The organism is Polymorphospora sp. A560 (assembly GCF_045781765.1).
Lineage (GTDB): Bacteria > Actinomycetota > Actinomycetes > Mycobacteriales > Micromonosporaceae > Polymorphospora > Polymorphospora lycopeni.
The window spans coordinates 858,699-1,320,071 of sequence record NZ_CP122282.1; the positions used below are offsets into that span (position 1 = coordinate 858,699).

At 71.6% G+C, this 461,373-nt stretch carries 394 protein-coding genes, 5 tRNA genes, 1 other RNA gene and 6 pseudogenes (2 of these 406 running past the window's edge); 227 read left to right on the top strand and 179 right to left on the bottom strand.

Annotation, left to right across the window (positions count from 1 at the left end):
- The 4 genes from QCD66_RS04060 to QCD66_RS04075 all read right to left on the bottom strand — a co-directional run.
- Positions 1 to 96: the start of an ATP-binding cassette domain-containing protein gene (locus QCD66_RS04060; protein ID WP_357534013.1), read on the bottom strand. It extends 690 nt beyond the left edge of the window; 96 of the gene's 786 nt are visible here — the first part of the coding sequence; the start codon lies at positions 94 to 96; its stop codon lies off the left edge, out of view.
- Positions 97 to 217: 121 nt separating this feature from the next.
- Positions 218 to 1,306, bottom strand: a complete 1,089-nt coding sequence (locus tag QCD66_RS04065; protein ID WP_364210930.1) for a substrate-binding domain-containing protein — start codon at positions 1,304 to 1,306, stop codon at positions 218 to 220.
- Positions 1,307 to 1,509: 203 nt separating this feature from the next.
- Positions 1,510 to 1,989, bottom strand: a complete 480-nt coding sequence (gene ybaK / locus QCD66_RS04070; protein ID WP_375735705.1) for a Cys-tRNA(Pro) deacylase — start codon at positions 1,987 to 1,989, stop codon at positions 1,510 to 1,512.
- 80 nt (positions 1,990 to 2,069) lie between these two features.
- Entirely contained in the window at positions 2,070 to 3,275 is a 1,206-nt protein-coding gene (locus tag QCD66_RS04075) for a THUMP-like domain-containing protein (protein ID WP_407567002.1), read from the bottom strand.
- Between the two features lie 266 nt (positions 3,276 to 3,541).
- Here QCD66_RS04075 and groES point away from each other — a divergent pair, with 266 nt between their 5' ends.
- Both groES and groL read left to right on the top strand, forming a co-directional pair.
- Positions 3,542 to 3,856: a co-chaperone GroES gene (gene groES, locus QCD66_RS04080; protein WP_212822863.1), complete on the top strand. Its 315-nt coding sequence runs from the start codon at positions 3,542 to 3,544 to the stop codon at positions 3,854 to 3,856.
- Between the two features lie 71 nt (positions 3,857 to 3,927).
- Positions 3,928 to 5,577 carry a chaperonin GroEL gene (gene groL / locus QCD66_RS04085; protein WP_364210939.1) on the top strand — a complete coding sequence of 550 codons (1,650 nt, stop codon included), beginning with the start codon at positions 3,928 to 3,930 and terminating at the stop codon, positions 5,575 to 5,577.
- 67 nt (positions 5,578 to 5,644) lie between these two features.
- On the opposite strand, the gene QCD66_RS04090 is transcribed toward groL, so the two are convergent.
- Positions 5,645 to 6,046 (bottom strand): WhiB family transcriptional regulator, encoded by a 402-nt coding sequence (locus QCD66_RS04090; RefSeq protein WP_357534005.1) that lies wholly within the window; start codon positions 6,044 to 6,046, stop codon positions 5,645 to 5,647.
- A gap of 293 nt (positions 6,047 to 6,339) precedes the next feature.
- Between QCD66_RS04090 and QCD66_RS04095 the strand changes: the two genes are divergently transcribed.
- Complete coding sequence (locus QCD66_RS04095; protein WP_375736361.1) at positions 6,340 to 7,188, top strand: response regulator transcription factor; 849 nt, start codon at positions 6,340 to 6,342, stop codon at positions 7,186 to 7,188.
- A gap of 75 nt (positions 7,189 to 7,263) precedes the next feature.
- Here the strand turns inward: QCD66_RS04095 and QCD66_RS04100 are convergent, their stop codons facing one another.
- The gene (locus tag QCD66_RS04100; protein WP_375736362.1) at positions 7,264 to 7,683 is read right to left on the bottom strand and encodes a DUF5319 domain-containing protein; all 420 of its coding nucleotides are present in this window, start codon (positions 7,681 to 7,683) and stop codon (positions 7,264 to 7,266) included.
- A 156-nt stretch (positions 7,684 to 7,839) separates the two neighbouring features.
- On the opposite strand from QCD66_RS04100, the gene guaB reads away from it, so the two are divergent.
- From guaB to QCD66_RS04115, 3 genes are read left to right on the top strand one after another with little or no spacing between them, the layout of a single operon-like run.
- Positions 7,840 to 9,369 carry an IMP dehydrogenase gene (guaB, locus tag QCD66_RS04105; protein WP_375736363.1) on the top strand — a complete coding sequence of 510 codons (1,530 nt, stop codon included), beginning with the start codon at positions 7,840 to 7,842 and terminating at the stop codon, positions 9,367 to 9,369.
- 9 nt (positions 9,370 to 9,378) lie between these two features.
- Positions 9,379 to 10,497: a GuaB3 family IMP dehydrogenase-related protein gene (locus QCD66_RS04110; RefSeq protein WP_364215649.1), complete on the top strand. Its 1,119-nt coding sequence runs from the start codon at positions 9,379 to 9,381 to the stop codon at positions 10,495 to 10,497.
- Complete coding sequence (locus QCD66_RS04115; protein ID WP_375736364.1) at positions 10,494 to 11,903, top strand: M1 family metallopeptidase; 1,410 nt, start codon at positions 10,494 to 10,496, stop codon at positions 11,901 to 11,903. The genes QCD66_RS04110 and QCD66_RS04115 overlap by 4 nt, the downstream gene beginning before the upstream one ends.
- A gap of 47 nt (positions 11,904 to 11,950) precedes the next feature.
- On the opposite strand, the gene QCD66_RS04120 is transcribed toward QCD66_RS04115, so the two are convergent.
- Entirely contained in the window at positions 11,951 to 13,081 is a 1,131-nt protein-coding gene (locus tag QCD66_RS04120; RefSeq protein WP_375736365.1) for an LCP family protein, read from the bottom strand.
- Positions 13,082 to 13,150: 69 nt separating this feature from the next.
- On the opposite strand from QCD66_RS04120, the gene QCD66_RS04125 reads away from it, so the two are divergent.
- The gene (locus QCD66_RS04125; protein WP_364215658.1) at positions 13,151 to 14,848 is read left to right on the top strand and encodes a GMC family oxidoreductase; all 1,698 of its coding nucleotides are present in this window, start codon (positions 13,151 to 13,153) and stop codon (positions 14,846 to 14,848) included.
- A 137-nt stretch (positions 14,849 to 14,985) separates the two neighbouring features.
- Positions 14,986 to 16,539: a glutamine-hydrolyzing GMP synthase gene (guaA, locus tag QCD66_RS04130; RefSeq protein WP_364215661.1), complete on the top strand. Its 1,554-nt coding sequence runs from the start codon at positions 14,986 to 14,988 to the stop codon at positions 16,537 to 16,539.
- Between the two features lie 4 nt (positions 16,540 to 16,543).
- Here guaA and QCD66_RS04135 read toward each other — a convergent pair whose 3' ends face one another.
- A complete protein-coding gene (locus tag QCD66_RS04135) occupies positions 16,544 to 16,906 on the bottom strand; it encodes a PspC domain-containing protein (protein WP_364215664.1) in 363 nt (120 codons plus the stop codon).
- A 145-nt stretch (positions 16,907 to 17,051) separates the two neighbouring features.
- On the opposite strand from QCD66_RS04135, the gene QCD66_RS04140 reads away from it, so the two are divergent.
- The 3 genes from QCD66_RS04140 to QCD66_RS04150 all read left to right on the top strand — a co-directional run bounded on the left by QCD66_RS04140 (position 17,052) and on the right by QCD66_RS04150 (position 20,361).
- Positions 17,052 to 17,999, top strand: coding sequence for an NUDIX domain-containing protein (locus QCD66_RS04140; protein ID WP_364215667.1), 948 nt, complete (start codon positions 17,052 to 17,054; stop codon positions 17,997 to 17,999).
- 54 nt (positions 18,000 to 18,053) lie between these two features.
- On the top strand, positions 18,054 to 19,079 hold the full coding sequence (locus QCD66_RS04145) for an NUDIX hydrolase (RefSeq protein ID WP_375736366.1): 1,026 nt from the start codon (positions 18,054 to 18,056) through the stop codon (positions 19,077 to 19,079).
- Between the two features lie 271 nt (positions 19,080 to 19,350).
- Complete coding sequence (locus QCD66_RS04150) at positions 19,351 to 20,361, top strand: CDP-alcohol phosphatidyltransferase family protein (RefSeq protein WP_375736367.1); 1,011 nt, start codon at positions 19,351 to 19,353, stop codon at positions 20,359 to 20,361.
- A 58-nt stretch (positions 20,362 to 20,419) separates the two neighbouring features.
- On the opposite strand, the gene QCD66_RS04155 is transcribed toward QCD66_RS04150, so the two are convergent.
- The 3 genes from QCD66_RS04155 to QCD66_RS04165 form a co-directional block, all read right to left on the bottom strand.
- On the bottom strand, positions 20,420 to 21,673 hold the full coding sequence (locus tag QCD66_RS04155; protein WP_375736368.1) for a phosphatidylserine decarboxylase: 1,254 nt from the start codon (positions 21,671 to 21,673) through the stop codon (positions 20,420 to 20,422).
- Positions 21,674 to 21,820: 147 nt separating this feature from the next.
- A complete protein-coding gene (locus QCD66_RS04160; protein WP_364215676.1) occupies positions 21,821 to 22,135 on the bottom strand; it encodes a hypothetical protein in 315 nt (104 codons plus the stop codon).
- Positions 22,132 to 23,988: a PspC domain-containing protein gene (locus tag QCD66_RS04165; protein WP_407567233.1), complete on the bottom strand. Its 1,857-nt coding sequence runs from the start codon at positions 23,986 to 23,988 to the stop codon at positions 22,132 to 22,134. The genes QCD66_RS04160 and QCD66_RS04165 overlap by 4 nt, the downstream gene beginning before the upstream one ends.
- Positions 23,989 to 24,414: 426 nt before the next feature.
- On the opposite strand from QCD66_RS04165, the gene QCD66_RS04170 reads away from it, so the two are divergent.
- Both QCD66_RS04170 and QCD66_RS04175 read left to right on the top strand, forming a co-directional pair.
- Positions 24,415 to 25,662: a PspC domain-containing protein gene (locus QCD66_RS04170; RefSeq protein WP_375736774.1), complete on the top strand. Its 1,248-nt coding sequence runs from the start codon at positions 24,415 to 24,417 to the stop codon at positions 25,660 to 25,662.
- A gap of 5 nt (positions 25,663 to 25,667) precedes the next feature.
- On the top strand, positions 25,668 to 26,357 hold the full coding sequence (locus QCD66_RS04175; protein ID WP_357533981.1) for a response regulator transcription factor: 690 nt from the start codon (positions 25,668 to 25,670) through the stop codon (positions 26,355 to 26,357).
- A gap of 28 nt (positions 26,358 to 26,385) precedes the next feature.
- Here QCD66_RS04175 and QCD66_RS04180 read toward each other — a convergent pair whose 3' ends face one another.
- The gene (locus QCD66_RS04180) at positions 26,386 to 27,120 is read right to left on the bottom strand and encodes a PIG-L deacetylase family protein (protein WP_407567003.1); all 735 of its coding nucleotides are present in this window, start codon (positions 27,118 to 27,120) and stop codon (positions 26,386 to 26,388) included.
- A 222-nt stretch (positions 27,121 to 27,342) separates the two neighbouring features.
- Here QCD66_RS04180 and QCD66_RS04185 point away from each other — a divergent pair, with 222 nt between their 5' ends.
- The 5 genes from QCD66_RS04185 (at position 27,343) to QCD66_RS04205 (ending at position 33,436) form a co-directional block, all read left to right on the top strand.
- Positions 27,343 to 28,386: an ABC transporter permease gene (locus QCD66_RS04185; protein WP_364215688.1), complete on the top strand. Its 1,044-nt coding sequence runs from the start codon at positions 27,343 to 27,345 to the stop codon at positions 28,384 to 28,386.
- 100 nt (positions 28,387 to 28,486) lie between these two features.
- Positions 28,487 to 30,220 carry an ABC transporter substrate-binding protein gene (locus QCD66_RS04190; RefSeq protein ID WP_364215691.1) on the top strand — a complete coding sequence of 578 codons (1,734 nt, stop codon included), beginning with the start codon at positions 28,487 to 28,489 and terminating at the stop codon, positions 30,218 to 30,220.
- A gap of 90 nt (positions 30,221 to 30,310) precedes the next feature.
- On the top strand, positions 30,311 to 31,300 hold the full coding sequence (locus tag QCD66_RS04195) for an ABC transporter permease (protein ID WP_212822819.1): 990 nt from the start codon (positions 30,311 to 30,313) through the stop codon (positions 31,298 to 31,300).
- A gap of 16 nt (positions 31,301 to 31,316) precedes the next feature.
- A complete protein-coding gene (locus QCD66_RS04200; RefSeq protein WP_364215695.1) occupies positions 31,317 to 32,399 on the top strand; it encodes an ABC transporter ATP-binding protein in 1,083 nt (360 codons plus the stop codon).
- A gap of 11 nt (positions 32,400 to 32,410) precedes the next feature.
- Complete coding sequence (locus QCD66_RS04205; protein ID WP_364216211.1) at positions 32,411 to 33,436, top strand: dipeptide ABC transporter ATP-binding protein; 1,026 nt, start codon at positions 32,411 to 32,413, stop codon at positions 33,434 to 33,436.
- Positions 33,437 to 33,580: 144 nt separating this feature from the next.
- Here the strand turns inward: QCD66_RS04205 and QCD66_RS04210 are convergent, their stop codons facing one another.
- Positions 33,581 to 33,892: a chorismate mutase gene (locus tag QCD66_RS04210; protein WP_364215698.1), complete on the bottom strand. Its 312-nt coding sequence runs from the start codon at positions 33,890 to 33,892 to the stop codon at positions 33,581 to 33,583.
- Positions 33,893 to 34,247: 355 nt separating this feature from the next.
- Here QCD66_RS04210 and pcrA point away from each other — a divergent pair, with 355 nt between their 5' ends.
- On the top strand, positions 34,248 to 36,728 hold the full coding sequence (gene pcrA / locus QCD66_RS04215; RefSeq protein ID WP_407567004.1) for a DNA helicase PcrA: 2,481 nt from the start codon (positions 34,248 to 34,250) through the stop codon (positions 36,726 to 36,728).
- A gap of 125 nt (positions 36,729 to 36,853) precedes the next feature.
- On the opposite strand, the gene QCD66_RS04220 is transcribed toward pcrA, so the two are convergent.
- Positions 36,854 to 37,741: a M23 family metallopeptidase gene (locus tag QCD66_RS04220; protein WP_407567005.1), complete on the bottom strand. Its 888-nt coding sequence runs from the start codon at positions 37,739 to 37,741 to the stop codon at positions 36,854 to 36,856.
- A gap of 287 nt (positions 37,742 to 38,028) precedes the next feature.
- Positions 38,029 to 38,751, bottom strand: coding sequence for a M23 family metallopeptidase (locus QCD66_RS04225; protein ID WP_364215707.1), 723 nt, complete (start codon positions 38,749 to 38,751; stop codon positions 38,029 to 38,031).
- A 445-nt stretch (positions 38,752 to 39,196) separates the two neighbouring features.
- On the opposite strand from QCD66_RS04225, the gene QCD66_RS04230 reads away from it, so the two are divergent.
- From QCD66_RS04230 to QCD66_RS04250, 5 genes are all read left to right on the top strand, one after another.
- A complete protein-coding gene (locus QCD66_RS04230) occupies positions 39,197 to 39,601 on the top strand; it encodes a cobalamin B12-binding domain-containing protein (RefSeq protein ID WP_357533965.1) in 405 nt (134 codons plus the stop codon).
- 308 nt (positions 39,602 to 39,909) lie between these two features.
- A complete protein-coding gene (locus QCD66_RS04235) occupies positions 39,910 to 40,563 on the top strand; it encodes a hypothetical protein (RefSeq protein WP_364215711.1) in 654 nt (217 codons plus the stop codon).
- 219 nt (positions 40,564 to 40,782) lie between these two features.
- Positions 40,783 to 41,961, top strand: coding sequence for an ADP-forming succinate--CoA ligase subunit beta (gene sucC / locus QCD66_RS04240; RefSeq protein ID WP_364215714.1), 1,179 nt, complete (start codon positions 40,783 to 40,785; stop codon positions 41,959 to 41,961).
- 1 nt (position 41,962) lies between these two features.
- Positions 41,963 to 42,850 carry a succinate--CoA ligase subunit alpha gene (sucD, locus tag QCD66_RS04245; RefSeq protein WP_357533959.1) on the top strand — a complete coding sequence of 296 codons (888 nt, stop codon included), beginning with the start codon at positions 41,963 to 41,965 and terminating at the stop codon, positions 42,848 to 42,850.
- Between the two features lie 176 nt (positions 42,851 to 43,026).
- Entirely contained in the window at positions 43,027 to 44,370 is a 1,344-nt protein-coding gene (locus QCD66_RS04250; RefSeq protein ID WP_364215718.1) for a DUF6350 family protein, read from the top strand.
- Between the two features lie 72 nt (positions 44,371 to 44,442).
- Here QCD66_RS04250 and QCD66_RS04255 read toward each other — a convergent pair whose 3' ends face one another.
- Together QCD66_RS04255 and QCD66_RS04260 are read right to left on the bottom strand one after the other, a co-directional pair.
- The gene (locus QCD66_RS04255) at positions 44,443 to 45,030 is read right to left on the bottom strand and encodes a DUF4190 domain-containing protein (protein WP_364215722.1); all 588 of its coding nucleotides are present in this window, start codon (positions 45,028 to 45,030) and stop codon (positions 44,443 to 44,445) included.
- Between the two features lie 28 nt (positions 45,031 to 45,058).
- Positions 45,059 to 45,349 carry a CD225/dispanin family protein gene (locus tag QCD66_RS04260; protein WP_357533954.1) on the bottom strand — a complete coding sequence of 97 codons (291 nt, stop codon included), beginning with the start codon at positions 45,347 to 45,349 and terminating at the stop codon, positions 45,059 to 45,061.
- A gap of 228 nt (positions 45,350 to 45,577) precedes the next feature.
- On the opposite strand from QCD66_RS04260, the gene purN reads away from it, so the two are divergent.
- From purN to mdh, 5 genes are all read left to right on the top strand, one after another.
- Complete coding sequence (purN, locus tag QCD66_RS04265; protein ID WP_357533952.1) at positions 45,578 to 46,198, top strand: phosphoribosylglycinamide formyltransferase; 621 nt, start codon at positions 45,578 to 45,580, stop codon at positions 46,196 to 46,198.
- A complete protein-coding gene (gene purH / locus QCD66_RS04270) occupies positions 46,195 to 47,763 on the top strand; it encodes a bifunctional phosphoribosylaminoimidazolecarboxamide formyltransferase/IMP cyclohydrolase (RefSeq protein ID WP_375736239.1) in 1,569 nt (522 codons plus the stop codon). The genes purN and purH overlap by 4 nt, the downstream gene beginning before the upstream one ends.
- A 530-nt stretch (positions 47,764 to 48,293) precedes the next feature.
- Entirely contained in the window at positions 48,294 to 49,154 is an 861-nt protein-coding gene (locus tag QCD66_RS04275; protein WP_357533949.1) for a bifunctional methylenetetrahydrofolate dehydrogenase/methenyltetrahydrofolate cyclohydrolase, read from the top strand.
- A 125-nt stretch (positions 49,155 to 49,279) separates the two neighbouring features.
- Positions 49,280 to 50,488, top strand: a complete 1,209-nt coding sequence (locus tag QCD66_RS04280; protein WP_375736240.1) for a peptidoglycan DD-metalloendopeptidase family protein — start codon at positions 49,280 to 49,282, stop codon at positions 50,486 to 50,488.
- 72 nt (positions 50,489 to 50,560) lie between these two features.
- Positions 50,561 to 51,511 (top strand): malate dehydrogenase, encoded by a 951-nt coding sequence (mdh, locus tag QCD66_RS04285; RefSeq protein ID WP_375736241.1) that lies wholly within the window; start codon positions 50,561 to 50,563, stop codon positions 51,509 to 51,511.
- A 51-nt stretch (positions 51,512 to 51,562) separates the two neighbouring features.
- Here the strand turns inward: mdh and QCD66_RS04290 are convergent, their stop codons facing one another.
- Entirely contained in the window at positions 51,563 to 52,387 is an 825-nt protein-coding gene (locus QCD66_RS04290) for an MBL fold metallo-hydrolase (RefSeq protein ID WP_375736242.1), read from the bottom strand.
- A 120-nt stretch (positions 52,388 to 52,507) separates the two neighbouring features.
- Here QCD66_RS04290 and QCD66_RS04295 point away from each other — a divergent pair, with 120 nt between their 5' ends.
- Positions 52,508 to 53,725: an NADP-dependent isocitrate dehydrogenase gene (locus QCD66_RS04295; RefSeq protein WP_212822778.1), complete on the top strand. Its 1,218-nt coding sequence runs from the start codon at positions 52,508 to 52,510 to the stop codon at positions 53,723 to 53,725.
- A 320-nt stretch (positions 53,726 to 54,045) separates the two neighbouring features.
- Here QCD66_RS04295 and QCD66_RS04300 read toward each other — a convergent pair whose 3' ends face one another.
- Entirely contained in the window at positions 54,046 to 54,489 is a 444-nt protein-coding gene (locus QCD66_RS04300; protein ID WP_375736243.1) for a hypothetical protein, read from the bottom strand.
- Between the two features lie 161 nt (positions 54,490 to 54,650).
- Between QCD66_RS04300 and QCD66_RS04305 the strand changes: the two genes are divergently transcribed.
- Positions 54,651 to 55,427, top strand: coding sequence for a class I SAM-dependent methyltransferase (locus QCD66_RS04305; RefSeq protein WP_375736244.1), 777 nt, complete (start codon positions 54,651 to 54,653; stop codon positions 55,425 to 55,427).
- On the opposite strand, the gene galT is transcribed toward QCD66_RS04305, so the two are convergent.
- The 3 genes from galT to QCD66_RS04320 all read right to left on the bottom strand — a co-directional run bounded on the left by galT (position 55,424) and on the right by QCD66_RS04320 (position 58,508).
- The gene (galT, locus tag QCD66_RS04310) at positions 55,424 to 56,494 is read right to left on the bottom strand and encodes a galactose-1-phosphate uridylyltransferase (RefSeq protein WP_375736245.1); all 1,071 of its coding nucleotides are present in this window, start codon (positions 56,492 to 56,494) and stop codon (positions 55,424 to 55,426) included. The genes QCD66_RS04305 and galT overlap by 4 nt on opposite strands.
- A gap of 116 nt (positions 56,495 to 56,610) precedes the next feature.
- Complete coding sequence (locus QCD66_RS04315; protein WP_364216214.1) at positions 56,611 to 57,531, bottom strand: glycosyltransferase; 921 nt, start codon at positions 57,529 to 57,531, stop codon at positions 56,611 to 56,613.
- A complete protein-coding gene (locus QCD66_RS04320) occupies positions 57,531 to 58,508 on the bottom strand; it encodes a sulfotransferase (protein WP_364215750.1) in 978 nt (325 codons plus the stop codon). Before QCD66_RS04320 ends, QCD66_RS04315 begins: the two co-directional genes overlap by 1 nt.
- Positions 58,509 to 58,569: 61 nt before the next feature.
- On the opposite strand from QCD66_RS04320, the gene QCD66_RS04325 reads away from it, so the two are divergent.
- On the top strand, positions 58,570 to 59,439 hold the full coding sequence (locus tag QCD66_RS04325) for a WecB/TagA/CpsF family glycosyltransferase (protein ID WP_364215753.1): 870 nt from the start codon (positions 58,570 to 58,572) through the stop codon (positions 59,437 to 59,439).
- Between the two features lie 54 nt (positions 59,440 to 59,493).
- On the opposite strand, the gene QCD66_RS04330 is transcribed toward QCD66_RS04325, so the two are convergent.
- Complete coding sequence (locus tag QCD66_RS04330; protein ID WP_407567006.1) at positions 59,494 to 60,159, bottom strand: glycosyl hydrolase; 666 nt, start codon at positions 60,157 to 60,159, stop codon at positions 59,494 to 59,496.
- A gap of 143 nt (positions 60,160 to 60,302) precedes the next feature.
- Between QCD66_RS04330 and QCD66_RS04335 the strand changes: the two genes are divergently transcribed.
- Together QCD66_RS04335 and QCD66_RS04340 are read left to right on the top strand one after the other, a co-directional pair.
- Entirely contained in the window at positions 60,303 to 61,436 is a 1,134-nt protein-coding gene (locus QCD66_RS04335) for an IS701 family transposase (RefSeq protein WP_407567234.1), read from the top strand.
- A 5-nt stretch (positions 61,437 to 61,441) separates the two neighbouring features.
- Complete coding sequence (locus tag QCD66_RS04340; RefSeq protein ID WP_375737403.1) at positions 61,442 to 61,600, top strand: hypothetical protein; 159 nt, start codon at positions 61,442 to 61,444, stop codon at positions 61,598 to 61,600.
- A 377-nt stretch (positions 61,601 to 61,977) separates the two neighbouring features.
- Here QCD66_RS04340 and QCD66_RS04345 read toward each other — a convergent pair whose 3' ends face one another.
- The 6 genes from QCD66_RS04345 to QCD66_RS04370 form a co-directional block, all read right to left on the bottom strand.
- A complete protein-coding gene (locus QCD66_RS04345; RefSeq protein WP_364215759.1) occupies positions 61,978 to 62,778 on the bottom strand; it encodes a methyltransferase domain-containing protein in 801 nt (266 codons plus the stop codon).
- Positions 62,779 to 62,847: 69 nt separating this feature from the next.
- Positions 62,848 to 64,674, bottom strand: a complete 1,827-nt coding sequence (locus QCD66_RS04350; RefSeq protein ID WP_407567007.1) for a lipopolysaccharide biosynthesis protein — start codon at positions 64,672 to 64,674, stop codon at positions 62,848 to 62,850.
- Between the two features lie 29 nt (positions 64,675 to 64,703).
- A complete protein-coding gene (locus QCD66_RS04355; RefSeq protein ID WP_375737166.1) occupies positions 64,704 to 65,576 on the bottom strand; it encodes a sulfotransferase domain-containing protein in 873 nt (290 codons plus the stop codon).
- Positions 65,576 to 66,817, bottom strand: a complete 1,242-nt coding sequence (locus QCD66_RS04360) for a hypothetical protein (RefSeq protein ID WP_364215765.1) — start codon at positions 66,815 to 66,817, stop codon at positions 65,576 to 65,578. Before QCD66_RS04360 ends, QCD66_RS04355 begins: the two co-directional genes overlap by 1 nt.
- A complete protein-coding gene (locus QCD66_RS04365) occupies positions 66,774 to 68,351 on the bottom strand; it encodes a hypothetical protein (RefSeq protein WP_407567008.1) in 1,578 nt (525 codons plus the stop codon). Before QCD66_RS04365 ends, QCD66_RS04360 begins: the two co-directional genes overlap by 44 nt.
- Positions 68,260 to 70,227: a Wzz/FepE/Etk N-terminal domain-containing protein gene (locus QCD66_RS04370; RefSeq protein ID WP_407567009.1), complete on the bottom strand. Its 1,968-nt coding sequence runs from the start codon at positions 70,225 to 70,227 to the stop codon at positions 68,260 to 68,262. Before QCD66_RS04370 ends, QCD66_RS04365 begins: the two co-directional genes overlap by 92 nt.
- A gap of 340 nt (positions 70,228 to 70,567) precedes the next feature.
- Between QCD66_RS04370 and QCD66_RS04375 the strand changes: the two genes are divergently transcribed.
- Positions 70,568 to 72,394 carry a DNRLRE domain-containing protein gene (locus QCD66_RS04375; RefSeq protein WP_375734263.1) on the top strand — a complete coding sequence of 609 codons (1,827 nt, stop codon included), beginning with the start codon at positions 70,568 to 70,570 and terminating at the stop codon, positions 72,392 to 72,394.
- A 56-nt stretch (positions 72,395 to 72,450) separates the two neighbouring features.
- Here QCD66_RS04375 and QCD66_RS04380 read toward each other — a convergent pair whose 3' ends face one another.
- On the bottom strand, positions 72,451 to 72,819 hold the full coding sequence (locus QCD66_RS04380) for a PepSY domain-containing protein (protein ID WP_375734262.1): 369 nt from the start codon (positions 72,817 to 72,819) through the stop codon (positions 72,451 to 72,453).
- Positions 72,820 to 72,890: 71 nt separating this feature from the next.
- The gene (cysC, locus tag QCD66_RS04385; RefSeq protein ID WP_375734261.1) at positions 72,891 to 74,438 is read right to left on the bottom strand and encodes an adenylyl-sulfate kinase; all 1,548 of its coding nucleotides are present in this window, start codon (positions 74,436 to 74,438) and stop codon (positions 72,891 to 72,893) included.
- 268 nt (positions 74,439 to 74,706) lie between these two features.
- Here cysC and QCD66_RS04390 point away from each other — a divergent pair, with 268 nt between their 5' ends.
- The 4 genes from QCD66_RS04390 to QCD66_RS04405 are packed head-to-tail and all read left to right on the top strand — an operon-like array spanning position 74,707 to position 78,177.
- The gene (locus QCD66_RS04390) at positions 74,707 to 75,627 is read left to right on the top strand and encodes an ABC transporter ATP-binding protein (protein ID WP_364215783.1); all 921 of its coding nucleotides are present in this window, start codon (positions 74,707 to 74,709) and stop codon (positions 75,625 to 75,627) included.
- Positions 75,614 to 76,513, top strand: a complete 900-nt coding sequence (locus QCD66_RS04395; protein WP_375734260.1) for an ABC transporter permease — start codon at positions 75,614 to 75,616, stop codon at positions 76,511 to 76,513. Before QCD66_RS04390 ends, QCD66_RS04395 begins: the two co-directional genes overlap by 14 nt.
- Complete coding sequence (locus tag QCD66_RS04400; protein ID WP_364215789.1) at positions 76,510 to 77,421, top strand: ABC transporter ATP-binding protein; 912 nt, start codon at positions 76,510 to 76,512, stop codon at positions 77,419 to 77,421. Before QCD66_RS04395 ends, QCD66_RS04400 begins: the two co-directional genes overlap by 4 nt.
- Positions 77,422 to 77,466: 45 nt before the next feature.
- Entirely contained in the window at positions 77,467 to 78,177 is a 711-nt protein-coding gene (locus tag QCD66_RS04405) for an ABC transporter permease (protein ID WP_375734257.1), read from the top strand.
- A 154-nt stretch (positions 78,178 to 78,331) separates the two neighbouring features.
- Here QCD66_RS04405 and ppc read toward each other — a convergent pair whose 3' ends face one another.
- Complete coding sequence (ppc, locus tag QCD66_RS04410; protein WP_364215795.1) at positions 78,332 to 81,118, bottom strand: phosphoenolpyruvate carboxylase; 2,787 nt, start codon at positions 81,116 to 81,118, stop codon at positions 78,332 to 78,334.
- Between the two features lie 202 nt (positions 81,119 to 81,320).
- On the opposite strand from ppc, the gene QCD66_RS04415 reads away from it, so the two are divergent.
- Entirely contained in the window at positions 81,321 to 82,415 is a 1,095-nt protein-coding gene (locus QCD66_RS04415; protein WP_375734256.1) for a S66 peptidase family protein, read from the top strand.
- 97 nt (positions 82,416 to 82,512) lie between these two features.
- Here the strand turns inward: QCD66_RS04415 and QCD66_RS04420 are convergent, their stop codons facing one another.
- Positions 82,513 to 83,313: an endonuclease domain-containing protein gene (locus QCD66_RS04420; protein WP_407567010.1), complete on the bottom strand. Its 801-nt coding sequence runs from the start codon at positions 83,311 to 83,313 to the stop codon at positions 82,513 to 82,515.
- A 171-nt stretch (positions 83,314 to 83,484) separates the two neighbouring features.
- Entirely contained in the window at positions 83,485 to 84,408 is a 924-nt protein-coding gene (locus QCD66_RS04425; RefSeq protein WP_375734254.1) for a cyclase family protein, read from the bottom strand.
- A 182-nt stretch (positions 84,409 to 84,590) separates the two neighbouring features.
- Here QCD66_RS04425 and mfd point away from each other — a divergent pair, with 182 nt between their 5' ends.
- The 4 genes from mfd to QCD66_RS04445 all read left to right on the top strand — a co-directional run bounded on the left by mfd (position 84,591) and on the right by QCD66_RS04445 (position 91,710).
- Entirely contained in the window at positions 84,591 to 88,214 is a 3,624-nt protein-coding gene (gene mfd, locus QCD66_RS04430) for a transcription-repair coupling factor (protein ID WP_375734265.1), read from the top strand.
- Positions 88,215 to 88,287: 73 nt separating this feature from the next.
- Positions 88,288 to 88,989: a hypothetical protein gene (locus tag QCD66_RS04435; RefSeq protein ID WP_375734253.1), complete on the top strand. Its 702-nt coding sequence runs from the start codon at positions 88,288 to 88,290 to the stop codon at positions 88,987 to 88,989.
- A gap of 4 nt (positions 88,990 to 88,993) precedes the next feature.
- Positions 88,994 to 89,998, top strand: a complete 1,005-nt coding sequence (locus QCD66_RS04440) for a nucleoside triphosphate pyrophosphohydrolase (RefSeq protein WP_375734252.1) — start codon at positions 88,994 to 88,996, stop codon at positions 89,996 to 89,998.
- 104 nt (positions 89,999 to 90,102) lie between these two features.
- Entirely contained in the window at positions 90,103 to 91,710 is a 1,608-nt protein-coding gene (locus QCD66_RS04445; protein ID WP_375734251.1) for a DUF885 domain-containing protein, read from the top strand.
- Between the two features lie 73 nt (positions 91,711 to 91,783).
- On the opposite strand, the gene nudC is transcribed toward QCD66_RS04445, so the two are convergent.
- Positions 91,784 to 92,686 carry an NAD(+) diphosphatase gene (gene nudC, locus QCD66_RS04450; RefSeq protein WP_375734250.1) on the bottom strand — a complete coding sequence of 301 codons (903 nt, stop codon included), beginning with the start codon at positions 92,684 to 92,686 and terminating at the stop codon, positions 91,784 to 91,786.
- A 32-nt stretch (positions 92,687 to 92,718) separates the two neighbouring features.
- Entirely contained in the window at positions 92,719 to 93,411 is a 693-nt protein-coding gene (locus QCD66_RS04455; protein WP_407567011.1) for a hypothetical protein, read from the bottom strand.
- A gap of 340 nt (positions 93,412 to 93,751) precedes the next feature.
- On the opposite strand from QCD66_RS04455, the gene eno reads away from it, so the two are divergent.
- The 3 genes from eno (at position 93,752) to QCD66_RS04470 (ending at position 96,444) form a co-directional block, all read left to right on the top strand.
- On the top strand, positions 93,752 to 95,035 hold the full coding sequence (gene eno / locus QCD66_RS04460; protein ID WP_357533892.1) for a phosphopyruvate hydratase: 1,284 nt from the start codon (positions 93,752 to 93,754) through the stop codon (positions 95,033 to 95,035).
- Between the two features lie 92 nt (positions 95,036 to 95,127).
- Entirely contained in the window at positions 95,128 to 95,766 is a 639-nt protein-coding gene (locus tag QCD66_RS04465; protein WP_364215823.1) for a septum formation initiator family protein, read from the top strand.
- Between the two features lie 114 nt (positions 95,767 to 95,880).
- Positions 95,881 to 96,444, top strand: a complete 564-nt coding sequence (locus QCD66_RS04470; protein WP_357533888.1) for a DUF501 domain-containing protein — start codon at positions 95,881 to 95,883, stop codon at positions 96,442 to 96,444.
- On the opposite strand, the gene QCD66_RS04475 is transcribed toward QCD66_RS04470, so the two are convergent.
- Positions 96,425 to 97,159: a hypothetical protein gene (locus QCD66_RS04475; RefSeq protein WP_364215829.1), complete on the bottom strand. Its 735-nt coding sequence runs from the start codon at positions 97,157 to 97,159 to the stop codon at positions 96,425 to 96,427. The genes QCD66_RS04470 and QCD66_RS04475 overlap by 20 nt on opposite strands.
- Before the next feature lie 121 nt (positions 97,160 to 97,280).
- Between QCD66_RS04475 and QCD66_RS04480 the strand changes: the two genes are divergently transcribed.
- Both QCD66_RS04480 and QCD66_RS04485 read left to right on the top strand, forming a co-directional pair.
- Positions 97,281 to 97,784 carry an amino-acid N-acetyltransferase gene (locus QCD66_RS04480; RefSeq protein ID WP_357533884.1) on the top strand — a complete coding sequence of 168 codons (504 nt, stop codon included), beginning with the start codon at positions 97,281 to 97,283 and terminating at the stop codon, positions 97,782 to 97,784.
- 56 nt (positions 97,785 to 97,840) lie between these two features.
- Positions 97,841 to 98,764 carry a Ppx/GppA phosphatase family protein gene (locus tag QCD66_RS04485; protein ID WP_364216223.1) on the top strand — a complete coding sequence of 308 codons (924 nt, stop codon included), beginning with the start codon at positions 97,841 to 97,843 and terminating at the stop codon, positions 98,762 to 98,764.
- Positions 98,765 to 98,789: 25 nt separating this feature from the next.
- Here the strand turns inward: QCD66_RS04485 and QCD66_RS04490 are convergent, their stop codons facing one another.
- Positions 98,790 to 99,218 (bottom strand): hypothetical protein, encoded by a 429-nt coding sequence (locus QCD66_RS04490; RefSeq protein ID WP_357533881.1) that lies wholly within the window; start codon positions 99,216 to 99,218, stop codon positions 98,790 to 98,792.
- A gap of 78 nt (positions 99,219 to 99,296) precedes the next feature.
- On the opposite strand from QCD66_RS04490, the gene QCD66_RS04495 reads away from it, so the two are divergent.
- The 11 genes from QCD66_RS04495 to QCD66_RS04545 all read left to right on the top strand — a co-directional run bounded on the left by QCD66_RS04495 (position 99,297) and on the right by QCD66_RS04545 (position 108,981).
- Entirely contained in the window at positions 99,297 to 99,629 is a 333-nt protein-coding gene (locus QCD66_RS04495; protein ID WP_357533879.1) for a PadR family transcriptional regulator, read from the top strand.
- 218 nt (positions 99,630 to 99,847) lie between these two features.
- Entirely contained in the window at positions 99,848 to 100,882 is a 1,035-nt protein-coding gene (locus QCD66_RS04500) for an HAAS signaling domain-containing protein (protein ID WP_375734247.1), read from the top strand.
- Positions 100,883 to 101,039: 157 nt separating this feature from the next.
- Entirely contained in the window at positions 101,040 to 101,480 is a 441-nt protein-coding gene (locus QCD66_RS04505) for a hypothetical protein (protein WP_364215839.1), read from the top strand.
- Positions 101,481 to 101,654: 174 nt separating this feature from the next.
- Entirely contained in the window at positions 101,655 to 102,350 is a 696-nt protein-coding gene (locus tag QCD66_RS04510) for a dienelactone hydrolase family protein (protein ID WP_375734246.1), read from the top strand.
- Positions 102,351 to 102,403: 53 nt separating this feature from the next.
- Entirely contained in the window at positions 102,404 to 103,144 is a 741-nt protein-coding gene (locus tag QCD66_RS04515; RefSeq protein WP_364215845.1) for a uracil-DNA glycosylase, read from the top strand.
- 8 nt (positions 103,145 to 103,152) lie between these two features.
- Positions 103,153 to 103,866 carry a DUF4129 domain-containing protein gene (locus QCD66_RS04520; RefSeq protein WP_375734245.1) on the top strand — a complete coding sequence of 238 codons (714 nt, stop codon included), beginning with the start codon at positions 103,153 to 103,155 and terminating at the stop codon, positions 103,864 to 103,866.
- A 170-nt stretch (positions 103,867 to 104,036) separates the two neighbouring features.
- A complete protein-coding gene (locus QCD66_RS04525; protein WP_375734244.1) occupies positions 104,037 to 104,606 on the top strand; it encodes a hypothetical protein in 570 nt (189 codons plus the stop codon).
- On the top strand, positions 104,603 to 105,625 hold the full coding sequence (locus QCD66_RS04530; RefSeq protein ID WP_364215854.1) for a MoxR family ATPase: 1,023 nt from the start codon (positions 104,603 to 104,605) through the stop codon (positions 105,623 to 105,625). The genes QCD66_RS04525 and QCD66_RS04530 overlap by 4 nt, the downstream gene beginning before the upstream one ends.
- Entirely contained in the window at positions 105,625 to 106,980 is a 1,356-nt protein-coding gene (locus tag QCD66_RS04535) for a DUF58 domain-containing protein (RefSeq protein WP_375734243.1), read from the top strand. Before QCD66_RS04530 ends, QCD66_RS04535 begins: the two co-directional genes overlap by 1 nt.
- Positions 106,980 to 107,537, top strand: a complete 558-nt coding sequence (locus QCD66_RS04540; protein WP_357534126.1) for a hypothetical protein — start codon at positions 106,980 to 106,982, stop codon at positions 107,535 to 107,537. The genes QCD66_RS04535 and QCD66_RS04540 overlap by 1 nt, the downstream gene beginning before the upstream one ends.
- Positions 107,538 to 107,646: 109 nt before the next feature.
- On the top strand, positions 107,647 to 108,981 hold the full coding sequence (locus tag QCD66_RS04545; RefSeq protein WP_357533864.1) for an NAD(P)/FAD-dependent oxidoreductase: 1,335 nt from the start codon (positions 107,647 to 107,649) through the stop codon (positions 108,979 to 108,981).
- A gap of 38 nt (positions 108,982 to 109,019) precedes the next feature.
- Here QCD66_RS04545 and QCD66_RS04550 read toward each other — a convergent pair whose 3' ends face one another.
- A complete protein-coding gene (locus QCD66_RS04550; RefSeq protein WP_375734242.1) occupies positions 109,020 to 110,888 on the bottom strand; it encodes a hypothetical protein in 1,869 nt (622 codons plus the stop codon).
- A 95-nt stretch (positions 110,889 to 110,983) separates the two neighbouring features.
- On the opposite strand from QCD66_RS04550, the gene QCD66_RS04555 reads away from it, so the two are divergent.
- The 3 genes from QCD66_RS04555 (at position 110,984) to QCD66_RS04565 (ending at position 113,556) form a co-directional block, all read left to right on the top strand.
- Positions 110,984 to 111,064: transfer RNA gene (locus QCD66_RS04555), tRNA-Leu, on the top strand.
- Positions 111,065 to 111,174: 110 nt separating this feature from the next.
- On the top strand, positions 111,175 to 111,981 hold the full coding sequence (locus tag QCD66_RS04560; protein WP_357533861.1) for a Bax inhibitor-1/YccA family protein: 807 nt from the start codon (positions 111,175 to 111,177) through the stop codon (positions 111,979 to 111,981).
- Positions 111,982 to 113,022: 1,041 nt separating this feature from the next.
- Positions 113,023 to 113,556, top strand: coding sequence for a hypothetical protein (locus tag QCD66_RS04565; RefSeq protein ID WP_375734241.1), 534 nt, complete (start codon positions 113,023 to 113,025; stop codon positions 113,554 to 113,556).
- Positions 113,557 to 113,660: 104 nt separating this feature from the next.
- Here the strand turns inward: QCD66_RS04565 and QCD66_RS04570 are convergent, their stop codons facing one another.
- From QCD66_RS04570 to QCD66_RS04580, 3 genes are read right to left on the bottom strand one after another with little or no spacing between them, the layout of a single operon-like run.
- Positions 113,661 to 114,923, bottom strand: a complete 1,263-nt coding sequence (locus QCD66_RS04570; protein WP_375734240.1) for an acetyl-CoA C-acetyltransferase — start codon at positions 114,921 to 114,923, stop codon at positions 113,661 to 113,663.
- A 57-nt stretch (positions 114,924 to 114,980) separates the two neighbouring features.
- Positions 114,981 to 115,778 (bottom strand): SGNH/GDSL hydrolase family protein, encoded by a 798-nt coding sequence (locus QCD66_RS04575; protein ID WP_375734239.1) that lies wholly within the window; start codon positions 115,776 to 115,778, stop codon positions 114,981 to 114,983.
- A 39-nt stretch (positions 115,779 to 115,817) separates the two neighbouring features.
- Positions 115,818 to 116,945, bottom strand: a complete 1,128-nt coding sequence (locus QCD66_RS04580) for an SGNH/GDSL hydrolase family protein (RefSeq protein WP_375734238.1) — start codon at positions 116,943 to 116,945, stop codon at positions 115,818 to 115,820.
- Positions 116,946 to 117,174: 229 nt separating this feature from the next.
- Between QCD66_RS04580 and QCD66_RS04585 the strand changes: the two genes are divergently transcribed.
- The gene (locus tag QCD66_RS04585) at positions 117,175 to 117,531 is read left to right on the top strand and encodes a DUF1232 domain-containing protein (protein WP_357533854.1); all 357 of its coding nucleotides are present in this window, start codon (positions 117,175 to 117,177) and stop codon (positions 117,529 to 117,531) included.
- Between the two features lie 80 nt (positions 117,532 to 117,611).
- Complete coding sequence (locus QCD66_RS04590; RefSeq protein WP_357533852.1) at positions 117,612 to 118,982, top strand: cystathionine beta-synthase; 1,371 nt, start codon at positions 117,612 to 117,614, stop codon at positions 118,980 to 118,982.
- A 338-nt stretch (positions 118,983 to 119,320) separates the two neighbouring features.
- Here the strand turns inward: QCD66_RS04590 and QCD66_RS04595 are convergent, their stop codons facing one another.
- The 7 genes from QCD66_RS04595 to QCD66_RS04625 form a co-directional block, all read right to left on the bottom strand.
- Entirely contained in the window at positions 119,321 to 119,833 is a 513-nt protein-coding gene (locus QCD66_RS04595) for a GNAT family N-acetyltransferase (RefSeq protein ID WP_375734237.1), read from the bottom strand.
- Positions 119,834 to 119,901: 68 nt separating this feature from the next.
- Entirely contained in the window at positions 119,902 to 120,816 is a 915-nt protein-coding gene (locus QCD66_RS04600) for a ribonuclease Z (protein ID WP_375734236.1), read from the bottom strand.
- 296 nt (positions 120,817 to 121,112) lie between these two features.
- On the bottom strand, positions 121,113 to 121,772 hold the full coding sequence (locus tag QCD66_RS04605; RefSeq protein ID WP_357533846.1) for a hypothetical protein: 660 nt from the start codon (positions 121,770 to 121,772) through the stop codon (positions 121,113 to 121,115).
- A 91-nt stretch (positions 121,773 to 121,863) separates the two neighbouring features.
- Positions 121,864 to 122,421, bottom strand: coding sequence for a PIN domain-containing protein (locus QCD66_RS04610; protein ID WP_357533845.1), 558 nt, complete (start codon positions 122,419 to 122,421; stop codon positions 121,864 to 121,866).
- A complete protein-coding gene (locus QCD66_RS04615) occupies positions 122,418 to 122,879 on the bottom strand; it encodes a helix-turn-helix domain-containing protein (protein WP_375734235.1) in 462 nt (153 codons plus the stop codon). Before QCD66_RS04615 ends, QCD66_RS04610 begins: the two co-directional genes overlap by 4 nt.
- A gap of 198 nt (positions 122,880 to 123,077) precedes the next feature.
- Positions 123,078 to 123,740 (bottom strand): peptide-methionine (S)-S-oxide reductase MsrA, encoded by a 663-nt coding sequence (gene msrA, locus QCD66_RS04620; RefSeq protein WP_375734234.1) that lies wholly within the window; start codon positions 123,738 to 123,740, stop codon positions 123,078 to 123,080.
- A gap of 66 nt (positions 123,741 to 123,806) precedes the next feature.
- Positions 123,807 to 124,235, bottom strand: a complete 429-nt coding sequence (locus QCD66_RS04625; protein WP_357533839.1) for an HIT family protein — start codon at positions 124,233 to 124,235, stop codon at positions 123,807 to 123,809.
- A 23-nt stretch (positions 124,236 to 124,258) separates the two neighbouring features.
- On the opposite strand from QCD66_RS04625, the gene QCD66_RS04630 reads away from it, so the two are divergent.
- The 3 genes from QCD66_RS04630 to ilvA all read left to right on the top strand — a co-directional run bounded on the left by QCD66_RS04630 (position 124,259) and on the right by ilvA (position 128,179).
- On the top strand, positions 124,259 to 125,401 hold the full coding sequence (locus QCD66_RS04630) for a cystathionine gamma-synthase (protein ID WP_357533837.1): 1,143 nt from the start codon (positions 124,259 to 124,261) through the stop codon (positions 125,399 to 125,401).
- A gap of 93 nt (positions 125,402 to 125,494) precedes the next feature.
- A complete protein-coding gene (locus tag QCD66_RS04635; protein ID WP_364215900.1) occupies positions 125,495 to 126,895 on the top strand; it encodes an amidase family protein in 1,401 nt (466 codons plus the stop codon).
- Between the two features lie 60 nt (positions 126,896 to 126,955).
- Entirely contained in the window at positions 126,956 to 128,179 is a 1,224-nt protein-coding gene (gene ilvA / locus QCD66_RS04640; protein WP_364215903.1) for a threonine ammonia-lyase, read from the top strand.
- Positions 128,180 to 128,245: 66 nt separating this feature from the next.
- On the opposite strand, the gene greA is transcribed toward ilvA, so the two are convergent.
- Positions 128,246 to 128,746, bottom strand: coding sequence for a transcription elongation factor GreA (gene greA, locus QCD66_RS04645; protein WP_357533832.1), 501 nt, complete (start codon positions 128,744 to 128,746; stop codon positions 128,246 to 128,248).
- Positions 128,747 to 128,877: 131 nt separating this feature from the next.
- The gene (locus QCD66_RS04650; protein WP_375734233.1) at positions 128,878 to 129,312 is read right to left on the bottom strand and encodes a DUF4307 domain-containing protein; all 435 of its coding nucleotides are present in this window, start codon (positions 129,310 to 129,312) and stop codon (positions 128,878 to 128,880) included.
- A 199-nt stretch (positions 129,313 to 129,511) separates the two neighbouring features.
- Between QCD66_RS04650 and mca the strand changes: the two genes are divergently transcribed.
- From mca to purE, 7 genes are all read left to right on the top strand, one after another.
- The gene (mca, locus tag QCD66_RS04655) at positions 129,512 to 130,393 is read left to right on the top strand and encodes a mycothiol conjugate amidase Mca (RefSeq protein ID WP_364215909.1); all 882 of its coding nucleotides are present in this window, start codon (positions 129,512 to 129,514) and stop codon (positions 130,391 to 130,393) included.
- A 123-nt stretch (positions 130,394 to 130,516) separates the two neighbouring features.
- The gene (locus QCD66_RS04660) at positions 130,517 to 130,810 is read left to right on the top strand and encodes a hypothetical protein (RefSeq protein WP_375734232.1); all 294 of its coding nucleotides are present in this window, start codon (positions 130,517 to 130,519) and stop codon (positions 130,808 to 130,810) included.
- Positions 130,811 to 131,062: 252 nt separating this feature from the next.
- Positions 131,063 to 133,594, top strand: coding sequence for an EAL domain-containing protein (locus QCD66_RS04665; RefSeq protein ID WP_364215915.1), 2,532 nt, complete (start codon positions 131,063 to 131,065; stop codon positions 133,592 to 133,594).
- A 498-nt stretch (positions 133,595 to 134,092) separates the two neighbouring features.
- A complete protein-coding gene (locus QCD66_RS04670; protein WP_357533825.1) occupies positions 134,093 to 134,785 on the top strand; it encodes a C39 family peptidase in 693 nt (230 codons plus the stop codon).
- Positions 134,786 to 134,983: 198 nt separating this feature from the next.
- Positions 134,984 to 136,972, top strand: a complete 1,989-nt coding sequence (locus QCD66_RS04675; RefSeq protein WP_375734231.1) for a thioredoxin domain-containing protein — start codon at positions 134,984 to 134,986, stop codon at positions 136,970 to 136,972.
- 55 nt (positions 136,973 to 137,027) lie between these two features.
- Complete coding sequence (locus QCD66_RS04680) at positions 137,028 to 138,194, top strand: 5-(carboxyamino)imidazole ribonucleotide synthase (RefSeq protein ID WP_375734230.1); 1,167 nt, start codon at positions 137,028 to 137,030, stop codon at positions 138,192 to 138,194.
- Entirely contained in the window at positions 138,191 to 138,703 is a 513-nt protein-coding gene (gene purE / locus QCD66_RS04685; protein ID WP_375734229.1) for a 5-(carboxyamino)imidazole ribonucleotide mutase, read from the top strand. The genes QCD66_RS04680 and purE overlap by 4 nt, the downstream gene beginning before the upstream one ends.
- A gap of 177 nt (positions 138,704 to 138,880) precedes the next feature.
- On the opposite strand, the gene QCD66_RS04690 is transcribed toward purE, so the two are convergent.
- Both QCD66_RS04690 and QCD66_RS04695 read right to left on the bottom strand, forming a co-directional pair.
- Positions 138,881 to 143,935 carry an SCO7613 C-terminal domain-containing membrane protein gene (locus QCD66_RS04690; RefSeq protein ID WP_407567012.1) on the bottom strand — a complete coding sequence of 1,685 codons (5,055 nt, stop codon included), beginning with the start codon at positions 143,933 to 143,935 and terminating at the stop codon, positions 138,881 to 138,883.
- A 329-nt stretch (positions 143,936 to 144,264) separates the two neighbouring features.
- A complete protein-coding gene (locus QCD66_RS04695; RefSeq protein ID WP_364215931.1) occupies positions 144,265 to 145,692 on the bottom strand; it encodes a UDP-glucose/GDP-mannose dehydrogenase family protein in 1,428 nt (475 codons plus the stop codon).
- A 302-nt stretch (positions 145,693 to 145,994) separates the two neighbouring features.
- Here QCD66_RS04695 and QCD66_RS04700 point away from each other — a divergent pair, with 302 nt between their 5' ends.
- Positions 145,995 to 147,158, top strand: a complete 1,164-nt coding sequence (locus QCD66_RS04700; protein ID WP_375736646.1) for an acyl-CoA dehydrogenase family protein — start codon at positions 145,995 to 145,997, stop codon at positions 147,156 to 147,158.
- 73 nt (positions 147,159 to 147,231) lie between these two features.
- Here the strand turns inward: QCD66_RS04700 and QCD66_RS04705 are convergent, their stop codons facing one another.
- Both QCD66_RS04705 and QCD66_RS04710 read right to left on the bottom strand, forming a co-directional pair.
- Positions 147,232 to 148,428 (bottom strand): hypothetical protein, encoded by a 1,197-nt coding sequence (locus QCD66_RS04705; protein WP_375736645.1) that lies wholly within the window; start codon positions 148,426 to 148,428, stop codon positions 147,232 to 147,234.
- Between the two features lie 107 nt (positions 148,429 to 148,535).
- Complete coding sequence (locus QCD66_RS04710) at positions 148,536 to 149,144, bottom strand: hypothetical protein (RefSeq protein ID WP_364215939.1); 609 nt, start codon at positions 149,142 to 149,144, stop codon at positions 148,536 to 148,538.
- 133 nt (positions 149,145 to 149,277) lie between these two features.
- On the opposite strand from QCD66_RS04710, the gene QCD66_RS04715 reads away from it, so the two are divergent.
- From QCD66_RS04715 to QCD66_RS04725, 3 genes are all read left to right on the top strand, one after another.
- Positions 149,278 to 150,591 (top strand): acyltransferase family protein, encoded by a 1,314-nt coding sequence (locus QCD66_RS04715; protein ID WP_407567013.1) that lies wholly within the window; start codon positions 149,278 to 149,280, stop codon positions 150,589 to 150,591.
- A gap of 151 nt (positions 150,592 to 150,742) precedes the next feature.
- Entirely contained in the window at positions 150,743 to 152,713 is a 1,971-nt protein-coding gene (locus QCD66_RS04720) for an acetoacetate--CoA ligase (RefSeq protein ID WP_407567014.1), read from the top strand.
- 38 nt (positions 152,714 to 152,751) lie between these two features.
- Positions 152,752 to 153,138: a hypothetical protein gene (locus QCD66_RS04725; RefSeq protein ID WP_364215947.1), complete on the top strand. Its 387-nt coding sequence runs from the start codon at positions 152,752 to 152,754 to the stop codon at positions 153,136 to 153,138.
- Positions 153,139 to 153,172: 34 nt separating this feature from the next.
- Here QCD66_RS04725 and QCD66_RS04730 read toward each other — a convergent pair whose 3' ends face one another.
- The gene (locus QCD66_RS04730; RefSeq protein ID WP_375736642.1) at positions 153,173 to 153,865 is read right to left on the bottom strand and encodes a TIGR03089 family protein; all 693 of its coding nucleotides are present in this window, start codon (positions 153,863 to 153,865) and stop codon (positions 153,173 to 153,175) included.
- Between the two features lie 249 nt (positions 153,866 to 154,114).
- Here QCD66_RS04730 and QCD66_RS04735 point away from each other — a divergent pair, with 249 nt between their 5' ends.
- From QCD66_RS04735 to QCD66_RS04745, 3 genes are all read left to right on the top strand, one after another.
- Entirely contained in the window at positions 154,115 to 155,272 is a 1,158-nt protein-coding gene (locus QCD66_RS04735; RefSeq protein WP_375736641.1) for a glycosyltransferase family 4 protein, read from the top strand.
- Between the two features lie 103 nt (positions 155,273 to 155,375).
- Positions 155,376 to 156,476 (top strand): mannose-1-phosphate guanylyltransferase, encoded by a 1,101-nt coding sequence (locus QCD66_RS04740; RefSeq protein WP_364215956.1) that lies wholly within the window; start codon positions 155,376 to 155,378, stop codon positions 156,474 to 156,476.
- A gap of 276 nt (positions 156,477 to 156,752) precedes the next feature.
- On the top strand, positions 156,753 to 157,763 hold the full coding sequence (locus QCD66_RS04745) for a winged helix-turn-helix domain-containing protein (RefSeq protein WP_375736640.1): 1,011 nt from the start codon (positions 156,753 to 156,755) through the stop codon (positions 157,761 to 157,763).
- Between the two features lie 97 nt (positions 157,764 to 157,860).
- Here the strand turns inward: QCD66_RS04745 and QCD66_RS04750 are convergent, their stop codons facing one another.
- The gene (locus QCD66_RS04750; RefSeq protein WP_407567015.1) at positions 157,861 to 158,964 is read right to left on the bottom strand and encodes a coenzyme F420-0:L-glutamate ligase; all 1,104 of its coding nucleotides are present in this window, start codon (positions 158,962 to 158,964) and stop codon (positions 157,861 to 157,863) included.
- Entirely contained in the window at positions 158,961 to 159,908 is a 948-nt protein-coding gene (cofD, locus tag QCD66_RS04755) for a 2-phospho-L-lactate transferase (protein ID WP_357533797.1), read from the bottom strand. Before cofD ends, QCD66_RS04750 begins: the two co-directional genes overlap by 4 nt.
- Before the next feature lie 97 nt (positions 159,909 to 160,005).
- On the opposite strand from cofD, the gene QCD66_RS04760 reads away from it, so the two are divergent.
- The 3 genes from QCD66_RS04760 (at position 160,006) to QCD66_RS04770 (ending at position 164,538) form a co-directional block, all read left to right on the top strand.
- A complete protein-coding gene (locus tag QCD66_RS04760) occupies positions 160,006 to 161,316 on the top strand; it encodes a hypothetical protein (RefSeq protein ID WP_407567016.1) in 1,311 nt (436 codons plus the stop codon).
- Positions 161,309 to 163,822, top strand: coding sequence for a bifunctional FO biosynthesis protein CofGH (locus tag QCD66_RS04765; protein WP_407567017.1), 2,514 nt, complete (start codon positions 161,309 to 161,311; stop codon positions 163,820 to 163,822). Before QCD66_RS04760 ends, QCD66_RS04765 begins: the two co-directional genes overlap by 8 nt.
- Before the next feature lie 458 nt (positions 163,823 to 164,280).
- Positions 164,281 to 164,538, top strand: coding sequence for a WhiB family transcriptional regulator (locus tag QCD66_RS04770; RefSeq protein WP_212822629.1), 258 nt, complete (start codon positions 164,281 to 164,283; stop codon positions 164,536 to 164,538).
- Between the two features lie 131 nt (positions 164,539 to 164,669).
- Here QCD66_RS04770 and QCD66_RS04775 read toward each other — a convergent pair whose 3' ends face one another.
- On the bottom strand, positions 164,670 to 165,119 hold the full coding sequence (locus QCD66_RS04775; protein WP_357533793.1) for a metallopeptidase family protein: 450 nt from the start codon (positions 165,117 to 165,119) through the stop codon (positions 164,670 to 164,672).
- A gap of 288 nt (positions 165,120 to 165,407) precedes the next feature.
- Here QCD66_RS04775 and QCD66_RS04780 point away from each other — a divergent pair, with 288 nt between their 5' ends.
- A complete protein-coding gene (locus tag QCD66_RS04780) occupies positions 165,408 to 165,767 on the top strand; it encodes a DUF3499 domain-containing protein (protein WP_357533791.1) in 360 nt (119 codons plus the stop codon).
- Positions 165,768 to 165,795: 28 nt separating this feature from the next.
- Here QCD66_RS04780 and QCD66_RS04785 read toward each other — a convergent pair whose 3' ends face one another.
- The gene (locus tag QCD66_RS04785; RefSeq protein ID WP_375736200.1) at positions 165,796 to 166,302 is read right to left on the bottom strand and encodes an Lrp/AsnC family transcriptional regulator; all 507 of its coding nucleotides are present in this window, start codon (positions 166,300 to 166,302) and stop codon (positions 165,796 to 165,798) included.
- Positions 166,303 to 166,508: 206 nt separating this feature from the next.
- Here QCD66_RS04785 and QCD66_RS04790 point away from each other — a divergent pair, with 206 nt between their 5' ends.
- The 5 genes from QCD66_RS04790 to QCD66_RS04810 are packed head-to-tail and all read left to right on the top strand — an operon-like array spanning position 166,509 to position 171,915.
- A complete protein-coding gene (locus QCD66_RS04790) occupies positions 166,509 to 167,732 on the top strand; it encodes a spermidine/putrescine ABC transporter substrate-binding protein (protein ID WP_375736201.1) in 1,224 nt (407 codons plus the stop codon).
- Between the two features lie 4 nt (positions 167,733 to 167,736).
- On the top strand, positions 167,737 to 168,867 hold the full coding sequence (locus QCD66_RS04795) for an ABC transporter ATP-binding protein (RefSeq protein WP_375736202.1): 1,131 nt from the start codon (positions 167,737 to 167,739) through the stop codon (positions 168,865 to 168,867).
- Complete coding sequence (locus QCD66_RS04800) at positions 168,864 to 169,715, top strand: ABC transporter permease (RefSeq protein ID WP_364215984.1); 852 nt, start codon at positions 168,864 to 168,866, stop codon at positions 169,713 to 169,715. Before QCD66_RS04795 ends, QCD66_RS04800 begins: the two co-directional genes overlap by 4 nt.
- On the top strand, positions 169,712 to 170,518 hold the full coding sequence (locus tag QCD66_RS04805; RefSeq protein ID WP_364215987.1) for an ABC transporter permease: 807 nt from the start codon (positions 169,712 to 169,714) through the stop codon (positions 170,516 to 170,518). The genes QCD66_RS04800 and QCD66_RS04805 overlap by 4 nt, the downstream gene beginning before the upstream one ends.
- Entirely contained in the window at positions 170,515 to 171,915 is a 1,401-nt protein-coding gene (locus QCD66_RS04810) for an NAD(P)/FAD-dependent oxidoreductase (protein ID WP_375736203.1), read from the top strand. The genes QCD66_RS04805 and QCD66_RS04810 overlap by 4 nt, the downstream gene beginning before the upstream one ends.
- Positions 171,916 to 172,155: 240 nt before the next feature.
- Here the strand turns inward: QCD66_RS04810 and QCD66_RS04815 are convergent, their stop codons facing one another.
- Entirely contained in the window at positions 172,156 to 172,368 is a 213-nt protein-coding gene (locus tag QCD66_RS04815; protein WP_375736204.1) for a type II toxin-antitoxin system VapB family antitoxin, read from the bottom strand.
- Between the two features lie 130 nt (positions 172,369 to 172,498).
- Between QCD66_RS04815 and QCD66_RS04820 the strand changes: the two genes are divergently transcribed.
- The 3 genes from QCD66_RS04820 to QCD66_RS04830 all read left to right on the top strand — a co-directional run bounded on the left by QCD66_RS04820 (position 172,499) and on the right by QCD66_RS04830 (position 177,219).
- Entirely contained in the window at positions 172,499 to 174,559 is a 2,061-nt protein-coding gene (locus QCD66_RS04820; RefSeq protein WP_375736205.1) for a prolyl oligopeptidase family protein, read from the top strand.
- 165 nt (positions 174,560 to 174,724) lie between these two features.
- Positions 174,725 to 175,738 carry a hypothetical protein gene (locus QCD66_RS04825; protein WP_375736206.1) on the top strand — a complete coding sequence of 338 codons (1,014 nt, stop codon included), beginning with the start codon at positions 174,725 to 174,727 and terminating at the stop codon, positions 175,736 to 175,738.
- A gap of 158 nt (positions 175,739 to 175,896) precedes the next feature.
- Positions 175,897 to 177,219 (top strand): FAD-dependent oxidoreductase, encoded by a 1,323-nt coding sequence (locus tag QCD66_RS04830; RefSeq protein WP_375736207.1) that lies wholly within the window; start codon positions 175,897 to 175,899, stop codon positions 177,217 to 177,219.
- 48 nt (positions 177,220 to 177,267) lie between these two features.
- Here the strand turns inward: QCD66_RS04830 and QCD66_RS04835 are convergent, their stop codons facing one another.
- The 3 genes from QCD66_RS04835 to QCD66_RS04845 all read right to left on the bottom strand — a co-directional run bounded on the left by QCD66_RS04835 (position 177,268) and on the right by QCD66_RS04845 (position 180,593).
- Positions 177,268 to 177,654, bottom strand: coding sequence for a DUF779 domain-containing protein (locus QCD66_RS04835; protein WP_364216005.1), 387 nt, complete (start codon positions 177,652 to 177,654; stop codon positions 177,268 to 177,270).
- Positions 177,654 to 179,177 carry an aldehyde dehydrogenase gene (gene adh / locus QCD66_RS04840; protein ID WP_375736208.1) on the bottom strand — a complete coding sequence of 508 codons (1,524 nt, stop codon included), beginning with the start codon at positions 179,175 to 179,177 and terminating at the stop codon, positions 177,654 to 177,656. Before adh ends, QCD66_RS04835 begins: the two co-directional genes overlap by 1 nt.
- Positions 179,178 to 179,255: 78 nt before the next feature.
- Positions 179,256 to 180,593 (bottom strand): GAF domain-containing protein, encoded by a 1,338-nt coding sequence (locus tag QCD66_RS04845; protein WP_364216011.1) that lies wholly within the window; start codon positions 180,591 to 180,593, stop codon positions 179,256 to 179,258.
- 144 nt (positions 180,594 to 180,737) lie between these two features.
- On the opposite strand from QCD66_RS04845, the gene QCD66_RS04850 reads away from it, so the two are divergent.
- Positions 180,738 to 182,177 carry an aldehyde dehydrogenase family protein gene (locus QCD66_RS04850; protein ID WP_375736209.1) on the top strand — a complete coding sequence of 480 codons (1,440 nt, stop codon included), beginning with the start codon at positions 180,738 to 180,740 and terminating at the stop codon, positions 182,175 to 182,177.
- Between the two features lie 7 nt (positions 182,178 to 182,184).
- Here QCD66_RS04850 and QCD66_RS04855 read toward each other — a convergent pair whose 3' ends face one another.
- Entirely contained in the window at positions 182,185 to 183,417 is a 1,233-nt protein-coding gene (locus QCD66_RS04855) for an SUKH-3 domain-containing protein (protein WP_375736210.1), read from the bottom strand.
- A 173-nt stretch (positions 183,418 to 183,590) separates the two neighbouring features.
- Here QCD66_RS04855 and QCD66_RS04860 point away from each other — a divergent pair, with 173 nt between their 5' ends.
- The 10 genes from QCD66_RS04860 (at position 183,591) to ahcY (ending at position 195,722) form a co-directional block, all read left to right on the top strand.
- Positions 183,591 to 184,016: a YbaB/EbfC family nucleoid-associated protein gene (locus QCD66_RS04860; RefSeq protein ID WP_364216020.1), complete on the top strand. Its 426-nt coding sequence runs from the start codon at positions 183,591 to 183,593 to the stop codon at positions 184,014 to 184,016.
- The gene (locus tag QCD66_RS04865) at positions 184,006 to 184,335 is read left to right on the top strand and encodes a hypothetical protein (protein ID WP_364216023.1); all 330 of its coding nucleotides are present in this window, start codon (positions 184,006 to 184,008) and stop codon (positions 184,333 to 184,335) included. Before QCD66_RS04860 ends, QCD66_RS04865 begins: the two co-directional genes overlap by 11 nt.
- A gap of 22 nt (positions 184,336 to 184,357) precedes the next feature.
- Positions 184,358 to 187,531: a toxin glutamine deamidase domain-containing protein gene (locus QCD66_RS04870; protein ID WP_407567018.1), complete on the top strand. Its 3,174-nt coding sequence runs from the start codon at positions 184,358 to 184,360 to the stop codon at positions 187,529 to 187,531.
- A complete protein-coding gene (locus QCD66_RS04875; RefSeq protein ID WP_364216029.1) occupies positions 187,528 to 188,214 on the top strand; it encodes an endonuclease V in 687 nt (228 codons plus the stop codon). The genes QCD66_RS04870 and QCD66_RS04875 overlap by 4 nt, the downstream gene beginning before the upstream one ends.
- A gap of 208 nt (positions 188,215 to 188,422) precedes the next feature.
- Positions 188,423 to 189,283: a hypothetical protein gene (locus tag QCD66_RS04880; RefSeq protein WP_375736022.1), complete on the top strand. Its 861-nt coding sequence runs from the start codon at positions 188,423 to 188,425 to the stop codon at positions 189,281 to 189,283.
- Positions 189,284 to 189,430: 147 nt separating this feature from the next.
- Complete coding sequence (locus tag QCD66_RS04885; RefSeq protein WP_364216035.1) at positions 189,431 to 190,816, top strand: phosphomannomutase/phosphoglucomutase; 1,386 nt, start codon at positions 189,431 to 189,433, stop codon at positions 190,814 to 190,816.
- A 92-nt stretch (positions 190,817 to 190,908) separates the two neighbouring features.
- Positions 190,909 to 191,100 (top strand): Trm112 family protein, encoded by a 192-nt coding sequence (locus QCD66_RS04890; protein ID WP_357513781.1) that lies wholly within the window; start codon positions 190,909 to 190,911, stop codon positions 191,098 to 191,100.
- A complete protein-coding gene (locus QCD66_RS04895; protein WP_364216039.1) occupies positions 191,100 to 192,302 on the top strand; it encodes an SIS domain-containing protein in 1,203 nt (400 codons plus the stop codon). Before QCD66_RS04890 ends, QCD66_RS04895 begins: the two co-directional genes overlap by 1 nt.
- 361 nt (positions 192,303 to 192,663) lie before the next feature.
- Positions 192,664 to 193,878 carry a mannose-6-phosphate isomerase, class I gene (gene manA / locus QCD66_RS04900; RefSeq protein ID WP_375736023.1) on the top strand — a complete coding sequence of 405 codons (1,215 nt, stop codon included), beginning with the start codon at positions 192,664 to 192,666 and terminating at the stop codon, positions 193,876 to 193,878.
- A 356-nt stretch (positions 193,879 to 194,234) separates the two neighbouring features.
- Positions 194,235 to 195,722, top strand: coding sequence for an adenosylhomocysteinase (ahcY, locus tag QCD66_RS04905; protein WP_357533755.1), 1,488 nt, complete (start codon positions 194,235 to 194,237; stop codon positions 195,720 to 195,722).
- Positions 195,723 to 195,787: 65 nt separating this feature from the next.
- On the opposite strand, the gene QCD66_RS04910 is transcribed toward ahcY, so the two are convergent.
- Positions 195,788 to 195,940, bottom strand: coding sequence for a hypothetical protein (locus QCD66_RS04910; protein WP_375736024.1), 153 nt, complete (start codon positions 195,938 to 195,940; stop codon positions 195,788 to 195,790).
- Between the two features lie 105 nt (positions 195,941 to 196,045).
- A complete protein-coding gene (locus QCD66_RS04915; RefSeq protein WP_364216048.1) occupies positions 196,046 to 196,360 on the bottom strand; it encodes a hypothetical protein in 315 nt (104 codons plus the stop codon).
- 155 nt (positions 196,361 to 196,515) lie between these two features.
- On the opposite strand from QCD66_RS04915, the gene QCD66_RS04920 reads away from it, so the two are divergent.
- Positions 196,516 to 197,373 (top strand): helix-turn-helix transcriptional regulator, encoded by an 858-nt coding sequence (locus tag QCD66_RS04920; RefSeq protein WP_357533748.1) that lies wholly within the window; start codon positions 196,516 to 196,518, stop codon positions 197,371 to 197,373.
- A gap of 31 nt (positions 197,374 to 197,404) precedes the next feature.
- Complete coding sequence (locus QCD66_RS04925; RefSeq protein WP_364216051.1) at positions 197,405 to 197,614, top strand: DUF397 domain-containing protein; 210 nt, start codon at positions 197,405 to 197,407, stop codon at positions 197,612 to 197,614.
- A gap of 60 nt (positions 197,615 to 197,674) precedes the next feature.
- On the opposite strand, the gene QCD66_RS04930 is transcribed toward QCD66_RS04925, so the two are convergent.
- Complete coding sequence (locus tag QCD66_RS04930; RefSeq protein ID WP_407567019.1) at positions 197,675 to 198,784, bottom strand: RDD family protein; 1,110 nt, start codon at positions 198,782 to 198,784, stop codon at positions 197,675 to 197,677.
- A gap of 16 nt (positions 198,785 to 198,800) precedes the next feature.
- Between QCD66_RS04930 and QCD66_RS04935 the strand changes: the two genes are divergently transcribed.
- Positions 198,801 to 199,787: a stage II sporulation protein M gene (locus QCD66_RS04935; RefSeq protein WP_375736026.1), complete on the top strand. Its 987-nt coding sequence runs from the start codon at positions 198,801 to 198,803 to the stop codon at positions 199,785 to 199,787.
- Between the two features lie 102 nt (positions 199,788 to 199,889).
- Positions 199,890 to 201,335, top strand: coding sequence for an ATP-binding protein (locus QCD66_RS04940; RefSeq protein WP_375736027.1), 1,446 nt, complete (start codon positions 199,890 to 199,892; stop codon positions 201,333 to 201,335).
- 40 nt (positions 201,336 to 201,375) lie between these two features.
- On the opposite strand, the gene QCD66_RS04945 is transcribed toward QCD66_RS04940, so the two are convergent.
- From QCD66_RS04945 to QCD66_RS04965, 5 genes are read right to left on the bottom strand one after another with little or no spacing between them, the layout of a single operon-like run.
- Positions 201,376 to 202,695, bottom strand: a complete 1,320-nt coding sequence (locus QCD66_RS04945) for a DUF58 domain-containing protein (RefSeq protein WP_375736028.1) — start codon at positions 202,693 to 202,695, stop codon at positions 201,376 to 201,378.
- A gap of 5 nt (positions 202,696 to 202,700) precedes the next feature.
- Entirely contained in the window at positions 202,701 to 203,693 is a 993-nt protein-coding gene (locus tag QCD66_RS04950; RefSeq protein ID WP_375736029.1) for an AAA family ATPase, read from the bottom strand.
- Entirely contained in the window at positions 203,690 to 205,171 is a 1,482-nt protein-coding gene (locus QCD66_RS04955; RefSeq protein WP_375736030.1) for a DUF4350 domain-containing protein, read from the bottom strand. Before QCD66_RS04955 ends, QCD66_RS04950 begins: the two co-directional genes overlap by 4 nt.
- On the bottom strand, positions 205,168 to 205,866 hold the full coding sequence (locus QCD66_RS04960) for a DUF4129 domain-containing protein (protein ID WP_375736031.1): 699 nt from the start codon (positions 205,864 to 205,866) through the stop codon (positions 205,168 to 205,170). Before QCD66_RS04960 ends, QCD66_RS04955 begins: the two co-directional genes overlap by 4 nt.
- Positions 205,863 to 206,708 (bottom strand): hypothetical protein, encoded by an 846-nt coding sequence (locus QCD66_RS04965; protein ID WP_375736032.1) that lies wholly within the window; start codon positions 206,706 to 206,708, stop codon positions 205,863 to 205,865. Before QCD66_RS04965 ends, QCD66_RS04960 begins: the two co-directional genes overlap by 4 nt.
- Positions 206,709 to 206,907: 199 nt before the next feature.
- On the opposite strand from QCD66_RS04965, the gene mtrA reads away from it, so the two are divergent.
- From mtrA to hpf, 5 genes are all read left to right on the top strand, one after another.
- On the top strand, positions 206,908 to 207,597 hold the full coding sequence (gene mtrA, locus QCD66_RS04970; protein WP_212822558.1) for an MtrAB system response regulator MtrA: 690 nt from the start codon (positions 206,908 to 206,910) through the stop codon (positions 207,595 to 207,597).
- Between the two features lie 124 nt (positions 207,598 to 207,721).
- Positions 207,722 to 209,416 (top strand): MtrAB system histidine kinase MtrB, encoded by a 1,695-nt coding sequence (gene mtrB / locus QCD66_RS04975; protein ID WP_375736035.1) that lies wholly within the window; start codon positions 207,722 to 207,724, stop codon positions 209,414 to 209,416.
- On the top strand, positions 209,413 to 211,239 hold the full coding sequence (locus QCD66_RS04980) for a GerMN domain-containing protein (RefSeq protein WP_364216077.1): 1,827 nt from the start codon (positions 209,413 to 209,415) through the stop codon (positions 211,237 to 211,239). The genes mtrB and QCD66_RS04980 overlap by 4 nt, the downstream gene beginning before the upstream one ends.
- 8 nt (positions 211,240 to 211,247) lie before the next feature.
- Complete coding sequence (locus QCD66_RS04985) at positions 211,248 to 211,949, top strand: ComF family protein (protein ID WP_407567020.1); 702 nt, start codon at positions 211,248 to 211,250, stop codon at positions 211,947 to 211,949.
- A gap of 295 nt (positions 211,950 to 212,244) precedes the next feature.
- Entirely contained in the window at positions 212,245 to 212,862 is a 618-nt protein-coding gene (gene hpf / locus QCD66_RS04990) for a ribosome hibernation-promoting factor, HPF/YfiA family (RefSeq protein WP_357533726.1), read from the top strand.
- A gap of 96 nt (positions 212,863 to 212,958) precedes the next feature.
- Here the strand turns inward: hpf and QCD66_RS04995 are convergent, their stop codons facing one another.
- Both QCD66_RS04995 and QCD66_RS05000 read right to left on the bottom strand, forming a co-directional pair.
- Complete coding sequence (locus tag QCD66_RS04995) at positions 212,959 to 214,080, bottom strand: GNAT family N-acetyltransferase (RefSeq protein WP_364216083.1); 1,122 nt, start codon at positions 214,078 to 214,080, stop codon at positions 212,959 to 212,961.
- Positions 214,080 to 215,246, bottom strand: a complete 1,167-nt coding sequence (locus QCD66_RS05000) for a GNAT family N-acetyltransferase (protein ID WP_375736781.1) — start codon at positions 215,244 to 215,246, stop codon at positions 214,080 to 214,082. Before QCD66_RS05000 ends, QCD66_RS04995 begins: the two co-directional genes overlap by 1 nt.
- Positions 215,247 to 215,401: 155 nt before the next feature.
- Between QCD66_RS05000 and secA the strand changes: the two genes are divergently transcribed.
- The gene (secA, locus tag QCD66_RS05005) at positions 215,402 to 218,272 is read left to right on the top strand and encodes a preprotein translocase subunit SecA (protein WP_375736780.1); all 2,871 of its coding nucleotides are present in this window, start codon (positions 215,402 to 215,404) and stop codon (positions 218,270 to 218,272) included.
- Positions 218,273 to 218,456: 184 nt separating this feature from the next.
- Here secA and QCD66_RS05010 read toward each other — a convergent pair whose 3' ends face one another.
- From QCD66_RS05010 to QCD66_RS05020, 3 genes are all read right to left on the bottom strand, one after another.
- Positions 218,457 to 219,197: an Rv3235 family protein gene (locus QCD66_RS05010; RefSeq protein ID WP_375736779.1), complete on the bottom strand. Its 741-nt coding sequence runs from the start codon at positions 219,195 to 219,197 to the stop codon at positions 218,457 to 218,459.
- A 155-nt stretch (positions 219,198 to 219,352) separates the two neighbouring features.
- On the bottom strand, positions 219,353 to 219,580 hold the full coding sequence (locus tag QCD66_RS05015; protein ID WP_357533719.1) for a helix-turn-helix domain-containing protein: 228 nt from the start codon (positions 219,578 to 219,580) through the stop codon (positions 219,353 to 219,355).
- Between the two features lie 66 nt (positions 219,581 to 219,646).
- Positions 219,647 to 220,132, bottom strand: coding sequence for an Lrp/AsnC family transcriptional regulator (locus tag QCD66_RS05020; protein ID WP_375736778.1), 486 nt, complete (start codon positions 220,130 to 220,132; stop codon positions 219,647 to 219,649).
- Between the two features lie 92 nt (positions 220,133 to 220,224).
- Between QCD66_RS05020 and QCD66_RS05025 the strand changes: the two genes are divergently transcribed.
- Both QCD66_RS05025 and QCD66_RS05030 read left to right on the top strand, forming a co-directional pair.
- Positions 220,225 to 220,683 (top strand): rhodanese-like domain-containing protein, encoded by a 459-nt coding sequence (locus tag QCD66_RS05025; protein ID WP_375736777.1) that lies wholly within the window; start codon positions 220,225 to 220,227, stop codon positions 220,681 to 220,683.
- 119 nt (positions 220,684 to 220,802) lie between these two features.
- Complete coding sequence (locus QCD66_RS05030; RefSeq protein ID WP_357533713.1) at positions 220,803 to 221,309, top strand: DUF6912 family protein; 507 nt, start codon at positions 220,803 to 220,805, stop codon at positions 221,307 to 221,309.
- 18 nt (positions 221,310 to 221,327) lie between these two features.
- On the opposite strand, the gene QCD66_RS05035 is transcribed toward QCD66_RS05030, so the two are convergent.
- The gene (locus QCD66_RS05035; protein WP_407567021.1) at positions 221,328 to 222,425 is read right to left on the bottom strand and encodes a hypothetical protein; all 1,098 of its coding nucleotides are present in this window, start codon (positions 222,423 to 222,425) and stop codon (positions 221,328 to 221,330) included.
- Positions 222,426 to 222,755: 330 nt separating this feature from the next.
- Here QCD66_RS05035 and pruA point away from each other — a divergent pair, with 330 nt between their 5' ends.
- Positions 222,756 to 224,384, top strand: coding sequence for an L-glutamate gamma-semialdehyde dehydrogenase (gene pruA, locus QCD66_RS05040; RefSeq protein WP_364216104.1), 1,629 nt, complete (start codon positions 222,756 to 222,758; stop codon positions 224,382 to 224,384).
- Positions 224,385 to 224,580: 196 nt separating this feature from the next.
- On the opposite strand, the gene QCD66_RS05045 is transcribed toward pruA, so the two are convergent.
- Positions 224,581 to 227,115: a helicase-associated domain-containing protein gene (locus tag QCD66_RS05045; protein WP_407567022.1), complete on the bottom strand. Its 2,535-nt coding sequence runs from the start codon at positions 227,113 to 227,115 to the stop codon at positions 224,581 to 224,583.
- A 163-nt stretch (positions 227,116 to 227,278) separates the two neighbouring features.
- On the opposite strand from QCD66_RS05045, the gene QCD66_RS05050 reads away from it, so the two are divergent.
- From QCD66_RS05050 to QCD66_RS05090, 9 genes are all read left to right on the top strand, one after another.
- Positions 227,279 to 228,856, top strand: coding sequence for a protein kinase domain-containing protein (locus QCD66_RS05050; RefSeq protein WP_375735735.1), 1,578 nt, complete (start codon positions 227,279 to 227,281; stop codon positions 228,854 to 228,856).
- A gap of 166 nt (positions 228,857 to 229,022) precedes the next feature.
- Positions 229,023 to 229,538, top strand: a complete 516-nt coding sequence (locus QCD66_RS05055) for a PadR family transcriptional regulator (protein ID WP_364216113.1) — start codon at positions 229,023 to 229,025, stop codon at positions 229,536 to 229,538.
- Between the two features lie 66 nt (positions 229,539 to 229,604).
- Positions 229,605 to 230,726, top strand: coding sequence for a peptide chain release factor 2 (gene prfB / locus QCD66_RS05060; RefSeq protein WP_357533702.1), 1,122 nt, complete (start codon positions 229,605 to 229,607; stop codon positions 230,724 to 230,726).
- Positions 230,727 to 230,831: 105 nt separating this feature from the next.
- Entirely contained in the window at positions 230,832 to 231,512 is a 681-nt protein-coding gene (gene ftsE / locus QCD66_RS05065; protein WP_364216118.1) for a cell division ATP-binding protein FtsE, read from the top strand.
- 74 nt (positions 231,513 to 231,586) lie between these two features.
- The gene (gene ftsX, locus QCD66_RS05070; protein ID WP_357533698.1) at positions 231,587 to 232,462 is read left to right on the top strand and encodes a permease-like cell division protein FtsX; all 876 of its coding nucleotides are present in this window, start codon (positions 231,587 to 231,589) and stop codon (positions 232,460 to 232,462) included.
- Between the two features lie 274 nt (positions 232,463 to 232,736).
- The gene (locus tag QCD66_RS05075; protein WP_375735736.1) at positions 232,737 to 234,005 is read left to right on the top strand and encodes a peptidoglycan DD-metalloendopeptidase family protein; all 1,269 of its coding nucleotides are present in this window, start codon (positions 232,737 to 232,739) and stop codon (positions 234,003 to 234,005) included.
- 166 nt (positions 234,006 to 234,171) lie between these two features.
- Entirely contained in the window at positions 234,172 to 234,651 is a 480-nt protein-coding gene (gene smpB / locus QCD66_RS05080; protein ID WP_364216124.1) for an SsrA-binding protein SmpB, read from the top strand.
- A gap of 130 nt (positions 234,652 to 234,781) precedes the next feature.
- Positions 234,782 to 235,154, top strand: a transfer-messenger RNA (tmRNA) gene (gene ssrA, locus QCD66_RS05085).
- Positions 235,155 to 235,247: 93 nt separating this feature from the next.
- A complete protein-coding gene (locus QCD66_RS05090; RefSeq protein WP_375735737.1) occupies positions 235,248 to 236,183 on the top strand; it encodes a hypothetical protein in 936 nt (311 codons plus the stop codon).
- Positions 236,184 to 236,225: 42 nt separating this feature from the next.
- Here the strand turns inward: QCD66_RS05090 and QCD66_RS05095 are convergent, their stop codons facing one another.
- A complete protein-coding gene (locus QCD66_RS05095; protein ID WP_375735738.1) occupies positions 236,226 to 237,029 on the bottom strand; it encodes an S-methyl-5'-thioadenosine phosphorylase in 804 nt (267 codons plus the stop codon).
- A gap of 209 nt (positions 237,030 to 237,238) precedes the next feature.
- Here QCD66_RS05095 and QCD66_RS05100 point away from each other — a divergent pair, with 209 nt between their 5' ends.
- The 4 genes from QCD66_RS05100 to QCD66_RS05115 all read left to right on the top strand — a co-directional run bounded on the left by QCD66_RS05100 (position 237,239) and on the right by QCD66_RS05115 (position 238,818).
- Positions 237,239 to 237,793: a YqgE/AlgH family protein gene (locus QCD66_RS05100; protein ID WP_375735739.1), complete on the top strand. Its 555-nt coding sequence runs from the start codon at positions 237,239 to 237,241 to the stop codon at positions 237,791 to 237,793.
- Between the two features lie 211 nt (positions 237,794 to 238,004).
- Positions 238,005 to 238,077 (top strand) — tRNA-Ala (locus tag QCD66_RS05105).
- Between the two features lie 244 nt (positions 238,078 to 238,321).
- Positions 238,322 to 238,591 (top strand): hypothetical protein, encoded by a 270-nt coding sequence (locus QCD66_RS05110; RefSeq protein WP_357533645.1) that lies wholly within the window; start codon positions 238,322 to 238,324, stop codon positions 238,589 to 238,591.
- Entirely contained in the window at positions 238,588 to 238,818 is a 231-nt protein-coding gene (locus QCD66_RS05115) for a hypothetical protein (protein WP_364216137.1), read from the top strand. Before QCD66_RS05110 ends, QCD66_RS05115 begins: the two co-directional genes overlap by 4 nt.
- A 102-nt stretch (positions 238,819 to 238,920) precedes the next feature.
- Here QCD66_RS05115 and QCD66_RS05120 read toward each other — a convergent pair whose 3' ends face one another.
- From QCD66_RS05120 to QCD66_RS05130, 3 genes are read right to left on the bottom strand one after another with little or no spacing between them, the layout of a single operon-like run.
- Positions 238,921 to 240,543 carry a LamG-like jellyroll fold domain-containing protein gene (locus QCD66_RS05120; protein WP_375735740.1) on the bottom strand — a complete coding sequence of 541 codons (1,623 nt, stop codon included), beginning with the start codon at positions 240,541 to 240,543 and terminating at the stop codon, positions 238,921 to 238,923.
- Between the two features lie 4 nt (positions 240,544 to 240,547).
- Positions 240,548 to 242,188, bottom strand: coding sequence for a polysaccharide lyase family 1 protein (locus tag QCD66_RS05125; protein ID WP_375735741.1), 1,641 nt, complete (start codon positions 242,186 to 242,188; stop codon positions 240,548 to 240,550).
- Complete coding sequence (locus QCD66_RS05130) at positions 242,185 to 243,741, bottom strand: family 16 glycoside hydrolase (RefSeq protein WP_375735742.1); 1,557 nt, start codon at positions 243,739 to 243,741, stop codon at positions 242,185 to 242,187. Before QCD66_RS05130 ends, QCD66_RS05125 begins: the two co-directional genes overlap by 4 nt.
- A 365-nt stretch (positions 243,742 to 244,106) precedes the next feature.
- Here QCD66_RS05130 and QCD66_RS05135 point away from each other — a divergent pair, with 365 nt between their 5' ends.
- Entirely contained in the window at positions 244,107 to 245,051 is a 945-nt protein-coding gene (locus QCD66_RS05135) for a Gfo/Idh/MocA family protein (protein WP_375735743.1), read from the top strand.
- Here QCD66_RS05135 and QCD66_RS05140 read toward each other — a convergent pair.
- Together QCD66_RS05140 and QCD66_RS05145 are read right to left on the bottom strand one after the other, a co-directional pair.
- The gene (locus QCD66_RS05140; RefSeq protein WP_375735744.1) at positions 245,014 to 245,997 is read right to left on the bottom strand and encodes an acetylxylan esterase; all 984 of its coding nucleotides are present in this window, start codon (positions 245,995 to 245,997) and stop codon (positions 245,014 to 245,016) included. The two genes, QCD66_RS05135 and QCD66_RS05140, sit on opposite strands and share 38 nt — an antisense overlap.
- Entirely contained in the window at positions 245,994 to 246,767 is a 774-nt protein-coding gene (locus QCD66_RS05145; RefSeq protein WP_375735745.1) for an NAD-dependent epimerase/dehydratase family protein, read from the bottom strand. Before QCD66_RS05145 ends, QCD66_RS05140 begins: the two co-directional genes overlap by 4 nt.
- A 121-nt stretch (positions 246,768 to 246,888) precedes the next feature.
- Here QCD66_RS05145 and QCD66_RS05150 point away from each other — a divergent pair, with 121 nt between their 5' ends.
- The 5 genes from QCD66_RS05150 (at position 246,889) to QCD66_RS05170 (ending at position 252,217) form a co-directional block, all read left to right on the top strand.
- A complete protein-coding gene (locus tag QCD66_RS05150; RefSeq protein WP_375735746.1) occupies positions 246,889 to 247,929 on the top strand; it encodes an NAD-dependent epimerase/dehydratase family protein in 1,041 nt (346 codons plus the stop codon).
- The gene (locus QCD66_RS05155) at positions 247,926 to 248,987 is read left to right on the top strand and encodes a dihydrodipicolinate synthase family protein (RefSeq protein ID WP_375735747.1); all 1,062 of its coding nucleotides are present in this window, start codon (positions 247,926 to 247,928) and stop codon (positions 248,985 to 248,987) included. Before QCD66_RS05150 ends, QCD66_RS05155 begins: the two co-directional genes overlap by 4 nt.
- Before the next feature lie 94 nt (positions 248,988 to 249,081).
- The gene (locus tag QCD66_RS05160) at positions 249,082 to 250,338 is read left to right on the top strand and encodes an extracellular solute-binding protein (protein ID WP_375735748.1); all 1,257 of its coding nucleotides are present in this window, start codon (positions 249,082 to 249,084) and stop codon (positions 250,336 to 250,338) included.
- Between the two features lie 71 nt (positions 250,339 to 250,409).
- Positions 250,410 to 251,333, top strand: coding sequence for a carbohydrate ABC transporter permease (locus tag QCD66_RS05165; protein WP_375735749.1), 924 nt, complete (start codon positions 250,410 to 250,412; stop codon positions 251,331 to 251,333).
- A complete protein-coding gene (locus QCD66_RS05170; RefSeq protein WP_375735750.1) occupies positions 251,330 to 252,217 on the top strand; it encodes a carbohydrate ABC transporter permease in 888 nt (295 codons plus the stop codon). The genes QCD66_RS05165 and QCD66_RS05170 overlap by 4 nt, the downstream gene beginning before the upstream one ends.
- A gap of 7 nt (positions 252,218 to 252,224) precedes the next feature.
- Here the strand turns inward: QCD66_RS05170 and QCD66_RS05175 are convergent, their stop codons facing one another.
- The gene (locus tag QCD66_RS05175) at positions 252,225 to 253,460 is read right to left on the bottom strand and encodes a hypothetical protein (protein WP_364216170.1); all 1,236 of its coding nucleotides are present in this window, start codon (positions 253,458 to 253,460) and stop codon (positions 252,225 to 252,227) included.
- A gap of 113 nt (positions 253,461 to 253,573) precedes the next feature.
- Here QCD66_RS05175 and QCD66_RS05180 point away from each other — a divergent pair, with 113 nt between their 5' ends.
- Entirely contained in the window at positions 253,574 to 256,048 is a 2,475-nt protein-coding gene (locus QCD66_RS05180; protein ID WP_375735751.1) for a hypothetical protein, read from the top strand.
- A gap of 57 nt (positions 256,049 to 256,105) precedes the next feature.
- On the opposite strand, the gene QCD66_RS05185 is transcribed toward QCD66_RS05180, so the two are convergent.
- Positions 256,106 to 257,074 (bottom strand): dihydrodipicolinate synthase family protein, encoded by a 969-nt coding sequence (locus tag QCD66_RS05185; protein WP_407567023.1) that lies wholly within the window; start codon positions 257,072 to 257,074, stop codon positions 256,106 to 256,108.
- Between the two features lie 333 nt (positions 257,075 to 257,407).
- Here QCD66_RS05185 and QCD66_RS05190 point away from each other — a divergent pair, with 333 nt between their 5' ends.
- Both QCD66_RS05190 and QCD66_RS05195 read left to right on the top strand, forming a co-directional pair.
- The gene (locus QCD66_RS05190) at positions 257,408 to 258,115 is read left to right on the top strand and encodes a hypothetical protein (RefSeq protein WP_364216178.1); all 708 of its coding nucleotides are present in this window, start codon (positions 257,408 to 257,410) and stop codon (positions 258,113 to 258,115) included.
- A 90-nt stretch (positions 258,116 to 258,205) separates the two neighbouring features.
- Positions 258,206 to 259,177, top strand: a complete 972-nt coding sequence (locus QCD66_RS05195; protein WP_364216181.1) for a TAXI family TRAP transporter solute-binding subunit — start codon at positions 258,206 to 258,208, stop codon at positions 259,175 to 259,177.
- On the opposite strand, the gene QCD66_RS05200 is transcribed toward QCD66_RS05195, so the two are convergent.
- The 6 genes from QCD66_RS05200 to QCD66_RS05225 all read right to left on the bottom strand — a co-directional run bounded on the left by QCD66_RS05200 (position 259,167) and on the right by QCD66_RS05225 (position 263,488).
- Positions 259,167 to 260,552, bottom strand: a complete 1,386-nt coding sequence (locus QCD66_RS05200; RefSeq protein ID WP_375737100.1) for a sensor histidine kinase — start codon at positions 260,550 to 260,552, stop codon at positions 259,167 to 259,169. The genes QCD66_RS05195 and QCD66_RS05200 overlap by 11 nt on opposite strands.
- Positions 260,553 to 260,557: 5 nt before the next feature.
- Positions 260,558 to 261,214, bottom strand: coding sequence for a response regulator transcription factor (locus tag QCD66_RS05205; RefSeq protein WP_364216187.1), 657 nt, complete (start codon positions 261,212 to 261,214; stop codon positions 260,558 to 260,560).
- A 152-nt stretch (positions 261,215 to 261,366) separates the two neighbouring features.
- Positions 261,367 to 261,864 carry an ankyrin repeat domain-containing protein gene (locus QCD66_RS05210; protein ID WP_375737099.1) on the bottom strand — a complete coding sequence of 166 codons (498 nt, stop codon included), beginning with the start codon at positions 261,862 to 261,864 and terminating at the stop codon, positions 261,367 to 261,369.
- Between the two features lie 33 nt (positions 261,865 to 261,897).
- Positions 261,898 to 262,455: an SRPBCC family protein gene (locus QCD66_RS05215; RefSeq protein WP_375737098.1), complete on the bottom strand. Its 558-nt coding sequence runs from the start codon at positions 262,453 to 262,455 to the stop codon at positions 261,898 to 261,900.
- On the bottom strand, positions 262,456 to 262,758 hold the full coding sequence (locus QCD66_RS05220; protein WP_357533605.1) for a metalloregulator ArsR/SmtB family transcription factor: 303 nt from the start codon (positions 262,756 to 262,758) through the stop codon (positions 262,456 to 262,458).
- Between the two features lie 88 nt (positions 262,759 to 262,846).
- A complete protein-coding gene (locus QCD66_RS05225; protein WP_375737096.1) occupies positions 262,847 to 263,488 on the bottom strand; it encodes an FMN-dependent NADH-azoreductase in 642 nt (213 codons plus the stop codon).
- Positions 263,489 to 263,593: 105 nt separating this feature from the next.
- On the opposite strand from QCD66_RS05225, the gene QCD66_RS05230 reads away from it, so the two are divergent.
- Entirely contained in the window at positions 263,594 to 263,938 is a 345-nt protein-coding gene (locus QCD66_RS05230; RefSeq protein ID WP_357533601.1) for a helix-turn-helix domain-containing protein, read from the top strand.
- A 517-nt stretch (positions 263,939 to 264,455) separates the two neighbouring features.
- Positions 264,456 to 265,064, top strand: a complete 609-nt coding sequence (locus tag QCD66_RS05235; RefSeq protein ID WP_407567024.1) for a hypothetical protein — start codon at positions 264,456 to 264,458, stop codon at positions 265,062 to 265,064.
- 58 nt (positions 265,065 to 265,122) lie between these two features.
- On the opposite strand, the gene QCD66_RS05240 is transcribed toward QCD66_RS05235, so the two are convergent.
- From QCD66_RS05240 to QCD66_RS05250, 3 genes are all read right to left on the bottom strand, one after another.
- Positions 265,123 to 266,220 carry an L-dopachrome tautomerase-related protein gene (locus QCD66_RS05240; protein ID WP_375733227.1) on the bottom strand — a complete coding sequence of 366 codons (1,098 nt, stop codon included), beginning with the start codon at positions 266,218 to 266,220 and terminating at the stop codon, positions 265,123 to 265,125.
- A 59-nt stretch (positions 266,221 to 266,279) separates the two neighbouring features.
- On the bottom strand, positions 266,280 to 267,296 hold the full coding sequence (locus QCD66_RS05245) for a mechanosensitive ion channel family protein (protein ID WP_375733228.1): 1,017 nt from the start codon (positions 267,294 to 267,296) through the stop codon (positions 266,280 to 266,282).
- 63 nt (positions 267,297 to 267,359) lie between these two features.
- Positions 267,360 to 268,118, bottom strand: a complete 759-nt coding sequence (locus QCD66_RS05250) for a class I SAM-dependent methyltransferase (RefSeq protein ID WP_357533594.1) — start codon at positions 268,116 to 268,118, stop codon at positions 267,360 to 267,362.
- A 76-nt stretch (positions 268,119 to 268,194) separates the two neighbouring features.
- On the opposite strand from QCD66_RS05250, the gene QCD66_RS05255 reads away from it, so the two are divergent.
- Together QCD66_RS05255 and QCD66_RS05260 are read left to right on the top strand one after the other, a co-directional pair.
- A complete protein-coding gene (locus QCD66_RS05255; RefSeq protein ID WP_375733229.1) occupies positions 268,195 to 269,637 on the top strand; it encodes a sigma 54-interacting transcriptional regulator in 1,443 nt (480 codons plus the stop codon).
- 3 nt (positions 269,638 to 269,640) lie between these two features.
- Positions 269,641 to 271,593, top strand: coding sequence for a VWA domain-containing protein (locus tag QCD66_RS05260; protein ID WP_375733230.1), 1,953 nt, complete (start codon positions 269,641 to 269,643; stop codon positions 271,591 to 271,593).
- A gap of 18 nt (positions 271,594 to 271,611) precedes the next feature.
- Here QCD66_RS05260 and QCD66_RS05265 read toward each other — a convergent pair whose 3' ends face one another.
- Positions 271,612 to 272,694: a GlxA family transcriptional regulator gene (locus QCD66_RS05265; protein ID WP_375733231.1), complete on the bottom strand. Its 1,083-nt coding sequence runs from the start codon at positions 272,692 to 272,694 to the stop codon at positions 271,612 to 271,614.
- A 71-nt stretch (positions 272,695 to 272,765) separates the two neighbouring features.
- Between QCD66_RS05265 and QCD66_RS05270 the strand changes: the two genes are divergently transcribed.
- On the top strand, positions 272,766 to 274,061 hold the full coding sequence (locus QCD66_RS05270) for an MFS transporter (RefSeq protein WP_375733232.1): 1,296 nt from the start codon (positions 272,766 to 272,768) through the stop codon (positions 274,059 to 274,061).
- A gap of 10 nt (positions 274,062 to 274,071) precedes the next feature.
- Here QCD66_RS05270 and QCD66_RS05275 read toward each other — a convergent pair whose 3' ends face one another.
- From QCD66_RS05275 to QCD66_RS05285, 3 genes are all read right to left on the bottom strand, one after another.
- Positions 274,072 to 274,755 (bottom strand): response regulator transcription factor, encoded by a 684-nt coding sequence (locus QCD66_RS05275; RefSeq protein WP_364217836.1) that lies wholly within the window; start codon positions 274,753 to 274,755, stop codon positions 274,072 to 274,074.
- A 126-nt stretch (positions 274,756 to 274,881) separates the two neighbouring features.
- Positions 274,882 to 275,832 carry a biliverdin-producing heme oxygenase gene (locus QCD66_RS05280; protein ID WP_364217838.1) on the bottom strand — a complete coding sequence of 317 codons (951 nt, stop codon included), beginning with the start codon at positions 275,830 to 275,832 and terminating at the stop codon, positions 274,882 to 274,884.
- A 142-nt stretch (positions 275,833 to 275,974) separates the two neighbouring features.
- The gene (locus QCD66_RS05285) at positions 275,975 to 277,204 is read right to left on the bottom strand and encodes a hypothetical protein (RefSeq protein ID WP_375733233.1); all 1,230 of its coding nucleotides are present in this window, start codon (positions 277,202 to 277,204) and stop codon (positions 275,975 to 275,977) included.
- Between the two features lie 50 nt (positions 277,205 to 277,254).
- On the opposite strand from QCD66_RS05285, the gene QCD66_RS05290 reads away from it, so the two are divergent.
- The 8 genes from QCD66_RS05290 to QCD66_RS05325 all read left to right on the top strand — a co-directional run bounded on the left by QCD66_RS05290 (position 277,255) and on the right by QCD66_RS05325 (position 286,260).
- Positions 277,255 to 278,766: a class I SAM-dependent methyltransferase gene (locus tag QCD66_RS05290; RefSeq protein ID WP_375733234.1), complete on the top strand. Its 1,512-nt coding sequence runs from the start codon at positions 277,255 to 277,257 to the stop codon at positions 278,764 to 278,766.
- A gap of 294 nt (positions 278,767 to 279,060) precedes the next feature.
- Positions 279,061 to 279,675, top strand: coding sequence for a Crp/Fnr family transcriptional regulator (locus QCD66_RS05295; protein WP_375733235.1), 615 nt, complete (start codon positions 279,061 to 279,063; stop codon positions 279,673 to 279,675).
- 258 nt (positions 279,676 to 279,933) lie between these two features.
- Positions 279,934 to 280,599, top strand: coding sequence for a hypothetical protein (locus QCD66_RS05300; protein ID WP_407567025.1), 666 nt, complete (start codon positions 279,934 to 279,936; stop codon positions 280,597 to 280,599).
- Positions 280,592 to 282,724 (top strand): hypothetical protein, encoded by a 2,133-nt coding sequence (locus QCD66_RS05305; protein ID WP_375733237.1) that lies wholly within the window; start codon positions 280,592 to 280,594, stop codon positions 282,722 to 282,724. The genes QCD66_RS05300 and QCD66_RS05305 overlap by 8 nt, the downstream gene beginning before the upstream one ends.
- A complete protein-coding gene (locus QCD66_RS05310; protein WP_407567026.1) occupies positions 282,721 to 283,731 on the top strand; it encodes a hypothetical protein in 1,011 nt (336 codons plus the stop codon). Before QCD66_RS05305 ends, QCD66_RS05310 begins: the two co-directional genes overlap by 4 nt.
- On the top strand, positions 283,715 to 285,178 hold the full coding sequence (locus QCD66_RS05315; protein ID WP_364217852.1) for a DUF4407 domain-containing protein: 1,464 nt from the start codon (positions 283,715 to 283,717) through the stop codon (positions 285,176 to 285,178). Before QCD66_RS05310 ends, QCD66_RS05315 begins: the two co-directional genes overlap by 17 nt.
- Positions 285,179 to 285,220: 42 nt before the next feature.
- On the top strand, positions 285,221 to 285,649 hold the full coding sequence (locus QCD66_RS05320) for a hypothetical protein (protein ID WP_375733239.1): 429 nt from the start codon (positions 285,221 to 285,223) through the stop codon (positions 285,647 to 285,649).
- Between the two features lie 323 nt (positions 285,650 to 285,972).
- Positions 285,973 to 286,260 carry an adhesin gene (locus tag QCD66_RS05325; RefSeq protein ID WP_357533567.1) on the top strand — a complete coding sequence of 96 codons (288 nt, stop codon included), beginning with the start codon at positions 285,973 to 285,975 and terminating at the stop codon, positions 286,258 to 286,260.
- A 57-nt stretch (positions 286,261 to 286,317) separates the two neighbouring features.
- On the opposite strand, the gene QCD66_RS05330 is transcribed toward QCD66_RS05325, so the two are convergent.
- The 5 genes from QCD66_RS05330 to QCD66_RS05350 all read right to left on the bottom strand — a co-directional run bounded on the left by QCD66_RS05330 (position 286,318) and on the right by QCD66_RS05350 (position 289,439).
- Positions 286,318 to 286,602 carry a DUF427 domain-containing protein gene (locus QCD66_RS05330; protein WP_357533565.1) on the bottom strand — a complete coding sequence of 95 codons (285 nt, stop codon included), beginning with the start codon at positions 286,600 to 286,602 and terminating at the stop codon, positions 286,318 to 286,320.
- 73 nt (positions 286,603 to 286,675) lie between these two features.
- Positions 286,676 to 286,915: a ferredoxin gene (locus QCD66_RS05335; protein WP_364217857.1), complete on the bottom strand. Its 240-nt coding sequence runs from the start codon at positions 286,913 to 286,915 to the stop codon at positions 286,676 to 286,678.
- A 166-nt stretch (positions 286,916 to 287,081) separates the two neighbouring features.
- Positions 287,082 to 287,573, bottom strand: a complete 492-nt coding sequence (locus QCD66_RS05340) for a roadblock/LC7 domain-containing protein (RefSeq protein WP_375733240.1) — start codon at positions 287,571 to 287,573, stop codon at positions 287,082 to 287,084.
- Entirely contained in the window at positions 287,570 to 287,941 is a 372-nt protein-coding gene (locus QCD66_RS05345; RefSeq protein WP_364217861.1) for a hypothetical protein, read from the bottom strand. Before QCD66_RS05345 ends, QCD66_RS05340 begins: the two co-directional genes overlap by 4 nt.
- Before the next feature lie 295 nt (positions 287,942 to 288,236).
- Positions 288,237 to 289,439 carry a beta family protein gene (locus tag QCD66_RS05350; RefSeq protein ID WP_407567027.1) on the bottom strand — a complete coding sequence of 401 codons (1,203 nt, stop codon included), beginning with the start codon at positions 289,437 to 289,439 and terminating at the stop codon, positions 288,237 to 288,239.
- A gap of 244 nt (positions 289,440 to 289,683) precedes the next feature.
- Between QCD66_RS05350 and QCD66_RS05355 the strand changes: the two genes are divergently transcribed.
- Positions 289,684 to 290,826 (top strand): hypothetical protein, encoded by a 1,143-nt coding sequence (locus QCD66_RS05355; RefSeq protein WP_375733242.1) that lies wholly within the window; start codon positions 289,684 to 289,686, stop codon positions 290,824 to 290,826.
- A 31-nt stretch (positions 290,827 to 290,857) separates the two neighbouring features.
- Positions 290,858 to 292,381 carry a hypothetical protein gene (locus QCD66_RS05360; RefSeq protein ID WP_375733243.1) on the top strand — a complete coding sequence of 508 codons (1,524 nt, stop codon included), beginning with the start codon at positions 290,858 to 290,860 and terminating at the stop codon, positions 292,379 to 292,381.
- Here QCD66_RS05360 and QCD66_RS05365 read toward each other — a convergent pair whose 3' ends face one another.
- Positions 292,382 to 292,786, bottom strand: coding sequence for a helix-turn-helix domain-containing protein (locus QCD66_RS05365; protein ID WP_364217869.1), 405 nt, complete (start codon positions 292,784 to 292,786; stop codon positions 292,382 to 292,384).
- Positions 292,787 to 292,852: 66 nt separating this feature from the next.
- On the opposite strand from QCD66_RS05365, the gene QCD66_RS05370 reads away from it, so the two are divergent.
- Positions 292,853 to 293,704 carry an MFS transporter gene (locus tag QCD66_RS05370; RefSeq protein WP_375733244.1) on the top strand — a complete coding sequence of 284 codons (852 nt, stop codon included), beginning with the start codon at positions 292,853 to 292,855 and terminating at the stop codon, positions 293,702 to 293,704.
- Positions 293,705 to 293,756: 52 nt separating this feature from the next.
- Positions 293,757 to 295,070 carry an AAA family ATPase gene (locus QCD66_RS05375; protein ID WP_364217871.1) on the top strand — a complete coding sequence of 438 codons (1,314 nt, stop codon included), beginning with the start codon at positions 293,757 to 293,759 and terminating at the stop codon, positions 295,068 to 295,070.
- A 124-nt stretch (positions 295,071 to 295,194) separates the two neighbouring features.
- On the opposite strand, the gene QCD66_RS05380 is transcribed toward QCD66_RS05375, so the two are convergent.
- Both QCD66_RS05380 and QCD66_RS05385 read right to left on the bottom strand, forming a co-directional pair.
- Positions 295,195 to 295,872, bottom strand: a complete 678-nt coding sequence (locus QCD66_RS05380; RefSeq protein WP_364217873.1) for a hypothetical protein — start codon at positions 295,870 to 295,872, stop codon at positions 295,195 to 295,197.
- Between the two features lie 637 nt (positions 295,873 to 296,509).
- A complete protein-coding gene (locus tag QCD66_RS05385) occupies positions 296,510 to 296,902 on the bottom strand; it encodes a nucleotide pyrophosphohydrolase (RefSeq protein ID WP_375733245.1) in 393 nt (130 codons plus the stop codon).
- A gap of 134 nt (positions 296,903 to 297,036) precedes the next feature.
- On the opposite strand from QCD66_RS05385, the gene QCD66_RS05390 reads away from it, so the two are divergent.
- Positions 297,037 to 297,504 carry a PPOX class F420-dependent oxidoreductase gene (locus QCD66_RS05390; protein ID WP_364217877.1) on the top strand — a complete coding sequence of 156 codons (468 nt, stop codon included), beginning with the start codon at positions 297,037 to 297,039 and terminating at the stop codon, positions 297,502 to 297,504.
- Positions 297,505 to 297,581: 77 nt separating this feature from the next.
- Here the strand turns inward: QCD66_RS05390 and QCD66_RS05395 are convergent, their stop codons facing one another.
- The 3 genes from QCD66_RS05395 to QCD66_RS05405 form a co-directional block, all read right to left on the bottom strand.
- Positions 297,582 to 298,043 (bottom strand): SitI3 family protein, encoded by a 462-nt coding sequence (locus tag QCD66_RS05395; RefSeq protein ID WP_364217879.1) that lies wholly within the window; start codon positions 298,041 to 298,043, stop codon positions 297,582 to 297,584.
- Between the two features lie 70 nt (positions 298,044 to 298,113).
- Complete coding sequence (locus tag QCD66_RS05400; protein WP_407567028.1) at positions 298,114 to 300,849, bottom strand: Hsp70 family protein; 2,736 nt, start codon at positions 300,847 to 300,849, stop codon at positions 298,114 to 298,116.
- Between the two features lie 146 nt (positions 300,850 to 300,995).
- Complete coding sequence (locus QCD66_RS05405; protein WP_357533541.1) at positions 300,996 to 301,622, bottom strand: hypothetical protein; 627 nt, start codon at positions 301,620 to 301,622, stop codon at positions 300,996 to 300,998.
- A gap of 613 nt (positions 301,623 to 302,235) precedes the next feature.
- Here QCD66_RS05405 and QCD66_RS05410 point away from each other — a divergent pair.
- Positions 302,236 to 302,628, top strand: coding sequence for a cupin domain-containing protein (locus QCD66_RS05410; protein ID WP_375733247.1), 393 nt, complete (start codon positions 302,236 to 302,238; stop codon positions 302,626 to 302,628).
- A 40-nt stretch (positions 302,629 to 302,668) separates the two neighbouring features.
- On the opposite strand, the gene QCD66_RS05415 is transcribed toward QCD66_RS05410, so the two are convergent.
- A complete protein-coding gene (locus tag QCD66_RS05415) occupies positions 302,669 to 303,457 on the bottom strand; it encodes an SDR family NAD(P)-dependent oxidoreductase (RefSeq protein WP_364217884.1) in 789 nt (262 codons plus the stop codon).
- Between the two features lie 102 nt (positions 303,458 to 303,559).
- Between QCD66_RS05415 and QCD66_RS05420 the strand changes: the two genes are divergently transcribed.
- From QCD66_RS05420 to QCD66_RS05435, 4 genes are read left to right on the top strand one after another with little or no spacing between them, the layout of a single operon-like run.
- On the top strand, positions 303,560 to 305,719 hold the full coding sequence (locus QCD66_RS05420) for an HAD-IIIC family phosphatase (protein ID WP_407567029.1): 2,160 nt from the start codon (positions 303,560 to 303,562) through the stop codon (positions 305,717 to 305,719).
- A gap of 4 nt (positions 305,720 to 305,723) precedes the next feature.
- Complete coding sequence (locus QCD66_RS05425) at positions 305,724 to 306,938, top strand: glycosyltransferase (protein WP_375733249.1); 1,215 nt, start codon at positions 305,724 to 305,726, stop codon at positions 306,936 to 306,938.
- Positions 306,939 to 306,986: 48 nt separating this feature from the next.
- Positions 306,987 to 307,562 carry a hypothetical protein gene (locus tag QCD66_RS05430; RefSeq protein WP_375733250.1) on the top strand — a complete coding sequence of 192 codons (576 nt, stop codon included), beginning with the start codon at positions 306,987 to 306,989 and terminating at the stop codon, positions 307,560 to 307,562.
- Positions 307,563 to 307,565: 3 nt separating this feature from the next.
- On the top strand, positions 307,566 to 308,207 hold the full coding sequence (locus QCD66_RS05435; protein ID WP_375733251.1) for a nucleotidyl transferase AbiEii/AbiGii toxin family protein: 642 nt from the start codon (positions 307,566 to 307,568) through the stop codon (positions 308,205 to 308,207).
- Between the two features lie 175 nt (positions 308,208 to 308,382).
- Here the strand turns inward: QCD66_RS05435 and QCD66_RS05440 are convergent, their stop codons facing one another.
- Together QCD66_RS05440 and QCD66_RS05445 are read right to left on the bottom strand one after the other, a co-directional pair.
- A complete protein-coding gene (locus QCD66_RS05440; RefSeq protein WP_364217890.1) occupies positions 308,383 to 309,774 on the bottom strand; it encodes an MGH1-like glycoside hydrolase domain-containing protein in 1,392 nt (463 codons plus the stop codon).
- Positions 309,775 to 309,951: 177 nt separating this feature from the next.
- Positions 309,952 to 311,145 carry a threonine synthase gene (locus QCD66_RS05445; RefSeq protein WP_375733252.1) on the bottom strand — a complete coding sequence of 398 codons (1,194 nt, stop codon included), beginning with the start codon at positions 311,143 to 311,145 and terminating at the stop codon, positions 309,952 to 309,954.
- 83 nt (positions 311,146 to 311,228) lie between these two features.
- Here QCD66_RS05445 and QCD66_RS05450 point away from each other — a divergent pair, with 83 nt between their 5' ends.
- Together QCD66_RS05450 and QCD66_RS05455 are read left to right on the top strand one after the other, a co-directional pair.
- On the top strand, positions 311,229 to 311,825 hold the full coding sequence (locus tag QCD66_RS05450; RefSeq protein ID WP_375733253.1) for a chloramphenicol phosphotransferase CPT family protein: 597 nt from the start codon (positions 311,229 to 311,231) through the stop codon (positions 311,823 to 311,825).
- Between the two features lie 62 nt (positions 311,826 to 311,887).
- Entirely contained in the window at positions 311,888 to 312,661 is a 774-nt protein-coding gene (locus QCD66_RS05455) for an aldo/keto reductase (RefSeq protein WP_364217896.1), read from the top strand.
- Between the two features lie 8 nt (positions 312,662 to 312,669).
- Here QCD66_RS05455 and QCD66_RS05460 read toward each other — a convergent pair whose 3' ends face one another.
- Both QCD66_RS05460 and QCD66_RS05465 read right to left on the bottom strand, forming a co-directional pair.
- Positions 312,670 to 313,500, bottom strand: a complete 831-nt coding sequence (locus tag QCD66_RS05460; RefSeq protein ID WP_375733254.1) for a MerR family transcriptional regulator — start codon at positions 313,498 to 313,500, stop codon at positions 312,670 to 312,672.
- A gap of 88 nt (positions 313,501 to 313,588) precedes the next feature.
- Positions 313,589 to 314,362: an IclR family transcriptional regulator gene (locus QCD66_RS05465; RefSeq protein ID WP_375733255.1), complete on the bottom strand. Its 774-nt coding sequence runs from the start codon at positions 314,360 to 314,362 to the stop codon at positions 313,589 to 313,591.
- A 93-nt stretch (positions 314,363 to 314,455) separates the two neighbouring features.
- On the opposite strand from QCD66_RS05465, the gene eda reads away from it, so the two are divergent.
- The 4 genes from eda to ctaD all read left to right on the top strand — a co-directional run bounded on the left by eda (position 314,456) and on the right by ctaD (position 319,285).
- The gene (gene eda, locus QCD66_RS05470; RefSeq protein ID WP_407567030.1) at positions 314,456 to 315,085 is read left to right on the top strand and encodes a bifunctional 4-hydroxy-2-oxoglutarate aldolase/2-dehydro-3-deoxy-phosphogluconate aldolase; all 630 of its coding nucleotides are present in this window, start codon (positions 314,456 to 314,458) and stop codon (positions 315,083 to 315,085) included.
- Between the two features lie 2 nt (positions 315,086 to 315,087).
- Complete coding sequence (locus QCD66_RS05475) at positions 315,088 to 316,185, top strand: sugar kinase (protein ID WP_375733257.1); 1,098 nt, start codon at positions 315,088 to 315,090, stop codon at positions 316,183 to 316,185.
- A 90-nt stretch (positions 316,186 to 316,275) separates the two neighbouring features.
- Positions 316,276 to 317,382, top strand: a complete 1,107-nt coding sequence (locus QCD66_RS05480; protein WP_375733258.1) for an FAD-dependent monooxygenase — start codon at positions 316,276 to 316,278, stop codon at positions 317,380 to 317,382.
- A gap of 142 nt (positions 317,383 to 317,524) precedes the next feature.
- Positions 317,525 to 319,285 (top strand): cytochrome c oxidase subunit I, encoded by a 1,761-nt coding sequence (ctaD, locus tag QCD66_RS05485; protein WP_364217908.1) that lies wholly within the window; start codon positions 317,525 to 317,527, stop codon positions 319,283 to 319,285.
- A 285-nt stretch (positions 319,286 to 319,570) separates the two neighbouring features.
- On the opposite strand, the gene QCD66_RS05490 is transcribed toward ctaD, so the two are convergent.
- The 3 genes from QCD66_RS05490 to QCD66_RS05500 form a co-directional block, all read right to left on the bottom strand.
- The gene (locus QCD66_RS05490; protein WP_375733259.1) at positions 319,571 to 320,785 is read right to left on the bottom strand and encodes an MFS transporter; all 1,215 of its coding nucleotides are present in this window, start codon (positions 320,783 to 320,785) and stop codon (positions 319,571 to 319,573) included.
- A gap of 194 nt (positions 320,786 to 320,979) precedes the next feature.
- The gene (locus tag QCD66_RS05495) at positions 320,980 to 321,555 is read right to left on the bottom strand and encodes an isochorismatase family protein (RefSeq protein WP_375733260.1); all 576 of its coding nucleotides are present in this window, start codon (positions 321,553 to 321,555) and stop codon (positions 320,980 to 320,982) included.
- A gap of 14 nt (positions 321,556 to 321,569) precedes the next feature.
- Positions 321,570 to 322,856 carry a nicotinate phosphoribosyltransferase gene (locus QCD66_RS05500; protein WP_375733261.1) on the bottom strand — a complete coding sequence of 429 codons (1,287 nt, stop codon included), beginning with the start codon at positions 322,854 to 322,856 and terminating at the stop codon, positions 321,570 to 321,572.
- A gap of 425 nt (positions 322,857 to 323,281) precedes the next feature.
- On the opposite strand from QCD66_RS05500, the gene QCD66_RS05505 reads away from it, so the two are divergent.
- The 6 genes from QCD66_RS05505 to QCD66_RS05530 all read left to right on the top strand — a co-directional run bounded on the left by QCD66_RS05505 (position 323,282) and on the right by QCD66_RS05530 (position 327,803).
- Entirely contained in the window at positions 323,282 to 324,763 is a 1,482-nt protein-coding gene (locus QCD66_RS05505; protein WP_375733262.1) for a hypothetical protein, read from the top strand.
- A 124-nt stretch (positions 324,764 to 324,887) separates the two neighbouring features.
- Entirely contained in the window at positions 324,888 to 325,178 is a 291-nt protein-coding gene (clpS, locus tag QCD66_RS05510; protein WP_357533500.1) for an ATP-dependent Clp protease adapter ClpS, read from the top strand.
- Between the two features lie 148 nt (positions 325,179 to 325,326).
- On the top strand, positions 325,327 to 325,821 hold the full coding sequence (locus QCD66_RS05515) for a DUF2017 domain-containing protein (protein ID WP_364218142.1): 495 nt from the start codon (positions 325,327 to 325,329) through the stop codon (positions 325,819 to 325,821).
- Positions 325,822 to 325,934: 113 nt separating this feature from the next.
- Complete coding sequence (locus QCD66_RS05520; protein ID WP_357533498.1) at positions 325,935 to 326,423, top strand: M67 family metallopeptidase; 489 nt, start codon at positions 325,935 to 325,937, stop codon at positions 326,421 to 326,423.
- Positions 326,424 to 326,489: 66 nt separating this feature from the next.
- Positions 326,490 to 326,825 (top strand): MoaD/ThiS family protein, encoded by a 336-nt coding sequence (locus QCD66_RS05525; protein ID WP_364217921.1) that lies wholly within the window; start codon positions 326,490 to 326,492, stop codon positions 326,823 to 326,825.
- A gap of 12 nt (positions 326,826 to 326,837) precedes the next feature.
- A complete protein-coding gene (locus QCD66_RS05530; RefSeq protein ID WP_357533494.1) occupies positions 326,838 to 327,803 on the top strand; it encodes a pyridoxal-phosphate dependent enzyme in 966 nt (321 codons plus the stop codon).
- Positions 327,804 to 327,884: 81 nt separating this feature from the next.
- On the opposite strand, the gene QCD66_RS05535 is transcribed toward QCD66_RS05530, so the two are convergent.
- A complete protein-coding gene (locus tag QCD66_RS05535) occupies positions 327,885 to 328,517 on the bottom strand; it encodes a hypothetical protein (RefSeq protein WP_375733263.1) in 633 nt (210 codons plus the stop codon).
- A gap of 276 nt (positions 328,518 to 328,793) precedes the next feature.
- Between QCD66_RS05535 and QCD66_RS05540 the strand changes: the two genes are divergently transcribed.
- From QCD66_RS05540 to rdgB, 3 genes are read left to right on the top strand one after another with little or no spacing between them, the layout of a single operon-like run.
- The gene (locus QCD66_RS05540) at positions 328,794 to 329,540 is read left to right on the top strand and encodes an MBL fold metallo-hydrolase (RefSeq protein ID WP_364217926.1); all 747 of its coding nucleotides are present in this window, start codon (positions 328,794 to 328,796) and stop codon (positions 329,538 to 329,540) included.
- A 43-nt stretch (positions 329,541 to 329,583) separates the two neighbouring features.
- Complete coding sequence (gene rph / locus QCD66_RS05545) at positions 329,584 to 330,312, top strand: ribonuclease PH (RefSeq protein ID WP_364217928.1); 729 nt, start codon at positions 329,584 to 329,586, stop codon at positions 330,310 to 330,312.
- Positions 330,309 to 330,923: an RdgB/HAM1 family non-canonical purine NTP pyrophosphatase gene (gene rdgB, locus QCD66_RS05550; RefSeq protein WP_375733264.1), complete on the top strand. Its 615-nt coding sequence runs from the start codon at positions 330,309 to 330,311 to the stop codon at positions 330,921 to 330,923. The genes rph and rdgB overlap by 4 nt, the downstream gene beginning before the upstream one ends.
- An 835-nt stretch (positions 330,924 to 331,758) precedes the next feature.
- Here rdgB and hutH read toward each other — a convergent pair.
- Genes hutH through QCD66_RS05580 form a run of 6 tightly spaced genes read right to left on the bottom strand, consistent with a single transcriptional unit; the run spans position 331,759 to position 339,537 of the window.
- Positions 331,759 to 333,297 (bottom strand): histidine ammonia-lyase, encoded by a 1,539-nt coding sequence (gene hutH, locus QCD66_RS05555; RefSeq protein ID WP_364217932.1) that lies wholly within the window; start codon positions 333,295 to 333,297, stop codon positions 331,759 to 331,761.
- Positions 333,285 to 334,454: an imidazolonepropionase gene (gene hutI, locus QCD66_RS05560; RefSeq protein WP_375737290.1), complete on the bottom strand. Its 1,170-nt coding sequence runs from the start codon at positions 334,452 to 334,454 to the stop codon at positions 333,285 to 333,287. The genes hutH and hutI overlap by 13 nt, the downstream gene beginning before the upstream one ends.
- Positions 334,451 to 335,788: a formimidoylglutamate deiminase gene (locus QCD66_RS05565; RefSeq protein ID WP_407567235.1), complete on the bottom strand. Its 1,338-nt coding sequence runs from the start codon at positions 335,786 to 335,788 to the stop codon at positions 334,451 to 334,453. Before QCD66_RS05565 ends, hutI begins: the two co-directional genes overlap by 4 nt.
- The gene (locus QCD66_RS05570; protein WP_375735292.1) at positions 335,785 to 336,975 is read right to left on the bottom strand and encodes an allantoate amidohydrolase; all 1,191 of its coding nucleotides are present in this window, start codon (positions 336,973 to 336,975) and stop codon (positions 335,785 to 335,787) included. Before QCD66_RS05570 ends, QCD66_RS05565 begins: the two co-directional genes overlap by 4 nt.
- Positions 336,972 to 338,621, bottom strand: a complete 1,650-nt coding sequence (hutU, locus tag QCD66_RS05575) for a urocanate hydratase (protein ID WP_375735291.1) — start codon at positions 338,619 to 338,621, stop codon at positions 336,972 to 336,974. The genes QCD66_RS05570 and hutU overlap by 4 nt, the downstream gene beginning before the upstream one ends.
- 55 nt (positions 338,622 to 338,676) lie before the next feature.
- Positions 338,677 to 339,537 carry a MurR/RpiR family transcriptional regulator gene (locus QCD66_RS05580; protein WP_364217940.1) on the bottom strand — a complete coding sequence of 287 codons (861 nt, stop codon included), beginning with the start codon at positions 339,535 to 339,537 and terminating at the stop codon, positions 338,677 to 338,679.
- 68 nt (positions 339,538 to 339,605) lie between these two features.
- Here QCD66_RS05580 and QCD66_RS05585 point away from each other — a divergent pair, with 68 nt between their 5' ends.
- The 3 genes and pseudogenes from QCD66_RS05585 to QCD66_RS05595 all read left to right on the top strand — a co-directional run.
- Positions 339,606 to 340,439, top strand: a complete 834-nt coding sequence (locus QCD66_RS05585) for a class I SAM-dependent methyltransferase (RefSeq protein WP_375735290.1) — start codon at positions 339,606 to 339,608, stop codon at positions 340,437 to 340,439.
- Between the two features lie 45 nt (positions 340,440 to 340,484).
- Positions 340,485 to 341,306, top strand: a complete 822-nt coding sequence (locus tag QCD66_RS05590) for an MOSC domain-containing protein (protein ID WP_375735289.1) — start codon at positions 340,485 to 340,487, stop codon at positions 341,304 to 341,306.
- A gap of 169 nt (positions 341,307 to 341,475) precedes the next feature.
- A pseudogene (locus QCD66_RS05595) lies at positions 341,476 to 342,078 on the top strand (expansin EXLX1 family cellulose-binding protein); the annotation flags it as partial.
- A gap of 218 nt (positions 342,079 to 342,296) precedes the next feature.
- On the opposite strand, the pseudogene QCD66_RS05600 reads toward QCD66_RS05595, so the two are convergent.
- From QCD66_RS05600 to bcp, 5 genes and pseudogenes are all read right to left on the bottom strand, one after another.
- A pseudogene (locus QCD66_RS05600) lies at positions 342,297 to 342,488 on the bottom strand (hypothetical protein); the annotation flags it as partial.
- A 250-nt stretch (positions 342,489 to 342,738) separates the two neighbouring features.
- A complete protein-coding gene (locus tag QCD66_RS05605) occupies positions 342,739 to 343,257 on the bottom strand; it encodes a GNAT family N-acetyltransferase (protein ID WP_375735287.1) in 519 nt (172 codons plus the stop codon).
- Positions 343,258 to 343,319: 62 nt separating this feature from the next.
- Positions 343,320 to 343,405: transfer RNA gene (locus tag QCD66_RS05610), tRNA-Leu, on the bottom strand.
- Complete coding sequence (locus QCD66_RS05615) at positions 343,391 to 344,284, bottom strand: hypothetical protein (protein WP_375735286.1); 894 nt, start codon at positions 344,282 to 344,284, stop codon at positions 343,391 to 343,393. The genes QCD66_RS05610 and QCD66_RS05615 overlap by 15 nt, the downstream gene beginning before the upstream one ends.
- A 54-nt stretch (positions 344,285 to 344,338) precedes the next feature.
- Complete coding sequence (gene bcp, locus QCD66_RS05620) at positions 344,339 to 344,815, bottom strand: thioredoxin-dependent thiol peroxidase (protein WP_375735285.1); 477 nt, start codon at positions 344,813 to 344,815, stop codon at positions 344,339 to 344,341.
- 176 nt (positions 344,816 to 344,991) lie between these two features.
- Here bcp and QCD66_RS05625 point away from each other — a divergent pair, with 176 nt between their 5' ends.
- From QCD66_RS05625 to QCD66_RS05640, 4 genes are read left to right on the top strand one after another with little or no spacing between them, the layout of a single operon-like run.
- Positions 344,992 to 345,699 (top strand): energy-coupling factor ABC transporter permease, encoded by a 708-nt coding sequence (locus tag QCD66_RS05625; protein ID WP_375735284.1) that lies wholly within the window; start codon positions 344,992 to 344,994, stop codon positions 345,697 to 345,699.
- Entirely contained in the window at positions 345,696 to 346,043 is a 348-nt protein-coding gene (locus QCD66_RS05630; protein WP_375735283.1) for a PDGLE domain-containing protein, read from the top strand. Before QCD66_RS05625 ends, QCD66_RS05630 begins: the two co-directional genes overlap by 4 nt.
- Before the next feature lie 17 nt (positions 346,044 to 346,060).
- Positions 346,061 to 346,825, top strand: coding sequence for a cobalt ECF transporter T component CbiQ (gene cbiQ / locus QCD66_RS05635; RefSeq protein ID WP_375735282.1), 765 nt, complete (start codon positions 346,061 to 346,063; stop codon positions 346,823 to 346,825).
- Positions 346,822 to 347,637, top strand: a complete 816-nt coding sequence (locus QCD66_RS05640) for an energy-coupling factor ABC transporter ATP-binding protein (protein WP_375735281.1) — start codon at positions 346,822 to 346,824, stop codon at positions 347,635 to 347,637. The genes cbiQ and QCD66_RS05640 overlap by 4 nt, the downstream gene beginning before the upstream one ends.
- Here the strand turns inward: QCD66_RS05640 and QCD66_RS05645 are convergent.
- Genes QCD66_RS05645 through QCD66_RS05655 form a run of 3 tightly spaced genes read right to left on the bottom strand, consistent with a single transcriptional unit; the run spans position 347,619 to position 350,046 of the window.
- Positions 347,619 to 348,824 (bottom strand): hypothetical protein, encoded by a 1,206-nt coding sequence (locus QCD66_RS05645; RefSeq protein WP_375735280.1) that lies wholly within the window; start codon positions 348,822 to 348,824, stop codon positions 347,619 to 347,621. The two genes, QCD66_RS05640 and QCD66_RS05645, sit on opposite strands and share 19 nt — an antisense overlap.
- Positions 348,821 to 349,534 carry a DsbA family protein gene (locus QCD66_RS05650; RefSeq protein ID WP_375735279.1) on the bottom strand — a complete coding sequence of 238 codons (714 nt, stop codon included), beginning with the start codon at positions 349,532 to 349,534 and terminating at the stop codon, positions 348,821 to 348,823. Before QCD66_RS05650 ends, QCD66_RS05645 begins: the two co-directional genes overlap by 4 nt.
- Positions 349,531 to 350,046, bottom strand: a complete 516-nt coding sequence (locus tag QCD66_RS05655) for a MauE/DoxX family redox-associated membrane protein (RefSeq protein ID WP_375735278.1) — start codon at positions 350,044 to 350,046, stop codon at positions 349,531 to 349,533. The genes QCD66_RS05650 and QCD66_RS05655 overlap by 4 nt, the downstream gene beginning before the upstream one ends.
- Before the next feature lie 297 nt (positions 350,047 to 350,343).
- Between QCD66_RS05655 and QCD66_RS05660 the strand changes: the two genes are divergently transcribed.
- Entirely contained in the window at positions 350,344 to 352,047 is a 1,704-nt protein-coding gene (locus QCD66_RS05660; protein ID WP_375735277.1) for a copper resistance CopC/CopD family protein, read from the top strand.
- 13 nt (positions 352,048 to 352,060) lie between these two features.
- Positions 352,061 to 352,810, top strand: a complete 750-nt coding sequence (locus QCD66_RS05665) for a YcnI family protein (protein WP_375735276.1) — start codon at positions 352,061 to 352,063, stop codon at positions 352,808 to 352,810.
- 173 nt (positions 352,811 to 352,983) lie between these two features.
- Here the strand turns inward: QCD66_RS05665 and QCD66_RS05670 are convergent, their stop codons facing one another.
- On the bottom strand, positions 352,984 to 354,237 hold the full coding sequence (locus QCD66_RS05670) for a glycosyltransferase 87 family protein (RefSeq protein ID WP_375735275.1): 1,254 nt from the start codon (positions 354,235 to 354,237) through the stop codon (positions 352,984 to 352,986).
- Between the two features lie 133 nt (positions 354,238 to 354,370).
- Between QCD66_RS05670 and orn the strand changes: the two genes are divergently transcribed.
- Together orn and QCD66_RS05680 are read left to right on the top strand one after the other, a co-directional pair.
- The gene (orn, locus tag QCD66_RS05675) at positions 354,371 to 354,961 is read left to right on the top strand and encodes an oligoribonuclease (protein WP_357544229.1); all 591 of its coding nucleotides are present in this window, start codon (positions 354,371 to 354,373) and stop codon (positions 354,959 to 354,961) included.
- Positions 354,962 to 355,202: 241 nt separating this feature from the next.
- Positions 355,203 to 355,278, top strand: a tRNA-His gene (locus tag QCD66_RS05680).
- A gap of 50 nt (positions 355,279 to 355,328) precedes the next feature.
- On the opposite strand, the gene QCD66_RS05685 is transcribed toward QCD66_RS05680, so the two are convergent.
- Positions 355,329 to 356,591: an Ig-like domain-containing protein gene (locus QCD66_RS05685; protein WP_375735274.1), complete on the bottom strand. Its 1,263-nt coding sequence runs from the start codon at positions 356,589 to 356,591 to the stop codon at positions 355,329 to 355,331.
- A 165-nt stretch (positions 356,592 to 356,756) separates the two neighbouring features.
- Complete coding sequence (locus QCD66_RS05690; RefSeq protein ID WP_364217975.1) at positions 356,757 to 358,013, bottom strand: Ig-like domain-containing protein; 1,257 nt, start codon at positions 358,011 to 358,013, stop codon at positions 356,757 to 356,759.
- A gap of 180 nt (positions 358,014 to 358,193) precedes the next feature.
- Between QCD66_RS05690 and QCD66_RS05695 the strand changes: the two genes are divergently transcribed.
- Together QCD66_RS05695 and QCD66_RS05700 are read left to right on the top strand one after the other, a co-directional pair.
- Positions 358,194 to 358,269: transfer RNA gene (locus QCD66_RS05695), tRNA-Lys, on the top strand.
- A 547-nt stretch (positions 358,270 to 358,816) separates the two neighbouring features.
- Complete coding sequence (locus QCD66_RS05700; protein ID WP_375735273.1) at positions 358,817 to 359,617, top strand: MarR family transcriptional regulator; 801 nt, start codon at positions 358,817 to 358,819, stop codon at positions 359,615 to 359,617.
- A 25-nt stretch (positions 359,618 to 359,642) separates the two neighbouring features.
- Here the strand turns inward: QCD66_RS05700 and QCD66_RS05705 are convergent, their stop codons facing one another.
- Positions 359,643 to 360,236: a DUF5753 domain-containing protein gene (locus tag QCD66_RS05705; protein WP_375735272.1), complete on the bottom strand. Its 594-nt coding sequence runs from the start codon at positions 360,234 to 360,236 to the stop codon at positions 359,643 to 359,645.
- Between the two features lie 56 nt (positions 360,237 to 360,292).
- Positions 360,293 to 360,760 (bottom strand): annotated as a pseudogene (locus tag QCD66_RS05710) (helix-turn-helix domain-containing protein); the annotation flags it as partial.
- A gap of 2 nt (positions 360,761 to 360,762) precedes the next feature.
- Between QCD66_RS05710 and QCD66_RS05715 the strand changes: the two are divergent.
- From QCD66_RS05715 to QCD66_RS05745, 7 genes are all read left to right on the top strand, one after another.
- A complete protein-coding gene (locus tag QCD66_RS05715; protein ID WP_375735271.1) occupies positions 360,763 to 361,464 on the top strand; it encodes a helix-turn-helix transcriptional regulator in 702 nt (233 codons plus the stop codon).
- A gap of 7 nt (positions 361,465 to 361,471) precedes the next feature.
- Positions 361,472 to 361,630, top strand: a complete 159-nt coding sequence (locus tag QCD66_RS05720) for a hypothetical protein (protein WP_375735270.1) — start codon at positions 361,472 to 361,474, stop codon at positions 361,628 to 361,630.
- Entirely contained in the window at positions 361,627 to 361,767 is a 141-nt protein-coding gene (locus QCD66_RS05725; RefSeq protein ID WP_375735269.1) for a hypothetical protein, read from the top strand. Before QCD66_RS05720 ends, QCD66_RS05725 begins: the two co-directional genes overlap by 4 nt.
- Positions 361,768 to 362,330: 563 nt before the next feature.
- Positions 362,331 to 362,795: a hypothetical protein gene (locus QCD66_RS05730; RefSeq protein WP_357517084.1), complete on the top strand. Its 465-nt coding sequence runs from the start codon at positions 362,331 to 362,333 to the stop codon at positions 362,793 to 362,795.
- 122 nt (positions 362,796 to 362,917) lie between these two features.
- Positions 362,918 to 366,028: a LamG-like jellyroll fold domain-containing protein gene (locus QCD66_RS05735; RefSeq protein ID WP_375735268.1), complete on the top strand. Its 3,111-nt coding sequence runs from the start codon at positions 362,918 to 362,920 to the stop codon at positions 366,026 to 366,028.
- Positions 366,029 to 366,159: 131 nt separating this feature from the next.
- Entirely contained in the window at positions 366,160 to 369,501 is a 3,342-nt protein-coding gene (locus tag QCD66_RS05740; RefSeq protein ID WP_407567236.1) for a carboxypeptidase-like regulatory domain-containing protein, read from the top strand.
- A 501-nt stretch (positions 369,502 to 370,002) separates the two neighbouring features.
- Positions 370,003 to 375,816, top strand: a complete 5,814-nt coding sequence (locus QCD66_RS05745) for an RHS repeat-associated core domain-containing protein (protein WP_357517088.1) — start codon at positions 370,003 to 370,005, stop codon at positions 375,814 to 375,816.
- Between the two features lie 734 nt (positions 375,817 to 376,550).
- Here the strand turns inward: QCD66_RS05745 and QCD66_RS05750 are convergent.
- The 8 genes and pseudogenes from QCD66_RS05750 to QCD66_RS05785 all read right to left on the bottom strand — a co-directional run bounded on the left by QCD66_RS05750 (position 376,551) and on the right by QCD66_RS05785 (position 382,958).
- Positions 376,551 to 376,784 (bottom strand): hypothetical protein, encoded by a 234-nt coding sequence (locus QCD66_RS05750; protein WP_357517090.1) that lies wholly within the window; start codon positions 376,782 to 376,784, stop codon positions 376,551 to 376,553.
- A 151-nt stretch (positions 376,785 to 376,935) separates the two neighbouring features.
- Positions 376,936 to 378,198 (bottom strand): IS701 family transposase, encoded by a 1,263-nt coding sequence (locus tag QCD66_RS05755; RefSeq protein WP_407567031.1) that lies wholly within the window; start codon positions 378,196 to 378,198, stop codon positions 376,936 to 376,938.
- 87 nt (positions 378,199 to 378,285) lie between these two features.
- On the bottom strand, positions 378,286 to 378,744 hold the full coding sequence (locus tag QCD66_RS05760; protein WP_357517093.1) for a SitI3 family protein: 459 nt from the start codon (positions 378,742 to 378,744) through the stop codon (positions 378,286 to 378,288).
- A gap of 12 nt (positions 378,745 to 378,756) precedes the next feature.
- Positions 378,757 to 379,027, bottom strand: a pseudogene (locus QCD66_RS05765) (hypothetical protein); the annotation flags it as partial.
- A 261-nt stretch (positions 379,028 to 379,288) separates the two neighbouring features.
- Positions 379,289 to 379,909: a response regulator gene (locus QCD66_RS05770; protein ID WP_407567032.1), complete on the bottom strand. Its 621-nt coding sequence runs from the start codon at positions 379,907 to 379,909 to the stop codon at positions 379,289 to 379,291.
- A complete protein-coding gene (locus QCD66_RS05775; protein ID WP_375733077.1) occupies positions 379,906 to 381,258 on the bottom strand; it encodes an ATP-binding protein in 1,353 nt (450 codons plus the stop codon). The genes QCD66_RS05770 and QCD66_RS05775 overlap by 4 nt, the downstream gene beginning before the upstream one ends.
- Entirely contained in the window at positions 381,259 to 382,023 is a 765-nt protein-coding gene (locus tag QCD66_RS05780) for an ABC transporter permease (protein ID WP_375733076.1), read from the bottom strand.
- Complete coding sequence (locus QCD66_RS05785) at positions 382,023 to 382,958, bottom strand: ABC transporter ATP-binding protein (protein ID WP_375733075.1); 936 nt, start codon at positions 382,956 to 382,958, stop codon at positions 382,023 to 382,025. The genes QCD66_RS05780 and QCD66_RS05785 overlap by 1 nt, the downstream gene beginning before the upstream one ends.
- Before the next feature lie 269 nt (positions 382,959 to 383,227).
- Here QCD66_RS05785 and QCD66_RS05790 point away from each other — a divergent pair, with 269 nt between their 5' ends.
- Positions 383,228 to 383,770, top strand: coding sequence for a dihydrofolate reductase family protein (locus tag QCD66_RS05790; RefSeq protein WP_375733074.1), 543 nt, complete (start codon positions 383,228 to 383,230; stop codon positions 383,768 to 383,770).
- 383 nt (positions 383,771 to 384,153) lie between these two features.
- Here the strand turns inward: QCD66_RS05790 and QCD66_RS05795 are convergent, their stop codons facing one another.
- A complete protein-coding gene (locus tag QCD66_RS05795; protein ID WP_375733073.1) occupies positions 384,154 to 384,369 on the bottom strand; it encodes a hypothetical protein in 216 nt (71 codons plus the stop codon).
- 39 nt (positions 384,370 to 384,408) lie between these two features.
- Positions 384,409 to 385,443, bottom strand: coding sequence for a LacI family DNA-binding transcriptional regulator (locus QCD66_RS05800; RefSeq protein ID WP_375733072.1), 1,035 nt, complete (start codon positions 385,441 to 385,443; stop codon positions 384,409 to 384,411).
- Positions 385,444 to 385,623: 180 nt separating this feature from the next.
- Here QCD66_RS05800 and QCD66_RS05805 point away from each other — a divergent pair, with 180 nt between their 5' ends.
- Positions 385,624 to 386,805, top strand: a complete 1,182-nt coding sequence (locus QCD66_RS05805) for an MFS transporter (protein WP_375733071.1) — start codon at positions 385,624 to 385,626, stop codon at positions 386,803 to 386,805.
- A gap of 122 nt (positions 386,806 to 386,927) precedes the next feature.
- Positions 386,928 to 387,203, top strand: a pseudogene (locus QCD66_RS05810) (aldo/keto reductase); the annotation flags it as partial.
- A 29-nt stretch (positions 387,204 to 387,232) separates the two neighbouring features.
- Here QCD66_RS05810 and QCD66_RS05815 read toward each other — a convergent pair.
- The 4 genes and pseudogenes from QCD66_RS05815 to QCD66_RS05830 all read right to left on the bottom strand — a co-directional run.
- Positions 387,233 to 387,364, bottom strand: a complete 132-nt coding sequence (locus tag QCD66_RS05815; protein WP_407567033.1) for a hypothetical protein — start codon at positions 387,362 to 387,364, stop codon at positions 387,233 to 387,235.
- Positions 387,361 to 387,618: a hypothetical protein gene (locus tag QCD66_RS05820; RefSeq protein WP_375733070.1), complete on the bottom strand. Its 258-nt coding sequence runs from the start codon at positions 387,616 to 387,618 to the stop codon at positions 387,361 to 387,363. Before QCD66_RS05820 ends, QCD66_RS05815 begins: the two co-directional genes overlap by 4 nt.
- A 121-nt stretch (positions 387,619 to 387,739) precedes the next feature.
- Positions 387,740 to 388,135 carry a contact-dependent growth inhibition system immunity protein gene (locus tag QCD66_RS05825; protein ID WP_407567237.1) on the bottom strand — a complete coding sequence of 132 codons (396 nt, stop codon included), beginning with the start codon at positions 388,133 to 388,135 and terminating at the stop codon, positions 387,740 to 387,742.
- Between the two features lie 66 nt (positions 388,136 to 388,201).
- Positions 388,202 to 388,546 (bottom strand): annotated as a pseudogene (locus QCD66_RS05830) (cyclic-phosphate processing receiver domain-containing protein); the annotation flags it as partial.
- 984 nt (positions 388,547 to 389,530) lie between these two features.
- On the opposite strand from QCD66_RS05830, the gene QCD66_RS05835 reads away from it, so the two are divergent.
- From QCD66_RS05835 to QCD66_RS05850, 4 genes are all read left to right on the top strand, one after another.
- On the top strand, positions 389,531 to 390,415 hold the full coding sequence (locus tag QCD66_RS05835; RefSeq protein ID WP_375733069.1) for a replication-relaxation family protein: 885 nt from the start codon (positions 389,531 to 389,533) through the stop codon (positions 390,413 to 390,415).
- A 360-nt stretch (positions 390,416 to 390,775) separates the two neighbouring features.
- Entirely contained in the window at positions 390,776 to 391,648 is an 873-nt protein-coding gene (locus tag QCD66_RS05840) for a DUF2637 domain-containing protein (RefSeq protein WP_375733079.1), read from the top strand.
- Entirely contained in the window at positions 391,645 to 392,025 is a 381-nt protein-coding gene (locus tag QCD66_RS05845) for a helix-turn-helix transcriptional regulator (RefSeq protein ID WP_375733068.1), read from the top strand. Before QCD66_RS05840 ends, QCD66_RS05845 begins: the two co-directional genes overlap by 4 nt.
- The gene (locus QCD66_RS05850) at positions 392,022 to 393,494 is read left to right on the top strand and encodes a tyrosine-type recombinase/integrase (RefSeq protein ID WP_375733067.1); all 1,473 of its coding nucleotides are present in this window, start codon (positions 392,022 to 392,024) and stop codon (positions 393,492 to 393,494) included. Before QCD66_RS05845 ends, QCD66_RS05850 begins: the two co-directional genes overlap by 4 nt.
- Positions 393,495 to 393,556: 62 nt before the next feature.
- Here the strand turns inward: QCD66_RS05850 and QCD66_RS05855 are convergent, their stop codons facing one another.
- The 5 genes from QCD66_RS05855 to QCD66_RS05875 all read right to left on the bottom strand — a co-directional run bounded on the left by QCD66_RS05855 (position 393,557) and on the right by QCD66_RS05875 (position 404,009).
- Positions 393,557 to 395,128, bottom strand: coding sequence for a protein kinase domain-containing protein (locus QCD66_RS05855; RefSeq protein ID WP_375733066.1), 1,572 nt, complete (start codon positions 395,126 to 395,128; stop codon positions 393,557 to 393,559).
- A 125-nt stretch (positions 395,129 to 395,253) separates the two neighbouring features.
- On the bottom strand, positions 395,254 to 398,430 hold the full coding sequence (locus QCD66_RS05860) for a type I restriction endonuclease subunit R (RefSeq protein ID WP_375733065.1): 3,177 nt from the start codon (positions 398,428 to 398,430) through the stop codon (positions 395,254 to 395,256).
- 6 nt (positions 398,431 to 398,436) lie between these two features.
- Complete coding sequence (locus QCD66_RS05865) at positions 398,437 to 399,738, bottom strand: hypothetical protein (protein ID WP_375733064.1); 1,302 nt, start codon at positions 399,736 to 399,738, stop codon at positions 398,437 to 398,439.
- A complete protein-coding gene (locus QCD66_RS05870) occupies positions 399,735 to 401,783 on the bottom strand; it encodes an N-6 DNA methylase (RefSeq protein ID WP_375733063.1) in 2,049 nt (682 codons plus the stop codon). The genes QCD66_RS05865 and QCD66_RS05870 overlap by 4 nt, the downstream gene beginning before the upstream one ends.
- Positions 401,784 to 401,846: 63 nt before the next feature.
- Positions 401,847 to 404,009 carry an N-6 DNA methylase gene (locus QCD66_RS05875; protein ID WP_407567034.1) on the bottom strand — a complete coding sequence of 721 codons (2,163 nt, stop codon included), beginning with the start codon at positions 404,007 to 404,009 and terminating at the stop codon, positions 401,847 to 401,849.
- A gap of 161 nt (positions 404,010 to 404,170) precedes the next feature.
- Here QCD66_RS05875 and QCD66_RS05880 point away from each other — a divergent pair, with 161 nt between their 5' ends.
- The 6 genes from QCD66_RS05880 (at position 404,171) to QCD66_RS05905 (ending at position 415,408) form a co-directional block, all read left to right on the top strand.
- Positions 404,171 to 405,397, top strand: a complete 1,227-nt coding sequence (locus QCD66_RS05880; protein ID WP_375733061.1) for a DNA sulfur modification protein DndB — start codon at positions 404,171 to 404,173, stop codon at positions 405,395 to 405,397.
- A gap of 88 nt (positions 405,398 to 405,485) precedes the next feature.
- On the top strand, positions 405,486 to 407,948 hold the full coding sequence (locus tag QCD66_RS05885; RefSeq protein ID WP_375733060.1) for an AAA family ATPase: 2,463 nt from the start codon (positions 405,486 to 405,488) through the stop codon (positions 407,946 to 407,948).
- Positions 407,945 to 408,295: a hypothetical protein gene (locus tag QCD66_RS05890; RefSeq protein ID WP_375733059.1), complete on the top strand. Its 351-nt coding sequence runs from the start codon at positions 407,945 to 407,947 to the stop codon at positions 408,293 to 408,295. Before QCD66_RS05885 ends, QCD66_RS05890 begins: the two co-directional genes overlap by 4 nt.
- A gap of 181 nt (positions 408,296 to 408,476) precedes the next feature.
- The gene (locus tag QCD66_RS05895) at positions 408,477 to 412,532 is read left to right on the top strand and encodes an AAA domain-containing protein (protein ID WP_375733058.1); all 4,056 of its coding nucleotides are present in this window, start codon (positions 408,477 to 408,479) and stop codon (positions 412,530 to 412,532) included.
- Positions 412,529 to 413,410 (top strand): hypothetical protein, encoded by an 882-nt coding sequence (locus QCD66_RS05900; protein WP_375733057.1) that lies wholly within the window; start codon positions 412,529 to 412,531, stop codon positions 413,408 to 413,410. The genes QCD66_RS05895 and QCD66_RS05900 overlap by 4 nt, the downstream gene beginning before the upstream one ends.
- A 153-nt stretch (positions 413,411 to 413,563) precedes the next feature.
- Positions 413,564 to 415,408, top strand: coding sequence for a hypothetical protein (locus QCD66_RS05905; RefSeq protein WP_375733056.1), 1,845 nt, complete (start codon positions 413,564 to 413,566; stop codon positions 415,406 to 415,408).
- 181 nt (positions 415,409 to 415,589) lie between these two features.
- Here the strand turns inward: QCD66_RS05905 and QCD66_RS05910 are convergent, their stop codons facing one another.
- Positions 415,590 to 416,399: a restriction endonuclease gene (locus tag QCD66_RS05910; protein WP_375733055.1), complete on the bottom strand. Its 810-nt coding sequence runs from the start codon at positions 416,397 to 416,399 to the stop codon at positions 415,590 to 415,592.
- Between the two features lie 659 nt (positions 416,400 to 417,058).
- Here QCD66_RS05910 and QCD66_RS05915 point away from each other — a divergent pair.
- From QCD66_RS05915 to QCD66_RS05925, 3 genes are all read left to right on the top strand, one after another.
- Positions 417,059 to 417,604, top strand: coding sequence for a DUF6244 family protein (locus tag QCD66_RS05915; protein ID WP_375733054.1), 546 nt, complete (start codon positions 417,059 to 417,061; stop codon positions 417,602 to 417,604).
- A gap of 107 nt (positions 417,605 to 417,711) precedes the next feature.
- Positions 417,712 to 418,059: a DddA-like double-stranded DNA deaminase toxin gene (locus QCD66_RS05920; RefSeq protein WP_357528960.1), complete on the top strand. Its 348-nt coding sequence runs from the start codon at positions 417,712 to 417,714 to the stop codon at positions 418,057 to 418,059.
- Positions 418,046 to 418,264 (top strand): hypothetical protein, encoded by a 219-nt coding sequence (locus QCD66_RS05925; RefSeq protein ID WP_375733052.1) that lies wholly within the window; start codon positions 418,046 to 418,048, stop codon positions 418,262 to 418,264. Before QCD66_RS05920 ends, QCD66_RS05925 begins: the two co-directional genes overlap by 14 nt.
- A gap of 254 nt (positions 418,265 to 418,518) precedes the next feature.
- On the opposite strand, the gene QCD66_RS05930 is transcribed toward QCD66_RS05925, so the two are convergent.
- A complete protein-coding gene (locus tag QCD66_RS05930) occupies positions 418,519 to 421,515 on the bottom strand; it encodes an N-6 DNA methylase (protein WP_375733051.1) in 2,997 nt (998 codons plus the stop codon).
- 259 nt (positions 421,516 to 421,774) lie between these two features.
- Here QCD66_RS05930 and QCD66_RS05935 point away from each other — a divergent pair, with 259 nt between their 5' ends.
- Together QCD66_RS05935 and QCD66_RS05940 are read left to right on the top strand one after the other, a co-directional pair.
- The gene (locus QCD66_RS05935; RefSeq protein ID WP_375733050.1) at positions 421,775 to 424,297 is read left to right on the top strand and encodes a DUF262 domain-containing protein; all 2,523 of its coding nucleotides are present in this window, start codon (positions 421,775 to 421,777) and stop codon (positions 424,295 to 424,297) included.
- A 19-nt stretch (positions 424,298 to 424,316) separates the two neighbouring features.
- Entirely contained in the window at positions 424,317 to 424,511 is a 195-nt protein-coding gene (locus tag QCD66_RS05940; RefSeq protein ID WP_375733049.1) for a hypothetical protein, read from the top strand.
- Between the two features lie 606 nt (positions 424,512 to 425,117).
- Here the strand turns inward: QCD66_RS05940 and QCD66_RS05945 are convergent.
- The 5 genes from QCD66_RS05945 to QCD66_RS05965 form a co-directional block, all read right to left on the bottom strand.
- Positions 425,118 to 426,371: a TIGR02679 family protein gene (locus QCD66_RS05945; protein ID WP_375733048.1), complete on the bottom strand. Its 1,254-nt coding sequence runs from the start codon at positions 426,369 to 426,371 to the stop codon at positions 425,118 to 425,120.
- On the bottom strand, positions 426,368 to 430,573 hold the full coding sequence (locus QCD66_RS05950; RefSeq protein ID WP_375733047.1) for a TIGR02680 family protein: 4,206 nt from the start codon (positions 430,571 to 430,573) through the stop codon (positions 426,368 to 426,370). The genes QCD66_RS05945 and QCD66_RS05950 overlap by 4 nt, the downstream gene beginning before the upstream one ends.
- A 51-nt stretch (positions 430,574 to 430,624) precedes the next feature.
- Complete coding sequence (locus QCD66_RS05955; RefSeq protein ID WP_375733046.1) at positions 430,625 to 431,833, bottom strand: TIGR02678 family protein; 1,209 nt, start codon at positions 431,831 to 431,833, stop codon at positions 430,625 to 430,627.
- A complete protein-coding gene (locus QCD66_RS05960; protein ID WP_375733045.1) occupies positions 431,830 to 433,383 on the bottom strand; it encodes a TIGR02677 family protein in 1,554 nt (517 codons plus the stop codon). The genes QCD66_RS05955 and QCD66_RS05960 overlap by 4 nt, the downstream gene beginning before the upstream one ends.
- Positions 433,384 to 433,533: 150 nt before the next feature.
- Positions 433,534 to 433,797 carry a hypothetical protein gene (locus QCD66_RS05965; protein ID WP_375733044.1) on the bottom strand — a complete coding sequence of 88 codons (264 nt, stop codon included), beginning with the start codon at positions 433,795 to 433,797 and terminating at the stop codon, positions 433,534 to 433,536.
- Between the two features lie 3 nt (positions 433,798 to 433,800).
- On the opposite strand from QCD66_RS05965, the gene QCD66_RS05970 reads away from it, so the two are divergent.
- Together QCD66_RS05970 and QCD66_RS05975 are read left to right on the top strand one after the other, a co-directional pair.
- Positions 433,801 to 435,117, top strand: a complete 1,317-nt coding sequence (locus QCD66_RS05970) for a hypothetical protein (protein WP_375733043.1) — start codon at positions 433,801 to 433,803, stop codon at positions 435,115 to 435,117.
- 653 nt (positions 435,118 to 435,770) lie between these two features.
- A complete protein-coding gene (locus QCD66_RS05975) occupies positions 435,771 to 435,899 on the top strand; it encodes a hypothetical protein (protein WP_375733042.1) in 129 nt (42 codons plus the stop codon).
- A 255-nt stretch (positions 435,900 to 436,154) separates the two neighbouring features.
- Here the strand turns inward: QCD66_RS05975 and QCD66_RS05980 are convergent, their stop codons facing one another.
- Positions 436,155 to 437,705, bottom strand: coding sequence for an ArnT family glycosyltransferase (locus tag QCD66_RS05980; protein ID WP_375733041.1), 1,551 nt, complete (start codon positions 437,703 to 437,705; stop codon positions 436,155 to 436,157).
- 122 nt (positions 437,706 to 437,827) lie between these two features.
- Here QCD66_RS05980 and QCD66_RS05985 point away from each other — a divergent pair, with 122 nt between their 5' ends.
- The 4 genes from QCD66_RS05985 to QCD66_RS06000 all read left to right on the top strand — a co-directional run bounded on the left by QCD66_RS05985 (position 437,828) and on the right by QCD66_RS06000 (position 440,218).
- Positions 437,828 to 438,244 carry a hypothetical protein gene (locus tag QCD66_RS05985; protein WP_375733040.1) on the top strand — a complete coding sequence of 139 codons (417 nt, stop codon included), beginning with the start codon at positions 437,828 to 437,830 and terminating at the stop codon, positions 438,242 to 438,244.
- A 188-nt stretch (positions 438,245 to 438,432) separates the two neighbouring features.
- Positions 438,433 to 438,567 carry a hypothetical protein gene (locus QCD66_RS05990; protein WP_375733039.1) on the top strand — a complete coding sequence of 45 codons (135 nt, stop codon included), beginning with the start codon at positions 438,433 to 438,435 and terminating at the stop codon, positions 438,565 to 438,567.
- Between the two features lie 87 nt (positions 438,568 to 438,654).
- Positions 438,655 to 439,191 carry a hypothetical protein gene (locus QCD66_RS05995; protein WP_375733038.1) on the top strand — a complete coding sequence of 179 codons (537 nt, stop codon included), beginning with the start codon at positions 438,655 to 438,657 and terminating at the stop codon, positions 439,189 to 439,191.
- Positions 439,192 to 439,258: 67 nt separating this feature from the next.
- On the top strand, positions 439,259 to 440,218 hold the full coding sequence (locus QCD66_RS06000) for a GNAT family N-acetyltransferase (RefSeq protein ID WP_375733037.1): 960 nt from the start codon (positions 439,259 to 439,261) through the stop codon (positions 440,216 to 440,218).
- Positions 440,219 to 440,253: 35 nt separating this feature from the next.
- On the opposite strand, the gene QCD66_RS06005 is transcribed toward QCD66_RS06000, so the two are convergent.
- The 6 genes from QCD66_RS06005 to QCD66_RS06030 all read right to left on the bottom strand — a co-directional run bounded on the left by QCD66_RS06005 (position 440,254) and on the right by QCD66_RS06030 (position 450,668).
- The gene (locus tag QCD66_RS06005; protein ID WP_375733036.1) at positions 440,254 to 441,501 is read right to left on the bottom strand and encodes a DUF2201 family putative metallopeptidase; all 1,248 of its coding nucleotides are present in this window, start codon (positions 441,499 to 441,501) and stop codon (positions 440,254 to 440,256) included.
- Positions 441,498 to 442,736: an AAA family ATPase gene (locus QCD66_RS06010; RefSeq protein WP_375733035.1), complete on the bottom strand. Its 1,239-nt coding sequence runs from the start codon at positions 442,734 to 442,736 to the stop codon at positions 441,498 to 441,500. The genes QCD66_RS06005 and QCD66_RS06010 overlap by 4 nt, the downstream gene beginning before the upstream one ends.
- Before the next feature lie 88 nt (positions 442,737 to 442,824).
- Entirely contained in the window at positions 442,825 to 444,213 is a 1,389-nt protein-coding gene (locus QCD66_RS06015; protein ID WP_375733034.1) for a hypothetical protein, read from the bottom strand.
- Between the two features lie 187 nt (positions 444,214 to 444,400).
- Entirely contained in the window at positions 444,401 to 445,225 is an 825-nt protein-coding gene (locus tag QCD66_RS06020; protein WP_375733033.1) for a hypothetical protein, read from the bottom strand.
- A gap of 203 nt (positions 445,226 to 445,428) precedes the next feature.
- Positions 445,429 to 449,766 carry a discoidin domain-containing protein gene (locus QCD66_RS06025; RefSeq protein ID WP_375733032.1) on the bottom strand — a complete coding sequence of 1,446 codons (4,338 nt, stop codon included), beginning with the start codon at positions 449,764 to 449,766 and terminating at the stop codon, positions 445,429 to 445,431.
- Positions 449,767 to 450,152: 386 nt separating this feature from the next.
- Positions 450,153 to 450,668, bottom strand: a complete 516-nt coding sequence (locus QCD66_RS06030) for a GNAT family N-acetyltransferase (protein WP_375733031.1) — start codon at positions 450,666 to 450,668, stop codon at positions 450,153 to 450,155.
- A gap of 46 nt (positions 450,669 to 450,714) precedes the next feature.
- Here QCD66_RS06030 and QCD66_RS06035 point away from each other — a divergent pair, with 46 nt between their 5' ends.
- Positions 450,715 to 451,317, top strand: a complete 603-nt coding sequence (locus QCD66_RS06035; protein ID WP_375733030.1) for a helix-turn-helix domain-containing protein — start codon at positions 450,715 to 450,717, stop codon at positions 451,315 to 451,317.
- Between the two features lie 33 nt (positions 451,318 to 451,350).
- On the opposite strand, the gene QCD66_RS06040 is transcribed toward QCD66_RS06035, so the two are convergent.
- From QCD66_RS06040 to QCD66_RS06055, 4 genes are all read right to left on the bottom strand, one after another.
- Positions 451,351 to 452,673 (bottom strand): aspartate aminotransferase family protein, encoded by a 1,323-nt coding sequence (locus QCD66_RS06040; protein WP_364218052.1) that lies wholly within the window; start codon positions 452,671 to 452,673, stop codon positions 451,351 to 451,353.
- Positions 452,670 to 453,641 (bottom strand): alpha-ketoacid dehydrogenase subunit beta, encoded by a 972-nt coding sequence (locus tag QCD66_RS06045; protein WP_375733029.1) that lies wholly within the window; start codon positions 453,639 to 453,641, stop codon positions 452,670 to 452,672. The genes QCD66_RS06040 and QCD66_RS06045 overlap by 4 nt, the downstream gene beginning before the upstream one ends.
- The gene (locus tag QCD66_RS06050; protein ID WP_375733028.1) at positions 453,638 to 454,588 is read right to left on the bottom strand and encodes a thiamine pyrophosphate-dependent dehydrogenase E1 component subunit alpha; all 951 of its coding nucleotides are present in this window, start codon (positions 454,586 to 454,588) and stop codon (positions 453,638 to 453,640) included. Before QCD66_RS06050 ends, QCD66_RS06045 begins: the two co-directional genes overlap by 4 nt.
- A 99-nt stretch (positions 454,589 to 454,687) precedes the next feature.
- Positions 454,688 to 456,034, bottom strand: coding sequence for an MFS transporter (locus QCD66_RS06055; protein WP_375733027.1), 1,347 nt, complete (start codon positions 456,032 to 456,034; stop codon positions 454,688 to 454,690).
- A 236-nt stretch (positions 456,035 to 456,270) separates the two neighbouring features.
- Here QCD66_RS06055 and QCD66_RS06060 point away from each other — a divergent pair, with 236 nt between their 5' ends.
- The 3 genes from QCD66_RS06060 (at position 456,271) to QCD66_RS06070 (ending at position 459,900) form a co-directional block, all read left to right on the top strand.
- Positions 456,271 to 457,035, top strand: coding sequence for a ferritin-like domain-containing protein (locus QCD66_RS06060; RefSeq protein WP_364218060.1), 765 nt, complete (start codon positions 456,271 to 456,273; stop codon positions 457,033 to 457,035).
- Positions 457,036 to 457,504: 469 nt separating this feature from the next.
- Positions 457,505 to 459,334, top strand: coding sequence for a RiPP maturation radical SAM C-methyltransferase (locus QCD66_RS06065; RefSeq protein ID WP_364218062.1), 1,830 nt, complete (start codon positions 457,505 to 457,507; stop codon positions 459,332 to 459,334).
- Positions 459,335 to 459,336: 2 nt separating this feature from the next.
- On the top strand, positions 459,337 to 459,900 hold the full coding sequence (locus tag QCD66_RS06070) for a DUF5825 family protein (protein WP_375733026.1): 564 nt from the start codon (positions 459,337 to 459,339) through the stop codon (positions 459,898 to 459,900).
- A 34-nt stretch (positions 459,901 to 459,934) separates the two neighbouring features.
- Here QCD66_RS06070 and QCD66_RS06075 read toward each other — a convergent pair whose 3' ends face one another.
- Entirely contained in the window at positions 459,935 to 460,648 is a 714-nt protein-coding gene (locus QCD66_RS06075; protein ID WP_375733025.1) for a hypothetical protein, read from the bottom strand.
- A gap of 4 nt (positions 460,649 to 460,652) precedes the next feature.
- Positions 460,653 to 460,943: a hypothetical protein gene (locus QCD66_RS06080; RefSeq protein WP_357541977.1), complete on the bottom strand. Its 291-nt coding sequence runs from the start codon at positions 460,941 to 460,943 to the stop codon at positions 460,653 to 460,655.
- Between the two features lie 181 nt (positions 460,944 to 461,124).
- On the opposite strand from QCD66_RS06080, the gene QCD66_RS06085 reads away from it, so the two are divergent.
- On the top strand, positions 461,125 to 461,373 hold the 5' end (the start) of the coding sequence (locus QCD66_RS06085; protein ID WP_375733024.1) for a LuxR family transcriptional regulator. It continues 726 nt past the right edge of the window; 249 of the gene's 975 nt are visible here — the first part of the coding sequence; it begins with the start codon at positions 461,125 to 461,127; its stop codon lies off the right edge, out of view.

Below are 461,373 nucleotides of genomic sequence, written 5' to 3' on the forward strand. Positions count from 1 at the left end.
GCCGGGCTGGACGGCGAAGGCGACGTCGCGCAGGACCTGTACGGGACCGAAGCTCTTGTCGATCCCGCGTAGCTCCAACAGGGGTGTCGCGGACACGGATGGTCTCCTTCTGAAGTGTCCGGTCGGGCGGTGTCCGGCAGGCCGCCGCCCGGCACCGGCGGGCGTGGGTACGCCCGCCGGTGGCTGCCGGGCGGCGGCCTGACGACCTTGGCGGGGACTAGCTGATGCCGACCTCGGCGCACCGGGCGGCGAACTCGCCGGCGCACAGTTCGGCCTGGGTGACGTAGCCGTCGTCGACGACGTCCTTGACGTTCTCCTTGAAGATCGCCTTCGGGGTGAGCAGCACCGACGGGACGTCCCGGCCGCTCTCCGGGTCCTTGACCGTCGTCTCGACGTTGCTGGTCTCGCCCTTGGCCAGGGCGATGGCCAGTTCGGCGGCGGCGTCCGCCTCCTGCTTGATCGCCTTGTAGACGGTCATGCACTGGTCGCCGGCGAGGATGTTCTGGAGCCCTTGCACGGTGGCGTCCTGGCCGGTGACCGGGACCTTGCCGTTGAGGTTGTTCTTCTTCAGCACCGAGATGACCGCGTTGCCGAGGCCGTCGTTGGCGGCGAGCACGCCGTCGATCTTGCCGCCGGTCGAGGTCAGCATCTGTTCGAAGATCGTGCCGGCCTGGGTGTTGTTCCACTCCGGGACGGACTGGTCCGGGCCCTTGGTGTATTCCTTCGAGTCGTACTTGGGGTCGAGGACCGAGTCGTAGCCGTTCTTGAACAGGGTCGCGTTGTTGTCGGTGGGGGAGCCGTTGAGTTCGGCCACCACCGGGTTCTGGGCGCCCTTGTCGGCGAGGCACTTCACCAGGCCCTCGCCCTGCTGCTTGCCGACCACCTCGTTGTCGAAGCTCACGTAGTACTGCGCGGAGCCGCCCAGGGTCAGCCGGTCGTAGTCGATCGTCGCGACGCCCTGCGACTTGGCCTTGTCCAGCACCGCCTTGCCGGTCCCGGAGTCGAGGTTGACGATCATCAGCACGGTCGCGCCGTTGGTGATCATCTGGTCGGCGATGGTCTGGAAGGCGGCCTTGTCGCCCTGGGCGTTCTGGATGTCGTGCGCGATTCCGGCCGCGTCGAACGCCGCCGCCAGGAACTTGCGGTCCGCGGTCTCCCAGCGGGCCGAGGAGGCGCTGTCCGGCAGGATCACGCCGATCTTCGGCGTCGCGCCGCCGGGGCCGGTGTCTTCGCCGTCGCCGCACGCGGCGACCCCGCCGACGGTCAGCAGGCCCACGGCGGTCAGGGAGAGGATCCCTCTGCGCATTGCACGGGTCCTTTCGGAGGGTGAGCCCCGGACGAGGGGCAGGGTGGGGTTCGGACCGGGGGTGCGAAACCGGTCATAATGTTTTGTTGTGTCCGGCAACGTATTAGGTGCGGCGTGGGTCACACAAGAGTGCCGAGGCGGCGAGTTTGTTGTCGGCGATAACAATTCAGCAACGTCACCGAATTCGGCGGTCGCGGTCCTGGTCAGGCGGTTGCGATGGCGGCGAGGGTCGCGTCGGTCAGGCTGATCAGGTCACCCGGGGCGATCTCGATCTGCAGGCCCCGCCGGCCGCCGGAGACGAACACCGTCGACCACCGCGGCGCCGAGACGTCCAACACGATCGGTAGCCGGGTCCGCTGGCCGAGCGGGGAGATGCCGCCGGTGACGTAGCCGGTCGCGCGCTCGGCGGCCGCCGGCTCGGCCATCGCGCCCCGCTTGCCGTCGGCCGCGGCCGCCAGCGCCTTGAGGTCCAGCGAGCCGGTCACCGGCACCACGCCGACGGTGAGCCGGCCGTCCACAGTGGCCACCAGGGTCTTGAACACCCGCTCCGGCGCCACCCCGAGTGCCGCGGCGGCGGCCAGGCCGTACGACGGCGCGGCCGGATCGACCCGGTAGGGGTGCGCGGTGAACGGCACCTTCCGTCTGGCCAGCAGTGCCGTCGCCGGGGTGCCCTTGCCCGCCATGGTCGCGACCCTACCGCCGCCCCGGCCGGTCGGCAGCGCAACGCCCGAGGGCCGGCTTCACCCCACTGTCGACGGCCGGCTCAGGCGACCGGCCGGCACAGGACGACGGTCGGTGCGCCGGCGACCCGGGTCAGCACGAGGGAGGTCGCCGCCGGGCCGGCGAGGCGCAGGTCACGGCGCAGCCGTTCCGGGTCGAGGGCGGAGCCCCGCTTGAGGATCTCGACCCGCCCGACGCCCCGGTCACGCAGCAGCGCCCGCAGTTTCTTGAGCGAGAACGGCAGCACGTCGGTGATCTCGAAGCAGCGGCCGTACGGCGTGACCCGGCCCTGGTCGGTGTAGACGTAGGCGATCGACGGGTCGGCGAGCACGCCGTCCACGGTGGCGGCGAACTCGGCCACCAGGTGGGCGCGCACCACGGCGCCGTCCGGGTCGTGGAGGTGGCCGCGCGGGGCACCGACCGGCGCGGCGATGTCGCCCGGCCCGGTGAGTTCGGTCACGGCGGGAACCGGGGACGCGCCGGCCGGTGCGGTGCGCAGCAGGGTGGCCCGGCGCGGCGTCGCCGCGAGCGGTCCACACCAGAACGCCGCCTCGACCACCTCACGATCGACGCTGACCCACTCGGCCTCGGCGCCCTCGGGTACGAGCGCGTGGTCGACGCCGGGGGCGACCTTGACCACGGTTGCCGGGACCCGGCGGGTCAGTTCGGCGACGAAGTCCCACGGCGGGGAGTAGGCGGTCGGGTCGAAGACCCGCCGGCCGGTGCCGGAGCGGCGGGCCGGGTCGCAGAACACGGCGTCGACGGTCGACACGTCGAACCGGGTGGCGTCGCCGCACGTGACGGTGAACCGGTCGGCCACGCCGGCGGCCACCGCGTTCGCGGCGGCCATCGCCGCGGTCAGCGGGTCGGCCTCGACGCCGTACACCCGGATGCCGGCCCGGGCGGCGGCGATCGCGTCGGCGCCGAGGCCGCACCCGAGGTCGGCCAGGGTCCGTACGCCGGCGGCGGCCAGCCGCGCGGCCCGCCGGTCGGCGACCACGGCGCGGGTGGCCTGCTCCAGGCCGGCCCGGGTGAAGAACATCCCGGCGGCGACCGGGCCGAACTTGGCGGCGGCCCGCCGCCGCAGGTCGGTCTGGGTGAGCGCGGCGGCGGCGAGGTCGGCGGGTACGCCCCGGGTCCGCAGCGCGGCGGCGGCGGCCAGCGGGTCGCCGCCGGGCAGTCCGGCGGCCGCGGCGAGCGCGGTCTCCCCGGTCGGGGTACGCAGGGCGTCGAGCACGGCGAGTTCCACCGGCCCATTGTGTCGGGCCGGTCGGCGCCGGTGCCGGCTACGTCATCCGGCGGGTCGGGTTGGCACTCTCCTTGACGGAGTGCTAGCGGCGGCCTAATCTGCGATTAGCACTCTCGACAAGAGTGTGCCAGCGATCCGGCCCCGGCCGGTGGCTGGACAACGCCAGGCGGACCGGCACCCGCGACGACGGACCGCCCGGTGGCATGAGGCAGATTGACGCCGGTTGGGCGATCGACCGGCTACGAAACCAGATACCCCAGGAGGGTATGCCCGTGACTACCGCGACCAAGGTTGCGATCAAGCCGCTCGAGGACCGGATCCTGGTCCAGGCGAACGAGGCTGAGACCACCACCGCTTCCGGCCTCGTGATCCCCGACACCGCCAAGGAAAAGCCGCAGGAGGGCACCGTCCTCGCCGTCGGCCCCGGCCGCATCGACGAGAAGGGCAACCGGATCCCGGTTGACGTCCAGGTCGGTGACACCGTCGTCTACTCGAAGTACGGCGGCACCGAGATCAAGTACGCCGGCGAGGAGTACCTGGTGCTCTCCGCCCGCGACGTCCTCGCGGTCATCGAGAAGTAACCAACTGATCCGTGACGCAGCCCCGGACCGGCTCGCCGGGCCGGGGCTGCGTCGCTTCGAGAGGAACATAGATGGCGAAGATCCTGAGCTTCTCGGACGACGCCCGACACCTGCTCGAACACGGTGTCAACACCCTCGCGGACACGGTCCGGGTCACCCTCGGTCCGCGCGGGCGCAACGTCGTCCTGGACAAGAAATTCGGCGCTCCCACGATCACCAACGACGGTGTCACCATCGCCAAGGAGATCGAGCTCACCAACCCGTACGAGAACCTCGGCGCGCAGCTCGTCAAGGAGGTGGCGACGAAGACCAACGACGTCGCCGGTGACGGGACCACCACCGCGACCGTGCTCGCCCAGGCGATGGTGCGCGAGGGCCTGCGCAACGTGGCGGCCGGCGCCAACCCCTCCGGCCTCAAGCGGGGCATCGAGGCCGCGGTCGAGAAGATCTCCGCGGCGCTGCTCGAGAAGGCCGTCGAGGTCGACAGCCGGGCCGCGATCGCCCACGTGGCGACCATCTCGGCGCAGGACGCCACGATCGGTGACCTGATCGCCGAGGCGATGGAGAAGGTCGGCCGCGACGGTGTCATCACCGTCGAGGAAGGCTCCACCCTGGCCACCGAGCTGGAGGTCACCGAGGGCCTGCAGTTCGACAAGGGCTTCATCTCTCCGCACTTCGTCACCGACTCCGAGGCGCAGGAGGCGGTGCTCGACGACCCGTACATCCTGATCACCACGCAGAAGATCTCCGCGATCGAGGAGCTGCTGCCGCTGCTGGAGAAGGTCCTCCAGACCAGCAAGCCGCTGCTGATCATCGCCGAGGACGTCGACGGCCAGGCGCTGTCGACCCTGGTGGTCAACTCGATCCGCAAGACCGTCAAGGTCACCGCGGTGAAGGCACCCGGGTTCGGCGACCGCCGCAAGGCGATGCTCCAGGACATGGCGATCCTCACCGGTGCCGAACTGGTCGCGCCCGAGCTCGGCTACAAGCTCGACGCGGTCGGCCTGGAGTCGCTGGGCACCGCCCGGCGGGTCGTGGTCGACAAGGACAACACCACCGTCGTCGACGGTGGCGGACGGCCGAACGAGGTCGCCGACCGGGTCGCCCAGATCCGCAAGGAGATCGAGGCCTCCGACTCCGACTGGGACAAGGAGAAGCTGTCCGAGCGGCTGGCGAAGCTGTCCGGCGGCATCGCGGTCATCAAGGCCGGCGCGGCCACCGAGGTCGAGATGAAGGAGCGCAAGCACCGCATCGAAGACGCGATCGCCGCCACCCGCGCCGCCGTCGAGGAGGGCACCGTACCCGGTGGTGGCGCCGCGCTGGCGCAGATCACCTCGGTGCTCGACGGCGACCTCGGCCTCACCGGCGACGAGAAGGTCGGTGTCAGCATCGTCCGCAAGGCGCTGGTCGAGCCGCTGCGCTGGATCGCCCAGAACGCCGGCTTCGACGGCTACGTCGTCGTGCAGAAGGTCGCCGAGAGCAGCTGGGGCACCGGCCTCAACGCCGCCAGCGGCGAGTACGTCGACCTGGCCAAGGCCGGCATCATCGACCCGGTGAAGGTGACCCGCAACGCGGTCGCCAACGCCGCCTCGATCGCCGCGCTGCTGCTCACCACGGAGAGCCTGGTCGTGGAGAAGCCGGCCGAGCCGGAGCCGGCCGCGGGCGGCCACGGCCACTCGCACGGCCACGGACACGGCCACCAGCACGGCCCGGGCTTCTGAGTCCGGCGTCGACGCACGCGGATCGGGGCGCCCACCGTACGGTGGGCGCCCCGATTCCGTCAGACGGTCAGTGCGCGGCGGCGGGTACGGCCGCCGGGCGCTGGGCCGGCACCGTCGACCGGTGCGGGCGGCCCAGGCGGGCCTCCAGGCGGGCGATGTCGACCCGGGACAGCCGGCGGTCGGCGGCGTCCTCCCAGCCGACGGCGAGCAGCCGCAGCCGCTCAGCCTCGCTGAAACCACCCCACACGCCGTACGGCTCGCGTACGGCCAGCGCGTGCGCGGCACACTCGGCCCGCACCGGGCAGCTCCCACACACGGACTTGGCCTTGGCCTCGCGCCGGTTGCGTGACGATCCCCGCTCGCCGTCGGGGTGGAAGAACTGGGCGCTGTCGCGCCCACGGCAGGCACCGAGCCGCTGCCACTCCCACAGGTCGACGATGGGTCCGGGCAGTCTGTTCACGTTCGACATCAGCACCCCTCCTCCCGCGCGGCCCCGCGGTCAGCTCACCTCGACGATCTGGCGGTCGGTCCGGGCGACGGGCCGCGCAGGCGCACCGGATCCCGACCTGTCGATGGCGATACCCCGCTTGCGCGAACCTCACACGTCCCTGATCGATTCGTTGCCGGAGGCGTGTCGATTCGTTGTCGGTAGGGAAGTGGATGGGCCGGTGAAGTGTCCGGAACTTTCCCTTTCCTAAGCCGTTAAAGCACGTAATGATCACATGCTTCCGTGGTCTTCTCCTTGAGGAAAGGGGGATCACTGTGCGTACCGTCCTCGTGTGCGTCCGGACGCCGATCGCCGCCCGCAACGTGGCGTCCGCCGCCGCCCGGCTCGGGATGTCCGCCGCCGTCCGCACCGCGGTTTCCGAACCCGAGGTGCTGCTCCGGCTCGCCGAGGGCCCGGCGGAGGTGGTGCTCGCCGACACCGCGCTGACCCGCCCGGACAGTGCCGGGTTCACCCGCCGGGTGCTGGCCCGCGCACCCGGCGCCGTACTGGTGCTCTTCGGGCCGGAGGACCCGCGGGTCGCCGCCGCCGCGATCGCCGCCGGTGCCCGCGGCCTGATCCAGGGCGGCGACCACGACCTGGTCAGCGTGGTCGCCAAGGCGTTGCTGCTGCTCTGTGTGCCCGGCCGGGCCGGGGTCGGACTGGGCGCCGGGCGAGGTACGGCCGGTAGCGGGGTGTCCGGGACGGGTGGATCGGCGCGGCTCGCCGACCGGTCCGGGGTGCCGCCGCTACCCGGCCAGCCCACGATGGTGCCCGCCCAGCGCGGCGACGAGGGGCACGACGGTTTCTATCCGCCGCAGGCCGACCCACGGGCCGGAAACAGCCCCGACGGCCGCTATGCCGGCCCGCCGACCCGGCGCGACACCGGCCCGCCGGCCATGGCCGCGCCGGCCGGCCCGCCCGGGCGGCGGATCACGCTCACCGAACGCGAACTGCAGGTGCTGCGGGGGATGTCCGACGGCAAGAGCAACGCGGAGATCGGACGCGAACTCTTCGTCTCGGAGGACACCGTCAAGACCCACGCCCGCCGGCTCTTCCGCAAGCTCGGCGCCCGGGACCGGGCGCACGCCGTGGCGGCCGGCTTCCGGGCGGGCCTGGTGGCCTGACCCGGGCCCGGGCGACGGGGCGGTACGGTGCCGGCGCACGGGGGCCGGCACCGGCCGGCGGCACCGGGGCGCCGGTCAGTCCCCGGTGGCCTCGTCGTCCTCGACGTCGTCGGTGCCCTCGGTCAGGGTGTCGTGCACCCCGTCGGCGTAGCCACGGGCGTAGTCCCAGGTCACGTAGTGGTCGGGATCGGGGTCGAAGGCCGGCTCGTGCACCCGTGTGCGCCCGGAGTCGAGCAGGTGTCGCAGGTTGCCGCGCAGCAGGTCCCAGTCGAAGTAGTGCGGCTCCCGGCAGTCCTCGCACTCGATGACCAGTCCGCGCACCCCGATCGGGCTCAGCAACGCCTGGTAGATCTCCAGGTCGGCGATGTCCTCCAGCACGTCCTGCCGCTCGACCTCGGTCAGCGGGTCGTGCGGGTTGTCCTGCTCGGGATCGTCGAGCCCCGCTGCCGGATCGGCGGGGTCGCCGTTGAACGGGTCGATCGGCTCGTCGTGCACCCCTCCACCGTAGTGGTAGGCGTGGCCGCCGCGCCCGCCCCGCCGTACGGTCGGGGCGTCCGACCACCCCGGGTCGCCGGGCGCGGGCCTGCCACCGGCACATGGGTACGATGAAGCGACGCGCCGCTGAGGGGACAAATCGTGGATATTTCGCCCGTGAACGATCATGCGTCGGACCGGGTCGACGCCAGCTCGACGGGTCCGGCACCCGAGCGGATCGTGCCGCTCGGTCTGACGTTCGACGACGTACTTCTGCAACCCGGCGAGTCCGACATCGTGCCGAGCCGGGTCAACACGATCACCCGGCTCACCCGCAACGTCGAGATCGCCATTCCACTCGCGTCCAGCGCGATGGACACCGTGACCGAGGCCCGGATGGCGATCGCCATGGCCCGGCAGGGCGGCATCGGGGTCCTGCACCGCAACCTCTCGGTGGAGGACCAGGCGCTCCAGGTTGACCTCGTCAAGCGGTCCGAGGCCGGCATGATCACCAACCCGGTGACCGCCAGCCCCGACGACACCCTGCGTGACGTCGACGCGCTCTGCGGGCGCTACCGGATCTCCGGCGTGCCGGTGGTCGACGCCGAGGGCATCCTGGTCGGCATCGTCACCAACCGCGACATGCGCTTCGAGACCGACACCAGCATCCCGGTCCGCCAGGTGATGACGCCGATGCCGCTGGTCACCGCCGAGGTCGGGGTCTCCAAGGACCAGGCCCTGGCCCTGCTGCGCCAGCACAAGGTGGAGAAGCTTCCGCTGGTCGACCGGGCCGGGCGGCTGCGTGGGCTGATCACCGTCAAGGACTTCACCAAGAGCGAGCAGTTCCCCAACGCGACCAAGGACAGCGCCGGCCGGCTGCGGGTCGCCGCCGCCGTCGGGGTGGGCGACGACGCGTACAAGCGGGCCCGGGCCCTGATCGACGCCGGTGTCGACGTGGTGATCGTCGACACCGCGCACGGCCACCAGCGCGCCGTGCTCGACATGGTGCGGCTGCTGAAGAAGGAGACCGCGGTCGACGTGGTCGGCGGCAACGTCGGCACGTACGCCGGGGCGAAGGCACTGGTCGACGCCGGTGCCGACGGCGTCAAGGTCGGCGTCGGCCCCGGGGCCATCTGCACCACCCGGATCGTGGCCGGGGTCGGCGTACCCCAGATCACCGCGATCATGGAGGCGGCCCGCGCCTGCCGGCCGGCCGGCGTACCGGTCATCGGCGACGGCGGTATCCAGTACTCCGGCGACATCGCCAAGGCGCTGGTCGCCGGCGCCGACTCGGTCATGCTCGGCAGCCTGCTCGCCGGCTGCGAGGAGAGCCCCGGCGAGCTGCTGTTCATCAACGGCAAGCAGTTCAAGTCCTACCGGGGGATGGGCTCGCTCGGCGCGATGCAGTCCCGCGGCCAGGCCCGCTCCTACTCCAAGGACCGCTACTTCCAGCACGACGTGCTCAGCGACGAGAAGCTGGTCCCCGAGGGCGTCGAGGGGCGGGTGCCCTACCGCGGCCCGCTGGCCGCGGTGGCCCACCAACTCGTCGGCGGCCTGCGCCTGGCCATGGGCTACGTCGGCGCCGAGGGCATCCGCGACCTGCACGAGCGGGGCCAGCTCGTCCGGATCACCGCGGCCGGGCTCAAGGAGAGCCACCCGCACGACATCCAGATGACCGTCGAAGCCCCCAATTACCACACCCGATAGGAGCCTCCTGTGCGTGACGTGGTCGAAATCGGGTCGGGTAAGACCGCGCAGCGCGGCTACCACCTGGACGACATCGCGATCGTGCCGAGCCGACGTACCCGCGACGTCGACGACGTCTCGACCGCCTGGCAGCTCGACGCCTATCCGTTCCGGATCCCGTGCGTGGCGCACCCGTCCGACGCGACCATGAGCCCCGCCTCGGCGGTCGCGCTCGGCCAGCTCGGCGGCCTCGGCGTGCTCAACGTCGAGGGGCTGTGGACCCGCTACGAGGACCCGGAGAAGGTGCTCGAGGAGCTGTCGACCCTCGACGAGGACGCGCCGGCCACCAAGCGGTTGCAGGAGGCGTACGCCGAACCGATCCGGCCCGACCTCATCGCCGAGCGGGTCCGGCAGATGCGCGAGGGCGGCAGCACCGTCGCCGTACGGGTGTCGCCGCAGCACACCCTCGCCCTCGCCCCGGTCATCCTCGACGCCGGCGTCGACATCCTCGTCATCCAGGGCACCATCGTCTCCGCCGAGCACGTCTCGACCACCGACGAGCCGCTCAACCTCAAGGAGTTCATCGCCGACCTCGACCTGCCGGTCGTGGTCGGCGGCTGCACCGACTACAAGACGGCACTGCACCTGATGCGCACCGGCGCGGCCGGCGTGATCGTCGGTGTTGGCGCTGACGAGTGGTCGACGACCGACACCGTGCTCGGCATCCGGGTGCCGATGGCGACCGCGATCGCCGACGCGGCCGCCGCCCGGCGCGACTACCTGGACGAGACCGGCGGGCGCTACGTCCACCTCATCGCCGACGGTGACGTCCAGACCTCGGGCGACATCGCGAAGGCGCTCGGCTGCGGCGCCGACGCCGTCATGCTCGGCGAGCCGCTGGCGATGTGCGACGAGGCGCCGGCCTCCGGCGCCTGGTGGCACTCGGCGGCGAGCCACCCGCAGCTCCCACGTGGGGCGTTCGGGGTCGCCGGGGAGTCGCTCGGCTCGATGGAGAAGCTGCTCTACGGCCCGTCCGACGACCCGGACGGCCAGCTCAACCTCTTCGGCGGTCTGCGCCGCGCGATGGCCAAGTGCGGCTACCGCGACCTGAAGGAGTTCCAGAAGGTCGGACTGGTCATCGATCGATGAAGATCAGAACCGCTCGGGCGGTGGGCGCCGCCGCGCTGGTGGCGGTGCTCGCCACCAGCGGGTGCACGGGCCTGCCCGGCGTCGGTGAGACACCGGTCACCTTCGAGGCCGGCGCCGACGGCATCGGCGACCCCTACTTCCCGACGTACGGCAACGGCGGCTACGACGTGCTCAGCTACGGCCTGAAGCTGCGCTACGACCCGGCCGGCGACCAGCTCGGCGGCACCGCCACCATCACCGCCACCGCGACGGCCAACCTGTCCCGGTTCAACCTCGACCTGGTCGGGCTCACCGTCTCCGAGGTCACCGTCGACGGGACGACGGCCCGGCACGCCCGCGAGGGCGACGAACTGGTGATCACGCCGGAGTCCGGACTGCACCGCGACTCCCGGTTCGTGGTCGAGGTCGACTACAGCGGCACCCCGGTGACGGTGCGCAGCCCCGACCTGGGCGAGGGCGGCTTCATCAACACCGACGACGGGGCGATCGCGCTCGGTCAGCCCGAGTCGGCCAGCACCTGGTTCCCGGTCAACGACCACCCGCTCGACAAGGCGACGTACGACATCGAGATCACGGTCCCGGAGGGGCTGAGCGCCCTCAGCAACGGAGTGCCGGGCGGCACGTCGACCGCAGACGGCTGGACCACCTGGAAGTGGGCGGAGCGCGCGCCGATGGCGAGCTACCTGACCACCCTGGTCATCGGCGACTACCGGGTGAACAGCGGCACCCACGCCGGCAAGCCGATCGTCACCGCGGTCGCGGCGGAGCTGCCGACGACGTACGCGGACGCGGCGATGGCGCGTACCGGTGAGATCGCCGACTATCTCGCCACCCTCTTCGGCCCCTACCCGTTCGACTCGTACGGCGGGATCGTCGTCGCCGAGAGCCGGATCGGCTACGCCCTGGAGACCCAGTCCCGCCCGGTCTACGGACCGTCGTTCTTCCGCCGCGACACCGGGGAGTGGGTGGTCGCGCACGAGCTGGCCCACCAGTGGTTCGGCGACAGCGTCTCGATCCACCACTGGCGTGACATCTGGCTCAACGAGGGCTTCGCCAGCTATGCCGAGTGGCTGTGGGAGGAACACGACGGCGGCCGCTCCGCGCAGGCCAACTTCGCGGACGAGTACGCCCAGACCGACTGGAGCCAGCCGACCGGCGACCCCGGCCGGTCCGGGATCTTCAGCCGGGCGGTCTACAAGCGTGGGGCGCTGACCGTGCACGCGTTGCGCCGTACGGTGGGCGACGACGCGTTCTTCCGGCTGTTGAAGACCTGGACCGCCGAGAAGCGGGACGGCAACGCCACCACCGCCGAGTTCGTCGCCGTCGCCGAGCGGGTCACCGGCAAGTCACTGCGGCCGTTCTTCGACGACTGGCTCTACGGCACCACCGCACCGCCGCTGCCGTGACCTTGGCCGGCCCGCCGGCACCGCGCGCGAGCTGAGCCGCCGGCCGGTCAGCCCTGCAGCACCAGCGACGGGTTGGCGGCGACGAACTCGTCCTCCCGGCCGGCCCGTAGCTCGGCGAGGTAGCGCCGGCCGATCTCGTCGAGCTGCTCGCCGCGGTAGCCCGAGCCGGTGCCGACCCCGGAGCCGGGCAGGCCGACCAGGGTCAGGTTCTCCGGCCGCAGGTCGCTGAGCGCGAACGCGAAGTCGATCGGCCGCTGGCCGCGGCCGTCGAAGACCAGGGCGTCACCGATCGCGGTCAGCACCTGGCCGACGGCCAGCGGATTGGTGGCCATCGAGCTGGCCAGCACCCCACGCAGCAGCGCTTTGATCAACTGCTGGTGGTGGCGCTGCCGGTCGTACGCGCCGTTCGGCAGGTCGTACCGCTGCCGGGCGTAGTCGAGCGCCTGCCAGCCGTTGAGGTGGCGCAGGCCGGGCTCGTAGACCATCTGCGGCCCGGTGTAGCCGCCCGACCTCGACGCGGTGCGCAGCTTGCCGTCGGGCCGCAGGTGGATCGAGGCGACCCGCTGGTCGATGTGCAGGTCGACGCCGCCGACCGCGTCGACGAGGTTGCGGAAGCCCCGGAAGTTCAGCACCGCGCCCGCGTCGAACTCGTCGATCCCGGTGTAGTCGCTCACCGTACGGGCCAGCAGCTGGAAGCCGCGGGCGACGTCCGGCGTGCCGCCGTCACGCTGCCGGCTGCCGTACACCATCGCGGCATTGATCTTGTTTCGGCCGCCCCGGTAGCCGGAGGCCGGGAAGGCGGGAATGTCCACCAGCAGGTCCCGGGGGAGGGCGACCAGGTGGCCGCTCTTCAGGTCGGCGTCCACCCGCAGGATCATGATCGCGTCGGCGTTCGGCTGCCAGTCCGGCACGCTTTCGCGGGTGTCGATGCCGACCAGCAGGATGTCGAGCGGACCCTTGAGGTCGGCCCCGGGCCGCGGCGTCGGGCTGGCGGTCGGGGTGCCGCCGCCGGCCGCGCTCGCCGGGCCCGACGGTCCGAACAGGTCGGCGGTCGAGATCGGATAGCGCCGTTCCAGATACCCGTCGACGACGACCGCGGCGCCGCCGAGCAGCCCGACCGCCGCGACGATCGCCACGCACCACAAGACGAGGCGCCGGCGCCTGCCCTGTCCAGTCATCGACTTTCCTCCTGCGCAGACCGCGCCGACCCGTGGCGTGAAAGGTACCCGGCCGAGAAAATGACCCGCATGCGGTACGACGTGGTCGTCATCGGTTCCGGGTTCGGCGGCAGCGTAGCCGCACTACGGCTGGTGGAGAAGGGCTATTCGGTCGCTGTTCTGGAAGCCGGTCGGCGGTTCGCCGACCACGAACTGCCCCGTACGTCGTGGCGGCTGCACCGCTTTCTCTGGGCGCCACGCCTCGGCTGGTACGGCATCCAGCGGATCAGCCTGCTCCGCCCGGCCCGCCGCGGCCGGGGCGCCGGGGTGCTGGTGCTCTCCGGCGCCGGGGTCGGCGGCGGCTCCCTGGTCTACGCCAACACCCTCTACGAGCCGCTGCCCGACTTCTACGACGATCCACAGTGGCGCCACCTCGCCGACTGGCGTACCGAACTCGCCCCGCACTACGACCAGGCGCGACGGATGCTGGGCGGGACGACGTACCCGGTCCGGACGGCCGCCGACGAGGCGATGCGGGCGGTCGCGGAGCGGATGGGGGTCGGGCACACGCACCGACCGACGCCGGTCGGGGTCCATCTCGGCCGGCCCGGCGAGGTGCGCCGCGATCCGTACTTCGGCGGCGCCGGTCCGGACCGGACCGGCTGCCTGCACTGCGGCGCCTGCATGACCGGCTGCCGGCACGGCGCCAAGAACACCCTGGTGAAGAACTACCTGTGGCTGGCCGAGCGGCTCGGGGCGCGGATCCACCCGCGCACCACGGTCACCGCCGTACGTCCCGCGCCGGCCGGCGGCTACCTCGTGACGACCGTACGCACCGGAAGCTGGACCGGCCGGCGCCGGACCGTCGAGGCGGACCAGGTCGTCTTCGCCGCCGGGGCGCTGGGCACCCAGCGGCTGCTGCACACGATGCGGGACAGCGGTGCGCTGCCCGACCTGTCCGCCCGGATCGGCGCGCTGACCCGGACCAACTCCGAGGCGATCCTCGGCGCCTCGGTGCCCCGGCCGGCGGCCCGGCGGCGGAACCTCGACTTCAGCCACGGGGTGGCGATCACCAGTTCGTTCCATCCCGACCGGCAGACCCACGTCGAACCGGTCCGCTACGGGCCCGGCTCGAACCTGTTGGGGCTGCTCCAGTCGGCCCTGGTCGACGGCGGCCCCCGACGGTTCCGCCGCTGGCTCGGCACGCTGGCCCGCCGCCCGCTCACGTCGCTGCGGCAGCTGTCGGTGCGGGACTGGTCCCGTCGTACGGTCATCGCGCTGGTGATGCAGTCGGCGGACAACTCGCTGACCACCCGGCTGCGGCGGACCTGGACCGGTGGCCGGCGGCTGGCGACCGGGCCGGGCCACGGCCCGCCCAGCCCGACCTGGATCCCGGCCGGCAACACGGCGGCGCGGCTGCTGGCCGAGGAGATCGGCGGTCACCCCGGCGGCGCGGTCACCGAGGCGGTCGACATCCCGATGACCGCGCACATCCTCGGCGGTGCGGTGATCGGCGGCAGCGCCGCCGACGGCGTGGTCGACCCCTACCACCGGGTGTACGGCCACCCCGGCCTGCACGTGGTCGACGGGGCGGCGGTGTCGGCGAACCTCGGCGTCAACCCGGCCCTGACGATCACCGCGCAGGCGGAGCGGGCGCTGTCGTTCTGGCCCAACCGCGGCGATCCGGACCCCCGCCCGCCGCAGGGCGCGCCGTACGACCGGATCGGGCCGGTGCCGCCCCGGCGGCCAGCCGTGCCCGCCGACGCCCCGGCGGCCCTGCGTCGCTGAAGCGACCGTCGCCGATCAGTCGTTGAGCTGCGGCGACGCCCCCGGGCGGGGGGTCGCCCGGCGCGGCTCCGGCCGGCCGGGCGGGACCGGGCGGCCTGTCGTGGCGGTGCCGGTGACGGTGGGTAGGCTCTGAGCACATGAGCACGCCCCGCCCGGTCCTCGTCGTCGACTTCGGCGCCCAGTACGCCCAGTTGATCGCCCGCCGCGTCCGTGAGGCGCGGGTCTATTCGGAGATCGTCCCGCACTCGATGCCGGTGGCCGAGATGCTGGCGAAGGATCCCGCCGCGATCATCCTCTCCGGCGGCCCGTCCAGCGTCTACGCGCCGGGTGCGCCGCAGGTCGACGGCGCCCTCTTCGATGCCGGCGTACCGGTCTTCGGCATCTGCTACGGGTTCCAGGCGATGGCCCAGGTGCTCGGCGGCACCGTCGCCCGCACCGGTCGCAGCGAGTACGGCGGCACCCCGCTGACCGTACGGCCGCAGGCCGGCGTGCTGCTGCGTGAGCTGCCGGCCGAGCTGCCGGTGTGGATGAGCCACGGCGACTGCGTGACCGAGGCGCCGACCGGGTTCACCGTGACGGCCGAGTCGGCCGGGGCGCCGGTGGCCGCGTTCGAGGACGTCGTGGGCCGCCGGGCCGGCGTGCAGTTCCACCCCGAGGTGCTGCACACCGAGCACGGGCAGACGGTGCTGTCCCGGTTCCTCTACGACGTGGCGGGCATCGAGCCGACCTGGACGCCGGAGAACATCATCGACGAGCAGGTGGCCCGGATCCGGGCCCAGGTCGGTGACAAGGAGATCATCTGCGCGCTGTCCGGCGGTGTCGACTCCGCGGTGGCGGCGGCGCTGGTGCACAAGGCCGTCGGTGACCAGCTCACCTGCGTCTTCGTCGACCACGGTCTGCTGCGGGCCGGCGAGGCCGAGCAGGTGGAGAAGGACTACGTCGCGGCGACCGGCATCAAGCTGAAGGTCGTCGACGCGGCCGACCGGTTCCTCGGCGCGCTCGACGGGGTCACCGACCCGGAAGACAAGCGCAAGATCATCGGACGGGAGTTCATCCGGGTCTTCGAGGCCGCCGCCCGCGAGGTCGCCGCCGCCGGGGACGTCGAGTTCCTGGTCCAGGGCACGCTCTACCCCGACGTGGTCGAGTCCGGCGGCGGCACCGGCACCGCCAACATCAAGTCGCACCACAACGTGGGCGGCCTTCCCGACGACCTCCAGTTCTCGCTGGTCGAGCCGTTGCGCACCCTCTTCAAGGACGAGGTACGCACGCTCGGCCTGCAACTGGGCCTGCCCGAGGTCATGGTCTGGCGGCACCCGTTCCCGGGCCCCGGACTGGCCATCCGGATCATCGGCGCGGTCTCCCGCGACCGGCTGGAGGTGCTCCGCGTCGCCGACCTGATCGCCCGCGAGGAACTCGCCGCCGCCGGTCTGGAGCGCGGCGTCTGGCAGTTCCCGGTGGTGCTGCTCGCCGACGTACGCAGCGTGGGTGTGCAGGGCGACGGCCGTACCTACGGGCACCCCGTGGTGCTGCGACCGGTCTCCAGCGAGGACGCGATGACGGCCGACTGGTCGCGTCTGCCGTACGACGTCGTCGCCCGGATCTCCACCCGCATCACCAACGAGGTGCCCGAGGTCAACCGGGTGGTGCTCGACGTGACGAGCAAGCCGCCGGGCACCATCGAGTGGGAGTGACCGGTCACGCCGCTGGCGGCGGGTCGGCCACCTTCGACCAGTTCGGCGGGGTGGGCCCGGCGGGCGGGTAGCTGCCCGGCGTCGGGTCCGGCCCACCCGGGTACGGGCCGGCCGCCGGGTGCGGCCAGGCCGGGGCGTTCGCCGGCTCCTCGGGCATCAGGAACCAGACGACCGGGTACGTCAGCAGCAGAAGCCCGCCGGTCGCCAGGACGGCCACGGCGAAGAGCACCCGGACGAGTGTCGGGTCGACGTTGAAGTATCGGCCGATGCCGGAGGCCACCCCGGCGACCATCCGGTCGGTGGTCGGCCGGCGCAGCTGCTTGTAGGGCGGGTGGGCGGTCGGCTGTTGGGGAGGTGATTGAGTCATGCCTCCACACTCCCGCGCCGACGGGCCCGCCGCCCTCGGTGACTCTCCTGAGCCCTACCCTGACTGTCCCCGGATGGGCGATAGCCTGTCAGGAATCTGACTCGCGTCATAGACGTGTCACATGATTCGGGAAGAATCGACCGCTGTGACCCCCGCGCTGGAGCCGCTTCGCAGGATCGCGGCGTATGCCCTCTGTGTCGATTCCGATGACCGTGTGTTGCTGGTCCGGGCCTCTCCCCGCTCGGGCACACCCGGTGTGTGGTCGCTGCCCGGCGGTGCGGTCGACCACGGTGAGGACCCCAACCACACGGTCGTGCGCGAGACGGCCGCCGAGACCGGACTCTCCATCGCCGTCACCGGCCTGAGCGACGTGCTCGCCGACATGCGCTCGCTGCCGCACCGGGGCGTCACCATCCACACCGACCGGCTGATCTACCAGGGATCGGTGCGGGGCGGAAACCTCTACGACCGGATCGGCCAGCCCACCGACCTGGCCCGCTGGGTCACCCTCGACGAGGCGAAGGGGATGCCGCTGCGCCCCTTCACGGCCACCGCCCTCGGGCTGCCCGCCGAGCCGATCGACCTGCGCCCCGACGAGGCGCCCGACTTCCCGTCGTTCTACGCCGTGCCCGGCCCGGACGGGCTGCACCGCGCGCAGCGCTTCGCCGCGTACGCGGTCGCCACCGACCCCGCCGGCCAGGTGTTGCTCACCCGGGTCTCCGACGGCTATCCCGGAGCCGGCCGCTGGCACCTGCCCGGCGGCGGCACCGACTACGGCGAGCAGCCCGGCGCCGCGCTCATCCGCGAACTGGTCGAGGAGACCGGCCAGCGCGGTCGGCTGGTCGAGCTGCTCGGGGTGGCGAGCCACCGCGACGCGGCGTCGCTCGGCCCGGAGGGCTATCCGATCGACTGGCACGGGGTGCGGGCCTTCTACCGGGTGGCGGTCGACACCCCGGCCCCGCCGACCGTCGGCGACGTCGGAGGCTCGACCTGCGAGGCGCGCTGGTTCGGGCCGCAGGAGATCGCCGAGCTGCCCGCCGACCGGATGACCGAGGTCACCGCCGAGGCGATGCGGGCCGTCCAGCTCGTCTGAACCCGGACCGTACGATCGACCCGTCGGAGCCGCCAGTGGCGACGGGGGGTGCGGGTGGATCGTCGGCGAAGGATCGCGGCGTACGGGGTCTGTGTGGCTGCCGACGGTCGACTACTGCTGGTCAGAGCTTCGGCCGCCACCGGACGCCCCGGCGTCTGGCAGGTGCCCGGCGGTGGCATCGAGCACGGCGAGCACCCGGCCGACGCGGTCGTCCGCGAGTTCGCCGAGGAGACCGGTCTCGCCGTCGGCGTACGCGGCCTGCGGGCCGTGGTCGCCGACGTGCGGGCCGGTCCGGACGGTGCCGTACACACCGACCGGGTCATCTACGACGTCGCCCCGCTGGGCGGGACGCTGGGCGCCGAACCGGCTGGCGGGACGCTGCGCGCCGAACCGGCTGGCAGGACGCTACGCGCCGAACCGGCTGGCACCAGCGACCGTGCCGAGTGGGTCGAGCCCGGGCGGCTGGCCGCGCTGCCGCTGATGCCGTTCACCGCCGAACTGCTCGGCCGCCCGGTCGAGCCGGTACCGGCCGACCGCGCGGTGCCGTCCGCCGACGCCGCACCGGCGGCCGCCGGGACCGGGCACGGGCAGGTGACCCCGGCCGGTGGCGAACGGCCGGCGCGAGGCCAGCGCTTCGCCGCGTACGGGCTGGTCACCGACCCCGCCGGCCGGGTGCTGCTGACGCTTATCGCCTCCGGCTACCCGGGCGCCGGATCCTGGCACCTGCCCGGTGGCGGCACCGACCACGGCGAGCAACCCGTCGCCGCGCTGCTGCGCGAACTCGCCGAGGAAGCCGACCAGGTCGGCCGGATCACGGCGCTGCTCGACGTCTCGCACCGGCGTAACCCGGCCGCGGTCGGGCCGGAGGGCTATCCGATCGACTGGCACGCGGTCCGGGCGATCTTCCGCGTCGTCGTCGACACACCCACCCCGGCCCGGGTCACCGAGGCGGCCGGCGGATCGACGGCCGACGCGGCCTGGTTCCCCGTGGCGCGGGCCGTCAGTTTGCCCCTCACCGATGTCGCCGCCGCCGCGCTGCCGCTCCTCGTCGACCGGCCAGCCACGGAGCGTGACCGGTAGCGAAAGTACCGGTATGGCGGCTTCCGGTAAGATCCGTGGTGGAAGGGCGTCGACCGGGCGGCCCGATCGGCCGGTGCGGCGGCGACCTGCGCGACAGCGGTCACGACCGGGAACGAAAGCCCGGCCACGATCGTCTGAACGCCGTACGGTGCACCCAAAACAAGATCCGCAGACACCTATCGCGAATCTTCGCTCACTGTGCGATGGTGTAGGCCGCAAAATCGGGTGGCCGCCGAGGCGGCGGATCGACCATCCCGTGTTGGAGGGATACGTGCCGAGAACCCCTTGGCGACGTCGTCGTACGACCGACAGCCCGCGCCCCGCGGGCCGCCGCTGGGCAGGGCGTCTGCGTCGGGGCGGCACAATCGCTCGCCAGGCGCTTCTCGTACGGGTCGGTCGGCGCGGCGACTCCTCCGCCCGCACGGCGATGATGCGTTCCGACCACGTGCCGAGCGCCCCGGCCCCGTTCGGGCCGACCCCGCCGACCGCCGCCGAGATCACGGCCGCCGTCCCGGTCAGTCCCGCCGTCGGGCCGTCCAGCGCGGTCGACGCCGACGCCCAGGGCATGACCATCCCGCTGCTGCCGGGGGAGCGGACGACGGCCCGCCGGGTCAAGTTCCTCGTCGTCAACGCCTGCACGCTGACCAGCCTGACCCTCGGCCTGATGGCGATCTTCCTGGCGATGCAGGGTGAGATCCAGAATGCCGCGTTCTGCCTGATCGCCTGCGTCGGCTTCGACGGCCTCGACGGTGCGCTGGCCCGCCGGTTCGGCGTGTCGAGCCCGTTCGGCGCCCAGATGGACTCGCTCGCCGACATGTGCTCGTTCGGGCTGGCCGCGCCCGTGGTCGTCTACGCGTCGCTGGCCGGCACCGTCTCGGCCACTGCCGCCGCCGTGGCCTGCGCGCTGGTCGCCGCCTGCGCGGCGATCCGGCTGGCCCGCTTCAACGTCTCGCCGAAGGACGGCCGGTTCTTCTGCGGCGTGCCCACCACGATGGCCGCCGCCGTGCTCGCCGTCACGGTGCTGATCGGCCTGCCGGCGCCCGGATGGGTGCAGGTGACCGGGGTCGCGGTGTTGGCCATCGCGATGGTGTCCAGCTTCCCGTACGCCAAGCTGGCCCGCCTGATCAAGCTTCCGCCGTGGCTCTGGCTCGCCCCGATCATCGGTGCCCTGGTCAACCCCCGGCTGACGTTCGCGCTCGTCGTCGCCGGATACCTGATCAGCGGTCCGCTGCTCTGGCTGCGCGAGCGCCGCGCCGCGCAGGGCATCTCGCGCGCCGCCTGACGCACGTACGAAACGGCCGCCACCCCGTTCGGGGTGGCGGCCGTCGATGTCGTACGGGTCAGCGCCAGCGGGCGATGACCGACGAACCGCCCAGCACCCGGTCGCCGGGGGCCACGTGCGGGTCGGCGGCGTCGGCCGGCAGGTAGACGTCGGTCCGCGAACCGAACCGGATCAGGCCGAACCGCTCACCGCGGGCCAGCAACGACCCGACCGGCGCCCGCTGCACGATCCGGCGGGCGATCAGGCCGGTCCGCTGCGCCACCACCACCGTGCCCCGGCTGGTGTCGAGCACCGTGTAGGCGGCGACGTTGTGCTCGGCGTCCGGCTTCATCGCGGCGGCGAACCCGCCGTCGGCGACGAAGTAGTCGACCACCTTGCCGGCGACCGGGGCCCGGTTGACGTGCACGTCGAGCACCGACAGGAACACCGCGACCCGCAGGAACTCCTGGTCGCCGAAGCGCTCGTCACGCAGCCGTTCGACCGACAGCACCTTGCCGTCGCTGGCGGCCACGACCGCCGACCCGTCGTCGGGCACATCCCGCTCCGGGTCCCGGAAGAACGCCGCGACCGGTACGGTGGCCAGCGCCGGTACCAGCCACAGCTTCGACTTCGGCCGGCTCACCCGGGACAGGACCGCCAGCCCCAGCGCGATCCCGGCCGCGGCGACCCCGTTGGAGTCGATGTGCATGCTCCGGGTCAGCGGCACGCTCGACGGCCGGTAGGCCGGCGTCAGCTTGTCGGCGGTCGCCGGGTCGGCCGCGGTGAACCGGAGCCGGTACACCCGTACCGGCGGCTGGTTGCGCAGCACCAGGTCGGTGCCGACTCCGAAGAGCGCGCCCTGCCGGTCGAGTTCGGCGGCGGCGCCCGGCGTCGCGCCGGGCAGCGCCGGTACGGCGACCGACAGCACCGCGCCGTCGGTCAGGTGCTTGGTCAGCGCGTCCAGCGCGGTCCGGGTCTCCTCGGCGGTGCCGGCGAGGGGCTCGGCGACCATCACCACGTCGGCCGGGTCGGCCTCGGCGAGCGAGTCGACCACGCGTACCCGGTCGGCGACCCACCGCCCCTGCTCCGTGACGTGCTCCCGCAGCGCGGCGGCCTGACCTGCCTCGGCGGGCACCAGGGTGAGCGCGTCACCGGGCAGCAGCGCGTCGATCGCCGCGGCCAGGGTGGCGGAGTCGGGCGACGCGTCGACCAGCAGCGCGGTCTTCGGCGCCTGATGCCGGGCGAGTTCGGTGGTCAGGGTCCGGGCGGCGCGCTCGCCGATGCGGGCCGGGCCGCGCAGGCCGGTCACGCGTACGGCGGGGGACTCGGTCATGTCGGGCGGGCTCCTCGCAGATCAGGTCGGACGCGTGCCGCTCGGGCCGCGTGACGGGCTGTGCCGCATCCGGTCAGCGGGGCCGCGGACCGGCCGATGGCGGCGGTACCTCCATCGGCCAGCATAGGCGGCCCCGCCGTGATCACGTCACAGCCGGCGGGCGTCCCCGGAGTCGGCCGGCGGCCCGGTGACCGGCTCGTACGGCGCGCCGCTCACCGGATCGGGGGCACCACCGCTGGTCGGGGCGACCGCACCGGGCCCTTCGCCGGCCGGCGCGGAGCGGCCCGACCGCAGCGCGCCGATCAGACCGAACACGCCGAGCAGGATCAGCCCGCTGGCCAGGAACCAGCCCACCGTCGGCAGCGCGAGGTGGAAGATCTGGGCGAGCAGCCACCAGCCGGCCAGGCCGAGAAAGATCAGTGCGAAGGTCAGTGAGACCCCGTCGGTACGGTGTGCCTTCATCGCCGAACCTCCACATCGCCGGCTTTGACGTTCAGGTACAGGCGCAGGTCGCCGCCGCCGGTGCCGTCGGCGCCGAGATCGCGTACCTCGCGGTTGTTGCTGTCGATGCCGCTCCAGCGCTGGCCGAAGACCCGCGCGTCGCCGGCGCCGATGTTGGTCACGGCCACCACGTCGACCTGGGGCGGCACGAGTACGGTGACCGTTCCGAGGGCGACGTCGACGGTGATCTGGGTGTCCTGCCCACTGAAGTCCACCGAGCGCAGGTCGAGGGTGGCGTCCCCGAAGGTGTTCGAGTAGCGGGTGGCCAGTTCGTCGTGCGAGGTCGGACTCCAGACGACGACCGCCTGGTCCGGCCGGCCGTCGTTGTACGACTCGACCATCGTGGTGAAGCCGAGTGCGGCGGCGGCGACCAGTCCGAGAGCGATCAGCCACCGGGCCCGCCCGAACCAGGCACCGACCAGCAGGCCGACCGCGATCGTGGCCAGCACCACCGCGAAGTACGCGGACGGGCCGGGCGAGACCACACCGGCCACCTGTAGCAGCGCCAGCAGGCCGAGCAGCACGAAGATCATTGAGAAGGTGGCGGCGCCGAGCGGCGACCGCTCCTTGGGCGGCTTCGGTGGTTTCACCGGCTTGGGCGGCACCGGCGGAAGCGGACCGGCTCCGGCGTACGGGCCGTGCGGGGCGAACGGCGGCCGGTAGCCGCCCCCCGGTCCCAACGGCGGCGGGGGCACCGACACCGGCGGTCCGGCGGGCCAGACCGGCGGCAGTACGGCGGTCACCGCCGTGCGGTCGGTCCCGGCCGGCGACGGGGCCGTCTCCGAGACGTACGGCGACGGGGAGCCGACCGTGGGCGGGTGCGCCGGCGGCACCGGCCGGGATTTCGTGAGGTCGGGCGGACCGGCCGCGACCGGCGACTTCGTGAGGTCCGGCGATGCCGCCGCGCCCGGCGGGGTGTGGTGGCCCGCCGGCTGGTACGCGGCATGCACGCCGCCGGTGGCCGGTGCCGGCGGCACCGGACCCGGCGGGAACACCGGTGCCGGGCCGGGGTACGGCGCCGCGGCCGGGCCGGGGTACGGCGGTACGCCCGGACCCGGGCCGCCCCCGGGCGGGGCGGCCGGCGGTGGTGCCCCGCCGCCGCCCGGGCCGTTCGGCGGCGGTCCGGCGCTGTTGCGGTTGAGCAGCAGCGCACCCCCGATGAGGACCGCCGTGCCGAGCATGACGGCGCGGAACGAGTCGGTGACGATGAAGCCGAACATCACCGCGACGAGGACACCGAGCACGATCACCGTCACCGGCGACATGCTCGACCGGCCGCGGCCGAGCATCGACTCGACCGGGGACGTGCTGTCACCCTCGGCCGGGGTGAGCAGCCAGACGGCGACGTACACCAGGATGCCGATACCGCCGAAGAACCCGAGTACGGCCAGCAGCACCCGCCACAGGATCGGGTCGGTGTTGGTGGCCCGGCCGATCGCGGCGCACACGCCGGCCAGGTAGCGGCCGTCGCGCGGGCGCACCAGGCCGTACCGCGAGGCGAAGGCGCCGCGCGTCGGCCCCGCCCCCCACGGGGGAAACCCACCGGGCCCACCGGGCGGTGGGCCGCCGGTGCCACCGGGAGGGCCGCCGGGTCCGCCGGGTGGTGGTCCGGACGGTGGTGGCCCGCCCGGCGCCGGCGGCGGGTCCGTGGGCCGCGACGGCGCGGCGGCCGGCGTCTCGGCCGTCGGGCTGCCGGTGGGCGTGCGAGCGGCCGGCCCGGCGGCGGGCGGCGGATCGGCCGGTGGTGTGCCGGCCGGCATCGACGGCGGGGCGGGCATCGGTGCCGGTGCCGGCATGGCCTTCGGCGCCGGCATGGCCGGCGGTGGTGGCGTGGCCGGTGCTTCCGCACCGGCCGGTGCGGCGGCGGGGCGACTGTCGCCGGTGGCGGGAGGACTGTCGGCGGCGGGCGGGCTGTCGTCGGCGGCGGAAGGTGCCGAGCCGGGCAGCGGGTGCTGCGACTGGCCGGCGGGCTCCGCCGTTGCCGGTCTGCGGGACTCGGCAGCTTCATCGGTCATACGAGAATCCTTTCCCCCGACCGACCCGACCGTCGTCAGGATCGGACCCTGAACGCACCCTGAGATCCGGGCGCCGAATGTCCGGGGCGTCCCCGTGGCCGGAGGACACCACGGCGTGTGACGATCGAAGAGACCCCGGACAGCCGGTCCGGGGCCGGCCGACCAGCAGTTCGGCGGCCGACGTCCCGCCGGCACCGCCCGCCGGCACCGAGCAGGGAGCCGACGATCACCACCGCGATCCAGCCGCCCCGCCTCTACCGCTCCCGCGACCAACGCATGGTCGCCGGAGTGGCCTCGGGGGTGGCGCAGCACCTCGCCATCCCGGTCACCGCGGTCCGGATCGCCTTCGTCGTGCTGCTCAGCCTGAGCGGGCTGGGCCTGCTGCTGTACGCCGCGTTCTGGGCGGTCGTGCCGGTACGCCCCGACGGCGCGCAGCCGCCGCCCCGCCGTGACCTCATGCAGATGCTCCCGTTCGTCGCCATCGGCATCGGCGTGATGATCATCCAGCTCATGGTCTTCGGGTCCACCGGCGTCGCCGGCACCGCCGGCTGGCTGGTGGCGATCGTCGCCGTGGGGGCCGGCGTGATCTGGCACCAGTCCGCCCCGGAGCGCCGCCGGCAGTGGAGCGAGGGCATGCCGGTGCCGTGGCTCGGCGCGGTCGTCGAGGAGAGCGACCGGCGCGCCTTCGTGCTGCGCTTCATCGGCGGCGGCCTGCTGGTGGCGGTCGGCATCATCGGCGTCGTCGCGGTCTACTCGCCGCAGGAGAGCTTCGACGCCGTACTCAACGGGATCATCTTCGCCCTGGTCGGCCTGGCCGGCGTCACCGTGGTGGCGGCACCGGTCCTGTGGCGGATCTTCAACCAGCTGCGCGCCGAGCGCGAGGGCCGCATCCGCGAGCAGGAACGGGCCGAACTCGCCGCCATGATCCACGACCAGGTGTTGCACACCCTGGCCCTGATCCAGCGCAACGCCGGCGACGTCAAGACGGTCCAGCGGCTGGCCCGCGGCCAGGAGCGGTCGTTGCGCAACTGGCTCTACAAGCCGACCGGCTCGCCGACCGAACGGTTCGCCGCCGCGCTGGAGCAGGCGGCGGCCGAGGTCGAGGACACCTACGCGATCACCGTCGAAGCGGTGGTGGTCGGTGACCGGGAAACCGACGAACACGTCGCGGCCCTGGTCGCCGCGGCCCGCGAGGCGCTGGTCAACGCGGCCCGGCACGCGAAGGTGCAGACCGTGTCGCTCTACGCTGAGGTGGAGCCCGAACAGGTGAGCGTGTTCGTCCGCGACCGTGGCGCCGGCTTCGACCTGTCGACGGTGGAAGATCATCGGCACGGGGTACGCGGCTCGATCATCGGGCGGATGAAGCGGCACGGCGGGCGGGCCGAGATCCGCAGCGAGCCGGGTGAGGGCACCGAGGTAAGGCTGATCATGCCGACGGCACGGGACAGTTCGTCGTCAGGGAAGGACAGGTAGCGCAGATGACCGACCAGCAGGCGGAGGCCGGGGCGGGCGCCGGCGGCGACACCCAGCGGCGGCTGCGCGTGTTCCTCGTCGACGACCACGCGATGTTCCGGGCCGGCGTACGCGCCGAACTCGGCGCGCACGTCGACGTGATCGGCGAGGCGAGCACGGTGGCCGAGGCGCTCAGCCGGATCGCCGCCACCGAGCCGGACGTGGTGCTGCTCGACGTACACATGCCGGACGGGGGCGGCCGGGCGGTGCTGGAGGCGCTGCGGCGTACGCATCCGCAGGTGCGGTTCCTGGCCCTGAGTGTGTCCGATGCCGCCGAGGACGTGATCGGGCTGATCCGGGCCGGTGCCCGGGGATACGTCACCAAGACCATCTCGCCGGACGACCTGGCCGCGGCGATCCGCCGGGTGGCCGACGGCGACGCGGTGTTCAGCCCGCGGCTGGCCGGTTTCGTGCTCGACGCCTTCGCCGCCCGGCCCGACACGCCGGTCGCCGACCCGGAGCTGGACCAGCTTACCAACCGTGAGCGGGAGGTGCTGCGGCTGCTGGCCCGTGGGTACGCCTACAAGGAGATCGCCAAGGAGCTGTTCATCTCGATCAAGACGGTGGAGACGCACGTGTCGAACGTGCTGCGCAAGCTGCAGATGTCCAACCGTTACGAGCTGTCCCGCTGGGCCGCCGACCGTCGACTTGTCTGACGACCGCCGGCTGGGCTGACCGCCGGGGTCACTCCGTACGCAACACCGTGAACGCCTCGGCCAGCCGCCCGGCGGGGAGCCCGGCGTTCTCGGCCACGGTCGTCAGGACGTCGCGCAACCAGGTTTCCAGGTCCATGTGCGCGGTCTGGGTGGCGTGCGCCCGCATCGCGGCGAGCTTGCGCGGATACATCCCGGTGATGTCGACGACGTGATCGGGCGCCGGCCCGCCGGCGTACCAGACCTCCCGCACCACCCAGGGCTCCAGTCCCCGCTCCAGCAGCTCCGGAAAGGCGAAGCGGTTGCGGGCGTCGGGATAGATGGCGCAGGTGGTCGCCTCGCCGACGGCGAGGTGGTCGGGGTGGCTGGGGCCGGCGAGCCGTTCCCAGCGGCGCAGCGGTGAGCTGGTGAGCACCCGGTCGGGACGGAAGCGGCGGATCGCGGCGGTGATGTCGCGGCGTAGGTCCAGGGTCGGGGTCAGCGTCCCGTCGGCGTACCCGTCGAGGAAGTCGACCTGCTGGACGCCGACCGCGGCGGCAGCCGCGCGTTGTTCCTGTTCGCGGATCTCTCGCATCCGCTCGCGGGGTGTGTCGTCGTATCCGCCGGCATCTCCGCGCGTGATCAACAAATAACTGACGTCGATACCCTGGTCGATCCAGGAGGCGACCGTGCCGGCAGAACCGAAGTCGACATCGTCCGGATGGGCGAATACGGCAAGTGCCCGACTTACGTCGGAAAGTGATGGCGCCGACGCCGGAAAGCCCATGGAACGATCATACGAGCCATATGGGTGCGCCCGAAACCTGCCTGTCCGGTAGGGTATGTGCCCGTCGACTGGTTAACGACTGACTGTTACAACGGGACCGTCGTCCAGTGATTGACCTGTTATCTGAACGATGCATTGGGCTATTCCGAAAGTCGCTGTCAGCGGGCTAGCTTTTGCCGAACAGACGAAGCGATCCTTCGTCGGCAAAGGAGGCCCCGGTCCATGAGTAGCACCACCTCTCCGCCCGGCATGCAGCCCGTCGGTGACGGGATGACAGGCTCGGCGATGGAGGTCGGTTCCCCGACCGACGCGCCCCAGACCACCGCCGAAGAGCGGAACTTCGTGGGGCGGTCGCCGGGGCAGCTCGCGTGGCTGCGGCTCAAGCGCGACAAGACGGCCATCTTCAGCTTCTCGCTCGTCGTCTTCTTCGCGGTCGTCGCGCTCGCCGCACCGCTCATCGAGATGTTCTACGGGGTGAGTCCGACCCAGAACCACAGCGACAAGCTCAACCGGCAGGGCTTCCCGCTCGGCTACGCCGGCGGCATGTCCAGCGAGCACTGGCTGGGTCTCCAGGGTGGCAGCGGGCGTGACGTCTTCATGCAGCTCGTCTACGGCCTGCGCACCTCGCTGCTCATCGCCTCGGTGGCAGCGGTCATCACCGTCGTGGTCGGCATCGTGATGGGCATCGTCGCCGGCTACTTCGGCGGCTGGATCGACCAGGCGATCACCTGGCTCGTCGACTTCATGCTCGCCTTCCCCTTCCTGATCTTCGCGCTCGCGGTCATCCCGATCGTCAACCTCTACTTCTACGAGCCGGGCGAAGAGGTGCCGGGGTGGTTCCGGATCGCGGTGATCATCGGGGTCTTCTCGCTCTTCGGGTGGATGTCGACGGCCCGGCTGGTCCGCGGCCAGGTGCTCTCGCTGCGCGAGCGGGAGTACGTCGACGCCGCCCGAGCCGCCGGCGCGCGCACCCCGCACATCCTCTTCCGCCAGCTTCTGCCCAACATCTGGGCGCCGATCCTGGTGACCTTCTCGCTGGCGCTGCCCGCCTTCATCACCGCCGAGGCCGCCCTGTCGTTCCTCAACATCGGCGTGATCGAGCCGACCCCCGACCTGGGTCGGCTGGTCTACGCGGCGCGGGAATACCTGGAGCCGATGCCGACCTACTTCCTGTGGCCGGCACTGACGGTGTTCCTCCTCGTGCTCGCCTTCAACCTGTTCGGCGACTCGTTGCGTGACGCGCTCGACCCCAAGTCGGACAAGTAGGTCCGAGCGGTCCCCATAGAAGATTAAAAATATGCTTCCGTTCCCGCCGTGGCGGGCCGAGTGGCCCAGGTGCGGAACGGCAGGAGGGAAGGAGAAAGACGTGCGACGGAAGCTTGGAGCGCTCTCTGCCGGCGTTCTGGCGGTCGCTCTGGTTGCCACGGGTTGCTCGGAGACCACCGATTCCGACAACGGCAACGGAGACGCTGTAGTCCAGACCGGCACCATCGCGACCGACCCCGCCGAGTCCCAGGGCCCGGCGAAGGAGGTTCCCGGCGCCACCAAGGGTGGCGTCGTCAAGATTCTCCACGAGTCCGAATTCGCGCACTTGGACCCGCAGAAGATCTACGTGTCTGACGCGCTGTCCTTCGCGACCCAGTTCGCCCGGACGCTGACCGGCTACAAGGAGGACGGCACCGGCAAGCTGCGGCTGGTCGGCGACCTCGCCACCAACGCCGGTGAGGACGTCAACAGCGACTGCAAGACCTGGAAGTACACGCTGAAGGACGGCCTCAAGTTCGAGGACGGCTCGCCGATCACCGCGCAGGATGTGGTCTACGGCATCTCGCGCTCGTTCGACCCGGACTGGGGCGACGGCCCGCTGTACCTCCAGCAGTGGCTGGCCGACAGCACCGAATACAACACCACCTACAAGGGCCCGTTCCAGTCGGCCGGCGCGCAGGTTCCGGGTGTCACCGTCGAGGGCAACACCATCACCTTCACCTTCGCCAAGCCGCGGTGCGAGACCCCGTACGCGGTGGCCATGCCGACGACCGCTCCGGTCCCGGCCGCGAAGGACACCAAGGCCGACTACGACCTCAAGCCGGTCTCCTCGGGTCCGTACATGATCCAGGAGCACCAGTACGACCAGTTCATCAACATGGTCCGTAACCCGCACTGGGACGCCGCCACCGACCCGATCCGCAACGCCTACCCGGACGGCATCCGGGTCGAGTTCGGCACCAACGCCGAGACCGCGTCCAACCGGATCATCGCGAACGCGCCGGACGACCAGTCGGCGATCATGTGGTCGAACGTGCCGGCGGCCAACCTGCCGAAGACCCAGTCCGGTGAGGTTGCCGAGCGGGTCGCCAAGGGCCCGTCGCAGTACGTCGAGTACCTCTACATCAACAACCTGCGGGTGACCGACCTCAAGGTCCGCCAGGCGCTGAACTACGCGATCGACCGGGACGCGCTCATCAAGCAGACCGGTGGTATCCACTCCTTCGGCGCCACCCTGATGTCGCCGACCCTGTCGGGCTACAAGGACTACAACGCCTACGACGGTGGCCAGACCGGTGACGCCGAGAAGGCCAAGGAACTGCTCGGCGGCCAGACCGTCAAGCTGACCTACGCCTTCCCGAACACCGCCGCCCACCAGAACCGGGCCGCGCTGTACAAGGAGATGCTGGCCAAGGCCGGCTTCGACATCGTGCTGAACCCGCTGGACTCGGCGACCTACTACGCCACGGTCGGCACCAAGAGCAACCAGTTCGACCTGATCCGTGGTGGCTGGGGTGCTGACTGGCCGAGCGCCTCGACGGTCTTCCCGGCCCTGTTCGACGGCCGTTCGATCCGCGACACCGGTAACAACAACCTGGCGTACTTCAACGCCGAGGACGTGAACGCCGAGATCGACCGGATCCAGACGCTGCCGGTCGCCGAGGCCGAGGGCGCCTGGCAGGCGCTCGACGAGAAGATCATGCGGGACCACGCCCCGGTCGTGCCGCTCTGGTACATCGGCAACTACGAGATGTTCGGTTCGAAGATCGGCGGGACGTTCCTCAGCGACTCGTTCGGTCACCTGACCCTCAACACCATCTTCGTCAAGCCGTAAGTAAGTAACAGCGACGGCGGGATGGCCGGACCCCGGCCATCCCGCCGCTCGTCACCGATGACCCGGTGACCGGCCGAAAGTGCTGATTAAATGCTCCGTTTCCTGATAAAGCGTCTGCTCCTGGGAGCGATGACGTTGATCCTGGTCTCGATCGTGGGCTTCGCGCTCTTCTTCATGGTGCCGTCGAGCCCGGCGTACGTCATGTGTGGCAAGAACTGCTCCCCGGAGCGGATCGCGCAGGTCAACGAGAGCCTCGGGCTCGACCGTCCGGCCCACCAGCAGTACGCGGACTTCGTCAAGGGTGTCTTCGTCGGCCGCACCATCGTCGACGCCACCACCGTCCGCGAGTGCCCCGCACCGTGCCTCGGCTACTCGTTCCGTGGTCGCGAGCCGGTCACCGACATGATGAAGCGCTCCTTCCCGGTGACGGCGAGCGTCGTCGGTGGAGCGATGGTCATCTACCTGACCGTCGGCGTCGGACTGGGCATGATCTCCGCGCTGCGGAAGGGCACCTTGTTCGACCGGGGCGCCATCGCACTCTCGCTCGGCTTCGCCTCGACCCAGATCTACACCCTCGGGTTCCTGTTGTTGCTGCTCCTGGTCTACACCCTGGGCGTGCTACCGAATCCGTCATATACCCCGATAACCCAGGATCCGGTGGCCTGGGCGAGTGGTCTGCTGCTGCCGTGGATCACCCTGGGCCTGATCAACTCGGCAGCCTACGCCCGCTTCTCCCGCGCCCAGATGGTGGAGACGCTGTCGGAGGACTTCGTTCGTACCGCCCGGGCCAAGGGGCTGCCGAACCGCACCGTCAACGGCCGGCACGCGCTGCGCGCCGCCATCACCCCGATCGTGACGATCGCCGGCCTGGACCTCGGCGTCCAGTTGGGCGGTGTGCTCATCACCGAGTCGGTCTTCAGCCTGAACGGCATCGGCCGGGCGGCGGTCGAGGCGGTGGGCGAGCTCAACCTGCCGGTGGTCATGGCCACGGTGCTCATCGCGGCCTTCTTCATCGTGACGATGAACATCATCGTCGACATGCTGTACGCCGTCATCGATCCGCGTGTCCGGCTCGGCTGAGGCCAGGGGAGCAGCTATGAGTACTTCGGCCTCCGCCAACACCGCCGCGACCGACGCGGCGAAGGGCCCGTACCTCCAGGTCAAGGACCTGAAGGTGCAGTTCAACACCGAGGACGGCGTGGTCCGCGCGGTCGACGGCATCTCGTTCTCGGTGGAGCGCGGCCGCACCCTCGGCATCGTCGGGGAGTCCGGCTCCGGCAAGTCGGTCACCAGCCTGTCCATCCTCGGCCTGCACAACGCCAAGCGCACCAGGATCTCGGGTGAGATCCAGGTGGGCGGCCGCAACATCGTCGGGATGGCCGACGAACAGGTGCGGCGGCTGCGTGGCCGGGACATGGCCATGATCTTCCAGGATCCGCTGTCGGCTCTGCATCCCTATTACAAGGTGGGGCGGCAGATCGCCGAGGCGTACAAGGTGCACCACCCGTCGGCGTCGAAGGCCGAGGCCAACAAGCGGGCCGTCGAGATGCTCGACCGGGTCGGCATCCCGCAGCCACAGAAGCGGGCCAACGCCTACCCGCACGAGTTCTCCGGCGGCATGCGCCAGCGGGCGATGATCGCGATGGCCCTGGTCAACGACCCCGACCTGCTGATCGCCGACGAGCCGACCACCGCGCTCGACGTGACCGTGCAGGCGCAGATCCTGGACCTGCTCGAGGACCTGCAGAAGGAGTTCAACTCCGCGATCATCATGATCACCCATGACCTCGGCGTGGTCGCCCAGGTCGCCGACGACGTCCTGGTGATGTACGGCGGCCGGGCGGTCGAGTTCGGCAGCACCGAGCAGGTGCTCCGCCGGCCGCAGCACCCGTACACCTGGGGTCTGCTCGCCAGCGTGCCGTCCCTGCACGGTGACGCCGACGCGGAACTCGTGCCGATCAAGGGCAATCCGCCGTCGTTGATCAACCTGCCGTCCGGGTGTGCCTTCAACCCCCGGTGCCGGTACGCCGGACGTAACGGCGACCGTTCCTTCACCGAGGTGCCTGAACTGCGCCAGGTTCAGGAGCGTGGTCACCTGGTGGCCTGCCACCTGTCCGAAGCCGACCGGAAGCGGTACTACGCCGAAGACATCGCACCGTCCGCGGGGGTGGCGCAGTGAGCGACACGACACTGGTCAAGAAGCCGGCCGACGAGGCCGCCGAGGAGAAGCGTCCCGAGCGCGAGCCGCTGCTCGTGGTCAAGGACCTCACCAAGCACTTCCCGGTGCGCGGCGGGCTCTTCGGCAACAGGGAGTTCGTCCGCGCCGTCGACGGGGTGAGCTTCACGGTGGCACCCGGCGAGACCGTCGGGCTCGTCGGCGAGTCCGGCTGCGGCAAGACCACCACCGGCCGCATGCTCGTACGCCTGCTGGAGCCGACCTCGGGCAGCATCGTCTTCGAGGGCAAGGACATCACCCACGCCAAGCGTGGCGGCCTGCGTGCCCTGCGGCAGGACATGCAGATCATCTTCCAGGACCCGTACGCCTCGCTGAACCCGCGGCACACGGTCGGCAACATCATCTCGATGCCCCTGGAGGTCAACGGGATCAACCCGCCGGGTGGAGTGAAGAAGCGGGTCCAGGAACTGCTCGAACTGGTCGGCCTGAATCCCGAGCACTACAACCGCTACCCGCACGAGTTCTCCGGCGGCCAGCGCCAGCGGATCGGTATCGCCCGCGCCCTCGCACTCAAGCCGAAGATCATCATCGCCGACGAGCCGGTGTCCGCGCTCGACGTGTCGATCCAGGCCCAGGTCATCAACCTGCTGCGTGAACTGCAGCGGGAGCTGGGGCTGGCGTTCGTGTTCATCGCGCACGACCTGGCCGTGGTCCGGCACTTCTGCCAGCGGATCGGGGTCATGTACCTCGGCAAGCTGGTCGAGCTCGGCGACCGGGAACAGATCTACGAGAAGCCGTCGCACCCGTACACCCGGGCCCTGCTGTCCGCGGTGCCCGACGTGACGAAGCTCGGCACCGGGGGCCGTATCCGGCTGGAGGGCGACGTGCCGACGCCGCTCAACCCGCCGTCCGGCTGCCGGTTCCGTACCCGGTGCTGGAAGGCGCAGGACATCTGCGCCACCGAAGAGCCGCCGCTGACCGTCAAGCCGAGCGGGTCGCTGGCCGCCTGCCACTTCCCGGAGTCCGGCGAGCTGAGCTGACGGGAACGCGCGTATCCGGGGGAGTCGGCCACTGGCCGGCTCCCCCGAGCGGTTTCCGTCGGCCGTACCCGGCGGCGAACCGGCCGGCGGCTGGCCGCGGATCGCCCGGCAGCCCGTTCGGAGCGGGGCGGGGCGAGGGACCACTCAGAGCCGGCCGCGACCGGCGCGCAGGATCAGCAGGGCGAGCTGGGTGCCGTCCTCGCCCAGCGCCTCCCGGAACCGTTCCAGGATCTCCCGCTCGCGCGACAGCACCAGGCGGGTGCCGCCCGACGCCATCCGGGTCGCGCCGATCTGTTGGGACAGGGCAGCCCGTTCCTGCCACAGCGCGATGAACTCGGCGTCGATCTCGTTGATCCGGTCGCGCAGTTCTCTGATCTGGTCGGCGGCGGCGGGGGAGTCGGTGCCGGTCTGGTCGCCGCCCGGCGTCTCGGGCTGCGTGGCGAGGTTCGTCGTCATCGGGTGCTCCCTGAGCGGTGAGGTCCCGGGTGTCGTAATCCCGAAGCGAAACGCCCCGGGACTCCGCGAGCCCGGGGCGTTTCGTAGGTCTTCGATCAGGCGTGACCCACGGCTGCCGGACTCCCGGAGCCGTAGTAAAAGTAGAAGCCAGCCTGCTGGATCACGCTGAGAAGTATGCCCACCTCAGCGCGGAGTACGCAACCCGAACCGACCATCTGGTGGGACCGCGGTGGCGGGTACCGGACGGTCCTCGCCGGGGCCCACGGCGGACGCCGGATTCCGGAAGTGACAGGTTTCGTTTCGTCGGCGTGCACGGGCCGGGGATGTCGGACCGCGGGCATAGACTCGCTCTGCGATGCATGCTCTCTTCGAAATCCCGCCGGCCCAGAATTCCCCATCGGCCCAGAACTCCCCATCGGCCCAGAACACGCCACCGGCCCCAGGCACGCCGTCGGCCCAGGGCCGGTCCGCGCCCCACCGGCAGCGCCCGGGGCACGACCCGGAGGCGCTGCTGGCCGGCCTCAACGGGCCCCAGCGTGACGCGGTGACCCATTCGGGCGCACCGCTGCTCATCGTGGCCGGAGCCGGGTCCGGCAAGACCCGCGTGCTGACCAACCGGATCGCCTACCTGCTCGCCGCCCGCGACGTGCACCCCGGCGAGATCATCGCGATCACCTTCACCAACAAGGCCGCCGGGGAGATGAAGGAGCGGGTCGCCGCCCTGGTCGGCGGCCGCGCCCGGTTGATGTGGGTGTCGACGTTCCACTCGGCCTGCGTCCGGATCCTGCGTGCCGAGCACGAGCACGCCGGGCTGAAGTCGACCTTCTCCATCTACGACGCCGACGACTCGCGCCGGCTGATGCAGATGGTGGCCCGCGAACTCGACCTGGACCCCAAGCGCTACCCGGCGCGCGGGCTGGCGACGCAGGTGTCCAACCTCAAGAACGAGCTGATCGACCCCGACGAGTTCGCCGGACGGGCCAAGGGCCCCAACGAGCGGGCCCTGGCCGAGGCATACACCCTCTACCAGCGGCGGCTCAAGGAAGCCCACGCGCTCGACTTCGACGACCTGATCATGACCACGGTGCACCTGCTCCAGTCGCACCCGCACGTCGCCGAGACCTACCGTCGTCGCTTCCGCCACGTGCTCGTCGACGAATACCAGGACACCAACCATGCCCAGTACACCCTGGTCAAGGAGCTGGTGTCGGGCACCGAGGGGGTGCCGCCCGCGGAGCTGTGCGTGGTCGGCGACGCCGACCAGTCGATCTACGCGTTCCGGGGTGCGACGATTCGCAACATCCTGGAGTTCGAGCGGGACTTCACCGACGCGCGCACCATCCTGCTGGAGCAGAACTACCGCTCGACCCAGACGATCCTCAACGCGGCCAACGCGGTCATCGACAACAACTCGTCCCGTAAGCCCAAGCGGCTGTGGAGCGACGAGGGGCCGGGCGAGCGGATCGTCGGCTACGTCGCCGACACCGAGCACGCCGAGGCCGACTGGGTGGCCCGCGAGATCGACCGGCTGTGCGACGACGGTAAGGCCCGCCCGGGCGACGTCGCCGTCTTCTACCGCACCAACGCCCAGTCCCGGGTCTTCGAAGAGGTGTTCATCCGGGTCGGCCTGCCCTACAAGGTGGTCGGCGGCGTCCGGTTCTACGAGCGCAAGGAGGTCCGCGACGCGCTGGCCTACCTGCGGGCGGTGGTCAACGACGACGACACGGTCAGCATCCGGCGCATCCTCAACACCCCGCGCCGGGGGATCGGTGACCGCGCCGAGGCGTGCGTCGAGGCGCTCTCGGCGCGCGACCGCGTCTCCTTCGGCGCCGCGCTGCGCCGGGCCGGCGACGCGCCCGGGATCTCCACCCGGGCCGCCAACTCCATCGCCGACTTCGTACGGCTGCTCGACGACATGCGCGAGCTGGCCGCGACCGCCCCGCCCGAAGAGGTGCTGGAGGCGGTGCTGCTCCGCTCGGGCTATCTGACCGAACTGGAGGAGAGCCTCGACCCGCAGGACGCCGGCCGGGTGGAGAACCTCCAGGAGCTGGTCAGCGTTGCCCGCGAGTTCACCGAGCGGGTCGAGGCGCAGACCGAGGACGGGCCGGGTGCCACCCTCGCCGGTTTCCTGGAGCAGGTGGCGCTGGTCGCCGACGCCGACCAGGTGCCGTCGGACGATCCCGAGCACCAGGGCGTCGTCACGTTGATGACCCTGCACACCGCGAAGGGCCTGGAGTTTCCGGTGGTCTTCCTCAGCGGGCTGGAAGACGGGGTCTTCCCGCACCTGCGGGCTCTCGGCGACACCCGGGAGCTGGAGGAGGAGCGCCGGCTGGCCTACGTGGGCATCACCCGGGCCCGGCAGCGCCTCTACCTGTCGCGGGCGGTCACCCGGTCGGCGTGGGGGCAGCCGGCCTACAACCCGGCGTCGCGTTTCCTGGAGGAGTTGCCGGCCGAGCTGGTGCGCTGGGAGCGCACCGAGGGGTCGTACACCTCGTGGTCCGGCACGGGCGGCGGCGTGGGTGGGCGGTCCGGCGGTGCGGACCGCGGCGGTGCGGACCGCGGCGGCGCCGCGCGCGGTGGCGGCTTCGCCGGCGGTACACCGCGGGCGGCGCAGCTCGCCGCCCGGCTCGGGATCGACGGCAGCCGGCTGGCGACCGCGAGCGAGTTGCCGAGCGCGCCGAAGGTGGCGGCCGGTGACCGGGTCAACCATCAGCGGTACGGGCTGGGCCGGGTGCTCGCGGTGGAGGGGCACGGTCCGGGCGCCCGGGCCCAGATCGACTTTGGTGACCAGAAGATGTGGCTGGTCCTGCGGCACGCGCCGATCGAGAAGCTCTGACCGGTGCCGGCCGGGATCGCACCCGGCCGGCGTTCAGGACGGGGCGGACCCGGTCCGGTGACCACCGGACCGGGTCCTTTGTCGTGGCCGCCCGCCGCGCCGTGGCCCGGCCGGCGGTTCGCGGCTCAGCAGCCGAGGTCGACGCCGCGCTGCCGCATCCACGGGCCCGGGTCCACCTGGTTCCACATGCCCAGGTGCACCTCGAAGTGCAGGTGCGGGCCGGTCGAGTCGCCGGTCGATCCCTCGTAGCCGATGACCTGGCCGGCGCTGACCCGCTGGCCGACCTCGACCGCGGTGCGGTTCTGGTGGGCGTAGTGCGTGAAGACGTTGTCGCCGTGGTCGATGACCACCGAGATGCCGTAGCCGGCGTAGGCCCAGCCGACGATGGTGACGGTGCCGGCCCCGGCGGCGCGGATCGGGGTGTTCGCCGGCTCGGCGAGGTCGATGCCGGCGTGCAGGGTGCCCCACCGCTGCCCGTAGCAGGAGGTGGTGGCGGCGCCCGGCATCGGGTTGACCCAGTCGGCCTTCGGCGCCGCCGGGGTGGTGGGAGCCGGCGCCGCGGCCCGCTGCGGGGTCGCTGTCGTACGTGCCGGCGCCGGCGCCGAACTGCTCGGCTCCGGCTGTTCCTCGGCGGGCGTGGCCTGCGGCTTCGGGGCCTCCGCCGTCGGGCTGCCGGCCTGCGCCGGCGCCGTCGTCGGGGCGGGCGCCTCGCGCGCGGACCGGTCGGCCCGCTCGGCGGCACGTTCGCGGTCGCCGGCGTCGGTGGCGACCGGGGCGGCGGCCGGGGTGTCCGTACCGCCGGTGGCGGCCGCGGCGACCCCGGCGAGGCCGATGCCGAGGACGGCGGTGGCGGCGAGGGCGACGACCGGGCGCCGGCCCTTCAGCAGGTTGCGGCCGCTGTCGATCAGGTCACCGGCGCCGGGCAGCCGGCGGCCGTTCCGGCGGCGGTGGCGGGCCCCCCGGGAGGCGGGGCGGTCGCCGGCGTTGCTGTCTGGGGGGTTGCTCTCCGACACGGCGGGAACCTCCGTGGTCTTGTGGTGCGGACCCGGAAATGTTGGTTTGGCCGGCGGGCGGGCTGGGCAGGGGGTAGGGCGGGGATCGGGCAGCGGGGCCGTCGGTGGGCATCCGGAGCGGCAGGCTATGCCCGTTTATGCGGTATTACTTCCTGGTACGTACGGCTCCTCGGTGCGTGACGTCTGTCACTCCAGCCTGTGTGGCGTAGGGAACTTTCACGCAGAGTGATCATGAAAAAACCGCCCATCCTTGTCGGAGTGGGCGGTTAATCGGACAGTGCGTAGGGTCAGGAGGCGACTACGCCGGTATAGATTGCTTCGACTTGTAGCTTGATGTCCACTCCGCGATCCCGCAGATAGGGGATCGGGTCTTTCGGCGTCCCGTTGACATGCACCTCGAGATGCAGGTGCGATCCGAAAGAGTGGCCCGTGCTGCCGACCAGCCCGAGCTTGTCGCCGGCCTTCACCTGCTGGCCCTCCTGGACCAGCAGCTGTGACGAGTGCGCGTAGATCGACTCGGTGCCGTCGCCGTGGTCGAGGATGACCGCGTTTCCGTAGCCGCCGTAGTAGCGGGCCAGCTTGACCTTGCCGTCCCGGATCGCGTGGTAGGGCGTGCCCTCTTCGGCGGCGAGGTCGACGCCGGCGTGCAGCTTGTCCCACCGCATCCCGTACGGGGTGGTGAAGGTGTAGCCGTGCAGCGGCAGCCGCCAGACCTCGGCCTGGTCCTCCATCGAGGTCTCCAGGCCGCCCCGGCCGTCACGGGAGGCGCGCTCGGCGTCCTCGGCCCGTTCGGCGGCCTGCTCGCTGGTGAGAGAGGCTGCCTCCAGGTCGGCGAGGACGGTCGGGCTGACCGACTTCGCGTCCGGCAGGCTCGCCCCGGCGCCGAGAGCGACGACGCCGGCCCCGACGAAGGCGGTGGCGACGACCGCCGCGTAGCGGCTGCGAGGGGGGGTGGGTACGCGTCGACGACCGCGATATCGGTCCGGCTCAGACGACAGGCGCTGGCGCACGCACACCCTCCGTGGTCGGGCAACAAAGGCGGCCGTCACCGGCATCGGTGAACCGGGGGTGAAAGCTTGGTGGCCGCGTCGTCGGCCGGCGCGAACCGGATGACAACCGTGGGACACGGTAACCAACCCCTAGGCACCTCACAAGCCGCACCGCCAAATTGGCGACGCGAAACTGTGACCGTGCGCCATGGAATGCCTGAATTCGTAACCTTTTGTAGGCCCGCTCGTTAGTAGCGTTCGGTGTTATTGATGATTACGTATCGTATATGTGAGCGATTCAACTCCAATAATGAATTGCCGCCCCCGTAGGGGGTTTCCAGGAGCGTGGCCGCGCTCCGGTCGACGAGGGCGGGGTCGGTCTGCCGGACCCGGTTCCCCGGTCGGGACCGTGGGGGTTACCGTTCGTTCAGGTGGTTTTCCGGTGCCCTGGAGAGGTGTTGCGCTGATGAGCTCTCGAACTCGGGTCGTCGTCGCCAAGCCGGGCCTGGACGGCCACGACCGTGGCGCCAAGGTGGTCGCCCGTGCCCTGCGCGACGCGGGCATGGAGGTCATCTACACCGGGCTGCACCAGACGCCCGAGCAGATCGTCGAGACCGCGATCCAGGAGGACGCCGACGCGATCGGCCTCTCCGTCCTGTCCGGCGCGCACATGACGCTCTTCCGGCGGGTCCTCGAACTTCTGGCCGAGCGCGAGGTTACCGACATGGTGGTGTTCGGCGGCGGCATCATCCCCGAGGCCGACATACCGGAACTCGAACAGTTGGGCGTCGCGAAGATCTTCACGCCCGGGGCGACCACCGGGTCGATCGTCGACTGGGTACGCGACAACGTGACCGAACCCGTCGGCTGATCCCTACCGCGACAGCTCCGCGAGGCCGGGGCGCGCGAGGCCCGGTGCGCAAATGGAGGGAGGGGCCGGACGCACCCCTCACACGTCCGGCCCCTCTATGCGCGATGCCCCGCCGCCACCCCTCGACCGACAGGGCATCGGCCGTATCCGCCGGGCCGCTCCAGCGCGCTCCGACATCAGACTCAACGACGCCCGGTCGGCGGGGTTACGCGCGTCACGGAGAACTTTTCCGGCGATGGCATGATGGGGCCTCGTCATGATCGGTCCGCCGAGCCTGACGCCCCCGAAGACCAAGGTCTGGAGTCACCGTGACCATGCCGCCGCAGCAGCCTCCGGTGCCGCCCGCCGGCTGGCAGCCCGCCCCGGCCGGGCCCCCGCCCGGGGGGTGGCCGCCGCCCCCGCCCGTGCCGGTCACCAAGCGGATCCCGGAGGACCAGCCGTTCATCGTCCGGGCCAGCGCGGGCAAGCGGATTCTCCAGTTCGGCCTGCTCACCCTCTTCGTACTGGCCGTACCGGCGTGCTCGCTCGGGCTGTTGGCGTTTACGAGCGGGGAGAGCGTGCTGCCGATCCTCGGCGTCCTCGGGGCGCTGGCGGTGTTCATGGGGCTGCTCTTCGGGCTGCAGGTCTACCTGCTGGTCTCCGGCGGACCGGTGCTCGCGGTCGGTCCGGCCGGCCTGTGGATCAAGACCCGGCCCACGCGGGGACAGGCGGTGTGGCTGCCGTGGGAGGCGATCGAGCAGATCTACACCCGCCGGTGGGCCTTCGACAAGAACGTCTGCGTCAAGCCACGCGATCCGCGTACGGGTGGCAACCTGGGCGCCTTCACCGCGGTGGACTCCAGCATGCAGCAGTTGGTGTTCGGCACGGGCCTCACGGCGCCGCTGGCCTTCGCCGACCGCCCCGAGCGGGAGATCATGGGCGCCATCGTCCACTTCTCGGCCGGCCGTACGTTCATCCGCTGATCTTCCGGTCGCCGTACGCCCGATCCGCCCGCGACGGGTGGCACCCACGGCAGGGCGTGTGCATTTGAGCACACCGCGCGCCCGCTCGGTTGCCAGCAGTGTGCCCGTCGTTAGGCTGCCCCAAATGGCCTGTCGATGCGGGACCGGCAGGCGTCAACCAATTTCACGCTGGCGACGGCGCGACGGCGCGCCGCGCGGACTAGGACGGGACGCGTAAACGTGGACCTGTACGAGTACCAGGGGCGCGAACTGTTCGACCGGCACGGGCTGCCCGTGCTGGCCGGCGGCGTCGCGACGACCCCGGACGAGGCTCGGGCGATCGCCGAGCGCCTCGGTGGCCGGGTGGTCGTCAAGGCCCAGGTTAAGGTCGGTGGCCGAGGCAAGGCCGGGGGCGTCAAGCTCGCCGACGACGCCGGGGACGCGGTGGCCCGGGCCACCGACATCCTCGGCATGGACATCAAGGGCCACACGGTCCACAAGGTCATGCTGACCGTGACGGCGGACATCGAGCAGGAGTTCTACCTCTCCTACCTGCTCGACCGGTCGAACCGTACGTTCCTGTGCATCGCCAGCGTGGCTGGCGGCATGGACATCGAGCAGGTCGCCGAGGAGACCCCGGAGCGGGTGGCCAAGGTCGCCATCGACGCCAACCGTGGTGTCGACGAGGCGCTGGCCCGCGAGATCGTCGCCAAGGGCGGGTTCCCGGCCGAGGTCGCCGACCAGGTGACCGACATCGCGGTCAAGCTGTGGCAGGCGTTCGTCGCCGAGGACGCCACGCTGGTGGAGGTCAACCCGCTGGCCCGTACGCCCGAGGGCAACGTGCTCTGCCTCGACGCGAAGGTGACGCTCGACGAGAACGCCGCCTTCCGCCACCCCGACCACGAGGCACTGGTCGACCAGGGCAGCGTCGACCCGCTGGAGCAGCGGGCCAAGGAGAAGGACCTCAACTACGTCAAGCTCGACGGCGAGGTCGGCATCATCGGCAACGGCGCGGGCCTGGTCATGTCCACGCTCGACGTGGTCGCGTACGCCGGGGAGAAGCACGGCGGGGTCAAGCCGGCCAACTTCCTCGACATCGGCGGCGGTGCCAGCGCCGCGGTCATGGCCAACGGGCTCGAGATCGTGCTGTCCGACCCGGCGGTCAAGAGCGTCTTCGTGAACGTCTTCGGCGGCATCACCGCCTGCGACGAGGTCGCCAACGGCATCATCCAGGCGCTCGCCCTGCTGGAGCAGCGCGGCGAGAGCGTGACCAAGCCGCTGGTCGTACGGCTCGACGGCAACAACGCCGAGGCGGGCCGGGCGATCCTCGACGCCGCCGCCAACCCGCTCGTGCAGCGGGTGGACACCATGGATGGAGCGGCCGAGCGCGCCGCCGAGCTCGCCGGTGCGGGGGTCTGAGATGGCAATCTGGCTGACCAAGGACTCGAAGGTCATCGTCCAGGGGATGACCGGCTCCGAGGGGTCGAAGCACACCCGCCGGATGCTGGCCGCCGGCACCAACATCGTCGGTGGCGTCAACCCGCGCAAGGCGGGCCAGTCGGTCGACTTCGACGGCACGTCCCTGCCGGTCTTCGCCGGGGTCGCCGACGCGATCAAGGAGACCGGGGCCGACGTCACCGTCATCTTCGTGCCGCCGCAGTTCACCAAGGCGGCCGTGGTCGAGGCGATCGACGCCGAGATCCCGCTCGCCGTGGTCATCACCGAGGGCGTGCCGGTGCACGACACCGCCGCGTTCTGGGCGCACAACGTGGCGTCCGGCAACAAGACCCGCATCATCGGCCCGAACTGCCCCGGCATCGCCTCGCCGGGCCAGTCCAACGCCGGCATCATCCCGGCCGACATCACCCCGGCCGGCCGGATCGGCCTGGTCAGCAAGAGCGGCACGCTGACCTACCAGCTCATGTACGAGCTGCGGGACATCGGCTTCTCCACCAGCGTCGGCATCGGCGGTGACCCGATCATCGGCACCACCCACATCGACGCGCTCGCCGCCTTCCAGGACGACCCGGACACCGACGCCATCGTGATGATCGGTGAGATCGGTGGCGACGCCGAGGAGCGGGCGGCCGACTTCATCAAGGCCAACGTGACCAAGCCGGTGGTCGGCTACATCGCCGGCTTCACCGCGCCGCCCGGAAAGACGATGGGCCACGCCGGCGCCATCATCTCCGGCTCGTCCGGCACCGCCGACGCCAAGAAGGCGGCACTGGAGGCGGCCGGGGTGCGGGTCGGCAAGACGCCGAGCGAGACCGCGCGACTGATGCGCGAGATCATCACCGGCGCCTGAGTGACGTACGGTAACGGGGCCGGCCGTGTGACACGGTCGGCCCCGTTCGTCGTTCGTGGAGTGACCTGGGCGTAGAGAGATTTGCGCTTAATGTCCACCGCTACAGGGAACTGACGCGTCGGCGACGGTGGTGTCGCGAACCACCACACCCTTTCGCGTGTTTAAGTGGGGCCTTGATGGCAGCCAGCACCCCTGACCAGCCTTCTCGCGCCGACGGGGCCGAGGAGCCGTTTCCCGCCGACCTGGGCAGCCGCCAGACCGAGCCGATCGACGTCGGCAACCGCCGCACCGAGCCGATCGACGTCGGCAACCGGCCGACCGTACGCCTGCCCACGCAGCGGTCCGGTGGCGTGCGTCGCGGCGGCCGGGCACCCATCGCCGTCGCCGCCGCCGTCGCCACGCTCTGGGCGGCGCTGGTCTCCTACCTGCCGGTCGCCGTCGTCATGGGCCTCGCCCAGCTCGCCGAGGACGCCGCCACGTTCGGCGGCGCCGCCCGGGTCGGACTCGCCGCCTGGCTGCTCGGCCACGGGGTGCCGCTGGAGACCGGCGCCGGGCCGCTCGGCCTCGCGCCGATGGCGCTCGCGGCCCTGGCCGCGTGGCGGGTCAGCCGCGCCGGCGTACACGTCAGCCGGGCGATCGGCGCCCGGCACCACGGCTCACCGCGGCAGGCCTTTCTCGTCGCGGTCGTCATCGGTTGCGCGTACGGCCTGCTCGGGGCGCTCGCCGCGCTCGCCGTCGGCACCGACGGACTGCACGTCCCACCGCTGCGGGCCGCCGCCAACCTCGCCGTCTTCGGGGCGCTCGCCGCCCTGGTCGGCGCCCTGCGCACCACCGGGGCGCTGCGCGTCGTCGCCCGGCGCCTGCCCGGCCCCCTGCGGCACGGCATCCGCACCGGGGTCGTCGCGGCGCTGCTGCTGATCGGCGCCGGGGCCGGTACGGCGGGACTGGCGGTGGCGACCGGTGGCGGCGACGCCAGCAGCATGATCCAGGCCTACCGGGCCGGAGTGACCGGCCAGGCCGGCATCACCCTCGTCAGCGTCGCGTACGCCCCCAACGCGGCGATCTGGGCCAGCGCCTACCTGCTCGGTCCCGGCTTCGCGGTCGGCACCGACACGGTCGTGCGGACCACCGAGGTCACCGTCGGGGCGCTGCCCGCCATCCCGCTGATCGCCGGCCTGCCGCACGGGCCGGTCGGCGGGTTCGGCGCGGCGATGCTCACCGTGCCGGTGTTCGCCGGGATGGCCGCCGGCTGGCTGCTCGCCCGCCGGCGGCTGCGGTCGGCCGCCCGGGACCGTACGCCGCTGTCCTGGAAGGGGCTGCTGGGTGCGGCGGCGATCGGCGGCCCGGTCGCCGGACTGGTGCTCGGTGTCGCCGCCACCGTCTCCGGCGGCCCGGTGGGCGGCGGCCGGCTCGCCGAGGTCGGGCCGGTCGGGTGGCAGGTCGCTGTTGTCGCGACCGTGGTCGTCGCGGTCGGCACCGTCGTCGGTGCGGCCGCCACCCGGGTTTTCACCGGGAACTGAGCGGCGCCGGCCCGCAACGGCGAAGGGCGCCCCGGCCATGGTGGCCGGAACGCCCTCGACGTGCTGCGACGATCAGGTGAAGCTCGGACCCAGGTCGATCATCTGGCCGATGATGACCATGATGATCGCCAGGACGATGCTCGACGCACCGCAGATCAGAGCGGCCATGGCCTGGCCACGGTTGCTGGCCTGCCCCTGGTCGGCCTTGTTCTTGCCGAGGAAGCCGAGCACGATCGCGCCGACGCCGAGCGGCAGGCTGAACAGGCCGCAGCAGAACGCCAGCGGCAACGCCACGATGCCGACGATCATGCCGATCAGGCCGAGCGTGTTGTTCTGCGAGGACGCGGGCGCGCCGTAGGAGGCCGCCGGGTAGCCCGGCGCGGCGCCGTACGGCTGGCCCGAGGTCGGCTGCTGCTGGGCGTACGGGTCCTGGTACGACGGCTGGCCGTAGGGGTCGCCGGACACCGGCTGGCCGTACGGGTCACCGGACACCGGCTGGCCGTAGGCCGGCTGCCCCGAGGTCGGCTGGCCGTAGGGCTGGCCGGAGGTGGGCTGGCCGTACGGCTGCTGCGGCTGCGCGTACGGGTCCTGGTACTGCGGCGCATTCGGGTCCTGCGGCTGCTTGCCGTATGGATCCTGGCCGGGATAGCCGGGCTGCATGGGCACTCCTTGTTCGGCGGACTATTTCTCAGACTGTGCTAGAGGCTATCGAGCCCGCCATCACCACGAAGTAGATGACGCAGCAGATGATGCTGATCACGTACCACGAGATGCCGACGATCAGGGCGAGTTTCGACCACTTCCGGGACTCCGCGGCCGCCGCCTGGGCGCCCATGAAGTCGCCCTGCTGAAGCAGTTGGTTGACCTTGGAGGCGTTGATGATGGCCGGAATGGCCAGCGGCCAGAACAGGAAGATCGAGACGATGGACATCGTCATGTTGTTGTCCACCTGGTGCGGTGGGTGCGAGGGGTAGCCCACGGAACCTGCTCCTTGACGATTCACTGTCGGGTCGGACATCGATGCCCGAGCGTCCGGCAGCGTACCCGGTCGTGGCGACAATTCGGCACCAACTATCAGGCGACATGCAGCTCCGTGCATCGCCTCGCATCAGCCGTCCGGCAGCCGGGTTCCGCCGGTGCGGTGCCCGCCGGCCGGGCGCGCGGGGCGCGAAAAGGTCGTCGTGACCTGGCCGGTAGGGTGCTCTGCGTGACCGACCGCGCGCCAGCCGCCCGCCTCGTCGTCCTCGTCTCCGGATCCGGAAGCAACCTCCAGGCCCTGCTCGACGCGTGCGCCGATCCCGCGTACGGGGCCCGGGTCGTGGCCGTCGGCGCGGACCGGGACGGGATCGCCGGGCTCGACCGGGCGGCCGCCGCCGGGGTCCCGACCTTCGTCGAGCGGGTCCGCGACCACGCCGACCGCGCCGACTGGGACCGGGCGCTCACCGCACAGGTCGCCGAGCACAAGCCCGACCTGGTGATCTCGGCGGGCTTCCTGAAGCTGGTCGGCACCGACTTCCTCGCCTCCTTCGGCGACCGCTACCTCAACACCCACAACTCGCTGCTGCCCGCGTTCCCGGGCATCCACGGCCCCCGCGACGCGCTCGCCTACGGCGTGAAGCTGGCCGGCGCGACGCTGTTCTTCGTCGACGCCGGGGTCGACACCGGGCCGATCATCGCCCAGGTCGCGGTGCCGGTGCTGCCCGACGACGTCGAGGAAACCCTCACCGAACGGATCAAGGAAGCCGAGCGGCGGCAGCTCGTCGACAGCGTCGGCCGGCTGGTCCGCGAGGGCTGGACCATCACCGGAAGAAAGGTCACGATTCCATGAACGCCGCGCCGGACGGCCGCCGCCCGATCAAGCGGGCGCTGGTCAGCGTGTACGACAAGACCGGGCTGACCGAGCTGGCCCAGGCGCTGCACGCGGCCGGGGTCGAGATCGTCTCCACCGGTTCGACCGCGTCGACCATCGAGGGCGCCGGTGTCCCGGTGACCCGGGTGGAGGAGCTGACCGGCTTCCCGGAGTGCCTCGACGGGCGGGTCAAGACCCTGCACCCGCGGGTGCACGCCGGCCTGCTCGCCGACCTGCGGCTGGAGTCGCACACCGATCAGCTCGCCGAGCTGGGGATCGCGCCGTTCGACCTGCTGGTCTCCAACCTCTACCCGTTCCAGGAGACGGTGGCGTCCGGCGCCGACGTCGACGGCTGCGTCGAGCAGATCGACATCGGCGGGCCGGCGATGGTCCGGGCCGCCGCCAAGAATCACCCGTCCGTGGCGGTCGTGACGTCGGTGACGGCGTACCCGATGCTCTTCGCCGCCCTGGCCGACGGTGGTTTCACCCTCGCCCAGCGCCGGCTGCTCGCCGCACGGGCCTTCGCCGACATCGCCGAGTACGACGTCGCCGTCGCCGCCTGGTGCGCCCGGGTGCTGGCCCCCGACGAGGAGTGGGCGCCGCGCTTCGCCGGCCTGGCGCTGCGCCGCTCGGCCACGCTGCGGTACGGCGAGAACCCGCACCAGCAGGCCGCGCTCTACCTCGACCCGGACGCCCCCGCCGGACTCGCCCAGGCCGAGCAGTTGCACGGCAAGGAGATGTCCTACAACAACTACGTCGACGCCGACGCGGCGTGGCGGGCCGCCCACGACTTCACCGAGCCGACGGTGGCGATCATCAAGCACGCCAACCCGTGCGGGATCGCGGTCGGTGCCGATGTCGCCGAGGCACACCGCAAGGCGCACGCCTGTGACCCGGTGTCGGCGTTCGGCGGCGTCATCGCGGTCAACGCGCCGATCACCGTCGAACTGGCCAAGCAGGTCGCCGAGATCTTCACCGAGGTGGTGGTGGCCCCGGCCTACGAGGACGGCGCGGTCGAGGTGCTGTCCGGCAAGAAGAACATCCGCCTGCTGAAGGCGCCCGCCTGGCGGCCGGCGCCGGTCGAGTGGCGGCAGGTCAGCGGGGGAGTGCTGACCCAGACGGCCGACCGGGTGGACGCCCCCGGCGACGACCCCGCCACCTGGCGGCTGGTCGCGGGCGAGGCCGCCGCCGACGACGTACTGCAGGACCTGGCATTCGCCTGGCGGGCGGTGCGCGCGGTCAAGTCCAACGCGATCCTGCTGGCCGCCGACGGGGCGACCGTCGGGGTCGGGATGGGCCAGGTCAACCGGGTCGACGCCGCGCACCTGGCGGTGTCGCGGGCCGGTGCCGAGCGGGCGCGCGGGGCGGTCGCCGCCTCCGACGCGTTCTTCCCGTTCCCCGACGGCCTGCAGGTGCTGCTCGACGCCGGGGTCCGCGCGGTCGTGCAGCCCGGCGGATCGCTACGCGACGAGGAGGTGATCGCGGCGGCGCAGGCGGCCGGCGTGACCCTCTACCTGACCGGCACCCGCCACTTCTTCCACTGACCGTGAGCATGGCGGGGTCGGTTCATCAGTGGTGAGCTGATGCGGGTGGTGTGGGCGGTGACTCTTGCTCTGACTTGCTTCGTGCCTTGGGCTCGACTTGTCCGCCCGCTACCGCCGGCACGTTTGGCCTGGTCAGGAGCTTGACCGCCAGTCAGTGGCTGGCGTGTCTCGGCACAGTGGCGAACTGCTCGCCGCAGGCCCGATACCACTGTCCCGCCCCCACAGCGAATTCGCTGTGGACCGTGCAACACAACTTGGGGTCCTTCCTCGGCAAACCGTCAGGGCACCCGTGATCGTCTGCTGCCCAGCAGTTCGACACGCCGTACGGACAACCGCGGAACAACTAACGATCACCACACACACCGCCGCCCCGCAACCGCCGGGGCGGCCCACCGACGCCCGCCGTGGGGGCTGCTCGATCGCGTTGTATCACCTTGATCAGTGCGCCGTCCGCGCCGGCGTGGCCTCCTGGTGGGCGGGATCTTGGGGGGTTCGCCGGGTCGGTGCCGGCCGCGTGAGACGATCCGGACGTGACGGCGAACCTTCTGGACGGCAAGGCCACCGCGGCGGCGATCAAGGACGAGTTGCGGGGGCGGGTCAAGGCCCTCGCCGAGCGGGGCATCGTCCCCGGGCTCGGCACGGTGCTGGTCGGGGAGGACCCCGGCTCGCAGGCGTACGTCAACGGCAAGCACCGCGATTGCGCCGAGGTCGGCATCGCCTCGATCCGGCGCGAGCTGCCCGCTGACGCCACCCAGGACCAGGTCGACGAGGTGGTGGCCGAGCTCAACGCCGACCCGGCGTGCCACGGCTACATCGTGCAGCTGCCGCTGCCCGGGCAGATCGACACCCAGCGGGTGCTCGAGTCGATCGCCCCAGACAAGGACGCCGACGGGCTGCACCCGGTCAACCTCGGCCGGCTGGTGCTCGGCTACGACGCCCCGCTACCGTGCACCCCGCGCGGAATCGTCGAGCTGCTGCGCCGGTACGACGTGCCGCTGCGGGGCGCCGAGGTGGCGGTCGTCGGGCGGGGCAACACCGTCGGCCGGCCGCTCGGGCTGCTGCTGACCCGGCGCAGCGAGAACGCGACCGTGACCCTGTGCCACACCGGCACCCTCGACCTGGCCGCGCACACCCGGGCGGCCGACATCGTGATCGTCGCGGCCGGCGTACCCGGTCTGCTCACCGCCGAGATGGTCCGGCCGGGGGCGGTGGTCATCGACGTCGGGATCACCCGGGTCGTCGGCGCCGACGGCAAGGGGCACTACACCGGCGACGTCGACGCCGAGGTGCGCGAGGTGGCCGGCGCGATCGCGCCGATGCCCGGCGGGGTCGGCCCGATGACCCGGGCGATGCTGCTGACGAACGTCGTGGAGCGCGCCGAACGCTCCTGACCTCCCTCGCCCTGGCCCCGCGATCTTGCACTTGTCTCCTCCCTTTGCCCTGTTTGGGAGGTGATATGGGCAAGATCGCGGCGTGGCGACCCGGGACGCGTGTCTGATTTGGTAACTATGAGGGGATGCGAACCCCTATCGCGTCTTTTGTAGTCATCGTGCTGGTCGCCGGCATCCCGGCGCCCGTGCGCGCCGCAACGCCCGCCGACCTCGCCGGCGCGGTCGCCGCCCACCTGCGCGACGGGCAACTCCGTACCCAGCAGTCGCGGGCCGAGCAGCGGCAGGGCGGACCCGTCCCGTCCGTCGCCGACCCGGACCCCGACGTCGTCGTCGCGCGCAGCACCGACGAGCACGGGTTCGGCAGCGTGGTCGTACGGGCACCCGCGGCCGCCGGGGCGTACCCCTTGGGGTGGCTCTTCGTGGCCCGGCGTGCGGGCGGTGCGTGGCGGGTCGCGGTCGAGGGCGAGCCGGCGTTCGCCGAACTCAGCGCCGGTTCGACGATCCTGCGCGAGGACGAACGCCGCATTCTCGGCCGGGCCGGCGAGCGGTCCGAGGTCGGCCCGCTGTCGGTGAGCCCGGCCGACCGGCGCACCGGGATGCGGCTGCCGTACGCGGTCGGCCAGTCGTGGCGCTACACCGGCGGTCCGCACCCGATGAACGGCGGCGTACGCAGCTCGGTCGACTTCGCCGGCGGCGACGGCCGGGTGCTGGCCGCCCGCGCCGGACTGGCGTACACCATGTGCGGCTCCGGCAAGGGCTGGATCCGGGTGGTGCACGACCGGGGCTTCGCCACCGACTACTACCACCTCGCCGGCAACATCCAGGCCGACGGCCGGGCGGTCAAGGAGGGCGACTTCCTCGGCAACATCGGCAACGACGTCTCCTGCGGCGGCTCGTCCACCGGCGCGCACGTGCACTTCTCCCTGCGCCGGAACAACGCGTACGTGCCGATCGACCGTTACAACTTCGGCAAGTGGGTCATCTCGGCCTCCGGCGCCGACTACAGCGGCTCGGCCTGGCACGGCTCCCGGCGGGTCGACGTGGGCGGGACGCTGCACAACCACGGTGTGCTCGGATTCACACAGGGGGTCGTCGACACCGACGGCGGCACCGTCCTCAACCGCCGCTCCGGGCCCGGCGCCAACCATCCCGTGGCGGGTACGGTCGCCGACGGCGCGACGGTCACCGTCGAGTGTTCCGCCCGGGGTACGCGTCACGTGGGCCGGAACGGGTACAGCAGCGACCTGTGGAACAAACTGACCGACGGAACCTGGGTCAGCGACGTGTTTCTATGGACCGGCACGGGTGACCCAGTCAACGGCCTGTGCCCCTAGCCCGGCGGGGCCCCGCCCTGACTGGTACGGTCCGCCCAAACAAGCCTTCCGGTATCAGAGAGTGAGACGACCATGGGCAAGAAGGTCACCGTCGTCGGCGCCGGCTTCTACGGCTCGACGACCGCGCAGCGCCTCGCCGAGTACGACGTCTTCGACACGGTCGTGCTCACCGACATCGTCGAGGGCAAGCCCGAGGGCCTCGCCCTCGACCTCAACCAGTCCCGGTCGATCGAGGGCTTCGAGACCAAGATCGTCGGCGCGACCACCGGCCCGAACGGCGAGGGCTACGAGGCCATCGAGGGCTCCGACGTCGTCGTCATCACCGCCGGCCTGCCCCGCAAGCCCGGCATGAGCCGGATGGACCTGCTCGAGGTCAACGCCAAGATCGTTCGGAGCGTGGCGGAGAACGTCGCCAAGTACGCCCCGAACGCCGTCGTCATCGTCGTCTCCAACCCGCTCGACGAGATGACCGCCCTGGCCCAGCTCGCCACCCAGTTCCCGAAGAACCGGGTCCTCGGCCAGGCCGGCATGCTCGACACCGCCCGCTTCACCAACTTCGTCGCCGAGACGCTCGCCGTACCGGTCAACACGGTGAAGACGCTGACCCTCGGATCGCACGGCGACACCATGGTGCCGGTGCCCTCGCAGAGCAGCGTCAACGGCAAGCCGCTGGCCGACGTGCTCCCGACCGACAAGATCGAAGAGCTGGTCGTCCGGACCCGCAACGGCGGCGCCGAGGTGGTGGCCCTGCTCAAGACGGGCTCCGCCTACTACGCCCCGTCCGCCGCCGCCGCCCGGATGGCCAAGGCCGTCGCGGAGGACTCCGGCGCGGTCATGCCGGTCTGCGCCTGGGTCGACGGCGAGTACGGCATCTCCGGCGTCTACCTCGGCGTCGAGGCCGAGATCGGTGCCGAGGGTGTCAAGAAGGTCGTCGAGACCGAGCTGACCGACAACGAGCTGGCCGACCTCAAGGCCGCCGCCGAGGCCGTACGCGCCAAGCAGCAGGACGTCGCGGGCATGTGAGCCGCCGGTCCGGACCGCCGCATCCCGCCCGGGGTGCGGCGGTCCGTCGTTTCAGGTGGCAGGTTCGGTAGGGGCGCCGAGCGTGATGAACGGATCGGTCAGGTGCGGGGTCGCCAGGACCGCCGAGGGGCGCGCGGCCAGGTCGCGCAGCAGCGTCTCCCGCGACACCCGGGCCGTTTCGGGGTACACCTCGTGCGCGTACGGCTGCGCCGGATCGATCAACTGCACCGGGTGCACGAGCAGGTCACCGGTGAGCAGTACCCTTTTCCCGCCCTCTTGCAGCAACACCGACTGGTGGCCCGGCGTGTGCCCGGGCGTCGCGACGACCCGTACCCCCGGGGTGAGTTGTCGGTCACCCTCGACCACGTGCAGTTGGCCCGTCGCCGCCAGCGGATCCAGCAGGTACGCCGCCAGTTCCGGGTTCGCGGCCCGGACCGCCGCCAACTCCGCATCCTGCACGACGTAGCGGGCGTTGGCGAAGTGCGGCGCGCCGCCGGTCACCGCCCACCCCACATGGTCGGTGTGCAGGTGGGTCAGTACGACGGTGTCCACCTCCGCCGGGTCGATGCCCGCCGCCGCCAGTTCGTCGGGCAGTCGCCCGGGCACCGGAGCCCAGGCCCGGGCCGGTGCCTCGGCCGGGCCGATGCCGGCGTCGACCATGACCACCCGGCCGTCGTCGAACCGGATCGCGAAGCACCGGAACCGCAGCCACCACTGCCCGTCAGCGCTCACCGTGCCCGGGTCGTACTCGTCCGCCCGGCGCCATAACTCGGCCGTGACCCGCGGGAACGCGGTGGACCGGGGTTCGAAGAACGGCCCTTCACCGTCCGTCAGGGCGATCAGGGTGGCGGACCCGAAGCGGCGGCTGACCGGCATCGCGCCATCCTGTCATCCGTGGTTGGCGGTGGGCGCTTGCCGGACCTGCCTGAGCGCCCTCACGTGCATCCAGTACGCTCGTACTGCTAGTACTGAGGTTCCCGAGAGGAGCGCCGGCCGATGGCGAAGATCAAGGTAGCGAACCCGGTCGTCGAACTCGACGGCGACGAGATGACCCGGATCATCTGGAAGCAGATCCGGGAGCAGTTGATCCTGCCCTACCTCGACGTCGAACTCGACTACTACGACCTGTCGATCCAGTACCGTGACCAGACCGACGACCAGGTGACCATCGACTCCGCGAACGCCATCAAGCGGCACGGCGTCGGCGTCAAGTGCGCCACCATCACCCCCGACGAGGCCCGCGTCGAGGAGTTCGGCCTCAAGAAGATGTGGCGGTCGCCGAACGGCACCATCCGTAACATCCTCGGCGGCGTCGTCTTCCGCGAGCCGATCATCATGTCCAACGTGCCGCGGCTCGTCCCGGGCTGGACCAAGCCGATCATCATCGGCCGGCACGCCCACGGCGACCAGTACAAGGCCACCGACTTCGTCGTACCCGGCCCCGGCTCGGTCACCGTCACCTACACCCCGGCCGACGGTGGCGCCCCGATCGAGATGGAGGTCGCCAACTTCTCCGGCGGCGGCGTCGCGATGGGCATGTACAACTTCGACGAGTCGATCCGCGACTTCGCCCGCGCCTCGATGCGCTACGGCCTCGACCGCGGCTACCCGGTCTACCTGTCGACGAAGAACACCATCCTCAAGGCGTACGACGGCCGCTTCAAGGACATCTTCGCCGAGGTCTTCGAGGCCGAGTTCAAGGCCGAGTTCGACGCCGCCGGCATCACCTACGAGCACCGGCTGATCGACGACATGGTCGCCGCCGCGCTGAAGTGGGAGGGCGGCTTCGTCTGGGCCTGCAAGAACTACGACGGTGACGTCCAGTCCGACACGGTCGCGCAGGGCTTCGGCTCGCTCGGCCTGATGACGTCGGTCCTGATGACCCCGGACGGTCGTACGGTCGAGGCCGAGGCCGCCCACGGCACCGTCACCCGGCACTACCGGCAGTGGCAGAAGGGCGAGAAGACCTCGACCAACCCGATCGCCTCGATCTTCGCCTGGACCCGGGGCCTCGCCCACCGCGGCAAGCTCGACAACACCCCGGCGGTCACCGACTTCGCCAACACGCTGGAGCAGGTCTGCATCGAGACCGTCGAAGGCGGCCAGATGACCAAGGACCTCGCGCTGCTGATCTCCCGCGACGCGCCGTGGCTGACCACCGACGAGTTCATGAACGCTCTCGACGAGAACCTGGCGCGCAAGCTCGGCGCCTGACCAGCACCTCGGAAAATGCCCGCCGGCGGTTCGCCGGCGGGCATTTTCGTGCTTCCGGCCGCTCTGTCCGTGGTCGCCGTTCCGGCGCCAGGGGCGACGTCGGACGCCGCCAGCGATCGACACCGAGCGTTACCGCGGATACGCCGCTGTCGTTGTACGGGGTGGACGCGATGCCAGTCGCGTCCGGGGGAGCGAAGCCGGTCGAGGACGCCCGACCGGGACGCCGGCCCGGCCAGCTCCCCGGCTGTGCCGCACAGCCTGCCGTCCCTTCCCATTGCGGGGGGCCCTGTCCCGGGCCCCCCGCAGCCCTGACCGCTCGCTCAGCAGAGTTGGCTTCCGCAGTACCGGTTGACCGTGGCGTAGGCGGTCTGCGTGCGGCTCTGCCCGTTCTGCGTGTAGGTCACGGTCGCTTCGATCGACGAGTCGGAATGGCCGGATACCCAGACCGAGCACGTGGGCGACGTCGCGGTGCAGCCGGTGTTGATCGACTGGTAGGGGCCGCTGACGCTCCAGGCGAAGGTGTAGCTTCCGGACGTGTTCTGCACCGCGAAACCGACGTTGTAGGTGCTGGCCGGCGCGCTGTTGTTGCAGTAGGTGTTCCAGGTGAAAACGACGCCCGGGGCGATGCGGCAGCCGAAGGTTTCCTGGCCGATGGCGGCGGCGGGTGTGGCGCCGGCGAGCGTGAACGTGGTCGCCGCGACCACGCAGGCGGCGACGCTGGCAAGGACGGAACGAATGCGCGGGCGCTTCATGGGCCGCTCCATTCTGTGGTCGGGTGAGTCGACCCTAGTGATCGCTGTCCTTGTCGGGCAATGATGAAAATAAATGGCTATTGGTAATGCCATCCAGGTGCTGACAAGTCATGAATTGCGCCGAAGGCGCCGCAGGCACCCCCGGACGAGCGCGTTGCCGTACGGTGTTCGCCATGGCGGAACGGGTTCGGGCCAGGGTGTTCGGTGAGGTGGCCGACGAATACGACCGGATCCGGCCCGGCTATCCGGCGGCGCTTGTCGACGACGTCCTCGACCATGCCCGGCTGGCCGGCGCGCCCGCCCTGGAGGTCGGCGCCGGCACGGGCAGGGCGACCGTGGCGTTCGCCGAGCGCGGGGTCGCCGTCACCGCGCTCGAGCCCGACGGGGCGATGGCCGAGGTGCTGCGCCGCCGCGTGGCGGATCGGCCGGACGTGACGGTTGCGGTCACCGCCTTCGAGGACTACCGGCCGGCCCGGCCGTTCGGCCTGCTGTTCAGCGCGCAGGCCTGGCACTGGACAGAGCCGGCGGTGCGCTGGCGGCGGGCCGCCGCGGCCCTGGCCCCCGGCGGGACGCTCGCCCTGTTCTGGAACGGCGACCGGCCGGCCGACCCGGAGGTGACGGCCACGCTGCTCGACCTGCACCGTAGGCGCGCACCCCAGATCCTGCCCGACGTCGAACCGGTCCACGACTCGCCGCTCGCGGCCGCCTGGCCACGCGAGGAACTGGTGGCGCAGACCGACTTCGGTGACCTGTCCGAGCGCCTCTACCGGTGGGAGCGGACGCTGACGGCGCAGGACTACACGGCGAACCTGTCCACCCACTCGGCATACCGGATGCTCGACGAGGGCACCCGGGTCGGGCTCTTCCGGGCGATCACCGACGTGCTCGGGGAGCGGATCGTCGTCAGCATGGCCACGGCGCTGTACCTGGCCCGCCGGCTGGACAACTAGCGCAGCATGGCCGCCGCCTGTTCGGGGCGGATGTCGTTGATGAAGACGCCCATCGCCGACTCGGAGCCGGCGAGATACTTCAGCTTGTCGGCGGCGCGGCGGACGCTGAACAGTTGCAGGTGCAGGTAGCCGAGGTCGCGGTCGACGCGTACCGGGGCCTGGTGCCAGGCCGAGATGTACGGCATCGGCTTGTCGAAGAGCTGGTCGAAGCGGCGCAGGACGTCGAGGTAGAGCGGCCCGAAGGCGGCGCGCTCGGCGTCGTCGAGCGCGGGCAGGTCGGGCACCTGCCGGTGCGGTGCGATGTGCACCTCGAACGGCCAGCGGGCGGCGGCGGGGACGTACGCGGTCCAGTGCGCGTTCGACGCCACGACCCGAACGCCGGCGTCCCGTTCGGCGGCGAGTACGTCGGCGAACAGGATGCGTCCGCCGGTGCGCTCGGCGTGCCGCCGGGCCGCGGCCATCATCGCCCGGGTGCGCGGGGTGAGGAACGGGTACGCGTAGATCTGGCCGTGCGGGTGGTGCAGGGTGACGCCGATCTCGACGCCGCGGTTCTCGAAGCAGAAGATCTGCTCGACGCCGGGTAGCTCGGACAGTTCGCCGGTCCGGTCGGCGAGCGCGTCGAGCACGGTGCGGACCCGGGCCGGGGGCAGGGTGGCGAACGACGCGTGGTGGTCGGCGGTGAAGCAGACGACCTCGCACCGGCCGAGGCCGGGTCGGGTCGGGGTGTAGGGCGTCGGCTCCTCGCCGGGCTCGCCGGTGCGGGCGCTCAGGGACGGGAACCGGTTCTCGAACACGGCGACGTCGTAGTCGTACGCCGGGATCTCCGACGACTGGTCCGGTGTGGACGGGCACAGCGGGCACTGGTCGGTCGGTGGCAGGAAGATGCGGGTCTGCCGGTGGGCGGCGATCGCCACCCACTCGTCGAGCAGCGGGTCGTAGCGCAGCTCCGAGGCGGGTGGTGGCGGCGGCAGGTCACGCCGGTCGGGTCCCTCGCGTACGGCGTCGTCGCGTTCGTCGTAGTAGATGAGGTCGCGGCCGTCGGCGAGCCGGACCATCGTGCGCTTCATCGTCGACTCCCGGATTCGAACATCCGCTGGCCCCCAGATCCAAACGTAATCCAACAGATACGCACACTAGCGGCCATCGTGCGGGCGCGGAACGCCGGGCTGCCCCAGCGGTCGGTTCAGATCCCGCGGCCGCGCCGGTGCAGGGTGGCGAGCACGTTCTCCACCCGTACCGCGCCGGTGATCGCGGCGAGGGCGATCGCCGCCCGCGGCTCCCGCCAGTTGGACCGCACCGCCTCCCGGGTCCACCGCCACGCCTCCGCCCGGTTGCCGGTCGCCGCCGACCAGCAGGCCAGCTGCCCGTAGACCCGGGCCGCGCCGGGGCGGCAGCCGCTGATCTCCGGATGCCGGGCCATCATCCAGCGCAACGACGAGATCTTGGTGGCGTACTCGTAGGCGTAGTGCGACGTACGGCCCCAGAGCACGCGTACCAGTGGCTCGTCGACGTGGACGACGGGTGACCGGCGGGCGGCCCGCAACAGCAGGTCCCAGTCCTCGTTCTGGCTGCCCGGCGCGTCCTCCGCGACCAGGCCGATCCGGTCGGGGTCGGTCAGTGCGGCGCGTTCGACGAGGAAACTCGACGAGTGCAGCATCGCCATCCGGGAGCGGGCCAGGTGGTCGACGGTGACCCGGTCGACACCGGCGAGCCGGGGGGTGCGGTGGCCGTCGTACTCGACCTCGATCGCGCACGACGCGAACTCGGCGCCGGACCCGGCGGCGGCCAGGGCGGCCACCTGCCGGCGCAGCTTGTCCGGCGCCCACCGGTCGTCGTCGTCGCAGAACGCGACCAGGTCGGTGTCCAGCGCCACGATCGCGGTGTTCCGGGCGCCGGCGAGGCCGGGGGTACGGCAGTTGCCGAGCACCATCACCGGCACCCCGTCGGTGGTGGCCAGCAGGTAGTCCGGGGCACTGTGGTCGAAGACGACGACCACCCGCAGCCGACCGGGGTAGTCCTGGGTGCGCACGCTCGCCAGCGTCCGGCGTAGCAGTTCGGGGCGGTCGCGGGTCGGGACGACCACGCCGACCGACGGCCACGCGATCACCGCTGGTCACCCGGTGTGGCGGCGACCCCGGTACGCGCCGCGCCGGTCCCGCGCAGCGGATAGCCGTACGCGCGCAGCAGCGGTGCGCAGACCGCGCCGACCAGCCGCCGCTGCCCCGGCGGCAGGGCGGCCATCCAGGTGTCGTCGTGCCGCAGCGGGATCCGGCCGACCTGGAACCGCATCGGGTTGCCCGCCGCGCTGTGCCCGACCCGCAGGTCGGCGTGCGTGCCGGTGACGAAGCCGAGATCGGTGCCGGACAGGTCGACGCCGGTGAAGGCGGCCAGCCGGCGCAGCTCGTCGACCGGCCCGCCGACCAGTTGTTCGTACCGGACCCGCAGGACCGGCACGCCGCGCCGGGCGAGCAGCCCGAAGGCGGCGTTGTGCGCGTTCCAGAGCAGGGCGGAGCGACCGGGCGCGTACCGGGTCATGGTGTCGGCGCCGTCGGTCTCCGGCCGCCCGACGGTCTTGGTCCAGGAGTACGCGACCCCGCGCGCGTCGCGGACGACGTGGGCGACCCGCAGGTCGAGACCGGGTGCCCAGCGCAGGCAGTGGGCGAGCGCGCTGTGCTTGGAGGAGTCGACGACGACGGTGGCGCCGGAGACGTCGGCGGCGGCGGCGTAGACGGCGCGGTAGTAGCCGGCGTACTCCTCGACGAGGCCGCGCAGGTCGTCGGGGAGGCGGCTGCCGGCGAGCCGGGGGATGTGCCGGGTCCGTTCGACGGCCTCCTTCAGCGCCAGCACCCGGTAGACGTCGACCTGGTTCCAGCCGCCGAAGGCGCGTTCGCCGACGAGTTGCCAGAACCGGCAGGCCGAGAAGCGGGCCCCGCAGCCGCATCGTTCGTCGTCGCGGACGTCGCGTTGCCAGAGGTGTACGACCTCGCCCAGAGCGCACACGCCGGGCAGTTCACCCATCAGGCGCTCGACCAGTGTTGTGCCACTTCGCCCTAATCCACCGACAAAGAGAACTACTGCCACTTTTAACCGCCTTCGCTCGTTTCATCGGTATAACGAGCGATCGACCGGTGAGGAGCTTGGTTTGGGGCTGTACGCGACGTTTCGTCGGATAAACGTCGGAGGTACCGACTTCGACGCACTCACCGAGGACCGGGTGGTCGCGATGGTCCGCGACGCGCTGCGCCGGGGAGCCGGCGGCCGGATCATCACCCCCAACGTCGACATCCTCCGGCAGGCCCGGACCGACCCCGGCGTACGCGCCCACCTCGCCGACGCCACCCTCGTCGTCGCCGACGGCATGCCCCTGGTGTGGGCCAGCCAACTCGCCGGCAGCCCCCTGCCGGAGCGGGTCGCCGGTTCCAGCCTGCTCTGGTCGCTGTCGCACGGGCTCGGGCTGGACGGCCGTTCGGTCTTCGTCCTCGGCGGCGACCCGCCGGCCGCCGGGACCGCCGCGGGTGCCGTCCGCGCCGCCCGGCGGATCACCGCCGCCTGCCCCGGCCTGCGCGTGGCCGGCACGCTGAGCCCTCCCTACGGCTTCGACCGCGATCCCGCGCACCTCGACCGGGTCTGCGCCGAGGTGGTGGCCGCCCGGCCCGACCTGGTGCTGGTGGGGCTCGGCTTCCCGAAGCAGGAGCGGATCATCGACCGGCTGCGGGCCCGGATGCCGGCCGCCTGGTTCCTCGGCTGCGGAGCGGCGGTCAACTTCGCGGCCGGCGACCAGGTCCGCGCTCCACTGTGGATGCAGCGGTCCGGTCTGGAGTGGGCGCACCGGCTCGGCACCGAACCCCGCCGCCTCGCCGGCCGCTACCTGCGCCACGACGCCCCGTACGCGCTGCGGCTGCTCGCCACGACGGCGGCGGCCCGGCACGCGGTGTCCCGCCGTACGTCGCCCGGCCGGGCGCTGCCACGCCGGCCGGCGTCGAGGCGGGCGGTGCCGCTGCCGGCGCGCTGACCGGGTGCCGCCCACGCGGCGACCGGGTGCCGCCGGCAGCGGCACCCGGGATGCTCAGCCGCCCGGGTTGAAGTACGGATCGCGGGCCAGTTCGGTGAACGCGGCGAAGGCCGGCGGGTCGTCCGAGAGCTGGAACTGCCCCTTGGGCGGATTGCCGTCCGGATCCGACTCGAAATACGCCACCGCCTTGATCTGCGGGTTCGCCTTGAAGAGCACGACCGCGTCACGCAGCCACGCCGCCCGGTCCGCCGAACCCCACTCCCGGGCCACCCCGAACTCGCCCACGATGATCGGCTTCGGCCGCCGCGCCGCCCAGCGCAGGAACGGGTCCATCAACTCCGCCAGCGGCCGGAACCGCTGGCCGGCGTACACGTCGACGCACGTCCAGTCGACGGCGTCGTCACCGGGATAGAAGTCCGGAGCGTCGCCCCGGACGAAGCCCTCGGCCGTCGGGCACCACACCCAGGAGGCGTTGGTGACCCGTTCCTCGTCGAAGATCCGGCGGGTGTGCCGCCAGGCCGCGACGAAGTCCGGCCCCGACCACATGGTGACGCGCAGGTTCGGCCGGTCCATCTCCCACCGGTAGCGCAGCAGCACCGGGCGCTGTGCGGCGCGTACCCGGCGGGCCTGGGCCCGGATCAGCTCGTCGTGGTGTCCGTCCACGATGGATCTGGTGTCACCGGACGCCCAACTGAGCATGACGGTCACGCCACGGGCCATGAACTCCCGGTCGGTCAGGGTGAGGAACTCCTCGTCGAACCGCCGGTAGGTGTTGACGATGTCGAGCGGGCGGTTAATACTGCAACGGCGTTTCGCAACCTTCTGTGGTTGTCGTAAGTTAGTTCATTGTGGTCAGTGTCGGGTTGGTCGAGTCGTGGGACGTTGAGCTTGGGGATCTGCTGGCGCGGATTGCGGGGCGGTTTTCGCGGGTGGAGTCGCGGAAGCGGGCGTTCGCGTATGTGCGTGGGCTGCTCGCGCCGCTGGAGCGGCGCAACGGGTGGACCCTGGCCGAGCAGGCCGGTGATGGTTCGCCGGACGGGATGCAGGCGTTGCTGTGCAGCCCGTGCTGGGACCGCAACGCGGTGCGGGACGAGGTACGCGACTACGTGGTGGAACACATCGGCGACCCGGACGGGGTGCTGATCGCCGACGAGACCGGTTTCGCCAAGAAGGGCCGAGCCTCGGCGGGGGTTCAGCGGCAGTATTCCGGCACGCTGGGCCGCACGGACAACTGCCAGATCGGGGTGTTTCTGGCCTACGCCACACCGAAGGGTCGGGCGTTGCTCGACCGGGAGTTGTACCTGCCGGTGTCGTGGACTGACGACCGTGCCAGGTGCCGCAAGGCGGCGGTCCCGGACGAGGTCGCCTTCGCGACCAAGCCACAGCAGGCCAGGATGATGCTTGAACGGGCGATCGCCGCGGGTGTGCCGTTCGCCTGGTTCACCGCGGACGAGCTCTACGGGCAGAACCCCGGGTTGCGCGGCTGGCTGGAGGAGCAGGACGTCTCGTATGCGATGGCGACCCGCTGCGATGACGAGGTGGCCTCCGGGCTGCACACCACCACCCGGGTCGACGCGCTGATCGGCAAGGTGCCGGGTGGTGCGTGGCGGCGTATGTCCTGCGGCGACGGGGCGCACGGGCCGCGGGTCTACGACTGGGCCTGGCTGCCGATCCGCCGGCCGTTCCTGCACGGCCGTCGCGGCTGGGTCCTCGCGCGGCGCAGTGTCAGCGACCCGACCGAGATCGCCTACTACGTGTGCTTCGGCAAGCGCGGCACCCGGCTGCGCGAGCTGGTCAGGGTCGCCGGGTCCCGGTGGGCGGTCGAGGAGTCGTTCCAGACTGCGAAGAACGAGGTCGGCCTGGACCAGTACCAGGTCCGCCGCTACGACGCCTGGTACGCCCACATCACCCTGGCCATGCTCGCCGCCGCGTTTTTGGTCGCCACCCGGGCCCGCGAGGTGGCAAAGGGGGCACCGACGACGGCGAGCACACGCTGATCCCGTTGAGCAGCAACGAAATCCGCCGCCTGCTCAGCAAACTCGTCCTCATCGGACGGGCCACGGCCGGACACGTGCTGCACTGGTCCGGCTGGCGTCGCCGCCGACAAGCCCAAGCGAAAGCCAGCCACTACCACAAACACTTCAAAGACCATCGTACGTGACGAACCGCCGTTGCAGTATTAAGCGACTCCTCGTAGCCGGTGATGGCCGCCCGCCGCCCGTCCTGGCCCCAGACCCGGGGCTTGACCCAGGCGCCGAGCCGGGCGCCGGCGGTGGGGGCGGCGACCGGGCCGCTGTCGTACGGGCCGGGGTTGGTGGCGACACCGGCCGGCGGTGCGGCGGTGGGTGCCGGCGGGGCGGGTGCCGCCGTACAGCCGGCCAGCGCGGCGGCGAGCACCACGACCGCGCTCCTGGTCCACCTGCTCATCGGGACTCCTCGTTCTCTGGCACATGAAGATCCGCGTGATCAGGGAGTACGCGGCACAACGCGCCGGCGACGCGCGCGATTTACTCCCTGATCACGCGGATCATGGGGGAGTTACCAGGTGGTGGCGTCGGGGTGGGGCGGCGGCTGGACCCGCGGCGGGGCCACCTGGGGGACGGTGCGGCGGGCCACGTAGAGCACGTTCACGCAGTAGCGGCTCAGGGCCGGGACACGGGTCGCCACGTTGTCGACGACCGTCGCCACCGGGCGCAGCCAGCGCCGGTCGTACCAGCCCCGGGTCAGCACCGAGAATCCGCGCCGCTCCACGATGCTGAAGCCGTACCGCGCCAGCAGCGTCGTCACCTCCTCGTGGGAAAGCTCGGCGAACCACGGCTCGCCCACGTGCCGGCGGTGCCGCAGGTGCCGGGCCGAACCCCGGTTGCCGTGGTTCTCCACCACCAGCAGCCCGGCCTCCTGGTGCGGCAGCACCCGGGCCGCGAACGCGATCGCCCGTTCCCGTACCTCGTCACCGGCGTTGAGCAGCAGCCGGAACACGGTGACGATCGCCGGCGAGTCGGTCGCCACCGGCGACGGCACCGGCCCGGTCGCGTCGACCCGGTGCAGTTCGGCCAGGGCGCCCAGCTCGTCGGCCTTGGCCAGCATCGCCGGCGACGAGTCGTAGCCGTGCGCGCCGCGCACCATGCCGTGCAGCGCCCGCAGTGCCCGCCCGGTCCCGCAGGCGAAGTCGTGCTGCACCGGCCGGCGGGTCTCGAACGACCGCCCGACCAGGTCGCGCAGGTACGCGCGCTGCCGCCGGTTGATCGCCGCCGCGTACCCGTCCGGGGCGTACTCGACGGACTCGTACCGCTCGACGGCGGCGGTGTCCTGGAAGACGTCGGCGTAGTCGTTGCGCAACTTGCTGCTCCTCGGTTCGGTGTCGGGCTGGTCAGTTCGGTGTGGAGCGGACGGTCCTGGTCGGGCTGGTCAGTTCGGTGTCGGGCGGACGGGTCCTGGTCGGTCGGGGCATGCCGGCGGCGGGCTCCTCCGCGCGGCCGGCGGCCGGCGCCGGACCAGGCCGTGGAGTCGGGCCGGGCCGTGGAGTCGGGCCGGGCCGTGGAGTCGGGCCGGGCCGTGGAGCCGGATGGGGGTCGACGGCGCGGCGGCGGCCGTCCGCGGGCGACGGAAGGCGTCCAGGGCGAGCGGGCCGCGCAGCAGCCGTACGCCGGCCAGGTATGCGACGCCGGCCACGGCCACCGCCGTGAGCGCGGCCGCCGGGCCGGTGCCGGCCGCCACCACGAAGATCCGGGGCAGTACGCCGAAACAGCCGACAGCGAGCGCCGCGGCGGCCAGCGTGCCGGGCCCGAACGGGTGCAGCCCGAGCGCCACGCCGACCTGGGCCAGCGGCAGGACGTTGTTGACGGCGACGGCGGCGGCGAGCCCGATCGCGGCCCCGAGCGCCCCGAGGCTGGGGATGAGGGCGAGGTCCAGCACGACGGTCACGGCCAGCGCGAGCGCGATGTTGGCCAGGTTCCAGCTCGTGCGGCCGGCCATCGCGAGCACCATGTCGACCATGCCGCAGCCGGTGGACAGCAGCATGGCACCGGCGAGTACGGCGACGATCGGGCCGCCGTCGCGGTAGGCGTCGCCGAAGAAGCCGAGGTAGAGCGGGGCGTACGTGAGCAGCAGCAGGTAGAGCGGCCAGGTGGCGAGCACCAGCCAGCCGGTGGCCGCCTGGTAGAGCCGCTTGGCGGTGGCCCGGTCGCCGGTGGCCAGCGCCTCGGCGAGCCGGGGCTGTACGGACTGCGAGATCCCCTGGTTGGCGAGCTGCCCGAGCACGACGAACCGTCCGGCGACGGCGTACAGCGCGGCCGCCCCGAGCCCGCCGAGCCCCGCCACGAGCAGCAGGTCGACCCGCTGGAGCGCGAGCTGCCCGACACTCCCCACCGCCCGCGGCCAGTTGAACCCCCAGAACGCCCGCCAGACCCCCTTCTCCACCCGCCGCCGCCCCCCAAGATCCCCGTGATCAGGGAGTACGTCGCCCGGCGCGCCGCCGACCCGCGCGATTTGGTCCCTGATCACCCGGATCTTGGGGGGACCGGGGGGAGTGGGGGGACCGGGGCGGCGGGGGCGCGGGGTGGTGGTCGTGTGGGTGCGGTGCAGGGCGTACCCGGACAGGATGGCGATCGGCAGGTACGGCAGCACCCAGGCCAGCGCGTACGCGGTCAGCGGCATGGCCAGCCACCCGGCGGCGACGGTGGCCGCCGCGATCCCGGCGAGTTGCAGCAGCGGCCGGGCCGCCCGTTCGAGCACCAGCGTCGGTCCCAACCGCCGGTAGCCCCGGGTCGCCGCGAGCGCGGCGTCGGTGAAGGCGGCCAGCGGTACGAACCCGGCCAGCACCCGCAGCCCGGCGGTGTGCTGGGCGACGGTGTCCGGGCCGGCGTCGCCGGCGGTGATCCGGGCCAGGACCGGTGCCGCGACCAGTAGCCCGGCCCCGAGGACGACGGCGACCCCGGCGACCGGGGTGAGGCCGGCCCGCAGGCAGATGCCGAGCAGGTGCCCCTGGCCCCGGGCCCGCAGCCGGGCCGGCCAGTAGACCAGTCCGGTCTGGGTGCCGAGCTTGGCGACCGCGCCGATCAGCACGAAGAGGGCGGTGGCGGCGAAGAACGCGCCGGCCTGTTCGGGGCCGAGGCCGCGGGTCACCAGCCAGGTGACGCCGATCCCGGCGACGGCGGCGAAGCCGGCCCCGGCGATGCCGGCCACCCCGCCCCGGGCCACCGCCCGCACCCCGCCCGTGCCGAAACCACCGTCCACAGGCGAGGACGCCGCAGCGGCCGCGATGTTCACCGGTGCCACGACGGCGGGCGGCCGAGCCACGAGGTGAGCTGTTCGTCGTACGGGGCGTAGTGGGCGGTCAGGTCACGCCGTACCCGGTCCTCCATCGCGGTGCCGCGCGGCCGGGCGTTGTGCCGCTCGAACGCGGGGTAGCCGAGGTTGGGCAGGCCGAGGAAGTCCAGCACCTCGTCGTAGACGTCTTCCGGGGTGGCGAAGAACCGTTCGCTCTCCACCACGTGGATCCGGTCCCGGCCGACCCGGGCGGCCAGTTCGGCGAGGTGGGTCGCGTACTCGCCGCGGGCCCGGTAGGCGTGGTGCTGGTGGGCGAAGCTGTGGTACGTCGGATCGCCGACGAGTCGCCGCTGCTCGCCGCGCAGCCGGGCCGGCTCCAGCGCCAGTGCCCGGCTGAACGAGGTCTCCGACTCGAAGCCACGGGCCAGCTCGTGGGCGTGGTGCGAGTAGGCCCGCTCGACCGGATCGCGGACCAGCACGACCAGCTTCACGCCGGGCAGGTCGCGGGCGATCCGGGCCGGCGCGTGCGGGTGGTACATGTAGTACGGGCTGGACTCGAAGGTCTGCACCGGCACCCCGTGCCGCTCGGCCAGCCGGTCGGCGGTGCGGCGCAGCGGGAAGTGCGCCCGATACCAGGACAGGCCCCGGTGGTAGGACGTGTCGAAGTAGTGCACGCCCTTGTGCAGCACGGCCTTGAGGACCGCCGGATGGGCGGCCATCGCCCGGTAGAGCGAGGTCGTGCCGCACCGTTGCCCGCCGCAGATCAGGAACGACGGCAGCATCCGGGCCGGCGCGGTGAGCCGGCCGTACGAGCGGGAGCCGAGGTGCGCGACCCGTTTGACCGGCTCGGGCACCCGGGAGGACCGGATCACTGGTAGCCCTCCACCCGGCGGACCAGGACCGGCAGCAGCCAGGTGCCGAGGACCCCGAGCCGGGCGCCGGCCTCGGCCTGCCGGTCCGCGAGATAGCGGGCGGCGAGGTCGATCAGGTAGAGCAGCGCGGTCAGTTCGGCGGTGCCGGGCGGGGTGTCGAAGGGGCGGAGCAGCAGCGGGGCCTGCCGTACGGTGGCCTCGACCGCGGCCGCCGCGTCGCCGCTGGCCATGATGCGCTGTTGCAGGTCGTGGTGCAGGGCGTCGAACCCCAGCGGTACGCCGGTCGCGAACCGCTCCCAGTCCCAGACCAGCAGCCGGTCGCCGAGCGACGCCATGTTCCACGGCGCCCAGTCGCCGTGCCACGCGCCGTACCGCAGGTCGGTGTCGCCGGCACGGGCGGCGAGCGACCGGGCGGCCCCGGCGAGCGCGGCGCCCTCTGGCCGGTCGGCGACGGCGGTGAGCCGGTCGCGCATCTCGGCCCAGTACGGGCTGGTGGCCAGCCAGCCCCGGGAGATGCCGCAGCAGCCGGCGATCTCGCGCATCGCGTCGGTGAGCCGGTAGGGCTGCAACGGCTGGCGTGGCTCCCAGACCGGCAGCGCCGACTGCACCAGCACCTGGTGGCCGTGCCACTGGCCGGCGTGCCGCACCGCGGGCACCATCAGGTGCCGCAGATCCACATGGGACAGCGCGGTCAGGGCGGCGGTCTCGGCGCGGACCAGGCGCCGGGTCAGCGGGCCGACGCCGAGCTTGGCGAAGCCGGCGGTCTCGCCGGCCGGCGAGATGAGTTGCAGCACCGGTTTCCGGTTGGCCCGGGCAGGTCCGATGTGGACGCTGATGGCGAGGTCGGTGTCGAGTTGCCGGCGCAGGTAGCCGTCGATGCCGCTCCCGGCCGGGCCGGTGACCCGGATCCGGTCCCGGAGCACCACCTTCGACGCCCCGCTGCGCAGCGCCAGCACGACGGCGTCGCGCTTGAGCCGGGCCGACCGGGACTGCGGTTCGGCGTAGTGGCGTACGGCGGCGGCGGCGACCCGCCGCGACCGGGTCGGAACCAGCAGCCGCGGCCGGCGGGCGTCGGGCACCACGAGATAGCCGGCGACCGGGCCGGCGCCGTCCCGCGGCCCGCCGTCGACGGCGCACGGCGGCGGGTAGAGCACGCCGAGCACTTCCTCCAGGTATCGCGCGCGCAACGCCGCGTCACCGTCGGTCAGGTGTGCCGGTGCGGTGGTGACCGGACTCATCTGCCTGCCTCCCCTCGTTGCGCCACAGCAGCGCGTAGGCCAAGAACATGAACGCCAGGGGGGTGACCAGCGCGTTGTACCAGAGCATGGCGGCGAACGAGCCGAGGATCGCGCAACTCCCGGCGATCCCGACCGGACTACGGTCCCGCCGGAATCGCCACACTCCGTAACCGAGAAAGCCGAGGTACGCGAACGTGCCGGTCAGCCCGTGCGCGATGAGCAACTGCCAGAGCTGGCCGTTGCCGCCGATCGTGAAGTTGCCGCACCGTTCGCAGTCGGCGCTCTCGCCGACGGTGATCGAGTGGCGGCCGCCGATCGTGGTCCGGGTCGAGCCGTAGCCGATCACCGGTGACTCGGCGACGCCGGCGACCGCCCGCCCGATGAGGTAGGACCGCACACCGTTGGACTTGCCGTTGTCGAGCCGGGCGGTGACCACGTTGCCGAGCGGGGTGACGACCAGCGCCGCCGCCAGCGCCACGGCCGCCGCCGCGAGCGCGCCGATCACCCAGACCCGGCCGGCGAGGGCCAGCCGCAGTGCGACGTACCCGGCGGCCAGGCCGAGCCCGATCCACAGGCCCCGGTTCAGCGAGATCACCACCGGTACGACCGAGACGGCGAGGCAGGCCAGCGCGAGCAGCCGGGTACGCCGCCGGGTCACCTGCCCCCAGACCGCGACCACGAACCAGACCACGAGCAGGCAGAAGTTGTTGCCCCAGGTGTTGGTGTAGCCCCACGGGGCGGCGGGGCGGGGGCGCTGGTCGCCGATGATGTCGTGGATCTGTGCCGCGTACGGGTGCACCAGCGACTGCACGAATCCCCGGCCGCGGATCTCCGGCGGGAGCAGCATCTCGACCGGGGAGGTGAACTCGAACGTGCCGGCGAACACCCCGAGCAGCCCGCCGGCGACGGTGACCACGAACAGCCAGCCGAGCAGCCGGACCAGCCGCCGGACCGGCAGCTCGCGTTCGGTGAGGTTGCCGGCGTGGATCAGCAGCACGGTCATCGCCAGGTACTCGACGAGGCGGAAGAGCACGCCGACCATCCGGCCGGACGCTGGCCCGGGTACCGCGCCGGTCGGCTCGGAGCCGAGGGCGGCCATGCTCACGACCAGGACGGCGAGGAAGACGGCCCACAGCCAGAAGCCGGGCGGCAGCCGTACCGGGCGGCCACCGAGGTGCGCGCGCAGCAGCGCGTACGCCATCGGCACCGCCAGGATCGGGAAGATCAGTACACCGAGCCCGAGCGCCCACCACAGTGGATAGAGCAGGAGCAGCCCGGTCACCGGCCAGGCGGGCAGGACCGGCGGCGGGCCGGCCGCCCGGTGCTTGCCGCCGGCCGCCGGCCCGACGGCGTGCCCGGCGATGGGCGGGTGGCCCGGAGCGTCGCCCGGCGGCGCCTCCCGGTCGGGGGCCGACCCGGGCCGGCGGCCGGTGCGACGACCGTCACCGGCCGGGCCCGTCGCGGCCGTCGTCGCCGGTACGCGCCGACGGCAGCCCGCCGTCGCCGGTGGTCGGCCAGCCGTCGGCCGTGGCACGGTCCATCTCGGCCAGCGTGAGCCGGTCGAGGCGGTGCAGTACGGCGGTCTCGACGCCACCGTCGCCCTCACCGGCGTCGGTGCCCGGCCCGGTGGCCGTCCGGGTACGGATCAGCGCGGTGCCGGCGGTGAGGTCGAGCCGCGCGACCCGGGCCTCGTCGGCCGTCCTGCCGCTCCGACCGGCGCCGTCGCGGGTCGTGCCGGCGCGCGAGACGGCGTCGCGCGAAACGGTGTCGCGGGCGGCGGCACCGGGTGCGGCGGCGATCCGGGGTGCCGCGTCGCGGGTGCCGTCGTGCGGCACACCGCCGCGGGTGGCCGCCTCGCGCGCGGTGCCGGTTCGCTTCCCGGTACGGCCGCGCGGGGCCGCCCTGGCCTCGCCGTCCCGCTGCGGGGTGAGGCGCGGCAGGACGACCGCGCCGAGCAGCGGGGTGCCGATCCGGCGCAGCTGGTCGGCCGCGTCGGTGACCTCGTCCCGGCGGGTCCGGCGCAACTCCACCGCGATGAGCGCGGCGTCGGCGAAGGAGGCGAGGCTCTGCGCGTCGGCGCTGGTCGCCGTCGACGGGGCCTCGATGACGACGTACGCGGTGCCGCCGCTGAGCCGGTCGAGCACCTCGCCGAGGTAGGGCGAGCGCAGCAGGCCGCCGGCCGTCGCGGTGCCGCCGGTGGTCAGCACCCGCAGCCAGGGGTTGCGGGGGGCGCGCTGGGCGGCGGTGTCGAGGTCGACCTTGCCGGCGAGCACCTCGGACAGGCCGGGCGTGGATGCCACCCCGAAGAGCTGGGCGAGCGGTGTCGTTTCGGCGATGCTCTCCGCCGGGTTCGCGCCGACGAGCACGACCTCGGAGCCGGTGTGCGCCAGGGTGGCGGCGAGATTGGCGGCGACCAGGGTCGACGCGGTGCCCCGGCTGGCGCCGGTGACCACCACGATCCGGTCGTCGGGCCCGAGGCTGGCCAGCACCTCGTTGCGCAGCCGGTAGAACGTGTGCCCGCCGGGCCCGTACGGCTGGTGCAGGTCGTCGACGCGCGACGCGGTCCGGTCGCTCAGCTCGGCGAGGACCGGTACGCCGGTCCGGCGCCCGACGTCGGAACCGGCGCGGATCCGGCGGTCGAGGCGTTCCCGGGCGGCGGCCACGCCCAGCCCGAGCAGCAGGCCGAGCGTGGCGCCGCTGGCGAGGTTGAGCAGGGTGTCGGGCCGGCTCGGCCGGGTCGGCAGCCGGGCGTCGCTGATGATCCGTCCGGCGCTGACGGTGGCGGTGGTCAGTTCGTTGAGCTTGCCGGTCAGCGAGTTGAGCTGGGCCTGGGTGGTGGCGCGCTGGCTCTCCAGATTGGCCCGTTGCGGGCTGCCCGCGGACAGCCCGGCGAGCCGGCCGATGACCTGGACCAGCGCCGCGTCCAGCTCCTTGATCTTGCTGTTCAGGGCGGCGATCTGGGTGTCCAGGTCGGCGCGGGCGCTGGCCTCCCGGTTGCGCAGGTAGGCCTCCGCGAAGGCGTGCGAGCCGGCGCGGGCCGCCTCGGGCTCGCCGGCCGCGAAGGTGATGACCAGGACCGAGGTGTTGGCCGGCACCTTGACCGAGACGTCGTGCGCGAGGTCGTCGGCGGCGGTGTCGACGCGCAGGAGTTCGGCGGCGCCGGTCGCCACCGCGGTGGAGCGGACCAGTTGGGCCTCGGTGTCGAGGTTGATGTCGCCCCTGGTCCGGCCGCCGACCACGTTGGTGTCCTGGCCGGCGGGCTGGACCAGCACCGACGTCGACGATTCGTAGACCCTGGCCTGGGTGCTGGTCACAACGGCCGCGCCGGCCAGCCCGGTGACCAGCAGCGCGAGCACGACCCACCACTGGCGGCGGAGCAGGCCGAGGTGGTCGGACAGGTCTGGAGACACCGGACGAGACGCGTCCATCAGATTCGGGGGCCCTTTCCACAGATGGCGGCGCCGCCCGACCGGCTTGTCGGACGACGACATGTTCTGGGGGGTTTGTCACTTCGGCGGCGTATCTCCCCCTGAGGGGTAAACGGGCGGTCGGGCAGTACGTAACTCTTGACGCGGAGACCGGCCCAGGATGCCCGGAAGATAACGATTGAGGGGTAAACGAGGCTTTAGCTGATTTACGCGGCTCTAGAGGTTAAATGTGTTTTAGGCAACATGTGTCAGGAAAGTGGGAGGCAACGGACGGGCGAGCCGCCGAGGAGGACTTGCCCCAGGCACGGAAGGACCTCCGGCCATGGTCAGAAGGGACACCCTCGCCGCGACCGGCACCACGGTCGCCGCCATCGCCCTGGCGGTCCTGCTCGGACATCTCGGCGGACAGGTCGGGGCCGCCCCCGACCAGCGGATCCCGGTCAGCGACGACACCTACACCGCGACCGACGTACCCACGACCGTCTCCGGCGCCCGCTCCGAACTGGTGGCCGGCGGCACCGGCGGGGCGGCCCGGATCACATACCTCAAGTTCACCGTCGGCCCGCTGCGCGGTGGCCGCGAACCGGCCCGCGCCGAGATCCGCCTGACCAGCCGGGGCACCGAACTGCCCGGCCACATCGAGCTGACCCGGGTCCCGGCCAACACCTGGCGGGAATCGTCGGTCACCGACCGGTCCGCACCCCGGCTCGGCTCCGTGGTGGCCACCGCGGCACCGCGCCCGGCCGACCCCGGCGTCACCTTCGACGTCACCGACGAGGTACGTGGACCAGGTACGTACTCGTTCGCGGTGACCGTGCCGGGTGGCGACACGATGGCCCGGTTCGCCGCGAAGGAAGGCGTACGGCCGGCCGAGGCCCTGTCGCAGCCGACCCTTTGGCTGTCCTGGCTCGGCGCCCGTGGCGGCCGGGCACCGGGCGTGCCGACCGCCGGGGCACCGGGGGCACCGACCGCCGGAGCACCCGGCGTGCCGGCCGCCGCCGCACCCGGCGTACCGGGTGCCCCGACCGCGACGACCACCCCGACCGCGACACCGTCCGGCACCCCGACCCCGTCGCCGTCCGGCACCCCGGACCCGTCACCGACCGGCACCCCGACCGCCAGCCCGACGCCCACCGGACCGGGCAGTCCGACGGCCACCCCCGGGCCCACCGCTCCCACCACCGGCCCGCCCGGTGACCCCGACTGCGCGGTCGGCGCGAAACTCGTACCCACCTGCGGTGTGCTGTGGGGGGTCGCACCGGGCGCGCACACCCGCACCCCGCGTACGACGGCCCTGCGCGAGTTCGAGCTGAAGACCGGCCGGCCGCAGGCGATCTACCACGCCTACCACCGGGGCACCGAGATCTTCCCGACCGCCGAGGAGATCGCCATCGCCCGCGACCCCCGCAACCCGCGCCTGCTCTTCCTGAACTGGAAACCGCAGGGTGCCTCCTGGGCGCGGATCGCGGCGGGCGATCCGGAGGTCGACGCCCACCTGGACCGGCTGGCCGCGCACCTGCGGACCAACTTTCCGGAACAGTTCTTCTTCACCGTCCACCATGAGCCGGAGGACGACGTACGCCCGGAGCCCGGCTCCGGCTACACCGCCGACGACTACGCCGCCATGTTCCGGTACGTGGTCACCCGGCTGCGCGACGCCGGCGCCACCGGCATCGTCTCCACCCTGGTGCACATGGCGTACGTGCCGTGGAACGTCCAGCCGTGGTTTCCCGACCTCTACCCCGGCGACGACGTCGTCGACTGGATCGCCTGGGACGCCTACGCCTACAGCGATCCCGGCTACGGGTACGGCGACTTCGCCGAGATGATGAACCGGCGGTCGGACCGGCACCCGTCGTGGCCCGGGTTCTACAACTGGGCGGCGGCCCGCTATCCCGACAAGCCGCTGATGCTCAGCGAGTGGGGTGTCTGGCACTCCGACCGCAACCCGAACCACAAGGCCGACTTCTACCGCTCGGTCGGCGACCAGATGCGGCTCTTCCCACGGGTGAAGGCGATGGTCTACTTCGACACGCCCCGCAACCAGCAGGGCTACGACTCGCGGGTGGACAGCAGCCCGTTCGCGCTGATCGCCTACCGCGCCCTCGGCCGGCAGGCACAGTTCCAGGTCGACGTACGCCCCCGCTAGCACCACCGGACGCCGAAGGCCGGCTGCCGACAGGGCGGCCGGCCTTCGTGCCGGAATCAGTCGTCGTCGCGGTCGTCGTCCTGCTCGAACTTGACGATCTCGCCGGTCTCCCGGTCGACGTCGACCTCGTATTCGACCTGGCCCTTGTAGATCTCGACCTCCCAGACCGGGCGGCCGTGCTCCCGGTCCCGGTCGACCTCCTCGACGGTGCCGCCGCCGACCCGGGCGAGCGCGATCTCCTTCGCGCGCTCCGCCGAGACCGGATCGGTCGCCGGGCCGGTGCCGGCGTCGCCGGTCCGCGCGGCCGTCACGGCCGGCCGGCGGTCCTGGCCGGTGTCCGCCGCCACGGCGGCGATCGCCGTACCGGTGATCGCCAGGGCGGCGACGCCGCCGACGGCCAGGGCGACGATCGTTTTGCGGGTCATGGTGGGCCTCCTTCGGTTGCCTGTGGACCAAAGGTTCGCCCGGGACGGGATAGCGCCGCGCTGTGCCGGAGCTAAGGCCCGGTTAAGGCCTCCGTCGGGGGGAGATGGGGCTCCACCCAGCCGGTCTCGATCAGGTAGTGCAGGACCGCCTCGACACCCGCCTCGATGCTCGAGTTGCTGGTGTCCACGACAAGTTCGGCGTCGGTCGGCACCTCGTACGGGTCGTCGATGCCGGTCATCCCGGTCAGTTGGCCGGCGCGGGCCCGCGCGTAGAGGCCCTTGCGGTCGCGCCGCTCGCACACCTCCAGCGGGGTGGCGACGTGTACCAGCACGAAGCCCGCCCCGGCGGCGTGCGCCATCGCCCGCGCGGTCGCCCGGGCCCGTTCGTACGGGGCGATCGGGCAGCAGATCGCCAGCCCGTGGTGGCGGGCCACCTCCGCCGCGACCCAACCGATCCGGCGTACGTTGAGATCCCGGTCGGCCTTGCTGAATCCGAGCCCGGCGGACAGTTCCCGGCGTACGACGTCACCGTCGAGCAGGGTGACCGTCCGTTCGCCGCTCTCCCGCAGCGCGTCGGCGACCCCCCGGGCGATCGTCGACTTGCCCGACCCGGACAGACCGGTGAAGAACAGCACCAGTCCACGGAAGCGGCGCGGCGGCCGGGCCCGGGCGAGTTCCTTGGCGACCGCCGGCGGCGTGTGCCATTCCGGCAGCGGGAACCCGCGGTCGAGGAGGTCCTCGATCTCGGCCGGGCTCAGCGCCAGCCGCCGGTTGCGCGGCGGGATGTCGTCGCGCCAGCGCCACTGGCCGTCGCGGCTGTCGTAGGCGAGTTCGCGGGGCACCAGCACCCGCAACCCGCCGCCGGAAAGCGTGTCACCGGTCGACAGCAGATGGGTCACGCCGTACGCGGCGGCGACCCGGGCCCGCAGCAACGCGTCGCGGATCTCGTCGCCGCGCCGGGCCATCGGAACCACGACCAGGGTGGCCGGCGGCATCCGGTCGCGGGCCGCGAAGACGCTGCGGACCAGCACCTCGGGCGCGAGCCCGTCGATCCCGTGCTCGGTCAACGGGATCAGGATCAGCACATGGGCGGCGAGGGTACGGGCCGCGTGCGCGATCTGGGCCAGTTGCGGCCGGTGCAGCGGCCGGTCGGCGAGCACCCCCAGCACCCGGCCGGGCGGCAGCAGCCCGCGGATCTCGGCCGGTGCCCGGCGCAGCCGCTGGAACGGGCCGTTGGCGCCGTCGCCGAGCCGCCGGACCGTGCCCCCGACGCCGGCCCAGCCGTCGCGGGTCGACCAGAGGTCGGTGACGTCGACCGCCGCCAGCGGGGCACCCTCCGGATCGGTCAGCACCAGCACCCGGTGCAACGGGTTGTCCAGGTCGAAGTTGGTGACCAGTTGGACCGGCACCTCCAGCGTCACCGGCACCGGCCACGGCGTGCCGTCGGCGAGCCGGGCCCGGTGGTGCAGCGCGGACAGGTCGACCCTGCCGAGGAACCCGGTCAGCGGGGCGTACGCGCCGGAGAGCAGCAGCTCCAGGTCGGCCAGTTCGTGCGGGCGCGGCGTGTAAGCCGGCGCGTCCCGCAGCACCCCATCGGGCAGCACCCACCCGTTGCTCATCGCACCCCCAACTGCTGACCGGCACACAGTTTCGCAGCCCCGGCGGGCATCGGTCGAGAGTGCCACGGCGCGGTTGCCGCGGCACCGCCTCCGTCCCAGCCGTTACCGTCCCGGAACCTGCCCCATCATCGCGCACCGATGGCGGGCGCCGCGCTGCTGCCCCGGGTCCGCCCCTAGGGTCGCCGGACGGGAGCGTCAGGGCAAGCTCAGGGAAAAGGGTCGACTTCGGTCGGTCCCACGACGGCCCGCCGATCCCTACGCTGGGCGCGTGACACTTATCGCGACCCAGTCGCTCACCAAGACGTACGGCGGGCGGGTGACCGCCCTGTCCGACCTGACGGTGACGGTCGAGCCGGGCATCGTCGGCCTGGTCGGCGCCAACGGCGCGGGCAAGTCGACCTTCATCAAGATCATGCTCGGTCTGCTCGAACCGAGCAGCGGCCAGCTCCGGGTCCTCGATCTCGACCCCACGACGCAGGCCGAGCAGGTCCGGGCCCGGGTCGGCTACATGCCCGAACACGAGAGCCTGCCGCCCGACCTGTCGGCGGCCGAATTCGTCACCCACCTCGGTCGGATCAGCGGGTTGCCGCGCACCATCGCCCGGGAGCGGGCTTCGGAGGCGCTGCGCCACGTCGGCCTCTACGAGGAGCGCTACCGGCAGATCGGTGGCTACTCCACCGGCATGAAGCAGCGGGTCAAGCTCGCCCAGGCGCTCGTGCACGACCCCGACCTGCTGCTGCTCGACGAGCCCACCAACGGGCTCGACCCGGCCGGCCGCGACGCGATGCTCAACCTCATCCAGCGCATCGGCACCGAGTTCGGCATCTCCGTACTCGTCTGCTCACACCTGCTCGGCGAGGTCGAGCGGATCTGCGACTCGCTGATCGCGATCGACGGCGGCCGGCTGCTGCGCGCCGACAACATCTCGGCCATGACCGGCGCCACCGACGTGCTCACCATCGAGGTCAGCGAGGGCGTCGACGAGCTCGCCGCCCGCCTCACCGCGGACCGGCTGCCGGTGCGCCGCGAGGGCCGGCTGCTGCTCGTACCGGTCGAGAACGACCGGACGTACGACCTCATCATGACCGCGGTGGCCGAACTCGAGCTGCCGCTGCACCGTCTCGACCAGCGGCGGCACCGGGTGGCCGAGCTGTTCGCCCAGAGGGAGACCACCAGTGCCCACGCCTGAGACCCACGCCCCGGCGGGCGTCATCCACGACATCGGCTACCAGCGCTACACCGGGCCGCGGCTCGGCCGGCGGTACGTGGTCGGCTCGCTCTACGTACACGCGCTGCGTACGGCGTTCGGCCTCGGCCGCAGCGCCAAGGCGAAGATCTTCCCCTGGCTGATCGTCGGCATCGTCACCCTCGTCGCGGTCATCGCGACCGGCGTACGGACCCAACTCGGCGAGGTCCTGTTCACCTATGCCCAGTTCGCCGACGGGCTGAGCTGGCTGATCATCTTCTTCGTCGCCATCGTCGCGCCCGAGCTGGTCTCCCGCGACCTGCGCAGCGGCGTCCTGCCGCTCTACTTCTCCCGGCCGTTGCGCCGCGGCGACTACGCCCTGGCGAAGCTGGTCGCCCTCGTCACCGCGGTCTGGCTGCTGCTCGGCGGACCGCAGCTGCTGATGTTCCTCGGGGCCGCGTTCACCATCGAGGGCGGCGCCGGCGCGGTCTGGGACGAGTTCCTCGACCTGGTGCCCGGACTGCTCTACGCCGGCATGTGGGCGGTTCTCTTCGGCGTCGTCGGGTTGCTCGTCGCCTCCCTGACCGGCAAGCGGGCGTTCGCCGCCGGCGGCATCGTCGCCGTCTTCCTGATGACCACCCCGGTCGCCGGCGTGCTGTCGGTCATGCCGTCGCAGGCCGTCAACGAACTGGCCGGGATCGCCGCCCCGTCCACCCTCGTGCAGGGCATCGGCATCTGGCTGTTCCGCGACCAGCTGATCACCTTCGACGGCGGGGCCGGGGGCATGCCCGGTGACTTCGGACCCGTGTACGCCCTGTTCGCCGTCGCCCTCGTCGCCGCCTGCGTCCTGCTGCTGCTCGCCCGATACCGGAAGGTCGCCGCCTCATGAGCAACGTCGAGTTGGCGGGCGTCTCCCGCTGGTACGGCAACGTCGTCGCGGTCAACGACGTCACGATGACCCTCGGCCCGGGCGTCACCGGGCTGCTCGGCCCCAACGGCGCCGGCAAGACCACCCTGCTGCACATGATGGCCGGCTTCCTCGCCCCGTCCCGGGGAACCGTCACCGTCGACGGCGCGCCCACCTGGCGCAACCCGTCGGTCTACCGGCGGCTCGGGCTGGTCAGCGAGCGTGAGGCGGCCTACCCGTTCCTCAGCGCGTACGAGTTCGTGCTGGCCAGTGCCCGGCTGCACGGGCTGCCCGATCCGGTCGCCGCCGCCAAGGCGGCGATCGACATGGTCGAGATGGCCGACGCGCAACACCGGCGGATCGGCACGTACTCCAAGGGCATGCGGCAGCGGGCCCGGGTCGCCGCCGCCCTCGTCCACGACCCGCAGGTGCTGCTGCTCGACGAGCCCTTCAACGGCATGGACCCGCGGCAGCGGATGCACATGATGGACCTGCTGCACCGGCTCGGGGACGCCGGCCGGACCATCCTGTTCAGCTCGCACATCCTCGAAGAGGTCGAGCAACTGTCCGGCACGGTGCAGGTCATCGTCGCCGGCCGGCTCGCCGCGTCCGGCGACTTCCGCTCCATCCGGCGGCTGATGACCAACCGGCCGCACGTCTTCGCCGTCCAGTCGACCGACGACCGGCGGCTGGCCACCGCGCTCATCGCCGAGCCGTCGGTCGCCGGCGTCGAACTCGACCGCGCCGGCCTGACCGTCCGCGCCAGCGACTACGGCACCTTCACCCGGGTGCTGCCCCGGGTCGCGCTCACCAGCGGCATCCGGGTCCACCGCCTGCTGCCGTCCGACGAGTCGCTGGAAAGCGTGTTCTCGTACCTGGTGGAGGCGTGACCGTGCCCGGCACCGCGCCCGCCGATCGTCCATAGAGGAGTCTTCTTGTCCACCGTCACCTGGATCACCGCCCGCGGCCTGTTCGGTCGCCGCCGGTTCCTGCTGCTGGTCCCACTACCGCTGCTGGTGGTCGCGCTCGCCGTCGCGTCCCGGATCGTCGGCATCGACCCCGACGCCTGGGGGCAGGCGGTCGTGCTCGGCCTCGGGCTGGCCGTCGTACTGCCCGTCGTCGCGCTCATCGTCGGCACCGGCGTACTCGGCTCCGAGATCGACGACGGAACCGTCGTCCACATCCTGACCACGCCGCTGCCCCGCTGGCAGATCATCCTGCCCAAGCTGTTCGTGGCGACCGCGGTCACCACGGTCACCGCCGCGATCCCGCTCTACATCGCCGGGGTGCTCGCCCACTCGGTACGGTTCGGGCTGGCCCTGGTCGCGGTCAGCGCGATCGGTGCGCTGGCTTACTCGGCGTTCTTCCTGGCGCTGAGCCTGCTCACCCGGCGGCCGGTGCTGCTCGGCCTGGTCTACGTGCTGATCTGGGAGGGGCTGCTCGGCAACTTCGTCAGCGGCACCCGGGTGCTGTCCATCCAGCAGTACGTGGTGGCGCTGGCCGACAAGATCGCCCCGACCGAGATCCTGACCGCCACGGTCGGCATCCCGCTGGCCGTGGTGATGAGCGTCCTGATCACCGTGGCCGGGACGGTGCTGGCCGTCGACCGGCTGCGCTCCTTCAGCGTCGCCGGCGAAACGAGCTGACCCCTCAAGATCCCCGTGATCAGGGACCAAGTCCCGCGTGTCGTCGGCGTGCCGCGCGACGTACTCCCTGATCACGCGGATCTTGCTGGTGACGGCCGGGCGGCGCGGGCGGGGCGGCGGCGCGGCACAGCCGCGCCGCCGCGTGGGGCCAGGGTCAGCCGGTGTTGCGCATGCCGGCGGCGATCCCGTTGACCGTGGTCAGCAGGGCCCGCTCCAGCGCGGTGCCGTCGTCGGGACCACGCCGGGCGCCGGGGGCGGTCGCCACCGCCCGGCCGGCCGCACCGGAGTCCCGGTACTGCCGCAGCAGCGCCACCTGCAGGTGGTGCAGCGGCTCCAGGTAGGTGTCGCGGACGGCCAGCGTGCGCTGGAGCACCGGCGAGTTCTCCAGCAGGTCGGGTGCGCCGGTGATGGCGAGCACCTCGCGCCTGGTCTGCTCGTACTCCTGCTCGATCGTGGCGAAGATCGGCTGTAGCGGCTCGGGCACCAGCGTCTCGACGTACCGCCGGGCGATGCTGAGGTCGGTCTTGGTCAGCATCATCTCGACGTTCGACACGAACGTACGGAAGAAGTGCCAGTTGTCGTGCATCTCGGTCAGGACATCCGACAGCCCCGCCGCCCGGGCCGCCGCCAGCCCCGACCCGACCCCGAACCAGCCGGGCACGATCTGCCGCGACTGGGTCCAGCCGAAGACCCACGGGATGGCACGCAGGCCGCCCAACCCGGCACCGGTGTTCGGCCGCTTCGACGGACGGGAACCGATGTTGAGGGCACCGAGCAGCTCGGTCGGCGTCGACGCCCAGAAGTATTCCGGCAGGTCCGGGTTCTCGACCAGGGCACGGTAGACGCGGAACGCGGCGTCGGAGACGACGTCCATCGCGGCGTCCCACCGCTCCAACTGCTCCTCCGGCTGCCGCGGCGTGGTGTGCAGCAACGTCGCCTGGAGCACCGCGGCGACGGTCAGTTCGAGGTTCTCCCGGGCCAGCGCCGGCAGCGTGTACTTGTCGGAGATGACCTCACCCTGCTCGGTGACCTTGATCGCGCCGTCGAGGGTGCCGTACGGCTGGGCCAGGATCGCCTCGTGGGTCGGGCCGCCGCCCCGGCCGACGGTGCCGCCCCGGCCGTGGAAGAGCCGCAGCCGTACGCCGTGCCGGGCCGCCACGTCACGCAGCGACCGCTGGGCCCGGTGGATCGACCACTGCGACGTGGTGATTCCGGCCTCCTTGTTGGAGTCGGAGTAGCCGAGCATCACCTCCTGCACGTCGCCCCGGGCCGCGACGATCGCCCGGTAGGCGGGCAGCGACAGCATCTCGTCGAGCAGTTCGCCGCCGGCGTTCAACTCGGCGGGCGTCTCCAGCAGCGGCACGAACCCGATCCGGGCCCGGCCGTTGTGCACGTCGACCAGCCCGGCCTCGCGGGCCAGCACGGCCGCGGCGAGCACGTCGTCGACCCCGAGCGTCATCGAGATGATGTACGACTCGACCACCTCGGCCCCGAACCGCTCCTGCGCGTCGCGGATCGTGCCGAACACGTCGAACGTCTTTCGCGCGCCCTCGGTCAACGGGGTGTCGATGCTGGTCAGCGGCCGCCGGCCGGTGAGTTCCTCGGCCAGCAGCTTGGTCCGGTCGGCCCGCGACAGCCGGTTGTAGTCGGTCACCTCGCCGACCCGCCCGTAGAGCTGGGCCAGCACCGCGTGGTGCGCCTCGGCGTGCTCGCGTACGTCCATCGTGGCCAGGTGCAGCCCGAACGACGACACCGTACGGATCACCGAGGCGAGCTTGCCGACGGCGGTGAGCTGCCCGGCGTTGCGGGCCAGCGACGCCCGCATCACCTCCAGGTCGGCGAGCAGTTCGCCGGAGCCCCGGTAGTCGCGGCCCGGCACGTGCGCGGTGCCCCGGGCCAGCCGCTGCCGGGTGTTGTCGAGCTTGGCCTTCACGCAGCGCGCCTTGAGCCGGTAGGGCTCCTCGGCGTTCGTGCGCCGGAACCGGGGCGCGACCTCGGGCAGCGCGTCGAGGTCCTTGGCGAGACTGGCGGACAGGTCCAGCGAGACCCCGCGCAGCCGGCGGGACACCGACACCTCGTCGATGAGGGCGTCCATCGCCTTCTCGGTCGCCTGGATGCCGTGCTCGTGCTGGATGAGCAGCACGTCGCGGGTGACGGTCGGGGTGACGAACGGGTTGCCGTCGCGGTCGCCGCCGATCCAGGTGCCGAAGGTCAGCGGCCGGCTGGTCGGCGACGTCTCCACGCCGAGGGTCCGCAGCGTGTCGGCGAGGTCGTCGAGCACCTGCGGGGCGGCGTCGCCGTAGAGGTCACGCAGGTAGTAGACGGCGTTGCGGGCCTCGTCGGTCGGGTCGGGCCGGTCCAGCCGCAGCTCGTCGGTCTGCCACAGCAGGTCCAGCAGTTCGGCGAGGCGCCGGCTGGTCGGTCCCTCGTCGGTGGCGCCGTACAGCACCGAGTTGGCGGCCTCGGCGTCGAGTTCGTCGGCGACGGCACGCAGCTTCGACAGGATCGACCGCCGGGCGGCCTCGGTCGGGTGCGCGGTGAAGACCGGCCGTACGGCCAGCCGCCGGGCGGCGGCGGCGATCTCGTCGGCGGGCACGCCGCGTTCGGCGATCAGCTTGGCGGCCTGGTCCAGCCAGCCGCCCTGGGTGGCGCGGCGGCGGCGCAGGTCGCGGGAGCGGTGCACCTGCTCGGTGATGTTGGCGAGGTGGAAGTAGGTGGAGAAGGCGCGGGCCAGCTTGGTGCCCGTGGTGACGTCCATCGCGGCGAGCCGCAGCGCGGCGGCCTCGGCGTCGGACCGGACCAGGGCGCGGATCTCCTCGACCAGGTCGAGCAGGGGACGCCCCTCCTGGCGGGCCAGGGTCTGTCCGAGGAGGGTGCCGAGCCGCCGGATGTCGGCGCGCAGCGCCGCGTCGGGGCCGTCGTGGTCTAGCTGGTCGGTCACCGTGCGCTCCTTACAGTTGTACGGAGGACAGCGCTGTCCGGCTCCAAGAATGCTATCGGCGGTGCCACCGGCCGGGGTCGGGGTGGTGAGTCAAGTCTCAGGGGTTACCTGATCGCTACCCTATATCGCCCGAAAGGTGCGATAAGTAAGTGGGCCGAAAACCGCGTGCCCGGGCCGCCGGCCAGGGATAGCGTCGGTCGGCATGCGCTATCCGCCGAAGCCGAAGCCCGGTGACCGGGTCGCGGTGATCTCCCCGTCCGCCGGCCTGCCGGCGATCTTCCCGCACGTGTACGAACTCGGCCTGCGCCGGCTGCGCGAGGAGTTCCTCCTCGAACCGGTCGAATACCCGACCACCCGGGTGATGGGGGCCAGCGCCACCGACCGGGCCCGGGACATCACAGCCGCGTTCGCCGACCCGACGATCACCGCCGTACTCGCCACCGTCGGCGGCGACGACCAGATCACCGTCGTCCCGCACCTCGACGACGCCGTGCTGCGCGCCAACCCGAAGCCGTTCTTCGGCTACTCCGACAACACCAACCTGCTCAACCACCTCTTCGGGCTCGGCATCGTGTCGTATCACGGGGGTTCGGTCCTGGTGCACCTCGGCAGGCCAGGGGCGCTGCACCCGCAGAGCGCGGAGTCGCTGCGCGCCGCCCTGTTCACGTCCGGCTGGTACGACCTCACACCCGCCGACAGTTGGACCGACGAGCCCGCCGACTGGGCCGACCCGGCCAACCTCGACCGCGACCCGCCGATGTTTCCCGGGACGGGATGGCACTGGCAGGGGCCGGCGACGGTGGTCGAGGGGCCGGTCTGGGGCGGCAACCTGGAGATCCTCCACTGGCTGCTCGCCACGAACCGGGTCGGCCCGACCCCGTGGCTGGGCCCGCCGCCCGACCCCGCCGTGGCGTCGGGCGCTGCCACCGCGTCGGGTGGTGCCGTCGAGCGGGGCGGCATCCTGGTCGTGGAGACGTCGGAAGAGTTGCCGTCGGACGTCGAGGTCTACCGCATCCTGCGCAACCTCGGCGAGCGCGGCCTGCTGACGAAGTTCCCGGCCGTCGTCGTCGGCCGCCCCAAGTCCTGGGACTTCGCCAAGCGGCTGTCGCCGCCGCAGAAGCAGGAGTACGCGGCGGCCCAGCGTGCGGCGGTCACCCGCGCCGTCGGGGAGTACAACCCGGACGCCGTGCTCGTCTTCGACGCGGACCTCGGCCACACCGACCCACAGTTGATCATCCCGTACGGCGGCCTCGCCCGCGTCGACGCCGCCCAACGCCGCATCTCCGTCCGCTACTGACGGACGCCCGTCTGTCCTGACTGCCGCCCGCCGCCTCGGTGCCCGGCACGAACTGAGCGTGAGAGGGGTTATCACCGCTGGATAACCCCTCTCACGCTCAGTTCGTGGCCGGCGGTGCGGTCCGGCGGCGTTCCTGGACCGCCTGGCAGACCAGAGCGAGCAGCCGTGCCGGCTGCCGGAGCACGTCGTCGGCGGTGAACCGGAGTACGAGCCAACCCTGCGCCCGCAGCGCGTTCAGTCGGGCGATGTCCCGGCGGAACTGTGAGCGTTCCCGGTGATGGTTGCCTTCGTATTCGATCGCGATACGCCACTGTGGGTAGGCGAGGTCGACTCGACCGATGAATCCGCCCCGGCCGTCGTGGATCTCGAACTGGAGTACCGGCGTTGGGAGGCCACCCTTGACAAGGGTGAGCCGGAGCCGGGTCTCCATCGGGGAACCGCTCAGCGGATCGGCGAGGGCGAGAGCCCGCCTGAACCTGTCCACGCCGGGCCGGCGCCGCCGCGCGGCGGCGTACTCCCTGAGTTGGTCGACCCGGACGAGTCGCCGGCCGAGCAGTGCGTCGACGGCGACGACGCCTTCGGTCGTGGATGCCTGCCGGCCGAGGTCGTATGCGGTTCGGACGGGTGTAGTGACCGGGAGTCCCGCCAGGCGGTCGCGGTCGCCGGGGGCCAGGCGGGGGTAGCCGTACCGGATTCGTGGGTGTCGCCGGCGCCGGGCACCGTCCGGCAGTGCGACGGACACCGGAGTTCGCCGATCAAGGAGATCGACGCCCCAGAGGTAGGCCGCGCTGAGCCCGCAGAAGGCCCCACCAGGCGGCAGGGTCAGCGCGACGGCCTCGCACCACATCCGGTGGTCCTCGGGACGGTAGCCGTCAGCGGACACGTAGACGTCGGGCAATAGGCGGCCCCGCGCAGCATGTCCCTGGTGAGGAGTCCGTCGGCGATGGCTCGACTGCCGAGAAACGGGAGGAAGGCCAACTCTCGTGGAACTTTGGCGGTGCGTGGCATCCGGCGAGCATGTCGCCCGCCGGACGACCCCGTCGCCCCGCGCCGACGGCCGACGGTGGAGTCAGGGCAGCACGGCGAAGGCGCGTACGGGGAGGGTGCCCATCCCGGCGACCATCGGTGGCGCCGCGGTGAAGCGGAAGCCCTCCGGCGGAAGCTGGTCGAGGCCACGCAGGTGCTCGACGATCGGGATGCCGGCGGCCAGCAGTGCGCTGTGCGCCGGCCGCTGCCCGCCGGCGGCGGGGGAGGAGTCGTCGATGTTCAACGAGTCGATGCCGACCAGCGCCGCACCCTGTTCGACCAGCCACCGCGCCCCGTCCCCGGAGAGGTACGGGTGATCCGGGCCGCCGTACCGCTCGGTGCCGAAGTGCGCGTCCCAACCGGTGTGCAGCAGCACCGCCCGGCCGGTCACCTCGTACGGGGCGAGCAGCAGCCGGTCGACGGCACGTATCCCGTCCGGGACGCGTACGACGAGACCGGGCAGGTCGGCGAGTCGGTCGAGCCCGACGCCGGAGAGATCGGGTGTGCCGGCATAGCGGTGTGCGGGCGTGTCGACGTACGTACCCGTGTTGCCGATCATGGTGATCCGGGCGACGTGGAACTCGACGCCCTCGGCGTAGCGGGCCCGGGACGCCTCGCGTGACAGCCACTCGTCGATCACCGGGCCGGGCCACCCGGGCAGCGTCGTCATGCCGCCGTGGATGACGTGGCTCAGTTCGACCAGCCGCCGCCCGCCCCGCCCACTCCCGGCAGCGGCGGTGGTGCCGGTGCCGCGACCACCTCGATGCGCCTCGCGGAGCAGGGTCTTCCCGCTGATCCGCACCTCGGCGACCATGAGCAGCCCCAGGTGCCGTACGAAGAGCGCGGCGAGATCGTCGTCGCTGATGTCCGACCCCGGGATGTCGAGCCGGAAGTCCTCGGTACGCAGCCCGCCACCATTGGTGAAGGTCACCTCGGCGTCGAACCGTACCCGCCACTGTTCAGCCATCGAGGAAGCCGATCAGAGGTACGGGCACGGGGCAAGCGGTTATCGTGCGGCGGTCCCGGATCCGGCGGGGATAGGCTGGTCGGGCACGCTTCGACCCCCGCCCCTACCGGGCGCGGGGGCGCTCGCGCGTGCCTCCACGATCCGGTGCCTCCCCGTGCCACGCGAGGAAGTGACGTCCCATGATGCTCTCCGGTCTGCTCACCGCCGCCCTCGGCGACAAGGGGCTCGCCCGTGCCCGAGACCTGGCCCGGGCCGGCTTCGGCCAGGCCGACGACCTCGACGTGACGGCACCGCCGGCGCTGCGCCCGTTCGTCGTGGCCGCGATGGCCGCCACGGCCGACCGCGGCGGGGCGGACCGGCCGGTGCTGGCGGTCACCGCGACCAGCCGGGAGGCCGACGACCTGGCCGCCGCGCTGCACAGCCTGCTGCCGCCGGAGCAGGTGGCGGTGTTCCCGTCGTGGGAGACGCTGCCGCACGAGCGGCTGTCGCCGCGGTCGGACACCGTCGGCCGGCGGCTGGCGATCCTGCGCCGGCTCACCCACCCCGAACTGGGCGACCCGCTGAAGGTGGTCGTCGCCCCCGTACGGTCGGTGCTCCAGCCGCAGCTCAAGGGGCTCGGTGACCTGGAGCCGGTCGAGCTTGCCCTGAAGGGTGAGGCGTCGCTCGACGACATCGTCCGGCGGCTGACCGACCTGGCGTACGCCCGGGTCGACCTGGTCACCAAGCGCGGAGAGTTCGCCGTGCGGGGCGGCATCCTCGACGTCTTCCCGCCGGTCGACGAGCACCCGTCGCGGGTCGAGTTCTGGGGCGACGAGATCGAGGAGATCCGCACCTTCGCCGTCGCCGACCAGCGCACGATCGAGGCGGTCGACCGGCTGCACGCCCCGCCGTGCCGGGAACTGCTGCTCACCCCGAAGGTCCGGGCCCGGGCGGCCGAGCTGGCCGAGCAGCACCCGGAGCTGGCGGAGATCCTGGAGAAGCTGGCCGAGGGCATCCCGGTGGAGGGGATGGAGTCGCTGGCCCCGGCCCTGCTCGACGGCACCGGCGCGATGGAGCTGCTGCTGCACCGGATGCCGGCCGGCACCCACGTACTGCTCTGCGACCCGGAACGGATCCGCACCCGCGCCCACGACCTGGTCCGTACGTCGGCGGAGTTCCTGGAGGCGAGCTGGGCGGCGGCCGCCGTTGGCGGCCAGGCCCCGATCGACCTGGGCGCGGCCGCGTTCCGGACGCTGGCCGAGGTGCGCGCCACCGCCGCCACGCTGCGCCAGCCGTGGTGGTCGATGGCGCCGTTCGGCCTGGTCGAGGGCGAGGCGGCGGCCGGCGAACCGCAGCCGTGGCTGGACGAGCCGGAGGAGGTGGCCGTCACCCCGGACACGAGTGACGCGGTCACCCTCGCCGCCCACCCGACCCAGCTCTACCACGGCGACACCGGCCGGGTCGTCGACGACCTGAAGCGCTGGGTCGGCGACGGCTGGGCGGTCGCGCTGGTCTTCGAGGGCCACGGTCCGGCACAGCGGTCGGTCGAGGTGCTGCGCGACGCCGGGCTCGGCGCGGTGCTCACCGAGACGATCGAGCAGCCGCCGGCCGCCGGCCAGCTCGTCGTCGCGTGCGGCGCGCTCAACCACGGCTTCGTCGACGAGGCGGCCCGGCTCGCCGTACTCACCGGCAACGACGTCACCGGCGGCCGGGGCGCGTCGACCCGGGACATGCGCAAGATGCCGAGCCGGCGGCGCAACACCATCGACCCGCTGGAGCTGAAGGCCGGCGACCACGTGGTGCACGAGCAGCACGGCATCGGCCGGTACGTGGAACTGATGCAGCGCACCGTCAACGGCGCCGAACGCGAATACCTGGTCATCGAGTACGCCGCCTCGAAGCGCGGTCAGCCAGGTGATCGGCTCTTCGTCCCCACCGACCAGCTCGACCAGCTCTCCCGCTACGTCGGCGGCGAACAGCCCACCCTGCACAAGATGGGTGGCTCGGACTGGCAGAAGGCCAAGGCCCGGGCCCGCAAGGCGGTCCGCGAGATCGCCGCCCAGCTCATCCAGCTCTACGCCGCCCGCAAGGCGTCCAAGGGCCACGCGTACGGGCCGGACACCCCGTGGCAGCGGGAGTTGGAGGACGCGTTCCCCTACACCGAGACGCCGGACCAGCTCGCCGCGATCGAAGAGGTCAAGCGGGACATGGAGCAGCAGGCGCCGATGGACCGGCTGATCTGCGGCGATGTCGGCTACGGCAAGACCGAGATCGCGGTACGGGCGGCGTTCAAGGCGGTGCAGGACGGCAAGCAGGTGGCGGTGCTGGTGCCGACGACGCTGCTCGCCCAGCAGCACTACAACACGTTCGCCGAGCGGATGAGTCAGTTCCCGGTCCAGATCCGGCAACTGTCCCGGTTCCAGACGCCGAAGGAGGCCGAGCAGACGCTCGCGTCCGCCGCCGACGGCAGTGCCGACATCGTCATCGGCACCCACCGGCTGCTGCAGTCGGCGACCCGGTTCAAGCAGCTCGGCATGGTCATCGTCGACGAGGAGCAGCGTTTCGGCGTCGAGCACAAGGAACACCTGAAGACGCTGCGTACGGCGGTCGACGTGCTGACCATGTCGGCCACCCCGATCCCGCGCACCCTGGAGATGGCGATCACCGGCATCCGGGAGATGTCGACGATCGCCACCCCGCCGGAGGAGCGGCACCCGGTGCTGACGTTCGTCGGGGCGTACGACGACAAGCAGGTCGCCGCGTCGATCCACCGCGAGCTGCTCCGCGACGGCCAGGTCTTCTACCTGCACAACCGGGTCGAGTCGATCGACCGGGCGGCCCGCCGGCTGCGTGAGCTGGTGCCCGAGGCCCGGGTCGCGGTGGCGCACGGCCAGATGGGCGAGGACGCCCTGGAGAAGGTCATGGTCGGCTTCTGGGAGAAGGAGTACGACGTACTGGTCTGCACCACGATCGTCGAGTCCGGCATCGACATCCCGAACGCGAACACCCTGATCGTGGAGCGGGCCGACCTGCTCGGCCTGGCCCAGCTGCACCAGATCCGGGGCCGGGTCGGCCGGGGCCGGGAGCGGGCGTACGCCTACTTCCTCTACCCGCCGGAGAAGCCGCTGACCGAGCACGCGCACGAGCGGCTGGCCACCATCGCCCAGCACACCGAACTCGGCGCCGGCATGTACGTGGCGATGAAGGACCTGGAGATCCGGGGCGCCGGCAACCTGCTCGGCGGCGAGCAGTCCGGGCACATCGAGGGGGTCGGCTTCGACCTCTACGTCCGGATGGTCGGCGAGGCGGTGCAGCAGTTCAAGGGCGAGCGGCCGGAGGAGGAGGTCGACGTCAAGATCGATCTGCCGGTCGACGCGCACCTGCCGCACGACTACGTCGGCGTGGAGCGGCTGCGTCTGGAGATGTACCGCAAGCTCGCCGAGGCCCGCGACGACGCCCGGCTGCGCGAGGTGGTCGCCGAGATGACCGACCGCTACGGCACCCCGCCGGAGCCGGTACAGAACCTGGTCGCGGTGGCCCGGTTCCGGCTGCTGGCCCGCGCGTACGGCCTGACCGACGTCTCGTTGCAGGGCCGGCACCTGCGGTTCGGCCCGCTGCCACTGCCGGACTCCAAGCAGATGCGGCTCAAGCGCTACCACCCGGACTCGGTCTACAAGTCGGCGACCGACCAGGTCAGCGTGCCCCGGCCGACCACCCGCCGGATCGGCGGCGAGCCACTGCGCGACCAGGCGCTACTGGACTGGTGCGCCCAGTTGCTCAAGGATGTCCTCGGCGACCCGGCCGGGGCCCGCCCCGAGAACGCGTGAGAGAGTGTCGACCATGCAGCGTGCCCGTCGTCTGGTGTCGATAGCAGTCATTGCCGCCCTTGGACTCGGCGGGATGACCGCCTGCCGGTCGCAGCCGGGCGTCGCCGCGTACGTCGGCGACGGCCACATCACCGAGAAGCGGGTCGACGCGCTCTACAACGACGCGCTCGACCAGTTGACCGCCGTGATCGAGCAGCAGCGGGCCGCCCAGCCGGAGCAGACCGAGGGGCCGACCCCGACCGAGGTCACCCTGCCGATCACCCGGCAGGACATCGTGGTGACCCTGCTCGGCATCGACGTGCTCGGCGGGCTCGCCCGGGAGAAGGGCCTGACCGCGACCCCGATCGCGGTCGAGCAGGTCGTGCAGCAGCTCCGGCTGCCGCCGACCGCGGAGTTCACCCAGCGGTTCGCCGAATACGAGGGCTACGTGCAGGCGCTGGTCGGCGCCTCGCAGCCGGTCGAGCCGAGCGAGGCCGACCTGCGCGACGTCTACGACCGGCTGGCGAAGGGTGGCGGCTTCCGCGACCCGGCGCCGAGCTTCGAGGAGTTCGTCGCCACCCTCGGCACGCAGGACCGCCAGACGCTGTCGCAGAGCATCGGCCTGCGCGACGAGGTCTTCGCGCAGGTGCGGAAGGTCGACGCGACGGTCAACCCCCGGTATGCCCCGGCCCAGCTCGCGCTGGTCACCTTCCAGGGCCCCGACGGGCAGCCGCAGCCGCTGGTGATCCTGCCGTTCGAGGCGAAGACCGCCGAGCCCGCGGTCATCAACCGCTGACCGCATGGCGCGGATCGTACTGCTGGTCACCTCGCCCCGCCTGCCGGCCGGTCTGCTGACGGCGGCGGCGTGGGACGTCGTACGCGCCAATCCGGTCTTCGCCGGGGCGGACGGCGAGATGGTCACGGCGGTGCGCGCGGCGGGCGCCGAGGTCACCGTCACCGAGGACCCGGCGGCCGACCTGCTGGCGGTCGCCGGTGCCGGCCGTACGGTGGTCTGGCTCGCCGGCCCGGCCGGTGACCAGGCGCTGGCCCGCGAGCTGGGGCTGCGCCTGGTCCGCGAACCCGGCCTGGCCGAGCTGGAGCTGATGTACGGCTCGTGGGACCCGCCCGGGGCCCGGCTGCTGGACGCGGTGGCCGTGATGGACCGGCTGGCGTCACCAGGCGGCGACCCGTGGAAGCGGGCGCAGACGCATGCCAGCCTGGCCCAGTTCCTGCTCGAGGAGTGCTACGAGGCGTACGACGCGATCGAGGCCGGTGACCTGGACGCGTTGCGCGAGGAGCTGGGCGACGTCCTGCTCCAGGTGGTGCTGCACGCCCGGCTCGCGCAGGAGCGGCCCGAGGGCGAGAGGTGGAACGTCGACGACGTGGCCGGCGGCCTGGTGGAGAAGATGATCCGCCGCAATCCGCACGTCTTCGCCGGCCGCACGGTCGAGGACATCGACGAGATCGTCGACAACTGGGAGCAGATCAAGCGGGCGGAGAAGGCCCGTGGTTCGGCCATGGACGGGATCGCGCTCGCCCAGCCGGCGCTGGCCCTGGCCGCGAAGATCCTGCAACGGGCGGAACGGGCCGGCGTCGCGGTGCCGCTGCCGACCGGTGGCCCGGTCCCCGAGCCCGCCGCCGAGGCGGAGGCGCCGGACGCGTCGGTCGCCGAGCACGGCCTGGGAGTGGAACTGCTGGCGATCGTGGCGCGGGCGCGGGCCGAGGGGCTGGACGCGGAGGCGGCCCTGCGCCGGACGGCGCTCGCCTACGCCGAGGCGGTACGCGCCGCCGAGGGTTCCGTCTGATCGGGCCGGGGCCGCGACACGCCGGCGACCCGTCCGAACAGCTCCCTGATCACGGGGATCGTGGAGGGCGGCGGGGCACGCGGCGGTTGTCGTAGGTTGGCGGGATGCCGCAGTTCGCTCCGCTCGCCGACCGGATCGTCGAAGCGCTCCTCGACAGTGACCCCGCCCTCGCCTCGTCCGCCGGTGACCATCGGGCCGACGACCGGCTGCCCGACCTGTCCACCGACGGTGTCGCCGCCCGGCTCGCCATGCTGCGCGAGGCCGGCAACGCGCTCGCCGAGGTCGACGTCGACCCCCTCGACCGGCAGGAACAGGTCGACCACGCCATCCTGACCGCCCTCGTCGAGCGCCAGACGTTCGAACTGACCGAGGTACGCACCCACGAGTGGGACCCGCTGAAGCACAACCCCGGGCCGCTGCTCTACGCGCTGCTGGCCCGCCCGTTCGCCCCGGTCGACGTACGGCTGGCGAGCCTCGCCGGCCGGCTCGCCGCCGTACCCGACGCCCTCGCGACGGCCCGGGCGACCCTGCGGGACGTGCCGCGTATCCACGCCGAGACCGCCGCCGGCCAGTTCGCCGGCACGGCGGCGCTGGTCCGCGACGAGCTGCCGGCGCTGCTCGACCAGGCGCCCGGCCTGCGCGACCGGCTGGAACCGGTCGCCCGCGACGCGGTCACCGCGCTGGAGGACTTCTCCGCCTGGCTCCGGGTCGACCGCGGTCCGGGCCGCGATCCGCGGCTCGGCCGGCGGCTGTGGGAGGCCCGGCTCTGGCACACCCTCGACACCGAGCTGCCCGCCGCCGAGGTGCTGCGCCGGGCGCGGGCCCACCTGGCGGAGGCGGGGGAGGAGTTGCGCGCGGCAGCGGCCGAGCTGGTCGGTGGGCCGGCCACCGACGAGACCGTACGGCGGGCCCTGGACCGACTCGGCGCCGAGCACCCCGACGACGCGTCGATCGTGGCCGCGGCGGCCCGGTCGCTGGCCGCGACGACCGAGTTCGTTGCCGGTCACGACGTGGTGTCGCCGGTCACCGATCCGTGCGTCATCCAGTTGATGCCGGAGTTCGCCCGGGGCGTCGCGGTCGCGTACTGCGACCCGCCCGGCCCGCTGGAGACCGCCGACGTGCCGACCCTCTACTGCATCGCGCCCCCACCGTCGGACTGGCCGGCGGAGCGGGTCGAGTCGTTCTACCGCGAATACAACAACCACATGATCGAGAACCTGACCGTCCACGAGGCGATGCCCGGCCACTTCCTGCAACTGGCCCACGCCCGGCGGTTCCGTGGCACGACCCGGGTCCGGGCGCTCGGCTGGTCGGGTCCGTTCGTGGAGGGCTGGGCGGTCTACGCCGAGCAGGTGATGACCGAACTCGGGTACGGCGGCCTGCCGGTGCGGCTCCAGCAGCTCAAGATGCGGCTGCGGATGTCGATCAACGCGATCCTCGACCAGCTCGTGCACTGCGAGGACCTGTCCGAGGCCGACGGGATGGCGCTGATGACCGGGCCGGGATTCCAGGAGGAGGGCGAGGCGGCCGGCAAGTGGCGGCGGGCCCTGCTCACCTCGACCCAGCTCTCGACGTACTTCGTCGGCTACACCGAGGTCGCCGAGATCGGCGCGCGGCGGCCGGCCGGCCGGACCCGGCGCGAGTGGCACGACGCGATGCTCGCGCACGGCTCGCCCCCACCCCGCCACCTCCGCACCCTGCTGGACCTCTGACTCCACCCAAGATCCGCGTGATCAGGGATCGAATCGAGCGTGTCGCCGGCGTGTCGGGGTACGAACTCCCTGATCACGCGGATCTTGGCCGCCTGATGGCGTCGTCGATCAGCCAGCGGGAGATCGAGTACGCCGGCGGGATCTCCGCCGGCAGCCGGTCGAGCGGGAACCAGCGGGCGTCGGCGAGTTCGGTGCCGTCGACGACCGGTTCGGCGTCGGCGGCGCAGACCGCGTGGAAGCCGGCGAGCACCACCCCGGGACCGGACATCGCCCACGGCTGGCTGCCGAAGTAGGTGACCCGGTCGACGGTGAGTCCGACCTCCTCGCCGACCTCCCGGTGCACCGCCTCTTCGAGCGACTCGCCGGCCTCGACGAACCCGGCGACCAGCGCCCAGATGTCGGTCGGCCCGTACGTGTGCCGGACCAGCAGCAGTTCGTCGGCACCGCCGGCCGGGCCGGGCCTTCGGATCGCGGCCAGGATGGCGGGGGAGAGTTGCATCGGCACGTAGAGCGAGCAGGACGGGCAGCGGCGTGCGTGCTCGCCGGGCACGTCGGCCAGTTCGGTCGCGCAGGCGCCGCAGAACCGGTGGGTGCGCCGCCAGGTCATCACCTGCAGCGCCCGGCTGGCGAGTGCGGCGTAGGGCTCGCCCAGTTCGGCGGCGAGCGCCGGCCAGCCCAGCCAGTGACCGAGGCCGTCCCCGGCGGGCTCGGGGCGGGCGCTGTCCCGGCCGGTGCCGGTGGTCGGGGGGTGGGCGGCCGGGGCGGTTTCGGACCCGGTCGGCACGCCGGCCCAGACCCGGGCGCCGTCGAGGGTGCCGAGCGGGATCCACTCGGTGCCGGCGGGCAGGTCGCGTACGGCGGGAAACCCGCCCGTCGCGCCGACCAGCAGCTTCCGGCCGTCGACCAGCAGGCAGAGATCGTCCGGCAGGGCGGGACCGGTGCCCAGGGCGTCGGGGACGAACCGCCCACGCACCACGGACCCGACCGGCGGGCGTGGCGGCGGCACGGTCATGGGTGGCCGGCGCGCCGGTCGACGACAGTGGCCTCGGCGGGCACCTCGAAGGCGTCCGGGTCGACCGCGTCGCGCAGCCGGCTCATCGCGAGTTCGACCGGCTTGCCCTCGACCACCCCGCGGAAACTGCCGAGGACGCCCTCGGTGGTGACGCAGGCGGTGAAGTCCGACGCGGCCACCTCGCCGACCTTGACGCAGGTGGCGTGCCGGCCGGCGACCGTGGTGTCGGTCTGCTCGATGACCGCGTCCGGGTCGAGCGCGGCCGTGGTCAGCATGTTGATCACCATGGTCGGGGTGACCAGCCCCTGGTTGCCCGCGTTCTGGAAGACCGTGATGGCGGGCTTGGCGCTCGGTGACGGCGGGGGCGTGATGGTGCAGGTGGTGCGGTCCTCGGTGACGCAGATGACGGTCGCCTCGTCGGTGACAGTGAGCTTGCCGCCGGGATAGGTGTAGGCGGCCCGGACCGGCTTCTGTGCCTGGACGATGCTCGCCGTCTGGCCGCCGGCGATCTGGTAGTCGGCCGAGTACGTCAGCTCGGTGGACCGGTCGAGCCGGGCGGCGAGGTCGTTCACCAGCTCGGCGCGGTCGATCACCTGCCCGGCGTCGCCCAGCGTCTGGCACCCGGAGAGCAGCATCACGGCGACTAGCGATCCCACGAGGACGCGGGGCAGGGACGGGTGGGCCGACATGGCCCCCAGCCTTGCCGATGGGGTGAAGTCCGCGCAAACCGGTTCCCGCAATATGTGACCCTGGTGGCTAAATGTCGGAAAGCTGACTCATGCGGGTTGCGTACCCGCGGCCCCGGAGGCGACGCCCGGCCGCCAACCGACGCCCGATACGCTGCCTGTGAACGCCCAGCCACGCTGTCCCGGGCCGCAGAGCCGACCGCAACGGCCGGACGCTGCCAGGCCGTGCCGCCGTGGCGGGAAAGTAGGCTCAGCCGCACCGTCGCGGCCCGACCGGTAAGCCCCGGCCGTGCCGAAGCGGCCCAGGGGACTCGTAGGAACCCGACAACGAGGAGCGACCACAGTGGCCACCATCGAGGGGATCGTCGCCCGGGAGATTCTCGACTCGCGCGGCAACCCGACCGTCGAAGTCGAGATCGGGCTGGACGACGGCACGATCGCCCGCGCCGCCGTGCCGTCCGGCGCGTCCACCGGCGCGTTCGAGGCGGTAGAGCTGCGCGACGGCGTGAAGGACCGCTACAACGGCAAGGGCGTCGAGAACGCGGTCGCCAACATCGAGGACCGCATCGTCGAGCAGCTCCTCGGCTACGAGGCCAGCGAGCAGCGGCTGATCGACCAGAAGCTGCTCGACATCGACGGCACCGCCGACAAGTCGGAGCTGGGCGCGAACGCGATCCTGGGCGTGTCGCTGGCCGTGGCGAAGGCGGCGGCCAGCAGCGCCGAGCTGAGCCTCTTCCGCTACCTGGGCGGCCCCAACGCCCACCTGCTGCCGGTGCCGATGATGAACATCCTCAACGGTGGGGCACACGCCGACTCCAACGTCGACGTGCAGGAGTTCATGATCGCCCCGATCGGCGCGCCGACCTTCCGCGACGCGCTGCGGTCCGGCGCCGAGGTCTACCACGCCCTCAAGGCCGTCCTGAAGAAGAAGGGCCTGTCCACCGGGCTCGGCGACGAGGGTGGCTTCGCGCCCGACCTGCCGTCCAACGCCGCCGCCCTCGACCTGATCGCCGAGGCGGTGCAGGCCGCCGGCTACCAGCTCGGCACCGACATCGTGCTGGCGCTCGACGTCGCCGCGACCGAGTTCTACAAGGACGGGTCGTACGTCTTCGAGAGCGCCCAGAAGAGCGCCGACGAGATGGTCAACTACTACGCGAAGCTGGCCGAGGCGTACCCGATCGTGTCGATCGAGGACCCGCTGGCCGAGGACGACTGGGCCGGCTGGTCGGCGATGACCGCATCGCTCGGCAGCAAGCTGCAGATCGTCGGCGACGACCTCTTCGTCACCAACCCGCAGCGCATCGCCCGGGGCATCGCGGAGAGCGCCGCCAACGCGGTGCTGGTCAAGGTCAACCAGATCGGTTCGCTGACCGAGACCTTCGACGCGGTCGAACTGGCCCACCGCAACGGTTTCCGGACCATGATGAGCCACCGCTCCGGCGAGACCGAGGACACCACGATCGCCGACCTGGCGGTGGCCACCGGCAGCGGCCAGATCAAGACCGGCGCACCGGCCCGTTCCGAGCGGGTCGCGAAGTACAACCAGCTCCTGCGGATCGAGGAGGAGCTGGCGGACGCGGCGCGCTACGCCGGAGCCGGCGCGTTCCCGCGATACCGTTCTGCGTAGCATCCCGTCGATCCCCGTGGTCGTGGCGGGTGCCGGCGGGTAGCCGGCCACGACCACGGGGTCACGGAGCACCTCGGGGAGGGGGCGCGACGATGGCGCAGCGCCGCACACCAAGCGGTCAGGGCCCGGCCCGCCGGCCGGGCCAACCGGGCCGGGGCACGACCCGCCGCACCGGCCGGCCGGCCGCCCGTGACTTCGGCGTACGCGTCGACGCGCGGGGCGGATCCGGCCGTACGCCGGGAACCGGCCGGACCACCGACGGGCCGCGCTCGGCCAGCCGGCCGGCCGCCGCCCGGCGGGCCGCCGCCGGCGGTGCCGCCAAGCGCACCACCGCACCACAGCCGCGCCGGATCACCGGCCGGGCGACGGTCCTGATCGCGGTCCTCGTCGCGCTCGCCCTGGCCTACACCTATCCGGTACGCCTCTACCTCAGCCAGCAGTCCGACATCGCCCGGATCGAGGCGGCGCAGGCGGCCCAGCGCGAGCACATCGACGAACTCGCCGAGCGGGCCGAGCTGTGGCAGGACCCGGAATACGTCAAGACCGAGGCCAGGAAGCGGTTCTACATGGTCATGCCGGGTGAGGTGCCGATGGTCGTCCTGACCGATCCCGAGGGGGCGGCCCGGGACGCCGGCGTCGAGCCGGCCGGCCCGCCCGAAGACCCCGCACCCTGGTACGACACGCTGTGGGCGAGCATCCAGGCGGCGAACGACGAAGGCCAGCACCCGTGAGCGCGAGGAGTGCAGCGCAGCGGAGCCCCGCAGTCGCGAACGAAGGGCTGGTGCTGTGAGCGCGAGGAGTGCAGCGCAGCGGAGCCCCGCAGTCGCGAACAAGAGGAAGACGGCATGACGGTTGAGCCACCCGCGGAAGCGGCCGCCGCGGCCGTACCGCCGCCGGTGCGGGAACCGGCGACCGAGGCCGACCTGGCCGCTGTCGGCGCGCAGCTCGGTCGGCCCCCGCGGGGTACCCGCGCGGTGGCCCACCGGTGTCCGTGCGGGCTGCCGGACGTGGTCGAGACGACGCCCCGGCTGGCCGACGGCACCCCGTTCCCGACGCTGTTCTACCTGACCTGTCCGCGGGCGACGGCCGCGTGCAGCCGGCTGGAGTCGGCCGGCGTGATGAAGGAGATGGCGGAGCGGCTGGCCGATGACCCGGAGCTGGCGGCCCGCTACCTGGCCGCCCACCACGACTACCTGGCCCGGCGGGAGGCGATCGGCGAGGTGCCGGAGATCGCCGGGGTGTCCGCCGGCGGTATGCCGGGCCGGGTCAAGTGCCTGCACGTGCATCTCGGCCACGCGCTGGCCGCCGGCCCCGGCGTCAACCCGTTCGGCGACGAGACGCTCGAACTGGTCGAACCGTGGTGGACCGGCGGCCCGTGCGTCGACGTGCCTACGACTGGATCACACTGACGTCGACGATCTCCGCGCCGGCCGGCGGGGCGAACGCGGATCCGTCGACCCGGTCGGAGTAGCCGCTGAGTTCGAGCGAGGCATTCTCGCCCGTGTCGGTGGTGCCGTTGAACGCCGCGAGTACGCCCGACTCGGTCACGCAGACCGAGAAGTCCTGCGCCACCGTGTCGGCCGCGGCGTTGGGGTCCTTGATCCCGGTCACGTCGGCGCACAGCGACTTCTGGCCGGCGATGGTCCGCTCGGAGGTCTCGACGTCGGCGTCGGGAACCAGCGCCGCGAGGGCGACCATGCCGAGCGCGATCTCCGGGGTGATGAAGCCGGGTCCGGCCACTCCCGCGAGCAGGGTCGGATCGCCGGTGGCGGCGGCGTGGTTGGGGGCCTTCTGGCAGGTGACCCGGCCGGCGGTCGGGCCGCAGAAGATCATGTGTTCCGGTGTGAAGATCATGCGGCCGTCGCCCTTGACGGTCGCGGTGTTCGGCGGCTGCTGCACGTAGCTGACCGTGTCGCTGTCGCTGCCCTCGATCCGGTATTCGGCGGTGTAGGTGAGGCCGGCTGCCTTGCCGAGCCGGTCGGAGAATTCCGACAGGACGCCGGCGGTGTCCACCACGTTCCGGACGGTGTCGATGACGCCGCAGCCGAGCGAGCCGACGGTGAGGACGACGGCGGCCGGGATGGCGACGAAGCGCGCGGCGAAGGGTGCGCGGGGCGTTGTCATGTTCTCACTGTCGGCTTCGATCGGCCGCCGTCGACATTCGCGGTGCGGGCCCGACACGAATCCGGGATTCCGGACCGCCCCGGCGGGTCGGCCCGGATCCGGCGGTCCTAGTTTGGTGGGCATGGATTTCGTCGTACGCCGGGCGCGTACCTCGGACGTGCGGGTCATCCGCCGGTTGATCGACACCTACAGCGGTGGCCGGCGGATGCTCAGCAAGGCCACGGTCACCCTTTTCGAGGACATCCAGGAGTTCTGGGTGGCGGTCCGGACCGAGGACGGGGCGGTCGTCGGCTGTGGCGCGCTGCACGTCATGTGGGAGGACCTGGCCGAGATCCGTACCGTCGCGGTCGATCCGGACTGCCGGGGCATGCGGATCGGTCACCGGATCGTCGACGCCCTGCTGGCCACCGCCCGCGAACTCGGGGTGGCCCGGGTCTTCGTGCTGACCTTCGAGACGCGCTTCTTCGGCTCGTTCGGGTTCGTCGAGATCGACGGGGCGCCGGTGCCACACCAGGTGTACGAGCAGTTGCTGCGCTCGTACGACGAGGGGGTCGCCGAGTTCCTCGGCCTGGAGCGGGTCAAGCCGAACACGCTGGGCAACGTACGGATGCTCCTGCACCTGTGACGGCGGGCCGGCGCGCCGGGGGCGACGTGACCTCGTAGGGTTGCGGCGTGACGAGAGTGGCGGCGATCGACTGCGGCACGAACTCGATCCGGCTCCTGGTGGCCGACCTGCCCGGGCCGGACGCCCCGCCGGGCGCGCCGCTGGTCGACCTGATCCGGCAGATGGAGATCGTGCGGCTCGGCCAGGGCGTCGACCGCACCGGCCGGCTGGCCCCGGAGGCGATCGAGCGCACCCGGGCGGCGCTGGTCGGCTACGCGGAGCGGATCGAGTCGCTCGGCGTCGACCGGGTACGCATGTGCGCCACGTCGGCGTCCCGCGACGCGTCGAACGCCGACGACTTCCGGGCCATGGTGCTCGACACGCTCGGGGTGGCGCCGGAGGTGGTGACCGGTGTCGAGGAGGCACGGCTGTCGTTCACCGGGGCCGTACGCGGCCTGCCCGCCGATGCCCGGCCGCCGTACCTGGTCGTCGACATCGGCGGCGGTTCGACGGAGTTCGTGGTCGGCGGTGCCGAGGTCGAGAGCGCGGTCTCGGTCGACATCGGTTGTGTCCGGATGACCGAGCGGCACCTGCACGGCGATCCGCCGAGCGCGGCCCAGGTCGCGGCGGCCGAGGCCGACATCGCCGAGGCGGTCGACCGGGCGCTGGCCGTCGTGCCGGGTAGGGAGGCCGCGACGCTGGTCGGCCTGGCCGGTTCGGTCACGACCGTGGTCGGCATTGCGCAGGAACTGCCCGAGTACGACCCGGCCCGCATCCACCACGCCCGGGTGTCGTATGAGGCGGTGGCGAAGGTGACGGCCGACCTGTTGACCCGGTCGGCGGCCCAGCGGATGGAGATCCCGGTGATGCACCCGGGCCGGGCCGACGTGATCGGTGCGGGGGCGCTGGTGCTGCGGGTGATCATGGAGCGGGCCGGGATGACCTCGGTGGTGGCCAGCGAACACGACATCCTCGACGGCATCGCCTGGAGCCTCGCCTAGTTGGCGGGGCAGGCGCCGGATCGGCTCAGCCGGAGCGGCGCATCTCGGCGCGGAACTGTTCGCGGGGCTCGGCCTCGTCCCGCGACCACCACCAGCCGTAGCTGACCGCGCCCGGCTGCGGAACGGTGAGCGTGATCCGGGCGACCATCGGCCCCTCGTACGCCGTGAACTGGTTGGGTGCGGTCTGCGCGAAGCGCACCACGCCGGGCAGTTTCAGGCAGGCGACGTGGAGTTCGGGCCGGCCGCCCTCGCCGACCACGAGCACGGTGTGTTCGACGTGCTGGAGGCCGTCGCGGTCGCTGGTCGCCTCGTAGTCGAGGATCAGGGCCCGCCCGTGCACCGCCGAGGTGACCGCCATCCGGGCCACGAACGGGCCGCTTTCGGGGCCGTCGCCCCGGCCCCGGTAGACGCCGGGCGCGGCGGCGAGGCGGCTGAGGAGTTCGTTGGCAGGCACGGCGTCAGATTAGCGGCAACACGCCAGCGGGTAGCGCGCGGTTGACGCTACTGTGTAATGCGAAGTAGCGTTCGGTCCGTGGACACCACCCAGTTGCTCAAGGGCGTGCTGGATCTGGCCGTACTCGCCGTGCTCAGGGATGAGGACGGCTACGGTTACGACATCCTGCGCCGGCTGCGTGCCGCCGGGCTCGACGAGGTGGGCGACGCCTCGGTCTACGGCACCCTGCGCCGCCTCTTCCAGTCCGGTTTCCTGACCACCTACGTCGTACCGAGCGAAGAGGGGCCGCACCGCAAGTACTACTCGCTCAACGCCGCCGGCCGCGACCAGCTCAACCGCAGCGCCAAGGTCTGGCGCGAATTCGCCTCCACAATGGACACCTTGCTGGACGATCGGGGGATGGCGGCATGACCGAGCCGCGCGAGGGAATCAGTTGGCTCAGGTTGCAGTCGTGCGGCTGCCGAGCGGAGCGAGGTGCCGCATGAGTGAGCGGAGCGAGCGAGTCAGTTGGCTCAGGTTGCAGTCGTGCGGCTGCCGAGCGGAGCGAGGTGCCGCATGAGTGAGCGGAGCGAGCGAGTCAGTTGGCTCAGGTTGCAGTCGTGCGGCTGCCGAGCGGAGCGAGGTGCCGCATGACCGTCATTAGTGGACCGGAGATCACTCGCTACGTGGAGCAGGTGCGGGCGGCGCTCGCCGACCTGCCACCGGCGGTTCGCGACGAACTGCTCGAAGACCTGCCGGAGCATCTCGCGGAGATCGCCGCCGAGGGGGAGGGACCGCTGGCCGACCGGCTCGGCTCGCCGGCCGCGTATGCCGCCGAACTGCGGGCCGCCGCGAACGTCCCGGTCAAGGGGCCGGCACCCAACCTCGACGACCGGATCGCCGGGGTCGTACGCCGGACCCGGGGGCAGATCAAGGCGGCCGACACCCGGCTCGGCCCGTTGATCGGCTATTCGCAGGTCTCCGACTTCCTGCGGCTGCTGCGGCCGGCCTGGTGGGTGCTGCGGGGCTATCTCGCCGCGATGCTGGTCGCGTTCTTCGTCAACGGCGGCAGCCTGTCGCTGGTTCCGATCGTGGACAGCACGATCTTCGGCACCCTGTTCCTGATCGTCGCCTTCGTGGTCGGCTCGATCTGGCTCGGCCGGCGTGGCTCCGACCGCCTGGGCCGGTGGCAGCGGCGCGGGCTGCACGCCGCCGGGATCGTGGTGGCTGTCTTCGGCTTCGTGGCGTTCGTCGACTCAGACCCGCCGCCGACCTACTACCAGCCCACGTACAGCGACCCCTATTCCGAGGTCCGCGACGTGTACGTCTACGACGAGCAGGGCCGGCTGATCCAGAATGCCCGGCTGCTCGACCAGGACGGCCGGCCGATCCGGCTCGGCCATGCGTGGTGCGAGGAGGCCATGCGGGCGGAAATGGAGGGAAGTCCAAAGCGGACCTACCCGTACTGCCCGGAGGGCGCCCCCATCAAGCCGTTCAGCACGGTGACGGAAGCACCTTCGGTGCCGCCGCCGCCGCCGACGCCGACGCCGGTGCCGTCGGAAGCCGCGCCGACCGACCCGGCGCCGACCGACCCGGCGCCGACCGGGCCGGACCCGTCGCCGACCGCGACGGCCGATCCGTCCCCGGCTACGCCTGATGTGCCGGAGCCCACAGCGACCGGCTGAAGGGTCCCGGATCGGCCCTAAATGATCAACTGTTCGGTCGGGTCAGGCCGACCGGCCGTATCGATCATGTCGATTCCGTGGAATCGGGTCGATGATTGTCGGTGGTCCCCGTTACGGTGTCGCCTGCCAGATCAACCCCCATGGAAGGAAACCCTCCGTGTCTGAGCAGGTTGCACCGCCGCCCCCGCCGCCGGCCGGTGCCCCCAACCCCTCGATGACGCCTCCTCCGCCGCCGGCCCCGCCGTCGCGCGGCAAGGCGTTCCTCGGCGGCATCGCCAAGCAGATCATCGGCGTGGTCGTGGTTCTCGTCGTGATCGCCGTCGGCGGCTTCATCTGGAACAACCTGACCGGTGCCCCGTCGACGGCCAACGTCGGTGATTGCATGGTCGGCCAGAGCGCGGACGACCTCAAGACGATCGACTGCGGCGACGCCACGGCCGAGTGGAAGGTCGTCGGCAAGATTTCGGACAAGACCGAGATCGAGGCCAAGGATGTCGAAACCGTCTGCGCCGCCCACCCGACCACCCAGGTCAACTACTGGGAGGGCAAGCCGGGCGCCAAGGGCGACGTGCTCTGCCTGGAGCCGGTCGCCGGGTAAGAACCGCCAACCGGTTCGATGAAGCCGGCGGCGACGGGGCACACCTCGGGTTAAGAGGAGGTGTACGCCACGTCGCCGCCGGCTTCCGCGTTCCTGTCCGGCATGACAGGCTGACGGCCACGCAAGACCACTGTGCGACCAGCCAACGATGACTGACCGACAGGAGGACGGCCGATGGGCGAAATGGTGAGTTACCGCAGCAACGGCGGGACCAGTGAGGGCTACCTCGCCCTGCCGACAGGCGAGCGGTCCTCTGCCGCCCCGGCCGTCATCGTCATCCAGGAGTGGTGGGGCCTGGTGCCGCACATCACCTCGATCGCCGACCGGTTCGCCGAGGCCGGATTCGTGGCCCTGGCCCCCGACCTCTACCACGGCAAGTCGACCAGCGAGCCCGACGAGGCCGGCAAGCTCATCATGGGGCTGGCGATGGACCAGGCCGCCAAGGACATCGGCGGTGCCGCCGACTACCTGGCGCAGCGACCGGAGGTCAACGGACGGGTCGGCACCGTCGGCTTCTGCGCCGGCGGCAGCCTCGCGCTGTGGTCGGCGACCCTGTCCGACCGGATCGTGGCGACCGTCGGGTTCTATCCGGTCCTGCCGTGGGAGCGGATGCGTCCGGAGTGGACGGACTACGCCGGCAAGGCGGCGGTCATCCACTGCTCCGAGGAGGACGGCACGTCGGCGGCCGAGGGCGTGGTCACGGCGTCACACGCCATCGAGGCCGCCGGTGGCGAATGCGCGATCTACGACTACCCCGGCACCCGGCACGCGTTCTTCAACGACGACCGGCCGGAGGTCTTCGACCGGGCGGCCTCGGCCAGCGCCTGGGCCCGTACCTTGGAGCTTTTCCGCACCAGACTCACCGCCTGATCGGACCCGGCCCCGGTCTGGCAGCATGGGGCGGGTCGAGCAGGGGAGGGTACGTGGTGAGTCGTACCGCTGCGGACGTCGTCGCCGGCGCCCGGCGTGCCGGAGACCTCGCCGCACTCGACGCCGCGGTGGCCGACTGCTTCGCCTGCCCCCGGCTGGTCGAGTGGCGCGAAGAGGTCGCGACGACCAGGCGGGCGGCGTTTCGCGACCAGGTCTACTGGGGCCGCCCGGTGCCGGGCTTCGGGGCCGGCGACGCCAGGATCGGCATCCTCGGTCTCGCGCCGGCCGCGCACGGCGGCAACCGCACCGGTCGGATCTTCACCGGTGACCGCTCCGGCGACGTGCTCTTCGCCGCGCTGCACCGCGCCGGGCTGGCGAACCAGCCGACCAGCCTGGCCCGCGACGACGGCCTCACCGTGCGGGGCACCCGGATCTTCGCGGCGGTGCGGTGCGCGCCGCCGGACAACAAGCCCACCCCGGCCGAACGCGACACCTGCGCGCCGTGGCTGCACCGGGAGATCGAACTGATCAGGTCGACGCTGCGGGTCGTGGTCGCCCTCGGTGCGTTCGCCTGGGCCGCGTGGTGGCCGGCCATGACCCGGGTGTACGGCGTACGCCCGCCCAGTCCACGCCCGGCGTTCGGGCACGGCGCGCACTGGTCGCCGCCGGCGCCGGTCCCGCACCTGCTGGGCTGCTATCACGTCAGCCAGCAGAACACCTTCACCGGACGGCTCACCCCGGCGATGCTCGACGAGGTGTTCGGCCGGGCGAAGACCCTCGCCGGGCTGGATTGAGGGCCACCATGGATGCCAACTCGTTGCGCCGGTTCTGGCCGCTTGCAGTCGTCGCGCTGCTGCTCGCGGTGACGGCGATCGCCGCCGGCCATTCGTCGCTCGAGTTCAGCCGCGTCGAGCCGACGGTCGACAACGACGTCGTACCGGGGCTGCCCGACTACTCCCAGGAGCGGGAGCTTCCGTCCTTCCCGCCGGAGCCCAGCGCGGTCGCCGCGGCCGAACCCACCGAACTGCCGGACTGGCTGGCCCCGCTGGCCGCCACCCTGTGTGTGCTCGCCGTCGTGGTCGCGGTCGGCCTGCTGGTGTGGGCGATGCTGCGGGACAGGCTGGGTCGCCGGACCCGTCGCGTCCGGCCGGACGCGCCACGACGGGCCGCCGGCCGTACGGCCGAAGAGGTGGTCGCCGCCGTCGACGCCGGCCTGGTCGACCTGTCCGACGCCGACTCCGACCCGCGGCGCGCGGTGATCGCGTGCTGGTTGCGGCTGGAGCAGGCCGCCGCCGCGGCGGGTGTGCGGCGTGAGGTCGGCGACACCCCGACCGACCTGGTGACCCGGTTGCTCAGCGGCAACCGCGGGGTCAGTGCCGACGTGCTCGGCCCGTTCGCCACCGTCTACCGGGAGGCGCGCTACGCCACCCGTACCGTCGACGAGCGGATGCGTACCCAGGCCCGGGCAGCCCTGCAACGGCTCCGCGGCGAACTCACCACGGAGGTAAAGCCGTGACCGAGCGGAGCGAGGGGGCGGGGTGAGCGAGCGGAGTGAGCGAACTGGTCGGCTCAGATCGAGTCGCGCCGTCACCGAGCGCAGCGAGGGGGCGGGGTGAGCGAGCGGAGTGAGCGAACTGGTCGGCTCAGTTCCAGTCGCGCCGTCACCGAGCGCAGCGAGGGGACGGCGTGACCGGGGCGAGTATCGACGACCTGCTCCAGCACGAGGAGGAGCCACCGCCCCGGCTGCGGCGGGACCGGTCGGGGCTGCGGCTGTGGCTGCGTACGGCGGCCATCGCCGCCGCCTGCACCGCCGTGACGCTCTTCGGGCTGCGGCTGTTCGGGTTCGCGGTGCCGATGGTCGCCGTCTTCGCCGGCTTCCTGGCGCTGCTCGTGCTGCGCCAGGTCACCGCGCGGCTCGCCCCGCCGGCCCCGATACGGCCGCTGCTACGGGAGGACGACGGCGCCTACAACTGGTCCGCGCAGGACGCCCTGCAGACCGCGGTCGGCCGGTGGGAGACGGTGCTGGCGCGGGCGCAGAACGACCCGGAGCGGTTCAACCAGGTGGTGCTGCCGGCGCTCGGTGAACTCGTCGACGAACGGCTGCGGCAGCGGCACGGTTTCACCCGGGCGACCGACCCGGAACGGGCCCGCGCGCTCCTGACCGATCCACTGTGGAAGTTGCTGACCACTCCGGCCCGGCGCAAGCCCAGGCCGGCCGACATCGCGGCGGCCGTCGCGCAATTGGAGAAGACATGACCGGTGGGGACGCCGTATCCGGAGGCCGGCAGGCGGGCGGGATCGCCGTACCCGATGTGGGCCGCATGGCGCGGGCGGTGCTCGACTCGGTCGGCACGGTCGTGGTCGGCAAGCAGGATGCCCTCGAACTCGTGCTCGCCGGCATTCTCGCCGGTGGGCACGTGCTGCTGGAGGACCTGCCCGGTCTGGGCAAGACGCTGACCGCGCGGTCCTTCGCCCAGGCGCTCGGGCTCGACTTCCGCCGCCTGCAGTTCACCCCGGACCTGCTGCCCGCCGACGTGACCGGCTCGTTCCTCTACGACCAGAGCAAGGCCGACTTCACCTTCCGCGCCGGCCCGGTGTTCACCAACCTGCTGCTCGCCGACGAGATCAACCGGACGCCGCCGAAGACGCAGGCGGCGCTGCTGGAGGCGATGCAGGAGAAGCAGGTGTCGGTGGAGGGCGTCACCTACCGGCTCGACGCCCCGTTCCACGTGCTCGCCACCGCCAACCCCATCGAGTACGAGGGCACCTATCCGCTGCCGGAGGCGCAGCTCGACCGGTTCCTGCTCCGCGTCTCGTTCGGTTACCCCGACCGTGAGCAGGAGTGGGACATCCTGCGCCGGCGGATGTCCCGTCAGCGTGAGGAGGCCGAACTCGAGCCGGTCGTCGACGCCGCCGCCCTGCTCGCCATGCAGGCCGCCCTGGAGACCGTCGTGGTCGAGGACTCCATCGGCCGGTACATCGTCGATCTGACCGCCGCGACCCGCGAGCACGCGTCGGTCCTGGTCGGTGCGTCGCCGCGTGGTTCGCTGGCCCTGCTGCTGCTGGCCCGGGCGAAGGCCGCGCTCGCCGGCCGTGACTACGTCATCCCGGAGGACGTCAAGGAGGTCGCCGTACCGGCGCTGGCCCACCGGATCACGCTGCGTCCGGAGATGTGGCTGCGCCGGGTCGACCCGTCGTTCGTCGTCGACGAGGTGCTGTCCAGCACGCCGGCCCCGGCCAGCGGAGCACTGCCGACGTACGCGGCCGGGTTCTGATGCTGCGGCCCGCGGTGCCGGGCGCGCAAGCCGTGCCCGACCACGACCCCACCGACCAGCCGGACTGGACCCCGACCCGGGCGCTGCGCCGCGCGGTGTTGCTGGTCGGGCTGCTGCTCGTCGCCGGGGTTCTGCTGGGCCGGGTCGACCTCGTCGTGCTGGCGACTCCGTTCGCGCTCGGCACCGCGTGGGCGTTGCGCCGCCGGCCCGCAGATCCGCCCCGGCTGCGGATCGAGGCCGGTGACAGCCATCTGGTCGAGGGCGGGCCGGTCACCGGTACGGTCACCGTCGGCAACCACGACACCGTCGGGTACGACCTGGCGGTGGTGCGCACACGCACGTCGCCCTGGCTGCGGATCGAGCGTGGCGACCGGCCGCACGCGATCGCCGTACCCGGCGGCGGCGAGGTCGACGTCGAACTGCGCGGCGAGGCGCTGCGCTGGGGACGTCAGCCGCTCGGCCCGGCCGGGGTCCAGGTCGCGGCCGCCGACGGTCTGGTGGTCGGCCGGCCGGTGATCGCCGAGCCGCGGGGCGTGCCCGTCTATCCGGTCACCGATCCGTTCGACGCCGACGAGGCGATGCCCCGGGCCGCCGGGCTCGTCGGCGGGCACCGGTCCCGGCGGCCGGGCGAGGGCGGCGAGTTGGCCGGCGTACGGATCTTCGGACCGGGTGACCGGCTGCGCCGGATCGACTGGCGGGTGTCGCTACGGACCCGGCAACTGCACGTCGCCTCGACGCTGTCCGACCGCGACGCCGAGGTGGTGCTGCTGCTCGACGTGCTCGCCGAGGCCGGCCGGTCGGGCGGGATCAAGGGCAGCCCGTCGGTGCTCGACACCACGGTGCGGGCCGCCGCCGCGGTCGCCGAGCACTACCTGCACCGCGGCGACCGGGTGTCGCTGCTGGAGTACGGTCCGGCCGCCCGACGGTTGCGTCCGGCCACCGGCCGCCGGCAGTACCTGACCGTGCTCGAATGGCTGCTCGACGTACGCGCCGAGAGCAGCCCGTACGAGCCGTACGACCAGGTCTTCGGCCCGCACGTGCTGTCGTCGGACGCGCTGGTGGTGGTGCTCACCCCGCTCGTCGACCCGAGGTCGGCGGAAATGCTCGCCCGGCTGGCCCGGTCCGGCCGGTTCGTGGTCGCCGTTGACACCCTGCCGGATTCGGCGGTCCCGCCGGGCCGGGGCCAGTGGAGCGACATCGCGCACCGGTTGTGGCGCCTCGACCGGGACAACACCATCGGCCAGCTCCGTGAGCACGGCGTGCCGGTCGTCGCCTGGGCCGGTGCCGGCAGCCTCGACCTGGTGCTGCGCGACGTGGCCCGGCTCGCCTCCGCACCCCGGCCGGTGCACCGGTGATCAGCTCGATCGTCGACCGGTTCCGGTCGGTCCGGACCGTGGTCACCCGGGCGACGCTGCCGCCGCTCGGGGTGCGCGGCGGCATCCTGCTCACCGGGATCGTGGCGCTGGTGCTGGCCTACCCGGCGCAGATCTTCCTCAGCCGCTTCGTCTTCGCCCTGCTGGCCGCCGCCGTCCTGCCGGTGCTCGCCCCGAGAGGCCGGTGGGCGACCCTCTTCGCGGTCGTCGCGGTCGGCGGCTGGGTGCTGTCCACCAGCCGGTACGGCGAACCCGTCGCCCTGTGGCGACTGCTCGGCCTGGCCACCTTCCTCTACCTGCACCACACGCTGTGCGCGCTCGCCGCCGTTCTGCCGTACGACGCGGTCGTCGCCCCCGAGGTGTTCACCGGCTGGCTGTTCCGGGCCGGGGCGGTGGTGCTGGCCTCGGCGGTGCTGGGAATCCTGCTGCTGTCCGCCGCCGGTTGGGGCGGTGGGCGGACGTTCCTGGCCGTCGCGCTGGCCGGCCTCGCCGTCGCGGTCGGGGTGGCGGCGCTCCTCGCCCGCCTGCTCCGCCGCTGACGCCGGCGGGGCGTGACGGCCGACACGGAGCGACGTCACACCGTTGTCCTCGGTCACATTGGCCGGGATCGGCGGCATAACCGGCGGCCGGCAGGAGAAAGATGGGGGTGTGAAAACGCAGCGGATTTTGGTGGTGGGCGCCGGTCACGTCGGGCTCTACGCGGCCCTGCGCCTTTCGAAGAAGCTCGGGTCGCGCGAGGCCGAAGTCGTCGTCGTCGACCCGCAGCCCCACATGACCTATCAGCCGTTCCTGCCCGAGGCGGCGGCCGGCAACATCTCGCCGCGGCACTCCGTAGTGCCGCTGCGCCGTGAACTTCGCAAATGTCACATCGTCGCCGGCACCGTCACCCGGGTCGAGCACGCCCGCAAGACCGCGACCGTGCAGCCGATCATCGGGCCGGCCCGCGAGATCCCGTACGACCACATCGTCGTCGCCCCCGGCGCGGTGTCCCGCACCCTGCCGATCCCCGGCCTGCGCGAGCACGGCATCGGGTTCAAGACCATCGGTGAGGCCATCTACCTGCGCAATCACGTGCTCGACCGGCTGGACGTGGCCGCCGCCACCGCCGACCCGGAGACCCGCCGAAGTGCGTTGACGTTCGTCTTCGTCGGCGGCGGCTACGCCGGCATCGAGGCGCTGGCCGAGATGGAGGACATGGCCCGGGACGCGCTGAAGTACTACCCGGAACTGAAGGCCGAGGACATGCGCTGGGTGCTGGTCGAGGCGACCCAGCGGGTGCTGCCCGAGGTCGACCGGGACATGGGCGCGTACACGGTCGAGGTGCTGCTCAAGCGGGGGATGGACATCCGGCTGGACACCCGGCTGGAGTCGTGTGTCGACGGGCTGGTGAAGCTCTCCGACGGCGACGCCTTCCGCGCCGACACCATCGTCTGGACCGCCGGCGTCAAGCCGTCGCCGATGCTCGACAACACCGACCTGCCGCGCGACGAACGCCGCCGGGTCACCTGCCTGCCGACGCTGCAGGTGGTCGACGGGGACACGGTCGTCGAGGGTGCCTGGAGCGCCGGCGACTGCGCGGCCGTACCGGACCTGACCGGTCCGCCCGGGGCCTTCTGCTCGCCGAGCGCGCAGCACGCCGTACGGCAGGCGTCGCGGCTGGCCGACAACATCCGGGCGGTGATCCGGGGCCGGGAGCCCGTCGAATACAAGCACAAGCACGCCGGCAGCGTCGCCAGCCTCGGCCTGCACAAGGGCGTAGCCCAGGTCTACGGGATCAAGCTCAAGGGCCTGCCGGCCTGGTTCATGCACCGGACGTACCACATGAGCCGGATCCCGTCGCTGAACCGCAAGGTACGGGTCGTCGTCGACTGGACGCTGGCCTTCTTCCTGCGCCGCGAGGTGGTCGCGCTCGGACAGTTGCACGACCCGCGTGAGGAGTTCCTGGAGGCGACACCCCGGCTGGACGCCGACAGCCGGGCCTGACGCTCCACCTGACCCCGGGCGCCGACCGGCGCCCGGGGTCAGCGCACCTTCCAGGTCCAGGCGTCGGCCGACCGGGTCGGCGGGCCGAAGAGTTGCTCCAGCGTGCTGCGCAGGCTGTCGACGTGTGGTGTCCCGTCGGCCAGGGCCACGCAGGAGGCACCCCAGAAGTCGATGTCGGCGCTGGCCCGCTGCCGGTCCTCGTCGTCGATCGCCGGCACCGCACCGGTCCGGGCCACCTCCGCCAGCAGGGCGGACGTGGCCTGCTTGTATGTGCCCATCGACGCCCGGCCGTCCGCCGCGTACGGACCGATGAAGAACCCCTCGGGCAGGGCGAACTCGGCGTCGGCCGCCGCCGCCCAGCGCTGCGGCCACGGCTCCTGCGGGGTCGGCAGCGGCACCGGCACCAGCACACCGCCCGGCTCGACACAGTCGCGCCAGTGCCCGCCGGTGATGAACTGCGGCAGGGCCGGGCGGTCGACGGTCGGCAGCGGCGCCGGGAACACCGTCACCAGCGCGACCGCGACCGCCCCCGGCACGAGGAGCCGTACCGGCCGGCCGGGGGCGCGCAGGGCCCGGTCGACGGCGAACGCGACGATCGTGGCGATCAGCGGTACGGCCGCGACGGCGAAACGCATCGGCAGCGCGCCGTCGACCACCGGCACCCCGAGCAGCAGCGCGTAGGGGCCGGGGATCTCGGTGCGTACCCCGTTGATCACCAGTTCGGGGCCGAGCGACAGGCCGGCCATCACGACCGCGGCGACCGCGCAGGCGACGACCAGCGGGCGACGGATCAGCCAGGCGGCGCAGCCGACCGCGACGACGATCAGCGGCCAGCCGAGGAACGTGTTGTACTCGGCCGGGCCGGTCGTCAACCGGGCCGACACCTCGCTACCGGCGTACGACAGTGGTGAGATCGCCGCCCAGCTCGCCAGGTCGGCGGAGAAGTAGTGCGGGCTGAACAGCCCGTTCGGCACGCTGCCCGGCCCGGTGAACTGGAACCACAGCGGATAGGCGAGCACCAGGCTGGCGGAGCCGACCGCGAGCGCCATGCCGGCGGTGGCGCCGGGCAGGATCCGCCGTACGTGCCGCCAGTTGGTGGCGGCGTACGCCAGGGTGATCACGACCAGGGCGAGCGCGGTGAGGAAGACGACCTCCTCGCCGATGAACACCTGGGCGGCGACGGCGGCACCGAGACCGAGGCCGGAGGTGACGATCCGCCGCCGGTCCGGCCCGGTGACGCTGCCCGGGTCGGCGGCGCTGCCCGGGTCGGTGGGGCCGGCCGGGTCGGCGGCGCGGACCAGGCGGACGACCAGCCAGACGATCACCGGGACCATGAACTGGGCGGTCATGTGCAGGTGGCTGTTGGTGTGCGACACCATCGCCGGGGCGAAGCCGCACAGGCCGGCGCCCAGCGCGGCGGCGAACCGATGCACCTTCGCCGTACGGGTGAACAGCAGATACCAGGCGATCGCGGTCGCCGCCAGGCACAACCCGGCCAGTACGGCGAACGTGACCGGTACGCCGAACAACAGCGTCACCGGCGCGAAGACCACCCCCAACAGGATCACCGTCGTGTTGGCCATCAGATTGACGCCGTCCGGTGCGTTCAGCCGGTCGGTACGTAATCCGACATCGCCGAACAGCAGCCGGGCATCGTTGGCGAGGAACCACTCGTAGAGCGTCTGGTCCGCCGGGTTGAGTGCCAGCACCCGGTTGCCCGGATCGGGCCACATCCCGTGGGTGACCCAGCCGGCGACGACCAAGAAGACCAGGCAGATCGCCAGATCGGGAAGATATCCACGGATCATCGTCCGTCCGGCCGGGCTGGACCGCCGTTCACCCGTACCGTTCTCCGGATCCGTCGAATCCTGTCCGGCGTCCGTGGCGGTAGTGCTGGTCACGGCCATGACCCTAGCGTCGCGCGCTGCAACGGGTACGCCCCGGTCGGTACAGACCCGCTACCGTATGGGCAGCGCGGCGATCGGCCGCTGCGGACCGCCCGGCCCGGGTGGTGGAACGGCAGACACGGCCGCCTTAAAAGCGGCTGCCGAAAGGCGTGCGGGTTCGATCCCCGCCCCGGGCACCTCGTGCGTTCAGCGTGCTCACAGGCTGTGGAACTCCCGAATATTCGTGGAGGAGATTACTGTTGTAGTGCACGGTTACCGTGCAACGACCTCTGAAGGAGGCCTGACAGTGAGAACTTCCAACCCGGTGCTGGCCCGGCTCGGCCGCGCGGCCGAGCGCGAGCGGGCCGCCGGGTACGCCCCCGCCGGCCAATTCGGTCAGCCGTACCCGACGGCGGCGGGATACCCGGACGCGCCGCCCGCCGTGCAGCCGATGTCGGTCGACGACGTCGTCGTCAAGACCGTCACCCTGCTCGGCATCGTCGGCGCCTCGGCCGCCGCGGCGTGGGTCCTCGTGCCCGACGCGCTGCTCAGCGCGGCCTGGATCGGTGCGGCGGTCGTCGGGCTCGTGCTCGGCCTGGTCATCTCGTTCTCCCGGATGGCCAACCCGGCGCTGGTCGTCACCTACGCCGTCGTCGAGGGTGTCTTCGTCGGCATGGTGAGCAAGTACTTCGAGGTCGTCGCCGGCTTCCAGGGCATCGTCCTCCAGGCGGTGGTCGCCACCTTCGGGGTGTTCTTCCTGATGGCGATGCTCTACAAGGTGCGCGCCATCCGGGCCACGCCGAAGTTCGTCCGCGGCATGATCGCGGCGATGGTCGGCCTCTTCGCCGTCATGCTGATCAACCTGGTGCTGTCGCTCTTCGGCGTCGACACCGGTCTGCGCAGCGGTGGCGCACTGGCGATCGGCTTCAGCGTGGTCTGCATCATCGTCGCCGCGCTGAGCTTCGTCCTCAGCTTCCACGAGGTCGAGGAAGGCGTCCGGATGGGGCTGCCGCAGCGCTACTCCTGGACCGCGGCCTTCGGCATCCTGGTCAGCCTGATCTGGCTCTACATCGAGATCCTGCGGCTGCTCAGCTTCTTCCAGGGCGACGACTGACCGTCCCCTGCCGGCGCCGCCCGACCGGCGACGCCACCGATCACGACCGACGCCCGCCCCACCCCGGGGCGGGCGTCGCCCTTTCCACCGCCGGCCCACCTTCTCCTGGCCGGCTCGCCTCTTCCTGAGCGGCCGGTTTCCCTGAGCGTCCCGGCCTTTCCTGGCAGCGGCCCGGCGGCCTTGTCGTGCGGCGGCCCTGCCGTGTGGCGGTTCTGCCGTGCGGCGGCCTTGTCGTGTGGCGGTTCTGCCGTGTGGCGGTTCTGCGGTGTGGCGGCCTTGTCGTGCGGCGGCCCGGCCGAGCCGCGGCGGTCCCGGCTTGCGATGGCGGCCCTGCCTTCGCGACGGCCCGACGGCCCGGCCCTGGCGGCACCCCCACCCCGCTCCGGGGTGGAAGGGGCGGCGATCAAGGCCATCTAGGTCGGACTGCCCGGCCTGGCCGAGGCAGGCGTTGCAACCCGGCCGATCATTGACGGTTTTGCCGGGATTACAGCCAGCGGTTGTTGTTGATCTGGGCGGGAGAGACCTAACCCGGGGCGGATAAGGTCTCTCCCGCCCAGATCAACGTCTTCTCCTCAGGCGGGCGACCTGCGCGTTGATCGGGAGGGGGCCGCGCGAGCGTTCCGAGCGTGGGGTCGGCGTCGGCGAGGGGTGGTCCACCCCGAGGACGCCCCTCACTGCGGGCCGGCCGGATCCGTGCGCGCCGGCCGGGAACCCCACCGTGCAGCAGCGTTCGGGGAAGTAATCGACGGATGGCAGTAACCGCGACCAGAGCCCGGCGTCGATCCAGCGCCGCCGCACCTTGACGAGCCCGAGGCCCGCCCCGCGAAGGGCTGCGGCCCAGGGCGAAGACGGTGCATAGGCGGCGCGAAGCGGAGCGTGCCAGCCCTTACGGAGCGAGCCAGCCCTCGCGAAGCGGAGCTAGCCAGCCCTCGCGGAGCGAGCTGTCCGAGCGGAGCGAGAGCCAGCCGGCGCAGCCAGCCTCGCCGGAGGCGAGGCCAGCAAAGACGGCGAGACCAGCCAACTCCCCTAGACTGACCCGCCATGAGCGTCGAGGAGTTCGGTCGCGCGGTGGACCTGCTCATGCGTCAGGTCGGCCACTGGGAGGCACCGCGCTGGCGGGCCGCGGCGGGCTCCGGCGGGCTCCTGCCCGGCCGTACCTCCGGTGCGGCGGCCCCGGCCAGCTCTGACAACGCGGCGGCGACCCCGGCCAGCTCTGACGGTGCGGCGGCGGCCCGGGCCACATCTGACGGTGCGGCGGCGGTGCCGGCCGGAGGTGACGGTGCGGCGGCGGCCCCGGCCGGACCCGCCGGTGCGGTGGCGGTCCCCGCCACATCTGACGACCCGGGCGTGCCGGTGGCGCGGGGGGATCTGATGCACGCACTGGTGCAGCGGATCGCCGACCGGGCCGCCGATGCCGAGGGCGAGCCTCGGCGACCGGTGCCCCGGCTGCCCAACGACCTTGCCCTCACCGGCCAGTTGAAGGTCGTCGCCGCGGATCTGGTCGTCGCCGGTCCGGCACCGGAACTGCTCGGCGTGGCGGCCGCGGACGTGCAGGCGACCCGGCGCGCGCTGTGATCCGTACCGTCCGGGGTTGGCAAGATCCCCGTGATCAGGGGGCTGGACACGCGCCACGCCGGCGACCCGCCGGTCTTGGTCCCTGATCACGGGGATCTTGGGGGTCAGCTCAGGCGTTCGACGATCATCGCCATGCCCTGGCCGCCGCCGACGCACATCGTCTCCAGGCCGATCGTGCGGTCGTGCCAGTCGAGCGCGTTGAGCAGCGTCCCGGTGATCCGTGCCCCGGTCATCCCGAACGGGTGCCCGACCGCGATCGCTCCACCCATCACGTTGAGCTTGTCCAGCGGAATCCCCAGATCCCGGTACGACGGGATCACCTGCGCCGCGAACGCCTCGTTGATCTCGACCAGGTCGACGTCGTCGATGGTCATGCCGGCCCGGCGCAGTGCCTGCCGGGACGCCTCGACCGGGCCGAGCCCCATGATCTCCGGCGACAGGGCGCTGACCCCGGTCGACACGATCCGGGCCAGCGGGGTGATGCCGAGTTCGCGGGCCCGGCTCTCGCTCATGACCACCACGGCGGCGGCGCCGTCGTTCAGCGGGCAGCAGTTGCCGGCGGTGACCCGGCCGTCGGGCCGGAACACCGGCTTGAGCCCGGCCACCCCCTCCAGGGTCACCCCGGCGCGCGGGCCGTCGTCGGCGCTGACCACCTCGCCGGACGGCAGCGTCACCGGCGTGATCTCGCGGGCCCAGAACCCGTCGGAGATGGCCTTCTCGGCGAGGTTCTGGCTGCGTACGCCGAACTCGTCCATGTCGGCCCGGCTGACGTCGTACGCCTCGGCGAGGTTCTCCGCCGTCTGTCCCATCGCGAGGTAGATGTCGGGCAGTTCGTCGTCGAGCCGGGGGTCGTGCCACCGGTCCGTGCCACCGCGCGCCCGCGCCGCCGACCGTTCCCGCGCCGCCGCGAACCGGGGGTTGTGCCATCCGCCGCCGACCAGCTCCTGCGCCTCGGGCGGCAGGCTGTCGGAGTTGCCGCGGGCGTACCGCGAGACGCACTCGACGCCGGCGGAGACGAAGACGTCGCCCTCCCCGGCGGCGATGGCGTGGAAGGCCATCCGGGTGGTCTGTAGCGAGGAGGCGCAGTAGCGGGTCACGGTCGCGCCCGGCACGGTGTCGAGGCCGAGCAGGGTGCCGACCACCCGGGCCATGTTGAAGCCCTGCTCGCCGCCGGGCAGGCCGCAACCGAGGTAGAGGTCGTCGATCCGCGCCGGGTCGAGCTGCGGCACCTTGTCCAGGGCGGCCCGGACGATGGTGGCCGCGAGGTCGTCGGGCCGGAGTTCGCGCAGTGACCCCTTGGCGGCGCGGCCGATGGGGGATCGGGCGGTGGAGACGATGACGGCGGTGCGGGACGGCTCTGTCGACATGAGCCCAACTTAACCCGCGGGTAACTTCGGCGGGAAGGGCGAAGGTGTTGCGGCGGCTCAGCTGCGGTCGGCGCCGCTCGCGGCACGCGACACGGCCGGCAGCAGGGCGTGCGCCCAGACCCGGTAGCCGTCGGCCGACGGGTGGTAGCCGTCGTGGCAGAGCGTTCCGGCGTCGGCCCGGAAGACCGGACCCGCCTCGGCGGCCAGGTCGACGGTCTGGCCGCCGGCGTCGTGCACCGCCCTGGTCTGGGCCCGCGCCGTCACCCGCCCGGCCCAGCCGACCACCTGTCGCAGCGGGGGAGCGATCGCCCGTACGGCGCCGAGGTCGGGGCAGGTGCCGACGACGACCTCGACACCGGCGGCACGCAGGCGACGTACCGCCGCACCGAGGTGTGCCGCCGCTTCGACCGGCCGGCGCAGGCCGGTGGCGTCGTTGGCGCCGATCAGGATCACCGCCACGTCCGGGAGCCGCCCCAGCAGCGCCCGCGCCACCTGCGTCGCGAGATCGGTGGACCGCGACCCGGAGACGCCGACGCTGGACAGTTCGACCCGCCGCCGGCCGGCGGCCGGACCGTCGCCCTCGCTGAGCAGGCGGGCCAACTGGCCGCCGACGGTGTCGGCCACCTGGTCGACGCCGACGCCGAGCGCCAGCGAGTCGCCGAGCAGGACCAGCCGCAGCGGGGGCGCCGCCGGGTCACCGACCGTCGCGCGCAGCGTCAGGCCCATCTCCGGTTGCGCGTAGCGGCGGGTGCGGGCGACCAGTGCCTCGCCGGCGAGCAGCGCGGCACCGCCGACCGTGCCGGCGATCAGGGTCAGGGCGGCGGCGCGCCCGACGCGTAGGGCCATGCCGGTCATCGGGTCACCCCGTGGCGGACGAGGCCCGACGGCGAGCGTTCACCGGGGTTTCTCCACCGTGGATGGTTGCGCCGCGTCGTGTGACCCATGCCTCAAGGGTACGGCGACCGGGGCCGGATCGTCGGCCCTCGAATTGCCGAACAGGGCCGGCAGCCCGCCGCTCGGCAGCGGGCCGAGCCAGGCCGGCCGGCGCCGGCGCAACTGCGCCCAGCGGCCGCCCGGCCCACGGTCGCGGCCGGCGACCTGGGTGCCGGTGACCTCGGTGCCCGGCTCGCGGGCGGCCTGCGCGGCGGCCTGGGTCAGGGAGCGCGGCCCTTCGCCGGCGACCGGTACGGCCCGTCGTTCCTCGCCGGCACCGAGCGCGGACAGGACCGTGGGCAGCATCGCGGCCACCGCCACCGCGTAACCGTCGGCGGACGGGTGGTAACGGTCCCAGGCGAACATTCGGACCGGGTCGGCGGCGAACCGCGGACCGAGCAGGTCGCCGAGCGACACCGTGCGGCCGCCCGCCTCGACCACCGCCACCGTCTGCGCCGCCGCCAACTGCCGGCTCCACCGGCGGGCCAGCCACCGCAACGGTGGCTTGATCGGCTGGATCGCGCCGAGGTCGGGGCAGGTGCCGACGACGACCTCGGCGCCGGCCCGGCGCAGGTCGCGTACGGCGTCGACGAGGTGACGCACCGCGATGCCGTACGGCGTCCGGTTGGTGATGTCGTTGCCGCCGATCAGGATGACCGCGAGATCGGGTTTCGCCTCGACCGCCACCTCGACCTGTGGTGCCAGGCCGGCGGATATCGACCCGACGACGGCGAACCGGCGCAGCCGCACCGGCCGCCCCAGCCGGCGGGACACCCCGGTGGCCAGCAGCGCGCCGGGTGTCTCACGTGGACGGTGGACGCCGTAGCCGGCCGCCGTCGAGTCACCGAGCACCGCCAGGGTGATCGGCCGGCCGGGGAACTTGGCGCCGTAGACGCCCTCGCCGCGCGGTGGTGGGGCCTCGGCCATCGGGATGGTGCGGCGGGCCCGGTTGGCCTGGCCGAGCAGGATCCCGCCGAGCGCGGCGGCACCGGCCGCGGTCAGGCCCGCGCCGATCGCGGCGGCGAGCCCCACGCGTCGGACGACCCGCCACGGGGCCGATCCCTGTTCGACCGTCTCCATCCGAGCCATCCCCCCCCCCCCGGACCGTCGCCTGCCCGCCGTAGCCCGCCGCCGGACACCCGGCCGCCGGCACCGGGCCGGCCGGTCGTGGCGTGCGTCGTACGGTCTTCGAGGTTAGCCCCCGGAGGCGACGTACCGCTTGACCGATTGCCTAGATCCGCGACCGGTTGGGTATGTACCGCGACGGAGGCGCCGGTTGGCGTACGGGTGCATCATTGGCGGCAGGGAGGTCGGCGACATGGCCAAGACTTTGAAGCGGACCGCCGCTTTCGCGGCGTTGGGACGGGCACTGACGTCGGGCGCCCGCGGTGGCCCCGGCCTGGGCAAACGGATCGGGGCGCTGCCCCGGATGCTCAAGGCCACCGCACGGGGCGAATACGACGGGGGGCTGCGGCTGGCGATGATGGCCGCGGCGACGGCGTACATCGCGTCGCCGGTCGACCTGGTGCCGGAGTTGTTCCTCACCTTCTTCGGCCTGGCCGACGACGCGCTCATGGCGACCTGGCTGGCCGGGTCGATCCTCGCCGAGACCGAGCGGTTCCTGGAGTGGGAGGCCAAGCGTTCCACGGTCATCCCGGGACAGGTCGTGACCTGAACCGCACGTAGTCTTGACGTGACCCGTGCGATCACCGGCCCGGCCACCTGCCGTGGCGCCTCCGAGAAGGGCACAACGACGTGCGCTACTACGACAATGTCGTCGAGCTGATCGGTAACACCCCGCTGGTGCGGCTGCGCAGCGTCACCGAGGGCATCGCCGCCACCGTGCTGGCGAAGGTCGAATACTTCAACCCCGGGGGCTCGGTCAAGGACCGGATCGCCGTACGGATGGTCGAAGAGGCGGAGAAGAGCGGCCTGCTCCAGCCCGGCGGCACGATCGTCGAGCCGACCAGCGGCAACACCGGTGTCGGGCTGGCCCTGGTGGCACAGCTCAAGGGATACCGCTGCGTCTTCGTCTGCCCCGACAAGGTCAGCGAGGACAAGCAGAACGTGCTGCGGGCGTACGGCGCCGAGGTGGTGGTCTGCCCGACCGCGGTGGCCCCGGAGGATCCGCGCTCCTACTACAACGTCTCCGACCGGCTGGCCCGGGAGATCCCCGGCGCGTGGAAGCCCAACCAGTACGCCAACACCGCCAACCCCCGCTCGCACTACGAGACGACCGGCCCCGAGTTGTGGGAGCAGACGGCCGGCCGGATCACCCACTTCGTGGCCGGGGTCGGCACCGGCGGCACCATCTCCGGCATCGGCCGCTACCTCAAGGAGGCGTCCGAGGGGCGGGTCCGCATCGTCGGCGCCGACCCGGAGGGCTCGGTCTACTCCGGCGGCACCGGCCGGCCCTACCTCGTGGAGGGCGTCGGCGAGGACTTCTGGCCGGAGACCTACGACCGGACCATCTGCGACGAGATCGTCGAGGTTTCCGACAAGGAGTCCTTCGACCTGACCCGGCGGCTCGCCCGTGAGGAGGGTCTGCTCGTCGGTGGCTCCTGCGGCATGGCGGTCGTCGCGGCGCTCGACGTCGCCCGGCGGGCCGGCCCCGACGACGTCGTCGTGGTGCTGCTGCCCGATGGCGGCCGCGGCTACCTGTCGAAGATCTTCAACGACGAGTGGATGGCGCGCTACGGCTTCATGGAGACCGGCGGGGCCGAGGCGACCGTGGCCGAGGCACTGGCCGGCAAGCCGGGCGGCATGCCGGAGCTGATCCACGTGCACCCGACCGAGACGGTCCGCGACGCGATCGACTACATGCGCGAGTACGGCGTCTCCCAGCTCCCGGTGCTCAAGGCCGAGCCGCCGGTCGTGACGGGCGAGGTCGCCGGTTCGGTCGCCGAGCGTGATCTGCTCGACGCGCTCTTCTCCGGCCAGGCGCACCTGCACGACACGATCGAGCGGCACATGGGACCGCCGCTGCCGGTGGTCGGTGGCGGGCAGCCGGTGAGCGAGGCGGTCGCGCTGCTGGAGAAGTCCGACGCTGCCCTGGTGCTCGTCGACGGCAAGCCGAAGGGCGTGCTGACCCGGCAGGACCTCCTGGCGCACCTCGGCGCCCGGTGACGACGTCCGGACGTCGCACAAACTGTCCGACCCGTCGGGTCCGCCGCACCGTTGACTAGGTGTACGCGGGGCACGAACGGCCCGCGGTACGACACCGAGAACGCAGTCTTCGCTCCAGCGGTGACCACCGGCGATGCCCCGCCAGCACCCGATGGTCCCGCGACGCCCACCCGATCAGGTGACCGGCAGCCTCCGCCGGTCTGACGCCTCCGGCCAGGCGTTCCCCCCGGGTCTGGTGGGCACGGTGGGCGAGGGTGCGTGACCATACGGTTCCCCCGCATACATAGGTCACGTACTCTCGCCCGCCACGAACCTCCCGCACCCAGCGGCGGGAGCGCTCAGCGCAGCGGACGGTCGTACCGGATTTCCTTGACCGGCGGGCCGAACGTGCTGTCGCGGCACCACCCGGTCGGCTGCCAGCCGCCGCGCTCGTAGAAGCCGCGTGCCCGGTCGTTGCCGGCCAGGACCCACAGCGCCGCCCGCTGCCAGCCCTGTGCCCGCAGGGTCGCCAGGGCTTCGGCCATCAGTGCCCGCCCGGTCCCGCGGCCCCGCTCGGCGGATTCGAGGTGGATGGCGTAGAGCAGGCCGGTGTCCGCCTGGCTGCCCTCGTCGTCGGGGCCGACATAGGTGAACCCGACCAGCCGCCCGTCGCGTTCGGCGACGGTGAGCACGTGCGTCTCCCGCTCGTGGCTCCACCGCTCCACCCACCAGTCGGCGAACACCGGTGCCGGCACCCGGGTGAGTGTGTCGTAGCTCACCAGGTCGGAGTAGGTGTCGATCCGCGAACGGCGGTGCAACTCGGCGATCCGGGGCACGTCCACCGCCTCGGCGACCCGCAGCGAGACCGACATCCGCCGAGTGTATGCCCAGGTGATGATGGTCGGCGCCGTTCTGGTCCGGCGGCGTGGCTCGCCGCCCGTCAGACCGTGGGAGGTACCGGCACCCGCATCAGGTCGTCGGCCACGACGAGATCACCGTCGAACTCTTCCCGCGCCTCCGCCGCGAACCGCTCCGGATCCGGATACCGCTGCGAGAAGTGGGTCAGCACGAGCCGGCGTACCCCGGACTCGGCCGCCACCCGGCCCGCCTGCGCCGCGGTCAGGTGGCCGACCTCGGCGGCGAGGGCGGCGTCCACGGACAGGAACGTCGACTCGATCACCAGCAGGTCGGCCTCCTCGGCCAGGGCGAACACGTTGTCGCACAGGCCGGTGTCCATGACGAAGGCGAACCGCTGGCCGCGCCGGTGCTCGCTGACCGCCTCCAGGGACACGCGATGCCCGTCCAGGTCGAGGTGGCCGTCGCGCTGCAACGCGCCGACCGCGGGCCCGGAGATGCCGTACGCGTCGAGCCGGTCCCGCAGCATCCGTCGCCCGTCCGGAGCCAGAAGTCGGTAGCCGTACGTCTCGACGGGATGTCGCAGTCGGCGTGCCTCCAGCACCCCGGCGCCGATGTCGAACCGCTGGCCGTCGGTGCCGACCGGTTCGGCGCGTACGTCGGCGACGTCGTGGAACGAACTGGCGTGCCGTAGCCGCTCGAAGTAGCCGGCCCCGCCGGCGGGGAAGTGCACGGGCACCGGATGCGGCACCCGGTCGAGTGACAGCCGCTGGACGATGCCGGGCAGGCCCAGGCAGTGGTCGCCGTGGAAGTGGGTGACACAGACCCGGGTCAGGTCGGTGGCGGAAACCCCGGCCAGCAGCATCTGCCGCTGGGTGCCCTCACCCGGGTCGAAGAGGATGCCCTCGCGGTCCCAGCGCAGCAGGTAGCCGTTGTGGTTACGCCGTCGGGTGGGCACCTGGCTGGCCGTGCCGAGTACGACGAGTTCGCGCGACGACACGCGGCGGCCGCCTTCCGCAGACCGGGGAACAGGACCGGGGAACAGGACGACCCCCGGGGGTTTCCGCTGAAGCGGGCCGGCTGGACTGGGCCGGCACCCCCGGGGGTCGGGTGGCTGTCGTGGATTCGCCGCGCCGTTGCCACACGGTCTCGACGAACGAAAACTGTCAAGGACAGCGGCTAGCGGGCAGCCACCTCACGAGTCCTATTGCCAATCAAAGCTTGGACCACCTCCCTTCCCGTGTACGGCCACGCTATCCAGTGGCCGCGCGGGGCGGCAACGGTTTTTCGAGATCGCTACCGGGGCGGTCCGTAGCCGGGGGCGTACCCGTAGCCGGCCGACCGCTGCTGCAGCAGGCGCTTGCGGTGCGAACCGCGGCGCAGGGCGACGACCAGGGCGATCACCCCGCCGACGACCATCCCGAGACAGGGCAGCAGGGTCAGCGCGCCGATCCCACCGAACAGCCGGCCGGCGAAGCCGAGGGCCTCCCCGAGTTGTGGCGGCTGGCCGACCGCGAGGGCGACCGGCGTGGTGCCGCCACCCGCGGTGCAGGTCAGCTCGTAGGTGCCGGCGCCGGCGGCAGAAAGTTGGTAGAGGCTGCGCCACTCCCCGGTCGAGTTGGTCACCGTCCAGGTGGTCGTGGGAGTGCCGAGGACGGCCGATCCGGAGACGTCGCAGGTCGCGCCGCTGCCGACCGCAGACGCGTCCACCCATACGATCTTCCGCTGGTCGGCGGCCAGTTCGACCGACACCGTGTCGCCGGTCTGGAAGACCTGCTCGGTGCTCTCGTTGAACCCCTCGGTGACGCTGTCCATGCTGTCGGTGGCGCTGTTCAGGCTGAGGACGAAGAGCAGGACGCCGGCGACCACCCCGGCGAGGGCGATCAGGGCGGCGACGAGAAACCACGTCCGGCGGGGGCGCAGCTCGGCGGACGAGACGGTTGGGCTGGGGTACATGCCGCCATGCTGGCCGGCGGCCGCAAGCCGGCCCGTACTCTGCCGCCTATCCGACTCAGTGCTGTCGGTTAGGTGATCGGCCGGCGCACCGCTACCTTTCGGAACCGAGATTGGCCACCGATCGCACCAATCCACACCGTTCGAGCGCGACCAGTACGTCGGCGGGCCGCATGGGCGGGTTCCGCCGTGAATCCGCGATCTGCTGGACGCAGCCCCACACCGTTTTCGGGCTGAGGTCGACCTGGTCGGACACGAAGTCGTCGGCGCTCAACGGTTCGATGTCGAACGGGCGTAGCGCGTCGAGCGGAAAGTGTCGAAGGTTGTCGGTGACGATGACCTGGGCCCTGGCCCGGATTGCTGCCGCCAGGACGTGTCGGTCGTCCGGATCCGGCAGTGTGAGGGCGGGAATCAGCGATTCGTAGTCGGTCACCAGACAGTCGCGGAGAGCGCGGTTCATGAGCTGTCGGGTCCGGGCCAGCCGTTCCGGGTCAAGGTCGGGGCGGTTCTTCTGGACGTTCGTGAAGACCTCGTCGAGGATCCGTTCGGTCCATCTCGCGTGTACGAGTCCCGCCTGTGCGATACGGATCAAAAGGTCTCGCAGGACGTTCGGGTAGAGCACGTTCGCGTCGTAGAGGACGACGAAGTTCACTCGTAGAGACCCATCTCTTCGGTCAACTCGGCCAGTTCGTCAGCGGCCGCGCGCCTACGCCGATCATCCCTGCGCTGATACGCCAGCAGTGAGGCCGCCCGTACCCGACGGTGCTTGCCGACCCGGCGATAGTCGATCTCGCCAGCGTCCAGCAGACCGATCAGGTAGGGCCGCGACACGTTGAGGAGCGTGGCCGCCTGCTGGGTGGTCAGTTCGGCGTGCTCGGGAACGACGGTGACGCCGTGACCGGCGGCCATGTGCGCGAGGATCTGGGCGAACAGTTCGACGGCGGCGCGGGGAACCACCACCACCTCGCCGTTGTCCTCGACCCGTACCCGGATGCGGGTCGCCCGTGGCGTACCCGTCGCCAGATAGCTCCTGACCCGGTCGACGGCCGCGTCGGCGGTCGAGATGGCCTCGGCGTCGGGAACCACCGGTTCGAGCGCTGAGAGTGTCACTGGGCACCTCCCGCGTCGGTCGTAATCGCAGCAGTCGCAGTAAGTGCAATAAACGTAACACGGTCGCCCGGCTCGGCACGAGGGAACCTCCGGATACGCCGAAGCCCCGGACCGGGGCCGGTGGCCGGCCTGGTCCGGGGCTTCGGGGCGTACCGCATCGCGTCGCCTGCGCTCCGGTGCGCTCCGCGCACGTCGGCGTCAGGCGCCGGTCTTCGCCACCCCGATCGGGCAGCTCATCCCGTTCGGTCCGTGGTTGCAGTAACCGTTGGGGTTCTTGGTCGGCGCCAGGTACTGCTGGTGGTAGTCCTCGGCGAAGTAGTAGTCACCGAGTGGCTGGATCTCCGTGGTGATCTCGCCACGGCCGGCCGCCGCCACCACCGGGGCGAACGCCTCCCGGGACGCCTGCGCGATCCGGAGCTGCTCGTCGTTGGTGGTGTAGATCGCCGACCGGTACTGGGTGCCCACGTCGTTGCCCTGGCGCATGCCCTGGGTCGGGTCGTGGTTCTCCCAGAAGACCTTCAGCAACTGCTCGTAGTCGATCCGGGCCGGGTCGTACACGACCTGCACGACCTCGTTGTGCCCGGTCATACCGGAGCAGACCTCCTCGTACGTCGGGTTGGGGGTGATCCCGCCCGCATAGCCGGCCGAGGTCGTGATGACCCCCGGAAGGGTCCAGAACAGTCGTTCGGCGCCCCAGAAACAGCCCATTCCAAAGACCGCCACCCGGGCGCCCTCCGGCCAGGGACCCTGCAACGGGGTGCCGAGCACCTCGTGCCGGTCCGAGACCGGCATCGCGATCGCCCGGCCGGGCAGGGCCTGATCCGGGGTCGGCAACTCGTGCTTCATACGCCGTAGGAACACGGTCGACTCCTTTCGTACCTCTCACCGGATTGCAACGCCGACGCCGGGCCGGTCCTTACCCGGCACTTACCCCCTGGTCGGCGGGGCAACCGCGGCGCCGATCCGGGCGGCGTACGTCGCGGCCTGCCCGTCGTCGTCGTAGCGGGTCCGGGGCCAGAAGAAGCCGCGCAGCCCGTCGCCCTTCGTACGGGGTACGACGTGGGTGTGCAGATGGGGGACGGACTGCGACACCCGGTTGTTCATCGCCACGAAGGTGCCGCCGGCGTCGAGACCCGACTCGACGGCCGCCGCGACCCGGCGGACCAGTCCGAAGTAGCCGGCCAGGTCCGCCTCGGGCAGGTCGGTCAACGTCTCGAGGTGCGGTCTGGGCACCACCAGCACGTGCCCGCGGAAGACCGGGCGGGAGTCGAGGAACGCCACGCCGGAGGGTTCCCCGACGACCTGGAACGACGGCACCGATCCCGCCACGATTCGACAGAAGACGCACCCCGACACCCGATGAGACTAGCCTCGCACCCATGACGTACGGCTTTGAGACCCTCGCCATCCATGCCGGCCAGAAGCCGGAGCCCCGCACCGGGGCGGTGGTGCCCCCCATCTTCCAGACCAGCACCTACGCGCAGGACGGCGTCGGCGCGCCGCGCGAGGGCTACGAATACAGCCGGTCCGGCAACCCGACCCGCGACGCGTTGCAGCAGTGCCTGGCGGCGCTGGAGGCCGGGCACACCGCCCTCGCGTTCGCCAGCGGGCTGGCGGCCGAGGACACCCTCCTGCGCACCGTCTGCCAGCCCGGCGACCACGTGGTGATCCCCGACGACGCGTACGGCGGCACCTACCGGCTCTTCGCCCGGGTGGCGCAGCGGTGGGGGGTGAGCTGGACGGCCGCGAAGGTGTCCGACGTCGACGCCGTCCGGGCCGCGATCGAGCCGGGGCGGACGAAGCTGGTCTGGCTGGAGACCCCGACCAATCCACTGCTCGGCATCGCCGACATCGCCGCCCTCGCGACGGTGGCCCACGACGCGGGGGCCCGGCTCGTGGTCGACAACACCTTCGCCTCGCCCTACCTGCAACAGCCGCTCGTCCTCGGCGCCGACGTCGTCGTGCACTCCACCACCAAATACGTCGGCGGACACTCCGACGTGGTCGGTGGCGCCCTGGTCACCGCCGACGCCGAACTCGGCGCCGAACTGGCCTACCACCAGAACGCGATGGGCGCGATCAACGGCCCGTTCGACGCCTGGCTCACCCTGCGCGGGGTCAAGACCCTCGGCGTACGGATGGACCGGCACTGCGACAACGCCGAGCGGGTCGCCGAGTTCCTGACCCGGCACAAGGCGGTGGCGCAGGTGCTGTACCCGGGCCTGCCCGACCACCCCGGGCACGAGACGGCGGCCAAGCAGATGCGCCGCTTCGGCGGGATGGTGTCGTTCCGGGCGACCGGCGGCGAGGCGCACGCCGTCGAGATCTGCAACCGGACCAAGGTCTTCGTGCTCGCCGAGTCGCTCGGCGGGGTCGAGTCCCTGATCGAGCACCCGGGTCGGATGACGCACGCGAGCGCGGCCGGGTCGCCCCTTGAGGTTCCCGCCGATCTCGTGCGACTGTCGGTCGGCATCGAGACGGTCGACGATCTGCTCGCCGACCTGGCGCAGGCGCTCGGCTGATCCGACGCCCGGCCGGGGACCCCGGCCGGGCGCTGCCGCCCCGGCCGGGCGGGGGCGGCCGCACCGCCGCATAATTGCAAGGCCGATGGGGAGGTGGCCGTGCAGGACATCGTGCCGACCTGGGTAGGTGCGACCGCGAAACAGATCGCGCGGGCGGTCCGTCGCGGCGACGCGTCCGCGACGCAGGTGGTCGCCGACCACCTCGACCACGTCGCCACCGCCGATCCGGTGGTGTCCGCCTTCCGCGCGGTGCGCGGCGGCGAGGCGATCGTCGAGGCGGAGAAGGTCGACGAGCAGGAGGAGCTGGCCAACCTGCCGCTGGCCGGGGTGCCGGTCGCGGTGAAGGAGAACACCGCGGTGGCCGGCCTGCCGACCTGGAACGGGTCCGCGGCGGCCCGCAGTCCGGTCGCCGAGGACGACCACGAGGTCGTACGCCGCCTGCGTGGCGCCGGGGCGGTGGTGCTCGGGGTGACCCGGATGCCGGAACTCGGCCTGTGGGCGGTCACCGACGACGGCACCTCGGTGACCCGTAACCCGTGGCGCACCGACCGGACCCCGGGCGGGTCGTCGGGCGGCGCGGCGGCCGCCGTCGCCGCCGGCATGGTCCCGATCGCGCACGCCAACGACGGGCTCGGTTCGATCCGGATCCCGGCCGCCTGCTGCGGCCTGATCGGCCTGAAGCCCGGCCGGGGAGTGGTGCCCTGCCAACTCGGCCCCGAGGACTGGTTCGGCCTGACCGAGCACGGCATCCTGGCCACCACGGTCGCCGACGCCGCCGTCGGGTTCGCGGTCCTCGCCGGCCGCCGGCCGGAGAAGCTCGTCGAGCCGCGCCGGCTGCGGGTCGCGATGTCGCTGCGGTCGCCGGTCCTGGGCGTACGCGCCGACCAGCCCAACCGGGACGCGGTCGCGACCGCCGTCCGGCTGCTCGTGGACGCCGGCCACGACACCGTCACCCTCGACCCGGTCTATCCGACCTCGATCGGCCTGCGCGGTGTCGCCACCTGGCTGGCGGCGGCGGCCAGCGACGTCCGGGCCGGCGGCCTCGACCCGCGCACCCTGCAGCCGCGTACCCGCCGGCACGCGTCGCTGGGCGAGTGGGCGCAGCGGCGTGGCTACGTACGCGAGGCCGACCGCACCGCCTGGCGGGAGAAGTCGATCGGGTTCTTCACCGACAACTCGATCGACGTGCTGCTGACCCCGGCACTGGCCGGTGCGCCGCCGGCGGCCGGCGGCTGGGCCGGCCGGTCGTGGCGGGCCAACCTCACGGCCAGCATCAGATACGCCCCGTTCGCCGCGCCGTGGAACATCGCCGGGCTGCCGTCGCTGGTGGTGCCGGTCGGAGTGCGCCCGGACGGGCTGCCGGTCGCCGTGCAGCTCACCGGCCCACCCGGCAGCGAACTGCTGCTGCTCGCCGTCGCCGGTCAGTTCGAGATGGCCGCCCCGTGGTCCCGGCACGCGCCGGGCTGGCCGAAGGTTCCCACCCGTACGGTCTGACCGCTCGCCGTGGACGGTGCCCGCGGTTGCGGTCCCGGCCGGTGATGCGACGATCAGGGCATGACTGAGCTGGTCGGACTCGCCGACGTCGAGGCCGCGCGGGAACTGCTTACCGGGGTGACCCGGACCACCCCCCTCGAACCGTCGCGACCGCTCAGCGCCGCCCTCGGCGGCCCGGTCTGGCTCAAGTGCGAGAACCTACAGCGGGCCGGCTCGTACAAGGTGCGGGGCGCCTACGTCCGGATCGCCCGGCTGGCACCGGACGAGCGGGCCCGTGGTGTGGTGGCCGCCAGCGCCGGCAACCACGCCCAGGGGGTCGCGCTGGCCGCCGGACTGCTCGGCATCCCGTCCACAGTGTTCATGCCGGTGGGTGCGCCGCTGCCGAAGGTCGTCGCCACCAAGGGGTACGGCGCCCGGATCGAACTGGTCGGCAACACCGTCGACGAGTCGCTGGTCGCGGCCCGGGAGTTCGCGGAGCGCACCGGGGCGGTGTTCATCCACCCGTTCGACCACCACGACGTCATCGCCGGGCAGGGCACGGTGGCGCTGGAGATCCTGGAACAGTGCCCGGAGGTCGAGACGATCGTGGCCGGGGTCGGTGGCGGTGGTCTGATCTCCGGTATCGCGGTCGCGGCCAAGGCGCTGCGCCCGGACGTACGGGTGGTCGGGGTGCAGGCCAGGGGTGCGGCGGCGTACCCGCCCTCGCTCCTGGCGGGCGGGCCGGTGCGGTTGTCGCACTACGCCACGATCGCCGACGGCATCGCGGTCGGCCGTCCGGGTGATCTGACGTTCGCGCACGTGAGCAAGCTGGTCGACGACATCGTGACGGTGTCGGAGGAGGACATCTCCCGGGCGCTGCTGATGCTGCTGGAGCGCGGCAAGCAGGTGGTCGAGCCGGCCGGCGCGGCCGGGGTGGCGGCCCTGCTGGCCGGTACGGCGACCGTCGGGTCGCCGGTGGTGGCGGTCCTGTCGGGCGGCAACATCGATCCGCTGCTGCTGCTGCGGGTCATCGAGCACGGGCTGGCCGCGGCGGGCCGGTTCCTGCGCTTCACGGTGCGCTGTGTGGACCGGCCCGGGCAGTTGGCGTCGCTGCTGTCGCAGATCGCCGAGCAGCGGGCGAACGTCGTCGACGTCGTGCATCTGCGGCAGAACCCGTTGCTGCGGCTGGGGGAGGTGGAGGTGGCGCTGTCGGTGGAGACCCGTGGCGCGGATCATTCCGAGCGCCTGGTGGCCGCGTTGCGGGGCAGCGGCTACACCGTCGAGATCTCGGCACCGCCGGCCTGAGCGGCCGGGCCGGTCGAGCCGGCCGGTGGTCGCGGGAGTCCACGACCACCGGTCGCCGACATGTGGTCAGCCGCCGTACGGCTCGAACTTGACGACGGTGACCTTGATGTCCGCGCCGCTCGGCGCGGTGTAGGTGACGGTCTGGCCGGCACCGCTGCCGAGGATCGCCTTGCCCAGGGCGGACTCCGGGCTGTAGACGGTCAGGTCGGTGGTGGCCGAGATCTCCCGCGAACCGAGCAGGAAGGTCTCGGTGTCGCTGCTGTCCTCGTCGAAGTAGATCGTCACGACCGTGCCGGGTGCAACCTTGTCGGCGGCCGGTGCCTCGCCGACCTGCGCTGTGCGGAGCAGTTCCTGCAGGTAGCGAATCCGACCCTCCTGCTTGCCCTGCTCTTCACGGGCGGCGTGGTAGCCGCCGTTCTCGCGCAGGTCACCCTCTTCGCGACGGGCGTTGATCTCCGCGGCGATCACCGGTCGGGCGGCGATCAGCTCGTTGAGCTCGGCTTGCAGGCGGTCGTACGCGTCCTGGGACAGCCAGGTGGCGGGCGCCTCGCGGTCGGTCGTGGACACAGACGATCTCCTCGGTGGGCTTGGGAACAGCGTGGTAACTGGACAGGTGTTCGGGTGCTCGGTGTGAAGGTAGAAGTACCAACTTACCAGCGAAACACACCGCGCAGCGGTGAGTGATTTCCTGACTGCTGTCAGTCAGCGGCGCGGCAGCGCATGACCTCGCCGATCATCGGCCGGGCCGAGGTGGCCAGCCGGTGCCGTACGACGGGGTGCTTCTCGCCGGCCGGTGCGTCGACGCGTACCTCTTCGCGGGCCACCTCGGCGCCGTCGCGCGACCGGGCCCGCAGTACGCAGACCGCCGAGCCGCCCTCGGGCACGGTGACCTGGAAGTCGACGAGGATCTGGCGGTCGGTGATCTCGGTGTAGGTGATCACCTTCGCGTCGTAGGTCGGGTCGCCCCACATCCGGTAGAGCCGGACGCTCAGCCCGAGGCCGCCGATCACCAGGACCGCGACCAGCGCACCGACGATCCACGGGCGGGTCCGGCGGGCCTCCCGCCGCCGCCCGTAGCGGCCGGGCGGGAACATCGACGCGCCGGGCTGCGTTGTGGCTCGCGTCTCGGTCACCGGGTCGGCTCTCCCGCGTTCTTGTCGGTGGCATCGGATTACCTGGACAGGTCCATCATCGCAGGGCGCCGTCGGCCCGATGCGCCGGGTGCTGTCAACCGGGTGCGGCGGATCTGACTTGCGACAGGTGCGACGATTGCAAAAGTTGTGTCGTGCCGGGCCACGCCGGCCCGGCGAGGGTACGGACTAGGGAGTTCCGTTGGCAGAGCAACTGCGCCTCATGGCCGTGCACGCCCACCCCGACGACGAGTCGAGCAAGGGTGCGGCCACGATGGCGAAATACGTGGCCGAGGGCGTCGAGGTGCTGGTCGTGACCTGCACCGGCGGCGAACGGGGCAGCGTGCTCAACCCCAAGCTCGACCGGCCGGACGTGTGGGAGAACATCGCCGAGATCCGCCGCGCCGAGATGGACGCCGCCCGGGCGATCCTCGGCGTCGAGCAGGCCTGGCTCGGCTTCGTCGACTCCGGGCTGCCGGAGGGCGACCCGCTGCCGCCGCTGCCCGAGGGCTGCTTCGGCCTACAGGACGTGCAGGTCGCCGCGGGCCCGCTGGTGCGGCTGATGCGCGAGTTCCGTCCACACGTGGTCACCACCTACGACGAGGACGGCGGCTACCCGCACCCCGACCACATCATGTGCCACAAGATCAGCGTCGCCGCGTTCGAGGCGGCCGGTGACCCGGACCGCTTCCCCGATCTGGGCGACCCGTGGCAGCCGCTCAAGCTCTACTACTGCATGGGCTTCTCCAAGGCCCGGGTGGTCGCGCTGCACGAGGCGATGCTCGCCGCCGGCCTGGAGTCGCCGTACGCCGAGTGGCTGGAGAAGTGGGAGGACCGGGGGGACAAGGGGCCCCGGGTCACCACCCGGATCGAGTGCGCCGACTACTTCCCGGTACGCGACGACGCGCTGCGGGCCCACGCCACCCAGGTCGACCCCGACGGCTTCTGGTTCCACGTGCCGCTGGAGGTGCAGCGCAAGGCGTGGCCGACCGAGGACTTCGAACTGGTCCGCTCGATGGTCGACAGCCCGGTGCCGGAGTCCGACCTCTTCGCCGGTATCCGGGAGACCATCCACGCACGCTGAGCAGGGCCAGGCGTACGGTGGACGGCACACACGTACAACGTCGGACCGGTCGCGGGAGGCGCGCCCGGTCCCGGCGCAGGATCCGTTGTGCGCTCGGGCGTACGTCGCGATGGAGGAACCGTCATGTTGACCGCGGCCCAGGTGCTGGCCCAGAACAACTTCGGCAACACCCGTAGCGGGGGCCTCGCCGGCCCCATGGGGCTCTTTCTCATCATCCTGCTCGCGATCGCGACGGTGCTGCTGATCCGCAACATGAACAGCCGCCTGCGCCGGCTGCCCGAGCAGTTCCCGGCCCCCGGCGCGGACGCGCGGCCCACGGCGGTCGACGCCGGGGCCGTGGCGGTCGATGCCGGGGCCCGGCCGACCGAGACGACCGGTGAGCCGACGGATTCGACGCAACAGCAAACCCGTCGATAGAGTTCCCTCCGAAACGGTCGCGGGTGTCCACCATCTGGGCGGTGGCCACGTCCGCGACCACGGTTCGGGCAAAAGGGCACGACGCCCCCTGTTGCACCCTTGCGCTTTGGCTTAGCCTTCCGCCGGGGGGACCAACACTCCCGATGCCGCGCGCGGAAGGGGGGCGCCGATGAGCATCCGATCCGCCGCGCGGTCGTCGTCCGGGGCGGTGGCGGCCCCGCCGTGCCGGCGGCCGGCAGACGGAGGCGGTCCGTGACGTCGGGCCAGGCGTGGCCCGCCCCATCATCCGCGCCGTCCGGTCTGCGCAGGATCGTCCCGCTGACCGGCGCGGTCCTGACCCTCGCGATCACCGCCGTGGTGCTCGGCCCCATCTTCGCGGGCGGCAGCCCGGGTGGAACGTCCGACCTGCTGGCCAGGCTGGGAATCGTGGCCGTGGTCTTCGCCGCCGGCCAGTTGGCCCGGCTGCGGCTGCGGGTCGGCTCCGGCGGTGTCAGCGTCACCTGGGGCGAAGCCGCCCTGATCGTCGGGCTGCACCTGGTGCCCGCCGGTTGGCTGCCCGCCGCCACCCTCGTCGGCGCCGGGGTCGCCTGGAGCATCCTGGCGGCCCTCGACGGCCGTCGCGGCGTGCTCGAGGTGCTGCACTGCGTCGCGTCGCTGACCACGGCGGTCGGAGTCGCCGCCGCCGTCACCCAGGCGCTCGCCCCGCCGCTCGGGGCACCGCTGTCGCCGACGCTGGCTGGTGCACTGCTTCTCGGGGCGGCGACCTACCTGGCGACCACGACGGCACTCGCCACCGTCACCATGGTGATCCGCTACCGGCGGCCGGCCGGACCGCTGCTGCTGCGCATCCTGCGCGGGAAACTGCTGATGTTCGCCGGCAACGTCCTCGTCGGCCTGGCCGCGATCGTCATGATCGACAGTGATCCCCGCTGGCTGCTGCTGGTGCCGCCGGCGCTCTGGCTGCTGCAACAGACCTACCTGCACCGGTTCCGGGCCGACGACGAACGGGAGGCGTGGAGCACCCTCGCCACCGCCGTCGGCGGCCTCAACCGGCTCGACGAACGGGCCGTCGTCAGCGCCGCGCTCGAGTCCGCCAACCGGGTGTTCCGGGCCGAACGCGTCGAACTCGACGTCACCCGGGCCGACGGCAGCCGGCGGCGTTACCGGCTGGCTTCCGACGGCGAACTCGCCGTACGGGCCATTCCGGCCGACACCCGCCCCCACGCCGACGACCAACTGCACAACGTCGAGCTGACCGCGGGCGGCACGAGGGTCGGCGACCTGCGGGTCAGGTTCTCCCGCGCGGCCACCCCGGGACACCGCGAAGAGGCCGCGTTGTCGATCTTCGGTGCGGCGCTGGCCACCGCGCTGCACGACGCGATCATCCACCGCGAGCTGCGCATCCTGACCTCCCGGTCGGCATACGAGGCGGTGCACGACCCGCTCACCAAGCTGGTGAACCGGGCGGCCATGCTCAGCAAGGGCGACGTCGCGCTGCACCGGCTCACCCACGAGCATCCGGTCGCCCTGCTGCTGCTCGACATCAACAACTTCAAAGAGGTCAACGACACGCTCGGGCACGCGGCCGGTGACGAACTGCTCCAGGTGACCGCCGGCCGCCTCAAGGCCAGCATGCGACCCGGCGAACTGCTCGGCCGGCTCGGCGGCGACGAGTTCGCCCTCCTGGTCACCGCCGTGCCCGTACGCGCCGACACCGCGGGCAGTGGCTCCAGCCTGCCGGCGGCGATGCGCCGGGCCCGGGACATCGTCGAGCGGCTCGCCGTGCCGGTCGAGGTCGCCGGGGTCAAGATGTCGGTGGAGGCGTCCGTCGGCGTGGTCGTCGCCGGTGCCGGTGCCGCCGACATGACCGAGCTGCTGCGCCGGGCCGACATCGCCATGTACCAGGCCAAGAACGGCGGCAGCAACATCGCCTCGTACGACAGCGGCCGGGACGCGGCCAGCACCGACCAGCTCGCCCTGCTGGCCGAGCTGCGCGAGGCGCTCGCCGTCGACAACCAGCTCGTGCTGCACCTGCAACCCGCGGTCGACCTGGTCACCGGCGAGCCGACCGGGGTCGAGGCCCTCATCCGCTGGCACCACCCGCGGCGGGGCACGCTCGGCCCCGGCGACTTCGTACGGGCCGTCGAGGGCAGCGACCTGCTCGCCCCGTTCACCCGGTACGTCGTCGACCGGGCGCTCACGGTCGCGGCCGAGTGGGCCCGCGCCGGCCTCGACGTACCGATCTCGGTCAACCTGTCGGCCCGCAGCCTGCTCGACCAGCGCCTGCCCGCCGAGGTCGGCGAGTCGCTGCGCCGACACCAGGTGCCGGCCCACCGTCTCGTCCTCGAGATCACCGAGACGGTCGTGATGAGCGAACTCGACGTGATCGACGACGTGCTGGCCGACCTGCGGGCGTTGGGCGTTCAGCTTGCGGTCGACGACTTCGGCACCGGTTTCTCGTCGCTCAGCTTCCTGGCCCGGATCGCCGTACACGAACTCAAGGTCGACCGGTCCTTCGTGATCGGTATGGTCGATTCGCCGGAAGCCGCGGCGATTGTCCGGACCACCGTCGAGTTGGCCCACGAACTGGGCCTGCGGGTCGTCGCCGAGGGGGTGGAGACGGCCGACCAGCGGACCGCGCTCGCCGCCCTGGGCTGCACCTCGGCGCAGGGCTACCACTTCTTCAGGCCGATGCCCGCAGACAAGATCGTGGCCGTGTTGCGCAACATGTCCGACTCGGCGCAGGCGCAGATCCTGCCGCTGCGGGTGGACGGCGTCTCGTAGTTTCCGCCTGACCGGGCGGAATGGCCGCGATGTCGCGAAAGAGTGCGGTGGGTTACGTGACGTATTGCGCTTGATGTGCTGGATGTCCGATATTTGGGTGGCCCTCGGGGTGCCGTGGCGGAATGGCGGGCGGGCCGGGGTGGTTATGCCATCCACACGAGCCGGTAGCACCGACCGGACGTGTTCGCAAGACCCGCCGGGTGGCGGCGGCCGGAATGCCGGCCCGGCCCGCGTGGTTATGTCTCCCCGCACGACCCCGGAACCACGAACCGCGACCGGGTCAGCCCCGCCGGAATGCCGGCCGGGCGCCCGCGGTTATGTACCCCGCTCGACGCGGTAGCGCGCCGCGGATCGGTGCCCGGCGGAATGCCGACCGGGTCCCCGCGGTTATGTGAGTTCGCTCCGGTACCAAGCACGGACGCGCACAGGTCCTGCCAACCCCCGGCCGGACCGCATCTTCCCCCCATCCCTTCCCCCGGGACGAGAGAGGTGTGCAACATGACCCCCATCAAGCAGTGGATCCCCACCGTCTTCCAGGCTCCGGTCATCCGCAAGGCCGCCCTCGGCGTCGCCGGGCTGGCCATGGCAGGCGGCGTGGTCGCCGGCCCGGCCACCATGGCCCACGCGGCCACCCCGACCGCCGACAAGCCGACCACCACCGTCGCGGCGGTCAGCCAGGACAAGCGCACCAGTGCCAAGGAACTCGACTTCGACTACGAGTTCCAGGAGACCTACTACTACTGTGCCCCGGCCGCGACCAAGATGGCGCTCTCCGCGCAGGGTAAGGACTTCAGCCAGGACGAGATGGCCCGCAAGCTGGGCACGACCGAGGCGGGTACCGACTCCGCGGTCGAGACCACCCGGGTGCTGAAGGACGTGACCGGTAAGGACTACCGGACCGTGGAGATCAGCGGTGCCCAGGCCGACCAGGGGCAGACCGACCAGCTGCGGACCGACGTGGTGCGGGCGGTTGACGACCAGCGTGCCGTGGTGGCGAACGTCGCGGGTAGCGCGGCGGACGTGGACGGCGACCGGCACTCGTACGAGGGCGGCCACTACATCGCCGTGACCGGGTACGCCGACGGCGGCGACAAGGTCAAGATCGGTGACTCGTGGTCGGACAAGGGCGAGTACTGGATCAGCACCGACGCGCTGGCCGACTGGATCGCCTCGCGTGGCTACTCCGCCTGATCCGGGCGATGCCCAACTGAACAGACCTGATGAGGGCCGGCCTTCGGGCTGGCCCTCATCGTCATGTCTGCGGTTCTGTAGCGAAAACGCTATAGAACGCAGCGTTAGCCGACCGCCGGACCTCCGTGGTCGGGATGGAGGCGGGCGTCGTCGGGGTGGAGGCGGGCGTCGGGCGGGCCGGTGTGAGAGGTTGGACGCATGAACCGGCTCGGTGGCGCGACCTCACCGTATTTGCAGCAGCACGCCGACAACCCGGTGGACTGGTGGCCGTGGTGTGCCGAGGCGTTCGAGGAGGCGCGGCGGCGCGACGTACCCGTGCTGATCTCGGTCGGCTACGCGGCCTGCCACTGGTGTCACGTGATGGCGCATGAATCGTTCGAGGACGAGGCGGTCGGCCGGCTGCTGAACGACAACTTCGTCTCGATCAAGGTCGACCGGGAGGAGCGGCCCGACGTCGACGCCGTCTACATGACCGCCACGCAGGCGATGACCGGCCAGGGCGGCTGGCCGATGACGGTCTTCGCGACGCCGGACGGCACCCCGTTCTTCTGCGGCACGTACTACCCGCGTGCCAACTTCCTACGGCTGCTCGAATCGGTGACCACCGCGTGGCGGGACCAGCGTGACGCGGTGGTCGAGCAGGGCGCCGCGCTGGTCCAGGCGATCGGAGGGGCCCAGGCGGTCGGCGGCCCGGCGGCGCCGCTCACCGCCGAGCTGCTGGACGCCGCCGCGACCCAGCTCGCCAAGGAGTACGACGGCACCAACGGCGGGTTCGGCGGCGCCCCGAAGTTCCCGCCGCACATGAACCTGCTCTTCCTGCTGCGCCACCACCAGCGCACCGGCGACCGGCAGAGCCTCGAACTCGTCCGGCACACCGCCGAGGCGATGGCCCGCGGCGGCATCTACGACCAGCTCGCCGGCGGGTTCGCCCGCTACTCGGTCGACGCGCACTGGACCGTGCCGCACTTCGAGAAGATGCTCTACGACAACGCGCTGCTGCTGCGGGTCTACACCCAGCTGTGGCGACTCACCGGCGACGCGATGGCCCGCCGGATCGCCGCCGAGACCACCGAATTCCTGCTCGGTGACCTCGCCACGCCGGCCGGTGGACTGGCCAGCGCCCTGGACGCCGACACCGACGGGGTGGAGGGCGCCACCTACGCCTGGACACCCGACCAGCTCGTCGAGGTGCTCGGCGACGACGACGGCCGGTGGGCGGCCGACCTGTTCGCCGTCACCGCCACCGGCAGCTTCGAACACGGCACCAGCGTGCTACGGCTGGCCCGCGACGTCGACGACGCCGACCCGGCCGTACGGGACCGGTGGCGGCGGGTCCGGGAACGGCTCCGCACCGCCCGGGCGGCCCGACCGCAGCCGGCCCGCGACGACAAGGTGGTCGCCTCCTGGAACGGGCTCGCGGTGACCGCGCTCGCCGAATACGCCGTACTGACCGGTGACACCGCCGCCGGCGACGCCGCGGTCCGGATCGCCGGGGTGCTCGCCGACCGGCACGTCGTCGACGGGCGGCTGCGCCGGGTCTCCCGGGACGGGGTGGTCGGCGACCCGGCCGGGGTGCTGGAAGACCACGGCTGCGTGGCGGAGGCGTTCGCCGCCGTACACCAGCTCACCGGCGACGGTCGGTGGCTGGCGCTGGCCGGGCAGCTGCTCGACACCGCGCTGGCCCGGTTCGCCACCGGTGCCGGCGGGTTCTACGACACCGCCGACGACGCCGAACAACTGGTCACCCGGCCCGCCGACCCGACCGACAACGCCACCCCGTCCGGCCAGTCGGCGCTGGTCGCGGCGCTGGTGACGTACTCGGCGCTGACCGGGGAGCCGCGCTACCGGCAGGCGGCGGAGACGGCGCTGGCGACCATCGCGCCGATCGTCGCCCGGCACGCCCGCTTCACCGGCTACGCGGCCGCGGTCGGCGAGGCGCTGCTGTCGGGGCCGTACGAGATCGCCGTCGTCACCGACGACCCCGCCGGCGACCCGCTGGTCGAGGCGGCCCACCGGCACGCCCCACCCGGGGCGGTGATCGTCGCCGGGGAGCCGGACCGGTCGGGCGTACCACTGCTCGCCAGCCGGCCACGGGTCGACGGCCGACCCACCGCGTACGTCTGCCGCGGCTTCGTCTGCGACCGCCCGGTCACCGACGCCGCCGACCTGGTCGCCCAACTGACCTGATCCGGTGACGGCCCTGGTGGGGCCGGCGGTGGCGCGTAATAGGCTTGCGCGCGTTATGGATACCCGCACCGGTCTGCCCACCGTCGGCATGGTGGGCGGCGGCCAGTTGGCCCGTATGACCCACCAGGCCGCCATCGCCCTCGGCCAGTCACTGCGCGTCCTCGCGACCTCGCCCGAGGACGGCGCCGCACTCGTCGCCGCCGACGTGCAGTACGGCGACCACACCGACCTCGCCGCGCTGCGCACCTTCGCCAAGGGCTGCGACGTCGTCACCTTCGACCACGAACACGTGCCGACCGGACACATCCGGACCCTGGAGGCCGAAGGCGTACGCCTCTATCCGGGCTCGGACGCGCTGCTGTACGCCCAGGACAAGCGGGCGATGCGCGAGCGGCTGGCGCAGCTCGGCGCGCCGGTGCCCCGCTGGCGCCCGCTGACCGGGCCCGACGACCTCGCCGGCTTCGGCGCCGAGGTCGGCTGGCCGCTGATCGTGAAGGCGACCCGGGGCGGGTACGACGGCCGGGGCGTGTGGCTGCTGGCCGGCCCGGACGAGGCCGCCGAGCTGTTTGCCAGCGGCACCGAGCTGATCGCCGAGGAGCGGGTCGACCTGCGCCGGGAACTGGCGGTGCAGGTGGCCCGGTCGCCGTTCGGCCAGGTCGCCGTCTACCCGGTCGTCGAGACGGTGCAGCGCGACGGCATCTGCGTCGAGGTGCTGGCGCCCGCCCCCGACCTGCCCGAAGACCTGGCTCTCAGCGCCCAGCAGTTGGCGATCGACATCGCCACCTCGCTCGGCGTCGTCGGCCTGCTCGCCGTCGAACTCTTCGAGGCCACCGGGCCGGACGGCGCCGCCCGGCTGGTGGTCAACGAGCTGGCGATGCGGCCGCACAACTCCGGGCACTGGACCATCGAGGGGGCCCGGACGTCGCAGTTCGAGCAGCACGTGCGGGCCGTCCTCGACTATCCGATGGGCGAGACCGCGCTGGCCGCGCCGGTCGTGGTGATGGCCAACGTGCTCGGTGGCCCCGATGGCGGGATGCCGATCGACGAACGGCTGCACCACCTGTTCGCCGCCGATCCGGGCGTCAAGGTCCACCTCTACGGCAAGCAGGTGCGACCCGGCCGCAAGATCGGGCACGTGACCGTGCTCGGCGAGGACCTGACCGACGTACGGGCCCGGGCGGCACGCGCCGCGCGCTGGCTGCGTGAGGGGAGCGAGGCATGACCGCCGTTGGCCTGATCATGGGCAGTGACTCGGACTGGCCGACGATGAAGGCGGCCGCCGACGCGCTCGACGAGTTCGGGGTCGGCTTCGAGGTCGGGGTCGTGTCCGCGCACCGCACTCCGGTCGCGATGATCGAGTACGGTCGCGCCGCCACCGACCGGGGCCTCAAGGTGATCATCGCCGGTGCCGGTGGCGCCGCCCACCTGCCCGGGATGGTCGCCTCGGTGACGCCGCTGCCGGTGATCGGGGTGCCGGTGCCGCTGAAGCACCTCGACGGCATGGACTCGCTGCTGTCCATCGTCCAGATGCCGGCCGGCGTGCCGGTCGCCACCGTGTCCATCGGCGGGGCGCGTAACGCGGGACTGCTCGCCGTACGTATGCTCGCCGCCACCGACCCGGATCTGCGGGCCCGGATGGTCGCCTTCCAGGCGGGCCTGGAGGCACTGGTCGCCGAGAAGGACGCCGCCCTGCGCGCCACTCTGACCACCCGGCCGGCACCAACCGCCTGAGGCCGCCCGCCACTCACGCCACCGAGCCGGTGCTACGGCAAGCGCCGGCCAACCCCTGCACACGTGGCCTGCCTAACGTCCGGTCGAGCCCGGCACGTGGCCCTGCGTAGCGTCCGGTCAAACCCGGCACGTGGCCTGCGCAACCACCGACCAACGCCCGATGACCATCCGAATCAATCATTTCATCCTGAAGAGCGCCCCCCGGACCCGATCTTGGGTGCGGCGCCGGCGCTCGTTGCTGGCGCCGAGTGCGACCAGCACGATGCCGGTCGGGATCAGTAGCCACCAGCCGCCGGCCAGGGTCAGCGCGTGCAGGGCCACCAGGGCGGTCGCGATCGCCCCGGTGACGACCGGGGCCTGCCGGCGGGTCACCGAGCCGACGATGAGGGTGGCGACCGCGCCGAACAGCAGCAGCACCCGCCGTGTGGTGCTGGTGTCGGTCGCGATCATGATCACCAGACTGGGCAGGAACGCGGCCACCAGGGCTGGTCCGAACGCCGCCCAACTGCCCAGGTCGGAGCGCTGGCGCAACTCCATGAGCCCGACCAGCAGCGCGAGCACCGCGAAGGGCAGTGTGTAGGCCTCCGGCAGCGCCACGTCGGCGAGTCCCATGAGCAGCCACCAGGCGCTGATCTCACAGCCCACCGCCGCCCAGAACAGGATGCGGCGCTCCATCGGACCCCGCCCCGACCGGATCGCGGCCACGCCGAGCACCGCGCCCCACGCGGCGAGCAACGCCGCCACGTGGCGGGGGGAGTCGTATGCCAGCGCCGCCGCGATGAGTGCCGCCGAATACCCGCTCCACTCCACCGTCGACGCCTCGCGGGTCGCCTCCGGCTGCCGCAGTCGTGGCAGCCGGGCCGCGACGAGCAGCAGGACCGCGCCGACGCCCAGCACGCCGAACGCCGACCAGGCGGGGTCGAAGCCGGCCGCGACACCGATCGTGAAGACGAAGAGTTGAGCCATGACCGAGGCGAACACCCAGCCCAGGATGCGAGCCCGGGCCGACCGCCCGAAGATCGCGGCGACCGCCCCGACGGCGACCGCGCCACCGAGGGTGAGCAGCGTCAGGTCGGCGGTGGCCAGGCTGCCGGCCAGGCCGGCCCCACCGCCGGCGAGCCCGATCACGAAGACGATCACCCGGGCGACGCGTACGGGGCGGGCCCGGTCGGTGTCGGGCGGTGGCGGGGTCAGCGCGAGGCCGAGCATCGCGATCGCGAACACGGCGAGAGCGGCCAGGGTGGCGTTGGGCCAGCCGAGCCCGAGCGAGGTCGGCGCGATCAGCAGGGTGAGGGCGATGCCGGGCAGCGAGACCGGGATCGCCTCGGTCGGCCGCCCGCCGCTGAATCCGACCGCGGCCAGCGCCGTCGCGACGGTGAGCAGGAGTGCGGTGAGCACGTTCGTGGGCTCGACGACCGCGGCGCCGGGGCCGGCCGGGGGACCCTCCCAGATCTGCCACAGGGTCTGGTAGGGCTGGACCAGCGCGGCCAGCAGAGCCGGCGCGATCGTGACGAACGCGAGGATGGTCGGCACCGTGGCGATGACGATCGCGCCCCGGACCGGGCTGATCGACCACCGGGTGACCGGGGCGTCCGGCAGCCGGCGCATCACCCCGCCGAGCATGACCGTCCACCGGTGCACCGGCTCGCCCCCGGAACCGGGTGGCGGGGTCGCCGCGCGCAGCAACTCGGCGAGGACGGCCAGCAGCGCCGCCGCGGCGGCGTACACGCCGGTGGGTGCGTCGGTCGGCAGGGAGACCGCGGCGGTCACCGTGGCGCCACCCGCGATGCCGATGGTCGCGTACGGCAGGTAGCGCGGCACCTCGCGGCTGACCAGGGCGAGGATCGCCACGCCCAGGGCCGACCCGGCGAGCGCGGCGGTGAGTACGACCGCCTCCGTCCAGTTGAACTCGGCGGCCAGGGCGGCGAGCGCGCCGGGCAGCGCCAGCAGGGCACCCCCGGTCGCGGCGCCGCCGATCGTGGCCAGGTGCGGCGGCATCGGGTCGGCGTCGGAGGGCAACTCGACCGGCCCGTCGTCGTCCGGCAGCGTGGCGACCATCCGGGCGAGCACCGCCACGACGGTCCCGACCAGGGCGATCACCCCGAGTGCGGCGGCCGTCGTCCACGGCCGGACGAGGCTCGCGCCGACCGCGTGCAACGCGACCGCCGCGGCGACCGCGGCGCGGGTGAGGCCGGCGCGTGGATCGGCGGCGGCGACGGCGAAGATGCCGTAGCCGGTGGCGACCAGCCCGCCGACCACGATCGGTGACCACCACGGCATGCCGAACGCGGCCGGGGTGCCGATGGTGGCGAGAGCGACGCAGACCCCCGCGACGTCGTACGACCACGGGCGGGGGAGCACCACCGCGGCGGCGCCGGCCAGCAGCACCAGGGCGGCGGGCATCTGCCAACCGGTGCCGCCGGCCTCGGCGACCGGCCACGCGTCGAGGTCACCGGCCCAGATCGCCCCCGGGGTGGCCAGTACCCGCAGCCCGCCACTGACCGCGGTCCAGCCGGCGATCACGGCGATCACGGCCCCGCTGACGGTGACGCCGAGGATCGGGCCGCGCCGCCACTCCACCGGCATCGCCCGTACGGCGAACGCGACGACCAGGATCAGCGCGGCGGTGACCACCAGTTCGGCCTCGGGCAGCAGGATCGTGGCGATCCGGCCGAGGGTGCCCACCAGGGCGGCGGTCGCCGCCGCGGCGGCGAAGTCGGGCCCGTCGAAGAGCCGGTCCGCCCGGCGCCCGGCGTCGATCGCCGGGGAGAGCAGGAGGAGGGCGGCGGCCACGACGAGCAGTGCCGCCACCCACGCGTCGGTCACCGTCGCGCCGGGTGCGCCGAAGGCGACGGCGGCGACCGCGAGGGCACCGAGGCCGCTGCCGAGGGCGAGCGGCGGGCTGATCTGCCGCTTCGCGACCTGGGTGACCGCGGCGTAGCCGAGGGTGGCGCAGACGGCGAGGAAGCTCGCGGCGAGCACCGGCAGGGTGGCGGACTGCAACTCCCCCGTGGTCGGGTTGGCGTCGACCGGTATCGAGGCCGCCACCAGCGCGGCCACCGCACCCGGCGCGGCGAAGGCGGCGCCACCCGCCGCCCAGGGGCCGACCACGTCGGCGCCCGTGCCCGGGGCGACCGTGTCGGTGGCGGCCAGCAGGGCGACGAGCACACCGCCGGCGGTCAGCGCGAGGAGCGCGGCGGCGGTCAGGCCGGGGCGGGCGAGCGCGGCACCGGCGCCGGCGAAGCCGACCAGGCCGGCGCCGACGAGATGCACCCGGGCGGCCCGGTCGCTGTCGGTCCACAGCCCGGCCGCGCCGATCCCGATCGCCGCCAGCACCGGCGGCCACGGCGCCGCCCACCACGGCAGGGCGAGCGAGGCGGGCGCGGCGAGCGCGGTGAGGGCCACGCCGGCGACGGCGAACTCCCGGCGCACCTCCGCCGGCAGCGACAGGACGGCGGCGACGGTGAGCAGGAACGCGGTCGCGGCGAGCTGCCATCCGGTCGCCGCGACCGACTCGGCCAGCACGTGGGGGTAGTCGACGAGGTCGGCCGCCCAGACCGGGGTCGCGGCCCGGATCGGGGCGAGGGCGGCCCGGATCGCGCTGCCCGCGACCACCACGCCGATGACGACGAGAGCGGCGACCGAGGCCAGCTGCGGCCCGCGCCGGGCCCAGGCGGGCAGGGAGCGTACGCCGACCCCGGTCAGTGTGATCACGGCGGCGATGACCAGCAGCGCGCGGCCGGGCAGGGCGAGAGCCGCCACCCGGCCGGCGGCCCCGATGACGGCGAGGGTGAGGATGCCGGCGGCCAGATCCGGCAGCGGCGGCTGCCGCAGCGTGTAGGCGCCGAGCAGCCCGACCAGGGCGGCGATCACCAGCGTGACACCGGCCCGGGCGGCGGCGGGCACGGTGTCGGCGTCGACGAGCGCGGCGACGGCGTAGACCAGCGCGGCACCGATCGCCAGGCCGTGCAGCACCCAGGTCAGCTCACGCAGCCAGAACGTCGCGGGGGCGGCCGCGGCGACGGGCTCCGCGGGCCGGGGTTTCGCGGGCTCTTCGTCGACGTCGGCGAACGCCTGCCCGGTGTCGTCGGCGTCCAAGGTGCCGAACGGATCCCGGGCACGGCGTTTCGCGGTGCCCGGCGGCTCGGCGGTGACGACCGCGTCGGCCTCTTCCGGTGCGCTTTCCGGCCGGTCGGTGCCGGGTTCGGCGCTGGCGGGTGCCGCTCCCGTCCCGGTGTCGGCCACCGGCCCGGGGCGGCGGCCCAGCCACGGCGGCAGCACCAGCCGGCCCGGCTGGGCGAACAGTCGGACGAGGTAGAGGTCGAGGGCGGCCACCGCGCTCAGGGTGATCGCCCAGCCGGCCGGTCCGAGAATCCAGTCGTACGCCAGCAGCGGGATGATCGGTTGCACGGCGAGCACGGTCGCCCAGCGGGGCACGGTCAGCCCGGTCGCCGAGGTGTACGCGGCCGCGATGCCGGCGGCGACCGCGAACGTCAGCGCGCCGAACACGGCCCCGGACAGCACACCGGTGCGTACCGACTCGGCGGTCCACAGCGCGTAGCCGGTCAGCGGCACCAGCAGGAGGCCGACGCCGGCGAGCGTCTCGGCGGTCGAGGTCAGCGCCCGGCGGGCCATCAGCGGCGCCGCGAGCAGCAGCAGCCCGGTGGCGGCGACCAGGATGGTCATTCGGCTCAGCGTGTCGAGCGTGCTGATCGCCACGACGGCGAAAACCACCGCGGCCACCCCGAGCAGCAGCGCGCCGAGACCGAGCAGGATGTTCTGCACCTCGCGCTGCGACGCCTCGGGACGTGCTTCGGGGTCGTCGAGATCGGCGACCCGGGGCGCGTCGTCCGGTGGCGGCGGTGGAGGCCGGTCCCCGTCGCCGCCACCGGTCTGCCGTGGGATGCGCCACGGCGGTGGCGGGCCGGCGTCGGCGGTCGGTGGGCGCTGCCCGGGCCGGCGACGCAGCACCCGGCGTGGCTTGGTCGCGCCCTTGGCCCGCTTGTCGTTGGCGTGCGCGAGGATGTCCCGCTGGAAGACGGCCGCCTGAAGCTTCGAGGCGATCTGCTTCTGCTCCTTGGCGATCGCCACGTCGCGGGCCTTCATCTCGGCGATCGACCGCTCGATGCGGGCCAGATCATCGGCCCACGTTCCCTGCGCCTCACCGCAGTGCGGGCACTCGGGGGCAGGTTCGATCTGCCGACCGCACGAGGGGCACCGGTATGTGGTCACTGGCACCTCCTCGCCTCACGTCGCCGCCGGGGACGATCCCGCCGCGCAGACCGCCGGCACGGCCACCGGACCGCGCCCCCGGCCGTACCGTCGCCTCCGGTCACGCGTTCATGACCGTCGGCCACGGTCGGCCAGGCCCTGTCAACCCGGCACCGCGCTGCACTGTGGACTCTCCACCCACGAAGCATGCCCAACCCGGGTCAGGGTTGAACAGTCCTTACGGGCGTGTCCGCGCATCTTCTCGATCGGCGCTCGCCGCCCGGCGAACGAAAACGCCGGCCACGGCCCCACACGGGGCCATGGCCGGCGCCACGGCTTCGAAACGTCGATCAGGGGCGACCCATGCCCCGGTAATCCCAACCGGCACCGGTCCAGAGCGTGGAGTCGAGGCAGTTCCGGCCGTCGATCACCCGGCGGCCGCCGACGATCTCGCCGAGCGCGACCGGGTCGGCGTTGCGGAAGTCGGCCCACTCGGTGAGGACGCAGACCAGGTCGGAGTCCTGCACGGCGGCGTTCATCGAGGTCTCGTAGCTGAGATCCGGCAGCGTCCGGCGGGCGTTCTCGTTGCCCTCCGGGTCGTAGAGGTGCACGTCGGCGCCGGCCTTCGCGAGCATCGCGGCGACGGCCAGCGACGGCGCGTCGCGTACGTCGTCGGTGTTCGGCTTGAAGGTGGCGCCGAGCACGGCGATCCGGGTGCCGGACAGGTCCGGTCCGGCCGGGCCGACGCGCCGGTCGAGCAGTTCGGCGGCGAGCGTCAGCACCCGGGTGCGGCGCCGCAGGTTGATCAGGTCGACCTCGTGCAGGAAGCGCAGCGCCTCCCCGGCACCCAGCTCCTGGGCGCGGGCCTGGAAGGCCCGGATGTCCTTGGGCAGGCAGGCGCCGCCGAAGCCGAGGCCGGCCTGGAGGAAACGGTTGCCGATCCGCGGGTCGTAACCGATCGCCCGGGAGAGTTGGGTCACATCGCCGCCGGCGACCTCGCACACCTCGGCCATCGCGTTGATGAACGAGATCTTGGTGGCCAGGAACGCGTTGGCCGCGACCTTGACCAGTTCGGCGGTGGCGAAGTCGGTGACCACCAGCGGGACCTCGCGGTCCTCGGTGGCGGCGAGGTCGAAGACGCCCTTGTGCGCGGCGTAGAGCATGCCGTTGGCCCACTCGCTCTTCACGCCGACGACGATGCGGTTGGGCCGCAGCACGTCCTCGACGGCGAAGCCCTCCTGCAGGAACTCGGGGCTCCAGGCCACCTCGATGCCGAGGTCGGCGGGGGAGTGTTTGCCGACGAGCTGCTCGACCCACTCGGCGGTGCCGACCGGGACGGTGGACTTGCCGACGATCAGCGCCTTGCGGGACAGGTGCGGCGCGAGGCCGGTGACGGCGGTCTCGACGTAAGACAGGTCGGCGCCCATCCCGTCGGCCCGCTGCGGGGTCCCGACGCAGATGAAGTGGACGTCGCCGAACTCGGCCGTCTCCTGGTAGGAGGTGCTGAACCGCAGCCGGCCGGCGGCCAGGTTGCGGCGCAGCAGCTCGTCCAGGCCGGGCTCGTGGAACGGCACCGAACCGGCGGCCAGCTTGGCGATCTTGGCCTCGTCGACGTCGAAGCCGATCACCTCGTAGCCCAGCTCGGCGAAGCAGATGGCGTAGGTCGCACCCAGGTAACCGGTGCCAAGGAAGGTCAGCCGCGGGCGCGGTGCGCCGGACGGTGGGGAGACCGCGGGGATGGCCGGCATGGGCTGGCTACTCGGGTACGGGATCGTCACGCGTGGATTCTCCGCTCGCACAGGGCGGCGCTTGTTGCGTCGCAGTCGGGGGGCGCCCAATCGGCGCTGTCTCGGACATCTTGTGTTGTATGTCTCAATGGCTGTCTCGTCCGCGCGATCCAGCCTCGGGACCCGCGTGAACCGGCGTCGGCCGCGAGGTGGCGCAGGCGACCCTAGTGGCTCAGCCTACGCGGCGGTAGGGGTTGCCGTGAGCATGGTCGGTATCCTCACATGCGCGTGGCAGCCCACACGTGAGCAGGACGCTACAGATACGTTCCGCGGGGGCCAAGGGGAGGGCCAGAATGACGACAGAGGCGCTGTTCGACGCATACCGGCTTCCGGAAGAGCACTCCGACATCCGGGCGGCCGTCCGTGCGGTCTGCGATGCCAAGGTGGCCCCGAACGCCGCGCACGCCGACGAGACCGGCGAGTTTCCGACCGGGTCGTACGACGCCCTGCGCGCCGCCGACTTCCACGCCCCGCACATCCCGGTCGAGTACGGCGGCGCCGGCGCCGACGCGCTGGCCACTGCCATCGTGATCGAGGAGGTCGCCCGGGCCTGCACGTCGTCCTCGCTGATCCCGGCGGTCAACAAGCTGGGCACCATGCCGCTGCTGCTGGCCGGCTCCGAAGACCTCAAGCGGCGCTTCCTGACGCCGGTCGCCAGCGGCGAGGCGATGTTCTCGTACTGCCTGTCCGAGCCGGACGCGGGCAGTGACGCCGCCTCGATGTCGACCCGGGCCGAGCGTGACGGAGAACACTACGTCCTGAACGGCGTGAAACGGTGGATCACCAACGCCGGGGTCTCCGAGTACTACACGGTCTTCGCGGTGACCGATCCGGCCGCCCGTTCCCGGGGCATCTCCGCGTTCGTGGTCGCCAAGTCCGACCCGGGAGTCAGCTTCGGTGCACCGGAGAAGAAGCTGGGGATCAAGGGCTCACCGACCCGCGAGGTCTACCTCGACAACGTACGCATCCCCGCCGACCGCATGATCGGCGCGCCCGGCACCGGCTTCGCCACCGCCATGCAGACCCTCGACCACACCCGGGTCACCATCGCGGCCCAGGCCGTCGGCATCGCCCAGGGCGCGCTCGACTACGCCAAGGGCTACGTCAAGGAGCGCCACCAGTTCGGCAAGCCGATCGCCGACTTCCAGGGCATCCAGTTCATGCTCGCCGACATGGGCATGAAGCTGGAGGCGGCCCGCCAGCTCACGTACGCCGCCGCCGGCCGGTCCGAGCGCGGCGACGCCGACCTGACGTACTTCGGCGCGGCCGCGAAGTGCTTTGCCTCGGACGCCGCCATGGAGATCACCACCGATGCGGTGCAACTGCTCGGCGGGTACGGCTACACCCGGGACTACCCGCTGGAGCGCATGATGCGCGACGCGAAGATCACCCAGATCTACGAGGGCACCAACCAGGTGCAGCGGATCGTGATGGCGCGGCAGTTGCTGCAGGGCTGACCGGCCGGCTCAGGTTCGTCCGGCCGGCTCAGCTCGTCCGGCCGGCTTGGTCCGTCCGGCCGGCGGAGGTTCGTCACAGGCGCCGGGTCACGTCCGGATCGACCGGCGGCGCGGTCGGCGTCGAATGGCCGGGCGGCGGGTACGCCGCCGGTGGCGGCGGTGTGTCGCGCAGCCGGGCGGTCACCTCGTCGATCCGCTCCGTCACCTCGTCGATGCGTCCGGTGGCCCCGATCCGTTCGGTGACCTCGTCGGCCATGGCCGGCCGGGCAGGAGCGGGTTCGCCGGTCGTCGGCGTGGCGACCGTGGGGTGCTCGTCGCCGGGCGGGCGGAGCACCGTGGTGGCCTCGCCGTCGGCGGCGGACGCGGGCGCACGGAACGGGACCGCGACGGCGGCGGTGTCCGGCTCGGGCGACGGCGTGCCCAGCGCCATGGTGGCCTCGGCGTCCGGCTGCGCCGGTTTCCGCAGGTCGGAGGTTGGCTGATCGGGCGCCACGAATGCCGGGACCGCCGGCGGCGACAGGCGGGCGGTGGCGTCGGTGTCCAGTTCGCGCCCCGCCGGCCGGAGCGGCGGGAGCCCGGCCGGGGCCGGCACCCCGGAAGTGGGTGCGGCGTTGGCCGGGGTGGGTACTGCGGGCGCCGGCTCGGTGCCGGCCGGGGCCGACCGTCCGGCGTCCCCGGCGGCCGGTGCGAACCTGGCGGGCGGTGACGGGAACCCGGCGGGTGATGGGGTGGATCCGGCGGCCGGCCCGGTCCGCGGCGCGAACCCGGGGACACCCGAGGCGGGGCTCGGCGCCAGGTGAACGGTCGCGTCGCCGGGCGCCGGGTGCGGCGGGGCGTACGACCCGGGCGGTGGCGGGGCGGAAACCGCCGGCACCCGATCCTGGCCGCGCCAGCGGCGTGGGCTGAGCCCGGTGGCGAGCAGCGGCACGGCCAGCACCGCCGCGAGGCCGCCGGCCGGTGACGCCAGCGTGAGGTCGAGGCCGAACAGGTCGTCCGGCAGCACGCGGCGTAGCGCCGGGAGGTCGACGGTGGCCCAGGCGGTCATCGCGAGCAGCAGCAGCCCGGCCAGGATCGGCCCGGCCGGAGAGGACCGGGGGAGCAGCAGCAGCGCGAGCAGTCCACCGGCACCGAGCAGGGCGAGGAGACCGAGGAACACCTCCGGCCCGGGGCCCGCTCCGGCCCGGGCGTACGCGGTCAGCCCGATCGCGGTCAGCACCCAGGTGAGGGGGGTGACGAGCAGGGCCAGGGCCAGCGATCCGATGTGGCGCATCCGACCTCCTACGGGTTGCCGCCATCGGCACCGTACTCCGGTCGGGCAAGGCCGTTGATCATCCGCGCGGCCCCCGCCGGGCCGGCGATCGGGGCTCTGACCTGGCCCTACGGCGAGCCCGAGTGGGGGGCCGGAGGGGGTGGTGGCGGGTCGTACGGGTAACCGAGGCTCGGCGGCCGGGCCTCCTGGTCGGGCGGCCCGGTCGGCCAGTCGAGCGTCGGGTCGTCGTGGCTCCGCTCGCCGTAGCCGGGCGGCGGATAGCCGGCCGGCGGCGGGGGCAGCACCACCGGCCGCGGCCAGCGCCGCCACCGCTTCGCGCTGAACGTCGCCATCACGAGCAGGCCGCCGAGGAAGAAGAGCGTGCCGTTCTCGAGCGGCTGGCGCAGGTCGACCGGGTCGCCGAAGAGTCGCCAGCCGGCGGGTACGGCGTCGCGCACCGCGAACGGGTCGGCGAACAGCGCCGCGTACGGGAAGAGCAGCAACAGGCCGGCGAGGAGTGGCCCGAGCGGTGAGATCCGCAACGTGGCGACCAGGCCGAGGACGATCCCGCCGGCGCCCAGGTAGACCGCCGGTTGGACGAGGTCGGCCCCGTTGAACCGGTCCGCCTCGAACCAGGCCGAGACGGTACGACTGGAACCGCCCTGCCCGAGCGCGACGAGCACCCAGGCCAGGGGTGCGGCAACCGCCCCGGCGAGCAGGCTCAGGATATGTCGCATTCACGCACCGTATCCGCCGCGTGCCACCCGGAGGACCAGGTGACGGCGCTGTCGAGGGGCGGAATCACCCGCGATCGACTAGTGTAAATAACCTGAAGAGTACGGACATATACCGATCGGTTAGGGTCGCCAGGTGTCCAGTCCCTCCCCAACGTACCTCGCCAATAATGGACAAAAGGGTCGTCTCGCCAGCCTGGACGGCCTGCGGTTCGTTGCCGCCCTCATGGTGGTTCTCTTCCACTTCGTGGCGACCGGCCGTGACGCCTGGGGAGAGGACCCGCGTCCCCTCTTCCCGGTGCTGCACCTGATCGCCTCGTACGGCTGGCTCGGCGTCGAACTGTTCTTCGTGATCAGCGGCTTCGTCATCTGCATGAGCGCCTGGGGCAGGTCGCTCGGCGACTTCTTCGTCTCCCGGGCCAGCCGGCTCTACCCGGCGTACTGGCTGGCGGTGATCGTCACCACCGTCGCGCTGCGCCTGTTCGAGTCGCCGGAGCCGGTCCCGTCGATCCGGGCCGCGCTGCTCAACCTGACCATGCTCCAGGACGCCGTACGGGCGCCGCGGGTCGACGGCGTCTACTGGACGCTCTGGATCGAACTCTGCTTCTACCTGCTCTTCGCGCTCGTCGTGTGGCGCGGTTTGACCTACCGCCGGGTGGTGGCGTTCTGCCTGCTGTGGACGGTCGCCTCGGTCTTCGCCCTGTACGCCGACAACCCGGTCGTCAACCTCTTCCTCAACCCCCGCTACTCCAGCTACTTCATCGGTGGCGTCGCCATCTACCTGATGACCCGGTTCGGGCAGAACCTGCTCCTGTGGGGCATCGTCGGGGTGTCCCTGCTCCGGGCGCAGTACGACATCACCGAGCAGATCAACGCGATGGGCGGCTTCGCCGGCCAGGGGCTGTCGTGGCCGGTGGTGGCCGCTCTGATCACGGCGTTCTTCCTGGTCGTGGCCGCGATCGGGCTCGGCTGGCTGCCCGCCGTCCGGTGGCGCTGGCTGACGCTCGCCGGGGCGTTGACGTATCCGCTCTACCTGACGCACAAGCTCGGCCTGATGGCGATCGTGCAGTGGCGGGACAGCGTCGACCAGTGGGTGCTGCTCGGCGCGACGACGGCCGGCACGCTGGTCGTCGCGTGGCTGGTGTACCGCCTCGTCGAACGTCCCCTGATGCCGCTGCTGCGCCGGCTGCTCAAGAAGTCGTTCGCCGACCTGCGCGGGCCGACCGACCGGGCCCCGGCCGTCGCCACCTCGGCCGCCGGCCCGCCGATCCGCACCGCGCCGGTCGCCGTCGACCCGGACCGCGGCGCCGCGGGCACCGGCGAGCAGCGCATGGTCACCGTCGCCGGCCGCCCGGCCGGCACGCGGACCGTACCCGAGCAGAGTTGGCCGCCGCGGGAACGGGGCCCACGCCCGGCGGCGGCCGGCGCGGACCGGCGTCGCGACCCCTGATCATGGCCGCCGCCGACATGGTCGGCGGCCAACTGTGTGGAGCGCCCACGCGTCGCCGCCCGCCCGACGGCCAGACAATGACCGTCCGGGGTAGGGCAGGATGTCGGCACGGGTCGGCACACCGCCGTGCCGGCCGGGGAGGAGGGCGACGGTGCAGGGCGAGATCCTCTGGACGCCGCGGGCCGATGTGCGCGAACACACACGTATCGGCGACTACCTGAGGTGGCTCGGGGAGCGACGCGGCCTCGACTTCGCCGACTACGAGGAGCTGTGGCGCTGGTCGGTCACCGACCTCGACGCCTTCTGGCGGTCGATCTGGGACTACTTCGAGGTGATCGCGCACACCGCGCCGACCGCCACCGTCGAGGATCCCGCGATGCCCGGCACCCGCTGGTTCCCCGGCGCCACCCTCAACTACGCCGAACACGTGCTGCGGATGCCGGGCCTCGCCGACGACGCCCCGGTGGTCGTGGCACACAGCCAGACCAGGGCACCGGTCACCCTGACCGCCGCGCAACTGCGCGAGCGGGTACGGCGGGTCCGCGCCGGCCTGCGCCGGCTGGGGGTCGGCCCCGGCGACCGGGTCGCGGCGTACGCGCCGAACATCCCGGAGACCTTCGTGCTGATGCTCGCCACCGCGAGCCTCGGCGCGATCTTCTCGTCGTGCGCGCCGGAGTTCGGCACCCGCAGCGTCACCGACCGGTGGCAGCAGATCGAGCCGACGGTGCTGGTGGCCGTCGACGGCTACCGCTACGGCGAGAAGCCCATCGACCGGCGGGCCGAGGTCGCCGCGATCCGGGCGGCGCTGCCGTCGGTCGTACACACGGTGTTGCTGGGGTATCTGGACCCGGCCGCGACCGGCGACGGGACGCTGACCTGGTCGGACCTTGCCGCCGACACCGACGAGCCGCTGGCCTTCGAGGCTGTGCCGTTCGACCACCCGCTCTACGTGCTGTACTCGTCGGGCACCACCGGGCTGCCCAAGCCGATCGTGCACGGACACGGCGGCATCCTGCTCGAGCACCTGAAGATGCTCGCCCTGCACCACGACCTCGGCCCGGGAGACCGGTTCCTCTGGTTCTCCACCACCGGCTGGATGATGTGGAACTTCCTGGTCAGTGGCCCGGCGGTCGGTGCGGCCATCGTGCTGTTCGACGGCAATCCGGCCCACCCCGGGCTCGACGCGCTGTGGCGGCTCGCCGAGGAGACCGGCACCACCTACTTCGGCACCTCCGCACCCTTCCTGCTGGCCTGCCGCAAGGCCGGGCTGGTGCCGTCGGAGGTCGCCGACCTGCGGGCGCTGCGCGGCCTCGGCTCGACCGGGGCGCCGCTGCCGGCCGAGGGGTTCCGCTGGGTCTACGAGACGGTCAACCCCGACCTGCAACTCCAGTCGCTGTCCGGCGGCACCGACGTCTGCACCGGCTTCGTCGGCGGGGTCGCGCTGCTGCCGGTGCACGCCGGCGAGATCGCCTGCCGGTGCCTGGGCGCGAAGGTCGAGGCCCGCTCGGCCGACGGCACGCCGGTCGTCGGCGAACTGGGCGAACTGGTGATCACCGCCCCGATGCCGAGCATGCCGGTCGGGTTCTGGGGCGACACCGACGGGCGGCGCTACCGCGAGGCGTACTTCGACGTCTATCCGGGCGTGTGGCGGCACGGTGACTGGATCACCGTCAGCGAGCGGGGCACCTGCGTCATCACCGGTCGCTCCGACGCGACCCTCAACCGGGGCGGGGTACGCCTGGGCACCGCCGAGTTCTATTCCGTGGTGGAGGGGCTCGACGAGGTCGCCGACTCGGTGGTCGTGCACCTGGAGGACGACGAGGGCGGCGCGGGCGAACTGCTGCTGTTCGTGGTGCTCCAGGGCGGTCGTGAGCTGGACGACGAGCTGCGCCGCCGGATCTGCCGGGAACTGCGTACGGCGCTGTCGCCGCGGCACGTGCCGGACGAGATCCACCAGGTGGGCGCGGTGCCGCGCACCCTGTCGGCGAAGAAGCTGGAGGTGCCGGTCAAGAAGATCCTCACCGGCACCCCGGTCGAGTCGGCGGCGGCGAAGGGTGCCCTGGCGAATCCGGAGTCGTTGACCGCCTTCGAACGGTTCGCCAAGGAGCGGAACGCCGGCTGACCCATCGGCCGGCGGAGACCAGCCGGTCGTGTGGCAACGTGCCGACGGGACCGTGCGTCTTCATCTTCGTGGGCATCTACCTGCGGCTGACCATCACCGACACGCTCGGCACGCGTGTCGGTGGCCACCATTCGTTCAGCCCGCACGCGCGGGTCACCCGGACCTTCTGGTACCGGGTGCCCGGCGAGTGGGTGGCCGGCGGGGTGCTCTGCCCGCGTCGGCGGGACCAGCTCGTCGACCGCCTCTACGAGCCCGGCTGGCGCGACGGCGGCCCGGGCGGCAGCGCGTACGTGATCCTGGATCTCCAGGACAAGGTGCTCAGCGCCGAGGAGGTCCTGGACCGGCCGTGGCTCGGTGACCGGGCCGGCTTCTTCGTGTGTGCCGAGGACGGTTCGCTGCGCGAGGTCGTCCCGGCCGAGCTGTGACCTGAGGACCGGCGGCGGCGCCGGTCGCCGCGGGTCAGGCCAGCGTGACCGTGACCCGTTCGGCGGCGACCCGGCCGGGCAGCCGGTCCGGGTCCAGCCGGCCGCACAGGACGGTGCTGGCGCCGGCCACCAGCGGGGCGAGCAGCCAGTCCAGCGGCTCGGGGTGCCGGGCGGCGTCGAGGAGCACCCGGTCGCCGGCCGACAACCCCAGTTCCGCCGCCCTGGCCACCGCCCGCACCGCCAGGTCCGCGCCCTGCCCGTCCCGCCGTGGGTACGGCGTGAAGTGGTCGCCGTGGGCCCGTACCTCGACCACGTAGTCGACCCAGCCGACCGGCACCTCGCGCAGCGGCATCGCCATCGGGGCCAGCGACAGCGCGAAGCGGTCACCGGACGGCCAGGCGGCCGCCTCGTCGACCCGGTCCGCGGCGGCGAAGAGCACGTCGACCGGGGCGGGCCCGTCGAATGCCACCGACACGCCGGCGGACCAGCAGCCGAGCAGCACGGCGGCGGTCTGCCAGTGGGGCGGGAGCAGGGCGGCGGCGGTGTCTCCCGGGGCCAGTCCGGCCGAGTCGACGAGCAGGTTGGCGGTCTTGGCCACCCAGTTCGCCAGCGTGGCGCCGGACAGTTCGGTGCGGTCGCCGGTCGCGTCGTCGTACCAGGTCAGCAGCGGGCGGGTGGGGTCGGCCGCGACGGTCGCGGCGAACCGGCCGGCAATGTCGTCGTTCATCGCGGGCGACGATACCCATCGTGGTCGTGCCGACGGTGGCAGGCCCGGCGGTGGCCCGCAAGTTAACAGGTTGGGAAAGGCCATCCTCGATCGCGTTGCCGTCGTCGGGTCCGCGCGGGCGCGGCGTAGGCTGGTGCGCGAGTGTCGTATGCCACACGGTTCGGCACCTGGCAGCGCCGTTCCGGCATGAGATGTGCCGAAGTGGCGAGATGCCCCATACAGGCCAACGCACAGTCGAGGAGTTGCCCAGTGACCGCCGGTCGCCCGCCCCGCGTTCTAGTCGACGCCACCAGCGTCCCCGCCGACCGTGGCGGCGTCGGGAGATACGTGGACGGGCTGCTCGGCGCCCTCGGGCAGGCGGGCGGACCAGCGGTCGAACTGGTCGTGGTGAGCCTGCGCACCGACCACGAGCGCTACCGCCGGATGCTGCCCGCGGCCGAGGTGATCGCCGCCCCGGCCGCCGTCGCGCACCGGCCCGCGCGGCTCGCCTGGGAGCAGACCGGGCTGCCCCTGCTCGCCCAGCAGGTCGGCGCCGACGTGCTGCACTCGCCGTTCTACACCTGTCCGCTGCGGGCGGGTTGTCCGGTCACGGTGACCGTGCACGACGCGACCTTCTTCACCGAGCCCGAGCACTACGACAAATCGCGGCGGACCTTCTTCCGCAGCGCGATCAAGACCTCGCTGCGCCGCGCCGACCGGGTGATCGTGCCCAGCAAGGCGACCCGCGACGAGTTGATCCGGCTGCTCGACGCCGACCCCACCCGCATCGACGTCGCCTACCACGGCGTCGACCACGCCGCGTTCCACGCCCCGACCGAGGAGGAGAAGGCGCGGGTCCGGGCCCGGCTCGGGCTCGGTGGCTCGGGCTACGTCGCCTTCCTCGGTGCCAAGGAGCCCCGCAAGAACGTGCCCAACCTGATCCGTGGCTGGGTACGGGCCGTGCACGACCTGCCCAACCCGCCCGCCCTCGTCGTCGCCGGTGGCCAGGGGCACGACGACGACATCGACCGGGCCGCCGCCGACGTACCCGGCCACCTGCGCCTGCTGCGTCCCGGCTACCTGCGCTACGCCGACCTGCCCGGCTTCCTCGGCGGTGCGCTCGTCGCCGCCTACCCGTCGTACGGGGAGGGGTTCGGCCTGCCGATCCTGGAGGCGATGGCCTGCGCCGCGCCCGTACTGACCACGCCGCGGCTCTCGCTGCCCGAGGTCGGCGGTGACGCGGTCGCGTACACCAGCGAGGACCCGGACCAGATCGCGATCGACCTCGCGGCGCTGCTCGACGACGAGTCGCGCCGGCTGACCCTGGCCAAGGCCGGCTTCGACCGGGCCAAGGAATTCACCTGGCAGTCCAGTGCGGAGGTGCACGTCGCCGCCTGGAGCCGGGCGTCCCGGGGGCGTACGGACTGACCCGCACCGTCGCGAGGGGACGACAGACCGCCGGACGACACTCCATCACGCAGGGTGAACCCCGGTATGCGTGAGAAAGGTAGCCGTTCGGCATGATGTCCTGATGTTCTTCGCCGTGATCCCGGCAGGCGGCAGCGGCACCCGCCTCTGGCCGTTGTCCCGCGCCGGTCATCCCAAGTTCCTCCACCCGCTGACCGGCACGTCGTCGTCCCTGCTACAGGCGACGGTCGAACGGCTCGGCCCGCTGACCACGCCCGACCACACCATCGTGGTCACCGGCGCCGCGCACGTGGCCGCCGTCGCCCGGCAACTGGTCGAGGTTCCGGAGGAGAACATTCTCGTCGAGCCGACGCCGCGTGACTCCTGCGCGGCGATCGCGCTGGCGGCCGCCGTCGTCGCCGAGCGTGAACCGGACGCCCTGATGGGCTCGTTCGCCGCCGACCACCTGATCGGCGATCCGCAGCGCTGGGTCGAGACGGTGCGCCGGGCGATCACCGGCGCGCAGCAGGGCCTGCTGATGACGATCGGCATCAAGCCGACGCGGGCCGAGACCGGCTACGGCTACCTACAGTTCGGCGATCCGATCGGCGACGGCCCGGTGCACCGGGTCGAGGAGTTCAAGGAGAAGCCGCCCGCCGCCGTGGCCGAGACCTATCTTCGCTCCGGCCACCACCTGTGGAACGCCAGCATGTTCGTCTGGCGCACCGACGTCTTCCTCGCCGAACTCGCCCGCCAGCAGCCCGAGCTGCACACCGGCCTGACCCGCATCGCCCGGGTCTGGCACAGCCGCGAGCGCGAAGAGGTGCTCCACGAGGTGTGGCCGACGCTGCCGAAGATCTCGGTCGACTACGCCGTCATGGAGGGTGCCGCGGCGGCCGGCCGGGTCGGCACCGTACCGGGCGACTTCGGCTGGAACGACGTCGGCGACTTCCACACCCTGGGTGAGGTTATTCCCGGCGACGCGGCGGGCAACGTGGTCGTGGCCGGCGAATCCACCGAGACGAAGCCGGTCGTGCTGCTGCACGAGACCGAGGGGCTCGTGGTCGTGCCGCAGTCCGGCCGCCTCGTGGCCGCGCTGGGCGTACGCGACCTGGTCGTGGTCGACACCCCCGACGCCCTCATGATCTGCCCACGGGACCGGGCCCAGGATGTGAAGAAGCTTGTCGACACGCTGAAGCAGCGCGGCGACGAGAGGTTTGTCTGAGGCGGCGGCCGGGCTCGGCCGGGAAACCGCCGGCCGGGCTTTCGGGTGCGGACATGGACGTGCGCCCGGACGCCACCTCTGCGGAGCAAGGGCCGCAGACCCTCGTGGTGGACGTCCGGGCGGCTCGCACCCTCCCCGGCCCAGGTCAAGAGCATGACGGCCGGGCCGCCGGACCGTCGAGGTCTTTCAGTCTGAGCCGAAAGACGCAGGTCATAGGCACTCGGTAGAGTGCGAGCCGATGCCCGCCGCCCCCGAGGTCGGGCACCCGGTGGGAGCGTGCCCGTGCTGCGGATCCACTTCTCCGGCGACGACATCGCCCGGACCCGGGTCGCGCCCGCCGCCGACCCGCTCTGGGAGCTGATCCTGAGTGTCCACCTGTTCCAGACCCGGACCCGCGACCCGGTCGTCGCCGGGTGGCGCGGCGAGGTCGCCCGGGTCCTGCGCCAGGAGGCGCGGGGCACGTTCCAGTTGCTGTTCGCGCTCAACCCGCCGCGTGGTTACTTCCCCGACTTCCTCACCCCGTACGCGAGTGTGGGCGGGATCGAGGCCGGCCTCGACGCGATCCGTTCGACTCCCGTCGCCCAGCTCGACCGGGACCTGAACCGGCTCGCCGCCGAGGGCGAACTGCCGCCCGGTACGGCCGGCGTGGCCGGTGGCGACACCGACGCCCTGCACCACCTGATCGCCACGATGCGGCGCTACGACGGGCTGGCCGTCACGCCGTACCGGGCCCGGGTCCAGACCGCCGTCGAGGCCGACCGCGCCCGCCGGGCCCGGGCACTGCTCGACGGCGGGGCGGAGGGGCTGCTGGCCAGCTACCGGCCGACGATGCGCTGGGACGGTGGGGTGCTGGAGGTGCCCGACTATCCCGCCGACCGCGACCTGCACCTCAACGGCAGGGGACTGTTGCTGGTGCCGTCGTTCTTCTGCGCCCGTACCCCGGTGGGGTTGCTCGACCCCGACCTGCCGCCGGTCCTGGTCTATCCGGTCGACCGTCTCGGCGGGATCCTGCCCGGTTCCGGCGAGGGCGGTACGGTCCCCGGGCGGCCGGACGGACGGGGGGCGTTGGGCGCCCTGCTCGGACACACCCGGGCGGCGGTGCTGGCGGCGGTGCACGACGGCTGCTCGACCGGTGAGGTGGCCCGCCGGCTGGGCATCTCACCGGCCGCGGCGAGCCAGCACGCGAGCGTGCTGCGCGAGGCCGGCCTGCTGGTCAGCCACCGCGACCGCAACACCGTCCTGCACACCCTCACCCCGCTCGGCCGGGCCGTCCTGAACGGCCACTGAAAGATCCGCGTGATCAGGGACCGCGTCGCGCGTGTCGTCGACGTGCCGACGTACGCGGCCCCTGATCACGGCGATCTTCAGCGGTCGCCGACGGGGGTCACAGGGCGAGCAGGGCGAGGCCGCCGTCGGCCGTCGGGGCCGGCGGCACGAGCAGGGTCGACGCAACCCCCTCGGCGGCGAGCGCCGCACGCAGCCGGTGCAGATCGGCGCCGAGTCGCAGCACGGCCGTCGCGTCCGGGCCCGCCGGCAGGTGACCGGTCACGACCGCGCCCGCCGCCGCCGGCCACCCGGCGCCGGCGGTGATCTCGGCGGTCGCCGCCGCGACCCGGAACTCGGTTCCGGGCGCCACCACCCCGGCGACCACCGCGACCGCCCGGTCCACCGCCGCCCGGTCGACCGGCGCGGCCGGGTCGCCCGGCGCCACCGCCGCCGGGCCGTCGGGGAGCGTCGCCGCGGCCCGCAGCCCCGCCGCCCGGGCCTCGGCCGTGCCGAGCGAGAACAGGTCGAGTTCGGCGTCGCGGACCAGCGCGGCGGCGCCGGGGCCGTCGGCCGCCTCGGGGGTACGCAGGTAGCCGCGCACGACCGCGACCGGCACCTGGTCGCACTTGCCCTTGACGAGTTCGCCGGCACCGGCCAGCTCGTCGACCACGGCCATCTGGGTCAGTTGCAGTTCGTTGCCGTACGGGTCGGTCTCGCCGCGGTGGTCGCGGATCGGGCCGATGCCGGCGGCACCGAGGGCGACGTCGGTCAGCCCGTTGCGCCACGGCCGGCCCATCGTGTCGGAGACGACCACGGCGACGTCGACGTCGTGCCGCTCGCGCAGCGCCGCGCGCAGCGACCGGGCGGAGGCGTCGGGGTCCTTCGGCAGCAGCACGAGCCGGCTGGCATCCACATTGGACGCGTCGATGCCGGCGGCGGCCATCACGAACCCGTGGTGGGTCTGCACGATCCGGGTCGGACCGCGCCGGGCCACGACCCGGGCGGTCTCGGCGGTCAGCACCTCCTCGCGCGCCGTCTCGCGCTCCGGCCCGTCGACCGGTACGTCGACCAGCCGCCCCTCGGCCTTAGAAATGATCTTGCTGGTGACGACGAGTACGTCACCGTCGCGCAGCCAGGGCGCGGCCCGGGCGATCAACGCCGCGAGGTCGTCACCGGGTGTGATGTCGCCGAGGCCGAGCACCGGCAGGATCTCGAGTTTCATGCCAGCTCCAGCGCGGCTCGTACCATCGCGGCGGTCGCCGCCTCGTCCGTCATCCAAAGGGGGGCGGCACCGACCGTCACCCCGGGCACCTCCGTGCCGGCGTCGGTGCTGTCGACCAGCCAGCCGTCGAGCACGCCGCCCGCGCTGCGCGCGCCGAGCAGACCGCCGACACCCGCCGCCGTGCACTCGACCCCCAGCACCGCCAGGCACCGGTCGGCCATGCCCCGCACCGGCGCCCCGCCGATCACGGGGGAGACGCCGACCACCGGCGCCGTCCCGGCGGTGAGCGCCTCGCGCAGCGCCGACACCGCGAGGATCGGCGCGATGCTGACCACCGGGTTGCTCGGCGCCACCAGCACCACGTCCGCCGTGGACAGTGCGTCGAGCACCCCGGCCGCCGGCTTGGCCACGTCGGCGCCGACGAAGACGAAACGGCGGGTCGGGATGTCGCCCCGGTGACGGATCCACCACTCCTGGAAGTGGATCGCCCGCTGGCCGGTGTCGTCGGCGACGACCACGTGCGTCTCCAGCCGGTCGTCGGTGGCCGGCAGCAGCCGTACGCCGGGCTGCCAGCGCGCGCACAAAGCCTCGGTCACCGCCGACAGTGGATACCCCGCGTTGAGCATCGTGGTCCGGACCAGATGGGTGGCGACGTCCTTGTCACCCAGGCCGAACCAGGTCGGCTCGGCGCCGTACGCCGCCAGCTCGCCCTTGATCGCCCAGGTTTCCCCGGCCCGGCCCCAGCCCCGCTCGGGATCGGCGCCGCCGCCGAGGGTGTACATGACGCTGTCGAGGTCGGGCGAGATCCGCAGGCCGTGCAGCACGACGTCGTCGGCGACGTTGACGATGGCGGTCACATCGGCGCCGGTCGTCCTGGCATGGGCGCGTACGCCGGCCAGGAAACGGGCACCGCCGATGCCTCCGGCGAGAACCACGATGTGCATGCAGCCCATCCTCGCTCACCCGCGTACCCGTTCACCGCGTGGGTTGTGCGACTAGGCTCACGTGCGCAGCCTTCCGTCACCGCATCAGGGGGAGCCCTTGAGCAGCCAACCCGAGCCCGCGCCCGCAGAAAAGGCGCCGGCCAGCCAGATAACCAAGCCACTGCGCGAACTCGTCGCGGCGGTGCTTCTCGGCGCGAACGCCATCCTGCTCTTCGTCGGCCTCATCAACCTGTTGGTGCCCTACTCCACCAGCAGCAGCTTCGCCACCCGGGCCGGCAGCACGTTCTTCGACTTCGCCGGGCTGGAGCAGATCGTCCTGCCGCTGCTGGCGGTGCTGCTGGTGACCCACATCGAGCCGGTCACCGGCCGGGCCAAGCTGATCACGATCGGCGCCCTGGCCGAATACGCCGCCTCGGCGCTGTTCGGGGTCGTCACCCTGTTCTCCTTCCTGGCCGGCGGTTTCATCGACGGCCGGTTCCGGGACGTGCTGACCGGCCTGCTCGCCCGCTTCGCCTACCTGGCGCTGCTCGCCGTGGCCGCGCTGGTGGTGTTCAAGGTGTGGCAGAAGCTGTTCTACGTCGCCAAGCCCAAGCCGCAGCCCGGCCTGTACGGCCAGCCCGGCTACCCGCAGCAGGGCGGTTACCCGCCGCAGTACGGCCAGCAGCCGGGCTACCCGCAGGGCCAGCAGCCCGGTTACCCCGCCCAGCCGGGCTACCCGGCGCAGCCCGGCTACCCGCCGCAGCCGGGCTACGGCCAGCCGACCGGGCAGCAGCCGGCCGCCTACCCGCCGGGGGCGTACGGCCAGCAGTGGGCACCGCAGGACCAGACGGGTGCCCAGTCGGGCGCGTTCCCGGCCGGGCCCGCCTCCGCCCCGCCCGCGCCGGCCTCGGCCCCGCCCGCGTCGGCGCCACCCGCCTCGGGACCGCGCGGCGTCCGCGCCGCCGGCCGGGCCGGCCGGATTCACCCCGGCGCCCGCCCCGCCGGGCGAGGACCCGACGCAGGTCGTCGCCGGGCCGTACACGATGCCGGCACCCCCGGCCGCGCCGTCGCCGTACGCGCCGACCTCGGCGCCGCCGTCCGCCCCGGCGGTGCCCGGCCAGCCGGCCGGACCCAGCCTGACCAAGGGGGACGCCGGTGCCGAGTCGACCCAGGCGGTCGCCACCGGCGAGGACGACCTGAGCCAGCGCACCCAACTGATCAATCCGGCCAGCCAGCAGCCGTCGGCCGGTTCGCCACCGCCGGCCGCCGCGGTGGGCGACGAGCCGACGCAGCGTTACCAGCCCTGAACCGCGGGGCCGACGGCCCAGGTGACCGCGAGGGCGCTCCCGCCGGGGGCGTCCTCGCGGCGTGTGTGACCGCTACCACCGACCGCGGCAGGTGGCACGGCCTAGGCTGCACACGTGGTTGACAGCACCGACCCCCGACCGACCGAGGCCAGCCTGCGCCGCGCGCTCCGGCGGGCCGCCGACGGGCAGGCCCTCGACCCGGCTGAGGCCGCCGATCTGCTCGCCGCGCGCGGTGAGCACCTTGACCGGCTGCTCGCGATCGCCTCGGGCATCCGCGACGCCGGACTGCGCGAAGCCGGCCGGCCGGGTGTGGTGACGTACTCCAGAAAGGTGTTCATCCCGCTCACCCGGCTCTGCCGGGACCGGTGCCACTACTGCACGTTCGCGACCGTTCCGCACCGGCTGCCGGCGGCCTTCCTCGACCGTGACGAGGTGCTGGCGATCGCCCGCGACGGCGCCGCCCAGGGCTGCAAGGAGGCGCTGTTCACGCTCGGCGACCGGCCGGAGGAGCGCTGGCCGGCGGCGCGGCGGTGGCTCGACGAGCGCGGCTACGACTCGACGCTGGACTACGTACGCGCCTGCGCGATCGCGGTGCTGGAGGAGACCGGCCTGCTGCCGCACCTCAACCCCGGCGTGCTCTCATGGGCCGAGCTGCAGCGGCTCAAGCCGGTGGCGCCGAGCATGGGCATGATGCTGGAGACGACCGCGACCCGGCTGTGGGCGGAGCCCGGCGGCCCGCACTACGGCTCGCCCGACAAGGAGCCCGCGGTCCGGCTGCGGGTGCTCGACGACGCCGGCCGGGTGGCGGTGCCGTTCACCACCGGCATCCTGATCGGCATCGGGGAGAACCGGGCCGAGCGGATCGATTCGATCTTCGCGATCCGCCGGGCGGCCCGCGAGTACGGCCACATCCAGGAAGTCATCGTGCAGAACTTCCGCGCCAAGCCGGACACGGCGATGCGCGGCATGCCGGACGCCGAACTGCACGACCTGGCCGCCACCGTGGCGGTCGCCCGGGTCCTGCTCGGCCCGAAGGCCCGGATCCAGGCCCCGCCCAACCTGATCGCCGGCGAATACGAGCTGCTGCTGCGGGCCGGCATCGACGACTGGGGCGGGGTGTCGCCGGTGACCCCGGACCACGTCAACCCGGAGCGGCCCTGGCCGCAGATCGACGAGCTGGCCAAGCACAGCGCCGCCGCCGGCTTCACGCTGCGCGAACGGCTCACCATCTACCCCGAATACCTGCGGCGGGGCGACCCCTGGCTCGACCCGCGCCTGGGGCCGCACGTGGCGGCGCTGGCCGAGCCGGCGACCGGCCTGGCGGACGAGGAGGCCCGTCCGGTCGGCCGGCCGTGGCAGGAGCCGGAGGACTCGTTCGTCCCCGGCGGTCGCACCGACCTGCACGCGACGATCGACACCACCGGTCGCACCGGCGACCGGCGCGGTGACTTCGACAGCGTGTACGGCGACTGGACCGAGGTCGCCGCCCAGGTGACGCCGGGTGGTGCTCCGGCGCGTACCCCGGCCGACCTGCTCGCTGGACTGAAGCTGGCCGCCGACGACCCGGCGGCCCTGCTCGAACCGGCGAACGAGGCGGCGGCCATGGCGCTCTTCGGCGCCGAGGGCACGGCACTCGACGAGGTGTGCCGGATCGCGGACGACGTACGCCGGGACGCCGTCGGCGACGACGTCACCTACATCGTCAACCGCAACATCAACTTCACCAACGTCTGTTACGTCGGCTGCCGGTTCTGTGCCTTCGCCCAGCGGGAACGTGACGCCGACGCGTTCCGGCTCTCCGTCGAGCAGGTCGCCGACCGGGCCGAGGAGGCGTGGCGGGCGGGCGCGACCGAGGTCTGCATGCAGGGCGGCATCGACCCAAAGCTGCCGGTCACCACGTACGCGGACATCGTGCGGGCGGTCAAGGCCCGGGTGCCGGGGATGCACGTGCACGCGTTCTCGCCGATGGAGATCGTCACCGCCGCCGCCAAGGGCGGACTGTCCATCCGGGACTGGCTGACGATGCTGCGGGAAGCCGGTCTGGACACCATTCCGGGCACCGCCGCCGAGATCCTCGACGACGAGGTGCGCTGGGTGCTCACCAAGGGCAAGCTGCCGGCCGCCACCTGGGTCGAGGTCGTCACGACCGCGCACCAGCTCGGCATCCGGTCCAGTTCGACCATGATGTACGGCCACGTCGATCACCCCCGGCAGTGGCTCGGGCACTTCCGGGTGCTGGCCGGGGTCCAGGACCGCACCGGCGGGTTCACCGAATTCGTGGCGTTGCCGTTCGTGCACACCAACGCGCCGATCTATCTGGCCGGAATCGCCCGGCCCGGCCCGACCTGGCGGGAGAACCGGATCGTCCACGCGATGGCCCGACTGCTGTTGCACGGCCGGATCGACAACATCCAGTGTTCGTGGGTGAAACTCGGCGACGAGGGCACGGTCGCGATGCTCCGGGGCGGTTGCAACGATCTCGGCGGCACCCTGATGGAGGAGACAATTTCCCGCATGGCGGGATCCGACAACGGTTCGGCTCGTACGGTCGCACAACTGCACGCGATGGCCGAGGCGGCCGGCCGGCCGGCGCGCGAGCGCACCACGGCGTACGGCCGGACCCGCTGAGCCGGCCCGGCCGGCGGGCCGCGCGGCCCGGTCGCCGGCCGCCGGCGCCACCGGGTGGCGGGTCGATCGGGCAGCTCAGAGCGGCCCGGCCGCGAAGCCGGGCGGCGTGACGGGCTGCCCGTCGTCGATATTGCCATTCGTCGTGCGGAACCGCCTGGTTACGGCCACAATCAACGCGGCACGCCGATTTCTCCGGGCGACTCGCCGATACGGGCGTTACCCGTCCGGGGGCTGGATCGATAGGGCAGCGAGGCGGCTCGGAGGGGCCGTCAGGACACGGCGAAAAAGCGACCCCATTTATCAGGTTCGGCTTGACGACGCACGCATTACACGCGTGTAATTTCGGTTGGGGTTGTCCGAACGGAGGGCATGAAAAGCCACCGTTCGGGGCAATAGACACGCCTTCCGCGTGGGGGGTTGCGCCGGCACCGCTGCTGGCGCGCGATAAGGAGGCATGCATGGACGGCCGGCTAGAAGTAGCCGACCTGCTCGGAGATGCGCCGGAGTGGCAGGAGCGGGCGCTGTGCTCGCAGACCGACCCCGAGGCGTTCTTCCCTGAGAAGGGCGGATCCACCCGCGAGGCGAAGCGCATCTGCTCGCGCTGCGAGGTCCAGACCGAATGCCTGGAGTTCGCGCTGGGCCACGACGAACGGTTCGGCATCTGGGGCGGCCTGTCCGAGCGCGAACGGCGCAAGCTCAAGCGTCGGGTCGCCTGATCCGTTCCGGTCCGCCCAGCGGACCACGAAACACCGGCTGACGGCCGGGCGGTGGGGGCCGCCCGGTCCGGCCACCCGCCGCCGGCCCGATCCGGCGGGTCCGGCACGACGGAGCGCCCCGCCGGGGCCGCTCAGGCCAACTCGTCCGGATCGACGCCGAGCAGGTTGGCGACCTGCTCGATGATCACGTCGTGCACCAGGTCGGCGAGGTCCTCCCGGTCCATCGCGCGGAACTCCAGCGGCCGCCGGTAGAGCACGATCCGCGGCGGCACCTCCTGCCGGCCGGGCCGGCCCGGAAGCAGCCGGGCGAGCGGCACCTCGCCGTCCTCCAGCACGTCGGAGTCGTAGACGTTGAGGTCCGGCGGCACGTCCTCGACGGCGAACTCGACGCCGGCCAGTTCCTTGGCGAAGCGGCGCTCCAGGGTCTCCACCGTGTCGAGCACCAGGTCGTCGAAGATCTCGGCCTTGGTCCGCGACAGCGGCACGGTCGCGGGCACGAGTCGCCCGCGCAGGCCGCGCCCGTGCCGGTCGCGCCGGGAACGGCGGCCCGGACCGGGGCGCCGGTGCTGCGGGACGGTCACCTCGGCCCCCCGCCGTACGCGGGTCCGGCGCCGGCGACCCGTACCCGGTGTGGTGCCGCCCGGTCGTGCCGGCCCACCCTCCGGCGGTCGGTCCTGTCCTGGTCCGGCCGGCACGCCGGACCGCCCCCCATCCCCATGTTCACGTCGCCAGGGTAGTCCCGTGACCGCCCGGCCGAACGGCGGACGGCGCCGGCCGTGGCGCGTCGTCAGATCGTGATCTACGGATCATCGGCGTGTCGCGGCGGTAACAGGAGCGGGAAACCCGGTAAGAGAGATAACGTGCCCGCCGTGAGGTCACCACGGCGTTGCTCCCGCAACGGCTGCCCCCGACAGGCCGTCGCCACGCTGACCTATGTCTACACCGAGTCGACGGCGGTGGTCGGGCCGCTCGCCGCCTTCGCCGAGCCGCACACCTACGACCTGTGCGAGCAGCACGCCCGCAGTCTGACCGCCCCGCGGGGCTGGGACGTCGTCCGGCACGAGGGCGAGTTCGAGCCGCCGCCGCCGACCACCGACGACCTGGTCGCACTGGCTGAGGCGGTGCGCGAGGCGGCCCGTCCGGTGCAGCGCACCGAAGAGCCCGACGACGGGCAGGGGCCGCAGGTCGGCCGGCGCGGCCATCTGCGGGTCATCCCGCCCACCCACTGAGCCCACCGACGGCGCGACCGCTGCCCGGTCAGCGCGGCGGATGGGGTGGCTTCAGGTAGACGAACGCCTCGGTCGACACGACGCCGTCGGCCGTCCGGAGCCGTCGCAGGATCTCCAGCAGGTGGTCGTCGTCACGGCAGACCACCTCGGCCAGCAGGTCGAACGAGCCGGCCGTGATGGCCACGTGACTGATCTCGTCGAGTTCGGCCAGCCGGTCGGCCACCCGTTCCAGGTCGCCTGAGGTGCGCAGGCCGACCATCGCCTGGCGGGGGAAGCCGAGGCGTAGCGGGTCGGTCACCGCCACGATCTGGATCACCCCGGCGTCGAGCAGCCGCTGCACCCGCTGGCGTACGGCCGCCTCGGAGAGCCCGACCGCCCTGCCGATCGTGGCGTACGCCCGCCGGCCGTCCTCCTGTAGTTGTTCGATGATCTGTCTCGCCACCTCGTCGACGGGCGCGTTGTCGGTACTTTCGCGGACCGCGACCCGTCGTCCGTTCCCGGTGGTGCGGCGGTCGTCAAGTTGTCGCGCGACCATCCGTTCCCCCTGTCTGCCGTGGGGCGCGAGTGCGTGCCCACCCGGTGTCAAGTGTCGAAGGTGTATTTCGTGGCAAAAACCAAGATATGCAACGAAATCCCTTGTGTCATACCCTATTGCATGCCAAGATCAGTAGTTGGCGACACCCCATCGACGACCGCCTGGATCCACCACCAGCGGATCCGACCGCCGCAGGAGCCGTCACCATGCACAACAGCTTCCCCTCCCCGCCGGCGCCCGCGGTCGCCGCACTGCTGTCCGCGCACCGCCTGTCCCGCCGCTCCATCATGCGCGGTGCGTTCGGCGCCGGCGTGCTGGCCGTCGCGGGCGGGGTCGCCGGCTGCGGCACCGAGGGAGCGCGGCAGACCGGGGAGAGCTGCGCCAGCGACGACCTGTCGGACACCGAACGGTGGCTGCACTTCTCCAACTGGATCCAGTACCTCGACGTCGACGACACCGACCCCGACCGGCGGCCCACCCTCGACGCGTTCGTCGACCGGACCGGCATCCGGGTCACCTACACCGAGGACATCAACGACAACAACGAGTTCTTCGGCAAGGTGCAGGCCCAACTCGCCGCCTGCCAGCCCATCGACCGCGACCTCATCGTGCTCACCGACTGGATGTCGGCCCGCCTGATCCGGCTCGGCTGGGTGCAGAAACTCGACCGCTCCCGGCTGCCCAACGTCGAGCGCAACCTGCTCGCCTCGCTGCGTGACCGGCCCTTCGACCCCACCGGCGAACTCGCCGTACCGTGGCAGTCCGGACTCGCCGGGCTCGCCTACAACGGCGCCGTGACCGGCGAGGTGCGGACCGTCGACGAACTGCTCACCCGGCCCGACCTGAAGGGCCGGGTGACCGCGCTGACCGAGATGCGCGACACGATGGGACTGCTGCTCCAGTCGGCCGGACACGACCCTGCCGACTTCACCGACGCGCAGTTCGATGACGCGCTGGAGCGGCTGCGCCGGGCGGTCGCCGACGGCCAGATCCGCCGGTTCACCGGCAACGACTACGCACCCGAACTGGCCCGCGGCGACATCGCCGCCTGCATCGGCTGGTCCGGCGACATCATCCAGCTCGCGGCCACCGACGACCGGATCCGCTTCGTCGCCCCCGAATCCGGCGCGATGCTCTACTCCGACAACCTCCAGGTGCCCAACCGGGCCACCCACAAGGCCAACGCCGAAGAGCTGATCAACCACTACTACGAGCCCGCCGTCGCCGCCCAGCTCGCCGCGTACGTCAACTACATCTGCCCCGTCGAGGGCGCGCGGGCCGAGATGGAGCGGATCGACCCGACGCTCGCCGACCACCCGCTGATCTTCCCCGACGACGCGACGCTGGCCGGTACGAAGGTGTTCATGGCCCTCACCGACGAGCAGGAGCGGGCGTACGAAACGAAGTTCCAGCAGGTCATCGGGGCGTGACCGGATGGCCGAAAAGGAGCCTGCCGGCGAGCTGCGACTGGTCGGCGTCACCAAGCGGTTCGGCGCCGTCGCCGCCGTCGACGCCCTCGACCTGACCGTCGCGCAGGGATCGTTCTTCGCGCTGCTCGGCCCGTCCGGCTGCGGCAAGAGCACCACACTGCGCATCGTCGCCGGTCTCGAACAGCCCACCGCCGGCCGGGTGTTCCTCGCCGGCCGCGATGTCACCGACCTGCGGCCGTACCAGCGGCCGGTCAACACCGTGTTCCAGAGCTACGCGCTCTTTCCGCACCTGGACGTCTTCGACAACATCGCGTTCGGCCTGCGTCGCCGGGGGATGGCCGACGTGGCCGGCCGGGTCGCGCGGATGCTCGCGATGGTCCGGCTCGACGGGTTCGAGCGGCGCCGGCCCGCCGAACTCTCCGGCGGGCAGCAGCAGCGGGTCGCGCTCGCCCGGGCGCTGGTCAACGAACCCCGCGTGCTGCTGCTCGACGAGCCGCTCAGCGCACTCGACCTGAAGCTGCGCCGGCAGATGCAGATCGAGCTCAAACGCATCCAGACCGGCGTCGGCGCCACCTTCGTGCACGTCACCCACGACCAGGAGGAGGCGATGACGCTGGCCGACACGGTCGCGGTGCTCAACGCCGGCCGGGTCGAGCAGCTCGGTGCCCCGGCCGACCTCTACGAACTGCCGGCCACCGCGTTCGTGGCCAACTTCCTCGGCCAGGCCAACCTCCTCGCCGGCCGCGTGACCGGCCGGGCCGGCGGCGAGCTGCTGGTCGAGGCGTACGGCTCGCGGTTCTCGGTGCCCGCCGGCCGGTCCCGGTCCACCGCCGGCCCGGTCCTGCTCGGCGTACGCCCCGAACGGCTGCACCTGGCCCCCGCCGGCGCCGACGTCCCGGCCGGCCACCAGCACGTCACCGGCGTGGTCACCGACTCGTCGTACGTCGGGCTCGGCACCCGCCACCTGGTACGCACCCCGTGGGGCGCCGAACTGACGGCGTTCGCCGCGTACGGGACCGGTGACCCGGCCGTCGGGGCCGGAACCGGGGCCGCCGTGGTGGCGCACTGGAACCCCGCCCACGCCTTCCTGGTGCCCGGCGACACCGGACCCGGGCCGGCCGGCACCCACCCGTGAAGACGAGCCGGCGGCTGCTGCCGTACCTGCTGGTCCTGCCCGGCGGGCTGTGGCTGGCGCTGTTCTTCGTCGCGCCCGCCGGCCAACTCGCCGCGACCAGCCTCTACGACCCGGCCGGCTCGGTCGCCGACGGCTACGACATGACCTGGTCGTTCGGCAACTACCCGGCGGCCCTGCGGGCGTACGGCGGCCACTTCGGCCGGTCGCTGCTCTACGCCGGCATCGCCACCGCGATCGCCCTGCTGCTCGGCTATCCGCTGGCGTACGCGATGGCCCGCCGGGCCGGCCGCTGGAAGAACCTGCTCCTGGTCTGCGTGGTCGCCCCGATGTTCACCAGCTTCCTGGTCCGCACCCTGGCCTGGAAGACGATCCTGTCGGACAACGGCTGGCTGGTCGGCGTGCTGCGCGACCTGCACCTGCTGGAGCCGGACGGCCGGCTGCTGGCCACCCCGGTCGCGGTCGTGCTCGGCCTGACGTACAACTTCCTGCCGTTCCTGGTGCTGCCGCTGTACGCCAGCCTCGAACGGCTCGACGGGCGGCTGCTGGAGGCGGCCCGCGACCTCTACGCCGGCCGGCTGCGGACCTTCGTCACCGTCACCCTGCCGCTGTCGGCACCCGGCCTGACCGCCGGCATCCTGCTCTTCTTCATCCCGGCCAGCGGCGACTACGTCAACGCCCGGCTGCTCGGCAGCCCCAACGAATACCTGGTCGGCAACGCGATCGACTCGGCGTTCCTGGTCCGGCTCGACTATCCGCAGGCCGCCGCGCTGTCGTTCCTGCTGATGGCGATGGTGCTCGCGCTCGTCGTCGCCGGCCTGCGCCGGGGCCGGGCCGGGGAGGTGTGGTGAACCGGCCGGCGCGGTGGCTCGCCGCCCACTGGGTGACCGCCGTCGGGCTGATGGTGCTCGGCTACCTGCTGCTGCCGGTCGGCGTCGTCGCCGCGCTGTCGTTCAACCGGCCCTCGTCGCGGCTGTCGTACGACTTCCACGAGTTCACCGTCGACAACTGGGCGAACCCGTGCGCCAACGCCGAACTGTGCGCGGCCGTGTGGCGCAGCGCCCAGATCGGGCTGGTCGCCACGCTGGGCGCGACCGTGCTCGGCACCCTGATGGCGTTCGCCCTGGCCCGGCACCGGTTCCGCGCCCGGCCGGCGGTCAGCCTGCTGGTGCTGCTGCCGATGGCGACCCCCGAGGTGGTCCTCGGCTCGTCGCTGCTGACGCTCTTCGTCGCCGGCCGGGTGCCGCTCGGCTTCTGGACCGTCGTCGTCGCCCACGTGATGTTCTGCGTATCGTTCGTCGTGGTCACCGTCAAAGCCCGACTGTCCGGAATGGACAGCCGACTGGAGGAGGCGGCGATGGACCTCTACGCCGGCCCGTGGCAGACCTTCCGCCGGATCACGCTGCCGCTCGCCGCGCCCGGCATCGTGGCCGCCGCGCTGCTGGCCTTCTCGCTGTCGTTCGACGACTTCATCATCACCAACTTCAACTCCGGCAGCACCGTCACCTTTCCGATGTACGTCTGGGGCGCCGCCCAGCGCGGCATCCCGCCCCAGGTCAACGTCGTCGGCACCGCCATGTTCGCGATCGCCGTGCTCTTCGTGCTCGGCACCGCCGTACCGCGCCGGCGACCCCGGCCCGGCGGTGCCCGGTGACAGCCGCCGCCCGGCGCGCCCTCGCCGACGCCGTCCACCGGCCCTACTGGCTCGACCGGCCGGAACGCCCCGACCCGCTGCCACCCCTGACCGGCACCGACAGCGCCGACCTGGCCGTCGTCGGCGGCGGCTACAGCGGCCTGTGGACCGCCCTGCTCGCCAAACAGGCCGACCCCGGCCGCGACGTCGTCGTCCTGGAGGCCGGCACCTGCGGCTGGGCCGCCTCCGGACGCAACGGCGGATTCTGCGCCGCCTCGCTGACCCACGGCTCCGCGAACGGCGCCGCCCTCTTCCCCGACGAGATCGTCACCCTCGAACGGCTCGGCCGCGCCAACCTCGACGACATCGGGGCGACCGTCGACCGGTACGGCATCGACTGCGACTTCCGGCGCACCGGCGAACTCACCGTCGCCGTCGAGCCGTACCAGCTCGCCGGGATCGCCGACGACGCCGCCCTCGCCGCCCGGCTCGGTCACCCCGGCATTCTGCTCGACCGCGACGCGCTGCGCGCCGAGGTCGACTCGCCCACCTACCTCGGCGGGTTCTGGGACACCGACGGGGTCGCGATGCTCGACCCGGCCCGGCTCGCCTGGGGACTGCGCCGGGTCTGCCTCGACCTCGGCGTACGCGTCCACGAACACACCCGGGTCACCGGCCTGCACCGCGACCGGGCCGCGCTCTGCCTGCGTACGCCGCACGGGCGGTTGCGCGCCGACCGGGTGGCGCTGGCCACCAACGCCTTCCCGCCGCTGCTGCGCCGGCTACGGCACTACCTCGTGCCGGTCTACGACTACGCGCTGATGACCGAGCCGTTGACCCCGGCCCAACTCGCCGCCGTCGGCTGGCACAACCGGCAGGGCATCTCCGACGCCGCCAACCAGTTCCACTACTACCGGCGCACCGCCGACGACCGCATCCTGTTCGGCGGCTACGACGCCGTCTACCACGCCGGTGGCCGGATGACGCCCGCGCTGGAACACCGGACCGCCACCTTCGTCCGGCTGGCCGAACACTTCCGGGCCACCTTCCCGCAGCTCGACGGCGTACGGTTCAGCCACACCTGGGGCGGCGTCATCGACACCTGTACCCGGTTCTGTGCCTTCCACGGCACCGCGTACGACGGCCGCCTCGCCTACAGCGCCGGATTCACCGGCCTCGGCGTCGGTGCCACCCGCTTCGGTGCCCGGGTCATGCTCGACCTGCTCGCCGGCGCCGACACCGAACTGACCCGGCTCGCCCTCGTCCGCGACCGGCCGGTCCCGTTCCCGCCCGAGCCGCTGCGTTCCGCCGTGATCCAGTTGACCCGCCGCTCGATGGCCCGCGCCGACGCGAACGAGGGCCGCCGCGACGCCTGGCTGCGCACCCTCGACCGCCTGGGCCTGGGCTTCGACTCCTGACCCGTCGGTCAGTCAGCAGCCGTCGGTCAGTCGGCAGCCGCCGGTCGGTCGGCCGTGCCGGGGGCCACCCATGCGGTCGGCAAACCGTCGGGGCACCTGTGATCATCTGCTGCCCAGCAGTTCGACACGCCGTTCGGACAACGGCGGAACAACTAACGATCACCACGCACCGCCACGTCACGAAGGGCACGGGGCGGCGGCCGGTTGACGCACCATAGGAGCGTCCGGTCAGCGCGGCGATCATGTCGAAGTCGCCGTCGTAGTGGAGGAGAGACAGCCGGTCAGATCGGGTGGGCCACCGTCCTTCAGCCAGTCGGCGAACCGCCGACGCTTCTCTCGGTCGACCGCGGCCCGGAGGGCAGCGTTGACGGTGGCCGTCTTGGTCGTGGTGCCGAAGATCCTGGCAGCCACTGCCAACAGTTCGTCATCGACATCGAGGATCGTTCTGGACATGTGCGGCTCCTCCCATCGTCCTGCGAGGTTTGTCAAGAATGCGTGATCTTGGTTCATGGCGGTCGGCCGCCGTCGTTGATCCGGGTATCCCGGCTTCCGTCCGGCGCGGGCGTCGGGAATCATTGCCCGGATGGGTGACGAATACCTGTGGCTCGAAGACGTCGACGGCGCCGACGCCGGCACCTGGGTGCGTGAGCGCAACGCCGAGGCCGTCGCGCGGCTCGCCACCGGCGGCACGTTCGACGACCTGAAGGCCGAGATCCGGCAGGTGCTCGACGCCGACGACCGCATCCCCTACGTCACCCGCCGCGGCGACCACGTCTACAACTTCTGGCGGGACGCCGCCCACCCCCGCGGCCTGTGGCGGCGGACCACCCTCGACGACTACCGCCGGCCCGAACCGGACTGGCAGGTCCTGCTCGACATCGACACGCTCGCCGCCGACGAGGGCGAGAACTGGGTCTGGGCCGGGGCGGCCGTGCTGCGCCCCGACCACCGCCGCTGCCTGGTCAGCCTGTCCCGGGGCGGCGCGGACGCCACCGTCGTACGCGAATTCGACCTGGTCGACCTGGCCTTCGTCGCCGACGGGTTCACCCTGCCCGAGGCGAAGACGGACGTCGGCTGGATCGACGTCAACCACATCTACGTCGGCACCGACCTCGGGCCCGGCTCACTCACCGCGTCCGGCTATCCCCGGGTCGTCCGGCGGTGGCGCCGGGGCACCCCGCTGGCGCAGGCGCCGACCGTCTTCGAGGGAAGGGTCGAGGACGTGGCGGTGCACGCCAGTCACGACCCGACGCCGGGGTTCGTACGCGACTTCGTCAGCCGCCGTATCGACTTCTTCCGCAGCGAGAGCCACCTGCTGGCCGCCGACGGGACGCTGCGCCGGGTCGACGTACCCGACGACGCCGACTGGGACGTGCACCGGGAATGGCTGCTGGTCCGGCCGCGCTCGGACTGGACCGTCGGCGACGTGACGCATCCGGCGGGTGCGCTGCTGGTCACCACGTTCGACGAGTTCCTTGCCGGTGGGCGGGACCTTACGGTGCTCTTCGTGCCGGACGCGCGAACGTCGGTCAGCGAATACGCGTGGACCCGCAACCACCTGCTCCTGGTGGTGCTGCGCGACGTACGGACCGAACTGCTGGTGCTGACGCCCGGCCCGGACGGCTGGCGGCGGGAGCCGCTGCCCGGCGGCCCGGCGATGGACCACAGTGGAATCCTGGACACCGAGCCCGACCACGACGACTACTACGTGACGACGTCGGAGGGGTTCCTGCAACCCGACACGCTGCGCGTCGGCACGGTCGGCGGCGCCGTCGAACCGGTCAAGCGGGAACCGGCGTACTTCGACACCGACCGGCTGACCGTCCGGCAGTTCTTCGCCACCTCCGCCGACGGCACCCGGGTCCCCTACTTCGTGGTCGGCGACCCGGACGCGTCGCCCGGACCCACCCTGCTGACCGGGTACGGCGGATTCGAGATCGCCCGTACGCCCGCATACGACGCGGTCGCCGGCCGGGGCTGGCTGGCCCGGGGCGGCACGTACGTGGTCGCCAACATCCGCGGCGGCGGCGAGTACGGTCCGCGGTGGCACCACGCCGCGCTGCGTGAGCGCCGGCCGCGGGCGTACGAGGACTTCGCCGCCGTCGCCACCGACCTCGTGACCCGTGGCATCACCGAGCCGGCCCGGCTCGGCACCAAGGGCGGCAGCAACGGCGGCCTGCTCATGGGCGTCATGCTGACCCGTTACCCGGAACTGTTCGGCGCGATCGTCGTGCAGGTGCCGCTGCTCGACATGCGCCGCTACCACCTGCTGCTGGCGGGCGCGTCCTGGGTGGCCGAGTACGGCGACCCCGAAAACCCCGACGACTGGGCGTTCCTGCGCGAATACTCGCCCTACCAGAACGTGCGCCCCGGGCAGCCGTACCCGCCGGTGCTGCTGACCACCTCGACCCGCGACGACCGGGTGCACCCCGGTCACGCCCGCAAGATGGCGGCCCGGCTGGCCGAGTTCGGCTACGACGTGTCGTACTACGAGAACATCGAGGGCGGGCACGGCGGCGCGGCCGACAACGAGCAGGCGGCGTTCATGTCGGCGCTGACGTACGAGTTCCTGTGGCGCAAGCTGTCCGGGCCGGCCGGGTCGGTGCCCCACCAGCCGGAGCGGGCCGCCCTCGACGTGCGGTAGGTCGCCGCCGTCATCCAGCGGGTGACCGCGGCGAGATCAATTGAATTGATCAACGCGGCATCTTAGGTTGACAGAAATCAATCAACGGTCGGCTTTTGCCTGCCTTTCTCTGCCTATCATCTGGCCACCAATCCCTCTTCCTGCGATCCAGGTCAGGAGAAATCCGTGGTCAAACCGCCCCCTGGTGAACTGCTGCGCGCCGCACCGGAAACGATCTCCGCGCCATCCGTCGACGCCGCGTCCGAGCCGAAAGCGACGTCACCATTCGTCAACGGTCATTTCCCGCGCCGACGCGGATTGATCATCGGCCTCAGTGTGCTGGCCGGCTTCCTGCTGACGGTGGTCTGGTCGGCCCACTTCGTCGACTCCACCATCGGTGACAACGTCGCCAACACCCTGCTCGGCCACGACGCCAAGGAAACCCCGATCGCCGGCATCGCCGCCGGGATTCTTTTCGCCTTTGTTTCCGGGCTGGCCGGCACGTTCACCGCCTGTAACATCGCCACCTTCGGTGCGATGGCCCCGTTGTTGGGCAGTGGCGGCAGTCGGTGGAGCCGCATCGTGCACACCCTCAAGCCGCTCGGCTGGGTGTCGGTCGGAATGCTCGCCGTGTCATCGGTGTACGGCGTGATCGTCGGGCTCGTCGGCACCTCGATGCCACAGTTCTCGCAGGCGGCCAACCAGCCCGGCAGCCTTTCCCCGCGCAGCATCCAGTCGATGGTCGTCTACGGCATCATCGGCCTGGTCATGTTGTATCTCGGATTGGCGTCGCTGGGGCTGGTCCGCGACCCGTTCGCCAAGATCTCCAAGCGATTCCCGAACGCCCCGATGGTCTTCATGGGCATCCTGATCGGCGCGTTCCTGATCGGCCGGCCGTTCCCGCTCTTCCGGCAGATGTTCCGCGACGCCGCCGAAAGCGGAAATCCGCTCTACGGCGCCGCCGCGTTCAGCCTCCAGTCGATCGGCAACATCCTGGTGATGGCGATCCTCTTCCTGATCATCGCCAACTTCACCGGCAACCGGCTCCAGCGGTGGCTGGCCGCCAACCCGCGCCGCCTCACCGTCATCACCGCCGTCGCGTTCATCGTCGCCGGCGCCTTCACCTTCCTCTACTGGGACGTCCGCCTGCTCGCCCGGCGCGAGATCATCCCCTGGTACCCGACCGCACCCTGGGCCTAGCCCGGACACCGCGCCGCCCGGCGAGCCGCCGGGCGGCGCCCATTCCCACGACGGGCGCCACAACGCACACAGCACGCCGAATGCCGCATCGGCGCACAGGGCTCGTTGACCGTGCCGGGAGCCCGCCCTACGGTCCACTTGACCTTGGGGAGGGTGGGATGGCCACAAAGGACCGTGCCGTCGTACTCGGCGGGAGCGTGGCCGGCCTGCTCGCCGCCCGCGCACTCGCCGGCAGCTACCGCGAGGTGGTGCTCGTCGAGCGGGACCCGCTGCCGGCCGGCACCTCGACCACACCGCGGACCGGCGTACCGCACGGGCGGCACGCGCACGGTCTGCTCGTCGGCGGGCTGCGGGCGATCGAGGCACTGCTGCCCGGTGCCACCGCCGACCTCGTCGAGGCGGGCGTGCCGGCCGGCGACATGTGCGGCGGCATCCGGCTCTACGCCGACGGGCATCCACTGCGGCAGGGCACCATCGGCGAACTCGGCCTGGCGGTGAGCCGGCCCTACCTGGAGAGCTACGTCCGGACCCGGGTGCTCGACACCGCGAACCTGAAGGTGCTCGACGGCTGTGACGTCGCCGGACTCGACTCGGCGGACGGGGCGGTCACCGGGGCGCGCATCCACCGGCGGTCCGGCGGGTCCGGCGAGGAAATCGTTCCCGTCGACCTGGTGGTCGACGCGACCGGACGCGGCTCGCGCACCCCGCGCTGGCTCACCGAAATGGGCTACGCGGCACCGCCGGAGGAGCGGCTCGAGATCAACCTCAGCTACACGACCCGCAGGTTCAAGATGGCGCCGGACGGCCTCGGCGGCAACCACACCGTCATCGTGGCGCCGTCGGTGACGAACCCGCGCGGCGGCGTCCTCCAGGTCGTCGAGCAGGGCCGGGCCGTCGCCACCGTCTTCGGCATCCTCGGCGACGCCGCGCCCGCCGACCTCGACGGGTTCCTCGCCTTCGCGCGGACCCTGCGGGCACCGGAGTTCGACGGGATCCTCGGGGCGGCCGAGCCGCTCGACGACCCGGCGACCTTCCGGTTCCCGGCCAGCGTCCGTCGCCGCTACGAGCGCCTGGACCGCTTCCCGGCCGGCCTGCTCGTGATCGGCGACGCGATCTGCAGCTTCAATCCCCAGTACGCGCAGGGGATGAGCGTCTCCGCGATGGAGGCCGCCACCCTGCTGCGGATGGCGGCGGACGGCGTCACGGCCCCGGCGTTCTTCCGGGCCGTCGCGCCGATCATCGACGTACCGTGGGAGATCGTGACCGGCTCGGACCTGGCGCATCCGGGCGTACCGGGGGAGCGCACCCGCACGATCCGGTTCGTGAACGCCTACCTGCGCCGGCTCCAGGCGGCCGCCCGCCGCGACGCGACCCTGACCGAGGCGTTCGCCCGGGTGCTCAACCTGATCGCGCCGCCCCGGTCGCTGATACGCCCCGACCTCGCCGCCCGGGTCCTGCTCGGCGGCCGGGCAGCGCGCTGACGCACCGGCCCGGCCCGCGGTCGTGGACCACGGACCGGGCCGTACGGCTCAGGTCAGCAGGCGGGAGCGGATCAGGAAACGCACCCCCTCCGGCGCCTCCAGGGAGAAGCCGCTGCCCCTTCCCGGCACGACGTCGACGGTCAGGTGGGTGTGCCGCCAGCGTTCGTACTGCGACACCGACATCCAGAACGGCACCGGTTCGGGCACCCCGTCGATCTCCAGCGACTGGAGCAGCACGTCCGACCCGCCGGTCCGGAACTCGCCGGCCGGGTAGCACATCGGCGCGCTGCCGTCGCAGCACCCGCCGGACTGGTGGAACATCAGCGGCCCGTGTGCCGCCCGCAGCGACCGGATGAGGTCGGCCGCCGCGGGGGTCACCGCGACCCGCTCGATGTCCGCCCCGGTGTCGGGGCGGGCGTCCGGGGCGCTGTCCATCAGAAGAAGCCGAGCTTGTCGGGGGAGTAGCTGACCAGCAGGTTCTTGGTCTGCTGGTAGTGCTCCAGCATCATCTTGTGGTTCTCCCGGCCGATGCCGGACTGCTTGTATCCGCCGAACGCGGCGTGCGCCGGGTACGCGTGGTAGCAGTTGGTCCACACCCGGCCGGCCTGGATGGCGCGCCCGGCCCGGTACGCGGTGTTCATGTCCCGGGTCCACACGCCGGCGCCGAGGCCGTACAGGGTGTCGTTGGCGATCTTGATGGCGTCGGCGAAGTCGCTGAACGAGGTCACCGAGACGACCGGCCCGAAGATCTCCTCCTGGAAGATCCGCATCGCGTTGTCGCCCTCGAAGATGGTCGGCTGCACGTAGTAGCCGCCGGCGAGGTCGCCGCCGAGATCGGCGCGGGCGCCGCCGGTCAACACCTTGGCCCCCTCCTGCCGTCCGATGTCCAGGTAGGACAGGATCTTCTCCAGTTGGTCGTTGGACGCCTGCGCCCCGATCATGGTGTCGGTGTCCAGCGGGTTGCCCTGCTTCACCGCCCTGGTCCGCTCGACGGCGGCGGCCAGGAAGTCGGCGTAGTGGCCCTGCTGGATCAGGGCGCGTGACGGGCAGGTGCAGACCTCGCCCTGGTTGAGGGCGAACATGGTGAACCCCTCGAGCGCCTTGTCGAAGAAGGCGTCGTTGGCGGAGTTGACGTCGTCGAAGAAGATGTTCGGGCTCTTGCCGCCGAGTTCCAGCGTGACCGGCTTGATGTTCTCGCTGGCGTACTGCATGATCAGCCGCCCGGTGGTGGTCTCGCCGGTGAACGCGACCTTGGCCACCCGCGGGCTGCTCGCCAGTGGCTTGCCGGCCTCGACGCCGAAACCGTTGACGATGTTGACCACGCCCGGCGGCAGCAGGTCGGCGACCAGGCTCAGCCACAGGTGGATCGAGGCCGGGGTCTGCTCGGCCGGCTTGAGTACGACCGCGTTGCCGGCGGCCAGTGCCGGGGCCAGCTTCCAGGTCGCCATCAGCAGCGGGAAGTTCCACGGGATGATCTGGCCGACCACGCCGAGCGGCTCGTGGAAGTGGTACGCCACGGTGTCGTCGTCGAGTTCGCCGAGCGAACCCTCCTGGGCGCGGATCGCCCCCGCGAAATACCGGAAGTGGTCGATCGCGAGCGGGATGTCGGCCGCCAGGCACTCCCGTACCGGCTTGCCGTTCTCCCAGGTCTCGGCGACGGCGAGCAGTTCGAGGTTGGCCTCCATCCGGTCGGCGATCCGGTTGAGGATGTTGGCGCGTTCGGCGACCGGGGTACGACCCCACGCGTCGGCGGCGCCGTGCGCGGCGTCCAGCGCCAACTCGACGTCCTCGGCGGTGCCGCGGGCGATCTCGGTGAAGGGGCGGCCGGTGACCGGGGTGACGTTCTCGAAGTACTGGCCGCGGGCCGGCTTGACGTACTCGCCGCCGATCCAGTGGTCGTAGCGGGTCTGATACGACGCGAGCGCACCTTCGGTGCCCGGCGCTGCGTAAAGGGTCATGGTGTGCCCTCCCGGCGTCAGCCGCCCGGGTGCGGGGCGGCGGTGATGCCGGTCACGCTAGTTTCGCCGACGTTGCAACTACGTTGCGCGCGGGTGGCGCCCGACCGGGCTGCCGGGCCGTCCCGTGGCCGTCCCCGGCCGCGCCGTGAGGCCGTACTCGCCGCGCAGGTGGCGTACCCGGTCGAGGGTGAGTGGCCGGCGCGGCGACCCGGGTGGCAGCAGCGTGGCGAGGGCCTCCCACATCTCGAGGTCGTCGCCGCCCCACGGGGCCCGGGTCCAGGCCGACAGCAGCGCCGGGTCGCGGGTGGCGAGCACCCCGGCCCGGAGCTGGCCGTCGAGCAACCGGCGGAGCCGGACCACGCCGGGCGCGTCCGACCCGGGCAGGAGCGGACCGCGGTACGCGTCGAGCGCCTCGGCGACCCGTCCTTGATCGAGGAGTCGGGTTACCGCCGTGAAGTCGGCGTCCAGACCGACCAGCAGCCGGTAGGGCCGGGAGTCGACCAGGGCCGGCCCGAGAATCCGCCGCAACCGGGACAGCTCGGCCCGTACGGTGACCGGGTTGAGCATCGCGTCGCCGTAGAGGTCGAGCCCGAGCTGGTCGCCGCTGCGCCCCTCCGGATGGCAGGCGAGCAGCACCACCAGCTCGCTGTGCCGGCGACCCAGCCGGACCCGGCGCCCGTCGACGGTCAGTACCGCCTCGTCCCGGCCCAGCGCGGTCAGTGCCGCGCCCGGCCGCGCCCCGGCCGCCCGCGCCAGCCCGGCGAGATGCGCCTCGGCCGCCCGCGCGGTCGCCCGCACCAGCGCCAGGCTGTGCGGGTTCGCCAGATGGTCGCCCCCGGTGACGTCGATGGCGCCGAGCAGCCGCCCGGTCAGCGGGTCGTGGATCGGTGCCGCCGCACACGTCCACGGCTGCACCAACCGGCTGAAGTGCTCGGTGGCGAAGATCTGCACCGAGTGGTCGACGGCGAGCGCGACCCCGGGCGCGTTGGTGCCGGCGTGCCGCTCGTCCCAGCGGGCCCCGGCGACGAAGTTCATCGCCTCGGCCTGGCGCAGCACCCGGGGATGGCCCTCGACCCAGAGCATCCGGCCGTGCGCGTCGCAGACCGCCATGATGTGCTCGCCGTCGTCGGCGATGCCGCCGAGCAGGTCCCGGAAGACCGGCAGCACGGCCGCCAGCGGATGCCCGGCCCGGTAGCTGTCCAACTCGTCGTCGCTGAGGTCGATCGGGGCGGTGGCGTCCGGGTCGACGAGGGCACCCGCCGACCGTCGCCACGAGTCGGCGACGACGCCCCGCACCTGGTCGGGCACCGGGTCGCCGGTGTCGCCGGTGACGAACCGCTCGTGGGCGCGTCCCACCTGACCGATCCGCTCGCTGGGATCGGCCCCGGACCGCAGGGCGAGCCACGGGTTGGACATCGGCGTCGTCCTCCTCGTACCCAATCGTGACCGACGTCACCGCGGACGACAAGGCGCCGAGCGGGCCGCCGGGCAGACCGCCGGCGCGGCCCGGGTCGGCCCGGCCGGCGGCCGGACCGGCCGGGCGCCACTAGGCTGCGGTACGTGGAACCGATCCCGTTCTACGTCGCCGGGCAGCCCGCCGTCAGCGACGACACGCTGACCGTGCGGCACCCCTACGACGGGCGCCCGGCCGGGCATACCGCGTACGCCACCCCGGACCAGGTCGAAGCCGCGATCTCGGCCGCCGCCGGGATCACCGCGGTGGCGGCGGCGCTCCCGGCGTTCCGGCGGGCGGCCGCGCTCGACCACGTGTCGCGCCGGCTCGCCGAACGCGCCGACGAGGTCGCCCGCCTGATCACCGCCGAGAACGGCAAGCCGGTCAAGTGGGCGCGGGCCGAGGTCGGCCGGGCCGTCGCCACCTTCCGGTGGGCCGCCGAGGAGGCCCGCCGCTTTTCCGGCGACCTCCAGCGACTCGACACCGACCCGGCGTCGGCCGGCCGGCTCGCCGTGGTCCGCCGGGTGCCCAAGGGGCCGGTCCTGGGCATCACACCGTTCAACTTCCCGCTCAACCTGGTCGCCCACAAGGTCGCCCCGGCGATCGCGGTCGGCGCCCCGATCATCGTCAAACCGGCGCCCGCGACACCGCTGTCCGCCCTCCTCCTCGGCGAACTGCTCGCCGAGACCGACCTGCCCGCCGGCATGTTCTCGGTGCTTCCGCTGCCCAACGACCGGGCCGCCGACCTGGTCGAGGACCCCCGGCTGCCGGTGGTGTCGTTCACCGGCTCGGGGCCGGTCGGCGCGGCGATCCAGGCCGCCGTACCCGGCAAGCACGTCACGCTCGAACTCGGCGGCAACGCCGCGGCGCTGATCTGCGAGGACTACGCCGCCGACGCCGACTTCACCTACGCCGCCCAGCGGATCGCCACGTTCGCCAACTACCAGGCCGGGCAGAGCTGCATCGCCGTCCAACGGGTCTACGTGCACGAATGGCTCTACGACGGCTTCCTGCCCCGGCTGGTCACCGCCGTCGAGGCGCTGCGGGTCGGCGACCCCACCGACGAGACCGTCGACGTCGGGCCGCTGATCAGCGAGGAGGCCGCCCGCCGGGTCGAGGCGTGGGTCGACGAGGCCGTCGCCGCCGGTGCCGAGATCGCGGCCGGCGGCCGGCGGGGTGGCGCGACCTACCCGCCGACGGTCCTGACCGGTGCGCCGGCCGACGCGAAGGTCTGCACCGAGGAGGTCTTCGGCCCGGTGCTGGTCATCGCCCCGGTCGCCGACGACGAGGCGGGATTCGCCGCGATCAACGACTCGATGTACGGGCTCCAGGCCGGGATCTTCACGCACGACCTCCGGACCGCGTTCAGCGCCCACCGTACGCTCCAGGTCGGCGGGGTCGTCGTCGGCGACGTGCCGTCGTACCGGGCCGACCAGATGCCGTACGGCGGCACCAAGGCCAGCGGGGTCGGCCGGGAGGGGCTGCGCAGCGCCATGGAGGACTACACCGAGCCGCGGGTGATGGTGCTGACCGGCATCGACCTGTAGGGGCGGCTCACCAGGTCCCGTCGTCGTGGAGGCGGGCCGGCGCCCGCCCGAGCAGCAGGTTGGTCAGGGCGGTGTCGATGTCGGACCCGACGAACCACTCGCCGCCCTGGTCGAGCGCGAACACCCGGCCCCGCTCGTCGACGGCGAGGATGCTGTCGCCGCCCTCGCTGCCGATCGGGAAGAGTCGGCAGCCGATCAGCCGGGCCAGGTCGCCGAGGGTGTCGGCGGTGTGCGCGACGCTGCCCGGGTTGATCTCGAACCGGCGGACCCACACCTGCTCGCCCGGCCCGCGCCGGCCGCTGACCAGCCCCGGAAACGCGGTCAGCGCCACCTTCGCCGCCGGGAACGCCTCGTGCCGGAACTCCCGGCCGGGCACCGCGGCGACCCGGGCGATGGCGGCGTCCGCCAGCACGTCGTCACCGGTCCCGGGCCGCCAGCCCGCCTCGACCAGCGCGTGCGCCACCTCCGCCGGGAACCGCCCCGGCACCGGCACCGGTTGCGGGGCGGGGTGCCACTCCTGGGCGAACGCCAGGTGCGACCACGGCAACACTCCGAAGTAGACCAACGCCTTGACGCACGAGTCGCACGGCCGCTCCGCCGGGCCGCCGGCCGGGTCGCCCGGCTCGCGGATCCGGAACAGCTCCAGGTAGGAACTGCCCAGCAGCTCCCGCGCGGTCTCCTCGGTCAGCGGCGGCTGACCGGCCGCGGCCTGCCGCCGGTCGTATTCGTGCAGCACGTCGGACACCACGATCAGTTCGGCGTGCCGTTCGCCGCCCCGGACCAGGTGCCCGGGGGGCAGGTCGTCCAGGTAGTCGCGGACCAGCGGGTGGTGCCGTAACTCCACCTCGCCCTTGGCGCCGTGCGCGATGTGCTGGTCGTACTGCACGGTCAGGTGCACGGCCGCGCCGGGCGTCACGGCCCGGCCGCTGTTGCGCCGCAACTCCAGCGTCGGGTCGACGGTGCGCAGGCCACCGAGCCGGGCGGCCCGCCCACGCCGGTACATGTCCTGCACGACCGTCGGCGGCAGGGCCGGCCAGCTCGACACCTCGCCGGTCTCCTTGTCGATGACCGTCGTCGCGCCGCTGCCGGGCACGCTCACCACGTCCGGCGGGAGTTTGGACCACACCACGTAGCCGACATCGAACTCGCTGAGCATCGGCGTGCACTCGTAGCCCAGCCGAAGGGTCTCCCGCCGGGCCCACTCGGCGGCGATCCGTTCCGCCTCCGGTCGACTGATCATGCCTTCGCCTCCCCGTCATCCGGTCGCCGCCGCGGAAGCGGTCGGGCCGGCTCGGCTCTGCTGCGCAGAAACTACCGGACAACGCTGTTTCGTGGCGCCCGGTATGGTGCGGCGTTACCGAGAGTCGATCAACCATCGATCTTGATCGAGGTTGGCATGGGGGAGGGACGCCGGTGACACAGTCCGTGGATCGTGACGCCAACCGTGCGCTGAGGGCGCGCTTCGACGAGGTGCACGACCAGTACGAGCGGCTCCGCAGCGGACTCGACGAGTTGCGGCACCGGCTGGCGGCGGTCGAGGTGACCGCGACCTCCGACGACGGCCACATCGCCGCCACCGTCGGGCCGCGCGGCCAGCTCGTCAGGCTCGTGCTCGACCCGCGCGTCCACCGCACCCACGACACCGAGGCGCTCGCCGCCCGGATCACCGGCACCGTGCAGCGGGCCGCCGCGCGGGCCACCACCGTCGTACGGGAACTGGTCGCCGGCTACCTCCCACCCGGCTCCGGCGCGGTCGACTTCCTCGACGGCGGCGACTTCGGCGCGCTGCTGCGGCGCGGTGACGCGGCCCTGCGCGAGGAGGCGGCCCGTGGCGCCTGACGGCGACCTCTGGCTCGACCCGGCCCTGGCCCGCCGCGCCGGCCGCGACCTCGCCGCCGCCGGGCGGGCGATCACCGCACAACGCGACCGGCTCGGTGCCGACCTCGCCGCCCGCAGCGCCGACCGGCCCTGGGGCCGCGACGACATCGGCGCCGCCTTCGACCGGGTCTACCGCACCGCCGAGACGACCGTCCTGAAGGGATGGCGCGGCTCCGGCCGCCACGTCGAAGGGCTCGGCGACCGCGTCGTCAGGGCCGTCGACGCCCACGTCCGCAACGACGCCGGCACCGCCCGGCGGGTCGCCGCCGCCGCGACCTGACCGTGGAGGGAGCACGGCACCCGTGACGATCCTGCCGAGCCCGATCCCGCACCCGCTCGACCTGCTGCCCTGGGACCTGCCCGGCTGGGCGTACGAGGGCCTTGACTGGGTCGTCGGGGCCGAGTGGCCCGAGGGCGACGAGAAGGCCGTCTGGGACCTCGCCGACCAGTGGTACGCCGTCGCCGCCGCGCTCGCCGGGCCGCGCGACGACGCCCACCTCGCCGCCGGCGAGGTCCTCGCCGGGTTCGGTGCGGGCGGTGCCGCCGGTACGGCGTTCGGCGCCGCGTGGCGCGACTTCAGCCAGGGCGACGACGCGCCCCTGCCGGTCCTCCAGACGGTCAGCGGCGAACTCGGCCGCATCGTCGAGGAGTGCGGCTGCGACATCGAAGGCGCCAAGATCGAGGTCTGGATCCAGCTCGGCATCCTGGTCGTCGAGCTGATCGCCCTGACCGTCGTGGCCGCGCTCACCCTCGGCGCCGCCTCGCCGGCGGCCGCCGCTGCCATGGCCGCGACCCGGCTCGTCGTGCGGCAGATCTTCCGGCGCCTCGCCGCCCAACTGGCGAAAAAGGCGATCAAGGAAGGCGTACGGGAGGCCGCCGAACGGGCCGCCAGGGACGTCACCGGGCGCGGCCTGAAGAACTTCGCCCGATACGCCGCGACGCAGGGTGGCAAGGAGGCCGGCGAAGAGGTCGCCGTCGACCTCGGCATCCAACTGCACCAGAACGACAGCGGCCGACGGGACGGCCTCGACGCCCGTTCGCTGGGCCTGTCGGCGGTGGGCGGCTTCGCCGGCGGAGCGGCGGCGAGCCTGGCCACCCTCGGCCCGCACGCGGTCGGCCGGGCCGCCAGGTTCGGCGAGGACACCGTCCGGGGCGCGGCCGGCGAGGTGCTTGCCGAACAGGCGGCGAGCCTAGCCACCGGCAACGGCCTCGTCGCGCTCGACGACGCCGGCCGCGCCGCGACCTCGGGCGCGGTCAGCGCCGGAGTCAACCGCACCACGACCGGCCTCGACCGGGACCTGGACACCCGCCTCGCCGGCCTGTCGTCGACGCCCGACCTCCCACCGGCGGCCGGCACCGCCGAAGCGCGGGGGCTGACCGGGACGGCGCCGGCCGGCGACGCGGCGACGGCCCTGCCGGGTACGGGCTTGCCGGCGGCGACGGTTTCGGCGGCGACGACCGTGGGATCCGTGGCGCCGACGCCGGTCGCGGTCGGGGAGAGCGGGCTGCCGGACGTTGCCCGGTCGGGTGTCCTCCCGGCGCCGGACGTCGCACTGTCGCCGACGGTCCCGCTGACCGATGCCGACCGGGCCGCCGACGTCGCGCCGGACCCGTCACGCGGGGGGCAGCAGCAGCCGGCCGCCGAGCCGCGCGAAGCGGCGACCTCGCCGGCCGACCAGACCCTCCATATCGGAAATTCGAACGGCCGGGACGGTTTCGTCGGTGGGGCTACCGTCCCGGCCGCCGAAGCGGCCTTCGCACCGGTGACCGGGACCGTCGGCCCCATGATCGCGACGGTGCCCGCGCCGGTCGCCGACGCGCCGTTGCCGTCCGCGCCGCCGTCGTCGCCCGGGCCGCCGTCGTCGCCTGGACCGCCGTCGTCGCCCGGGCCACCGGTCACGTCCGGTCCGCTGGCGCCGGCCCCGCTCCCGGCCCCGGCCACCGAGCCGCGGGTCGGCAGCGCGATTCCCGGCCCCCGGCCACCGGCATCCCCGGCCGCCCCCGCCCCGCCGCAGCCGCCGGATCCGCCCGCCCCGCCGAAGCCACCGGCCCCGGCGACCGATCCGACCCCGGCGACCGATCCGGCGCCGGTGCCCGGGCCGGCCCGGCCACCCCGGACACCACCCTTCCAGCAGGCCATGCTCGACCAACGGGAGCGCCTCCGCTATCGCGAGTACGCCCGCCGGCAGCGGGAAAGCTACGAGCGGAACCGCCGCGAGGACGAAGCGGCCCGGCTGCGTGCCGAGTCGCGTGAGAACCTGCGGCGCCACACCACCTTCGCCGCCGAGAGCGACCGGATGCGCGCCATCGGTGAGACGGAACTCGCCCAGCGGCTGTCGGCGGCCGCCCGGCGGGAGATCCACCGAGCCGACCTGCGGGCCGACCGGGCGAACGCGGTGCTCGCCGGGACGATCACCCCCGACCGGCACGACGTCCCCGACGGACTCGACTTCCGGCGGCTCAACCGCGACGCCGGCAGTCTCTTCACCGGCCCGACCCGGGCCGGTGACCATTCGGTGCTGACCGGCACCGACCGTCCGCCGCCGGTCGACAACACGCGCGCCTACGGCCGGCGGGGCGGGCTGCGCCGGCCGCTGGCACTGCACCAGCGGGACCTCGACGAGCGGATGCCACGGGACCGCGACGGCGCCGTCGTCCGTACGGCCGATCCGCGCTCCGGCGGGTGGTTCCGGTTCGCCAACGACGGCGGTCCGCTGGCCGACCCCACCCGGGCGATCAACTGCGTGGACTGCACGCTGTCGTTCTACGAGACGTGGGTGCACGGGCGGCCACGGGTGTCGGCGCCCCGCACCTTCGACGGCTACGCCCACGGCAACATCGACTTTCCGGTCGACGGTGAACTCGACGGTCCGGGCCGGGTCGAGGACGTCACCGGCGGCCGTTTCCAGCAGTTGTGTCCGGACGTACGCGGGCTGCCGCCGGCGGTCGGACAGGAGCGGGTCGGGGCGGCGTACGCCGAACTGGCCGGGCAGTTGCGGGCCGGCGGGCACGGCTCCTACGCCTTCGTCATCAACACCTGGGCGACCGGCGCGTCGCACGCCTGGGTGGCGATCAACCAGGGCGGCACCATTCTGTTCCTTGATCCGCAAAGTGGACATGTCTCGGTCGGGCAACCGCTGTACGGCCACGACGGGACCCGCAACGACGGCAACGTCACCGCGCTCGACGTCCTCGTACTCGGCGGCGACGCCACGCCGATGCCGCTGCCGGACCGTCCACCGGGCACCTTCAGTGCCCGCGCACCGCTGACGGCGGACGACCCGCCCGTGCCGCCGAGCACCGACGAGCCGCAGCCGGCCCCACCGGCCCCCGAGGAGCGCCCGGTGCCGGTCCCGCGGGTGGACGGGGACACCCCGGACTTCAACCGGGTACACCTGCTGGAGGGTTCCACGACACACTCCGTGCCGCCCCCGCCGCCGGGCCCCGGCGCCCACTCGGGCAGCATGCTCCGGTGACCGAGGTACGCGTACCGGCCGACTGGCCGGCGAGCGCGGAAGCGGCCCGGGCCGAACAGGACCGGCTGCGTCCGCTGGTGGACGTGACCGGACCGGGGCCGGCGGCGCCGCGACTGGTGGCGGGGCTGGACGTGGCGTACGCGGAGAGCGGCGACCGGCTCGCGGCGGCCGTGGTGGTGCTCGAGACGTCCGGCCTGACCGTGGTCGACGCCGCCGTGGCCGTGGGGCGGGCGGCGTTCGGTTACGTCCCCGGGCTGTTCGCGTTCCGCGAGCTGCCGGCGCTGCTGGACGCGCTCGACCGGTTGACGGCCGCACCGGAGCTGCTGGTCTGCGACGGGCACGGGCTGGCGCATCCGCGCCGCTTCGGCCTCGCCTGCCACCTCGGCGTGCTCACCGGGCTGCCGGCGGTCGGGGTCGGCAAGACCCCGCTGGTCGGCACCTGGGATCCGCCGGCGCCGCGCCGCGGGTCGTGGTCCGACCTGCGGGACGGTACGGACACCGTGGGGCGGGTGCTGCGTACCCGGGACGGGGTCAAGCCCGTCTTCGTCTCGGTCGGGCACCGGATGAGCCTGGACAACGCCACGGCCCAGGTGCTCGCGTTGTCGCCGAATTTCCGGCTGCCGGAAACGACCCGGGCGGCCGACCGGAGGTGCCGGGAGGCACTGGCGGGCCAGCTCGGGTGAAGCGGGGCGGCGGGTACGTATCAAGATCGATACCTCGGTCGGGCGAGGTGGGTCCGGCCAGGGCGTACGGGCCGTCCGGGGGAGTGGCACGACGAGTGGTTGGCGGCGGTTCGGGGCGATCTTGAGTAGTTTGGGCGTCTCGGCCCGCAGGTCAGGTGCGGGGTAGCCTGTCCGCCGTACCAGGTCCGGCCCGAGCAGCGAGGTGATCATGACAGTACGGCGCGGCGCGATCCGGCTCGCGACGGTGCTGGCGCTCGTGGGCGGCCTCGTCGCGGTCGGCGCGAGCCCGGCGATGGCCGACGAGGACCGGGTGTCGGTCAAGCTCCCCGGCAGCTTCAAGGTCGGTTCGCCGAGCGGCGTCACGGTCACCGTGGCGAAGCGGACCGAGGGCTGCGTCACGGTACGGACCGCACTGGCCTTCAACCTTCCCCAACTCTCGCCCGACCAGGTCGAGGTGCAGGTCGCCGACGACGGCGAATGGCGTCGGGTGATCACCTCCGACGGCGGTGGCGGCCTGATCGTCACCGAGCGCACGGCACCGGAGAAGTCGCGGTTGTGCGAGCGCAAGAGCGTGTCCATGCGCTACCGGGTGCAGTTCCTGGCGGGCGCACCGAGCGGCACGGTGAACGTCGTCGCGGAGGCGTACGGCAACCCCGGCGGGGTGCTGGACCGGGCCGCCGGCACCCGGCGGGTCACCGGCGGGGTGAGTCCCACGCCGGCACGGCCGTCGAAGTCGCCCACCCCGTCGCCGTCGGCGAGCCCGTCCCCGTCGGAGTCGGCGGTCGAACCGTCGGAGGAGACGGTGCCGGTCGCCGAGGGCTCGCCCGCCGCGGCCGCGCCGCCGTCGGGCGGTGGCGGCGGCTTCTTCGGTGTCGGCACCATGGTCATGACGGCTGGTGTGGGGATGGTCGTCGCTGGCGTCGTGCTGCTCATCTTCCTGCTGCGTCGCGGCCGGGGCGGTGACGGTCCCGGCCCGGGCGGCGGGTACGGGTTCGGTTCCCCGCCGCCCGGGCCGCGCGGTGGAGGCGACGGCGACGCGACGGCGATCCTGCCGCGCGTTCCGTACTGAACCCCGCGCCGGCCGGGAACCCGACTCCACACCGACCGGAACCCGACCGCACACCGGCCGGGGCGCAACCGCGCCTCGGCACGGTTGACGGCCTCGGCTCCGATACGCTCAGACGGTTGGATACTGATCGGCTGAGGAGCGAGACAATTGTCTGACTTGTCCCGGATCGTCAAGGCCTACGACATCCGCGGCACCGTGCCGGACCAGTGGGACGAGCGGGTCGCCGAAGCACTCGGGGCGGCGTTCGCCCAACTGCTGCGCGGGTCCGAAGACGGCGGCGACACGGTCGTCATCGCCCACGACATGCGTGACTCGTCGCCCGGTCTCGCCGCCGCCTTCGCCACCGGTGTCCGGGCCGAGGGGTTCGGGGTCGTCGAGGCCGGTCTCGGTTCCACCGACATGCTCTACTACGCGTCCGGTGCGCTGGACATGCCCGGTGCGATGTTCACCGCGAGCCACAACCCGGCGCAGTACAACGGGATCAAGATGTGCCGGGCCGGTGCCCGGCCGATCGGGCAGGACTCCGGCCTGGCCGAGATCCGGGAGCGGGCCGAGGCCCTTCTCGACCGCCCCGCGCAGCACCCGGCCGGCCCGGCCAAGGAGGCGGCGGAGCGCCGCAACCTGCTCCCCGACTACGCCGCCCACCTGCGCACCCTCGTCGACCTGTCGAACATCCGGCCGCTCAAGGTGGTCGTCGACGCCGGCAACGGCATGGGCGGCTACACCGTGCCGGCCGTCCTCGGCGACGCGGCACTGCCGGCCCTGCCGCTGACGATCGTGCCGCTCTACTTCGAACTCGACGGTTCGTTCCCCAACCACGAGGCCAACCCGCTGGACCCGGCCAACATCGTCGACCTCCAGCGCGCCGTCGTCGAGCACGGCGCCGACCTCGGTCTCGCGTTCGACGGCGACGCCGACCGCTGCTTCGTCGTGGACGAGCGGGGCGAACCGGTCTCGCCGTCGGCGATCACCGCCCTGGTCGCCACCCGCGAACTCGGCAAGCACCCCGGCTCCACGGTCATCCACAACCTGATCACCTCCACCGCCGTGTCGGAGATCGTCCGGGAGCACGGTGGCGAGCCGGTACGCAGCCGGGTCGGCCACTCGTTCATCAAGGCCGAGATGGCCCGCACCAACGCGGTGTTCGGCGGTGAGCACTCCGCGCACTACTACTTCCGCGACTTCTGGTTCGCCGACACCGGCATGCTCGCCGCGATGCACGTCCTGGCCGCCCTCGGCGAGCAGGACCGCCCGCTGTCGGAGGTCGGCCGGGACTACGAGCGGTACGTCGCCTCCGGCGAGATCAACTCGACGGTCGACGACCAGCAGGCGAAGCTCGACGAGATCAAGCGCAACTACGCCGACGCCGACACCGACGAACTCGACGGTCTCACCGTCCGCTTCGCCGACGGGGCGTGGCTCAACCTGCGTGCCTCCAACACCGAACCGCTGCTGCGGCTCAACGTCGAGGCACCCACCGCCGAGCGCATGTCCGCGTTGCGCGACGAGGTACTCACCCTCGTACGCGGATAAGATCCGTCCGCCGGTCGGCGGCGCATGATCGGCCCGGTACGGACCGGGCGACGCCGACCCCGACCGCCCACGACCATAAGGGGAGTCGCGTCATGGCCCTGGATCCGCAGTTGCTGGAGATCCTCGCCTGTCCGGACACGCATCACGCACCGCTCGACCACGATCCGGTCGCGCAGACCCTGACCTGCACCGAGTGCCGGCGGGTGTTCGAGGTGCGCGACGACATCCCGGTGCTGCTGCTCGACGAGGCGCGCGGCGGAAACGAACAGGTGGAGGCGCACTGATGGCCGGTCCGATCGAGGGCGCCGCCGGCGTACGCGGCAGCCGGATCGCCGACGAGGCACTGCTCGACGACCCCGACGCGCTGGCCGACAACGACCCGGGCGGCATGCTGCGCTTCACCGCCTCGGCGGGCGCCCAGGTACGCGAGTCGGCCAGCCTGGCCGCCGAGGCCAACCTGTCGGTGCTGGCCGACGAGGGGCGTCCCCGGGCCGTGGTCATCGCCGGCATCGGCACCGCCGGCCGCACCGGCGACGTGCTCGCCACGGTCGCCGGCCCGCGCTGCCCGGTGCCGGTGATCGCCCACCGCAGCGCGGGGGTGCCGGGCTGGGTGGGTGCCGCCGATGTGGTCATCGCGGTCAGCGCGTCCGGCCGTAGCCCGGAGGCGCTCGGCGCGGCCGAGGCCGCCGCCCGGCGCGGCGCCCGGCTGGTCGCGGTCGGCGCGCCCGACTCGCAGTTGCAGTCGGTGGCCGAGGGAGTCCGGGCCCCGTTCATCCCGGTGCCCCGGCGGGCCCCGGCCCGGGCCAGCCTGTGGGCGCTGACCGTGCCGGTGCTGCTGGCGGCCCGCACCCTCGGGTTGGTCAAGGTCAACGAGGCCGACCTGGCGGAGACCGCCGCCCGGCTCGACGCCGACGCCGACCGGTGCCGGCCCGCCGCCGAGTCGTTCGTCAACCCGGCCAAGGCGCTCGCGCTGGGGCTCAGCGGCTCCGTCCCGATCGTCTGGGGCTCCTCGCCGCTGGCCACCGTCGCGGCGCGGCGGTTCGGCGACACGCTGTCCGCCAACGCCCGTTACCCGGTCGTCACGGGCGCGCTCGGCGAGGCCGGACGGGGCCGGGTCGGCCTGCTCGACGGCGTGTTCGGCGGGCTGGTCGAGTCGACCCGGGACATCTTCGCGGATCCCGAGGACCAGTCCGACGCGACCCGGTTGCGGCTGGTGCTGCTGCGCGACGGCGGACTCAACGCCGACGAGGACACCGACGAGCCGCTGGCCGTGGAGGAGCGCCGGGCCGACGCCGTCCAGACCCTCGCCGAACGCCGTGGCGTACGGTGCGACGTGGTCACCGCCGAGGGCGGCTCGGCCCTCGAACGGCTGGCTTCCCTGATCGCCGTACCGGACTTCGCCTCCATCTACCTCTCTCTCGCGCACGGGCTCGACCCGATGGCCGTGCCGGCGGTGCAGGAGATGAAGGAACTGTCCAACCAGTGACCTTCGCGGGCCGCCCCGTTGGCGGCCCGGACCCGGCTCGGCGGTGGCCGTCGGCGTGCCCGGCGGCCACCGCCGACGTTCGGCCCGGCGGCCACCGCTGGCGTTCCCCGGCGGCCCGCCGTGTCCCGGGCGCCGGCCGCCGTGGGATTCGGCCCACCGTCGGACACCGTCGTGGATATCCTCCCGGTGAAACCGGCCGCCCGGCCGACGCGCGGCCGGGATCGCGGCCCGGGAGCGGTCGTCCGGGACCGGCTGCCGCCGACAGCGGCGGTCGCCCGGTTGACCTACCTTGGGGCCGACATCCACCACACCGCGGCCGGCCGCGTGCCGGCCAGGGCCGGCCACGACCCGTGGAGTGACCGTGCGACTGCTGCGCAGCCCGATCCGCGACTACGCCTGGGGATCCCGTTCCGTGATCGCGGAACTGCAGGGGCGCCCGGTGCCGAGTGACGGCCCGGAGGCCGAGCTGTGGCTGGGGGCACATCCGGGGGCACCGTCACTGGTCGAGTTGGCCGACGGGACACCGAGCCTCGTCGACGTGATCGCCGCCGCGCCCGGGCACTGGCTCGGGTCCGCGGTGGTGTCACGGTTCGGTCCGCAGCTGCCATACCTGATGAAGGTCCTGGCCGCCGACGCCCCGCTGTCGTTGCAGGCCCATCCCGATCTCGACCAGGCCCGGGCCGGCTACGCGGCGCAGGCCGTGGCCGGTGCCGGTCACCGCAACTACGCCGACGGCAACCACAAGCCGGAACTGCTGGTGGCGCTCACCCCGTTCGAGGCGCTCTGCGGCTTCCAGCGGCCGGACCTGTCGGCCGACGTGCTGGCCGGGTTCGGGATCGCCGCCCTCGACCCGGTGATCGCGTCGCTGCGCGCGGGCGTCGACGGGCTGCGCGAGGCCGTACGGCTCCTGCTGTGCTGGCCGCCGGCCGAGCGGTCCGGTCTCGTGGCGGCGGTCGCCGCGGCCGAGCTGCCCGAACGGTTCGCGGCCGAGCAGGCATTGGCCCGCCGGCTCGCCGGCCACTATCCGGGTGATCCGGGCGTGCTGGTCGCCCTGCTGCTCAACCACGTCTGGCTCGAACCCGGCGAGGCGGTCTGGATGCCGGCCGGCAACCTGCACGCCTACCTGCGGGGTGCCGGCGTGGAGATCATGGCGGCCAGCGACAACGTGCTGCGCGGTGGCCTGACCCCCAAGCACGTGGACGTCGCGGAGCTGTTGCGGGTGCTGCGCTTCGAGGTGCTCGACGAGGTGGCGCTGCCGCCGGTCCCGGTCTCGCCCGGGGTGGTCACCTGGCCGGTGCCGGTTCCCGACTTCGTGATCCACCGGGTGACCCTCGACGGGGAAAGTCCTCGGGTGACGCTCCCGGTCGACGGGCCGCGGGTCGTGCTCTGCACGGCGGGGCAGGTGGCCGTCACGGACGGCCCCGGAGCGGTCGATCCGGATGGCCGGGCGGCCCCCGGACCGGCCGAGGTGGTGACGGTGCCGCCCGGGCGGGCGGCGATCGGCGCGGCGGCGGGTGGCGCGCTGACGTTCACCGGCGCCGGTACGGCGTACGTCGCCTCCGTCGGCGTGCGCTGACCCCTACCTTGACCGCCGCCGGCAGGCGTGCCGGCAAGGGTGCGCAATTGACCATTTCTGGATTTTTCCGAAATCCCTTGACAGGGCAGTTGCTGAGTGTGACTCTATAGGTACGCAGCGTTATCGCGACGAAGGTCCGAGACACGCGCGAGGAACCAAACCGGGGGGATGCGCGGGGCGGTCGGGCAGTGAGCGGGAAACCGTTCATCAGCTCGCCCGCCCCGCGCGCTGTCCGCGTACGGGTGTTGGTGCCCGCCGACCGCGAACTGGCGCGGGACCGACAGGTCCGCGCTGATGGTCAACTGCCCAGCGTAAGCTTGACCGTCGCGCAGCAGACTCGTACGACAGGAGCTTTTATGACCAGCACCCTTCCGGCGACCGCTGACGGGACCCGCCCGCAAACCCTCGCCGAGGGCGACTTCAAAGTGGCCGACCTGTCCCTGGCGGCGTTCGGGCGCAAGGAGATCCAGCTCGCCGAGCACGAGATGCCGGGGCTGATGGCGATCCGCCGGGAGTACGCCGCGAGCCAGCCGCTGCGGGGTGCCCGGATCACCGGATCGCTGCACATGACGATCCAGACCGCCGTGCTGATCGAGACCCTCGTGGCGCTCGGCGCGCAGGTCCGTTGGGCGTCCTGCAACATCTTCTCCACGCAGGACCACGCCGCCGCGGCGATCGTGGTCGGCCCGGACGGCACCCCCGAGGCGCCGGCCGGCGTGCCGGTCTACGCCTGGAAGGGCGAGACGCTCGAGGAATACTGGTGGTGCACCGAGCAGGTGCTGGTCTGGCCGGACGGCCAGGGCCCCAACATGATCCTCGACGACGGTGGCGACGCGACGCTGCTGGTGCACAAGGGCGCCGAGTTCGAGGGCGTCGGCGCCGTACCGGCGGTCGAGACCGCCGACTCCGAGGAATACGCCGTCATCCTGGGCCTCCTGCACCGGTCGCTCGCGGAGGACAACCGGCGCTGGACCCGCGTCGCGGCCGGCATCAAGGGCGTGACCGAGGAGACCACCACCGGTGTCCACCGGCTCTACGAGATGCAGCAGGCCGGTTCGCTGCTCTTCCCGGCCATCAACGTCAACGACTCGGTGACCAAGAGCAAGTTCGACAACAAGTACGGCTGCCGCCACTCGCTGATCGACGGCATCAACCGCGCCACCGACGTCCTCATCGGCGGCAAGGTCGCGGTCGTCTTCGGCTACGGCGACGTCGGCAAGGGCTGCGCGGAGTCGCTGCGCGGCCAGGGCGCCCGGGTCATCGTGACCGAGATCGACCCGATCTGCGCGCTGCAGGCGGCGATGGACGGTTACCAGGTGGCCACGATGGAGGACGTCGTCGAGACCGCCGACATCTTCATCACGGCGACCGGCTGCTACGACGTCATCACCGACGAGCACATGGCCCGGATGAAGCACCAGGCCATCGTCGGCAACATCGGCCACTTCGACAACGAGATCGGGATGGCCGCCCTGGCCAAGCGCCCCGACGTGCAGCGGATCAACATCAAGCCGCAGGTCGACGAGTGGCGGTTCGACGACGGCCACTCGGTGCTCGTGCTGTCCGAGGGACGGCTGCTCAACCTCGGCAACGCGACCGGGCACCCGAGCTTCGTCATGTCGAACTCGTTCGCCAACCAGACGATCGCCCAGATCGAGCTGTTCACCAAGACCGACGAATACCCGGTCGGGGTCTACACCCTGCCGAAGTACCTCGACGAGAAGGTGGCCCGGCTGCACCTCGACGCGCTCGGTGTCAAGCTGACCGAGCTGACCTCGGCGCAGGCGAAATACCTGGGTATCCCGATCGAGGGCCCGTACAAGTCCGACCACTACCGCTACTGATTTCCCCAGGTACGAACGAACGGGCCGGCTGGAGCCTCCAGCCGGCCCGTTCGTGTCTCGGGGCCTCAGTTGTCGGAGCGCCGGCGGGGACGTACCCAGGTCCAGATGCAGTAGACGAGCCAGGCGACCGCTACGGCCGTGGCCAGCGGGCGCAGCCGCAGCGCGTTCAGGGCGAGGATGACCGCCAGGACGACCAGCCAGGGTACGAAGGCTTTCACCCCGCCATTGCAGCAGATCCGGGCCTGGAACGGACAGGTCCGGCGGGGGAGGGGTGGGCCGGCGTTTGCCGCCGCCGACCCACCCCCGGCTCGCCCCCCCCCGGGTCAGGCCGCCAGGTGCTGTGCCCTCCGGCCCGCCACCTGGACGAGTTCTGCCTGGAGCAGCCGGCTCCAGCGGCGGCGCACCTGGTGGAGCGTGGTGAGGATGGGGCGGGCCTGGGGCCCGTCCTCGGTCGGCAGCAGCACGGCCGCGCCGTCGGGTAACGCGACGACCCAGGCCGCGACCCGACCAGGGTCGTCCATCCCGCCGCGGTCGTAGAGCGCGTAGAGGGAGGGCTTCTCGTCGACGAGCACCAGCCCGAGACTGAGCTGCCAGGGCAGTTCGGCTACGTCGCCAGCGGTGACTCGCTCGTTGATCACGGCAGCCTCCCCGTGTCGGGTGGCGGCGGCGCATGTGTGATGTCGCCGTCGCTCAGCGCACTTCCAGCCTGCATGAGAGCCTGCTCAGATGCAAGTGCAGATTGATGCCAGGATGTTGCATTGCTCGGCAACAAGTTGCCCTTATGCTTTGCAGGATGGCAGTGAAGCCCAGCCCGACCACGCTGCGACGGCAACTCGGCGCCGAGCTGCGCAAGTTGCGCGAGCAAGCCGGCAGCACCGTCAGTGAGGTCGCGGAAACGCTCGGCTGGTCCGATTCGAAGATCAGCCGGATCGAGACGGCGCACACCGGTATCCGCAACGGCGACCTCGACCGCCTCCTGAACCACTACGGTGTCAAGGAGGACATCGCGGCGAAGATCCGGGCAATGGCCAGCCAATCACGCCAAAAAGCCTGGTGGGAGGCGTACGGCGACGTCCTGCCGAACGCATACGAGACCTACATCGGCTTCGAGGCCGAAGCCACCAGCATCTTCAACTACGAGTGCCAGATCGTGCCCGGCCTGCTCCAGACAGCGGAGTACGCGAGCGCGGTCATCCAGGCCGACGGGGTCTACGACGACCCCGACGTCCTCGGTCAGCGGGTAGCCGTACGGATGGCCCGACAGGCCGTCCTGACCCGCGAGCCACCGCCGCAACTCTGGGTGATCCTCGACGAGGCGGTTCTGCGTCGCCAGATTGGCGGCCCCGACGTGCTGCGCCGCCAACTGCTCCGGCTGGTCGAGGCGAGCGAACGACCGATGGTCACCATCCAGGTGCTTCCGTTCGCGGTCGGTGCACATCGGGCACTGGCCGGATCGTTCGTGATCCTCGAATTCGCCGGCCGCTCCGACGCGCCACTCGTCCACAGCGAAGGCATGACGGGCGGGGTGATCCGGGCCAGACCGGAAGAACTTCGGAGCTATTGGATGAGCTTCGAGGCGTTGCGTGCGGCTGCCCTCTCGCCGAGGGAATCGGTCGAGTTCATCACCGCGACCGCGCACGACAACAACTGACACCAGTAACCAAAAGAGAGGAAGTGGCGCGGTGTTCTCTGCGCCTGAAAACGACGAGCTGCGCTGGTTCACGAGCAGCCGGAGCGCTGGCAACGGCCAGTGTGTCGAGGTCGCGGTCGTACCCGGAGTGGTCGCCGTGCGCGACTCGAAGGACCCGCACAGCCCGATCCTGCGATTCGACGCCGGCACGTGGCAGAACTTCGTCACCTCCGTACGAAGCGGCGACCTCGCCGACGGCTGATTTTCCGGGCGGTCGGGCCACCTCCCGGCCGCCCCTCCAAGACGACGGCGCGGACCGGCCTCAACCGGGCGGGGCCGCCTCGTCCGGCGGGGTCGACGGGCGCAGCGTGCTCGCCACCGGCGGCGGACGCATCCCGGTCCAGTCCGGCAACTCGGCCGTCGGCCCCAGCCACGGCGGGGTCGGCCAGCGCTGGCTCGGCCAGTCCGGACCGGGCTGCACCGGCGCAGGCGGGCGTACGACGTCCGGTGTCCACGACTCCGCCTTCGGTTCCAGCCTCGCCACCGGGACCGGCCGTCCGATCAGCGGCGACGCCGCCAGGTCCGGCCACAGCGCGGCGCTGGCCGCCCGGGCCCGGCTCAGCCGTAGCGCCGCCCGCCGGTGCCGCTCGGCCAGGACCGCGGCCAGGTAGGCCCAGGCCGGTACGCCCGGTGGCGGCGGGGGAGCGGTCGTCGCGGCGACCTCGTTCGCGAGTTGCTGTCCGAGCCGGCTGCGGGCCGGCTCGACCAGCCGGTGCCCGCGGGCCAGGTAGTGGCGGATCGTCAGGGCCAGGTCGTCGGGCAGCCCGGTCAGGTCGAGCCGGCGGGCCCAGCCGGCCAGCGGCGCCGGCATCCCGGGTATCCAGCCCCACGCCGCGGGGGTGCGGTCGTGCACGACGAGAGTGCCGGCCGCGAGGTCACCGAGCCGCCGGGCGCGGGGATTCGACAGCATCGCGCCGAGGCTCGCCAGCCAGGTGACGAGCGGCAGCACCAGGCCGGGCCACTCCACGGCGACGCCCACGAGGCTGCGGGTCAGCGCGTGCCGGAACCGGACCGGGCCGCCGTCCTCGCGTACGACCCGCAGGCCGAGCGCGGCCTTGCCGATCGTACGGCCGCCGGCGAACGTCTCGAACAGCGTCGGATACAACACCAGTACGACGATCACGCCGACCGTGAACAATCCGCGCTCGAACGCCTTGTCGACGGTGAAACGGTTGGCGACCGCCGCGAGCCCGATCATGCCCACGAGGGCGAGGGCCAGGGCGATCTGCGCCTGCATCACCACGTCGATCAGCAGCGCCACGACCCGTGAACCGACCCGGGCCACCCGTACGTCGACCTCCACCGCCTCGCCGCTGACCAGACCGGCTTCCGCCGTCCGGGGCTGGGCCGGCGACGGCGGACGGAGACTCACTCGCCCAGTCAACACCATGTCGGCGACACTGGGCGACGTGGATCTCGACGCGTACGTCGCCGAGCACGAGGGTGAATGGCGACGGCTCGAACAGTTGTCCCGCGGGCGCCGGCTGTCGGCGGCCGAGGCGGACGAACTCGTCGCCCTCTACCAGCGTGCCGCCACCCATCTGTCGGTCGTACGCAGCCGGTCGCCCGACCCGGCGCTCGTCGCGCGGCTGTCCCGGCTGGTGCTGACCGCCCGGGCGAAGGTCACCGGCGGCAGCACCTTCACCTGGCGCGACGTCGGCCGGTTCTGCACCGTCGGCTTCCCGCTGGCGGTCTACCGGGCCTGGCCGTGGTGGTCGGGGGTGGCCGTGGCGTTCAGCGGGCTGACCGCGTACATCATGTGGTGGGTGGCCGGGCACCCGGAGAGTGCCGAGGCGTTCGTCGGCGCGGACGAGGCCCGGGAGTTGGCCGACACCGGGTTCGCCGCCTACTACACCGAGTTCACCGCGCCGACGTTCGCGTTCCAGTTGTGGACGCACAACGCGTGGCTGGCGGCGCAGTGCCTGGCGGCGGGCATCCTCCTCGTACCGACGGTGTGGCTGTTGTGGGTCAACGCGGTCAACATCGGCGCCGTCGGCGGGATCATGATCGACCATGGCCGGGCCGACGTGTTCTTCGGTCTGATCACCCCGCACGGCCTGCTGGAGCTGACCGGCGTGTTCGTCGCGGCCGGCGTCGGGCTGCGGATCGGGTGGGCGTGGATCGCGCCACCGGCCGACGTGGGCCGGGGACGGGCCCTCGGCGAGGCGGCCCGGTCCGGGATGCTGGTGGCGCTCGGCCTGGTCGCGGTGTTCGCCGTGTCGGGGCTGATCGAGGCGTTCGTGACCCCGGCGCCGTTGCCGACCGCCTTCCGGATCGGGATCGGGGCGCTGGCGTGGGGCGCCTTCCTGGCCTACGTGCTGCACTTCGGCTCGCGCGCCGCGGCGGCCGGCGCGTCCACCGACGTATCGCCCTGACGGCGAGGGACGCCGGTACGGGGAGAGACGAGTCGGGGTCAATCTGCGGCCAACAAGGTAGATTGAATCTACGTAGATTGCATCTACCCAAGTAGGTGGCGGGTGACACAGTTCGTCGGCCGGCGTGCCGAACTCAACCTTCTCCAGAAGCGGCTGGATCAGATCGGCCGCACCGGGACCGGGGTGGCGGTCGCGATCCGTGGTCGCCGCCAGGTCGGCAAGTCGCGGCTCGTGCAGGAACTCTGCGACCGGGCCGGCCTTCCGTACCTCTTCTTCACCGCGATCAAGGGCGCCTCCAGCACCGAAGCGACCGCCCTCTTCCTCGCCGAGTTGGTCGAGTCGACCCTTCCCCGGGAACGCGACCTGGTGCCCCGCACCCCTCCCGCCGGTGGCTGGCCCGACATGCTGAGGCTGCTCGCCAGCCTGCTGCCCGGCGGCCCGTGCGTCGTCGTTCTCGACGAACTGCCGTGGCTGTCGGAACAGGACGAGACGTTCGACGCGGCGCTCCAGGTCGCCTGGGACCGGCTGCTGTCCCGGCACCCGGTACTTCTGCTGTTGCTCGGCAGCGACCTGCACATGATGCAGCGGATGACCGCGTACGACCGGCCCTTCTACGGCCGGGCGGACACCCTCGTCCTGGGGCCGCTCAACCCGGCCGAGACCGCGGACGCGCTCGGTCTGGCGGCCGCCGACGCGCTGGACGCGCATCTGATCACCGGCGGCCTACCCGGCATCGTGCGTCGGTGGCCGACCGGCACTCCCGCCATGGAGTTGTTCCGGGAGGAATGCGCCGACCCCGCATCGCCCGTCTTCAGCGTTCCGGAACAGTCTCTTTCCGCCGAGTTCAGCAATCCCGACCTCTCCCGACGGGTGCTGGAGGCCGTCGGCGGTGGTGACCGTACGTTCTCCAACATCGCCGCGACAGCCGGGTCCCAGGCCGGCGCGCTTCCTTCCGGCACCCTCTCCCCACTCCTGCAACGGCTGGTCACCGACAAGGGGGTGCTGGCCGCCGACGAGCCACTGTCGACCCAACCGGGGCGGCCCGCGCTCTACCGGGTCGCGGACAGCAACCTGCGGCTCTACCTGGCAGTGCTCCGCGACGCACAGCAGCAGACGAGACGCGGCCGGCCGGAGGCCGCCTTCGCGCTCGTCGAGCGACGGTGGGCGACCTGGCGGGGCCGGGCGATCGAACCGCTGGTACGGGAAGGGCTGGAGTTGGCCGCTGCCGCGGGTGACCTGCCCTGGCCGAATTCCGAGATCGTCGGCGGCTGGTGGAACCGCCGGTTCGACCCGGAGGTCGACATCGTCGGTGCGGATCGTGGCCCGGTCGCCGGCCGGATCGACTTCGTGGGCTCGGTGAAGTGGGTGTCGGCCCCGTTCGACCGCCGCAATCTCGCCGCGCTCCGGCAGGGTGCGGCACAGGTTCCCGGGTTCGACCCGGATGCCACCGGTCTCGTCGCGGTCAGCCAGGCCGGAGCAGACCTGCCGGCGGACGCGGTGGACCTGGTGTGGGGACCCGCCGACCTGCTCAACGCCTGGCCGCGATGAGGCACCGGGCGCGAGGAAGGAGCAGAGGAAGGAGCAGGGGTCAGAGGCGGCCCTGGGCCTTCAGGGCCAGGTAGGTGTCGGCGACCTGCGAGGCGAACAGGTGTGGCGGGGAGTCGACCACCCGCACGCCCTGCCGGGCCAGTGCGGCGCGTACCCGGTCCCGCTCACCGAGCGCCCGCCAGGCCGCCGCGGCCGAGTAGACGTCGGCGGCCCGCGCCGGTGGCGTCGACGTCAGATCGGACAGCACCGGGTCGTGGGTGGCGGCGACGACCACCCGGTGCCGGGCCACCAGCCGGGGCAGCACCGGCAGCAGGCCCTCGCCGAGCGCGCCCGGCTCCAGCGCGGTGAATAGCACCACCAGGGACCGCTTGCGTTCGCGGCGCAGCACCTCGCCGACGATCAGTTCGAAGTCGGTCTCCACCAGCGTCGGTTGCAGCGGCGCGAGTGCGTCGACCAGCCGGGTGAGCAGCACCTGCCGGCCGGCGCCGGAGACGACGGCGCGTACGGCGGTGTCGACGGCGAGCAGGTCGACCCGGTCACCGGCGCGGGACGCGAGGGCGGCGAGCAGCAGTGCGGCGTCGATCGACGCGTCGAGGCGGGGTTCGGCACCGAGCCGGACGGCGGACGTACGGCCGCTGTCGAGCACGCACACCACCCGCCGGTCACGTTCGGGGCGCCAGGTGCGCACCAGTACGTCCCGCCGGCGCGCGCTGGCCCGCCAGTCGATGGAGCGGACGTCGTCGCCGGTCACGTACTCGCGCAGCGTGTCGAACTCGGTGCCCTGGCCACGGCCACGGGTGGTGGTCGCGCCGTCGAGCACCCGCAGCCGGGCGGTCTTCTCCGGCAGGAAGCGCCGCGACTCGAAGCGCGGCAGCACCCGCAGTGTCCACTGTGGGGTCGTCGGCCGTTCGGCGCGCTGCCGGAACGCCAGCCGCATCGGCCCGTACGAGCGCACCCCGAGCCGTACCGCGGCACGGTCGCCGCGCCGGGTCGGGGTCAAGGTGGTGACCACGGTCGCGGTCGCGCCCGGGTCGGCGGCGACCCGGCACGCACGTCCCGCCACCGGGCCGCTGCGCGCTCCCGCCGACGGCACCCACGAGTCCCGTACGTCGCCGACGAACCGGCGGGGTGAGCCGTTGTGCAGCGACAGCGTGACGGTGGCGGTGCCGCCCAGCCGGACGGTCCGGTCCCCGGCCCGCGCGGCGGTGAGGTGCCGGGGCGAGGCGGCCAGGGCGAGGTCGAGCAGGGCCAGCAGGAGTACGGCGCCGGTCAGCACCGCCAGGCCCAGCCAGGCCGGCGACCACAGCGGCAGGGTCAGCGCGCCGAGCCCGAGCAGTGCGGCGGCCCGCCAGGTGAGCACGGTCGCTACCTCGGCGTCGGCACGGTGCCGAGCACCGCGTCGAGGACCGCGTCGGCGGTGACGCCCTCGAGTTCGGCCTCCGGGCGCAGCCGTACCCGGTGGCGCAGCGCGGCGCGCGCCACCGCCTTGACGTCGTCGGGGGTGACGTGGTCGCGGCCGGCGAGCCAGGCCCATGCCTTGGCGGTCAGCAGCAGGGCGGTGGCGCCGCGCGGCGAGGCGCCCAGCTCCAGCGACGGCGAGACCCGGGTGGCCCGGCACAGGTCGACGATGTAGCCGAGGACCGGCTCGGCGACGCCGACCGCGCCGACCGCCTCCCGGCCGACGGCCAGGTCGGTGGCGGTGGCGACCCGCCGTACGCCGGCGGCGGTGAGGTCACGCGGGTCGAACCCGGCGTGGTGGGCGCGCAGCACGCCGAGCTCCTCGTCGCGGGTCGGCAGCGGCACGGTCAGCTTCAGCAGGAACCGGTCGAGCTGGGCCTCGGGCAGCGGGTAGGTGCCCTCGTACTCGACCGGGTTCTGGGTGGCCACGACGATGAACGGCTGCGGCAACGGCCGGGGTGTGCCCTCGACCGACACCTGCCGTTCCTCCATCACCTCCAGCAGCGCCGACTGGGTCTTCGGCGGGGTCCGGTTGGCCTCGTCGGCGAGCAGCAGGTTGGTGAAGACGGGCCCCTCGCGGAAGGTGAACTCGGCGGTCCGGGGGTCGAAGACCAGCGACCCGGTGACGTCGCCGGGCATCAGGTCCGGAGTGAACTGCAGCCGCTTGGCGTCCAGGTCGAGAGCGGCGGCGAAGGTACGTACCAGCAGGGTCTTGGCGACGCCGGGGACCCCTTCGAGCAGGATGTGCCCGCGGCACAGCAGGGCGATGACCAGGCCGGTGACGACCGCGTCCTGGCCGACCACGGCCTTGGCGACCTCGGCGCGCAGGCGGTGCAGCGCGGCCCGGGCGTCGTCGGCCGGGATGGCGGACCGGTCGGCCGGTCCGGCGGGTCGGGTCACCGGGTCTCTCCTTCGTCGGTTCGGTACGCCGGACCATGGTGCCCGGCGGGCCCGTCGCCGCCGGCACCGGCGGCGGGCGGGCGGGGTGGTGGGGGCAGGGCGGCGGATCCGGACGGCCACGACGCGCCGGCGGCACCCGGGGTGGCGACGGCGTGCGGCAGCGCGTCCAGTTGCCGGGCCAGGTCGAGCAGTTCCGCGTCGGTCGCCGGTGCGGGGCCGTAGAGCAGTGCGTCGACCTCGTCGGGCGGCTGGCCGGTCTGCGCGGCGACCGCCGTGACCACGTCGGCGGGGCCGGGATCGGCGGGCAGGTCGAGCAGCGGCACGACGCGGTCCAGGGCGGCGGACCGCAGGATCTCGGCGGCCGGGCCGCGCGCCCTCGCCCGGCGGTAGAGCCGGGCCCGCCCGAGGACCGTCTCGGCGGAGCGGACCGAGACGGCCAGCGGCTCGGTCGCCGGCGGCCCGAGGCGCCGGGCCCGCCACAGCGCCACGATCAGCAGGGCCAGCGCGAGTTGCGCCAACAGTGCCCAGAACCAGGGCGGGAAGGCGCTCCACACCGGGTTCGGCCCGTCGGCACCCGGTGGCCCGTCGCCGCCGGGTGCGTCTCCGCCGGGGCGTGGCCGGCCGCCGTCCCCGGACGCCGGGCCGCCGGGCAGCCCGCTCCCGCGGTCCGGATCGGGAACCGGTGTCGACGCGGGGCCGCCGTCGTCCGAGGTTTCGGCGGGAACCGTCGGGCGCGGTTCGGGCCGGTGCAGGTCGAGCCAGACGACGCGGGGGGCGGCGGCGAGCAGGGCGGTCGCCAGGGCGGCGTTGCGGTGTTCGTCGATCCGGTCGTTGCGGAACGGGTCGGCGGTGCCGATCACGAGCACGTCGATCGACTGCCATGCCAGCCCGACGAGCCCGCCGTCGTAGCAGCGGTCGAGCCGCCCGCCGGCAGCCGGCCCGGACGGCGACGTGTGGTCGTACCGCTGCCGCAGGGCCGCCGCGGCGCCCGCCCCGACGGCCTCCGGCCGGTCGCAGCCGGCGCCGGGGGCGGTCGCCCGGGTGGTCCAGCGCCGGGCACCGGTCCGGAGCGGGATTCCGGCGGCCCGCAACGCCCCCGGTGCCGGGTCGACGAGCACGATCCGGGTCCGCGCCGGAAGCAGGCGGAGCATTTCCAGGTAGGCCGGATGCACCATCGACGGCGTCGGGACGAACAGTGTCGCGTTTCCCCGGTACGCCGACGCCAGTGCCTCCGGGGTGCGGGTCTGCCGCTCGACCGACGTTCCCTGCGCGCGCAGCCGGTCGGCGAGCTGCCGGGCGCCGACCGGGGCGGTGCTGACCGGGGACAGGAAGTCGCCGTCGGTCGGATCGGGTTCCTCGATCGCGTACGTCACGCCGGTGATGAGGAACAGCAGCAGCACGAGGCCGAAGGGGATGGCGATCCGCCGGCGGCGCCGTACGGGTCTCGTGGCCGGTGGCCGGGGTGCGCCGGCGGTCACCGGTCGCCCCGCCCGCCGGTGCCGGTACGCGGCTGGTCGGCGTCGTCGGCCAGCGCCCGGTGCAGTTCGGCGGCGAGCTGGCGCATCCGGGCGTCGTGTTCGGCCCGCGCGGGCCGCTGGCCGTACCAGAGGTCGGAGAAAAGCCGGCCGGCGGCGGCCAGCGGGGCGTCGACGGCCGGCAGGGCCCGGCCGGCCGCCCCGGCCAGCTCGGTGACCGTCCACCCCGGACGGTGTTCGATCACCTGCCGGTCGGCGAGTTCGCGGACCATGGCGCGCAGGCGCTCGCGGACCGCCTCGGCGTACCGGCCCTGTGCCGCGTAGCGGTCGGCGAGCGAGACGAACGCGGCCACCGGCAGGTCGGGCAGGGCGTCGGGGTCCGTCTGTTCCGGCACCTCGGTGGCGGCCGGCTTCTTCCCGCGCCGCCAGGGCCACCGGGGCCGGCGTGGCCGCCAGCGCCAGCGGGGCAGCCGGGGCAGCCGTCGCGGCACCCACGCCGGCCACCAGTACCAGCCGGCGGCGACCAGGGCCGCGGCGGCGACCAGCAGCAGGGCGGCCAGCGGCAGCGGTAGCACGTCGCCGACCGACGCCACCGTCTCGGTCCACCACCGGCTGAAGTCCGCACCGCCGGTGAGCGACGCCCGGCCGGTCGGCATTCCGCCGGCAGGCAGCGGGGCGGCCGACGTCGCGGCGGTCACGGTCCGCCCGCCAGGATCGCGGCCGCGGACCGGCCGGTGTGCCGGGCCCGGGTGAGCGCGATGTCCAGTCCCTCGGTCCGCATCCGGGTCTCCAGCAGCAGCACCGCGTCGAGACAGGCCAGCGTCGGGTAGGCGAGGCTGTTGACGAGCAGCCAGACGACGGCGGCGACCGGCACCGCCCAGCCCGGGTCGTCGATCCCGACCGCGTTGAGCGCGGCCAGCGCGCCCAGGCTCAGCGCGAGCCGGACCGCGAACCAGGCCAGGTAGCCAATGAGCCGGATCCCGGCGCCGCGCAGCCCGGACCGGATGGTCAGGAGGGCACTCCGCCCCAGGGCCTGGAGCGGGCCGGTCCGGTCGATCACCAGGGCCGGTACGGCGAGCCCGACCAGCGTGTATCCGATGACCCAGGTCGGCCCGGTCAGCGACACGAGGAACACGATCCCGCCGGCGCACAGGGCGAGTACGGCGACCAGACCGAACCGGCTGCCGGCCGGGCGCAGCAGGTCGCGGGCGGTGGCCCGGTGGCCGAGCAGTTCGGCCGTGGCGGCCCGACCGGTGAGGCCGCCCAGCGCGGCGATGATCGCCACTTCGGTGGCCGCCCCGACGCACAGCAGCATCCAGTACGCGCTGGCGTGGTCGAAGTTCGGCAGGTAGGCCGGTGGCGCGACGTGGGCGGCCGTCCGCAGTGGCGCCAGCAGGAGCTGTTCGCCCAGGGCCAGCACGGCGGCGACCGGCATCAGCACCGGGGCGTACGCGCGCAGCAGCGCAACGGCGGCGTCGAGCAGCTCACCGACGGTCAGCGGGCGCAGCGGCAGCACGGCGGGCCGGCCGGCGTGGTCCACACGGTCTCCAGGGGCGCGGTACGAGTCAGCGGCCATCGTGGCATGTCCACGCGTCGACGGCGAACCGGCACTGCCGTGCGTACGCCCGTCCTGACGTACGGTGACGGGTGTCTGAAATGTCGGCCGGTCGGCCGGGGTTCGGGCGAGACACGGGTGGAGCCGGCTCCGTCAATGTGAACGGGGATGGAATATTGGTCGCATGAGAGCCCGGGTACTGGTGGTCGACGACGATCCCGCGCTGGCCGAGATGCTCGGCATCGTGTTGCGCAGCGAGGGGTTCCTTCCGTCCTTCGTCGCCGACGGCGAGCGGGCGCTGGCCGCGTTCCGCGACAGCCGTCCAGACATCGTCCTGCTCGACCTGATGCTGCCCGGAATGAGCGGCATCGACGTGGCCCGGGCGATCCGGTCCGAGTCCGGCGTGCCGATCGTCATGCTGACCGCGAAGAGCGACACCGTCGACGTGGTCCTCGGCCTGGAGTCCGGTGCCGACGACTACGTCGTCAAGCCGTTCAAGCCCAAGGAACTGGTCGCCCGGATGCGGGCCCGGCTGCGCCGGGGCGAGGACGCCGCGCCCGAGATGCTGACGATCGGCCCGCCCGGCAACCAGATCACCATCGACGTGCCGGCCCACACGGTCAGCCGCGACGGCGACGAGGTGAAGCTGACCCCGCTGGAGTTCGACCTGCTGGTCGCGCTGGCCCGCAAGCCGCGCCAGGTCTTCACCCGTGAGGTGCTGCTGGAGCAGGTCTGGGGCTATCGGCACGCCGCCGACACCCGCTTGGTCAACGTGCACGTGCAGCGGCTGCGGGCCAAGATCGAGCCTGATCCGGAGCGTCCGGAAATCATCCTGACGGTTCGGGGCGTGGGTTACAAGGCGGGCACCGGCTAGCCTTGAGAGCACTGTGGCTCGCCTCCTGACCTCCTTCAACGTGCTTGCCGCCCGGGCCGCGACCGCGACCCGGGCGGCTTGGCGCACCGGCACGCGGCGCGGGGCGGTGGTCTGGCGGGTCGTCCTGCGCCGGGCCGGCGTCGGCGTCGCCGGCGTGCGCCAGACGTGGCGTCAGTCGTTGCAGGTCCGGATCGTCACCATCACCCTGGTCTCGTCCGGTCTGCTGGTCGGCGGGTTCGCCTACATGGTGGTCACCCAGATCACCGACAACCTGCTCGACAACGCGGTCGCCGACGCCCACGAGCGCCTGGAGACCAGCCGTGACTACGCCTACGACCAGCTGAGCGTGCACCCCCGGATCGAGCCGAGGCTGCAACGCACCTTCGAGAACACGGTGGTGGCGCTGGCCGGCGGTGATCCGGACGAGGCCGGCGTCGTGGTGGTGCTGACCGCGAGCGGCTATCCGACCATCGAGACGGCGACCTCACCCGCGGTCGAGGCCAGTGCGCTGATCAGCCCCGAACTCGAGCGGACGGTCGCCGGCGGTGCGGTGGCGCACCAGATCCAGACCGGCGACCTCGGCGGCGGGAGGACCAGATACCTGGTCTACGGCTCTCCGGTCCCGACCGGCTTCGGTCAGGTCGAGATCTACCGCCTGGTGCCGCTCGCCACCCAGGAGCAGACCGCGGTCCAGGCCCGCACCACCGTGCTGGCCACCGGTATCGCGCTGGTCCTGCTGCTGGCGCTGCTCGCCGCCCTGGTCACCCGGCTGGTCGTCAACCCGGTACGGGACGCGGCCCGCACCGCCCAGCGGCTCTCCGCGGGCCTGCTCGACCAGCGGATGGCGGTCAACGGCGAGGACGACCTGGCCCTGCTCGCGGCCTCGTTCAACCAGATGGCCACCAACCTGCAACGGCAGATCGTCCGGCTGGAGGAGATGTCCCGGCTGCAGCGCCGGTTCACCTCCGACGTCTCGCACGAACTGCGTACGCCGCTGACCACGGTCCGGATGGCGGCCGACCTGATCTTCGCCGAGCGCGACGAGTTCGACCCGGCGGTCGCCCGCAGCGCCGAACTGCTCCAGGCCGAACTGGACCGCTTCGAAGACCTGCTCACCGACCTGCTGGAGATCAGCCGCTTCGACGCCGGCTTCGCGATGCTGGACGCCGAGGCGACCGACCTGGTGCCGGTGGTGCAGCGGGTGGTCGAGCGGCTCGGCGGGCTGGCGCAGCGGTGCGGGGTGCCGCTGGAGGCGAATCTGCCGGACGGGGCCGTGATCGCCGAAGTCGATCCGCGGCGGGTCGAGCGGATCCTGCGCAACCTGGTCGGCAACGCCGTCGAGCACGGCGAGGGCAGGCCGGTCGAGGTGACCCTCGGCATCGACTCCTCGGCGGTGGCGGTCACCGTACGCGACCACGGGATCGGGCTGCGCCCGGGCGAGGAGAAGCTGGTGTTCAACCGGTTCTGGCGGGCCGACCCGTCCCGGGCCCGGCAGACCGGCGGGACCGGGCTGGGCCTGTCGATCAGCCTGGAGGACGCCCGGCTGCACGGCGGCTGGCTGGAGGCGTGGGGGGCACTCGGCAAGGGTGCCCAGTTCCGGCTGACGCTGCCGGTACGGTCCGGCGACCGGCTCACCTCGTCCCCGCTGCGGCTGGTGCCGTCCGAGGTGATGACCCCGATCGACCTGCGGGTCTCCGCCGACCTGCCGCTGCTGCCGGTCCGGCCCGCGGTGCAGCCGGCCGACCCGGCCGTGGCCGGCGAAGGACCCGCGAAGGCCCCCGACGCCGGGGGCGGCGCGCCGGCGGAGGTGACCCGGTGAGGCGCCGGCTGGCCGCCGTCGCCGTGGTGACCGCGCTGGTCGCCGGGCTCGCCGGTTGTGGCATTCCGGAGAGCAGTGGCGTACGCGTCGACGGGCCCGGCCCGGCTCCCAACTACGGCAGTGGCACCGGCCTGGGGCAGGTGCCGCCGCAGCGGTCGGTGGCCGGCAGCGAGCCGCAGACGTTCGCGGTGGCCTACCTGGAGGCGGCGGCCGGCGAACTGGGCGGCGCGGTCGAGCGGGTGCGTGAGTTCATCGCACCCGCCGGCCAGCCCGAGCTGCGGGACAAGCCCGGCCCGGACGCGCAGGTGAACGTGGTCCGGTTGACCGAGTTGCCGCGGGTCACGGCGAACGCCGACGGCACCAGCAAGGTGGACGTGTCGGTGCAGCAGATCGGGATCCTGACCCGTAGCGGCGCCATCGATCCACCGATGGCGACCGCCACCCAGTACTCGTTCACGGTCGGACGGCTCGCCGGCAACACCGGCCTGTTCGTCCTCAAGCCGCCGCCGGTGCTGCTGCTCAGCACCGAGGCGTTCGGCAAGTACTACCAGCCGCGCACGATCTACTTCTGGAACGCCGACCAGTCCGGGCTCATCCCCGATCTGCGCTACCTGCCGCTGTCGGTGCCCCGCGAGCTACAGGCCACCGAGGTGCTCGGCTGGCTGACGGCCGGCCCGTCCGGCTCGATCAGGTCGATCGCCAAGGGGCTGCCCGACGGCACCGCCCCGATCGGCAACGCCCCGGCGACCGACGGCCGGCTGGTGGTCAACCTGTCGGCGCAGGCCGTACCGACCGGCGACGACGCCGAACTGGACCGGCTCGCCACCCAGCTCGTCTGGTCGCTGCGACCCAACCTCGTCGAGAACGAGGAACTCGAACTGAAGATCCAGAACCAGACCCGGACGACCCTCGCGGCCGAGGACCAGTTCCAGAAGCACCCGGTCTACGACGTGGCCCCGGTGGCCGAGCGTTACACCGTCTACGCCGGGCAGGTGCGCCGCCTCAACGATCTCGGTGAGCCGCCGGGCAGCCCGGCTCCGATCGCACCGGAGGCGAACACGGGCATCGTCTCGGCGGCCATCATCCGCACCGGGGAGATGGCCTCGGTCGCCCTGGTCACCGCGGTCGGCGACCGCAGCCAGTTGCAGGTGGGGGCGAGCACCGGGGCGGTCCGGGGCTTCCGGCCGAGCGGGCCGAGCTTCGCCTCGATGGGCCGGCCGGTGTGGCTGCGTACGACCGACCCGCGCGGGCCGGTCGGGCTGGTGGTCGCCGACGGCCGCCTCTACCAGTTCGGGGTGACCGCCGGGCTGACCGAGCTCGAGTTGCCGGGCACGAGCGGCCCGGTGACCGGGGTCGCGCCCGCCCTCGACGGCCACCGGATCGCCTACACCGCGGGCGACCGGCTGCACGTGGCGACCCTGATGGTCACCGGCGGGCTGGTCGAGGTCGCCGGCCAGCGCCAGCTGACCACCTCGCTGGCCGACGTGTCGGCGGTCGCCTGGACCGACGAGAACCGGCTGGTGGCGGCGGGGCTGAAGAGCACCCGGCTGGCGCTGGTCGACATCACCGTCGACGGCCTGCTGGAGTCGTGGCTGGACGAGGACCTGCCGGCCGCCCAGGTCACCCACATCTCCGCCGTACCGGATAACCCGGTCACCCGGCCCGGCTTCGCCCGCCTGATGTACGAGGCCAGCGGGGTCGCCTGGTACCGGCTCACGCTGACCGGCGCGCAGCAGATCGACTCCACCGAGGTGGCCGGCGTCGGGTCGGGCGATCCGGCGCCGGAGGCGACCGTCCCGACCGCCCCGTTCTTCGTCTACTGAGCGGGGGCGTGGTGGCCGCGGCCGGGCTCTGGGACGCGCTGACCGATCTCGTCCTGCCCGCGTCCTGCGCCGGCTGCCGGGCCGACCGCGTACCGCTGCGGGCCGGGGCGTGCGCCGCCTGCGCGGCCGACCTGGAGGCCCTGCGGGCCGGCCCGGTACGCCCTACCCCGGCCCCGCCCGGCCTGCCCGACTGTGTCGCTCTGGGGCCGTACGCCGGGGTGTTGCGCGAGTCGCTGCTGTCCTACAAGGAGCGGGGACGGCACGGCCTGGCCCGGCCGCTCGGCCGGTTGCTGGCCGAGGTGGTGGCGACGGCGGTGCGGCCGGACCGGCCCGTACTCCTGGTGCCGGTGCCGTCGACGGCCCGGGCCGCCCGGGACCGGCACGGCGACCACCTGGGGCGGTTGACCCGGCACGCGGCGCGCCGGTTGCGTGGCGCCGGCTGGCGGGTGGCGGTGGCCCGGCCGCTGCGCGCGCTGCCGCGGCCGGACTCGGCGGAGCTGACCAGCGCGCAGCGGGCGCAGGCGGCCGGGGAAGCCTTCCGGTTGCGGTCGTCGGTTCGGGCGGCGGCCGGGCACCGGGTCGTCGTGCTCGACGACATCGTGACCACCGGGGCGACGCTGGCCGCGGTGACGGGGCTGCTCGACACCGCGGGCATGCGCGTCGACGCCGCGGCCGTGCTCGCCGCCACCCGAAAGCGTGACCGTCGGTAACGTCACACCACCCCCTGGGTGCCGGTCGATGCCTCGTACGCTGCCCGTTCTTGCTTGATCGGGCGAATCATCTCGAAACGCCTTTCGAACTAGGGGTGACGCAAGGACCAACAAGCGTTAGCGTCGTTGTCACCAGGGGTATGACTTGATCAGCCCCGGCGCCCCGCACCCGGAAAGGAGGCGTAGCCCTCAAAAACACATTCCGGTCGCTGTCAGGGGTCGAGCGACAAGGGCGGACAGGCCGACCGGGAAAGTCTCTGCAACTACGACCATCCGATCGTCGGGGAGGTCACGCGTGGACATTGTCGTCAAAGGCCGCAACGTTGAGGTGCCCGATCACTACCGGGTTCATGTAGGCGAGAAGCTCGCCAAGATCGAGCGCTACGACCACAAGCTCATCCGGGTCGACGTGGAACTCTTCCACGAACGCAACCCTCGACAGGCCGACCACTGCCAGCGCGTCGAAATCACCTGCGTGTCCCGAGGTCCGGTGGTGCGAGCCGAAGCGTGCGCGAAGGACTTCTACAGCGCGCTGGACGCCGCGATCAGCAAGCTGGAGACCCGGATGCGTCGCGCCGCCGACCGCCGTCGGGTGCACCACGGCCGGCAGACGCCGGTGTCCGTGGCGGCCGCGACCGCGGACCTGCCGGTTGCCGACTTCGGCACCGCGCCGGTCGCGACCATGACCGAGGCGCCGGCGGAGGACGGCTACGCCGAGGCCGACGACCAGCCGTGGCACATCGTGCGGCACAAGGAGCACTCCGGCCAGCCGATGACCGTGGACGACGCGCTCTTCCAGATGGAACTCGTCGGCCACGACTTCTATCTCTTCAACGACAAGGAGTCGGGCCTGCCCAGCGTCGTCTACCGCCGCAAGGGCTACGACTACGGGATCATCTCGCTCGCCAACTGAGCCCGGACAATCCCCCGGAACACCCGTCGATCCCGTACCGTCGCGTTCGCCCGGTGCGGGATCGACCCGGTCCGGCATCGACCGGCGCTGCCCGGATCAGCCGGCGTCGTCGCCCGGCAGCCGCGCGAACAGCACGTCGTCGTGCCGGGTGCCCTCCACCCCGGGCAACCGGCCGCGCTGGTAGCCCTCCCGGCGGAACCCGGCCTTCTCCAGCACCCGCTGCGAGCCGAGGTTGTCCGGCAGCGTCCCGGCGATCATCCGGGCGACGCCGACCGTGAAGGCCCACCCGGTCAGCAGTCGCGCCGCCCGGGCCGGATAGCCCCGGCCCCGCCAGGCCGGCAGCATCGAGTAGCCGATCATGGCCAGCCCGGTCGGCGGCTCGTGGTAGAACAGGCCGATGTCGCCGGCCGGCTCGCCGGTAGCCGAGTCGGTGATCACCAGGTCGGCGCGTTCGCCGGCCAGCCAGCGGGCCTCGGCCTGGCGGCAGCGCTCCTCGATTCCGGCCCGCTCCGGCGGCACCGGCGGCACGCTGGTCGCGACCACGTCCGGCACCGAGAGCAGGGCGAAGAGGAAATCGGCATCGTCGGGCCGCAACGGCCGCAGGGCCACCACGCCGTCGTCGAGCCGGCCGTCCGGCAGGTCGGGCAGCAGCCGGGCCGTCGGTCCGGCCGGATCCCCGGCGAGACGTACCCAGGCGATCAGGTCGTGCCGCCCGGTCCGGCCGGCACCGGCCGACCGGCGTACGCCCTCGCGCCGGTATCCGGCGGCCAGCGCGACCCGTTGGCTCGGGGTGTTCTCCCATTCGGTGAGGATCTCGATGCGGGCCAGCCCGGCGGCGAAGGCCACGTCGGTGAGCGCCCGGGTCGCGGCCGTCGCCACGCCACGCCCACGGGCCCAGGGCGCGACCCAGTAACCGATCTCGCCCGATGCCCTCGGCCGGTTGATCCGGTCCAGGCCGACCGCGCCGATCAGCCGGTCGGTGGCCGGGTCGGCGACCGCGTACGCCGCACCGCCGGCCGCCCACGCCGCCCCGGATCCCTCGGTGATCCACCACCGGGCGTCGGTCGTGGTGTAGGGATGCGGCAGCAGCGACAGGAAACGTTGGGTCAGCGGGTCGGCGCAGGCCGTCGCGATGTCCTCGACGTCACCTTCCCGGTACGGCCGCAGCCGTACCCCGTCGCCGTCGATCGGTACCTGCGGCAGGCCGGTGAGAGGCATCATGTGCTCCTGTCGTCAACGAGCAGCGCGCCGACCCAGACGTCGACGCGGGCACCCCGGTGGGCCAGGCCGCCGCGGGTGACGCCCTCGACGGTGAACCCGGCCTTCTCCGCGACCCGGCGCGAGGCGGTGTTCCCGACGTGTGCCCGCCACTCGACCCGGTGCACGATGAGAGCGTCGAAGGCCCAGGCACACACCACGGCCAGCGCGGCGGACGCGTATCCCCGGTTCCGGGCGGCCGGGCTGATCAGGAATCCCACGTCGGCGACGGCCGGGTCGGCGGCGGACAGTCGCAGCGCCATCGAGCCGTCGAACGTCCCGGCCGGCCCGGCGATGGCGAAGACCGCCCCGGCGCCGCGTGCCCACCGCTGTTCGGCGTCGGCGAGGAAGTGTTCGGCGTCGCGTCGGTGGTAGGGGTCGGGTACGGAGGTCCAGCGGATCGCCGCATCGTCGCGGCAGGTCGCCGCGATGCGGTCGACGTCGGCCGGTCCGGGGCGGCGCAGCCGGATCCGGCCGCCCGGGGCGTCCGCCGTCATGGTCGGCTGGTCGCCGGCGAAGACGGCCGCCCGGCGGGCCTCTACCGAGCCGGGGCGGGCCGGTTCCCGACCGGGTGCCGGGATCGGGTCGTCCGGCAGGAGGGAACCGATCCAGCTGTCGGTCTCCCCGGCGCCTGCGGGCGCGTCCCGGCGCAGGATGCCCTCCATGGCGAAACCGGCCCGCAGCGCGACCAGGCGGGAGGCGTGGTTGCCGACCTCGGCACGCCAGACCAGCCGGCGTAGCCCGACGGACTCGAAGGCCCACCGCGCCACGATCCGGGTCGCCCGTACGGCGACGCCCCGGCCGCGCGCCCACGGCGCGGTCCAGTAGCCGATCTCACCCTGCCCGCCAGCCCGGTCGAGGCTGACCAGCCCACAGGAACCGAGGAGTTCTCCGGTGGCCGCGTCGCAGACCGCGAACGGCGCCCGGGTGCCCGCGGCCCAGCCGGCGGGGGCGTGTTCGGCGACGAACCCCACGGCGTGCTCCGGCAGGTAGGGCGACGGGACCGTGGTCCACCGGGAGATCGCCGGATCCTGGCAGGCGCGGAGCACCGCGTCGACGTCGTCGGGGCGCCACGGCCGCAGCGTCAGACCGGCTTCGGTGATCGTCGGCGGCTCCACCGGCGCCATCCTGCCGGATGTTCCGGGGGCTCACCAACGGGATTCGTCGTCAGTATCTGGGCGTAATGTTCGCTTACCTGCATTTCCCTAGTGGGCGCGGCTGCCGTTTGCCCCAGTGATGCGCCTACGATGGTTCGGCAGACAGCCTAGGGGAGCGTTGATCCGTGTCGATTCTGGAAAAGGTACTGCGTGCCGGCGAAGGCCGCATGGTGCGCCGGCTCAAGGCCGTTGCCAACGCCGTCAACTCGATCGAGGACGACTACGTCGACCTTACCGACGCCGAGCTGCGGGAGTTGACCGACCAGTACCGGGAGCGCATCGCCGACGGCGAGAGCCTCGACGACCTGCTGCCGGAGGCGTTCGCGACCGCCCGTGAGGCGGCGTCGCGGGTGCTCGGTCAGCGCCACTACGACGTCCAGATCATGGGCGGCGCGGCGTTGCACTTCGGCAACATCGCCGAGATGAAGACCGGTGAGGGCAAGACCCTGACCTCGGTGCTGCCCGCCTACCTCAACGCCCTGTCCGGCAAGGGCGTGCACATCGTCACCGTCAACGACTACCTCGCCGAGCGTGACGCGGCCTGGATGGGCCGGGTGCACCAGTTCCTCGGCCTCAGCGTGGGCGTGATCCTGCCCAACCGGCCGTCCGCCGAGCACCGCGCCGCCTACGAGTGCGACATCACGTACGGCACCAACAACGAGTTCGGCTTCGACTACCTGCGCGACAACATGTCCTGGTCGAAGGACGAACTGGTGCAGCGCGGCCACAACTTCGCGATCGTCGACGAGGTCGACTCCATCCTGATCGACGAGGCCCGCACCCCGCTGATCATCTCCGGTCCGGCCGAGCACTCGGCCCGCTGGTACGGCGAGTTCGCCCGGGTCGTCGCCCGCCTGCAGTCCGGCAAGGACGGCGAGGGCGACTACGAGGTCGACTACGCCAAGCGGACCATCGCGGTGACCGAGCGGGGCGTGGCCAAGGTCGAGGACCGGCTCGGCATCGACAACCTCTACGAGTCGGTCAACACCCCGCTGGTCGGCTACCTCAACAACGCGATCAAGGCCAAGGAGCTCTACAAGCGCGACAAGGACTACATCGTCAACGAGGGCGAGGTCCTCATCGTCGACGAGTTCACCGGTCGCATCCTGCACGGCCGCCGCTACAACGAGGGCATGCACCAGGCCATCGAGGCCAAAGAGGGCGTGGAGATCAAGCAGGAGAACCAGACCCTCGCCACGATCACCCTCCAGAACTACTTCCGCCTATACGGCAAGCTGTCCGGTATGACCGGTACCGCCCAGACCGAGGCCGGCGAGTTCAACAAGGTCTACAAGGTCGGCGTGGTGACCATCCCGACCCACCGGGCGATGGTCCGCCTCGACCGGCCCGACGTCATCTACAAGACCGAGAAGGCCAAGTTCAACGCCGTCGTCGAGGACATCGCCGAGCGGCACGTCCTCGGCCAGCCGGTCCTGGTCGGCACGGTCTCGGTCGAGAACTCCGAGATCCTGTCGCAGCTGCTGCGCCGGCGGGGCATCCCGCACGCCGTACTGAACGCGAAGTTCCACGCCAAGGAGGCCGAGATCGTCGCCCAGGCCGGCCGTAAGGGCGCGGTCACCGTGGCGACCAACATGGCCGGTCGTGGCACCGACATCCTGCTCGGCGGCAGCGCCCAGCACCTGGCCGAGGCCGAGCTGCACCAGCGGGGGATCGACCCGGTGGAGCACGCGGAGGAATACGCCAAGGCGCTCGAGGAGATCCTGCCCAACTGGAAGCGGGCCTGCGACGAGGAGGCCGAGGAGGTCGCCGCCGCCGGTGGCCTCTACGTCCTGGGCACCGAGCGCCACGAGTCGCGCCGGATCGACAACCAGCTGCGTGGCCGGTCCGGCCGGCAGGGTGACCCCGGTGAGTCCCGCTTCTACCTGTCGCTCCAGGACGAGCTGATGAAGCGGTTCCGGGCGGGCGCGGTCGAAGCGGTCATGGAGCGCTTCAACATCCCCGAGGACGTGCCCATCGAGTCGAAGATGGTCACCCGGCAGATCAAGAGCGCCCAGGCCCAGATCGAGGGCCAGAACGCCGAGATCCGCAAGAACGTCCTGAAATACGACGAGGTCCTCAACAAGCAGCGCCAGGTCGTCTACGCCGAGCGCCTCCGGGTGCTCAACGGCGAAGACCTCAACGACCAGGTGACCCACATGATCGACGATGTCGTCGACGCGTACGTCCGGGGGGCGACCGCCGAGGGCTACGCCGAGGACTGGGACCTCGACCAGTTGTGGTCCAGCCTCAAGCAGCTCTACCCGATCGCGGTGACCGTCGAGGACCTCGAAGAGGAGGTCGGCGGCGAGCGCAACAACCTGGACCAGGACTTCCTGCTCACCCGCCTGAAGGAGGACGCCCACGCGGCGTACGAGCGGCGCGAGGAGGAACTGGGCGAGGAGGCGGTACGCCAGCTGGAGCGGATGGTGCTGCTCCAGGTCATCGACCGCAAGTGGCGTGAGCACCTCTACGAGATGGACTACCTGCAGGAGGGCATCAGCCTGCGGGCGTACGCCCAGCGTGACCCGGTGGTGGAATACCAGCGGGAGGGCTTCGACATGTTCGCCAACATGATGGACGGGATCAAGGAAGAGACGGTCGGCTTCCTGTTCAACCTGGAGGTCCAGGTCGAGGAGGCCCCCCAGCAGGCGCCGGCCGAGGAGGGCGCCGCCCCGGTGCTCGACGAGACCCCCGTCGAGATCCGGGCCAAGGGGCTCGGGCGGGCGCCGCGCAACCAGGGCCTGCAGTACTCGTCGCCGACCATCGACGGTGCCGCCGGCTCCGGTGGGGTGCAGATCGAGAAGGCGGCCCCGACGCAGCCGCCGGCCCCGTCCGCCCCGGCTCTGGGGGTCGGTGGCCGTCCGGCACCGTCGCGACCGGCCCGCCGTCCGGCGCCCGGCCAGGCCGTCGGCGGCAACAGCCCGTCGCGCAACGCGCCCTGCCCCTGCGGCTCCGGGAAGAAGTACAAGCGCTGCCACGGTGGCCCCGGCGCCTGAGACAGGCTGCCGCCGGCCCATCGTCAGCGAGGTCTGAAACGGGCTCCCCCGCCAAGTCGGCGGGGGAGCCCGTTTGCCGTACCGGCGCCCCCGTGTGGCCGGTCTGGCGCCCGGGACGCCCACCGTCACCGCCGGATGGGCGCCCCGGGAGTCGGCTGGTCGCAGACCCCGAGCGGTCGTGGGCTCAGATCAGTTGGGCGGTCGTGCCGAGCCAGACACCCCGGCGGCGCTCCAGCCGGTAGGCCATCGCCCGGACCCGGCCCGCCCGGTCGAGCACCGCGGTCGCCTCGGCGATGCCGGGCAGCGGCTCGGACACCCGCAGCAACCGGGGGCGCAGCAGTTGCCCGGACCGGCCGCGCACGGGCGACCGCGGCCCGGCGAAGCGCCGGTTGGCCGCCGTGATCCGCTCCACGACCGCCTCCGCGTCGCCGGGGACACAGAGCCGGCGCAGATGGGAGACCGGCCGGTATCCGTTGAAGACCTCCAGGCAGGTGCCCAGGAACCGGCGGGCCGCCTGCCGTGCCTCCGGCGATGCCGTCCCGGGACCCGCCGGCGGCCCGGCCACGGACCCGTCCGCCGGCACCCGACCGGCCGGCGACGACGACGCCGGGAACGCGCCGGCCGGGGCGGCGAGCTCCGGATGCGCGATGGTCATGGCCGCCGGACCCGCGGCGTACGCACCGGGCTGGCCCGGACCGTGGGCGGGCCGGACGCCCGGCCGGGGGACGGGCAGGGCGGGCGGTGACTCGCGCCGCCGGCCACGCGGCGGGCGGGTGCCGGCCAGGTCCAGGGTGAGCTGGCCGGCACCGGTCAGCTGGCTCCACGGGTCGCGGGGCGACTCGTCGTCGTATGGCGGATCGAGGGGCGGAACGGCGCGCACCCGTACGGACTGTCGGGCAGGGGGCCGGGTCAGGGTTGCTCGCACGGCGTTCCTCTCCTGAGTTGATCTTGCGTTTGCTTTCGTTTGCCTCCGACAGCACTAATTTGTAGATGGGTTCCAATGTGTCGGTCAACGCTTGCGAGCTGAAAAAAGCCACCCGCGACAAGGCGCGGATGGCTGCGAAACGGTCGAAAGGCGTATCAGTCAGGCTCGCGGTCGACGAGCGGGTTCTCCTGCACCCACTCGGCGGTCTCGGCGTACTTGCGCTGGATGTACTCCTCCAACCGGGCCCGCTCGACCCGCCACTGACCCCGTCCACCGATTTTGATCGCGGGCAGCTCGCCGCTGCGGACCATGTGGTAGACCTGCGAATCCGAGACGTTCAGCTCGGCGGCGACGTCGGACAGTTGCAGGAACCTGGGCGGCACGGCGACTCCCGGCGGTGGGGGTGACTCCTGGTTGCCTCAGTTTGCCACCGGTGGCCTGCGATGCCGCTACCCATGCGGTCCGGCCGGCCCGTCGACCGCCCCGACAGCCAGGTCACGCTCGGGTAGCGGACTCGAATAGACGACGCTGGTGGTGACCCCGCCCAGCCCCGAGATCCGGCCGGTCACCGACTCCAGGTGCCGCATCGAACGGGCCACCACCTTGAGCACGAAGCAGTCCTCCCCGGTCACGTGGTGGGCCTCGACGATCTCCGGTGTGGAGTCGAGCAGCGCGTGGAACGGCCGGTAGTTGCCCGTCGGGTAGCGCAACCGGACGAACGCGAGGATCTCCAGGCCGACCCGTTCCGGCCGGACCACCGCCCGGTAGCTGGCGATGACACCGCACTCCTCGAGCCGGCGCACCCGTTCGGCGACGGCGCTCGGCGACATGGCCACGGTGCGGGCCAACTCCGCGTAGCTGGCCCGGCCATCGGCCTGCAACGCCGTGAGAATCCGCCAGTCGGTCTGGTCAAGTGCCGGTGATTCCGTGGTCATCCGGCAAACCTACCGTGGAACCGGTGGCTTCTGCGCCGATGCGCCGTTGACCGGGCGTTCCCGGGGCCGACGGTGCGCCGTACCGTCTGATCATGACGACAACCACCGCGAACCCGGTGCTGGCCGTGCCGCCGGCAGCGCCCGACCAGGCCGCCGCCTGGTTCGCCGCCAAGCTGGCCGCGCAGACCGACGTCGCCGACGTGCGGGCCGCGCTCCTGCTGGCCGACCCCGGCTTCACCCTCGTCGACAGCCGTTCGCTCGCCGCCTGGCGGCAGGGCCACATCCCCGGCGCGGTGCATCTGCCGACCGCGATGATCCCGGTCCGTGGCCACCGGCTGCTCGACCCCCACCGGCCGGTGGTCACCTACTGCTGGGGACCGGGCTGCGACGGCGCCACCCGGGCCGCACTCGCCCTGGCCCGACGCGGCTACCTGGTCAAGGAGATGATCGGCGGCATCGAGTACTGGATCCGGGAGGGCTTTCCGGTCCAGGTCGGCGACGAGATCCACGAGCGGCCCGCCGACCCGCTGACCGCACCGGCGGCGCGCTGACGCCGCCGCCCTTCCCCGGCCGGTCGCCGCCCGGTGTAGGACAATGGGCGGCGCCGCGCCAGATCGGAGTCCGCGCGGCCACCGGCCCGCGCGCCGGTCGCGGAAACGGAGACCTCGCGGTGCCAGACGAACTGATCAGGGTGTACGTCCCGGCCACCGTGCCGATGCTGGCGATGCTGCGGGCCGAGGGCGCCCTGCCCGGCCCCGAGGCGCACGCCGTCACCCCGGCACTGCGGGAGTGGTACGCCGAGGGCGACGAGGAGGAACTCGAGTACGTCGCCTTCACCCGCGCCGCCCAGGCAGCGCTTCCGCTGCTGCACGCCGACCCGGACGCGCCCCGCCGCCGGGTGGTCGTCTCGGCCGACCTGCCGGCCTCGGCGGTGCGCAACGGCGCGTACGAACTCGGCTCCAGCAGCGTCGGGCTGGCCGGACCCGTTCCGCTGCGGGCGGTCGCCGCGATCCACGTCGACAGCACCGACGCGACCGACGACGTCGCTGCGGCGGCCGCCGTCGTCGAGCAGGCCCTGGCTGGTGACGACGACGCGCAGTTCACCGTCGACGGGACCGAGGACCACGAACTCGAGTGGTACGACGCCTCCGAACTGCCCGTCCTGCTCGACGCCTGAGCCGGACCGGTGGCTCGGCTACCGGGCGGGCTTGAGGGTGCGGCCGAACGCGATCGTCGCGGTGAGCGCGCCGATGAAGAGCACCATCAGGGCGAACATGATCCGGTCGCTGTCCGCCTGGGCGCGGACCAGCCGGTCCACCTCGCTGATCGAGCTGACCGCTTCGAGCACCCGTGCCCCGCCGACCCGGGTGACCACCTCGCTGACCAGCAGCAGCAGGCCGGAACCGGCCCCGCCGAGCATGTACGCCGGCCAGCGGGGGGCCGGCACACCCGACGACCGCCGGCCCACCAGCCGCAGGTAGCCGAAGACGACGAACCCGGCGACCAGGCCGCTCAGCACCGTCGACGCGAGCGTGAGCCGGCCGGCGGCACTCTGCTGCGAGGCGCCGCTCTCACCGGCGCCCAACAGCGGCAGCAGCGCCCCCCGGAAGACGTTGAGGAGCAGGACGACCGCGAACAGCGCGAGCGTGGCGGCGGCCACCCCGGCCAGCGCCGGCGCGGCGGCGCGACTCACGGCCGTGGCGGCGGCCGCCCCGCCGACGATCACCGCGGCGGCGACCGTGCCGGCGAGGATCGTGCCGGCCGCGCCGCCGTACCAGACGCTGCCGGCGAACGCGGCGGCGAGCCCGATCACCATGCTCGCGCCGATCGCGGCGGTGAACCGTACGGCCGTGCCGGGCCACCGGCGGGCGGCCAGGTTGGCCGCCGTCAGCCCGACGGCGGCACCGGCGACCACGCTGGCCGAGACGACGTTGGGCAGCGCGATCGCGGTCGAGGCCAGCGCGATCGCGTCGGTCACCGAGGTCGCGATCGCGTCGCGGAGCAGCCAGAGCGAGGCGGCCAGCCAGCCGACGGCGAGCAGGGCCACCAGTGCGGCACCCGGCGCCAGCACGCCCAGGCGCCCGTCCGGGTCGACGTCGCCGTCGGTGTCGTCGTCCCCGTCGTCGTCACTGCCGACCGGCCCGGCCGCCGCGGCGTCCAGGTCGGCGTCGGCGGACCCGGGCGGGCCGGTCTCGGCGGCCGGGGGAGCGGCGCCGCCGGGCGTCTCCGTGGCCGGCGCCGCGGTGGGGTCGCCGGCCTTCGGTGGCGCGGTGGCGCCGGACTTGTCGGTCATCTTCTCCCCTCCCGGGCGACCGGCCGCGCCGGTCGGACGGCGCGGGATCGGGCGCGGCGCCGCTACGGCACCGGCTCATCAGGGTACGCGGCCCGGCTGGGCCTTCCGGCGGGCGGCGGCTGCCGGCCCGGCGGCCGAGGCGACCGGCAGCCCCCGGACCAGGGCCGGCGGCGGCCGGGCTCGGGGTGGACGGCCTTCGACGTGCGAGTATTGGGATGGACCCGACACCGTGGCATTGGCACCCCCGGAGTCGTCACGCGTTTCGTCAGAACGGCGGCGTTGGCGGGTCCGGTTTCGTCTACCCTGTCGAGATCTTGCGGGAGCCCACCCATGGACGCTGTCTTCTCCGTACCCGAACCGCACAACGAACCGGTCCGCGGCTACGCACCCGGTAGCCCCGAGCGTGACGCCATCGCGCGCCGCCTCGGCGAACTTGCCGCCGAGCGCCTCGAACTGCCGATGACCATCGGCGGTGAACGGCGGATGGGAGCCGGCACGCCGATCGACGTCGTCCAGCCGCACCGGCACTCGCATGTGCTCGGAGTCACCAACAACGCCACCGTCGACGACGCCCGGGCCGCGGTCACCGCCGCGAAGGACGCGTCGTACGACTGGCAGCGGCTCTCGTTCGAAGACCGGGCCGCGGTGTTCCTGCGCGCCGCCGACCTGCTCGCCGGACCGTGGCGGGACACCCTCAACGGCGCGACCATGCTCGGCCAGTCGAAGACGATCCAGCAGGCCGAGATCGACTCCGCCTGCGAACTGGTCGACTTCCTGCGGTTCAACGTGCACTTCGCCCGCCGGCTGATCGCCGAGCAGCCGATCTCGTCCGCCGGCGTCTGGAACCGGTTCGACCACCGGCCGCTGGAAGGCTTCGTCTACGCGATCACGCCGTTCAACTTCACCGCGATCGCCGGCAACCTGCCGGCCGCGCCGGCCCTGCTCGGCAACACCGTGGTGTGGAAGCCGTCGCCGACCCAGCAGTTCTCGGCGCACTTCACGATGCGGCTGTTCGAAGCCGCCGGCCTGCCGCCCGGTGTGATCAACATGGTGACCGGCGACGGCATCGCCGTCTCCGAGGCGGCGCTCGCCGACCCCGACCTGGCCGGCATCCACTTCACCGGCTCCACCGCCGTCTTCCAGCACCTGTGGCGCAGCGTCGGCGAGAACATCGCGAAGTACCGGGGCTACCCGCGCCTGGTCGGCGAGACCGGCGGCAAGGACTTCGTCGTCGCGCACTCCAGCGCCGACGTCGACGCCCTGCACACCGCCCTGATCCGGGGCGCCTTCGAATACCAGGGCCAGAAGTGCTCGGCCGCGTCGCGGGCGTACGTCCCGCGGTCGCTGTGGGAGGGCGGCCTGCGCGACCGGCTCGCCGCCACCGCCGAGTCACTGACGTACGGCGACGTGACCGACTTCGCCAACTTCGGCGGCGCCGTGATCGACGCCCGCTCCTTCGGCCGGCTCGCCGCCGCGCTCGACCGGATCAAGAACTCGCCGGAGAGCACCGTCCTGGCCGGTGGCACCGCCGACGACTCCGAGGGCTACTTCGTCCGGCCGACCGTCGTCGAGTGCACCGACCCGACCAACGAGGTCTTCACCACCGAGTACTTCGGGCCGATCCTCGGCGTACACGTCTTCGACGACGCCCGCTTCGACGAGGTGGTGACGCAGGCCGAGTCGGCGGCGCCGTACGCGCTGACCGGGGCGATCTTCGCCGACGACCGCCGGGTGGTCGACCGGGTGACCGAGAAGCTGCGGTACGCCGCCGGCAACTTCTACATCAACGACAAGCCGACCGGAGCCGTGGTGGGGCAGCAGCCGTTCGGCGGCGCGCGGGCCAGCGGCACCAACGACAAGGCCGGCTCGTGGCACAACCTGCTGCGCTGGACGTCTCCCCGCACGCTGAAGGAGACCTTCGTTCCGCCGACCGACCACACCTACCCCCACATGTCCTGACCGTTCGCTAGTCCGGCCCACCCGTCCCGCCGCCCCAGCCCGCCCCTGTCCCGCCGCGCGTCCTCCCCGAGCCCTCCCCGAGCGTCGATCTTGGGGATGTATGCAAACAAAACGGGGCATGATCTTGGCAACAAGTCCTTGATCAACGCGTCTGGGTGGGGCGGGCGCGGGGAGGGGGTGGGTGGGGCCGGGGGCGTCAGGCGGGGGAGACGGACTCGATCCGGTCCAGGGCGAACATCCGTTCGTCGTCGCGTAGGTGGCACCAGGCGGCGAGCAGGTGCCGGTCGACGTCCAGCGGCTCGATGACCCGGGTGGTCAGTTCACCCGACGAGTCGCAGTAGTCGATCTTCACCCGGCCGCCCCCGACGGTCGCGTCGACCAGCAGCGCCCGCTCGTCGGCCCGCAGGTGGGCGGCGTGCCGCTCGACCAGCGGCCGGACCAGTTCCATCGTCAGGGCCGGCTGTTCGACGCCGGGTGACGTGAGCAGGTCGAATTCCCGGCCGCCGGGATCGTCGGCAAGCCCGGCCGCCGCGGTGGCGAGCAGCCGTTCGGCGAGTTCGGCCGCCGCCCGGCCGGTGCCGGACCCACCCCCGGCCGGCCCGTCACCGCTGCCGTCGGCCCGGCCCGCGCGGCCCGGTGCCGGCGTACCGCCGCCCGGCGCCGAAGCGACGCGCCCCGGAGCCGACGGGTCGCGCCCCGGAGCCGCGCCGTGAGCCGACGCGCCGCGAACCGACGACGACGCGGCGCGACCACCCCGCAGCGCCGGGGCGCGTCGGCGGGTCGGCCGCTCGACACGGACCTCGCCGTCGCCGTCCTCGCCGATCGGGGCGAATCCGGCGGCCCGCAGCGCGTTCAGGGTCTTCGCCATCGGCTGGGCGCTGGCCAGCACGGTCGGGGCGAGGACCCGCAGTTCGAGCGCCCGCAGGGCCCGGGCGGCCGCGATCTCGGTGACCAGGGCCGGGTCGTCGGCGTGCAGGACGCAGCCGACGGCGCGTACCCGGACCCGGCCGTGCTGCCGGCCGACATCGTTGACCAGGTATTCCAGCGTCTGCGGCAGGTCGCCGCCGGCGGCGGCGCGGCGTAGCGCGGCCAGCAGCGCGGACGGTTCGTGGCCGGCGTCGAGAGCGGCGCGTACGGAGGCGGCGCTGAACCGCCAGGTGGCGGCGCCGCCCCGCGATTCCCGGCGAGCGGCCGCGTCGAGCAGTTCGGCGAGCGCGGCGGCCGGCAGGCCGGGTACGACGACGGTCAGGTCGTTCTGGAAGACGGCCGAGCCGACCGATGCCGGCAGCAGGCCCGCCGCCACGTCCTCCAGGGTGTCGGGGGCGTGCAGCAGCGCCCGGCCGAGCGGGGTCAGCACGCCGTGCGCCGCCACCGCGACGAGTTGCGCCTCCCGCCACAGGCCGGCCACCAGGGCGCCGTCGCGCTGGCCGGAGAGCAGTGGCAGTTGCCAGGTGAGCGTGTCGGCGAGCCGGTGCGGGTCGGTGATTCCCCGACCGGGCGGCAGTTCGTCCAGGGTGCGCAGCAGCGCCGGCCGCAGGTCGAGGGCGGCCAGCCCGGAGCCGTCGCGGAGCAGGGCCGCCGGCGGCCGCCCGGTGTCGCCGGTCGCGGCCGCCAGCGGTACGGCGGGCAGCCGCTGCCACCCGCGCAACAGCACCGGCAGCCGGGCGCCCGGTTCGGCCTGGGCCCAGTCGTCGTACGCGTCGGTCGGCAGCACCTCCTCGCGGGCGACACCGACCAGCCCGGCGGCGTACGCGAGTTCGAGCCACAGCCGTACCTCGGGCTCGTCGCAGCCGACGGCGCGGGCCAGCCGGCGCAGTTCCCGGCTGCCGACGCCGCCGGCCTTGAGCAGCGCGACCGGGGTGACGGCCGCGGCCTCGACGACGGCGGCGACCCGTTCCACGGCGGTGCTGGCGGCGGCGACGGTCTCCCGGTCGACGGCGCCGGTGGGCGTGTCGCCGAGCGCCAGCCGGGGCGGGTGCGGGGCGAACGGGGCCCGCCAGTGCGGACCACGCAGTGCCAGGCCGACCTCGCGGGGCAGTTGGGCGTGCCGCCAGCCGTCCCAGACCAGCAGGCCCCGGCGGATCGCCCACTCCAGGGCGGCGCCGTCGGGCCGGGCGGACTCGAAGTCGTCGGGTGCCTCGGTGAGCGGGCCGTCGTGCGCGACGCGGTCGAGCAGCAGGCGTACCTCGGCCGGGGCGGCGGCGACCATCGCGCGGACCCGGTCCGGGTCGGCGAGGGCGGCGACGAGGGCGTCGGGTGTGGCGGACGGCAGCCGCCACAACCGGGCCATGTCGTCCAGTTCCGGCGGGAACAGGGCGGGCGCCAGTTCGGCGGCGGGCAGGCCGAGGCCGAGCGGGAACGTGAACGCCGACCACAGCGCGCCGGCCATCCGCAGCTCGTCGCCGTCCGCCCAGACCAGCGCCCGCTGGCCGAGGATCTCCAGGGTGGCGGCGAGTTCGGCGTCGTCCGGGGCGCGGCCGATCAGTTCGGCCAACCGGGTACGGGGCACCGCCGGCCCGCCCAGCGCCTGCATCGCCTCGACGAGTTGTACGGCCGGCGCCGGCAGCCGGGCCAGCGCGGCGGCGACCGACTCGTGTCGTTGCAGGCGGGCGGCGAGCGAGCCGAGGTCGGTGACGGCCGGCGCGGCCAGGGCGTCGGGCCGGCGGACGAGGATGGCGGCCAGTTCGTCGGGGGAGCGGCCGGCGAGCCAGCGGGTCAGCGGTGAGGCCACGGCGCACTCAGTCCTCTCGTCCGGTCCGGCCCAATCTCCCGTACCCCCGCGGCCAGGTCAAACTCCGGCACCCGGAGGTGTCCCGGGTTCGTGCCAACCTGGCCCCGCCGGCCCCGGGCGGGGGTGCCGACGCGCATAGCGTGCGGTTCCGGGGAGGACAGTCATGGACACTCTGCTCGACGGCCGGTACCGACTCGAGCGGGAGATCGCCCGCGGCGCGATCGGCGCCGTGTGGCGGGCGGTCGACACCCGCGACGACACCGCGGTCGCGGTCAAACTGCTGCGGCCGGAGGCCGCCGAGCAGCCCGACCTCGTCGAGGCGTTCATCGTCGAGGCGGAGCTGCTGGCCTTGCTCGACCATCCGTCTGTCGTACGCCGTCGGGACTTCGTCGACTCCGCGACCGGGCCGGACGGTGCCGACGGCGAGCTGGCCCTGGTGATGGACCTGGTGGAGGGTGAGGACCTGCGGCGGCGGGTCCGCCGCGACGGGCCGGTGCCGGCGGCGATCGCCGCGGACGTGGTGGCCCAGGTCGCGGACGCCCTGTCCTACCTGCACGGGCGCGGGATCGTGCACGGCGACGTGAAGCCGGGCAACCTGCTGGTGCCGGCGGACGGCGGCCCGGTCCGGCTGGTCGACTTCGGGGTGGCCCGGGCGGTCGAGGGGGTGCCGGCGCGAGCCACCCACGCCACCCCGGAATACGTGGCGCCGGAGGTCGTCGCCGGTGCGCCACCGACTCCGGCCGCCGACGTCTACGCGCTGGGTATCGTGCTCTTCGAGTTGCTCTGCGGCCGCAGCCCGTTCCGGGGCGGTCCGCCGACCGAGGTCATCAACCGGCACGCGACGTGCACGCCGGTGCCGCCGCCGGGGCTGCCGTCGGTGCTCTGGCCGATCATCGAGGACTGCCTGGCGGTCGACCCGGCCGCGCGGCCGAGGGCGTCGCTGCTGGCGGTCCGGCTGCGCGCGGTCCGGTCGGAACTCGACGGTACGGCCGCGGTGCCCGCCCTGACCGCCGGCACGGTGACCTGGTGGCCGCGGCCGGCCGGGGCGACGACCGGGCTGGCCAAGGTCGCCCAGCCGGTGACGTGGGTGCCGCTGCGGGCGGCCCCGGTCTCGCCCGCGTCGGCGTACTCGGGGCGGATGGTCGCGATCCCGGTCGCCGGGTTCGAGGCGGCGCAGGTAACGCCGGCCGCCCCGGTGGTGCTCGGTGCCGCGTACGGCACGGCGAGCCCATGGCCGGGTGCGGTGACCGAGGCGCTGCCGACGGCTGGCACGGGCAAGACCGTCCGACGTGGTCGGGCACCGCTGGTCGTGGCCGGGGTGGGTGCGGCGGCGGTGCTGCTGGCGGCCCTGGCCGGCGGGCTGGCGCTGCGGGCCGCGGACGGTGGTCCGGTGCGGACCGGCGGTCCGGTGGTGCCGGCACCCACCGTGCCGGCCGCTGACCGGGGCTCCCCGCCGCCGGGCACCGACCCGTCGGCGACGCCGGGCGGGCCGTCCGGTGGTCCCTCGTCCGAGCCGGAGGCTGGGCCGTCCGGTGGACCGGACCCGGCGGACGGTGGACCGTCCGCGCCGCCGTCGGGGCCGGAAGCTGGCGGGCCGGGTGGACCGGGTGGGCCGTTGGTGCCCGGTACGCCGGGTCCGGGGCTGACGACGGTCCCCCGACCGGGTACGAGCGGCCTGCCGGGTATCGGTGAGCCGATGCCGACGATCCCGGGGTTCGGGGCGCCCGGAATGGCCGGTTAAAAGGGACAAACTTGCCGTCCGATGGACACCGCGCCCACAAGAACCGCCCACGCATCGATGGTCCTCACCAGACTGTCTGCCACCGACAGTGCACAGTGGAGCACTCGGCGTTTTGGATCATGCCAAATCCTGGACGTGGAGGCGACAAAGTGGCAGCGTAGAGGGTATGGCGGATTCTCAGATCAACCCCACGGCGGCCGCTCTGTTGGGCCTCCTCCACGAAGGACCGATGACCGGCGGTCAGCTGATGGCCGCGGCCGAGCGGCGGCTCGCGCCCTACTGGTCGATGACACGCAGCCAGGTCTACCGGGAACTACCGGCCCTGGCCGACCTGGGCTACGTCCGGCTCGGTAAGCCCGGCCCCCGGTCCAGCCAGCCCTACGCGATCACCGCGGCGGGCAAGCGGGCGTTCTCCCGCTGGCTGACCGAGGCTCCCGGTCGCGACGCCGTACGCAACCCGATCGCGCTTCGGGTGGCGTTCGGCGAGCAGCACTCCGGCAACCAGTTGACCAACCTCTACTCCGGTGCGAGCGACTACCACTCCGAGGCCCTCAGTCACGCCCGTGAGCAGGTCAAAGAGGCCAAGAAGGCGGGTGACGGCTACGGCGCCGCGGCGCTGGAGTTCGCGGTCGCCTACCACAAGGCGGCCCTCAACTGGCTCAAGGCGGTGCCGGCCGGCTGAGCCGCGGCGGGCGTGGTGGGACGGGAGCCGCGCCCGGCTCGCCGGGGCGGCGTACTCTTGGATGTCGTGACCGCTGCCGATTACGCCGACCAGCTCAAGACACTCGACGCCACACTCCGGAACATCGAGGCCGTGCTCGATGTCGACCGGCTCCGCCGGGAGAAGGTGGAGTTGGAGGAGACGGCCTCCGCCCCTGACCTGTGGGACGACCAGGCCCGTGCCCAGCAGGTGACCTCGAAGCTGTCGTACGTCAACGGCGAGATCACCAAGCTGGAGCGCCTCCGTGGTCGGCTCGACGACGCCCACGTGCTCCTCGAACTGGCCGAGGCCGAGGACGACCCCGGGTCGCTCGAGGAGGTCGGCACCGAGATCCAGGGGCTCGGCAAGGCGATCGACGAGCTCGAGGTCCGCACCCTGCTCAGTGGCGAATACGACTCCCGTGAGGCGCTCGTCGCCATCCGCGCCGGGGCGGGTGGCGTCGACGCCGCCGACTTCGCCGAGATGCTGCTGCGGATGTACCTGCGGTGGGCGGAGCGGCACGGCTACCCCACCGAGGTCTACGAGACGTCGTACGCCGAGGAGGCCGGCCTCAAGTCGGCCACCTTCGCCGTCAAGGCCCCGTACGCGTACGGGACGCTGAGCGTCGAGTCGGGCACGCACCGGCTGGTGCGGATCAGTCCGTTCGACAACCAGGGGCGCCGGCAGACGAGCTTCGCGGGCGTAGAGGTGTTGCCGGTCACCGAACAGACCGACCACATCGACATTCCGGAAAACGAGATGCGGGTCGACGTCTACCGTTCGTCGGGTCCTGGTGGACAGAGCGTCAACACCACCGACTCGGCGGTGCGGATCACCCACATCCCGACCGGCATCGTCGTCACGTGTCAGAACGAGAAGTCCCAGTTGCAGAACAAGGCGTCCGCGCTGCGGGTGCTCCAGGCCCGGCTGCTGGAGCGCAAGCGGCAGGAGGAACAGGCAAAACTCGAAGGGCTGAAGACCGACGCCGCCGGCTCGTGGGGCGACCAGATGCGCTCGTACGTCCTGCACCCGTATCAGATGGTGAAGGATCTCCGAACGGAGCAGGAGACGGGCAATCCGTCCTCCGTTTTCGACGGTGACCTCGACGGATTCATCGAGGCGGGTATCAGGTGGCGTAAGCAGCGGCAGCTCGCGGGCGAGGCGGCCTAGGCCGGCTGGGGGCTCCGGGGGATCGCTGGCACTTTTCGGACAATACGGGTGCGGTCGGTCGATGGCGACTTGGCGATTTCGTTACACGGCGTAGACTCACCACCCGTGATTCTGCTCGAGCAAGTGACGAAGACGTACCCGAAGGCGTCCCGGCCGTCGCTGGACGACGTATCGGTCTCGATCGAGAAGGGCGAGTTCGTCTTCTTCATCGGTCCCTCCGGCTCCGGTAAGTCCACGATCATCAAGTTGCTGCTGCACGAGGTGCAGCCCAGCAAGGGCAAGGTCATCGTGAACAGCCGCGACGTCACGTCGATGCGCTCCTGGAAGATCCCTCACTTCCGGCGCTCGATCGGCTGTGTCTTCCAGGACTTCCGCCTGTTGCCCAACCGCACCGCGTACGAGAACGTGGCGTTCGCCCTCGAGGTGATCGGCAAGACCAAGGCGGTCGCCCGCCGGGTTGTCCCCGAGGTGCTCGAACTGGTCGGCCTCGGTGGCAAGGAGCACCGCTACCCGCACGAGCTGTCCGGTGGTGAGCAGCAGCGGGTCGCGGTCGCCCGGGCGTTCGTCAACCGCCCGCTCATCCTGCTGGCCGACGAGCCGACCGGTAACCTCGACCCGGACACCTCGATCGAGATCATGCGCCTGCTGGACCGGATCAACCGCACCGGCACGACCGTCGTGATGGTCACCCACGACTCAAACATCGTCAATCAGATGCGCCGCCGCGTCATCGAGATCGAAAGCGGCCGGATCGTCCGCGACCAGGCCCGCGGCGTCTACGGCTAGGTTCCGCGCCCCCGTACGGCTCCACGACCTGAGCGACACCCTCTCTGCGGAAGACCCCCGGAAGGAAACACCCGATGCGCGCGAAATACGTCCTGTCCGAAGTAATGGTCGGGCTGTGGCGCAACGTGACCATGACCATCGCCATGATCATTACCATGGCCGTGTCATTGACCATGCTGGGTGCCAGCGGCCTGATGTACATGCAGGTCAACTCGATGAAGGACTTCTACTACGACCAGATCGAGGTCTCGATCTTCCTCAAGGGCGACGTCACCGAGGAGCAGCGCTCCACGCTGGACGCCGCGCTGAAGGCCGACCCGCTCGTCGCCGAGGTCATCTACGAGTCCAAGGAAGCGGCGTACGAGAAGTTCAAGGCGATGTACCAGGACGCCCCGGACTTCGTCAACGCGGTCAAGCCCGACACGCTGCCCGAGTCGTTCCGGGTCCGGCTCAACGACCCCGAGCAATACCGGCAGATCGTCGACAAGTACCAGGCGAACGAGGGGATCGACGAGATCGTCGACCAGCGCCGGCTGCTCGACAAGATCTTCGGCATTCTCAACTCGGTGCAGAACATGGCGCTGATCGCCGCTTCGATCATGGCCATCGCGGCCCTGCTGCTCGTCGGTAACACGATCCAGGTGGCCGCCTACAGCAAGCGTCGCGAAGTCGCGGTCATGAAGCTCGTCGGCGCGTCCAACTGGTTCATCCAGGCGCCGTTCGTGCTCGAGGCCGTCGTCGCGGGTCTGATCGGCTCGATCATCGGCTTCGGTGGCCTGGTCCTGGCCAAGCTCTTCCTGCTCGACGGCTCGCTGCGCGAACTCACCGACCTGCTCACCCCGATCGAGTGGAACAGCGTGCTGCTGATGTTCCCGCTCATGGCCGGCGTCGGCGGCCTGGTCAGCGCCGCCACCGCCTGGGTCACGCTCCGCTTCTACCTGCGGGTCTAGCCGGCTCTGCCGGCCTACTTGCGGGGCTGGCCGGCTCTGCCGGCCTACTTGCGGGTCGAGTCGGCTCTGCCGACGATGCTGCGGGTCTAGGTCGGGCTGTGCCAGTGCATGTCTTGGTCGGCCGGCGCGCATCCGGCTGACACCTACGATTGCCGCCACCCGGGATGTCCGGGTTGGCGGCGATCGTTCTTTTCGGGGAAAGTGGTGGCTATTTTGCTGATGTGTCGCATGTGACCAAGTACGGTGACCTTCACGTACGAGTGGAGGGTGTGCCGTGGACTCGTATCGGATGTTCCGTCATGTCGCCCTGGTCGCGACCGTGTTCGCGGTCATGCTCGCCTCGGCCTGCCCGGTCAACGCCAACCCTCGCGACGACCAGAAACGCATCGAGGCGGAGATGGCCCGGGCCGGTTCGATCCTTGAAGGAGCCACCGAGCGGGCGCAACAGGCGGCGAAGCTCCTCGCCGCCGCCAACGGCGCCATGCCCGCCGCACAGAACCTCGTCGCGCAGCGCCGGGGTGAGGTCGCCGCCGCCGAGACGGCGGCCAGCACCGCGCGGCGCAAGGCCGACGAGGCGCAGGGTGCGCTGAAGGCCGCCACCGCCCGGTACGCCGAATCCGAACGCCAGGTCGAAGCCGCCCGGGCACGGGCCGCCGGCTTCGTCGTCGCCAACTACAAGGGCAGCGACCTGGCGACCGTCAACATGCTCCTCGCCGCCCGTGGCCTGCTCGACGCCGCCGACCGGTACGGCTACTTCGAGCGGATCATGAGCACCGAGAAGGCGGCCATCGACGCGCTGACCGACGCCCGGCTCGACGCCAAGCAGAGCCAGAACGAGGCCACCCTTGCCCGCCAGGCCGCCGAGACCGCCCGGATCGAGGCCGATCGGGCCCTCGCCGACGCCCGGGCCGCCCAGGCGCAGGCCGAGGCCGCCGCCGCCCAGGTCGTCGCGCTGACCACCCAGCGCACCGAAGCGCTCGCCATCGCCGAACAGGAGCGTGGTGCCAGCCTAGCCAAATACGAGGAGGCGAAGCGGGAAGCCGCCCGGATCGAGGCGGAACTCGCCGCCTGGGAGGCCCGGCAGGTGGGGAACCGGCCGGGCGGCAACGCCGCACCGCCGCCGGTCAAACCCGGGGCCAGGTTCCTGATGCCGGTACGCGGCTGGAAGTCCAGCGACTACGGCATGCGCTTCGACCCGTACTACCGGGTCTGGCAGCTGCACGCCGGGGTCGACATCGCGGCCGGCGGCGGGCAGCCCATCCACGCCGCCGCCGACGGCACCGTGATCCGCGCCGGCTGGAACGGCGGCTACGGCAACTACACCTGCCTCAGCCACGGCAGGTCCGGCGGCAAGGGACTGAGCACCTGCTACGCCCACCAGTCCAGCATCGGCGTACGGGCCGGCCAGTACGTGCGCCGGGGCCAGGTCATCGGCCGGGTCGGCACCACCGGCGCCTCGACCGGCAACCACCTGCACTTCGAGGTGCGCCTCAACGGTTCCCCCACCAACCCGCTGAGCTGGCTCCCCGGCTGCCTCTGCTGACCCTCGCCCGCGCCTCCCGCCCCGCGATCTTGCAGTTATCTCCCCCTTAAGTCCGGTTTGTCGGGCGACAAGTGCAAGATCGACGGGAAAGGGCGGGGCGGGTCGTGCGTTGATCCGGGTAGCATGGCTCGGCTTGACGCCGGGGAGAACAGAAGGAGGTGTGCCGATGCCGCGGGAAAAGGGGCGCAAGGTCGTCGCCTCCAACAAGAAGGCGCGACACGACTACGCGATCCTCGACACGTACGAGGCGGGCATGTCGTTGACCGGCACCGAGGTCAAATCCCTCCGGGCCGGGCGGGCGTCGCTCGTCGACGCGTTCGCGCAGGAACGGGACGGAGAGATCTTCCTGTACGGGATGCACATCCCGGAATACGCGATGGGCACGTGGACCAACCACGAGCCGCGCCGCACCCGCAAGTTGCTGCTCAAGCGGCTCGAGATCAGCCGCATGATCGGCAAGCTGCGGGAGAGCGGGCTGACCCTGGTGCCGCTGTCGGTCTACTTCTCCGACGGCTGGGCCAAGGTCGAGATCGGCCTGGCCAAGGGCAAGAAGACGTACGACAAGCGGCAGGACCTCGCCAAGCGCGACGCCGACCGCGAGATCCAGCGCGCCGCCGGCCGGCGGGGCAAGGGCATGTACGACTGAACCACCGGCCGCCGCCACCCCGGACCGATGGTCGTGGGCGGCGGCGCCGGACCGGTCCGGCGGTATCCGGAATGAAGTCCGTGGCGCGAGACGTTACGCTTACGTGGCTGCAACCGGTGCGGCACATCCAGGGGGTGACTGGTTTCGACTTCGTACGTTGCGGCAGGGGAAGCGAGCCGAGGAAGCCGACGTCGTCTCGAGAATCGTTCGTCGGAAACCAATAAGCGCCAAGCAAAATCGCGCTGACTTCGCTCTCGCCGCCTGAGGCGAGTAGCAAGTCTGTCGGTCTGAGCACGCCTTCGGCCCAGTAACCGGCATCAGCTAGAAGGCTGGCCAACCGGACCTCGTCGCGGGGTCCGTGCGGTGAGACTAATCGCGACTGAGCCCGTCACACCGACTCGCTCGCGTGATCGGTGGGGCCGAGAAAGGCACAGCGAGCTGCGCTCGGAGAAGCCCTGTCAAGGCGCCGAAGGACCCGGGTTCGATTCCCGGCACCTCCACCAGGCAGCGCCCCCGACCCGAACCGGGTCGGGGGCGCTTTGCTGTCCGGGCCGCCCCGGGTGGAACCTGTGGCCGCCGCCCGGCGTCCGACTGGTATGCGCCGTCTCGCCAGTGTCCTCGCCGTCGCCCTGTGCGTCACGCTGACCGCCTGCGGGCAGAGCCCGGGTGGCCCGGGCGACCCCGCCCCGGACCCGGACGGGTTCGCCGAGCGGGCCACCGCCGTCGCCGAGAACTGGCGGGCCCGGCCCGCCGACGCATGGCACACCGGCTATCTGCCGCTGCAGAACGCCACCGTGCTGGCCGGCAACCCGAAGCTCACCGCCGACGCCGAGATGGCGTTCAACGCCGGCTGGTACACCCTCAAGACGACGCTGCCGACCGACCCGCCGCCCGGGGGAGTCGTCCGGTTCGCCGACGGGGAGCTGCCGACCGCACTGGTCGGCGCCGCCGAGGCGTACCGGGAACTGGACCAGGGCGACCCGGCACCGTGCCCGCAGCAGCCGGGCGGCGCGCAACCGACGCCGACCGGCGGCCCGGACGAGTCCGTCAGCTCCGCCGCGCCGTGCGGCGTGCTCACCGTCACCGGGGTCGAACTCGGCGAGGTGGCCGTGCTCACCAGTCGCGGCGAGGCGCGGGTCCCGGCCTGGCTGTTCCAGGTCGCGGAACTCCCCGTTCCGGTCGCGCGGGTCGCGGTCGCGCCGGCCGACACCGCCGCGCTGCCGCAGGTGGCCGAGCCGACCGGGGCGCCGCCGGCCGGACTGGTCACCGTCCAGGACCTGTCGGACGTCGACGGCAGCCAGATCACCTTCCGGCTCGGCATCGGGGCCTGCGACACCGACCCGAAGCCGTTCGTCGAGGAGTTCGACGACGCGGTCGTGGTCAGCGGCACGGTGACCAGGCCGACCGCCGGCGCGTGCACCGACCAGCTTCTGTTCGAGCCGGTCACCGTGACGCTGGCCGCGCCGCTCGGCGACCGGCCCGTCCTCGACGCCGTCACCGGCCAGCCGATGCGGCTGCCCATGTTCCGATGATCCCGTGTGGAGGAGGGGGATCCAGATGTGTACGGTGCCCGCTCAGGGCAGGTCGAACGGGAGCTTGATGCCGTCGAGCGCGTTCGGACACGGGCAGGAGCGCTCGGCCGGCAGCGCGGCGACCGCGTCGAGCAGGACCTCACGCAGCCGGGCGGTGTTCTCCGCGAACACCCGGAAGACCTCCTCCTGCGTGACGCCGTGGCCACCCTCCACCCCGGCGTCGAGGTCGGTGACCAGGGCCACCGAGGTGTAGCAGAGCGCCAGTTCCCGGGCCAGGACCGCCTCCGGGTGGCCGGTCATGTTGACCACGGCCCCGCCGATGCTGGTGTACCAGCGCGACTCGGCCCGGGTCGAGAACCGCGGACCCTCCACGACGACCATCGTGCCGCCGTCGGTCGCCGCGACGTCGTGACCGCGGGCCGCGTCGAGGACCACCGTACGGCCGACCGGGCAGTACGGGTCGGCGAACGAGACGTGCACCGCACCCCGGTCGTAGTAGGTCTGCACCCGACCGGTGGTGCGGTCGATCAACTGGTCCGGCACGACGAACGTGCCCGGCCCCAGCTCCGGCCGCAGCCCGCCGACCGCGCACGGCGCCAGGACCTGCCGTACGCCGATCGACCGCAACGCCCACAGGTTGGCCCGGTAGGGGATCAGGTGCGGCGGGTGGCGATGGTCCCGCCCGTGCCTGGGCAGGAAGGCGACCGGCCGCCCGCCCACCTCGGCGATCGTGATCGGATCGGACGGTGCGCCGTACGGCGTCTCGACGATGTGCTCGGTGGCGCCGTCGAGGAGCGCGTAGAGGCCGGATCCGCCGATGACGGCGATTTGCGCATGAGGGCTCACCCGGCTTAGCTTTCCCGCCCCGCCAGAAGCCCGCAAGCTCCCGCGAGACAGGTCCCCGTGGCCCTTATCGGCGGCCAGTTCAGCAGGCTATGGTGCGAGGCATGGCGTTGAGGTGGCAGCGGTCCGAGGTCGGTAACTCCCGTGTCCATGGCGCCGAGTAGCGGGTCACGGCCGTGCACGGAGAGGGGCAGGCGATCGGCGGACGGTCGATGGAGTCGCTGACCGGGCAACTGCTCGTCGCGGCACCCGCGCTGAAGGATCCGAACTTCGACCGTACCGTGGTCCTGCTCGTCGCCCACGAACCCGGCGGCGCGCTCGGCGTGGTGCTCAACCGTGCGACCGAGGTGCCGGTCGCCGACGTCCTGTCGTCGTGGGGCGCGCTCGCCGGCGAACCGGCGGTGCTCTTCGAGGGCGGTCCGGTGCAGCCCGAGTCGGCGATCTGCCTGGCCCGGATGCGCACCCCCACCCGCCGGCTGAAGGGCTTCCACCAGGTGTCCGGCGCGGTCGGCACCGTCGACCTGTCCGCCGACCCGGAACGGCTGCGGGAGAGCATCACCGGCATCCGGGTCTTCGCCGGCTACTCGGGCTGGTCGCCCGGGCAACTGGAGGACGAGATCGCGGGTGGCTCGTGGTTCCTGCTCGACGGGCTGCCCGGCGACGCCTTCGTGAACCGCCCCGACGACCTGTGGTCGATGGTCCTGCGCCGCCAGGGCGGCATGATGGCCGCGATGGCCCACTTCCCCTCGGACGTGGCCGTCAACTGACCCGGTCGCGCTCCCCGTTGATCAAGGGCTTGTTGCGGGAAGAGGCGGACGAAACGCCCACGGTTTCTCCTCGATCAGCCCGGCAGTGCGGGTCGATCAGCGTGGCGGCGCGGGTCGATCGGCATGGCAGCACGCGGGGGACCCTCGGATGTGACCGGGCGGGCCGGGGTGTGTACTATTCCGTCAGTGCCCGAGAGATCGGGGACAACCGGGGGCCGTGGCGCAGCTGGTAGCGCACCACACTGGCAGTGTGGGGGTCAGGGGTTCGAGTCCCCTCGGCTCCACCCGTAAGTATCGAAGGCGTTCGTCAGGCATGACGGACGCCTTCGGTCTTTCCCAGGTCCGGTGGTCGTCGGCGACTCGATCCGTCGGCGGCATTCACCTTCAGCGCGTTCGCCATCGGCCGGATGATGCCCGGAAAGCGCCGTGGTGATCGACCCGAACTCCCGTACGGCCGCATTGCTCGCCTGGTGCGGAAACTCATTGATATCGGCCGTGGGCACCTGTGGGTCGGAGGACACTGACGCCATGGCTACGGTTACGTTGATTCGGGCGAACCCCGTGTTTCAGGCGTACGGCGAAGCGGCTTGGAACGTGGTCGCGGGTGACCGTGACAACTATTTCGGGTGGTCGGTCCGCCCGTTCCAGGCGAGAGACTCGGCGCTCCTGACCGGGGTCGCCGCCCACTCCGACAACAATCTCAACCAGAGCACCGACCTGATCGTGCGGCTCTCGCCCAATCAGGGGCCGGTCGGGTCCGGCGGACTGATCCGCATCACCGGGGTGATGGTCAGATGAGACTTCGGGTCGTCTACGACGAGGGCGGGCGCATCGTCGCCGCGGCCGCCGTACCGGAACGGGGCGACGACAGCGTCGTGGTGACGCCGCTGGCCGGACCTCGCCAGGTCGCGGCCGAGGTCGACGTGCCCGACGAGATGGCCGGCGAAGGGCTCGACGTGATCTGTACCCGGATGCGGGTCGACCCGACGAACGGACGACTCACCCCCGACGAGACCGGCCGGTGAGTCGACCCGCCCGGGGCACAGCCCGGGTGGCGGGTCCTGGTGGCCACCGGCCGCGACGGCGGCCGTGGTCGGATCGCGTCGACCACGGCCGCCGTACGCCGGTCAGCCCAGCTTGCCGGCGCCGGCTCCGGCGCGTACGAGGGACGGCACCCTGGACGCCGGGTCGAGCCGGTAGCCGTAGTACGTACCCGGTTCGATGACCGAGCCGGCCGTTTCCGGTACGCCCGAGTTGACGAAGATGTTGTCGCGCTGCACCGCCCGGCCCGGCCCGCTGTCGGCGTAGCCGCTGGCGGAGAAGATCGGGTACGGCACGTTCTCGAAGTAGTTGCCCTCGACCACCACGCCCGCGTTCTCCGTCGACGCGACCGCGTACAGGTCGTTGTTCAGGAAGTAGTTGTTGTAGACGTGGACGGGTTCGGCGAACCGGATCCGCGGGTGGCGCTGCCGGCTGTTGTCGAAGAAGTTGTGGTGGATGCTGACCTTCAGCTTGCCGATGTCGGTCGAACCGGCGCCGTCGGAGTGGCTGATCAGCATGCTCTTGTCGGCGTGGTCGAAGTGGTTCCAGGAGATGGTGACGTAGTCGGCGCCGCGGACCACGTCGATGGAGCCGTCGACCGCGCCGGTGAAGGTGTTGTGGTCGATCCAGATGTGGTGCGACTCCTGGCCGACGTTGATCGCGTCGTCGTCGGCGTCGGTGAACCGGATGTTGCGGACGATCACGTTGTACGACCGGTAGAAGTCCAGCCCGCCACCGGTGATCTCGGCGGTGGAGCCGATCCCGATGATGGTCTTGTTGGGCCGTACGCCCTTCTTGCTGCTGATCCGGATCACGCCCTGGACCTGGATGACCAGCGGGCCGATGGTGTCGATGTACTCGAGGAAGTCGTTGGCGTTGGTGGCGGTGACCACCGGGCCGCCGGCCCCGCCGGTGGTGCCGTTCTGCCCGAGGGCGTTCAGGCTCGCGAAGCCGCCCGGCCGGTCACCCGCGACCGGCGGCGGCGTGGTGGGTGGTGGCGTGGTGGGTGGGGGCGTGGTCGGCGGCGGGGTGGTCGGGGGCGGAGTGGTCGGCCCCACCGTCGGTGTCACGGTCGGCGTCGGACCCGGCGTGACCGTGGAGACGGTCACGTCGTCGAAGTTGGCGCTGGCGTTGAAGGTGGCCAGGCCGACGCCCCCCGAGGCATACCGGGTGTCGGTGGCGACCAGCGGCGTGCCGCCGTCGACCTGGCCGGTCAGGGTGGTGCCGGACACCCGCAGGCTCAGGGCGTACCAGGTGCCGGCGGATACCGGCACCGAGGCGCTGGCCAGCGTCGTGCTGGACCCGCCGGCCAGCCGCTTCAGCTCGACGGTGTTGTTGCCGCGCAGCGCCAGGTAGTAGTAGCTGGTGGTGGAGGTGACCCGGGCCAGTACGGCGGCGAACCGGTCGCTGCCGCCCAACGCCGTGGGCTTCACCCGGGCGGTGACCGTGTAGTCGGTCCAGTTCGCGGCGCCGGCCCGCGCCCTGGCGTTGGAGCTGGTGCCGGCCTGGCGCAGCACCGGCCCGCCGTCGGCGGCCACCGACCAGGTGCCGCCGGAGGTCGTCCAGCCGGTGTGGTTGCCGTCGTTGAAGTCGTCGGTGAACAGCGTCGCCGCCTGGGCGTTGCCGGCGACCGTGAGCATGGCGGTGGTGAGCAGTGCCGCGAGTCCGGCGGCCAGCGCGGCGCGGCGCCGTACGGAGGTTCGTCTCATCGGGTCAGCCCAGCTTTCCCACCCCGGCACCGGCCGGGACGATCGTCGGGATGTCGGCCGCCGGGTCCAGGCGGTAGGCGTAGAACCCGCTCGGTTCCGGCACCGTGCCCCGGGTCTCGATCGGGTGGTTGCAGTCGACGAGGATGTTGCCGCGCTCGACGATGCGGCCCTGGTCGCCGCTGAAGACCACCCGGCCGGGATTGTTGACGCTGTAGAAGTAGTTGTTCTCCATCAGCACGGCGGCGTCGTACGTCGACGCGACGCCGTAGCTGTTGTCGAAGTAGTAGTTGTTGTAGACGTGCGCCGACGCGGAGAACCGGACCCGCGGGTTGCGCTGGTCGGAACGGTCGAAGAAGTTGTGGTGGTAGGTGACCCGCAGCCGGCCGATGTCCTGTGCCCCGGCGTCCTCGTCGTGCCCGAGCAGCAGGGTCTTGTTGTGGTCGAAGAAATGGTTCCAGGAGACCGTGACATGGTCCGACCCGCGCTTGATGTCGACCGCGCCGTCGTCGCCGTTGGAGAACGAGTTGTGGTCGATCCAGATGTGGTGCGAGAACATCTGCACGTTGATCAGGTCGTCGGTGGCGCCGGTGAGGTGCAGGTTCCGGATGATGATGTTGTGTACGGCGTTCGCCGGCGGTGCGGTCACGTTGTCGTCGACCGGCAGGCCGATGTTGAGCCCGCCGCCGCTGAGCGTGGCGTTGCCGCCGAGGCCGACGATCGTCTTGTCCGAGGTCACGTCGTACATGCCGTCGCTCGCGCCGGTCGGCAGGTTGATGGTGCCGGCGACCTGGATGACGTACGGGCCGGGGCGGGCGATGTAGTCGAGGAAGCCGGCGGTGTCCCGTACGGTGACGACCGGTCCGCCGGCCCCGCCGGTGGTGCCGTTCTGCCCGAGTCCGGCCACGCTGGCCCACCCGTCGGGCTGCCCGGCGGGCGGCGGCGTGGGGTCGGGGCTCGGGGGGTTGGTCGGCGACGTGGTCGGTGCGGCGGTAGGGCTGGTCGTCGGGCTGACCGTCGGTTGTGGACCCGGGGGAGCGGTTTCGACCGTCACGTCGTCGAAGCCCGCGGCGGCGTACCGGGCCACCAGTCCTGCCTGACCGGTCAGGTAGGCGGCGTCGGAGGCGGTGAGCGTCGGCCCGCCGGTGACCCGGCCGGTGAGGCTGGTGCCGGAGACCTGCAGGCTCAGCGTGTACGCCGTACCGGTGGTGACGCCGAGCGCGGCGGTGGCCAGCGGGGTCAGCGTGCCGCCGGTCCGCTTGCCGAGCACGAGGCTGCCGGCGGTGACGCCGAGGTAGTAGTAGTTGCCGCTGCCCTGGACCCGGGCGGCGACCCCGGCACCCGCGTCGGCGCCGCCCCACGTGGTGGGACGTACCTCTGCGGTGACCGTGTAGTCGGACCAGCCGGCCTGGCCGGTGCGGACCCGGGCGTCGGCGCTGGTGCCGCGCTGCACGAGCGCCGGGTCGCCGGCGACCGGCTCGACCCGCCAGGAGCCGCCGGAGGAGCTCCAGCCGTTGTGGTTGCCGTCGCCGAAGTCGTCGGTGAACAGGGTCGCGGCCTGGGCCGGGGGCATGACGGCCAGCAGCAGGGCGGTCAGCGTCCCGGCCAGCCCGGCGGCGGCCGGTACGCGCCAGCGTCGGATGTTCACGGGTTGATCCTTCCCACGCCGGCGCCGGCCGCGACGAGCTGCGGGACCTGGGCCGCGTTGTCCAATGTGTACGAGTAGTGGGCGCCCGGTTCGCCGACCGAGCCGTTGACCTCGCAGGTGCCGGAGCGGAGGAAGACGTTGCCGCGCTGGACCAGCCGGCCGGGGCCGGAGTCGGCGTACCCGCTGGCCGAGTGGCAGGGGAAGGCGACGTCCTCGAAGTAGTTGCCCTCGACGAGGACACCGGCGTTCTCGACCGAGACGACGCCGTAGAGCCCGACGCCCTTGTAGTAGTTGTTGTAGACGTGCACCGGGTCGCCGAACCGCACCCGCGGGTGGCGCTGGTTGGAGCCGTCGAAGTAGTTGTGGTGGTAGCTGACCTTCAGGTATCCGATGTCCTGGGTGTAGGAGTCGGAGTGGCCGAGCAGCATGCTCTTGTCGGTCTGGTGGAACCTGTTCCAGGAGACGGTCACGTAGCTGGACCGGTGCTTGACGTCGACCGAGCCGTCGAAGCCCGGGTGGAACTCGTTGTGGTCGATCCACACGTGGTGCGAGCCGTTGTGGACGCTGATCGAGTCGTCGGAGGCGTTCCGGAACGTGATGTTGCGGATGATCACGTTGTTGCCGGGCCGGGTGGTGGTGCCCATCTGGAGGCCGCCACCGGTGATCTCGGCGGTGCCGCCCAGACCGAGGATGGTCTTGTTGGCGACCACGGTCACCATGCCGGAGACCTGGATCCGGCCGGAGACCAGGATGACGTACGGGGTGTTCGCCCCCGCGTAGGTGGCGAGGTCGGCGGCGGTGGTGACGGTGACGGTCGGGCCGCCCGCGCCGCCGGTGGTGCCGTCGAGCCCGAGCGCGGGCACGCTCGCGTAGCCGTCCGGCTGTCCGGCCGGCGGCTGCGGGGGCGGGGTGCCGGTCGGTGTCGGGGACGGGGTGGGGGTGCCGGTCGGCGGGGTGGTCGGCGTCGGCCCGGCGGTGTCGGTCACCCGTACGTCGTCGAAGGAGGCGCTGGCGTAGTAGGTGGCCAGCCCGATGCGGCCGGAGCCGATCGTGCCGTCGGTGGCGCTGACGACGGGGCGGCCGTCGACGAAGCCGCGCAGGCTGGTGCCGAACGCCTCCAGGCGCAGCGTGTACCACGTGCCGGTGGTGACGGTCGCGGGGGCGGCGGCGAGCGTGGTGTGCCCGCTCGATCCGCGCCGGCCGAGCAGCATCTGCCCGTCGCCGCCGAGCGCCAGGTAGTAGTAGGTGGTCGTGCTCTGCGCCCGGGCGAGCACGCCGGCGAAGCGGCCCGCGCCGTTGAACGCGGTCGGCTTCACCCGGGCCTCGACGGTTTGGTCGGTCCAGGTGTCACCGGCCCGGGCCTTGGCGTCCGAGCCGGTGCCCGACTGCCGGTAGACGGTCGACCCGTCGGTGTCGATCGACCAACTGCCGCCCGACCTGCTCCAGGCGCCGGCGTTGCCGTTTTCGAAGCTGTCGGTGAAGAGGGTCGCGGCGTGTGCGGAGGTGACGCCGGCGGCGGCCAGGGCCACGGTGACCGCGCCGGCCACCGCCATGGCCAGACCGGCTTGCCGGACAGAAGATGAAAAGATCATATAAATCCCCCTCTCTAGCCGCGAGCGGATGCGCGCGGGCGAACGGTGATTCCGGAAAGGGTGGGACGGGCTGGTGTTAACACGGCCGTAACCAGCACTTCCAAACGTAAGGAAAGGGCTTTCCTTGAGTCAAGGGCATAGACGTGCAAGAATGTTGCACCGCGTCGAGGCGGGGCGATGGGTGCTGTCGCCAAGGTCGGAGAGCCCGCCCGGTTTGTAGACTCTCAACCCTTTCGCAGTCATCCCGGTTTGCAGTCCGGTTGCCGTGCCGGCCCGCCGGGGATCTCCGTGCGGCCAGGTCGCAGCGCTGTGGGAGGCTTTGGTCCATGGCGCACCCAGCGGGCGAACGGCAGCCGAGGATCGCGATCGCCGGTCTCGCGACCAGCCATCCCTTCTCCGACGCGGCCACCATCGGGCGGCTGCGTCCCGGCGCCGCCTTCGACGTGTGGGACGCCGACGCGGACCGGGTCGCCGAGTTCGAGCGGCGCAACCCCGGCCACCACGCCCACGACCGGCTCACCGACCTGGTCGACCGCAAGCCGGACGGGATCATCCTGACCCTACGGCCGGATCAGGTCGCGGCGGCGCTCGACGTCCTGCTCCCGCTCGGCGTACCGGTGTTCGTCAACAAGCCGGCGGCCGCGACACGGTCGCAGCTGCGGGACCTGACCGCGCGGTGCGAGCCGGTCGCGCACCGCGTCCTGACCTCGTCGGTCCTGCGTTTCGCGGCGCCGGTGGCCCACCTCGCGGGGCGGCTCGACCGCGACCGGGTGTTGTCGGCGCGGGCGGTGGTCCGCCACGACGTCGGCCGCTGGGCGCAGGGGTCGACGCCCTGGCAGGACGATCCGTCGGTCGGTGGCGGTGCGATCGTCACCATGGGCCTGCACGGGGTGGAACTGCTCGTCGCGTTGCTCGGCCGGCAGGCGCGGACCGTCGCGGCGACCAGTGCCCGCCGCATCTATCCCACGCTGCGCAGCGCGGACTCCGCCACCCTGCTCCTGAACTGGGCCGACGGCGTGCAGGGCACGGTCGACGTGGTCGGTGCCGCAGAGGCCGAGAGCTACGGCGTCAGCGTCGAGACGGCCGACGGCCCGATCGGGTTCGACCTGCCCGACGGGTCCGCCGACCCGTTCGGATACGCGCGTACGGTCGAGGAGTTCCTCGCGATGGTCGAGGTCGGCGCCCCCTCGCCGGTCGCCTGGCCGGAGACCGTCGCGATCCTCGACCTGCTGATCAGCGCGGTGGAGCTGGAGTCTCGCTCCAGTCGATGAGTTCCTGGAGCCGTTGCCGCGTCGCCGTGCTCCCGCCGCCCTCGTGCCCGTTGTACGGCCACACCGTGATCCGCTTCTCGCCCGCGTAGTGGTTGTAGGCGGCGAAGACCGTCGACGGTGGACAGACCCGGTCCATCAGGGCGACGGAGAAGTGCGCCGGCGTGGTGGCCCGCGCGGCGAAGTTCACCGTGTCGAAGTAGGACAGCGTGCGGAACACCTGCTCGACGGCATCGTGCCGGGCGCCCAGGTAGCGGGCGATCTCGGCCCGCGAGCCGGCCGCCCCGATCTCGATCGCCCGCCGGAACCCGGCGAACGCGGGCACGTCGAGCAGCGCGACGCCGAGGTCGGTGCGTAGCCCGGCCAGCGCGATCCCGACCCCGGCGCCCTGGCTGCCGGCCACGATCGCCGTACGGGTGACGTGCGGGGCGGCGACGGTCAGCGCGTCGACCGCCCGGTACGCGTCGACGTAGAGCCGGCGCAGGTAGGACGTCTCCGGCGCCGCGATCCCGCGGGTGAGGAAGCCCGGCACCTCGCTCCCGGTGGCCTCGCCGGGGTCCGGTGTGCTGCCCGGGTGGTCGGACTCGGCGCCCTGGCCGCGTACGTCCATGACGAGGACGGTGAACCCGGCGGCGGCGAACGGCAGCCACTGGTGTGGCCAGCCACGGCCACGGCCGTACCCGGGCAGGTGCAGCACCCCGACGTCGCGGCGCGGGCCGGCGGTCGGGGTGAGCAGCCAGCCCCGGACGCGCTGCCCGCCGAATCCGGCGTAGTCGACGTCGTCGACCGCGATGCCGGGAAAGAGGGCCGGCTCGGGGTGCAGCCGTACGTCGGGGGTGCCGGCGTGCTCGTCGAGGGTGCGCCGCCAGAACCCGTCGAAGTCGGCGGGCTCCTCGCGCTCGGGCCGGTGTTCGCGCAGCACGTCGAGCGGCAGGTCGAACCAGCTCATGACCGGTCGGCTCCTTCCTGGTCGCGGGGGAGCGGCCGCCAGTCCAGCAGCGACCGCGCCGAGTCGTCGTCGATGGTGGTGCCACCGGCGTCGCCGGTGACCGCGATGGCGGCGTACGGCGGTCCGCCCCGGTGCAGCGTGCGTTCGGTCGCCTCGGCCAGGTCGTCGGGGTGCAGGGCGGCGAAGGCCGGGCCGCCGTCGAGGGCGAGCCGGACGGCGGGGTCGGTCGGTGCGGCGGCCGGCGATTTCCAGAGTGGCCAGAGGCCGGTGGTGGTCGGGTGGCCGAGCCGGAGCGACGTGACGGTGAGCCGTTCGTCGGCGACGGCTGCGCAGGCGGTCTCCGCCAGGCGCTTGCCGAGGCCGTACGGCTCGGTCGAGTCGGGCCGGTCGTCGCGGGTGATGCGGCGCCGGCCGTAGTCGCGGAACACCGACAGCGAGCTGACGTGGACGAACCGTGGCACCCCGGCGGCGTGGGCGGCGTACAGGGACTGGACGACGCTGCCGACGTTGACCCGCAGGGCGAGGTCGACGACGCGGGAGTCGGTGGCCGCCGCGCCGCGCGGGACGACGGCGGCGAGGTGCACGACGGCGTCGTGCCCGGGTACGGCGGCGCGCAGCGCCTCGGCGTCGGTGGCGTCGAGGGTGACCGTCCGGATGCCGGTGGTCCGGGGCGGGCGCAGGTCGGCGACGGTGAGTTCGTGCCGGTCCCGCCAGGCCGCGGTCAGCGCGGTGCCGACCGCGCCGGCGCCGCCGATCAGCAGGATTCGCATCGTCGGGTTCCTTCCGGTGGTCAGGGGCCGAAGGCTATCTTGACATTAACGGTCCGGGCCGTAAATATGAGGTGACCCGACGTCGCTCGGACGTCGCTGCCTTTCGAGGAGAAGACCCACGATGACCGGGGACCATGGGGCACCGGCCGACGAGCGGGCACTTGAGCACCGATTGTCGGGCCCGGGTGCCGACCTCATCGACGACCTGAGCAAGCTCGACGGCGACCTGGTCGTGCTCGGCGCCGGCGGCAAGATGGGCCCGACGCTGTGCCTGATGGCCCGCCGGGCGCTCGACGAGGCCGGCCGCGCCGACGTCGCCGTACACGCCGTGTCGCGCTGGAGCGACGGCGCCGTACGGGGCCGGCTCGACACCGGCGGGGTCGCCACGGTCGTCGCCGACCTCGCCGACCCGGCCGCCGGCGGAAAGCTGCCGGACGCGGGCAACGTCGTCTTCATGGTCGGGGCCAAGTTCGGCGTGACCGGCCAGGAATACCGGGCCTGGCTGACCAACGCGGCCCTGCCGCACACGGTCGCCCAGCGCTACCCCGACGCCAGGATCGCCGCCCTCTCCACCGGCAACGTGTATCCCCTCACCGACCCCCGCACGCCGTCGCCGACCGAGCAGTCGCCGACCGGCCCGGTGGGCGAGTACGCGATGAGCTGCCTCGGCCGGGAGCGGATCTTCGAGGCCGCCGCCGCGACGCGGGGCACCCGGGTCTCGCTCGTCCGGCTCAACTACGCGGTCGAGCCGCGCTACGGCGTGCTGGCCGACCTGGCCCGCACCATCGTCGCGGGCGAACCCGTCGACCTGACCACCGGCTTCGTCAACATCGTCTGGCAGCGTTACGCCAACGAGGTCGTCCTGCGCTCGCTCGGGCACGCCGGCCGCGAGCCGTTCACGATCAACCTCACCGGGCCCGAGACGCTCGCCGTACGGACCACCGCCGAGCAACTCGCCGCGCTGCTCGGTCGCGACGTGCGCTTCTCCGGTCAGGAGTCGGACCGCGCGCTGCTCTCCGACGCGCGCCGCTGCCACGAACTCTTCGGCTATCCCGACGTCGCGGCCGGCACGCTGATCCGCTGGCAGGCCGAGTGGATCGCCGCCGGCGGGACCCTGTGGGACAAGCCGACCAAGTTCCAGCGCCGGGACGGCCGGTTTTGAGCGCCGCCCCGCGCGACCGCATCGCGCCCTCCCGGATGCTCGCGACCCTGCGGGCGGGGCTCGTCGTACCGGCCATGCCACTGGCCCTTGACGACGACCGGCGGTTCGACGAGCACTACCAGGCGGCCCTGGCCAACTACTACGCGGCGGCGGGTGCCGGCGGCATCGCGGTCGCCGTGCACACCACCCAGTTCGAGATCCGCGATCCGGCCACCCGCCTGCTCGAACCGGTGCTGGAGGTGGTGGCCGACACCCTCGCCCGCACCGGCGGCGACCTGATCCGGATCGCCGGTGTCGCCGGCCCGACCGGCCAGGCGGTCGCCGAGGCCCGGCTCGCCGAACGCCTCGGGTACGACGCGGTCCTGCTCTGCCCCCCGATGGGCGGCGCGATGGACGAGCCGGGGATGCTCGACCGGGCCCGCGCCGTCGCCGAGGTGCTGCCGGTGATCGGCTTCTACCTCCAGGAAGCCGTCGGTGGCCGGCGGCTCTCGGCCGAGTTCTGGCGCGGGTTCGCCGAGATCGAGGGGGTCGTCGCGATCAAGATCGCGCCGTTCGACCGTTACCGCACCCTCGACGTCGTGTCCGCCGTACTGGAGTCCGGCCGGGCCGACCGGATCGCTCTCTACACCGGCAACGACGACAACATCGTCCACGACCTGACCACCCCGTTCGAGACCCCGGACGGGGACCGCTGGATCGACGGCGGGCTGCTCGGGCAGTGGGCGGTCGGCACCAACGCCGCCGTACGACTGATGGAACTGGTCCGGGCCGTACGGGCCGGTGACGCCGCGAAGGCCGACCTGCTGAGCCGGCGGGCGCCACAGCTCACGGTCGCCAACGCCGCCGTCTTCGACGCCGCGAACGCCTTCCGGGGCTGCATCGCCGGCGTCAACTACGTGCTCTGGCGCCAGGGCCTGCTGCCGAGCATCCGCTGCCTGAGCGATCGCGAGGTGCTCTCCCCGGGGCAGGCCGAGGCGATCGACGACGCGTTCCGGCGCTACCCGTGGCTGTCGGACGACGACTTCGTCAACGAGCACCGTCACGGGTGGTTCGCGTGACGCCGACGGGGCACCGCGCGCGGTCGCCCCGTACCGCACCACCGGCACGCAGTGGCTGCGAGTACGCACCACGCCATTGCACGAGGAGGACCAAGTGAGATCCCGTTTCCTGACGGCCGTGGCGCTCGCCGCCACCGCCGCGCTCGCCCTTACCGGCTGCGGTTCCGGAGGATCCGGCGACGGCGGATCGGAAGTGACCCTGTGGATGTACCCGGTCATCCCCGACCAGGACGCCAGCCAGAAGTTCTGGGCCGACTTCGAGGCCGACTTCGAGGCCGAGAACCCGGACACCAAACTGACCATCGAACTGCTCCCGTGGGACAACCGCGAGGAGAAGATCGGTACGGCGATCGCCGCCGGCAAGGGCCCCGACCTCGTCCTGCTGACCCCCGACCTGACGGCGAACTTCCACTCGACCCGCGGCCTCAAGCCGATCGGTGCCGCCGTCGACGACAAGTCGAAATACTTCGAGGGCGCGCTCGCCGGCGGCACCATCGACGGCGAGATCTACGGCCTGCCGATCTACCAGACGTCGACGACCACGGTCTACAACAAGGCCGCCTTCGCCGAGGCCGGGATCACCGACCTGCCGAAGACCTGGGACGACGTCCTCGCCGCCGCCCCCGCGCTGGCCGCCAAGGGCATCGCGGTCATGGACTACTCCGGATCGCCCGAGGTGACCCTGAACCAGAGCTTCTACCCGCTGCTGTGGCAGGCCGGCGGCACCGTCTTCACCCCCGACGGCAAGGACGTCGCCTTCGACGGTCCGGCCGGGGTCGCCGCCCTGCAGTTCCTGCTCGACCTGCAGGCCGTCAGCGGCCTGCCCGCCGACGCGGCCACCAAGCCCAACAAGGTCGAGGGCGGTCCGCTCGGGCTCGGCAAGGTGGCCATGGGGTACGCGGTCTCCAAGCCCGAGGCCCAGCAGATGCAGGCCGGCGTCGGCGCGGCCGAGGTCGTGGTCGGCCAGCCGCTGACCGGCGCCCGGCAGCGCTCGTTCGGCACGCCCGGCCTGATCACGCTGACGACCATCAACTCCGACGACAACGAGGAGGCCGCGCTCGCCGTCGCCCGCCGGCTCGCCTCGCCCGAGGTCCAGCACGAACTCAACGTGGCCTCCGGCACGTACCCGTCGCGGACCGACGTGCAGGCGCCGGGCACCGACGAGATCACCACCGCCTACCTGGAGGCGCTGAAGTTCGCGCACCCCGGCGAGGCCCACCCCGGCGCCCGCCAGGTGATGGCCGCCCTCGCCCCGCACCTGCAGGGGGCACTGCAGGGCAAGCGCACGGCCGCGGAGGCGCTCGGCGACGCGGCCACCGAGGCCCGCGGCATCCTCTCCCGACTGCGCTGAGTGGCGCCGTGCCGTGGAGGGCCGGCCGGGTCGGCCCTCCACGGCGGCACCACCGGACCGAAAGCAGAGCCATGACCTCTACCCCCGCGGCGACACGCCCGCCGGCGTCCCGCCCACGAACCCGCCGGCCGGCGAACACGACCGGCGTGTGGGCCGGGATCCTGTTCGTGCTGCCGATGCTCGTACTCTTCGTCGTCTTCCGCTTCGTGCCCAGCTTCGGCGCGATCGGCATGAGTTTCACCGACTACCGGCTCAACGGGGACTTCGAGGTCATCGGCTTCGAGAACTACAGCCGGCTGGTGTCCGACCCGATCTTCCGCAACGCCCTGGTGACGACCCTGATCTACGCCGCGTTCTACGTGCCGCTGATCGTGGTCGTCTCGATGTTCACCGCGGTGGTGCTCGACAAGCTCGTCTGGGGCGTCGGCTTCTTCCGCGGCGCGCTGTTCCTGCCGTACGTCACCTCGTTCGTCCTGGCCGGTGTGATCTGGTACTGGATCTACTCGGCCGACGGTCTGGTCAACGGGCTCCTGCAACGGTGGCAGATCGACGCCGTCCCGTTCCTGTCCGGCAACCAGTGGCAGGTGCTGGGGTCGCTGTCGGTGGTCTCGGTGTGGCGGGGGTTCGGCTATTCGATGCTGATCCTGCTCGCCGGCCTGAAGACCATTCCGACCGAACTCACCGAGGCGGCGAAGCTCGACGGGGCGAACGCCGTACAACGCTTCTTCCGGGTGACCCTGCCGCTGCTGCGGCCGGTCGTCTTCTTCGTGGTGGTCATCGAGACGATCGCCGCGTTCCAGGTCTTCGACACCGTCTACGTCATGACCGGCGGCGGCCCGGCCCGCGCCTCGTACTCGCTGGTCTACGCGCTGTACGACGAGGGCTTCAAGTTCTTCGACTTCGGCTACGCGGCCACCATCGGCGTCGCCATCTTCGCGCTGGTGTTCGTCATCTCCATCATCCAGCGCCGCCTCCTCGATCGGGACGAAACATGAGCATCGCCGTCCGCGACCGCACCGCACACCAGTCCGGGCGCGGCCAGCAGCAGTCCGGCGGCCGCCCGCGACGGCCGCGCCGTACGGCGCGGATCTGGCTCGTCGTGCTCGCGAGCCTGCTGGCCCTCGGTACGGCCATCCCGTTCCTCGCCGTCTTCGTCCTCGCGTTGAGTCCCGAGGGCGCGCGGACGATCCCGTACCAGTTCCCGGACAGGTGGACGTTCGACAACATCGTGTCGGTGCTGTCGGCGCAGAGCTTCCTGCGCTGGACCTTCAACTCGCTGGTCTACTCGCTCGTCTCCGTCGTGCTCGTGCTGATCACGGCGGCGATGGCCGGCTACGCGTTCGCGAAGAAGCGGTTCCCCGGCCGGGACGCGCTGTTCTGGTCGTTCCTCGCCACGCTGATGGTTCCCGCGCAGGCGACGCTGATCCCGATGTTCGTGCTGGTGTCCAACCTGGACGGCATCGACACCTTCTGGGGGCTCATCGTGCCGACGCTGGCGAACTCGCAGTCGGTGTTCCTGATGCGGCAGTTCATCCGTGGCCTGCCGGACGAGCTCTTCGAGGCGGCGAAGGTCGACGGCGCGGGTGAGGCCCGGATCTTCTGGCAGATCGTGCTGCCGCTGACGAAGCCGATCCTGGCGACGCTCGGCATATTCGTGTTCCTGTGGCACTGGAACGACTTCCTGTGGCCGCTGATCATCGCGCAGACCGACGAGATGCGTACGCTCACCGTCGGCCTCGCCTCGCTCAACTCGGAGTCGGTCTCCGACGCACGGCTGATGGCGGCCGCCGCCGTCACCGTCATCCCGTGTCTGGTGATCTTCGCGGTGTTGCAGCGTTACATCGTCAACAGTGTCGCGTCGAGCGGGATCAAGGGGTGAGTGCGGCTCACAACCGCAGGAGGTATTGCGTGCGGGGACGGCCGGTGCTGCCGGTCGTCTCGATCCCGGCCCGCTCGGCGTAACCGGCGTACTCCAGCCGTTGCAGCATCCGCCGCGCGGTGCGCAGTTGCACGCCCAGCTCGGCGGCGACGACCCGGGACGTGATCGGGGCGCCGGTGCCGCCCTCCCAGAGCTGCTGGAGCCGGCCCAGCGTGGCGGCGGACAGGCCGACCCGGGCGGCGATGACGCCGATGGCGGGCGGGCCGGTCTCGTCGCCGCCGGGCTGCCGGCCACCGGAGGCGAGCAGCAGGTCGATGTCGTTGCGGAAGGCGGCGACGGCGGCCGGCCCCTTGTGCGCGTGCGCGCGGTTGAGCGCCCGGCGGGCCAGCCGCTCGGCTTCGGCGGCGGTGCGGCCGAGCCCGAACCCGACGTACGCGTCGATCGACGCCTCCTCGAAGCGGCGCAGGAACGGCGCGTCGGTGAAGTCGTTGGTGGCGCCCGCGAGCGCGCCGCGTGTCGTGACGAGCAGGTAGGTGCCGTCACCGGTCCGCGAGAGCGTGCCGGCGAGCGCGGAGACCTCGGCCGCCAGCCGTTCGGTGACGGCGCTGTCGGCGGCCCCGGCCGCGTCGACCAGGCCGAGGACGACCTGGGCGTCCTCGTGGATCTGGTTGGTGGTCGCGAGCAGGAGTTGGTGCAGGGCGGTGCGGACCGCGTGCGGCGACGGTGCCAGCCGGATGATGGTCATCTCGTCGCGCAGGGCCTCGTGGACGCTCGACACGCAGGTGATGGCCGACCAGGTCGGGTCGGGGTTGGCCCGGTGGAAGGCGATGAGCTGGGCCGAGTCGATGTCGGGCCGGTAGGCGACGGACCGGATCGCCGCCGGGTCGATCCCGACGGCGGTCGACAGGTCGCGGATCTCGGTGGTGCGGACCGTGTCGATCGACGTACGGGCGATGTCGCGGCCGGCGCTGGCCAGCCGGACCCAGGCTTCGAGCACCGTCTCCCGGGTGTAGTCGACGAAGGCGGACGGTCGCGGTGAGGCGTTGCCGGCCAGCGTGTAGGGCACGATGCCGGTGAAGAGCCACGCGTCGACCTGTGCGGAGTGGTCGCGTACGAGGGCGGGGGCGTCGGTCTCGTGGGCGTACGGGCAGCGGACGACGCTGACGCCGGGGGACTGCTCGCAGAGTGCGGCGACGCTGTCGACGAGGTCGACCGGGCCGACGATGCCAACGATGGTGGACAATCCGCTCCCTTCCGCCGGGGGGATTCATCGTCGCACACGATTGCGCCTGTTCCCCGGTCCCGCTAGCCTAGGGCGTCAATTACGGTCCAGACCTAAAGTCGAGCGGAGAATCGATGAGACTTTCCCGACACCGACGGCTCCTTCTCGCCACAGCACTCACCGCCGTGGCCGCCATGACGCTGTCCGGCACGCCCGCCCTGGCCGAGCCGCCGGCCCCCGCGCCGCCGCGCACCTCCGTCCAGCCGGGGCACGAGGAGAACCTCGGGCAGACCATGCCCGACAAGATCCTTTCCCAGGACCAGTCCCAGGGCGTCGACGCCGCCGGAAACCCCCAGGTCTACTGGGTGACCGCCGGCAACGACGAGACGACCGCGATGTTCCAGGCCACCGACGTCCGCACCGGCCGGATCGTGTTCGCCGAACGGCTGCCCCGCGGCGTCAACAGTTGGGCGAACACGTTCTCGCCGGCCGAGGGCGCGGTCTACTTCGCCACGACCGAGGGCTTCTTCTACACCTGGACGCCCGGCGACCAGAGCGTCACCGCCATCCCGTTCCCGTACCCCGGGGAGGGGATCTGGCGGCTGGCCGCGGCACCCGACGGGATCATCTACGGCGGGACGTACCCCGGTGGCCGGCTGTTCGCCTACGACCCGGCGACCGCGCGGTTCACCGACCACGGCCAGATCATCCCCGGCGAGACGTACGGCCGGGCACTCGCCATCGACGACGACCACGTCTACTTCGGCACCCAGCCGCGCGCCAAACTGGCCCGCTTCGACCGGGCGACCGGCGAGGTACTCCAGATGCCGCTGCCGGCCAAGTACGCCAACGAGGAAGCCGTCTACGACATGACGCTCGCCGGCGGCTACCTGCTCGCCCGCGTACAGAAGGTCAACGACCTGCTCGTCTTCGACACCGCCACCGCACAGCTCGTGCACGTGGTGCCGGCGATCGACGGCCGGGCCATCTCCGGACTCGACCCCACCGGGCCGTACGTCTACTACCGCCGGGTCAGCCAGGGCATCGTGCAGCTCAACCTGGAGACGTTCGAGGAGACGCCGCTCGGCTGGCGCCCCAACGCCATCCCCGGCACCTGGGCCTGGATCGACATGCGGTCACCCGACTTCCCGGGCCTGTCGCTGTCGATGACGTTCTACAACGGCCGCGTCTACGTCTACAACCTGCAGACCAAGAGGAACAGGTACATCAGCGAGGCCGGACTCCAGGGCGCGCCGACCCCGCTGCAGGCGCTCGGCGTCGACCGGGCCGGCACCGTCTACTCCGGAGGGTTCCTCACCCCGCCCGGCATCTCGGCCTACAACCCCGACACCAAGGCATTCCGCCTGCTGAACGGCGGCGGCCAGGTCGAGGGCTTCGGTCAGTTCGGCGACGACCTCGTCTACGGCCGCTACCCCGGTGGCACCCTCTACCGCTACGACCCGGCCCGGGCCTGGTCGATGGGGACCAACCCCGGCGAGCCGGTGACGATCGGCCAGGAACAGGACCGCCCGCAGGCACTCGTCCAGGTCGGTGACCGGGTCGTCGTCGGCAGCGTGCCGATCTCCGGCCGGCTCGGCGGCGCGCTCAGCGTCTGGAAGCCGGACACCGGCGAGATCACCGTGCGGCGCGACATCGTCGCGAACCAGAGCGTCGTGTCGCTCGCCGCCCGGGGCGACCTCGTCGTCGGCGGCACCTCGATCAACGGCGGGTTCGGGATCGACCCGGTCGCGTCCCAGGCCGAACTGTTCGTCTACGACGTCACGACCGGGACCGTACGCGGGTCCCGGGTCGTGGTCCCCGGCGCACAGTCGATCAACGGACTGCGCTTCGACGACGAGGGTGTCCTGTGGGGCATCGCCGACGGCACGCTCTTCGCCGCCGAGGTCGACCCGGCCACCGGCACGATCGACGTACTGCGGGCGGAGAACCTGTTCGGCCTCGCCCGCACCATGTACGGGCAGGACCGGGCGCTCGCGTTCCGCGACGGCATGATCTACGCCACCTACGGCGGCCGGCTCTGGTCGGTCAACCCGGTGACGTGGAAGGCGCGGGTGCTCGCCGGTTCCGGGGCCGAGCACCTGGTGGCCGGGGTCGACGGCAGCCTGTACTACACCCGCGGCTTCACCCTCTACCGCTGGGTCTTCGACCCGGTCGCGGCGCCGCCCGCGTGCACCGAGACGATCACCGGCGGGCACCGTGGTCCGCTCCAGGTGTCGCGCGGCGTCACCTGTGTGATCGGTGGTCAGGTCAGCGGGCCGGTCACGGTCCGCCCCGGTGCCGGTCTCGTCCTCGACGGGGCCCGGGTCGACGGGCCGGTCACCGCGACCGGCGCCAGTCACCTCAGCACCTTCGACACCGAGGTACGCGGCCCGCTGAGCGTCAGCGCCTCGACCGGCCCGGTACGCGTCGACTCGTCGACCGTACGCGGCCCGGTGACCCTCACCGCCAACCGCGGCGGCGAGGTGACCGTGACCGCCACGACGGTCGGCGGCCCGCTCGCCTGCACCGCGAACACGACGGCGCCCGGCAACGCCGGCGTCGCCAACACGGTGTCCGGCCCGCGTACGGGGCAGTGCGCGGCACTGTGACCGACCGGTCAGGTCCGCCCCGCCGCCCCTCCCCGGGCGGTGGGGCGGACCGGCCGTTCAGCGGGGCGGAATCCCGGCCGCCTCGACCTCGTCGAGCAGCCGCCGGGTGAGCGCCAGCAGTGGGGCCCGTTCGGCGTCGCCCAGCCCGGCCGGTCGCCCCGGGTCGACCGCGAACTCGACGGGGATCCGCCCCTCGTCGGCGGCGATCCACGACATCCGCTGCACGTACCCGTCGTAGGGCGGGCGGAAGGTGGCCGCCGCGAACTCGTCGAGAATCCGCGACGGCGCGAACAGTTCGGCACGCGGCTCGTGCGCGGCCCGGAACGCCGTACGGGTCAACGGCGTCGCGGCGGCGGCCAGCCCGACCAGCGCCCCCCGCGCACCCCACAGCAGCGACGGCACGAACATCCGGTCCTCGCCGGTCAGCACCGTGACCCCGGCCGCCACCGCCGACCAGATGCCCGCCTGGCAGGCGATGGCGTCGGAGAGGTGGGCCGGCTTGTACGCGGTGACCGCCGGGTGGCCGAGCACCGCCGCGAGCGTCGCCGGGGCGTACGGGCCGGTGTAGAGGTCGAAGGCGATCAGGTCGAGCCCGCTCGCCCGGCTCAACCGGTCGAGCCGGCGCAACTCCACCCCGGGGTCGTCGCGGGCGGCCGGGGCGACGAGCAGCGCCGTCGCGCCCGCGTCCGCGGCGAGCCGGCCCCAGCGGTCCAGGTCGTCGTGCGGCCACACGGCGGTCACCACGGTCGGGGTGAGCGCCCGGGCCGCCCCGACCAGCGCGGCCCGCGCCGGCAGCGGCAGCCGGTCGCCCCGGCCGGTGTGGACCGCGACGGCCAGCCCGTCGGCGCCGTCGGCGACCACGCCACGGAAGTACGCCGAGGTCACGTCGGGGTCGGTCGCCCCGCGGGCCGTCGTCGGGGTGAGCACGGCCGCGATGAGCGGGGCGGGTACCGGAAACCCGGCCGGCGGCGCGCCGGTCCCGCCGCCCGCACCGGAACCACCGTTCGTCTGATCATCGTTCAACATGGATCCGCCTCCGCCGACCGTGCCGGTCAACCACCCATCCTCCCCCTGACCTGGGACGATGGGGAATTGTCCACGGTCGTGCCGGCCTTCCTCAAGCCGGTGCCGGCCGGGCGGAGGCGCCGGGGCGCCGGTGTGTCCGCCAGCGTCACGGTCCGGTCGCCGTCGGTGTCGAGCGGGCCCCGGAAAGCGCTCCCGCGAAGGTCCGGCCCGGCATCGGCCGCCGGCAAACGCAATTTCTTCTCAATGCTGGGCGGAGAGGGTTCCGCTGCGGCCGGCCGGCGGGACACCGTGATGGGCACCACCACGCAGTCGAGCGGCATCCGGGAGCTGGCCATGAGAGCGATCCTTGAACCGCCACCCGCGCCACCGGGCACGGCGCCGGCGGCCGCCGTGCCGCTCGACCGGCCCCGGCTGGCCGGCGCGTTCGAACTGGCCTGCCTGGTCCGGGCCACCGCGCTGACCCGGCCGTCGGCGACCCGGACGATCCGCTCGCCGTGGTTCGGGCCCGATCCGGGCGTCGTCGAGTTCAACGTCGAGGCCGCCGCCCGCCGTACCGCCCAACTGCTGCGCTACCTCGACGTGCCGGCGTACCAGGAGGCCTCCGTCGCCGGACTGCGCCGGCGCTACGAGCTGTACCGGATCATCGTCCCGGAGGCGCACCGGACCGCCTACTCCACCCTCGTCGGCGTCGCCTGGCAGCAGGGCCGGACCTCGATCCTGAGCACTGTCGCGCTCGGTACGACCGCACCCGCCAACACCTGGCGGCTGCGGATGGCCGGCGCGGCCTGGCGCGGCGTCCTGCTCACCGCCGGGCGGCACATGCGCAAGCACATCCTCGGCGTACGGGTCACCGACCAGGACCTCGCCACGGTCCTCGTACGCGGCGCGCAACTGCTCGACGCCCACGCGTCGCTCGTCCGCCGGGGCGGCTCCTTCCTCATCAGCGTGCCGAACGGCCCCGCCGCCGGCCGGCTGCTGCGCGGTGCCCAGCTCTGCGACGCCACGGTGCCCGAATCGACCGCCGGAGGCCGCCAGCCGTAGGACCGAGGTCGCCCTGCTTGCCGAACTGCCGTAGGTTCGGCAGCACTGCCGTGCCGACACCCCGGTCGGCCAGGCGGGAAGGGGCGACCGATGAGCCGATGTTGGCCACGGCGCCGGCCTCGGCCGGGCCGGTGCCGCGCCGGCCTGGCCGCCGTGCTCGCCGCCACCACCCTGCTCGGCCTGGCCGGCTGCACCGACGCCGCCACCGAGCCGATCCGGCTGGACATCGCCACCGGCAGCCGGGCCGGCGTCTACTACGTGTTCGGCCAGGCGTTCGCGGCCGTCATCAACCGGGAACTGCCGCACGTGCGGGCCGACGTCGTCGTGACGACCGCCTCGGCCGAGAACGTCGCGCTGGTCGGCAGCGGCCGGGCCCAGTTGGGCTTCACCCAGGCCGACATCCTGCCGCCGACCGGAAACGAGGTCGTCGCCGTCGCCCGCGTCTACGACGACCTGCTGCACCTGGTGACCCGCTCCGACGGGCCGATCCGGCGGCTGGAGGACCTGCGTGGGCAGCGCGTCTCCGTCGGCGCCTCCGGCTCGGGCACCGAGATCACCGCCAACCGCCTGCTCGACGTCGCCGGACTGGCCGACCGGCCGGGCGACCGGCAGCCCGTACGGCTCGCCTACCTCAACCTCGACGCGTCGGCGGAGGCACTGCGCGACGGGGAGATCGACGCGTTCTTCTTCTCCGGCGGGCCACCGGTCAAGGCGGTCGAGCAACTCGTCGCCGCCATGCCGGTGCGCCTGGTCGACCTGGAGATGTGGACCGAGCCGCTGCGCGAGCGCTACAGCGAGGTCTACGTCGGGCGGGACATCCCGGCGACCGCGTACGGCATCGAGCCGATCAGCACCGTCGCCGACCCCAACTACCTGGTCGTCGGTCCGTCCGTCCCGGAAGACCTGGTGTACGAGCTGACCCGGCTGCTGATGCAGCACCGCGACGAACTCGGGATCGCCCACCCGGCGGCCGGGCGGATGAACCTGCAGTCGGCGATCGCCACCGCGCCACTGGCGCTGCATCCGGGCGCGGCCCGCTACTACCAGTCGGTCAAGCCCTGACCGGCTCGGCGGACTGGAACCACAGCCGGGCCTCGAGCCCGCCACCGTCCGCCCGGCGCATGGTGAGCCGCCCCCCGGACGCGTCGGCCAGCACCGCGACGATGGCCAGACCCAACCCCGAGCCGTCGATGTTCTGCGCGTCCGGTGCCCGCCAGAACCGTTCGGTGGCCTGCTCGAGCTGCGCGTCGCCGAGCCCCGGCCCGTCGTCGCGGACCTGCACCGCGACCCCGCCCTCGGTCGGGACGACCGACACCTCGATCGACCCGTCCGGGCCGCCGAACTTGACCGCGTTGTCGATGAGCGCGTCCAGGCTCTGGTCGAGCGCCGTCGGCACCGCCTGGACCAGCGCCACCGGTGGCGCCGGAAGCAGCGTCAACCTGATCCCGCTACGACGCGCCAGCGGCTCCCAGGCCGCCACCCGCGACTCGGCGACGGCGACCGCGTCGACGGTGACCAGCCGCCGCTGGCCGCGCTCGGCACGGGCCAGCGTCAGCAGCCCGTCGAGCACCTTGGCGAGCCGGTCGGTCTCCTCCAGCGCGAGCTGGTGCTCCTGCCGGCCGTAGTCGTCGGTCAGGCTCGGCCCCAGTTCCTCGACCCGCAGCCGCAGCGCCGTCAGCGGATTGCGGAGCTGGTGGCTGGCGTGGGCGACGAAGGCCCGCTGGCGCTCCATCGCGTCCGACACCGCGCCCGACATGTCGTTGAAGCTGCGGGCCAGGCGGCGCAGCTCGGGCGGGCCGGCCCGGTCGGAGATCTGGGTCCGGCCGTCACCCGCCGCGATCTCCAGGGTCATCGCGTCGAGCACCGTCACCGGCCGCAGCACCCAGTTGGCCATGCCCCAGGCGGTGACCACGCAGGCCACGGCGGCGAGCAGACCGAAGCCGGTGAAGACCAGCAGCCACAGCATCACCGCCTCGCGGCGCCGGTCGGTCGGCGACACGGTGATCACCATGCCGAGCACCTCGCCGCCGTCGCTGATCGGCACCGCGACGACCAGGGGGTCGTCGCTCCACGGCCACAGCTGCTCCTCGGACGCGTACTGCTGCCCGGCCAGGGTGACCCGCATCGCGGCGTCGAGTTGCCCGGTGTGCGGTCGCCGGCTGCCCGACCGCACCGCCGTACGGCCCTCCCGGTCGACGACGGCCGCGCCGATCCCGTACAACTCGTCGTAGCGGCGCAACTCGGCGGTGATGGTGCCGAACGCCTCCGTACGCAGCGCCGGCCGGGCCAGCGCGGCGAACCTCGTCGCGTCGGCGAGCCGGTCCGCCCGCAGCAGTTGGGTCTCCCGGCTGACCAGCGTGAACGCCAGCGGGATCTCCAGCGCCAGCAGCACCAGGGCGAGCAGCAGCAGATAGCTGAGCGCGAGTCGGCGACGCACGGGGGCTATTCGCCGCGCAGCCGGTAGCCGACGCCCCGCACCGACTCGATCAGCCGGGCGTCGCCGAGCTTCGTACGCAGCGAACCGATGTGCACCTCGACGGTGTGCCGGGCCACCCAGGTGGTCTGCCACACGTCGAGTTGGATGCGGTCGCGGGTGATCACCAGTCCGGGCTGGCGGCCGAGGGAGAGCAGGATGTCGAACTCCTTGCGGGTGAGCGTGACCGGGCGGTCGTCGACCGTCACCGTCCGGGCCGCGACGTCGATCCGCAGCCGGCCGGTGGCGATCACCTCCGGTTCCGGAGCGGCGTACGACGCGCGCCGCAGCACCGCCTCGATCCGGGCCTGCAACTCGTCCATGGAGAACGGCTTCACCATGTAGTCGTCGGCACCGACGCGCAGGCCGACGACCCGGTCACGTTCCTCGCCCCGGGCCGTCACCGCGATGATCCCGAGCCGGGCACTGCGTCCCCGCAGGGTACGACACACGTCGAGGCCGTCCCCGTCGGGCAGCGACAGGTCGAGCAGCACCAGGTCGCAGGGGGCGGCACTCAACGCCGCGGCGGCGGTCGCCGCGTGCTCGACGTCGTAGCCCCGGCGGGTCAGCGCCGAGTTCAACGCGGTGGCGACCCGCCTGTCGTCCTCGACCAGCAGAATCCGCATGCGTCAACTCCTCGGGCGGTGCGCCGGGCCAACGGGCGACCTTGATCGTGGCGCGGCCCGCACCCGGACAGCACACTCCAGCGTCAATGATCGCCACTCGCTGGTGACAATTGTCAACACCGACGGCAACGGCGGCCCGGACGGCAGGCTGATCAGCCGTGGCCGGGCCGGCCGTCGGTGGCCGTTGCGCCGGACATTCCGGGACGGGCGGCGAGCAGCAGGTCGGCCACCTCGGTGTGCCCGCCGCGTACCGCCCAGTCCAGCGGAGAGCGGCCGGTGCCGTGGTCCTCGCGCCGGTCCGGGTCGGCGCCGTGGGCGAGGAGTTCACGTACGACGTCGGCATGTCCCCAACTCGCGGCGGCGCACAGGGGAGTGCCCTGATCGCCATGGCCGCTCTCCAGGTCCGGTGCGGCGCCGGCCGTGAGGAGCAGGCGGACAGCTTCGCCGGAATTCTGCACGGCGGCCGCGTACAGCGGTGTGGTGCCGTCCCGATCCGGTGCGTCCGGATCGGCGCCGGCACGCAGGAGCCGCGCCACGGTCCGGGGCTCGGCGGTCAGGGCCGCCTCGACCAGCCGCCGTGCGTACTTCTTCCGCCGCCTGTTGTCGATGCCGGGAGCATACGTAGACGCGGCCCCCGGGTCGTCGGGCAACGGACGCCCCGGCCAGGTGGTCGCGTGGGCGGATCAGCCCAGGGACTCGTCGTAGCGCTGCCGCAGCGTCGACCAGCCGTACTCCCGGGCGGCCTCGCCGACCACCCGGTCGACCTCGTGGCCGTCGAGCACCGTGGCGAGTACGGCGAGCGCGATGTGCCAGCCGGCGGCGTACATTCCGCGGCCCGGGTGCTCGTCGAAGGTGTGCTCGAGGGTCAGCAGCGATCCGTCCGGGGTCGGGGCGAGGGTCCAGCGCAGCAGGTGGCTGCCCCAGCGGTGGACGAGTTCGCGCGGCGGGTCGCAGACCAGCACCTCGGCGTCCTCGGGGTCGTCCTGCGGCGTCTCCCGGCTGGTGGCCGGCCCGACGGAGTCGAGCGGTCGGTCCGGCCCGACGGGCGACCAGGTGCGCAACTGGTCGGGCTCGGTGAGTTTCGGCCAGACCCGGTCGACCGGGTGCGGCAGTGCCCTGGTCATCGTCAGCACCCAGCGCCCGGCGACCTCGGCCAGCGTGGCGCCGGTGGCGTCGTCGTCGATCCGTGCGGTCACCGTCGGGTCGGTCGCGGGCGCCATGGGCCGTTCGCGTTCACTCACTTACTTCTCCTCGTCGAGGTCGCGCGCCAGCCGGTCGAAGCTGGCACTCCACATCTGGCGGTACGGCGTCACCCAGGCCAGCACGTCGGGAAGCGGGTCGACGGCCAGCCGGTAGACCCGGCGCCGGCCGGCGACTGTCGCGGTCACCGCGCCCGCCTCGCGCAGCACCCGCAGGTGTTTGGAGACCAGCGGCTGGGGCAGCCCGAGAGCGGTGATGAGTCCGCCGACGTCGTACTCCTCGGCCCGTAGCAGGTCGAGGATGCGGCGCCGGGTCGGGTCCGCGATGAGGGTGAAACCGTCCACCAGTGAATCATGCCTCAGAGGTTATATGAATTTCAAGGCATGTGTTGGTGTCCCGCGGCCGGACGGTCGCCGCGGGGCACCAATGCCGTCAGACCCGGCTCAGCGCACGGCCGTGCTCGCGCGCCGACGACTCGGCGTCGGCCCGCAGCTGTGCGGCGAGGTCGCGGAAGTCGGCGAGCGCCGGGTTCTCGCCGGCCAGGGTGAGTTCGGCCTCGACCACCTTCAGGTCGAGCTGCCACAGGTCGGCGAGGACCCGCCGGGTGTACGGCGTCGCGTGGTCCCAGCCCTCGCGCGGGGTCCCGGCTCCGTACCCGCCGCCGCGGACCGTCACCAGCACCGCGGGCTTGCCGGCGATCGCCGGCGGAACTCCGGCGGCCAGCCGGGGGTCGGTGATGGCCAGGTCCGTGTACGTCTTGAAGTGCTGGGACACCCCGTAGTTGTAGAGCGGTACGGCGAACAGCAGCGCGTCGGCGGCGACGAGTTCGTCGACGATGGCCGTGGCGAGCGCCTTGGCCGAACGCTGGCCGTCGCTCCACTTCTCGACGGGGGTCTGTCCCGCGCTGACCGCGTCGGCCCATGCGGTGGCCGGGACCGGCTCGAGTCCGATGTGCCGGCGGGTGACCGGGGCGTCCGGATTGGTCTCGCGCCAGGCGGACTCGACGGTGTCGGCGATCTCGCGGCTGTGCGAACCGTCGATCCGGATGCTGGCGTCCAGGCGGAACAGGGACATGGCGCTCCTTAGGTAACGGACGCGGGAGCACTAGCCGCCCGCGTGGTACTAGCTAAAAGCTAGCATCCTCGGAAGAGCTAGTTCGCAGGCCGTTAACATGAACACATGCGGGCAGGGCAGCACGATGCGGCAAAGGGTGAGTTGCGGTGTGCCGGCGCCCTCGTCCGGGTCTTCGAGATCCTTGGCAAACGCTGGAACGGCGTCATCCTCGCCACCCTGAAATCCGGTCCGGCGAGCTTTTCCGAGATCGCCCGCTCGGTCACCGGCATCAGCGACTCCGTGCTCTCCGACCGGCTCAGCGAGCTGGCCCGGGTGGACCTCGTGATCCGTACGGTGGTCGACACCCGCCCACCCGCCGTCAGCTACGCGTTGACCCCGGCCGGTGACGCGCTCGTGCTCGTGCTCGACGAGCTTGCCGGCTGGGCCGAGGAGCACCTGCCGGACGCCTGACCCGCGCCCAGCCGCCCGCCCCGACGATCTGGCCCGCGCCCACGCCACCCGTTCCGACGATCTGGGCGTCAGAGACCTTATCCCCGGCGGATAACGTCCCTGACGCCCAGATCAACGAGGTTGCCCCTCGGCCGCAGTAGCCGATCCGGACATCCGGGCGGTTCGCGGGCCGATCGTGACGTCTGTTGGCCGGCTGGGTGGAATGGCCGCCGGGTCGGGGGCGTTGTGCATGACCGCGGCCGAGGTGGCAGCACTCCGCCAGCCGCCCGGCGCCCCGCCTGCGGGCTGGAATGGCCCGGGCCGCGCGTGCGTTACACCCGGTCCGGACGTGCCTGGAAGTGCGGGCCGGAATGGCCCGGGCCGCCGGTGCGTTACACCCGGTCCGGACGTGAGCAGCACCCCCCGCGCCACGTCCGTGAAGGTTTTGCCCCGCGTGAGAGGCATGCGTGAGGGCGGCAGCCCGAACACCCCCCGTTCGGGTTGTCACCATCCCCCTCGAACAAAGGACACCCCCATCATGACTGTCTTCGCCACGTACACCCGTAAGGCCCTGCTCGCCACCGCCGGTATCGCCATGGCCGCCGGTCTGGCCGGCCCGACCAGCACCGCCCTGGCCGCCGACCCCACCCCCACGCAGGCCGTCACGGTCGCGCAGACCGTGGCAGAGCAGGCGGACAAGCCGACCACCGAACAGCTGATGCCGAACGGTGTCCCGGGCGACCAGTCCAGCTTCACCCCGAACGCGGAGCAGCTCGACAACGCCCGCAAGATCATCGACGCGGGTAAGGACATGAACCTGCCGCCGCGCGCCTGGACCATCGCGATCGCGACCGCGTTGCAGGAGTCGAAGCTGGAGAACCTCGGCCACCTCGGCGACCGTAACGACCACGACTCCCAGGGCCTGTTCCAACAGCGCCCCTCGTCCGGCTGGGGCAGCGTGGAGCAGATCACCGACCCCGACTACTCCGCCAAGGCGTTCTACAAGGGCCTCACCCAGGTCGACGGCTGGGAAGACATGCCCCTGACCGTCGCCGCCCAGACCGTACAGGTCTCGGCCTACCCCGACCACTACGCCCAGTGGGAGAAGATGGCCGCCGACATCATCACCGACATCACCAACAAGTAAGAAGACACGCCACGACGTGGGCGCCCTCCCTGAACAGGGAGGCGCCCACGTTCGTGTGTCAGCCCGCCGGCCGGCCGTCGATCGGCAGCCGGAACAACGCGTACGGCTTGCGCCGCAGGTCCTGGCCCAACTGGAACCTGGCCTGCCGGTGCAGTTGGTTCGCGGTGACGTAGAGGTAGCCGTCGCTGCTCACCGACATGGCGTCCGGCCACAGCAGGCGGGGATCGTGGGCGACCGTCTCGTATTCGCCGTCGGTGCGTCGGCGCAGCACCGCGTCGTGCTCGTACGCGGTCAGGTAGACCCGTCCCAGGTGGTCGGTCTCCAGTCCGGCGGCACCGCTGCCCTTGTCGCCCTCGTCGACGACCGTCGCCGCCACCGATGCGTCGTCGAGTGTGGGGTCGGCGAGTGCGTCGATCGAGACGCTGTAGAGGTGCCGGGACGCCAGCGGGCAGTAGTAGAGCCGGCTGCCGTCGGGCGAGATCGCCAGCCCGTCCGCGCCGACCGCGACCGGTCGGGCCGGCCCGTCGACCGGCCGCTCCACGAACGGCCGGCCCTCCACGACCGGCCGGAACGTGCGCGGCCCCTCGGCCCGGGTCGACGGGTGACCCTCCAGCCGCCGCCAGGCGGCCCCGCTGACCAGGTCGACGACCACGATCGCGTTGGGCCCCTTGTCGGTGGCGTCGGTGACGAACGCCAGGCCGCCGGAACCACGTCGCAGGTCGATCCGTACGTCGCCCAGGTACGCCGTCGGTGGGGCCACCTCCGGCCCCAGGACGATCGTCTCCACGACGGTGTCGTCGGTCAGGTCGACGCAGACGAGCTTCGGCCCACCGGTGACCACCGGCCGGAACATCGGGCTGCCGGAGTCGAGGATCCACAGCCGGTCGGCGGTGTCGACGACGACGCTCTGCGCCGAGACGAAGCCGCGCGGGTCGTCGTCGGTGCCGGGGGAGTTCCACCGCCGGTCCGGGTACGGCTCGCAGTGCCGGTTTCGTAGTTCGGTGACGGTGGCGGGTGCCTGCTCGTCCCACCGCGGGAAGTTGACGAAGATGCGTCCGGCACGGGACACCGCCACCCCGGCCGGCATCGCCCCGCTGAAGGTGGCGACCAGTTCCAGGGGCACCACGGGATTCTCGGTGGTCAGTGGGACGCTCATCCTTCCCCTTCCTTCACCCGGTCCGGCTGCCTACCCGCCCGGCGGGCGGGTGAACCCGGTCAGGGCTTGAACTCGCTGCGCAGGCGCGGCAGCCACTCGGGGTGCTTCTCCCGCAGGTACCGGATGAGCTTTTCGCGCAGTTCGCAGCGCAGGTCCCAGGCGCTCGGCCCGTCGCTGGCCGAGGCCAGGACCCGGATGCAGATCGACGTGTCGCTGCCGTCGACCACCTGGAGCACCCATTCGGACTGGTCCCACAGCGGGGTCTGCTCGAGCAGCCGGTGCGTCTCGGCCCGGATCTCGTCGATGTGTGCGGTGAAGTCGAGGTGCAGGGTGACGGCGGCCAGCACCCGGGCCTCGTGCCGGGTCCAGTTCTGGAACGGTTTGTTGGTGAAGTAGCTGGTCGGCAGCATGAGGCGGCGCTCGTCCCAGAGCCGTACGACGACGTGGGTGAGCTTGATCTCCTCGACCCGGCCCCACTCGCACTCCACGACGACGACGTCGTCGATGCGCAGGGCGTCGGTGAACGCCAGTTGCAGACCGGCGACCGCGTTGCCGAGCGTGGTGTGCGCGGCGAAACCGAGGATCACGCCGGCGACACCCGCCGACGCGAGCACCGACGCCCCGAACGCCCGTAGCGGGCCGAAGGTCATCGCGGCGGTGCCGATGGTCAGGATCGTGATGACCAGCGCGGTCATCCGGCGCATCAGCCCGATCTGGGTACGGGCCCGGCGTACCCGCCGGTTGTTCGCGACGTTGACCGGCAGTCGCCGGAACGCGACGTCTTCGGCGACGAACAGGTATTTGATCAGCAGCCACCCGGTCGCGGCGATCAGCCCGATCTGCACCCCGTGCCGGTAGCCGGCCAGCTTGCCGGAGGAGATGCCGGTGGCCGGCAGTACGTAGTACAGCGTGCCGAAGACCAGCATCGCCGCCCACGGCCAGAAGCAGGCCCGGTGGAACTTCATCAGGAACGGCTCGTAGCGGCGCCGGGCGATCCACCGCACCGCCATCCCGGTCAGCCAGGCGACGAGGCAGGCGCCGGCGATCGCCGTGGCCACGACCAGGAACGCCTTCATCGCCGGCCCGCTTTCCCGGGTCCGGCCGCCTCTAACGTGCGCCGGGCGGCCGGACCGGGAAGGTCAGCGGAGGCCGGTGACGGCGGCGTCGCGGGCGCCCCGCCAGACGATGCCGGCCTCGCGGAAGCCGGCGGCGCGCAGTGCGTCGAGATGCCAGGAGAGTGTCGGGTCGGACTCGGTCGTGTGCCGGTCGGCGAAGACCTTTCGCCGTTCCTCCAGCAGCGGGCCGAGTTCCGGGTCCTTGGCGACGTGGTCCCACCACGCCTCCCACGACAGCACCGCGCCGGCGGCGTAGCGGGCCTCGCGCCGGGTCCGTTCCCGGTTGCCGAGCAGGACGGTCAGTTCCGGCAGCCCGTCGTCGGGCATGTGGTCGACGTTGATGAAGACCCCGCCGGGGCGGAGCACCTCCCGGATCTCGGCGTAGAGCGCGGCCAGCCGGTCCGGGGCGATCCAGTGCAGGGCGGTCGCGGTCAGCACCGCGTCGTAGTCACGGTGCGGCAGCGCCGTCGCCCAGTCCGGCGTACGCAGGTCGGCGGTGACCACCGTCGACCGGTCGTCGAGCGACTCCCGGGCGATGGTGAGCAGCACCGGGTCGACATCGAGCAGGGTCGTGGTCGCGTGCGGGAACCGGCGCAGCGTACGCAGCGAGATCGAGCCGGTGCCGCCGGCCAGGTCGAGCACGGTCGGGGCCTGGCCGAGGCTGGTCGCCTCGACGGTGTCGAGCAGCGCCGCGAAGCGTTCCTCGCGGTCCGGCAGGTAGGCCTCCTGCTGCCGGTCCCAGCTCTCCTGCCACGCCGCAGCATCGATCTTGTAAGGAGTCATAAGCGGTAGGCTAGTTACGTGCCGATTCGCTGTCGAGTGCGGGCACTCTAAGTCGCACCGCGCTAGCGTTTCGGGGGTGACTGGAGACACCGACACGGTCCTGCCCACCCCGCCCGCCGACCTGCCCCGCACCGTGGGCGAACTGCGTGCCGCCGGGCACTCCTACCGCACCGTCAAGCAGGAGCTACGGGAGAACCTGCTGGATCGGATGCGCTCCGGCGAGCCGCGCTTCCCCGGCGTCGTCGGCTACGACGACACCGTGCTCCCCGAGGTCGAACGGGCCCTGCTCGCCGGCCACGACCTGGTCCTGCTCGGCGAGCGCGGCCAGGGCAAGACCCGGCTGCTGCGCAGCCTGGTCGGCCTGCTCGACGAGTGGACCCCGGTGATCGCCGGATCGGAACTCAACGAGCACCCGCTGCACCCGGTCACCCCCACCGCCCGGGCGCTGGCCGCGCGGGCCGGCGACGACCTGCCGGTCGGCTGGCTGCACCGCTCGATGCGGTACGGCGAGAAGCTCGCCACCCCGGACACCAGCGTCGGCGACCTGATCGGCGACGTCGACCCGATCCGGGTCGCGCAGGGCCGGACCCTCGGCGACCCGGAAACCATCCACTTCGGACTCGTGCCGCGCACCAACCGCGGCATCTTCGCCGTCAACGAACTGCCCGACCTGGCCGAGCGCATCCAGGTGTCGCTGCTCAACGTGCTCGAGGAACGCGACATCCAGGTCCGCGGCTACCAGCTCCGGCTGCCGCTCGACCTGCTCCTGGTCGCCAGCGCCAACCCCGAGGACTACACCAACCGCGGGCGGATCATCACCCCCCTCAAGGACCGGTTCGGCGCCGAGGTCCGCACCCACTACCCGCTCGACCTCGACCTCGAACTCGACCTGATCCGGCAGGAGGCCGACCTGGCCGCCGCCGTACCGGAGCACGTCCTCGAGGTGCTCGCGCGGTTCGCCCGGGCGGTCCGCGAGTCGCCCTCGGTCGACGCCCGCTCCGGGGTCTCGGCCCGCTTCGCCATCGCGGCCGCCGAGACCGTCGCCGCGTCGGCGCTGCGCCGCGCCGGCCTGCTCGGCGAGACCGAACCCGTCGCCCGGGTCGGCGACGCCGTCTCGGTCACCAGCACGCTGCGCGGCAAGGTCGAGTTCGAGAGCGGGGAAGAGGGGCGGGAGATCGAGATCCTGGCCCACCTGCTGCGTACCGCCACCGCCGAGACGTTCCGGGCCCGCCTGGCCGGCCTCGACCTGTCCGGCTTCACCGACCTCGTCGCGCGGGGCGACGTCGTCGAGACCGGGGAACTCGTCGCCGCCGACGAACTGCTGCGCCAGGTCGGCACCGTACCGGGGCTGGCCAAGGTGCTCGACCGGCTCGGGCTCGGCGACGCGCCCACCCCCGGCGAGGCCGCCGCCGGGATCGAGTTCGCCCTCGAAGGGCTGCACCTGACCCGCCGGCTGGCCAAGGACCTGACCGACGACGGCCGCACCCGCTACGGCGTACGCGACCAGGGGCGGGGCTGAGCCGTGACCGGCGGCAACCGTTACCGGTACGGCTCCTGGCGTGGCGGACCCGATCCGCTCGCCCCGCCGTACGACGTACGCGCCGCGGTCGACCAGGTCGGCGCCGAGGTGCTGGCCGGCGGCAGCCTGCGCCAGGCGCTGCGGGACCTGCTGCGCCGTGGGCCGCAGGGGCGGGGCGGCCTCGACGACCTGACCGCCCGGGCCCGGCGGCTGCGCCGCGAGGCGATGCGCCGGGGCAACCTCGACGGCGCCGTCACCCGCGCCCAGGCCCTGCTCGACCAGGCGCTCGCCGCCGAACGCGACGAACTCGCCGGACGCGACGACGACGACGCCCGGTTCGCGCAGGCGCGACTCGACAACCTGCCCCGGTCCACCGCCCGGGCCGTCGAGGAACTCGCCGACTACCGGTGGAGCAGCGACGAGGCCCGCGGGCTCTACCAGCAGATCCTCGACGGGCTCCGGGGCGACGTACTCGAACAGCGGTTCGCGGGCATCCGCGACGCGCTGCGCGACCCGGACCCCGCCGCCCGGCGCCGCCTCGAAGAGATGCTCACCGACCTCAACGCACTGCTCGACCGGCACGCCCGCGGTGCGGACACCACCGACGCGTTCACCGAGTTCATGCGCCGGCACGGCGACTTCTTCCCGGAGAAACCCGGCTCGGTCGACGAACTCGTCGACGCGCTCGCCCGCCGGGCCGCCGCCGGCGAGCGGCTGATGCGGTCGCTGTCACCGCAGCAGCGGGAGGAACTGTCCCGGCTGATGGACCAGGCGTTCGGTGACGGGGCGCTCGCCGACCGGATGCGCGACCTGACCGCCAACCTGCGCACGCTGCGGCCAGACCTCGGCTGGGACCGCGCCGAGCGGGTCCGGGGCCGGGAAGACCTCGGCTACGGCGCCGCAGCCGGCGCGCTGGAGGAGATCGGCGAACTCGACGACCTGCTCGACCAACTGGGCCAGGAGCATCCCGGGGCGACGCTCGACGACATCGACGTCGAGGCGGTGCAGCGGTCGCTCGGCCGGGAGGCGGCCGACGACGTACGCCGGCTGCGGGAACTCGAACGCGAACTGCGCCGGCAGGGCTGGGTCAGCCGCGACGGCGACGGGCTCACCCTCAGCCCGAAGGCGCTGCGCCGGCTCGGCGGGACCGCGCTGCGCCGAGTCTTCGACGACCTGTCCGGCCGCCGCCGCGGCCAGCACGACCTGCGCGACGCCGGAGCGGCCGGCGAGGTCACCGGCGCGTCCAGGCCCTGGGCGTACGGCGACGAGCAGCCGCTCGACGTCGTCCGTACCGTCTCCAACGCGCTGCGGCGCGGGGCGGCGGTGCCGGTCCGGCTGGAGGTCGACGACTTCGAGGTGGTGGAGACCGAGCGCCGCGCGTCGGCGGCGGTGGCACTCTGCGTCGACCTGTCCTTCTCGATGATCTCCGAGGGCCGGTGGGGCCCGATGAAACAGACCGCACTGGCCCTGTCGCACCTGGTCGCGACCCGGTTCCCGCAGGACGCGCTGCAGATCGTCGGCTTCGGCCGGCACGCGCTGCCGTTGTCCCGGGAGCAGTTGGCCGCCGTCGAACCCGACCTGGTGCAGGGCACCAACCTGCAACACGCGCTGAAGCTGGCCGGCCGGCACCTGCGCCGGCACCCCGGCGCCGAGCCGGTCGTGCTGGTGGTCACCGACGGCGAGCCGACCGCCCACCTCGAGGACGGCGAGGCGGTGTTCTCGTGGCCGCCGACGCTGGAGACGGTGCAGGCGACCGTGGTCGAGGTGGACGAGCTGACCCGGTTCGGGGCGACGCTCAACCTCTTCATGCTCGGCGAGGATCCGGGTCTGCGCCGCTTCGTCGACGCGGTGGCCCGGCGCAGCGGCGGCCGGGTCTTCACCCCGGACGCCGACGACCTCGGCCGGTACGTGGTTTCCGACTACCTGCGCGCCCGCCGCGGCCGCCGCGCCCGCTGACCGGCGGCGCGCCGGTTCTCAGGCGGTGGGGGAGACGGCGTCGGGGGTGGGGTCCGGCCGTGGGCTGCCCGGTGGGCGGAAGGTGCGGCGGTATGCCGTCGGGGCGACCCCGATCGACCCGTGCAGGTGCTGGCGCAGCGAGGTCGCCGTACCGAACCCGGCCTGCCGGGCGACCTGGTCGACGCTCAGCTCGGTCGTCTCCAGCAGCAGCCGGGCGTGGTCGGTGCGGTGCCGCAGCAGCCAGCGGGCCGGGCTGACCCCGGTCTCCTCCCGGAACCGGCGGGTGAACGTGCGTACGCTCATGTTGGCGTGCGCCGCCATCGCCCGCAGGGTGGGCGGGTCGTCGAGGCGTTGCAGCAGCCAGGTCCTGGTCGGCGCGGTCGTGGTGTCGTCGCCGGCCGGCACCGGCCGCTCGATGTACTGCGCCTGGCCGCCGTCCCGCCACGGCGGCATCACGCAGCGCCGGGCCGACCGGTTCGCCACCTCGCTGCCGTGGTCGGTGCGGATGATGTGCAGGCACAGGTCGATGCCGGCGGCGACCCCGGCCGAGGTGAGGATGTCGCCGTCGTCGACGAAGAGGACCTCGGGGTCGAGCCGTACGGACGGGAAGTGGTTGCGGAACCGGGCCGCGTACGCCCAGTGCGTGGTCGCCGGCCGGCCGTCGAGCAGTCCGGCGGCGGCGAGCACGAAGGCGCCGGTGCAGATCGACATGATCCGGGCGCCGCGTTCGTGTGCGGCCCGCAGCGCGTCGGTCAGTTCGGGGTCGAGGGTGCCGTCGGTGAGCGGCGGCCCGCCGTGGATGCCGGGCACGACGACGGTCTGCGCGGTGGTGAGGGCGGCCAGCCCGTGGTCGGGCAGCACCCGGTAGCCGGCGGTGCTGCGTACCGGGGCGGCGTCCTTGGTGCAGGTGGTGACGGTGTAGAGGTCGTCGCCGCCGGTCGGCGTCCGGGCGGTGCAGAAGACCTGGGCGGGGGTGCCGAGGTCGAGGCCGACCACCTCGTCGAGGGCGAGCACGACGACCCGGTGCGGGTCGGTGCTGGTGCTGTCCGCCGGCCGTGCCGGACCCGATCCGCCCCGCCGTTTTCCGTTCGCCGCTGTCATGGCCTGATTATTGCGCATGATGGCTTCCCGGCCACTGTCGCCGGACCTCCGGCCCGGCCAAGACTGGCCCGGTGAGTCGTACCCGTCTTGTGCACCCCGCCTGGATCGTCGCGGTGGTCGCCTTCGTCGCGCTGGTCGGCGCGGCCGGCTTCCGGGCCACCCCGGCCGTCCTGCTGCATCCGCTGCACGCCGAGTTCCGCTGGCCGCTGGCGACCATCTCGGCGGCAGTCTCGATCAACCTGCTGCTGTACGGCCTGACCGCGCCGTTCGCCGCCGCCCTGATGGACCGGTTCGGCATCCGGCGGGTGGTCTCGTACGCGTTGCTGATGGTGGCCGCCGGCAGCGGCCTGACCGTCTTCATGACGGCGAGCTGGCAGCTCGTTCTCTGCTGGGGCGTGCTCGTCGGCCTCGGCACCGGCTCGATGGCCCTGGCGTTCGTGGCCACCGTCACCGGCCGGTGGTTCGTGAAGCGGCGTGGGCTGGTCACCGGTGTGCTGACCGCCGGTGGGGCGGCCGGTCAGCTCGTCTTCCTGCCGGTGCTGGCGAACGTGGTGCAGGCGTACGGGTGGCGGGTGGCGGCGCTGATCGTGGCCGGGGCGGCGCTCGCGGTCGTACCCGTGGTGGTGTGGCTGTTGCGCGACCACCCGGCGGACCTCGGCCTGCCGCCGTACGGCGGCACCGAGGTCGTGCCGCCGCCGGCCCCGACCGGCGGGGCGGCGGCGCGGGCGGTCGGCGCCCTGGCCGCGGCCGCCCGGACCCGGGCGTTCTGGCTGCTCGCCGCCGGCTTCGCGATCTGCGGCGCGACCACGAACGGGCTGGTCGGCACCCATTTCATCCCGGCGGCGCACGACCACGGCATGCCGCAGACGACCGCGGCCGGGCTGCTGGCCCTGGTCGGCCTCTTTGACATCGCCGGTTCGATCGCCTCGGGCTGGCTCACCGACCGGGTCGACCCCCGGGTGCTGCTCGCCGTCTACTACGGGCTGCGTGGGCTCTCCCTGCTGGTGCTGCCGAGCCTGTTCGCCGCGAGCGTCGGCCCGAACATGCTGGTGTTCGTCGTCTTCTACGGGCTCGACTGGGTGGCGACGGTGCCACCGACGGTCGCCCTGTGCCGGGAGTACTTCGGCGACGCGGGTGCGGTCGTCTTCGGCTGGGTCTTCGCGTCGCACCAGCTCGGTGCGGGCTTCGCCGCCACCGCCGCCGGACTGGTCCGCGACCAGCTCGGCACGTACGTGCTGGCCTGGTACGTCGCCGGCGGGTTGTCGATCGGTGCGGCGGTGCTGTCGATGATGCTGCGCCGCCGGCGGTCCGACGGCGGCGGGCGGCCCGAGGTCGCGGTCCTGCCGAAGTCGGACGCGCTGACCTGAGCCGGCCGGCTCAGGTCAGCAGCTTGGCCCGGAACGCGTTGGCGACCGCGTGGGCGCGGTCGTCGGCGCGGAGCTTGCGCAGGATCCGCCGTACGTGGGTCTTGACCGTCTCGCTCGACAGGTTGAGGTCGCGGGCGATCTGCAGGTTGGACCGGCCGTCCGCGATCAGCCGGACCACCTGCACCTCGCGGTCGGTCAGCCGGGACTGGCCGGGTTCGGCGGTGTTGCAGCGCTGGGTGGGGATCGTCGCCCGGGAGGCGTAGTGGTCGCCGCCGTTCGTCGCCCGGCGGGCGAGCAGCGGCGTCAGCCCGTTGGCGCGCGGGTGGTCGGCCGGCGCCTCGCTGGCGCAGAAGACGAGCAGGAGGTTGGCCAGTGCCGCCAGGCCGTCGTAGTCGACGCCCTGCACCCGGATCGGCATCGGGGACACCGGTATCGCGCCCGGCCGTCCCGACTCGCAGACCAGGATCCGGGCGGTCGGGAGCTGGAAGGCGATCCGGCGCAGGGCGGCCCGACGGTTGTCGCCGAGCGCGGTGGCGTCGAGGACGACGAGGTCGACCCCCTCGTCCGGGGCGCCGAACGGTTCCCGGCCGGTGACCCGCGCGGTGAGCACCGACGAGATCCCGAGTCGCATTGCGTAGGCGTTGATGCGGTCGGCGGTGCCGGCTGCCTTGACGCCGAGGACGACAGTTGGCATTGCGCCACCCCTTCAGAGCCTGCCGACGACATTGAGCAGACTAACTCCGGGAATCCCATTCTGTCACGCTTGCGTTACAGTCAGGTCGTCACGTGAATGGGTCGGGCTGGTGGCGGCGCGGCCGTCTCAGCCGTGCGTCGCGGCCGGCCGGGGCGGCACCCCGAGCGCCGCGCACGATTCGTGGTACATCCGCACCACCTCCTTGCGGACCTGCGGGCGTTGCGTCAACCGCTCGCCGAACGGGACCCGTACCGGCACCGGCTCCCCGTCGACGGTGGCGACGAAGTCGATCCCGTCGGCGTCCATGCCCGCCATCCGAGCGGCGGTGGCGGTCGGCCGGCCGCCCAGCGCCCGGCAGATCAGCAGCGAGTCGGCGGGGTGGTCGTCGTTCATGTGCCGGCTGATCGCGGCCACCACCTCCGCCGGGAACGGATCGACCGTACGGCCCAGCTCGGCCAGCACGGCCGTGTTGTGCCGGTACGCCAGCACCACCTCCCGGATCAGCCGGTCGAACTCGGCCTCCGGGATCGGCATCGCGTCGAGCCGGCGGCGGTAGGCGTCCTTGTAGGCCCGGGGGTCGTCGATGGCCGGGAAGCGGTAGAACTCCACGCCGCCGTCGTCGCCCAGCCCGTACGCCTGCGCGACCGCCCGGCCGACGAACAACCCGCCGGACAGGTCGCCCAGGTACCGGGTGTAGTGGTGGGCGACGAACCCGGCCGGCCAGGTGTGGCAGACCTCCCGCATCCGCTGCGCGTACGCCGCCGTCGCCGGATTCGGCGCGATCCGGTCCGGCCAGCCCGCGCCGAACAGGAACTCCAGGTCGGCCACGAGCGACGGCAGCCGGGTGAGCGCGTCGTCGACGAAACCACCCGCGACCGGGTCGCCGGCCATCGCGGCGGCGGCCTCCTCCAGCACCTCGTAGATGAAGTAGTGCTGGGCGACCAGATCGGCGTACGCGGCCCGGCTCAGCTCGCCGGCGGTGAGGGCGGTGACATAGCGTTCCGACTCGGCGGCCTCGTGGTCCTGCCGGGTGGCCGACCGCAGTCGCGCGGAGTACGACTCGCTTCGCTCGCTCATGGACCTTCCTCCGGGTGGGGCGCCGCCGGGCCGGCGACGGGCCTGGTCCGCGGGTGGCGGATCCCGCGTCCTCGGAGCCTGACACACCACCAGCGGCACACCAAGGGGCCGCGGCACCGGTCGGAGCGGCGGCGGCCGGCGGTCAGTCGACCTTGAGCGTCCGGAACGGCTCCGGCACCCCGGTGTAGGCCACCTCCGGATCGAGCAGCACCGCCCACGCCGGCCGGAACCGCGGGGCCCGGCGGTCCATCTCGATCCGCAGGTCGTCCAGCCACGGTCCGGTGATGCCGTCGGACCTCATCCAGCCCGGCCAGGAGTCGTAGTGCCGCTCGACGGTGTGGTCGTCGGCCGAGACCTCCAGCCGCAGGAAGATCCAGTGGCCGTGCGCCGGGTCGGCCTCGGCCTCCCACAGTTTCCTCGCCAGGTCGGCCGCCTCCCGGGCCACCGCCCACCGGTCGTCGTCCGGACGCTCGACCGGCGGTGCCTCGCCGGGACCGAAGCGCTGTGCGTGGTCCAGCACCTCGAACCGCAGCGAGCACCGGCCGTCGGGGCGGGCCCGGGACCGGGCCCACCCGACCAGGGCGGCCAGTTCGGCGGTCGGCGCCGGGGCCGGCCGGGGCAGCTCGGCGGTGGCCCGCATCGCCGCCCACACCAGGTCCTGCCGTTCGTCGTCGCTGAGCAGCCGGACCCGGCGGGGTGGCTCCCCGCTCCCGGCCGGCACGGTCGGTGCCACACTGCCCGGAACCAGCCCGAACCCGGCCGCCGCCACGACCCCGGCGCCGAGGTCGACCGGGAGGCCGCCGATCCGGCCGACCAGTCGCTCCAGCGCGCCGGCGTCGACCGTACGGGTCGCCGCGGCGTCGAGCAGCCGCGTCGCGGCATCGGCGACCGCGGCCCGCTCCGCGGCATCGTCCGGCTTGTGGCGCGCCCAGCCGAAGACCACCTCGCACAGGGCCCGGTGGGCCCGGTCCGCGCTCAGCACCGCCGGCAGCGCCGCCGCCAGCCCGTCGGCGAGCCCGTCGGGGTACGGCACCCGCGACCACCCGCCGTCGTACCAGTAGACGAACCCCAGCTGCTCGTCCTCGACGGCGCGGACCAGGTCGGCCCAGGGCAGCCAGACCGGCCCCCCGGCGAGCAGATCGATCGGGGGGCTGGCGTCGACCGTCGCGGAGTACTCGTGGTCGAACCCGTAGAGCACCGCCCGGCCGCCCTCGACCGGCACCAGGCGGCCCCAGTTGCCGCCGTGGTCGTCGCGGTGCGCGGTGCCGCCGTCGATCCACCACACATCGTCGTGACCGAGCGTGGTCAGAGCCGAGGCGATCGCGCCCCAGCGGGCCAGCAGTACGTCGGGTTCAGCGAGGTCGATCTGCACGTCGCCACCCTGCCAGAGGGTCGCAAACCGCTGTCGGCTATGAACGACGAATGCCGCGCTACCTGCTCTTTCCCGGTCGTCACCACCTCCTGACCCGATTCCAGGCCGAATATCTGGGCCGGCTGGCCGGCGCCGACCGCACGGTGGTCTGGGCTGTCACGTCCGCGAACCACGAGAACACGAAACGTAATCCGATCCCGTTCCACCGGCGGGAGGCGGCGATCGAGCGGTTCAGCGTGCTCGCCGGGCTGCGGTCGGTTGTCGTGCCGGTCTTCGACACCGCGGCGACGGACCGGTTCGCCGAGGTCACGTGCAAGAACGTCGAGGCCGTCACCGGCCTCACGCTGACCCCGGACGACACCGTGGTGGCCTGCTCGACCCCGGAGGTGGCCGCGATGTACGCCCGGCTCGGCTTCCCGATCGCCGGTGTGGAGGCCGATGTCGAGCCCGCGCCGGACCGGCCGTGGGACGTGCTGCTGCGGCTGGCCGCGGACGACCCGGCGTGGCGCGAGCTGGCCCACCCGGCGTCCGTCGACGTCTTCGACCGCTACCAGCTCGACGAACTCGTACGCGCCGTCGTCAACGATCCGGTCGTCGGCGACGAGGGCGGGCTGACCGCGACCCGCGACTACCGGACGTACGCCGAGGCGTTCGCCGACGCGGCGCAGCGCAAGTGGGCCGCGGTCCGCGACCACGTACGGCCGGGCCGGATCGTCGACATCGGTTGCGGCGCCGGCGCGGTGCTCGAACTCGCCGACCGGGAGCCGGCGCTGCGGGAGAGCGACCTGATCGGCGTGGAGGTGGCCCGGCACCTGTTCGAGGAGTGCGTGCACAAGAAGGCGCAGGGCTTCTTCGCCAACCCCAACGTGTTCTTCTACCGGCGCAACGTCCTCGGCGGGGCGGTGTTCGCGCCGCGGTCGGTCGACACCACGATGACGTTCGCGCTCACCCACGAGATCTGGTCGTACGGCGACCGGATGGCGTCGTTGCGCCGCTTCGTGCGGGCGATCTACGACCACACGGTGCCGGGCGGGGTGTGGATCAACAGCGACGTGTGCGGACCGGACGGCCGCGACCGCCCGGTCCGGCTGCGGTTGTCCACCTCGGACGGTGCCAACCCGGCGCGGCCCCGCACCGACCTGGCGGCGCTGCCCGCCCCGGAGGTCGCCACGTACGTCGGCGGCCTGTCCACCCGGGCCCGGCTGGACCAGTTCGCGGTGGACTACCGCTTCCCGTTCGACCACCGCCCGGTCGACGGCGAACCGGACACGGTCGAGTTGGCGTTCGGCGCCGCGATGGACTTCCTGACCCGCAAGGACTACACCGACAACTGGCTGTCGGAGACCCGGGAGCAGTTCTGTGGACTGGAGTACGCCGACTGGAAGGCGTTGCTCGCCGACGTCGGCTTCGAGGTCGACGCGGCCAGCGGGGCGTACCGCAACGACTGGATCGTGACCAACCGGCTCGCTCCGGTCGCGGCTCTGTCCACGCCCGACGGTGATCCGATCGGGTGGCCGGTGACCCATGTCCTGTCGGTCGCCCGCCGCCCGCTGAACACGTGAGCGGACGGTGCCGTACCGAATCCCGCCGATAAATCAAGATGGGGCGAATTTTTGACAGTAGCGCAACCCCCATGAATGCTTCCGCCGTGGATAGGTTGGTCGCACTCCGGGTAGACGTGGTCGCGGCCGTCCGCCAGTGCTGAGCCATACGCCCGGTCTGTTGGGTCGGAGCACGAGTGCCGGTCGTATTGGAGACGCTCGTTGGACAACGCTCAGATCAGGCCAGCCGAAACTCGGAACTGGCCCTCGGCCACCCTGCTCGGCCGACTTCGGGTAAAGACCAGGCAGCTTCTGTTGGCGACGGGAACCGAAAAGAGATTTCCCGCCGAACAGGTGATTATTCGGCAGGGCGACGAGGACGAGCACGTCTATCTTCTGCTGTCCGGGCTGGTCAAGGTGACCGCGCTCGATGCCGATCAGGAGACGTTCCTGGCGATCCGGGTCGGTGGCGATGTGATCGGTGAAATGGCCGCGCTGGAGAAGCGGCCCCGGTCGGCCAGTGTCGTCACGTCGGTCCCCACCGAGGCCCGGGTGATCCAGCGCGCCGAACTCCAGGCGTTCATCGAGCAGTGCCCGGACGGTGCGATCGAGTTGATGCGGATGATGAGCGAGCGGCTGCGGTGGTCGAACAGCCGGCGCATCGATCTGACCACGCGTAGCGCGACGGCCCGGGTGAGTCGAATTCTCTACGAGATCGCCCGGATCTACGGCAGGGAGGTGCCGGCGGGCTGGGATCTCGGTGTTCCGCTGACCCAGGCGGAGTTGGCGTCGCTGGCCGGCGTCGCGCGACGCACCGCGGAAAAGGTGCTGCATGATCTCAGCCAGCGCCGGCTGGTCAGCCCGGGTTATCGCCGCCTCGTTATCACTGACGTGCAGGGACTACGTGCCGAAGCGGAGGCGTCACCGTAAATTACGGGCAAGATCCCGCACTGGGGCGGATTGATCGTCGGAGATCTGGGTCAGCATGGGCGGCGCAAGGCTTCCCGACTCGGTGAAAGGCCCCTCGGCGTGCCCCGATCAACACAGTTCGACCGGCGCTTCTGCGTCGGAGTGGATATGCAGGGATATGGCGGTCGCCCGGATCGCCGACAGAGCGAACTACAAAAGGATCTTGTCGCCATTCTGGACCGGGCGGCCGAGGCCGCCGGTCTGGACCGGTCGCGGTGGGTGACCCAGCCCAGCGGCGACGGCGAATTCGCGGTGCTCCCGCCGGACGAGCCGGAGCCGCGTGTCGTCGACGACTACGTCCGCGAACTCGCGACCGAACTGCGCCTGTTCAACGAGGGCCGACTGCCGGACTGGCAGATCCGGCTGCGGCTCGCCGCGCACCACGGCGTGGCGTACTCGGCCGCCAACGGTTACGCGGGCAACGCCCCGGTGACCGTCGGCCGCCTGATCGACAGTGATCCGGCCCGGCGGGCGCTGGCCGCCGCCCCCGAGGCCCCACTCGCGGTCATCCTGTCCCGGCTCGTCTTCGACGAGATCGTGGCGGGTGGCCACACCAGCCTGCGGCCCGACGACTTCCAGCCCGTTCGGGTGCGGGTCAAGGAGTACGCCGACCAGGCCTGGGTGCGGGTACCCGGAGTGGATCCCGCCCGGCTGCCCGGTGCGCAGACGCCCGACGACTCCGCCTACCGGCACTCGGCCCAGCGGGCCACCGTCGCCGGCGGCGGTGCGGTGCACCAGGCGGACCGGGACATCGACGCCAGCTCCGAGGTCCGGCACGGGCCGACGTACGTCAACCGGACCCGCATCGACGGCCCGGTGCACGCCCAGGTGTTCGGGTTCAACTTCGCCGACCTGTCAGGCGGGGGTGGGACGCCGGATGAGTGAACCGGCCGCCGATGGCAGGGCACCCGCGGACGCCGGACCGGCGTCCGCCCCGCCGGCCGGACCCGATCCGGCGCCGGACCGGGCCGAGGACCTCGACGACGCGCTACACGGGGAGCTGCGTGACTCGGCCCGGTTCGTCAACGTGCAGTACTTCAACGGCAGAGTGGACGCGTCGGGTGCGACGTTCGGCGGTTCGTTCGGCCCCGGGCGCCGCCCGGGTAGTGCGACCGGCCCGCTGCGCCAGGAGGACGTCGACGCCGCCCTGCGGCACTACGTACGTCCCGAGCCGTACGCGCGGGCCCGCCGCCTGCTCCTCGACCGGCGCCTCGTCGTCCTGTGTGGACCGGCGGGGATCGGTAAGTACAGCGGCGCGATCGCGCTCCTGCGCGACGTCGCGGGCCGCGACGGTCTGCCCACCAACCTCTCACCGGCGCTGGCGTTCAGCGAACTCGCCGGGCAGAAGTTCGGCAACGCGAGTGGCTACATCGTGCGGGACCAGGCCCGGGACGCGAACACCGTCGCGGTACAGCAGTTCGAGTTGCACCGCCTGCTCGGTGCCCTGAAGAACCGCTCCTATCTGGTGATCACCGTCGATCTCGGTCTGCGGCCACGTGGGCAACTCGCCGACCTCATGGTCGACTGGTCCGCGCCGGACAGCGATGAACTGTTCGACACCTGCACGGCACACCTCACCGACCAGCTCCGGCACGGTCCGGGCACGGACGAGGTACGCGAGCAGGTCCGCCGGCTGCACTCGCCGGGCGAGGTCGTCGCGGTCTGCGAACTGATGACCGACGGCCCGCGGAAGGCACTCGCCGCCTTCGAGGACTCGCAGCGGGGCCGGGTCGCGAGCTGGTTCGACCAGGACCCGGAGTGGCCGGAGGTGCTCGCCGTCGCCGCGCTGGCCTTCGTCGAGGGCACCCCGGAAGCCGACTTCGAGCGGCTGGTCGCCCGGCTGACGGAACTGCACCGCCAGGCCAGCGGGGCCTCGGCGGCACTCCCCGCCGCGGGCCAGCCGCCGGACGCCGCCCCCACCCGCCAGGTCCGGCTCGATCGCCGCCGGGCCGGTGGGCTGATCACCGTCCGGCCGTCGCCGCAGGCCGGTGCCGGCAGTCCGGCGGTCGAGTTCCAGACCGACGACATGCGTCCCCTCGTCCTCGGCGAACTGCGCGAGCGTTACGGCTACGCCCTGTGGGAGCCGCTGCGCAACTGGCTCCACGAGATCGCGGCGACCGCCCCGGTGTCCGACCTGCAGGTCCGTCTCGGGATGGGCATGGCGGTCCTGAGCCGGTTCGACTTCCAGGAGGTCGAGCACACCTTCCTCGACCGGTGGGCCGCCGGACTCGCCGCCGAACGGGCGGCCGCCGCCTGCACGCTGTCCTGGATCGGGCTCGACGGCTCGCACGCCGCGTCGGCGCTGACCGTCACCAAGCGGTGGGCGCTCAACTCCGGCCAGCGCCGGGCGGTCACCGCGGCCACCGCCCTGGGTGGGCCGCTCGGCCTGCGCTACCCCTCGGACGCGCTGCGCTGGCTGTGGACGCTCGCGATGCGTAACGCGCGAATCAGGCCGATCGCCTGCGACGCCCTCGGCATCCTGTTCGCCGTGACGGCATCCGACCCGGCCGCGACCCGCAAGGTGCTCAACTTCCTGCACCATCAGATGCGCGACGCGGTCGAAGACGGGGCGAGCCAACGTGATCGCCGGGCGACATACCCGTCCGTGCTGGAGATCCTGGCCGCCCGGGACCCGCGGACCGACGAGCCGGTTGCCGCCCTGGTGCTTCGCGGCGCGCCGCGTAACGCGGACCGGCTCGGTGCCCTGTGGGCCGACCTGCTGGCCAGCGCTCCGCAACGCCGTCAGGCCCGAACGGCGTTGCTGGTGGCCCTCGGCGCGCTGTCCGAGGACACCGCAGCCCTGCCCGCGGTGCGCCGGTTCGGCGCCGCGATCCGTGGCGGGCTCAGCCATAGCCAGTGGAGGGCGCTCGAGGCGGGCCTGGAAGAGGGCCTCCTGCGGATCGACGAGGAGGCCGCCCGGGAAGGGCTGCTCAGCACCGTGTTCGCGGCCCTGCGTGGCCGCCGTACCCAGAACCCGTCCCCCCACCACCTGACCGGGAGATCGTTGTGAGTACCACTTTCTGGCCCCTGCTCACCGAGCGGACGCTCGGCCCCGCGAAGTCTCGGCTGCTGCTGTTCGCCCGGCGTGACGTCACCGAACTACCCCGGCAGGAGCCGGGGACCGCCCTGGTGTTCACCATCGGCGACCGCTACGAGGTGCTCCACGAGCGCCGGCACCTGACCGGACGGGAGGACATCGTCGTCGAGGCGGTGGCGGTCAGCCTCGTCGACGTCCGAGAACGGTTCGTGCCGGTCGACATCCTGATCCCGTCCGCCAGCGCGGCCGACGACTTCCGCATCCGGGTCGTCTTCCGGTGCCAGGTCACCGATCCGGAAGCCGTCGTACGCGACGGGCTGACCGACATCTCCGTCTCGCTCGGCGACTATCTGCGCCGGGACCGGCGGCTGGAGAGTCTCGGTGCCATGAGCGGCATCGACGACCTCAACGAGGTCCGTGAGTCGGTGACGGCTCAGGTCAAGGCGTACTGCACCGTGCACCCGCCCCGGCTGAGCGGGGTCGAGGTCGTGTTCTCGACCGTGGAGGTGAGCAAGCCGACCGGGCTGGTCGAACACGCGAGCAGGATGCGTGACGAGCAGTGGCGGCAGCTCGAGCAGCGGCTCCGGCGCTCGTTCGAGGCCGACGACGCCGGTTGGATCGCCGACCTGATCCGCAGCGGTCCGGAGGCGCTGGAGGCGCTGGCGATCAGTCGTGGGGACATCACGGCCGGGCAGGCCGCCGACCGCGCCTACCAGGTCACCGACGAGAAGCAGCGCAAGCTGGCGGAGATGCTGGCGCTGCTGCAGAAGGACGGGCATCTGGACCGGCTGCGGGTCGACGCGGACATCCTGGTGGACGCGTTCACCGACAGCATCACGCCGCGGCGCGCGGCGGCCGGACCCGAGTTGGGGAAGGTCGACCGGGAGTGGGAACGCCGGGGCATCGCCGGCAAGCCGGCGCGTACCGAGGATCTCGTTCTCGACGAGGACGAACTGGACGACGATGACATCGAGCGGTGACCAGGAGACCCGGCGCGACAGCGCCGGGTCACCCATCCCGGAGCCCGCCGCCGGCGGCGGGGTCGGGGGCGGCGCCGCACCGGCGCCGGTCGACCCCGGGCCGGGCCGGTGGTTGCGGGTGCTGGCCGGGGTGGACGAGCAACTGCTGTCGTACGTGCCGACCGAACGTGCCCGCTACACGGCCCTGGGCGGCGTGGTGCTCGGCACCGCCGTCATCGCGGCGTTCTCGATGTGGAACGCGCTGGTCGCGGTGACCGGCGGCGCGCACGTGCTGATCCTGCTGCCGGTCCTGGTCTGGGCGCTGTTCGTGTTGAACCTCGACCGGTGGCTCGTCTCCAGTTCGGCCGGCACCCAGTGGCGGCGCCGGGCGTCGGTGCTGCTGCCGCGACTGCTGGTCGCGATCTTCTTCGGGTTCGTCATCGCGGAGCCGCTGGTGTTGCGGATCTTCGGTACGGCCATCGAGCAGCACATCCGCGACGATCGGGCGGAGCAACTGCGTACGCTGACCGCCAAGCTGACCGCCTGCAACCCGGTGCCGGGGCAGCCCGCCGACCAGCCGGCGGAGCGGCCGGCGGAGGGCTGCCTGGAGTACGTCATCTCGTTCCCGGCGACCCCGGCCGGGGTCACCGACCAGCTCACCGCGCTGCGGACCGCCGCCGCCGACCTCGACCGGCAGATCGCCGCCGACTCGGCGGAACTGGAAGAACTCAACGAGAAGGCGCGCCGGGAGTGTGCCGGCGACTCGGGGCCGGGATTCACCGGCCGGGTGGGGGAGGGCCCCAACTGCCGGCGCCTGCGTGGCGAGGCCGACCGGTTCGCCGCCAGCCATCCGATCGCGCAGGACAAGGTACGGCTGACCGGGATGCAGCAGCGGATCGCGCTTCTCGAGGGTGAGGTGCGGCAGGGCAACGAGAGCTTCGAACAGGTCCGGGACGAGCGGATCGAGGAGCGGGTCGCGCAGATGAGGAGCCATCACGGGGCGATCGGCATGCTGGAGCGGTTCCAGGCGCTGCACGAGCTGATCAACGCGAATCCCGTCCTCTTCGTGACCACCTGGTTGATCCGGATCTTCTTCATCCTGATCGACTGCCTGCCTGTCCTGGTGAAGCTGTTCAACGGCGCGACGGCGTACGACCGGCTGGTCGACGAACGGGTCAACAGCGCCATCCGGATCTACAGCCGCGCGACGCGCGGCGCCGAGGTGTCGATCCTCGAAGAGTTGAACGTGCGCCAGTACGAGGCCGAGTCGGCGGCGCGTCAGGAGCGCGACCGCATCGACCTGAACGCCCGGATCCATGCCGCCGACATCCAGGCCGGGCTGGACCGCGCGGTGGACAAGCTCGCGAACGACCTGCGCCGCGGCGCGCGCGAGGGGAACCGGCCGGGCGCGGACGGGCGGACGACCTACCCGCACCTGAACGGATCACGGGTCGGTTCCGATGGCTGACGGTGGCGGGGCGCCACCTGACCGACTGCACGAGGAGGACGGATGGATCCGACGTATCTGGTGGGGCTCGCCGAGGCCGGGGCGTTGGCGCTGGTGACCGCCATGGCGACGGACGCGTGGGCCGGCATCCGCTCGGGGGCCGCCCGGGTGCTGGCCGGCGGCGGCGACGCGGATCGTGAGGCGGCGGCCGGCTGGCTCGACCGCACGCGGGAGTCGCTGCTGGCGGTGCCGGTCGAGCGGCAACCCGATGCGGTGGCCACGCTGCGGTCCACGCTCGACGAACTGCTCCGGGCCCGGCTGGCCGCGGATCCGACCGTCGGGGTCGAACTCGCCGAGATCGTCCGGCGGGTCGACGGCGGAGCCGGTCCGTCAGGCCCCGGCCCGCACCAGCACGCCCAGGTCATCGGAGGGTCGCACGTCTATCAGGCGGGTCGGGACATCCGGATCAGCGGCGGTCGCCGCAACCGCTGATCCGGCTCACGGGCGGGGCGTCGAGGGGGCGTCCCGCCCGCTTCTGCCGGTGCCGGACCGGTTACCGGTGGCCCGGTCCGTCCGTTGTCGGGGCTGGTGCCCGATTTGACGTAGCCGTTCGGAGGGGGCAACGTAGATCGCGGACGGCCGCCACTCGACCGTTCAGGTGATCCCGCCCGACTGGAGTCGGTGCGCCCGGAGTTTCCTGCCGACGTCGGGGCGCGGCGGCCATGGCCATCTCGACGGTTCACTGCCTGGCCGTGTCATCGGCGGCGGTCGGTCGGCAACGACAACCCGACACGAGAAACCATGAGGAGTTCTTCATGCTCACTCTGACGGACAACGCGGTGACCGTGATCCGTGACCTGACCACCCAGCAGGAGGTGCCGGAGGGGGCTGGCCTGCGTATCGCGACCGACACCTCCGCGGGTGCGCTCACCCTCGGCCTGGCCGACCAGCCGGCCCAGGGCGACCAGGTGGTCGACGACTCCGGCGCGCGGATCTTCCTCGACCCGGAGGCGGCCCAGATCCTCGACGACAAGGCCCTGGACGCGTCGGTCGACGCGCAGGGCGGTGTCCAGTTCGGCATCACGGAGCAGCAGGCGGGCTGACGCGGGCTTCGACCGGTCCGGGTGGCCAGCGGTACGGGCCACCCGGACCGGCGCGCGTCAGTCGACGACCCGGACGTCCTTCCAGAACGCCACCCGGTCGCGGATCATGGCTGCCTCGGGCTTCGGGTCCGGGTAGTACCAGACGGCGTCCGGGGACCGTACGCCGTCGAGTTCGAGGGTGTAGTAGGAGGCGGTGCCCTTCCACGGGCAGACCGTGTGCGTACCTGATTCGCGGATCAGGTCGTCGCGCAGTGCCGCACGCGGGAAGTAGTGGTTTCCCTCCACCACGACGGTGTCGGTGCTCTCGGCTATGACGAGGTCGTTCCAGACGGCTTTCGGCATACCAGCGACAGTAGGCCGCGGCCGGCCGCCCCGGCCAGGGTCGTGCGGGTCGGCCCAGGGTCGGGCGGGTCGGCTAGGTCCGGCCGTCGCGGCCGGGGGAGATGTGCCGGTCGTCCAGCGCGTCCCGCACCGTGATCGCCTCCATCGGGCAGGACTCGGCGGCGTCGGTGACCTCCTGCGACGGTTCGACCAGTTCGGCGAGCGCCACCGACGCGTCGGCGACGAGCACGAAGTGGTCGGGCGCCGCGCCCGCGCAGATACCCGAACCGATGCAGCGGCGTGGGTCGACGTGCACCCGCCAGAGTGCGCTCACCACGTCACCTCCCCCCGTCGTGGCCGGCTGGCCCGTACTCAAGGTGACGCTAGCTAAAATCACCGATTCGTGACGCCCCGTGTGCTGTTAGTGAGAATAGGTACATAGTGCTCGTTGGTACGGACCGAGGGGCACCACCGGCGCGGCGGTGCCCCTCGAATGCGTTTCAGCGACCCACACCACCGCCGAGCAGTGCCGCGAGCCGTTCCGTGACGGCCGGAGCGTGCAGGTGCAGCCGGGCGACGTTGACCGCGTCCTCGCCGAGTACGGCGAGCAGTGCCGTGTCGTTGACCGCGTAGACCGCGAAGTAGCCGTGCTGACCGCGCACAGTGGACTCCCGGAACGGGCCGTGCCGCAGCGCCAGCCCCACCTGCCGGCCGAGCCCGAACGTCGTCGCCGCGAGAGCGGCCAGGTCGTGCGGCTCGGCGTCGCCGGCGGGCAGGTCGTGTGCGATGAGCAGGCCGTCGACGCCGCCGAGGACGCAGCCGCGTACGCCGGGGATCTGGATCCGCAGGTCGGACAGTTGGTTGTGGATGGCTACGTACGGCACCGAATCGCCGCGGGGCGCCAGCCGGGGGTGCGGTTGGTCGGGGATCGACCGCGCCCCCGGCGGCTGGGCGACGCGGCGGGGCAGTGTGTAACCGCTGCCCCCGTTCACAGCTCCAGGCTCTCCTCGATCAGACGGAGCTGGTGGCGGGCGAACGCGAGGTTGGCCCGGGTCTTGCTCACCGCCAGGTAGAGGAACAGGCCCTTGCCGGAGGGTGAGCTGAGCGGACGGATGAGGTGGTACTGGGTGTCCAGTGTGATCAGGATGTCTTCGATGCCGTCGGTGAGCTTCAGCATTTCGATTGTCCGCATCTTCGCCCGGACCACGTCTGTGTTCCCGGCGGCGGCGACCGTGAGGTCCAGTTCGGCGGACCCCCCGGCCACACCCAGCGTCATGCCGCTGGTGTAGTCGACCAGCGCCACGCCGATCGCGCCTTCGATGGACATTGCGCTCTTGAGCGCCACGTCGAGGTTTGCCACGCTGCTTGCCTTTCGCAATGAACGGCGTCATCGCGCCGGTCGCCCATCGCCGGACCGACGGTGGGTACGGCCGGCCGATCGGCCGACGCCGTGGGACGTTCCCCCCGGGGTCGAGATTTGCACACCCCTTGTCCGTTCGCACCGGTCGAAGTGTGTTTAGCCTGGACAGCTAACTCTGCGTTGACCTGTGCGTGGGGCGAACCCGTCGATACGACCGATGTCCGAGAGCGGACCGGATTTGCTTCCCGAGCCGCCGGTGACACTGCGTGATCAACTGTGGCCCGGGCTGACCCGCTCAGCGCGGCTCGTCGACCTGGCCGAGGGGTGGGCGGAACCGGCCCGCCGGCGGCGCGGCGCGGCCGGCCGGCCGCGCCGGTGACCGCCGGAGGTCGCGGTCGGGCCGTGGCGGGCCCGAACCCGGCGGATCGTCGTCGGGCTCCGGTCCGGTCCTGGTCAGCTCCGACAACACGTGTGCCAGGTGGTGCGAGGTGGCCCAGGCGATCCAGCTCGTCGGCGTACCCGGTCCCGGGGTGCGGCGGGCCCGCCGGGCGATCTCCCGGTCGCCCCACGACAGCGCCGCGCCCGCCCAGTGCGGCGAGGAGGTGAGCCGGCCGCAGAGGTCGTAGAAACGGTCGTCCGGCCGGCCGCCGCCGTGCCGGGCCCAGCGGTAGATCCACCAGGCGTCCGGCGTGGTGTAGCGCATGGTGGGCAGCGGCCGGGACGGATGGTCGCCCGGTCCCGGCTGCGGCGCGGTGACCCCGTGGTCGCCGAAGCCGACCGGCAGGTGCCGGATCCGCCGCCACAGTTCGGCCTCCCAGCGCGGCAACCGGGTCGCGACGTTGCGCGGCAGGTGGGACAGGGTCGGTGGCATCGCACCCGCGGCGACGGTGACCGACCGCCACCGTTCGCCGATCGCCCAGCCCAGCACCCGCCGTACGGTGTGCTCGGCGTCGGGCAGGTCGCCCCGGTAGGTCAGGGACCCGAGGTCGATGACGAGGTCGCAGCGCTCGGGCAACAGCCCGGTACGCCGCCACACCCGGTCGCAGGCGCGGGTCGCGGTCGCCGGGCCGGGCGCCTCGTCGGGGCGCAGGCGCAGGATGGCCCGCCGGTCGTGCATCCGGGCGGCGTCGCCGTACGCGGTCAGCCGCCGGGCGCTGTCGGTGACCCGGAGCACCGGCAGCATCGGGATGCCCCAGCCGGCGAGGTATTCGGCGAGGTCCCGGGCCGGGTACGACAGCCCGCCGTCGGGCTCGGGCAGGTCGGCGAGGTCGACCCCGATCCGCAGCCCGTGGGGCAGCCGGTCGCCGGCGCTCCGGAAGAAGTCGTACGCGTCCTGCACCGGCCCCTTCGCGGTGGACTGCACGACCAGGATCGGGGTGACCGACGGGATCCAGCCGGCGTCGAGGTGCCCGAGCGCGTCCAACTCACCGCGCCGGGCGCGCAGGATCGGCCGGTAGACGGTCTCCTGTGGACGATCCAGATCGACGAACCCCGTCATTTACCCAATGTATCCAGATGAATGCGAATGGTGACAGGTTGTTCCGTCGTACTTCTGATCGAGAATCAGCCACGACGGCCGCCGTCGCGGGCCGGTGGGATCCATCGTCACCGGCCGCCCGACAATGATGGGCGTGGCGGCCCGGCGGCCGTGGCGGCTACCGGGCACGATAGGGACCGAACGGACGCACCGGGCGGTCCGTGGTCACCACGCGACGGCGCCGCCCCCGACCCCGGGAGGTGGTATGACCAGCACCGAGCGGCGGCTTGCCGCACTACGCGGGCCGGTCGCGCCCAGGCGGCACAACGCCCGTACGATCGCCGCCCTCACCGGCAACCCCGGCTGCACCCGCCGCGCCGTGCTCGACTCGGCCAGCATCGACAAGCAGCGGATCGCCGCCCACGTCGGTTATCCGGGCCGCTTCGGCCAGTCCCAGTTCGCCATCACCCGGGGCAACGCGTTCGAGGCCAGGGTCAAGGAGAACGGCTGCGCCGAACTGCTCGACCTGCTGCGCCAGCGGCTCGGCGTGCCGATCCCCGAGGCGGCGTACGACGACCTGGCCGGTACGCCGGCCACCGACATCGTCCAGCCGGCCGTCGACGGCGGCAACGCCGAACGGCACGCCCGCTCGATGGAACTGCTGGTGCGGGCCGCCACCGACGGCGGCCCGACCAGCACCCTGTTCGACCATCCGATGCTGCGGCTCGACGTCGCCGGCCGGCCGGTCTACCTCGAACCCGACCTGATCGCACTCCAGGTCGGCGGCCGGTTCCACGTCGTGGAGATCAAGTCGTTCGCGGTCGTCGACGAACAGGCCGACGCGGCGAAGGTCTCCGCCGCGGCCACCCAGTCGGCCGTCTACGTGCTGGCGATGCGCCGGATGCTGGAGCAGGCCGGACTCGACCCGGAGATCGTCTCGCACGAGGTGGTGCTGGTCTGCCCGCGCGACTTCGCCAACCAGCCGACGGCCGCGCTCATCGACGTACGCAAGCAGCTGTCGACGCTGCGCCGGCAGCTCACCCGGATGGCCCGGGTCGACGACCTGCTGGCGCGGCTGCCCGGCGACCTCTCGTTCGACCTGGCCGTCGACGCGGACGGCACACCGACCCGGTCGCCGGCCGAACTCGCCACCGCACTGTCCGCGGTGGACGCCCGCTACGCGCCGGAGTGCCTGTCGGCGTGCGAACTGGCCTACTACTGCCGGCACGAGGCCGGGACCGGCACCGCCGCGCTCGGCCGGTCGGTACGTGAGGCGCTGGGCGGCATCGACTCGGTCGAGACCGTGCTCGCCCTGGCCGCCGGCGAGATCGAGCCCGACGACGACCAGGTCGAGGCGGCGCTGCGCCTGCGCACCGCCGCCCGGCTGCGGGCCGAGGCCCTGGCATGAGCGACCCGTACGGCGCCGGCGGGGTGGCCGGGTGAGTGCCCTCGTCGCGCTGGCCCGGGCCAGGGCCGCCGCCACCGGCACGGCACAGCGGATCACCACGGTGCGGCACGTGCACATCGCCGACCGCCCGCTGGTCTTCGTACCCCTGGCGCTGGCCGGTGAGGCGAACGCCCCGCTGGGCTGCCTCGTCGGTCCGGCGTACGACGAGCCGACCCTGCTGGTGGTGCCGCAGCCGCGCAACCGCGACCAGCGGTTCGCCTTCGCCGACTCGCTCGCCGCCGTCATGCTGACCTATCTGGACAGCTTCCGCGGTGCCGCCGAGGCGGTGCCGACCGACCGGGGCCGGGACGTGCGCTACCGGTTCGTCGACGCGCCGCAGGTCCTGGTCCCCAACCCGGCCGGCATCGGGTTCGTCCGCCTGCTGGGCCGGTCGACCCGGTTCCGCCGTACCGACGGCGACTATCCGGTGCCGATGTCGGTGCCGTTGCTCGGCCGGTGGCTGACGTTCCTCGCCGACCGGGCCGAGATGCCCGGGTCGTCGATGCTGATCGCCGCCACCGACGCGCTGTCGGCGCACTGGGTCACCGGGCAGAGCGCGCTGGAGGACGCCCACCTCGGCTCGCTGCTCGGCTGGATCTCGCCGCCGCCCGGCCGTACCGGTGCGCAGGCCGGGCGGGACGCCGAGGACCCGGCGGTCTGCCCGCCGGCCGGCCCGGCGACCGACCCCACCTTCGACAACGACGTACTGGCCCCGCTGGTCCGCGCGATCCGCGACGCCGAGACCGTCGGGGCCGGCGACGGTCCGGCCCACGCGCAAGGGCTACGCGCCACCGCCGAGCTGACGGACGCCCTGCACGGCCAGCTCGAACCGACCTGGCGGGCCATGTGGGACGCGGTCACCCTGTTGCGCGAACTGCCCGCCGGGGCCCGGGTCGCCGGGCGGTGGGCCGACGACCGGGACGCCTACAGCGACTACGCCGTCTACGTCGACGGCGGCCACCCGCAGCCGAGACGCGACGGCGCGGTCGCCGCCGCCCAGCGCCTGCACCGGCTGGAGAAGGCACTCACCTCCTACGCCGTGCAGCGGGCGTACGACGACCCCCTGGTCATGGCCGAATACCGGCTGACCGGCGAGGCGTTCGTCGGCGAGGTGACCCTCGCCGACGCGAAGCGGGTCGACGACAGCGGCAAGCGGCCGGTGCTGCGCCCCCGGATCCAGGTCGTCACCGCGGACCCGGTACGACTGACCCCCGGCACGGTCCTGATCTCACCGTCCCGGCCGGCGCAGAAGGCGAGGATCTGCTTCGTCACGACCGCCCCGGGAGAGTCGAAGACCGAGGTGGTGCTCGAACTCTCCGGCGGCATGGGGCGGTCGCTGACCGCCGCGCCGGGCAGCGTGCCCGAGGTCGGGGAGCGGCTCTGCTACACCACGATCACCGACGGCTTCAGCCCGCCGGGCACCTTCCCGGCGCGGGAGGCGACGCCGTGGACACACGGCGGGCCGCCGGTCGACGGCGCGCCCAGCGACGCCGAGGCGGCCGAAGACTGGTCCTGATCACGCCCGTCCCGGCTCGCCGTGGTCGTTGGCCCGGTCGTACGCCTCGCGGGCGGCGGCGATCGCGGCGCGGTGCCGTTCGGCCCATCCGGTCAGCTCGAGCAGCGAGCGGTACAGCTCGCGGGCCATGTCGGTGGCGACGTACTCGACGCGGGGCGGGACCGTGGGATAGACCGTGCGGATGAGCAGGCCGTCGCGTTCCAGGTTGCGCAGGGTCAGGGTGAGCATCCGCCGGCTGATCCCCTTGACGTTGCGTTCCAGTTCGGTGAAGCGCACCGGTCCGTGGGTCGCCTCGACCAGGATGCCGATGCTCCACTTGCCGCTGACCCGGTTGAGCACGTCGTAGACCGTGCACACCTGCGGGGTGTGCGCCTCGGCCGGCACATCCGTGTTCCCCTGGGACATGAAAGTGCCTCCTTCCGGCGTCGTTGATGGTCACACATCATGGGTTCAGTAACAAAAGGTGCCCCATTGAGTGCGCGCCGAATCCGTGAAGGAGAACGATGTCCGGACCCACCATGCCCGCCGCCCGCCGGTGGCTGGCGCTCGGCCCTGTCGATCGTCCTGCTCGCGCTGTTCGTGATCCGGCAGGCGACCGCCCGCCAGCCGCTGCTGCCGCTGCGGATCTTCCGCTCCCGCGCGGTGTCCGGCGCCAACCCGGTGATGCTGCCGCTGGTTGCCGGCATGTTCGGCTTCCAGTTCCTGACCGCGCTCTACCTCCAGCGCCTGCTGGACCTGGACGCGCTGCGTACCGGGTTCGCCTTCCTGCCCACCCCGCTGGTCATCGCGCTGGTCTCGGTCGGGGTCGCCGGCCGGCTCGCCGCCCGGTTCGGCCCGCGTACCGTGTCGGCGGCCGGCCTGACCACGATCGCCGCCGGACTCCTGCTGCTCGCCCGGGTCCCGGCCGACGCCCGGTACGCCGTCGACGTGCTGCCCGCCCTCGTCCTGGTCGGTGCCGCGTTCGGGGCGGTCCTGCCGGCCCTGATGGGGCAGGCCATGTCCGCCGCGACGCCGGACGACTCCGGCCTCGCGTCCGGGCTGGTCAACACGACCCAGCAGGTCGGTGTCGCGATCGGCGCGGCGGTGCTGGCGACCCTGGCGTCGACGCGTACCGGTGCGTTGCTCGGGCAGGGGGAGAGCGTCGCCGCCGCCCTGGCCGGCGGCTTCCGGCTCGCGTACGCGGCCAGCGCCGCGTTCGCCCTGGCCGCGGCGGTGGTGGCGGTGCTCCTCCCGCGCCCGCCGGCGGAGGTGCCGGTGGCCTCGACACCTGATCACCGCGGCCGGCCCGGCCGGTGGCGCCGCCGGGGAGCCCGGGTCGGGTAACGTGCGACCACCGGTGGTGGCGAGTGTCCAGGGGGCGACGGTGACCGTGCGGATGACTCCGGCTCTGCCGCCCGGCGTCGAGGCCGAGCGGGTGGTCGAGGCGGTGCTGGCCGACCTGCGGTCCGGCCGGCACCGGGGCATCGTGGTCGACTCGCCGCCCGGTGCAGGCAAGTCGACGCTGGTGGTACGGGCCACCATCGAGCTGGCGGCGGCCGGTGAGCCGCTGATCGTGATCGCGCAGACCAACGAGCAGGTCGACGACCTGATCGCCCGGCTGGTCGGCGACGCCCCGGAGCTGCTGATCGGGAGATTGTCGGCCACCGACTACGTACCGTCGGAACGGGTCTCGGCACCGGGGACGGTACGGGTCGCGGCCAAGATCGGTGACCTGGGTGGTTCGGCGGTGGTCATCGGTACGGCGGCCAAGTGGGCGACCGTGGCGGACGGCTCGTGGCCGTGGGCCATCGTCGACGAGGCCTACCAGATGCGGTCGGACGCGCTGCTGCGGGTGGCCTCCCGGTTCGAGCGGGCGCTCTTCGTCGGCGACCCCGGGCAACTGGACCCGTTCTCGACCGTGGAGACGGCGCGGTGGACCGGGCTGACCTGGGATCCGATGCAGAGCGCGGTCGCCGTGCTGCTGCGGCACAACCCGGACCTGCCGGTGCACCGGCTGCCGGTCTCGTGGCGGTTGCCCGCGTCGGCGGCACCGGTGGTGGCCGAGGCGTTCTACCCGTTCACCGGTTTCCGGGCCGGCACGTCCGCCGCCGACCGGGTGCTGTCGCTGACCGGGCCGGGCGACGGCGGGCCGGTCGACGCGGCCGTCGACCTGGCCGCGGCGACCGGGTGGGCGCTCTATGAACTGCCGGCCCGGCACACCCTGCGCACCGACGTCGAGGCGGCCGCCGCGTGTGCGGCCCTCGCCGTACGCGTGCTGGAGCGCGGTGCGGTGGCGGTGTCCGAACGCGCCCGATCGGGTGTTCCGATCGACGCGACCCGGATCGCGATCGGCGCCGCCCACCGCGACCAGGTCGCGGTGATCCGGTCGATGCTGCCGGCGTCGGCGGCCGGCGTCACCGTCGACACCGCGAACCGGCTCCAGGGCCGCGAGTACGACGTCACCGTCGTCCTGCACCCGCTCTCCGGCCGGCGGGACGCGACCGCCTTCCACCTGGAGTCCGGGCGGCTGTGCGTGCTCACGTCCCGGCACCGGCACGCCTGCCTCGTGGTCGCCCGGGCCGGCATCCCCGAACTGCTGGACGCCCACCCGTCGACCGAGCCGGTGCACCTGAACGTGCCGGTGCGGTTCCCCGACGGTTGGGAGGCGAACCAGTCGATCCTGGCCCGGCTGCCCGCCGTACGCCCCTGACCGGGCCGGCCCCGTCCCCCTTCCCGGCGGTCGCGCCGGGCCGCGGCGGATCGTCGCCGGACACGGAAAGTCGGATGGCCGGTCGGGATCCCCGACCGGCCATCCGGATGTGTCGCGTCCCCGCCTAGTTGGTGAGGAACTTCTCGATCGCGGCGGTGATGGCACCCTCGTCCGGGGCCGCGTACGCCTTCATCGTCGACGAGTTGTAGGAGATGTAGCTCGGGCAGCGGTTGGCCGGCGCGTTGACCTGTTCGCCGGTGCCGAGCTTCTGCCCGGTCTTGGCGGCGTAGAACGTCACGTCGAGCCGCGACGAGATGTAGTCGACCTGGATCGGCTTCTCGTCGCGGTCCTTGTAGTCGCACTTCTTCGGGGTGCCCTCGCTGCCCGGCACCGTCGTCAGGCAGGCGACCACGCTGACCGTGGTGAAGTCGGCGGACTTGGCGTAGAACGGCTTGTCGTAGCCGACCGAGCGGGTCCGCCAGTCGTTGGCCCGCTCCGGAGAGTTGGAGAACGCGTAGACCTTGGTGGTGTTGCTGCCCGCGGTGTAGTCGGCCGCGTTGAGGATGGCGCCGCCAGCGCACACCTCCTCGAAGTCACTGCTGTACTTCGCGGTCACCGCGTTGTTGTTCGGCACCGACGGGGCCTCGGACGACGGGGCGGCACTCGGCTCGGTCCCGCCGGGCTCCTCCGTCGTGGACGTCGTCGGTCCCGTCGTCACCTCGGGCTCGTCGTCACCGCCGGCGATCAGCGCGATGCCCAGACCGCCGACGGCCAGGAGCAGCACCAGGACGGCGACGCCCATCCCGATCAGCAAACCGTTGGACTTTTTCGGCGGCTGTCCATATGGCGGGACAGGTTGGGCGTACGTCGGCTGCGGCGGGTAGTCGCCCATCGGCGGCCCCGACATCGGAGTGGTCGGGGGACCGTAGGAGGGTCCGCTCGGTGCCCCGTAGGAGGGGCCGGCCGGCTGGGCCCACCCTCCCATGGTGGGGTCGGGCTGACCAGGTGCCGGAGACCCGGGGGGTGTCCAGCCGCCGGATGTCGGGTCCGGCGGGCCTGAGTAGGGCGGGTAGGGGTTACTCATCGTGCGTCCTTACTAGCGTGCCGACTTCGTTGAGAGCCCAGCGCATCTCCACGACCGGCGTCGCCGACCGCTCGTCGGGTCTAACATGATCGGTCCAGGTTTGTAAAACCGGGCTTTACCTCAGATTCCATAGTGAAGCTGCGCAATTCTCAACCCCACTCCGAGGATGTCGTACCCGTCTGTGAGGGTATGTGGTCATGGCAAGGCGGGAAGATCCGGTCGTCCCCGGGGCGCGGTTCACGGCCTGGGGCACCCGCGGGTTCACGGTGGGTAGGCATGCCATTCCGGTCACGTTGCGTAGGTGAGCGCCGGCCATCCGGTCGGGGCCCGGCTTCCCGACCGTCCGATCGGAGGCTCATCCCGGATGCGGGATCTTGGCGATCGAGCCGCGGGACGCCTCCACCGTGTAGCGGCGGGCAGAGTGGGCCAGCTTGTCGGTCGCGGCCTGCACCAGGTCGATGCCGAGCACGTCGGCCAGCCGCGTGAGGTAGATCATCACGTCGCCCATCTCGGCCCGCACCCGCTCACCCGCGGGGCCGGCCATCACCTCGGCCGCTTCCGCCGGGGTCAGCCACTGGAACTCCGCGACCAGTTCGCCGACCTCGCCCGTCAACGCCATGGCCAGGTTCTTCGGGGTGTGGAACCGCTGCCAGTCGCGTTCGGCGGCAAACTCCCGTAGCCGGAGGGTGAGTTCCTGGACGGACGGTTCGGGAGCTTCCGGAGTGGGGGAGGGGCGGCCGGTCGTCATGTCCGCTGACCCTAGCCGCCGGACTGAATAGGGTTGGTGGGTGGTCGTCGCGGCCCTGGCGAGTTTTCGCCGCGGCCCCGGGACGTGCCGCCGGCCACCACCGCCCACGCACCGCCCACCGAGGGGAGCCAGCCATGGCCCGCAGCATCGCGACCAACGACCGGGTCGACCGGGCGCGTCTCGTGGAGTTCCTCACCCCGCGCCACCGCGCCATCGTGATGACCACCCGGCCGGACGGGCGCCCCCAGGCGTCGCCGGTGACCTGTGGCGTCGACTCCGCCGGCCGGCTCGTCGTCTCCACGTACCCGCAGCGGGCCAAGGTGGTCAACCTCCGGCGCGATCCCCGGGTGTCGGTGTGCGTGCTCTCCGACGACTGGAACGGGCCGTGGGTGCAGGTCGACGGCACCGCCGAGGTGCTCGACCTGCCCGAGGCACTGGAGCCGCTGGTCGAATACTTCCGGGTCATCTCCGGTGAGCACCCGGACTGGGACGAGTACCGCGACGCGATGCGCCGGCAGGGCAAGTCGCTGATCCGGGTCACCGTCGAGCGGTGGGGACCGGTCGCCACCGGCGGCTTTCCCGCCCACCTGGCCACCGACTGACCGCGCTGCCCCGCCGGCGGCCGGGCTGACCACGTCCGGCCGCCTGACCCACCGGCCGGACGTGTGGCCGGGCCGGGTCAGAGGAAGGGCGCGGGGAACGGGCGGCGGTCGTAGCGCTCCGCGATGGTCGCGAGTTCCGGCAGCTCCGACCAGTTGGTCCAGTCGCTGTTCAGGGTCAGCCGCTTGCCGATGCGTTCGAGCACGATCTGCTCGAAGTCCATCAACAGCATCCCGTCCTGCCGGTCCAGGTCGAGCAGGCTCATCACCGCCCGGATCATCCGGGCCAGGTTCGTCCGGCGTTCGGCATGGTCACCCTCGTTGACGAGGTCGAAGGCCACCGACATCCGCGGCGCGAACCCGATCGCCTCGCCGGTCGAGCGCGCGTCACCGCGGTCGAGCGCCTGGAAGGTGACCCGCATGCCGGGGCGCTCGATCTCGGCGTCGTTGACCACCTGTCCGGCGACCTCGTGTGCGACGACGGACAGCGCTTCCGCCAGCCCCGTACGGGTTCTGCTCTGGAACGTGTATTGCAGCGCCACGCCCCCAGCATGACCCGGCGATGTCCCCGCGCGGAGCGGATCGGCGCTTCCGGGACGGCCGTACGCGCGTTCAGTGCCAGCCGATGACGGAGCTCACCTCGTCGACCATCTGCCACCACCAGGAAGCGGCGCGGAACCGCTCGAACGCCTCGGTGCCCGTCTGGAGCACCGTCGCGTCGAGCCGGCCGGCCGAGGTCGCGGCGGCGGTCAGGGGACCGGCGGTGCGGCCGATCCGTTCGGTGTCGAGGACCAGCGACCGCCGCCGTAGCACGGTGAACAACCGGCGGATCAGTTCGACGTGCCGGTTGATCTCGTCCGGGCCGACCTGGGAGGTGCGGTCCGGCTCGACCGGAGTCAGCCGCCCGTCGGCCGTGCGGTACATCGGTATCGAGTCGGCCTCGCACCCGGCGGCGAGGATCCGGCCGATCCGGACGAAGTCGTAGCTGGCGTCCGCGGGGATGGTGAGGTCACCGGGGCGCAGGTCGGGCGACAGCGCGGCCCACGGGTGCACGGCGGTCAGCGAGGGCTGCTCACGCAGGAGCGTGGTGAGCCGGTCGACGCCGCGTACGGCCACCAGGCGGCGATCGGCGACCAGGAAGTCGGCGCGCGCGGGGGCGGCCGTCAGGCTGAACGCGGTGCCGGCCGGCAGGACGATCGACAGCGGTACGGCGCTCGGTTCGCGCTGCGTCGGCGGCTGCGGGGCGTGGACCGGTGGCGGGGTGCCGCCGTGCTGCGGAAGGTGCCCGGTGTGTGCCGGCTGGCCCATCTGCTGTGACTGGGCGGGGTGCGGGTGCCCGGGGACCGGCGCGTGCAGCGGCGGCCCGGGGGCGCGCTGGGCGGCGTGCGCCGGCGGGTGGACGCCCGCGGGTGTCACGGGGTGCGTGGCGGTCTGCGGGTGCCCCGGGTGCGCGGGGCGGTATCCGGGCGGGACGGCCATCGGCCCGGCCGGTCGCTGCTGCTGCTGGTGTTGGGGGTAGGCCGGGCCGGGGCGCTGGTGTTGCGGGTGGACCGGTGGCGGCATGACCGGTCGTTGCTGCTGGGTGTGTTGCGGCGGTGGCTGCACCACCGGTCGCTGCTGCTGCTGGTGTTGGGGGTAGGCCGGGCCGGGGCGCTGGTGTTGCGGGTGGACCGGTGGCGGCATGACCGGTCGTTGCTGCTGGGTGTGCTGGGGCGGTGGCTGCACCACCGGTCGCTGCTGCGGGTGGTGCGCAGGGTGGTGCGGCGGCTGGGGGTGCTGTGGCGGTGGGGTGTGCTGTGGCGGTGGGGTGTGCTGCTGGGGGTGCGGTGGTTGGGCGTGTGGCGGCACGACGGGGCGCTGCGGCTGCGGGTGGTGTTGCGGCTGCGGGTGCGGCTGGCCGTGCGGCGGGGCGGGGTGCTGGGGCGGGGCCACGTGCGGCGGCCGGTAGGGCGGCGCCGGCGCCTGTTGCGGGTGTGGAACCGGCCGGTGCTGCGGATGCGGCACGGGGGGCTGCTGCGGGCCGGGGCGGAAGTGCGGCTGCGGCATCGCCGGCCGGTGCTGTGGGTGGCCGACGTGCGGCGGCATCGGGCGGTAGGGCGGTCCGCTCGACGGCGGCCCGCTCATCGGCGGTCCGCTCATCGGGGCGATCGGGCCGGCGGGGGGACCGCTCATCGGGGCGATCGGGCCGGCCGGCGGTCCGCTCATCGGGGCGACGGGGCCGCCCGGAGGCCCGCTGATCGGGGCGGCGTAGGTGCGCGGGTCGATCACGGCCAGCGCGGCGGCCGGCACGTAGAGGCTGCCCTCGGCGACCACCATCTCCGGCTGTTCGAGCGTGGTCGGCGCGATCTGGAGCGTACGGTGCAGCAGCGTCGCGACCAGTGGGATCCGGCTCGACCCGCCGACCAGGAACACGCCGGCGATCCCGGCGGCGGGCACCGACGCGGTGCGGATCGCGTTCTGGGTTGCCAACAGCGTCCGGTCGAGCACCGGCCGGGCGAACTTCTCCAGCTGCTCGCGGCCGACCGGCACGTCGACGTCGACGACCGGCACGTGCACGATCGCCGACGGTGCCCGGGACAGCATCTCCTTGGCGCCGCGGACGTCCTCCCAGAACTGCTGGCTCATCCGGCGCTCGGCCGAGGTGTTCGGGGTGATCAGGCGCTTCCAGCCGTCGGGGTCGCGTTCGGCGAACACCTCACCGAGGTATTCGACCACGGCCGCGTCGACGTCCAGCCCGCCCGCGTCGGCGACGCCGTCGGTGGACAGCACCTGCAGGTTGTCCGGCGTACGGCGGACGACGGTGGCGTCGAACGTGCCGGCGCCGAAGTCGTAGACGACGAGGTTGCGGCCGATCGGCAGCTGGTGGCGCAGGACGGCGATGAAGTAGCTGGCGGCCGCGACCGGCTCGGGGACCAGCCGGGCGTTGTGCAGGCCGGCCCGGGCGGCGGCGTTGGCCAGCATCGCCCGGCGCTGCGCGCCCCACTCGACGGGGTGGGTGAGCACCGCCTCGGTGATCTGCCGGCCGCCGACGCGGGCCGCCTCGGCGTGGACCCGGCGCAGGACGGCGGCCATGAGGTCGACGACCGGTAGTTCGACCTCGCCGAGGAGCACCGTGCCGTCGTCGACCCGGCGCTTGGGGTTGCGCTCGAAGCGGTCGGGGTGGACCCGGGAGTGCTGGACGGCGTCGCGGCCGACGACCATGTCCCCCTCGGGGGAGGCGTAGACGGCCGACGGCATCTGCGGCGAGCCGTCGAAGAGCAGGGGGCGGCACCGGCCGTCCGGCCACCGCAGCACCGCTACGGTGTTGGACGTGCCAAGGTCGACCCCCAGTCGCAGCCCCGCCACCATGATGCGAGTTTAGATCGGGCCGGGTAGCGCCGACTGAGTCGCTGTGCTCAGGCGTCCGTCCACGTCATCCCCCTATCAGACGATCTCGGCGCAGCTCTGGGTGTTATGTCGGTATTCTCGGATCGCGTAGCGGGTGGACAAGCCGGTCACGCCAGCGCCATCCGGGCCCACCGGCTCGGTGTAAGGGTCATCACCCGGAACGGACAGTTGCGGTCGGTCAACATCGTGTAGGCGTGGATGGCCCGCTCCGCGGCATCCTGGGCCTGCTCCGCCGCGGTCATCCCCCGCCCCCGGTTGCGGAACAGCGCTCCGTAGAACGCCGAACAGAAGACCCCGCTCTCGTGCCAGCCGATCTGCCCGGACGTGCCGATGTAGGTCACCTCGCCGTGCAGGCAGTCACGGACCGCCTTCTGCCAGGCGCCGGTGCCGGTGCGGCAGCCGTCGGCCAGGATCGCCCCGGTCGAGATGCCCTTGCCCTGCTGGGCGGCGGTCTCGCCGAGCTGTTCCAGCGACACACTGGTGCGCCCGTCGCTGCTGCTGAACGTCGGCGTCACGCTGTGGTCGCCGTGTGCCATCACGTGCAGCACGTCGCACGACGCGGTGAACGCCGACAGCACCGTGCTCGGATCACGGGACCGGACGAAGTCGATGTCGACGATCGGCGCCTCGAAACCGGCGTTGATGTTCTGCAGCGTGGACTGGACGAAGGTCATCGCCGCGTCGAACGAGGCATCCAACCCGATATCGAGCAGGCTCACACGCTTCGCCCTCATCGGCGTCGTCCTCCCCAGGTCGCGACGGTTGCCGGCCCGCCGGTGCGGTACCGCCGGCCCGATGGACCACCGGGCCGGCCGCATCGGCGGCCGTTGCAACCGACCGTACGGGCTGCCGGCGCCGGCTGTCCTCCCCACGAGTGGACCACGGGGGTACGACCTTCTGGCCCATTGCGTGTCCCGGCACCGTCCGGTCCGGCGAGTCCGCGCAGCTCACGGTTGGAATGGCGGGACCGGCGGGGTAGTGTCGACCGCGGACGCACCCGGCGGCGACAGGGCCCGTGGCGGCAGGACCGCAGGGACAGGGCCCGTGGTGGGAGAGCCGCAGGGGCAGGGGAGCACAAGGCGCGGGAACAGGCCCCGCGGGAACCGGGACACAAGAGCGCGCGGCGCCGCCCGACCGCTGTCGTAACGTCGCCGCGCTCTGGCCGTCTCCCACCGCCGCAGCCATCCGGCCGTACGTCAGCGGGGACCTGGCTCGACCGGCACCTCGTCGTCCCGGTCTGTGTGCGTGCATGCCCGGGACCGGCCGGGCGCAAACCCGGCGAGCGGGCAGTGTGTCGTCGTCCGATCGGTGGAGTGCGCGGCCGGGGCATCGGGTATGGAACCGGACATGGAACACTTCACGATCGCCACCGAGGCGGAGAAGAGCGCCGATTTCCGTCGGGTGCTGTGGACCGGGCAGCGGACCCAGTTGGTCATCATGACGATCCCGCCGGGCGGCGAGATCGGCGAAGAGGTGCACGAGGGGATCGACCAGATCCTGACCTTCGTCAGCGGCGTCGGCGAGGCCGCCGTCAACGGCGAGACCCGCCGGGTGAACCAGGGCGACCTGGTGGTCGTACCGGCCGGCCAGAAGCACAACTTCGTGAACACCGGCCCGAACCCGCTGGTGCTCTACACGGTGTACGGGCCGCCGGAGCACGCCGACGGGGTGGTGCACCGGACGAAGGAGGAGGGCGACGCGGCCGAGGCGGCCGGCGAGGACGAACCGCCCGGATCGTGAGCACCGGTGGCCGGGCGCGCGGTGCCCCGACGCCGATGGTTCACGTGCCGACCAGCCGCTCGGTGACCGACCGGAGCCGGGCCCGGAACGCGGGGTCGTACGCCTGCTCCCGGGCCCGGGACTCGTGGTCGCGGTCGAAGTAGCGGCCGGTCACCCCGGCCAGCGCCGGATCGACCACCAGCCGCAGGGTGGCCCGCAGCCCGTCCTCCAGCGACTCGACCCGCTCCATGCCGGCGTCGCGGACCATCGTGGTCGGCATCAGCGTCGCCGGGTGCAACGCGTTGACGGTCACCCCGCTGCCGGCGAGGTCGTGGGCCAGGTCGAACGTGTCGGCGATCAGGGCCAGCTTCGCCCGCCGGTAGGCCACGAACCGGTCGTAGTCGTGCTCCAGCATCAGGTTGTCGAGGTCGACGTCCGCCTGGCCGATCGAGGCGACGTTGACGATCCGGGCCGGGGTGGCGCGCCGCAGCAGCGGCAGCAGCAGCCGGCTGAGCAGGTACGGCGCCAGGTAGTTGACGGCCAGCCGCAGTTCGTGGCCGTCGGGGGAGAGCCGCCGTGGCTCACCGGCCGGCCCGAAGCCGACCCCGGCGTTGTTGACCAGCACGTCCAGCCGGTCGTGCTCGGCGCCGACCCGCGCGGCGAGTTGTCGTACCCCGGCGAGCGAGGAGAGGTCGGCCCGGACCGCCAGCGCCCCGGTGGCCGCGGCGATCTCGGCGAGCCGTCGTTCGTCGCGCCCGTGTACGACCAGCTGGTGGCCCTGCGCGGCGAGGGTCCGGGCGAGGGCCCGGCCCAGCCCGTCGGACGCCCCGGTGATCATGATCAGAGCCATTCTCCGACCCTATCCACCCCGGTGGATCAGCCGGTCGGTTGGCCACCCGGTCAATAGTTAAGAGTATTGACAGTTCGATCAACGCCTTCCTAGGTTGGGGCGGTGCAGACCGGCAACACCGCAGTCAGCAACTTTCCCGTCGTGGTGACGGCCACCTTCGTCGCCGAATCGCTGGCCACCCCACTCGCCTGGTGGTCGGCCGAACTCGACCTGCCGCAGGAGGTCACCTTCGCCCCGTACGGGCAGGTCTTCCAGCAGTTGCTCGGGGTGCCGGCCGCCGGGGCGACCGTCGCGCTGATCCGCCCCGAAGACTGGGCCACGGCCGCCGGCCGCGACCCGGAGCGCGGCGCGGCCGGGGCCGACACCGGCGATCCGGCCCCCGGGCTCGGCGCCGACGGTCGGGCGACCGTCGCGTCCGCCGCCGACGACCTGGTCGAGGCGGTACGGGTCGCCGCCGGCACGACCCCCCGCCTGATCGTCGTCCTCTGCCCGGCCTCCCCGGCGCTGCTCGCCGACCCCGTCGACGGACCCTTCCTGCGGGCCACCGTCCGGCGGCTGGCCGACGACCTCGGCGCCGTCGCCGGGGTGCACCTGCTCACCGACGCCGACACCCTCGACGCGTACGGCCCGTGCGGTTACGCCGACGAGTACGCCGACCGGCTCGGCCACGTGCCCTACACCCCCGAGTTCTTCACCGTGCTCGGCACCGCGGTCATGCGCCGGCTGCACGCGCTTCGTACGCCCCGGCCCAAGGTGCTCGTCGTCGACGCCGACAACACGCTGTGGGACGGCGTGGTGGGCGAGGACGGCGTCGACGGCATCCACATCGGACCCGACCGGCGGGCGCTGCACGAACTGCTCGTCGCCCAGCAGCGCGCCGGCCGGTTGATCTGCGTCAGCAGCAAGAACGCCGAGGCCGACGTACGGGCGGTGTTCGCCGGGCGGCCGGAAATGGGCATCGGCCTTTCGCACCTGACCGCCCTGCGCGCCGACTGGCGGCCGAAGTCGGCCACCGTACGCGAACTCGCCGCCGAACTCGACCTCGGCCTGGACAGCTTCGTCTTCCTCGACGACAGCCCGGTCGAGTGTGGCGAGATGCGCGCCGCCTGCCCCGAGGTGCTGACCGTCCAACTGCCCGCCGACGCCGCCGGGGCGCTGCGTACGCTGCGGCACTGCTGGCCGCTGGACGTGCTCGCGGTCACCGACGACGACCGGCTGCGCACCGAGCACTACCGGCGTGAGCGCCAGCGCCGCGAGCTGCGCGGCTCGGTCGGCACCGTCGCGGAGTTCGTCGCCGGGCTGCGGCTGACCGTCACGGTCGCGCCGGCGACACCCGACCAGGTCGAGCGGCTCGCCCAGCTCACCCAGCGCACCAACCAGTTCAACCTCACCACGGTACGGCGGACCGCCGCCGAACTCGTCCGGAGCGGACTGGAGTGCCACGCGGTCGAGGTGACCGACCGCTTCGGGGCGTACGGGATCGTGGGTCTGGTCCTGTCCACCACCGCCGGGCCGGCCCTGGCCGTCGACACCTTCCTGCTGAGCTGCCGGGTCCTCGGCCGTGGTGTCGAGCACCGGGTGCTGGCCGCGCTCGGCGAACTGGCCCTGGCCCGGGGGCTCGCCGACGTCACCCTGCCGGTGGTCGCGTCGGCCAAGAACCGGCCGGCCCGCGACTTCGTGCACGACGTCGCCGGCGAACCGGTCGCCGAGGCCGACGGTCGGCAGCTCTTCCGGCTGCCCGCCGCGACCGCCGCCGGGGTGCGGTTCCGGCCACCTGCCGCCGCCACCGCGCCGCCACCCCCGGCCCCCGCCGGGGCGGTCCCCGGCCCGCCGCCCGCCGCCTGGCGGCTGGTCGAGCGGATCGCGACCGAGCTGCGCGACGCCGCCGCCCTGCACGCCGCGGTCCACGCCCGGCCGGCGAGCCCGCTGCCGCTCGGTTCCGCCACCGGCACCGAACTCACCGTCGCCCAACTCTGGACCGACGTGCTCGGCGTGCCGCCGCGCTCGGTGCACGACAGCTTCTTCGCGCTGGGCGGCCAGTCGCTGCACGTGGTGCAGTTCATGGCCCGGGTACGCGCCGTCCTCGGCGTCGAGCTGCCGGTCGAGCTGCTCTTCACCCCGGCGTTCACGGTGGCGCAGGCGGCCGGGTCGATCGACGCCGCCGGCGGCCGGGCGGCCACCGACCTCGACGGGCTGCTCGCCGAGGTCGAAGCCCTCTCCGACGACGAGGTGGCCGCCCTGCTCGCCGCCGAGAGCGGCTGACCCGATGGCCACCGTCGTACTGACCACCCACGGCACGAACGGGGACGTGCTGTCGTTCGTCCAGCTCGGCCGGGCACTGGCCGGCCGGGGGCACGACGTCACGATCGCCACCCACGCCCGCTACGGCCCGACCGCCCGCGCCGCCGGCATCGGGTTCGTCGCCCTCGACACCGAGCAGGAGTACGTCCGCTACCTCGCCGACGCCCGCGACATGCTGGACGCCCGGGTCGGCTCGGCGAGCCTGCCCGATCTGCGCGGCCACTACGAGCGCAACGACCTGTTCGGGCAGATCCGGCGTGAGGTGGAGGTGGTCGCGGCACGACACCGCCCGGGGGAGACCGTCGTCGTCGGCCGGCACACGTCCGGGCTGTCCGCGCTGATCGCCGCCGAGGCGTTCGGGGTGCCCGCCGTCTGGGTCGCCATGACCCCGGCCCAGCACCTGCTGCTGCCGGTGCAGGCCCACGTGCACCGCACCGAACTGGCCGCCGGTGTCGACGCCGTACGGGCCGACTTCGGCCTGCCGCCGGTCACCGACTGGCCGGCGTGGATGTCGGGCGCGGACCGGCAGATCGGGCTGTGGCCGAAGTGGTTCGACGCCGCCGGCCCGCCGACCCCGGCCGGCGTGGACCGGGTCGGGTTCCTGCTCAACGACGCCGCCGAGTCCGGTGAACCGCCCGCGGTGCTGACCGACCTGCTCGCCGCCGGTGAGCCGCCGGTGCTGGTGGCGGCCAGCTCCGGCCAGATGCTGTGGGAGCCGTTCTACGCGGCGGCGCTGGCCGCGTGCCGTCGGGCCGGCCGTCGGGTGGTGCTGGTCAGCCCGCACCCGGAGAGCCTGCCCGACCCGCTGCCACCCGAAGTCACCTGGTTTCCTAGGTTGCCGTACCGGGAGGTGGTACCGCACATGGCGGCGGTGATCCACCACGGCGGGATCGGCACCCTCGGCCGCTGCCTGGTCTCCGGCGTACCGCAACTCGTGCTGTCGCACAGCTTCGACCAGCCGGACACCGGCGCCCGGTTGCAGCGGCTCGGCGTCGCGCGCTGGCTGCCGTCGACCCGGTGGGACCCGGACCTGGCCGGGGAACTGCTGGTGGAACTGCTCACCGAGCCCCGGTACGCCGAACGCAGCCGCCGCTTCGGCGCCGCCGTCGACATCGCGGCCACCGCGGCCGCCGCCTGCGCCAGCATCGAGTCCGTGCTGCCGGTCCCGGCCGGCCGGTGACCGAACGGAGCGCCTAGCGCGTTAGGCCTAACATGCTAGGCTTCCTGGGTGGGCCGGTATACGGAAGACGCCCTGCGAGATGTGATCGCGCGGTACGAGGCCAGCAAGGACGAGGCGCTCGCTCGACGCGACTCCCAGTTGCGCGCCTTCCACGCCGATGGTTGGCGCCCGGTTGACCTCCAGCGGGTGACGGGATACAGCCGCGAGACCATCCGGCAGGCGTTGCATCCGGAAGCCAGGCGCGCCGCCAACCACAGCCGGCGCAAGACGAGTGCAGCAGATCCCAGGCCACCCGAGGACTACGTCCCGTACGGTGCGCGGAAACCGTACGTCGTCGCCGACACTCTCGACGACCTGCGGGGTCCCACGGAGGGCACGGTCACGCTGCCGCGTCATCTCGACTGGTCCGGTGACCCCGCTTACGATCTCGACCGGCCTGCCCGCCTCGCCGCGATGTACAAGACCGTCCTCAACGAGGCGAGTACCGTCCAGGATCTGCGCACCTGGATCGACGGAAAGGTACTGGTGCGACTCTGGCCGCAGCTCTGGCTCCCGCCACGCCTACGGCAGCTCTGGGAACGCAGGTTCCCCGAACTCGCCGCGACCGGCGCGGCAGCCGCGTAACCCGTGGACCTGTTTCACGAGCAGTTGGCCCGAACCGGGCTCGCCGCGGCCGAGACGTACGGCTTCGCCCTCGCCGGTGGATACGCGGTGCAGGCAGCCGGGTTCGTCGAGCGGCCCAGTGAGGATGTCGACCTGTTCACGGCCTGGGATCGGCGGCACGAATTCGAGCTGGCAGTGGACGCTGTCGTCAGCGCTTACCGTGCTGACGGCCTCGGTGTGGTGGTCGAGCGTCAGTACGACACGTTCGCACGGCTCGACGTGACCGACGGCGACCACGCGTCGAAGGTGGAGCTGGGGGTGGACTGGCGGGCCAACGAACCTATCCAGATGGCGATCGGGCCGGTCCTGCACCCTGATGACGCCGTCGCGAACAAGGTGGCCGCGCTCTACGGGCGTGCCCTGGCCCGTGACTTCATCGATGTCGACGCTGTAGTTCAGTCCGGCCGGTACGACCGGGACGCGGTGCTGCGTCTTGCCGAGCGAGCCGACAGCGGGTTCGACCGGCGCATGTTCGCCGTTGCGCTCGGACAGGCACGACTTCTCGACGACGACGACTTCGCGGCCTACGGCATAGGCGGCCAGGATCTCGCCGACCTGCGCGCCCGGTACGCGGCATGGCGGACGGAGTTGGTCGAAGGCGCCTGACGGGTCCCGTGCCCTTTCCCACCGGGCTTGTTCGGGCCATCCACATGGCGGTGGTGTCCGGTCGAACCCGCCGTGGATCGGTCGGATCCGCGCGACGTCACCGGTTGGTGGTGGTCGGAGATGACGGACGGGCCGCCACGACGTCGCGCGGATCAGATGTGGGTTGTCGGTCTGACTATCGGGTACGGCTCATCCGGGTGGTGCCGGGATCGCCGATCCGTGGGCCGACCTCGGCGAGCATGTCGAGAACCAGGGCAGCGGTCCAACTGAACGCCCCGGCGCCGATGCCGTCACCGGTGATCGGGTGGAAATACTCGTAGTAGCCGGACCGGCGTACCAGGTCCAGCATCGCGGTCCGCAGCGTCGCCGCGTGCCCGGCGTACCCGTGGGCCGCCAGGCCCCGGGCGAGCAGCCAGTTCGCGTTGATCCAGACCGGGCCCCGCCAGTAGCGGTTGGCGTCGAAACTGTCGGCCGTCCGGTCGGAACTCGGGATCGGCATCAGCTCGTTGATCCCGAAGCGGGCCGACTCGGCCTCCGCCACGACCTGCGCCACGATGTCCCGGGGCAGGTCGCCCAGGATCAGCGGGAAGAGGCCGTTGACACAGCGCTGCGTGCTGAGTCTGCCGGTCTTCAGGTCCAGGGAGCGGAAGGTGCCGCTCTCCGGATCGTAGAGCCGTTCGACGATACTGCGGGTGATGGTCGCCGCCCGGTCGCGGTGCGGTGCGGGGTCCGCGCCGACGACGGCCGCGATCCGGGCCAGCGCGTGTTCGGCCGCGCCCAGCAGCGAGTTGTACGCCGGGCACTCGACGACGAACAGGTGCCGGTCGACCAGGTCGGCGTCGGAGTAGCCGCCGTTGCGGTAGGTGGCGGCGATCGCGATGTAGCGGGCGTAGTCGTCGTTGGTCGGCCGGTGGTCCGCCGCCGCCCGCTTGAGGTCCTGCCGCTCGTAGCGGAGCAGGAGGTCCTCGTCGGCGGTGACGTTCGCCAGCGCCATGTCCCAGGACGGGCTGTTGTCGAGCCCCGATTCCCACGGGTGCACGATGCTGGCCAGTCCGGTGCCGCTGACCCCGCGTGAGCCGATCAGGTAGTCCTGTAGCGCGACCAGACGCGGGTAGAGCCGGCGCAGTTCCTCGGCGGAGGCATCGCCGGGTGCCCGGCGGTAGACCTCCCACGCGGCGAGCGCGTGTGCCGGCGGCTGCACCAGCCCGGTGGAGAAGCGGGGCGGTCGCCCCGCCATAGCAGGGACGTCCCAGAAATCGGGACCGGGGAAGTAGTCGCGCTCGGCGACCCCCAGATCGAACACGATGTGCGGCACCCGGCCGTCCGGCCACTGGGCCTCGAAGAGGCTGCGCAGGTCCCGCCAGGCCCGGTCGGGCGCGATGTGCGCCAGGCCGATGCTGATGAAGGCGGCGTCCCAGCTCCACTGGTGTGGATAGAGGGTGCCCGATGGAACGGTGTGGTCGGTTCGCCAGTTGGCGTCAAGGACCTCGGTGGCGGTCCGCCAAAGCGACTCGTCGTCCTCGGAGAGAGGATGCGGTGCGGGCGAAACCGCGGTCAAGCGATTCACGCGGCCATCTTTCCCGTTACCGAGCCCTATTAACGAGCGGCCTTACCGATGTCTCGTTACGCGGAAGATCGCTTTCTGGTTACCGGACGTTCAGGTTGCCAGGCCGGATGGGCGCACTCTAGCGTCAAGTGGTTGCTTCTGTCGGGATGTCGACGGATCCGGTGACTGACGATCGGCTCAGTGACGAGTCGGCCCGAACCCCTCCACCGCAACGGTTTCCGGATACTTCAGGCCGGCGCCGGTGTTGAGCACCACCACCTGTTCGTCCGCGCGGATCCAGCCGTCGGCCCGCAACCGCCGGGCCGCGGTCAGGCCGGCCGCCCCCTCCGGGCACAGCAGCAGACCCTCACGGGCACCGAATTCCCGCAGGTCGGCAAGGATCTCCGGATCGTCGACCGCGATCGCGGTGCCGCCGGTACCGGTGACCGCGTCGAGGATCAGCTCGTCGCCCAGCGGCGCCGGCACGGTGATCCCGAAGGCGACGGTGGCGGCGTCGACCCACGGCTCGGCCCGCCGCGCGCCGGCCTCGAAGGCCCGTACGATCGGGGCGCAGCCGCTGGACTGGACCGCCACCAACCGGGGCATCCGGTCGTCGATCCAGCCCAACTCGCGCAGTTCGCCGAGTGCTTTGTGAATTCCGATCAATCCGACCCCGCCGCCGGTCGGATAGATGATCACGTCGGGCACCCGCCAGCCGAGCTGTTCGACTATTTCCAGACCCATTGTCTTCTTGCCCTCGAGCCGGTACGGCTCTTTCAGGGTGCTGGCGTCGAAGATCGTGCCGCCCGACCCGGCGAGGATGCCGGCGACGTGCCGCCCGGCGTCGTTGATGAGGCCGTCGACCAGAAGCAGGTCGGCGCCGGCGGCGATGCACTCGTTGCGGGTGATGGCCGGAGCGCCCAGCGGCATCGCGATGGTGGCCCGCAGCCCGGCGCGGGCCGCGTACGTCGCCCAGGCCGCACCCGCGTTGCCGTTGGTCGGCATGGCGACATGCCGGACACCGAGTTCGCGGGCGCGTGACACGCCGACGGCGGCGCCACGGGCCTTGAACGAACCGGTGGGGACCAGGCCCTCGTCCTTGATCAGGAGATTGGGAAGTCCGATGTGCTCGCCGTAGCGGGCGGCCGGCAGCAGCGGCGTCCAGCCCTCGCCGAGGGTGACGGCGTTGGCCGGGTCGGCGACCGGCAGCAGTTCCCGGTAGCGCCAGAGATCGGCGGCCCGGCCGGTGAGGTCGGCGGGGGAGACTGCGGCGCGGACCGCGTCGAGGTCGTAGCGGGCCAGCAGCGGCGATCCGCACCCACACAGGTTCTGCGGGCGGTCGGCGGGATGCCGCGTACCGCAGCGGGGGCAGTCGAGGTGGGTCAGGAACACGGCACTCCCTCCGGCGGCGGTGCTTCCATGATCCACGCTGTCCGCCGTGCGGCCAGCCGGGTCCAACGTGCGAGACTCGGGAGGTGTCCCCGCCCGGCCAGATCGTCCTGCTCAACGGCGCGTCCAGCGCCGGGAAGACCAGCCTCGCCGGGCAGTTGCTGACCGTGCTCGACGGGCCGCGCTTCCGCCGGCCCTATTTTCACCTGTCGGTCGACGCGTTCGGCGCGATGCGGGCCGCGCGACCGACCACGCAGCTGTCGCCCGCCGAGGTGACCGACGTGCTCACCCGGACCCGCGCCGGCTTCCACCGGGCGGTCGCCGGCATGGCCCGGGCCGGCAACGACGTGGTCGCCGACCATGTGCTCAGCGAGCCGTGGCGGCTGCGGGACTGCCTGGAGGTCATGGCGGGGCTCGACGTCGTGCTGGTCGGCGTGCACTGTTCGGCCGAGGAGTTGGCGCGGCGGGAACGGGTCCGTGGCGACCGTCGGATCGGGCAGGCGGCGGCGCAGGTCGAGCGGGTGCACGCGCACGGCGTCTACGACGTCGAGTGCGACACGACGACCACCACCCCGTACGACTGTGCGGTGCGGATCAGGGACTTCCTGCTCGCCCGGCCGCCCGGACCGACGGCGTTCGACCGGCTCCGGGCGGCGGCCGCCGGGCGGCCGTACGGGCGGTGACCGCCGGCCGGTCGGCGTAGGGTGCGACGGAGAGGTCCCGTCGTTCGCGGAGGTACGCCCGTATGACGTCCCCGTCCGTCACGCTGACCGGTGGCGTGACCATGCCCCTGCTCGGCTTCGGCACCTGGAAGACGACCGGCGAGGAGTGCTACCGGGCGGTCCGGGAGGCGCTCGACGTCGGCTACCGGCACATCGACACCGCCACCATGTACCGCAACGAGGACCAGGTGGGCCGGGCGGTGCGGGACAGCGGGGTGCCGCGCGAGGAGGTCTTCGTCACCACCAAGCTGCTGCCCGAGCAGGCCGACCGGCCGCGCCCGGCGATCGACGCGAGCCTGGCCGCACTCGGCTTCGACCACGTCGACCTGTGGCTGATCCACTGGCCTCCGGCCGGCACCGCGTCGCCGTCGACGTGGCGGGAGTTCCTGGCCGTCCGCGAGCAGGGGCTGGCCCGGGCGGTCGGGGTGAGCAACTACGACGTCGACCAGCTCGACGAACTGGTCGGGGCGACCGGGGTGGCGCCCGCGGTCAACCAGGTCCGGTGGAGCCCGTCACTGTACGACCCTCAGGTCCTGGCCGCGCACCGTGAGCGCGGTGTGGTGCTGGAGGGCTACAGCCCGTTCCGCAGCACCGACCTCGGCGACCCGGAACTGGTCCGGATCGCCGAGGCGCACGGTGTGTCGCCGGCCCGGGTGGTGCTGCGGTGGCACCTGGAGCACGGCATCGTGGTGATCCCGAAGTCGGTCACCCCGGAGCGGATCCGGGACAACTTCGACCTGTTCGGTTTCCGGCTCGACGACGACGAGACACGCCGGATCGACGCCCTCGCCCGCTGAGCCGCGACTCAGGACTTGGTGACGGCCAGCTGGAGTTCGGTGACGCCCTCGGCGGGATCGTCCGCGCAGTAGTCGAGGTAGACCTCCCGCACGTACCCGTCGGTCCGGTATCCGTTGTCCTCGACCCACCGGGCCAGGATCTGGATGCTCTGCTCGACGTTGTCCATCGGTCCGCGGTGGATGATCGTCGCCGCGGTCGGGATCGCCGGCACCTCCACGATCTCGAAGTCGTACCCGTCGTGCGGCCCGGCGTCGACCTGGGCGGTGGCGTGCACGACGACCGCCTCGCCGGGGCCGTCCGGTGCGGGGGTGTAGTAGGCGATGCCGGGACCGGTCTGCTTCACCCCGGCCACCGCGAGCCGCCGGTGGAGTTCGGCGTAGAGCGGCTGGATGACCGGGCCGATGTCGACGGTCTCGTAGGTCGGGGAGACGGCGGTCAGTTCCGCGACGCGGACCGGGCCGACCGGCTTGAGTACGACGTCCTCGGTGGGCATGTCGCCCTCCTTCTCGATCAACTGGAGCCTCGCCTCGATCCCGGTGAGCCGGGCCGCGTCCGCCTCGATCTGGGCCTCGAGCTGGGCCCGGCGCAGGCGCAGCATGCCGCGCAGCGCGTCGGTGCCGAGGTCCTCGTCGAGGATCGCCTGGACCTGGGGCAGCGTGAAACCGAGGTCCTTCAGGGCGATCACCCGGTTGAGCCGCCCGAGTTGGGCGGCCCGGTAGAAGCGGTAGCCGGTGGCGGGGTCGACGGTGGCCGGGGTCAGCAGCCCGATGGCGTCGTAGTGACGCAGCATCCGAACCGACACCCGGCCCAGCCTGGCGAAGTCTCCGATAGTGAACATGGCACGTCCTACCGTGGGGCCTCACACGGTGTCACAGTCAAGGCCGGTGCGCGGCCCGTTCCGGTGCCGGCGCCGGACCCGTCGGCTCCTACGCGGAGATCAGGCGGCGGGCGGCGCGTACCTGCTCGACCGCGCGGCCGAGCGCGGACACGACGCGGTCCTCGGTGTCCGGGCCGATCCGGCCGGCGGGCACCGACAGGCTGATCGCGTCGGTGGCCGGGGAGTGCAGCGGCACGGCCATCGCGAAGCAGACGATGCCCTCGGTGTTCTCGCCGCGGTCGACGGCGTATCCACGGCCGCGGACCAGGTCGAGTTCGGCGCGCAGGGCGTCGGGGTCGGTGACGGTGTCCGGGGTCAGCGCGGCCAGCGGCCAGGTCAGCATCTTGTCGAGGGACTCCGGCGGGCGTTCGGCGAGCAGCACCTTGCCCAGCGCGGTGGCGTGCGCCGGCAGCCGGCGGCCGATCGCGCTGTAGAGCCGCAGCGGGTGGACCGATTCGCGTTTGGCCATGTAGACGACGTGGGCCCCGTCGAGGCGGCCGAGGTGCACGGTCTCGCCGAACTCGCGGGACAACCCGTCGAGTACGGCGCCGAGCAGGCCGACGGTGTCGTCGGTCTCCAGGTAGGCGGCGCCGACCTGGAGGGCGCGTACGCCGAGGCCGAACCGGGTGCCGGTGCCGTCGGCCTCCACCCAGCCGCGCTGGACCATGGTCCGCAGGATGCCGTGCAGGCTGCTCTTCGGGATGCCGAGGGTGCGGGCGAGGTCGACCAGTGAGCGCCGTTCCGGCGAGGCCGCCAGCGCCTCCAGCACGTCCAGGGTCCGGCCGGCGGATTTGACCGGTTGGTAGGCGTCGCCCGTCGTCATGGCGGTCACTCTAGCCGGGTTGACATCCTCGACCACCGGGCTAGGGTCACAAGTGTGACCAACGTTCATGATTCTGAACAGCAATCGCTCGATGTGACCGCCGCCATCGCCGCCGGCCGGATGCTGCCGGTCGTCGTGCTCGAAGACGCCGCCGCCGCCACCCCGCTCGCCGACGCCCTGGTCGCCGGCGGCCTGCGCAGCGTCGAGGTGACCTTCCGTACCGCCGCCGCCGCGGACGCCATCCGCGCCATGTCCACCAACCCCGACCTGCTCGTCGGCGCCGGGACCGTGCTGTCCCCGGCCCAGGTCGACCAGGCCGCCGAGGCCGGCGCGAAGTTCGTGCTCAGCCCCGGCTTCAGCCCGAGCGTCGTCAAGCGCTGCCAGGAACTCGGCCTGCCGGTCTTCCCCGGCGTGGCCACCGCCACCGAGATCCAGATGGCGCTCGACGCCGGGCTGGAGATCGTCAAGTTCTTCCCCGCCGAGCAGCTCGGCGGGATTCCGATGATCAAGGCGCTGGCCGCGCCGTTCCGCTCGGTCCGGTTCATCCCCACCGGCGGGGTCAACACCGGCAACCTCGCCGACTACCTCGCCGTGCCGTCCGTGTTCGCCGTCGGCGGCACCTGGATGGTCGCCCCCGACCTGCTGCGCGCCGGCCGGTGGGACGAGGTCACCGCCCTCACCGCGGCGGCCGTCGCCGCCGCCCGACCCGCCCCGGAGGCGTGACGATGCTCCAGATCCGGCCCGCCGACCAGTGCCGCTACGACCTGGTGTCGCTCGGCGAGATCATGCTGCGGCTCGACCCGGGCGAGGGACGGGTCCGCACCGCCCGCAACTTCCGGGCCTGGGAGGGCGGCGGTGAATACAACGTCGCCCGCGGGCTGCGCCGTTGCTTCGGGCTGCGCACCGCGGTGGTCACCGCGTTCGCCGACAACGAGATCGGCCGGCTGCTGGAGGACCTGGTCCTGCAGGGCGGCGTCGACACGGCGTTCGTCAAGTGGGTGCCGTACGACGGGCTCGGCCGCTCGGTCCGCAACGGCCTCAACTTCACCGAGCGCGGGTTCGGCGTACGCGGCGCGGTCGGCACCTCCGACCGGGGACACACCGCCGCCAGCCAGCTGCGGCCCGACGACGTCGACTGGGACCACCTCTTCGGCACCCTCGGCGTGCGCTGGCTGCACACCGGCGGCATCTACGCGGCCCTGTCCGAGATCACCCCGGACACCATCGAGGCAGCCATGTCCGCCGCCCGCCGGCACGGCACGGTCATCTCGTACGACCTGAACTACCGGCCCAGCCTCTGGAAGGCGGTCGGCGGGCAGGCCCGGGCCCAGGAGGTCAACCGCCGGCTGGCCCGCTACGTCGACGTGATGATCGGCAACGAGGAGGACTTCACCGCCTCGCTCGGCTTCGAGGTGCCCGACACCGACGAGAACCTGTCCGAGCTCGACGTCGCCAACTTCCAGAAGATGATCGGCGAGGTCACCAAGGAGTACGACAACTTCTCCGTGGTCGCCACCACCCTGCGTACGGTGCGTACGGCGACCGTCAACGACTGGGGCGCGGTCGCGTGGTCGGCGGAGAGCGGCTTCGTCGAGGCCACCCACCGTCCCGGCCTGGAGATCATGGACCGGGTCGGCGGCGGTGACAGCTTCGCGTCCGGTCTCGCGTACGGCCTGCTGGAGAAGGGCGATCTCGCGACAGCCATCGAGTACGGCGCGGCCCACGGGGCGCTGGCGATGACCACCCCGGGCGACACTTCGATGGCGAGCCTCAAGGAGGTTGAGTCGCTGGTCAAGGGAGGCGGAGCCCGGGTCCAGCGCTGATCTTTCACCGGAGGGGTCTGTCGCGGCGCCGTTGCGCGAAGTAGTCTCTTGGCTTCAACGCGTGCCCAACCCCTCGGAGGCGTTGCACAAATGGGCGGATCCTCCCTGCGCGTCCTCATCGTGGGGGCGGGCATCGCCGGGCTGGCCACCGCGCGGGCCCTGCGCCTGGCCGGCTTCCGCCCCCGGGTGGTGGAGCAACTCCCCGCGTCGGCCGTCCCCGGCGCGGGGATCTACCTGCCCGGCAACGCCGCCCGGGCGCTGCGCGCCCTCGACGTCGACGGCCCGGTCCAGCGCCTCGGCGAGGTCATCACCCGCCAGCACTTCCTCGACCAGCGCGGCCGCCCGCTGTGCGAGGTCGACCTGCTCGGGCTCTGGGACGGTGTCGGCGAGTGCCGGGCGTTGCCCCGGTCCGAACTGCACCGGGTGCTGCTCACCGCCGCAGGTGGCGACGTACACCACGAGACCGGGGTGACCGGGCTCGACGTTGGCGCACGGACCGTCACGGTCGGCTTCGACGACGGCACCAGCGCCGAGTTCGACCTGGTCGTCGGCGCCGACGGCCGCCGCTCCGCGGTCCGCTCGCTCGCCGCGCTCGGTGGCGCGGCCCGCCCGGTCGGTCAGATCGTCTACCGCAGCGTCGTCACCGGCGGCCCCAAGATCACCGAATGGACGGGGCTGCTCGGTCGGCGGTCCGGGTTCATCGCCGTGCCGATGGGGGCCGGCCGGCTCTACTGCTACGCCGACGAGGCCGGCGACACCCTGCCCGACGATCCGCGGGCCCGGCTCGCCGAACTGTTCGCCGACTACGGCGACCCGGTACCGGAGATCATCGAGGCGATCGACAGGATCCAGGTGGCCCGGACCGACGAGGTCGAACTCGGGCGCTGGTCACGTGGCCGGGTGGTCCTCGTCGGTGACGCCGCCCACGCCACCTCACCCACCCTGTCCCAGGGCGCCGCCATGGCCTTCGAGGACGCGGTCGTGCTCGCCGACACGCTGCGTCACGGTGACGACGTCGAAGCGGCGCTGGAGACGTACGAGAGCCGCCGCCGGCCGCGTACGAGGTGGGTGTTGGACCGTACCCGCGACCGGGAGCGGACGCGTGACGTCCCGGCCGCGTTGCGCGACCCGCTGCTGCGTGGGCGGGGCGGGCGGATCTTTGCCGAGCACTATCGTCTGCTGGTCGATCCGATATAGCCATCGGCCCTGGACCACCACCCGCCGCAAAACCCGCCGGTAGAGGGGACTATCCTCGCTGCGAGGTACGCCCGCGGATCAACGACAGAGCGTCAACGACGAGCGCGTGCCGAGTGTGACCAACGAGAACCGGAGGCCGCTCGTGACCACCGTCGGACCGAAGCCGATCGTGACCCGGCCCTGGCCGGTCCATCAGCCGGTAAAGGGCTCGGCCATCGCGCGGATCCTGCGTACGACGGACGCGAAGCAGATCGGGATCATGTACATGATCACCGCCTTCGTGTTCTTCCTGATCGGCGGCCTGATGGCGCTGATCATGCGGGCCGAGCTGGCCCAGCCCGGGCTGCAGTTCCTCTCCCCGGAGCAGTACAACCAGCTCTTCACCATGCACGGCACGATCATGCTGCTGTTCTTCGCGACGCCGATCGTCTTCGCGTTCGCGAACTACATCGTGCCGATCCAGATCGGCGCGCCCGACGTGTCGTTCCCCCGGCTGAACAGCTTCGCGTACTGGCTCTACCTCTTCGGCGGGACGCTGGCGATGGCCGGCTTCCTCACCCCGGGTGGCGCGGCCGACTTCGGCTGGTTCGCGTACGCGCCGCTGAGCAGCGTCGAGCACTCGCCGGGCGTCGGCGCCAACATGTGGATCGTCGGTCTGGCCATCTCCGGTCTGGGCACCATCCTCGGCGCCGTCAACCTGATCACCACGATCCTGACGCTGCGCGCGCCCGGCATGACGATGTTCCGGATGCCGATCTTCACCTGGAACATCCTGGTCACCAGCCTCCTGGTGATCATGGTCTTCCCGCTGCTGGCCGCCGCGCTGTTCGCGCTCGCCGCCGACCGCATCCTCGGCGCCCACGTCTACGCCCCGGAGACCGGCGGCCCACTGCTCTGGCAGCACCTCTTCTGGTTCTTCGGCCATCCCGAGGTCTACATCGTGGCGCTGCCGTTCTTCGGCATCGTCAGCGAGATCATCCCGGTCTTCTCCCGTAAGCCGATCTTCGGCTACAAGGGCCTGGTCGGCGCCACCATCGCCATCGCGGCCCTCTCGATGAGCGTGTGGGCGCACCACATGTTCGCCACCGGCCAGGTACTGCTGCCGTTCTTCAGCTTCCTGAGCTTCCTCATCGCCGTACCGACCGGTATGAAGTTCTTCAACTGGATCGGCACCATGTGGCGCGGCCAGATCAGCTTCGAGACACCGATGCTGTGGTCCATCGGCTTCCTGGTGACGTTCCTCTTCGGCGGCCTGTCCGGCGTGCTGCTCGCCAGCCCGCCGATCGACTTCCACGTCTCCGACTCGTACTTCGTCGTCGCGCACTTCCACTACGTGCTCTTCGGCACGATCGTGTTCGCGGTGTTCGCCGGCATCTACTTCTGGTTCCCGAAGATGACCGGCCGGATGCTCGACGAGCGCCTCGGCAAGATCCACTTCTGGATGACCCTCATCGGCTTCCACACCACGTTCCTCGTGCAGCACTGGCTCGGCAACGACGGCTTCCCCCGTCGCTACGCCGACTACCTGCCGATGGACAACTGGGCCACGCTCAACACGATTTCCACCATCGGGTCGTTCATCACCGGTATCTCGACCCTGCCGTTCATCTGGAACTGCTGGAAGTCGTACAAGACCGGCCCCATCGTCGAGGTCGACGACCCGTGGGGCCACGGCAACTCGCTGGAGTGGGCGACCAGTTGCCCGCCCCCGCTGCGCAACTTCGACCGGATGCCCCGGATCCGCTCCGAGCGGCCCGCGTTCGACCTGAAGTTCCCGCACCTGGCCGCCGGCCACCAGTCGCTGGCCGGGCCGCCCGAGGGTGGCGCGAAGCCGCTGACGAGCGAGTCCGACGGCGGCGCCAGCTACACCGAGGACGTGGCGAGCGACCTCGACCGCCGCTGACCCGCACCACTCGCGAAGCGCCGGCCCCCGTACGGGGGCCGGCGCTTCGCGAGTGGTGCCCTTGCCGCCCGGCGGACAGCGACGCGACCGCCCGCCGCGCGGAATGACGTCGATCTGAGCGGGAGAGACCCTACCGGCCGCCGAGAAGGTCTCTCCCGCTCAGATCAACACCTGTTCGGGCCGGTGCGGCCCCGGCGTGCTGCCGGTGCGGCCCCGGCGTACCGCCGGGGCCGGCACGGCGACGTGCTGCCGGGACAGCGTGCTGTCGCCGCGCCGGCCGCCCGGTCAGACCTCGACGGGGACCAGGGGAGCGCGGCGCCGCCGGAGTTCGGCGGGCAGGGCGAGAAGTGCCACGAGCGCCCCGACCGCGCCGGTGGCGGCGAAGCCCCAGGCCGGGCTGGAGGCGTCGATCACGGCGCCGGCGAGGGGTGCCCCCAGCGCGATCCCGACCGTCATCGCCGAGCCGTGCAGGCCCATCGCCTCACCCCGGGCGGACGCCGGCGCCAGACGGCTCACCGCGTCGGCGGTCGCGGCGATCGTCGGGGCGCACAGTGCCCCGGCCGGCAGCAGCGCGATCGCCAGCAGCCACCACTGGCCGCCGCCGAGCCCGACCGGGATGGTGCAGAGCGCGAGCCCGCCCATCAGCCCGACCGGCGGCACCGGTCGCGACGCGGAGCCGTACGCGAACCCGCCCACCAGCGAGTACGCGGCCCAGACGGCGAGGACCAGCCCGGTCCACGCCACCTGGCCGGACTCCCGCAGCACGGCGACCACCGCCACGTCCGTGCCGCCGAGGACCAGGGTCGCCGCGGCACTGACCGCGAGTACGCCCACCAGTCGCGGCGTCAGCCACTCCCGGCGCCGTACGGGGGCCGCGGTGGTGGCCTGTTCGGCGGCGGTGCGGACCGGCGGGTTGAACAGGAACAGGGTGATACCGGACAGGACGATCCCGCTGCCGACGGCGAGCATCGTCACCCGGGGCGAGAGCGCCGTCGACAGGAACACGGCGAGCGCCGGACCGATCATGAACGACAGTTCGACCGACATCGAGTCGAGCGCGTACGCCGGACGCCGGTGCGCCTCGGGGGCGAGCGCCGCGATCGACTGCCGGACCACGGAGAAGACCGGCAGGGTGAGCAGCCCGCCGAAGAAGGCGGCGACCAGCAGCACCGGATACGGCAGCGCCTGGGCGACCGCCCAGAAGATCGCCTCGGCGACGGTGGTGACGGCGATCACGGGACGTAGGCCGTGCCGGTCGACGAGCCGGCCGAGCAGTGGTGCGCCGATCGCCGTGCCGACCGTCATGGCGCCGCCGACGAGCCCGGCCGCCGCGTAGCCGCGCTCGAGGTCGAGTACGACGTGCAGGGTCAACGTGATGCCGGCCGCGGTCACCGGCACCCGGGCGAGTACGGCGATGAGCAGCAGCGGCCGGATGCCGGGCAGCCCGAGCGCCTGACGGTAAGGGGTGAGCTTCATGTCGGTGCGTACCTCCGGGGACATCCTCGCCCCTGGGTACGACGCCCCTGCCACCGGATTCCCACCCCCGCCCCGGCCCACCCGCCCGCCCCGGTCGATCAAGGGCAGATCGTGCCGCGAAAGCCGCGGAACACCCCCGACTTCTCCTTGATCGACCCCACGGGCGGGCCCCACGGGGCGGGGCCCGCGCGGCGGGCCTCACGGGCGGGCCGGGTGGGCTACTGGACGAACGGGGTGCCGGTGAGGGTGACGTCGGCGGAACGCAGGTCGTTCAGCGCCAGGTCGGTCGTGACCCGGGACACGCCGGCGGTCAGGTCGAGCAGCACCGTCGTGGCGAAGCCCTCCCGCGCCGCGTCCAGCGCGGTCGCGCGTATGCAGTGGTCCGTCGCGATCCCCACCACGTCGACCGTGTCGACGTCGCGGGCGCGCAGCCAGTCGGCCAGGCCGACGTCGCCGTCGGCCCGTCCCTCGAAGCCCGAGTACGCCGCCGCGTACTCGCCCTTGTGGAACACCGCCTCCACCCGGTCGGTGGCCAGCTTGGGGTGGAACTCGACGCCGTCGGTGCCGACGACGCAGTGCGCCGGCCACGACGACACGAAGTCCGGCGGGTTGCCGAAGTGGGCGCCCGGGTCGATGTGGTGGTCCTTGGTCGCGACGACGTGGTCCCAGCCACCGTCGTTGCCGGCCAGCACCCGCGAGATCGCCTCGGCGACCCCGGCACCGCCGCCGACGGCGAGGGAACCGCCCTCGCAGAAGTCGTTCTGTACGTCCACGATGATCAGGGCTCGGGCCATTGGGGGCAGACCTTTCAGCTTGTCGGTACGACGGTGACCGGGATCGCGGGGTCACCGGCGGAGAGCTTGAGCCCTTCCCACGGTATCGAGATCAGGCACTGACGCAGATGGTCGCGGGCGGCGGCCAGCGGCGGCTGGGTCGCCGGCTCGCCACTGATGACGTACGACGTCTGCAGCAGCCGGTCGTTCGGCTTGTGATCGGGTACGCCCTGCGAGACGACGATCTCCTCGGTGGCGGTGCCGGTCGGCTTGTGCCGGCGTACGGCGACTTTCCGCCCACCGACGGTGGCCTTGTTCTCCGACCGCTTCACCACGGGCCGGCCGTCGACCTCGACGAGCTTGTAGACCAGGCCGGCGGTCGGGGCACCGGAGCCGGTCACCACCGACGTGCCGGCGCCGTACATGTCGACCGGCTCGGCGGCGAGCGCGGCGATGGCGTACTCGTCGAGGTCACCCGAAACGATGATCTTCGTCTCGGTCGCGCCGAGCGAGTCGAGCAGTTCCCGGGAGTGCTGGGCCAGCACCGACAGGTCGCCGGAGTCGATCCGTACGGCCAGCAGGTCCGGCCCGGCGACGGCGATGGCGTTGCGGATGCCCTGCGCGATGTCGTACGTGTCGACCAGCAGCGTGGTGTTCTTGCCCAGCGCGGCGACCTGCGACGCGAACGCGGCCGGCTCGTCGTCGTGCAGCAGCGTGAACGCGTGGGCGGCGGTGCCGGCGGTCGGGATGCCGTAGCGCTGGCCGGCGGCCAGATTGGAGGTGTAGGCGAAACCGGCGAGGTAGGCGGCGCGGGCGGCGGCGACCGCGGCCTGCTCGTGGGTGCGTCGCGCGCCCATCTCGATGACGGCGCGGCCCCGGGCGGCGGTGACCATCCGGGCGGACGCGGCGGCGATCGCGCAGTCGTGGTTGAGCACCGACAGCACCAGCGTCTCCAGCACCACGCACTCGGCGAAGGTGCCGGACACGGTCAGGATCGGCGAGCCGGGGAAGAAGAGTTCACCCTCGGGATAGCCGTCGATGTCGCCGGTGAAGCGGTAGTCGGCCAGCCACTTGGCGGTGTCGGCGTCGACGATGCCGGCCCGCCGCAGGTAGGCGAGGTCGTCGTCGGCGAAGCGGAAGTCGCGCAGCATCTCGACGAGACGGCCGGTGCCGGCGACCACACCGTAGCGGCGGCCGGTCGGCAGCCGTCGGGTGAACACCTCGAATACGCAGCGCCGGTCGGCCGTGCCGTCCTTCAGGGCGGCGTTGACCATCGTCAGTTCGTATTGGTCGGTGAGCAGCGTGGGGTGCAAGGTGGTCACTCCTGAGAGCCTAGGTGCTGTGTCCGCGGGCCGTCGCCGAGGTCCGGGCCGGTCCCGCCGGGCCGGGTCGGCCGGGTGCCGCCGGTCACACCGGCCGCACGACGGCGCCGGGGTGCGGAAACGCTTGGCCGGACGGCTCTTGCCAACACCGGCCGGCGCGCTGAGAATGGGCCCAACCATTGCCGCCGGTCGCCGCCGCGATCAGCAGGCGGAGCCCCTCCGTGCGGCCGACACCGCGCCACGGGTCCGTCCGCGGAGCAGGGCACGCCATGCCGTGCGTGAGTTCCGTCGACGGGCCGCAGTCTCAGTTGCGATCCCGGTCACCAGTTGAGAAGCGTCACCACCCCTGACGTGAGGGGCCGGCGGTGCGGCGTTCCGGTCGTCCGCTCCGCCGCCGGTCCACCGGCGTCGAGGAGGCCACCGCCATGGAGCCTGCCACGCTGCTGCCCACCCAGGATCCGCCCGGTCCCGGAAACGCGCGCCATCCGGCGCCGCGGTCCGGGGCGGGGACGGTCCGGATTCCGCGCCGGCGCCGCCCGGTACGGCTGCGGACCACGCTGGCCGCCGCGGTCCCCGACGAGCCGCTGGCCGTCGTCGTCGCCGGCCCATCCGGGCACGGCGCCGTGCTGGGCGCGCTGCTCGGCGGGGCGGTGCCGCTGTCGAGGCCGTCCGGCGACGCGTTCCTGGTCGTCGGGCACGCGGCCGAGCCGGCCGTGGTCGCCCACCTGCCCGGGCGCCGGGAGCCACAGCCGTACGCCCCGGACGGCCCACGGACCCGCCCACCCCGGCGGATCGAGGTGTCGCTGCCCGATCCGCTGCTGCGCCACTTCACCCTGGTCGACGCACCGGACACCGACGACCTGGACGCCGCCGGGACACGGCTGCTGCTCGACGTGGCCGCCCGGGGTGCGCTGCTCTTCGTGCTGCCCGCCGGCCGGCAACCGGACCGGCCGGAGATCGCCCTGCTGGCCGGGGCCGCCCGGGCGGGCGTACCGGTGCTGTTCGTCGTCACGCCGGCTCCCGACCCGGCCGCGGCTCCCGACGGTGGGGCGGCCGCGCAGCGTTCCGCCGTGCTGGCGGCGGTTCCGGCGCTCGCCGGGGCGCCCTGGTTCGCCGTCGACCCGGCCGGTGCCGACCCGGCCGACCTGCGCCGGGCCCTGGTCGAGTGGGCCGGCGTGACCGACCTGCGCCGGAATGCCGACCGGCCACCGCCCCCGGCCACCGGCGCCGTACGGGTCGTCGCCGACGTACCCGACGCGGACTGGGCGGCGTGGCTGGACCGGCTGGTCCGCTCGGCCGCGCACCTGGCCCGGCAGCGGCTCGCCGTCGAACTCGCCGGCATCCACCTGCGCTGCCTGCGCGACATCGTCGCCGGTGCCGGGCCGGCCGGCCTGCCGGACCGGTTCGACCGGGAACTGCACGCGCTGTCCGTGCTCGCCACGGCCACGGCGGACGCGGAACTGGCCCGGATCGTCGAGGAGACCGCCCGCCGCCTCTTCGACCGCACCGACCGGGACGTCCGGCACCGGCTGGCCGTCGCGGTACGCCGCGGGCTCGCCGACGACCCGGCCGCGCCCGGTCTCGAGCGGGTGCTCCTGGTCACCACGACCGCCGGGGTCGCCACGGTCACCGGTCCGGCGGCGGTGGCGGCACTCCAGGCATACCCGGCGCCGGCGGGACCGGCGGTGCTGCCGCCCTTCGGGCTGGCGCTGTCCGCCGGCTGCTACGGCCACTGGCGCAACCCGGCCAACGCCGATCCGGCGCGGGCCCGGGCCTGGCTCCAGCGTGCGGTACGCGCCGTCGAACTGGAACTGCTGGCCGAAACCTCCCGGCGGTACGGCGCCGCCGGCCGCTCGCTCACGCTGGTGACCACCGAGGCGCTCGACCACGGCATCCTGCTGGCCTGATCACCGGACTTCCGGCCTGCTCACCCGATTGCCGGTCCGATCGCCGGAAAACGGCACAGCGGACCGGACATCTGTGGCGGTTCCGGTTCATCGGTTCCCCGGCATCGGTGGCACGATGGGTGCCATGGCGGCTCCACAGGTTGCACCGGCAGAGGTCCCGATCACCGAAGAGGTGCCGGCCGAGGACCGGCCGTGGGTGACGATCGTCTGGGACGATCCGGTCAACCTCATGTCCTACGTGACGTGGGTCTTCCAGAAGCTCTTCGGCTACAGCAAGGAGAAGGCCGAACGGCTCATGCTCGACGTGCACCACAAGGGCCGGGCGGTGGTGTCGAGCGGCGCCCGCGAGCGGATGGAGCACGACGCCTCACGGCTGCACGCGTACGGTCTGTGGGCGACGGTCGACAAGTCATGAGCGAGCGGAGCGAGGGAGCCGTCGGGTTCAGGGGTTGGCACGCCGACCCCGAGCGGAGCGAGGGGGCCGTGAGCGAGCGGAGCGAGGGAACCGTCGGGTTCAGGGGTTGGCACGCCGACCCCGAGCGGAGCGAGGGGGCGGCGTGAGCATGTTCCGGCGTCAGGGTGAGTACTGTGTCGCCACCTTCGCCACCGACGAGGTGCGGGTGCTGCGCAAGGTCGCCGGCGAGGTGGTGGGCCTGCTCACCGACGGGTTCGACCACGACGACCCGGTGGTGGGCCGCCTCTTTCCGGACGCCTACCCGGACGAGCCGACCGAGTCGGCCGAGTTCCGCCTCTACACCGAGGGCGACCTGAAGACCGCCAAGATCGACCAGGCGGGCGCGGTCCTTGCCGCCCTTCCCGACGCCAGCGGCGGCGAGGTACGCCTCGACGGCGAGGCGGCCGAGGCGTGGCTGCGGGCGCTGAACGACGCCCGGCTGGCGATGGGGGTGCGCCTCGACCTGAAGGACGGCACCGATCTCGGCGAGGAACTCGACGACGCGGTGTTGCAGGACCCGACCTCGTCGCGGGTCTTCCAGCTCTCCGTCTACGCCTACCTGGGTTATCTGCAGGAGTCGCTGCTCAACGCGCTGGTCGACTGAACCGCGTGGGCCGGGACCGGCGGCGGCGCCGACGGGGACGTCCGGGCGGTGACGCCGACCACGTGGTGGACAGGAACGGCACCGAACGCTGGTGAGGCGGTAGGCTGGCCCCCGTGCTGACCATCGACCGGGCGATCATCGACGCGATCGTCGCTCATGCCCGCCGGGACCATCCCGACGAGGCGTGTGGCGTCGTCGCCGGTCCCGCCGGGTCCGACGTGCCGACCCGGCACATCCCGATGGACAACGCCGCCCGTTCGATGACCTTCTACGAGTTCGACTCGATGGAGCAGTTGCGGGTGTGGCGCGAGATGGACGACCGCGACGAGGAGCCGGTCGTGATCTACCACTCGCACACCGCCACCGAGGCGTATCCGTCGCGCACCGATGTGTCGTTCGCCGGCGAACCGGGCGCCCACTACCTGCTCGTGTCGACCCGTGACCCCGATACCGAGGAGATCCGCTCGTTCCGCATCGTGGACGGGGTGATCACCGAGGAGCCGGTCCGGATCGTCGATGCGAACGTGGACCCGAACGCGGTCCAGTCCTACATGTTCGGGCAGAGCCCGACGACGGTCGACTACGAGTGTTCCGGTCGCTGATTCCCGCAGCAGCCCGACACACCGCAGTCTTTCTCCCGATCACCGTCGTTTCTTAGGAGCACGTCAATGGCTATCGAGGTTCGTATCCCCACCATCCTGCGCACCTACACCGGTGGCGCGAAGGTCGTCGAGGGCAGTGGAGACACCCTGGGTGGACTCCTGACCGACCTGGACGCCAAGTTCGCCGGCCTGCGCGGCCGGCTCGTCACCGACGAGGGCACGTTGCACCGCTTCGTCAACGTCTACGTCAACGACGAGGACGTCCGTTTCCTCGGCGCGCTGGACGCCAAGCTGTCCGACGGCGACAGCGTGACCATCCTGCCGGCCGTGGCCGGTGGTGCGTTCGGGTTCGCGGCCGCGGCCGCGATGCTCGGCCACCGCGCGCCGGTCGCCGCCCGCTGAGGCCGGGCCGGCATGGCACGGTACGACAGCCTGCTCGACGCCTGCGGTGGCACGCCGCTCGTGGGCCTGCCCCGACTCTCGCCGACGGTGCCCGACGGGGCACCACCGGTGCGGCTGTGGGCGAAGCTGGAGGACCGTAACCCGACCGGCAGCATCAAGGACCGTCCGGCGCTGTTCATGGTCCGTGAGGCCGAACGCGCCGGGCGGCTCCGCCCCGGCGACACGATCCTGGAGCCGACGAGCGGTAACACCGGCATCTCGCTGGCCATGGTCGCCAAGCTGCGCGGCTACCGGCTGGTCTGCGTGATGCCGGAGAACGTCTCCGCCGAGCGGGTGCAACTGCTCCGCATGTACGGCGCCGAGATCATCTTCTCGGCGGCGGCGGGCGGCTCCAACCAGGCGGTCGCGACCGCGAAGCAGATCGCGGCCGAGCACCCGGACTGGGTGATGCTCTTCCAGTACGGCAACGAGGCCAACGCCCGCGCCCACTACGAGTCGACCGGCCCCGAGCTGCTGCACGACCTGCCCTCGATCACCCACTTCGTCGCCGGGCTGGGCACCACCGGCACCCTGATGGGCACCGGGCGCTACCTGCGGGAGAAGGTCGAGGGCATCGAGATCATCGCCGCCGAGCCGCGATACGGCGAGCTGGTCTACGGGCTGCGCAACATCGACGAGGGCTACGTGCCGGAGCTCTACGATGCCTCGGTGCTGACCCGACGGTTCTCCGTCGGCACCCGCGACGCGGTGCTGCGTACCCGGCAGCTCGTCGAGGTCGAGGGGATCTTCGCCGGGTTCTCCACCGGCGCCATCCTGCACGCCGCCCTGGCGGTCGCGCACGAGGCGGTCAAGGCGGGGCGCCGGGCCGATGTCGCGTTCGTGGTGGCCGACGGCGGCTGGAAATACCTGTCGACCGGCGCGTACGGCGGCACCCTCTCCGACGCCGAGGACGCCCTCGAAGGCCAGCTCTGGGCCTGAGTTTCTGTCACACCTGTACCCCGACGACGCCGGCCGCGGCATCCGCGGCCGGCGTACGTCTCTCCGGCGGGCGCCGGGGCGTCAGAGGGCGACGATCGTCAGGACCAGGTTCAGCAGCAGCGGCACCGTCGCGCCGCCCAGCATCAGCCAGGGCAGCCGGCGCCGCTGGATCGACAGGAAGCCGCCGACGGTCAGCGCGATTCCCGCCAGGCCGCCGATGATCAGCGCCGGCTCGTACCAGAACGGGTCGGTGCCGGACAGGATGGCGTACAGGCCGCGCAGCGCCACGGCCATGCCGACCAGGCCCAGCGCGGTCGCCCAGGCGCACAGCCCGACCATCCGCCGGCCGTCGGGTGCCGGGTCCCCGGCACCGGGCAGCCGGAACAGGCTCGCCAGCCCGCGCCGGGGAAGGAAGACCTCGTCGCGGGAGCCGAGCCGTACGGTGGTGTCGCTCGCCGCCCGCTGCACCCAGAACGGTCGGTCGGGCGCCTCGTTCCCGCTCCGGCGCGGCGTCGGTTCGGTGCCGGACCCGCTTTCCGGCGCCGCTTCCACCGGCTCGGTGGCGTCCGGCGGAGCCGCCGTCGACAGGTCCGGATCGTGGCGCTGCGCTACCGGAACCGCCGGCGTGGGAATCGGTTCGGTAACCGCCTCCGGGTCCACCTCGGCGGGCAGTGTGCCGGTGCCGAGCGATGGGCTGTCAGCTTGCGGGGCCACGTGTCACCGTCCTGCGATCTGTCGCGGTCCACGCGTACCCGTGGACCTTCACGCTGTGCAACGGATCTGTGTGACGGCGCGTAACGGTGCGGCCGGTTGCAACCCGCAGGCGGCGTACCCTCCGGTGGTGTCGCCTTGATGACAAGTTGGATCAGACCTTTCGTCGCCATGCTGGTCACCGCGTAGGCTGCGTGCCGTGACGGACTCGCCAGTACGGATCTTCAGCACAACGGTCGGCGGGCTGTCGGTGGCCGGCGACCCCTCCGGGACAGTCGGATGCGGCTGACCGTCCTGGGCTGCGCCGGCAGTTTCCCGGGACCCGACTCGGCCTGCTCGGCCTACCTGGTGGAGGCCGACGGCTTCCGCCTCCTGATCGACTTCGGCTCCGGTTCGCTGTCCGCGTTGCAGCGCTACGCGGGGCTCTACGCCGTCGACGCGATCCTGCTCACCCACCTGCACGGCGACCACATGCTCGACGCGTGCACCTACATCGTGGTCCGCCGGTACGCCCCGCAGGGGCCGCTGCCCCCGCTGCCGGTGTACGCCCCGGCCGGCGCCCCGGACCGGATCGCGGCTGCGTACAGCAACGAGCCGGACTCGGTCGACGACGTCTACACCTTCTACGGGCTCCAGCCGGGCAGCTTCCCGATCGGCCCGTTCACGGTGACCGTCGACCGGGTCAACCACCCCGTGGAGACGTACGGGGTGCGCCTGGAGTGGCAGAACCGGGTGATCACCTACTCGTCGGACACCGCGCCCTGCGACGCGCTGATCCGGCTGGCGCACGGCGCCGACCTGTTCCTGTGCGAGGCGAGCTATCTCGACGAGGTCGAGAATCCGCCCGACCTGCACCTGACCGGCCGGGAGGCCGGCGAGATCGCGACGAAGGCGGGGGTGGGCAAACTGCTGCTCACCCACCTGGTGACCGCCTGGGGCAGCGAGGCGACCACCCTGGAGGAGGCCGAGTCGGCGTTCGACGGCCCGCTGGAAATCGTCCGGCCGGGCGCCCGCTACGAACTCTGATCCCGGCCGGCAGGCTTGATCCGGCCACCAATAGGGTGTCGGGATGGCGCGACCTGACGGGCGGCGGCCCGACCAACTCCGACCGGTGACGTTGACCCGGCAGTGGAGCATGCACCCCGAGGGCTCGGTGCTGGTGGAGTTCGGCGACACCCGGGTGTTGTGCACCGCGAGTGTCACCGAGGGGGTTCCCCGCTGGCGCAAGGGTTCGGGGCTCGGTTGGGTGACCGCCGAATACTCGATGCTGCCCCGGGCGACCACGACCCGGTCGGACCGGGAGAGCGTGAAGGGCCGGGTCGGCGGGCGCACCCACGAGATCTCCCGGCTGATCGGCCGCAGCCTGCGGGCGACGATCGACCTGAAGGCACTCGGCGAGAACTCGATCGTGCTCGACTGTGACGTGCTCCAGGCCGACGGCGGCACCCGTACGGCGGCCATCACCGGCGCGTACGTGGCCCTGTCCGACGCGGTCGACTGGCTGGCCGAGCGCAAGGCGCTGGCCGGCAAGCCGGCGAAGGTGCTGCACCGGTCGGTGGCCGCGGTCAGCGTCGGCGTCATCGAGGGCGAGCCGCGGTTGGATCTGTGCTATCTGGAGGATGTCGCCGCCGAGGTCGACATGAACGTCGTCTGCACCGGTGAGGGTGACTTCGTCGAGGTGCAGGGGACCGGCGAGTCCGGGGTGTTCGCCCGCGACCAGTTGGACGCGTTGCTCGATCTCGGGGTGGCCGGCTGTGCCGAGCTGGCGCAGGCGCAGCGGAAGGCGCTGGGCCAATGACGAAACTGCTGTTGGCGACCCGTAACGCCAAGAAGCTCGTCGAACTCCAGCGGATCCTCGACGAGGCGCTGGGTGTGCAGCGCGTCGAACTGGTCGGGCTGTCCGACGTACCGGAGTATCACGAGGTCCCGGAATCCGGCCTGACGTTCGGCGAGAACGCGCTGCTCAAGGCCCGGGAAGGATGCCGCAACACGGGGCTGCCGACGGTCGCCGACGACTCGGGGCTGGCCGTCGACGCGCTGAACGGGATGCCGGGCGTCTTCAGCGCCCGCTGGTCCGGGCGGCACGGCGACGACCAGGCCAACCTCGACCTGGTGCTGGGCCAGATCGGTGACGTGCCGGACGAGCACCGGGGCGGGGCGTTCGTCTGCGCCGCCGCGCTGGTGCTTCCCGGTGGCAAGGAACACCTGGTCGAGGGACGCCAGGCCGGCCGGATCCTGCGGGCGCCGCGCGGCGACGGCGGGTTCGGGTACGACCCGATCTTCCTCGGCGAGGGGCAGACCCGGACGAACGCCGAACTGTCGCCTACTGAAAAGGACGCGATCAGCCACCGCGGCAAGGCGTTCCGGTCCCTGGCGAAGGTGATCGCCAAAATCCCCCTGGCCGGCTGACTCTGTCCCGTTCTGGCCCGCTGCCCCTGCCCGGCTGCCCCGTCCTGTCCAGCCGGCGAGGTAGGGCACTGTGGTCTTGATCGTCTGCAGCTGAGGCGTTGCGGGCTCGGCGTGGCGAGCGCGTGAACCGCAGACGATCGAGGCCTGCCGGTCTCGTCACGGCCCGAGGTGGTTCAGGCTGCGGTGCGGACACTGCTGTTGTGGTCCACAGCGAATTCGCTGTGGATACGCCGAATTCGCTGTGAGGCGCCACGGCACATCCGGCGCCCACGCGCCACGTCCAACGGGTGACCGATGATCGTCTGCTGCTCAGCCGGCCGACACGCCGCACGGACACCGGCGGAACAGCAGACGATCACCCTCAACTCCCATCCCCGCCCTGCCCCGCTCCTGCCCCCGCCCCGCTCCCCGCCCCCGCCCCGCTCCCTGCCTGCCGCCCCGCCCCTGCCCCGCTCCCTGCCCACCCTCGCGACGATCAAGGAGTTGTCGTGGCGGGAATCGGGGCAGAACGGGCACGGTTAGTCCTTGATCGACGCGGCGCACGCACGGCGCAGCGCGGCGACACGCGCGACGCGGCGCACGCGCGGCGGCACATGCGGCGGGGCGGCACATGCGGCGGGGCGGCACATGCGGCGGGGCGGCACATGCGGCGGGGCGGCACATGCGGCGGGGCGGCACATGCGGCGGGGCGGCACGCGCGGCGGGGCGGCACGCGCGGCGGGGCGGCACGCGCGGCGGGGCGGCACGCGCGGCGGGGCGGCACGCGCGGCGGGGCGGCACGCGCGGCGCGGCGGCACGCGCGGCGCGGCGGCACGCGCGGCGCCGCGCGGGGCGTTCAGTGCAGGGGGCCGGTCGTCGATTCGATGGTGGTGCGTAGTGTCCTGCCGGACACCGTCGCTCTCGCCTGCTCCAGGACCGGGGCTAGGTAGATGTCCGGGCCGGGTTCGCCCGCGTAGCCGGCGACCGCCGCCACCGCGGCCTGCCCGGCCGGGGACGGGGTCAGCGGCGCACGCAACTGCAACCCGCGTACGCCGGCCAGCAGTTCCACCGCGAGCAGGCTGGTCAGGTTGTCCAGCACCGTACGCAGTTTGCGGCAGGCGGCCCAGCCCATCGAGACGTGGTCCTCCTGCATGCCGCTGGTCGGCACCGAGTCGACCGATGCCGGCCCGGCCAGCCGCCTGTTCTCGGCGACGATTCCGGCGGCGGTGTACTGGGCGATCATCAGCCCGGAGTTGACGCCGGGGTCGGGGGAGAGGAACGCCGGCAGGTCACGCGACCGGGTCACGTCGAGCAGCCGGTCGACGCGGCGTTCGGCGATGGCGCCGACCTCGGCGGCGGCGATGGCGAGGAAGTCGGCGGCGAAGCCGAGTGGGGCGCCGTGGAAGTTGCCGGTCGACAGGACCCGCCCGTCGGGGAGTACGACCGGGTTGTCGACGACGCTGACGAGTTCGCGGGCGGCGGTCGTCTCGACGAAGGCGAGGGTGTCGCGGGCGGCGCCGGCGACCTGGGGGGCGCACCGGATCGAGTAGGCGTCCTGCACCGCGTGGGCCAGGTCGTCGCGGTGCGAGTCCATGATCGCCGAGCCCTGGAGCAGCCGGTGGATGTTGGCGGCCGACACCGCCTGGCCGGGATGCGGCCGGATGGCGTGCAGTTCGGGCAGGAACGGCCGGTCGGAGCCGAGCATCGCCTCGGTCGACAGGGCGGCGGTGACGTCGGCCATGGTGAACAGGTGGGCGGCGTCGTCGATGGCGAGCAGCAGCATGCCGAGCATGCCGTCGGTGCCGTTGATCAGCGCCAGCCCTTCCTTGGCCGACAGTTCGACCGGGGCGAGGCCGGCCCGGCGTAGCGCCTCGCCGCCGTCGATGCGTTGCCCGTCGGGGGCGAGTACCCAGCCCTCGCCGAGCAGCACCAGCGCGCAGTGGGCGAGTGGGGCGAGGTCGCCGGACGCGCCGAGTGAGCCGTGTTCCGGCACCCACGGGGTGATGTCGTGGTTGAGCAGGTCGACCAGGGCCTGCGCGACGAGGGGCCGTACGCCGGAGCGGCCGAGCGCCAGCGAGCGGACCCGGAGCAGGATCATCGCCCGGACCACCTCGCGCGACACCGGGGCGCCGATCCCGGCGGCGTGTGAGCGGATCAGCGCGTGTTGCAGTTCGGCCCGCCGTTCGGGCGCGACGAACGTGTTCGCCAGCGCCCCGAATCCGGTGGAGACGCCGTAGACCGGCCGGCCGTCGCGCTCGATCTTGTCCACGATGGATCGACTGGTCGCCATCGCGTCCACGGTGGATGGCGCGAGCGTGACCCGGGCCGTGCCGCGCGCCACGGCGAGCACGTCGGCGGGGGAGACCCCGGTCGGCTGGACGACTACGTCAGGCATTGCGGCACTCCGTTGTGCAGGACTTCGCTGATCAGTGGAACCCCCGGCCGGTAGGCCAGGTGCAGGTGCGACGGCGCGTCGAGGACCGTCAGGTCGGCCCGGGCCCCCGGGCGCAGCACGCCGACGTCGGTGCGGCGCAGCGCCCGCGCCCCGCCGGCCGTCGCCGCCCACACCGCCTCCGCCGGGCTCATCCCCATCTCGCGTACGGCGAGCGCGACGCAGAACGGCATCGACGACGTGTACGACGATCCGGGGTTGCAGTCGGTGGCCAGCGCCACCGTCACCCCGGCGTCGAGCAGCCGCCGGGCGTCCGGGTACGGCGACCGGGTGGAGAACTCCGCCCCCGGCAGCAGGGTGGCCACGGTCTCCGAGCCGGCGAGCGCGTCGACGTCGGCGTCCGACAGGTGGGTGCAGTGGTCGGCACTGGCCGCCCCCAGTTCGACCGCCAGCTGCACCCCGGGTCCGGGGCCGAGTTGGTTGGCGTGCACCCGTACGCCGAGGCCGGCCGCCTGCCCGACGGTCAGGATCGCCCGGGTGTGGTCGGCGTCGAACGCGCCCCGCTCGCAGAACACGTCGATCCAGCGGGCGTACGGCAGCGCCGCCCGCAGCATCGGCCCGCAGACCAGCCCGACGTAGTCGTCGGGGCGGTCGGCGTACTCGGCCGGCACCACGTGGGCGCCGAGGAACGTCGTCTCGTCGGTGACCTCGCGGGCGATCCGCAGGGACCTGGCCTCGTGACGCACACTGAGGCCGTACCCGCTCTTGATCTCGATCGTGGTGGTGCCCTGCCGCAGCGCCTCGCGGCGCAGGCGGTGGACGGTGCCGCGCAGTTCGTCGTCGGAGGCGGCGCGGGTCGCGGACACGGTGGTGCGGATGCCGCCGCCGGTGTAGCGCTCGCCGGTCATCCGGGCCGCGAACTCGGCGGCCCGGTCGCCGGCGAAGACGAGGTGGGCGTGGCTGTCGACGAAGCCGGGCAGCACCGCGGCGCCGTCGGCGTCGATCCGCCGGTCGGCGGCGGGCGCGTCGGCGGCCCGGCCGATCCAGGCGATCCGGCCGTCCTCGACCAGGACGGCGGCGTCGTGGACGATGCCGAGCAGGCCCTCGCGGGCCGGGTCGTTGGTGACCAGTTCGCCGATGTCGTCGATCAGCAGGTTCACGCCACATCCTCCCCGTAGGAGACCGCCACCGAACGGGTCAGTTCGGCCGGTACGTCCACGCGCACGTGCCGGCCGTCGCGGACCACCACCGCGCCGTCGACCAGCACCAGGTCGACGTCGGCGGCGGTCGCCGCGAACAGCGCCCCGACCGGCTCCACCCCGGCCGTGCGCACGCTGTCGAGGCGTACGGCGACCAGGTCGGCGCGGGCGCCGACCGCGATCCGGCCGGCGTCGGTCCAGCCGAGCGCCCGGTGGCCGGCGGGGCCGGCGGCCCGCAGCAGCTCCCCGGCACCGAAGTGCCCGCGCCGGCGCGTCCGCAGCCGCTCGTCCAGCTCCACCGCCCGCGCCTCCTCGAACAGGTCGATGACGGCGTGGCTGTCGCTGCCGAGGCTGAGCGGGCTGCCGGCGTCGGCTATCGCCCGCGCCGGCCCGATCCCGTCGGCGAGGTCGCGTTCGGTCGTCGGGCACAGGCACACCCCGGTCCCGGATCCGCCGAGGGTGGTCAGGTCCGCCCGGGTGATGTGGGTGGCGTGGACCGCCGTCGTGCGCGGCCCGAGCGCGCCCGCGCCGGCGAGCAGCCCGGTCGGCGTGGTGCCGTGGTACGCCAGGCACGCCTCGTTCTCGGCCGGCTGCTCCGACAGGTGCGCGTGCAGCGGTGCGTCGTGCGCCGCCGCCCAGCCGGCGACGTCGCCGAGCTGCGCGGCCGGCACCGCCCGCACCGAGTGGATCGCGGCGCCGAGCCGGGCGTGGTCGCCGGCCGGCCGGAACGCGTCCACCCGGGCCGCCCAGCCGGCCGCGTCGCCGTCGCCGAACCGCAGCTGCGGGCCGGCCAGCGGCTTTCCGTCGACGGTCGCCGTCAGGTAGCAGGTGTCGAGCAGGGTGAGCCGTACGCCGGCCTGCGCGGCCGCCTCGACCAGCGCGGCACCCATCGCGTTCGGGTCGGCGTACGGCCGCCCGTCCGGGGCGTGGTGCAGGTAGTGGAACTCGCCGACACAGGTGATCCCGGCCAGCGCCATCTCCGCGTACGTCGCCCGGGCCAGCGCCAGGTAGGAGTCCGGGTCGAGCCGGGTGGCGACGTCGTACATCCGCTCCCGCCACGTCCAGAACGTGCCGCCCCCGGTGTGTGTACGGCCGCGCAGCGCCCGGTGGAATGCGTGCGAGTGGGTGTTCGCGAGCCCGGGTAGCACCAGTCCGGCCAGCCGGGTCGCGTCCGGCGGGGCCGGCACGCCGGCGTCGATCGCGGTGAACCGCCCCTCGGTCACCTCGATCAGTACGTCCGGGTCCGGCCCGGTCCGCCCGTCGAGCCAGGCGTACGCGGCGTGCCAGCGGGTCACCGGCATGCCAGCTCCTCGATCACGTCGGCGAGCGCCGCCACCCCGGCGACGCAGTCGTCGTCGGTGGCGTGCTCGGCCGGTGAGTGCGACACCCCGGTCGGGTTGCGGACGAACAGCATCGCGGTCGGCAGGTGCGCGGCCAGCACCCCGGCGTCGTGGCCGGCCCCGGTCGGCAGCACCGGCGCCCCGCCGAGCAGTTCGGCGAGCCGTCCGGCGAGCGGCCCGTCGAAGTCGACCACACCGGTGAACGACTCCCGGGTCACCGCGACCGTGGTGCCGTCGCGGCCGGCGCGCTCGACCGCCTTACCCCGTACCGCCTCGACCAGACCGTCCAGTGTGGCCGGATCGGCGGCCCGGGCGTCCAGCCAGCCCCGGACCAGTGCCGGGACCGCGTTTGTGGCGTTCGGCTCGACCGCGACCCGGCCCACCGTGGCGTGCGCGCCGCGCAGCCGGGCCTCCTTGTTCGCCGCCAGCACCGTGAACGCGTACGTCAGCATCGGGTCGCGGCGGTCGGCCATCCGGGTCGTACCGGCGTGGTTGGCCTCGCCGTGGAAGTCGAACCGCCACCGGCCGTGCGGCCAGATCGCGCTGGCCACCCCGACCGGCGCGTCCACGTCGACCAGCGCCCGGCCCTGCTCGACGTGCAGTTCGACGAACGTGCCGAACCGGCCCAGCAGCCCCGGCACCGGGCCGGCCGGTGGCCCGCCCAGCGCCTGTCCGAAGGTGATCCCGTCCCGGTCGGTCAGCGCCGCCGCCCGCTCCGGCTCGATCGCCCCGGTCAGCAGCCGCGACCCCAGGCACGGCACCCCGAACCGGGCGCCCTCCTCCTCGGCGAACGCCGCCACGCAGACCGGCCGGGTCGGGGTGACCCCGCGTGCCCGCAGGGCGTCGACGGCCAGCAGCGCGCTGACGATCCCCAGTGGACCGTCGTAGCCGCCGCCGTGCGGCACCGAGTCGAAGTGGCTGCCGGTCAGCACCGCGTCACCGGCGCCGGCCGGCCCCCACCAGGCGAAGAGGTTGCCGTTGCCGTCGTCCTCGACCGGCATGTCGCGGTCGGCGGCCTGCCGGCGGAACCAGTCCCGCAGCCACCGCTCCGGCTCGGTGAACGCGTAGCGCAGGTAGCCGCCGCTGACCGGGTCCCGGCCCACCGGGGCGAGTTCGTCCCACAGCTCCCGGAAGCCGGTCACGGGCGGGCCATCGGGATCTGGACGCCGTGCTCGTCGGCGACCTCGGCGGCGAGTTCGTAGCCGGCGTCGACGTGCCGGATCACACCCATCCCCGGGTCGTTGGTCAGCACCCGCTCGATCTTGCGCCCGGCCAGTTCGGTGCCGTCGGCGACGCAGACCTGCCCGGCGTGCAGCGACCGCCCGATACCCACCCCGCCTCCATTGTGGATGGAGACCCAGGAGGCGCCGCTCGCCGTATTCACCAGGGCGTTCAGCAGCGGCCAGTCGGCGATCGCGTCCGAGCCGTCGCGCATCCCCTCGGTCTCCCGGAACGGGCTGGCGACACTGCCGCAGTCCAGGTGGTCGCGGCCGATCACCACCGGGGCCGACAGCTCACCGGAGGCCACCATCTCGTTGAACCGCACCCCGGCCCTGTCCCGTTCGCCGTACCCGAGCCAGCAGATCCGGGCCGGCAGCCCCTGGAACGCGACCCGTTCCCCGGCCAGCCGGATCCACCGGGCCAGCGCCTCGTTCTCCGGGAACAGGTCCAGCACCGCCCGGTCGGTGGCCGCGATGTCGGCCGGGTCACCGGACAGCGCCGCCCACCGGAACGGCCCCTTGCCCTCGCAGAACAACGGCCGGATGTACGCCGGCACGAACCCCGGGAAGTCGAACGCCCGCTCGTAGCCGTGCAGCTGCGCCTCGCCCCGGATCGAGTTGCCGTAGTCGAACACCTCGGCACCCGCGTCGAGGAAGCCGACCATCGCCTCGACGTGCTTCGCCATCGACGCCCGCGCCCGGGCGGTGAACTCCTCCGGCTTCGCCCGCGCGTAGTCGCCGGCCTGGTCCGGCTCGACCCCCTCCGGCACGTACGACAGCGGGTCGTGGGCACTGGTCTGGTCGGTCACCACGTCGATCTCGACGCCGCGGCGCAGCAACTCGGGGAAGACCGTCGCCGCGTTGCCGACCACCCCGACCGACAGCGCCCGCCGCCCGGTGCGGGCGGCCGTGGCCAGCGCCACCGCCTCGTCCAGGTCGGCGGCGACCACGTCCAGGTAGCGGGTCGCCACCCGGCGGTCCAGCCGGGCCCGGTCGACGTCGACGACCAGGCACGCCCCGCCGTTCATCGTCACCGCGAGGGGCTGCGCGCCACCCATCCCGCCGCAGCCGCCGGTCAGCGTCAGCGTGCCGGCCAGCGTGCCGCCGAACCGTTTCGCCGCCACCGCCGCGAACGTCTCGTACGTGCCCTGGAGGATGCCCTGCGTCCCGATGTAGATCCACGAGCCGGCGGTCATCTGGCCGTACATGGTCAGGCCCAGGTTCTCCAGCCGGCGGAACTCCGGCCACGTCGACCAGTCACCGACCAGGTTCGAGTTCGCCAGCAGCACCCGCGGCGCCCACTCGTGGGTGCGGAACACCCCGACCGGCCGGCCCGACTGCACCAGCATCGTCTCGTCGTCGTCCAGCTCGGTCAGCGTCCGCACCAGCGCCCGGTAGGACGGCCAGTCCCGGGCCGCCCGGCCCGTCCCGCCGTACACCACCAGGTCGTCGGGGCGCTCGGCCACGTCCGGGTCCAGGTTGTTCATCAGCATCCGCAGCGCGGCCTCCTGCGGCCACCCCTTCGCGGTACGGGTCACCCCGCGCGCCGCGCGAACCGGTCCGTCCATCGGTCTGCCTCCTTCGGGGCGTTTCTCAGGCGTGCTCGGGCGTTCTCAGGCGTGCTCAGGCCACGAACACGTTGCGGCTGGCCGCCGACTGCTCGAACTGCTCCAGGCGACGCTGCGCGTCGGCCGGCGCCACGTCGCAGATCGCCTGCAACAGCACCATCGCCATCGTCATCGGCGCGGTGTGCAGGTCGAAGACGAGCTGCGTGCCGACCGCCGCCGGCAGCACCACGTCGGCGTGCTCGGCGACCGGGCTGACCGCCGAGTCGGTGATCGCCACCACCGACAGCCCGGCGGCCCGCGCCTCGCGTACCGCCTCGACCGCCTCCCGCGGGTAGCGGGGCATCACCATCGCCAGCAGCGCGGTCGCCCCGGCGGCCCGGGCCTGGTCGAGCCGGTCGGCGAGCAGGCTCCCCCCGGAGTCCAAGACTCGTACGTCCGGCAGCACCTTCGCGGCGAAATAGGCGAAGTACGCGGCCAGTGGCGCCGCCGACCGCAGGCCGAGCACCGGCAGCGGCCGGCTGGCCGCCAGCAGCGACCCGGCGACGGTCAGCGGGTCGCGGTCACCGAGCTGTCCGGCGAGCCGGTGCAGGTTGTCGACCTCGTCGTGCACCGCCCGCTGCAACTCGTTGCCGGTCGCCGGGCCGGCGGCCGTCCCGTTCCCGGCACCGGCGAACTCCCGCAGCCGGCGGCGCAGTGCCGGGTAGCCGTCGTAGCCGAGCGCCATCGCGAACCGGGTCACCGACGGCTGGCTCACCCCGGCCAGTTCGGCGACCTCGGCCGCCGACAGGTACGCCGCCGACGCGGTGTGCCGCACCAGGCTGTGCGCGATCCGGCGCTGGGTCGGGGTCAGCCGGACCCCCTGGAACAGGTCGAGCACCCGGTCGGCGGTGGGTCCCTCGGGGCTCTTCCGATTCATGGGGCGAGGATATGCATGAAAATATTCAGAGCGCAACGGTTGTCATGGACTGTGATAGATATTCGGGCGTGACCGGTACAAACCTCCGGCGCCGCATCGCGCGCACCCCGCTCGCACCCGTCGCCGCGTTCCCCAAGCGGCTCCTCCGGGTGGCCCGCCACGACGCCCGCGTCCTCGGCGTCTCCGCCCGCTGGCTGTTCACCTCCCGCGAACACCACAACTACACCTACGACCTGACCCCGCTCAGCCGCGAACACCTCGCCTGGTTCGTCAGCGTCACCTGCGACCTACCCGTCGCCCAGGTCCGGACCTACCTCGCCGAGATCGAAACCGACGACGCCCTGCGCCGGCACATCGAACAAACCACCGCCACCTCCGCCCGGCGCGGCCTCGCCGACCGCCACGTCCGCTACGCCCGCCGCATCGGCTGGTACGCCATCGTCCGCGCCACCCGACCCGCCCACATCGTCGAAACCGGCGTCGACAAGGGGCTCGGCACCTGCGTGCTCGCCGCCGCCCTCCTACGCAACACCGCCGAAGGCCACCCCGGCCGGGTCACCTCGCTCGACATCAACCCCGAAGCCGGCTACCTCGCCCAGGCCCGCCCCTGGTCCGACGTCGTCGACCTCGTCATCGGCGACTCCATCGCCAGCATCGGCGCCCTCGACCGCCCCGTCGACCTCTTCCTGCACGACAGCGACCACAGCGTCGCCCACGAACGCCGCGAATTCGAAGCCGTCGAACCCAGACTCGCCCCCGGCGCCCGGCTGCTCACCGACAACGTCACCGTCACCAACGTCCTCGCCGAACACGCCGAACGCACCGGCCGCCGCTTCCTCGCCTACCGGGAGAACCCGGCCCGGCACTGGTTCCCCGGCGACGGCATCGGAATCGCCTGGTAGACCCGGCCCCGCAGCCCGCCGCCCGCCCTGTGGCAGGCTGGCCGGATGCGGCTCGCGTCCCTGCACACCCACCCCGTCAAGGGCTGCCACCGGCTCGACCACGACACCGTCCGCGTCGAGCCGTGGGGCCTCGCCGGCGACCGCCGCTGGCTCATCGTCGACGAGCACGGCACCGGCGTCACCCAACGCGACACCGCCGCACTCGTCCACGTCCGGCCCGCACCACGCCCCGGCGGCGGACTCACCCTGCACGCCACCGGGCGGCCCGCGCTCGACGTACCCGAACCGGCGCCGACCGGCGACGCGCTCGACGTACAGATCTTCGTCAACCGCACCCCGGTCGCCGCCACACCCGCCGGCACGGCCGCCGACGACTGGCTCAGCACCCTGCTCGACCGCAAGGTACGCCTCGTCTGGCTCGCCAACCCCGCCGACCAACCCATCGGCACCGAACTCAGCCGCCCCGAAGACCGAGTCAGCTTCGCCGACCGCTACCCGATGCTGGTCACCAACAGCGCCTCCCTCGACGCCCTCAACAGCCTGCTGCTCGAAGCCGGCGACGTCGAAGCACCGATACCGATGAACCGCTTCCGCGCCAACCTCGTCGTCGGCGACGCCGAACCCTGGGCCGAAGACGACTGGATCGGCCGCCGCCTCCGGTTCGGAAACGTCGTCATGCGCGCCGTCAAACCCTGCGCCCGCTGCCTCGTCACCACCATCGACCAGGAGACCGGCGAAAAGGGCCGGCAGCCGCTGCGGCTGCTCGCCCGGCACCGCAACCACGACCAGGAACTGCTCTTCGGCGTCAACCTCATCCCCGACGACACCGGACCGGTCACCGTCGGCGACCCCGTCGAGGTGATCTGACCCGCTTGCGGTGCCGGCCCCGACTCGGGCAGCATCAGCCGCCGTGAGCGAGCGAACCATAAGGGGCCACCGCCGCGTGCCCCGCCGGCCGTACGCCCGCTGGCTCGCCGCCGGGGGCCTGACCGTCGTCGCCGCCGTCGCCGGCCTCGCCGTCCTCCTGCAGACCGGGGTGCCGGCCGCGTGCGCCGTACCGACCACCGCCCAAAACGGAAAGGCCACCTTCTACGACTCGAACGGCGGCGGTGGCAACTGCTCCCACGTCGGCCCGCCCGCCAACCGCATGTACGTCGCCCTCGGCCCCACCGAATACGACGACGCGGCCGCCTGCGGCAGCTACCTCGACGTGACCGGCCCCAAGGGCAAGGTCCGCGTCATGGTCATGGACCAGTGCCCGGAATGCCCGCCCGGCCACATCGACCTCTCCCGCCAGGCATTCGCGAAGATCGCCGACCCGGTCCAGGGAGTGGTTCCGGTCACCTACCGGCGCGTCGTCGACCCGGCCCTGCCCGGCCCGCTCGCCTTCCGCATCAAGGACGGCGCCTCCCAGTGGTGGTTCGCCGTACTCGTCACCAACCACGGCAACCCGCTGAACAAGGTCGAGGCCAGACCACCCGGCGGCGGCTGGAAATCCGCCGTACGGCACGACTACAACTACTGGATCATCGAGGGCGGGCTCGGCCCCGGCCCGTACACGATCCGCGTCACCGACGACCGGGGCCGGCAGGCGGTCGCCGAAGGAATCCGGATGGCGCCCGAACAGACCCAGCAGACCAACATCTCCATGTACGGCGCACCGGCCCGCGCCACCGCCGCCAGCCCGTCGCGTCCGCCGACCCCCACCGCCGAGCCCTCCCCGACGGTCGAGCCCTCCCCGACGGTCGAGCCCTCCCCGACGGTCGAGCCCTCCCCGACGGTCGAGCCCTCCCCGACGGTCGAGCCCTCCCCGACGGTCGAGCCCTCCCCGACGGTCGAGCCCTCCCCGACGGTCGAGCCCTCCCCGACGGTCGAGCCCTCCCCGACGGTCGAGCCCTCCCCGACGGTCGAGCCCACCCCGACGGCGGTGGCCGCCAGCGAGGACGTACCGACCGCGCCCGCCGCCAGCGGCTCAACCCCACCGGCCACCTGCCACTGACTCGAACCGCGGTGCTCGGCGTCAGCCGCGCCCAGGTGCCCCAGGGCCACGGGTTGTCAGCCGGGGAGGCGGCGGATCGCTGCCGCGCCCCACAGCGAATTCGCTGTCAATACGCCGAATTCGCTGTGGCCCGCAACCGCAGTACCCGGCCGCTGACGGGTACGTGGCCATCGCCTCTTGATCGTCTGCGGTTGAGACACTCGACACGCCGGGCGCTGAACGCTTAAACCGCAGACGATCATGACGGCTGCCGACGGGACCCCGACGCAGGACAGCGGCCGGGACATCGGACGCGGCGACTCAGCGCAGCGACAACCACATCAGAACCTCGTCGCGGTCGTCGCCAGGCGCCACCCGCAACGCGCCCGGCAACCGGCCCACCTCCTTGTAACCGCACCGCGCGTAGAACTCCGTCACCCCGGCCCCGTCCCGGACCGTCAGGTGCAGCGCGTCCAACCCCATCTCCCGACCGACCCGCTCCGCCTCCCTGACCAGCGCCGCACCGTAACCGAGGCCCTGCCGGTCCGGGTGCACCATCACCCGCTTCAGAATCCGCCAATGGTCCTTGAGGACGAAGTTGTTGTCGGTCATGAACAGCATCGCGACCAGCCGCTCGCCCTCGAAGCCGGCCAGCAGCCGGTCCCGTCCCTCGTCGACCGCCGCGAACTCGGCGCGTGCCGTCGGCCACACGTCGTCCGGAGTGACCTGCCCCACGAATCCCACCGCGCCGCCGGTGTTGGTCACCGTGCACCACAGGTCGACGATCTCGTCGCGCAGGACGCCGGTCAGCGGGGGGTCGAGTACGAAGCGCAGGCCCATGCCCGCAATCCTGCCGCCCCGCACCGACGGCCCCGACGTGTCGTCGGCCACGGCCGAGTTGATGGTGCGGGAGAGGGGATTCGAACCCCTACGTCCTTTCGGACAACAGGACCTAAACCTGCCGCGGCTGCCGTTACGCCACTCCCGCCGACGCCAAGAGTCTAGAGCGCCGGGCGGCGACGGTGTTGAGGCCCACCTCGCGCAGGATGCTGGATACCGTGCCGTGGCTGACGGCGCCGGCCGGATCGAGCACGCGTAACCGGCGGGCGATCGCCTTCGGCCCCTCGCCCGGGTGGGCCAGCGCGTGCGCGATGATCCGGTCCCGCTGCGCGACGGTGCGCGAGCGTGGCCCGCCCCGCCTGATGACCAGCGAGCCGGCTTCGGCCAGCCGCCGTCGGAGCCGGTAGAAGTGGTTGCGGTGGCATCCGATCAGTCGGGCCGCCGCCACGACCGTCAGATCACCGTGATCTACCCGGTCGATGATGTCCCGGACGGCGTCGTCGTCCGGTCGATCGCCGCAGGGGCCGCTGTCCCGGGTCGCGAAGGCGGCCGATCTGGTGGACGGCCGGCGGTTTCGGCCGGCGTACGTCGATGTCTGGCTGTGGCAGTTGGGGCACAGGAACCGCAGATTGTCCGGCCGGCAGTCCCAGAACTCGCCGTTGACGTGGTCGACGTGCAGGGTCAGCGGGCGGTCGTTCCACACCGATCCGATGCCACACGCCTGGCACTTGAGCGGGACACCGGATTCGACGAGTGCCCGCCGCAGGACCTCGGGATGCGCCCGTCGCCGGTCGGTGGCCCGCAGGACCAGCACCTCCTCGGGACGCAGTCGGCGCGGGGACCGCCGGCCCCGGTTGTGCGCCCGGCCCAGGAAGTGCGAGGTGTCGATGCCCAGGATGTCGATGCGACGCCGTAGATGTGCGTGGGAGCCGCCGTTGAGCGGGAGGCCGAGGTGCCGCAACACCCCGGCCATGCTGTGGCTCGCCGCCACCGCCTCCGCGAGTACCTGCTTCGTGTACTTCACCACGTCCCCGACGCTAGACGGCAGGGCGAAGTGGAACACGAGCGCCAATCGGCAGGTTCAGTCGAGGCCGAGATCCCGGCGCAGCTTGGCGACGTGGCCGGTGGCCTTGACGTTGTAGAGCGCCTTGATGATCTTTCCGTCCTCGTCGATGACGAAAGTGGATCGGATCACCCCCGTGACCGTCTTGCCGTAGAGCTGCTTCTCGCCGAACGCGCCGTACGCGGTCAGCACCGCCTTGTCGGGGTCGGACACCAGCGGGAAGGTGAGCGCGTCGCGCTCGCGGAACTTGGCGAGCTTGGCCGGCTTGTCGGGGGAGATGCCGACGACCTCGTAGCCGGCGGCCTGGAGCGACGCGAGCGAGTCGCGGAAGTCGCAGGCCTGCTTGGTGCAGCCGGGGGTCATCGCGGAGGGGTAGACGTAGAGCACGACCTTGCGGCCGCGCAGCTCGTTCAGGGACAGCGTCTCGCCGGTGTCGGTCGGCAGTTCGAACTCGGGTGCGGGATCGCCGGGAGCGAGGCGTGCCGTTGCGGTCATGACCCGAACCCTATCGCCCGTCCGGTCCCGGTTGGCGGTGCCGGGCCGGGCATCCACGAACGGGCTAGTTGCAAGGTATTGGCAACTGCCTATGTTCCGAAATACTCTGGGAGTCGCCTGTACGCGCGGCGCACCGGCACCGCGTACCGGGCTTTCGCGCTGGTCGGGAGGAGCCCATGGACGGTCTGGCTCTGCACATCGGCAACGGGGTGCTCGACGCACCGGTTTCGATCGCCTACGCCGTGCTCACGGTGGTGGCACTGGTCTTCTGCGTGATGCGGGGGCGGCAGGATCTCGACGACCGGCTGGCACCGATGGCCGGCCTGGTGGCGGCGTTCATCTTCGCGGTCCAGATGCTCAACTTCCCGGTGTTGCCGGGGGTGAGCGGGCACCTGCTCGGCGGGGCGCTGGCGGCGTTGCTGGTCGGCCCGTGGGTGGGTGCGTTGTGCGTCGCCGTGGTGCTGGTCGTGCAGGCGCTCGTCTTCGCCGACGGCGGGATCACCGCGCTGGGGCCGAACATCTTCAACATGGCGCTGGTCGGTACGGCGGCGGCGTACGGGCTGATCGTCCTGCTGTTGCGGGTGCTGCCGCGTACGGCGGCGGGGCTGGCGGCGACGGCGTTGCTGGCGTCGGTGGTCAGCGTGGTCGCGGCGGCGTCGAGTTTCGTGCTCCAGTACGCGCTCGGCGGTACGACGGAGCTCGTGGACTACGGGCTCGGGGCGATCGCGGCGACGATGACGGGCACCCATCTGCTGATCGGTGTCGGTGAGGGGATCATCGCGGCGACGACGGTGGTGACGGTCGCGAAGACCCGGCCGGATCTGGTGTACGCCCTGCGCGGCGGCCGGCTGGCGACGGCTTCGACGGTGGGAGGCGCGGCGTGAGGCGGGGAAGCTGGTTCGTCCTCGGTGGCCTGCTGGTCGCCCTCCTGCTGGCCGGGGTGGTCAGCAACTTCGCCTCGGGCTCGCCCGACGGCCTGGACTCGGCGTCGACGAAGGGCTGCACCCTGAACGCCGACGAGGAGATCACCGGCGGCAGTTGCATGGCGCGCAACGCGAAGGACCACGAGTGGGCCGGCAGCCCGCTGGCCGACTACGGGCTGCGGGGCGTCGACAACCCCTTCCTGGCGACGGCGGTGGCCGGGGCGACCGGGGTGTTGCTCACCTTCGCCGTCGGCGGCGGGCTGTTCTGGCTGGTCCGCGGCCGGCGTCCGGCGGATCGCGCGTAGCCGGGGCGGGAGCGGGGATGGCCGGCTGGTCCGCGGACGTCCTGCACCTCGACCGGGACAGCCCGCTCCACCGGCTCCCACCCGAGGTGAAGATCGCGGCGGCGGTGGCGGTGACGCTGGTCGTGGTGGCCACGCCCCGCGAGGTGTTCTGGGCCTTCGGCGGATACGCCGTACTGGTCGCGGTGGTGGCGGCGGTGGGCCGGGTGCCGGCCGGCTGGCTGGCCCGTCGGGCCCTGGTCGAGACGCCGTTCGTGCTGCTGGCGCTGGTGCTGCCGTTCGTCGGGGCCGGCGAGCGGGTCACCTGGCTGGGGCTGGGGTTGTCGGTGGAGGGGCTGCTCGGCGGGTGGAACATCCTGGTCAAGGGGACGCTCGGCGTACTCGTGTCGTTGCTTCTGGCGGCGACCACGACGAGCCGGGACCTGATCGTCGGCCTGGACCGGCTGCGGTGTCCGCGGATCGTGACCCAGATCGCGATGTTCATGGTCCGCTACCTGGACGTGCTGGTCGGCGAGGCCCGCCGGATGCGGGTGGCCCGGATCTCGCGCGGCGACGATCCGAGGTTCCTGTGGCAGTTGCGGGGCTTCGCGGCCGGGATCGGCGCGCTGTTCCTGCGGGCGTTCGAGCGCGGGGAGCGGGTGTATCTGGCGATGCTGTCGCGCGGCTACTCCGGCCGGATGCCGCCGGCGGGTGCGGGCGTGGCGTCGGCGGGGCAGTGGCTGTTGGCGGCGACGGTCCCGGCCGTCGCGGCGGGCGTCGGTGTCACGGCGGTGCTGCTGTCATGACCGGGCCGGTTTCGCTGGAGGTGCGTGGCCTCGACTACACGTACCCCGACGGTCAGGTCGCCCTGCGTGGCGTCGACCTGCGGGTGCCGCGTGGGGCGCGGGTCGCGCTGCTGGGGCCGAACGGCGCCGGCAAGACGACCCTGGTGCTGCATCTCAACGGGGTGCTGCACGGCGGGGCGGGTACGGTCACGGTCGGTGGCCTGGCCGTCGGGCGCGACCGGGCCACGCTGGCGGAGATTCGCCGCCGGGTCGGCATCGTCTTCCAGGATCCGGACGACCAGTTGTTCCTGCCGACGGTCGCCGAGGATGTCGCGTTCGGTCCGGCCAATCTGGGGCTGCGGGGGGCGGAGTTGTCGGCCCGGGTCGACGAGGCGCTGGCCGCCGTCGGGATGTCGGCGTACCGGGACCGCGTCCCGCACCACCTGTCGTACGGGCAGCGGCGGCGGGTGGCGGTGGCGACGGTGCTGGCGATGCGGCCGGAGATCCTGGTGCTGGACGAGCCGTCGTCGAACTTGGATCCGGCGTCTCGGCGGGAGCTGGCCGCGATCCTGCGGGCGCTGCCGGTGACGCTGCTGATGGTGACCCATGATCTGCCGTACGCGATGGAGTTGTGCGCCCGGTCGGTGATCCTGGACGCGGGGCGGGTGGTGGCCGACGGGGCGACTGTGGACCTGCTGGCCGATGCCGAGCTGCTGGCCCGGCACCGGCTGGAGTTGCCGTACGGCTTCGATCCGGCGCTCGCGGCGGCGCAGCTCGCCGCCCGGGATCGGCCGCCCGCGGGGCCGGCGTCGGCTCAGGAGGCGTTGGCGTAGCCGGCGTCGGCGGGGATGTCCGGTGCCGGGGTGTCGCCGCCGGGCGGCCCACCGGTCGACGGGCTGCCGGCGTCGTCGGGTTCGGTGGCCCGGCGCGGCGCCCGGCGGGCCGCCGAGTGCATCCGTAGCAGGCCGGCGGCGGCGACCCCGGCGCCGACGGCGACCGCGACGGCGATGACGAGCCGGGCCCAGGTCGCCGGCCAGGGGGCGGGGGCGACGGCGCGGGCGAGTACGCCGGCGTTGACCGCCCCGTGGAAGATCGCCAGGAAGAGGCCGGCGAGCACGAGTGCGAAGTCGGTGGCGGACCGGCGGAGCAGGACGCGGCCGCCGACGGTGACGGCGAACAGGCCGACCGCGAGGGGCAGCCCGTGCCTGGCGAGCAGGCCGATCAGGATCGCGCCGGCACCGGTCGTGCCGGCGTCGAGTTCGCGGGCGACGGCGAAGGCGACGGCGCAGCCGCCGCCGACGACACAGAGGGCGCCGAGTATGCCGGTGGCGGCGGGGGCGTGGCGGCCGGGCAGGATGCCGAGCGCGCCGATGGTGACGGTGCCGAGCAGGATCCAGGCCCACCACGCCCAGGGGTCGGGTGGCGGCACCCAGTCGAGGGTGCCGGTGACGGTGACGGTGGTGCCGGCGAGGCGTACCGGCACCGTCCAGTCGCGGACCCGCTGCTCGCGGGTGGGGTCGGCGCGTACGCCGGGGGGCGGGTCGGCGGCGAGCCAGGTGGTGCGTTGGTCGTGCCAGCGGGCGACCGGGTCGGTGCCGGTGCGCTGCCAGCGGGGTGGCGCGGTCGGGTCGACGCCGGCCGGGACCGGGGTGTCGCCGGCGAGGGTGCGGGTGCGGTAGGTGGTGGGGGAGTTGAGGTTCTCGTACGTCCCGTCGGGCCGTATCTCGAGGTACGGCTCGTCGGCGTAGCCGGGGATCTCGACGACGCGGCCGGTGTGGTTGGTCAGTTCCAGCCGGGCGCCGGCCTCGATGGTGCGTACGGTCAGGCCCGGCACGGCCGGGGTGACGCCGGTGATCCGGACCCGGTGGTCGGTGCCGTCGGGGGTGTCGGCGCCGTGGGCGCGGGCCGGGCCGGCCAGGGCGAGTGCCGCGAGCAGTCCGGTGACGGCGGCGATCAGCAGGGCCGCCGCCCTGGGGCGGTGGCCGGCCGCCGGAACGGTTCCGGCGGCCGGGCGGGTCACCGTCCGGTGGCGTCGATGGCCGCCCGGATCGCGTCGACGCTGTTCTGCACCGGCTGGCCGTCGACGAAGACCGTCGGGGTGCCGCGGATGCCGCGCTCGCTGGCGAGGTCGGTGACGTGTTCCGTCCACGACCTGAACCTACCGTCGCGGATGCAGGTGCCGAACGTGTCCTCGTCGAGGCCGACGCCGCCGCCGATGCGGATCAGTTCGTCGGTGCTGAGGCCCGCGCCGCCTTCGGCCGGTTGCCGTTCGAACAGTGCCGACGAGTATTCGCCGTACCTGCCGCCGTCGGCGGCGCAGCCGGCCGCGGCCGACGCCCGGCTCGAGTAGCCGGTGGTGGAGGCGCGGTCGAGGTAGGCGACGGGGTGGTGGACGACGCGGATGCGGCCGTCGGCGACGAGTTGGTCGAGTACCGGCCCGACCTGGGTCTCGAACTGCCGGCAGGCGGGGCAGAGGAAGTCCTCGTAGACGTCGACGGTGACCGGGCCGGTGCCGACGGCGATGCCGCTGCCGTCGGCGGTGGCGCCGGTCGGGGCGTGGTATTCGTCGGCCCGCTGGCTGGCGAACACGCCCCAGCCGATCATTCCGGCGATCACCAGCGCGGCGACGGCGACGACCGACGTCCACAGGGTGCGCTGGCGGCGCCGTTCCCGGGCCATCTGCTGGCGGACCACCTTCGCCGCCCGTTTCTGTCCGGCTCTGCTGCTCACTGCTCCTCCTCGGGGCGGGTTGCGCCCATGGCGTCGACTGAGATCCGGGTGTGTGGCCTGACCAGCAGGAACCCGGCGAGGGCGAGGAAGCCGAGGTCGCGCAGGAGTTCGGGGCCGTAGCTGGGGGTCTGCCCGGCGGGGAGTTGGCCGCCGGTGCCGAAGCAGCCGCAGCCGATGGTCAGGCCGCGGACCCAGGCCGAGGTGATGCCGGCGACGAAGACGACCAGCAGGGCCGCGGAGACGGCGGCGGCGAGCCGGGTCGCCACCCCGAGGAGCAGCAGTACGCCGAGCGTGATCTCCACGAACGGCAGTGCGGCGCCGACGATCTTCGCGACGTCGTACGGCATGACCTCGTACGCGGCGACGGCGCGGCCGGAGGCGGCCAGGTCGCCGACCTTGCTGGCGCCGGCCAGCAGCCACACGGCGGCCAGCCCGAGCCGTACGGCGGTGCCGATCCACGGCAGGACGGCGGATCGGCGGGTCTCGCCCACGGTGTTCACGGTCACGCTCACCTGCCGTCCTGACGGTCGTCCGCCGGTGGCCACGGCGGGGCTCGCGGGCGTGATCTCCGTCGCGCCCGTCCGCCGCGTCAGACGGTATGGCCGCGGCTACTACCGGCCGTAGGGCCAAAGGTCACCAGCCCGGCCAGAACGCGGGCAAGTTTCCCGCGTGCGGGGGAACTATTCCGGGTGGCCGTCCGACTACCTGCTGATGTCGCGTTGATCCGCCGGTCGCGGATCAGTCGATCTTCGGAGGTGATGGGTGTCCGGACTCGCGTCGAACGGGCCCGGTCGGCGAGCATGTCCGACATGACTGCCGCAGATCATCGATTGCCGTCGCCGCCCACGACGTCGTCGGCCCCGGCGCGCCGGGCGACCCCGAGGCGGTGCGCGGCCCTGCTGGCGGTGCTGGTCGCCGCCCTCGCCACGCTGCTCGTCCCGGCCACCCCGGCGTACGCGCACGCCGTACTCAGCAGCACCAGTCCGGTCGCCGAGACGGTGGTGCCGACCGCCCCGGCCGAGGTGGTGCTCACCTTCAGCGAGTCGGTCCGCAAGGTCACCGACAAGATCCGGGTGATCGGCCCGGACGGGGCGCGGGTCGACCGTGGCGAGCCGGCGTTCAACGGCTCGGTGGTGACGATCCCGGTCGACCAGGGCGGCGCGCGCGGCACCTACCTGGTCAGCTACCGGGTGATCTCCGCCGACAGCCATCCGGTCAGCGGCGCCTTCACCTACTCGGTCGGCAACCCGTCGGAGCCGCCGACCGACGACGGCAGCGACCGCGCCGATCCGGTCGTCGCGGCCGCGATCCCGGTCGCCAAGTACGTCGGGTACACCGGCCTGCTGCTGGTCGTCGGCCCGGTGCTGGTGCTGATGCTGCTGTGGCCGCAGCGGCTGTCGCGGGCGGGGCCGGCCCGGCTGGTCTGGACCGGTGCCGGCCTGATCACCGTGTCGGCGCTGGCGGCGATCTGGCTGCAGGTGCCGTACACCAACGGTGGCGGGATCTTCGACGGCAGCGGTGCCGCGCTCGGCGACGTGCTCGGCAGCCTGTACGGCACGGTCCACCTGGTCCGGCTCGGCATCCTGCTCGCGGCGGCGTTCCTGTTGTGGCCGCTGCTGCACGGCGACGGCCGGGCGACCCGCAGCGACCAGGTGCTGCTCGGCATTCTCGGCGGTGCCGCGCTGTTGACCTGGCCGCTGTCGGGGCACGCGGCGGCCGCCCTGGTGCCGGCGGTGTCGGTGGTGGTCGACGCCGTGCACCTGGCCGCGATGGCGGTGTGGCTGGGCGGGCTGGTGATGCTGGTGGCGTTCCTGCTGCGGCAGGCCGACGACCGGGAACTCGGCGCGATCCTGCCGGTGTGGTCGCGGTGGGCGACGTTCGCGGTCTGCGCGCTGCTGCTCGCCGGTGTGGTGCAGGCGCTGCTGGAGGTCGGCACCCCGCAGGCGCTGATCAGCACCAGGTACGGGCAGTTGATCATCGCCAAGGTGGTCCTGTTCGCCGTGGTGCTCGCGGTGGCGGCGTTCGCCCGCAGGCTGGTTCAACGACGGACCGCGCCGGAGGAACCGGGCCGGATGCGTAAGGCGGTGTGGCTCGAACTCGGCATCGCCGCGATCATCCTGGCGGTCAGCGCGGTGCTGGTCCAGACGACGCCGGCCCGTACGGCGGTCGCCGGCGGCGCGGACGGCGGCGTGGAGTACTTCACGACCACCGCGACGAGTTCGATCTACTCGTTGCAGATCGAGATGGACCCGGCCGCCCGGGGCAACAACTCGCTGCACATGTACGCCTACACCCTCGACAACCGGCCGCTGCCGGTGGTGGAGTGGCGGGCCACGATCGCGCTGCCCGACCAGGGGGTGGAGCCGATCGACATCGCGCTGCTGAAGCTGACCGACAACCACGCCTTCGGTGAGATCCGCCTGCCGGCCGCCGGTGACTGGCAGATGCGAGTCACGGTCCGGATATCCGAGATCGACCAGGACACGGTGACGGTCACCGTGCCCGTCACGTAGAGAGGTCCCGTTCATGACCCGTCTTCGTCGTTCCGTGACCGCCGCGGCGGTCCTCACCCTGGGGGCGGTCGTCGGCGCCGTGCTCGGGTTCGCCGCACCCGCGGCGGCGCACATCACCGTCAACCCGAACGAGGCCAACCAGGGCGGGTACGCCCGGCTGGCGTTCCGGGTGCCGAACGAGAGCGACGAGGCGGCCACCACCAAGGTGGAGGTGTTCTTCCCCGAGGACGCGCCGGTGGCGTCGGTGACGACGATGCCGGTGCCGGGGTGGACGGTCGCGGTGGAGAAGCGGGCCGTCAACCCGCCGCTGGAGGTGCACGGCAGCCAGGTGACCGAGGCGGTTGCGAAGATCACCTGGACGGCGTCGTCGGACGACACGGGCGTCAAGCCGGGCGAGTTCCAGGAGTTCCCGGTCTCGGCCGGCCCGCTGCCGGAGGTCGACCAGATGGTGTTCCGGGCGCTCCAGACCTACTCCGACGGCAACGTGGTCCGCTGGATCGACCCGCCGGCGGCGGCCGGCGGTGAGGAACCGGCCAGCCCCGCTCCCGTGCTGCGGTTGGCGGCCGCGCCGGCGGACGGCGCCCCGGCGGGAGGTACCCCGTCGGCCGGTGTCAGTGCCGCGGCGGTCCCGGCGTCGGGCACCAGCGACGGCGGGTCGAACGCGTGGGGCATCGCCGGTCTCGTCGCCGGGCTCGCCGGCCTGGTTCTCGGCGGGCTCGCGTACGCGCGTACCCGGCGCGTCGGCGCGCCGCCGGCCGCCTGACGGCGTCCGTACGGCGGGCGGCCCCGCGCGCTGCCGACGCGCGGGGCCGCCCTCACCGGGGGAGCGGTGCAGAGAAGTTCGTCCGCTGAGCGCCACATTACGGGCGAAAGGTGTGACTAGCTAGATCTGTCCGTTTTGCCTGGCGGGTGGTAGGGGCGGGCTCTCCTGCCCGGCTACCAGCCGAGCGTCCCGCCGTGCCGGCGCACCGGCAGGCCGACCAGCAGCAGCAGCGAGACCAGGACGAACAGGTTCCGCAGCAGGAACTCGCCGACCGAACTCGTCGGCACCGGATCGTTGCCCCACACCGGAAACGACACGACGCCGTACACCGACGCGGCGAAGACGACGCCGGCCGCCACCAGGTAACCCGGCCGCCACCGCGAACCCCCGCCGCCGGGTACCGGCAGCGCGGCGTCGACCAGCACGATCATCGCCGGCACCAGCCAGAACAGGTGGTGCGACCAGGAGATCGGGCTGATCAGCGCGCCGACCAGCCCGGCCAGCGTCAGGCCGGCGATCGGGTCCACCCCCGCCGACACCGCCCGCGCCGCCCGCCACAGCCCGAACCCGGTCACCGCCAGCACCAGGACGATCCAGAGAACCCGGTTGGCCGCCTCGGGGGCGGTGAACCTGCTGAGCATGCCCAGCAGGGACTGGTTGGCGGTGTAGTCGAGCCGGCCGACCCGGTCGGTGGCCCACAGTTCGTGCGTCCAGAACCGCCACGAGTCGCCGGGCGTGACCGCGGCCGACAGCAGGGTCGCCACGGCCGCCGTGACGCTGGCCACCAGCGCCGCCCGCCACCGCCGGGTCACCAGCAGGAAGACGATGAAGATCCCCGGAAACAGCTTCAGCGCCGTCGCCAGCCCGACGCCGACCCCGGCCCACCGCGAACCGCGCGGTACGGCGAACAGCAGGTCGGCCAGGATCAGCACGATCAGCAGCATGTTGATCTGGCCGAACGCCAGCGTCTCCCGGCTCGGCTCGATCACCAGCACCAGCGGCACCGCGAGCCCGGCGACGAACCAGCGCGGCAGGTCCCGCCGGTCCGCCGCCGGCCCGACCAGCCACCAGGTGGTGACCGCGACCGCGACCAGCGTCAGCAGCGAGAAGATCGCGAAGGTCGCGCCGAGCGGCAGCCACGCGAACGGCCGCAGCAACAGCGCCGTGAACGGCGGGTACGTGAAGTACAACTCGCCCTGCACCGGATCCGGCTGCCGGTAGTCGTAGAGCGGGTTCCCCTCGTTCCACCACCGCATCGCCGACATGTAGATCCGCAGATCGAAGAAGTCGTGGCGGTTGCCGTACCAGGCGAGGAAGGTGGCGGCCGCTGTCGTGACGGCGGTGACGGCGGCGATCCGGCGGACTGTCCGGCCGCTGCCGGCGGTGTCGTCGACCGGTATCCGTGCGGTGGGTGGTGCGGCTGCCACGTCGGCAACCCTAGGCCATCAACGGCACCCGGACGGCGCGGTGCCGGCAGTCGCCCGGCCGCGTCCGTCGCCGGGCGCCGCGCGGTGCGCCACGTCGAGGCACACCGGCCACGCCGGGGCGTAGGCTGTTCCAGTGCGTGATCTTCTTGTCTGGATCGACTGTGAGATGACCGGGCTCGATCTCGGTGGGGACGCTTTGATCGAGGTCGCCGCGTTGGTGACCGACCCCGACCTCACGGTCCTCGGCGAGGGTGTCGACGTGGTGATCCACGCCGACGACGCGGTGCTCGACGCGATGCCGGACATCGTCCGGACGATGCACGAGAAGTCCGGCCTGACCGAGGAGGTACGCCGCTCCGCGGTGAGCCTCACCGAGGCCGAGGACATGGTGCTCGACTACGTCCGCACGTACGTCAAGGAGCCCCGGACCGCCCCGCTGTGCGGCAACTCCATCGCCACCGACCGCGGCTTCCTGGCCCGCGACATGCCCCGCCTCGACGGCTACCTGCACTACCGGATGATCGACGTGTCGTCGATCAAGGAGCTGTGCCGGCGCTGGTACCCCCGGGTCTATTTCGGGCAGCCGCCGAAGGGCCTCGCCCACCGGGCGCTCGCCGACATCCGGGAGAGCATCCGCGAGCTGGAGTACTACCGCCGTACCCTGTTCGTTCCGCTGCCCGGCCCCGACGTCGAGACCGCCAAGGCCATCGCCGCCGAGCTCTGAGGCCGGCCGGGGGCTGGTTGTCGCTCAGCCGGGTCCGGGCGTTGCTCGGCCCGGTCCGGTCGTGCTCGGCCGGGTCCGGTCACGGCTCGGCGGGGTCCGGTCCCGGCCCGGCAGGGTCCCGGTTGCCCGGCGGGGACGGGCCGGCGCGGCGCGCCGGAACCCACTCGACGGCGGGGGTACCGGTGTGGCTATCATTGTGCGGCACCGTCCCGCGAGCCTCGCTCACGGAACCGGTTGCATGGTGGCCGTAGCTCAGCAGGTAGAGCGCCGGGTTGTGGTCCCGGATGTCGGGGGTTCAAGTCCCCTCGGTCACCCCAGTAGGTCGAAAGGGCCGGTCAGGATCTCCTGACCGGCCCTTTCGCTTCGCTCAGTTGCCCGGCGTGGCGCTCGTGTCCGGCGTCGCCGGGGTGTCGGTCGCCGGCTCGTACGGCAGCGCGCTGCCCTTGACGTACTCGTCCCAGCTCACGTTCCAGTCGGTCCAGCCGTTGCCGAGCTGGAGCTTGCGCTCGGTGCCCTTGACCGTCACCGGGTCACCGACCCGGGTCTGGTTGAACAGCCAGCTCGCGTTCTCGTTCGACATGTTGACGCAACCGTGCGAGACGTTGCGTCGCCCCTGGTCGGCCACCGACCACGGCGCCGCGTGGATGAACTCGCCACCCCAGGTCAGCCGCTGCGCGTATTCGATGTCGGTGCGGTAGCCCTCCTCCGGGCCCAGCTCGTCGAAGGTGTCGAAGACCGTCTCCTTGAGCTTCTCCATCACGACCATCGTGCCGCTCGACGACGGGGTGCTCTGCTTGCCCAGACTGATCGGGATCGTCTTGATCACGGCGCCGTCCTTGGTCACCGTCATCTTCTTCGACGCGTTGTCGACGACCATCTCCACCGCCGCACCCACCTTGGCGTCGATGGTCAGGTCGGCCCGGCCGTACCAGCCGTCGCCCATCGGCAGGCCACCGGTCTGCGCCTTGTAGAACAGCTTGGTGTTCGCCTGCCAGTATTCCTTCGGGCGGAACCGGACCTCGGTCGGGCTGGCCCAGTTCCAGATGCCCTCCTGCGCCGGCTCGGTGCGCACCGTCAGCCGCCGCTGCACGTCGTCGCGGTAGTCCTCCGGGATCGCCCGGCTGAACCGCAGGATCAGCGGCATCGCGATCCCGACCACCTGGTTGTCACCCATGAAGCTGGTCACCCGCACCTGGTTGGCGGGCTTGGCCATGGTGGTGAACGAGTGGCTGGCCGTCACCGGCTTGCCGTCGTCGCCGGTGGCCGTCACCGTCGCCGTGTAGGCGGTCGCGTAGGCCAGTTGCCCCGACGGCAGCCAGCTCTTGCCGTCGGCGGTCAGCGCGCCCTCCACGACCTCGCCGGCGGCGTCCTTCAGCTCGACCGTGCTCTGGGTGGCGCCCTCGGTGGTGAAGGTGATCTCGGTCGACGCCGGCACGTCCGTGGCGTCGGCGGCCGGCACGGTGATCGCCGCGGTCGCCTTGGGCCCCTGCTCCTGCTGCTGCCCGCCCTGCCACGAGGGGCCGTTGCCGCCGCCGGAGCAGGCCGACGTCAGTGCCACCGCCCCGACGAGTACGGCCGCCGCCAGCGCCCGACGGGCGTGCTGTGTCCGCTGCATTCGGTTCGGTCGCATGGCTCCCTCACAAAAGTCGCTCTCGACAACCATCGTCTCTCAGAGACGGAAAGCGGCAAGTCCCGGTTTCATGCCGAGACGAGAAGCACCAAAAAGTCGACCGGCAAATCGGGACAAAACCCGATTTACCGGTCGATCGCTTTGTGTGCGGCGCCCGCGAAGAATTTAGCCTGCGGCCACCGTCGGCGTCGCACCCGGTTCCGCCGTCCGCGGGCCGAGATCGGCCGCCACCGGCAACGCGCTGCCCTTGACGAACTCTTCCCAGGTCAGGTCCCACGCCGTCCAGCCGTTACCCGCCTGGAGCTTGCGCTCGGTGCCCTTCACGGTGACCGGATCGCCGATCTTGGTCTGCTGGAACAACCAGCGCGCGTTGTCCGTCGCCAGGTTCACACACCCGTGCGAGACGTTGCGCCGCCCCTGGTCGGCAACCGACCACGGCGCCGCGTGGATGTACTCGCCACCCCAGGTCAGCCGCTGCGCGAACTGGATATCGGTCCGGTAACCCAACTCCGGCCCCAACTCGGCGAACGTGTCGAAGACCGTCTCCTCCTTCTTCTCCATCACGATCATCGTGCCGCTGGACGAAGGAGTGCTCTGCTTACCCAGGCTGACCGGCATCGTCTTGATCAACTGGTCGTCCTTGAAAACCGACATCTGCTTCGTGGCGTTGTCGACCTCCATCACCAGCTTCCCGCCGATCTTCGCGGTCGCCTTACGGTCCATGTCGCCGTACCGGCCCTTGGCCGTCGGATGCCCGCCGACCGCGATCCGCACCGACAAAGTCGTACCCGGCTGCCAGAACTCCGGCGCCCGGTAGAAGACCTGCGTGCCGTTCTCCACCCAGTGCCAGGCACCCGGCTGCGGCGGATCCGTCTTCACGAACATCCGCTGCTGCACCGCCGCCCGGTCCTCCTTCTTCACCCCCGGATGGAACTCGACCACCACCGGCATCGCCACGCCGTACTCGCGGTCGTCGAACAGGTAAAGGCCCGTGCCGGTCGTCGAACCCGACTTCGCCATCGTCGTGAACGTCGTCGTCTTCGTCTCGGCCTGTCCGGCCGCACTCGTCGCCGTCACCGTCGCCGTGTAGGACTTCGAGTACTTCAACGGGCTCGCCGGCACCCACGACGACTGGTCGTCCCGCAACGCGCCCTCGATCTGCTTCGTGCCGCCCGTCTCCGTCAGCGTCACCGAGGTGACCGTCCCGCCCTTGACCAGAGTGCCGACCTCCGTGCTGATCGGCAGGTTCTTGGCGTCGGCGGCCGGCGTCACCGAGAACTCGAACGGCACGGGGGGAGCGGAGGTGGGCGCCGCACCGGAGGGAGCGCTGCCGAACCGCGGCTTGTCGTCGCCCGCACACCCGGTCAACGCCAGAGGCGCGACCACCGCCAGTACGGCCACGAACCGCCAGACCCTGCCCATTACAACCCCGATTCACTCGTCGCTGTGCACATCGTGCACGACGGAGGAAAGGGCGCGTGCCCCGCAGACACGGTGCCAGACCGGGTGGCGGTGTCACGTCAACCACACGGATGGTGTGGGAGGCGAACTGGTTGGAAGGGGCCCGGGTGAGCGTGCTAGGGTTTCCCCCGTTGTCAGAGAGCGCCGCTAGCTCAACTGGCAGAGCAGCGGACTCTTAATCCGCGGGTTCGGGGTTCGAGTCCCTGGCGGCGCACCAACGATCAAGGCTCTGAGCTGGGATTCAAACCAGATCAGAGCCTTTTTCATGTTTTGGGTCCGGGGCTGGGTGCTCGGTGGGTGCTCGGGAGCGGGTTCGCGGTTTTGCCTGGTATGTCCGGTATTCTGTCGGCGTCCCGATTCTGCTGTTGGTGACGCAGGGTAGTTGGATTCGTTGGTGTGCGGGTCGCGCCATGGGGCCGTCGAGGCCGTCGGTAGTGCCCGTTCTGGCGTCTGGGGTGGCCCGTGTGGGCGTGGTGGGCGGTTGTTTTGAAGATCAAATGGCCGGCGTCGTTTTGTTTCTTTTACTACTTTCGTCTTCGTCTCTTCGGCTGATCTGTTGAACAATGATCATGGAAAACCTCTGACAAAGCCCGATTGGGAGATGCGGGGGCTTTGTGGAGCCGCCGGGGCGGCCTGTGGTGGCTGTTCCGGTGGCGTGATCCGCCGGGGCGCCGGTATTCGGGGTTGAGTCCATCGCCCGGGGCGGCGACTACAGAACGTGTTCGCCTGTGGAGGTCCGTAGGCGGTCGGTGGATCATTGGTGGATGGGGGATCGGGCTGTCTCGCGCCGGCTGACGTCGCGGCAGTGGCGGATCCTGTCGTTTCTGGCGCTGCACGGGACCGCGACGACGGTGGAGGTGGCGGTGGCCGTCGGGGTGCCGCGGTTGACCGCGCACCGGGATCTGACGCGGCTGCACGGCTTGGGGCTGGTGGAGCGGCGACGGTCCGACGAGGACCGTACCCACACCTGGTGGTACGACGTCACCGCTGAGGGCGCTGATCTGGTCGGCCGCGACCTGGCGGCGTCGGGGCGGCCGGTGCCGTTGCAACTGGGGCGGCGGCGGTGGAGCGAGGCGGACGGGCTGTTGTTCCTGCCGTTGATCGAGGCGTCGCGGCAGAATCCGGGCCGGTGCGAGCTGTTCCAGTGGCTGACCACGATGGACACGTCGGTGTGGCTACGCGGGCACGGCCTCGCGTATCTGCGCGCCGACGGCTTCGGGGTGTGGTTGGAGGACGGCCGCTGTCTGCGGTTCCTGGTCCACGTCGACAACGCCCGGCCCAGTGGCCTGTTGAGCGAGGAGGAGCAGCGCACGGCCGGCCTGGACGTGCTGCTGGCCGGGTACCGCCGGACCGACCCGGCGGTACCCGTAGGCGCGGTCCTGCTCGTCGCCCGCGACGCCGACCACGAGGAGCACCTTCTCGGAGACCTGGCCCGTCGACCGGTCCGGGCGCCGATCGCCACCACCAACATCGAGCTGTTGGTCCGGCAGTGGCCGAACGAGGCGGTGTGGCGGGTACCGGGCGAGGCCGGTCCCCGCCGGCGCCTGATCGATCTCGCGCCCTGAGTGTCTGCTCGGCCGCCTTTGGCGGCTATGCCTGCTCGGCCGCCTGCCGGATGACCTTGATGGAGTCGCCGAGGTTGAGGGCGGCTTGTTGGAGTTGTTCGTAGGCGAGGACGAAGCGTTTGCTGTGTGGGGTTTCGACGTAGATGCGGCCGGCGACGTTGTCGAGGTATCCGACCTCCGGGTACGGGTCCGGCATCAGGAACACCTCGAACGGCCCCCACGCCCGAGCGGCGATGTTCACCTCGGACCGGATGACCTGGATGTTGATCCGGGTCCGTTGGGCGAGGGCGGCGACGTGCGCGAGCTGCTCGCGCATCAGGTCGGGGTCGGGCGTCTTCACCTGGAGGGCGGCTTCGTCGATGACGACGTTGAGGCGGTTGGTGCGGGCCTCGAACGCCCGCTGCCGGGCGACAAGCTTGTCCACGAGCCGGCCCTGGTGCTCGGTGCGCTTCTTCGTCCGCTCCCGCAGTTGGATGACGTGCGCCGTGTAGGCGGGGGTCTGGAGCAGGTCGGGGAGTAGGTGGGTGGCGTAGACGTTGATGCTGGTGCGTGTCCTTCGAGCCAGTCGTGGTCGACGTAGCCGCGGTTGTGGCGTTCGTCGGCGTAGTCGAGATCCCACTCCCCGGTGCGCCAGCACTCCTCGGACAGCTTCAGGATCCTCGCCCGGCGGTCGGGGTCGTCGACGCCGTAGATGTCGAGCAGGGACATCACGTCGTCGCGTTTGAACGGCCACTCCGCCCGCTCGTACCGGGCCAGGGCCGAATGGTCACGGTTCAGGTACTCGGTGGCCTCCTTGAGCGTGACACCGCGCTCGCGGCGTAGCTCGCGCATGAGGTAGCCGAGCCACTGGGCGCGCAGGGTTTTGCGGACGGGTTCCTTGAACGGCACGGGGCGACACCTTCTCTTGGCGGGATGCGGCGATCGATCTGCTGCTTGGAAGGCTGGACCGGCGACGGGAAGCGAGAGACAGTCCGGCACCGCCGGCCCGGCTGCGTTCAAGGAAATCGGTTTGGGCGGTTGGAACCCACGGCGTGTGTGGTGTGGTTGTGAGGCATCTGTGGGGCATCGGGCGTCACGGCCTGCGGGTGGGGCGGGCGGACCGCTACCGTGGGAACCCTGACGCACTTCCCGAAGGGGCTCCACCGATGGGCAGCAAGCGGGTCCGGTTCGCTCAACGCCGTAAGGCAGCCGGCTTGAGTCAGGAGAAGCTTGCCGAGCGGTTGATGGTCGAGCGGTCCACGGTCGTGCGGTGGGAGAGTGGAGCCACCGAGCCGCAGCCGTGGATCAGGCCGGCGCTCGCCGCCGCCCTGAACGTCACGGCCGACGAGTTGCAGACGCTACTTGACGAGGCGGTAGTCGCTGCGGCTCGAGGCGTCGGCCTCGACGGCGTAGCAGCCCTCCTCACCGAACCGGCGGCGACGATCGATGGCCAGGACGCCGAGATGGCGGCGATCGAGCTGGCGCGCCGGATCGAGGCGAGCGACGTCAGCGACAGCACCCTCGGCCGGCTCGAACAGGTCGCCGATCAGATGGCCATGGCCTACGCCCGGACGCTGCCCAAGGAGCTGCTGCCACAGGTACGGCGGCACCTGGCGTACGTCAGCGCTCTCGTTGACGCCCGGATGACCCTCACCCATCGTCGTCAACTGCTTGTCACCGGCGGGTGGCTTGCCCTGCTTGCCGCGACGCTGCACATCGACCTACGACAGGGGGATGCGGCGCGGGCCTGGCTCAGGACCGCCCCGGCAGGCGCCGACCGTTCGCAGGTACGCCGATGCGGCGGTCATCGCCGACCATCTGGCGGGCAAGGCTCCGCAGCGATGTGGGTGCACCACCGAACAGCGTGACCGCATCGTGCGGCAGTACCTGGAGGTGCTCGACCGGCCGGACTGGTGTGACACGGTCCGCGCGGGCCTCGACTCGAACCGCGAGTTCTTCGCCTGGTTCGCCGACAACGTCGCGGCACGGCTACGCCTACGAGCGTTCACCGAACCGACAGGTGACGACCGATGAACCCCGATGCCGAGCAGCGCCTGGTCGAGGCGGTGCGGGGCGGTGACGAGGCGGCTGTCGGACAGGCGCTGGCCGACGGCGCGGACCCGAATGCCACGGTCGGCTGGATCCGATGGTCGGTGCTGGCCGAGGCCTGAGCTGTTCGCGTGGTGCCCATGATGGACACGTCGGTGTGGCTGCGTGGGGATGCCCTGGCGCATCTGCGTGCCGAGGGCTTCGAGGTGTGGCTGGAGGATGGCCGCTGACTGTGCGTCCAGTCGTAGCCGCGTGTGCTGATCAGCCGTCCGTACGGGCGCCAGAGTCGAGGCCGGCCTGTGACGCCCGGTCCAGTACTGCGGCCTCGGTCGAATCCGAGTCCTGAAAACCGGACCGATCGTGCGGTCAGCGAGAGGTCCGCCGAGCTCAGACGGCGCAACCTAGACAGATTCCTGGCGGCGAGGGCTCGCGGATCTTGCTCGATACGGCTGCCGTGAGTGTTGCGGTTCCGGCCGATGCTGACGATGAGGTGGTAGTGCGTCGTCCAGGTAGGTGCCCTGGTGGATGGGTGACCTTCGTGGGGCCAAGTGGTCAACATCCTGTTCATGGTCTTGACTGTCAGCCAAGTCCATCGATATCTTTTACGCTCTGTGATGATCCGATTACCTCGGGGGTTTAGGTGTCTGTCTACGGTGTCCGTGTCCGGCTCCGGACGCCGCTTGACGTGAGCAACGGGCTGGTGGTGGTAGCCGTGCTGACGCTGGCTGTCCTGATGGCGGCGGGACTCGCTCCGGCTGCAGCCACCGCCCGGGTCGCGGTCACATCCAACACCGCCCCCGTTGCCCCCGTCGATCTCCTGTCGCATGGCCAGGTGTGTGGCACCGGCACGGCGCGACCGACGCTGGCGACCCTGCGACCGGTACTGGCCGGGACCCAGTCGGACCCTGACGTCGGGCAACAAGAGTTGACCACATGGTTCTACTGGTGGCTGGCGAGTGGATCCCGCAACGAGACGGACAAGCTTGCGCAGGCTTCGGGAAACCCGTCGATCGTCTCTGCGCAGATACCGGTGGGAAGGTTGACCGACGGACAGATCTATGTCTGGCAGGCGCGCACCCATGACGGCTCCGCTTACGGAAGCTGGTCGGTCACCTGCGAGTTTCGAGTACAGCTGACCTCGGTCCGATAGGCCAGTTGTCGGACGACACATGCAGTCCATTCCATAGCCGCTACGCGCCGAGGGCGCCTACCTCAAGCGCCGTCCGCAACTGACGACCTTGCCCACCAAGGCATAACTCTCGGAGGCCATCGATGTTGACCGCCTTAGTGAACCGTGGCCGGACTGCGCGGCGGGGGTCCCGTCGGCGTACCCGCTCGGCGGGCCTGACCGCGCTGCTGATGGTTGCCGCCTTGCTGGTGGCATCTCCCGTCAGCGCCGAGCCAGCGGCACCGGCATCGCCGGCCTGTGTCGACGAGCAGCCGGATGTCCGCAATGCCGAGGCAATGGTAGCGATTTGCCAGGGGCCGGTGGAGATTCTCGCCGAGCGGACCGAGGTGTCGCAGACGTTCCTGAACCCGGACGGTTCACGGACGTTGGAGGAGAGCTTGGCGCCGGTGCGGGTACGCCGCGGGTCTTCATGGGAACCGGTGAACACCACGTTGAAGATCACGCCAGCGGGAATTGCACCGAAGGCCTCGGTGTTGCCGGTCTTCCTCTCACCAGGCGGCGACGGCCCACTGGCTCGAGTCGTCGACGGCGATCGGGAACTGGCGATGTCCTGGCCGGATCCGCTGCCAAAGCCGGAACTGATCGGGGACACCGCAATGTACCGGGAGGTACTGCCGGACACGGATCTGCGAGTCAGCGCGCACGCGTTGGGCTTCTCGGAGGTGCTCGTGGTACGGACGCCCGAGGCTGCCAAGAATCCCCGGCTGTCTGAGATTCGGTTCGGGATGTCGGTCAAGGGGGTCACCGTCAGGGAGGGTGACGGCGGGACGCTAGTAGCGCATGACGACCGGGGAGCGGCAGTCTTTACGGCTCCGGCGCCGTTGATGTGGGACTCCTCCGTCGACGCGGACCTGCCCGGTGACCAGTCCAAACCGGACTCGCCGCTCGGTGCGGGAAAACCGACGGGAAAGAAGGACCCGGGCACGCCGACGTCACGCAAGGACGCAGAGGCCAACACGGCGGATTTGGCCGCACGGGAGCCGGCAGAGGGGGCGCGGCGCGCGGTGATGCCGGTGCGGGTCGGCTCGGACAGTCTGACCATCGTGCCGGACAAGGGGCTGCTGACCAGCCCCACGGCAAAGTTTCCGATCTACATCGACCCAGCGTGGACGGGGAACATCTCCGGCAGTTCGTGGACGACGGTGTGGAGCAAGTACAAGACCAGTTCGTTTTGGAAGAACGCCACCGCGTTGAGTAACGGCTCGACCAACGGCTCGGCCGGCGCGGGGCGGACTGCGGACTGTACGGGCTGCGGGGAATACATCATCCGGTCGTTCTTCCGGATGGATGTCTCCGGAGTCAAGGGAAAGATCATTCAGGCCGCCACCTTCCGGATCGAACAGCGTCATTCGTGGACATGCAGCCCGAAGTCGAACGCGAAGCTGTGGCTGACAGGCGCGATCTCGGCGAGTACCACATGGAACAATCAGCCGACCTGGAACGGTAGTTACACCGCACAGACAGCCGCGAACCGCAAGGTGGGAGCCATCCATGGCTGCTCGGGAGCGGGCACCATCGAGTTCAACGTCACGTCGATGGTCAAGAAGGTCGCGGAGGTGGAAAAGCAGTCGACCATGACCGTCGGTCTGCGGGCAGTCGACGAGAGCACCAAGAACCAGTGGAAGCGGTTCAACCACTCCTCGCCCAAGTTGGCCATCACATACAACACCCTGCCGGCCGCCCCGGCGGACCGCCTCTCTGACGGCAAGGCCTGCGCGACCGGTAGCTCCCGGCCGTACGTTCTGACCTTGACACCGACCCTTGCGGCTCGGCAGTCGGACCCGGACTCCGGTCAGCAGTCTCTGACCACCTGGTTCCACTGGTGGCCTCTTGGCAGCTCGCGGAATGACACCGACCGGGTCTCGCAGGCCTCGGGCAACACCGCCATCGTGTCGCACGCCATACCGGCCGGCCGACTGGTCGACGGTGGGACGTACGTCTGGCAGTCGCGGACCTATGACGGGACGCACTATGGGGACTGGTCGGGCACCTGCGAGTTCACAGTCGATGCCACACCCCCGGCAACTCCGTCCAATGTCACCTCGACCGACTACCCGACAGGTGCCACGCCGCACGGGAGTGTGGGTATCGCGGGTACCTTCGAGATCACCGCGCCGACTGTGCGCTCGTACGAGGTGAAGGAATACGCCTGGACGCTGGACTCCGGGGTTTACCTGGGCGCCGCTACGGTGGCGGCTCGCAGCGGGGACAACGGGGCGACGATCACGGTGAAGCCGGTTCGCGACGGGATCCAGACCCTGCGGGTTTGGTCGAAGGACCACGCCGGGCGGTATTCGGCGACGCCAAGGACGTATACGTTCGTCGTGCGGGCCGGCGCAGGTCCGGCGGCCCACTGGACGTTCGACGAGGCGAGCGGAAGCGCCACCGACGTGACGCAGCATGGTAATGATCTGTCTCTGGCCGGTGATGCGTCCCGGACAACCGGCCGGTCAGGGGTCGGCAGCGCGTTGTCGGTGAACGGTACCTCGGGCCACGGCGCCTTGAGCGGTCCCGTCCACTACCCGCATCCGGATACGAACGTGTCGACGGCGATGCGGACGGATTCCAGTTTCACGGTGGCGGCGCGGGTCCGGCTCGATTCGACCAGCGGGGTGACGGGACAGCGGACGATCGTTTCTGCCAACGGGACGCGGGCGTTTGCCTACACGCTGGGCTATTCGGGCCCGGACAATCGATGGCGGTTCACCATGGCAGGCACGGATGCGGACAGTCCGACGCTGTTCACGGTGTTGTCGAATGCCGCGCCGACCGCAGGTAAGTGGACCCATCTGGCCGTGGTCTTCGACGCGTCGACGAACACCATGCGACTCTATGTGAACGGGGTTGCGCAAACGGCGAGCGCGACGTTGAGCGGCGGTTTCAACGCGGTCGCCAATGTGACGGTCGGCAAGCGGAAATGGGCCGGTGGAGACGACGGGTTCTTTGCCGGCGCCATCGACGACGTGCGGATCTACAACTTCGCGGAGACTGCTGCCAAGCTTGCCGAGTTGGCGGTGCCGCTCCCGGCAGTGATTTCGTTCCCAACGGCACGGAGGCGAACGCCGGTGGTCAGCTCACAGCCACTTTCGACGCGGGTGGGGATACCAACGTCACGAAGTTCCGCTACAGCGTGGGAAGCGCGGGTGTGGACACCGAGGTCGCCGCAACCGGACCCGGTGGCACGGCGACGGTAGCGATCAATGCGGGTAGCGTGACCGGCGAGCGCTCACTCTTCGCCGTTGCCGTCGACGACGGAAACCGCCTGAGCGGCCTCGCCCAGGCGTCCTTCACGGTGACCGCAGCGACCAGCCTCAGCGGCATGGTGATGAACGACGCGGACTTCACCCCGCTGGTGGGTGCGGTGGTGACGCTGGAGCCGGGTGGATACCAGACGACCAGCGACGCGTCCGGAGCCTACTCCTTCACGGGTATGGCGCCGGGCACATACACCCTCGTGGCCAGTTATGGCGACCGCTGCGGTCTGACGGCCAGCGCCACGATCACGATCACCGCCGGTTCGCCGCGGTGGCGGGATCTCTACCTCACTCCGTACATGGACGACTCGGGTTACACCTGTGCCCTGGAAACGAGGTCGTTCACCAGTGCGAACGAGACGGTGCTGACGCTGTCCGGTGACGACGCCGTGACCGAGGTGCAGCTGCCGTTCGCCTTCCCCTTCTACGGTCAGGCGTACCTGTCGGGCTGGGTGGACACCAACGGCTACCTCTCGTTCATCGACCCGGCCGGCTCCCACCCGAACACCGGTGGGACCTGGCCACTTCCAGCAGCTCCGAATGCGCTGATCGCGCCCTTCTGGGACGACCTGGTCGTGGACGGCGCGGCGAGCGTACGGACAGCGGCCACGGGGTCAGGGGCGGCTGAACGGTTCATTGTCGAGTGGCGCAACGTGCACCGCAAGGGCAACACGGCCCAGCGGCTCTCCTTCGAGGTGATCCTCGCCCCGGACGGCACGGTCGTCACCAACTACGCGGGGTTGACCAGCGACCCGCTGCGGGGTGAGTACGCGGCGGTGGGTATTGAGGCGCCCGACGGCGAGGTCGGCCTGGCGTACTCGGTGAGCGAGCCGGTGCTGACCAGTGGGGAGGCGATCACCTTCGTTCACCCGCAGGAGGACGGCACGCTGGAGTTGCACGACCTGTCCGGGGTGCTGCGGGACGAGAACGACAATCCGGTGGTCGGGGCGACGGTGACGCTCGATCCGCGAGGATTGTCGACGACGACCGGTCCGGGTGGAGCGTACAGCTTCGATGATCTGGTGGCGGACAGCTACACGGTTTCGGCCCGGGTCGGTGCCCGCTGTGGCCGGGTCGCTTCCGACCAGGTGGAACTGGATGATGACCGCACAGTCACGCTCCGACTGGGGCCGGACTACGGGACGATGGGGTACGCCTGCACGGTTGGCTCGTCCGGGTATGTGGCCGCGTCGAACGTGGTGGCGTTGACCGGGGATGATGCCTGGAGGAACCTTTCGCTGCCATTCTCCTTCACCTACCACGGTCGCCCCTACTCCACAGCCTGGCTGCACACCAATGGTCTGATCAACTTCGGCGCCGAGCCGGGTGATGTGAACCAGATCTGGGTCAACCCGACGATGCCGACCGCGGCGATCCCGAATGGTGTCATCGCCCCGTTCTGGGACGACCTGAACGTGGACTCCTCGGCCAGCGTCCGCACCGAGCTGCTGGGCTCCGCGCCCGATCGGCGGTTTGTGGTTGAGTGGCGCAACGTACTCATGCAGAGTGTCGCCGCGCCGAACAACAGGCTGACCTTCGAGCTGGTACTGCACGAGGACGGGCGGATCGGCTTCCACTATGGCACCCTGACCACCCCGGTCCAACAGGGCGGGGGAGCCACGGTCGGGTTGGAGAGCACGGAGCGGGCTGAGGTCGCCGCCCTGTACTCCTTCCAGACCGCGGTCGTGCCGAGCAACGGTTCAATCGTGTACACCCCGAACACGGCGGGTACGGTCAGCGGCACGTTGACGACCGCGGTCACCGGTGATCCCGTCGCCGGCCGTACGGTTACCTTGACACCCTCCGGGGCGACCACGACCACCACCGGGGACGGCAGCTACGAGTTCACCGGTGTGCCGATCGGTGAGTATGTGGTCACCGCCGAAACGGGTGACGACCGATGTGCCGGCCAGTACGCCCGGGAGGCGTTCAACCACGCCGGCGCTGCCGCGGTCCGTATCGATCTGTCGGTGATGATCGACGGTGACGAGTTCGGCTACGGCTGCACGACCGGGCCGCAGAGCTTCGTCGCCGGCAACGTGGTCGAGGCGTGGAGCGGCGACGACGAGGTTTGGCAGAAGAACCCACCGTTCCCGATCAAGCTCTACGGCGAGTCGTACACCTCGGCCTGGATCAGCGCCAACGGTGTGATGACCTTCCGGAACCCGGCCTTCCACGGTTGGATCTGGGCGAACTCCACCCCGATCCCGTCACCGCCGTCGGAGGGCAGGCCCAACGCCGCCGTCTACGTGCACTGGAACGACTGGATCGTCGACTCTGCGGCCCGGATCGCCACCGGGACCAGCGGCACCGCGCCGAACCGGAAGTGGGTGGTCGAGTGGCGCAACGTGCACCTCTACGGTGACACCTCGGCCCGGGCCTCATTCTCGGCGGTCTTCGACGAGAACGGCGACGTCACGTTCACCTACGCCGACATCAACCCCTCGCACCTGCGGGAGCGGGGTTCGCAGGCCACGGTCGGCATCGAGAACGGTTCGGGGACCATCGCTTTCCAGCATTCGCACAAGGAGGCGGTGCTGACCTCCGGACAAGGCATCTTCTACAAGCCCAACCCGCCGGGCAGCGGCACCGTGACCGGTACGGTTACCTGCCAGGGAACGCCGGTGACCGGCGCCACGGTGGCCATGGCCGGACAGAGTGTCACAACGACCGCCGGCGGTGGGTACGAGTTCGACGACGTGCCCGCCGGGACGTACGCGGTGATCGCCACCCTCGGCACCGGCGCCTGCACCGGATCGGCGGTGACGCCGGTGACTGTCGGGACGAACACCACGAGCGTGGTGAACTTCGCGCGTGACGCCACTTTGGCCGGTACCGGTCACACAGTCGTCGAACAGCCGGTCAGCTTCATCCCGGCCAACAGCACCGTGCTGTCACTGACGGGTGATGACGCATACACCTCCATCACCCTGCCGTTCCCGGTCACCCACTACGGGCAGACCTACACCACCGCCTGGGTCGACATCAACGGTCTGCTCACCTTCGTCGAACCGGTGGCCTCGTCGCCGGACGCCTGGCCGATCCCATCATCGTCGGATTCACGTCTGCCGAAGGCGGCGATCTACCCGATGTGGCACGACTGGATCGTCGACGCTGATGCCAGCATCAGGACAGCCACCCTCGGTAGCACACCGAACCGTCGGTTCATCGTCGAGTGGCGCAATGTCCGATCGTATGAGGATCCCACGACCAGGATCTCCTTCGAGGTGATCATCGACGAGTCGGGGGGCTACACCTTCGCCTACACCGACAACGACGGCACCAACATCGAGCAGGGCGGTGCCTCCACGATCGGTATCGACAACGCGGACGGTACCGCTGCCACGCGGTACACGTACCGGCAGCCGGTGCTCCATCCCGGAACCGGGCTGCGGATCGAACCCACTTCCTAGCGCCGACCGGTGCGCCGGGCCGGACCTCGGACCGGCCCGGCGCACCGCCAACGGGAATTCCGCCCACCCGACCGCCCATCCTTCCGAACCCCCTCGGCCCCGGAGGTATCACCGGTGAAGGCAACAACCCGGCTCCATCTGCTGCCACCCGCGGCCCGGCGGCGCCACCGTCTTCGTGCCACGGTGTCGGGCCTCGCCGTGGCCGTCCTCGCGACGACCCTGTTGCAGGCCCCGGCGTCGGCTCGGCCAAACGACGTGTCGGTGAGACCCCAGGCCCGGCCGGTGCCGACGGTGCCGGTCAAGGAAGTCGCGACCGCCATCCCGGAACCGGCCACGCGGATGCGGCGTGCGAGCGAGAAACCGGCTCCGGTCTGGCCGTCAGCCGCGACGGCTGTAGCCGAGTTGGGCACCGGCACGGCGGTCGCGTCGACGAGGGTTGGCGGCCTGCCGGTACAGGTGGCAGGCGCCAGGTCCGGCACGACGCCCCCGCGGCAGGTGCGGGTGGAGACTCTGGACCGGAAGGCCACCGAGCGGGCGGGGATCCGAGGAGTTCTGCTCCGGGTCGGGCCGGCCGACCCGGGTGCCGAGGCCGGTGCCGCCCTCCGGCGGACCGAGGTGCGATTGGCGGTCGACTATTCGTCGTTCGCCACCACGTACGGTGCGGACTGGGCCACCAGGTTGCGGTTGATGGCATTGCCGGAGTGCGCCTTGACCACCCCGGGGCGGCGCGACTGTGCCGGGACGTCGCTGGGCTCCCGTAACGATCTGGCTGCCCGGACGCTCTCCGCCGAACTGCCGCTGGATGCCGCCGGCACGCTGGTGGCGGTGATGGCAGACTCCTCCGGTCCTGCCGGTGACTACTCGGCGTCCCCGCTGCAGCCGTCGTCGACCTGGTCGGTCGGGGGCAACACCGGTTCCCTCACCTGGTCGTACCCGATGCGGGTGCCGCCGACCCCAGGTGAATTGGAGCCGGACCTCGCGTTCGGCTACTCGTCACAGTCCGTGGACGGACGGCACGCGGCGTCGAACAACCAACCGTCCTGGGTCGGGGAAGGGTTCGAGTTCTGGCCGGGCGGCTACATCGAGCGGCGGTATCGCTCGTGCGCCAAGGACACCGGGGGGAACAACACCACCAAGACCTACGACCTGTGCTGGGAAACCGACAACGCCACGCTCCATCTCGACGGCTTCTCCGGCGAGCTGCTCTACAACGCGACCGAGGGCAGGTGGCGCCTACGCACCGACGACGGGTCCCGGATCGTCCGGCACACCGGCGCGGCCAACGGTGACCAGCAGGGCGAGTACTGGGTTCTCACCACCACCGACGGTACGCAGTATCGATTCGGCTCCAACCGGTTGCCGGGTTGGACCTCCGGCGACCCGGTCACGAACTCGGCGTGGAACGCCCCCGTGTTCGGCAACGACGTCGGTGAACCGTGCCGGCAGTCCTCGTTCGCGGATTCCTCCTGCTCCCGAACGTGGCGATGGAACCTGGAGCACGTCGTCAACCTCAACGGTGACTCGATGTCGTTCTGGTATACGAAGGAGACGAACAAGTACGGCCGGAACAGGACTGCGGGCGACGCGGTCTCCTACGACCGTGGCGGCTACCTGACCCGGATCGACTATGGCACCCGGCAGGTCTCCGGCCGTGATTCGGCACTGGACGACGGTGCGTCGGCAAGGGTGGTCTTCACCGTAACGGACCGGTGCCTGAGCGGATGTGCCACCAAGGACGAGTTGCACTGGCCGGACACCCCGTGGGACATGGAATGCACCGGCTCGACCTGCGTGGACAAGTTCAGCCCGACCTTCTGGTCCAGCAAGCGGCTGGGGCAGGTCACCACGCAGGTTCGCGACGGGAGTGGGTTCAGTAACGTCGAGCGGTGGCGGCTCACCCACGGATTCCCGGACCCAGGCGACACCACGCGCGCCGGGCTATGGCTGGAAAAGATCTCCCACGAGGGCTTGGTCGGGAACACGACGACGCTTCCGGACGTCGAGTTCACCGGGGTCCAGTTGCCGAACCGGGTCGACACCATCGACTTCGCGGCGGCGATGAACTGGTGGCGGATCGCCCGGATCCGCAACGAGACCGGCGGCACGATCAACGTCACCTACTCCGGACCGGACTGCGTTGCCGGTAGCACTCCCACAGTGCAGACCAATACCAAGCGGTGTTATCCGGCGATCTGGACGCCGGAAGGCTATCCATCAGCGGTGACCGACTGGTTCCACAAGTACGTCGTCACCCGGATCTACGAAATCGACCACACCGGCGGGGCGCCACCGTTCGGCAGCCCGCGGACGGTGTACTCGTACAGCTATCACGACGGCGCCGCCTGGCGTTACACCGATGACGACGGGCTTGTCGACAAAGGTGAGAAGACGTGGTCGGTGTTCCGCGGCTACGGCCGGGTCGGGGTTACCGTCGGTGATCCCGGTGAGCAGACCTACACCGAAACCCGGTACTTCCGGGGCATGCACGGGGACCGTGCCGCCCCAGCCGGTGGCACGAAGAGTGTCAGCGTGGACGGTATCGCCGACGAGGACTGGTACTCGGGCATGACCCGCGAGGTCAAGGTCTTCAATGGGCCGGACGGCGCGGTCGTCTCCCGCGAGGTCAGTGATCCCTGGGCGTCGGCGGCGACCGCCACCCGAACGGTCAACGGCGACACCGTGACCGCACGGTACGTCCGCGTCGGAACCAGCCGGAACTACACCACGCTGGACGGTGGCCGGGGCGAGCGGGTCACCCGGACAACCACCAGTTACGACACCCTCGGCATGCCGACCCAGGTGGACGACTTCGGTGTGGAGGGCACCGGTGGCGACGAACGGTGCACCAAAACCGACTACATCCGCCACGACGACAACTGGCTCATGGACCGTATCCTGCGCACCCGCGACTTCGCCGTGGCGTGCTCCAGCAGCGGCGGAACCCTGACCGACGCCGACGTCATCGGTGAAACCCGCACCTTCTACGACAACGCGGCCTATGGGACGCTACCGGCAATCAACAGCGAGGTTCGTGGTCTGCCGACCCGAACCGACGTGATGTCGGCGTGGAATGCCGGCACTCCCGCCTTCGTGACCAAAGCCCGGATCGGGTACGACAGCCACGGCCGGGCCACGTCGAACTGGGACGCCATGAACTACCTGACGACCACCACCTACACGCCGGCGTCGGGCGGGCTGGCCACCCAGGTGACCGTCAAGAACCCGAGGAATCACGAGACCACCAAGACCCTTGTCCCGGCCTGGGGTGTGGAGAGCAGCATCCTAGACCCGAACGGCAAGCGGACGGATCTGACGTACGACGGGCTCGGCCGGATCACCGCGACATGGCTGCCCAACCGGGACAAGGCCACCCAGTCGGCAAACATGACCTTTGCCTACACTGTCCGCAACAACGCGCCCACCGTGGTCGCCACCTCGAAGCTCAATGCCCAGGGCGATTATGTCACCAGCTACGAGCTGTTCGACGGCCTGTTGCGGGCGCGGCAGACCCAGACGTCGTCCCCGTCGGGCGGTCGGCTTATCACCGAGACGTTTTACGACACCGCCGGGCGGCAGGTACGCAAGTACGACTCCTATCACACCACCGGTAGCCCAGGCACCACCCTGGTCGGCGCGGTCGACGGCGCCCACGTCCACACCCAGACACGGGTCGAGTACGACGGCGTCGGCCGCCACACCGCGTCGATCTTCCAGCCGTACGACGCCGAACGGTGGCGCACCTCCGTCCACTATGGTGGAGACCGGGAGGATGTCACCCCGCCGCAAGGCGGTACCGCGACCTCGACGGTCATCGACGCCCGGGGCAACCGGGTGGAGTTGCGCCGCTACCAGGGCGCGAACCCGACCCCCGGCGTCAACGGATCCTGGGACACCACCACCTACACCTTCAACCGCAAGAACCAGCTGACCGGACTCACCGACGCCGCCGGCAACTCCTGGACCTACACCTACGACATCCGCGGGCGGCAGATCCAGGTCGACGATCCCGACAGTGGGACCACCGTCTACACCTACGACAACGCCGACCGGATGACCACCAGCACCGATGCCCGCGGCCGGAAGCTCGCCTACCGGTACGACCAACTCAACCGGAAAATCGGAGTGCACGAGAACAGCACCGGCGGGGTGCTCCGGGCGGAATGGCAGTACGACACCCTAGCCAAGGGACATCTCACGCGGAGTATCCGTGAGACCGACGGTCTCGCCTACCAGATCGAGTATCTCGGCTACACCGATCTCTACCAGGAAACCGGGGTGAAGTACGACATCCCAACCACGGAGCCCGGGATCGGTGGCGCGTACATATACGAGAAGACCTGGAACATCGACGGCAGTCTCGGCGCCGTCACGCTGCCCAACACCAACAGCGACCTTCCGGCGGAGAGCCTGCTCTATGGGTACGACGTGCTCGGACTGCCCACCACGCTCAGCCGGGTTTCGGGAAGCACGACCAGCACCTACGTGGTGGACACCGACTACAACGCGCTGGGACTGGTCGAGAACGTCGAGCTGTTCACCGGTAGCGGCGCCCGGGTCTGGCGGGGTTACGACCGGGAATTGGAAACCGGACGGATCACCGATTTCCTGACCACCCGCGACGCGGTCACCCCGGTCGTCCTGACCGATCTGCAGTACAGCTACGACGACGCCGGAAACATCACCAGGATCGCCGACGAGGCCCCCGATCCAGTCGACGACACCCAGTGCTTCGCGTACGACCACCTGCGGCAGTTGCGGGAAGCCTGGACCCCCAACAGTGGAGACTGTGCGGCCGTCCGCTCGGTGACCGCGCTGGGCGGCCCCGCTCCCTACTGGCACTCCTGGACGGTCGACGCCATCGGAAACCGGACCAGTCAGACCGTCCACACTACTTCCGGCGACCAGGTCACCACCTACACCTACCCTGCTTCGGGAACCGCGCGGCCCCATGCCCTGGCCTCCACCGCCGGTGCTCAGGTCGGCTCCTACACCTACGACAATTCGGGCAACACGCTGACCCGACCTACCGGCACCGGCGGCACCCAGACCCTGACCTGGGATCATGAGGGACGCCTAGAGACGAGTACCGACTCCACCGGCGAAACCAGCTACCTCTACGACGCCGACGGCAACCGGCTCATCCGCCGCGACCCCGCCGGCACCACCCTCTACCTGCCGGGCCAGGACGTCCGCTACAGCACCGCCACCAATCAGACCTCCTGTACCCGCTACTACACCCACGCCGGTCAGGCCATCGCATCCCGCACCACGACAGGTCTGACCTGGCTCGTCGAGGACCATCAGCGCACCGCGCAGGTGGCTGTGGACGCCGCCACGGGCACGGTCACCACTCGACGGCAGACTCCGTACGGAGCGGCCCGCGGCAGCGCATCGGGTTGGCCGAACGACCGAGGCTTCGTCGGCGGCACGATCGACAACACGGGATTGGTGCAACTCGGGGCCCGTGCGTACGACCCGGTGATCGGCCGCTTCATCAGTGTCGACCCGCTGCAGGACCACGACGATCCGATCCAGTGGCACGGCTATGCCTATGCCAACAACTCGCCGATCTCGTTCAGCGACCCGGACGGTCTGAAGCCGCTCCTCACCGACAGCCGCCAAGGCGACGAGGAGCACTACCGCAAGACCGGCGAGAGGTTCGTCTACGAGTACGGCCGGTGGGTGCTCAAGAAAACCGGGACGAGCGGTGGGCGCCCCGAGAGGAAGCCGCAGGTATTCCGTTGTGACCACGCGACGACCTGCACCATCCGCGGCCAGAGCAAGGACGTCGAGGAGGTCATCTACGAGTGCAACTCGCCGGGCTCGTGCATCATCGAGAATCGTGGTCGTGGTGCCGCAGCGGTGTACAACTGCAACGTGCCTGAGGCGTGTCACGTCGACGCCGACTGCCGGAACGATGGGGGGAACTGTCTGCGCGATCCCTCGTCGGTCGACGGCGCTCTACAGTGTCGAGTCAAGGGTGCCTGCATCTTCTTCCGGTACGTGCCGAAGTATCCCGAGGGGATAGGAACCTTGGATCCGGACGACTACTGGGCGGACGTACGGAGCGAGCTAAGTTCTACCGTCACGATCGGTACGGGCCTCGGAGTCTTTCTCGGGGGGGGGATCGGATTCTCCCTCGGGGGTCCTACGGGGCTCGGGGCAGGTATTGCGGCCGGAACTGTTGTGGGGGCCGGCCTCGGGTTTGGCTGGGGCGCTTGGTATTCGGTCTATGACAAATGGCAGAAGCGGGACCAGTACCGTCCTCCAGCAATCTGGGTGACGTCCGAAAAGCAGGAGATTGGGCGGATGTAGAGTCTAACGCTGCTGGGTCGGTGGCGGCCCAAAGGGTGGGCTCCGGTGACGCGGGGCCGGTGACGTAGAGAGATGCGTGAGGGCCGGGTTCCACCGAGTTGTTAGTTTGCTCTAGGTGGGGCCCGGGCGTCCGGAGTCCGTTTCGATTGGGTATTGGGGTATCAGTCGTTTGGTTGCGGTCGAATGGCAAGGTGCTCACACGGCAGGTGATTTCCGCTGCGTGGGCGCCGAAACGTCAACCAGTTGGGCGGGTCTGGGCGTGCGCGGCGGGACCGGTTGCCGCTGGGGTGGGATGTCAAGCCTCCTGTAGTATGTGAGGATGTAGGTGTGTCGATACTCATGGTGGCAAGTTCGTTTTTTCTGGGCGGCGGTTTGATCGGGGCGGGTCTCGTCGTGATTCTGACCGGTGGGGCGCCACTTTTTCCCGCTCGGAGGCGGGAGTTCGGAGCCATGCTCCTACTTTCCGGGTCGGGCGTTACCCTGATGCAGGTCTCGGCAATCAGTAGCGGTGTAGTAGCACTACTCTCCGGACTCGCCGGAGCCGGCTGCATCCTTTTGGGTGGGTCGTGGGCGATTACCTACATCCTTTCGTACTGGCGTAAGGATCAAAGGCGAAGCCCGCGCGGCTGATGTCGCGCACCCGTGTTGTTCCTACGCTCGAAGTCGGAGGCGCGGCGTTGTTCTGCTGATCTGCCATGCCGCAGGCAAGGATCGCCATTGGCGTCGGGAGTGGGTCACTCCTCGACGATGACCGGCATCGGGTCGCCCTGCCTGGCCTTCTCCATGCGTTCCGGTGTCCAGAACTCGCGGATGTCCTGGGGAGACGTGTCCACCCGGTGTACGTCGACCTGCCCGCCCGTACCCGGAAACCCGAGGACGGCGATCAGCGCGACCGCGGCGGCTGCCAGGGCCCCGACGAAGCCCATGGCCAGGAGGGCCGTCCGCCGTCTGTTGCCACGGTGAGTCACGCGAACTCCATCCTGGCGAGCGGGCAGGAGACAGCATCGATCCTAGTAGTGCTTTGTTAGGTTGTGTTGTGGTATGGGCGGTTGCAGGTGTGGCAGGCGCCGGCCATGACGGTGAGGAGTTGTTGTATTTGCCGGAGTACGGCGTAGAGGGTCAGGCCGGCGCATGTGCTTTTGGGTCGAGGCGGAGCAGGGTGCAGAAGGCCTGGGCCAGGACGGTGAGGGTGACGTGGCGGTGCCAGCCTGTGTGGCTGCGGCCTTCGAAGTGGTCGATGCCGAGGCCGGTCTTGAGTTCGCGGTAGTCGTGTTCGACGCGCCAGCGGAGTTTTGCGAGTTGGACGAGGGTTTTCAGCGGGGTGCGTTGGTCGAGGTTGGATAGCCAGTACTTGACGGGTTCGTTGGTTCCGGGTGGCCATTCGGCGATCAGCCAGCTGTCGGGCAGGCTGCCGTCGTCGGCGCGGGGGATGTCGCGGTTGGCGGGGCGGACGCGTATGCGTAGGAAGTGGGAGCGCATCGCCGCGTCGGGGTTGGTGGGGGTGGGGCGGCTGCCGTGGCGCCAGGTGACTGGCCGGACCCGGCGGCGGCCGGCGGCCAGAGCGAGAGCCTTGAGGGTGGCCGGTGGGTTCGGGTAGGCGGGGCGGGGTGGACGGCCCCGACCTGTGTAGATGGGGGTGGCAGGGGTCGCGTCGCCGGGGTGGGCGGTCGCGGTCGGGTCGACCTGGACCACATAGGCCATGCCGCGTTCGGCGAGTCCGAGCCGGAACAGGGTGCAGTCGCCGTAGCCGGAGTCCGCCGTGACCGGCAGTTTCGGTAGCCCCCATTCGTCGGTCATCTCGTCGAGCATGTCCAGCGCGAGGCGCCATTTCTCCCGGTGGCGTATGTCGTCGCCGATACCGGCCCGTTCCCGCTTGCGCCGCACCTCGGCGGCGTGCTGCGGGTCGGTGATCGTGGTGTCGTCCCACGAGGCGGGGCAGAACAGCCGCCAGTTCGGGGCCACCGAGGCGGTGTCGGTGGCCAGGTGGACACTGACCCCGATCTGGCAGTTGCCGGTCTTGCCCAGGGTGCCGGAGTACTGCCGGGCCACACACGGCGACGCGGTGCCGTCTTTCGGGAACCCGGAATCGTCGATCACATAGGCGGCCGGGTCGACCGCCTCGACCGCCCACCGCGCCACGTTCGCCCGCACCATCCGGTGGTCCCAGGTCGAGGAGGTGATGAACTGCTGCAACCCCTGATGATCGACACCGAGACGCTCCGCCATCGGCTGCATCGACTTACGCTGCCCATCGGTCAACAGGCCACGCACGTACAACTCGCCCTTGACCCGCTGGTCCGACCGCCGGACCGCACCGTCCAACATCCGCGCGGTGAACTCGACCAACCGCGGCCGCAACCGCGCCAACTCACCAGACTCCACACCACCAATCCACCACGATCAGCCGGAAGAGTCACGCAACGACACACCACAACCTAACAAAGCACTACTAGGTGTGGAACTCCGGTCCTATTCAGACGGGTGAGGAATGAACTTGTCGGCGTCGTAGGTCGTCCACCATGACTGCCTGCTCTTGCGGATCGCGCCGTTGACGCGCGTCAGTAGCAGCCAGTTGCCGTTCAGGACCAGTGCGGTGTCCTCGGGCCGGCCGGCCAGGATCCTTGCCATGGCTGCCACCATGTTCGGAGTCCCTTTCTCCGATGGGTCGTTCTTGGCCATCCGGAAGCTGACGTTGACGTAAGTTTCCGGTTCCCATTCCCAGTCGGAGCCGTCGTCCTCGGCGTCGTAGTAGCCGTTCCGGCCCGCGTAGACGCTGACCGCGTACCCGTACCGGTCGTACAGGTCGGCGGTGAACAGGCGGGGTGCGTCGGGCGACGCGGGCGCTTCGGTGGCTTCCGGGGCAGCCAGGGCGGCCACCTGCTCCAGAGGGATGTCCCCTTCGAGGGTCAGTCGGTATTCGATAGCCACGTCTGCCGGTCCTTAATATCGCCTGACGAACTTTAGCGTGGCGCCACCTCGGGTGAGCGCTGACAGTTCTTTGAGGTTCGGTATCGGCCAGTCGTCGAACTGCTTCTGGAGGGCCCCGAGGTCGCCGCGCCAGTCCTCTAGATTCAGAACGACGCGCTGGGTCTGCCGGCTGTCGATCTTATCGCGGACTTCGGACCAAACGCCGCGAGGAGGTTTGGTGGGCTTGGGGGGAGTAGCAGTCGAAGACGTGCCCCTCAATCAGACAATCCGGATCCTTGTCCGGGGTCGTCCAGGCGGGTGAAGGTGGTCAGGTCGGGGCAGGAGAAAGGTAGTAGCGTCAGGCACGTCGAGGTCTTCCGGATGGGTGGTGTGAGACTCCCGCCATCGGAAGACCTCGACTCTCATCCAGCGAGCGACGCGCCAGCAACCTCTACACCCCGTCTGCGACGAGCCGCACTCCCGCGACCCAGCGAACGTCGTCGTCCATTCCAATCTCGATGCCGCTCGCGACGGTCCTGCCGTGCGGTGGCCAGCAGCGGAGGCGTCATGTGAGCAGGCGACGGCGGTAGCCCTCGGCCACCGCCGAGGCTCGATCACGAACGCCGAGTTTGTCGTAGATGTGTTGCAGATGGGTCTTGATGCTCGCTTCGCCGATGAACAACGCTGTAGCGGCCTCTCGATTCGAGTTGCCGTTCGCGACCAATTGCAGTACCTGCTTCTCTCGATCGGTCAGTGTGCCGGCGCCGGGCCTCCGAACCTGCCCCATAAGGTGCTGCGTCACCGACGGCGCGAGTACCGACTCTCCACGCGCGGCTGCACGGACGGCTCGCGTCAGTTCGTCGGGCAGAGCATCCTTCAGGAGATAGCCGATCGCACCCGCCTCGATCGCCGGCAGTACGTCGCTCTCGCTGTCGAAGGTGGTCAGGATCAGCACTCGGACACTCGGGGCCTGCTCGCGCAGGGCCGCGGTCGCGGCGACGCCGTCCATCCCGGGCATTCGAAGGTCCATGAGCACGACATCCGCTGCCAGCAGCTTCGCACGTTCGATGCCCTCGGCGCCGTCCCCGGCCTCACCGACCACAACGATGTCCTCGGCGTCCGCAAAGGTGTCGCGAAGACCGCCCCTCACGATCGGATGGTCGTCGACAATTACCAGTCGAATCATCGGTCGATCTCCCCCTTTGCTCCCGTGCCCTCGGGGGCGATCGCCGGAACGCGCGCACTGACGGATGTCCCTTCACCCGGTGCACTCTGCACCACTACGTGACCGCCGACCCCTCTGATGCGCTGGCGCATGCTCGTCAGGCCGAAGCCGGTGCCGGCCCCTTTCGCGAACCCGCGTCCATCATCCCGCACGTCCAACAGCACCTCGGCGCCCGTGTACGACAGCGTGACACCGACGCGCGAGGCATCCGCGTGCTTCGCCACGTTGGTCAGCGACTCCTGCGCGACCCGGAAGAGCGACACCTCGATCGCCGGGCTCAGTGGCTCTCGGGTGCCGGTGACCTCCACCTGCGCGCTGATCCCCTGGTCCTCCGACCATCGCTCGGTCAACGTGCGCAGCGCGTCGGGGAGGTGCGCTCGCCCGAGTTCCCGGGGAGCGAGCGCCTGCACGGACCGTCTGGCCTCGGTCAGACTGCTGCGCGCGAGCCGAAGTGCACGCGCGACATGCTCTTCCGTCTCGCCCTGCACACTCGCGGAACGCTCCGCTGCCTGGAGCTGTGTGATGATGCCAGCGAGACCCTGGGCCAGCGTGTCGTGGATTTCGCTGGCCAATCGCTGCCGCTCGTCCTGCGCCCCGGATTCGCGGGCCTGGGCGACCAGTTGCGCATGGAGCCCGGCGTTCTCGTGCAGTGCCGCCTCGAGTCGCTCGACGAGTTCCTCCCGCTTGCGTTCCTCTGGTTCGCTGCGCGCCGTCAGCAGGATGCCCACCCCGATCGCCGCAGTCTGCACGGTGACGATCAGGATGAACTCCGCGAGCCTGTCCGGGGTCGGGTCGGCCCACACGCGCATCGCCGAGCCGTTGAGGGCAACGGAGGTGGCAAGGACTCCGAGTACCCCCAACGGCCAGGGCCTGAGCAGGTACGCGTGGAAGAAGCCCGCGATGGTGAAGACGAGGAAGATATCGGAGTACGTCATGAGGGTGACGCTCAGCGCCAGCAGCCCGACGAAGAAGATGCCCGCCGACACGGGCCGGAGCGTCCTTCTCTTGATGGGCAACGTGTGACCGAACAGCACCCACAGCACCGAGACCGCGACCAGCCCGAGGACGGACAGGCCCTCGGGCCTGAAGCGCTCACCGGAGGCCGGAAGCGCCCACGAGAAGTAGATAGCCGTCGAGATCGTCAGCAGCAGCCACGGTGTGATCAACTGCAGAAGGTCCCAGACCCGCAGCTGCTCCTCTTTCCAGGCCAACCGGGAGCGATTCGCGATGTCCGCCTCTTCCGCGATGGCGGATTCGTGCGTCCCGAAGCTCGGGCGCTCACCGGCCCCGGCATCCCGCGTCATCGACATCTACTCCCAGCGGAAGAGCTTAGCGGCGACCGCGCTCGCGGTCACCGCGATACCCGCCATAACGGCGATCTGCAGCCAGAAGGGCTGCCCACCGGCGGTGGCGGTGACCTCGCCCGCTTCGGCGGACCACGCCGCGGTGAGAGCCTGCAGCCCGGGCGGTATGACTTCGCCGACCTCGCGCAGCACGTCGGGCATGAGGGCGCGGGGCAGGAAGGCTCCGCCGAAGAACATCAGCGCAACGAACAGGAGGGTACCGACCTGGTTCGCGGCACTGCTCGTGCGGACCACGGCCGCGGAAATCATGCCGAGCCCGAGCAGTGCCGCATAGCCGACGATGAAGGCGACGACGAACTCCAGGGGTCGCTCGGGCGGCGCGATATCCAGCACCGCCCACGCGAGGAAGGCCATGAGCGCCGCGGAGACGACCACGGAGGCGAACGCGACAATCATCTGCGCGAGCAGGACACTCCGCGGATGCGCGGGAGTGGTCGACAGCCTGCGCAGGATGCCGCGCTCACGATACGTCGAGATCACCGACGGGACGTGCTGCACGGCGATCATCACCATCCCGAACACCAGTGCGGTCGGCGCCCAGATGTCGATGGCCCGCAGCCCGCCGGTTTCCGGCGACGACTCTCTGAGCGCCGGGATGGCACCCAGCCCGAGCAGGAGTCCCGCCGGGAACAGCACACCGAAGACGACGGTGGCAGAGTCTCGAAGGAAGAGTCTCGTCTCGACCTTGACCATCTTCCGGAAAGCACGCATCAGTCAACGCTCCTCTTGGCGGTTTCCGGGAACTCCGGAGCGCGTCCCGTGAAGGCCACGAACGCGTCGTCGAGGCTGCGCTGGTCGACGCGGAGATCCTCCGCCACGACCTGCACCCTGGCGAGAGCCCCTGCGACGCTGCTCAGAAGCTGTCCCCTGCCGGTGACCAGCCAGCGGCCCTCGGTGATCTCGACATTGATCACGTCGGGAAGGTCGGTCAGGACACGCTTGTCCAGCGGTTGACTCACGCGGAACCGGACCTGCTGCACCGCGCTCGACTGCGCGATCAGCCCTGCGGGCGTATCCACTGCGGCAACCCGGCCACCATCGATGACGGCGATCCGGTCGCTGAGGCGCTCCGCTTCATCCATGAAGTGCGTGACAAGGAGGATCGTGACGCCCGTGTCACGAACCCGCTCAATGAGGCTCCAGGTGTCGCGCCTTGCCTGCGGGTCCAGTCCCGTCGTGAGCTCGTCGAGAATCGCGATTTTCGGATTGCCGACCAGCGCGAGCGCGATCGAAAGCCGCTGTTTCTGCCCGCCTGAGAGAGCCTTGTACTTCGTGTTGCGCTTCTCGGTGAGACCAAGGCGTTCCATGAGCTCGCGCCAGTCGGCGGGGTTCCGGTAGAAGGAACTGTAGAGCTCGAGGGCTTCGGCGACCTTGATCGCGTCTGGGAAGCTGCTTTCCTGCAGTTGCACGCCGAGTCGCTCACGCACCTCCGCCCGGTCCTTGATCGGGTCGAGTCCCAGTACGGAAATCGAGCCCGAGTCGGGCGTTCGCAGGCCGGCGATGCTCTCGACGGTTGTCGTCTTGCCAGCGCCATTGGGCCCGATGATGCCGAAGACCTCCCCCTCCTCAACGGTGAAAGAGACGTCGTCGACGGCCACGTGCTGCCCGTAGCGCTTGTGCAGATTTCGTACCTCCAACGCGGTCATGCTGCGAAGTTACGGACGCACCACACCCCGCCAGATCGACCGCAGCGTCTGCGCTCGGGTTGATTCGCGCCTCCACCGATCGGTGGATCTACAGCACCTTGCGGAGCGCCCGAAGCCCTGTTGTCGGCGTACAGGTTGGGCTGCCCAGCCGCGTACACCTGAACGAGTCTGCGGTGACCACAAACGATTACCGGGTTGGTCACGCAGCCCGGGACTGGGGACGACCCATATGATTCGGCCCCGGGCCTCAGAATCCTTGGAGAAGACGCATGAGCGATGTGAGCACCGGCACCGGCAAAGTGGTCGTGAACAGGGCGATGTCGCTGGACGGGTTCATCGCCGGTCCTGGCCACGCGATGGACTGGATCTTCGAGTACCTGACCGCGGATACGTTCCCGGAGGTCATGGCGGCCACGGGTGCCATGCTCGTCGGCCGGGGCACGTACGAGGTCGCCAAGCGTATGGCCGACCAGGACACCCCCTACGACGGGGGAGGACAGTTCGTCCTCACCCACGAGCCTCCCGACGAGCCGGACCCTACCGTCACGTTCCTCACCTGTGACATCGAGGAAGCCGTCGCCACGGCACGCAGCGCCGCGGGCGGCAAGAACCTGGAGATCCTCGGTGCTGACGTGGCCGCCCAGTGCCTGCAGCGCGGGCTCGTCGACGAGATCCTGGTGTATGTCCTACCGGTCCTGCTCGGCGACGGTGTCCGCTTCTCGCCCCCAAGCCTCGACAGGATCGACCTGGAACCTTTCAGCAACACCCAGTCGGGCGCCGTCACAATGCTCCGCTTCCACGTGCGAAAGTAGGCGCAGCCCTCCAGCAGCTGACACCAGCACGCAGCGGACACCCTGACGTCTGGTTCTCTGACCAGAAACGTTGACGGACGCGGCGCACCTTGTCGGCCGGCAGGCGCCGACCGTTAACAGGTACGCCGATGCTGCGGTCATCGCCGACCATCTGGCGGGCAAGGCTCCGCAGCGATGTGGGTGCAGCACCGAACAGCGTGACCGCATCGTGCGGCAGTACCTGGCGGTGCTCGACCGGCCGGACTGGTGTGACACGGTCCCGCAACTCCCGCGAGGCCGTCTTGGCCGCGATCGTCTACCTGGTCCAGGCCGGCTGCTTCTGGCCCAAACTGCCCGTGATCCTGTTCGGGTGGGGTCGTTCTGGTGTCTGAGGTGGCTCAGGCTCACTCACCGGCTCGCACCGCGACCGCGCCCGGCTGTATCCAGTCCGCGAGTCGGTGCAGGCCACGGGCGGTGCGGCACCGGGCGCCGGCGAGCAGCGGACGCGGCCGGTGGCGGCCCGGCGCGGGTCCGGGCCGGACGGGCGCGTCCGGGTGGGCAGACTCGACCTGACGGCGTACCGCCTGGAGCGCCAGTTGTGCTCCCGCGGGCATCTCCATGCTCTGCTTCCCTCCAGTGAGATCCGCACCCGCACAGGGTCAAGCCGGTGGGCCGGTCGAGGTGCGTACGACGATGGTGGTGTCCAACAGCAGGACGGTCGGTGCCGGTGCCTCGGCGAGCAGCATCCTGATCGCCTCGGCGCCCTTGTCCGCGTGCGGCTGGCGCACGGTGGTGAGGGCCGGGGTCGATGTGGCGGCCGCCGGTATGTCGTCGAAGCCGACCACCGAAAGTTGTCCGGGCACGTTGATGCCCCGTTCGGCGGCGGCGGTCACCGCGCCGAGCGCGAGCCGGTCGCTCATCGCGAGGATCGCGGAGGGGGGGTCGGGCGTCTCGAACAGGCTCGCGGCGGCCTCCGCGCCGTGCGACTCCTCGACGCCGGCCGCGACGGCGACCGCCACCGTGCCGCCGTCGTGCACCACTGGGGCCAGGGCGTCCCGGTAGCCGGCGAGACGTGCCCGGTTGGCGACGTACCGGGTCGGCGCGGCGAGTCCCGCCGCGACCAGGCCGGGCCGCGAGTCCGGCGCCAGCGGAAAGGTGATCACGCCGAACCGGCGGTGGCCCAGTGCGACGAGATGGTCCGCCGCCATCCGCGCCGCGGCACGGTCGTCGATACCGACGTACGGCTGCCCTTCGGCGACCGGGGCGTCGAGGCCGACGACCGGGAGCCGGCGGGCCTGCAGCAGTTCCCGCCGGGCGGGCTCGAGCGGATCGCAGAACGCGACGAAGCCGTCGACCAGCGCGGCCGAGACGACGTCCGGACGCCCTGGCTCGGCGCGTGGCACCAGCACCAGGGAGGAGCCATGCTCGCCGCAGGCGCGGGCCACGCCCGCCATGGTGAGCTGCGCCGCGACGTCCTCGAACAGATACTGCAACGGCTCATGCACGATGAGGCCGACCGCGCCGGTGCGCCCCCGCCGAAAGGTGTTGGCCAGCGGGTCCGGCCCCGGGTAACCGGCCTCGCGAGCGGCGGCGAGTATCTTCTCGCGCAGTTGCGGGCTGAGCTGGTCCGGCCGGTTGAAGGCGTTGCTGATCGTCGCCTGGCTCACTCCCAGCGAGCGGGCGAGGTCCGACATTCGGAGACGTGATTCAGTAGCCACCAGAGGACTCTCCGTGTTGTGGCCTTGTTCTGATGCGTATAAGTTTATCGCAGAGCATCGATCAGGAGGGCCATGCGCGGCAGGACGTTTCCCGACCGGCGCACGCCGACGTCCGCCCGCGCTGGGCGTGACCGGCGGAGGATCCGGCGCAGCCGGATGCTCACCGACTGGGTCACCCCTGCGTCCGCCTTCGCGGTGAACGGCGCGCTGTACGGCAGCCTGCTGACCCGGTACCCGGAGATCGCCGGCAGGGTCTCGGCCAGCGAGACCGAGTTCGGCGTCGTCCTGTTCGCCTCCGCTCTCGGCGGGCTGCTCGGTTCCCTGGTCGCGCCGGCGCTGGTGCGGTCCGGCGGCGAACTAGGGGCGACCCTCGCCGCGGGGCTCGGGTACACGGTGTTCGCAGTCTCCGTCGCCTGGGCGCCGGAACTACTCATCCTCGGCGCCGCGATGCTGGTGCTGGGCCTTCTGGACGGTGTCCATGACGTCGCGATGAACACCTACGCGGTACGCACCCAGCAGCGGGTGGGTACCGCGCTGATGGGACGGATGCACGCGACCTGGTCGCTGTCGCTGGCTGGCGCGGGCCTACTCGGTGCCGGCGCCGCCGGCCTCGGCGTACCCGTGGTCGTCCACATTGCGTTGGTGGCCGCCGTCGCCCTGCTCGTCCAGTTGGTGCTCGCGCTGCGGCGGCGGCGCTACCTGTTCGGCTCCGGGCACGCAGCCGTGAAACCCGAACCAGCCGGCCCGCGACCACCGCGTCCGATCGGTGCGGTCCGGCTCCGGCACGTCCTGCCCGTACTGGGGCTGGCCGCGCTGGCGGCCAGCTATGTGGAGAGTCCCGGCCAGGAGTGGACGGCACTGCTGCTCAACCGTGGGTTCCAGGCGGACCCAGGGGTCGCCGCGATCGCCCCCGTACTGTTCGGCGTGGGTCTCGTGGCCTCCCGTCTGTCGCTGGACGGGATCCTGCGACGGGTCGGCGCCCGTACGGTCGCCGCGGTCAGCGGCGTCGTCATGGCCCTCTCCATGTGTGCGGGTCTCCTGGTCGCTGCCGTCGGCGGGCCGCTGTGGTGGGCGCTTGCCGCCGTGGCCGTGGCCGGGCTGGGCGCGGGGCCCGTGTTCCCGCTGCTCTTCGCCGCCGCCGACTACCTGTCGGTGCAGCACGGCCTGCCGGCGGCGTGGACGGCCTCGATCGTGTCGGCGCTGTCTCGGATCGGGGCGATCTCGGCACCGGTCGTGGTGGGGCCGCTCACGGAGACGTTTGGCATGGCGATGGTCTTCGCGGTCATGGCGGCCGGTGGCTGCGTCGTACTGCTGGCATTGCCCAGGGCGGTGCGATGAGGGCGGTTGCGGACCGCGGTGCACCGGCACGGTCGAACGGCTGAGGTACGGCCATCCGTCGCATCGCGATCAAGGTGGTTTCGGCATGAGATACGCCCGGCTCGGCTCGACCCGCCCTGCACCTGGCCGAGCAGAACGGGTGGACCCGGTTCGTCAGCATGCAGAACTACTACAACCTGATCTATCGAGAGGAGGAACGGGAGATGTTGCCGCTCTGCCGCGACCGGGGGATCGGTGTACTGCCGTGGAGCCCGCTGGCACGCGGCAAACTCGCCCGTGCGCGGGATACCGAGACCCGGCGCACCGCCGACGACGAGTTCGGGCATGGCCTCTACGCCAGAAGTGAGCAGGCCGACCGCGCGGTGGCGGCGCGGCTGGCCGAGATCGCGAAGGAGCGCGTCTGCACTCCAGGGCGAGGAAAGATCGTTCAGCGGGGTGGGTTGTCGGCGCCGGGCGGGTGGGAGGTCCGCGCGCGGTCCCGGGTGGCGCCGATCAGCTTTCCGACGAGCCCGGCGAGGCCGGCGGCGCCGAGTGCGTCGTGTGCCTGTCGGACGGTCACTCGAGGGCGTGGGCCGGTGTCCGCGGGTGGAGCAGGGCGATCCACCGGACGATCCGGTCGGAGTCCCGGGTCAGCAGGTCCAGTGCGTTTGCCGGGGTGTTGTGGTTGCGTGCCGTCCATACCCGTACCGGCCGGATCTCGTCGGCGGCCAGCTCCCGCAACCGGCCGGCGGACGTCGTCGTGGACCTCGCTTCGAGGACGCGGCGGTACCCGGCCATCCGTTCGGCGTGCCCGCGGATGATGCGCTCGCTCACGCCACCATGATCGTGGAGGTCGGCCGAGTTGGTTGCCCTGGCGTGGCTGCCGTGCTCGGCTTTGTCGACGTGCCTCCGACCATCCCGCGATCCGCGCCCGTCGTGCGCGATGGCACGGGGCTCACGGGCTTTCGAGAGCCGGGAGAAGGTCGGTGGTCAACCATTTCGGTGGATCGGCGATCGCGTCGATGACGGCGTGAAGGCGCTGGAGCAGGTCGGTGTGTGCAGCCCAGAAATTGGGGCCGCTGCGGAGCACGGCGCGTAACAGGTCGCCCTCGTACATGTCGCCCTCGGCCATGGGATCGTTCTGCAGCACGTCGAGCGCTATCGGAACGAGGTGGAAGAGCCCCACCCGCTGCGATATGAGCAGCCGGAGATCTTCGACGGTGAGCTCACCAATCGGCTTCCTGCGGAGTTCATGTGCGGTCGCCACCAGCCGGGTGGCCCCGTCGGGCGCCTCACCCCAGTGGTGACCTTCGAGGTTCTCCAGGGAACGGGTCGGATCGACTGTCGCCACCGGGCCTCCTTGAGGTCTGCCCGGCCGCCGAGGGACTGGCTGAGACTCGTTCAGTGCCGACTCGCCCAGGTAGCCGACGTCCGCCGAGCCGGGCACGACTCGGACGTGGTAGCCCCAGTGCCGGAGGGCCTGTGCCATCTTCGCGCTGCCGGCCGGGTTGGCGGAGTGGATGTTGATGACGCCGATGTCGTACCGGTGTTCTTCGAAGGCGGCCCGTTCCAGGATCTCCACGACGGGCCAGATCGTGTCGTCCTCGCCGAGGTCGTGATCGAGCCACAACTCGTCCAGTCGTTGGTCCTGGTAGCGGCCGAGTAGTGCGGCTCCGGCTGCGCTGGTGCGGGCCACCTCGGCGTGCCGGCCGTCGACAAACGAGCGTAGATCGTCGATGAGGATGATCCTGGCGGTGGTCACCGGATCATGATGCCTCGCATCTCCGGGGGTGCCATGACGGGCGTACCGAAATATGCCGCAACTGGGCGACCTGCCCGGGTGTTCGGTCCGACGATCACCGCCTTGGTGAGGGCGAGATCGCCTCATGCCCGGGCGCCCCGGTACGTCAGCACGGAATTGGTTTCCCGCGCAGGCGTGTACGTCGATGGACTCGTCGGGTGAGTACCGAAGACCCGCGCGATGCTGCCGGCGAAAAGCCTTGACAGGGGCACATTGGTCGAGCGGTACTGGATGAACGTTCCCCGTGCGGCGGTCTCGTTCGCCGGGCCATATGGTCGATGGGTGGGCGCTCCGTTGGGGCGCCCGCAGTCGTTGTGGCCCGTCGTGAGCGGGTCGTCGACCCGGTGTCGATCGAGTCATGGGAGGCCACACCATGAAGGACCTTTTTCCGGCGGGTTGAGCCGGTAGGCACACCGCCGCGCGACCGCCTGCGCGTGCCCTGTCCTCGGCCGTCGCTGATCCGGGTGGTACGCCGCCCGCTCGCCTCGCCTATCGCCCGAGCCCCTTTCGTCCATGGCCGTGTCGGTCATGGTCGCGGTAGGTGCTGACCTTCTCTCTCCAGCCGTCCCCGAACGGGGACGACGCGTTCGTTGACAGTTCCACAGTGGATGACGCCCGTCGGGCGTCCCGTTCTGGTGCCGCCATAGGGGCGGCACCGGTCGTATCTTCTCGTCGAAGGAGTTCCGTTGTTCTCCCAGGTGTTTCCTGCCGCTGCCGGGTTCGGTGGCGGTGACAGATCCCCGCTTGACCGTCGTTCGAGGGTCAGGCTTGCCGTCAGGGTTGATGTCAGTCTTGGAGCGGACCCCCGGACTGACCCCCTGTTCCTTCTCACAGCGCAGGTCGACGCGGTTGTCAGCGCCTCCGGCTGGTCCTGCGACAGACCCTGCTGGTCTCGGGTCTCTCCCCCTGGGGAGCCCCACAGGCGTCGGCTGGGGGTGGTGGCTCGTGGATGATCCGATCCTGCGGGTGCAGTCCCAGGTGACCGCCCGGGACCGGGTGTTGCTGGGCTGGTTGTACGACCACGGGGTGCTGACCTCGTTCCAGCTCGCCCACGCCCTGTTCCCGTCGTTGGACTTCTGTCAGCGCCGGCTGCGCAAGCTGCACGGGTTGGGACTGGTGGCCCGGTTCCGGCCGCAGCGTCCCGACGGTGGCTCGTACCCGTACCACTATGTCCTGGACCAGCGCGGTGCCGAGGTCGTCGCCGCGTACCGGGATGAGCGTGCGCCGAGGCGGGACCACGCACGGGCGCAGCGGCGGCGGTGGACGTCGAGCCATAGCCTCGAGCACCGCCTCGGGGTGAACGGCTTCTTCACCGACCTGGCCGGCTACGCCCGTACCCACCCCGGCGCGGAGTTGGTGGAGTGGCTGCCGGAGGCGGCGTGCCTGCGTTCCGGTGCGTTCACCAGCCCGGGCGACCCTGGATTGGTGCGGGCGTATCAGCCGCGGGTTCGTCCGGATGGGTTCGGCCGGTGGGTCGAGGACGGTGTGGTGGTGCCGTTCTTCGTCGAGTACGACACCGGTGGCGAGCCGCTGTCGGTGCTGGTCGACAAGCTGGCCGGGTATCGAGATTTGTTCGACACGATCGGGCGGATGTGGCCGGTGCTGTTCTGGCTGCACTCGGCCGCCCGGGAGCGGAACCTGCGCCGTCTGCTGGCCGAGGCGCCGCTGCTGCCGGTCGCTACCGGTGCCCGCGACCACGCGACCTTGGCGGGACTGTGCCCGGCTGAGGCCGTCTGGGCGGCGCCTGGCGATGTGGGGGAGCGGCGGCGGCTGGTCGACCTGGCCGGCTACGTCGTCGGACTCCACGACCACCCGGAGGAGCCGGCATGAGCCGCGCGCCTCGGCGCCGCACCACGAGTCTGTTCCGCTGGCACCGGTCTGTCAGCGCTTCGGCGGTGGCGACTGACAGATCGGTGAGAGGACCGAATCGCCCTGTCAGTGATAGGGGAGAGGTATCGTCCGCGCTTCCCGTCGTCCGGTCCACGGCCTGGTCCCGGTCCGCTCCCGTAGCGGTCCGGGACCGGGGCGCTGGGACCGGCCGTCAGATGCAGGACCGGTCCGCTTCCGACCGGCGCGTGCCGGGGATGCTCTGGTCCGGGGAGGTGGTCCGTCACGGCCGCCTCGACATCTGACGACCGGGACGCCGGTCGGCGGTCCAGCCGGGTCGAGGGCACGGTCCAGATCGTGATCATGCTCGCGATCGGTGGGGCGGCCGGCGCGGCGTCGTTCACCCACGTACGTGACGTCGCTGCCGCTCACGGCCAGCCGGGCTGGTTGGCCTGGGCGGACGCGATCGTCCTGGAGTTGATGTCCATCGCCTCCGGGCTGGAGCTGCGCCGCCGTAAACGGGCCGGTAAGTCCACGGTGTTCCCGGCGACGGTGCTGGCCTGCGCGGTCACGCTGTCCCTCGCCGCGCAGGTGGTCGAGGCGGAGCCGTCACCGATCGGCTGGATCGCCGCCGCCGTACCCGCGCTCGGCTTCCTCGTCATGGTCAAGATCGCCCTCGGCTACGCCGACACAGCATCCGCCACCAAACAGACCGGTCCCGTCCCATCAGACGCACATGCCGGGGACCGGCCCACCACCGAAACCGCTCCACAGGACGGCCGGGACCTGTCCGCGACACCGGTCCCGGACCGAACCGTCCCCGAGCGAACGGTCCACCAACCGGGTCGGGACCGCCGTCCCAGCGGACCGGACCACCACAAGACCAGCGGACCACCCCACCAACGCCGACCCGTACGACGTGGACCGTCCCACGGCGGTCCGGCCAGCCTCGACGAGCTGCTTGCCGCCGCACGACATGCCCGCGAACGACTCGCCGCCGAGGCCCGGCCGCTGACCCGCGCCGCCCTGGCCGAAGCCCTACGCACGGCGGGGTTCCCGGTGTCGAACACCAGGGCATCGCACCTGCTGAAGATCCTCAAAACCGAACAGCCACCGGCCCCTGCCGCACCCGTGCCGGACCGGCCCGTCCCGGCAGCCGGCCTCACGCCAGCACCGCTCACCAACCCGTCCGTACGACACCCAGCCATTCCACATCCAGGAGACGCCACACCATGAGCGCCAACCCGATCCCGACCAACCCGACCACTCCACGCCGGCCATCCGGCGGGGTGTGGACCGCCGAGCGGATTCGCGCGCTCGGCGCGACCACCGACCTGCCCACCGCCGCGGCCGTACTCGGTATCAGCCGGTCCCAGGCGTACCGGCTGGCCGCCACCGACACCTTCCCCACACCCGTCATCCGCGCCGGCAACCGGATCATCGTCCCAGTCGCCGGCCTGCTCCGCCTCCTCCTACTCGACAACCCCGACCCCGACGGCCAGCGACTTGATCCGGTCGCTGAGACGAGCGTGGATGCAACGGACACGCCACCAGCGGACTACCGCCACCACCGCTGGCGGCACCGCGCCGAGCACCCGGGAGACGATGAGTGAAGGGCACCACCTTCAAACGCTGCGGCTGCCGCGACACCACCGGCCGGCGACTGGGCCAATCCTGCCCCCAGCTCCGCCGGGCCGGCGGTGCCTGGTCCCGTAACCACGGCAACTGGCACTGGCAGATCGAAATCCCCGCCCGCGCCGACGGCACCCGCCGCCCCCTACGCCAAGGCCCCCACCCCAGCCAAGCCGACGCCGAAGCCGTCCTCGACCGCATCCGGGCCGCGCTTACCGTCCCCGACCCCACCGACACCTACGCCACCACCAAAACCGGCGACCTCATCGAAACCGCCGTCAAGACCGGCGCACCCATCCCCACCCCCGACCAGATCCGCCGCGCCCTGCACCTCGACATCACCCCCACCGAACTACCCACCATGGCGACCTACCTGCACAGTTGGCTCGCCGGGCGCAAGGGCATCAAGCAAGGCACCGTACGCACCTACGAAGCCCACATCCGCCTCTACCTGATCCCGTACCTCGGCCACCTACGCATCGACCGACTCCGCCCCGGCCACATCGACGCCATGTACGACGCCATCGACGAACGCAACACCACCATCGACACCCTGCGCGCCAGCCCCGACCCCGCCAAACGCGACCAGGTCAAAGGCCAACGCACCGTCGTACCCGCCACCATGCACCGCATCCGCGCCACCCTGCGCAAAGCCCTCAACGACGCCATCCGCCGCCACCGACTCATCGACATCAACCCCGCCACCATGATCGAACTACCCCGGGCCCGGGCACCCAAGCCCACCATCTGGACCGACCAACGCATAAAGACCTGGCGCGACACCGGCAAGACCCCCAGCCGCGTCATGATCTGGACCCCCGAACACACCGGCCGATTCCTCGACCACACCCACGACGCCGGCGACCGCCTCTACGCCCTCTACCACCTCGTCACCTTCACCGGCCTACGCCGAGGCGAAGCCTGCGGCCTGCACTGGGACGACCTCGACCTCGACAACCGCACCCTCACCGTCCGCTGGCAACTCGTCCAACACGGCTGGGCCACCGCCATCGACACACCCAAAACCGCCGACAGCGAAGGAGCCGTAGCCCTCGACGCCGAAACCGTCGCCGTCCTACGCGCCCACCGGACCCGGCAACACCGCGAACGCCTCGCCGCCGGCGAGAACTGGACCAAGTCAGGGCTGGTCTTCACCACCCCGACCGGCAACCCACTACACCCCGCCGACGTCACCGACCACTTCCACCACCTCGCCGCCCAAGCCGGCCTACCACCCATCCGACTCCACGACCTCCGCCACGGCGCCGCCACCATGGGCCTCGCCGCCGGAGTCCAGATGAAAGTCATCTCCAACCGACTCCGCCACTCCAGCCCACACTTCACCGCCAAGTACTACGGCGACGTCCTACCCGAACTCTCACACGCCGCCGCCGAAGCAACCGCCGCCGTCGTCCCACGACGGCGGGGACCGGGGGAGAAGACGGCGTAGCTCGTCAGCCTGCAGCGGGCGGTCCATCAGGCAGGATGTGCGCCCCGGGTTCCGTTGCCGGGCTAACGGTCTTCGGCTATCCGGAGGCGGGCCAGAATCTCGCCGACCTCTAGGGTCTCCTCGTGATCTGGGCCGTACAGCACGAACAGGTCGTCGTACAACTTCACGAGCTCCGCTTTTCCCTCTTCGATGTCCCGCTCGGCGAGAAGAAGGGTGCCGATCTCGAAGCGCAGTTTCAGTGCGGTGCTGGAGCCGTCGCCCTCGGTCGCTCGTACGTGCTTCAAGACCTGGCGGAACTGGCGTAGCGCGGCGGTGGCTTGACCAAGTTCGGCCCGGCAGTGGGCCGCCTGCCGCAGACATGCCATCGCCTCGTCGCTGTGCGGCCCCTGGGTTCGTGCGAACGCCGCGGCGAGCGAGTCGAACTCCGGTAGTGCCTTGCGGTAGTCACCACCGAGGACGAGGATCGCTGCCCGACGCTGCCGCAAATGCAGCACACGTAGGCTCTCCAGCCCGAGTTGGGCAGCCGCGGGCTCGATGACCTGTTGCAGGGCCTCGGCGGCCTGAGCGAAGCGCCCGTCGGCGAGCAGGTCGTTGGAGTGCCCCACGGCGTCATTGATCGCGTTGCGGAGCGCCGTGGCGGCGACGGCGTTCGGCGGCGTGACCGGGACGACCGGCCTGTCGGTGGCTGCGGGGACGGGCTCGGTCCGGGGGCGGGGCGAGTTGGGACGGCGATAGAGCAGCGTCGGATCCGGTACCGCCGCGAGCGGCTCTGCCGCCGGCGTCGCGGCCCCGGGCAGCGGGAGGAACGGTAGTAGCTGTTCGTAGACGTCGTAGGCGTCACGGGGCCGCTGTTCAGGCGTCTTCGCCGTCAGCTGGAGCACCAGCCGTTCGACGGCCTCGGGCACATCGGTGCGCAGCTTGCGTAGTGGCACCGGAGTGTCGTAGACGTGTTGCCGCATGAGTTCGAACTCGTTGGTGCCGTCGAACATCGGCCTGCCGGCGAGGAGTTCGTGCAGGAGGCAGCCGAGGGCGTACAGGTCGCTCTGCGGGGTGACCTGGGCACCCTTGGTCTGTTCGGGGGGCATGTACCGGTGGGTGCCCAGCGCCTGGCCGGGCACGGTGATGCGGGTGACGTCGGTACGCAGGATCGCGGCGATGCCGAAATCGAGAACCTTCACCGTGCCGGCATCGGTCACGAGTACGTTGTCGGGCTTGAGGTCGCGGTGCACCACGGGGATGGCGTGGGCGTGGGAGAGCACCGTGCAGATCTGCGCGGCGACCGCCACGGCCCATGGGACAGGTAGCGGCTGACTCGGATTGATGTAGGCCCGCAGGGAGGTGCCGCGGACGTACTCCATGACCAGGTAGACCCGGTCGTACGACTGGTCGAGCACGGCGTCGTAGACCTGCGGCACGCCGTGGTGCTGGATCCGGGCGGTGACGCGCGCCTCGCGGCGGAAGCGTCGAGCGAACTCATCGGCTTCCTCCGGGGAGGAGGTGATGTCGGTGCGGATCAGCTTGACGGCGACCTCGCGGTCGAGTACGCCGTCGTATCCGCGCCAGACCTGCCCCATGCCACCGGAGCGGAGCTGCTCGACCAACTCGTATCGACCGGCGATAGGCTCTGCCCCCACTGTCACCCCCGCGCGTTGGGCTGTACTTCAGGGTGCCAGTGTTCCGGTTGGACAGTGCCTCGTCCAGGGCCGCCGGGCCAATCGGGCCGGGCGGCAGCCGGGGCCCTGGACGAAGGGCAGGGTCGTCAGGCGGCGTCGTCGATCACGCCTTCCTGGCGGCGGATCATCTGCCAGGCGGCGCTACGGGCGCTGCGGTTGAGCGAGCTACGGAAGTTCTGCTGCGGGTCGAAGTACTTGCGTCCCAACTCAGCCGTGGTGTCGAAGTGGTCCATCATCTTGTCTTCGAAGACCGGGTCGAAGACATGGCCGAAGTTCTCCTCGTCGTTGGCGACCGCGGCCAGCCGCACCTTGGGATCGGCGAGTGCCTCGTTGAAGGGCTTGATGACGTCCTGCTCGGTGAACTCGGTGCCGTACTTCTCGTTGAACCGCTCGATGATCTCCGACAGCAGCGACTTCTCCGACTCCTTGGCGCCGCCGGACCCGTCACCGAACCCCTTCATGTCGGTCGGGCCTTCCGGGACCAGGCTGACGTCGTGCTCGCCCGTCTTCTCCACCCGCAGGTGGCTGAGGTCGACCTCGCCGATGTCCACGCCGCCGTCGTCGCGGCGGGGCAACCGGTTGAGTAGATACCGTCCGTAGAGGTAGAGGCGCTCCAGCTCCGTGTCGGCGTACGGGACGATCCCGGAGAGGAAGCTGTACTTGCGGACGTAGTCGTTCAGGTCGGCCCGGAAGGTCTCGGCCGTCTCCTGGTCGTCCTCGTCGTCGCCGTTGAGCAGGTCGGCGAAGCGGGTGACCGCCGGGTCCAGGTGCCGGTACAGCTCAGCGTGCAGCTTCTCCCACTTGGCGGCGTTGCCGGAGGCCTGCTCGTCGGCGGCCAGGTAGGCCGCCGCGAATGCGAGCATCTCCTCGTCGACGAGGATCGGCGCGGACATGACCTTGCTCTGCGCCGTGTAGAGCAGGTTCGGGTCCGCCGGCAGGGTGGCGGCTTCCTCGAAGTACGGCCGGAAGGACTCCTTGATGTCCTCCGCGTCGTTGACGAAGTCCAGCACCGCCAGGTCGGACTGGCTCTTGCGATCCGCGGTGCGGTTGAGCCGGGACAGGGTCTGCACGGCGGAGATGCCCATCAGCTTCTTGTTGACGTACATCGTGGTGAGCAACGGCTGGTCGAAGCCGGTCTGGTACTTCTCCGCCACGACCAGGATCCGGTACTCTGGCTGCCCCACCGCACCGGCCTGCGCGGCCTTGTCGTCCGCTCGGATGTAGGCGAACGCCTTCGGCAGCGCGCTCTCCGGCAGACCACCGTTCTCCTTAGCCTCGGTGATCTCCTCGTCGTCGTAGGTGAGGGTGCCGGAGAAGGCCACCAGGACACCGGGGTCCGGGTAGCCGCGATCGGCGACGTACTTCTTTATCGACCGGCCCATCTGCACCGCACTGTGCCGGGAGGCGGTCACCACCATGGCCTTTGCCCGGCGACCGAGCCGGCCGGCGGTGTGGCCGAAGAAGTGCTCGACGACGACCTGGGCGTGCTGGGCGACGGTCGAGTCATGGGTGAGGGCGTACCGGGCCAGCAGCGGGTTCGCCTTGGCCGGGTCGACCTTGCGCTCGTCCGGGTTCTCGTTGACCAGCTTCCAGTAAGTGTTGTAGGTGACGTAGTTGCGTAGCGGATCGAGGATGAAGCCCTCCTCGATCGCCTGCCGCATCGAGTAGGTATGGAACGGGTGGTACTTCCCGTCCTCGCCGAGCGTGCCGAAGTCCAGCAGCGTCTTGTGTTTCGGCGTGGCGGTGAACGCGAAGTAGGAGAGGTTGGCGGCGCGTTGCCGCTTCTTCGCGTTGGCCTTGAGCTGTGCCTCGACGTCAGAAGCCGGCGACGCGCTGGTCACGCCAGGGTCGTCGGAGTCAGCGTCCAGACCCAGGTCACGCAGCACCGCCCGGACGGAGGAGGCCGCATCACCGGACTGGGACGAGTGTGCCTCGTCGATGACGATCGCGAACCGGCTGCCCTGGATCTCGGTGGGGTTCCGCTTCAGGTATTCGACCAGAGCGGGGAAGGTGTGCAGCGTGACGGTGACGATCTTGCCGGTCTCGCGGGAGAGTGCCTTCGCGAGCTGTTCGGACTTCGCTCCTTGGCTTTCGTCGATCTTCACGACCAGGCCGGCGGTCTGCTCGAAGCTGCCGACCGTCTCACGGAGCTGGGCGTCCAGGTTCCGGCGGTCCGTGATGATGATGACCTTGTCGAAGACGGACGAGCCCGGCTTCAGGCCGGCCTTGACCGCATCCGCGTCCAGTTCGGCCACATCGCTGGGCGTGTGCAGTGACGACAGGCGGTGGCTGAGCCAGGCGATCGTGTTCGACTTCCCCGATCCCGCCGAAGCCATGATCAGGTAGTTGTGTCCGGCACCGTGCCGGGCCGCGTGCGCCGTCAACTTCTTGACCGCGTGCCACTGGTGGTAGCGGGGGAAGATCAAGGACTTTCGGGTACGGCCGTCCGCACCCTTCTCCTTGTGCAGGTGGACGAAGCGCTCCAGCAGGTCGAGCCAGTTGTCCCGCTGCCAGATCTCCTCCCACAGATATGAGGTTGTGTAGGTGCCGAACGTGGTGGCCGGAGGGTTGCCCTTGCCGCCCGGCCGGCCCGGTCCCTCCGAGCCGGTGTTCAACGGCAGGAACCGGGTCGGTTTGCCCCGCAACTGGGTGGTGACGAAGACCAGGTCGGGGTCCACAGCGAAGTTGGCGATCACTCGACGCGAGAAGATCAGCTCGGTCGGGTCCCGCTCGGTCCGGTACTGCTCCTTGGCATGCTCGACCCCCGAACCGGTCAGCGGGTTCTTCAACTCCGCCGTTGCCACCGGGATGCCGTTCAGGAACAGGGTGAGGTCGAGGCGGTTGCCCCGGTCGGCCTGCTTGGTGGCGTACGCCAACTCCTTGACGACGGTGAGCCGGTTCCGTCGGTAGTCGGCGAGGATGTCCTCCGACTCCACGAAGGACGGCTTGAAGTACGCAACTCGAATGCGAACCCCGTGGTCCTTCACGCCCTTGCGGAGTACGTCGAGCAGCCCGTCCGTGGTGATCGCCTGGTCGAGCCGCTTGATGAACCCACGCTGCGCGGCGTCCCGGTCATCGCCGTAGAAGGTAACCAGGTTCTCCCACTCATCGGCCTGGGTGGCCCCGATGAAGGTGAAGAGTTGATGAGTGTCCAGGCCGAGGTCGGGACGGTAGTCGGTGTTGCTGCCAAGCTCCCATTCGCCGGCGAGGAGAGAAGCAACGATCGCATCACCGAAGGCGGACTCGTGGTGGATGGGGCTCATAAGTCGTCAGCCCTCGATCCCTCGTCCGCTCGCCGACGACACATCAATCTGCCCGGTCACCGTTGCCGTAATCAATGCTCGCTTTCTCTCTGTGAGAAGTGAAAGCTGGGACTGTACTTTCGCTCGCAAATCTCGCGTGATTTCCCATGCTCGACCCATTCGCGACACCAAATCTCGCTGTCGATCAAGGTTGATTGTTGGTATAGGCCATTCCTTAACTTCTTCGAATCGAATATTGGCCATCGACTGAGAAGCGCCGTTCGATACCGCTGAGCAGAGGTTTCGTATTCGGCTTCCGCGAGCAATGGTGGCCACGTAATGCGGATCAAGGGTGGGTAGGATATCTACGCGGAATATTTTATCCGAAAGTAGTAACTTTCTCCGGGTTGAGGGTACGACCGCAGTTGCCCCAACCAGTTGAGGTGTATTTGCGCGCGTGATAAGAAGATCGCCCTGCTGTACTTCGTGGCGCGCATCGGGAATCGAGTCCGCTGGGAGGCGCTTATTTTCGCCTGGGAAGAACTGTCCGGGCCTAAGGCAGCTTACCCTTAGGACTCCCCACTCCTCTTCTGTTGCGGGGACGGCTTCACACTGCGGGCTGGAGCCCTGCTCCACTCCCACTACGTATCTACGAAACGGTAGGGTGCCGGCCTCGTCTAAAAGCAGGTCTAGCTCCGCGTCCAGGATGGCGGTATCCCGTTCCTCGATGCCGGCGACGACTTGGCGCTGCAGGTTGATAAGTTGATCGATGCGAGAAGTTTCGGCGTCGAGGAAATCAGCCAGCTGGCGTTGCTCCTCGATTCCCGGATATGCCCACGGTGAAGAGAATAGAGCTCCTGTGTCGAGGTTCTGTATTCCTGTAGTTTGCTTGATCGCGCTTTGTGTTAGCCCTTGGTTATATGCGGCGGCAAATGAATAGGATAAGAATCTTGGGTCTATTGTGTGGGCGGGCGTTAGTCTAGAGCAGAAATTTGAGCAAACGGCTGGCTCGGAAAGATCGAAAATAACCGCCAACCCCACCGGCTGTTTCTCGCCTCCGCCAGACTTCTCGAGAATTAGGTCGCCGGGGCGGAGCATATGGCGGGTTAAGGTGGCATCGTCAATGCTTCTGTGTGGCAGACGCTCCTTGCTTACTCGTTGCCGGGTGCGGTCGAAATCGGCTGCCCGAACGCAGAAGACATCTGTCCCGTCACCGAGCGGATCATCTCCCCATACGCCGTTGGCGGATGAGTTGATCATGTCCTTCAGGCGTCCGCGCCTCCAGTGGCTCGGAGCGGCTGTAACCCAGGGCAATTTTGTCGAATTCACCGCGTCACCTCTCCGAGGAGAATCTGGATTTCTGCCTCCAGCGCCTTTAGCTCGGCATCGATCTCGGCGAGTGGCCTTGGTGGCTTGTAGACGTAGAAGTGGCGGGTGAAGGGGATCTCGTAGCCAATCTTCGTCTTTTCGTGGTCGATCCAGGCGTCCGAGACGTGTGGGAGCACCTCGCGGCGCAGGTACTCCTCGACGTCCTCGTCGAGTGGCACGTTCTCGTAGTCGCGGAGGTCCGTGTCGGGCTCGGGGCTGCCCTTGACTAGCTGCACCTCGCCCTCGGGGTCGCGTACGCCGACGATGTCCCTCAGCGCCTTCTGAAAGGCGGTGCCGGCGGGCCAGAGAACGCCGGCCTCGGCCATCGCGGAGCGCAGCGCGTCCCACGCTGCCCGCTTCGTCGGCCACACCTGCCCGAGCAGCGGCTTCAAGGCGGCGGTCAGCGCGTCGACGTCCGAAACCTTCTGGATCGGCTTCGAGGTCGCGAGTGCGGTCAGCGTCTCCTCGGTGACCTCGAAGCGGAGCTTCAGCGGGCGTTCGACGGTGATGCGGCGGTAGCCGAAGTCCTCGTTGGCGAAGACCTTGACCTTGCCGTGCAGGGCGTGGTCAGGGTTCTGGGCGACGTCGAGCGCCTCCGCATAGAGCCGGGTGATGTCCCTGATCTGGTCGGCGGTGAGGTACTTGCGCTTGTCGCCCAGCGACTTGCGCATCTTGGCGAACTGGTCGCGGGCGTCGAGCAGGACGACCTTGCCGCGGTGGCCCTTGGCCTTGCGGTTGGTCAGGATCCAGAAATACGTGGAGATGCCCGTGTTGTAGAAGAGTTGGTCGGGCAGGGCGACGATGCCCTCCAGCCAGTCGTTCTCCAGGATCCACTGCCGGATCCGGGACTCACCCGACTCGGCAGCGCCGGTGAAGAGCGGCGAGCCGTTGAAGACGATGGCGATCCGGCTGCCGCCCTTGCCATCCGCGGTGACCGGCTTCATCTTCGAGATCATGTGCTGAAGGAAGAGCAGTGAGCCGTCGTTGATGCGCGGCAGGCCGGCGCCGAAGCGGCCGCTCTCGCCCAGCGTCTCGTACTCGTGCTCGATGTCGTCCTTGACCTTCTTCCACTCCACGCCGAATGGTGGGTTGGCCAGCAGGTAGTCGAAGTGGGCGCCGCGATGGCCGTCGTCGCTGAACGAGTTGCCGAACTTGATGTTCTCCGGGTCCTGGCCCTTGATCATCATGTCGGAGCGGCAGATCGCCCAGGACTCGGGGTTGAGCTCCTGGCCGAAGACGGTGACCGTCGCGGACGGGTTGAGCTTGGTGATGTGCTCCTCGGCCGCCGACAGCATGCCGCCGGTGCCGCAGGCCGGGTCCATCACCGTGCGGGAGGTGCCCGGGATGCTGAGCGCGTCGTCGTCGGGGGCGATCAGCAGGTTCACCATCAGTTCGATGACCTCGCGCGGGGTGAAGTGTTCACCGGCGGTCTCGTTCGACTGTTCCGCGAACCGTCGGATCAGCTCCTCGAAGACGTACCCCATCTGGTGGTTGGAGACGTTGACCTTGGGTTGGCCGTGGTCGTCGGTGAGGATCTCGCCGGTCTGCTTGTTGCGCTGGAACGGGTCCAGGTCCAGGTCCGCGAAGCGGCCGACGACCTGGTAGAGCAGGTTGGCACTCTCCAGCCGGCGGATCTGCTGCGGCAACTCGTACCGGTGCAGCACCTCCTGCGCGTTGTCGGAGAACGCCCCGATGTAGGCGAGCAGGTGCTTCGCGGTCTGGCTCGGGTCGGCGACGATCGACTTCAGCGTGTAGGTGCCGACGTTGTAGAAGCTGTGGCCGGAGGCCCGGCGCAGGAAGCGGGCCACGTCGACGTCCTGGCCTTCGAACCTCTGGTACGTCTCCCGTACCTTGTCCCGGGTCGGTTGCAGGACGCACTCGAGGCGGCGGAGCACGGTGAGCGGCAGGATGACCTTGCCGTAGTCGGACTGCTTGTAGTCGCCGCGGAGGAGGTCGGCGACCGACCAGGCGTGGTTCGCCAGTTCGGTGTGCTTGCTGGTGCTCAACGGATTCCTTCCGGTGTGCCGGTCCGGCTTGTGGGACGGATGGGAGCTGTCGTGTTCGACCTGTCAGGTCGAGGATGTGGCTGTCTCCGGCGGGAGCAGCGCGCCGCCGGTGAGGCCGGTGGCCAGGGTGCGCGCGGTTTCGTCGGCCAGGCGGTTGGCGATGTCCGCCGCTGCGCGTAGCGCATTGAGTTGACGGAACGCTCGGCCGTACCGCTGCTGTTCGGCGAGGGGGAGTAGCGGGACCCGTAGGCGTCGGGGGTCGACCCGCACGATGGTGGTGCCGGACGACGCGGCCTTGAGGTTGTCTTCGGCGGCCAGGAAGCCGGCGAGGAACCACGGATCGAGGCGTGCCGGGTCGGGACGTAGCAGGTAGAGATGCCGGCCGAGAAGCTTGCCGGCGTCGTTGGTGTCCGCGACGCGGGTGGTGCCGCCGCCGGGCAGCATTTCGGGGAGGATGACGTCGCCCTCCTGAAGGGTGATCTCCTCACCCGAGGGCTCGTCCTTTGTCGCGCCGGAGGCGGGCCGGCGTGACACCACGTCCCGGGCGGTGAGCGTGCGGGACACGAGAGAGTCGTGGATGGTCGGGCCAGAAACGCGGGTCGCCGGCGCGGCGCGGAGCAGTTGCAGGGCGTCGCCGCGCAGCAGGTCGGCGACGGTGGCGGTACGCCAGGCGACGGGATCCGCGCCGATCGGTGGCCAGGACTGGCCGCCGCTGAGGGTCATCAGCCCGGACGCAGCCCGACGTAGCCGGTTGCGTAGCTCGTGTGCGATCTCGGCGACCTCGTCGGGCTTCGCGGACACCGGTGTGGCTCGGACGTGGCGGGTCGGGGTGAGGTCGGTTGCCTCGTCGAGCAGGTCGATGACGGCTACCGCTCGCGCCGTGCCGGGAACCGAATCGAAGCTGTCGGGGGCCCGGTCGAAGGCGTGCCAGGTGGCGAGCACGATATTGCGAAGTGTCTCCCAGTCCGATGGAGGGCGCTTGCCCGTACCGTTGCCTGTCCGACTGGTGTCGGACGGGACGGTGTCGAGGAAGAGGATGTGCTGCGGAAGGGGTGCCTGTGGGAGCGGTTGTTCGAGCAGCCACAGGTGAAGGCCGATGTGCAGGGGTTGCGCGACACCGGCGGGCAGGGCGACGACCGCTCGCAGCGCTCCGCTGCGCACCAACTCGGCCCTGATCCGGCGCCCTGACGAGCGTTCGGCAGCGGCGGGCGGCATGAGCAGGACGGCGCTCCCGCCCGGCGCCAGGTGTGCGAGGCAGTGCTGCAACCAGGCGAGTTCCGACTCGTTCCGGGGCGGGAGGCCGAACATCCAGCGCGGGTCGTACGCCAGGTCGTCGTGGCCCCAGTCGCGGTGGCCGTACGGTGGCGCGCAGAGTACGGCGCCTGCCATCAGGTTCGGGAACGCGTCGGCGCGCAGGCTGTCGCCGTCGCGTACCTGAGTCTCTGTTGCCTTGGCCTGGACAAGCAGGCGTGCGGCGGCCTGCGCCGCCTGCGCCGGCACGATGTCCTGGCCGTACAGATTCCGCGCCCCACGGGTGGCGGCGGACAGGAGCAGGCTGCCGCCGCCGCAGGCGGGGTCGAAGACCGTGTCCGGGTACGGCTCACCGGGGGCGGCGACGAGGTCGGCCATAAGTTCGGCCACCGGCGCAGGGGTCTGGTATGTGCTGCTGGCCTTGGTGTCGTCGACGTCGCCTTCGACAAGTGCCTCAAGCGTCCGCGTGGCTCCTTCCTCCGCGACACTGTGCACCAGCGTGCGCACCAGTCCGGCCACGGCGGCGTGGCGGGAAAGGTTGCCGGTGCCGGGGATGTCGTCGGCGTACGACCGGGTCGCCTCGTCCACCCATGTGGACAGTCGATCATCGGAGAGTCCGGCGACCTTCTGTCGCTCGGTGTCGTTGATGCGACTCATGGCGACGACGAGCGGGAGAAGTCTGCTTCGGTGGCCGAGAGTGGATCCGGAAGTGCGTAGGGCGGTGCGTAGGTCGTCGGCGGGGGAACTGGCGGGCAGCTGTCCACGTGCGGCCAGCCAGGTCCGAACAGCCTCGAGATCGTAGGCCGGGCTGGCCTCCGTCCCGCCTGACGGGGCGGGAAAGTCCGGGTGACGCCGCCGCCAGTTGCTCACCGTGGCGCGCGTGACGCCGGCCAGCCGGGAGATCTCGGCGGCGGTTACCTGGGCGGGTTGCGACATCGTCGTCCTGTCGGTCGTGGTGCTGCTCGTCGCACACATTACACGATCTCCAACCGACGTAAACGGTTTGACACTGCTTTCACGGCGACGTGTGCTAGGGTCGCTTTCAGTTGAGCGGCTGGCCTGTTCCTCTTGGCCGCCGCTGATTCCCCTGCCCGAGTGCCAACACTGGGCCACCATCCCCCTCAGGAGGACCCTTCGTGTCCATCACCATGCCGACCGCGGCCGTCGAAGGCATCCAGCTGACCGTCACGCCCTTCCGCAGCGACGCGGTGATCGGCACGATCGGGCTGCCGGCGCTCCTGCAACTCGTCCCCTCGCCGAAACTAGAGGAGGACAAGCGGGCCATGAAGTTCTCGCCCGGGTCGATGCGCCGCCACGCCGAGATCCGCTCCCTGGTCCAGCGCACCCTCAAGGCGACGCAGAAGGGCCGCAACGTCGCCGGCTACGCCCGCTACATCGCCTCAGGCATCAACGGCGACTTCGGCTCCGGCTGGTCCACCCCACCGATCACCCTGTGGCTCGCCGACGAGCCCGGTGCCGTCAGCGAGGAACTCATCCCCGGCAGCGGCATCCGGAAGATCACCCTCCTGGCCGGTTCACCCGTCGTCGCGATCGACGGCGAAACCCAGGTGACCGCCCTCCACGAGCTGTACGACGACCCCGAGCAGTACGGCACCACCTACCAGAAGCTCGGCGCGGTACGGCTGCCCTTTGAGCTCTACTGGGGACTGAGCGTCGAGGACGCCCGGCAGATCTTCTACGACCGCAACGTCGAAGGCGTCCCGGTCGCGAAGAACCTCGCCATGTCCATGGACCAGCGGGACTTCGGCACCCAGCTCGCCCACCGCATCGCCGAGGCCGTCAAGGTCGAACACGACGGGAAGATGATCCCCTTCAGCACCCTCGTCCAGGCCCGCAAGCGGCAGCTCACCAAGACCGACCCGGAACTGATCACCCTCTCCGCGCTCCGGGTCCTCGTCATCACCGCCATCTACGGCCGCACCGGGCTCGCCCTGTCCTCGGCCACCATCCGCACCACCGACCTCCCCACGACCACGACCGCCGAGCAGGTCGAACGGCGCCTTGTGCCACTGCTGTCCACCCTGCTCACCCACCTCTACCCCCAACTCGTCGCCCGTACCGCGGCCTCCGCCCCGGCCGTGCTCGCCGGCATCGGCATCGCCGCCCACCAGGCCACCGACTGGGCCACCACCGGCATCCCGCTCACCGACACCGACCTGCTCGACCTGCTGTCCGGCATCCGCTGGGAGCGGGAGGCCCGCTACTGGGACGGCATCGCCGCGAGCGCGAACTCCGTCGGCGTCCTCAACTTCGGCGGCGGCGCCAAGGACTCCGGTGGCAGGGTCGCCGACGCCATCCTCTACCCCGACACCGAAAGCGGCAGCAAGATCCGCGGCCGGTAACGGCACCACCCCGAGACGCGCCACGCTGTGCCGCCGGCCCACCGCTGACGGCACAGCGACCCGTCACCCCATTCAGAGGAGGCACGACGTGACAGACGATCCGCAAACCAGCACCGTCGACCAGCTCATCCTCGACCACCTCGACCGCGCCGACCTGCCCGAAACGGCCCAGGACCTCATCATCGCCGCCCTGCTCGGCGAACAGCACCTCAACGACCTGCTCGGCGGAGCGGCACCGGAACGCCCCCGACCACCCGCGCCCGAACCCGAACCGTCCGAGCCGGTCGGCACCTACCTCGCCAGCATCGAGGTGACCGGATTCCGCGGCATCGGACCCACCGCGACCCTCAACCTCATCCCCGGCCCGGGGCTGACCATCGTCACCGGCCGCAACGGATCCGGCAAGTCCAGCTTCGCCGAAGCCGCCGAGTTCGCCCTCACCGGCGACAACAAGCGCTGGGCCGGCCGAAGTGCCATCTGGCAGGACGGCTGGCGCAACCTGCACGCCACCACGGATCCGCGTATCCGCGTCCGGCTCGGCGTCGAAGGCCACCGCGACGGCGCCACCGTCGAATGCCACTGGGCCGACAACGCCAGCCTCGCCGACCGCACCACGTTTCTGCAGGCCACGGGCCAACCCCGCCAGGCCATCGGAGAACTTGGCTGGGACCAGCCCCTGGAGCTCTACCGCCCCATCCTCTCCTACTCCGAGCTCGGCGGCCTGCTCGGCGGCCGGCCGAGCGAGATGCACGACTCCCTGCAGCGAATCCTCGGTCTCGGCCGGCTCGTCGACATCGAGAAGATGCTCAAGACCGCCCGCCGGGACACCGACCAGCAGCGCAAGCGAGCAGCCGAGCAGCTCCCGACTCTGAAGACCGCACTGGCCGGACACCCCGACCCGCGCGCCCGCCTCGCCGAGCACGCCCTAGCCGGTCGGGCCGCCGAACTCGGCCAGCTCGAATCCCTGACCACCGGCGGCAAAGCGGCCGACGACGCGAACGTCGTGCCGATACGCCAGCTCGACCTGCTCCACCTGCCCCACCGCGAAGACCTCGTCGCCGACGTCGACCGGCTCCGCGCCGCGCTGCGCGAGATCGACGACCTGGCCGGCACCCCTGCCGAAGAAGCTCGGGCCCTGGCCGGCCTGCTGCGCGACGCGCTGCGCCACCAGAACCACCACCCCGACCAGCCTTGCCCGGTGTGCGGGGGTCGCACCCTGGACGAGGCGTGGGCCACCGAAGCGCAGGCCCAGGTCCAGCACCTGACCGTACGCGCCGAGAAGCTCGACGCCGCCCACCGCGCCGTACGTGAGGTCCGCCGCGGCCTGCGGAATCGGATGCCCGCCCTGCCGCCCGCCCTCACTCTCGACCTCACCTCCGAACAGGTGGACACCGGCGACGCGCGGGCTGCCTGGCATGCCTGGGACCACCTGCTCGATGCCGGCGACATCACCGATATCGCTGACGCCGCCCTCGTCGTCTTCGACGCCGTGGCGGAGGCCCTGACCCTCGTACAGGCCGCGGCACGTCAGGCGTTGGAACGTCGACAGCAGGCGTGGCAGCCACTCGCCGACCAGATCCGTACCTGGATCGACCTCGAACGGGCCAGCCGGCACGCCGCCACCATGTTCACCGCCCTGAAGACCGCCGTCAGCATGATGCAGACGGCCGGCGCGAAGATCCGCAACGACAAGCTGACACCGGTCGCCGACGAGGCCACCCGGATCTGGAACATCCTGCGCCAGGACAGCAACGTCGCCCTCGGCGGGATCAGGTTGGCCGGAACCGGCCCCCAGCGTCGCGTCGACCTCGACGTGGAGGTCGACGGTGTCCCCGGTGCCGCCCTCGGCGTCATGAGCCAGGGGGAACTGCACTCGCTCGCCCTGGCGTTGTTCCTGCCTCGTGCCACGGTGCCGGAGAGCCCGTTCCGGTTCCTCATCATCGACGACCCGGTCCAGTCCATGGACCCGGCCAAAGTCTACGGCCTCGCCCAGGTCCTCGCCGACGTCGCCCAGCACCGTCAGGTGATCGTCTTCACCCACGACGACCGGCTACCCGCCGCCGTCCGCCACCTCCAGCTCGATGCCCGGATCCTGGCCGTCAGCCGTCTGGCGGGCTCCCACGTCACCGTCACCGGAAGCCGGGAGGGCGACCCCGCCCAGCGCTACCTCGCCGACGCCCGCGCCATCGCCCACGACACCGAGATGGCAGACACGGTCCGGAACTCCATTGTCTGCAACCTCATCCGTGACGCCCTCGAATACACCTGCCACGAGAAGGTCCGCATCCGCAGCTTCCGTACCGGCACATCCGTGGCGGACACCGAGGCCGCCATCACCGAGGCAGAGGGACTGCGTGCCACGCTCGCCCTGGCCCTGCTCGGCGACCGCAAGCGCGTCGGTGACCTCGCGACGGAACTGAGCAAGCTCCATCCCGCCGCCCCACGCGTAGTCAAGGCAGCCAACACCGGGGCACACGGCGGCCCGACGGCCAACCTCGACGAACTTGTCGACGACGCACGTCGTGTGGTGGAAAGGCTGAGCCGGGCATGAATCCGCAACAGCTTCTCGACCAGGCCGCAAATCTGCTCGAACACCCCCGTCCGAGCATGCGCCGCTGCTGGCAGCGCGGCTGCGCCTGCCTCACCCGGGTCGCCCTGGAACAGGCGCTACGCGCCTACTGGAATCGCGTCGCCCCGACCGTTGCGCGCTGTCCGATGCGGCACCAACTGTTGGCCCTGCCGGCCTTCGCCGGCACCGACGTGGCAGCGCTCGCCCGGACCACCTGGCACGGGCTCTCCCGGGCCATGCACCACCACACGTACGAGTTGGCTCCTACCCTCGCTGAACTTCACACCTGGCACGGCGACGTCGCGATCCTGCTCGACCGGCTGAGGTGACACAACGATCCATAAAGGATCGACAAGGCGTCGATCGTTCTGGCATCACAGGGCTTTCGGCGCCATGTCCGAAAACGGACACATTGCAGCAAGCGCTCAGCCCCTTATTCTGGAGGGCTTTGCATCGGGCCGCTGGCCCGGCGGATCTCCGTTGGCGTACGTCGAATGACATGGAGACGAGATGCTGTTGGCTCAACCGGGTGTGCTCAACCTCGTCCATCAGGCCGCCGGCCGATGGGCGGACCAATTGATCGACTTCGGTCCCCGCAACACTCTGCTCTACTCGAAAGAACGCCAGGCCACCACACTCGATCTTGCCGGAGCGGCCGTGGATGGCATAGCCGAACTGCTCCGCGGGCAGAAGGTGCGCCTACGGACGCTCTTCCCGGACCCGGAACGCCACAACACCGCCTGCAACACGGCCCGTGGCCTACGCCGGAAGCTCGTCGAACTGGAGGAGGAGCAGGGCATCCAGGCCGGCTGGGTAGCGCGCGGCCTGCTCTGCATGGTCGGGCCGTACACCCGCGGCTCCACGCAGATGCAGCCACTGCGGGCGCCGTTGATCCTGCACCAGATGGCACTGGACAGCCGTACCGCGACCGAGAACGACTTCACCCTCGAACTGCCCGAATCTCCCGAGATCAATCCCGTGCTGCTGTATGCACTCGAGCGGCAGTACGGGGTGGAGGCGGACATCACCGCACTCAGCGACCGACTGGCGGCGATGCTGACGGAGACGCCCGACGCTGACGTGCAGCTGACCGCCGCCTACGAGCTGATTGCCAAGGCCGTCGCGCCCAGCGGCCTGTCTCTCCGGCTCGAACCGACGTTGGTAGCCGGTGTGTTCAGCTTCGACAAGCTGCCCATGGTCGAGGACCTGCGAAACTCGACCGAACTGCTGGCGTCGCATCCGGTCATCGGGGCGATGGCGGGGGATCAGGAGGCCCGGCAACAGTTGGGCTCCGCTCCGGCGTACGGCCAGAGCTCCACCGCCGACCGCGTCGACCCGGCCGAGGAGTTTCTGGTCCATGACGCGGACTCGTCGCAGCAACGCGCGATCGACGCCGTGCTGTCCGGACGAAACGTAGTGATCGAAGGACCGCCGGGAACCGGCAAGAGTCAGACCATCGCCAACATCATCGCGTACATGGCCGCGATGGGTCGCAGCGTCCTGTTCGTCTCGGAGAAGCGGGCCGCCATCGAAGCGGTGATGAACCGCCTCGATGATGCAAAACTCGGCAATCTCGTGTTCGACCTCCATGACCGTAAGATCAACAAGCGGCTGGTCGCCCAGCGCATCGCCGAAGTTCTCGCCCAGGCCGGCTCCGAACCGCCGGTTGACAACAGCGAGCTGCACCGACGGCTGCGCAAGCGCCGTGATGCGGCACAGCGGCATCCGCGCGAACTACACGAGCCGAGGGCCCCCTGGGGACTGAGCGCGTTCAGAGCGATCGAGGAGTTGCTCGCTCTGCCCTCCTATGACGTCAGCCGCTACAACCTGAGCGCCTCCAGCCTCAGGCAGCTGAACAGGGAGACCATCGAGGCGGTGCGCGAGGACCTCCGCGCGTTTGTGGACCGCGAAGGACTGCGGATCTGGCGTGGAGAGTCGCCGTGGGCAAAGGCCGCGATCCACACCGCCGACGATGTGGACAAGGTCCGGATTCACCTCGACAAACTTGCTGCCGGGGCTCTTCAGGACGCACAGCAGCAGATCCGCGAACTAATCGGTCGGGCCGGGCTCGACGTGCCCGACGACCTCGCCGCCTGGACGAACTTGTTCGAGCTGCTCAGTGAGGTAGAGCGCAGTATCAGTACCTTCGGTCCCGAGGTCTTTGATCCAAACCTGGACGACTTCGTATACGCGACCGCACCGAGGCGCCTCCGGCCAGGCCGAACTGAGCCGATCGGACTCCTCCGTCGGATGCGGCTGCGCCGCGAGCTGCGCCGCGCCTGCCCGGCAGCTCCTCGCAAACGGCTCGAGCTGCACCGGGGGCTGGCCGCCGCGGTGGTTCAACGCGAGCGGTGGCAGAAGCTCAGCCGGCCGGATGCGGTACCTGCGGCCCTGTCCGGCGCCGATGGATGCATGTCGTCCTTTGTCCAGGTGCGCAACCACCTCGCCGCAGTCGCAGCTTGCGCCCGCATCGAAGGCCTCGACCGCGCACCCGCCAACACGGCGGCCAGCACCGTCGCCGAACTCCAGGCCGATCGCGAGATCCTCTTCCGGATGCCCGACCTCAACGAGCACCAGAAACGCTTCCGCGCACTGGGGCTGACCCACATGGTTGACGACCTGGCCGCGCGGCACGTCTCCAGTGACGAGGCGGCCGACACCCTGCTGCGTGCCTGGCTTGAGGTTGCTCTCGACGAGATGCGAATCCGGGTGCCGTACCTCGGCCAGTTCGTGGGACAGCAGCACGCCTCGGTAGTCGAGGACTTCCGGGTAGCCGACGCATCGCACATTGCCGCCACCTCAGCGCGTGTCCGCCGCAACGTGGCGGTGAACCTACGCAAGGTCCGCGACACGCATCCCGAGCAGAACACACTCGTACGGCAGCAGGCCGCCAAGAAGAGCCGGCACATGCCGCTGCGGAAGCTGCTCAGCAGCGCACCAGAGGTACTCCTCGCTGCGTTTCCATGTTGGGCCATGTCGCCGCTCATCGTCAGCCGTATCCTGCCCCCGCAGCGGCTTTTCGACATGGTCATCTTCGACGAGGCCAGCCAGATCGAGCCGCATGACGCCGTCGCTTCGATCATGCGTGGCACCCAACTCGTCGTCGCCGGCGACCCGAAGCAGCTTCCACCCACGCCGTTCTTCCGAAGGCTCGTCCAACAGTCGACAACGAGCGACGACGATGACCTCCCCGAAGAGAGCCTCGACGACTATGAGTCGATCCTCGACGTCATCGGCGGTCTGCTGTCGGACAAGTACCGCTTGACCTGGCACTACCGCAGCCGCGACGAACGGCTGATCGCCTTCTCCAACGTCGAGATCTATGACACGTCGCTGGTTACGTTCCCCGGAGTCCAGCGGGAAAGCCCACTCCGATTGGAGGTGGTGGACGGCCGGGTCGCGCCCGGCCAGAGCGGCTCGTCCCCGGAGGAGGTCGGCCGGGCGGTCGACCTCATTCTCGAACACGCTGCGCAACGGCCCGACGAGAGCCTGGGCGTTATCACCATGGGACAAAAGCACGCACTGCGCATCGAAGCGGCGCTGCGCAGTCGCCGACGCGAGCACGAGCACCTCGACGACTTCTTCTCCCAGGACCGCGCCGCGAGCCAGCGCTTCTTCATCAAGAGCCTCGAGAACGTCCAGGGCGACGAGCGGGACGCCATCATCCTGAGCATCGGCTACGCCAAGACCCGCGACGGACGACTTCCCCTGCGGTTTGGACCGCTCAACCAGGACGGCGGCGAGCGGCGGCTCAACGTCGCGGTCACCCGAGCCCGTAGCCGCATGACCGTCGTCAGCGCCTTCTCCCACCACGACATGGACCCGAGCCAGACCGCAGCGACGAAGAACCGTGGTCCCGAGCTGCTGCGTCGCTACCTCGAGTTCGTCGCGCTCGGCGGCGACCTCGGAGCCCGCCAACACACCGGCATCGAGCCGAACGGTCTCGAACGCAGCGTGTTGGACGCGATCAGGCAGCAGGGCATCAATGCGGTACCGCAATGGGGCGTGTCCGGCTACCGGATCGACCTCGCTCTCGCCCACCCGAAACAGCCCGGTCGCATGGTGCTCGCCGTGGAGACGGACGGCCACGCTTACCACCAGGCACACAGCGCTCGCGACCGCGACCGGCTACGTCAGCAGCACCTGGAGCGGCTCGGATGGGAGTTCCACCGGATCTGGTCAACCGACTGGTACGCCGATTCCGCCCGAGAGACGGCCCGGCTGGTCACCCGATGGAAACAGGCGGTGGACCGAGCCGACCACAGCCCACCGGTCCAGCCCACCGCTGCCCCGTCACCCCATGCCAACCGGCCAGCCGCGCCAGCGAGCCGCCGAGGGCCACGCCCAACGGTTCCAAGTGGACTGCGGATCACCGAGTACAGCCGCGGACAACTGGTTCAGCTCTTCGCCTGGCTGCTGAGCGACCAGCTCCAGCGCGACCGGGACGAGCGCATCCAGGAGGCCATGTCCGAACTCGGCTTCCGCAAGCGCGGCTCCGTGATCATCCAACGATTGACCGAAGCGCTCGAAATCGCGCAGCAGCGCGTCGACCGGGAGGCATTATGACTATCGCGCTCGACCTCCTCACCCTGGAGCGGGTCGCCCGCCTGATCTGTGACATCGACGGCCCGTACGAACGGACCGGGGCACAGATCGAGCGTTTCCTGCACCGCGTCCGCTGGCCCGGCGCTCCGCAGTACGACGGCTCGCCGCGGGTGTCCTGGCTGACCGAAGTGCTGAACGTCGGTGCCAACGACGCCGCCGCACTTGATCGACTGCTCTGCCGGATATGCGACCCGCTCGAGTACGACGAGGGCTTGGCGGCCGCTGAACCGGTCGCCCAGGAACTGAACCGCATCCTGGTCCCCGAACAGTTGACCGTGACCTACGTCAGCGGACGTCCCGTGCTCGGTCAGCTCACGCAGATGACCGACACTCCTCTCTTCGGACAGCCTCCGGATCTCCGAGTGCGGGTGGAACGACTGACCAAAGACAGCAAGGGTATCGATGTTCTCCTGGCCCGCGCCGACGAGGCAGCCATCTGCCAGAACAGCGGGGCGTTTGCTCTGGCGATCATCGGCATCGGTAGCTTCGTGGAGGGACTGCTGCACGTCGTTGTTACCGAGCACGACGACGACGTTCGTAGGAACGGGCTTGTTGGCCGCGGCGGCCGGAGAGTTCCCGCCGAACGCGCGGGCCTGCATCTCCTGCTTGACTACGCGCACCGACGGAAGTGGGTGCAGACCGATGCGAAGGACTTCATGGAAAAAGTTCGAGACTACCGGAACTTCGTACACCCGAGGCACCAGATTCAGTACGGGTTAGTGCCGGACCTGGATACCGTCCGGATGTGCTGGGCACCCGTGCACGCACTGCTCAATGATCTGGAATCCGCGCTCCTGTCGCAGGTTCCAGCTCCGATTGCCGCCCAGCCACTTACGTGAACATCTGCCGGATGGTGCCCGCGTCGATCTGCCGGTCGAGACAAACAACGGACAAGATGTCGTAGCGGAGCCGGTGGGCACCATCCGGCCGCCATGGCTAGTAGGGTGCAGGCACTCCGCTAAGCCCACTCGGCTGAAAACCCTCTCGGAGGCATGATGCTCGGATTCCGATCATTGTTCACGGCCGACCGTGAACGAGATAATTTGCTGCCGTTGGTGCGGGAGCAACTCGTCCGGTGGATCGCGAACCCCAAGGGCTGGGATCCGACAGCTCTACAGGTAGATCGGTGGACGACCATCGGCGATGATGTGCGGGCCCTATTGCTACATCACGAAGGCCGAGATGGTTCGGAGTCAGTTCGGGTACGAATCGTCGAGAATAAGTCAGAGGGTCGGTGGATCACGCAACTGACCACACATGCGCCATCCGCAAAGGACCGTGCGGCGTGGGCATGGGTGGACGTCGAATCTCCCGACCCGGACGGGACCAGCCCTGGCCGTTCCCGCCGCGCAGGTACACCCCGCTTCCTTGCACCGATTCTCGATGTTGTGGACGCATGGGACGGCGCGGCCCGCTTGACGACGCGGCCAGTCATCATTCGCGGCGACGAAGCGGACGAGGTCTACCAGGTACTGCTGGACACGAATCGGCGCGGGATCGTGTTCGTGGCGGGAAGTGACGACGCGCTGCCGTTGGGGCCGTGGGCCAACCTGATCGCAGAGCTGACCCGCTTCACGAAGGGCGTGGCGTCATGCTACGTCCTCGATGGTGAAGCGACGCGGTTACTGAACGACCGTATCGGTCCAGCCCACGCTGTGCAGCCGGGCCGGCTACGCACCTATCGTTCGCAGGTCCAGCCGGACTCGGCCGTTGACGGGCTGCGCCACCGGGTGTTGACCACCGAGCGAATCCTTGATGAGGGGGAACATCCTCGGCTAGCCCGGATGCTCGCGTCCAACGCCCAGGCGCAGGCGCTCGAACAGCCTCTGCCACCAGCCGTGACAAGAGTGCATCGTCTGCTGGAACGTATGGCCGACGACCTGTTGGTGAATCGCCTCGGCGATCGGAGCCTTGCACCGAGCGCGGTGGTGCCACCTCCACGGCTGGCGGCGGCCGTCGAAGGGCAGCGAGGCGCACTTCGTCAAGAGGTCGTCGATGCGCCGCAGAGCCTGCTGCTCGACTATCTGAAGATCAAGTTCGGCCTCGACAAGTTGACTGTCGACAGGATCGACGAGATCGCGAATTGGGCTGAAGTTGGCAGAGCATCCCAGGAGACGCAGGGTGACGTCGCGTCCCGACTGGCGCAACTTCAAACCGATCTTGACGAGGCGCAGACGGCCTATCGGGACATGATTCGCCGTCTGGAGGACGAGCAACTGGAGAATCGCGAGGCGGTCGACCAACTGACACACGCTGAAGAAACTGTGCGGACACTGCGCCGTCAGCTGGCCTCAAACGGGCAGGCGGATGTGGCTTGGACGGCACAGCCAACCGATGAAGACGTGTCCCGCCCGGACAGCTTCGGTGAACTGCTCAGATGGATGTCGAGGCTGTCGAATGTCGAGTTCACCGGCGATGCGGACCATGCCGCGGATCTTGACACTATCGACACGCTCGGAGCGTGGGCCTCAAAGACCTGGGACGCGCTGCTGGTGCTCCAGGACTACGCAGTGGCGAAGGCTGAGGGGCGTTGTGATCGGGACGTCCACGGTTTCCTGCAGCACACGCCGGATGGTTGCCACGAGTGGCCGGTCAGGCGGCATGCGCGCGACGAAAGCGAGGAGGTGCGAAGCAACCCGGCATACCGGAAAGTGCGCATACTGCCCGTGCCTGCCTCGGTCGACCCATCTGGAAGGATCTTCATGGGGCCGCACTTCAAGATCGCCAGATCCTCAATGGTCAGCCCTCGGATGCACTACCACGACGATACTGCTCAGAGTGGCCGGGTCTACGTCGGCTACATCGGCCGGCACCTACCGACAGGCCAGACGAACTGATGTCACAATGAAACGTGGAAACCTCACCGCAGCCCCGGCGTAGGTGAACATGTAGCTCGACGTCAACGATCAGGCAATTCTGACGGTTAGATCCGCAAGTGCAACCTCAAGCGTTACGAATACTGAGGCGATTCTGGAGTACCTGTGGATCCTTGAGCCTGATGACCTCCGGAGCGTCGGTTTAGTATTTGGCGCCAATGATGGCGGCTGCTCGACGGCCGCACGCATTTAGTTCTTCCACGAGAGCCAGGAATTCCCTGAGGTCGAGGTTCTGTCCGATCCTGTCGACTATCTCTCTGACCTCATGCAGTTCGTCGAGCGCATCAAGCGCCTCCTTTCCTCGGCGCCCTGGCTGGCTACTCTGAGCAACTGTCTGACGCATGATCGTCATCACCTTCGCGAAGACGTCATCGAATAAGGCCTGCGATTTGGCGGTGAGTTCTTGCGTCTTGACCGCCAGATCTGCCGTCGATTCTGGGTCTGTTGCCGATGTGGCAAGCGCGTGAGCCGCACTGCTGATTGCTGTGACATTCCCGTCAACGTCGTATTGGAAGAGGGCGACCGAGGCCTGCTCTGCAAATTCGCGAGCGGCGACAGTGTAGTCACTCAAGGCGTAGAACAGAGCCCATTGCTTGCCATGTGCGGCGCCCCTGGCCTGCTGAACTACTGGCGCACCTATTGTGCCGCTTGCGTAGTGTTTTACTTGCGCCATTGCGTCGGCAGAGACCACGTCGACTCCGCGATCGTTGCCGTTCGGGCTGGCTGTGGCATCCGCGAATCCGAGCCTCCGCATATGCCAGACCGCAAGAGTCTCGGCATCCTTCCAGTCGCGGACCGTCGGGCGCGCGTCTGCGGAGGCGTGTGGGGTGTCTCGTTCCAGGTTGCTTTCAAGGGCTTCCTCGAACATGGTCGCGTTGGCGACGGTGTCCTGAATGCATGCGAAGAACACGAAGGGGGCTGGAGTGCGTTCTTTGATGGCCTTCTCCAGCACATCCGTGGCCAAAGTGATAGATCCCAGCATTCGTTGTCGCAATGCCTCCGTCTGGGAGTCGATGCCTGTGGAGACTTCAAACGCGTCCGTAACAACGTTTGAGATGCTTCCAAGGAATGTGACGAATGAGCGTGCCGGAGTTGATCCGCTGAGAATGTGGGGTCGAATTTTCTCGTCTATCTCTGGCATTCGATAGCGAGCTGGGAGATTTATGTCCGCAGCGCTGTCGGGGCAACGCCAGAACGCCCAGCTTGCGGGCGCCGGTCCCCACTCCGGCTCTGGTTGCCAAGTTCTGGGTGGAGCCCACTCGGGCGGAGTTGTGGGCCAATTGGGAGGCGCCGTCCACCGCCCCTCAGTGGCTCTTGCGGTTTTATTCTCCCGAATCGACTTCCAGTCAGACACGTCAGTATCATCAGGGATCGCGGCCGAGGCTCCCATCATCCCTAGGGGTAGAGGTGAGAGGAAATGGGTGGCTTGACTCGGCCGACCGGCTGGTGGCTCGTGTATGGCCGTCTGGGCGGTCTACCAAGCTGTCCGTCTCAATTGGACCTCTCGTCCCTGGGTGACCGTGGAGGTCCGGTGTCCAGAGCTTGATGGCCTTGGCCTGTTTCGCGAGGGGCGGTAGGTCAGAGCTGCCTGTGTCGAGGATTATGAGTCTGGTGGAGCGGGAGGTGCATGTGTCCCTGGTCGATACCATCCAAGCCGGTTTACGAACCATCGCCGCTGGCATTGGCCGTGCAGAGGAGATGGCCGCCTCCGTTGATCATGATGCGCGACAGGTTGCCTCGCAGGCGGTGGCGACAGGCTTTGTGAGAATCGCGCAGAACATGGTCGGGGTTCGTGAGGTGCTTGGCCAGATCCGGGCCGGGGTCGGTGGCCTGGCTGTGTTGGCGGGTGAGGCCACAACGGTCTTGGCTGCCGTTCCGCGGCAGTCGACCCCGCAGGAAACCGTCGCGATGCTCGCCCCAGTGATAGAGAAGCTCAACGGTATCCATGACGGGGTCGGTGGTTGTATCGGGCAGGTCGACCAGACCAAGCAGATTACTGCGGCGGTCCTGCAAGGTGGCGATCCTGGGCCTCTGCTGGCCAGGCTGGATGCGATTGTTCAGATCCTGGCCGTGGTTGGTCAGCACGTTAACGCTGCCAGGGAGCAGGTCTTGGCGGCGATTGGCGAGGCGAGAAGGACCGGTAGCTCGGGAAACTGACTCCGGGTGGCGGGCAGAGTGCCGTTCCGCCACCCGTGACAGCACCGGCTCGGATACCACCGACCCGGTCCGCGATCGAAGAGATCCGTCGGTACGTTGGGCGAGATGTGGCCGCGGGGCGGTTGTACGACGTGGACGGGCGACCGTTGACGCCGGTCGTCGGGCCCGGCGACACCGGCGCGGCCGAAGATCTTGCCGAGCCGCGCCGATCGATGCGGTTCGTTCACCACGTGGAGTCGAACGCGACCGCGTACATGCGCCGGCACGGCGTGCGCTCGGCAGTCCTCTACATGAACATGCGACCTTGCCAAGGGGAGGACGGCTGCACCGAGAACCTCAAGGCGACGCTGCCGGTAGGTTACCGGGTGACCGTCTACCAGGTATACGCCAACGGGTCTGTGCGGTTGTGGGACTTCAAAGGGACCGGGGAAGGGCTGACCGATGATCGACGCTGACGACCGCCAGGTGCAGGCCGACTCCGCAACCCTGGCCGCACTCAACGAGCGGGTGCATGACCTCGACACACACGAACTGACCGCCTACGCCACGTCACTTGGCGTTCGGCCACCCGACGACCGCCCCGGCTGGTACATAGTGCTGGAGTACGCCCCAGATCTGACCGAGCGCGGTCTGTTCTGGGTCGGCCCCGACGACGAATGACGGTCGCGATGCCCGGATAGATGACGCATGGTCCCGGTGCGGTAACCCAGGGCAGAACGATCCAAGTGCACCGGATGTCATCGAACCCATATATACCCGCACAACGACTCTCCGTCGACCATGATCGGGATTCGCCGGAACCATCGCTGTTGCGGCTCTCACCTGAAGGGACAAAGGCTGTTTCCGGCCAGGCTGTGCTGATCAGGGCCGCAGTGCCACGGCCGGGAAGTGCCGGCAGACGAGGTCCGGGGCCGTTATCCGAGCAGCTCCGTGACAATGGCCTCGATCTCTGTGGCCGCTGGGTGCCGAGCGAGTTCAGCTCGGATCTGGCGGCGCATCGTCACGAAGTTTATGCCTTCGTCGAAGGCGAGCCCGGCAACAGCTTGGCACTGCTTACGGCCGAGATCCGCGAGTCGCTGGTGTACCGCGTTCCCACCGTCGTACAGCGGGATTGGCAGATTCCACAGGTGCTTGTCGATGTGCCGCTCGTCCTTTCCGTAGGACATCAACGGACGAGCGAGTGCGGTGAGAGCGGGGCTGTTGAGGATTGCGCTGAGGTAGTGGCCTTCGGCTTGGGTGTGAATGGTGCAGTAGTAGAGGCCGTGTTCGATGAGTGCGGCTGGGTCGTTGACGATGGCGGCGGCGACGTGCATGCCGGAAGCGGCGTAGGCCAGCCGGAGCGGTGGCGCGGGGAACTGGGCCGTGAGTTTGCGCCGGAAGTCGAGCTGCTCGGCCAGGCTGAGCCGGCCATTGCGACGGTGTGCCTTCCAGACGGCTTCCGCCTGCTGCCACCAGTCGGCGAGGCCGGGATGGTGGTCGAGCCGAGGATCGGTGCCGGTCAGCAGAACGGAGCCGTCGAGCGGCAGTACCGCTTGTTTTGGCGGCAAGATCCGGTATGGCAGCAGACTCTCGCCGAGCAGCACCGGCCGGATGAACTCCGCCTCCACGACGCCCTCCAAGTTGGGCAGATCCCTCCAGGGCGGATTTTCATAGTTGCTGCGCGCCGAGCGCACGGCGCGGCGGCCTGTGCTGAGGCCCAGCGGTCCTCCGGTCCCTGTTTCGACGAAAAACAGGAGTTTGGGGAAGATCGTCGCGCCGTTCTTCACGTGCGGTTTGTACGGCGACTCGGCAAGCGACGCCCTCCCGTGCGCCAGGTCGACGCGCTCGCGGTGGATGAAAGGCTCGACCTGCTTCCACGTCCTGGCATCGGCCGGAAGGCGTCCGGTCCACCGCTCGGTCACCGAAGGCAGCCGGCGGTAGGTGCTCAAGGTGGCGCGGCCGCCGAAAACGACGCAGGCGCCTCGCGGAAATGGGTGAGGGCGTAGCCGGCGCAGATCCCAGGAATCGGTGAAGGCGACGGCAGCCGGCTCGACCTCGTCCTTGTACCACCCGCTGCGGAAGCCCTCGTAATAGTCGCGGTCGAGCACGGGGTTGGGAAGGACGAAGGCGAACGTCCCGCCGTCGGTGAGGTACTGCTGGACCGATCGTGCGACGAAGAGGGCGGACAGGTCCTGGTGCGTCGCGAACTGCCGGCCGTGCCACAGCCCGCGGTCGTTGGAGAGCCGCTTGAAGCTGGCCTGCATGTCGCTGGGCATGTGGCGATAGGAGAGCCACGGCGGGTTGCCGATCAGGACATCCACCCGGTTCTCGTCCTTGGCCAGCCAGACCGGACGGGCCAGGTTACGCAGGTAGTAGCTCCAGATGTGGTCACGCCCCTCGTCGTGGAGCCGGCACATCGCCTCGAAGGTGCCGAGGATCATCGGCTGATCGGCCGGCTCGATCTTCATCCGATGGAAGAACCCCGCCAGCGACGGTGGACTGTCCGCATCCCGTGGTTTCGCTGCAATGCTGGCAAGCCGTGCGACGATCTGGTCGAACCGGCTCGGCTCGTTGAGCAAGTCCTTCGGGAAGCGGAGCCAATCCTCGACCTGGCTCGCATTGTGGCCGGCGCTGATCCGGATGTGGTCCTCCGTGAAAAGATCCCGGCGCTCCCGCCACTGCATGCTGTCGCCGAGGTACACCGGGACGGTGATGGTTCCCCGCTGGTCGGTCAGGCGCCGGTGCCCGATGGCGAGCAGGTAGGTCACCCGGGCGAGTGCCACGGCGACGGGGTGCAGGTCGACGCCGATCACCTGATGGGTGAGCATGGTCAGTGTGGCGTCGAGCGGAATGCCCGCCGTTTCGGCCGCAGTGAGGTATCGGCGTACGGCGTGGAAGAGGAAGGTGCCGGAGCCGCATGCGGGGTCCAGCACCCGTTGCCGCAGCGGGGCGGTGACGGCGGTGTCGACGATTTGCTCGGCGAGCCAGTCCGGTGTGTAGTACTCGCCCATCCGTTTGCGTGTTTCCGAGCCGATCATCGACTCGTACAACACCTTGAGGATGTCGTGGTCGGCCCTCGCCCACTCGAACCGCGCCAGCCGGCGAGCGAGCCCGTGGATGAACTCCCGGCCGCCGGCCACCTCCGTGGTCCAGCCGAAGAAGTCGTGCTCGACCACGCCCAGAATGCCGGCCTGGTCGAACCGCTGCCCGGTGATCAGATCCTGCGGCTGCAACTCCATGACGTCGATACCGACGACCAGATGCGCGATGATGTGCGCGCTGTTCATGAGCAGCGTGTGCTCCACGAACAGGTCAGGGTCGTCGACGAACTGCGTACCCAGCGCACTGCCCAGCAGTTCCGCCCACAACTGCCGCTTCAACCTAACGGTCGGCGACTGCGCGTGCTCGTCGTACAGCGCGGCAAGCGCGGCGCGGTCCAGCTTGTGTGACGTGCTCGCTGCCCCGAGCCGCCGGGCGATCTCGGCGGGGGTGGGTCGGACGCGCTGGCTCGTCGCCAGGACGCCCTCCAGCCAGTAGAACAGCGCCAGTCCGTCGGGCCGGGCGGCAGTCACGGTGTGGCTGTCGACCAGGGCCAGGAAGCCGGCCCGCAGTTGGTAGGCACGCCAGGTGGCGCCGTCGGTGAGGATGCCGACGTACGTCTGTCCGGTGTCCTGGCTCCGCGACCTGACATAGCCCGTCAGTTGGTGCTCGGCCTCCTGGAGGGCTCGGCCGGGCTGGAGCCGCTTCTTGACCTCGATGACGGTGAAGCCGACCTCGATGTCGATGCGCCGGCCACGACCGGCCGGAGTTTCGAGTTCGACGTCGAGTACGGAGGCGTCGAGCCCGAAGTCGCCGGCCAGCAGAAGGTGTCGGATGTCGGCCTGGAGGGTCGCCTCGCTGCGCGGGGTGCGGCGATCGGCGATGCGCGCCACGAGGGATTGCAACGCATCGGGGAGGCCCTCAGATGAATCTGACCTGGTCGAAGTGCGGCGGCTCCGGCTTCCGTTCGGCGTACCGTCTGAGCGTCCCATACATCAGTCTGGATATTGACCGCAGTTGGATCCAAGAGGTTATGGGCTACTGTCGGGTTCTCGACAACTACTTGCTGTGGCTGCTGGTTGCTCCGCCGACCGACGCTCTGGTTGTCTCTCTGGTTCAGGGATAGGCCACAGTGGTTGAGGAGCCAATTGCATGGTCGCGGCACACGAGACGACGCTGCGGGAGCTGCTGGAGGGCGCGAAGCAGTATCGGGTGCCGCTTTACCAGCGGACATACTCATGGACGGACGCCCAGCTTGACCGCCTGTGGGAGGACATCCGCAAGCTGGCCGAGGAGCGGGTAGAGGATCCGAGGCTCACGCACTTCATCGGCTCACTGGTGCTGGCGCCCAGCCCCACGAATGGACCAGCGGGGGTCTCCGAATACCTGGTGGTGGACGGTCAGCAGCGGCTCACCACCCTTTCTATCCTGCTTTGCGCAATCCGCGACCATCGGGCCCAGCACGAGGACCCCGACCATCGGGACCGCATCAACCAGGAATACCTGATCAACAAGTACAAGCCCGCCCACCGGTTGAAAATCGTCCCCACTCAGGCCGACCGGCCCGCGTACGAAGCGTGCTTGGACGCGACCCCACAGGCGGGCGGGACCGACCGGGTCGGTGCGGCGTACCGGTTCTTCATGGCGCAACTCGCCGCCGTTGACGACCCGGACGACCCGCTCGACATGGAGCGCATTGAGGCCGCAGTGATCTCGGGGATGGCTCTGGTTTCGGTTGTCGCCCAGGCCGGCGACAACGTCTACCGAATCTTCGAGTCGCTGAACAACACCGGCCTCAAGCTCACCCAGGCCGACCTGCTGCGCAACTATCTCTTCATGCGGCTGCCGAACCGCGGCGAGGCCGTCTACAGCTCCCTGTGGTTCCCGCTGCAGCAGCAGTTGGACTCCGGGGAGCTTGAGCAGTTGTTCTGGCTCGACCTGGTACACCGCAACCCTGAGGTCAAACAGACCGACACCTACACCGGCCAGCAGGCACGACTCAACGGGTTGCACACCGAGGCGGAGATCGAGGCCGAGGTGCGTCGGTTCTGCCGACTGGGCGCCCTCCTGCGGGTCATCCTGCATCCAGAGGAGGAAGGCGATCCCGAGGTACGGCGGCGGCTTGCCAGACTCAACGCCTGGGACACGACCACCGCATACCCGCTACTGCTGCACCTGCTCGATCGCCGGGAGCAGGGGACGGCCACCTCCGAGCAGGTCGCCGCGGCGATGCGGTACGTGGAGAGCTTCTTCGTCCGGCGCTTGCTGATCGGCCGGGCCACCGCGAACATCAACCGGATCTTGTTGCGGATTGTGACCGACATGCCTGCGGATCTTCCGGTCGACGAGGCGGCACGGGCATACCTGTCAGTTGGCCGGAAACACTATGCCAGCGACGCCAGCGTTCGGGAGGCGGTGCGGTCCATCCCGTTCTACCTGAACGGACGCGCCACCCAGCGGAAGTTGGTGCTCCAATGGCTGGAAGAATCGTTCGGCAGCAAGGAACCGGTGGCGTCGGACACGCTGACCATCGAACACGTCATGCCGCAGAGTCCCACCACGGAGTGGCGGCAGATCCTGAGCGAGGATCTGCAGGGCGAGGAGAGTTTCGCCGAGGTACACGAGGCCCTGGTCCACACGCTGGGCAACCTGACCCTCACCGGCTACAACGCCGAGCTGAGCAACAGTTCCTTCCTGGTCAAGCGGGCCCAACTGGGCAAGAGCGGAATCTCGCTCAACCAAGAGATCGCCGCGCAGAAGCGCTGGGGACGCCCGGAGATCTACGCCCGCGGGGATGCCCTCGCCGAGCGAATCATCGCCTACTGGCCCGGCCCCACGGAGGAGGCGGGCAACCGGTCCGAGGTGCCCTGGGACGTCATGAACAAGGCGCTCGCCGCACTGCCCGCCGGCTCCTGGACCGCGTACGGCGACGTGGCCGCGCTGATCGGCAGCCATCCTGTGCCGGTCGGCGCCAGGCTGGCCAGCCATCCGGCGCCGAACGCTCACCGGGTGCTTCAGGCCGAGGGCACCGTGTCGCCCGGCTTCCGCTGGCTCGATCCGGCGCGCACCGAGGACCCCCGCGATCTGCTACGCGCGGAGGGGGTGGAGTTCGACAAGTACGGGCGGGCCGGCCAGGCTCACCGCTTCGGCGCCGAGGAACTGGCCCAGCTTGCCGGCATGCCACAGCAGGATGCGTCCGGGCAGCTTCTCCGCCCGCGGTCCCGTCGTAACGATCTGCTCGATGACCGGTTCGTCGAGCAGTTGACAGACCTGCAGGATGCGCAGGTCGTGGTCGGCACGCTGGCCGTCATAGAAGCCTGGACCGAGATGGGCGGCCGTCTGCTCTATGGCTCGGGCGGCGAGACGTCGTGCTTTCTCATGGCTCGGGGCAAGGACCACGAGCTCGGCAACATCTGGCCCGCGGCGATCTACCCGAGCGGGAAGTTCGAGATCGTGTTCCAGTACATGAGTATCAGGACGCCGTTCGACGACATTGCGCTTCGGGAGGAGTTCCGCCAGCGGTTGAACGAGCTACCAGGCGTGCAGATCGCCGCCGCCAAGCTCGCCCTACGCCCCGGGTTCCCGCTGGACGTCCTCGTCGATGCTAAGGCCCGTGAGGCGCTGATCGAGCACCTCGGCTGGTTCTATGGGCTCGCGGTGCAACCTGGAACCTGACCTTGCTGACGACCGCCGGGTGCAGGCCGAGCCCGTAACCCTGGCCGCCCTCAACGATCGGGTGCACGACCTAGACACACACGAACTGACCGCCTACGCCACGTCACTCGGCGTCCGGCCGCCCGACGACCGCACTGGCTGGTACATCGTGCTGGAGTATGCCCCCGACCTGACCGAGCGCGGTCTGTTCTGGGTCGGCCCCGACGACGAATGACCATCGCGTGTCTGGACAGACGGCGACACGGAATCCGGGCGCTGGTTTCGCGTGTACTTCCCCGGACCATCCGACCGCGCGAGGAGGGCAGGGTGGGTGCTCCTCGGGTGCTCGGACGCCTTGGACGGGGTCGTACTCGTGTGGACCGGGCGGGACACCGTCTCGAAGAACCGGGGGATTGGCCGCGAACAAATGGACTCCCGCGACCCGGTTGGACCCGTTGAGTCGATCATGACTGCGCTCTTAATCCGCGGGTTCGGGTCCCTGGCGGCGCACCAACAATCAAGGCTATGACCTGGGATTTCAAACCAGATCAGAGTCGTTCTCGTGTTTGGGTTCGGGGGCGGGTTCGCGGTTCTGGCTGCTGCGGCTGGCCTCCTGTCGGCGTTCCGACCCCGTCAATGGTGACCAGGGGAGTTGGTTCTTATGGGTACGGTGGCGCCGCGTGTTCGCCTACCCCGACGGCCAACTCGCCGACGGCATCACTGGACGCGACCCCCGACGAATTGACGGAGGCGACCACTGAGCTGACAGCTGAGCCCCGCCTGGATCCGATGTCGCCACGGGTTCGTCGATGCGTGTCGCGTGCGCTCGGTGTCCTCGACGTCACCTCGAGCCGGCCAGGTCGGCGAGGAGCGCGTCGAGGACCAGTTCCTCCTCGACGCGCGCACCGTGCCCGCGCATGAGCCGGGTCAGATCGGCGTCCCAGCCGGCCTCGACCGGCTGGCCCGTCAGCGTCCCCGGCGTGGCGTCCGCGACCGCAACCCGGTACGCCGCGGCGTCGTACCGCCAGGGCTGCCACGGGACACGCGACCGCAACAGGTTGGCGATCCGCAGGCCGCCCCAGTCGAAGTCGCCGTGGTAGGACAGCTGTGCGCCGCCGGCCGCGAGCGCGGCCAACAGCCGCAGCGCCGCCGTGCTCGGCTGCCCGTTGACGCAGACCAACGGTGGGCACGCCGGACCGAGCCGGTCGGCCGCGGCGGCCAGCACCGTGGGGTTCTCGCAGACGTGGACGTCGCCAGCCGGAAAGCTCGGTCGCTCGCGGCCGAGTTGACGCAGGGTCAGCACGAGCGGTTCGCCGGTCATGGCGGCCGGCGCGGTGAAGGCGTGCAACCGGCTGCCAGGGATCGCCGTCACGTTGAGCACCAGGACCGTCGACGACAGCTCGTCGACGAGCACGCCGGCGCTGTCCCACAGCGCCCGCCGCCGCTCGGCCGGGGAGGTCGGCTCGTCGTCGCCGGGCCACCAGACGGCTCGTACGGCCGACAGCACGAGGGTGGCCAGCGGGCGGTCGGAGTCGAGGGCGTGGGCGTCGCCCGTCGCCCGTACGGCGAGCCGGGCCAGGGGAACCCCGTCGGCGGGCAACGAAGCCAGGACTTCGACGAGATCTTCGGCGAGCCGGCCCGCCACGGCCGGCGTACCGGACAGCCGGCGCAGCAGCGTGCCCGTCCCGCGATCGGCGCACCAGTCGGCCAGTTCCGTCCGGTACCGGCCGAGCCGCTCCAGCGGCGCCGCCGCGGTACGCCAGGCGGCCGCCTCGGCGGCGCGGATCTCCGCGCTCACCGGCACCGGCCCGGTGAGCCGTTCGACGGCGGCGGCCAGCCCGTCCGGGTGCATGCCGCTGCGACGGACCACCTGGTCGAGGTCGTCGAGGCTGATCGTCACGGAGGTGCCGCGCCCGGGCCGCCGCCCCAGCAGCCGTTGCACCGCCAACCGTTCGGCCGGCGTCGGCTGGCTGAGCGAGAGCGTGCCGGTCAGCGGCTGACCCCGGGCCATCCGCTGCCGTAGCCGCTGGACAAGCCGTTCGGTGTCGGCCCCGCCGAGCTGGCGGCGCAACCGCTCGACGTCCGGTTCGGTCACTCGGTGGCCCACAGGTCGGGTTGCGCCGAGGCGCCCGGCCCGGCGGTGTCGTCCGGTGCGCCGTCGGGGTGTGACGTCCGCTGGTGCGGCAGCGGAACGTCGACGCGGCGCAGCCGGTGCCGTTCCCGCCCGTCCCACCGCCACGGGGTGACCAGCACGGCGTCGATGCCGTCGTGCCGGGCCAACTGCGCGATGCCGAGACCCGGCACCTGCGGATAACAGCCCCACTCCCGCTCGCTGGTCATCACCACGTCCAGGTCGAAGGTGGCGAGCAGCCCGAGACACTTGGCCCGAGAGTCGTCGTCCACCCCGGCGAACGCTTCATCGAGGGCGATCAGGCGCGGCGCGTACGGGTTGCCCGCCGAACCGTAGTACGAGGAGGCGGCGGCGAACAGCGGGATGCTGGCGGCCAGCACCCGTTCACCGCCGGAGGCGGGACCGGTGGCCGGACGCCACTGCCCGTCCTGGTGGCGCTGGATCGCGAACTCGTGCCAGGCGCGGTAGTCGAGCGCCCGGGTGAGCTGTTCGTGCCAGGTGGCCGCCTCGTCGCGCAACCGTTCCCGCCCGATCTGCTCCTGCAGGAAGGCGCCGATCGCCCTCCGGTCCTCGTCGTTCCACACGTCGGTGCTCTGCCGCAGCTGCCGGGCGCGCAGCTCGGCGAGGCCCGGCGGGGCGTCCCGGGTGGGCCGCCACAACAGCCGCAGCCGCATGCCGGTGGAGGTGGGCCGCTCCTCCAGTTCGCCGTTCATCGTCGCCACCTGTTGTTCCGCTCCGGCGACGAGTTCCTGGAGTGCCCCGGCGACCTCGTTGACGAGGTGGGTCTCCAGCACCTCCCGCTCGTGGGCGGAGAGCACCCGCTGTCGTTCCTCGATCTCGGTGACCAACGCGGCGGACAGTTCCGCGACGGAGCGGTTGTGGCCCTGGAAGATCACCTCCACGATCATGGTGTCCTCGCGGACGGCGGGCAGCACCTGGTGGCCGTGCCGGGACAGGCTGTCGGTGAGGACCTTCATGTCCAGGCTCACCTGCTGTTGGACGCGTTCCCAGGAGCGGTCGGCATCGTCGACGTCGGCGAGCAGTCGATCGACACCCCTGGCCACGAGCACGGCCGGCGTCGTCGCCCACGGCTGTCGCGGATCCGGGACCTCCTGGTCCGGGCAGGCCAGTCCGATCAGGCCGGTGCCGGCGAAGGCCCGCAGCACCTCGACGGCGGCGTCCCGCGACCGGGTTGCCTCGTCGAGTTCCTCGGTCAGCCGGGTACGTCGCCCGTTGGCGTCGCCCCGGGCGTCCCGGGCGTCGCGTTCTCGCTGCTGGGTCTCGTGGCGCTCCCGCTGGCACGTCTTCTCGGCGCCGGCCACCTCGCGGATTTCGCGTTCCAACTCGGCGACGGACGCTCCGGCGGTCGCGTCGAGCGTCTCGAACTCCGTCCGGGCCAGCCGGGCCTGCTCGGCCGCCTCGGCCGCCTCGATCGCGGCCGGTTCGAGCCGGTCCAGCCGTTCCTCGTACGCCCGCCACGCCTCGTCGCGGCGCCGCGCCGCGCCGCGTACCCCGGTCAGGGTGGGCCACCAGGCGGCGAGCGTCACCTGGTAGTCCTGGAGACCGTCCCGGGCCGCGGCCAACTCGTCGACGTCGTACGGCAGGCCCACGTCAGCGGCGAACTCGGTTGCCTCGTCCAGCGCCGTCTGGGCGGCACCGACCGCCTCACGGAGGCTCGCCGTCGCCTCGTCGCGCTTGCCGATCGTGTCCCGGCGCATCTGGTGGGCGCCGCGCACCAGGGTGTGCGCCTCGCGCAGCGGCTGATCTGTCGGAAGACCTTCCGCCTCCCGGCCGACCCGTCGCCGGCGCTCGTCCAGTGTGGAGCGCTGCTCGGCGAGGTCTGCTGCCACCACGGCCAGTTCGTCAGCCTCCTGGCGCAGCGCGGCGACCCGTGCCCGGCGGGCCGCCTCCCGGGCGCCTTCGCCGATGTGCTCCGCGTCCGCTTTCGTCCACCGCCCGGTGACGACGCCGATGCCGAAGCCGCCGTCGGTGCTGACCCAGGTGTCCGCCCCGGAGTCCGCGCCGAGGCCGATGGCGGCGAGTACGGCGGTCACGGTCCGCTCGGTCAGCGCGGCGGCGTGCGGGTCGGCCACGTCGATGGCCGGCCGCAACAGTGTCCCGAGGTTCGTGCCCACCTCGGCGGTGGGCCGCAGCACCGCGTCTCCGCTGGCCGTATCCCGCACCGTGCCGTCCGGGTCGACCCACGCGTCGAGCACCCCGGCCGCCTCCAGCGCCGCCTCGATGCCGGCGCGCGCGACGGGTGGCACGTCGGAGGCGAAGTCGACGACCCGCCACAGCGGAGCGCCCGGCCGGCCGAAGCGTGCCTGCGGGGAGCGGGTGTGCGGTGTCGGCGGCGGCTGGTGCGCCCCCTCGGTCAGCCGGCGCAGCTCGGCGTCGATCTCCCCGGTCCGTTCTGCCACCTGGCGCTGCTCGGCCTCCACGGCCGCGTCGGCCCGGGCGATCGCCTCGGCAGCCGACCGAACGGCCACGGTGACCTCCCGGCTGGCCGGATTGTCCCCGTCCAGGGTGGTCACCCAGGATTCGAGCCCGGTCAGCACCGCCTCCGGGTCCGCGACCGGCAGCTCGACCAGTCCGGTCAGATACTCCCCGGTCCGCCGGACCAGCGCCTGACCCTGTTCGACCGCCACGGCCTCGGCGTCGGTGATCGCCTCGTCGGCCGCAGCCACCTCGGCGTCCAGCCGGTCGACCTCACCCCGGGCCCGGTCGGCCCGGCTCCGCGCCGCGTCGGCGGCGGCCCGGAGCCGGTCGAGGGTACGCAGCGCGGCCCGCCGCGCTGCGATCAGCTCGTCGGCGGCGCGGCGCGCCTCGTCCAGCCCGCCGGGAGAGCCGCCCGGTTCGTCCCCCAGGGCGGCGAGCACCCGGTCGCGGTGCCGGTCGGCGATCCGCGCCGTCGTCGCGCTCTGCGCCACCCTCGTACGCGCCGCGTCCTCGGCTACTTCGGCCGCACCCAACTCCTCGGCCAACTGCTCGACGGTACGCCGGGTACGTGTCACGTCCGCCTCGATGTCGCGCAGGCGTTCCGCCTGACGGTCGGCGAACGTGGCCCGCTGACCTGCCGCCTCTCGCAGCCGGCGCAGGTGCTCGGCGGTCCGCGCCTCGGGGCTCTCCGTCAGCGCCCGTCGGCGCGCGGTCAGCTCGGTCATCCGTGCGTCCAGCTCCACCAGTCGGGCTTCGGCCTGCCGTACCCGCTCGTCGGCCTGCTCGTATGCCCGCTGCGCCTCGCCGAGATCGCGGCCCAGCTGCTCGTACCGGCTGTGCTGCTGCCGCAGCATTGCGGCCTTGCGTCTCGTCGCGATGCGCGCGTACTGCCGGTAGCGGGTGAGGAAGTTGTCGCCGGCCTTCTTCGTCTCCCGTAGTTCGGTCAGGGTCTCCCGCTCGTCGTCGAGACCGCGGAACGCCTCCGCCACCTGGGTGATCAGGTTCTCGTCCAGCGGCGGCAGCGCGTCGCTGAGCGCCCGGGACAGGCTCTTCTCGTCCGGGCGCTTCGACAACTGCGGCTGCCGCAGCCTGATCAGCAGGGACACCAGCGCGTCGTACCGGTTGCCCAGGCCGAACAGCGCCTCGTCGACTGCCCGTCGGTAGTCGACGGCCCGTTCGTAGACCATCCCCGCCGGACCGATCGCGTCGCGCAGCCGGTCCCTCGTCAACGCCGTGCCGGTGGCGGTCAGCAGCTGGAGGTCCGCGCCGACCCGTTGACCGGTGACGAAGTACCAGTGCCGGGCGATTCCGCGCCCGGCCACCGCCTTCAGGCCGCAGCCCACGGTCAGAAAGCGGGGGGTGCCGTCGACATCCCGGCGACCGAACTCCAGCCAGGTGTAGCCGGTCCGCTCCGGATGCGGGTGCCGCCCGCCGAGCAACAGGTTCCACTCCATCCGCTTGTGCGGATCCCCATCGGGCTCCACCCGGTACGGCGCGAGTTCGCCGTCCAGCAGGAACGGCACCGTCAACGCGAGGACCTTCGACTTGCCCGTACCGTTGTTGCCCCGCAGCAGCAGGCTGCCGCCGTGGAAGTGGAACTCCTCCCGGTCGTAGTAGAAGATGTCGACCAACCCTGCCCGCAGCGGCTGCCACCGTTCCCGGTCCGGCACCGGGAGTTCCCAGCCGGATGTCGACATCGATGCGGGGGCGGCGGCAGCGGCGGTCACGGTGACGGTTGCTTCCTCTGGTCGGTGGATCGTGTCGGTGGTACGCGTCGGTCAGCGGGCGGAGGCCCTGGTTTCCCGGAGGGTCGGCTCCGCCAAGGCATAGCGCGCGATCGCCGGACGGGCGACGACCAGCGGGTCGTCGGCCGGTTCGACGCAGACCAGCTTGAGCGCGCGCAGTGCGTCCAGTGCCGTGGCGACCAGTTCCACCTCCGCCCCAGGATCGGTGGCGTGCTTGCGCCAGTACGACCGGTGCTGGCGCGCCAACTCGCGGGTGTGCCGGTGCAGCTCGCTTACCCGTAGCCCACCCCCGCCGGCCGCTGAGATCCGCTCCGCCAGCAGCAGCGTCAGGTGGCTCTGCATTCCCTCGGCCGGCATCCGGACATCCGTAAGCTCGTCGGCCGGGTCGACCATCGCGACGCCCTCGGCCCGTACCTCGCCGACCAGCCCGGTCAACTGGGTGATCCGGTTCAGGATGGCGAACCGCTGACTGGTCAGGTAGGCGAACTCGGCCTCGGTCAGTTCGTCGTAGTACACCACCGGCTGTTCGAGCAGCAGCCGGGTGAGCCGGTGCCGTAGCGTCCGGTTGCGGGCGTCCTCCACGTCCGGTACGACCTCGACGGTCAGTGCCGCCAGCCGGTCGGCGGGCGCCGGGGCACCGACCATCGACGGGCCGCGGGTGCTGGCCAGCAGCCCGGCGATCACCCGCCGGTTCACGTCGTAGAGCACGTCCCCGCTCGTGCCGAGGTAGGCCTCCTCGTCGCCGGCCACTCGACGCAGCACCCCCCAGTGCAGCAGCAACCGCACCACGGCCACCATGTCGGCCCGGCGCTCCCGCCGGTCCAGGGTGAACGTGAAACCGGTGGCGGCCAGCGTCGGGTCAGCGGCGGCCAGGACCACGTCCTCCGCCAGCCGGCCCAGGGTGATCTGCCCGTCGGCGCGTTCCAGCGCGGCCAGGGCGAGGCAGGCCAGCACGTACCGTTGCCGGGAAAATGGGGTCCTGGCCTTCGGATCACGGGCCGGATGCGTGTGGTCGTACGGGTCCGCGGTCAGCTTCATCAGCCGGATCGTCTGCGCGTCGGCGGTCAGCCGCCAACCCGTCTCCCGGTCGAACCACTCCCGCAACTCCGACGTGTACGTCCGGACCAGCCGGAACTCCTCGTCCGGAGTCAGCCCGGCGACCAGCAGCGGGCGGGACAGCAGCAGCCGGGCGGCCCGCTGCGACCGGCCCAAGTCGCCCTCGGCAGACTCTCGGGCCCTCATCCGGCCACCTCGACCGGGGCGAGGTCGATGATCTCGACGAGATGCTCCGGGCCGGTGAGTACCCCGTCGGCGGTGACGATCCGCACGGGGGGTGCCCCGTCGACGCGGACGAGGCGTATCCACAGGGTGCCGTCGGAGGTGGTGGTGGTCACCTCCGACACGTCCGGTCGCCGGGCGGCCAGCGCGTCCCCCAGCAACTGGAGGAAGAGCCGGAACTCGGCGGTGTCCAGTTCACCGAGGCGGGAGAGCATGACGGGGCCGGAGGTGACCAACGACGACCGGGCCCGTGCCGTTTGCGCTGTCTCCCGCTCGGCGCGTTCGGCGAGCAGCCGTCGCTGCTCGGACCGGTCCAGGACCCGGGCCGGCGAACCCCGCCGCTCGTACGACCCGGTCTTGCGTAGTCGGGGACTGATCTCCAGCCGGGGCGCCTGCGCCCACGGTGTCGCCGCCGGCACCGGCCGTTGCTCGACCGCGGCCAGGGTTTCCGCCGTGACGGTCAGGTGACGAACCGGGGAGAGGCCGAACGCGGTGTGCCACAACCGGTGCGCGGACTCGTCGTCGGGGGCCTGCGCGAACCACAGCGCCAGGCAGCGGAAGTCGGCCGACCGGTCCGACCGGCCGGCCCGGCGCTCGTTGATCGCCGCGACCGCGCCGAGTAGCTGTCGGATCGCGTTGATCGCGGCGGTGCGCAGCAGCCGCGCCTGGGACTGTCGGCTGGAGTCGCCGCTGACGAACCAGTCCCGTAGTCCGTTCCAGCGTTGCTGCCAGGCAGCCCGTGCCTGCCGTACAACCTGGTCGTCCGCGTCGTCGCCGGGCGCGGCGTCAGCCGCCTCCCTACGGGCCACGGTGTCCAGCAGTGGGTGCACCCCGGTCGCCTCGATCTTGTGGGCCAGGTTGGCGATCTCCGCGCCCCGGTTGGCGAGATCGGCGATGAACCGCTCGATATACGCGATCAGCTGTTCCTTGTACGCGAGAAAGGCCGCCACGTCCGCGTCGGCGAAGTCGACGGCCCGCCGCAGCGACGCCATGAACGCCTGCGCGTTGTCCGCCAGCCCGGTGAACCGGTCGACCAAGCTCATCATCAACAGATGAGTCTTCGCCGGGTCGGGCGAGGACCCGGCCGCAGCCTCGGCGGCGATCCCCAGCAGAGCGCGCAACTGGTCGGCGATGTCGGACAGCGCGACCGACTGCAGGGCGCCGCGCCGGCCGATCGCCTCCTCGTAAGTGGCGATCGCCTGCTCGGCGGCGTGTCCGTGCGCGCTCAATTGATAGAGGTAGCGGGCGCGATGGAAATCCTCCACCGTGGTGACCCGTCCGGTGTCCGGGTCGGCACGCAGATTGCCCCATTCGGCGAGCTGTGCCAGCGCCGCCGAGACGCTCTCCAGCGACGCCCCGGTGCCGATCTCGGCCAGTACGTCCTCGGGACGCAGGTGCACGGTGAAGCGACGCTTTGCCCGAACGAAGGCGTTCAGCACGTCCCGGTACAGCCTGACGTTCTGTGCCTGCAGGTGCGCGAACGGCTGGGCCGCAGGAGCGGTGCCGGTGGACATTCACCCATCATCGCAGAGTCCTCCGCGGCGACCCTTCGGCGCTGCATGTGAGCCCGCACCTCGCGACCAGGCCGTGGCGCTCGGTCCCGACCGCGCGTTCCCGCCGGATACCCGGTCGGTGGTCGCGTTCCTCCGGCCGCACCGCGCCGGCTACCGAGCCGAGTTGGCCCGCGCCGTCACGGCGGCGCGGGCCACCCGGTCCGCGAGACGTTCGATCTGCCCACGCAGTTCGCTCAACGGACCCGCCAGATCCAGCCCGTGCGCCATGACGCGGACGCCGCTGCCGACGAGCCGGTACTCCCGTTCCGGCTCGTGGTCGGTCGCGTAGACCAGGTGGCCTTCGGTAAGCCCCTGAGGTTGTTGTTGGCGTCGCTGCCACCGCCTATGGTGGATGCCAGTTTCGGGGAGGAACAAGACGTGACCACTGATAACAACGCGGCGGTGCCGGTATGGACACTCGCTACGGAGGCCGTGAGCGTGCCGGACGTGCTAGGCGATGAGTGCATGACACCGGATCGACTCGCAGAATTGCGAACAGTGCTGGCAACACTTGCGGATTCCCCCATCGCCACCCTGGAAGCGCACCCGGTGTCAGCCAAACGCGATCGGAACGGCGGAATTCCGCTTCATGCCGCCAGTCCACTCGCTCAGCAATTGTCGCACCTTGTGACTCAGACAGCGAAGTCGGCGCCTCCGACGGCGAACGTCGCCGCTACCGGTGACGTGCTCTACCGAATGGTCGTACCGGCAAAGGTCGCCGCGCAGGTCGGTAAAGGACTTGTCCGGCCCATGGCTTCGAAGGCAGCCGCAGGAGGTATTCGCGGCGCGCTGGTCAACTCCACTGGCCGCATAACGGCTGCTTCCACGTTTGTACCCGTTGCCGGCAAGGCCGCTGTCGCGGGTGCGGCAACCGGCTCGGCCACCACAGCTGGTGTGGCCGCGGCCAGCGCCGGAGCGTTGACGGTGGCCGCGCCACTTGTCCTGATGGCCGTCGCGGTCGGCGTCAGCGCCTACGCTGATCAGCAGCGTCAGAAAGCGATCGAGCGGATCGCCGACCTCCTGGAGCAGTTACAGGAAGACAACCTCGAGAACGAACGCAGCGAGTTGGACGGTTGTCGTGACGCGATCGACAAGGCGACGTCGCTTCTCCTCGACCAGGGCAGAATCGGCCTGTCTCTAGGACTGGATTCCTCGTCGTACGCGATCAGCAGGGCGATCGAACGAACCAAGCGTCGGCTTATGAAATGGCAAGGTGTAATAGCTGCGCTGCCCGAAGGTCCGGTTGAAGTCGGCGCATTGACGAAGTCCTTCCCTGGTATCAACGAGGAAGGCGGCATGTTCCGCGCACACCTGGAACTCGCACGACTCGCCATTGCTCTCAAACGCCGAGTGCTCGTGCTTCAAGCGGTCGAACACGCGCAACTGGTGGAAACGAACAATCCGTTCAAAAGTTTCATCGGCACGCTACGCGACGACGAACGTCGTGTCGACGAGTTGGAATCAGGCATCAACTCGGTCCTACTCCGACTGTCGACTCTCGAGTTGAAGCGTTACAGCGGTATCCGAAAAATCATGTTCACGCCGGGCGAGGTCGACGACCTACTCAAAACCGCATATCGCCTTCGCGCCCTGGGCGACGGCCTCAACATAGGATCCCACCAAGCCGACGTTGCGATCGAGATCGAACGAAGCAGCGACGGATCGCTCGTAGTGTTCCCTGCGGTCGCCGCCTAACGCTGCAAGTGAGGGAGCGCGCGGGCGACGTCGGCGAGGGAGAGCAGCCCGTCGTGACCGTGGAGCCACCACAGCGCGCCGGCGGGACCGAGACCAGTCTGCGCGGCGTGGTCCCGGCTGGCGGTGGCCACGGGTACGTACCGGTTGTCGTCGCCGAGGCGTTGGTGGAGGTGATGGGCGCGTCGGGCGGAGTGGAGCCAGATCAGGACGGGCCAGCGCGGGCCGCCGTATGCGAGCAGACGGTGGTAGCCGGCGAGTTTGCGGAGCAGTTCGTCGTACTCGAGGAAGAACGGCAGCCGGTGGCACTTGGCGCGCCAGATGGCGTCCCGTCGGGGTGGATGGGGGCGGGGTAGCCGCGTAGTTCGACGGCGGAGTCCGGGGCGGCGAAGGCGCCGGGTTCCCGCAGAGTGCCTCTGACCACACTGGTCCACCGGCTGTCTGTCGGTTGGAAGGCGGTGGGACCTCCGATTCCCGAGCCGGGAGCCCATCCCCGATATCCTGCCCTGAGCCTCGAACGACGTGCTGCTCAGGATCTACGCGAAGCGCCCGGACGGCGTGACGCTGGCCCGGCGGGTACTGGAGGCGATCGCGCTGGCTCTGGCGGACAGGCCAGCGCGCGGCTCGTTGCCCGGCTAGGGGCGAACGTGGGCCGGATGAGGCTGCCACAGTTGGTCCGCGCTCTGCCCGAACCGGCCGTCCGTTCTCCGACCGCCCGCCTCGATCTCGCTCGGGGGCAGGGCGAAGGTGAGCTGACCGTCGCCTACTCCGGCACCGTCCGCTGACGACACACCCGGTCGCTGTCACTGATGGTGCGCCGACACTGCCCACCAGAGTGGGGGCCGGGCACCGGACGGCGGTAGCCGACGCGCTGTCGGCCCTCGGCCTTACCCAGGCGGAAGAATAGAGTGGGTCCGATCAGTGGCCCGGGTTGGTTCACGGTCTCCGGGGATGTGACCTGGGGGGATTGCTCGCCGACATATGAACTCCCGCGACCCCGTTGGACCGTTGAGTCGATCGTGACGAGCTACTGCCGGCGATCAGCCGGCGTGGCGTACCTCGGCCTGCCAGACGTCGGCCCACGGCCGGCGCAGCCCGACGCAGAGCCAGATCGGGCCACCGTTCTCGTCGTTGTCGACCTCGACCCGCTGGTCGACACGGCCGGCCAGGTTGACGGTGGTGAACCACTGTTGTAACTGGTCGGGACGGTTCCAGCCAACGGCGATCACCACGTCGGCGTCGGCCGGAGGGCGGCCGAAGTCGGCCATGCTGTTGTGTCCGGAGTACGCCGGTGGCAGGCCCCGCGCCGGACCGTAGCGGGCGACGGCGCCGGCCTCGCCGTAGTTGGCGGTGAGGATCACCGCGCGCTGTCGCTGCTCGGCGGGGAGTGCCTGGTGCACGGCGGCGAGGGAGTCGGCGAACGCGGGCCAGCCGATCGTCTCGCCCGCGTCGTAGTTCACGTCGACCACGAAGCCGGGCAGGCGGTCGGCGGGCAGGGTGGGCAGCAGCAGCACGCCGTTCGGGGCGACGAACAGCAGCGCACCGGCCACCAGCAGCGTCCGACGCAGCACGCTGGCGCGGCGGGTGGCCCAGGCGGCGGTGACTATAGCGCCGGCGGCGGTGAGCACCAGTAGCAGTGGGGCGTCGTAGTAGCCCTTGCCGCCGGCGAGCAGCACCACGGCGACGACCACCAGCCAGGCCCAGGCCAGCGCCCGGTAGGCCCGCCACTGGGGGCGTCGCAGCAGCGCCACCAGGCCGGCGATCCAGATGGGCACGGCGTAGGGGCTGATGATGACGAACTGCAGGGCCAGTGCGTCGAGCCGCCCACTGTAGGAGCTGTCGCCGCCGGAGATGGATGCGGCCACGGACAACTGCGGGAAGCCGTGCGTGGCCTGCCAGACCAGACTGGGCGCGGCGAGCAGCAGGGCGACGCCGAAGCCGGCGAGCACCCACCGGTCGCGCAGTAGCCGGCGGGGCCCGGCGATCGCCACCCCCGCGAGCAGGCCGACGCCCAGCAGCGCGGGCAGCAGCTTGTTGAGCATGCCGGCGCCGAGCACGAGCCCGATGCCGAGTGCCCAGCGGGTGTCGCCGGTGCGCAGTAGCCGGGCCGTGCACAGCGCCGCGGCCAGCCAGACGAGCATGTCGACGGTGGTGGTGCTGAGCAGGTGGCCGCTGGCCAGCACCAGGCCGGAACTGCCGGCGAGGAACGCCGCGAAGGTCTGCGCGCCCCGTCCCGCTCCGAACTCGTGGGCGAGCGCGGCCACGAGCAGAACGCACCCGCCGGCAATGAACGCCGACGGGGTACGCAGCGCCACCAGGTTGCCGGGCGCCACGGCATCGACGAGCCGGGCCAGGGCCGGCACCAGTGGGCCCTGGTCGACGTAGCCCCAGTCGAGGTTCCGGCCGGCGATCAGGAAGTAGAGCTCGTCGCGGTGGTAGCCGTAGCGGTTGGAGAGGACCAGGAGCGTGACGATCACCCCGCTGGCGACCAGCCAGGGACCGTAGGCCCGTGGACCGGGAGCGGGTGGGGCGCTGGCCGGTCCGGGCTCCTCACGAGATGGGCGAGCCAGGTCGGCGACTGATTCGGCCATGTTCCCATGATGGCTGCCAGCCTGCTCGGCCGCTGCCCCAAAACGTCCTGTCGGCAGTCACGGATCGGCCCCGGTCGAGAGTCCCGCATAGCCAGGTACCCACGGACACGCCGGAACACCGGGTGGTGTTCCGGACGTTGCCGCCGGGGATGCCTCGCCGGTTTCCGGGCTACGACCTGACCCGGCTCGTCCTCGCCGACGCGGGCGAGCCGGATACCCACGCCAAGGTGCTGCCGGAGCCCGAGATGAGCGAAGCGGGGCTGGGGGTGCTCGCCGACTTCGCGGCCGAAACGGCCAGGAACGGCTGGTTGACCATGGAACCTATCCCGGACGATCACCCGCTGGCGGGTTCGCCACTGATCGAGGACCACGTGCGGGTCGGACTCACCGGGGAGGGCGGCGTCGCGAGGAAGAACTCCGGGCGAGCCGGAGCGGGAACGGCGGGATCGATAGACGTCGGCCCCCGGCCGTCGCCGGTGGGTCGCGATCGGGCGGCAGGTACGGGACAGGACGTTTCAGTATCGCATGTGAAGATTTAGGTGTGTCCCCTTTCCTGACAGCGTTCGGGTTGTTTCTGGGAGGCTGTTTTGTCGGGGCAGGTCTCCTGGCCCTCGTGACCGGTGCGGCGCCACCATTCCCGGGGGCGAGTCGGGGCTTTGCTGTCTTGTGCCTGCTCAACGGACTGGGGCTCACCCTGGTGCAGGTTGCGGCACACACCACCGGTGCCGTGGCACTGATCTCCATGGCCATCGCGATCGGGAGTATCTGCCTGGGCATATCCCTGGTGACCCACGACGCCCTGATGTCCTGGGACAAGGCCCGAAACTGGGGCAAGGGGCGGAAGCGGAACTCGGCCGGCTGACGTTGGCACTCGCCGGTCACCCATGACGGTCGTCCGGCGCGGAGACACCGGTACGCTCGGCCGTACAGTCGATCTTGTGGAGGACCCGTGGCCGCCGACTACTCGCCGGTTCCCGAACTCAATCTGCTGAAGGCGTTCCAGGACCGTGTCGGGTTCGGTCAGTATGCCGACGGCTTCGGGCTTTTCGAGTACGACGACACGTCCGGGCTGGCGGCCGGCTGGTCGGACGATCCCGACTTCCTCGACCGGCTGGTGCCGTTCGCCCGGGCCACCGACGGCGGTTCGTTCTACGCCCTGTGGCGGATCGACGACCGCGCCGACCTGGCGAGCCTGCCGGTCGTCGTCTTCGGCGACGAGGGCGGCCAGCACGTCGTCGCCCGCGACCTGCGGGAACTGTTCCGACTCGTCGGCTACGACTGCGAGATCACCGTCGGCTGGGACGACGCCTACTTCTACCGCGGCGACGACCACGAGCACCGTTCCGGCCACGCCGACTACGTCGCCTGGTTGGCCGAGCACTTCGGGTTGACCCCCGCGGACGACCCGGACGCGGTCGTCGCCACCGCCCGGGACGAGTACGGCGAACGGTTCGAGAACTGGTCGGCCAGCTTTCTGCCCGAGTGACGACGCCGGGCCGAGCTCGAGCGAAAACCGAATGCCGACCGGGCCGCGCGTGTATACCGTGCCGGCCATGTCCCTAGAGGTTCGCCCGCTCGAGGCCGCCGACCTGGCCGGCTGCGGCGTGTTGCTGGCCGACCGGCACCGCCGCCACCGGCTCGCCCAGCCGCTGCTGTCGCCGCGCTTCGAAGACGCCGACGCCGCCGTCGCGGAGTTGACCGCCGTCCACGAGACCGAGGACGCGTCCGGCGCGGTCGCGTTCCGGGCCGGCGTACCGGTCGGATTCCTGCTCGGCGCCCCGAAGACGTCGCCGCTGTGGGGGCCGAACGTCTGGGTCGAGGCGGCCGGGCAGGCGGTCACCGACGCCGAGGTGATGCGCGACCTGTACGCCGTCGCCGCGACCCGCTGGGTCGACGAGGGCCGTACCGCGCACTATGTCATCGTGCCGTCCCATGACGAGGACCTGGTCCGTGCCTGGTTCCGGCTGGGCTTCGGCCAGCAGCACGCGCACGCCATCCGACCGGCGGAAAGGCTGGCGCCGGCCGGAGGGGTGTCGGCGCGCCGGGCCACCCGCGCCGACATCCCGGACCTCGCCCGGCTCGACCTCGAACTGCCACTCCACCACGGCCTGGCCCCGACGTTCTCGGCCGGCCGGGTCGGGACGGTCGAGGAGAGCCTCGCCGACTGGGAAGACGACATCGGCAACCCGGAATACGCCACCTTCGTCGCCGAACGCGACGGCAAGGTGATCGGCTCCGCCATCGGGTGCGCGCTGGAGAAGTCGAGCAGCCACCTGAGCCTGGCCCTCCCGGACAACGCCGGCTTCCTCGCGTACGCCGCGGTGTATCCGCACGCCCGGGGTGCCGGCGCCGGCCGGGCGCTCGCTGAGGCCGTCATCGACTGGTCGGTCGACAGCGGCTTCGACAGCGTGGTCACCGACTGGCGGGTGACCAACCTGCTGTCCTCGCGTACCTGGCCGAGGCTCGGCTTCGCCGAGACGTTCCTCCGGCTGCACCGCACGGTCGGCTACTGAGCCCGCCGCCCTACCCGCCGCTGCCGGCGGCGGGTTCAGCGCGGCTGGGGGCCGATGGTGACGACCCGGGCCCAGTTCGGCGGCGTGTCCGGTACGTAGTCGGGATCCTCCTCGTCCCACGCGGCTCTGTGCCGGGGAAACAGGCCCACCACGGTCCGGCACGGCGGCTGTCGGTCCGGCCAGGGGGTCTGCCCGTCGGTCAGCGCCACGATGACGTCCGGCCGGGGCGTCGCCCGCAGCGCCCTGGCGAAGCCGGTACGCAGGTCGGTGCCGCCGCCGCCGACCAGCGGGATGTTCTCGGCGCGGCACACCGGGCGTACCAGGTGGGCCGCGGCATCGCACGACAGCACGGTGACCAGGTCGCGTCGACCGCCCAGTGCGCGGGCGATCGCGGCGACCTCGAGCAGCGCGCTGCCGAGTTCGGCGTCGCTGACCGACCCGGACGTGTCGACGACCACCGAGACCCGGGGTGGCCTGCGCCGCAGGCTCGGCAGGACGATGCCGGGCAGGCTGGTGGACCGTCGCGACGGCCGGCCGTACGTGTAGTCCTCGCCCGCACCGGCGCTGGAGGCGGCCGAGCGGACCGCCGCCCCCAGCAGGTCCCGCCACGGCTGCGGCGGGTGGAACGCCTCCTCCGCCCAGCGTCGCCACCCTTTCGGGGCGTCACCCGGTTGTCCCGTGAGGCCCTGCGCGACCCGGAACCGGACCGCGTCCCGTTCCTGGTCGCTGAGCCCGTACGCGCCGGCCGCCCCGAGGTCCCATTCCCGTTCCAGCCCGTCGGCGCCACTGCCACAGTCCAGCCAGACCAGGCCCTGGGTGTGTGGTCCGAGCCGGAACATGGTCAGGTACTCCTCCATCAGCTTCCCCTCGGGCAGCCTCAGGAGAGCCGGGTCGACGGCGCCTTCGGGGCGGACGAGTCCGTCGCCGTACACGTCGTCGTTGATCTCGCAGTCGGCCGCGATGTTCATCCGCAGCCGTTCACCCCGGCCGGTCAGGCCCTGTTGCGACGCGATCCGGTCGCCGCGGCCGTGGTGGTCACGCAGCAGGTGCGAGACCTCGTGCACCCACACGCCGGCCAACTCCTCGACCGGGGTGCGGTCCACGAACGCCGGCGACACGTAGCACCGCCAGTGCCGGTCCACCGCCATCGTCGGCACCCGCCGTGACTCCACCGGATGCAGGGCGAACAGCGCCGTCGCCAGGTACGGCCGGACCCGGGCGGCGTGCAGCCGGGCGGTGAAGAGCTTCTGGAGGTCGAGTGCACCCCGTACGGCGGCGGTCATCGGCCGCTCCCGACCGCCGCCGCGACCCGGTCGGCGCGCCGGCTCAGCGACACCACTCCGGTGAGGCGCTCGATCGCCGCCGGGACGTCCCAGTCCGGCTGCCGCAGCGCGGCGAGCGTGGTCGCGGGGACGACCACGAGGTCCGGGGCCCCGGTCTCCAGGGCCCGTACGAGAAGGTTCCACGCCGCGTCCCAGCGGGCCCGGTCCGGACGCTCCCGGACCGCCGCGACCACAGCGTCGAGTACGGCCTGGCGCAGGTCGCCCCGTTCGGGCAGTTCGGCCGTTGCCGGGGCGGCCAGCAGCGTCTCGGGATCGGGAAGATCCATCCGGTCCAGGCTGGCGAGCAGTTCGAGCCCCGGCCCGTCCCCGACGGTCCCTCTGACCAACAAGGACAGGACCTCCCGCGAGGACCCGGCCGCGGTGGCGAACGCGATCAGGCACAGCGCCATCTGCCAACTGCGCGGTGACGGCCAGGGGCCGCCCCGGCGGGCTTCGTTGTTCGGCATCTGGTGCACCAGCGCGGGGCGGCCGGTGAGGAGCCCGCACACCGCCCGGCGGGCGTACGCGACCGCCTCGGGCAGCCGCTGCGGGGCGAGCCGGGGCAGTGCCGCCCTGGGCCAGGTCCCGCCGAGGCCGCGTACCACCGTCTCGTGCTGGTAGGTCCACTGCAGGTGGACGAACCGGTTGGCCAGGGGCGCACTCAGCTCCCAGCCGTCGGCCGCGGACGACCGTGGATTGGCGGCGGCCACGATCCGGACACCGGCCGGCAGCCGCAGGGCCCCGATCCGCCGTTCGAGTACGACGCGGAGCAGGGCGGCCTGGACGGCCGGCGGCGCGGTGGACAGTTCGTCGAGGAAGAGCAGTCCCCGCCCGGCGCGGACCAGGCGTACGGCCCAGTCCGGCGGGGCCATCGGGACACCCTGCACCGCCGGGTCGTCGCCGACCACGGGCAGGCCGGCGAAATCGGACGGCTCGTGCACGCTGGCGATCACCGTGGTCAGCGGCAGGTCGAGGGCCGTCGCGAGCTGGTTCAGGGCCGCCGTCTTGCCGATTCCCGGCTCGCCCCACAACAGCACGGGCAGGTCGGCGGCCACGGCCAGGGTCAGCGCCTCCAACTGGATGTCGGGACGCGGCTCGGTGGCGGTGTCGCGCAGGAGGGCGAGCAGGTCGGCGGCGACATCGAGTTCGGTGTGGTGGGGCGTCGCCGGGGTGATGGACGGGTTGGAACTGCGCATGTGGGATCACCTTGGGGTTCGAGTCGGGGCGGCAGCGGTCGCGCCCGTGCCGGGTGGAGATCGGAAAGGTGGGGGAGCGGGCCTGCGGTCAGCGGGGCAGCGCGTGCCGCGGGTGGGTCCGGCACTCGCGACGCAGGCGGTGCTGGTCGGGTCGGCGGGCCAGGGCGCCGATGCGTCCGGCGAGTCCGGCCCGGAACAGTCCGTGCCTGACCCGCCGGAGCGCCGCGGTCTCCAACTCGTCCCGCAGGGCACCGGGGCGTAGCAGCGCGTCGGGTCCGAGAACGGCCTCGACGACGGCCAGGGCACCGGCGGTGTCGCCGTGGTCCAGGCGGGCCCGTACGTCGACGAGGCACTCCGGGTGCCGGTGGGCGTCGTCGATCGCCTGTAGGCAGGGCAGTGGGGTGCCGGTCAGCGCGGCCAGCAGTTCCTCACGGCGGATCTCGGCCGGGTCGTGGTCGAGCGGGACGAGTATGCCGTCGACGAGGCCGATCCGGTGCCGGGCGCCCCGGCACTCGACGAGCCGCGGAACGTGGTCGCCGTCCGCTGCGTGCGCGGCGTCGGCCGGTGGCCGATCCGGTACGAGGGCCTGCGCGACCAGCGGGTGCAGCCGTTCGGGCCCGATCAGCCCGGCGCGCAGCAACGCCAGGTCGGGTAGCTCCCAGGTCGCCGCGTCGGGCAGCACCGGAAGCCCGCGGACGTGGCCCCCGGCGGGCGCCACCGTGATCCTCGGTCCCGGCGACCCGCCGGTGGTGTTCCCGACGGTGGTCAGGTCGAGGAGCAGCCGGCGCCGGGCGCCGATCCGTACGGCGACGGTGCCGGTGGTCCGGCCCTCCGCGCGGAGCAGCAACCCTGCCTCGTCCGCCCACCGGTCCGTCGCGTAGCCGTGGCCTGGCGGCACGAACGGTTCGACAGCGAGATCTTGGTCGCCGGGACACCGGTCCGCGCCGGCCCGGGTTCGCAGTTCACCCGCCCGGCGCGAGTCCCAGAGGTGGCGGTGCAGGTCGAGGCGGAACCGCCGGTCGGGGTGCGGACCCCGGCCGGCTCCGGGCCGGGACCCGTTCCACAGCGTCAGGCTGATCCGTTGGCCGGCGTCCGCCCAGGCCGGGGGAGTCCGGGCCACCAGGTGGACCGGGTCGCCGTCCGCGCCCTCGGCCGGGCCGTAGCGGGTCAGGGAGATGGTCAGGCCCGGTCGGAGCAGCCCGTCCGGTGCGACCCTGGGCATGTGCCAGCGCAGCAGGTCGGGAGCCAGTTGACGGAGGTCGGTCCGGATTCGCGCCGCGAGTTCCTGCCCGTGGGCGTGGGCCACGGAGCGAAGACTCAGGTCGACATCGACGCGGGCGGCGGCGCACGCTCCGGCCCAGTCGCCGACGGCACGGCGGTCGGTCGCAGATCTGATCATGGACGGCGGGACGGCGAACTCGCGCACGTGCCGCCAGACGAGAAGACGGGAATCCCGGTTCGCGGTAGATGGGTGCATCAGCACTCACCTTGTGCGAACGGGGCCCCCAATCTGAAAGAGGAGGTGTTCATCGGGGGCAGCGTACAACCGCCGCACCCGCCACGCCAGACATGGGGCGGCCGGATGCCGGAACCGCTCCGGGCAGACGCGCCACGAACCCGGGGTGGGCACCCGGTCCGGGTGCCCACCCCGTCGCCGGAGAGCGCTACGCGGCCCGGGTGATCCGGCCGATGGTGACCGGGCGGTCGCTCACCGGGCGGTACGTGCTTTCGTTGACGCCCCACCAGTGGCCCAGGATCGTGCCGGCGCTGTCGGTGCGGAACACCATGTGCCCCTCGCCGAGGCCGTCGTATTCGGCGGCGCCGACCGTACGGCTGTCCCGGAAGTCCTGTGGGATGCTGCCCGCGACGCCGTGCGGTTCGCTGGTGCTGTCGAGGACCCGCACCGCCCATTCGATGGTGGCCGGGTTGTTGTCCATGTCGTACGGCGTACGGCCGGCGAAGTACGCGGTGTGGCCGGTGGCCGCGCCGGAGCCGCCGTTGTACCTGATGGCGATGATGTCGCCGACGAACGCGTCGGTCAGCTTGCCGACCTTCTTGACGTGCGGGACGGTGCCGGCGTTGATCGCGTTGTGGTACTGCGCCGAGGTGGGGCTGGTGCTGCCGAAGTGGGTCTGGAAGAAGCTGTTGGTGGCCCAGTCGGCGCCGTACGCCCGCTTGAGCGAGAGGGTGACCATCGGCGCGCAGGTGGCCGTGGCGGTGTACGTCGACGGCGAGCCCGGCGTCCCCCACACCATGGCGCTGGACCCGTTCGGGTTGCCGTTGGCGCCCGGATAGTAGTTGCGGGCGGCCTGGCCGGGCCAGGACAACGCCCCCAACTGTGTCCTGACCTCGTTGGCGGCGATGTAGCCGTTCGCGAAGTAGAAGTCGAAGACGGGGCCGGCGGCGGCCGGTACGGCGGTGGCGGCGGTCATGGCCGCGACGGCGACGGTGGTGGCGATCGCGGTGCGGGCGGCACGAAGCGACGACATGGCTCGAACTCCAGACTGTGGTGGGATTCGGGGCTGGTCGCCCCGGGCTGTCCGGTGTCCATGCTCGCCGCCGCGCCACCCCGGACTCTTCCGGGAAATCCCTAGCGCCGGGGGAATGACGTGACCGGCCATGCGCCCCCCGGAGGAAGCGCATGGCCGGTCGGTTCCGGCGCCGACCCAGGCGGGCCGGCGCCGGAACCAGATCAGCTACCGGTGATCGTGAAGCCCGATCCCGGCTGGATCACGATGTTGCCGTCGGCCGAGTTGGTGATGGTCACGTTCGTCAGCCGGGCGCTGCCGCGGGCACCGCCCATCGCCAGGATGCCGGCCCCGTTGTTCGACTTGTCGATGCGTACGTTCGTGATCGCGACGTTCGGAATGGACCCGCCGCCGGTCTTGAACTGGATGCCGTCGTACGTGGAGTCGTGGATGTCGGTGTCCCGGATGGTGACGCCCGGGATGTCCAGGCCCGCCGCGAAGAGCGTGATCGCGCCGAACTCCTGGTCCTCGTTCCAGAAGGCACCACCGGTGCGGTAGAGCCCGTTGTTGGCGATCAACGTCTGCCCGGAGAACGGCAGCGGGCTGTGGTCGGTCGCCAGCATGATGCCGGGGTAGTTCATGGTGTCGTAGACCAGGTTGTTCTCGATCTTGTTGTCGTAACCGCCGTAGATGGCGATGCCGTTCGCCCGCCAGGGCAGCTGGATGGTGTTGTTGAGGAACTGGTTGCTGTGTCCGATGTCGACTGACGTGTCCTTGACGTACGGGTTGGCCCAGACCGCCAGGGCGTCGTCGCCGGTGGTGCGGAACGAGGAGTTGAAGACCCGCGAGTTGCGGGTGCCGTTGGAGAAGTTGATGCCGTCGGCGTACGTGTTGCGGATCCGCATCCCGCTGAACTCCAGCCCGTCGCCGGGGTTCCACAGCTCGGGGATGTTGCTGTAGTCGCGGCCGACCCAGGCGCCGACGTTGGCGTGCTCGATCCAGACGTTGCTGATCCGGGTGTTCTTGCCGAACCGGCCGTTCAGGCCGACGCCGCCCTCGGCACCGCCCGGCCCGCCCCGGATCCGGCCGGAGCCGAAGATCGCGATGTCGGAGATCTGGGTGTTGTCGTCGATGTCGAAGCCGAAGTTGCCCTCGTGCGGGTGGTTGATGCCGCCGACCACCAGGTGCGGCTCGGTCAGCGTGTAGAGCTGGGAGTGCCACATCCCGGCGCCGCGGATGGTGACGTTGCGGATGCCGACCTGGTTGTGGGTGCCCCGGTTCAGCGGGTCGTCGGTCAGGATCTTCTGCTCCTGCCGCCACTGGCCCGGCGGGATCCACACACAGCTGATGACACCGTTCTGGTCGTCGGTCACCGCCCGCTGCAGCGCGGCGGTGTCGTCGAGACCGTCGTTGGGCACCGCGCCGTACTCGGTGATCGACGTGCACTCGGCCGGCTTGCTCGACGGCGGCGCCACCTGCTCCAGGTCGACGAAGTCGATGATGTAGAAGGAGGCGGTGTCACCGGCGTCGCGCTGCAACTTGAACCGGGTGCCGGGCGGGTACGACTGCCCCAGCAGCGCGTTCGACTCGTCGAACAGCCGCCGGGCGTCGGCCTGCGGGGTGTTCGTCAGCCCCTCCGGGTCGTCGGTGTTGCCGTACAGCCAGCTGTGCCGCGACGACAGGGTCAGCTTCCGGTTGAACGTGCCGTTGACGTAGAGGCTGATGGTGGCCTCGATGCCGCCGCCGTTGGCGGCGTCCGGGATCGAGTTGCGGACCACGATCGAGTTGGCCTGGTTGGTGGAGGTGAACTCGACGAACTGGCCGGTGCTGTTGAGCCGCACCGACTCGCGGCCGGACGACTCGGTGGCGAAGTTGGTGTGCCCGAAGGTGCGCAGCGGGTCGGCCTGGAGCAGGACGCCCTGGTAGTTGGCGTCCTCGGCCTCGTACGACACCCACGGCACGGCCGCGCCGCGGCCGACCACGATCGACCGGGTGAGGGTGTTGTTGCCCTCGTTGGTCTCGGTGACCGTGCTGGTGGCGTCGGCGGTCGCGGTGATCGTCGCCCCGCCGCTGGTCGCGGTCCAGGTGCCGCTGACCGCCACGTTGACCGTCGTGCCGGCGGCGACGGCCGGGGTGGTGCCGTTCAGCGTCGTGCCGCCCACCGTCAGCCGGGTGACCGTGCCGGCGGCCGCGCCGGTGGTGCCACGGTTGTTGACCGCGACGGTGAACGAGACCGCCGCGCCGACCGCCGGGTTCGGCGGGTTGGACGTGATGCCGAGCACCTGCAGGTCGGGTCCGGGCGCCTGGGCGACCACCAGCGGCGTCGGGTTGGCGGCGCTGTTGTTGCCCTCGTTCTGCTCGACGACGGTGTTGGCCGGGTCGACCCGGGCGCTGACGGTGTAGGAGCCCTGGGCCAGGGTGCCGATGGCCCGGCTGACCGGCAGCGAGCCGCCGGCGGCGATCGGGCCGATGTCGGCGCTGGCCTTCACCACGCCGCCCAGCAGGAAGTCCAGCCGGGTGTTGCCGGACACCCGGTCACCGGTGTTGTTCACCGTGGCGGTCAGGCTCAGGTTGGTCGTCTCCGACGGCGACGCCGGGGTCCACGACACGTTCGTGACGGTCAGGTCCGGGTTCGGCGCCGGGGTGCCGCACACTTCCAGTTCGGCCACCTGGCCGGCCGGGGCGCCGCTGTTGGAGTTGAACCGCAGTTGCACGTCCGCGGTGGTCGCGGTGACCGGGACGCGTACGACGTTGTTGCCCTGGACGAACTGGTAGTTCGCGGCGGGCACCAGGCTGGTGTACGTGGTCGCCGCCTGGTCGCGGCCGAGGATCTGGAAGTTCTGGGTACGGGTGCCCCAGGACGGGTCCGGGTTCAGCTTCACGGTGACCGCGGTGACGGCGTGGTTGGCGCCGAGCGCCACGGTCAGGTTCTGCGGGTAGCCGCCGCCCCCCTCCCAGTAGGTGCCGAGCTGGCCGTCGTTGGCCTTCTCCGGGGTGAAGGCGAACGTCGACCCGCTCGCCGTCATGGTCTTGCCCTGCGCGACGTTGACGCACGTCGGCGGCTGGCTGCCGGTACGGGTGGTGGTGTTGCCGAACGCGGACAGGTTGCCGGCGCCGTCGCGGGCCCGGACCTGGTAGGAGACGGTCGCCGTCGGCGGCTGGCTGTCCTGGTACGTCAGCACGGTGCCCAGCGTCGCGATCAGGTTGCCGTCGCGGTAGACGTTGTAGCCGGCCAGCCCGCTGCCGCCGGTGTCGGTCGAGGCGCCCCAGGTCAGCGTGATGGTGTTGCCCGAGGTGCTGTGCGACAGGGTGCCCGGCACGGTGGGCGGGATGCTGTCGGTGCCGGTACGGGTCACCGTGTTGCTGTTGCCGGACCGGTTGCCGGCGTTGTCACGGGCCCGTACGTAGTAGCTGACCGTCGCTGCCACCGGCTGGGTGTCGGCCCACGTGGTGACGGTGCCGACGCTGTGCACCAGGGCACCGTTGCGGTAGATGTCGTAGCCGGCCAGCCCGCTGCCGCCGGCGTTGTCGGTCGACGCGCCCCAGTTGAGAATGATCGTCGTGCCGGAGGCGGTGTAGGACAGGGTGCCCGGCACGCTCGGCGGGGTGGTGTCGGTGCCGCCGCCGGGGCCGTAGATCTCGACCTCGGAGAGCTGCCCGGCCGGCCAGGCGCTGTTGGCGGTGATGTTGATCCGGACGTACCGGGTGGTGGTCCGGTTGAAGGTGATGGTCACCGAGTTACCGGCCACGGCCGGGTCGAAGGTGTACGTACGGGAGGCGACCACGTCGGTGAACGTCGACCCGTTGGTGCTGCCCTGCACGCTCAGCGTCTGGGTACGGGTGTTCCAGCCGGCGGTCGGCAGCTTGAGCACGACCCGGTCGACGGCGGTGGCGGTGCCGAGGTCGACGGTCAGCCACTCGGGGAAGGAGTGGTTGGTGCTCTCCCAGTAGGTGCTCTGGTTGCCGTCGACCGCCCGCGACGAGGCGTAGACGTCGGCGTGGCCGCTCTCGGTGGTGGGGCGGCCCTGGGCGAGGTTGGTGGTCGAGCCGGTCGTGGTGCCGTAGACCTCGAGTTCGGCGAGCTGCCCGGCCGGCCAGCCGGTGTTGGCGGTGATGTGGACCCGGACGAACCGGGTGCTGGTCGCCGGGAAGTCGATGGTCACCGTGTTGCCGCTGGCCGGGTTGAAGACGTGGCCCTGCGGCGTGGTGATGTTGGCGAAGCTGACCCCGTCCTGGCTGCCCTGCACGGCCAGGGTCTGGGTGCGGGTGCCCCAGCCCGGCGGCAGCTTCAGCACGACCTGGTCGACGCCGGTGCTGCCGCCGAGGTCGATCTGGGCCCACTGCGGGAAGGCGTTGTTGGTGCTCTCCCAGTAGCTGCCGGCGTTGCCGTCGTTGAGGTTGCCGGCCGGGTTCTGGCCGTTGGTCGAGCTCGCGGCGGCGGTCTTGCCGAGCGCGAGGTTGGGGCCGCCGGCCGCGTGTGCCACGGCGGTGCCTCCCACGGTGGCGATCACGGCGGCCGCGACCGCTGTCGCCACCGCCCTGATCAGAGCGGATCTTCTCATCACTGTCCTTTTCGCTGTCGGGACGGTTCGGCCGGTGGCGCGGGGGCCACGGGCGCGGGGGTGTGCCGGCGCGGGGCCGGGGTGGGCCGCGAACGGCGAGCGGGACCGGATGGTGTTCACGGGCGGGGTGGGTGCGCGGTGCTGGGTGGGCCGGTGGGCACCCCCGGGGCCGGGGTGGGGGCGACCAGCCGGTGCGTACGGCAGCCGAAGGCATCACCGGGCCTTGTCCGGGACGGAGGAGAGGGGCGGCCACCGTGGGTGTCCGCGTGGGAAATTGCGCCAGCCTGCTTTGAAACAAGCATGGCTTTGTTTGAATCTTTCGTTGCTTGGGGGCGAACTTTACCGACGTGCTACGAAGGCGTCAACGGCGTGATGTCGATGGATGTCTAGGGCGCGGTCAGCTCCCGCTGGAGCAGCAGGGTGTCGATCCACCGGCCGTGCTTGAAGCCGACCGCCCGGAGCCGGCCGGCGTCGACGAACCCCAGGCGGCGGTGCAGGGCGGCCGAGGAGGGGTCGCCCGTGTCGGCGATGACCGCGATCATCTGCCGGCAGCCCGCTGCGGTGGCCCGGCTGACCAGTTCCGACAGCAGGGCGGTGCCGATGCCGTGGCCGGTCGCGGTCGGCGCGAGGTAGACGGTGTCCTCCACGGTGTGCCGGTAGGCCGACTTCGGTCGCCACGGGCCGGCGTAGGCGAAGCCGACCACGTCCCCGCCGGCCTGCGCGACGAGGAAGGGGAGACCCCGGGCCGCCAGGTCCCCGTGCAGCCGGGACCACTCGTCGACGGTCGGCGGGGTCTCGGTGAAGGTGGCGACGGTCTGCTCGACGTAGTGCTTCATGATCTCGGCGACCGCGGTGAGGTCGGCCGAAGTGGCGGGGCGGATGGTCGCTGGAGGCGTCGACACGGGCGTCTCATTTCTCTATAGTGAAATGGAACGCTATTATAGTGAAATGCTCGATCTGGTGAAGCTGGGCGCCCGGGTGCAGGAACTACGCCGCGACCGGGGCATGACCCTCGCCGAGGTGGCCGACGCGGCCGAGGTGAGCGTGAGCATGCTGTCCTCGGTCGAACGCGGCCAGAAGGTGCCGACCGTCGTGGTCCTCGCCCGCATCGCCGACGGGCTCGGCACCAGCCTGGCCGACCTCGTCACCGAGGCCGAGCACGTACGCGTCGTCGTCCGCCGCGCCACCGAGCAGGACACGGTCGAGGAACCCGGCGGATGGCGGCGGACCATCGTCAGCCCCGTGGTGCCCGGGGTGAACTTCGAGTGGATACGCACCACCCTGCCCGCCGGCTGCGACGCCGGCGAGTTCCCCGCCTACGCGCCCGGCTCCCACGAGTTCGTGGCGGTCGAACACGGCACCCTGCGGCTGAGCCTCACCGACCGGGTGGTCGAGCTGCGGGCCGGCGACTCCGTCTACTTCGCCGCCGACACCCCGCACGCCTACGCCAACCCCGGCACCGAGCCGTGCTCCTACCACGTGGCGGCACTGATCATGCGACCCCGGACCGCGCGTACCCGCCCGGACGGACCGGCCGACCCGGCCGCCTGACGGCGGCCGGGCACCCGGGCTCGCCGGTGGGCGTCAGGCGCCCGGTTGGTACGCCGCCAACGCCTTGAGCAGCAGGTCGACCAGCTCGCGGCAGTCGGCCTCGCTGATGGTGAGCTGGGGCAGCAGCGGCAGCACCCCGAGCGAATAGCTGGTCAGCAGCCCCTGGTCACGGCAGGCCAGCCGGAACCGGTTCACCTCCCGCACCCGCCACGGCTCGCCGTTCTCGTCGACCAGTTCGATGCCGAGCAGCATCCCCTCGCCGCGTACGGCGCCCAGCCGCGGCTCCGACTCCGCCGCCGCGGCCAGCATCGCGACCAGGTCGGCGCTGCGCCGACGTACGCCGTCGAAGAAGCCGTCGGCGGTGAGGACGTCGAGTACGGCCAGCCCGGCCGCCGCCCCGAGCGGGTGGCCGTCGGTGGTGGAGCCGTTGGGGAAGCCGAGCCGCACCGGCGGGTGGGTCAGCGCGTCGAAGACGTGCGACCCGACGGCGAGCACGGCCAGCGGGAAGTAGCCGGCGCTCAGCCCCTTGCCGAGCACCAGCATGTCCGGCACCTCGGTCAGCCGCTCGATGTACGTCATCGCGCCGACCCGGCCGGCGCCGGTGGTCACCTCGTCGGCGATGGTGTGGATGCCGCGCCGCCGGCACTCGACGATCAGCGTCTCCAGGTAGTGCGGCGGCGCCGGCAGGAACGAGGTGCCGGAGACCGGCTCGAACATGACCGCCGTGACGTGGTCGGTGCCGACCGACTCGATGGCGTCGAGGACCGGCCGGACGCACCCACCGGTGCAGGCGCCGGGCTCGCACGACACCGGCGGCGGGGTGGTGACATGCACGACGTGCTGGTCGACCGGCGCGGAGTAGTCGTGCAGGACCGGCTCGTCGGTCAGCGCCGTCGCCAGCGGCCCGGTGCCGTGGTAGGCGCTGTGCAGGGCGATCACGGTGTGCCGGTCGGTCTCGCCGGTCATCCGCCGGTAGAACCGGGACAGCATCGCCGCCGACTCGGTCATCTGGCTGCCGGTGTTGCCGAACCGGATGTGCCGCAGCGGCGCCGGCAGGGTGGCCGCGAGCGCCGCGGCGTAGTCCACGGTGGACTGCGGCGGGTGCTCGTAGCGCATCACGGTGCCGGACGGCAGCACGTCGAGCTGGCGGGCCATCGCCCGCTTCACCGGCTCGCAGGAGTAGCCGAGGGTGACGTTCCACATCGACGAACGGGCGTCGAGGTAGCGCCGGCCGCCGGCGTCGACCACGTGGCTGTCCGCCCCGCTGACCAGGAACATGTCCGGATCGTTGTCGCGCAGGAACTCGCCCATCGGGGTCAGGCCGTGCCAGACGGCGTACCCGCTGCTTTCGATCATGGGTTCTTCCTCCGCAGGTCGGGGGCGAAACTGTGCAGGGCCGCGTCGACGATCCGGTCCACGTCGGGCAGCAGGGGAGCGAGCAGGGTCGGGCTGACCGGCGCCGGCACCGGGGCACCGGTCAGCAGGTCGATCCGCCCGGGGTCGGCCACCCCGGTCTGGACCAGGTGCAGGGCGAGGTCGGTCATCACCGAACCGGAGCGCGGCTCCTCGTCGACGAGCAGGACCGGCCGGTCCGGCAGGACCATCGCGGCCACCCCGTCGCGGTCGAGCGGTGCCGCCGTACGCAGGTCGACGACCCGGGCGTCGACGCCCTGCCCGGCCAGCCGGTCGGCGGCACGCAGGCAGGCGGCGACCGTGTTGCCGATGCCGACCATCGTCAGGTCGGCGCCGGGCCGGGCCAGCCCGGCGACCCCGAACGGCAGCGCGGCCGGCGACGGCTCGGGCTCGGGCAGCTCCGCCCAGTCCGGGGTGAACAGCAGCGGCGACTCCAGCACGACCACCGGGTCGGGATGGGTCAGCGCGGTCCGCAGCAGGCCGGCGAGCGAGTTCGGCGAGCCGGGTACGGCGACCACCAGGCCGGGGATCCGGCTCAGCAGCCCGTACGGGGCGTGCTCGTGCTGGGCACCGAGGTGCTCGCCGCCCCGGCTGAAGCCACGGACGACCAGCGGCACCGAGAACTGCCCGCCCGACATGTAGCGCCAGGTGGTGACCTGGTTGACCAGCTGGTCGAAGGCGCTGTAGAGGAACGCGATCCGGGCGATGCTGACCAGCACCCGCCGGCCGGTCAGGGCCATGCCGAGCGCCATGCCCAGCATCGCGTTCTCGGCGATCGGCATCCGGACCATCCGGTCGCCGCCGTACCGCGCGACCAGGTCGTCCTGCTGGTAGGTGCAGAACATGCTCATCGTCGGCTGGGCGGTCAGCGCGTCACGGACCGCCGCCCCGATCGGGTGCGGGCGGCTCACCGGGCCGCGCCGATCAGCGCGTCGCCGGTGACCGTGATCCCGGTCGCGGCGGTCGCCGGGTCGGGCCCACCGGCGTCGACCACCCGGCGGATCAGCGCGTCCGTCCCGGCGGCGACCTCGGCACGCAGCGCGGTCAGGTCGGCGGTGATCCGGTCGGCGGCGACGGTGAGCGGGTCGCGGGCCAGCCAGCGTTCGCGTTCGGCCGCCGGGCGGTATTCCGCCGGCGGCCGTGGACCGAGCTGGGAGTGGAAGTGCCGCAGGTAGGTGTGGGCGACCAGCACCCCGACCCCGCCACCGTCCCGGCAGGCGGCGAGCGCGCCGGTGGCTGCCTCGTGCACCGCCTCGACGTCGTTGCCGTCGACCTCGACGTGCGGCAGCCGCAGGCCACGGACGAGTTCGGTCGGGGTGAGGTGGCGTACCAGCGGGCTGGCGGTGCGGTCCTGCCAGCCGTTGTCCTCGCAGACCACGAGCAGCGGCAGCCGCTGCGCGGCGGCGATCATCAGGGTCTCGTACGCGCCACCGGCGCTCAGCGCCCCGTCGCCGCAGAAGACGATCACGGCCCGGCCGGCGCCGTCGAGCTTCGCGGACATCGCCGCGCCGGCCGCGATCGGGAGCTGGGCCGCGACGATCGACGTCGACCCGAGCAGGTGGTTGGCCCGGTCGGCGAGGTGCATCGAGCCGGACTTGCCGCCGCAGACCCCGCCGTCGCGGCCGAGGATCTCGCGCAGCAGCGGCTCGGGCGGGCTGCCGGCGGCGAGGGCGTGACCGTGGCAGCGGTAGAAGCTGACCACCCACTCGTCCGGCCGGCGGGCGGCGAGGACGCCGACGGCGACGGCCTCCTGGCCGGTGTAGGGATGTGTCGCGCCGGGCACGAGCCCCTGCCCGGCCAACCGCAGCACGCCCTCTTCGAAGAGTCGTATTTCGAGCATGGCGCGGTATGCGGACAACAGATCCATGGTGCGGTCCCGTCAGGAGTTCGTTGGCTTGCGTGGTGCGGTTCCGGGCGGAGGAAACGCAGGACGCCGGGTACGCCGTACGGCTCGTGACTAACTGCTGGAGCCAGCTTTCGGGCTGGTCGGCTCGGCTGTCAACAAAACCTCAGAGGATGGCGCGTTAGTGCCACTCTCGGTGGGCCGATCATCGACCGATGTCGGCATCATTGTGCCGAACCGGGTGTTCCGTACGATGCTCGCGCCGGTGCCGGCCAGCGCCGCGGCGGCGAAGGCGAGCAGGGTCGGGACCATGCCCCACCACTGGGCCAGCGCCCCGCCAAGCAGGGCGCCGACCGGGATGGCCAGCGCGCCGATCGTCCGGCTCATCGCGATCACCCGACCCAGCTGGTGGGTCGGCACCAGCGACTGCTGGAGGGTGGCGGTGGCGATGAACCACACCGTCGCGCAGTAGCCGAAGACCGCCTCGTAGGCGACCAGGGCGGCGAACGGCGGGGCGATCGCGGCGGCCGGGATCAGGAACAGGGCGGCCCCGGCCAGCGGGGCGAAGAACGGCACCACCCGCACCATCCGCAGCCTGCGGATGACCCACCCGGCCGTCCCGACCGCCACCAGCGACGCCACGCTGTTGACCACGTAGGCGGCCCCGACCAGGCCCGGCGACAGGTGCAGTTCCTGGTAGGCGAAGACGAGGTAGAGCGCGCCGAGCGCCGAGCCGCCGAAGTTGAGCGCCGCGGCGGTGACCGCGATCCGGACCAGGAGGGGCTGGCCGCGCAGCACCGCGACGCCGTCGCGCAACGCCCGGACCATGCCGGACGCCTCGGCGGACCGGCGGGCCAGCGCCTCGCGGGAGGGGCGCATCGTGGCGAAGGCGAGGATGGACAGCACCCGGGTGCCCGCGTCCACGCCCATCGCCGCCGCCGCGCCCCACCACTGCACCAGCGTCCCGGCGACGGCCGGCCCCGCCACCTGCCCGACCGACCGGGCCCCGGCCATCGCGGAGTTCGCCGCGACCAGCTTGTCGCGCGGCACGAGCACCGGTACGACGGCCTGCAGCCCGATGGTGATCAGCCCGCCGAGCACCCCGGTCACGACCGCGACGGCGCCGAGCAGCACCAGCGAGAGCAGGCCGCCGACGGCGGCGACCGGCACCAGCAGGACGGTGAGGCCGTAGCCGAGGCTGGCCAGGATCAGCAGCCGCCGCGGCGACCGGGCCCGGTCGACCAGCACGCCGAGCACCGGCGCGGCGAACGCCTGCGCCCCGAACTCCAGCGCGAAGAGCACGCTCGCGGCCAGCGGCGACGCTCCCAGGTGGAGGATCGCGAGGGTGGGCAGGGCGAGCGCGGTGATCTGGGTGCCGACCACGCCGACACCGTGCGCGGTGACGAGCGATCCGAGCCCGTGACCGGCCGTACGGGACCAGGGTCTGCGGCGGGTTGCCATCGACGCAGCTTAGTTCGACCCGGGTCACGCTGACCGCGAGTAGCAGCCTTGACGCGGTCCGTAGGGCCAGTTAGTTTGGTCAATCTCCGGGCGGAGAGTGGCCGGCTGCGTGTTTCGCCTCATCGAGGCGTGTCACGGGCCCGGCCACGGGCAGGACATGCGGCGCCACGGGTCGGCCGGCATCCCACCGGCGGGCCACGGTCCTCAAGGTCCGCTCGCACCGCACTGGAGCAGTCATGGCACTTCACCGCGCAGACGAACTCGACAGCGACGCCGCCGCCTACCGCATCTTCGGCGCGACCCGCGACAAGAAGTCCTGGCGCGCGACCGACATCATCGGCGACGCCATGCGCCGCAAGGACTGGGACCGCACCGAGTCCGCCTGGCGGGTCGCGTCACGCGGCTACTACGCCGAGCAGGCCGGCCTGGTCGCCGCCGCCACGCTGGCGACCCACACCGAGGACGCGCCGCTGCGCTTCAGCCTGGCCCTGGCCACCGCCGACGAGGCCCGGCACGCCGACGCCTTCTACCAGTACGCCAAGGCGATCGGCGGCGAGCCGGAACCGGACGCCCCGGAGACGGTGGAACCACTCAACGAGATGCTGGTCAGCCTGCCGCACATGGGGCGGGCGCTGGTGCACACCATCCTCGAAGGGCTGGCGGCCGACGAGTTCATCCTCTTCCAGGAGATCTTCGCCGGCGACCCGCTCGGCCGGCTCTACGAGGCCGTACGCGGCGACGAGATCCACCACATCGCCATCGGCCTGAACTACCTCGCCCGGGTCTCCAAGACCCGCCAGGGCGCCGAACTCTGGCGCGAACACGGCCAGGAATGGCACGACCTGGGCTTCAACATCACCTCTCTCGACAGCATCTCCGCCAAGTGCGGTGCGCTGACCGGCCGCGACCCGAAACGGATCAAGGCCTGGTTCGTCCGCCGGCACCGCGCCCGGTTGCGCGCCGCCGGTGTGGAGTTCACGAGGGGAGGTGAGCAGAAATGAAGATCAAGAAGGTGGGCCTGAAGAAGGTCACGCACGGCACCTGCAAGTACATCGCCGACCTGAAGAAGGCGACGAAGTGACCGCGGCGTCCGGGCGGGCCGGTCCCGCCCGGACGCCCCACCCGTGCCCGACCCCCGCGACGGGAGGTGAACACGGATGAAGATCAAGAAGGTGGGCCTGAAGAAGGTCACCCACGGCACCTGCAAGTACCTCGCCGACCTCAAGAAGGCGAAGTGACCGCCGCGTCCGGGCGGGTCCGTCCCGCCCGGACGTCGCGCACCCGTGCCCGACCCGGCGATGGGAGGTGAACACGGATGAAGATCAAGAAGGTGGGCCTGAAGAAGGTCACCCACGGCACGTGCAAGTACCAGGTCGACCTCAAGCGGTCGGCCAAGTGATCCAGACGCCCGGGCGGTGCCAACGCCCCGCCCGGGCGTACCCCCGGCCCACCAGTCTGCGGAGGTGACCCGTGGCCATCTGCCTCGCGGCCATGCCGTGGCAGTCGCTGGACTGCCCCTCGCTGCCCCTCGGCCTGCTCAAGGCCATCACCGTCGCCACCGGACGGCCCGAGCCGGCGACCTACCACGGCGGCACCCGGTGGGCCGAGTTCCTGCTCGCCGCCACAGACGGCGGGATCGGGCCGGCGGAATACACCGACGTCGCCGAATCCGGCCTCTTCCACGGACTGGGCGACTGGGTCTTCGCCGGGGTGCTGCACGACGACGACGAGTTCGGCGTCGCCGAGCTGCGGCGGTACGCCGCCGACCTCGACGTCGACATCGACGTGGTCACCCGGATGCGCCCGCACGCCGCCGCGTTCGTCGACGCCGCCGCCCGCGACATCCTCGCGACGAACCCGACCATGGTCGGCTTCAGCACCACCTTCATGCAGAACGCGCCGAGCCTGGCCACCGCCCGCCGGCTGCGCGAACTGGCACCCGACCTGATCATCGTCTTCGGCGGCGGCAACTGCGACGGCGCCATGGGCACCGCCATGCACCGCAACTTCCCGTTCATCGACCACGTCATCCGGGGCGAGGGCGAGATCGCCTACCCGGCCCTGCTCGACGCCATCGACGGGAAGATCCCGTACGCCGACGTACCCGGACTGTCCTGGCGCGACGGCGACCAGCGGCACGACAACCCGCAGGGCGGCCTGGTCCCGCCCGGACTCATCCCGGTGCCGGACTTCGACGACTGGTTCGAGCTGATGGCCGACTCACCGGTCAACGAGTACGTCGAACCGAAGCTCGTCCTGGAGAGCGCCCGCGGCTGCTGGTGGGGCGAGAAGCACCACTGCACGTTCTGCGGCCTCAACGGCACCGGCATGCAGTTCCGGGCCAAGTCGCCGGACGCCGTGATCGCCGAACTGACCACACTGGTCAGCCGGCACCAGACCCTCGACGTGATCATGGTCGACAACATCATCGACAACCGCTACTTCCGCGACGTGCTGCCCCGCGTCGCCGACCTCGACTGGGACCTGCGCATCCACTACGAGGTGAAGTCCAACCTGCGCCCCGACGAGATCGAGGCACTGCGGCAGGCCGGCGTCACCCACGTCCAGCCCGGAATCGAGTCGCTGATCAGCCCCGTACTCAAGCTGATGGACAAGGGCGTCACCGGCGTCCGCAACGTCCGTACGCTGCGCGACTGCGAATCCGCGGCGCTGACCGTGACCTGGAACTGGCTCTACGGCTTCCCGAGCGAGCGCGGCGCCGACTACCAGGCGATCCTGCGCCAGGTGCCGGCCCTGATCCACCTCCAGCCGCCGGCCGGCCTGGCCCGCATCCTGCTCGAACGGTTCAGCCCCTACTTCGAGAACCCGCTGCTCGGCTTCCCCGAGCGCCGGCCGGCCCGGCTCTACGACCACGTCTACGCGCTGCCGGCCGACCAACTGACCGACATGGTCTATCTCTTCGACACCGAGCCGGCCGGACTGTCCGACGCCGACGCCGAACCACTCGCCAAGCTGATCAACCTGTGGAACGACGGATACCCGTCCAGTGCGCTGCGGGTGGTGCGCGACGACGACGAGGAGATCGTGATCGCCGACCGGCGGGTCGGCTGGCCGGAACGCGACCACCACATCGTGGGGGCGCCGTTCGTCGCCGGCTACCGGGAACTGGGCAACGGCCGTACGGCGAAGGCCCTCGCGGCCCGGCTCGCCGGATACGGGCTGCCGGCCGAGAAGGTCGACGCCTGGCTACGGGAACTGTCCGAGCACGGGCTCGTCTTCACCGAACAGGACCACTGGATCGCACTCGCGACCACCACCGAGCCGCTGAAGGTGGGCTGACGATGACCACGACGACCCGACCCGCGGTCGACATCGCCGCGCTGCGCGCCGACCCGGCGGCCCACAGTCTCCAGGTGGTCGACCTGCCCGAGCCGCTGCGGTTCGGGCAGGACCCGGTGCGGGACCTCGAACACCTGCGGCTGCTGCGCACCCTGACCAGCCACGCCGTACGGCTGCGCTGGACGATCAGCGGCCGGCCGGCGTTCCCGCTGGAGACGTACGCCCACTTCGTCGCGCCGTCCGACGGCGTCGGCCTCGACGGCATGAACCACGCCGTCGAGTGGGCCCGCGACTACCGGTACGGCACGTACTACTACCGCCGCGGCCCCGGCATCGTCACCGTCAAGGACGTCCGGCCGGGGCAGCCCGGCGCCCGGATGGTGATCGAGGAGGGCGCCGACCGGTTCGAGCGGCTGGCCGAGTCACCCGACGGCGTCCCCGGTCCGGGCGACGACGAACTCGTCGCCGACGCGGTCGAGGCGGGGCTCGCCGTCGAGGCGGGCGGCCGGGCGCTGGTGCTGCCGTACCGGATGCGGCACTGGCCGGTGCCCTACCTCGCGGTGTGACGGGCGGGCGCGGTTGCCGGCCGGGTGGGCGGCTTCAGACCCAGCCGCGCCGGGCCGCCTGTACCCCGGCCTGAAAGCGGGTGGCGGCGTCGAGGCGCTGCATCAGCACCGCCACCCGCCGGGCGAACGTCCGCTTGCTCATGTGCAGCCGCGCCGCCGCCTGCTGGTCGGTGAGCCCGTCGCCGAGCACCCGGACCAGGTCCCGCCCGCCCTCGACGCCGTCGATCCCGGCGGCGACCCGGGCCGCCTCCGCCCGCCGCGCCGCGGCCTCCCAGGCGGCGCCGTAGGCGGCCGCCAGCGAGCCGGCCAGCACGACGTTGCGCATCCTGGTCAGCCGGTCCGCCTTCGGATGCCCGGAATCCTGGTAGGGCAGGTAGAGCACGGCCCGGTCCCGGATCACGAGGAAGTAGGGGATCTGCGACGACGCCGGCAGGGCGATCCCGCTGCGGGCCAGGGCGGCGAGCGGCCCGGCCGGCGGTTCCGGTACGGCGGCGTGCAGCAGCCGGACGGTGACCCCACGGGCCCGCAGGCTCTCGAAGAGGTGCGCCGGCAGCGGCAGCCGGTGCGGTGCCGGCACCAGCACCAGCAGTTCGTCGCGGGTCAGTTCGGCCAGCTCGGCGGCGACCAGGGCGAGGTTGATCTCGGCGGCCGGACCGCGCCGCTCCTGGTACGTGGCCCGGTGCGGCAACGTCCGGTCGGGTCCGGCGGCCAGCCGCGTCGACGCGGCGGCGGTGTCGTCTCCGGTCACGTGATCACCCGTCGACCGCGGGAGTGTGCCACTCGGGCGCCCCGACGATGTCCCAGCCGTTGATGACACCGGTCAGCCGGGCGCACAGCTCGTGCAGGCAGTGCTGGGCCCGCTCGTCGTCGGCGACCGCGACGAACGCGGCGATCCACATCATCCCCGCCCGCTCGATGACCTTGACGTGCTCGACCCGGTCGGTCTCGGCGCGCAGTCCGAGGACCAGGTCGCGCAGCGTCTCCGGCGTCAGCGGGGTGCGGTCCTCGCCGACCGGGGCGAGGGATACGGCCGATAACTGCATGTTTTCCGTCCAGGGGTCGCGGACATCCTTGCGGATTCATTCTTTTCTTTGTCTTCGAATGCGGTCAACGAGCGGAAATAGGCGTGAAAACGCCTGGCGCGATCACGCCACGGCGGCCGTCGGCACCCTTGCCAACCCGAAGATCGTCTGAGACGGTGTTCGGCAGGGCGAGGAGGCCGAGTTGTTCAGATCCCTTGGTCTGTCGACGACGGCGGAAGCCGTCTACCGCGCGATGCTGGCGGAGCCGACCTGGGGAGTGGCCGAACTCGCGCGATCGGTCGAGGTGTCGACGCGCCAGGTGCACGACGCGCTCGACGAACTGATCGAACTCGCCCTGGTGCGGGAGTCGGGCGACATCCCGGGCCGGCTGCGGCCGACGAACCCCGAGGTCGGCCTCGCCCCGCTGCTGGCCCGCGCCAGGGCCAGCATC

What these genes read in the sequence shown, in the direction of transcription:
- QCD66_RS04065 (WP_364210930.1), bottom strand. Translation starts at nt 1,306, where the DNA reads ATGCGCAGAGGGATCCTCTCCCTGACCGCCGTGGGCCTGCTGACCGTC.
- ybaK (WP_375735705.1), bottom strand. Translation starts at nt 1,989, where the DNA reads ATGGCGGGCAAGGGCACCCCGGCGACGGCACTGCTGGCCAGACGGAAG.
- groES (WP_212822863.1), top strand. Translation starts at nt 3,542, where the DNA reads ATGCCCGTGACTACCGCGACCAAGGTTGCGATCAAGCCGCTCGAGGAC.
- groL (WP_364210939.1), top strand. Translation starts at nt 3,928, where the DNA reads ATGGCGAAGATCCTGAGCTTCTCGGACGACGCCCGACACCTGCTCGAA.
- QCD66_RS04090 (WP_357534005.1), bottom strand. Translation starts at nt 6,046, where the DNA reads ATGTCGAACGTGAACAGACTGCCCGGACCCATCGTCGACCTGTGGGAG.
- QCD66_RS04115 (WP_375736364.1), top strand. Translation starts at nt 10,494, where the DNA reads ATGAAGATCAGAACCGCTCGGGCGGTGGGCGCCGCCGCGCTGGTGGCG.
- QCD66_RS04120 (WP_375736365.1), bottom strand. Translation starts at nt 13,081, where the DNA reads ATGACTGGACAGGGCAGGCGCCGGCGCCTCGTCTTGTGGTGCGTGGCG.
- QCD66_RS04125 (WP_364215658.1), top strand. Translation starts at nt 13,151, where the DNA reads ATGCGGTACGACGTGGTCGTCATCGGTTCCGGGTTCGGCGGCAGCGTA.
- guaA (WP_364215661.1), top strand. Translation starts at nt 14,986, where the DNA reads ATGAGCACGCCCCGCCCGGTCCTCGTCGTCGACTTCGGCGCCCAGTAC.
- QCD66_RS04135 (WP_364215664.1), bottom strand. Translation starts at nt 16,906, where the DNA reads ATGACTCAATCACCTCCCCAACAGCCGACCGCCCACCCGCCCTACAAG.
- QCD66_RS04155 (WP_375736368.1), bottom strand. Translation starts at nt 21,673, where the DNA reads ATGACCGAGTCCCCCGCCGTACGCGTGACCGGCCTGCGCGGCCCGGCC.
- QCD66_RS04160 (WP_364215676.1), bottom strand. Translation starts at nt 22,135, where the DNA reads ATGAAGGCACACCGTACCGACGGGGTCTCACTGACCTTCGCACTGATC.
- QCD66_RS04165 (WP_407567233.1), bottom strand. Translation starts at nt 23,988, where the DNA reads ATGCCGGCGCCGAAGGCCATGCCGGCACCGGCACCGATGCCCGCCCCG.
- QCD66_RS04175 (WP_357533981.1), top strand. Translation starts at nt 25,668, where the DNA reads ATGACCGACCAGCAGGCGGAGGCCGGGGCGGGCGCCGGCGGCGACACC.
- QCD66_RS04180 (WP_407567003.1), bottom strand. Translation starts at nt 27,120, where the DNA reads ATGGGCTTTCCGGCGTCGGCGCCATCACTTTCCGACGTAAGTCGGGCA.
- QCD66_RS04185 (WP_364215688.1), top strand. Translation starts at nt 27,343, where the DNA reads ATGAGTAGCACCACCTCTCCGCCCGGCATGCAGCCCGTCGGTGACGGG.
- QCD66_RS04195 (WP_212822819.1), top strand. Translation starts at nt 30,311, where the DNA reads ATGCTCCGTTTCCTGATAAAGCGTCTGCTCCTGGGAGCGATGACGTTG.
- QCD66_RS04200 (WP_364215695.1), top strand. Translation starts at nt 31,317, where the DNA reads ATGAGTACTTCGGCCTCCGCCAACACCGCCGCGACCGACGCGGCGAAG.
- QCD66_RS04210 (WP_364215698.1), bottom strand. Translation starts at nt 33,892, where the DNA reads ATGACGACGAACCTCGCCACGCAGCCCGAGACGCCGGGCGGCGACCAG.
- pcrA (WP_407567004.1), top strand. Translation starts at nt 34,248, where the DNA reads ATGCATGCTCTCTTCGAAATCCCGCCGGCCCAGAATTCCCCATCGGCC.
- QCD66_RS04230 (WP_357533965.1), top strand. Translation starts at nt 39,197, where the DNA reads ATGAGCTCTCGAACTCGGGTCGTCGTCGCCAAGCCGGGCCTGGACGGC.
- sucD (WP_357533959.1), top strand. Translation starts at nt 41,963, where the DNA reads ATGGCAATCTGGCTGACCAAGGACTCGAAGGTCATCGTCCAGGGGATG.
- QCD66_RS04250 (WP_364215718.1), top strand. Translation starts at nt 43,027, where the DNA reads ATGGCAGCCAGCACCCCTGACCAGCCTTCTCGCGCCGACGGGGCCGAG.
- QCD66_RS04255 (WP_364215722.1), bottom strand. Translation starts at nt 45,030, where the DNA reads ATGCAGCCCGGCTATCCCGGCCAGGATCCATACGGCAAGCAGCCGCAG.
- purH (WP_375736239.1), top strand. Translation starts at nt 46,195, where the DNA reads ATGAACGCCGCGCCGGACGGCCGCCGCCCGATCAAGCGGGCGCTGGTC.
- QCD66_RS04280 (WP_375736240.1), top strand. Translation starts at nt 49,280, where the DNA reads ATGCGAACCCCTATCGCGTCTTTTGTAGTCATCGTGCTGGTCGCCGGC.
- mdh (WP_375736241.1), top strand. Translation starts at nt 50,561, where the DNA reads ATGGGCAAGAAGGTCACCGTCGTCGGCGCCGGCTTCTACGGCTCGACG.
- QCD66_RS04290 (WP_375736242.1), bottom strand. Translation starts at nt 52,387, where the DNA reads ATGCCGGTCAGCCGCCGCTTCGGGTCCGCCACCCTGATCGCCCTGACG.
- QCD66_RS04295 (WP_212822778.1), top strand. Translation starts at nt 52,508, where the DNA reads ATGGCGAAGATCAAGGTAGCGAACCCGGTCGTCGAACTCGACGGCGAC.
- QCD66_RS04300 (WP_375736243.1), bottom strand. Translation starts at nt 54,489, where the DNA reads ATGGAGCGGCCCATGAAGCGCCCGCGCATTCGTTCCGTCCTTGCCAGC.
- QCD66_RS04305 (WP_375736244.1), top strand. Translation starts at nt 54,651, where the DNA reads ATGGCGGAACGGGTTCGGGCCAGGGTGTTCGGTGAGGTGGCCGACGAA.
- galT (WP_375736245.1), bottom strand. Translation starts at nt 56,494, where the DNA reads ATGAAGCGCACGATGGTCCGGCTCGCCGACGGCCGCGACCTCATCTAC.
- QCD66_RS04330 (WP_407567006.1), bottom strand. Translation starts at nt 60,159, where the DNA reads ATGGCCCGTGGCGTGACCGTCATGCTCAGTTGGGCGTCCGGTGACACC.
- QCD66_RS04360 (WP_364215765.1), bottom strand. Translation starts at nt 66,817, where the DNA reads ATGAGTCCGGTCACCACCGCACCGGCACACCTGACCGACGGTGACGCG.
- QCD66_RS04375 (WP_375734263.1), top strand. Translation starts at nt 70,568, where the DNA reads ATGGTCAGAAGGGACACCCTCGCCGCGACCGGCACCACGGTCGCCGCC.
- QCD66_RS04380 (WP_375734262.1), bottom strand. Translation starts at nt 72,819, where the DNA reads ATGACCCGCAAAACGATCGTCGCCCTGGCCGTCGGCGGCGTCGCCGCC.
- cysC (WP_375734261.1), bottom strand. Translation starts at nt 74,438, where the DNA reads ATGAGCAACGGGTGGGTGCTGCCCGATGGGGTGCTGCGGGACGCGCCG.
- QCD66_RS04400 (WP_364215789.1), top strand. Translation starts at nt 76,510, where the DNA reads ATGAGCAACGTCGAGTTGGCGGGCGTCTCCCGCTGGTACGGCAACGTC.
- QCD66_RS04415 (WP_375734256.1), top strand. Translation starts at nt 81,321, where the DNA reads ATGCGCTATCCGCCGAAGCCGAAGCCCGGTGACCGGGTCGCGGTGATC.
- QCD66_RS04425 (WP_375734254.1), bottom strand. Translation starts at nt 84,408, where the DNA reads ATGGCTGAACAGTGGCGGGTACGGTTCGACGCCGAGGTGACCTTCACC.
- mfd (WP_375734265.1), top strand. Translation starts at nt 84,591, where the DNA reads ATGCTCTCCGGTCTGCTCACCGCCGCCCTCGGCGACAAGGGGCTCGCC.
- QCD66_RS04435 (WP_375734253.1), top strand. Translation starts at nt 88,288, where the DNA reads ATGACCGCCTGCCGGTCGCAGCCGGGCGTCGCCGCGTACGTCGGCGAC.
- QCD66_RS04440 (WP_375734252.1), top strand. Translation starts at nt 88,994, where the DNA reads ATGGCGCGGATCGTACTGCTGGTCACCTCGCCCCGCCTGCCGGCCGGT.
- QCD66_RS04445 (WP_375734251.1), top strand. Translation starts at nt 90,103, where the DNA reads ATGCCGCAGTTCGCTCCGCTCGCCGACCGGATCGTCGAAGCGCTCCTC.
- QCD66_RS04455 (WP_407567011.1), bottom strand. Translation starts at nt 93,411, where the DNA reads ATGTCGGCCCACCCGTCCCTGCCCCGCGTCCTCGTGGGATCGCTAGTC.
- QCD66_RS04465 (WP_364215823.1), top strand. Translation starts at nt 95,128, where the DNA reads ATGGCGCAGCGCCGCACACCAAGCGGTCAGGGCCCGGCCCGCCGGCCG.
- QCD66_RS04470 (WP_357533888.1), top strand. Translation starts at nt 95,881, where the DNA reads ATGACGGTTGAGCCACCCGCGGAAGCGGCCGCCGCGGCCGTACCGCCG.
- QCD66_RS04475 (WP_364215829.1), bottom strand. Translation starts at nt 97,159, where the DNA reads ATGACAACGCCCCGCGCACCCTTCGCCGCGCGCTTCGTCGCCATCCCG.
- QCD66_RS04480 (WP_357533884.1), top strand. Translation starts at nt 97,281, where the DNA reads ATGGATTTCGTCGTACGCCGGGCGCGTACCTCGGACGTGCGGGTCATC.
- QCD66_RS04500 (WP_375734247.1), top strand. Translation starts at nt 99,848, where the DNA reads ATGACCGTCATTAGTGGACCGGAGATCACTCGCTACGTGGAGCAGGTG.
- QCD66_RS04510 (WP_375734246.1), top strand. Translation starts at nt 101,655, where the DNA reads ATGGGCGAAATGGTGAGTTACCGCAGCAACGGCGGGACCAGTGAGGGC.
- QCD66_RS04520 (WP_375734245.1), top strand. Translation starts at nt 103,153, where the DNA reads ATGGATGCCAACTCGTTGCGCCGGTTCTGGCCGCTTGCAGTCGTCGCG.
- QCD66_RS04530 (WP_364215854.1), top strand. Translation starts at nt 104,603, where the DNA reads ATGACCGGTGGGGACGCCGTATCCGGAGGCCGGCAGGCGGGCGGGATC.
- QCD66_RS04535 (WP_375734243.1), top strand. Translation starts at nt 105,625, where the DNA reads ATGCTGCGGCCCGCGGTGCCGGGCGCGCAAGCCGTGCCCGACCACGAC.
- QCD66_RS04550 (WP_375734242.1), bottom strand. Translation starts at nt 110,888, where the DNA reads ATGGCCGTGACCAGCACTACCGCCACGGACGCCGGACAGGATTCGACG.
- QCD66_RS04565 (WP_375734241.1), top strand. Translation starts at nt 113,023, where the DNA reads ATGAGCGTCGAGGAGTTCGGTCGCGCGGTGGACCTGCTCATGCGTCAG.
- QCD66_RS04570 (WP_375734240.1), bottom strand. Translation starts at nt 114,923, where the DNA reads ATGTCGACAGAGCCGTCCCGCACCGCCGTCATCGTCTCCACCGCCCGA.
- QCD66_RS04575 (WP_375734239.1), bottom strand. Translation starts at nt 115,778, where the DNA reads ATGACCGGCATGGCCCTACGCGTCGGGCGCGCCGCCGCCCTGACCCTG.
- QCD66_RS04580 (WP_375734238.1), bottom strand. Translation starts at nt 116,945, where the DNA reads ATGGCTCGGATGGAGACGGTCGAACAGGGATCGGCCCCGTGGCGGGTC.
- QCD66_RS04585 (WP_357533854.1), top strand. Translation starts at nt 117,175, where the DNA reads ATGGCCAAGACTTTGAAGCGGACCGCCGCTTTCGCGGCGTTGGGACGG.
- QCD66_RS04595 (WP_375734237.1), bottom strand. Translation starts at nt 119,833, where the DNA reads ATGTCGGTCTCGCTGCGGGTCGCCGAGGCGGTGGACGTGCCCCGGATC.
- QCD66_RS04605 (WP_357533846.1), bottom strand. Translation starts at nt 121,772, where the DNA reads ATGTACCCCAGCCCAACCGTCTCGTCCGCCGAGCTGCGCCCCCGCCGG.
- QCD66_RS04630 (WP_357533837.1), top strand. Translation starts at nt 124,259, where the DNA reads ATGACGTACGGCTTTGAGACCCTCGCCATCCATGCCGGCCAGAAGCCG.
- ilvA (WP_364215903.1), top strand. Translation starts at nt 126,956, where the DNA reads ATGACTGAGCTGGTCGGACTCGCCGACGTCGAGGCCGCGCGGGAACTG.
- QCD66_RS04660 (WP_375734232.1), top strand. Translation starts at nt 130,517, where the DNA reads ATGTTGACCGCGGCCCAGGTGCTGGCCCAGAACAACTTCGGCAACACC.
- QCD66_RS04670 (WP_357533825.1), top strand. Translation starts at nt 134,093, where the DNA reads ATGACCCCCATCAAGCAGTGGATCCCCACCGTCTTCCAGGCTCCGGTC.
- QCD66_RS04675 (WP_375734231.1), top strand. Translation starts at nt 134,984, where the DNA reads ATGAACCGGCTCGGTGGCGCGACCTCACCGTATTTGCAGCAGCACGCC.
- QCD66_RS04680 (WP_375734230.1), top strand. Translation starts at nt 137,028, where the DNA reads ATGGATACCCGCACCGGTCTGCCCACCGTCGGCATGGTGGGCGGCGGC.
- purE (WP_375734229.1), top strand. Translation starts at nt 138,191, where the DNA reads ATGACCGCCGTTGGCCTGATCATGGGCAGTGACTCGGACTGGCCGACG.
- QCD66_RS04700 (WP_375736646.1), top strand. Translation starts at nt 145,995, where the DNA reads ATGACGACAGAGGCGCTGTTCGACGCATACCGGCTTCCGGAAGAGCAC.
- QCD66_RS04705 (WP_375736645.1), bottom strand. Translation starts at nt 148,428, where the DNA reads ATGCGCCACATCGGATCGCTGGCCCTGGCCCTGCTCGTCACCCCCCTC.
- QCD66_RS04710 (WP_364215939.1), bottom strand. Translation starts at nt 149,144, where the DNA reads ATGCGACATATCCTGAGCCTGCTCGCCGGGGCGGTTGCCGCACCCCTG.
- QCD66_RS04730 (WP_375736642.1), bottom strand. Translation starts at nt 153,865, where the DNA reads ATGAACGACGACATTGCCGGCCGGTTCGCCGCGACCGTCGCGGCCGAC.
- QCD66_RS04740 (WP_364215956.1), top strand. Translation starts at nt 155,376, where the DNA reads ATGTTCTTCGCCGTGATCCCGGCAGGCGGCAGCGGCACCCGCCTCTGG.
- QCD66_RS04750 (WP_407567015.1), bottom strand. Translation starts at nt 158,964, where the DNA reads ATGAAACTCGAGATCCTGCCGGTGCTCGGCCTCGGCGACATCACACCC.
- cofD (WP_357533797.1), bottom strand. Translation starts at nt 159,908, where the DNA reads ATGCACATCGTGGTTCTCGCCGGAGGCATCGGCGGTGCCCGTTTCCTG.
- QCD66_RS04770 (WP_212822629.1), top strand. Translation starts at nt 164,281, where the DNA reads ATGGACGGCCGGCTAGAAGTAGCCGACCTGCTCGGAGATGCGCCGGAG.
- QCD66_RS04785 (WP_375736200.1), bottom strand. Translation starts at nt 166,302, where the DNA reads ATGGTCGCGCGACAACTTGACGACCGCCGCACCACCGGGAACGGACGA.
- QCD66_RS04790 (WP_375736201.1), top strand. Translation starts at nt 166,509, where the DNA reads ATGCACAACAGCTTCCCCTCCCCGCCGGCGCCCGCGGTCGCCGCACTG.
- QCD66_RS04795 (WP_375736202.1), top strand. Translation starts at nt 167,737, where the DNA reads ATGGCCGAAAAGGAGCCTGCCGGCGAGCTGCGACTGGTCGGCGTCACC.
- QCD66_RS04815 (WP_375736204.1), bottom strand. Translation starts at nt 172,368, where the DNA reads ATGTCCAGAACGATCCTCGATGTCGATGACGAACTGTTGGCAGTGGCT.
- QCD66_RS04820 (WP_375736205.1), top strand. Translation starts at nt 172,499, where the DNA reads ATGGGTGACGAATACCTGTGGCTCGAAGACGTCGACGGCGCCGACGCC.
- QCD66_RS04830 (WP_375736207.1), top strand. Translation starts at nt 175,897, where the DNA reads ATGGCCACAAAGGACCGTGCCGTCGTACTCGGCGGGAGCGTGGCCGGC.
- QCD66_RS04835 (WP_364216005.1), bottom strand. Translation starts at nt 177,654, where the DNA reads ATGGACAGCGCCCCGGACGCCCGCCCCGACACCGGGGCGGACATCGAG.
- adh (WP_375736208.1), bottom strand. Translation starts at nt 179,177, where the DNA reads ATGACCCTTTACGCAGCGCCGGGCACCGAAGGTGCGCTCGCGTCGTAT.
- QCD66_RS04845 (WP_364216011.1), bottom strand. Translation starts at nt 180,593, where the DNA reads ATGTCCAACCCGTGGCTCGCCCTGCGGTCCGGGGCCGATCCCAGCGAG.
- QCD66_RS04855 (WP_375736210.1), bottom strand. Translation starts at nt 183,417, where the DNA reads ATGATCAGTCGACCGGAGGCGGAACGGATCGCCGCCGAGTGGGCCCGG.
- QCD66_RS04880 (WP_375736022.1), top strand. Translation starts at nt 188,423, where the DNA reads ATGACAGTACGGCGCGGCGCGATCCGGCTCGCGACGGTGCTGGCGCTC.
- QCD66_RS04890 (WP_357513781.1), top strand. Translation starts at nt 190,909, where the DNA reads ATGGCCCTGGATCCGCAGTTGCTGGAGATCCTCGCCTGTCCGGACACG.
- QCD66_RS04895 (WP_364216039.1), top strand. Translation starts at nt 191,100, where the DNA reads ATGGCCGGTCCGATCGAGGGCGCCGCCGGCGTACGCGGCAGCCGGATC.
- ahcY (WP_357533755.1), top strand. Translation starts at nt 194,235, where the DNA reads ATGACCAGCACCCTTCCGGCGACCGCTGACGGGACCCGCCCGCAAACC.
- QCD66_RS04920 (WP_357533748.1), top strand. Translation starts at nt 196,516, where the DNA reads ATGGCAGTGAAGCCCAGCCCGACCACGCTGCGACGGCAACTCGGCGCC.
- QCD66_RS04935 (WP_375736026.1), top strand. Translation starts at nt 198,801, where the DNA reads ATGTCGGCGACACTGGGCGACGTGGATCTCGACGCGTACGTCGCCGAG.
- mtrA (WP_212822558.1), top strand. Translation starts at nt 206,908, where the DNA reads ATGAGAGCCCGGGTACTGGTGGTCGACGACGATCCCGCGCTGGCCGAG.
- QCD66_RS04995 (WP_364216083.1), bottom strand. Translation starts at nt 214,080, where the DNA reads ATGCCTCTCACCGGCCTGCCGCAGGTACCGATCGACGGCGACGGGGTA.
- QCD66_RS05000 (WP_375736781.1), bottom strand. Translation starts at nt 215,246, where the DNA reads ATGGCGCCGGTGGAGCCGCCGACGATCACCGAAGCCGGTCTGACGCTG.
- QCD66_RS05020 (WP_375736778.1), bottom strand. Translation starts at nt 220,132, where the DNA reads ATGACCACGGAATCACCGGCACTTGACCAGACCGACTGGCGGATTCTC.
- QCD66_RS05025 (WP_375736777.1), top strand. Translation starts at nt 220,225, where the DNA reads ATGACGACAACCACCGCGAACCCGGTGCTGGCCGTGCCGCCGGCAGCG.
- QCD66_RS05035 (WP_407567021.1), bottom strand. Translation starts at nt 222,425, where the DNA reads ATGACCGACAAGTCCGGCGCCACCGCGCCACCGAAGGCCGGCGACCCC.
- pruA (WP_364216104.1), top strand. Translation starts at nt 222,756, where the DNA reads ATGGACGCTGTCTTCTCCGTACCCGAACCGCACAACGAACCGGTCCGC.
- QCD66_RS05050 (WP_375735735.1), top strand. Translation starts at nt 227,279, where the DNA reads ATGGACACTCTGCTCGACGGCCGGTACCGACTCGAGCGGGAGATCGCC.
- QCD66_RS05055 (WP_364216113.1), top strand. Translation starts at nt 229,023, where the DNA reads ATGGCGGATTCTCAGATCAACCCCACGGCGGCCGCTCTGTTGGGCCTC.
- ftsX (WP_357533698.1), top strand. Translation starts at nt 231,587, where the DNA reads ATGCGCGCGAAATACGTCCTGTCCGAAGTAATGGTCGGGCTGTGGCGC.
- smpB (WP_364216124.1), top strand. Translation starts at nt 234,172, where the DNA reads ATGCCGCGGGAAAAGGGGCGCAAGGTCGTCGCCTCCAACAAGAAGGCG.
- QCD66_RS05090 (WP_375735737.1), top strand. Translation starts at nt 235,248, where the DNA reads ATGCGCCGTCTCGCCAGTGTCCTCGCCGTCGCCCTGTGCGTCACGCTG.
- QCD66_RS05100 (WP_375735739.1), top strand. Translation starts at nt 237,239, where the DNA reads ATGGAGTCGCTGACCGGGCAACTGCTCGTCGCGGCACCCGCGCTGAAG.
- QCD66_RS05110 (WP_357533645.1), top strand. Translation starts at nt 238,322, where the DNA reads ATGGCTACGGTTACGTTGATTCGGGCGAACCCCGTGTTTCAGGCGTAC.
- QCD66_RS05115 (WP_364216137.1), top strand. Translation starts at nt 238,588, where the DNA reads ATGAGACTTCGGGTCGTCTACGACGAGGGCGGGCGCATCGTCGCCGCG.
- QCD66_RS05120 (WP_375735740.1), bottom strand. Translation starts at nt 240,543, where the DNA reads ATGAGACGAACCTCCGTACGGCGCCGCGCCGCGCTGGCCGCCGGACTC.
- QCD66_RS05130 (WP_375735742.1), bottom strand. Translation starts at nt 243,741, where the DNA reads ATGGCGGTGGCCGGCGCGGTCACCGTGGCCCTGGCCGCCGCCGGCGTC.
- QCD66_RS05135 (WP_375735743.1), top strand. Translation starts at nt 244,107, where the DNA reads ATGGCGCACCCAGCGGGCGAACGGCAGCCGAGGATCGCGATCGCCGGT.
- QCD66_RS05140 (WP_375735744.1), bottom strand. Translation starts at nt 245,997, where the DNA reads ATGAGCTGGTTCGACCTGCCGCTCGACGTGCTGCGCGAACACCGGCCC.
- QCD66_RS05145 (WP_375735745.1), bottom strand. Translation starts at nt 246,767, where the DNA reads ATGCGAATCCTGCTGATCGGCGGCGCCGGCGCGGTCGGCACCGCGCTG.
- QCD66_RS05150 (WP_375735746.1), top strand. Translation starts at nt 246,889, where the DNA reads ATGACCGGGGACCATGGGGCACCGGCCGACGAGCGGGCACTTGAGCAC.
- QCD66_RS05165 (WP_375735749.1), top strand. Translation starts at nt 250,410, where the DNA reads ATGACCTCTACCCCCGCGGCGACACGCCCGCCGGCGTCCCGCCCACGA.
- QCD66_RS05170 (WP_375735750.1), top strand. Translation starts at nt 251,330, where the DNA reads ATGAGCATCGCCGTCCGCGACCGCACCGCACACCAGTCCGGGCGCGGC.
- QCD66_RS05180 (WP_375735751.1), top strand. Translation starts at nt 253,574, where the DNA reads ATGAGACTTTCCCGACACCGACGGCTCCTTCTCGCCACAGCACTCACC.
- QCD66_RS05185 (WP_407567023.1), bottom strand. Translation starts at nt 257,074, where the DNA reads ATGTTGAACGATGATCAGACGAACGGTGGTTCCGGTGCGGGCGGCGGG.
- QCD66_RS05190 (WP_364216178.1), top strand. Translation starts at nt 257,408, where the DNA reads ATGAGAGCGATCCTTGAACCGCCACCCGCGCCACCGGGCACGGCGCCG.
- QCD66_RS05195 (WP_364216181.1), top strand. Translation starts at nt 258,206, where the DNA reads ATGAGCCGATGTTGGCCACGGCGCCGGCCTCGGCCGGGCCGGTGCCGC.
- QCD66_RS05205 (WP_364216187.1), bottom strand. Translation starts at nt 261,214, where the DNA reads ATGCGGATTCTGCTGGTCGAGGACGACAGGCGGGTCGCCACCGCGTTG.
- QCD66_RS05225 (WP_375737096.1), bottom strand. Translation starts at nt 263,488, where the DNA reads ATGTCCCTGTTCCGCCTGGACGCCAGCATCCGGATCGACGGTTCGCAC.
- QCD66_RS05230 (WP_357533601.1), top strand. Translation starts at nt 263,594, where the DNA reads ATGCGGGCAGGGCAGCACGATGCGGCAAAGGGTGAGTTGCGGTGTGCC.
- QCD66_RS05235 (WP_407567024.1), top strand. Translation starts at nt 264,456, where the DNA reads ATGACTGTCTTCGCCACGTACACCCGTAAGGCCCTGCTCGCCACCGCC.
- QCD66_RS05240 (WP_375733227.1), bottom strand. Translation starts at nt 266,220, where the DNA reads ATGAGCGTCCCACTGACCACCGAGAATCCCGTGGTGCCCCTGGAACTG.
- QCD66_RS05245 (WP_375733228.1), bottom strand. Translation starts at nt 267,296, where the DNA reads ATGAAGGCGTTCCTGGTCGTGGCCACGGCGATCGCCGGCGCCTGCCTC.
- QCD66_RS05250 (WP_357533594.1), bottom strand. Translation starts at nt 268,118, where the DNA reads ATGACTCCTTACAAGATCGATGCTGCGGCGTGGCAGGAGAGCTGGGAC.
- QCD66_RS05265 (WP_375733231.1), bottom strand. Translation starts at nt 272,694, where the DNA reads ATGACAGCGGCGAACGGAAAACGGCGGGGCGGATCGGGTCCGGCACGG.
- QCD66_RS05275 (WP_364217836.1), bottom strand. Translation starts at nt 274,755, where the DNA reads ATGCCAACTGTCGTCCTCGGCGTCAAGGCAGCCGGCACCGCCGACCGC.
- QCD66_RS05280 (WP_364217838.1), bottom strand. Translation starts at nt 275,832, where the DNA reads ATGAGCGAGCGAAGCGAGTCGTACTCCGCGCGACTGCGGTCGGCCACC.
- QCD66_RS05290 (WP_375733234.1), top strand. Translation starts at nt 277,255, where the DNA reads ATGCCGCGCTACCTGCTCTTTCCCGGTCGTCACCACCTCCTGACCCGA.
- QCD66_RS05305 (WP_375733237.1), top strand. Translation starts at nt 280,592, where the DNA reads ATGAGTGAACCGGCCGCCGATGGCAGGGCACCCGCGGACGCCGGACCG.
- QCD66_RS05315 (WP_364217852.1), top strand. Translation starts at nt 283,715, where the DNA reads ATGACATCGAGCGGTGACCAGGAGACCCGGCGCGACAGCGCCGGGTCA.
- QCD66_RS05320 (WP_375733239.1), top strand. Translation starts at nt 285,221, where the DNA reads ATGGATCCGACGTATCTGGTGGGGCTCGCCGAGGCCGGGGCGTTGGCG.
- QCD66_RS05325 (WP_357533567.1), top strand. Translation starts at nt 285,973, where the DNA reads ATGCTCACTCTGACGGACAACGCGGTGACCGTGATCCGTGACCTGACC.
- QCD66_RS05330 (WP_357533565.1), bottom strand. Translation starts at nt 286,602, where the DNA reads ATGCCGAAAGCCGTCTGGAACGACCTCGTCATAGCCGAGAGCACCGAC.
- QCD66_RS05350 (WP_407567027.1), bottom strand. Translation starts at nt 289,439, where the DNA reads ATGACGGGGTTCGTCGATCTGGATCGTCCACAGGAGACCGTCTACCGG.
- QCD66_RS05355 (WP_375733242.1), top strand. Translation starts at nt 289,684, where the DNA reads ATGACCAGCACCGAGCGGCGGCTTGCCGCACTACGCGGGCCGGTCGCG.
- QCD66_RS05365 (WP_364217869.1), bottom strand. Translation starts at nt 292,786, where the DNA reads ATGTCCCAGGGGAACACGGATGTGCCGGCCGAGGCGCACACCCCGCAG.
- QCD66_RS05375 (WP_364217871.1), top strand. Translation starts at nt 293,757, where the DNA reads ATGACTCCGGCTCTGCCGCCCGGCGTCGAGGCCGAGCGGGTGGTCGAG.
- QCD66_RS05380 (WP_364217873.1), bottom strand. Translation starts at nt 295,872, where the DNA reads ATGGGCGTCGCCGTCCTGGTGCTGCTCCTGGCCGTCGGCGGTCTGGGC.
- QCD66_RS05385 (WP_375733245.1), bottom strand. Translation starts at nt 296,902, where the DNA reads ATGACGACCGGCCGCCCCTCCCCCACTCCGGAAGCTCCCGAACCGTCC.
- QCD66_RS05390 (WP_364217877.1), top strand. Translation starts at nt 297,037, where the DNA reads ATGGCCCGCAGCATCGCGACCAACGACCGGGTCGACCGGGCGCGTCTC.
- QCD66_RS05400 (WP_407567028.1), bottom strand. Translation starts at nt 300,849, where the DNA reads ATGGTGGCGGGGCTGCGACTGGGGGTCGACCTTGGCACGTCCAACACC.
- QCD66_RS05405 (WP_357533541.1), bottom strand. Translation starts at nt 301,622, where the DNA reads ATGAGGGCGAAGCGTGTGAGCCTGCTCGATATCGGGTTGGATGCCTCG.
- QCD66_RS05410 (WP_375733247.1), top strand. Translation starts at nt 302,236, where the DNA reads ATGGAACACTTCACGATCGCCACCGAGGCGGAGAAGAGCGCCGATTTC.
- QCD66_RS05415 (WP_364217884.1), bottom strand. Translation starts at nt 303,457, where the DNA reads ATGGCTCTGATCATGATCACCGGGGCGTCCGACGGGCTGGGCCGGGCC.
- QCD66_RS05425 (WP_375733249.1), top strand. Translation starts at nt 305,724, where the DNA reads ATGGCCACCGTCGTACTGACCACCCACGGCACGAACGGGGACGTGCTG.
- QCD66_RS05455 (WP_364217896.1), top strand. Translation starts at nt 311,888, where the DNA reads ATGACGTCCCCGTCCGTCACGCTGACCGGTGGCGTGACCATGCCCCTG.
- QCD66_RS05460 (WP_375733254.1), bottom strand. Translation starts at nt 313,500, where the DNA reads ATGTTCACTATCGGAGACTTCGCCAGGCTGGGCCGGGTGTCGGTTCGG.
- QCD66_RS05465 (WP_375733255.1), bottom strand. Translation starts at nt 314,362, where the DNA reads ATGACGACGGGCGACGCCTACCAACCGGTCAAATCCGCCGGCCGGACC.
- QCD66_RS05475 (WP_375733257.1), top strand. Translation starts at nt 315,088, where the DNA reads ATGCTCCAGATCCGGCCCGCCGACCAGTGCCGCTACGACCTGGTGTCG.
- QCD66_RS05480 (WP_375733258.1), top strand. Translation starts at nt 316,276, where the DNA reads ATGGGCGGATCCTCCCTGCGCGTCCTCATCGTGGGGGCGGGCATCGCC.
- QCD66_RS05490 (WP_375733259.1), bottom strand. Translation starts at nt 320,785, where the DNA reads ATGTCCCCGGAGGTACGCACCGACATGAAGCTCACCCCTTACCGTCAG.
- QCD66_RS05495 (WP_375733260.1), bottom strand. Translation starts at nt 321,555, where the DNA reads ATGGCCCGAGCCCTGATCATCGTGGACGTACAGAACGACTTCTGCGAG.
- QCD66_RS05505 (WP_375733262.1), top strand. Translation starts at nt 323,282, where the DNA reads ATGGAGCCTGCCACGCTGCTGCCCACCCAGGATCCGCCCGGTCCCGGA.
- clpS (WP_357533500.1), top strand. Translation starts at nt 324,888, where the DNA reads ATGGCGGCTCCACAGGTTGCACCGGCAGAGGTCCCGATCACCGAAGAG.
- QCD66_RS05515 (WP_364218142.1), top strand. Translation starts at nt 325,327, where the DNA reads ATGTTCCGGCGTCAGGGTGAGTACTGTGTCGCCACCTTCGCCACCGAC.
- QCD66_RS05525 (WP_364217921.1), top strand. Translation starts at nt 326,490, where the DNA reads ATGGCTATCGAGGTTCGTATCCCCACCATCCTGCGCACCTACACCGGT.
- QCD66_RS05530 (WP_357533494.1), top strand. Translation starts at nt 326,838, where the DNA reads ATGGCACGGTACGACAGCCTGCTCGACGCCTGCGGTGGCACGCCGCTC.
- QCD66_RS05540 (WP_364217926.1), top strand. Translation starts at nt 328,794, where the DNA reads ATGCGGCTGACCGTCCTGGGCTGCGCCGGCAGTTTCCCGGGACCCGAC.
- rph (WP_364217928.1), top strand. Translation starts at nt 329,584, where the DNA reads ATGGCGCGACCTGACGGGCGGCGGCCCGACCAACTCCGACCGGTGACG.
- rdgB (WP_375733264.1), top strand. Translation starts at nt 330,309, where the DNA reads ATGACGAAACTGCTGTTGGCGACCCGTAACGCCAAGAAGCTCGTCGAA.
- hutH (WP_364217932.1), bottom strand. Translation starts at nt 333,297, where the DNA reads ATGCCTGACGTAGTCGTCCAGCCGACCGGGGTCTCCCCCGCCGACGTG.
- hutU (WP_375735291.1), bottom strand. Translation starts at nt 338,621, where the DNA reads ATGGACGGACCGGTTCGCGCGGCGCGCGGGGTGACCCGTACCGCGAAG.
- QCD66_RS05580 (WP_364217940.1), bottom strand. Translation starts at nt 339,537, where the DNA reads ATGAATCGGAAGAGCCCCGAGGGACCCACCGCCGACCGGGTGCTCGAC.
- QCD66_RS05590 (WP_375735289.1), top strand. Translation starts at nt 340,485, where the DNA reads ATGCGGCTCGCGTCCCTGCACACCCACCCCGTCAAGGGCTGCCACCGG.
- QCD66_RS05605 (WP_375735287.1), bottom strand. Translation starts at nt 343,257, where the DNA reads ATGGGCCTGCGCTTCGTACTCGACCCCCCGCTGACCGGCGTCCTGCGC.
- bcp (WP_375735285.1), bottom strand. Translation starts at nt 344,815, where the DNA reads ATGACCGCAACGGCACGCCTCGCTCCCGGCGATCCCGCACCCGAGTTC.
- QCD66_RS05625 (WP_375735284.1), top strand. Translation starts at nt 344,992, where the DNA reads ATGGACGGTCTGGCTCTGCACATCGGCAACGGGGTGCTCGACGCACCG.
- cbiQ (WP_375735282.1), top strand. Translation starts at nt 346,061, where the DNA reads ATGGCCGGCTGGTCCGCGGACGTCCTGCACCTCGACCGGGACAGCCCG.
- QCD66_RS05640 (WP_375735281.1), top strand. Translation starts at nt 346,822, where the DNA reads ATGACCGGGCCGGTTTCGCTGGAGGTGCGTGGCCTCGACTACACGTAC.
- QCD66_RS05660 (WP_375735277.1), top strand. Translation starts at nt 350,344, where the DNA reads ATGACTGCCGCAGATCATCGATTGCCGTCGCCGCCCACGACGTCGTCG.
- QCD66_RS05665 (WP_375735276.1), top strand. Translation starts at nt 352,061, where the DNA reads ATGACCCGTCTTCGTCGTTCCGTGACCGCCGCGGCGGTCCTCACCCTG.
- QCD66_RS05685 (WP_375735274.1), bottom strand. Translation starts at nt 356,591, where the DNA reads ATGCGACCGAACCGAATGCAGCGGACACAGCACGCCCGTCGGGCGCTG.
- QCD66_RS05690 (WP_364217975.1), bottom strand. Translation starts at nt 358,013, where the DNA reads ATGGGCAGGGTCTGGCGGTTCGTGGCCGTACTGGCGGTGGTCGCGCCT.
- QCD66_RS05700 (WP_375735273.1), top strand. Translation starts at nt 358,817, where the DNA reads ATGGGGGATCGGGCTGTCTCGCGCCGGCTGACGTCGCGGCAGTGGCGG.
- QCD66_RS05715 (WP_375735271.1), top strand. Translation starts at nt 360,763, where the DNA reads ATGGGCAGCAAGCGGGTCCGGTTCGCTCAACGCCGTAAGGCAGCCGGC.
- QCD66_RS05725 (WP_375735269.1), top strand. Translation starts at nt 361,627, where the DNA reads ATGAACCCCGATGCCGAGCAGCGCCTGGTCGAGGCGGTGCGGGGCGGT.
- QCD66_RS05735 (WP_375735268.1), top strand. Translation starts at nt 362,918, where the DNA reads ATGTTGACCGCCTTAGTGAACCGTGGCCGGACTGCGCGGCGGGGGTCC.
- QCD66_RS05740 (WP_407567236.1), top strand. Translation starts at nt 366,160, where the DNA reads ATGAACGACGCGGACTTCACCCCGCTGGTGGGTGCGGTGGTGACGCTG.
- QCD66_RS05770 (WP_407567032.1), bottom strand. Translation starts at nt 379,909, where the DNA reads ATGATTCGACTGGTAATTGTCGACGACCATCCGATCGTGAGGGGCGGT.
- QCD66_RS05775 (WP_375733077.1), bottom strand. Translation starts at nt 381,258, where the DNA reads ATGTCGATGACGCGGGATGCCGGGGCCGGTGAGCGCCCGAGCTTCGGG.
- QCD66_RS05780 (WP_375733076.1), bottom strand. Translation starts at nt 382,023, where the DNA reads ATGCGTGCTTTCCGGAAGATGGTCAAGGTCGAGACGAGACTCTTCCTT.
- QCD66_RS05785 (WP_375733075.1), bottom strand. Translation starts at nt 382,958, where the DNA reads ATGACCGCGTTGGAGGTACGAAATCTGCACAAGCGCTACGGGCAGCAC.
- QCD66_RS05790 (WP_375733074.1), top strand. Translation starts at nt 383,228, where the DNA reads ATGAGCGATGTGAGCACCGGCACCGGCAAAGTGGTCGTGAACAGGGCG.
- QCD66_RS05795 (WP_375733073.1), bottom strand. Translation starts at nt 384,369, where the DNA reads ATGGAGATGCCCGCGGGAGCACAACTGGCGCTCCAGGCGGTACGCCGT.
- QCD66_RS05800 (WP_375733072.1), bottom strand. Translation starts at nt 385,443, where the DNA reads ATGTCGGACCTCGCCCGCTCGCTGGGAGTGAGCCAGGCGACGATCAGC.
- QCD66_RS05805 (WP_375733071.1), top strand. Translation starts at nt 385,624, where the DNA reads ATGCTCACCGACTGGGTCACCCCTGCGTCCGCCTTCGCGGTGAACGGC.
- QCD66_RS05840 (WP_375733079.1), top strand. Translation starts at nt 390,776, where the DNA reads ATGCTCGCGATCGGTGGGGCGGCCGGCGCGGCGTCGTTCACCCACGTA.
- QCD66_RS05845 (WP_375733068.1), top strand. Translation starts at nt 391,645, where the DNA reads ATGAGCGCCAACCCGATCCCGACCAACCCGACCACTCCACGCCGGCCA.
- QCD66_RS05860 (WP_375733065.1), bottom strand. Translation starts at nt 398,430, where the DNA reads ATGAGCCCCATCCACCACGAGTCCGCCTTCGGTGATGCGATCGTTGCT.
- QCD66_RS05875 (WP_407567034.1), bottom strand. Translation starts at nt 404,009, where the DNA reads ATGTGTGCGACGAGCAGCACCACGACCGACAGGACGACGATGTCGCAA.
- QCD66_RS05890 (WP_375733059.1), top strand. Translation starts at nt 407,945, where the DNA reads ATGAATCCGCAACAGCTTCTCGACCAGGCCGCAAATCTGCTCGAACAC.
- QCD66_RS05895 (WP_375733058.1), top strand. Translation starts at nt 408,477, where the DNA reads ATGCTGTTGGCTCAACCGGGTGTGCTCAACCTCGTCCATCAGGCCGCC.
- QCD66_RS05900 (WP_375733057.1), top strand. Translation starts at nt 412,529, where the DNA reads ATGACTATCGCGCTCGACCTCCTCACCCTGGAGCGGGTCGCCCGCCTG.
- QCD66_RS05905 (WP_375733056.1), top strand. Translation starts at nt 413,564, where the DNA reads ATGATGCTCGGATTCCGATCATTGTTCACGGCCGACCGTGAACGAGAT.
- QCD66_RS05925 (WP_375733052.1), top strand. Translation starts at nt 418,046, where the DNA reads ATGATCGACGCTGACGACCGCCAGGTGCAGGCCGACTCCGCAACCCTG.
- QCD66_RS05935 (WP_375733050.1), top strand. Translation starts at nt 421,775, where the DNA reads ATGGTCGCGGCACACGAGACGACGCTGCGGGAGCTGCTGGAGGGCGCG.
- QCD66_RS05955 (WP_375733046.1), bottom strand. Translation starts at nt 431,833, where the DNA reads ATGAGGGCCCGAGAGTCTGCCGAGGGCGACTTGGGCCGGTCGCAGCGG.
- QCD66_RS05960 (WP_375733045.1), bottom strand. Translation starts at nt 433,383, where the DNA reads ATGTCCACCGGCACCGCTCCTGCGGCCCAGCCGTTCGCGCACCTGCAG.
- QCD66_RS05975 (WP_375733042.1), top strand. Translation starts at nt 435,771, where the DNA reads ATGAGGCTGCCACAGTTGGTCCGCGCTCTGCCCGAACCGGCCGTCCGT.
- QCD66_RS05980 (WP_375733041.1), bottom strand. Translation starts at nt 437,705, where the DNA reads ATGGCCGAATCAGTCGCCGACCTGGCTCGCCCATCTCGTGAGGAGCCC.
- QCD66_RS06000 (WP_375733037.1), top strand. Translation starts at nt 439,259, where the DNA reads ATGTCCCTAGAGGTTCGCCCGCTCGAGGCCGCCGACCTGGCCGGCTGC.
- QCD66_RS06005 (WP_375733036.1), bottom strand. Translation starts at nt 441,501, where the DNA reads ATGACCGCCGCCGTACGGGGTGCACTCGACCTCCAGAAGCTCTTCACC.
- QCD66_RS06010 (WP_375733035.1), bottom strand. Translation starts at nt 442,736, where the DNA reads ATGCGCAGTTCCAACCCGTCCATCACCCCGGCGACGCCCCACCACACC.
- QCD66_RS06015 (WP_375733034.1), bottom strand. Translation starts at nt 444,213, where the DNA reads ATGCACCCATCTACCGCGAACCGGGATTCCCGTCTTCTCGTCTGGCGG.
- QCD66_RS06020 (WP_375733033.1), bottom strand. Translation starts at nt 445,225, where the DNA reads ATGTCGTCGCTTCGTGCCGCCCGCACCGCGATCGCCACCACCGTCGCC.
- QCD66_RS06025 (WP_375733032.1), bottom strand. Translation starts at nt 449,766, where the DNA reads ATGAGAAGATCCGCTCTGATCAGGGCGGTGGCGACAGCGGTCGCGGCC.
- QCD66_RS06035 (WP_375733030.1), top strand. Translation starts at nt 450,715, where the DNA reads ATGCTCGATCTGGTGAAGCTGGGCGCCCGGGTGCAGGAACTACGCCGC.
- QCD66_RS06040 (WP_364218052.1), bottom strand. Translation starts at nt 452,673, where the DNA reads ATGATCGAAAGCAGCGGGTACGCCGTCTGGCACGGCCTGACCCCGATG.
- QCD66_RS06055 (WP_375733027.1), bottom strand. Translation starts at nt 456,034, where the DNA reads ATGGCAACCCGCCGCAGACCCTGGTCCCGTACGGCCGGTCACGGGCTC.
- QCD66_RS06060 (WP_364218060.1), top strand. Translation starts at nt 456,271, where the DNA reads ATGGCACTTCACCGCGCAGACGAACTCGACAGCGACGCCGCCGCCTAC.
- QCD66_RS06070 (WP_375733026.1), top strand. Translation starts at nt 459,337, where the DNA reads ATGACCACGACGACCCGACCCGCGGTCGACATCGCCGCGCTGCGCGCC.
- QCD66_RS06080 (WP_357541977.1), bottom strand. Translation starts at nt 460,943, where the DNA reads ATGCAGTTATCGGCCGTATCCCTCGCCCCGGTCGGCGAGGACCGCACC.